389 protein-coding genes, 17 tRNA genes, 1 other RNA gene, 9 pseudogenes and 1 riboswitch (1 of these 417 running past the window's edge) are annotated in these 459,601 nt (G+C 72.4%); of the genes and pseudogenes, 212 read left to right on the forward strand and 204 right to left on the reverse strand.

Annotated elements, in window-relative coordinates; translation table 11 throughout:
- Positions 1 to 742, forward strand: partial view of an MFS transporter gene (locus OHB09_RS15380; RefSeq protein ID WP_093590885.1) — the 3' portion only. It extends 533 nt beyond the left edge of the window; 742 of the gene's 1,275 nt are visible here — the last part of the coding sequence; the start codon falls outside the window, past its left edge; it ends in the stop codon at positions 740 to 742.
- A gap of 29 nt (positions 743 to 771) precedes the next feature.
- On the opposite strand, the gene OHB09_RS15385 is transcribed toward OHB09_RS15380, so the two are convergent.
- The gene (locus tag OHB09_RS15385) at positions 772 to 2,631 is read right to left on the reverse strand and encodes an ATP-binding SpoIIE family protein phosphatase (protein WP_328922110.1); all 1,860 of its coding nucleotides are present in this window, start codon (positions 2,629 to 2,631) and stop codon (positions 772 to 774) included.
- Positions 2,632 to 2,843: 212 nt separating this feature from the next.
- The gene (locus OHB09_RS15390) at positions 2,844 to 4,205 is read right to left on the reverse strand and encodes an NAD(P)/FAD-dependent oxidoreductase (RefSeq protein ID WP_328922111.1); all 1,362 of its coding nucleotides are present in this window, start codon (positions 4,203 to 4,205) and stop codon (positions 2,844 to 2,846) included.
- Between the two features lie 403 nt (positions 4,206 to 4,608).
- Between OHB09_RS15390 and OHB09_RS15395 the strand changes: the two genes are divergently transcribed.
- Complete coding sequence (locus tag OHB09_RS15395; RefSeq protein ID WP_328922112.1) at positions 4,609 to 5,496, forward strand: TetR/AcrR family transcriptional regulator; 888 nt, start codon at positions 4,609 to 4,611, stop codon at positions 5,494 to 5,496.
- Positions 5,497 to 5,706: 210 nt separating this feature from the next.
- Positions 5,707 to 7,383 carry a sigma-70 family RNA polymerase sigma factor gene (locus tag OHB09_RS15400; protein WP_328922113.1) on the forward strand — a complete coding sequence of 559 codons (1,677 nt, stop codon included), beginning with the start codon at positions 5,707 to 5,709 and terminating at the stop codon, positions 7,381 to 7,383.
- 30 nt (positions 7,384 to 7,413) lie between these two features.
- Here OHB09_RS15400 and OHB09_RS15405 read toward each other — a convergent pair whose 3' ends face one another.
- On the reverse strand, positions 7,414 to 9,525 hold the full coding sequence (locus OHB09_RS15405; RefSeq protein WP_006141477.1) for an asparagine synthase-related protein: 2,112 nt from the start codon (positions 9,523 to 9,525) through the stop codon (positions 7,414 to 7,416).
- Positions 9,526 to 10,205: 680 nt separating this feature from the next.
- On the opposite strand from OHB09_RS15405, the gene OHB09_RS15410 reads away from it, so the two are divergent.
- The 3 genes from OHB09_RS15410 (at position 10,206) to OHB09_RS15420 (ending at position 14,563) form a co-directional block, all read left to right on the forward strand.
- Positions 10,206 to 11,633, forward strand: coding sequence for a hypothetical protein (locus OHB09_RS15410; protein WP_006141474.1), 1,428 nt, complete (start codon positions 10,206 to 10,208; stop codon positions 11,631 to 11,633).
- 447 nt (positions 11,634 to 12,080) lie between these two features.
- Complete coding sequence (gene trmB, locus OHB09_RS15415; protein ID WP_093590899.1) at positions 12,081 to 12,875, forward strand: tRNA (guanosine(46)-N7)-methyltransferase TrmB; 795 nt, start codon at positions 12,081 to 12,083, stop codon at positions 12,873 to 12,875.
- Between the two features lie 71 nt (positions 12,876 to 12,946).
- The gene (locus OHB09_RS15420; RefSeq protein WP_328922114.1) at positions 12,947 to 14,563 is read left to right on the forward strand and encodes a PrsW family intramembrane metalloprotease; all 1,617 of its coding nucleotides are present in this window, start codon (positions 12,947 to 12,949) and stop codon (positions 14,561 to 14,563) included.
- Positions 14,564 to 14,591: 28 nt separating this feature from the next.
- On the opposite strand, the gene OHB09_RS15425 is transcribed toward OHB09_RS15420, so the two are convergent.
- The 4 genes from OHB09_RS15425 to OHB09_RS15440 all read right to left on the reverse strand — a co-directional run bounded on the left by OHB09_RS15425 (position 14,592) and on the right by OHB09_RS15440 (position 18,156).
- Entirely contained in the window at positions 14,592 to 15,644 is a 1,053-nt protein-coding gene (locus tag OHB09_RS15425; protein WP_328922115.1) for a M23 family metallopeptidase, read from the reverse strand.
- A gap of 10 nt (positions 15,645 to 15,654) precedes the next feature.
- Positions 15,655 to 15,812, reverse strand: a riboswitch (cyclic di-AMP (ydaO/yuaA leader).
- A gap of 335 nt (positions 15,813 to 16,147) precedes the next feature.
- On the reverse strand, positions 16,148 to 17,293 hold the full coding sequence (locus tag OHB09_RS15430; protein ID WP_093590908.1) for a PP2C family protein-serine/threonine phosphatase: 1,146 nt from the start codon (positions 17,291 to 17,293) through the stop codon (positions 16,148 to 16,150).
- A 180-nt stretch (positions 17,294 to 17,473) separates the two neighbouring features.
- Positions 17,474 to 17,550 (reverse strand) — tRNA-Met (locus tag OHB09_RS15435).
- 93 nt (positions 17,551 to 17,643) lie between these two features.
- Complete coding sequence (locus OHB09_RS15440; protein ID WP_006141465.1) at positions 17,644 to 18,156, reverse strand: MarR family winged helix-turn-helix transcriptional regulator; 513 nt, start codon at positions 18,154 to 18,156, stop codon at positions 17,644 to 17,646.
- A 55-nt stretch (positions 18,157 to 18,211) separates the two neighbouring features.
- Between OHB09_RS15440 and OHB09_RS15445 the strand changes: the two genes are divergently transcribed.
- A complete protein-coding gene (locus OHB09_RS15445) occupies positions 18,212 to 19,351 on the forward strand; it encodes a dihydrofolate reductase family protein (protein WP_328922116.1) in 1,140 nt (379 codons plus the stop codon).
- Between the two features lie 317 nt (positions 19,352 to 19,668).
- The gene (locus OHB09_RS15450; protein WP_191890483.1) at positions 19,669 to 20,358 is read left to right on the forward strand and encodes a GTP cyclohydrolase II; all 690 of its coding nucleotides are present in this window, start codon (positions 19,669 to 19,671) and stop codon (positions 20,356 to 20,358) included.
- A gap of 245 nt (positions 20,359 to 20,603) precedes the next feature.
- On the opposite strand, the gene OHB09_RS15455 is transcribed toward OHB09_RS15450, so the two are convergent.
- Complete coding sequence (locus OHB09_RS15455; protein WP_093590914.1) at positions 20,604 to 20,894, reverse strand: hypothetical protein; 291 nt, start codon at positions 20,892 to 20,894, stop codon at positions 20,604 to 20,606.
- Positions 20,894 to 21,214, reverse strand: coding sequence for a hypothetical protein (locus OHB09_RS15460; RefSeq protein ID WP_040895938.1), 321 nt, complete (start codon positions 21,212 to 21,214; stop codon positions 20,894 to 20,896). Before OHB09_RS15460 ends, OHB09_RS15455 begins: the two co-directional genes overlap by 1 nt.
- 163 nt (positions 21,215 to 21,377) lie before the next feature.
- Between OHB09_RS15460 and OHB09_RS15465 the strand changes: the two genes are divergently transcribed.
- Both OHB09_RS15465 and OHB09_RS15470 read left to right on the forward strand, forming a co-directional pair.
- The gene (locus OHB09_RS15465; RefSeq protein ID WP_191853879.1) at positions 21,378 to 21,644 is read left to right on the forward strand and encodes a winged helix-turn-helix domain-containing protein; all 267 of its coding nucleotides are present in this window, start codon (positions 21,378 to 21,380) and stop codon (positions 21,642 to 21,644) included.
- 130 nt (positions 21,645 to 21,774) lie between these two features.
- Positions 21,775 to 23,061: an IS256 family transposase gene (locus OHB09_RS15470; protein ID WP_191853880.1), complete on the forward strand. Its 1,287-nt coding sequence runs from the start codon at positions 21,775 to 21,777 to the stop codon at positions 23,059 to 23,061.
- A gap of 91 nt (positions 23,062 to 23,152) precedes the next feature.
- On the opposite strand, the gene OHB09_RS15475 is transcribed toward OHB09_RS15470, so the two are convergent.
- Positions 23,153 to 23,548 carry a hypothetical protein gene (locus OHB09_RS15475; RefSeq protein ID WP_191853881.1) on the reverse strand — a complete coding sequence of 132 codons (396 nt, stop codon included), beginning with the start codon at positions 23,546 to 23,548 and terminating at the stop codon, positions 23,153 to 23,155.
- Between the two features lie 25 nt (positions 23,549 to 23,573).
- Positions 23,574 to 25,220: a hypothetical protein gene (locus OHB09_RS15480; protein WP_252306963.1), complete on the reverse strand. Its 1,647-nt coding sequence runs from the start codon at positions 25,218 to 25,220 to the stop codon at positions 23,574 to 23,576.
- 492 nt (positions 25,221 to 25,712) lie between these two features.
- Between OHB09_RS15480 and OHB09_RS15485 the strand changes: the two are divergent.
- A pseudogene (locus OHB09_RS15485) lies at positions 25,713 to 26,599 on the forward strand (site-specific integrase); the annotation flags it as partial.
- Here the strand turns inward: OHB09_RS15485 and OHB09_RS15490 are convergent.
- Entirely contained in the window at positions 26,596 to 28,062 is a 1,467-nt protein-coding gene (locus OHB09_RS15490) for a 5'-methylthioadenosine/S-adenosylhomocysteine nucleosidase family protein (protein ID WP_191853883.1), read from the reverse strand. The pseudogene OHB09_RS15485 and the gene OHB09_RS15490 overlap by 4 nt on opposite strands.
- 242 nt (positions 28,063 to 28,304) lie before the next feature.
- Here OHB09_RS15490 and OHB09_RS15495 point away from each other — a divergent pair, with 242 nt between their 5' ends.
- The gene (locus OHB09_RS15495; protein WP_309486422.1) at positions 28,305 to 28,730 is read left to right on the forward strand and encodes a hypothetical protein; all 426 of its coding nucleotides are present in this window, start codon (positions 28,305 to 28,307) and stop codon (positions 28,728 to 28,730) included.
- Between the two features lie 166 nt (positions 28,731 to 28,896).
- Here the strand turns inward: OHB09_RS15495 and OHB09_RS15500 are convergent.
- The 4 genes from OHB09_RS15500 to OHB09_RS15515 all read right to left on the reverse strand — a co-directional run bounded on the left by OHB09_RS15500 (position 28,897) and on the right by OHB09_RS15515 (position 33,727).
- Positions 28,897 to 28,969 (reverse strand) — tRNA-Lys (locus OHB09_RS15500).
- A gap of 91 nt (positions 28,970 to 29,060) precedes the next feature.
- Positions 29,061 to 30,590, reverse strand: a complete 1,530-nt coding sequence (locus OHB09_RS15505) for an amino acid permease (protein ID WP_328729062.1) — start codon at positions 30,588 to 30,590, stop codon at positions 29,061 to 29,063.
- A gap of 120 nt (positions 30,591 to 30,710) precedes the next feature.
- The gene (locus OHB09_RS15510; RefSeq protein WP_328922117.1) at positions 30,711 to 32,855 is read right to left on the reverse strand and encodes a DEAD/DEAH box helicase; all 2,145 of its coding nucleotides are present in this window, start codon (positions 32,853 to 32,855) and stop codon (positions 30,711 to 30,713) included.
- A gap of 293 nt (positions 32,856 to 33,148) precedes the next feature.
- Positions 33,149 to 33,727, reverse strand: a complete 579-nt coding sequence (locus OHB09_RS15515) for a hypothetical protein (RefSeq protein WP_050811239.1) — start codon at positions 33,725 to 33,727, stop codon at positions 33,149 to 33,151.
- Between the two features lie 141 nt (positions 33,728 to 33,868).
- Between OHB09_RS15515 and OHB09_RS15520 the strand changes: the two genes are divergently transcribed.
- From OHB09_RS15520 to OHB09_RS15540, 5 genes are all read left to right on the forward strand, one after another.
- Positions 33,869 to 34,219, forward strand: coding sequence for a metallopeptidase family protein (locus tag OHB09_RS15520; protein ID WP_040895987.1), 351 nt, complete (start codon positions 33,869 to 33,871; stop codon positions 34,217 to 34,219).
- A gap of 81 nt (positions 34,220 to 34,300) precedes the next feature.
- Complete coding sequence (locus OHB09_RS15525; RefSeq protein ID WP_328922118.1) at positions 34,301 to 35,971, forward strand: metallophosphoesterase family protein; 1,671 nt, start codon at positions 34,301 to 34,303, stop codon at positions 35,969 to 35,971.
- Between the two features lie 147 nt (positions 35,972 to 36,118).
- Positions 36,119 to 36,191 (forward strand) — tRNA-Glu (locus tag OHB09_RS15530).
- Between the two features lie 50 nt (positions 36,192 to 36,241).
- Positions 36,242 to 36,316, forward strand: a tRNA-Asp gene (locus OHB09_RS15535).
- A gap of 24 nt (positions 36,317 to 36,340) precedes the next feature.
- Positions 36,341 to 36,417: transfer RNA gene (locus tag OHB09_RS15540), tRNA-Phe, on the forward strand.
- A 118-nt stretch (positions 36,418 to 36,535) separates the two neighbouring features.
- On the opposite strand, the gene OHB09_RS15545 is transcribed toward OHB09_RS15540, so the two are convergent.
- On the reverse strand, positions 36,536 to 37,504 hold the full coding sequence (locus OHB09_RS15545; protein ID WP_006141453.1) for an ABC-2 transporter permease: 969 nt from the start codon (positions 37,502 to 37,504) through the stop codon (positions 36,536 to 36,538).
- 340 nt (positions 37,505 to 37,844) lie between these two features.
- Between OHB09_RS15545 and hrpA the strand changes: the two genes are divergently transcribed.
- The 3 genes from hrpA (at position 37,845) to OHB09_RS15560 (ending at position 42,423) form a co-directional block, all read left to right on the forward strand.
- Complete coding sequence (gene hrpA / locus OHB09_RS15550) at positions 37,845 to 41,852, forward strand: ATP-dependent RNA helicase HrpA (protein ID WP_006141452.1); 4,008 nt, start codon at positions 37,845 to 37,847, stop codon at positions 41,850 to 41,852.
- A 95-nt stretch (positions 41,853 to 41,947) separates the two neighbouring features.
- Positions 41,948 to 42,022, forward strand: a tRNA-Asp gene (locus tag OHB09_RS15555).
- Positions 42,023 to 42,192: 170 nt separating this feature from the next.
- Entirely contained in the window at positions 42,193 to 42,423 is a 231-nt protein-coding gene (locus OHB09_RS15560; protein WP_006141451.1) for a DUF6274 family protein, read from the forward strand.
- Positions 42,424 to 42,991: 568 nt separating this feature from the next.
- On the opposite strand, the gene bldC is transcribed toward OHB09_RS15560, so the two are convergent.
- Entirely contained in the window at positions 42,992 to 43,198 is a 207-nt protein-coding gene (bldC, locus tag OHB09_RS15565) for a developmental transcriptional regulator BldC (protein ID WP_003949541.1), read from the reverse strand.
- Positions 43,199 to 43,858: 660 nt separating this feature from the next.
- Positions 43,859 to 44,710: a hypothetical protein gene (locus OHB09_RS15570; protein WP_006141450.1), complete on the reverse strand. Its 852-nt coding sequence runs from the start codon at positions 44,708 to 44,710 to the stop codon at positions 43,859 to 43,861.
- 297 nt (positions 44,711 to 45,007) lie between these two features.
- Between OHB09_RS15570 and OHB09_RS15575 the strand changes: the two genes are divergently transcribed.
- Both OHB09_RS15575 and OHB09_RS15580 read left to right on the forward strand, forming a co-directional pair.
- Positions 45,008 to 46,093 (forward strand): Leu/Phe/Val dehydrogenase, encoded by a 1,086-nt coding sequence (locus tag OHB09_RS15575; RefSeq protein ID WP_006141449.1) that lies wholly within the window; start codon positions 45,008 to 45,010, stop codon positions 46,091 to 46,093.
- 421 nt (positions 46,094 to 46,514) lie between these two features.
- Positions 46,515 to 46,766, forward strand: coding sequence for a DUF3073 domain-containing protein (locus OHB09_RS15580; RefSeq protein WP_006141448.1), 252 nt, complete (start codon positions 46,515 to 46,517; stop codon positions 46,764 to 46,766).
- Positions 46,767 to 46,852: 86 nt separating this feature from the next.
- Here OHB09_RS15580 and purM read toward each other — a convergent pair whose 3' ends face one another.
- From purM to purS, 6 genes are all read right to left on the reverse strand, one after another.
- A complete protein-coding gene (purM, locus tag OHB09_RS15585; RefSeq protein WP_006141447.1) occupies positions 46,853 to 47,944 on the reverse strand; it encodes a phosphoribosylformylglycinamidine cyclo-ligase in 1,092 nt (363 codons plus the stop codon).
- Between the two features lie 237 nt (positions 47,945 to 48,181).
- The gene (purF, locus tag OHB09_RS15590) at positions 48,182 to 49,708 is read right to left on the reverse strand and encodes an amidophosphoribosyltransferase (RefSeq protein WP_006141446.1); all 1,527 of its coding nucleotides are present in this window, start codon (positions 49,706 to 49,708) and stop codon (positions 48,182 to 48,184) included.
- A gap of 225 nt (positions 49,709 to 49,933) precedes the next feature.
- A complete protein-coding gene (locus OHB09_RS15595; protein ID WP_167792989.1) occupies positions 49,934 to 50,731 on the reverse strand; it encodes a maleylpyruvate isomerase family mycothiol-dependent enzyme in 798 nt (265 codons plus the stop codon).
- Between the two features lie 127 nt (positions 50,732 to 50,858).
- Positions 50,859 to 53,117, reverse strand: coding sequence for a phosphoribosylformylglycinamidine synthase subunit PurL (gene purL, locus OHB09_RS15600; RefSeq protein WP_093590932.1), 2,259 nt, complete (start codon positions 53,115 to 53,117; stop codon positions 50,859 to 50,861).
- On the reverse strand, positions 53,114 to 53,818 hold the full coding sequence (gene purQ, locus OHB09_RS15605; RefSeq protein ID WP_006141443.1) for a phosphoribosylformylglycinamidine synthase subunit PurQ: 705 nt from the start codon (positions 53,816 to 53,818) through the stop codon (positions 53,114 to 53,116). The genes purL and purQ overlap by 4 nt, the downstream gene beginning before the upstream one ends.
- On the reverse strand, positions 53,815 to 54,087 hold the full coding sequence (purS, locus tag OHB09_RS15610) for a phosphoribosylformylglycinamidine synthase subunit PurS (protein ID WP_006141442.1): 273 nt from the start codon (positions 54,085 to 54,087) through the stop codon (positions 53,815 to 53,817). The genes purQ and purS overlap by 4 nt, the downstream gene beginning before the upstream one ends.
- Before the next feature lie 647 nt (positions 54,088 to 54,734).
- Between purS and OHB09_RS15615 the strand changes: the two genes are divergently transcribed.
- The 8 genes from OHB09_RS15615 to OHB09_RS15650 all read left to right on the forward strand — a co-directional run bounded on the left by OHB09_RS15615 (position 54,735) and on the right by OHB09_RS15650 (position 59,859).
- Entirely contained in the window at positions 54,735 to 55,052 is a 318-nt protein-coding gene (locus OHB09_RS15615) for a histone-like nucleoid-structuring protein Lsr2 (RefSeq protein WP_006141441.1), read from the forward strand.
- 239 nt (positions 55,053 to 55,291) lie between these two features.
- Positions 55,292 to 55,363: transfer RNA gene (locus tag OHB09_RS15620), tRNA-Gly, on the forward strand.
- Between the two features lie 79 nt (positions 55,364 to 55,442).
- Positions 55,443 to 55,518 (forward strand) — tRNA-Gly (locus OHB09_RS15625).
- 190 nt (positions 55,519 to 55,708) lie between these two features.
- A complete protein-coding gene (locus OHB09_RS15630; RefSeq protein ID WP_328922119.1) occupies positions 55,709 to 56,719 on the forward strand; it encodes an ABC transporter ATP-binding protein in 1,011 nt (336 codons plus the stop codon).
- A gap of 14 nt (positions 56,720 to 56,733) precedes the next feature.
- Entirely contained in the window at positions 56,734 to 57,612 is an 879-nt protein-coding gene (locus tag OHB09_RS15635) for an ABC transporter permease (RefSeq protein ID WP_374111872.1), read from the forward strand.
- Between the two features lie 40 nt (positions 57,613 to 57,652).
- Positions 57,653 to 59,125: a sensor histidine kinase gene (locus OHB09_RS15640; protein WP_328922120.1), complete on the forward strand. Its 1,473-nt coding sequence runs from the start codon at positions 57,653 to 57,655 to the stop codon at positions 59,123 to 59,125.
- Complete coding sequence (locus OHB09_RS15645; protein ID WP_006141437.1) at positions 59,122 to 59,760, forward strand: response regulator transcription factor; 639 nt, start codon at positions 59,122 to 59,124, stop codon at positions 59,758 to 59,760. Before OHB09_RS15640 ends, OHB09_RS15645 begins: the two co-directional genes overlap by 4 nt.
- 23 nt (positions 59,761 to 59,783) lie before the next feature.
- Positions 59,784 to 59,859: transfer RNA gene (locus OHB09_RS15650), tRNA-Gly, on the forward strand.
- A 67-nt stretch (positions 59,860 to 59,926) separates the two neighbouring features.
- On the opposite strand, the gene OHB09_RS15655 is transcribed toward OHB09_RS15650, so the two are convergent.
- From OHB09_RS15655 to ffs, 6 genes are all read right to left on the reverse strand, one after another.
- Positions 59,927 to 60,826, reverse strand: coding sequence for a phosphoribosylaminoimidazolesuccinocarboxamide synthase (locus OHB09_RS15655; RefSeq protein ID WP_191853891.1), 900 nt, complete (start codon positions 60,824 to 60,826; stop codon positions 59,927 to 59,929).
- Between the two features lie 127 nt (positions 60,827 to 60,953).
- A complete protein-coding gene (locus OHB09_RS15660; RefSeq protein ID WP_319116609.1) occupies positions 60,954 to 62,483 on the reverse strand; it encodes a N,N-dimethylformamidase beta subunit family domain-containing protein in 1,530 nt (509 codons plus the stop codon).
- Positions 62,484 to 62,854: 371 nt separating this feature from the next.
- Positions 62,855 to 64,876 (reverse strand): hypothetical protein, encoded by a 2,022-nt coding sequence (locus tag OHB09_RS15665; protein ID WP_319116694.1) that lies wholly within the window; start codon positions 64,874 to 64,876, stop codon positions 62,855 to 62,857.
- A gap of 365 nt (positions 64,877 to 65,241) precedes the next feature.
- Positions 65,242 to 66,498 (reverse strand): phosphoribosylamine--glycine ligase, encoded by a 1,257-nt coding sequence (gene purD, locus OHB09_RS15670; RefSeq protein WP_191890493.1) that lies wholly within the window; start codon positions 66,496 to 66,498, stop codon positions 65,242 to 65,244.
- A gap of 240 nt (positions 66,499 to 66,738) precedes the next feature.
- Positions 66,739 to 69,156, reverse strand: coding sequence for a DNA polymerase III subunit gamma and tau (locus OHB09_RS15675; RefSeq protein ID WP_191890494.1), 2,418 nt, complete (start codon positions 69,154 to 69,156; stop codon positions 66,739 to 66,741).
- Positions 69,157 to 69,364: 208 nt separating this feature from the next.
- Positions 69,365 to 69,461: signal recognition particle sRNA small type (ffs, locus tag OHB09_RS15680), an RNA gene on the reverse strand.
- A gap of 73 nt (positions 69,462 to 69,534) precedes the next feature.
- Here ffs and OHB09_RS15685 point away from each other — a divergent pair.
- Positions 69,535 to 69,622 (forward strand) — tRNA-Ser (locus OHB09_RS15685).
- Positions 69,623 to 69,822: 200 nt separating this feature from the next.
- Positions 69,823 to 70,170: a putative quinol monooxygenase gene (locus OHB09_RS15690; RefSeq protein WP_006141429.1), complete on the forward strand. Its 348-nt coding sequence runs from the start codon at positions 69,823 to 69,825 to the stop codon at positions 70,168 to 70,170.
- Between the two features lie 45 nt (positions 70,171 to 70,215).
- Here OHB09_RS15690 and OHB09_RS15695 read toward each other — a convergent pair whose 3' ends face one another.
- Positions 70,216 to 70,884 carry a DUF4232 domain-containing protein gene (locus OHB09_RS15695; RefSeq protein ID WP_006141428.1) on the reverse strand — a complete coding sequence of 223 codons (669 nt, stop codon included), beginning with the start codon at positions 70,882 to 70,884 and terminating at the stop codon, positions 70,216 to 70,218.
- Between the two features lie 510 nt (positions 70,885 to 71,394).
- On the opposite strand from OHB09_RS15695, the gene OHB09_RS15700 reads away from it, so the two are divergent.
- Positions 71,395 to 71,802 carry a RidA family protein gene (locus OHB09_RS15700; protein ID WP_006141427.1) on the forward strand — a complete coding sequence of 136 codons (408 nt, stop codon included), beginning with the start codon at positions 71,395 to 71,397 and terminating at the stop codon, positions 71,800 to 71,802.
- 110 nt (positions 71,803 to 71,912) lie between these two features.
- Here the strand turns inward: OHB09_RS15700 and OHB09_RS15705 are convergent, their stop codons facing one another.
- The 3 genes from OHB09_RS15705 to OHB09_RS15715 are packed head-to-tail and all read right to left on the reverse strand — an operon-like array spanning position 71,913 to position 75,483.
- Positions 71,913 to 74,471 carry an ABC transporter permease gene (locus tag OHB09_RS15705; protein ID WP_328922121.1) on the reverse strand — a complete coding sequence of 853 codons (2,559 nt, stop codon included), beginning with the start codon at positions 74,469 to 74,471 and terminating at the stop codon, positions 71,913 to 71,915.
- A 2-nt stretch (positions 74,472 to 74,473) separates the two neighbouring features.
- Positions 74,474 to 75,244, reverse strand: coding sequence for an ABC transporter ATP-binding protein (locus tag OHB09_RS15710; RefSeq protein WP_093590949.1), 771 nt, complete (start codon positions 75,242 to 75,244; stop codon positions 74,474 to 74,476).
- On the reverse strand, positions 75,241 to 75,483 hold the full coding sequence (locus OHB09_RS15715; RefSeq protein ID WP_006141424.1) for a hypothetical protein: 243 nt from the start codon (positions 75,481 to 75,483) through the stop codon (positions 75,241 to 75,243). Before OHB09_RS15715 ends, OHB09_RS15710 begins: the two co-directional genes overlap by 4 nt.
- Before the next feature lie 191 nt (positions 75,484 to 75,674).
- Between OHB09_RS15715 and OHB09_RS15720 the strand changes: the two genes are divergently transcribed.
- The 3 genes from OHB09_RS15720 to OHB09_RS15730 all read left to right on the forward strand — a co-directional run bounded on the left by OHB09_RS15720 (position 75,675) and on the right by OHB09_RS15730 (position 78,901).
- A complete protein-coding gene (locus tag OHB09_RS15720; RefSeq protein WP_006141423.1) occupies positions 75,675 to 77,150 on the forward strand; it encodes a sensor histidine kinase in 1,476 nt (491 codons plus the stop codon).
- The gene (locus OHB09_RS15725) at positions 77,138 to 77,797 is read left to right on the forward strand and encodes a response regulator transcription factor (protein WP_006141422.1); all 660 of its coding nucleotides are present in this window, start codon (positions 77,138 to 77,140) and stop codon (positions 77,795 to 77,797) included. Before OHB09_RS15720 ends, OHB09_RS15725 begins: the two co-directional genes overlap by 13 nt.
- Positions 77,798 to 77,914: 117 nt before the next feature.
- Positions 77,915 to 78,901 (forward strand): DUF72 domain-containing protein, encoded by a 987-nt coding sequence (locus tag OHB09_RS15730; protein WP_328922122.1) that lies wholly within the window; start codon positions 77,915 to 77,917, stop codon positions 78,899 to 78,901.
- 93 nt (positions 78,902 to 78,994) lie between these two features.
- Here the strand turns inward: OHB09_RS15730 and OHB09_RS15735 are convergent, their stop codons facing one another.
- The gene (locus tag OHB09_RS15735; protein WP_328922123.1) at positions 78,995 to 80,911 is read right to left on the reverse strand and encodes a copper resistance CopC/CopD family protein; all 1,917 of its coding nucleotides are present in this window, start codon (positions 80,909 to 80,911) and stop codon (positions 78,995 to 78,997) included.
- A gap of 223 nt (positions 80,912 to 81,134) precedes the next feature.
- On the opposite strand from OHB09_RS15735, the gene OHB09_RS15740 reads away from it, so the two are divergent.
- Entirely contained in the window at positions 81,135 to 82,430 is a 1,296-nt protein-coding gene (locus OHB09_RS15740) for an MFS transporter (protein ID WP_328922124.1), read from the forward strand.
- 141 nt (positions 82,431 to 82,571) lie between these two features.
- Positions 82,572 to 83,018: a cupin domain-containing protein gene (locus OHB09_RS15745; protein ID WP_040895930.1), complete on the forward strand. Its 447-nt coding sequence runs from the start codon at positions 82,572 to 82,574 to the stop codon at positions 83,016 to 83,018.
- Here OHB09_RS15745 and OHB09_RS15750 read toward each other — a convergent pair.
- Positions 82,996 to 83,706 (reverse strand): GNAT family N-acetyltransferase, encoded by a 711-nt coding sequence (locus OHB09_RS15750; protein WP_167793481.1) that lies wholly within the window; start codon positions 83,704 to 83,706, stop codon positions 82,996 to 82,998. The two genes, OHB09_RS15745 and OHB09_RS15750, sit on opposite strands and share 23 nt — an antisense overlap.
- Positions 83,699 to 85,822, reverse strand: a complete 2,124-nt coding sequence (locus OHB09_RS15755; protein ID WP_328922125.1) for a penicillin acylase family protein — start codon at positions 85,820 to 85,822, stop codon at positions 83,699 to 83,701. Before OHB09_RS15755 ends, OHB09_RS15750 begins: the two co-directional genes overlap by 8 nt.
- An 87-nt stretch (positions 85,823 to 85,909) precedes the next feature.
- Here OHB09_RS15755 and OHB09_RS15760 point away from each other — a divergent pair.
- From OHB09_RS15760 to OHB09_RS15770, 3 genes and pseudogenes are all read left to right on the forward strand, one after another.
- Positions 85,910 to 86,497: pseudogene (locus OHB09_RS15760) on the forward strand (HhH-GPD-type base excision DNA repair protein); the annotation flags it as partial.
- 431 nt (positions 86,498 to 86,928) lie between these two features.
- Positions 86,929 to 87,225 (forward strand): type II toxin-antitoxin system VapB family antitoxin, encoded by a 297-nt coding sequence (locus OHB09_RS15765; protein ID WP_004943146.1) that lies wholly within the window; start codon positions 86,929 to 86,931, stop codon positions 87,223 to 87,225.
- Between the two features lie 103 nt (positions 87,226 to 87,328).
- Positions 87,329 to 87,985, forward strand: coding sequence for a LytR C-terminal domain-containing protein (locus OHB09_RS15770; protein WP_234527951.1), 657 nt, complete (start codon positions 87,329 to 87,331; stop codon positions 87,983 to 87,985).
- A gap of 51 nt (positions 87,986 to 88,036) precedes the next feature.
- On the opposite strand, the gene upp is transcribed toward OHB09_RS15770, so the two are convergent.
- Positions 88,037 to 88,672, reverse strand: a complete 636-nt coding sequence (gene upp / locus OHB09_RS15775; RefSeq protein WP_006141414.1) for a uracil phosphoribosyltransferase — start codon at positions 88,670 to 88,672, stop codon at positions 88,037 to 88,039.
- Between the two features lie 136 nt (positions 88,673 to 88,808).
- Between upp and OHB09_RS15780 the strand changes: the two genes are divergently transcribed.
- The 7 genes from OHB09_RS15780 (at position 88,809) to OHB09_RS15810 (ending at position 93,221) form a co-directional block, all read left to right on the forward strand.
- On the forward strand, positions 88,809 to 89,039 hold the full coding sequence (locus OHB09_RS15780; protein ID WP_093591527.1) for a hypothetical protein: 231 nt from the start codon (positions 88,809 to 88,811) through the stop codon (positions 89,037 to 89,039).
- Between the two features lie 319 nt (positions 89,040 to 89,358).
- Positions 89,359 to 89,886, forward strand: a complete 528-nt coding sequence (locus OHB09_RS15785; RefSeq protein ID WP_191854367.1) for a tRNA adenosine deaminase-associated protein — start codon at positions 89,359 to 89,361, stop codon at positions 89,884 to 89,886.
- 68 nt (positions 89,887 to 89,954) lie between these two features.
- Positions 89,955 to 90,428 (forward strand): tRNA adenosine(34) deaminase TadA, encoded by a 474-nt coding sequence (tadA, locus tag OHB09_RS15790; RefSeq protein WP_006141411.1) that lies wholly within the window; start codon positions 89,955 to 89,957, stop codon positions 90,426 to 90,428.
- A 31-nt stretch (positions 90,429 to 90,459) separates the two neighbouring features.
- Positions 90,460 to 90,547 (forward strand) — tRNA-Ser (locus tag OHB09_RS15795).
- A 131-nt stretch (positions 90,548 to 90,678) separates the two neighbouring features.
- Positions 90,679 to 90,858: a hypothetical protein gene (locus OHB09_RS15800; RefSeq protein WP_030377064.1), complete on the forward strand. Its 180-nt coding sequence runs from the start codon at positions 90,679 to 90,681 to the stop codon at positions 90,856 to 90,858.
- A 224-nt stretch (positions 90,859 to 91,082) separates the two neighbouring features.
- Positions 91,083 to 92,000 (forward strand): RNA polymerase sigma factor SigF, encoded by a 918-nt coding sequence (locus tag OHB09_RS15805; protein ID WP_006141409.1) that lies wholly within the window; start codon positions 91,083 to 91,085, stop codon positions 91,998 to 92,000.
- Positions 92,001 to 92,318: 318 nt separating this feature from the next.
- Entirely contained in the window at positions 92,319 to 93,221 is a 903-nt protein-coding gene (locus tag OHB09_RS15810) for an RNA polymerase sigma factor SigF (RefSeq protein ID WP_040895924.1), read from the forward strand.
- A gap of 120 nt (positions 93,222 to 93,341) precedes the next feature.
- Here OHB09_RS15810 and OHB09_RS15815 read toward each other — a convergent pair whose 3' ends face one another.
- Complete coding sequence (locus tag OHB09_RS15815; RefSeq protein ID WP_006141407.1) at positions 93,342 to 93,536, reverse strand: hypothetical protein; 195 nt, start codon at positions 93,534 to 93,536, stop codon at positions 93,342 to 93,344.
- A gap of 282 nt (positions 93,537 to 93,818) precedes the next feature.
- On the opposite strand from OHB09_RS15815, the gene OHB09_RS15820 reads away from it, so the two are divergent.
- The 3 genes from OHB09_RS15820 (at position 93,819) to OHB09_RS15830 (ending at position 97,913) form a co-directional block, all read left to right on the forward strand.
- Entirely contained in the window at positions 93,819 to 94,316 is a 498-nt protein-coding gene (locus OHB09_RS15820) for a MarR family winged helix-turn-helix transcriptional regulator (protein ID WP_006141406.1), read from the forward strand.
- Positions 94,317 to 94,337: 21 nt separating this feature from the next.
- The gene (locus OHB09_RS15825; protein WP_167794255.1) at positions 94,338 to 96,932 is read left to right on the forward strand and encodes an MFS transporter; all 2,595 of its coding nucleotides are present in this window, start codon (positions 94,338 to 94,340) and stop codon (positions 96,930 to 96,932) included.
- A gap of 159 nt (positions 96,933 to 97,091) precedes the next feature.
- The gene (locus tag OHB09_RS15830; RefSeq protein ID WP_191890504.1) at positions 97,092 to 97,913 is read left to right on the forward strand and encodes a YceI family protein; all 822 of its coding nucleotides are present in this window, start codon (positions 97,092 to 97,094) and stop codon (positions 97,911 to 97,913) included.
- A 169-nt stretch (positions 97,914 to 98,082) separates the two neighbouring features.
- Here the strand turns inward: OHB09_RS15830 and OHB09_RS15835 are convergent, their stop codons facing one another.
- A complete protein-coding gene (locus OHB09_RS15835; protein WP_050811242.1) occupies positions 98,083 to 98,868 on the reverse strand; it encodes a GAF and ANTAR domain-containing protein in 786 nt (261 codons plus the stop codon).
- Positions 98,869 to 99,047: 179 nt separating this feature from the next.
- On the opposite strand from OHB09_RS15835, the gene OHB09_RS15840 reads away from it, so the two are divergent.
- Together OHB09_RS15840 and OHB09_RS15845 are read left to right on the forward strand one after the other, a co-directional pair.
- A complete protein-coding gene (locus OHB09_RS15840) occupies positions 99,048 to 99,458 on the forward strand; it encodes an STAS domain-containing protein (protein ID WP_318295179.1) in 411 nt (136 codons plus the stop codon).
- A 9-nt stretch (positions 99,459 to 99,467) separates the two neighbouring features.
- Positions 99,468 to 99,944, forward strand: coding sequence for a PPOX class F420-dependent oxidoreductase (locus OHB09_RS15845; RefSeq protein ID WP_006141401.1), 477 nt, complete (start codon positions 99,468 to 99,470; stop codon positions 99,942 to 99,944).
- Between the two features lie 17 nt (positions 99,945 to 99,961).
- Here OHB09_RS15845 and OHB09_RS15850 read toward each other — a convergent pair whose 3' ends face one another.
- The 3 genes from OHB09_RS15850 to OHB09_RS15860 form a co-directional block, all read right to left on the reverse strand.
- The gene (locus tag OHB09_RS15850; protein WP_319116618.1) at positions 99,962 to 100,885 is read right to left on the reverse strand and encodes a TetR/AcrR family transcriptional regulator; all 924 of its coding nucleotides are present in this window, start codon (positions 100,883 to 100,885) and stop codon (positions 99,962 to 99,964) included.
- Positions 100,886 to 101,090: 205 nt separating this feature from the next.
- Positions 101,091 to 101,831 (reverse strand): response regulator transcription factor, encoded by a 741-nt coding sequence (locus OHB09_RS15855; protein WP_167794258.1) that lies wholly within the window; start codon positions 101,829 to 101,831, stop codon positions 101,091 to 101,093.
- Between the two features lie 149 nt (positions 101,832 to 101,980).
- Positions 101,981 to 102,739 carry an aminoglycoside 3'-phosphotransferase gene (locus OHB09_RS15860; RefSeq protein WP_319116620.1) on the reverse strand — a complete coding sequence of 253 codons (759 nt, stop codon included), beginning with the start codon at positions 102,737 to 102,739 and terminating at the stop codon, positions 101,981 to 101,983.
- A gap of 368 nt (positions 102,740 to 103,107) precedes the next feature.
- Here OHB09_RS15860 and OHB09_RS15865 point away from each other — a divergent pair, with 368 nt between their 5' ends.
- From OHB09_RS15865 to OHB09_RS15875, 3 genes are read left to right on the forward strand one after another with little or no spacing between them, the layout of a single operon-like run.
- Positions 103,108 to 103,353: a hypothetical protein gene (locus tag OHB09_RS15865; protein WP_006141397.1), complete on the forward strand. Its 246-nt coding sequence runs from the start codon at positions 103,108 to 103,110 to the stop codon at positions 103,351 to 103,353.
- Positions 103,350 to 104,645 carry a DUF2637 domain-containing protein gene (locus OHB09_RS33305; protein ID WP_407077327.1) on the forward strand — a complete coding sequence of 432 codons (1,296 nt, stop codon included), beginning with the start codon at positions 103,350 to 103,352 and terminating at the stop codon, positions 104,643 to 104,645. The genes OHB09_RS15865 and OHB09_RS33305 overlap by 4 nt, the downstream gene beginning before the upstream one ends.
- A 43-nt stretch (positions 104,646 to 104,688) precedes the next feature.
- Positions 104,689 to 105,276 carry an MOSC domain-containing protein gene (locus tag OHB09_RS15875; RefSeq protein ID WP_176944947.1) on the forward strand — a complete coding sequence of 196 codons (588 nt, stop codon included), beginning with the start codon at positions 104,689 to 104,691 and terminating at the stop codon, positions 105,274 to 105,276.
- Positions 105,277 to 105,381: 105 nt separating this feature from the next.
- Here the strand turns inward: OHB09_RS15875 and OHB09_RS15880 are convergent, their stop codons facing one another.
- Positions 105,382 to 105,996, reverse strand: coding sequence for a TetR/AcrR family transcriptional regulator (locus OHB09_RS15880; protein WP_407077328.1), 615 nt, complete (start codon positions 105,994 to 105,996; stop codon positions 105,382 to 105,384).
- A 61-nt stretch (positions 105,997 to 106,057) separates the two neighbouring features.
- Here OHB09_RS15880 and OHB09_RS15885 point away from each other — a divergent pair, with 61 nt between their 5' ends.
- Positions 106,058 to 107,062 carry an NADP-dependent oxidoreductase gene (locus tag OHB09_RS15885; protein WP_328922127.1) on the forward strand — a complete coding sequence of 335 codons (1,005 nt, stop codon included), beginning with the start codon at positions 106,058 to 106,060 and terminating at the stop codon, positions 107,060 to 107,062.
- Between the two features lie 97 nt (positions 107,063 to 107,159).
- Here OHB09_RS15885 and OHB09_RS15890 read toward each other — a convergent pair whose 3' ends face one another.
- The 3 genes and pseudogenes from OHB09_RS15890 to OHB09_RS15900 all read right to left on the reverse strand — a co-directional run bounded on the left by OHB09_RS15890 (position 107,160) and on the right by OHB09_RS15900 (position 110,236).
- Positions 107,160 to 107,837, reverse strand: a complete 678-nt coding sequence (locus OHB09_RS15890) for a DUF4232 domain-containing protein (RefSeq protein WP_328922128.1) — start codon at positions 107,835 to 107,837, stop codon at positions 107,160 to 107,162.
- 451 nt (positions 107,838 to 108,288) lie between these two features.
- Positions 108,289 to 108,965 (reverse strand): annotated as a pseudogene (locus OHB09_RS15895) (transposase family protein); the annotation flags it as partial.
- A gap of 272 nt (positions 108,966 to 109,237) precedes the next feature.
- Complete coding sequence (locus OHB09_RS15900) at positions 109,238 to 110,236, reverse strand: alpha/beta fold hydrolase (RefSeq protein ID WP_191853907.1); 999 nt, start codon at positions 110,234 to 110,236, stop codon at positions 109,238 to 109,240.
- Positions 110,237 to 110,401: 165 nt separating this feature from the next.
- On the opposite strand from OHB09_RS15900, the gene OHB09_RS15905 reads away from it, so the two are divergent.
- From OHB09_RS15905 to OHB09_RS15920, 4 genes and pseudogenes are all read left to right on the forward strand, one after another.
- Positions 110,402 to 110,974 carry a helix-turn-helix domain-containing protein gene (locus tag OHB09_RS15905; RefSeq protein WP_328922129.1) on the forward strand — a complete coding sequence of 191 codons (573 nt, stop codon included), beginning with the start codon at positions 110,402 to 110,404 and terminating at the stop codon, positions 110,972 to 110,974.
- A gap of 71 nt (positions 110,975 to 111,045) precedes the next feature.
- Positions 111,046 to 111,498 (forward strand): annotated as a pseudogene (locus OHB09_RS33310) (transposase); the annotation flags it as partial.
- Positions 111,499 to 112,885: 1,387 nt separating this feature from the next.
- On the forward strand, positions 112,886 to 113,464 hold the full coding sequence (locus tag OHB09_RS15915; protein ID WP_191853909.1) for a carbonic anhydrase: 579 nt from the start codon (positions 112,886 to 112,888) through the stop codon (positions 113,462 to 113,464).
- A 5-nt stretch (positions 113,465 to 113,469) separates the two neighbouring features.
- A complete protein-coding gene (locus OHB09_RS15920; RefSeq protein ID WP_191853910.1) occupies positions 113,470 to 114,945 on the forward strand; it encodes a SulP family inorganic anion transporter in 1,476 nt (491 codons plus the stop codon).
- Between the two features lie 76 nt (positions 114,946 to 115,021).
- On the opposite strand, the pseudogene OHB09_RS15925 reads toward OHB09_RS15920, so the two are convergent.
- Positions 115,022 to 115,156, reverse strand: a pseudogene (locus tag OHB09_RS15925) (IS5/IS1182 family transposase); the annotation flags it as partial.
- Positions 115,157 to 115,164: 8 nt separating this feature from the next.
- Between OHB09_RS15925 and OHB09_RS15930 the strand changes: the two are divergent.
- The 3 genes and pseudogenes from OHB09_RS15930 to OHB09_RS15940 form a co-directional block, all read left to right on the forward strand.
- A pseudogene (locus OHB09_RS15930) lies at positions 115,165 to 115,803 on the forward strand (site-specific integrase); the annotation flags it as partial.
- Between the two features lie 401 nt (positions 115,804 to 116,204).
- Positions 116,205 to 117,389 carry a DNA cytosine methyltransferase gene (locus tag OHB09_RS15935; protein WP_328922130.1) on the forward strand — a complete coding sequence of 395 codons (1,185 nt, stop codon included), beginning with the start codon at positions 116,205 to 116,207 and terminating at the stop codon, positions 117,387 to 117,389.
- Between the two features lie 165 nt (positions 117,390 to 117,554).
- Positions 117,555 to 118,844 (forward strand): Shedu anti-phage system protein SduA domain-containing protein, encoded by a 1,290-nt coding sequence (locus tag OHB09_RS15940; RefSeq protein WP_328922131.1) that lies wholly within the window; start codon positions 117,555 to 117,557, stop codon positions 118,842 to 118,844.
- Positions 118,845 to 118,998: 154 nt separating this feature from the next.
- Here the strand turns inward: OHB09_RS15940 and OHB09_RS15945 are convergent, their stop codons facing one another.
- A complete protein-coding gene (locus OHB09_RS15945) occupies positions 118,999 to 119,508 on the reverse strand; it encodes an AAA family ATPase (protein WP_328922132.1) in 510 nt (169 codons plus the stop codon).
- 164 nt (positions 119,509 to 119,672) lie between these two features.
- Positions 119,673 to 120,431, reverse strand: coding sequence for a GntR family transcriptional regulator (locus OHB09_RS15950; RefSeq protein ID WP_328922133.1), 759 nt, complete (start codon positions 120,429 to 120,431; stop codon positions 119,673 to 119,675).
- A 415-nt stretch (positions 120,432 to 120,846) separates the two neighbouring features.
- Between OHB09_RS15950 and OHB09_RS15955 the strand changes: the two genes are divergently transcribed.
- From OHB09_RS15955 to OHB09_RS16015, 13 genes are all read left to right on the forward strand, one after another.
- Positions 120,847 to 121,032, forward strand: a complete 186-nt coding sequence (locus OHB09_RS15955; protein WP_328922134.1) for a hypothetical protein — start codon at positions 120,847 to 120,849, stop codon at positions 121,030 to 121,032.
- 86 nt (positions 121,033 to 121,118) lie between these two features.
- Entirely contained in the window at positions 121,119 to 121,388 is a 270-nt protein-coding gene (locus OHB09_RS15960; protein ID WP_328922135.1) for a DUF6284 family protein, read from the forward strand.
- Positions 121,385 to 122,245, forward strand: coding sequence for a protein spdB (locus OHB09_RS15965; RefSeq protein WP_328922136.1), 861 nt, complete (start codon positions 121,385 to 121,387; stop codon positions 122,243 to 122,245). Before OHB09_RS15960 ends, OHB09_RS15965 begins: the two co-directional genes overlap by 4 nt.
- Entirely contained in the window at positions 122,242 to 123,060 is an 819-nt protein-coding gene (locus OHB09_RS15970; RefSeq protein ID WP_328922137.1) for a phosphoadenosine phosphosulfate reductase, read from the forward strand. Before OHB09_RS15965 ends, OHB09_RS15970 begins: the two co-directional genes overlap by 4 nt.
- A gap of 41 nt (positions 123,061 to 123,101) precedes the next feature.
- A complete protein-coding gene (locus OHB09_RS15975) occupies positions 123,102 to 123,419 on the forward strand; it encodes a hypothetical protein (protein ID WP_328922138.1) in 318 nt (105 codons plus the stop codon).
- A gap of 104 nt (positions 123,420 to 123,523) precedes the next feature.
- Positions 123,524 to 125,638, forward strand: coding sequence for an FtsK/SpoIIIE domain-containing protein (locus OHB09_RS15980; protein WP_328922139.1), 2,115 nt, complete (start codon positions 123,524 to 123,526; stop codon positions 125,636 to 125,638).
- Positions 125,639 to 125,845: 207 nt separating this feature from the next.
- On the forward strand, positions 125,846 to 126,313 hold the full coding sequence (locus tag OHB09_RS15985; protein WP_328922140.1) for a hypothetical protein: 468 nt from the start codon (positions 125,846 to 125,848) through the stop codon (positions 126,311 to 126,313).
- An 88-nt stretch (positions 126,314 to 126,401) separates the two neighbouring features.
- A complete protein-coding gene (locus OHB09_RS15990; RefSeq protein ID WP_328922141.1) occupies positions 126,402 to 127,130 on the forward strand; it encodes a DNA cytosine methyltransferase in 729 nt (242 codons plus the stop codon).
- Entirely contained in the window at positions 127,127 to 128,023 is an 897-nt protein-coding gene (locus OHB09_RS15995; protein ID WP_328922142.1) for a bifunctional DNA primase/polymerase, read from the forward strand. The genes OHB09_RS15990 and OHB09_RS15995 overlap by 4 nt, the downstream gene beginning before the upstream one ends.
- Positions 128,020 to 128,442 carry a hypothetical protein gene (locus OHB09_RS16000; RefSeq protein WP_328922143.1) on the forward strand — a complete coding sequence of 141 codons (423 nt, stop codon included), beginning with the start codon at positions 128,020 to 128,022 and terminating at the stop codon, positions 128,440 to 128,442. The genes OHB09_RS15995 and OHB09_RS16000 overlap by 4 nt, the downstream gene beginning before the upstream one ends.
- Positions 128,439 to 129,587: a DUF3631 domain-containing protein gene (locus OHB09_RS16005; protein WP_328922144.1), complete on the forward strand. Its 1,149-nt coding sequence runs from the start codon at positions 128,439 to 128,441 to the stop codon at positions 129,585 to 129,587. The genes OHB09_RS16000 and OHB09_RS16005 overlap by 4 nt, the downstream gene beginning before the upstream one ends.
- Before the next feature lie 168 nt (positions 129,588 to 129,755).
- Positions 129,756 to 129,953, forward strand: a complete 198-nt coding sequence (locus OHB09_RS16010) for a helix-turn-helix domain-containing protein (protein WP_328922145.1) — start codon at positions 129,756 to 129,758, stop codon at positions 129,951 to 129,953.
- Positions 129,953 to 131,224 carry a tyrosine-type recombinase/integrase gene (locus OHB09_RS16015; protein ID WP_328922146.1) on the forward strand — a complete coding sequence of 424 codons (1,272 nt, stop codon included), beginning with the start codon at positions 129,953 to 129,955 and terminating at the stop codon, positions 131,222 to 131,224. The genes OHB09_RS16010 and OHB09_RS16015 overlap by 1 nt, the downstream gene beginning before the upstream one ends.
- A gap of 81 nt (positions 131,225 to 131,305) precedes the next feature.
- Here OHB09_RS16015 and OHB09_RS16020 read toward each other — a convergent pair.
- Positions 131,306 to 131,378: transfer RNA gene (locus OHB09_RS16020), tRNA-Arg, on the reverse strand.
- A 207-nt stretch (positions 131,379 to 131,585) separates the two neighbouring features.
- Positions 131,586 to 131,676, reverse strand: a tRNA-Ser gene (locus tag OHB09_RS16025).
- Positions 131,677 to 131,846: 170 nt separating this feature from the next.
- Here OHB09_RS16025 and OHB09_RS16030 point away from each other — a divergent pair.
- Entirely contained in the window at positions 131,847 to 132,344 is a 498-nt protein-coding gene (locus tag OHB09_RS16030; RefSeq protein ID WP_328922147.1) for an SSI family serine proteinase inhibitor, read from the forward strand.
- Between the two features lie 309 nt (positions 132,345 to 132,653).
- Complete coding sequence (locus tag OHB09_RS16035) at positions 132,654 to 137,627, forward strand: PAS domain-containing protein (protein WP_328922148.1); 4,974 nt, start codon at positions 132,654 to 132,656, stop codon at positions 137,625 to 137,627.
- A gap of 110 nt (positions 137,628 to 137,737) precedes the next feature.
- On the opposite strand, the gene OHB09_RS16040 is transcribed toward OHB09_RS16035, so the two are convergent.
- From OHB09_RS16040 to OHB09_RS16055, 4 genes are all read right to left on the reverse strand, one after another.
- A complete protein-coding gene (locus OHB09_RS16040; RefSeq protein WP_063822166.1) occupies positions 137,738 to 139,414 on the reverse strand; it encodes a long-chain fatty acid--CoA ligase in 1,677 nt (558 codons plus the stop codon).
- 322 nt (positions 139,415 to 139,736) lie between these two features.
- A complete protein-coding gene (locus OHB09_RS16045) occupies positions 139,737 to 140,300 on the reverse strand; it encodes a SigE family RNA polymerase sigma factor (protein ID WP_093591051.1) in 564 nt (187 codons plus the stop codon).
- A 209-nt stretch (positions 140,301 to 140,509) separates the two neighbouring features.
- Entirely contained in the window at positions 140,510 to 141,445 is a 936-nt protein-coding gene (locus tag OHB09_RS16050) for a DUF1906 domain-containing protein (protein WP_319352073.1), read from the reverse strand.
- A 314-nt stretch (positions 141,446 to 141,759) separates the two neighbouring features.
- Positions 141,760 to 142,071, reverse strand: coding sequence for a hypothetical protein (locus tag OHB09_RS16055; RefSeq protein ID WP_006141385.1), 312 nt, complete (start codon positions 142,069 to 142,071; stop codon positions 141,760 to 141,762).
- A 426-nt stretch (positions 142,072 to 142,497) separates the two neighbouring features.
- On the opposite strand from OHB09_RS16055, the gene OHB09_RS16060 reads away from it, so the two are divergent.
- A complete protein-coding gene (locus OHB09_RS16060; RefSeq protein WP_319352074.1) occupies positions 142,498 to 143,514 on the forward strand; it encodes a bifunctional DNA primase/polymerase in 1,017 nt (338 codons plus the stop codon).
- Positions 143,515 to 143,552: 38 nt separating this feature from the next.
- Here OHB09_RS16060 and OHB09_RS16065 read toward each other — a convergent pair whose 3' ends face one another.
- From OHB09_RS16065 to OHB09_RS16085, 5 genes are all read right to left on the reverse strand, one after another.
- Entirely contained in the window at positions 143,553 to 144,974 is a 1,422-nt protein-coding gene (locus tag OHB09_RS16065; protein WP_319352075.1) for a chloride channel protein, read from the reverse strand.
- A 154-nt stretch (positions 144,975 to 145,128) separates the two neighbouring features.
- Positions 145,129 to 145,797, reverse strand: coding sequence for a histone deacetylase (locus OHB09_RS16070; protein ID WP_328922149.1), 669 nt, complete (start codon positions 145,795 to 145,797; stop codon positions 145,129 to 145,131).
- Between the two features lie 40 nt (positions 145,798 to 145,837).
- Entirely contained in the window at positions 145,838 to 146,248 is a 411-nt protein-coding gene (locus tag OHB09_RS16075) for a VOC family protein (protein WP_006141381.1), read from the reverse strand.
- 119 nt (positions 146,249 to 146,367) lie between these two features.
- Positions 146,368 to 146,454, reverse strand: a tRNA-Ser gene (locus tag OHB09_RS16080).
- Between the two features lie 85 nt (positions 146,455 to 146,539).
- Positions 146,540 to 148,060, reverse strand: coding sequence for a S1C family serine protease (locus OHB09_RS16085; RefSeq protein WP_328922150.1), 1,521 nt, complete (start codon positions 148,058 to 148,060; stop codon positions 146,540 to 146,542).
- A 348-nt stretch (positions 148,061 to 148,408) separates the two neighbouring features.
- On the opposite strand from OHB09_RS16085, the gene OHB09_RS16090 reads away from it, so the two are divergent.
- The 3 genes from OHB09_RS16090 (at position 148,409) to OHB09_RS16100 (ending at position 151,213) form a co-directional block, all read left to right on the forward strand.
- Complete coding sequence (locus tag OHB09_RS16090; protein ID WP_093591072.1) at positions 148,409 to 149,230, forward strand: glycerophosphodiester phosphodiesterase; 822 nt, start codon at positions 148,409 to 148,411, stop codon at positions 149,228 to 149,230.
- Positions 149,231 to 149,457: 227 nt separating this feature from the next.
- Complete coding sequence (locus tag OHB09_RS16095) at positions 149,458 to 149,982, forward strand: ATP-binding protein (RefSeq protein WP_374111865.1); 525 nt, start codon at positions 149,458 to 149,460, stop codon at positions 149,980 to 149,982.
- 250 nt (positions 149,983 to 150,232) lie between these two features.
- Positions 150,233 to 151,213 (forward strand): DUF5926 family protein, encoded by a 981-nt coding sequence (locus tag OHB09_RS16100; RefSeq protein ID WP_006141375.1) that lies wholly within the window; start codon positions 150,233 to 150,235, stop codon positions 151,211 to 151,213.
- 470 nt (positions 151,214 to 151,683) lie between these two features.
- Here OHB09_RS16100 and OHB09_RS16105 read toward each other — a convergent pair whose 3' ends face one another.
- On the reverse strand, positions 151,684 to 152,409 hold the full coding sequence (locus OHB09_RS16105) for a hypothetical protein (RefSeq protein WP_234527606.1): 726 nt from the start codon (positions 152,407 to 152,409) through the stop codon (positions 151,684 to 151,686).
- A gap of 56 nt (positions 152,410 to 152,465) precedes the next feature.
- Complete coding sequence (locus OHB09_RS16110; protein WP_006141372.1) at positions 152,466 to 153,131, reverse strand: bifunctional DNA primase/polymerase; 666 nt, start codon at positions 153,129 to 153,131, stop codon at positions 152,466 to 152,468.
- Positions 153,132 to 153,757: 626 nt separating this feature from the next.
- Between OHB09_RS16110 and OHB09_RS16115 the strand changes: the two genes are divergently transcribed.
- Together OHB09_RS16115 and OHB09_RS16120 are read left to right on the forward strand one after the other, a co-directional pair.
- Positions 153,758 to 155,293 carry a PP2C family protein-serine/threonine phosphatase gene (locus OHB09_RS16115; RefSeq protein WP_328922151.1) on the forward strand — a complete coding sequence of 512 codons (1,536 nt, stop codon included), beginning with the start codon at positions 153,758 to 153,760 and terminating at the stop codon, positions 155,291 to 155,293.
- A gap of 151 nt (positions 155,294 to 155,444) precedes the next feature.
- Positions 155,445 to 156,944 carry an aminopeptidase P family protein gene (locus OHB09_RS16120; protein ID WP_167793208.1) on the forward strand — a complete coding sequence of 500 codons (1,500 nt, stop codon included), beginning with the start codon at positions 155,445 to 155,447 and terminating at the stop codon, positions 156,942 to 156,944.
- 198 nt (positions 156,945 to 157,142) lie between these two features.
- Here OHB09_RS16120 and OHB09_RS16125 read toward each other — a convergent pair whose 3' ends face one another.
- Positions 157,143 to 157,598 (reverse strand): ATP-binding protein, encoded by a 456-nt coding sequence (locus OHB09_RS16125; RefSeq protein ID WP_006141369.1) that lies wholly within the window; start codon positions 157,596 to 157,598, stop codon positions 157,143 to 157,145.
- A gap of 194 nt (positions 157,599 to 157,792) precedes the next feature.
- Here OHB09_RS16125 and OHB09_RS16130 point away from each other — a divergent pair, with 194 nt between their 5' ends.
- From OHB09_RS16130 to OHB09_RS16170, 9 genes are all read left to right on the forward strand, one after another.
- On the forward strand, positions 157,793 to 158,728 hold the full coding sequence (locus OHB09_RS16130; RefSeq protein ID WP_093591084.1) for a hypothetical protein: 936 nt from the start codon (positions 157,793 to 157,795) through the stop codon (positions 158,726 to 158,728).
- A 200-nt stretch (positions 158,729 to 158,928) separates the two neighbouring features.
- Positions 158,929 to 159,714: a YcnI family copper-binding membrane protein gene (locus tag OHB09_RS16135; RefSeq protein ID WP_328922152.1), complete on the forward strand. Its 786-nt coding sequence runs from the start codon at positions 158,929 to 158,931 to the stop codon at positions 159,712 to 159,714.
- A 94-nt stretch (positions 159,715 to 159,808) separates the two neighbouring features.
- A complete protein-coding gene (locus OHB09_RS16140; RefSeq protein ID WP_006141366.1) occupies positions 159,809 to 160,465 on the forward strand; it encodes an SCO family protein in 657 nt (218 codons plus the stop codon).
- On the forward strand, positions 160,462 to 160,962 hold the full coding sequence (locus OHB09_RS16145; RefSeq protein ID WP_191853921.1) for a copper chaperone PCu(A)C: 501 nt from the start codon (positions 160,462 to 160,464) through the stop codon (positions 160,960 to 160,962). The genes OHB09_RS16140 and OHB09_RS16145 overlap by 4 nt, the downstream gene beginning before the upstream one ends.
- 252 nt (positions 160,963 to 161,214) lie before the next feature.
- On the forward strand, positions 161,215 to 163,377 hold the full coding sequence (locus OHB09_RS16150; RefSeq protein ID WP_328922153.1) for a copper resistance CopC/CopD family protein: 2,163 nt from the start codon (positions 161,215 to 161,217) through the stop codon (positions 163,375 to 163,377).
- 8 nt (positions 163,378 to 163,385) lie between these two features.
- Positions 163,386 to 164,696 (forward strand): iron uptake transporter deferrochelatase/peroxidase subunit, encoded by a 1,311-nt coding sequence (gene efeB, locus OHB09_RS16155; protein ID WP_328922154.1) that lies wholly within the window; start codon positions 163,386 to 163,388, stop codon positions 164,694 to 164,696.
- A gap of 56 nt (positions 164,697 to 164,752) precedes the next feature.
- Entirely contained in the window at positions 164,753 to 165,685 is a 933-nt protein-coding gene (pheA, locus tag OHB09_RS16160; RefSeq protein WP_006141362.1) for a prephenate dehydratase, read from the forward strand.
- Positions 165,686 to 166,300: 615 nt separating this feature from the next.
- Complete coding sequence (gene serS, locus OHB09_RS16165) at positions 166,301 to 167,578, forward strand: serine--tRNA ligase (protein ID WP_006141361.1); 1,278 nt, start codon at positions 166,301 to 166,303, stop codon at positions 167,576 to 167,578.
- Positions 167,575 to 168,405 carry an HAD family hydrolase gene (locus tag OHB09_RS16170; protein WP_093591096.1) on the forward strand — a complete coding sequence of 277 codons (831 nt, stop codon included), beginning with the start codon at positions 167,575 to 167,577 and terminating at the stop codon, positions 168,403 to 168,405. Before serS ends, OHB09_RS16170 begins: the two co-directional genes overlap by 4 nt.
- Before the next feature lie 394 nt (positions 168,406 to 168,799).
- On the opposite strand, the gene OHB09_RS16175 is transcribed toward OHB09_RS16170, so the two are convergent.
- From OHB09_RS16175 to OHB09_RS16195, 5 genes are all read right to left on the reverse strand, one after another.
- The gene (locus OHB09_RS16175) at positions 168,800 to 169,036 is read right to left on the reverse strand and encodes an SGM_3592 family protein (RefSeq protein WP_328922155.1); all 237 of its coding nucleotides are present in this window, start codon (positions 169,034 to 169,036) and stop codon (positions 168,800 to 168,802) included.
- A gap of 94 nt (positions 169,037 to 169,130) precedes the next feature.
- Positions 169,131 to 169,850: an ABC transporter permease gene (locus OHB09_RS16180; protein WP_006141358.1), complete on the reverse strand. Its 720-nt coding sequence runs from the start codon at positions 169,848 to 169,850 to the stop codon at positions 169,131 to 169,133.
- A gap of 11 nt (positions 169,851 to 169,861) precedes the next feature.
- Positions 169,862 to 170,773: an ABC transporter ATP-binding protein gene (locus OHB09_RS16185; protein WP_006141357.1), complete on the reverse strand. Its 912-nt coding sequence runs from the start codon at positions 170,771 to 170,773 to the stop codon at positions 169,862 to 169,864.
- Positions 170,770 to 171,675, reverse strand: a complete 906-nt coding sequence (locus OHB09_RS16190; RefSeq protein WP_006141356.1) for an ABC-2 transporter permease — start codon at positions 171,673 to 171,675, stop codon at positions 170,770 to 170,772. Before OHB09_RS16190 ends, OHB09_RS16185 begins: the two co-directional genes overlap by 4 nt.
- Positions 171,665 to 172,690, reverse strand: coding sequence for an ABC transporter ATP-binding protein (locus tag OHB09_RS16195; RefSeq protein WP_006141355.1), 1,026 nt, complete (start codon positions 172,688 to 172,690; stop codon positions 171,665 to 171,667). The genes OHB09_RS16190 and OHB09_RS16195 overlap by 11 nt, the downstream gene beginning before the upstream one ends.
- Positions 172,691 to 172,894: 204 nt before the next feature.
- On the opposite strand from OHB09_RS16195, the gene OHB09_RS16200 reads away from it, so the two are divergent.
- Both OHB09_RS16200 and OHB09_RS16205 read left to right on the forward strand, forming a co-directional pair.
- On the forward strand, positions 172,895 to 174,655 hold the full coding sequence (locus OHB09_RS16200; protein WP_328922156.1) for an SDR family oxidoreductase: 1,761 nt from the start codon (positions 172,895 to 172,897) through the stop codon (positions 174,653 to 174,655).
- Positions 174,656 to 174,840: 185 nt separating this feature from the next.
- The gene (locus tag OHB09_RS16205; protein WP_006141353.1) at positions 174,841 to 175,410 is read left to right on the forward strand and encodes an RNA 2'-phosphotransferase; all 570 of its coding nucleotides are present in this window, start codon (positions 174,841 to 174,843) and stop codon (positions 175,408 to 175,410) included.
- A 34-nt stretch (positions 175,411 to 175,444) separates the two neighbouring features.
- Here the strand turns inward: OHB09_RS16205 and OHB09_RS16210 are convergent, their stop codons facing one another.
- Positions 175,445 to 176,347, reverse strand: coding sequence for an LLM class flavin-dependent oxidoreductase (locus tag OHB09_RS16210; RefSeq protein ID WP_093591108.1), 903 nt, complete (start codon positions 176,345 to 176,347; stop codon positions 175,445 to 175,447).
- 219 nt (positions 176,348 to 176,566) lie between these two features.
- On the opposite strand from OHB09_RS16210, the gene OHB09_RS16215 reads away from it, so the two are divergent.
- Positions 176,567 to 177,436 carry an HAD-IIB family hydrolase gene (locus OHB09_RS16215; protein WP_191890355.1) on the forward strand — a complete coding sequence of 290 codons (870 nt, stop codon included), beginning with the start codon at positions 176,567 to 176,569 and terminating at the stop codon, positions 177,434 to 177,436.
- Between the two features lie 25 nt (positions 177,437 to 177,461).
- Here OHB09_RS16215 and cydD read toward each other — a convergent pair whose 3' ends face one another.
- The 4 genes from cydD to hisC form a co-directional block, all read right to left on the reverse strand.
- Positions 177,462 to 180,986, reverse strand: a complete 3,525-nt coding sequence (cydD, locus tag OHB09_RS16220; protein ID WP_006141350.1) for a thiol reductant ABC exporter subunit CydD — start codon at positions 180,984 to 180,986, stop codon at positions 177,462 to 177,464.
- Between the two features lie 81 nt (positions 180,987 to 181,067).
- Positions 181,068 to 182,072 carry a cytochrome d ubiquinol oxidase subunit II gene (cydB, locus tag OHB09_RS16225; RefSeq protein WP_006141349.1) on the reverse strand — a complete coding sequence of 335 codons (1,005 nt, stop codon included), beginning with the start codon at positions 182,070 to 182,072 and terminating at the stop codon, positions 181,068 to 181,070.
- Between the two features lie 19 nt (positions 182,073 to 182,091).
- Positions 182,092 to 183,600 (reverse strand): cytochrome ubiquinol oxidase subunit I, encoded by a 1,509-nt coding sequence (locus OHB09_RS16230; protein WP_006141348.1) that lies wholly within the window; start codon positions 183,598 to 183,600, stop codon positions 182,092 to 182,094.
- 362 nt (positions 183,601 to 183,962) lie between these two features.
- Positions 183,963 to 185,045 (reverse strand): histidinol-phosphate transaminase, encoded by a 1,083-nt coding sequence (hisC, locus tag OHB09_RS16235; protein ID WP_319116639.1) that lies wholly within the window; start codon positions 185,043 to 185,045, stop codon positions 183,963 to 183,965.
- Between the two features lie 488 nt (positions 185,046 to 185,533).
- Between hisC and OHB09_RS16240 the strand changes: the two genes are divergently transcribed.
- From OHB09_RS16240 to OHB09_RS16250, 3 genes are all read left to right on the forward strand, one after another.
- Positions 185,534 to 186,643 (forward strand): LacI family DNA-binding transcriptional regulator, encoded by a 1,110-nt coding sequence (locus OHB09_RS16240; protein WP_040895898.1) that lies wholly within the window; start codon positions 185,534 to 185,536, stop codon positions 186,641 to 186,643.
- A 335-nt stretch (positions 186,644 to 186,978) separates the two neighbouring features.
- Positions 186,979 to 188,109, forward strand: a complete 1,131-nt coding sequence (locus OHB09_RS16245; RefSeq protein WP_191890353.1) for a metallophosphoesterase — start codon at positions 186,979 to 186,981, stop codon at positions 188,107 to 188,109.
- Positions 188,110 to 188,297: 188 nt separating this feature from the next.
- The gene (locus OHB09_RS16250) at positions 188,298 to 189,152 is read left to right on the forward strand and encodes a hypothetical protein (protein ID WP_006141344.1); all 855 of its coding nucleotides are present in this window, start codon (positions 188,298 to 188,300) and stop codon (positions 189,150 to 189,152) included.
- Between the two features lie 18 nt (positions 189,153 to 189,170).
- Here the strand turns inward: OHB09_RS16250 and OHB09_RS16255 are convergent.
- A pseudogene (locus tag OHB09_RS16255) lies at positions 189,171 to 189,302 on the reverse strand (thiamine biosynthesis protein ThiC); the annotation flags it as partial.
- A gap of 74 nt (positions 189,303 to 189,376) precedes the next feature.
- Between OHB09_RS16255 and OHB09_RS16260 the strand changes: the two are divergent.
- Positions 189,377 to 190,942, forward strand: a complete 1,566-nt coding sequence (locus tag OHB09_RS16260; RefSeq protein ID WP_328918744.1) for a recombinase family protein — start codon at positions 189,377 to 189,379, stop codon at positions 190,940 to 190,942.
- Between the two features lie 138 nt (positions 190,943 to 191,080).
- On the opposite strand, the gene OHB09_RS16265 is transcribed toward OHB09_RS16260, so the two are convergent.
- The 4 genes from OHB09_RS16265 to OHB09_RS16280 all read right to left on the reverse strand — a co-directional run bounded on the left by OHB09_RS16265 (position 191,081) and on the right by OHB09_RS16280 (position 194,588).
- Positions 191,081 to 192,439, reverse strand: coding sequence for a replication initiator (locus tag OHB09_RS16265; RefSeq protein WP_328923022.1), 1,359 nt, complete (start codon positions 192,437 to 192,439; stop codon positions 191,081 to 191,083).
- A gap of 303 nt (positions 192,440 to 192,742) precedes the next feature.
- The gene (locus tag OHB09_RS16270) at positions 192,743 to 192,940 is read right to left on the reverse strand and encodes a hypothetical protein (RefSeq protein ID WP_234527292.1); all 198 of its coding nucleotides are present in this window, start codon (positions 192,938 to 192,940) and stop codon (positions 192,743 to 192,745) included.
- Entirely contained in the window at positions 192,937 to 194,238 is a 1,302-nt protein-coding gene (locus tag OHB09_RS16275; protein ID WP_328922157.1) for an FtsK/SpoIIIE domain-containing protein, read from the reverse strand. Before OHB09_RS16275 ends, OHB09_RS16270 begins: the two co-directional genes overlap by 4 nt.
- On the reverse strand, positions 194,238 to 194,588 hold the full coding sequence (locus tag OHB09_RS16280) for an SCO3933 family regulatory protein (RefSeq protein ID WP_290002215.1): 351 nt from the start codon (positions 194,586 to 194,588) through the stop codon (positions 194,238 to 194,240). Before OHB09_RS16280 ends, OHB09_RS16275 begins: the two co-directional genes overlap by 1 nt.
- 165 nt (positions 194,589 to 194,753) lie before the next feature.
- Here OHB09_RS16280 and OHB09_RS16285 point away from each other — a divergent pair, with 165 nt between their 5' ends.
- Positions 194,754 to 195,533: a GntR family transcriptional regulator gene (locus tag OHB09_RS16285; protein ID WP_328922158.1), complete on the forward strand. Its 780-nt coding sequence runs from the start codon at positions 194,754 to 194,756 to the stop codon at positions 195,531 to 195,533.
- 410 nt (positions 195,534 to 195,943) lie between these two features.
- On the opposite strand, the gene OHB09_RS16290 is transcribed toward OHB09_RS16285, so the two are convergent.
- Positions 195,944 to 196,243, reverse strand: a complete 300-nt coding sequence (locus tag OHB09_RS16290) for a hypothetical protein (protein WP_328922159.1) — start codon at positions 196,241 to 196,243, stop codon at positions 195,944 to 195,946.
- A gap of 319 nt (positions 196,244 to 196,562) precedes the next feature.
- Positions 196,563 to 197,123, reverse strand: coding sequence for an ATP-binding protein (locus tag OHB09_RS16295; protein WP_328918740.1), 561 nt, complete (start codon positions 197,121 to 197,123; stop codon positions 196,563 to 196,565).
- A 211-nt stretch (positions 197,124 to 197,334) separates the two neighbouring features.
- Here OHB09_RS16295 and OHB09_RS16300 point away from each other — a divergent pair, with 211 nt between their 5' ends.
- Positions 197,335 to 198,708, forward strand: a complete 1,374-nt coding sequence (locus OHB09_RS16300) for a sporulation protein (protein WP_328922160.1) — start codon at positions 197,335 to 197,337, stop codon at positions 198,706 to 198,708.
- Between the two features lie 3 nt (positions 198,709 to 198,711).
- Here OHB09_RS16300 and OHB09_RS16305 read toward each other — a convergent pair whose 3' ends face one another.
- The 3 genes from OHB09_RS16305 to thiC all read right to left on the reverse strand — a co-directional run bounded on the left by OHB09_RS16305 (position 198,712) and on the right by thiC (position 204,626).
- A complete protein-coding gene (locus OHB09_RS16305; RefSeq protein ID WP_328922161.1) occupies positions 198,712 to 199,626 on the reverse strand; it encodes a phosphotransferase enzyme family protein in 915 nt (304 codons plus the stop codon).
- A 137-nt stretch (positions 199,627 to 199,763) separates the two neighbouring features.
- Positions 199,764 to 202,049 (reverse strand): NACHT domain-containing protein, encoded by a 2,286-nt coding sequence (locus OHB09_RS16310; protein WP_328923023.1) that lies wholly within the window; start codon positions 202,047 to 202,049, stop codon positions 199,764 to 199,766.
- 714 nt (positions 202,050 to 202,763) lie between these two features.
- Complete coding sequence (gene thiC / locus OHB09_RS16315) at positions 202,764 to 204,626, reverse strand: phosphomethylpyrimidine synthase ThiC (protein WP_328922162.1); 1,863 nt, start codon at positions 204,624 to 204,626, stop codon at positions 202,764 to 202,766.
- 219 nt (positions 204,627 to 204,845) lie between these two features.
- Here thiC and OHB09_RS16320 point away from each other — a divergent pair, with 219 nt between their 5' ends.
- Positions 204,846 to 206,336, forward strand: coding sequence for a YibE/F family protein (locus OHB09_RS16320; protein WP_328922163.1), 1,491 nt, complete (start codon positions 204,846 to 204,848; stop codon positions 206,334 to 206,336).
- Between the two features lie 78 nt (positions 206,337 to 206,414).
- On the opposite strand, the gene OHB09_RS16325 is transcribed toward OHB09_RS16320, so the two are convergent.
- The 4 genes from OHB09_RS16325 to OHB09_RS16340 all read right to left on the reverse strand — a co-directional run bounded on the left by OHB09_RS16325 (position 206,415) and on the right by OHB09_RS16340 (position 208,786).
- Positions 206,415 to 206,855, reverse strand: a complete 441-nt coding sequence (locus OHB09_RS16325) for an SsgA family sporulation/cell division regulator (protein WP_040895897.1) — start codon at positions 206,853 to 206,855, stop codon at positions 206,415 to 206,417.
- Between the two features lie 96 nt (positions 206,856 to 206,951).
- Positions 206,952 to 207,776: an IclR family transcriptional regulator gene (locus tag OHB09_RS16330; RefSeq protein WP_206315317.1), complete on the reverse strand. Its 825-nt coding sequence runs from the start codon at positions 207,774 to 207,776 to the stop codon at positions 206,952 to 206,954.
- A gap of 305 nt (positions 207,777 to 208,081) precedes the next feature.
- Positions 208,082 to 208,297: a DUF5326 family protein gene (locus OHB09_RS16335; protein ID WP_006141338.1), complete on the reverse strand. Its 216-nt coding sequence runs from the start codon at positions 208,295 to 208,297 to the stop codon at positions 208,082 to 208,084.
- A gap of 171 nt (positions 208,298 to 208,468) precedes the next feature.
- The gene (locus OHB09_RS16340; RefSeq protein WP_006141337.1) at positions 208,469 to 208,786 is read right to left on the reverse strand and encodes a cupin domain-containing protein; all 318 of its coding nucleotides are present in this window, start codon (positions 208,784 to 208,786) and stop codon (positions 208,469 to 208,471) included.
- Between the two features lie 89 nt (positions 208,787 to 208,875).
- On the opposite strand from OHB09_RS16340, the gene OHB09_RS16345 reads away from it, so the two are divergent.
- The 5 genes from OHB09_RS16345 to OHB09_RS16365 all read left to right on the forward strand — a co-directional run bounded on the left by OHB09_RS16345 (position 208,876) and on the right by OHB09_RS16365 (position 213,411).
- Positions 208,876 to 209,253 carry a phage holin family protein gene (locus OHB09_RS16345; RefSeq protein ID WP_006141336.1) on the forward strand — a complete coding sequence of 126 codons (378 nt, stop codon included), beginning with the start codon at positions 208,876 to 208,878 and terminating at the stop codon, positions 209,251 to 209,253.
- Between the two features lie 161 nt (positions 209,254 to 209,414).
- Entirely contained in the window at positions 209,415 to 210,662 is a 1,248-nt protein-coding gene (locus tag OHB09_RS16350; protein WP_391034029.1) for a cystathionine gamma-lyase, read from the forward strand.
- Between the two features lie 275 nt (positions 210,663 to 210,937).
- On the forward strand, positions 210,938 to 211,843 hold the full coding sequence (locus OHB09_RS16355) for a LysR family transcriptional regulator (RefSeq protein ID WP_006141334.1): 906 nt from the start codon (positions 210,938 to 210,940) through the stop codon (positions 211,841 to 211,843).
- 124 nt (positions 211,844 to 211,967) lie between these two features.
- On the forward strand, positions 211,968 to 212,450 hold the full coding sequence (locus OHB09_RS16360) for an NUDIX domain-containing protein (RefSeq protein WP_040895894.1): 483 nt from the start codon (positions 211,968 to 211,970) through the stop codon (positions 212,448 to 212,450).
- Positions 212,451 to 212,544: 94 nt separating this feature from the next.
- Positions 212,545 to 213,411 carry a GNAT family N-acetyltransferase gene (locus OHB09_RS16365; protein WP_006141332.1) on the forward strand — a complete coding sequence of 289 codons (867 nt, stop codon included), beginning with the start codon at positions 212,545 to 212,547 and terminating at the stop codon, positions 213,409 to 213,411.
- Positions 213,412 to 213,448: 37 nt separating this feature from the next.
- On the opposite strand, the gene OHB09_RS16370 is transcribed toward OHB09_RS16365, so the two are convergent.
- Positions 213,449 to 214,660: an MFS transporter gene (locus OHB09_RS16370; protein ID WP_328922164.1), complete on the reverse strand. Its 1,212-nt coding sequence runs from the start codon at positions 214,658 to 214,660 to the stop codon at positions 213,449 to 213,451.
- 136 nt (positions 214,661 to 214,796) lie between these two features.
- Between OHB09_RS16370 and OHB09_RS16375 the strand changes: the two genes are divergently transcribed.
- Both OHB09_RS16375 and OHB09_RS16380 read left to right on the forward strand, forming a co-directional pair.
- Positions 214,797 to 215,255, forward strand: a complete 459-nt coding sequence (locus OHB09_RS16375) for a MarR family winged helix-turn-helix transcriptional regulator (RefSeq protein ID WP_319351626.1) — start codon at positions 214,797 to 214,799, stop codon at positions 215,253 to 215,255.
- A gap of 9 nt (positions 215,256 to 215,264) precedes the next feature.
- Positions 215,265 to 215,717, forward strand: coding sequence for a GNAT family N-acetyltransferase (locus OHB09_RS16380; protein WP_006141329.1), 453 nt, complete (start codon positions 215,265 to 215,267; stop codon positions 215,715 to 215,717).
- Positions 215,718 to 215,871: 154 nt separating this feature from the next.
- Here the strand turns inward: OHB09_RS16380 and OHB09_RS16385 are convergent, their stop codons facing one another.
- The 3 genes from OHB09_RS16385 to dnaB form a co-directional block, all read right to left on the reverse strand.
- A complete protein-coding gene (locus OHB09_RS16385) occupies positions 215,872 to 217,278 on the reverse strand; it encodes a serine hydrolase domain-containing protein (protein WP_319351625.1) in 1,407 nt (468 codons plus the stop codon).
- A gap of 187 nt (positions 217,279 to 217,465) precedes the next feature.
- The gene (locus tag OHB09_RS16390) at positions 217,466 to 217,768 is read right to left on the reverse strand and encodes a hypothetical protein (RefSeq protein ID WP_319351639.1); all 303 of its coding nucleotides are present in this window, start codon (positions 217,766 to 217,768) and stop codon (positions 217,466 to 217,468) included.
- Positions 217,769 to 217,817: 49 nt separating this feature from the next.
- On the reverse strand, positions 217,818 to 219,296 hold the full coding sequence (gene dnaB / locus OHB09_RS16395) for a replicative DNA helicase (protein WP_006141326.1): 1,479 nt from the start codon (positions 219,294 to 219,296) through the stop codon (positions 217,818 to 217,820).
- Positions 219,297 to 219,755: 459 nt separating this feature from the next.
- Here dnaB and OHB09_RS16400 point away from each other — a divergent pair, with 459 nt between their 5' ends.
- Positions 219,756 to 221,093: an MATE family efflux transporter gene (locus OHB09_RS16400; RefSeq protein ID WP_319351624.1), complete on the forward strand. Its 1,338-nt coding sequence runs from the start codon at positions 219,756 to 219,758 to the stop codon at positions 221,091 to 221,093.
- A 215-nt stretch (positions 221,094 to 221,308) separates the two neighbouring features.
- Here the strand turns inward: OHB09_RS16400 and rplI are convergent, their stop codons facing one another.
- The 4 genes from rplI to rpsF form a co-directional block, all read right to left on the reverse strand.
- Positions 221,309 to 221,755 (reverse strand): 50S ribosomal protein L9, encoded by a 447-nt coding sequence (rplI, locus tag OHB09_RS16405; protein ID WP_006141324.1) that lies wholly within the window; start codon positions 221,753 to 221,755, stop codon positions 221,309 to 221,311.
- An 18-nt stretch (positions 221,756 to 221,773) separates the two neighbouring features.
- Entirely contained in the window at positions 221,774 to 222,010 is a 237-nt protein-coding gene (gene rpsR / locus OHB09_RS16410) for a 30S ribosomal protein S18 (RefSeq protein WP_003949403.1), read from the reverse strand.
- Between the two features lie 72 nt (positions 222,011 to 222,082).
- Positions 222,083 to 222,685 carry a single-stranded DNA-binding protein gene (locus tag OHB09_RS16415; RefSeq protein ID WP_006141323.1) on the reverse strand — a complete coding sequence of 201 codons (603 nt, stop codon included), beginning with the start codon at positions 222,683 to 222,685 and terminating at the stop codon, positions 222,083 to 222,085.
- A gap of 67 nt (positions 222,686 to 222,752) precedes the next feature.
- Complete coding sequence (gene rpsF / locus OHB09_RS16420; protein WP_006141322.1) at positions 222,753 to 223,043, reverse strand: 30S ribosomal protein S6; 291 nt, start codon at positions 223,041 to 223,043, stop codon at positions 222,753 to 222,755.
- A 279-nt stretch (positions 223,044 to 223,322) separates the two neighbouring features.
- On the opposite strand from rpsF, the gene OHB09_RS16425 reads away from it, so the two are divergent.
- From OHB09_RS16425 to OHB09_RS16435, 3 genes are all read left to right on the forward strand, one after another.
- A complete protein-coding gene (locus OHB09_RS16425; protein ID WP_006141321.1) occupies positions 223,323 to 223,652 on the forward strand; it encodes a hypothetical protein in 330 nt (109 codons plus the stop codon).
- Between the two features lie 181 nt (positions 223,653 to 223,833).
- On the forward strand, positions 223,834 to 224,952 hold the full coding sequence (locus tag OHB09_RS16430) for a lipid II:glycine glycyltransferase FemX (RefSeq protein WP_006141320.1): 1,119 nt from the start codon (positions 223,834 to 223,836) through the stop codon (positions 224,950 to 224,952).
- A gap of 126 nt (positions 224,953 to 225,078) precedes the next feature.
- The gene (locus tag OHB09_RS16435; RefSeq protein ID WP_006141319.1) at positions 225,079 to 226,110 is read left to right on the forward strand and encodes an alanine racemase; all 1,032 of its coding nucleotides are present in this window, start codon (positions 225,079 to 225,081) and stop codon (positions 226,108 to 226,110) included.
- A gap of 146 nt (positions 226,111 to 226,256) precedes the next feature.
- Here the strand turns inward: OHB09_RS16435 and OHB09_RS16440 are convergent, their stop codons facing one another.
- On the reverse strand, positions 226,257 to 227,777 hold the full coding sequence (locus OHB09_RS16440) for a glycosyltransferase family 87 protein (protein ID WP_191854372.1): 1,521 nt from the start codon (positions 227,775 to 227,777) through the stop codon (positions 226,257 to 226,259).
- A 154-nt stretch (positions 227,778 to 227,931) separates the two neighbouring features.
- A complete protein-coding gene (locus OHB09_RS16445) occupies positions 227,932 to 230,688 on the reverse strand; it encodes a transglycosylase domain-containing protein (protein WP_191890343.1) in 2,757 nt (918 codons plus the stop codon).
- 374 nt (positions 230,689 to 231,062) lie between these two features.
- Between OHB09_RS16445 and OHB09_RS16450 the strand changes: the two genes are divergently transcribed.
- The 4 genes from OHB09_RS16450 to OHB09_RS16465 all read left to right on the forward strand — a co-directional run bounded on the left by OHB09_RS16450 (position 231,063) and on the right by OHB09_RS16465 (position 234,905).
- The gene (locus OHB09_RS16450; RefSeq protein WP_006141315.1) at positions 231,063 to 231,746 is read left to right on the forward strand and encodes a PadR family transcriptional regulator; all 684 of its coding nucleotides are present in this window, start codon (positions 231,063 to 231,065) and stop codon (positions 231,744 to 231,746) included.
- Positions 231,747 to 231,790: 44 nt separating this feature from the next.
- On the forward strand, positions 231,791 to 232,873 hold the full coding sequence (locus OHB09_RS16455; RefSeq protein ID WP_006141314.1) for an inositol-3-phosphate synthase: 1,083 nt from the start codon (positions 231,791 to 231,793) through the stop codon (positions 232,871 to 232,873).
- 78 nt (positions 232,874 to 232,951) lie between these two features.
- On the forward strand, positions 232,952 to 234,214 hold the full coding sequence (locus tag OHB09_RS16460) for an MFS transporter (RefSeq protein WP_328922165.1): 1,263 nt from the start codon (positions 232,952 to 232,954) through the stop codon (positions 234,212 to 234,214).
- A gap of 151 nt (positions 234,215 to 234,365) precedes the next feature.
- Positions 234,366 to 234,905 carry an LppU/SCO3897 family protein gene (locus OHB09_RS16465; protein WP_006141312.1) on the forward strand — a complete coding sequence of 180 codons (540 nt, stop codon included), beginning with the start codon at positions 234,366 to 234,368 and terminating at the stop codon, positions 234,903 to 234,905.
- A 138-nt stretch (positions 234,906 to 235,043) separates the two neighbouring features.
- Here OHB09_RS16465 and OHB09_RS16470 read toward each other — a convergent pair whose 3' ends face one another.
- Positions 235,044 to 236,510: a CCA tRNA nucleotidyltransferase gene (locus OHB09_RS16470; RefSeq protein ID WP_191853939.1), complete on the reverse strand. Its 1,467-nt coding sequence runs from the start codon at positions 236,508 to 236,510 to the stop codon at positions 235,044 to 235,046.
- Positions 236,511 to 236,753: 243 nt separating this feature from the next.
- Here OHB09_RS16470 and OHB09_RS16475 point away from each other — a divergent pair, with 243 nt between their 5' ends.
- The 7 genes from OHB09_RS16475 to trxA all read left to right on the forward strand — a co-directional run bounded on the left by OHB09_RS16475 (position 236,754) and on the right by trxA (position 246,474).
- On the forward strand, positions 236,754 to 239,285 hold the full coding sequence (locus tag OHB09_RS16475; protein ID WP_328922166.1) for a DUF6049 family protein: 2,532 nt from the start codon (positions 236,754 to 236,756) through the stop codon (positions 239,283 to 239,285).
- Between the two features lie 46 nt (positions 239,286 to 239,331).
- Entirely contained in the window at positions 239,332 to 241,431 is a 2,100-nt protein-coding gene (gene murJ, locus OHB09_RS16480; RefSeq protein WP_191890339.1) for a murein biosynthesis integral membrane protein MurJ, read from the forward strand.
- A 118-nt stretch (positions 241,432 to 241,549) separates the two neighbouring features.
- On the forward strand, positions 241,550 to 243,265 hold the full coding sequence (locus tag OHB09_RS16485) for a protein kinase family protein (protein WP_093591152.1): 1,716 nt from the start codon (positions 241,550 to 241,552) through the stop codon (positions 243,263 to 243,265).
- 32 nt (positions 243,266 to 243,297) lie between these two features.
- Positions 243,298 to 244,050 carry an RNA polymerase sigma factor SigM gene (gene sigM / locus OHB09_RS16490; protein WP_191853943.1) on the forward strand — a complete coding sequence of 251 codons (753 nt, stop codon included), beginning with the start codon at positions 243,298 to 243,300 and terminating at the stop codon, positions 244,048 to 244,050.
- On the forward strand, positions 244,047 to 244,994 hold the full coding sequence (locus OHB09_RS16495) for an anti-sigma factor family protein (protein WP_191890338.1): 948 nt from the start codon (positions 244,047 to 244,049) through the stop codon (positions 244,992 to 244,994). Before sigM ends, OHB09_RS16495 begins: the two co-directional genes overlap by 4 nt.
- A gap of 132 nt (positions 244,995 to 245,126) precedes the next feature.
- Positions 245,127 to 246,098 (forward strand): thioredoxin-disulfide reductase, encoded by a 972-nt coding sequence (gene trxB / locus OHB09_RS16500; RefSeq protein ID WP_006141305.1) that lies wholly within the window; start codon positions 245,127 to 245,129, stop codon positions 246,096 to 246,098.
- Between the two features lie 43 nt (positions 246,099 to 246,141).
- Positions 246,142 to 246,474, forward strand: coding sequence for a thioredoxin (gene trxA, locus OHB09_RS16505; RefSeq protein WP_006141304.1), 333 nt, complete (start codon positions 246,142 to 246,144; stop codon positions 246,472 to 246,474).
- Positions 246,475 to 246,574: 100 nt separating this feature from the next.
- Here the strand turns inward: trxA and OHB09_RS16510 are convergent, their stop codons facing one another.
- The 9 genes from OHB09_RS16510 to rpmH all read right to left on the reverse strand — a co-directional run bounded on the left by OHB09_RS16510 (position 246,575) and on the right by rpmH (position 253,387).
- Entirely contained in the window at positions 246,575 to 247,192 is a 618-nt protein-coding gene (locus tag OHB09_RS16510) for a GNAT family N-acetyltransferase (RefSeq protein WP_328728978.1), read from the reverse strand.
- 196 nt (positions 247,193 to 247,388) lie between these two features.
- On the reverse strand, positions 247,389 to 248,393 hold the full coding sequence (locus OHB09_RS16515; RefSeq protein ID WP_328922167.1) for a ParB/RepB/Spo0J family partition protein: 1,005 nt from the start codon (positions 248,391 to 248,393) through the stop codon (positions 247,389 to 247,391).
- Positions 248,390 to 249,463 carry an AAA family ATPase gene (locus OHB09_RS16520; protein WP_078631013.1) on the reverse strand — a complete coding sequence of 358 codons (1,074 nt, stop codon included), beginning with the start codon at positions 249,461 to 249,463 and terminating at the stop codon, positions 248,390 to 248,392. The genes OHB09_RS16515 and OHB09_RS16520 overlap by 4 nt, the downstream gene beginning before the upstream one ends.
- A 345-nt stretch (positions 249,464 to 249,808) precedes the next feature.
- Positions 249,809 to 250,525, reverse strand: coding sequence for a 16S rRNA (guanine(527)-N(7))-methyltransferase RsmG (gene rsmG, locus OHB09_RS16525; protein ID WP_040895878.1), 717 nt, complete (start codon positions 250,523 to 250,525; stop codon positions 249,809 to 249,811).
- Between the two features lie 118 nt (positions 250,526 to 250,643).
- Positions 250,644 to 251,156, reverse strand: coding sequence for a Jag family protein (locus OHB09_RS16530; protein ID WP_093591164.1), 513 nt, complete (start codon positions 251,154 to 251,156; stop codon positions 250,644 to 250,646).
- A 15-nt stretch (positions 251,157 to 251,171) separates the two neighbouring features.
- On the reverse strand, positions 251,172 to 252,503 hold the full coding sequence (gene yidC / locus OHB09_RS16535; RefSeq protein WP_319116671.1) for a membrane protein insertase YidC: 1,332 nt from the start codon (positions 252,501 to 252,503) through the stop codon (positions 251,172 to 251,174).
- Positions 252,504 to 252,506: 3 nt separating this feature from the next.
- The gene (gene yidD / locus OHB09_RS16540; RefSeq protein ID WP_006141297.1) at positions 252,507 to 252,863 is read right to left on the reverse strand and encodes a membrane protein insertion efficiency factor YidD; all 357 of its coding nucleotides are present in this window, start codon (positions 252,861 to 252,863) and stop codon (positions 252,507 to 252,509) included.
- The gene (gene rnpA, locus OHB09_RS16545) at positions 252,860 to 253,231 is read right to left on the reverse strand and encodes a ribonuclease P protein component (protein ID WP_006141296.1); all 372 of its coding nucleotides are present in this window, start codon (positions 253,229 to 253,231) and stop codon (positions 252,860 to 252,862) included. The genes yidD and rnpA overlap by 4 nt, the downstream gene beginning before the upstream one ends.
- A gap of 18 nt (positions 253,232 to 253,249) precedes the next feature.
- The gene (gene rpmH, locus OHB09_RS16550) at positions 253,250 to 253,387 is read right to left on the reverse strand and encodes a 50S ribosomal protein L34 (protein ID WP_006141295.1); all 138 of its coding nucleotides are present in this window, start codon (positions 253,385 to 253,387) and stop codon (positions 253,250 to 253,252) included.
- A gap of 427 nt (positions 253,388 to 253,814) precedes the next feature.
- Between rpmH and dnaA the strand changes: the two genes are divergently transcribed.
- The 9 genes from dnaA to OHB09_RS16595 all read left to right on the forward strand — a co-directional run bounded on the left by dnaA (position 253,815) and on the right by OHB09_RS16595 (position 267,092).
- Positions 253,815 to 255,971 carry a chromosomal replication initiator protein DnaA gene (gene dnaA, locus OHB09_RS16555; protein ID WP_328728974.1) on the forward strand — a complete coding sequence of 719 codons (2,157 nt, stop codon included), beginning with the start codon at positions 253,815 to 253,817 and terminating at the stop codon, positions 255,969 to 255,971.
- A 1,007-nt stretch (positions 255,972 to 256,978) separates the two neighbouring features.
- Positions 256,979 to 258,109 carry a DNA polymerase III subunit beta gene (gene dnaN, locus OHB09_RS16560; protein WP_006141293.1) on the forward strand — a complete coding sequence of 377 codons (1,131 nt, stop codon included), beginning with the start codon at positions 256,979 to 256,981 and terminating at the stop codon, positions 258,107 to 258,109.
- Positions 258,110 to 258,303: 194 nt separating this feature from the next.
- The gene (gene gnd / locus OHB09_RS16565) at positions 258,304 to 259,179 is read left to right on the forward strand and encodes a phosphogluconate dehydrogenase (NAD(+)-dependent, decarboxylating) (protein WP_328922168.1); all 876 of its coding nucleotides are present in this window, start codon (positions 258,304 to 258,306) and stop codon (positions 259,177 to 259,179) included.
- A 69-nt stretch (positions 259,180 to 259,248) separates the two neighbouring features.
- A complete protein-coding gene (gene recF, locus OHB09_RS16570; RefSeq protein WP_328922169.1) occupies positions 259,249 to 260,370 on the forward strand; it encodes a DNA replication/repair protein RecF in 1,122 nt (373 codons plus the stop codon).
- Positions 260,367 to 260,930 (forward strand): DUF721 domain-containing protein, encoded by a 564-nt coding sequence (locus tag OHB09_RS16575; protein WP_006141290.1) that lies wholly within the window; start codon positions 260,367 to 260,369, stop codon positions 260,928 to 260,930. The genes recF and OHB09_RS16575 overlap by 4 nt, the downstream gene beginning before the upstream one ends.
- A gap of 480 nt (positions 260,931 to 261,410) precedes the next feature.
- On the forward strand, positions 261,411 to 263,510 hold the full coding sequence (gene gyrB, locus OHB09_RS16580) for a DNA topoisomerase (ATP-hydrolyzing) subunit B (protein WP_040895875.1): 2,100 nt from the start codon (positions 261,411 to 261,413) through the stop codon (positions 263,508 to 263,510).
- Positions 263,511 to 263,552: 42 nt separating this feature from the next.
- Positions 263,553 to 266,147 (forward strand): DNA gyrase subunit A, encoded by a 2,595-nt coding sequence (gene gyrA / locus OHB09_RS16585; RefSeq protein ID WP_006141288.1) that lies wholly within the window; start codon positions 263,553 to 263,555, stop codon positions 266,145 to 266,147.
- 17 nt (positions 266,148 to 266,164) lie between these two features.
- Positions 266,165 to 266,896, forward strand: coding sequence for a DUF3566 domain-containing protein (locus tag OHB09_RS16590; RefSeq protein WP_328922170.1), 732 nt, complete (start codon positions 266,165 to 266,167; stop codon positions 266,894 to 266,896).
- A 119-nt stretch (positions 266,897 to 267,015) separates the two neighbouring features.
- Positions 267,016 to 267,092: transfer RNA gene (locus tag OHB09_RS16595), tRNA-Ile, on the forward strand.
- A gap of 68 nt (positions 267,093 to 267,160) precedes the next feature.
- Here the strand turns inward: OHB09_RS16595 and OHB09_RS33375 are convergent.
- A pseudogene (locus OHB09_RS33375) lies at positions 267,161 to 267,398 on the reverse strand (site-specific integrase); the annotation flags it as partial.
- Between the two features lie 198 nt (positions 267,399 to 267,596).
- Positions 267,597 to 268,007 carry a carboxymuconolactone decarboxylase family protein gene (locus OHB09_RS16600; protein WP_006141286.1) on the reverse strand — a complete coding sequence of 137 codons (411 nt, stop codon included), beginning with the start codon at positions 268,005 to 268,007 and terminating at the stop codon, positions 267,597 to 267,599.
- Between OHB09_RS16600 and OHB09_RS16605 the strand changes: the two genes are divergently transcribed.
- Positions 268,006 to 268,281: a hypothetical protein gene (locus tag OHB09_RS16605; protein WP_191853951.1), complete on the forward strand. Its 276-nt coding sequence runs from the start codon at positions 268,006 to 268,008 to the stop codon at positions 268,279 to 268,281. The genes OHB09_RS16600 and OHB09_RS16605 overlap by 2 nt on opposite strands.
- Positions 268,282 to 268,402: 121 nt before the next feature.
- Here OHB09_RS16605 and OHB09_RS16610 read toward each other — a convergent pair whose 3' ends face one another.
- Entirely contained in the window at positions 268,403 to 268,828 is a 426-nt protein-coding gene (locus tag OHB09_RS16610) for a DUF6344 domain-containing protein (RefSeq protein WP_328922171.1), read from the reverse strand.
- 261 nt (positions 268,829 to 269,089) lie between these two features.
- On the opposite strand from OHB09_RS16610, the gene OHB09_RS16615 reads away from it, so the two are divergent.
- Together OHB09_RS16615 and OHB09_RS16620 are read left to right on the forward strand one after the other, a co-directional pair.
- Positions 269,090 to 269,218, forward strand: a complete 129-nt coding sequence (locus OHB09_RS16615) for a DLW-39 family protein (RefSeq protein WP_003999697.1) — start codon at positions 269,090 to 269,092, stop codon at positions 269,216 to 269,218.
- Between the two features lie 377 nt (positions 269,219 to 269,595).
- The gene (locus OHB09_RS16620) at positions 269,596 to 270,861 is read left to right on the forward strand and encodes a hypothetical protein (protein ID WP_234528682.1); all 1,266 of its coding nucleotides are present in this window, start codon (positions 269,596 to 269,598) and stop codon (positions 270,859 to 270,861) included.
- 37 nt (positions 270,862 to 270,898) lie between these two features.
- On the opposite strand, the gene OHB09_RS16625 is transcribed toward OHB09_RS16620, so the two are convergent.
- Together OHB09_RS16625 and OHB09_RS16630 are read right to left on the reverse strand one after the other, a co-directional pair.
- Positions 270,899 to 272,662, reverse strand: a complete 1,764-nt coding sequence (locus OHB09_RS16625; RefSeq protein ID WP_328922172.1) for a serine/threonine-protein kinase — start codon at positions 272,660 to 272,662, stop codon at positions 270,899 to 270,901.
- Positions 272,663 to 272,724: 62 nt separating this feature from the next.
- Positions 272,725 to 273,273, reverse strand: a complete 549-nt coding sequence (locus tag OHB09_RS16630; protein WP_328922173.1) for a helix-turn-helix domain-containing protein — start codon at positions 273,271 to 273,273, stop codon at positions 272,725 to 272,727.
- Positions 273,274 to 273,457: 184 nt separating this feature from the next.
- Here OHB09_RS16630 and OHB09_RS16635 point away from each other — a divergent pair.
- A tRNA-Ala gene (locus tag OHB09_RS16635) sits at positions 273,458 to 273,530 on the forward strand.
- Between the two features lie 406 nt (positions 273,531 to 273,936).
- Here OHB09_RS16635 and OHB09_RS16640 read toward each other — a convergent pair.
- Entirely contained in the window at positions 273,937 to 274,638 is a 702-nt protein-coding gene (locus OHB09_RS16640) for a DUF5324 family protein (RefSeq protein ID WP_006141281.1), read from the reverse strand.
- Between the two features lie 240 nt (positions 274,639 to 274,878).
- On the opposite strand from OHB09_RS16640, the gene OHB09_RS16645 reads away from it, so the two are divergent.
- Together OHB09_RS16645 and OHB09_RS16650 are read left to right on the forward strand one after the other, a co-directional pair.
- Positions 274,879 to 275,412, forward strand: coding sequence for a peptidylprolyl isomerase (locus tag OHB09_RS16645; RefSeq protein ID WP_006141280.1), 534 nt, complete (start codon positions 274,879 to 274,881; stop codon positions 275,410 to 275,412).
- A 217-nt stretch (positions 275,413 to 275,629) separates the two neighbouring features.
- A complete protein-coding gene (locus OHB09_RS16650) occupies positions 275,630 to 276,541 on the forward strand; it encodes a rhomboid family intramembrane serine protease (protein ID WP_191892367.1) in 912 nt (303 codons plus the stop codon).
- Positions 276,542 to 276,815: 274 nt separating this feature from the next.
- Here the strand turns inward: OHB09_RS16650 and crgA are convergent, their stop codons facing one another.
- Positions 276,816 to 277,073 carry a cell division protein CrgA gene (gene crgA, locus OHB09_RS16655; RefSeq protein WP_006141278.1) on the reverse strand — a complete coding sequence of 86 codons (258 nt, stop codon included), beginning with the start codon at positions 277,071 to 277,073 and terminating at the stop codon, positions 276,816 to 276,818.
- A 152-nt stretch (positions 277,074 to 277,225) separates the two neighbouring features.
- Between crgA and OHB09_RS16660 the strand changes: the two genes are divergently transcribed.
- From OHB09_RS16660 to OHB09_RS16680, 5 genes are all read left to right on the forward strand, one after another.
- Complete coding sequence (locus tag OHB09_RS16660; protein WP_093591185.1) at positions 277,226 to 278,071, forward strand: DUF881 domain-containing protein; 846 nt, start codon at positions 277,226 to 277,228, stop codon at positions 278,069 to 278,071.
- Between the two features lie 130 nt (positions 278,072 to 278,201).
- The gene (locus tag OHB09_RS16665) at positions 278,202 to 278,363 is read left to right on the forward strand and encodes a hypothetical protein (protein ID WP_006141276.1); all 162 of its coding nucleotides are present in this window, start codon (positions 278,202 to 278,204) and stop codon (positions 278,361 to 278,363) included.
- The gene (locus OHB09_RS16670) at positions 278,360 to 279,034 is read left to right on the forward strand and encodes an aminodeoxychorismate/anthranilate synthase component II (RefSeq protein ID WP_167793532.1); all 675 of its coding nucleotides are present in this window, start codon (positions 278,360 to 278,362) and stop codon (positions 279,032 to 279,034) included. Before OHB09_RS16665 ends, OHB09_RS16670 begins: the two co-directional genes overlap by 4 nt.
- A 461-nt stretch (positions 279,035 to 279,495) precedes the next feature.
- Positions 279,496 to 280,671, forward strand: coding sequence for a class E sortase (locus OHB09_RS16675; protein ID WP_381138523.1), 1,176 nt, complete (start codon positions 279,496 to 279,498; stop codon positions 280,669 to 280,671).
- 66 nt (positions 280,672 to 280,737) lie between these two features.
- The gene (locus tag OHB09_RS16680; protein WP_006141273.1) at positions 280,738 to 281,538 is read left to right on the forward strand and encodes a class E sortase; all 801 of its coding nucleotides are present in this window, start codon (positions 280,738 to 280,740) and stop codon (positions 281,536 to 281,538) included.
- A 91-nt stretch (positions 281,539 to 281,629) separates the two neighbouring features.
- Here OHB09_RS16680 and pknB read toward each other — a convergent pair whose 3' ends face one another.
- The 6 genes from pknB to OHB09_RS16710 all read right to left on the reverse strand — a co-directional run bounded on the left by pknB (position 281,630) and on the right by OHB09_RS16710 (position 289,801).
- Positions 281,630 to 283,651, reverse strand: coding sequence for a Stk1 family PASTA domain-containing Ser/Thr kinase (gene pknB / locus OHB09_RS16685; protein ID WP_006141272.1), 2,022 nt, complete (start codon positions 283,649 to 283,651; stop codon positions 281,630 to 281,632).
- Between the two features lie 169 nt (positions 283,652 to 283,820).
- On the reverse strand, positions 283,821 to 285,305 hold the full coding sequence (locus OHB09_RS16690) for a peptidoglycan D,D-transpeptidase FtsI family protein (RefSeq protein WP_006141271.1): 1,485 nt from the start codon (positions 285,303 to 285,305) through the stop codon (positions 283,821 to 283,823).
- Positions 285,302 to 286,741 carry an FtsW/RodA/SpoVE family cell cycle protein gene (locus OHB09_RS16695; RefSeq protein ID WP_040895859.1) on the reverse strand — a complete coding sequence of 480 codons (1,440 nt, stop codon included), beginning with the start codon at positions 286,739 to 286,741 and terminating at the stop codon, positions 285,302 to 285,304. Before OHB09_RS16695 ends, OHB09_RS16690 begins: the two co-directional genes overlap by 4 nt.
- A gap of 27 nt (positions 286,742 to 286,768) precedes the next feature.
- Entirely contained in the window at positions 286,769 to 288,289 is a 1,521-nt protein-coding gene (locus OHB09_RS16700; protein ID WP_234527677.1) for a Stp1/IreP family PP2C-type Ser/Thr phosphatase, read from the reverse strand.
- A 128-nt stretch (positions 288,290 to 288,417) separates the two neighbouring features.
- Positions 288,418 to 288,939 (reverse strand): FHA domain-containing protein FhaB/FipA, encoded by a 522-nt coding sequence (locus OHB09_RS16705; protein ID WP_006141267.1) that lies wholly within the window; start codon positions 288,937 to 288,939, stop codon positions 288,418 to 288,420.
- Between the two features lie 10 nt (positions 288,940 to 288,949).
- Positions 288,950 to 289,801, reverse strand: a complete 852-nt coding sequence (locus OHB09_RS16710) for an FhaA domain-containing protein (protein WP_093591194.1) — start codon at positions 289,799 to 289,801, stop codon at positions 288,950 to 288,952.
- A 535-nt stretch (positions 289,802 to 290,336) separates the two neighbouring features.
- Between OHB09_RS16710 and OHB09_RS16715 the strand changes: the two genes are divergently transcribed.
- Positions 290,337 to 290,423, forward strand: a tRNA-Leu gene (locus OHB09_RS16715).
- Positions 290,424 to 290,570: 147 nt separating this feature from the next.
- Here the strand turns inward: OHB09_RS16715 and OHB09_RS16720 are convergent.
- The 7 genes from OHB09_RS16720 to OHB09_RS16750 form a co-directional block, all read right to left on the reverse strand.
- Positions 290,571 to 291,821, reverse strand: coding sequence for an ATP-grasp domain-containing protein (locus OHB09_RS16720; protein ID WP_191853958.1), 1,251 nt, complete (start codon positions 291,819 to 291,821; stop codon positions 290,571 to 290,573).
- Positions 291,818 to 293,443 carry a phosphotransferase gene (locus OHB09_RS16725; RefSeq protein WP_328922174.1) on the reverse strand — a complete coding sequence of 542 codons (1,626 nt, stop codon included), beginning with the start codon at positions 293,441 to 293,443 and terminating at the stop codon, positions 291,818 to 291,820. The genes OHB09_RS16720 and OHB09_RS16725 overlap by 4 nt, the downstream gene beginning before the upstream one ends.
- Before the next feature lie 13 nt (positions 293,444 to 293,456).
- Complete coding sequence (locus tag OHB09_RS16730) at positions 293,457 to 294,758, reverse strand: lysine N(6)-hydroxylase/L-ornithine N(5)-oxygenase family protein (protein ID WP_006138526.1); 1,302 nt, start codon at positions 294,756 to 294,758, stop codon at positions 293,457 to 293,459.
- A gap of 122 nt (positions 294,759 to 294,880) precedes the next feature.
- Positions 294,881 to 296,074: an ATP-grasp domain-containing protein gene (locus tag OHB09_RS16735; protein WP_328922175.1), complete on the reverse strand. Its 1,194-nt coding sequence runs from the start codon at positions 296,072 to 296,074 to the stop codon at positions 294,881 to 294,883.
- Between the two features lie 6 nt (positions 296,075 to 296,080).
- On the reverse strand, positions 296,081 to 297,328 hold the full coding sequence (locus OHB09_RS16740) for an MFS transporter (RefSeq protein ID WP_328922176.1): 1,248 nt from the start codon (positions 297,326 to 297,328) through the stop codon (positions 296,081 to 296,083).
- A complete protein-coding gene (locus tag OHB09_RS16745; RefSeq protein WP_252306968.1) occupies positions 297,325 to 298,569 on the reverse strand; it encodes an ATP-grasp domain-containing protein in 1,245 nt (414 codons plus the stop codon). The genes OHB09_RS16740 and OHB09_RS16745 overlap by 4 nt, the downstream gene beginning before the upstream one ends.
- 201 nt (positions 298,570 to 298,770) lie before the next feature.
- A complete protein-coding gene (locus OHB09_RS16750; protein ID WP_167793130.1) occupies positions 298,771 to 299,391 on the reverse strand; it encodes a TetR/AcrR family transcriptional regulator in 621 nt (206 codons plus the stop codon).
- Between the two features lie 75 nt (positions 299,392 to 299,466).
- Between OHB09_RS16750 and OHB09_RS16755 the strand changes: the two genes are divergently transcribed.
- The 8 genes from OHB09_RS16755 to OHB09_RS16790 all read left to right on the forward strand — a co-directional run bounded on the left by OHB09_RS16755 (position 299,467) and on the right by OHB09_RS16790 (position 307,706).
- Complete coding sequence (locus OHB09_RS16755) at positions 299,467 to 300,117, forward strand: hemerythrin domain-containing protein (protein ID WP_245765914.1); 651 nt, start codon at positions 299,467 to 299,469, stop codon at positions 300,115 to 300,117.
- Positions 300,114 to 301,091, forward strand: coding sequence for a hypothetical protein (locus tag OHB09_RS16760; RefSeq protein ID WP_167793129.1), 978 nt, complete (start codon positions 300,114 to 300,116; stop codon positions 301,089 to 301,091). Before OHB09_RS16755 ends, OHB09_RS16760 begins: the two co-directional genes overlap by 4 nt.
- Positions 301,092 to 301,273: 182 nt before the next feature.
- Positions 301,274 to 302,794 (forward strand): DUF2252 domain-containing protein, encoded by a 1,521-nt coding sequence (locus OHB09_RS16765; RefSeq protein WP_328922177.1) that lies wholly within the window; start codon positions 301,274 to 301,276, stop codon positions 302,792 to 302,794.
- A gap of 483 nt (positions 302,795 to 303,277) precedes the next feature.
- Positions 303,278 to 304,111, forward strand: a complete 834-nt coding sequence (locus OHB09_RS16770) for a hypothetical protein (RefSeq protein ID WP_006138535.1) — start codon at positions 303,278 to 303,280, stop codon at positions 304,109 to 304,111.
- 87 nt (positions 304,112 to 304,198) lie between these two features.
- Positions 304,199 to 304,546, forward strand: a complete 348-nt coding sequence (locus tag OHB09_RS16775; RefSeq protein WP_167793128.1) for a rhodanese-like domain-containing protein — start codon at positions 304,199 to 304,201, stop codon at positions 304,544 to 304,546.
- Between the two features lie 165 nt (positions 304,547 to 304,711).
- Positions 304,712 to 305,566: a DUF5819 family protein gene (locus OHB09_RS16780; protein WP_328922178.1), complete on the forward strand. Its 855-nt coding sequence runs from the start codon at positions 304,712 to 304,714 to the stop codon at positions 305,564 to 305,566.
- Positions 305,566 to 306,909 (forward strand): HTTM domain-containing protein, encoded by a 1,344-nt coding sequence (locus OHB09_RS16785; protein WP_006138538.1) that lies wholly within the window; start codon positions 305,566 to 305,568, stop codon positions 306,907 to 306,909. The genes OHB09_RS16780 and OHB09_RS16785 overlap by 1 nt, the downstream gene beginning before the upstream one ends.
- Positions 306,906 to 307,706: a TrmH family RNA methyltransferase gene (locus OHB09_RS16790; protein WP_407077329.1), complete on the forward strand. Its 801-nt coding sequence runs from the start codon at positions 306,906 to 306,908 to the stop codon at positions 307,704 to 307,706. The genes OHB09_RS16785 and OHB09_RS16790 overlap by 4 nt, the downstream gene beginning before the upstream one ends.
- Positions 307,707 to 307,725: 19 nt before the next feature.
- Here the strand turns inward: OHB09_RS16790 and paaN are convergent, their stop codons facing one another.
- Positions 307,726 to 309,414, reverse strand: coding sequence for a phenylacetic acid degradation protein PaaN (gene paaN, locus OHB09_RS16795; RefSeq protein ID WP_328922179.1), 1,689 nt, complete (start codon positions 309,412 to 309,414; stop codon positions 307,726 to 307,728).
- Between the two features lie 121 nt (positions 309,415 to 309,535).
- Here paaN and OHB09_RS16800 point away from each other — a divergent pair, with 121 nt between their 5' ends.
- Both OHB09_RS16800 and OHB09_RS16805 read left to right on the forward strand, forming a co-directional pair.
- Positions 309,536 to 311,050 (forward strand): 3-hydroxyacyl-CoA dehydrogenase, encoded by a 1,515-nt coding sequence (locus OHB09_RS16800; RefSeq protein WP_234527668.1) that lies wholly within the window; start codon positions 309,536 to 309,538, stop codon positions 311,048 to 311,050.
- Positions 311,047 to 311,634 (forward strand): TetR/AcrR family transcriptional regulator, encoded by a 588-nt coding sequence (locus OHB09_RS16805; protein WP_093591221.1) that lies wholly within the window; start codon positions 311,047 to 311,049, stop codon positions 311,632 to 311,634. Before OHB09_RS16800 ends, OHB09_RS16805 begins: the two co-directional genes overlap by 4 nt.
- A gap of 2 nt (positions 311,635 to 311,636) precedes the next feature.
- Here the strand turns inward: OHB09_RS16805 and OHB09_RS16810 are convergent, their stop codons facing one another.
- Entirely contained in the window at positions 311,637 to 312,167 is a 531-nt protein-coding gene (locus OHB09_RS16810) for an Lrp/AsnC family transcriptional regulator (RefSeq protein WP_006138543.1), read from the reverse strand.
- 175 nt (positions 312,168 to 312,342) lie between these two features.
- Here OHB09_RS16810 and pdhA (OHB09_RS16815) point away from each other — a divergent pair, with 175 nt between their 5' ends.
- The 7 genes from pdhA (OHB09_RS16815) to OHB09_RS16845 all read left to right on the forward strand — a co-directional run bounded on the left by pdhA (OHB09_RS16815) (position 312,343) and on the right by OHB09_RS16845 (position 320,841).
- The gene (pdhA, locus tag OHB09_RS16815) at positions 312,343 to 313,479 is read left to right on the forward strand and encodes a pyruvate dehydrogenase (acetyl-transferring) E1 component subunit alpha (RefSeq protein WP_319351473.1); all 1,137 of its coding nucleotides are present in this window, start codon (positions 312,343 to 312,345) and stop codon (positions 313,477 to 313,479) included.
- Positions 313,476 to 314,480 (forward strand): alpha-ketoacid dehydrogenase subunit beta, encoded by a 1,005-nt coding sequence (locus tag OHB09_RS16820; protein ID WP_006138545.1) that lies wholly within the window; start codon positions 313,476 to 313,478, stop codon positions 314,478 to 314,480. Before pdhA (OHB09_RS16815) ends, OHB09_RS16820 begins: the two co-directional genes overlap by 4 nt.
- A complete protein-coding gene (locus OHB09_RS16825; RefSeq protein ID WP_328922180.1) occupies positions 314,480 to 315,979 on the forward strand; it encodes a dihydrolipoamide acetyltransferase family protein in 1,500 nt (499 codons plus the stop codon). The genes OHB09_RS16820 and OHB09_RS16825 overlap by 1 nt, the downstream gene beginning before the upstream one ends.
- Before the next feature lie 84 nt (positions 315,980 to 316,063).
- Positions 316,064 to 317,086, forward strand: coding sequence for an NTP transferase domain-containing protein (locus tag OHB09_RS16830; RefSeq protein ID WP_328922181.1), 1,023 nt, complete (start codon positions 316,064 to 316,066; stop codon positions 317,084 to 317,086).
- The gene (locus tag OHB09_RS16835) at positions 317,083 to 318,543 is read left to right on the forward strand and encodes a molybdopterin molybdotransferase MoeA (RefSeq protein WP_328922182.1); all 1,461 of its coding nucleotides are present in this window, start codon (positions 317,083 to 317,085) and stop codon (positions 318,541 to 318,543) included. The genes OHB09_RS16830 and OHB09_RS16835 overlap by 4 nt, the downstream gene beginning before the upstream one ends.
- A 61-nt stretch (positions 318,544 to 318,604) precedes the next feature.
- Positions 318,605 to 319,702: a potassium channel family protein gene (locus tag OHB09_RS16840; RefSeq protein WP_093591230.1), complete on the forward strand. Its 1,098-nt coding sequence runs from the start codon at positions 318,605 to 318,607 to the stop codon at positions 319,700 to 319,702.
- A 146-nt stretch (positions 319,703 to 319,848) separates the two neighbouring features.
- Positions 319,849 to 320,841 carry an NAD(P)H-quinone oxidoreductase gene (locus OHB09_RS16845; RefSeq protein ID WP_191853969.1) on the forward strand — a complete coding sequence of 331 codons (993 nt, stop codon included), beginning with the start codon at positions 319,849 to 319,851 and terminating at the stop codon, positions 320,839 to 320,841.
- A 1-nt stretch (position 320,842) separates the two neighbouring features.
- Here OHB09_RS16845 and OHB09_RS16850 read toward each other — a convergent pair whose 3' ends face one another.
- Positions 320,843 to 321,262, reverse strand: a complete 420-nt coding sequence (locus OHB09_RS16850; protein ID WP_328922183.1) for a hypothetical protein — start codon at positions 321,260 to 321,262, stop codon at positions 320,843 to 320,845.
- 696 nt (positions 321,263 to 321,958) lie between these two features.
- Here OHB09_RS16850 and OHB09_RS16855 point away from each other — a divergent pair.
- Positions 321,959 to 322,498, forward strand: a complete 540-nt coding sequence (locus OHB09_RS16855; RefSeq protein ID WP_040894187.1) for a bacterial proteasome activator family protein — start codon at positions 321,959 to 321,961, stop codon at positions 322,496 to 322,498.
- A 104-nt stretch (positions 322,499 to 322,602) separates the two neighbouring features.
- Here the strand turns inward: OHB09_RS16855 and OHB09_RS16860 are convergent, their stop codons facing one another.
- Positions 322,603 to 324,297, reverse strand: coding sequence for a Stk1 family PASTA domain-containing Ser/Thr kinase (locus tag OHB09_RS16860; protein WP_328922184.1), 1,695 nt, complete (start codon positions 324,295 to 324,297; stop codon positions 322,603 to 322,605).
- 388 nt (positions 324,298 to 324,685) lie between these two features.
- Here OHB09_RS16860 and OHB09_RS16865 point away from each other — a divergent pair, with 388 nt between their 5' ends.
- The 4 genes from OHB09_RS16865 to OHB09_RS16880 all read left to right on the forward strand — a co-directional run bounded on the left by OHB09_RS16865 (position 324,686) and on the right by OHB09_RS16880 (position 330,644).
- A complete protein-coding gene (locus OHB09_RS16865) occupies positions 324,686 to 326,293 on the forward strand; it encodes a protein kinase domain-containing protein (RefSeq protein ID WP_093591239.1) in 1,608 nt (535 codons plus the stop codon).
- Between the two features lie 504 nt (positions 326,294 to 326,797).
- A complete protein-coding gene (gene pdhA, locus OHB09_RS16870) occupies positions 326,798 to 328,165 on the forward strand; it encodes a pyruvate dehydrogenase (acetyl-transferring) E1 component subunit alpha (RefSeq protein ID WP_191853971.1) in 1,368 nt (455 codons plus the stop codon).
- A gap of 1 nt (position 328,166) precedes the next feature.
- Positions 328,167 to 329,144, forward strand: coding sequence for an alpha-ketoacid dehydrogenase subunit beta (locus tag OHB09_RS16875; protein WP_006138556.1), 978 nt, complete (start codon positions 328,167 to 328,169; stop codon positions 329,142 to 329,144).
- 12 nt (positions 329,145 to 329,156) lie between these two features.
- A complete protein-coding gene (locus tag OHB09_RS16880; protein WP_006138557.1) occupies positions 329,157 to 330,644 on the forward strand; it encodes a dihydrolipoamide acetyltransferase family protein in 1,488 nt (495 codons plus the stop codon).
- Between the two features lie 96 nt (positions 330,645 to 330,740).
- On the opposite strand, the gene OHB09_RS16885 is transcribed toward OHB09_RS16880, so the two are convergent.
- The gene (locus OHB09_RS16885; RefSeq protein WP_328922185.1) at positions 330,741 to 331,697 is read right to left on the reverse strand and encodes a BRO-N domain-containing protein; all 957 of its coding nucleotides are present in this window, start codon (positions 331,695 to 331,697) and stop codon (positions 330,741 to 330,743) included.
- A 228-nt stretch (positions 331,698 to 331,925) separates the two neighbouring features.
- Entirely contained in the window at positions 331,926 to 332,849 is a 924-nt protein-coding gene (locus tag OHB09_RS16890; protein WP_407077330.1) for a D-alanyl-D-alanine carboxypeptidase family protein, read from the reverse strand.
- Positions 332,850 to 333,054: 205 nt separating this feature from the next.
- Between OHB09_RS16890 and OHB09_RS16895 the strand changes: the two genes are divergently transcribed.
- A complete protein-coding gene (locus tag OHB09_RS16895) occupies positions 333,055 to 333,819 on the forward strand; it encodes a GntR family transcriptional regulator (RefSeq protein WP_328922187.1) in 765 nt (254 codons plus the stop codon).
- Positions 333,816 to 335,159: an MFS transporter gene (locus OHB09_RS16900; protein ID WP_006138561.1), complete on the forward strand. Its 1,344-nt coding sequence runs from the start codon at positions 333,816 to 333,818 to the stop codon at positions 335,157 to 335,159. The genes OHB09_RS16895 and OHB09_RS16900 overlap by 4 nt, the downstream gene beginning before the upstream one ends.
- A 173-nt stretch (positions 335,160 to 335,332) precedes the next feature.
- Here the strand turns inward: OHB09_RS16900 and OHB09_RS16905 are convergent, their stop codons facing one another.
- On the reverse strand, positions 335,333 to 336,157 hold the full coding sequence (locus tag OHB09_RS16905; protein ID WP_006138562.1) for a maleylpyruvate isomerase family mycothiol-dependent enzyme: 825 nt from the start codon (positions 336,155 to 336,157) through the stop codon (positions 335,333 to 335,335).
- Positions 336,158 to 336,386: 229 nt separating this feature from the next.
- On the opposite strand from OHB09_RS16905, the gene OHB09_RS16910 reads away from it, so the two are divergent.
- Positions 336,387 to 337,208, forward strand: a complete 822-nt coding sequence (locus OHB09_RS16910) for a carbon-nitrogen family hydrolase (RefSeq protein ID WP_328923024.1) — start codon at positions 336,387 to 336,389, stop codon at positions 337,206 to 337,208.
- Between the two features lie 48 nt (positions 337,209 to 337,256).
- Here the strand turns inward: OHB09_RS16910 and OHB09_RS16915 are convergent, their stop codons facing one another.
- A complete protein-coding gene (locus OHB09_RS16915) occupies positions 337,257 to 337,748 on the reverse strand; it encodes an LURP-one-related/scramblase family protein (RefSeq protein WP_006138564.1) in 492 nt (163 codons plus the stop codon).
- Positions 337,749 to 337,810: 62 nt separating this feature from the next.
- On the opposite strand from OHB09_RS16915, the pseudogene OHB09_RS16920 reads away from it, so the two are divergent.
- Both OHB09_RS16920 and OHB09_RS16925 read left to right on the forward strand, forming a co-directional pair.
- Positions 337,811 to 337,969: pseudogene (locus OHB09_RS16920) on the forward strand (transcriptional regulator); the annotation flags it as partial.
- A gap of 90 nt (positions 337,970 to 338,059) precedes the next feature.
- Positions 338,060 to 338,254, forward strand: coding sequence for a hypothetical protein (locus OHB09_RS16925; RefSeq protein ID WP_328922188.1), 195 nt, complete (start codon positions 338,060 to 338,062; stop codon positions 338,252 to 338,254).
- A 5-nt stretch (positions 338,255 to 338,259) separates the two neighbouring features.
- On the opposite strand, the gene OHB09_RS16930 is transcribed toward OHB09_RS16925, so the two are convergent.
- Entirely contained in the window at positions 338,260 to 338,976 is a 717-nt protein-coding gene (locus OHB09_RS16930) for a hypothetical protein (RefSeq protein WP_259297134.1), read from the reverse strand.
- A 74-nt stretch (positions 338,977 to 339,050) separates the two neighbouring features.
- Here OHB09_RS16930 and OHB09_RS16935 point away from each other — a divergent pair, with 74 nt between their 5' ends.
- Positions 339,051 to 340,904, forward strand: coding sequence for an NHL domain-containing thioredoxin family protein (locus OHB09_RS16935; RefSeq protein ID WP_328922189.1), 1,854 nt, complete (start codon positions 339,051 to 339,053; stop codon positions 340,902 to 340,904).
- A 72-nt stretch (positions 340,905 to 340,976) separates the two neighbouring features.
- On the opposite strand, the gene OHB09_RS16940 is transcribed toward OHB09_RS16935, so the two are convergent.
- From OHB09_RS16940 to OHB09_RS16950, 3 genes are all read right to left on the reverse strand, one after another.
- Entirely contained in the window at positions 340,977 to 341,234 is a 258-nt protein-coding gene (locus tag OHB09_RS16940) for a DUF6458 family protein (protein ID WP_006138568.1), read from the reverse strand.
- Positions 341,235 to 341,389: 155 nt separating this feature from the next.
- Positions 341,390 to 342,712: a M18 family aminopeptidase gene (locus OHB09_RS16945; RefSeq protein ID WP_093591265.1), complete on the reverse strand. Its 1,323-nt coding sequence runs from the start codon at positions 342,710 to 342,712 to the stop codon at positions 341,390 to 341,392.
- 160 nt (positions 342,713 to 342,872) lie between these two features.
- The gene (locus OHB09_RS16950; protein ID WP_006138570.1) at positions 342,873 to 344,699 is read right to left on the reverse strand and encodes an acyl-CoA dehydrogenase; all 1,827 of its coding nucleotides are present in this window, start codon (positions 344,697 to 344,699) and stop codon (positions 342,873 to 342,875) included.
- Positions 344,700 to 344,885: 186 nt separating this feature from the next.
- Between OHB09_RS16950 and OHB09_RS16955 the strand changes: the two genes are divergently transcribed.
- Both OHB09_RS16955 and OHB09_RS16960 read left to right on the forward strand, forming a co-directional pair.
- Positions 344,886 to 345,383, forward strand: a complete 498-nt coding sequence (locus OHB09_RS16955) for an SseB family protein (protein ID WP_006138571.1) — start codon at positions 344,886 to 344,888, stop codon at positions 345,381 to 345,383.
- Positions 345,384 to 345,553: 170 nt separating this feature from the next.
- Entirely contained in the window at positions 345,554 to 346,534 is a 981-nt protein-coding gene (locus tag OHB09_RS16960; RefSeq protein WP_167794026.1) for a pirin family protein, read from the forward strand.
- 127 nt (positions 346,535 to 346,661) lie between these two features.
- Here the strand turns inward: OHB09_RS16960 and OHB09_RS16965 are convergent, their stop codons facing one another.
- The 5 genes from OHB09_RS16965 to OHB09_RS16985 all read right to left on the reverse strand — a co-directional run bounded on the left by OHB09_RS16965 (position 346,662) and on the right by OHB09_RS16985 (position 349,168).
- Complete coding sequence (locus OHB09_RS16965) at positions 346,662 to 347,270, reverse strand: alkaline shock response membrane anchor protein AmaP (RefSeq protein WP_328922190.1); 609 nt, start codon at positions 347,268 to 347,270, stop codon at positions 346,662 to 346,664.
- A 34-nt stretch (positions 347,271 to 347,304) separates the two neighbouring features.
- Entirely contained in the window at positions 347,305 to 347,973 is a 669-nt protein-coding gene (locus OHB09_RS16970) for a DUF6286 domain-containing protein (protein WP_328922191.1), read from the reverse strand.
- Positions 347,974 to 348,025: 52 nt separating this feature from the next.
- Positions 348,026 to 348,436, reverse strand: a complete 411-nt coding sequence (locus OHB09_RS16975; RefSeq protein WP_006138575.1) for an Asp23/Gls24 family envelope stress response protein — start codon at positions 348,434 to 348,436, stop codon at positions 348,026 to 348,028.
- Positions 348,433 to 348,600, reverse strand: coding sequence for a hypothetical protein (locus OHB09_RS16980; protein ID WP_006138576.1), 168 nt, complete (start codon positions 348,598 to 348,600; stop codon positions 348,433 to 348,435). The genes OHB09_RS16975 and OHB09_RS16980 overlap by 4 nt, the downstream gene beginning before the upstream one ends.
- Before the next feature lie 76 nt (positions 348,601 to 348,676).
- Positions 348,677 to 349,168: an Asp23/Gls24 family envelope stress response protein gene (locus OHB09_RS16985; protein WP_006138577.1), complete on the reverse strand. Its 492-nt coding sequence runs from the start codon at positions 349,166 to 349,168 to the stop codon at positions 348,677 to 348,679.
- A gap of 160 nt (positions 349,169 to 349,328) precedes the next feature.
- Between OHB09_RS16985 and OHB09_RS16990 the strand changes: the two genes are divergently transcribed.
- Entirely contained in the window at positions 349,329 to 349,904 is a 576-nt protein-coding gene (locus OHB09_RS16990) for an RNA polymerase sigma factor (RefSeq protein WP_006138578.1), read from the forward strand.
- A 135-nt stretch (positions 349,905 to 350,039) separates the two neighbouring features.
- Positions 350,040 to 351,065, forward strand: coding sequence for an AI-2E family transporter (locus OHB09_RS16995; RefSeq protein ID WP_093591283.1), 1,026 nt, complete (start codon positions 350,040 to 350,042; stop codon positions 351,063 to 351,065).
- Positions 351,066 to 351,230: 165 nt separating this feature from the next.
- Here OHB09_RS16995 and OHB09_RS17000 read toward each other — a convergent pair whose 3' ends face one another.
- Entirely contained in the window at positions 351,231 to 353,384 is a 2,154-nt protein-coding gene (locus tag OHB09_RS17000; protein ID WP_319351487.1) for a SpoIIE family protein phosphatase, read from the reverse strand.
- A 340-nt stretch (positions 353,385 to 353,724) separates the two neighbouring features.
- Here OHB09_RS17000 and aspS point away from each other — a divergent pair, with 340 nt between their 5' ends.
- Positions 353,725 to 355,488, forward strand: a complete 1,764-nt coding sequence (gene aspS / locus OHB09_RS17005) for an aspartate--tRNA ligase (RefSeq protein WP_328922192.1) — start codon at positions 353,725 to 353,727, stop codon at positions 355,486 to 355,488.
- A gap of 152 nt (positions 355,489 to 355,640) precedes the next feature.
- Here aspS and OHB09_RS17010 read toward each other — a convergent pair whose 3' ends face one another.
- On the reverse strand, positions 355,641 to 355,997 hold the full coding sequence (locus OHB09_RS17010; RefSeq protein WP_093591292.1) for a hypothetical protein: 357 nt from the start codon (positions 355,995 to 355,997) through the stop codon (positions 355,641 to 355,643).
- A gap of 351 nt (positions 355,998 to 356,348) precedes the next feature.
- On the opposite strand from OHB09_RS17010, the gene OHB09_RS17015 reads away from it, so the two are divergent.
- Together OHB09_RS17015 and OHB09_RS17020 are read left to right on the forward strand one after the other, a co-directional pair.
- Positions 356,349 to 357,068: a response regulator transcription factor gene (locus OHB09_RS17015; RefSeq protein WP_191853986.1), complete on the forward strand. Its 720-nt coding sequence runs from the start codon at positions 356,349 to 356,351 to the stop codon at positions 357,066 to 357,068.
- A 5-nt stretch (positions 357,069 to 357,073) separates the two neighbouring features.
- The gene (locus OHB09_RS17020) at positions 357,074 to 358,699 is read left to right on the forward strand and encodes a sensor histidine kinase (protein ID WP_328923025.1); all 1,626 of its coding nucleotides are present in this window, start codon (positions 357,074 to 357,076) and stop codon (positions 358,697 to 358,699) included.
- Between the two features lie 158 nt (positions 358,700 to 358,857).
- Here the strand turns inward: OHB09_RS17020 and OHB09_RS17025 are convergent, their stop codons facing one another.
- The 5 genes from OHB09_RS17025 to OHB09_RS17045 form a co-directional block, all read right to left on the reverse strand.
- Positions 358,858 to 360,042: an ABC transporter permease gene (locus tag OHB09_RS17025; RefSeq protein ID WP_234526998.1), complete on the reverse strand. Its 1,185-nt coding sequence runs from the start codon at positions 360,040 to 360,042 to the stop codon at positions 358,858 to 358,860.
- Between the two features lie 77 nt (positions 360,043 to 360,119).
- The gene (locus tag OHB09_RS17030; RefSeq protein ID WP_407077331.1) at positions 360,120 to 360,896 is read right to left on the reverse strand and encodes an ABC transporter ATP-binding protein; all 777 of its coding nucleotides are present in this window, start codon (positions 360,894 to 360,896) and stop codon (positions 360,120 to 360,122) included.
- Positions 360,893 to 362,338, reverse strand: coding sequence for a peptidoglycan-binding domain-containing protein (locus tag OHB09_RS17035; protein ID WP_328922193.1), 1,446 nt, complete (start codon positions 362,336 to 362,338; stop codon positions 360,893 to 360,895). Before OHB09_RS17035 ends, OHB09_RS17030 begins: the two co-directional genes overlap by 4 nt.
- A gap of 18 nt (positions 362,339 to 362,356) precedes the next feature.
- Entirely contained in the window at positions 362,357 to 362,926 is a 570-nt protein-coding gene (locus tag OHB09_RS17040; RefSeq protein WP_191890943.1) for a hypothetical protein, read from the reverse strand.
- A gap of 91 nt (positions 362,927 to 363,017) precedes the next feature.
- Complete coding sequence (locus OHB09_RS17045) at positions 363,018 to 364,508, reverse strand: AAA family ATPase (RefSeq protein WP_328922194.1); 1,491 nt, start codon at positions 364,506 to 364,508, stop codon at positions 363,018 to 363,020.
- A gap of 144 nt (positions 364,509 to 364,652) precedes the next feature.
- Between OHB09_RS17045 and OHB09_RS17050 the strand changes: the two genes are divergently transcribed.
- Entirely contained in the window at positions 364,653 to 365,495 is an 843-nt protein-coding gene (locus tag OHB09_RS17050) for an alpha/beta fold hydrolase (protein WP_328922195.1), read from the forward strand.
- A gap of 23 nt (positions 365,496 to 365,518) precedes the next feature.
- Here OHB09_RS17050 and OHB09_RS17055 read toward each other — a convergent pair whose 3' ends face one another.
- Both OHB09_RS17055 and OHB09_RS17060 read right to left on the reverse strand, forming a co-directional pair.
- Positions 365,519 to 366,436 carry a hypothetical protein gene (locus tag OHB09_RS17055; protein WP_191890946.1) on the reverse strand — a complete coding sequence of 306 codons (918 nt, stop codon included), beginning with the start codon at positions 366,434 to 366,436 and terminating at the stop codon, positions 365,519 to 365,521.
- Between the two features lie 78 nt (positions 366,437 to 366,514).
- Positions 366,515 to 366,949 (reverse strand): ATP-binding protein, encoded by a 435-nt coding sequence (locus OHB09_RS17060; protein WP_191853990.1) that lies wholly within the window; start codon positions 366,947 to 366,949, stop codon positions 366,515 to 366,517.
- 240 nt (positions 366,950 to 367,189) lie between these two features.
- Here OHB09_RS17060 and OHB09_RS17065 point away from each other — a divergent pair, with 240 nt between their 5' ends.
- Genes OHB09_RS17065 through OHB09_RS17075 form a run of 3 tightly spaced genes read left to right on the forward strand, consistent with a single transcriptional unit; the run spans position 367,190 to position 368,429 of the window.
- A complete protein-coding gene (locus OHB09_RS17065) occupies positions 367,190 to 368,041 on the forward strand; it encodes a helix-turn-helix domain-containing protein (protein ID WP_328922196.1) in 852 nt (283 codons plus the stop codon).
- Between the two features lie 2 nt (positions 368,042 to 368,043).
- The gene (locus OHB09_RS17070; RefSeq protein ID WP_040894323.1) at positions 368,044 to 368,235 is read left to right on the forward strand and encodes a DUF397 domain-containing protein; all 192 of its coding nucleotides are present in this window, start codon (positions 368,044 to 368,046) and stop codon (positions 368,233 to 368,235) included.
- Positions 368,232 to 368,429 (forward strand): DUF397 domain-containing protein, encoded by a 198-nt coding sequence (locus OHB09_RS17075; protein WP_319118812.1) that lies wholly within the window; start codon positions 368,232 to 368,234, stop codon positions 368,427 to 368,429. The genes OHB09_RS17070 and OHB09_RS17075 overlap by 4 nt, the downstream gene beginning before the upstream one ends.
- A 63-nt stretch (positions 368,430 to 368,492) precedes the next feature.
- Here the strand turns inward: OHB09_RS17075 and OHB09_RS17080 are convergent, their stop codons facing one another.
- Positions 368,493 to 369,008, reverse strand: a complete 516-nt coding sequence (locus OHB09_RS17080; protein ID WP_006138786.1) for a nuclear transport factor 2 family protein — start codon at positions 369,006 to 369,008, stop codon at positions 368,493 to 368,495.
- A 119-nt stretch (positions 369,009 to 369,127) separates the two neighbouring features.
- Here OHB09_RS17080 and OHB09_RS17085 point away from each other — a divergent pair, with 119 nt between their 5' ends.
- Complete coding sequence (locus tag OHB09_RS17085) at positions 369,128 to 369,766, forward strand: TetR/AcrR family transcriptional regulator (RefSeq protein ID WP_006138788.1); 639 nt, start codon at positions 369,128 to 369,130, stop codon at positions 369,764 to 369,766.
- Positions 369,767 to 370,047: 281 nt separating this feature from the next.
- Here the strand turns inward: OHB09_RS17085 and metG are convergent, their stop codons facing one another.
- Positions 370,048 to 371,691 carry a methionine--tRNA ligase gene (metG, locus tag OHB09_RS17090; protein WP_191853994.1) on the reverse strand — a complete coding sequence of 548 codons (1,644 nt, stop codon included), beginning with the start codon at positions 371,689 to 371,691 and terminating at the stop codon, positions 370,048 to 370,050.
- Positions 371,692 to 371,785: 94 nt separating this feature from the next.
- The gene (locus OHB09_RS17095) at positions 371,786 to 373,411 is read right to left on the reverse strand and encodes a VWA domain-containing protein (protein WP_328922197.1); all 1,626 of its coding nucleotides are present in this window, start codon (positions 373,409 to 373,411) and stop codon (positions 371,786 to 371,788) included.
- Positions 373,412 to 373,685: 274 nt separating this feature from the next.
- Here OHB09_RS17095 and OHB09_RS17100 point away from each other — a divergent pair, with 274 nt between their 5' ends.
- The gene (locus OHB09_RS17100; protein WP_328923027.1) at positions 373,686 to 375,761 is read left to right on the forward strand and encodes a PhoX family protein; all 2,076 of its coding nucleotides are present in this window, start codon (positions 373,686 to 373,688) and stop codon (positions 375,759 to 375,761) included.
- A gap of 62 nt (positions 375,762 to 375,823) precedes the next feature.
- Here the strand turns inward: OHB09_RS17100 and OHB09_RS17105 are convergent, their stop codons facing one another.
- Both OHB09_RS17105 and OHB09_RS17110 read right to left on the reverse strand, forming a co-directional pair.
- The gene (locus OHB09_RS17105) at positions 375,824 to 376,270 is read right to left on the reverse strand and encodes a DUF7144 family membrane protein (protein ID WP_006138798.1); all 447 of its coding nucleotides are present in this window, start codon (positions 376,268 to 376,270) and stop codon (positions 375,824 to 375,826) included.
- A gap of 184 nt (positions 376,271 to 376,454) precedes the next feature.
- Positions 376,455 to 377,294, reverse strand: coding sequence for a helix-turn-helix transcriptional regulator (locus OHB09_RS17110; protein ID WP_093591328.1), 840 nt, complete (start codon positions 377,292 to 377,294; stop codon positions 376,455 to 376,457).
- Between the two features lie 103 nt (positions 377,295 to 377,397).
- Between OHB09_RS17110 and OHB09_RS17115 the strand changes: the two genes are divergently transcribed.
- Positions 377,398 to 378,354: an SDR family NAD(P)-dependent oxidoreductase gene (locus OHB09_RS17115; protein ID WP_328922198.1), complete on the forward strand. Its 957-nt coding sequence runs from the start codon at positions 377,398 to 377,400 to the stop codon at positions 378,352 to 378,354.
- A gap of 4 nt (positions 378,355 to 378,358) precedes the next feature.
- On the opposite strand, the gene OHB09_RS17120 is transcribed toward OHB09_RS17115, so the two are convergent.
- Both OHB09_RS17120 and OHB09_RS17125 read right to left on the reverse strand, forming a co-directional pair.
- Positions 378,359 to 379,153, reverse strand: a complete 795-nt coding sequence (locus tag OHB09_RS17120) for an alpha/beta fold hydrolase (protein ID WP_328922199.1) — start codon at positions 379,151 to 379,153, stop codon at positions 378,359 to 378,361.
- A gap of 54 nt (positions 379,154 to 379,207) precedes the next feature.
- Positions 379,208 to 380,128, reverse strand: a complete 921-nt coding sequence (locus OHB09_RS17125; protein ID WP_328922200.1) for a hypothetical protein — start codon at positions 380,126 to 380,128, stop codon at positions 379,208 to 379,210.
- 216 nt (positions 380,129 to 380,344) lie between these two features.
- Here OHB09_RS17125 and OHB09_RS17130 point away from each other — a divergent pair, with 216 nt between their 5' ends.
- The 4 genes from OHB09_RS17130 to OHB09_RS17145 all read left to right on the forward strand — a co-directional run bounded on the left by OHB09_RS17130 (position 380,345) and on the right by OHB09_RS17145 (position 386,394).
- On the forward strand, positions 380,345 to 381,724 hold the full coding sequence (locus OHB09_RS17130; protein WP_319119559.1) for a hypothetical protein: 1,380 nt from the start codon (positions 380,345 to 380,347) through the stop codon (positions 381,722 to 381,724).
- A 66-nt stretch (positions 381,725 to 381,790) separates the two neighbouring features.
- Positions 381,791 to 382,162 carry a hypothetical protein gene (locus tag OHB09_RS17135; protein WP_191892095.1) on the forward strand — a complete coding sequence of 124 codons (372 nt, stop codon included), beginning with the start codon at positions 381,791 to 381,793 and terminating at the stop codon, positions 382,160 to 382,162.
- 4 nt (positions 382,163 to 382,166) lie between these two features.
- Complete coding sequence (locus tag OHB09_RS17140) at positions 382,167 to 384,962, forward strand: caspase family protein (protein WP_328922201.1); 2,796 nt, start codon at positions 382,167 to 382,169, stop codon at positions 384,960 to 384,962.
- A 4-nt stretch (positions 384,963 to 384,966) separates the two neighbouring features.
- Entirely contained in the window at positions 384,967 to 386,394 is a 1,428-nt protein-coding gene (locus tag OHB09_RS17145) for an extracellular solute-binding protein (protein ID WP_328922202.1), read from the forward strand.
- A gap of 10 nt (positions 386,395 to 386,404) precedes the next feature.
- Here OHB09_RS17145 and OHB09_RS17150 read toward each other — a convergent pair whose 3' ends face one another.
- Together OHB09_RS17150 and OHB09_RS17155 are read right to left on the reverse strand one after the other, a co-directional pair.
- A complete protein-coding gene (locus OHB09_RS17150) occupies positions 386,405 to 390,757 on the reverse strand; it encodes an NACHT domain-containing protein (RefSeq protein ID WP_328922203.1) in 4,353 nt (1,450 codons plus the stop codon).
- A gap of 96 nt (positions 390,758 to 390,853) precedes the next feature.
- A complete protein-coding gene (locus OHB09_RS17155) occupies positions 390,854 to 391,039 on the reverse strand; it encodes a hypothetical protein (protein WP_006138814.1) in 186 nt (61 codons plus the stop codon).
- Positions 391,040 to 391,200: 161 nt separating this feature from the next.
- Here OHB09_RS17155 and OHB09_RS17160 point away from each other — a divergent pair, with 161 nt between their 5' ends.
- Both OHB09_RS17160 and OHB09_RS17165 read left to right on the forward strand, forming a co-directional pair.
- Positions 391,201 to 392,574 (forward strand): helix-turn-helix transcriptional regulator, encoded by a 1,374-nt coding sequence (locus OHB09_RS17160; RefSeq protein WP_006138815.1) that lies wholly within the window; start codon positions 391,201 to 391,203, stop codon positions 392,572 to 392,574.
- 154 nt (positions 392,575 to 392,728) lie between these two features.
- Entirely contained in the window at positions 392,729 to 393,490 is a 762-nt protein-coding gene (locus OHB09_RS17165) for a DUF4142 domain-containing protein (protein ID WP_006138816.1), read from the forward strand.
- Positions 393,491 to 393,497: 7 nt separating this feature from the next.
- Here OHB09_RS17165 and OHB09_RS17170 read toward each other — a convergent pair whose 3' ends face one another.
- The 12 genes from OHB09_RS17170 to OHB09_RS17225 form a co-directional block, all read right to left on the reverse strand.
- The gene (locus OHB09_RS17170) at positions 393,498 to 394,901 is read right to left on the reverse strand and encodes an NADase-type glycan-binding domain-containing protein (RefSeq protein WP_328922204.1); all 1,404 of its coding nucleotides are present in this window, start codon (positions 394,899 to 394,901) and stop codon (positions 393,498 to 393,500) included.
- A complete protein-coding gene (locus OHB09_RS17175; RefSeq protein WP_328922205.1) occupies positions 394,898 to 395,530 on the reverse strand; it encodes a phage tail protein in 633 nt (210 codons plus the stop codon). The genes OHB09_RS17170 and OHB09_RS17175 overlap by 4 nt, the downstream gene beginning before the upstream one ends.
- A 25-nt stretch (positions 395,531 to 395,555) precedes the next feature.
- On the reverse strand, positions 395,556 to 397,514 hold the full coding sequence (locus OHB09_RS17180) for a putative baseplate assembly protein (protein ID WP_328922206.1): 1,959 nt from the start codon (positions 397,512 to 397,514) through the stop codon (positions 395,556 to 395,558).
- A complete protein-coding gene (locus tag OHB09_RS17185; RefSeq protein ID WP_006138822.1) occupies positions 397,514 to 397,960 on the reverse strand; it encodes a GPW/gp25 family protein in 447 nt (148 codons plus the stop codon). The genes OHB09_RS17180 and OHB09_RS17185 overlap by 1 nt, the downstream gene beginning before the upstream one ends.
- Positions 397,961 to 398,008: 48 nt before the next feature.
- Positions 398,009 to 399,913: a VgrG-related protein gene (locus OHB09_RS17190; protein WP_093591356.1), complete on the reverse strand. Its 1,905-nt coding sequence runs from the start codon at positions 399,911 to 399,913 to the stop codon at positions 398,009 to 398,011.
- A complete protein-coding gene (locus tag OHB09_RS17195; RefSeq protein WP_006138825.1) occupies positions 399,913 to 400,665 on the reverse strand; it encodes a CIS tube protein in 753 nt (250 codons plus the stop codon). Before OHB09_RS17195 ends, OHB09_RS17190 begins: the two co-directional genes overlap by 1 nt.
- 38 nt (positions 400,666 to 400,703) lie before the next feature.
- Entirely contained in the window at positions 400,704 to 401,135 is a 432-nt protein-coding gene (locus OHB09_RS17200; protein ID WP_006138826.1) for a phage tail protein, read from the reverse strand.
- 73 nt (positions 401,136 to 401,208) lie between these two features.
- The gene (locus OHB09_RS17205; RefSeq protein WP_328922207.1) at positions 401,209 to 404,721 is read right to left on the reverse strand and encodes a hypothetical protein; all 3,513 of its coding nucleotides are present in this window, start codon (positions 404,719 to 404,721) and stop codon (positions 401,209 to 401,211) included.
- A gap of 1 nt (position 404,722) precedes the next feature.
- On the reverse strand, positions 404,723 to 404,887 hold the full coding sequence (locus tag OHB09_RS17210; RefSeq protein ID WP_006138476.1) for a DUF6760 family protein: 165 nt from the start codon (positions 404,885 to 404,887) through the stop codon (positions 404,723 to 404,725).
- Complete coding sequence (locus OHB09_RS17215) at positions 404,884 to 405,471, reverse strand: hypothetical protein (protein ID WP_191854005.1); 588 nt, start codon at positions 405,469 to 405,471, stop codon at positions 404,884 to 404,886. The genes OHB09_RS17210 and OHB09_RS17215 overlap by 4 nt, the downstream gene beginning before the upstream one ends.
- Positions 405,468 to 405,911 carry a phage tail protein gene (locus tag OHB09_RS17220; RefSeq protein ID WP_006138481.1) on the reverse strand — a complete coding sequence of 148 codons (444 nt, stop codon included), beginning with the start codon at positions 405,909 to 405,911 and terminating at the stop codon, positions 405,468 to 405,470. Before OHB09_RS17220 ends, OHB09_RS17215 begins: the two co-directional genes overlap by 4 nt.
- 61 nt (positions 405,912 to 405,972) lie before the next feature.
- A complete protein-coding gene (locus tag OHB09_RS17225; RefSeq protein WP_006138482.1) occupies positions 405,973 to 407,565 on the reverse strand; it encodes a phage tail sheath family protein in 1,593 nt (530 codons plus the stop codon).
- Positions 407,566 to 407,931: 366 nt separating this feature from the next.
- Between OHB09_RS17225 and OHB09_RS17230 the strand changes: the two genes are divergently transcribed.
- Positions 407,932 to 409,353, forward strand: coding sequence for an RICIN domain-containing protein (locus OHB09_RS17230; protein WP_328728907.1), 1,422 nt, complete (start codon positions 407,932 to 407,934; stop codon positions 409,351 to 409,353).
- Between the two features lie 45 nt (positions 409,354 to 409,398).
- Here the strand turns inward: OHB09_RS17230 and OHB09_RS17235 are convergent, their stop codons facing one another.
- From OHB09_RS17235 to OHB09_RS17245, 3 genes are all read right to left on the reverse strand, one after another.
- Positions 409,399 to 411,498, reverse strand: a complete 2,100-nt coding sequence (locus OHB09_RS17235) for an ATP-binding protein (protein ID WP_328922208.1) — start codon at positions 411,496 to 411,498, stop codon at positions 409,399 to 409,401.
- Entirely contained in the window at positions 411,495 to 412,172 is a 678-nt protein-coding gene (locus tag OHB09_RS17240) for a DUF4255 domain-containing protein (protein WP_006138490.1), read from the reverse strand. The genes OHB09_RS17235 and OHB09_RS17240 overlap by 4 nt, the downstream gene beginning before the upstream one ends.
- Positions 412,173 to 412,333: 161 nt before the next feature.
- Positions 412,334 to 412,996, reverse strand: a complete 663-nt coding sequence (locus OHB09_RS17245) for a helix-turn-helix transcriptional regulator (RefSeq protein ID WP_006138491.1) — start codon at positions 412,994 to 412,996, stop codon at positions 412,334 to 412,336.
- A 295-nt stretch (positions 412,997 to 413,291) separates the two neighbouring features.
- On the opposite strand from OHB09_RS17245, the gene OHB09_RS17250 reads away from it, so the two are divergent.
- Together OHB09_RS17250 and OHB09_RS17255 are read left to right on the forward strand one after the other, a co-directional pair.
- Positions 413,292 to 416,351, forward strand: coding sequence for a helix-turn-helix transcriptional regulator (locus tag OHB09_RS17250; RefSeq protein ID WP_328922209.1), 3,060 nt, complete (start codon positions 413,292 to 413,294; stop codon positions 416,349 to 416,351).
- Complete coding sequence (locus OHB09_RS17255; protein ID WP_191892306.1) at positions 416,338 to 416,994, forward strand: class I SAM-dependent DNA methyltransferase; 657 nt, start codon at positions 416,338 to 416,340, stop codon at positions 416,992 to 416,994. The genes OHB09_RS17250 and OHB09_RS17255 overlap by 14 nt, the downstream gene beginning before the upstream one ends.
- 2 nt (positions 416,995 to 416,996) lie before the next feature.
- On the opposite strand, the gene OHB09_RS17260 is transcribed toward OHB09_RS17255, so the two are convergent.
- The 7 genes from OHB09_RS17260 to sigJ form a co-directional block, all read right to left on the reverse strand.
- The gene (locus tag OHB09_RS17260; protein ID WP_006138496.1) at positions 416,997 to 417,473 is read right to left on the reverse strand and encodes a GNAT family N-acetyltransferase; all 477 of its coding nucleotides are present in this window, start codon (positions 417,471 to 417,473) and stop codon (positions 416,997 to 416,999) included.
- A 70-nt stretch (positions 417,474 to 417,543) separates the two neighbouring features.
- Positions 417,544 to 419,247 (reverse strand): hypothetical protein, encoded by a 1,704-nt coding sequence (locus OHB09_RS17265; RefSeq protein WP_328922210.1) that lies wholly within the window; start codon positions 419,245 to 419,247, stop codon positions 417,544 to 417,546.
- A 170-nt stretch (positions 419,248 to 419,417) separates the two neighbouring features.
- Positions 419,418 to 419,753, reverse strand: a complete 336-nt coding sequence (locus OHB09_RS17270) for an SCO4225 family membrane protein (RefSeq protein ID WP_167792687.1) — start codon at positions 419,751 to 419,753, stop codon at positions 419,418 to 419,420.
- Between the two features lie 78 nt (positions 419,754 to 419,831).
- Positions 419,832 to 420,515, reverse strand: a complete 684-nt coding sequence (locus OHB09_RS17275) for a response regulator transcription factor (protein ID WP_328922211.1) — start codon at positions 420,513 to 420,515, stop codon at positions 419,832 to 419,834.
- Complete coding sequence (locus OHB09_RS17280) at positions 420,512 to 422,917, reverse strand: histidine kinase (protein ID WP_328922212.1); 2,406 nt, start codon at positions 422,915 to 422,917, stop codon at positions 420,512 to 420,514. The genes OHB09_RS17275 and OHB09_RS17280 overlap by 4 nt, the downstream gene beginning before the upstream one ends.
- A 134-nt stretch (positions 422,918 to 423,051) precedes the next feature.
- A complete protein-coding gene (locus OHB09_RS17285) occupies positions 423,052 to 424,302 on the reverse strand; it encodes an NAD(P)/FAD-dependent oxidoreductase (protein WP_093591380.1) in 1,251 nt (416 codons plus the stop codon).
- Positions 424,303 to 424,449: 147 nt separating this feature from the next.
- Positions 424,450 to 425,394 (reverse strand): RNA polymerase sigma factor SigJ, encoded by a 945-nt coding sequence (sigJ, locus tag OHB09_RS17290; protein ID WP_093591383.1) that lies wholly within the window; start codon positions 425,392 to 425,394, stop codon positions 424,450 to 424,452.
- A 47-nt stretch (positions 425,395 to 425,441) separates the two neighbouring features.
- Between sigJ and OHB09_RS17295 the strand changes: the two genes are divergently transcribed.
- Positions 425,442 to 426,533: an IS630 family transposase gene (locus tag OHB09_RS17295; RefSeq protein ID WP_191892432.1), complete on the forward strand. Its 1,092-nt coding sequence runs from the start codon at positions 425,442 to 425,444 to the stop codon at positions 426,531 to 426,533.
- A 125-nt stretch (positions 426,534 to 426,658) separates the two neighbouring features.
- Here the strand turns inward: OHB09_RS17295 and OHB09_RS17300 are convergent, their stop codons facing one another.
- Positions 426,659 to 427,696 (reverse strand): medium chain dehydrogenase/reductase family protein, encoded by a 1,038-nt coding sequence (locus OHB09_RS17300; RefSeq protein ID WP_328922213.1) that lies wholly within the window; start codon positions 427,694 to 427,696, stop codon positions 426,659 to 426,661.
- Positions 427,697 to 427,851: 155 nt separating this feature from the next.
- On the opposite strand from OHB09_RS17300, the gene OHB09_RS17305 reads away from it, so the two are divergent.
- Positions 427,852 to 428,514, forward strand: coding sequence for a TetR/AcrR family transcriptional regulator (locus OHB09_RS17305; RefSeq protein ID WP_093591389.1), 663 nt, complete (start codon positions 427,852 to 427,854; stop codon positions 428,512 to 428,514).
- A gap of 56 nt (positions 428,515 to 428,570) precedes the next feature.
- On the opposite strand, the gene OHB09_RS17310 is transcribed toward OHB09_RS17305, so the two are convergent.
- On the reverse strand, positions 428,571 to 430,169 hold the full coding sequence (locus OHB09_RS17310) for an alpha/beta hydrolase (protein ID WP_407077363.1): 1,599 nt from the start codon (positions 430,167 to 430,169) through the stop codon (positions 428,571 to 428,573).
- Between the two features lie 177 nt (positions 430,170 to 430,346).
- Here OHB09_RS17310 and OHB09_RS17315 point away from each other — a divergent pair, with 177 nt between their 5' ends.
- Together OHB09_RS17315 and OHB09_RS17320 are read left to right on the forward strand one after the other, a co-directional pair.
- Positions 430,347 to 431,378, forward strand: a complete 1,032-nt coding sequence (locus OHB09_RS17315) for a helix-turn-helix domain-containing protein (RefSeq protein ID WP_328922214.1) — start codon at positions 430,347 to 430,349, stop codon at positions 431,376 to 431,378.
- A gap of 94 nt (positions 431,379 to 431,472) precedes the next feature.
- Positions 431,473 to 432,612 (forward strand): sugar ABC transporter substrate-binding protein, encoded by a 1,140-nt coding sequence (locus tag OHB09_RS17320; RefSeq protein ID WP_213088526.1) that lies wholly within the window; start codon positions 431,473 to 431,475, stop codon positions 432,610 to 432,612.
- 48 nt (positions 432,613 to 432,660) lie between these two features.
- Here the strand turns inward: OHB09_RS17320 and OHB09_RS17325 are convergent, their stop codons facing one another.
- From OHB09_RS17325 to OHB09_RS17350, 6 genes are all read right to left on the reverse strand, one after another.
- Complete coding sequence (locus OHB09_RS17325; RefSeq protein WP_407077332.1) at positions 432,661 to 433,263, reverse strand: hypothetical protein; 603 nt, start codon at positions 433,261 to 433,263, stop codon at positions 432,661 to 432,663.
- A complete protein-coding gene (locus tag OHB09_RS17330) occupies positions 433,247 to 433,738 on the reverse strand; it encodes an RNA polymerase sigma factor (protein ID WP_006138519.1) in 492 nt (163 codons plus the stop codon). Before OHB09_RS17330 ends, OHB09_RS17325 begins: the two co-directional genes overlap by 17 nt.
- Before the next feature lie 79 nt (positions 433,739 to 433,817).
- Entirely contained in the window at positions 433,818 to 434,468 is a 651-nt protein-coding gene (locus tag OHB09_RS17335; protein WP_191854018.1) for a class F sortase, read from the reverse strand.
- Positions 434,465 to 434,917, reverse strand: coding sequence for an LPXTG cell wall anchor domain-containing protein (locus OHB09_RS17340; RefSeq protein WP_006138521.1), 453 nt, complete (start codon positions 434,915 to 434,917; stop codon positions 434,465 to 434,467). Before OHB09_RS17340 ends, OHB09_RS17335 begins: the two co-directional genes overlap by 4 nt.
- Positions 434,918 to 435,055: 138 nt before the next feature.
- Entirely contained in the window at positions 435,056 to 435,598 is a 543-nt protein-coding gene (locus tag OHB09_RS17345) for a GNAT family N-acetyltransferase (protein ID WP_328922215.1), read from the reverse strand.
- A 43-nt stretch (positions 435,599 to 435,641) separates the two neighbouring features.
- The gene (locus tag OHB09_RS17350; protein WP_319119503.1) at positions 435,642 to 436,358 is read right to left on the reverse strand and encodes a DUF4328 domain-containing protein; all 717 of its coding nucleotides are present in this window, start codon (positions 436,356 to 436,358) and stop codon (positions 435,642 to 435,644) included.
- 569 nt (positions 436,359 to 436,927) lie between these two features.
- On the opposite strand from OHB09_RS17350, the gene OHB09_RS17355 reads away from it, so the two are divergent.
- The gene (locus tag OHB09_RS17355) at positions 436,928 to 438,268 is read left to right on the forward strand and encodes a serine/threonine-protein kinase (protein ID WP_328922216.1); all 1,341 of its coding nucleotides are present in this window, start codon (positions 436,928 to 436,930) and stop codon (positions 438,266 to 438,268) included.
- A gap of 76 nt (positions 438,269 to 438,344) precedes the next feature.
- Here the strand turns inward: OHB09_RS17355 and OHB09_RS17360 are convergent, their stop codons facing one another.
- Positions 438,345 to 438,872 carry a universal stress protein gene (locus OHB09_RS17360; protein ID WP_328922217.1) on the reverse strand — a complete coding sequence of 176 codons (528 nt, stop codon included), beginning with the start codon at positions 438,870 to 438,872 and terminating at the stop codon, positions 438,345 to 438,347.
- A gap of 230 nt (positions 438,873 to 439,102) precedes the next feature.
- Here OHB09_RS17360 and OHB09_RS17365 point away from each other — a divergent pair, with 230 nt between their 5' ends.
- The 3 genes from OHB09_RS17365 to OHB09_RS17375 are packed head-to-tail and all read left to right on the forward strand — an operon-like array spanning position 439,103 to position 443,482.
- Positions 439,103 to 441,349, forward strand: coding sequence for an MMPL family transporter (locus OHB09_RS17365; RefSeq protein WP_328922218.1), 2,247 nt, complete (start codon positions 439,103 to 439,105; stop codon positions 441,347 to 441,349).
- 7 nt (positions 441,350 to 441,356) lie between these two features.
- Positions 441,357 to 442,769 (forward strand): sensor histidine kinase, encoded by a 1,413-nt coding sequence (locus OHB09_RS17370; RefSeq protein WP_328922219.1) that lies wholly within the window; start codon positions 441,357 to 441,359, stop codon positions 442,767 to 442,769.
- A complete protein-coding gene (locus tag OHB09_RS17375) occupies positions 442,766 to 443,482 on the forward strand; it encodes a response regulator transcription factor (RefSeq protein WP_006141875.1) in 717 nt (238 codons plus the stop codon). The genes OHB09_RS17370 and OHB09_RS17375 overlap by 4 nt, the downstream gene beginning before the upstream one ends.
- A gap of 16 nt (positions 443,483 to 443,498) precedes the next feature.
- Here the strand turns inward: OHB09_RS17375 and OHB09_RS17380 are convergent, their stop codons facing one another.
- Both OHB09_RS17380 and OHB09_RS17385 read right to left on the reverse strand, forming a co-directional pair.
- Positions 443,499 to 444,686 (reverse strand): FAD-dependent monooxygenase, encoded by a 1,188-nt coding sequence (locus tag OHB09_RS17380; protein WP_328728887.1) that lies wholly within the window; start codon positions 444,684 to 444,686, stop codon positions 443,499 to 443,501.
- Positions 444,683 to 446,098 (reverse strand): MFS transporter, encoded by a 1,416-nt coding sequence (locus tag OHB09_RS17385; RefSeq protein ID WP_191854384.1) that lies wholly within the window; start codon positions 446,096 to 446,098, stop codon positions 444,683 to 444,685. Before OHB09_RS17385 ends, OHB09_RS17380 begins: the two co-directional genes overlap by 4 nt.
- A 364-nt stretch (positions 446,099 to 446,462) precedes the next feature.
- On the opposite strand from OHB09_RS17385, the gene OHB09_RS17390 reads away from it, so the two are divergent.
- The gene (locus OHB09_RS17390) at positions 446,463 to 446,996 is read left to right on the forward strand and encodes a TerD family protein (protein ID WP_006141879.1); all 534 of its coding nucleotides are present in this window, start codon (positions 446,463 to 446,465) and stop codon (positions 446,994 to 446,996) included.
- A gap of 120 nt (positions 446,997 to 447,116) precedes the next feature.
- On the opposite strand, the gene OHB09_RS17395 is transcribed toward OHB09_RS17390, so the two are convergent.
- The 5 genes from OHB09_RS17395 to OHB09_RS17415 all read right to left on the reverse strand — a co-directional run bounded on the left by OHB09_RS17395 (position 447,117) and on the right by OHB09_RS17415 (position 450,985).
- A complete protein-coding gene (locus OHB09_RS17395) occupies positions 447,117 to 447,404 on the reverse strand; it encodes a type 2 periplasmic-binding domain-containing protein (RefSeq protein WP_328922220.1) in 288 nt (95 codons plus the stop codon).
- On the reverse strand, positions 447,394 to 447,840 hold the full coding sequence (locus OHB09_RS17400; RefSeq protein WP_328922221.1) for a transporter substrate-binding domain-containing protein: 447 nt from the start codon (positions 447,838 to 447,840) through the stop codon (positions 447,394 to 447,396). Before OHB09_RS17400 ends, OHB09_RS17395 begins: the two co-directional genes overlap by 11 nt.
- A 153-nt stretch (positions 447,841 to 447,993) precedes the next feature.
- Positions 447,994 to 448,572, reverse strand: coding sequence for a hypothetical protein (locus OHB09_RS17405; protein ID WP_328922222.1), 579 nt, complete (start codon positions 448,570 to 448,572; stop codon positions 447,994 to 447,996).
- Entirely contained in the window at positions 448,569 to 450,050 is a 1,482-nt protein-coding gene (locus tag OHB09_RS17410; RefSeq protein WP_328923029.1) for a sensor histidine kinase, read from the reverse strand. The genes OHB09_RS17405 and OHB09_RS17410 overlap by 4 nt, the downstream gene beginning before the upstream one ends.
- Positions 450,051 to 450,292: 242 nt before the next feature.
- Positions 450,293 to 450,985 (reverse strand): response regulator transcription factor, encoded by a 693-nt coding sequence (locus tag OHB09_RS17415; protein ID WP_234528369.1) that lies wholly within the window; start codon positions 450,983 to 450,985, stop codon positions 450,293 to 450,295.
- 305 nt (positions 450,986 to 451,290) lie between these two features.
- Here OHB09_RS17415 and OHB09_RS17420 point away from each other — a divergent pair, with 305 nt between their 5' ends.
- Positions 451,291 to 452,061, forward strand: a complete 771-nt coding sequence (locus OHB09_RS17420; RefSeq protein ID WP_191854028.1) for a DUF3152 domain-containing protein — start codon at positions 451,291 to 451,293, stop codon at positions 452,059 to 452,061.
- Positions 452,062 to 452,140: 79 nt separating this feature from the next.
- Positions 452,141 to 452,908: a hypothetical protein gene (locus OHB09_RS17425; protein WP_234528368.1), complete on the forward strand. Its 768-nt coding sequence runs from the start codon at positions 452,141 to 452,143 to the stop codon at positions 452,906 to 452,908.
- Positions 452,909 to 453,023: 115 nt separating this feature from the next.
- Here the strand turns inward: OHB09_RS17425 and OHB09_RS17430 are convergent, their stop codons facing one another.
- Entirely contained in the window at positions 453,024 to 453,602 is a 579-nt protein-coding gene (locus OHB09_RS17430) for a TetR/AcrR family transcriptional regulator (RefSeq protein ID WP_006141887.1), read from the reverse strand.
- Between the two features lie 92 nt (positions 453,603 to 453,694).
- On the opposite strand from OHB09_RS17430, the gene OHB09_RS17435 reads away from it, so the two are divergent.
- Both OHB09_RS17435 and OHB09_RS17440 read left to right on the forward strand, forming a co-directional pair.
- The gene (locus tag OHB09_RS17435; RefSeq protein WP_093591429.1) at positions 453,695 to 454,141 is read left to right on the forward strand and encodes a DUF1772 domain-containing protein; all 447 of its coding nucleotides are present in this window, start codon (positions 453,695 to 453,697) and stop codon (positions 454,139 to 454,141) included.
- Between the two features lie 188 nt (positions 454,142 to 454,329).
- Positions 454,330 to 457,944 (forward strand): DUF4132 domain-containing protein, encoded by a 3,615-nt coding sequence (locus OHB09_RS17440; protein WP_328922223.1) that lies wholly within the window; start codon positions 454,330 to 454,332, stop codon positions 457,942 to 457,944.
- A 105-nt stretch (positions 457,945 to 458,049) separates the two neighbouring features.
- Here the strand turns inward: OHB09_RS17440 and OHB09_RS17445 are convergent, their stop codons facing one another.
- Positions 458,050 to 458,925, reverse strand: coding sequence for an SDR family oxidoreductase (locus OHB09_RS17445; protein WP_191854032.1), 876 nt, complete (start codon positions 458,923 to 458,925; stop codon positions 458,050 to 458,052).
- Between the two features lie 143 nt (positions 458,926 to 459,068).
- Between OHB09_RS17445 and OHB09_RS17450 the strand changes: the two genes are divergently transcribed.
- The gene (locus tag OHB09_RS17450; RefSeq protein ID WP_191891945.1) at positions 459,069 to 459,473 is read left to right on the forward strand and encodes a winged helix-turn-helix transcriptional regulator; all 405 of its coding nucleotides are present in this window, start codon (positions 459,069 to 459,071) and stop codon (positions 459,471 to 459,473) included.
- Positions 459,474 to 459,601: the final 128 nt, after the last annotated feature.

Below are 459,601 nucleotides of genomic sequence, written 5' to 3' on the forward strand. Positions count from 1 at the left end.
GGCGACCGTGCGGGTGCCGCGGGCTCCGCGTGTGGCGGAGGCCGTGACCGGCCGGGCGTCGAGCGGCTGGCAGCAGATCATGGGCAATCGGGCCATGGTGCAGCTGTGTGTGCTCGGGTTCGTGCTGTTCTTCGCCTGCTACGGGCAGTTCGACTCCGGGCTGAGCGCCTACGGGGTCGAGGCGGCGGGTGTGTCGCCGTCCACTCTGGGGACGGCGCTCGCCGCTAACACCGCGGTGATCGTGGTCGCGCAGTTCGCCGTGCTGCGGATCGTGGAACGGCGCAAGAGGTCGCGGGTCATCGCCGTCGTGGGGCTCATATGGGCCCTCGCCTGGGTGCTGGCGGGATACGCCGGTCTCGGGCATGCCGGGCACGCGATGGCGACGGCGGCGTTCGTGTCGACGTACGCGTTGTTCGGGCTGGGTGAGGCGATGCTGTCGCCGACCGTGGCCCCGCTCGTGGCCGACCTTGCGCCCGAGGGCCTGGCCGGTCAGTACAACTCGGTCTTCGCCCTGGTGAAGCAGCTCGCCCTGGCCATCGGCCCGGCCGTCGGCGGCCCCATGGGGGCCTCACTGTTCGCGCCGTACATAGGAACGTTCCTGGTGTTCTCGCTGGGCATCACCTTCCTCGCGGTGCGGCTGGGGCGGGAGCTCACTCCCGGGCAGAACCAGCCCTCGGTGGCGCGGAGCCGCGTGGTGGCGCAGGGCGGCGCCCCCGCCGAGCCGGCGGTGGCGCAGAGCTGATCCCCTTGACCCGGCCCCGGCGGGCCGGGTCAATGGGTGGTCGTGGTGGCCTTCGGCAGGGCGAATTCGCACCAGACCGCCTTGCCGCCGCCCGGAGTGCGACGGGAGCCCCAGTTGGAGGCGATGGTGGCCACGATGGCGATGCCGCGACCGGCCTCGTCGACGGGTTCCGCCCGGCGGCGCAGCGGCAGGTGGTCGTCGCCGTCGGTGACCTCGATGATCAGGCGGCGGTCGGTGCGGCGCAGGCGCAGCCGCATGGGGGGTGTGCCGTGCTTGAGGGAGTTGGCGACGAGTTCGCTGGTGGCCAGGACGCCCGCGTCGTGCAGGTCGCTGGGGAAGCGCCAGCTCGTCAGGACGCCTGAGGCGAAGGCTCGCGCGCGGGGTGCGGCCTCGACGCCGCCGAGGAGTTCCAGGGCGGCGTTGCGGAAGAGTTCGCCGTCGTGGCCGGTGCGGCTGGGGTGCTGGAGGACGAGGACGGCGACGTCGTCGTCGTGGTCGGCGGTGACTCCGGCGGAGCGGACCAGGCGGTCGCAGACGACCTGGGGGCTGCCGGTGGCGCCGGCCAGGGCGCGTTCCAGGGCGGCGATGCCCTCGTCGAGGTCCGCGTCGCGCCGTTCGACCAGGCCGTCGGTGTAGAGGACGGCGGTGGAGCCCGGGCCGAGCGGGACGGAGCCGGAGCTGTGGATCCAGCCGCCGGTGCCGAGCGGGGGCCCGGTGGGTTCGTCGGTGCGCAGGACGTTGCCCGCCTCGTCGCGCACGAGGATGGGCAGGTGGCCGGCCGAGGCGTAGACCAGCCGTCCCTCGTTGGGGTCGTGGATGGCGTAGACGCAGGTGGCGATCTGGTTGGCGTCGATCTCGGCGGCGAGGCCGTCGAGGAGCTGGAGCACCTCGTGCGGGGGCAGGTCGAGGCGGGCATAGGCGCGGACGGCGGTGCGCAGTTGGCCCATGACGGCCGCCGCGCGGACGCCGCGGCCCATGACGTCGCCGATGACGAGGGCGGTGCGGCCGCCGCCGAGGGTGATGACGTCGTACCAGTCGCCGCCGACGGCGGCCTCGGTGCCGCCGGGCTGGTAGGTGGCGGCGATCCGCAGGTCGTCCGGCTGTTCGAGTTCCTGGGGCAGCAGGGAGCGCTGGAGAGTGACGGCGGTGCGGCGCTGTTCGCGTTCGCTGGCGCGGAGCCGTTCGGCGGCCTCGGCGTGGTCGGTGACGTCGGTGGCGAAGACGAGCACGCCGCCGAGGGAGAGGTGGGAGGGTGCGCCGCCGCTCGACGCGCGCGCTCTCTCGTGTGACGGTCCGTCGGGCGGGCCGGCTTCGGGGAGTGCGGCCACGTGAGCGGCGTCCTCGGGAGCCGTGGGGGTGGGGGGCGTACCTGCCGTGTCGGGCTCCGCCGGGGCCGTGGGGGTGGGGGGCGCGGTGGACGGGGCGGGCCTCTCCCGGTCCGTGGCGGGCAGTGCGACGGGGGTGCAGGTGAAGGTGTACGAGCGGCCGTCCGGCGCCTTGCGGGACTTGACCGTGCGCGGGCGGGCGCTGCGCAGCACCTGGTCGAGGAGGGGCAGCAGGCCCAGTGCGGCCAGTTCGGGGAGGGCCTCGCGGGCCGGGGCGCCCGGTGGGCGGGGGCCGAAGGCCGCGGTGTAGGCCTCGTTGACGTAGGCGATGCGGTGGTCGGGCCCGTGGACCAGGGCGACGAGGGCCGGGATCCGGTCGAGCACCTCGCGGGCCGGCAGATCCTCGACGGCGGGTCCGGGGGGCGGGCCGCCGGTGGACGGCTCGGCGCGGGCCGAAGGTACCGAGCCCTCTCCCCTCCGGTCCGTGGCGAGCGGGTGCTCGGTCCGCGCGGCGGCGCGGCGCTGCGTTCCGGGGAGCCGGGCGCTCCAGCGCGTGAAGTTCACCGAATTCTTGCCTCGTGGTGTTGTTGTCGGTCGGCCGGCTCCGGGTCCGGCCGGGAGGGGCGAGGGGGGGGTGTTCCTCGGTGCCGCACGGCGCGGTGGAAGGCCTGTGGCCGGAGGCGAGCGGTCGGCTCGTCCGGCATCGCGGTCCAGTCTGGCCGACCGGAGCGACATCCGTCAGACGCCCGCCCCCGCGCAGGAGTTCCTGACTCCGGTCAGGACGACCCCTTCGGGTTGCCCGGGGGGTTCTGCGAGGGCTTCCCACCGGCCGCGAGTTCGAACTCCGCACGCGGGTGTTCGAGGGAGCCGAGCGAGACGATCTCCCTCTTGAAGAGACCGGCGAGGGTCCATTCGGCGAGGACGCGGGCCTTGCGGTTGAAGGTGGGCACCCGGCTGAGGTGGTACGTGCGGTGCATGAACCACGCGGGCCAGCCCTTCAGCTTGCGTCCGTACACATGCGCGACGCCCTTGTGCAGTCCCAGGGAGGCGACCGAGCCGACGTAGGCGTGGGAGTACTGCTGCAGCGGCTGTCCGCGCAGGGAGCGGGCGAGGTTGTCGCCCAGCGTCTTCGCCTGGCGCACCGCGTGCTGGGCGTTGGGCGCGGTCTCCTTGCCGGGCTCGTCGGTGCTCACGTCGGGCACGGCGGCGGCGTCGCCCGCGCCCCATGCGTGGTCGACGCCGTCGACGGTCAGGTACGGGGTGCACCGCAGCCGTCCGCGCGCGTTGAGCGGCAGATCGGTGGCGGCCAGGACGGGGTGCGGTTTCACTCCGGCGGTCCACACGACCGTGCGGGTGGGGAAGCGGGATCCGTCGCTGAGGACGGCGATCCGGTCGACGCAGGACTCCAGGCGGGTGTCGAGGCGTACGTCGATGTTGCGGCGGCGCAGCTCGGTGACGGTGTAGCGGCCCATCTCCTCGCCGACCTCGGGCAGGATGCGGCCGGTGGCCTCGACGAGGATCCACTTCATGTCCTCGCGCCGGACGTTGTGGTAGTAGCGCGAGGCGTAGCGGGCCATGTCCTCGAGCTCGGCGAGAGCCTCCACGCCCGCGTAGCCGCCACCGACGAAGACGAAGGTGAGGGCGGCGTCGCGGATCGCGGGGTCGCGGGTGGAGGAGGCGATGTCGAGCTGCTCGAGGACGTGGTTGCGCAGGCCGATGGCCTCTTCGACGTTCTTGAAGCCGATGCCGTGCTCGGCGAGGCCGGGGACCGGGAGGGTGCGCGAGACGGACCCGGGGGCGAGCACGAGTTCGTCGTAGGAGAGCTGTTCCGTGCCGCCGGTCTCCTCGGTGGCGAGGGTGGTGAGCGTGACGGTGCGCTTGGAGTGGTCGATCGTCTGCACCTCGCCGACGACGATCCGGCAGTCCGCGAGGACCCGGCGCAGCGGGACGACGACGTGGCGCGGGGAGATGGAACCGGCCGCGGCCTCCGGCAGGAACGGCTGATAGGTCATGTACGGGTCGGGGGAGACCACCACGATCTCGACCTCGCCCCGCCCGAGCTCCGGTTTGAGTTTCCGCTGCAGACGCAGCGCGGTGTACAACCCGACGTAGCCGCCGCCGACGATGAGAATGCGCACCGGTACCTTCACCCTCCCATGACGCACCCGTCGCCGGAGTTTGTCCACAGGGCCGACCGTTAGTGTGACCGGACTTGTGCCCCGTCCCGGGTTGGCCGAATCCCCGCCCGCGGCCGGAAAAGACGCCGAGTGCGCAGCTCAGCGGCCTGGTCGGGGGGTGGGGGGTGCGGGCAATCGGGACACAACGCCCCCGTGCGCCGATCGGGGGGCGCTCCGTGCGGAACCTGCCCCTTCTGAATTGACTCCCGCTCAACTATGTTCGTGTCCCGACGGGGTGTAGGGGGATGTGCCGGGCGGGGCGCGCGACAGGGCGGGCCGGCCGGGCACGACGCTCGTTCCGCGCGCTCCGGCTGCAGTGAACGGGGAGTCTCCGGGGGGAGACACCGATACCGGGGGAACGCTTATGCATATTCAGGACTCTCATTGGTCGCCCGTGTCCGCCGTCGCATCCGGCGGACCCGTGGGCCCGGAGGCGGGCGAAGGACGCGGGGACGGGCCGCGGACGGCGCCCCTGCGGGTGGACGCACAGCGCAACCTGGAGCACGTCCTGCGCGCGGCTCGTGAGGTCTTCGGCGAGCTGGGGTACGGGGCGCCGATGGAGGACGTGGCGCGGCGTGCGCGCGTCGGCGTCGGCACGGTCTACCGGCGCTTCCCCAGCAAGGACGTGCTGGTGCGGCGGATAGCCGAGGAGGAGACCTCCCGGCTGACCGACCAGGCACGGACGGCGCTCGGCCAGGAGGACGAGCCGTGGTCGGCGCTCCAGCGCTTCCTGCGCACCTCGGTGGCGTCCGGCGCGGGCCGGCTGCTGCCGCCGCAGGTGCTGCGCGTCGGGGTCGCCGAGGAGGAGCGGGGCCGGGGACCGGCCGAGGGTGCCGGAGCGGGGACGGTGCCGGGGACGGGCGGTGCGGCGGGTACGGGCGCCGGTCCGGTTCCGTCCGCCGACTCGGGGTCCGCTCCGGGCGTGGTTCCGGAGCAGGCGCTGGTGCCGCAGCAGCGGACCGTCGCCCCGGAGGGCAGGCCTGGTCCCGAGCTGCGGCTGGTGGAGCGGCGGCAGACACCGGAGGCGGCACTGGACGACCCCGGCGCGATCGAACTCCTGGACGTGGTGGGGCGGCTGGTGGACCGGGCGCGGGCCGCCGGCGAACTGCGGGCCGACGTGACGGTCTCCGACGTGCTGCTGGTGATAGCCACGGCCGCCCCCTCGCTGCCCGACGCGGCACAGCAGGCGGCGGCCTCGGCACGGCTGCTGGACATCCTCCTGGAGGGTCTGCGATCACGTCCCCATGCCTGAGGACGCGTCCGTGCGTGTGAGGCCGGGTCCCCGCGCGTCGGGCCGGGTCTGCGCGCGTGAGGCCGAGTCAGCGCACATGAGGCACCGCACTCGCGTTCGAGGCATCCCCTCGGACGGGTGGTGGGCCGTCGGCCCGGCGGTCCGCCACCCGGTGCCGTGGCAGGCTGAGCCGGTGTTCGAGTGCGCGGGTGCAGGCAGGGGCTTTCCACGATGAGCGTCGACCGTGGTGGGGAGGGGACTCCCCCGTCACCGGCGGCGCCCTCGTCCGGGGCCTCGCCGGTGCCGCCCGCCGACGCCGAGCTGATCGGGCGGATGCGCGACGGGGACGACTCGGCGTACGAGGAACTGTTCCGGCGCCATTCCGGGGCCGTGCGCCGGTACGCGCGCACCTGCTGCCGGGACGCGCACACCGCGGACGACCTCACCGCCGAGGTCTTCGCCCGCATGCTCCAGGCGGTGCGCGGCGGCTCCGGCCCCGCGCACGCCGTCCGGCCCTACCTGCTGACGACCGTACGGCGGGTGGCCGCGCGCTGGACCGCCTCGGCCCGGCGCGAGCAACTCGTCGAGGACTTCGCCGTGTTCGCCGCGCAGGCCTCCGCCTCCGCACGCCGGTACCCCGGCCGGGAGGCACCCGGCGACACAGCCGGTCCCGGGGCCGGCTCCTTCGGGGTGGACACCGAACTGGGTGCCGACGTACGGGCGATGCACGCGGCCGAGCAGTCCCTGGCCGTGCGGGCGTTCCGCTCCCTGCCGGAACGGTGGCAGGCCGTGCTGTGGCACACCGAGGTCGAGGACGAGTCGCCCAGCGAGGTGGCCGTGCTGTTCGGGCTCGACGCGAACGGCACCCGGGTCCTGGCGAGCCGTGCCCGGGAGGGACTGCGGCAGGCGTACCTGCAGGCGCACGTGAGCGAGTCGCTGGCCGGCGACGAGGTGTGCGCCCGCTACGCCGGGCAGCTCGGGGCCCATGTGCGGGGCCGGTTGCGGACGCGTGCGGAGCGGGGGTTGCGCAAGCATCTCGAGCAGTGCGCGCGGTGCCGGGTGGCGGCGGCGCAGATCGGGGAAGTGGCGGGCGGCATCCCGGCGCTCGTGCCGGTGGCGGTCCTCGGCTGGTTCGGGGCGGCCGGGTACGGGAAGGTCGCGGGGCTGCTCGCGGGCGGTGGAGCGGCGGGGGCCGCGGCGGGCGCCGGCGCCTCGGCCGGGGCGGGTGGGGGAACCGGCGCGGCGGCCTCCGAGGGGCTGGGGGCGCCGGTGAAGGCCGGGGTCGCGATGGGGGTCGTGGCCGCGGCGGTCGCCGCCGTCGCGCTGGCGTTGATGGGGGGTGGGGGGCCGGAGAAGAAGGACGCGGCCCCGCCGCCGCGTGCGCCGGGGGTCGAGTCGGTGGTACCGGCGCCCGCGGCCTCCTCCGGAGCGGAGCGGGGGACACCTCGGGAACCCTCGGGTCCCGTTCCCTCCGCCGGGACACCCCGGGCGCCCAGGGCGTCCGCGCCCCCGGCGGCTGAGACGTCGGCGCCGGTGGCGCGTGCGGTGCCGGGCAGGACCCCACCGGTCCGGAGGACCTCCGCGCCCACGGTGGTGCCCTCGGCCCCGCCGAGTAGTGCGCCCGACGCCCCGCCCGGTACGGAGGTGCCCTCCGCACCACCCTCACGCGCGGTCTCGGTGCGGCTCGAATGGGGCGGGGTGCTCGGCGTGGAGGTCGAGGTGGGGGCGCTCTGTCCCGCGCCCGCCGCGCCGGTCCGTCCCGCCGTCCCGGTCGTTCCCGCCGTCCCGGTCGTTCCCGCGGCACCGGCCCTGCCGGGGCCGCACACCTTTGCTCCTCGGGATGCGGGCCTCGTCAGCCAGGTGCGAGTGGGGTGCGAGGGCTCACCAGGGCTTCCCCGGCGCCGCTGACGACCGGCGCCGCTGACGACCCGGCCGCCGCTACGTGCGTGTGGCCGTGCCCAGGGCCCGGTCACGGGGCGGGATGCCCGCGGGGACCGCGCGCTGGCGGGCGGGGGTGCCCGTCCAGCAGGTGCCGCGGCGGGAGAGGAGACGGCGCAGCCAGAGTTCGAGGGAGACGAGGTCGGCGAAGCCGTCCAGGGGCAGCGGGTCTCCCTGGGCCGCCGACCGCAGCGCCTTGCGGACCACCCGTGCCTCGACCAGGCCGGCCTCGGCCAGCAGGGGGGACGCGAACAGGTCGACCAGGGACGTCGTCGCCACCCGCAGTCCCGTCCGGGCCGCCGCGGCCGAGGACGCGCCCGAGGCGGCACCCCACCCGGGCGGCAGGTCGGTGACGCCCGCGCCCTCCAGGACCGTGCGCAGGATCGCGGCCCGGGCCCCCGGCTGCACCCGGAGCGCCTCGGGCAGGGCCCGGCAGGCGCGGACGACCTGGTTGTCGAGGAAGGGGGCGTGCAGGCGCTGGAAGCGGATCTCGGCGGCCTGTTCGAGGACGCGCAGTTCGGCGGCCTGCCGGGCCAGGGCTGCGCGGGCCCGGAAATCGCCGGGGCGCTGCCCGGGGCCCACGCCCATGGCCCCGGTCCGGCCCGCCGCGCTCTGCAGGCGAACCGATACTTCTGCGAGCGCCTCACCGGTCAGCCAGCGTGCCGCGGGACCGGGTCTGGCCCAGGTCAGCGCGGCCAGCGAGGCCCCGACGGCGCCACCGGGCTCGTCGAAGCGGTGCCGCATGAGCTGGTCGGAGAGCGCCTCGACACCGCTGCGGTAGGGCGTGCGGGCGAGCCGCCGGGCGGCGGCGTACACGCGTGCGGGAACCAGTACGGAGCCGTCGGCCTTGGCGAGCGCGGCGACGGGGCGCACCAGGTGGCGCCGCTTGCGGTCCATCAGGAGGTCGGCGAGACGGGCCGGGTGGGCGTCGAGGACCTGCCGGGCGCCGTAGCCGGTGAAGTGGTCCGCGCTGCCGGCGGCGAGGCGGGCGCGGTGCCGGCCGGCGGAGATCAGGGAGGCGGCGGGCTCGTCGGTGAGGGGGCCGTCGAGGTCGGCGAAGGGCAGGGTCTCCTCGCTGCCGGTGACCACGACGTGGTGCAGCCGGGGATTGGCGGCGAGGGCACCGGCCCGTTCCACCTCGGCCTCGCGCCCGGGGACGGCGAGGTCGTTGAAGGTGACGGCGAGCAGGCGTTCGCCGGCTCCGGTGCCGTGGCCGAGGACGGTGCCGGGTCTTCCGGGCAGTCCGGCGGCGAGCAGGGCGAGGGCGCCGGAGGCGGGGCCGCCGGAGAGGTCGGCGCCGATACCGGGGACCGGCATGCCGCGGGCGGCCCGCCGCTCGGCGGGGCCCATTCCGGGCACGGGTCCGGGGTCGATGTCGATGCCCGGCACGTGCCGGGGGGCGTCGAGCCGGACGCGCACGGCGTCCACGAGGGCGTCGCGCACGGCGTCCACGGCGCCCGCGGGGTCGGCCGGGGGCGCGGCGACGGCGAGGGAGGCGACCGGCTCGTATCCGGCGATCTCGCGCGCCCCCGCCCGCAGGATGAGGGCGTGTCCGGGCGGGACGCGTCGCACGCCCTCGTAGGGCGTCGAGTCGTGCAGGGCGGCGGGCACGTCGGGGGCGGCGAGCAGCGCGGCGAGGTGGCCGAAGTCGAGGTTGGCCTCGACGAGGTCGGCGAGCGGCAGGGCGGCGGTCGCGTACGCCGTGCCGCCGGCCCAGGGGGTGTGGAAGACCGGCCGCGCGCCCGCGAGATCGCCGCAGACGGTGATGCGGCGGCCGACCTGGACGACGGCGGTGTAGCTGCCCGGCCAGGCCGTCAGGTGCCGCAGCGCCCCGCCGCGGGCGGCGAACAGGGCGACGCGCAGTTGCTCGTCGGTGGCGCCGCAGGTGCCGAGGACCGCGATGCGGGTCTGTGCGTCGGCCTGGACGACGCGGATTTCGTCGGGGCGCCAGTCACCGACCGCCCACAGCGGATCCGGGTCGCCCCACAGGGGCTGGGAGCCGACCGGCTGCACGGTCTCGCCCTCGTAGCCGGTGGTGCCGGCGGAGCCGATGCCCGCCACGCTCGTGGCGGCGCTCGCGGCGGCACTGCTCCATCCCACCAACCACCGCATCGCCGCCTCCACAGACTGTGGACAACCAGTGCACCGTACGAACTGTGTGCACCATGCTGCCACGAAGAGTGCGCCCCGGAGGGGCTCCGCCGCGGCTTGTGCTCCCCCTGGTGCGCCCCCTTGGGTGTGCCCGCGCACGGCGAACACACTCCTCGCACAGGGCAGATGGGGTCGAACAGCGATGTGAATGCGCCCCCGGTACGCTCCCCTGGCACACCTTTCGCGCCCTCAAGTGGCAGCGTGGCAACGGAAATACGTGCGGGGACCACCGTCGATTTTCGGCCAATTCATCCGCGCGACGGCAGGTTTGAGTACGCTCCGTACAGGCTCTGGGCACTGTGGAGCGGTGCGCGGTCCGGGAGACGGAACGCGCCTCCCGGACCTGTCCGCCGCCCGCGGGGATGTAGGCGGCGGCGTCCCCCAGCCCACCGGATCCAGTACAGCGGGCCGACCCACGCGCCATCCATCGAACCGCTCCCCCCTTGGCCGGAGAAGAGCGCACGGACAGGCGCACGGCCACACGGCAGGGGCACGCCGCGACACTGCGTACTGCCCCGTAGGTCACATCCCGCCAACCGGAAAAACGCCCCTTAACGCTTGGGATCCGGCGAACTACGCTGGGTTTACGAATGCCGCGTGGTTATGCCAGCGCGACAGCCGTCTGTGTCGAGGGGTGGCGCATGTCCAGGGAGCAACGCGGGCCGAACGAAAAACTCGGCGCCGTTCTCGCCCTCGCGGGAATCAGTAACGCGGGGCTTGCGCGGCGCGTCAACGATCTTGGTGCCCAGCGCGGGCTGACACTTCGCTACGACAAGACGTCGGTGGCCCGCTGGGTGTCGAAGGGGATGGTGCCCCAGGGTGCCGCCCCGCATCTGATCGCCGCGGCCATCGGCCAGAAGCTCGGCCGTCCGGTGCCGCTCCACGAGATCGGCCTTGCGGACGCGGATCCCGCGCCCGAGGTGGGCCTCGCCTTCCCCCGGGACGTCGGACAGGCCGTGCGCTCGGCCACCGATCTCTACCGCCTCGATCTCGCCGGACGCCGGGCCGGCTCCGGCGGCATCTGGCAGTCCCTGGCCGGTTCCTTCGCCGTGAGCGCCTATGCGACCCCCGCGTCGCGATGGCTCATAACCCCGGCCGACAGCTCGGTGGCGCGTGACGCGAGCCCGTCGGACGGCTCCTCCGCGCCGACGAGGGTCGGCCACAGCGACGTGCGCAAGCTGCGGGAGGCCGCCGAGGACGCCCGACGCTGGGACTCCAAGTACGGCGGCGGGGACTGGCGTTCGTCGATGGTGCCCGAGTGCCTGCGGGTCGAGGCGGCGCCGCTGCTGCTCGGCTCCTACTCCGACGAGGTCGGCCGGGCGCTGTTCGGCGCCTCCGCCGAGCTGACCCGGCTGGCCGGGTGGATGGCCTTCGACACCGGCCAGCAGGAGGCCGCCCAGCGGTACTACATCCAGGCGCTGCGGCTCGCCCGCGCCGCCGCGGACGTGCCGCTCGGGGGGTACGTCCTCGCCTCCATGTCCCTCCAGGCGACCTACCGGGGCTTCGGCGACGAGGGCGTCGACCTCGCGCAGGCCGCACTGGAACGCAACCGGGGCCTGGCGACGGCGCGCACGATGAGCTTCTTCCGGCTCGTCGAGGCCCGGGCGCACGCACGGGCCGGTGACGCGCACGCCGCCGGCGGGGCGCTGAAGGCCGCCGAGGGGTGGCTGGAGCGGGCCCGCGACGGCGACCCCGACCCGTCCTGGCTCGGCTTCTACTCCTACGACCGGTTCGCGGCGGACGCGGCCGAGTGCTACCGCGACCTCAAGGCACCGCGGCAGGTGCGGCGGTTCACGGAACAGGCGCTGTCGAAGCCGACGGAGGAGTTCGTGCGCTCGCACGGACTGCGGCTGGTGGTCTCGGCGGTGGCCGAACTGGAGTCCGGGAACCTGGACGCGGCCTGCGAGCAGGGGGTGCGGGCGGTGGAGGTCGCGGGGCGGATCTCCTCGGCGCGGACGACGGAGTACGTGAAGGACCTGCTGCACCGGCTCGAGCCGTACGGGGACGAGCCGCGGGTGGTGGAACTGCGGGAGCGGGCACGGCCGCTGCTGATGGCGGCGCCGGCGTAGACGCGGGCGCCCTCCCGGACGGGGGGCGGGCGTGTGCGGGCGCGGTGCGAGCGGGGTACGGCGCGTGGCGGGGCACAGTGCGAGCGGGCCGCAGTGCGTGGCGGCCCACGGGTGCGAGCAGGGCGCAGTGCAGGGCGGCCCGCGGTGCGTCGGGGCGCGCGTAGGGGGGGGTCTCGCCCCCGCCGCCCCTACCCGTCCCGTCCCTTGAGGGGCTCCGCCCCTCCGACCCCGGGCGGGAGAGCTCGGGTGGTCCGGGGTCGTGTGCGGGGTGCGGGCGCGTCGGGGCTCGTCGCGCAGGTCCCCGCGCCCCCTGCCCGACCCCGGGCGGGAGAGCTCGGGTGGTCAAAGGTCGTGTGCGGAGTGCGGGCGCGTCGGGGCCCGTCGCGCAGTTCCCCGCGTCCCTTGCAGGCCGCGGCCCTCAGGAGGCGCCGTAAAATCGGGGGCACTGTGTCTGAATCCATCGATGTCTCCGCCCCCGCCAAGACGCCGCGCTTCCCCGACGGGCCCGCCGCCGACCCCGCCGGCTCGCACTTCGAGCGGCGCATCCGCAGCTTCCAGCCCCGCCGCAGCCGTGTCACCACCGGCCAGGCGGAGGCCCTGCGGCGCCTGTGGCCCGCCTGGGGCCTCGACATCGACGGCCACTGCGTCCTCGACCTCGCCGAGCTGTTCGGCAACGACCGCCCCACGGTCCTGGAGATCGGTTTCGGCATGGGCGAGGCCACCGCCGCGATGGCCGCGGCCGACCCGGAGACCAACATCCTCGCCGTCGACGTGCACACCCCCGGCCAGGGCAATCTGCTCAACCTCGCCGAGGCCCGGGGCCTGAACAACATCCGCGTCGGCAACGGCGACGCGATCATCCTGCTGCGCGAGATGCTCCCGCCCGACTCCCTCGCCGGCCTGCGCGTCTACTTCCCCGACCCGTGGCCGAAGAAGCGCCACCACAAGCGCCGTCTGATCCAGCCCGAGTTCCTCACCCTGGCCGCCACCCGGCTGCGCCCCGGGGCGCTGGTGCACTGCGCCACCGACTGGGAGCCCTACGCCGAACAGATGCTCGAGGTACTCACCGCGCACCCCGGCTTCACCAACGAGCACCCCGGGGGCGGTTTCGCGCCGCGTCCCGACTTCCGGCCCCGGACGCGTTTCGAGGGGCAGGGCCTTGAGAAGGGTCATGTCGTGAACGACCTGCTGTTCCGCCGCGTCCCGCACGCCGACCACCGAGACACCGAGGAGCAGCGGTAGGCGGCGGTGGACACCGGTCGGCGGCGATAACAGGCAGCACCGGGCGCCTCTGTCTCGTTAGGGTCAATGCCGTGGCCACCAGTCCTCCGTATCCGACGTATCCTCCCGCCCCGACCGGGTCCCCCGCCCCCGGCGGTGTGCTCCGGCACCCGCACTGGTGGCAGCGCACCTGGGTGCGGTACGCGGCGCCGATCTCGCTGCTCGCGCTGTCCGGGCTGGTCATCCTCGCCCTGGTCCGGCAGCAGACCGGCACCGAGGGCTTCCTGGTGGGGCTCGGCCTCGCCGTGTTCCCCGTCCCCCTGCTGATCGCCGCCTTCCGCTGGCTGGACCGGGTCGAGCCGGGGCCCTGGCGCAACCTCGCGTTCTGCTTCGCCTGGGGGGCGTGCGCGGCGGCGCTCGTCGCGATCATCGCGAACAGCTTCGCCACCCACTGGATAGCGGTCGCCACGGCCGACCCCAAGGGCGCCGACACCCTCGGCATGACCGTCATAGCGCCGGTCGTGGAGGAGTCCGCGAAGGCCACGGCGGTGCTGCTGGTCTTCCTCTTCCGCCGTCGGCACTTCACCGGGATCGTCGACGGTGTGGTCACGGCCGGGGTGACCGCGACCGGCTTCGCCTTCACCGAGAACATCCTCTACCTGGGCACCGCCTTCGGCACCGACCAGTCCGACGGCGGGCACGGCGGCATCGCCTCCGTGACGGCCGCGACGTTCTTCGTGCGCGTCGTGATGTCGCCTTTCGCGCACCCCCTGTTCACCGTGTTCACCGGCATCGGCTTCGGCATCAGCGCGCTGACCGCCGAGCACCGGCGGGTGCGCCGGACGCTGGCCCCGCTCGGCGGTCTGCTGCTCGCGATGGGCATGCACTCGCTGTGGAACGGCTCCACCTCGTTCGGCGACGGCTACGGCTTCTTCGCGGTCTACGGGGCGTTCATGGTGCCGATGTTCGGACTGCTGACCTGGCTGGTCATATCGACCCGGCAGCGGGAACTGCGGACCGTGCGCGCCGAACTGCCCGCGTACGTGGTGGCCGGCTGGCTGACGATGCCGGAACCGTTCGTCATGGGCTCGATGAAGGCCCGGCGGCTCGCCCGCGACCACGCCAGGGACCGGCTCGGCAAGGCGGCGGCGCGCACGGTCGCCGAGTACGAGGCCTACGCGACCTCGCTGGCGTTCCTGCGCCACCGGGGGCGCTCGGGCCGCGCGGGCGCCGACTTCGTCGTACGGGAGCGGGAGCTGCTGCAGGAGCTGTGGCACCGGCGTGAGGTGGCCCGCCCGGCACTGGCCCACGCGGGCCACACGCTGGCGGGCGCGGTGCTGTGGGGCGTCCCCCCGATGTACGGACACGGGCACGGGTACGCCCCGGGACACGGCCCCTTCCCGGTCTACGGCCACCACCCCTCGTACGGAGCCCCCTCGCACGGAGCCCCCGCATACGGAGCCCCCGCGTACGGGGCACCGGGGTACCGTCCCCCGGCGTACGACCCCGGGCCCGGCGCCGGGGGCCACGCCCCCCACCCCGCCGTCCCGTCGCAGTACGCCGTCCCGTCCCAGTACGGCGCACCGGCGTACGGCCGGGCGCCCCAGGCGTACGCCTCCCAGGGTCAGGCGGCCTACGACCCGACCCCGCAGGTCCGCGTCACGCCGACGCCTCCGTCGACCGCGGCGGGCCCGCCTCCGTCGGCCTGACCCCCGCCGGGGGCCCGGGCCGGGGACGTCAGGGGTGCAGCCCCTTGCCCTGCAGCCACGCCATCGGGTCGATCCCGGTGGCGGCGCCGCCGGGGTGGACCTCCAGATGCAGGTGCGGGCCGGTGACGTTGCCGGTGGCGCCGACGCGGCCGATGACCTCGCCCGTGCTCACCTTCTGCCCGACGCTGACGCTGATCGAGGACTGGTGGCAGAACCACAGCTCGGTGCCGTCGTCCAGGGTGAGAATCGTGCGGTAGCCGTAGGAGCCGGCCCAGCCGGCCTGGGTGATCGTGCCGCTGTGGACGGCCTTGATGAGCGTGCCGGTGGGCGCGGCGAAGTCGAGGCCGGTGTGATAGCCGGAGGACCACATCGAACCGGCCTGGCCGAAGGTCGAGGTGATCGTGTACGAGGAGGTCGGCAGCGTGAACTGCTTGGCCAGCTCGGCGAGCTTCTTCGCGGCGGCCTGCTGCTTGGCCTCCGCCTCCGCCTTCTCCTTGGCGTCGGCGGCCTTCTTCTCCGCCTTCTTCTCCGCCTCCTCGGCGGCGGAGGCGGCCTGCTTGGCGGCGGCGGCCTCGGCGGCCTTCGCGGCGGCGCTGTCCACCTGGTCCTGCTGGGCCTCGGCCTGCCGCATGATCCGGTCGCGCAGGGCCTCGCCCGCGTCCTTGGTGCCCGCGGCGGTGTCGGCGTTCGTCAGTCCGACGCCGGTGAACGGGGCGGCGACGGTCCGTGCGGGGGTGTCGGCCTTGTCGCCGGAGTCGTCACCGACGAGGGCCTTGGCCGACTCGGTGACCGAGGACAGGTCCGGCAGGGATATGGAGACCGGCGGCTTGGAGGTCTGCGCGGTGGCCATGCCGCCCGCGCCCACCGCGGCGATCACGCCGACGCCCAGAACGGTGGAGCTGCGCGCGAGTCCGCCCCCGCGCTGCTTGGTGACGCGGTGCCGGCCGCGGACGGGACGAACGGTCTCCGCGGTGGGATTCCACTCCTCCCAGGTGCCCTCCTCGGAACGGCGGTCGAGGTCGATGACCTCGGTGCCGGCAGGAGCGTACGAGGGGTTCTGGGCAGGCCGGTTGGACGCCACGTGGGCGCTCTCCTTTCCTTCCTCTCGCCTGCCGGGTTAGCTGACGGGTTCGGAGCAGGAAGGTCTCCTACGCGCGTGTGCCGGCCGTGTCTTCTCGGCGGCAGCCGCGCGATTCACCCCTGAGTGGTGGTTCCCCGGCTCCCTTGCGGGATTAGGCAGATGAGCACGGGGCCGCCTCCTGTGACGGCTGGGACGACCGTGCTGCGTTATCGAACGTTAATAGACCGGGGGCGCACATTCCAAGCCGTTCAGTGGCACGAGTTACACCTCTTGGCCAGGACTTTTGCGCCATGAGTCCCGCAAAACGGGCGAGTTGGCGGGGCCTTCCGAGGGCCTCGGGCCCGGACGGGCCCTGACGAGCCGTCGATAAACCTGCCGGGAGAACACGATCCGGTCACGGCGGGTGACGTACTGATCGCCGTCCGGGACACCGACGGGTACGGCCACCGCCCGAGACACCGGCGGTACGGCCACCGTCCTGGGCGCGGTCGGCACCGCCGCCCTCAGGAACGCGGCCGGTGCGGACGTCGTACCGCGAGCAGGGCCAGGTCGTCCGTCGCCCGGCCGCCGGTGTGCCGGGCCACCTCCTCGGCCAGGAAGCGCAGCAGCGCGTCCGGCCCGGAGAAGGTGCGGCCGGCGAGCCGGGCGGCGGGGTCGTAGAACTCGCCGTGCCGGTCCCGTGCCTCGGAGAGCCCGTCGGTGTGGAACAGCAGCGTGGCGCCGTGCGGCAGCGCGGCCTCCTCCGCGCGTTCGGGCCACCGGCCCAGCTCGCCCATCCCGAGCGGCAGTGCCGGCTCGCTCGGTTCGAGCACGCGCAGGCTGCCGTCCTCGTACAGGAGCAGCGGGGCGGGATGGCCGCGGTTGACGAGGCGGACGAGGGCGTTGCCGTGCGGGATCTCGGCGAGGACGGCGGTGGTGAACCCCTCGACCGAGTCCTGGTCGTGGCGTCGGCCGCCCTCGCGGGCGAGGGCGCGTTCGAGCCGCTGGGCGACCGCGCCGAGCGTGGCCTCCTGCTCGGCGGCCTCCCGGAAGGCGCCGATGACGACGGCGACGACGCTGACCGCGCTGATGCCCTTGCCGCGGACGTCCCCCAGGACCAGGCGCACGCCGTGCGGGGAGTCCTGCACGGCGTACAGGTCGCCGCCGATCGCGGCCCAGTCCTGAGCGGCCTCGTACCGTGCGGCGATGTCGAGACCCGCGACGCGTTCGGCCGGCTGCGGCATGACGGCCCGCTGTGCGGCCTCGGCGATGTGGCGGACGGAGGCCAGCCGGGCCCCGGCGCGTCCGGCGAGCACGTTGATCAGGACGGCGAGAGCGGCGACGGTGCCCACCGTCATCAGCTCGGTGGTGATGTCGATGTTGGACATGACGCCGAAGCCGGCGTGGATCGCGGCCACGGCGAGGACGGCGACCGCGGCCGTCAGGACGGTGCCGCGCAGCGAATAGAGGAACGAGGCGACCAGGGGGGCGGCGGTGAACAGGGGGGCGGCGGTGAAATCGGCCGGGGTGAGGCAGTCGTAGACGATCGCGGCGGCGAGCAGCAGCACCGGCAGGAAGGGCAGCGAGGCACGGACGCAGGTCGCGCCACGGCCGGCGCCCCCGGCGTTCCCGATGGTCACGACCGCCTCGTCCTCTGTGCGCTGCCCCACGCCACCAGGGTCCCTCGGGACGGGGCGGCGGGGCACCTCCGGTGACCCGGGCGGGTGGCGGGACCGGTAGACGGGGACCGCGGCGACGGGTGACCCGTACGACGGGGATCGCGGCGACGGGTGGCGGGGACGACAAAAACCCCGGGGGCGGAAGCCTTGCGGCCTCCGCCCCCGGGGACGTGGTAGCGGGGACAGGATTTGAACCTGCGACCTCTGGGTTATGAGCCCAGCGAGCTACCGAGCTGCTCCACCCCGCGTCGGTGAAACCAGTGTACGTCATCCCGGGGACCCCGCTCACCACCTTTACCTGGGCGGACGTATCCCTGGCGGGACGCCCGGCGGGAGATCGTTCAGCGGCCGGAGGAGCGGCGCCGCCAGGGGAGCGCGTCGCCGCATGCCGTGCGCTCCTCCTCGTTGCCCAGCGCCCCGGCGATCCGCGCGCAGATCTCCTCGAACTGCTCCACCTGCTCCGGCGTGAGCCGGTCGAACACGGCGGCGCGTACCGTCTCGACGTGCCCCGGGGCCGTACGCTCCAGCAGCCGCGCCCCCGCCTCGGTCAGCACCGCGATGCTGCCGCGCCCGTCACCCGGGCACGCCTCGCGCCGTACGGTGCCGTCCTTCTCCAGCCGGGCGACGGCGTAGGTCAGCCGGCTCCGGGTGACCTTCAGCGAGGCGGCGAGGTCGGTCATGCGCAGCCGCCGGTCGGGGGCCTCGGAGAGGTTGGCGAGCACGGAGTAGTAGAGGTGCGGCAGGCCCGCCTGCTGCTGGAGCTGCCGGTCGATCGCGTCCTCCAGGAGAGAGGAGGCGGCGAGGTAGGCGCGCCAGGCACGCTGTTCCTCGGAGGTGAGCCAGCGGGTCGTCATGACGGCAGTGTAGTTATTGTTCAAAAGTTGAACCATCTCGCACGGGAGCGCGCACATGCCCCACCCCCACGTCCTGCTGTCCGCCGCCGTCTCCCTGGACGGCTTCCTCGACGACACGGGCCCCGACCGCCTGCTGCTGTCCGGACCGGAGGACTTCGACCGGGTCGACCAGGTGCGGGCGGAGAGCGACGCCATCCTGATCGGCGCCGGCACCCTGCGCACCGACAACCCGCGGCTGCTGGTCAACTCCCCCGAGCGGCGCGCGAAGCGGGTCGCGGCCGGGCTGCCGGAGTACCCGCTGAAGGTGACGGTGAGCGCCTCCGGCGACCTCGACCCGGCCGCCCGGTTCTGGCACACCGGCGGCGCGAAGGCGGTCTACACGACCGAGGAGGCCGCGCCCCGGCTGCGCGCGGCGCTTCCCCCGGACGTCGACGTCGTCGCGCCGGGCGCGGAGCTGCGGTGGCGGGAGGTGCTCGCACATCTGGGCGAGGCGAAGGGCGTGCGGCGGCTGATGGTGGAGGGCGGCGGCCGGGTGCACACCGAACTGCTGCGGCAGGGGCTCGCCGACGAACTGCAGCTCGTGGTGGCCCCGCTGCTGGTGGGGGAGGCGGACGCGCCGCGCATGTTCGGGACGGCGGCCTACCCGCCGGGGCGGATGCGGCTCCTGGAGACGCGGGCCGTGGGGGACGTGGTGCTGATGCGGTACGTGCCGACGGCGCCCGGCACGGGAGAGCTCGCCACGGCGGCGGACCGGAGGTGGCTGGGGCTCGCCTGCGACCTGGCCGAGCGGTGCCCGCCCTCGGAGACCGCGTTCAGCGTGGGAGCGGTGGTGGTGGCCGCCGACGGTACGGAGCTGGCCCGGGGGTTCTCGCGCGAGGGCGGCGACCCGGCGGTGCACGCGGAGGAGGCCGCGCTCGCGAAGGTGGCGCCCGGGGACGCGCGCCTGGCGGGCGCCACGGTCTACAGCAGCCTGGAGCCGTGCGCCCGGCGTGCCTCGCGGCCGGTGCCGTGCGCGCGGCTGATCCTGGCGGCCGGGGCCCGGCGGGTGGTGACCGCCTGGCGGGAGCCGGACACGTTCGTGCCGGGGGCGGACGGGACGGGGGTGCTCACGGCGGGGGGCGCGCACGTCGTGCACCTGCCGGAGTACGCGCCGGCGGCCAGGCGCCCGAACGCGCATCTGCTCGGGCGGGACTGAACGGGCCGACCAACGGGCCCTCCGGCTCGCGGGCGCTCAACGCGGCGACGCACGGACACCAAAACCCACGGACCCACGGACCCACGGCCCCACTGACCCACTGACCCACTGACCCACGGACGCACGGACGCACGGACGCACGGTCACGAACCCACAGTCACGAACCACGGATCACGCTTGCTTGAACATTTAAGCAAGTATTAGAGTCGCCGATGTCCCGCCATGCTTCAAATCTGAAACAGTGCGTACGCACCCACGGGGCGGGACCCGAGCAGCAGCCGACGCGCGCACCCGCGCTCCGCAGAAGGGCGACAGCCATGCGTGACCTGCCCGCCGCACCCCAGCCCGCCGACCTCCCGGCCGCCGGCCCGATTCCCGAGGCCACCGTGCGCACCCGCGTGAGCGTCCCGCTGCGCTTCGGCGACTTCACCGTCACCGCCGACGTCGTGACCTTCCACGGCCTGGTCGACGGCCGCGAGCACCTGGCACTCGTCCTGGGCGACGGGGCCGACGGGACTGCCGGGCCGCCACTGGTACGGCTGCACTCCGAATGCCTGACCGGCGACGTCTTCGGCTCCGCCCGCTGCGACTGCGGCCCCCAGCTCCGCGAGGCGGTCGAGCGCATCGCGGAGCACGGCGGCGTCCTGCTCTACCTGCGCCAGGAGGGCCGCGGCATCGGCCTCTACAACAAGCTCGACGCGTACGCGCTCCAGGACGAGGGCCTGGACACCTACGCGGCGAACGCGGCGCTCGGCCTGCCGGAGGACGCCCGCGACTACACCGCCGCCGCCCAGATGCTGCGCGCCCTCGGCATCGGCACGCTGGACCTGCTCTCCAACAACCCGGACAAGGCCGAGCAGTTGACCGCGCTCGGCCTCACCGTCGGCGCCCGCGTCCCGACCGGCGTCTTCACCACCGCCCACAACGTGCGCTACCTGCACGCCAAGGCCGTCCAGACCCGGCACACCCTGCCGCTGGGGGAGCTGCGGGAGCGCCCGGCGGGCTGAGAGCGGGACGGGCGCATCTGACCCGTTGTCAGTACCTCCTGCAAGACTCCCTCACGTCCAGAGCCGTACCGGACGACGAGACACCGGAGGCAGACGATGACCGACGCACCCGTACCGTCCCCCGCCCCGCCGCCCCTGCCCCTCGGCGGGACGGGCGCCCGCAGACGCAAGGGCGAGCCGGTCTCCCTGGGCAGCATCCTCGTCGACCTGATCGCCGACGGGCGGCTGCCCCCGCCGCCCCTCGGTCACCTCCCGGCCGCCCGCCGCCCGCGCGATTCCGCGACGCGCAGGGCGTCGGCGAGGCACTCGGCGAGCCGGACGGCCGCGTAACGCACGGCGACGTGCGGTGAGACCGGGTCCTCCAGCACGCGCCGGGCCTCACCCAGCACGTCCAGGCCCTCGGCGAGCTGCAGCGCCTCGGTCTCGTCGGCCAGCCGCGAGACGTAGCCGGTCCCTTCCCCCTCGGCGTCGAGGAAGCAGGGCTTGCCCTCGGGCGAGGACCAGGGCAGGAGCCGGAGCGAGCGGAGCGAGTCCATCAGGCGGCCGCCCTCTGCGCGCCGACGACGTGCGCGTCGAGGTCGATCCCGAAATCGGCGGCGAGCACCAGGGCGACACGACGCCGTCGCTGCCGTGCGCGTTCTCGCTCGTCGGCCACCAGGTACGGCCGCACGAGCCGGGACTCCGTGGCGTCGAGCGGCGGGTGCGAGCAGTACGGGGAGCGCCGGACCGGAAGGTGGAGGCACAAGTGGGGCGGGCCGGGAGGCACGGGCAGCGGAGCCCCCGCACGGTGACTCCCGGTGCCCGGGCCGAACAGAAGGCCCAGCCATTGGGTGAGCCGCCGGATAAGGTCGTACATGTCGACGCTCCTTCGAAGCGTTGGCCGTGCCCCGGGAGGTCTTGTCCACCTCGCCGGGGTCTTCTTATGAGCACCATGCATCAGGGAGCACTAGGTAGCAATAGGAAGCATACGGTTGCACCCATACGTGGTGCGCCGCGCCGAGCCGCTTTAGCGTGCGGTCATGGCAGCTGAGCGTGAGTGGAAACCCGACCCGTCGAGCCACGTCTACGTGTACTTGCAGGTCGCGGACCACATCACCGAGCAGATCCGGACGGGACGACTGCCCGTCGGCGCGCGTCTGCCCGCCGAACGTGACATGGCCGAGGAGTACGGCGTGGCCGTCAACACCGTTCGTCGGGCCATCAGCCATCTCCGCGGTCAGGGGCTACTCCTCACCGTCCCGGTCAAGGGCACCTTCGTGCGCCCCGAGGAGGCCGACACCCCCTGAGAACACCGAAAGGGCCCCGGTCGACCGAAGCCGACCGAAGCCCTTCCCGCCGGTAGGCCCTGTGGGACTCGAACCCACAACCGGGTCTGTACGGTGAGTGGTGTAACGCCCGAGCTGGAAGCGACAGTTGATGACTGACGTGACGAGTGACACCGAGGCCGGGAAGGCCGCTGTGGGTGCGACGAGCGCTGTGGATGACGGGCTGGTCGCCGAGCTGCTAGCCCGGGCCCACGCGGGTGGAGTGGAGCTCACCGGGGAGGGTGGCCTGCTGCAGCAGCTGACCAAGCGGGTGCTGGAGTCCGCGCTGGAGGGCGAGCTCACTGATCATCTGGGGCACGAGCCCGGTGAGCGGGCCGAGGGTGGCAGGGAGAACTACCGCAACGGGCACCGGTCCAAGACGCTGATCACCGAGTCGGGGCCGGTCGAGATCGCGGTGCCGCGGGACCGGGCAGGGGCGTTCGAGCCGCAGCTGGTCAAGAAGCGTCAGCGGCGTCTGGGCGGGGTGGACGAGATGGTCCTGCCGCTGTCGGCGAAGGGACTGACGCACGGGGAGATCTCCGCGCATCTCGCCGAGGTGTACGGCGCGCAGGTCTCCAAGTCCACGATCTCCACGATCACCGACAGCGTGATGGCCGGCATGACGGAATGGCAGAACCGTCCGCTGGACAGCGTCTACCCGGTCGTCTTCATCGACTGTGTGAACGTGAAGGTCAGGAACGGGCAGGTCGCCGACCGGCCTGTCTACATGGCGGTGGCGGTCACCGCCGAGGGGCACCGGGACATCCTGGGCCTGTGGATCGGCGACGGTGGGGAGGGCGCGAAGTACTGGCTCCAGGTCCTGACCGAGATCAAGAACCGCGGCGCGGCCGATGTGCTGATGCTGGTCCGCGACGGCCTGACCGGACTGCCGGACGCCGTGAACACCGTCTGGCCTGCGACGATCGTCCAGACCTGCGTCGTTCACCTTCTGCGGAACAGCTTCCGTTACGCGGCGCGGCAGGACTGGGAGAAGATCGCGAAGGCGCTCAGGCCCTTCTACACGGCGCCGACCGAGGAGGCCGCGCTGGAGCGGTTCGTGGAGTTCACCGACGCCTGGGGCGGGAAGTATCCGGCGATCGTCCGGCTCTGGGAGGCGGCCTGGGCGGAGTTCGTGCCCTTCCTCCGGTTCGACATGGAGATCCGCAAGATCGTCTGCACCACCAACGCGATCGAGAGCATCAACGCGCGGATCCGCAAGGCCGTCCGGGCGCGAGGGCATTTCCCCACCGACCAGGCCGCCCTCAAATGCGTCTATCTGGCCGTCATGAGCCTGGACCCGACCGGCACCGGACGCAAACGCTGGACCATGCGCTGGAAGGCCGCGCTCCAAGCCTTCGACATCACCTTCGACGGCCGGCTCACCGCCGGACGCCGCTGAAGAGAACCGACCGAGTTCCACCGTTCGCTACACAGACCCGCGTTGGACAGGACAGCCTGCGTTAGTGGATGCCCCTGCGCGACAGAGGCGCTCAAGAACCAGGCAAGAGCGCCATGACCGTGGATTGAACAAGCTGGGCTGCAGCGAGGACCCCGGGGATGCCCCCGCATCGCTCGACGAGATTCTGGAGCATGTATCGCAGAGTGGCCGGATCACGTTCGGGTTCGTCCAGCCGTGGGGCGATCATGCCGAGGTCGCGCAGGGCAGCGTCCACCTCGGGGTACCGTCCACGCAGCTCTTCCAGGCGTCGCCTCAGGTCGTCGATGCTTTCGCGGGCCCTCTCGGCGGCTTCGTTAGTGATGTTGTTGGTCTGGGTTGCGTTCTGGGAGAACGGCGCTGCTTGGGCGGGGCCGCTCATGTGGCCGTTGTTGACAATGCCGAAGTTAGGGCCGTTCGGGATGGGATCGGGCTGCCGGCGGATGGGCATGCGGGGCTCCTGTCGGGCCTGTGGGTCAGTTGGTCGTGGAGGGGTTGGCCGAGAACGGTGCGGCCTGGACCGGGCCGCTCATCGTGCCGCCGTTCATGACGCCGAAGTTGTAGATCGCAGTGGACTGCTGGCGGTAGGCGGCAATGTCGACGTTGTGGTCTCGCAGAAAGACCTCGGTGGAGTCGAAGACCCGGCGTTGCATCATCTGCACGTAGTAACGGGCGTCGTCGTACATGTGCATGTCCTCCAGCCGTCGGACGCTGTAGACCTCGCGGAGGCTGACCGGCCCGCCGCCGGGGTCGAGTTCGGGGCGCGGACGGGCCTTGCGACGTATGAGCCGCTCCAGACCGACGTAGACGTCGACGAGTGCGTTGAATACGGCGCGGCCTAGCCACTTCGGCGTGCGTGGATCGACGGCCCCGAGACCGGCGACCTTCGGGTTGAGGGGGCCCATGATGTGCGGACGGACGGTGACGCGCAGGAAGCCACCCTGGTAGGCGAAGCGGACGAGTATGGCGGCGATCAAGTCGCCGTTCCAGGCGGTGATGCGCGCCCAGACGTAACGGCGAGCTATCTCCTCGACAGGCTTGGTTCCAGCGGTGTCCACGGCGAGGGTGTGCAGGCTGCGCCAGGTGTCCTCGTCGATCTGATCCCAGCGCTTGTAGTGAATGCCTGCGATCCCGACAACCTCCACGCGCAGTTTCGGATGATCACGGTGGTGGGAGGGAGCCGGGTCCTCCAAGCGGCGTGCGATATAGGCGTGCAGTTGAGCGGCGGTGAAGTGCTTCATCGGCTTGCGCGCAACCGGCTTGTTGTGTCTTGCCAGTGCGTCCAGGACTGCCTGGGCCACCTCGGCCATGTCGGGACGACCTGGGTTTTGTGCCGGTGAGCTGACGCCGAGAAGCAAGTCCGTGCTGTCGTCCTCGTCGTCCTGGCTCTCGGGTGCGGGCTCGACGTCGATGCCAATGACGGCTTCCTGCCATGCCTGAAGACCTGCTCCGATAAACCGGTGCCGGTCACCGTTGGGGCGACGTTCGTAGAAGTACGGCAGGGCATGGGCCTGTACCGCCGTCGGGGGCGCACGCAGTTCTCCGGCCAGTAGAGCATTGAGCTGTAGCTGTGCCAGGTAACGCTCCACCAGGTAGACGCCCCATATTCCCGTCAGCAGGACTACGGCTGCCCAGCCCACCGTGAGAGGGCCAGCTATGGCCTGCCAGGCAACGACCACGATCAAGGACACGATGGCCACTCGGCGTCTGCGCATTTGCTGAATCGCACGATCACACGCGTGCACCACCGGCTCCTGATGGAAGCCGTAGATCGGTACCGGCCGTGCCGGATTCTTGATTCGACGGCGGATCCAGAGGGCGTAGTCCTCGCCCAGCACAACCGCTGGGGGCGCAGGCTCCGCACCAACAGCCTTTTCTGCCTCCTTCGGAGGGAACAGCCATCGCATGCGCTTCTTCACCGCGGCCTTCAGGTGGTCCCACAGTTGCGCCAGCACTGCGCGAAACGTGGCCAGCCAGTCAGGGCGGACGAACGCGGCAGCACTCAGCTGGCGTGTGATGCTCTCGGTGTAGACCCCCTGCCCGATTACCTCCCGGGCATCACCCGCGCCCCCCACGGGCACCGCGGGGCCGGAGAACACCGACTGGTGCTCCGTGTACGACAAGCTGCCCCCCGTGTCTCTTGCTTCAACCACGACAGCAATTCGTGGCAGACACAAAGGGGCATCATCTTCGGACGGAAGGCGCGCCGCCACACCACAAACTGGCACAAGGCACACATCCAGGTGCCGCGATCAGGTAATGACCGAAAGCTGACCCCCGCGGCAGTCCAACCTTCGAAGTCACGGATCACATCGCGGGGCGCGAGAAGGCGCTGCGTGAAAGTCCCCGGCTCGACGGCAGTTGCAACCGTCTCGGGAGACTACCGCCAACCGTCAAGGGACAACTGCGAACCGCCCGTGAGGTACCGGCGGAGGGCGCTTGCCGTGGTATCGACAAAGGGCCTTGACCCGGATTCTTGGACACGGGCTATGCGGCTTGGGCCAGGGTCGTGGGCCTTGACCCGCGTCGGTGACGAGGGCGGTGCGCATATGGTCCGCGATCGCCCAGCCGGCCAGGCGCCGTGAGGCGAGGTCGATGACGGTGGCCAGGTAGAGGAAATCACCGGCCCGGCATCCCGTCAGGCGATACGCCGAACCTTGCGCGCGGCCCTTAGCTCCGCGATCGCCCAGCAGCTCATTACCTTCAACCCGGCGTCCCATGTCAAGTTGGAGTCCGGCAAGCGCCCGAAGCCACTTCTTTGGACCGATGAGCGAGTCCGACGCTGGCGCACAACGGGCGAGATCCCCGGCCCAGTGATGGTGTGGACCCCGCAGCAGTTCGGCGCCTTCCTCGACGCAGCCGAGAGTGACCGCCTGTACGCGATCTTCCACCTCATGGGTACCCGCGGCCTGCGTCGCGGCGAGGCGGTCGGCCAGGACTGGCACGAGATCGACCTCGACGCCGGCCTCATCACGCCCGCCAAGGAGATCGTGGTGGCCGGCTGGGACCCCTACGAATCCGAGCCCAGGACGGACGGCAGCACGAACACGATCGCGCTCGACAGCACCATCATCTCCGAACTGCGCAACCACAAAACCCGCCAGGAGAAGGAGCATGTGGAGTGGGACGAAGCCTGGCAGGACACCGGCAAGGTCGTCACGAAGGAAGACGGCTCGTGGCTCCGCCCTGGGACGGTCTCCGAGGCTTTCCGCCGCATCCTCGCCACCACTGACCCGCCGCCCATCACCCTGCGGGTCCTGCGCCACGTCGCTGCAACGCTCACGCACGGAGGCGGCGGCGACACCCGCGCCGTGAAGGAGACCTGCAGCACTCCACCATCACGCTGACCTCGGACACCTACACGAGCCTGCTCCCGGAGCTGGACCGTGAAATCGCAGAAAACGCGGCAGCCCTGATCCCGCGCAACCGCCACCCGAACACGAGGGGGTCTTCTGGACCGTCTGCTTCGCCGATCGGCGGAGGCAGCGCCACCGGCATCTAACGGCGAGGTTGTGGCTTGCGGAAGGAGTAGATCAGCCGGGCGGTTAGCTCTTCGGCCAGCTCTCGGCCCCGGTTAGCAATCGCGGCAGCGGTGACGGCCTCCGCAGGTTCCACTTCGATGGGACCATCGGTCACACGAAGCGCAGCAGAGGTGGGATTGACCTCGCTCAAACGCTCGACGGTGACCATCCTGGACTTCTCAATGGCGGCCGCAGGAGCGTAAGACGGTGCCCTAGGTGCGTCGATTGCCTCCAAGAGCGCTAGTAGAGCCGTGATGCGTTCACGAGTGTGACCCTCGTCCAGCACGTAAGTAATGCCCGGATGCGGGAGTGGTTCCCAGACACTGCGCTGTCCGGATCGTGTAATGGCAAGCCCAACCGAACGTCCACGCGGGTCGGCCACACTCACCACCGTCATCTCAGCTGAGTCATGAGCTTCTACACGTTCGAGGTTCGTGAAGAACCCCGTCGAACGGCCGAGGTCAACCAGCTCAGCAGCAAGTTGCCTCATACGCACCGCAGGAACCCTACTGATTGCAGGTACCGGTACTAGGTGAAGCTCAAGCAAGGAAGGCCCACTGGTGAATGTACTCATGGGAACAAGATCCTTGTGCCAGACCACCTCGGCTGGCTGATCAAGGTGCTGCCAGGTCAGCTCGTCGCTGGCCTGCCTCTCGGTGCCGGGTGACTGCAGGTCAGATGCAACGGGCGCTGGTGTGAGCTGGGCAACGACTTCCGCCAGAAACAGCGCGGCGTGCTCTGCAGCCAATTCCTGTGTGCCAGCGCCATCGGTGTTCTGCTTGGTTCCGTCCGCTCGGTCGCTGATCCCTCGAATCATCAGATGGGGTACCGACTGGGCCTTGTGGGCTGCGCTGGCGAAGCCGGCACCTTCCATCTCCACCGCGACAGCACCGTTGTAGTTCCGGTCAAGGAATACCCGCAGCGGCGACTCCTGGGGAGCGTTGAGTACGACGTCACCCGCCACGATGGGCTTGAAGTGCACAGCGGTCGAAGCCCGGGCGCCTTCAGGAAGCTTCTCCTTCCAGGCGGCGACGTTAGCTACATACTGTGCTACCTGCTGCAAGGCGTACGTAGCTTCCCAACTGCGCGAACGCGCCTTGAATCCCTCCGGATCCTCCTTTCCTCCGTGATACGCGTGCACTTCGGTCGCGACCACGACGTCTCCCGGAGAGATGTCCGCCTTGAGCGCTCCGGCGATGCCGGTGAACAGAACCGCTCGCGGTTTGACGAAGCTGACGGCTCGCTCCGTGATCACTGCAGCGGAATCGTTACCAGGACCTGTGGCCGTCAAGTAGATGGTGAACGATGTGCCCGCGAGGATCCCGCACTCGAAGATGGTCCCGGCATGATCAACGCGCGTCGGGCGTTCGAGCAGGCGGCGCACAGCTTGGTACTCCAGCGGCAGCGCTGTCAGTACTACAACCCTGCCTGATGCCTCGTCCATCCCAGCCCCCTTGCCCAGCGTCGTCCTGCAGTGCAGCCTCGCTACGGAGTGCAATCCCCGGCGTTCATACCGTAGATCCCACAGACGCACATGAATGGGTGAACGTCGGCGTGTCGTGAAATGAGGGGGCGGCCATACCTAGCAACGGTGAAACGATCGAGAGCACCGTACTCCTAGCCGAGTACGCCCAGATCAAGGACGAGCAGCGAGCACGCATCGGCTTCCGCGACAACCTGCTGTACGTGACCCTCGCAGCGGTAACGGCCATCACTGCCATCGCCTTACAAACCAAGCACCCACAACTGATGTTGGCCCTGCCAGTCGTTTGTGTCGTACTCGGCTGGACCTACCTGGTCAACGACGAGAAGATATCCGCCATCGGGCGATACATCCGCACAGAGCTCGCATCTCGACTGCCCAGCGATACGAACACAGGACACCGGGCCTTTGGCTGGGAGACCTTCCATCGCAGCGATGCCAAACGGGGCTCGCGCAAGGTCACGCAGACGATTGTCGATCTGACAACCTTCCTCATCACCCCGCTCACCGCACTCATAGTCTTCTGGTGCTACGGACCAGGGAACGCTCTGCTGATCACCACATCAATCGTCGAAGCTGCTGGGCTGGCTGGCCTCGGTGTCCAGATCCTTCGATACGCCGAGAGGTGATCGGTCCATCGAGCTGGGTCTGCGAACCGCTGGTTCGACGCTGGTCGAACAGGCGCTCACGCATCGCTCACGCAGAACCCCGGGAACGTCACAGCGTCCGAGTCGACCGAAGCCGACCCGGACGCTGCGTAGCAGGTCAGAAGGGGTTTCCCTCCCCCTGCGCCCGTAGGCCCTGTGGGACTCGAACCCACAACCAATGGATTAAAAGTCCACTGCTCTGCCAATTGAGCTAAGGGCCCTGGCGGTGCCACATGATGTTGCCTCCCCGAGCATAGCCCGACGCGGGCGGGTCGCCGATCGGGTATCGGTGACCCGGCCGTGTCGGCGGGGTCAGGTTCCGGCCTTCTCCCGGGGGAGGTTGCGCGCGTGACGGGGGTTCAGGAACCAGTGACGGGCCGAGGCGAACCACCACACCGCCGCGAAGCCCAGGACGACGAGGACGGCGACCGGGGCGTAGTTGAAGGTCTCCCATGTCACCGGTGACACCTGCGGCAGCATGAACAGCACGGTGATGAACAGGACCCAGGTCACCGACACCACCCCGATCACCCGCGACCACCGGCCCAGGTGCCAGGGCCCGCGCCGGAAGGCGTCGCCCTTGACCACCCGCAGCAGCGTCGGGATGACGTAGGCGATGTAGAGGCCGATCACCGCGATCGACGTCACCGCCGCGTACGCCGTCACGTTGATCAGGTACGGCAGCCCCAGGACGAGCGCGCCCAGCGTGGCCAGCCACACCGCCGCCACCGGGGTGCGGGTGCGCGGGCTCACGGTGTGCCAGACGCGGGAGTACGGCAGCGCGCCGTCGCGCGAGAAGGCGTAGATCATGCGGCTGTTCGCGGTCACCGAGGCCATCCCGCAGAACAGCTGTGCGCCGATCACCACGAGCAGCAGCAGCTTCCCGGTGGTGGCGCCCAGCGCGTCGAGAAGGATCTGCGCCGGGGGCGCGCCCGTGGGCGAGCCGAGCGCGCCGTCGTAGGACTGGATCGCGAACGTGAAGCCGAGGAGCAGCACGAACCCGGCGATCCAGGAGGTCCAGATGGAGCGGACGATGCCCTTCGGGCCGGCCGTGGACGCGTCGTGCGTCTCCTCGGTCATGTGGGCGGAGGCGTCGTACCCGGTGAAGGTGTACTGCGCCATCAGCAGTCCCAGCAGCACCACGTAGACCCCGCTGCCCCAGCCGGTGTTGTTGACGAACTCCCCGAACACGAACGAGGCGGACCGGTGGTGGTCGGGCACGAAGGCGAGTGCGCCGACGATCAGCGCGACGCCCAGGACGTGCCACCACACGCTGACGCTGTTGAGGAGGGCGACGATCCGGACGCCGAAGGTGTTCAGCAGGCCGTGCAGCAGCAGGATCGCGGCGAAGAGCAGGATCGTCCGCCCCGGCGTCACCTCGAAGTCGAACTGCAGGTTGAGGTAGGCGCCGAGGAAGGAGGCCGCCCCGAAGTCGATGCCGGCGGTCACGGCGACCTGGCCGAGGACGTTGAACCAGCCGGTGAACCACGCCCACGCGGCGGCCGAGCGGGGCGGGGCCAGCCGATGGGCCCAGAAGTACAGTCCCGCCGAGGTGGGGTACGCCGAGCAGATCTCGGCCATCGAGAGCCCCACGAACAGCGTCATCAGGCCGACGCCGACCCAGCCCCAGGTGATCACGGCGGGGCCGCCGGTGTTCATCCCGAACAGGTACAGCGTCAGGCAGCCGGAGAGGACGGAGATGATGGTGAAGGAGACCGCGTAGTTGGAGAAGGCGGACATGCGGCGGGCGAGGACCTGCGTGTAGCCGAGTTCGGCGAGCCGCTCCTCGTCCGAGGAGCGGTCGGGGGCCCGGGTCGCGTCGTCGAGCGCGTCATCTGTCATGTCCCCAGCGATTCCCACCCGGCCGACGTGACAAGCGTCACACCACCACCCTGCCGCACAAAAGGCCGCGGCCCCCACCCGAGTCGGGAGGGGGCCGCGGCCCTGCTTCATGCGCCGGCGTCAGCTGCCGCGCTTCCAGCGGGGCTTGTCGTCACGGCGGAAGGAGGAGGAGGACCCGCCACCGCGGTGCTCGTCACGGCGCCCGTAGGAACCGGTGGTGGAGCCACGGTGGTCGTCGCGGCGGCCGGAGGGGCGGTCGTGCGCACCGGCGCGGAAGCCGGGGCGGTCGCCCTGACGGTCACGGTTGAACGGGCGGTCGCTGCCGCGGTGGCCACCGCGGTCGTCGCGGCGGTCGTCACGGCGGAAACCGCCACGGTCGTCACGGCGGTCGTCGCGACGGAAGCCGCCACGGTCGTCACGACGCTCGAAGGAACGACCACCGCGGTCGTCACGGCGGTCATCACGACGGTCGTCACGACGGAAGCCACCACGGTCGTCACGGCGGTCGTCGCGACGGAAGCCGCCACGGTCGTCACGACGCTCGAAGGAACGACCACCGCGGTCGTCACGGCGGTCATCACGACGGTCGTCACGGCGGAAGCCACCGCGGTCGTCACGACGCTCGAAGGAACGACCACCGCGGTCGTCACGGCGGTCATCACGACGGTCGTCACGACGGAAGCCACCACGGTCGTCACGACGCTCGTAGCGCTCGGCACCCCGCTCGCGGCCGTTCGCCTGCTCCGGCAGCGACACGGGAGCCGCCTCCGCACTCCGCTCGGCGGTCTCGGCGGCGGCCTCGGCCGTCCCGCCCTCGGCCTCACGGGTCGCGGCCAGGGCCGCCTCCGGGTCCTCGCCGCGCTCGCGCGCGGCCCGGGCCACCAGACGGTCGGCCTCCTCGCGCAGCTCGCCGGCACGGCGCGTGGCGCGCTCCAGCTGCTTCGTCAGGTAGGCGACCTCGCGCTCGGCCTGCTGCGCGGCGTTGCCCGCCGACTCGGCCTGCACCTCGGTCATCGACCGGGCGCCGGTGATCTCGGCGACCTCCGGGTCGAACGCGCCGGCGCTCTGGATGACGTGGCGCGAGGCGTCGACGCCCGCGTCCTCCATCAGCCGGAAGATCTGCCGGCGCTGGTGCGGCAGGGACAGCGAGACCACGGTGCCGGTACGCCCGGCACGCGCGGTGCGGCCGGCCCGGTGCAGGTAGTCCTTGTGGTCGCCCGCCGGGTCGACGTTGAGCACCAGGTCGATGCCGTCCACGTGGATGCCGCGCGCGGCGACGTCCGTGGCGACGAGGACGTTGACGTACCCGTCCTTGAAGTCGGCCAGCGTCCGGGTGCGGGCGCCCTGGGTCATGCCGCCGTGCAGCGCGTCCGCCTTGGCGCCGGCGTCGCGGAGCTGCTCGGCGACGCGGTCGGCGCCGAGCTGGGTGCGCACGAAGATGATGGTGCGGCCCTTGCGGGAGGCGATCGCGGCGGTGACCGGCGCCTTGTCCTTGGGCTTCACGATCAGGATGTGGTGCGACATGGTGGTGACGGCGCCCTGGGCGGCGTCGACCTCGTGGTGGACCGGGTTGTTCAGGTACCGGTCGACGAGGGTCTTGATCTCGTTCTCCATGGTGGCGGAGAAGAGCATCCGCTGGCCGCCGGCCGGGATCTGGTCGAGCAGCTCGGTGACCTCGGGCAGGAAGCCCAGGTCGGACATCTGGTCGGCCTCGTCGAGCACGGCGATCTGCACGTTCTCGAGCGAGCAGGCGCCGCGGTTGATGAGGTCCCGCAGTCGGCCCGGGGTGGCGACGAGCACGTCGACACCGCGCTCCAGGGCGTAGATCTGGTTGCCCATGGAGGTGCCGCCGCAGACGACCTTCATCTTCAGGCCGAGGACGTCGCCGTAGGGCTGGAGCGCGTCGGCTACCTGCATGGCGAGTTCACGCGTCGGCGTCATGATGACGGCGCGCGGCTTGTGCTTCTCGGTGCGGGCGCCGGCCAGCGTGGCCAGGGCGGGCAGACCGAAGGAGAGAGTCTTGCCGGAGCCGGTGCGGCCGCGGCCGAGGATGTCCTTGCCGGCCAGGGCGTCCGGGATGGTCGCGGCCTGGATCGGGAACGGGGCGGTCACACCGTTCTGCGCGAGCTTGCGGACGATGCCCTCGGGCAGTCCGAGGTCGGCGAAGGTGAGCTGGGGGGCGTCGGTCTCGGCCGCGCCCTCGGTCGACTCGACGGCCTCGGGGCCTTCGGGCAGGACGACGTGGTCGGTACTGGCGACAGACATGCGAATGGAGAGCCTTCCGGAGTTGTACGGCAGCACGCGCCCCAACTCCGTGAAAGTCACAATCGACCGCCTCGATGCGGTCCGGCCACGGTAAGGGAGAGTACGCGCCACACGCGGCGCGTCTTTTCTTGGCGCCGGGCAAATGGGATCAAACGATCTACCACCATACGCACCAAGGCCCTCGGGGTGCAAACCCACGGGTCAGAGCCTTGCGGAGGCGACGGGACGCGCCCGGAAGCACCCGCGCGTGGGTGCGAGGGTCAGCCGAGCCCCACCCGCCCGTGGATTCATCGTCACTCGTCCTCCGCCGTGACCCACCCGGTCCCCGGCTCCGGCACGGGCGCCGCCGCCACCGGCCCCCGCTCCACCATCTGCGCGCGCTGCTCGTGCGCCGAGGCGGAGGGCTCCGCCGTGTCCGGGGGCGGCTCGGAGGCGGGCGGCGGCGTCGGGTCGGGCTCCGGCGGGGTGAAGGGAGCGCTCGGCGCCCCCGTGGGCCCGGCCGGATCACCCCCGCCACCCGCCTGGCCGCCCCCGCTGTGCCCGCCGGTGTCGCCCGGCTCGCCCCCGCCGCCCTTGCCCGAGGTCGCCGTCGACGGCTCGGCGCGCGGGGTCTTCGAAACGGTCGGCGCCGCTTTCCCGTGCTTCGACTCGCCCGGCCGCGGGGACCGGCCCTTCCGGTCGCGCCGGCCGCCGGCCGCGCCGTCGGCACCGACTCCCGCCACGTCCTCGCCCCGCACCACCGTCCCGTGCGGACCGGTCGAGCGCCCCGGGCCGGGGCGCCCGGCATCCTGGCCCACGCTCACGCATCCCGTGGCGGCCGCCACGGTCAGGACGGCGGCGGCCAGTCGGAACGGAACGTCACTGGGGCGCACGGGCAGCCACCTCCGGGGGCGGGCGAAGCGGGTCCCCCTGCCCAACTCCCCCGCCCCGCGCGAGGACACGCCCCACCGCGGCCGGACCGGCCGGCGCCGCCACACCGTGCGGCCGAGCGGCCGTGCCCGACAATGGTCGGTGTGCTGCAGATGACGCGCGAGGAATTCGAAGAGCTCGTGAGCGAGGCCCTGGACCGGATCCCGCCGGAACTGACGCGGGTCATGGACAACGTGGCCGTCTTCGTCGAGGACGAGCCACCCGCCGACGACCCCGAACTGCTCGGCCTGTACGAGGGAACACCGCTCACCGAGCGCGGCGAGTGGTACGCCGGGGTCCTCCCCGACCGCATCAGCGTCTACATGGGCCCGACGCTGCGCCACTGCGGCTCGCCGGAGGAGGTCGTGCACGAGGTCTCCGTGACGGTCGTGCACGAGGTCGCCCACCACTTCGGCATCGAGGACGCCCGGCTGCACGAGCTGGGCTGGGGCTGAGCCCGCCGCGCCCTTCACGACTCGTCCGGTCTCCTCCCCGCATCCGGCATATTCGTCCCCTCACATGGGCATACGGGACCAATGGCCCGCCGCGTCCCCGCCGCAGTCCTGCACGCACTCGCCCGACTCCGAAGGGCCGCGAACCGCGAGCGCGCACCCGCGCGCACCCCCGCACCTCGCACATCCGCACGCCCCCTCTCCCTCGCCTCCCGCCCCAACCCCTGGCTCCAGGCGCTCGCCCTGGCCGCCGTCGTGCTCCTCGGCGCCTGGCTGGGCCTCCTCGTCGTCGGCAACGTGCGCGCGCCCGTGGGCCCCATGAACACCACGATGGCCCTGCGCCCCTCCCTCACCGGCGGCACGAAGATCAACGTCTCCCCGCTCGGCGCGCTGGAGCTGAGCACGCACTCGGCCCCCGTCCGCCTCGACGTCAACGTCGACCAGCTGGACGCGGCCCGCGCCCAGGCCCTCGTGGACCATCCCGAGCGGCTCTCCGGCCTCCAGGAGGAGGTGGCCCAGGACGTCGCCGACGACACGCTGGACCTCGCCGTGCGCTCCTGCGTGGCCGTCGTCTCCGGCGCCACCGCGCTCGGTCTCGTCGTCTACCGCCGCCCGCGCCGCGCCCTGGCGGCCGGCGGCCTCGCCCTCGCGCTCCTCGCCGCCTGCGGCACGAGCGCCTACGCGACGTGGAACCCCAAGGCGGTCCTGGAGCCGAAGTTCTCCGGCCTGCTGTCCTCCGCCCCCTCGCTCGTCGGCAGCGCGCGCAGCATCGTCACGGAGTTCGACGTCTACCAGCAGGAGCTGGCCCGCCTCGTGACGAACGTGACCAAGCTGTACGACGTCACGTCCACGCTCCCCGCGTACCGGCCGGACCCCAGCACGATCCGGGTGCTGCACGTCTCGGACATCCACCTCAACCCGGCGAGCTGGAAGATCATCGCCTCGCTGGTGAAGCAGTACGACATCAACGTGATCGTCGACTCCGGCGACACGATGGACCACGGCACGGCGGCCGAGAACGGCTTCCTCGACCCGGTGGCCGACCTGGGCGCGCCGTACGTGTGGGTGCGGGGCAACCACGACTCGGCGACCACCCAGGACTACCTGGGAAAGATGAAGAACGTGCGCGTCCTGGACGACGGCAGGGCGGTCACCGTCGCGGGACTGCGGTTCGCGGGGATCGGCGACCCGCAGTACACCCCCGACCGCACGGCGGAGCGCGGCGACCGGGCGGAGGAGCTGGCGGGCGCCCGCCTCGCCTCCTCCCTGCGCGACCAGCGGAACGCCGGCACACCGGTCGACGTGGCCCTCGTGCACGAACCCTCGGCGGCGCGGGAGACGGACGGGGAGGTGCCGCTGGTCCTCTCGGGTCATCTGCACCACGAGGGCACGGAGGTCATGAAGTACGGCACACGGCTGCGCATCGAGGGCTCCACGGGCGGCAGCGGGCTGCGCGCGGTCGAGGGGAAGCACCCCGACCCGATCGAGGCGTCGGTGCTCTACTTCGACCGGGACAGCCGGCGGCTCCAGGCCTGGGACGCGATCAAGCTGGGCGGTCTGGGCCGGACGACCGCCGAGGTCGCCCGCCATCTGGTGGACGAGAACCAGCCCGGCGCCACCCCGTCCCCGTCCTCCTCGGAGTCCTCGGGGTCCTCGGGGTCCTCGGGGTCCTCGGAGTCCCCGTCCCCGACGTCGTCCTCCGGTTCACCCACCCCGGCGAAGTCCGCCACCCGATCCCCGCGCCCCTCCCCATGACGTCCCGCCACGCTCCGCCGGGTGCCCTCCTCGGCCCCTGCGCCCCCTCCCGCACCCGCCCCCGTAAACCGTTTTGGCGATACCTCCCGCCATCCCATATGCTTCTCACGTCCCCGAGGCGCCGAGAAGCGCCCAGGCGGGCCGATAGCCCTCATCGTCTAGCGGCCTAGGACGCCGCCCTTTCAAGGCGGTAGCACGGGTTCGAATCCCGTTGGGGGCACGCAGTACCGTGTGCGACACTGTCGCTCGTTGGTTCGCACACAACAGCAAGGTCCTGTGGAGCAGTTTGGAGTGCTCGCCACCCTGTCAAGGTGGAGGCCGCGGGTTCAAATCCCGTCAGGACCGCTGACGTCTCCTCGGAGTCGTCGTGGCTGGGTAGCTCAGTTGGTACGAGCGTCCGCCTGAAAAGCGGAAGGTCGCCGGTTCGACCCCGGCCCCAGCCACCATCGAAGGCCCCCTCCCTCCGGGACGGGGCCTTCAGCCATTTCCGGACCCCTGCCCCCGGACCCCGCCCCCCAGATCCCCGGCCGCCGTGTGTCCGGAAGTCGCTCCGCCCTCCGGGGCTCACGGCGCGGCGTGCGCCGGGCCCGCCGCGCGGCCGCCCGGGTGGCGGTGGCGCCAGACCAGGAAGACCGTGCAGGACACGAGCGCCCAGCCCGCGAGGACCAGGAACGGGAACGCGTGCTGGTGGCCGGCGAAGTAGACCGCCGTGTGCTGGGCGTTGACCGAGGCGCCCGGCGGGAGCCACCGGCCGATCACGCCGAGCGGGGACGGCAGCAGCGGCCAGGAGACCGCGCCGCCCGAGGACGGGTTGCCGAGCAGCACCATCAGGCCCCAGGTCGGCAGCATCGCCCAGCGGCCGAACAGGGTGTTGAACATCGTGAAGACCATGCCGGAGGCGAACATCGTCAGCGCGAGGATCAGCCACGACTCGAGGAACGGCAGGTGCACCGCGTCGAGCAGCCAGTCGACCACCGCCGCGATCGCGAAACCGCCGAGCAGCGCGTACGCGGCGGTGAACGCGATGCGCTCGACCGGGTTCAGCGCGCCGGCGTGCACGCTGAGCTGGATCGCGCCGACGAAGCCGATGATGACGGCGGCGAGGGAGACGTAGAAGATCGCCAGCCCGCGCGGGTCCCCCCGCTGCAGCGGCTTGAGGTCCTTGACCTCGACGTTCGTACCGGTGGCCGTGCCCACCCGTTTCCCCGCGTCCGCCAGCAGCTCGGCGACCGTCGCCCCCGAGGCCCCGGAGACCTCCAGGGTGAGCCGCTGCCCGCCGGAGGGCACGTCGAGCACCGCGAAGACCTTCTGGTCGTCCACCGCCTCGACCGCCGTGCTCCGGTCCTCGTAGACGTGCAGCTTGAGCGAGGCGTTCAGCGCCTTCTCCATCCCGGCGATGAACCGCCGCCCCTGCGGACTGTCGTACGCCCCGACGACGGCCGTGGGCACCGTGCGCGGCGTGGGGTTGGCCATGGCGTACGTGTAGGAGCCGGCGAAGAACCCGGCCGCCCCGGCGATGATGAGCAGCAGCACGGTGGCGGGCAGGAAGGGCCCCTCCCGGAACCCGGCCCACCGCTCCCCCCACGTACGCGGTCGCCCGTGAGCGCCGTGCGCCGGCCCCCGGCCGTCCGGGGGCGGGGCCCCGGGCTCGGCCTCCGGCCGGGGCCCGGAGGGGGAGCCGGGCCCGGACGACGGCTCGGCCCCCGACGCGGTCCCGCGCTCGGGCGACGGCTCGCCCTCGGACGGGGACTCGGGCTCGGGACCGGGATCCGGATCAGGATCGGATGTGGACATAACGGCCACGCTAGATGATTTCACCCCAGGACAAATCCGTTCGCCTCTCGTTTCCCGGAGGTGAGATCCTGGTTCCCGTATGTCCACGCACCCCGCCCCCGCCCTCGGCGCCCTCGCCCCCCGCCTGACCGAGCTGTCGCTGCGCGACGCGCACCGGCTCGGACGCAGACTCGAAGGCGCCCGCAAGATCCGCAAACCGGAGGCCCGCGCGGCCGTCCTCGCCGAGATCGAGGGCGAGGTCGCCCGGGCCGAGGAACGGATGGCGGCCCGGCGCGCCCGCGTCCCGGTGGTGACGTATCCCGAACAGCTTCCGGTCAGCCAGAAGAAGGACGAGATCGCCGAGGCCATACGCGACCACCAGGTCGTGATCGTGGCCGGTGAGACCGGCTCCGGAAAGACCACGCAGATCCCCAAGATCTGCATGGAGCTCGGGCGCGGTGTCCGCGGCATGATCGGGCACACCCAGCCCCGCCGGATCGCCGCCCGCACGGTCGCGGAGCGCGTCGCCGAGGAGCTGGACACCCCGCTCGGCGAGACCGTCGGCTGGAAGGTGCGGTTCACCGACCAGGTCGACCCGGAGGCCACCTTCGTCAAGCTGATGACGGACGGCATCCTGCTCGCCGAGATCCAGACCGACCGCGAGCTGCGCGCCTACGACACGATCATCATCGACGAGGCCCACGAGCGGTCCCTCAACATCGACTTCCTGCTGGGCTATCTCGCCCAGCTGCTGCCGAAGCGCCCCGACCTCAAGGTCGTCATCACCTCCGCGACGATCGACCCCGAGCGCTTCTCCCGGCACTTCGGAGACGCTCCGATCGTCGAGGTCAGTGGCCGTACGTACCCGGTGGAGGTGCGCTACCGGCCGCTCCTCGAGGAGGATTCGGACGAGGCGGACCGGGACCAGATCACCGCGATCACCGACGCCGTCGAGGAGTTGATGGCGGAGGGGCCCGGCGACATCCTCGTGTTCCTCTCCGGCGAGCGGGAGATCCGGGACACGGCGGACGCGCTGGAGAAGAAGAAGTACCGGTCCACGGAGGTGCTGCCGCTGTACGCGCGGCTCTCGCACGCCGAGCAGCACCGGGTCTTCCAGCAGCACTCCGGCCGCCGGATCGTGCTGGCGACGAACGTGGCCGAGACCTCCCTGACCGTCCCCGGCATCAAGTACGTCATCGACCCCGGCTTCGCCCGCATCAGCCGCTACAGCCACCGCACCAAGGTGCAGCGCCTGCCGATCGAGCCGGTCTCGCAGGCCAGTGCCAACCAGCGCAAGGGCCGCTGCGGCCGTACCTCGGACGGCATCTGCATCCGGCTCTACTCCGAGGACGACTTCCTCACCCGCCCGGAGTTCACGGACGCGGAGATCCTGCGCACCAACCTCGCCTCCGTCATCCTGCAGATGACCGCGGCCGGCCTCGGGGACATCGAGAAGTTCCCGTTCATCGACCCGCCGGACCACCGCAACATCCGTGACGGCGTCCAGCTCCTGCAGGAACTGGGAGCGTTGGACCCGGCGCAGAAGGACGTCCGCAAGCGGCTGACCGAGACCGGCCGCAAGCTCGCCCAGCTCCCCGTCGACCCGCGGCTGGCCCGGATGGTGCTGGAGGCGGACCGCAACGGCTGCGCCCGCGAGGTGATGGTGATCGCCGCCGCGCTGTCCATCCAGGACCCGCGCGAGCGTCCCTCCGAGAAGCAGACGCAGGCCGACCAGCAGCACGCCCGTTTCCGCGACGAGACCAGCGACTTCCTGGCCTTCCTCAACCTGTGGCGGTACATCCGCGAGCAGCAGAAGGAACGCGGCTCCTCCTCGTTCCGCCGGATGTGCAAGCAGGAGTTCCTCAACTTCCTGCGCATTCGCGAATGGCAGGACATCTACACGCAGTTGCGGACGGTCGCCAAGCAGATGGGGATCCGGCTCAACGAACAGGACGCACCCGAGGACCGCATCCACGTCTCGCTGCTCGCCGGTCTGCTCTCCCACATCGGCATGAAGGACGTGAAGGAGTCCAAGGACTCCTCCGGCGCGGCCGGCACCTCCGGCCCCGGCGGCCGCAAGGACGGCGGCCGCAACGAGTACGTGGGCGCCCGCAACGCCAAGTTCGCGATCTTCCCGGGCTCGGCGCTGTTCAAGAAGCCGCCGCGGTTCGTGATGTCCGCGGAGCTGGTGGAGACCTCGCGGCTGTGGGCGCGGGTCAACGCGAGAATCGAGCCGGAGTGGGTCGAACCGCTCGCCGGCCACCTGCTCAAGCACACGTACAGCGAGCCGCACTGGGAGAAGGACCAGGCCGCGGTGATGGCCTACGAGAAGGTCACGCTGTACGGCGTCCCGATCGTCGCCCAGCGGAAGATCAACTACGGCCGGGTCGACGCCGAGGTCAGCCGCGAACTGTTCATCCGCAACGCCCTGGTGGAGGGCGACTGGCGGACGCACCACAAGTTCTTCGCCGACAACCGCAAGCTGCTCAGCGAGGTCGAGGAACTGGAGCACCGGGCGCGGCGCCGGGACATCGTCGTCGACGACGAGACGCTGTTCGACTTCTACGAGCAGCGGATCCCCGAACACGTCGTCTCCGGAGCCCACTTCGACTCCTGGTGGAAGCACAAGCGGCACGAGCAGCCCGACTTCCTCGACTTCGAGCGGGAGATGCTCATCCGGGAGTCGGCCCAGGAGGTCACCAAGGCCGACTACCCCGACTCCTGGCGCCAGGGCCCGCTGAAGTTCCGGGTGACGTACCAGTTCGAGCCGGGCGCGGACGCCGACGGCGTGACCGTCCACATCCCGCTCCAGGTGCTCAACCAGGTCACCGACGAGGGTTTCGACTGGCAGATCCCGGGCCTGCGCGAGGAGGTCGTCACCGAACTGATCCGCTCCCTGCCGAAGCCGATCCGGCGCAATTACGTGCCGGCGCCGAACTACGCCCGGGCGTTCCTGGAGCGGGCGGTGCCGCTGCAGGAGCCGCTGACGACGACGATGGCGCGCGAGCTGAAGCGCATGGTCGGCGTGCCCTTCGAGGCGGAGGACTTCGACTGGGGCCGGGTCCCCGACCATCTGCGGATCACCTTCCGGATCGTCGACGAGCGGCGCCGCAAGCTGGCGGAGGACAAAGACCTCCAGGCGCTGAAGCTGCGGTTGAAGCCGAAAGCGCGCAAGGCGCTCTCGCAGGCCGCGGCGGCGACGGCCGAGCGGCAGGGCGGGGAGTCCGTGGAGCGCGCGGGGCTCACGGACTGGACGATCGGCACGCTCAGCCGCGTCTTCGAGACCCGGCGGGCCGGGCAGCCGGTGAAGGCGTATCCGGCCCTCGTCGACGACGGACCGAAGGCGGACACCGTGTCGGTGCGGCTCTTCGACACCGAGGCCGAGCAGACCGAGGCGATGTGGAAGGGCACGCGGCGGCTGATCCTGCGCAACATCCCGGTCAACCCGGCGAAGTTCGCCTCCGACAAGCTGACTAACGCGCAGAAGCTCGCGCTGTCGGCCAATCCGCACGGCTCGGTCCAGGCGCTCTTCGAGGACTGCGCCACGGCGGCGGCCGACCGGCTGATCGCCGACTTCGGCGGACCGGCCTGGGACGAGGAGTCGTACCGCAAGCTCTACGACAAGGTGCGGGCGGAGATCGTCGACACGACCGTACGGACGGTGGGCCAGGTGCAGCAGGTGCTGGCCGCCTGGCAGGCCTGTGAGCGGCGCCTGAAGGCCGTACGCAGCCCCGCGCTGCTGCCGAACCTGGCGGACGTGCGGGCGCAGCTCGACGCCCTCGTGCGGCCCGGTTTCGTGACCGAGGCGGGGCTGCGGCGGCTGCCGGACCTGATGCGGTACCTGATCGCGGCGGACCGGCGGCTGCAGCAGATGCCGACGAACGTCCAGCGGGACACGACCCGCATGGAGAAGGTCCACGAGATGCGGGACGAGTACGCCTGGCTGCGGGAGCAGTTGCCCGCCGGGCGTCCGGTGCCGGCGGCGGTGACGGAGATCCGGTGGATGATCGAGGAGCTGCGGGTCAGCTACTTCGCGCACGCCCTGGGGACGGCGTACCCGGTGTCGGACAAGCGGATCGTGAAGGCGATCGACGCGGCGGCACCGTGACGGGAGCCGCACGGTGGGTGAGTTCGACCCCGGGGCTCGCCCTCCTGTACAGTCCTTCTCGCAGCGCAGAGCGGTAACGCGACCGCGAAGCACCTGGTCCTGTGGAGCAGTTTGGAGTGCTCGCCACCCTGTCAAGGTGGAGGCCGCGGGTTCAAATCCCGTCAGGACCGCAAGAGAGAAGGCCGTGCCCCCCGGGGTGCGGCCTTCTCGCATGTCCGGGGCCTCTTCGCGGTGGTGTGCGGCACGCGCGCCCGCGAGAGGTTCGTGAGAGGTCCCTTGACGGCGTCACATTCCCTCGGTACCCAGAGAAGCAGGACCTCGGTGCTCCCGGAGGTGGCGTATGACCGCTGCGGCCTCTCCGCACGCGACCCGCGCACTGCTGCGTGCCCATCTGTCGGCCGCCGTCGGCTACCGCCATCTCACCGGGCAGTGTCCGGTCTGCCGTCGGCTCCTGCGACTGGCCATGGAGCCGGCCGCGCCGGCCGCGGGGGACGAGGAACCCGCCGTGCCGGCGGCCGCCCCGCTCCCGGCCGAGGAGGCGGAGGCGACCGCGGTGGCCCCCGGCGCCTGACGGGGCGGGCGGACGGCCCGCACGCCGGTCCCGCCCTTCCACTGCCCGCCGGATCGGTCCGCCGTCCGCCCGTCGCCAGTCCACCGCTCTCCCGCTCTCCCGCTCTCCCGCTCTCCCGCGAGGACTTCGGCATGTGACGGGAGTCACCGCATGACTTTTCCGGACCGAGGAACTTACGCACCCCCTACCTCCGGTCAATTTAATATGTGCAATTGCACTACCTCCAGGCCTCCCTCGGGCTTCTCCTCCCCTCCCGCCCCGGGCCACCCCCCGGCGGATCCCACACCCCTCCCCAGACTCCGACAAGCCCGCTCACGGGCGGTCCGGCCGGGGGCCGTTCGCGCACACGGGGGCACACAAAAGCGCGCGCACAAAAAAATCGCGCTGGACTCGGCGGAGTCCAGCGCGATCGACGACGCACCCTCAGTGAGCCCGGAAGGGCCCCGAGTGGCTTGGGCACAGGGGCTGTTGGGGCAGCTCCCGCGTCGCTTTCAGCTGTGATGAGCGGTTGCTCCCGGACGCTCCGACCAGTTGGGGGACCAGCCGTTTTGCCCGGTAAAGCGGTTGTTCAGGCCTCGCTGCGCTGCTGCGGGATGCCCGCGAGCAGTGCGCGGACCTCGGCCTCGCGGTAACGGCGGTGCCCGCCGAGCGTGCGGATCGACGTGAGCTTGCCGGCCTTCGCCCACCGCGTGACCGTCTTCGGGTCGACGCGGAACATGGTGGCGACCTCAGCCGGGGTCAGCAGCGGCTCGGCATCAGGGGTGCGAGCGGTCATGAGCGGCCTCCTCGGGAGAACCGACGTTCTCGGTTCTTTCCTCTAAATTCTGCACCTTGACCCGCGTTGCCCGAAATGGCGGACGCGAGTCGAGTCGGTTATAGGACGAACGGCTTGTCCTCGGCACTACAACTACACCATCTGTCCAGCCGCGTAGGCCAAACCGATGGAATTGCCCTCCCAGGTGTTCATCAGCGACGGATGCCGATGGACCATGCCATAGCGGACAGTCACGCCGGTGTGACGATCAGTCACAGGGCGATCAGTTGTCACCAAACCCCCCAAGAGATGCAATGCTGAGATCTCCACCCATGCCTGGGCAGAAGGAGCCTCCCCCGGGCTCCTTGTCCTATTTTGGCACGAGGAGGGGCGTTAGGCGCAAGGGCCGCGTTAAGTGCAATCCATCACGCTTGACGGTATACGCCCGGATCGGTCGGTGATGTCCCAGCCGGTGACACCGTTCCCCCGTTGGTACGTCAACCTTGGGCCAACGGTTGTCACTTCAGCATGTCGCATGGGTCACAATTCGCACACTGTTTCCCGCTAGGTCAGGAACACCGTACCCAGTCCGACAGGCAGCCCGCGAATCAGCCGACGATCCGTCAGCATCCCTGCGGGCACGAGGAGTTGCTCCCCGACACCGCCGGCCGCGGAGGCCCCTCAGTTCGCCGAGCGCCGGTCCCGGACCGCCCGCCAGCGCTCCACCAGCCGCGCGTACGCCTCCCCGGCAGCCGCCCCGTCGCCCTGCCGCAGTGCCTCGATGCCCTCGGCGACGTCCGCCGCCGAGTGATCGCCGTCCAGCTCCTCGGGCGGCAGCACGTGCACCAGACCCCCGTAGTCCAGCTCGACCAGGGAGCGGGGGTGGAACTCCTCCAGCCAGCGCCCCACGTCGAGCAGCCCCTCGATCAGCGGGCCCTCGTCGAAGGTGTTCCGCAGGGTGCGCAGCCCCCGGGCCACCCGCCGCCGCGCCTGCACCATGGGCGTCCGGTAGCGCAGCACCGGCACCCCGGCGGCGGGCTCCGCGTCCGCCCCGGTGTACTCCCGCTCCCCGTCGCCGACGAGCACGAACCAGTGCAGGGGGACGTGCCAGGTGGAGGACCTGATCCACGGGCGCGCGTCGGGATTGCGGCTCAGCCAGCGCTCGTAGTCCTGCGTGGCCTGGCGGCGCACCAGCGGCGGCAGCACCGCGTCGAGAACGGGTGGCGGCAGTTCCTCGCCCAGGCCGTCCAGGGCCTGCCAGCCGCGGAGCCGGGTGCGCCAGGGACAGACGCACAGCACCCCGTCGACCTCCGTCACGAAGGCGTCGTCGCTCTCGTGAACCGGCACCGCGATCGGCGGGGTGGGCAGCAGGTCCGCCAGGGAGCGACGCAGTTCGTCCTGGTAGGAGGGCCGGTCGGGACGCCGGGCGTACCGCGCCCAGTGGCCGCGTTCCGGCTCGGGGAAGGCGGCCAGCGGTTCGTACACGCGCAAGTAGGACGCGTACGGAACGACCACCGAGGACACCTTGGGCACGCCTGCTCCCTCCCCCACCCGACCTGACGTGAAGCATCTTCCCGCGCCGCGCCCGCACGGCCCCCGCCGGGCCCCTCCGGGACCACAGCCTGCCCGGGGCGTGCGCCGGGGACGCGTCCGGCCGGGCGGAAACCATGCCAAATCGTCCCACGGAAGCGTGTCGGTGTCCCTCACGAGAGGGTGATCGGGAACACCGTGCGAAGCACGGGCCCCGCCACGTTCTACGCTCGTCCCACGGAGCCCGCCATCCGCACGGGATCCGCACCCATCGCCGCCACTTCACCGGGAGTCACCACCGTGACCGACGTAACCAACGGCGTCCTGCACACCCTGTTCCAGTCGGACCAGGGCGGTCATGAGCAGGTCGTGCTCTGCCAGGACCGGGCCAGCGGCCTCAAGGCCGTCATCGCCCTCCACTCCACCGCCCTGGGCCCCGCCCTGGGCGGCACGCGTTTCTACCCCTACGCCTCCGAGGAGGAGGCCGTCGCCGACGCCCTCAACCTCGCGCGCGGGATGTCGTACAAGAACGCCCTGGCCGGCCTCGACCACGGCGGCGGCAAGGCCGTGATCATCGGTGACCCCGAGCTGATCAAGACCGAGGAGCTGCTGCTCGCCTACGGGCGGGCCGTGGCCTCGCTGGGCGGGCGGTACGTGACCGCCTGCGACGTCGGCACCTACGTCGCCGACATGGACGTCGTGGCGCGCGAATGCCGCTGGACCACGGGACGCTCCCCGGAGAACGGGGGCGCCGGCGACTCCTCCGTGCTCACCGCCTTCGGCGTCTACCAGGGCATGCGGGCCGGTGCCCAGCACCTGTGGGGCGACCCGACGCTGCGGGACCGCACGGTGGGCATCGCGGGCGTGGGCAAGGTCGGGCACCACCTGGTGGAGCACCTGGTGCGGGAGGGCGCGCGGGTGGTGGTCACCGATGTGCGCGAGGACGCCGTGCGCCGGGTCACCGAAGGCCGCCCGCAGGTCACCGCCGTCGCCGACACCGAGGCGCTGATCACCACCGAGGGGCTCGACATCTACGCCCCCTGCGCCCTCGGCGGGGCCCTCGACGACGCCAGCGTGCCGGTGCTCACGGCGAAGCTGGTGTGCGGGGCCGCCAACAACCAGCTCGCGCACCCCGGTGTGGAGAAGGACCTGGCGGACCGCGGGATCCTCTACGCGCCGGACTACGTGGTGAACGCCGGAGGCGTCATCCAGGTCGCCGACGAGCTGCACGGCTTCGACTTCGAACGGTGCCGGGCGAAGGCCGCGAAGATCTTCGACACCACGCTCGACATCTTCGCACGTGCGAAGGCGGACGGGGTCCCGCCGGCCGCCGCGGCCGACCGGATCGCCGAGCAGCGCATGGCGGAGGCCGGCGCCGCGCGCTGAGCGGAGCCGGTCCGGAACGACGCGGACGGACTGTTTCCGGCCAGGCGGCGGTGCTCCCGCGAGCACCCCGCGGCCGGCCCGGGAGCGGCGGCAGCCGTTCCCGGCGTCCGTGCGCGCCGCACGCCCCGCCACCACCGTCCGGGAGCGGCCGGTACCCGCCGGGGGGCCTGTGGAGACAACTCTCACGTTCGTCGGCGGGTCGTGCTCCGATAAGTGGTTAAAATCGCGTGTGACCAGCGAGGACGAAGCCTTCCGGGGGCCCCGTGCACACGCTGCTCCTGCGGGCGACGTACCGTATGGGCGTGGGCTCAGGTACCGTGGAAGCCCTACGGACGGTCTCTCCACCGAGAGTCCGTTCCAGATCATGAACGCGTGTCAAGACTCTGGGGCCGTCGAGCCCCGTCGTTGAGGGGGTCGAGCCATGGGGCGCGGCCGGGCCAAGGCCAAGCAGACGAAGGTCGCCCGCCAGCTGAAGTACAACAGCGGCGGGACGGACCTGTCACGCCTGGCCGAGGAGCTGGGCGCATCGACATCGAACGAGCCGCCGAAGGGCGACCGATTCGAGGACGATGAGCACGAGGACGACGAGCTGTACTCTCGTTATGCCGACCTCTATGAGGACGACGACGAGGACGAGGACGACACGTCCTCACAGCACCGTCGCGGCGCTTGACCTGCACTGAGCACATACCCGGTCGGTGACTTCCGGTCACCGACCGGGTTCTGTGCTGCCTGCGGGGGCGAGCGCCGCCCTCACCTTCACCGTGCGTAGCTGCCCTCCAGGGTGGCGCCGGTGGCGTGGTCCTGTCGACCGGTGATCTCACCGGCCACCCAGGCGTCCACGCCGCGGTCGCCCAGGGTCGCCAGCGCGGCGTCGACCGATCCCTCGGGCACGATGGCGATCATGCCGACGCCCATGTTCAGCGTCTTCTCCAGTTCGAGCTGTTCGACGTCACCGGTCCGGCCGACCAGGTCGAAGACCGGGGCGGGCGTCCAGGTGCCGCGGTCCACGCGCGCGTGCAGCTCCTCGGGGATCACCCGGGCGAGGTTGGCCGCGAGTCCGCCGCCGGTGACGTGGCTGAAGGCGTGCACCTCGGTGGTGCGGGTCAGGGCCAGGCAGTCCAGCGAGTAGATCTTGGTGGGCTCCAGCAGCTCCTCGCCGAGGGTGCGGCCGAACTCCTCCACCCGGGCGTCGAGCGCGAGCCCGGCCCGCTCCAGCAGGACGTGGCGGACCAGGGAGTACCCGTTGGAGTGAAGCCCCGAGGACGCCATCGCGACGACCGCGTCACCCTCGCGGATGCGGTCCGGGCCGAGCAGCCGGTCGGCCTCCACGGCACCGGTGCCGGCCCCCGCCACGTCGAAGTCGTCCGGGCCCAGCAGCCCGGGGTGCTCCGCCGTCTCCCCGCCCACCAGGGCGCAGCCCGCCAGGACACAGCCCTCGGCGATGCCCTTGACGATGGCGGCGACCCGCTCGGGGTGCACCTTGCCGACGCAGATGTAGTCGGTCATGAACAGCGGCTCGGCACCGCACACCACGATGTCGTCCATGACCATGGCGACCAGGTCGTGGCCGATCGTGTCGTAGACGCCGAGCTGCCGGGCGATGTCGACCTTGGTGCCGACGCCGTCGGTGGCGGAGGCGAGCAGCGGGCGCTCGTACTTCTTCAGGGCGGAGGCGTCGAAGAGTCCGGCGAAGCCGCCGAGGCCGCCGAGGACCTCGGGGCGGCGCGTCTTCTTCACCCACTCCTTCATCAGTTCGACGGCACGGTCGCCCGCCTCGATGTCGACGCCCGCGGCCGCGTAGCTGGCACCGGACGGGGAGCCAGGGGTCGTCCCGGTGGTCTCGGACATGTGGGTTCGCACCTTCGGTCGTACGGCGTTCGGAAAGGTCGGAGAGCTCGGAGAGCTCGGAGAGCTCGGAAAGCGTGGAGAGGGAATATTGGAGAGATCGGTGAAGCGGTGGGGCGATCTCGGTGGGGGAAGGGGGCCGGGGCCCCGGGGAGGGGCCGTGGGAGGGCCCGGTGGCCCCGGGACGCGCGCGGTGCCGGCTCGACGGTGAGCGGCGGGCCGCGGCGGCCCCCGGGGTGCCTACGGGCGGCGGATCGCGTCGCTGGCGGCCGTGCCGGCGGGCCCGGCGGCCAGCTCGGTCTCCAGGAGCTGCTTGCCCAGGAGTTCGGGGTCGGGCAGGTCCATCGGGTACTCGCCGTCGAAGCAGGCCCGGCAGAGGTCCGGCTTGGCGATGGTGGTCGCCTCGATCATGCCGTCGATGGAGATGTAGGCCAGGGAGTCCGCGCCGAGCGAAGTGCCGATCTCGTCGATGGACATGCCGTTGGCGATCAGCTCCGCACGGGTGGCGAAGTCGATGCCGAAGAAGCAGGGCCACTTCACCGGCGGGGAGGAGATCCGGATGTGCACCTCGGCGGCACCCGCCTCGCGCAGCATCCGCACCAGGGCCCGCTGGGTGTTGCCGCGCACGATCGAGTCGTCGACGACGACCAGGCGCTTGCCCTTGATGACTTCCTTGAGGGGATTCAGCTTCAGCCGGATCCCGAGCTGTCGGATGGTCTGGGAGGGCTGGATGAACGTACGGCCGACGTACGCGTTCTTCACCAGGCCGGCGCCGAACGGGATGCCCGAGGCCTCCGCGTAGCCGATGGCGGCGGGGGTCCCGGACTCCGGCGTGGCTATGACGAGGTCGGCCTCGGCGGGCGCTTCCTTCGCCAGCCTGCGGCCCATCTCGACGCGCGAGAGGTACACGTTCCGCCCGGCGATGTCGGTGTCCGGACGGGCCAGGTAGACGTACTCGAAGACGCAGCCCTTGGGCTTCGCTTCCGCGAATCGGGAAGTGCGCAGGCCGTTCTCGTCGATGGCGACGAACTCGCCCGGTTCGATCTCCCGTACGAAGCTGGCGCCGCAGATGTCGAGGGCCGCCGACTCCGAGGCGACCACCCAGCCACGCTCCAGCCGGCCGAGGACCAGCGGGCGGATGCCCTGCGGGTCGCGGGCGGCGTACAGCGTGTGCTGGTCCATGAAGACGAGCGAGAAGGCGCCCCGGACCTGGGGAAGCACCTTGGCGGCGGCCTCCTCGACGGTCAGCGGCTTGCCGTCCTCGTCGACCTGGCCCGCGAGCAGCGCGGTGATCAGGTCGGTGTCGTTGGTGGCCGCCACCTTGGGGGTACGGCCGTCCTGCTTGGGCAGGTCGGCGACCATCTCGGCGAGCTGGGCCGTGTTGACGAGGTTGCCGTTGTGCCCGAGCGCGATCGATCCCTGCGCGGTGGCGCGGAACGTCGGCTGGGCGTTCTCCCACACGGAGGCACCGGTGGTCGAGTAGCGGGCGTGACCGACCGCGATGTGGCCCAGGAGGGAGCCGAGGGAACCTTCGTCGAAGACCTGGGAGACCAGGCCCATGTCCTTGAAGACCAGGATCTGGGAGCCGTTGCTGACCGCGATGCCCGCGGACTCCTGGCCCCGGTGCTGCAGGGCGTACAGCCCGAAGTAAGTGAGTTTGGCGACCTCTTCGCCCGGAGCCCAGACACCGAAGACGCCACAAGCGTCCTGGGGGCCTTTCTCACCGGGGAGCAGATCATGACTGAGTCGTCCGTCACCACGTGGCACGCGATCGAGTGTAGGCGAGATCGCGCACTGGTCCGAATCCGATGCGCTCGCCGGGCGGCGGTGCCCCGGCCCTCCGACGGGCCCCGCCCCCACCCCTGCATGCGCCACCAGACGCCTCTGACCAGGCAAAACACCGAGCGCAGCCGCTGTCGCCGTCCCGTGGCCGCCGGCCGCTGCGGGGGGCGCGGGCGGGGCTCGCGAGTGAGCCGTCGCACACCCGGGTCCTCAGCTCATCAGCGGGAGGAGTCCGCCCAGGTCGGCGCGCTCGCCACTCGCGCTGACCTTCGCGGTGGAGAGCGCGGTGCGCCAGTCCGTGCGGCCGGTGGCCAGCCGGATCCACGTCAGCGGGTCGGTCTCCACGACGTTGGGCGGGGTGCCGCGGGTGTGCCGGGGGCCCTCCACGCACTGCACGACGGCGAACGGCGGCACCCGGACCTCGGTGGAGGCGCCGGGGGCGCGGGCGGCGAGGGTGTCCGCGAGCAGCCGGGTACAGGCGGCGAGGGCCTGGCGGTCCAGGGGGACGTCGAGGCCGGGGACGGCGTCGTTGAGGTCGTCGGTGTGGACGACCAGCTCGACGGTGCGGGTGACCAGGTGGTCGGCGAGGGTCATGCCGCCCGCCCGAGTGGTGATGAGGCGGCCCGGCAGGGTGCCCTCGAGGGCCCGCTCCAGGCGCTCCGTCACGCGTGCGTAGAGGGCGTCCAGGTCCGGGTTGGCCTCGGCGAGGGTGTGGCTGCCCTCCGCGATGGCCTCGGCATGGCGGGCGGTGGCGCAGGCGTAGTCCAGGGGCCCCAGTTCGGCGCGGGCCGGGGCGGGCCGCTCCAGGGCGAGGGTGACGCTCTCCACGGCCATGGTGAGGTGTGCGGCGAGGTCCCGCACGGTCCAGGTGCCGAGGCGGGTGGGGGCGGACAGCTGTGCGGGGGTGAGCGTGCGGACGGCCGTGCGGACGTGGCCGAACTGGGCGAGGACGGCGGTACGGGTCCGGACCGGGTCGTAGGCGCGGGGGCGCTTCTTGGCGGGCGGCATGGGGGTGAGCGTAGAGGGGCCCGCCCCGGCGGGGGGTCCGAGGACCACCCGGGGCCCGGCAAGGGCCGAGGCCCCGCCCGGGGCTCAGGTCCGGGCGGGGCCTCGACGTACGTGGGCGCGGCAGCGGTTACGCGAGCAGCGCGGGAATCGTTCCCTCGTGCGCCTCGCGCAGCTCGGCCAGGGGCAGCGCGAACTCGCCCTGCACCTCGACCGTGTCACCGTCCACGACGCCGATACGGGTGACGGGCAGGCCCCGCGCCCCGCACATGTCGGTGAAGCGGAGCTCCTCCGAGCGCGGCACGGCCACGACCGCGCGGCCCGCCGACTCGGAGAACAGGAACGTGAACGCGTCCAGGCCGTCCGGGACGACCAGTCGCGCGCCCTTGCCGCCCAGCAGCGCCGACTCGACGACCGCCTGGATCAGGCCGCCGTCGGACAGGTCGTGCGCGGAGTCGACCATGCCGTCACGGGAGGCGGAGATGAGGATCTCGCCGAGCAGCCGCTCGCGCTCCAGGTCCACCTTGGGCGGCAGCCCGCCGAGGTGGTCGTGGATCACCTGGGACCAGGCCGAACCGCTGAACTCCTCCCGGGTGTCGCCGAGGAGGTACAGGAGCTGGCCCTCCTCCTGGAAGGCGACCGGGGTGCGGCGGGTCACGTCGTCGATGACGCCGAGGACGGCCACGACCGGGGTGGGATGGATGGCCGCCTCGCCCGTCTGGTTGTACAGCGAGACGTTGCCGCCGGTCACCGGCGTGCCGAGCTGCTGGCAACCGTCCGCGAGACCGCGGATGGCCTCCGCGAACTGCCACATGACCGCCGGGTCCTCGGGCGAGCCGAAGTTCAGGCAGTCGGAGACGGCGAGCGGCTTGGCGCCGGTCGTCGCCACGTTGCGGTAGGCCTCGGCGAGGGCCAGCTGCGCGCCCGTGTACGGGTCGAGCTTGGCGTACCGGCCGTTGCCGTCGGTGGCGAGGGCCACGCCGAGGCCGGACTCCTCGTCGATGCGGATCATGCCGGAGTCCTCGGGCTGGGCGAGGACGGTGTTGCCCTGCACGAAGTGGTCGTACTGCTGGGTGATCCACTTCTTGGAGGCCTGGTTGGGGGAGGCGACCAGCTTCAGGACCTGGTCCTTCAGCTCCTCCGCCGTCACCGGCCGGGGCAGCTTCTCCGCACCGTCCGCCTGGAGCGCGTCCTGCCAGTCGGGGCGGGCGTAGGGGCGCTCGTACACCGGGCCCTCGTGGGCGACGGTGCGCGGGTCCACGTCGACGATCTTGCCGCCGTGCCAGAAGATCTCCAGCCTGTCGCCGTCGGTGACCTCGCCGATGACGGTGGCGATGACGTCCCACTTCTCGCAGATCTCGAGGAAGCGGTCGACCTTCTCCGGCTCGACGACCGCGCACATGCGCTCCTGCGACTCGCTCATGAGGATCTCCTCGGGCGAGAGCGTGGAGTCGCGCAGCGGGACGTCGTCCAGGGTGACGCGCATGCCGCCGGAGCCGTTCGAGGCCAGCTCGCTCGTCGCGCAGGACAGGCCCGCCGCGCCGAGGTCCTGGATGCCGACGACCAGCTTCTCGGCGAAGGCCTCCAGGGTGCACTCGATGAGGAGCTTCTCCTGGAAGGGGTCGCCGACCTGGACGGCGGGGCGCTTGGACGGCTTGGCGTCGTCGAAGGTCTCGGAGGCCAGGATGGAGGCGCCGCCGATGCCGTCGCCACCGGTCCGGGCCCCGTAGAGGATGACCTTGTTGCCGGCGCCGGAAGCCTTGGCCAGGTGGATGTCCTCGTGCCGCATCACACCGATGGCACCGGCGTTGACCAGGGGGTTTCCCTGGTAGCAGGCGTCGAAGACGACCTCGCCGCCGATGTTCGGCAGGCCCAGGCAGTTGCCGTAGCCGCCGATGCCGGCGACGACGCCCGGCAGGACGCGCTTGGTGTCGGGGTGGTCGGCCGCGCCGAAGCGCAGCGGGTCCACGACCGCGACCGGGCGCGCGCCCATCGCGATGATGTCGCGCACGATGCCGCCCACGCCGGTGGCCGCGCCCTGGTAGGGCTCCACGTAGGAGGGGTGGTTGTGCGACTCCACCTTGAAGGTGACCGCGTAGCCCTGGCCGACGTCCACGACGCCCGCGTTCTCGCCGATGCCGACGAGCATCGCGTCGTTCTCGGGGGCCTTCTCGCCGAACTGGCGGAGGTGGACCTTGGAGGACTTGTACGAGCAGTGCTCGGACCACATCACCGAGTACATGGCGAGCTCGGCGCCGGTCGGGCGGCGGCCCAGGATCTCGACGACGCGCTCGTACTCGTCCTTCTTCAGACCGAGTTCCGCCCAGGGCAGCTCGACATCGGGGGTCGCGGCCGCGTGCTCGACCGTGTCCAGAGGTGTCTTGCTCATGCGCTGACCAGCTTCTTGAGGATCGACGTGAAGAAGGGGAGACCGTCGGTGCGGCCGCTGCCGACGAGCGGCTCCACGGCGTGCTCCGGGTGCGGCATGAGGCCGACGACGTTGCCCGCGGCGTTGGTGATGCCCGCGATGTCGTTGAGCGAGCCGTTGGGGTTGCCGTAGCCCTCGTTCGCCTCGCCGTCGACCACGTAGCGGAAGGCGACGCGGCCCTCGGCCTCCAGCTCCTCCAGCGTCCGCGCGTCGGCGACGAAACGGCCGTCCATGTTCTTGAGCGGGATGCTGATCTCCTGGCCCGACGCGTAGTCGGCCGTCCAGGCGGTGTCCGCGTTCTCCACCCGCAGCTTCTGGTCGCGGCAGATGAAGTGCAGGTGGTCGTTGCCGAGCATCCCGCCGGGCAGGAGGTGGGCCTCGGTGAGGATCTGGAAGCCGTTGCAGATGCCGAGCACCGGGAGTCCGGCCTTCGCCTGGTCGATCACGGTGTCCATCACCGGCGAGAAGCGCGCGATGGCGCCCGCGCGCAGATAGTCGCCGTAGGAGAAACCGCCGCACAGCACCACGGCGTCGACCTGCTTGAGGTCCTTGTCCTTGTGCCAGAGCGCCACGGGTTCGGCGCCGGCGACGCGGATCGCGCGCTGCGTGTCCCGGTCGTCGAGGCTGCCGGGGAAAGTGACGACGCCAATACGAGCGGTCACTTCGCGGCTCCCGCGACCACGTCCGAGGACTCGACCTTGACGGTGAAGTCCTCGATCACGGTGTTGGCGAGGAAGGATTCCGCGAGATCATGGATCCGAGCGAGGGCGGCGTCGTCGACCGGCCCGTCCACCTCGAGTTCGAATCGCTTTCCCTGACGTACGTCGGAGATGCCCTCGAAACCGAGCCGCGGCAGTGCGCGCTGCACCGCCTGGCCCTGGGGGTCGAGGATCTCCGGCTTGAGCATGACGTCGACTACGACGCGTGCCACTGGCACTCCCGGTGTGTGGTGCTGAGCAGGTCCCTTCAGACTACCTGTACAAAATTTCTACGCGGGTAGATTCGTAGGAATCTACGGAATGGGTCCCCCGGTTCGGACCCGCCCGGACACCGCCCGCTTACCGCCCACTCACCGCTCGCTCGCCACTCGCTCACCGGCCGCGGGGAACTTTCCCTCACCGTCCCGCGAACCGTCCGCCGACACTTCGTCACGGAATCGAGGTGATCGGTGTCACGATCCGGTGTCGGCCGCCCGGTCCGCGAAAAGATCAGGGAAAGATCAAGCATCGTGCAGTGGTTCCTATTGCGCGGAGACACGCGGGCGGATTTAGTCGTTCTGCCCACCGCATTGCCGGGCCCTGTACAAAGGAAATGGCAATAGCCGATACTTTGTCCAAAGGCGCCGACCAATGGCACCGAAAGTCGCGGTGTCAACCAGTGGCAACCGGTGTCGACTAATGGGCCGGTGCCGGTCGGCACTCCACCGAGTACACCCGCACAAGTACATCCGCTCACGCGGACCCACCAAGTACAGCCACCCGAGCACATCCACTCCCATAGCAGCCGGACAGCCGACATCCGCCGGACGCGATCGCAGCACCCGCGAGTCCGAGATGTCGCACGAAGGGACCGATATTCGTGGCGCAGCGTGTCGTAATGACGCTCTTTGACGACATCGACGGCTCGGAAGCGGCCGAAACGATCGCCTTCGGACTGGACGGCATGTCGTACGAGATCGACCTGAACCAGTCGAACGCCGACAAGCTGCGGACGGCGCTCGCGCCGTACGTGGAGGCCGGCCGCAAGCGGGCCCGCTCCGGCAAGGCCTACCGCGAGACCGTGGTCGCCCCCGACCCGGCCGCGGTCCGGGCCTGGGCGCAGGCCAACCGGATGGACGTGCCGGCCCGGGGCCGGATCCCCAAGCGTGTGTACGAGGCGTTCGCCGAGGCTCAGTGAGGGCGGGGGCGCCGGGGACGCCGTGAGAGCGGTCCTGGCGTCCCTCGTGGCGTCTTCCGCGGCCTCTCTTCGCGGTCTTCCCGGCCCCCTCCGGAGGTGCCTCCGCGGCGTATGGGAGCCGGCCGACGGCCGGTCACGCGCCCCCGGCGCCAACCGACTTGCGCACCACCCCTGCTGATCAGCTAGAGTCTGGAGCACGCCGAGGGGCAAGGCCGAAAGGCCCAGCTCACGGAGTACATGCGGGTGTAGTTCAGTAGTAGAACACCCCCTTTCCAAGGGGGAGGCGCAGTGTGCAATTCCTGTCACCCGCTCTGCACCGCCGGATCGATGCCCCTTGTGGATCAGGTAGGCTGGTGCCGCACCGATCGGTGAGAGCCGGTCGGGGGCAATGCGGACGTAGCTCAGTTGGTAGAGCGCAACCTTGCCAAGGTTGAGGTCGCGAGTTCGAGCCTCGTCGTCCGCTCCAGAGAGAAACGAAGGCCCCGGTCCTGAGGACCGGGGCCTTCGTCGTGCGGCGTGGCGTTCGTCGTGCGGCGTGCGGCGTGCGGTTTCACGCGTGCGCCCGTGTGCGGCCCCGGTGGCCATCTGACATTTGTCATACGGCTTCATGACACCTCGCACTGCCCCCGGGGCCCGACGGCCGGAAGGCTGGAGGCATGAACACGGACGAGCGCGAAGAAGTGATTGACGTCACCGACGTGCGGCGGGTCTACGGAGGCGGGTTCGAAGCGGTGCGCGGCATCACCTTCTCGGTGGGCCGCGGCGAACTCTTCGCGCTCCTCGGCACCAACGGCGCGGGCAAGACGTCCACCGTCGAACTCCTCGAGGGCCTGGCGGCCCCGGCGGCCGGCCGCATACGCGTACTCGGCCACGATCCGCACACCGAGCGCGCCGCCGTCCGTCCGCGGACGGGCGTCATGCTCCAGGAGGGCGGCTTCCCCAACGAGTTGACGGTCACCGAGACGATACGGCTGTGGGCCGGCTGCACCAGCGGCGCCAGGCCCGCCACGGAGGTTCTGGACATGGTCGGGCTGACCCGGCGCTCCACGATCCGGGTGAAACAGCTCTCCGGCGGCGAGAAGCGCCGACTGGACCTGGGGCTCGCCCTGCTCGGCCGCCCCGAGGTGCTGTTCCTCGACGAGCCCACGACCGGACTGGACGCCGAGGGCCGCCGCGACACCTGGGACCTGGTGCGCGCCCTGCGCGAGGAAGGCACCACCGTGCTGATGACCACGCACTACCTGGAGGAGGCCGAGGCACTGGCCGACCGGCTGGCGATACTCCACGAGGGCCGCATCGCCGCGAGCGGCACCCCGGCCGAGGTCACCGCCGCCCAGCCGTCCCGGATCTCCTTCGAGCTGCCCGAGGGGTTCTTCCTCGGAGACCTGCCGCCGCTCGCCGAACTCGGGGTGACGGGTCACGAGACATCAGGCCGTACGGTCCTGCTGCGTACGGAGGAACTGCAGCGCACCGCCACCGCCCTGCTGCTCTGGGCCGACCGCGCCGGTGTCGCGCTGCGAGGGCTGGACGTGCGCTCGGCCTCGCTCGAGGAGGCGTTCCTGCGCATAGCCGAGCGGGAGACGGCCAGGTCACGGGGGGAGTCAGCCGGTCACGAGGCGGCGGACACGAGGAGCAACGGAACCTCGACCGAGAGGGCGGCGGCATGAGCACGCATACGGGCATGGGCACGGGCGCGGCCACTGCGGGCCGGACAAAACGCTCCAGCGGCGGGGACAGCGGTCACGACGGGCGCGGCAGTCGTGGCGGCAGGAGCGGGGGGCGCCTCGGTGGCGGTGGCACCACCTCCCCAGGGCGGCTGCGCGCCCTCGCCCGGGCGGAGCTCACCCTGCTGATACGCACCAAGAGCGTGATCGTCACCGCGGTACTCGTCCCCCTCGCGCTCCCGTTCAGCATCCGGCCCGCGCTGGACGAGGTCGATCTGAAGGCCCAGGGGCTGACCATCGGCCCGGTACTGCTGACCTCCGCGATCGGCTTCTCCTTCCTCTTCGCCGTCTACACCTCCCTGGTGACCGTCTTCGCCGCCCGCCGCGAGGAACTGGTACTCAAGAGGCTGCGCACCGGCGAGCTCAAGGACGCGGAGATCCTGGCCGGGACCGCGCTGCCCGCGCTCTGCACGGGCCTGGCGCAGTCCGTGCTCGTGGCCGTCGGCTGCACGGTGCTGCTGGACCTGCCCGCGCCCCCCGCCCCGCACCTGGCCGTACTGGGGCTGCTCACGGGCCTGGTGCTCTCCACCGCACTGGCCGCACTGACGGCCAGCCTCAGCCGGACCGTGGAGAGCGCGCAGGTCACGGCGCTGCCGCTGGTGTTCGTCTCGATGCTGGGTTCGGGCATGACGGTCCCGCTGGAGGTACTGCCCGAGAAGGTCTCCGCCGTCTGCGAGCTGCTGCCGCTCTCCCCGGCCATCCGGCTCGTCCGCGGCGGCTGGACGGGCGAACTGTCGGGATACGAGACGCTGGAGTCGGTGGCGGTGGCCGGGTTCTGGATCGTCCTGGCCCTCTGGGCCGTACGACGATGGTTCCGCTGGGACCCGCGCCGCTGAACGGTACGGGCCGACGGAGCCGGAGGAAGGGAGGAACGGGGTGGCGCTACGTACACCGAGGCCGGTGCGGAGCTGGCAGCGTGCATGGTACGCGAAGAGCAAGGCGGCGCGGGTCGAACTGCAGTCCGTGATCATGTGGCGCGTCCTGCCCTGGGTGTTCGCCGTCACGTGGATGGCGCTGCCGCTGCTCGGGGGCGTCCGGACCGGTCTCCTGCCGCGGCTGCTCGCCGCCTCGCTGCTCCTCGTCGGCATCCTGCAGATCGTGTGGGCGAACCGCCTGGTGCGCCCCGCCCTCGACCACTATCTGGAACGGGCCCCGCTCCGGCCGCGCGCCCTGTGGGCGCCGGTGGCCCTGCTGGGCCTGGCCCTGGTGCTGATAGGACTGCTCCACGGCCTGGACGCGGTCGCCCCGTGGGGCTGCCGTCTCTCCCTGGGCGCGGTCCTGCTGTCCTTCGGGAGCGTCTACGCCATGGTCGTGCCGATGCGCACCTACCTGCGTCACTCCCTGCTGTTCGGCGCCGTGCTCATGGTGGTGTTCGGGCTGCTGCGCGCGGATCTCGGCGAGGTGCTCTTCACGGCGGCGCTCACCGTCTTCGGCGCCGGGCTGGCGACGCTCGGCTCACGCTGCGGGGCGTGGACGCTGTCGGTGCTGTGGGACGCGGAGCGCTCGCGGGAGGTGGAGGCCCGGCTCGCCGTCGCCGAAGAGCGGCTGCGCTTCGGCCGCGATCTGCACGACGTGATGGGCCGGAACCTGGCCGTGATAGCGCTCAAGAGCGAACTCGCCGTGCAGTTGGCCCGGCGCGGCCGTCCGGAGGCGGAGGCGCAGATGATAGAGGTGCAGCGCATCGCGCGCGAGTCGCAGCGGGAGGTCCGCGAGGTGGTGCGCGGCTACCGTGAGGCCGACCTGGGCGTCGAGCTCTCCGGGGCACGGGGTGTGCTGACGGCCGCCGGCATCGACTGCACGGTGACCGGTCCGCCGGCGGCCGGGCTGCCCGTCCCGGTGCAGTCGGCGCTCGCCTGGGTGGTCCGCGAGGCGGTGACGAATGTGCTGCGGCACGGGAACCCTCAGCGGTGCACGGTGGCGCTGCGGACGGCCGGGGACCGGATCGAACTGTCGGTGGAGAACGACGGGGCGCCGGTCGCGGAGGCGCGGCCCGGCTCCGGCGCGGACACGGAGACGGGGCACGGATTCCCGGCGGACGGTTCCCCGGGCCGGGGATCCGGTCTCGTGGGGCTGCGGGAGCGGCTGGCGGAGATCGGGGGCACCCTGCGGACCGGGCCCGCCGGGGAGGGGGTCTTCCGGCTCACGGCGGAGGTGCCACTGCCGGCACCGTCCTCCTCATCCTCCGTGTCCTCGCCCCCTTCGTCCTCCTCATCCTCCTCGCCCCCTTCGTCCTCCTCGTCCTCCCGGGACGGCGGCGCGTGTTCCGGGGCGCGTGCCCCTGACGCGGGGGCCTCGTCCTCGTCCGACACCAGAACCGTTCCGTCCTCACTGAGCGAGGTCGCCCCGTGACGTCCGTACCGCCTCCGCCCGCCGGCGCCCCCGTCCGGCTGCTGCTCGCCGACGACGAGCACCTCATCCGGGGCGCCCTGGCCGCGCTGCTGGCGCTGGAGGAGGACCTGCTGCTGGTGGCCGAGGCCGCAACGGGGCCCGAGGCGCTGGCCATGGCCCGGGCGCACCGTCCGGACGTGGCAGTGCTGGATCTGCAGATGCCGGGGGCGGACGGTGTGAAGGTGGCCACGTCCCTGCGCCACGAGCTGCCCGGCTGCCGGGTGCTGATCGTGACCAGTCACGGCCGGCCGGGACATCTCAAGCGCGCCCTGGAAGCGGGGGTCCGCGGGTTCGTGTCGAAGACGGTGAGCGCCCAGCGACTCGCGGAGATCATTCGCACGGTGCACGCGGGAAACCGTTACATCGACCCGGAGTTGGCGGCCGACGCGATCTCCACCGGGGACTCGCCGCTGACCGCGCGGGAGGCGGAGGTACTGGAGTTCGCCGCCGACGGGGCTCCGGTCGCGGAGATCGCCGAGCGGGCGGCGCTGGCGGAGGGGACCGTGCGGAACTACCTGTCCTCAGCGGTCTCCAAGCTGGGGGTGGAGAACCGGCATGCGGCGGTGCGTCTCGCGCGCGAGCACGGTTGGGTATAGTTGCTCCCGCGCCACGGCGCAGTGCGGACGTAGCTCAGTTGGTAGAGCGCAACCTTGCCAAGGTTGAGGTCGCGAGTTCGAACCTCGTCGTCCGCTCCAATGAGAAGCGAAGGCCCCGGTCCTCAGGACCGGGGCCTTCCTCGTGGTGCGGAGAGTTTCGGGAACCTCAGTTCCAGCGGACGCCCGTCAGACGCTCGTAGGCCTCCACGTACTTGCCGCGGGTGGCCTCGACCACCTCGTCCGGCAGGGCCGGGGGCGGCTGCTCGGCGGTGCGGTCCCAGCCGGAGGCGGGCGAGGTCAGCCAGTCGCGCACGAACTGCTTGTCGTACGAGGGCTGCGCGCGGCCCGGCTCCCACTCCTCGGCGGGCCAGAAGCGGGAGGAGTCGGGGGTGAGGACCTCGTCGGCGAGGACCAGTTCGTCTCCGTCGAAGCCGAACTCGAACTTGGTGTCGGCCAGGAGGATGCCCCGGTCGCGGGCGATGGCCCGCCCCCGGGCGTAGACGGCGAGGGTGGCCTGCCGGAGCCGGGCTGCGGTGTCCGCGCCGACCTGGCGGGCGACCTCCTCGTAGGAGACGTTCTCGTCGTGGTCGCCGACGGCCGCCTTGGTGGCCGGGGTGAAGATCGGCGCGGGCAGCTCGGAGCCGTCGACCAGGCCCTCGGGGAGGGCGAGGCCGCAGACCGTGCGGGACGCGTTGTACTCCACCAGGCCGGAGCCGGTCAGATATCCGCGGGCCACGCACTCCACCGGCACCATGCGCAGCGACTTGCAGACCAGGGTGCGGCCGCGCCAGTCGGCGGGGGCGCCGGCGGGGAGTTCGGTGCTCAGGACGTGTCCCGGGACGAGGTCGGCGAGCTGGTCGAACCACCACAGGGACAGCTGGGTGAGGATGCGGCCCTTGTCGGGGATCTCCGTGGGGAGCACCCAGTCGTACGCGGAGATGCGGTCGCTGGCGACCATCACCAGGTCGCCCGCCTCGTTCTGGTACAGCTCGCGCACCTTGCCGGTGTGCAGGTGCACCAGACCCGGCACCTGGACGGGCTCGGGCTTTTCCACGAATCCGGACACGGTTCCTCCCCGGTTCTGTCCTATGGCTCCGATTCTCCCGTATACGGAACCCCGGCTTCGGCCGGGGTGGACGGGCGGAGACCGTAACGCGGCCGGCGCGGGGCGGGGGAAACGGCCCACGAAACGTTTACTCCCGTTTGCAGATGCGGTCCAGGAGGTTGGCGGTGGCGCGCTGGACACGGGCGTCGACGTGCCCGGGGCGGTCCAGTGCCGGGGACCAGGCGAAGGTTCCGGACGCGAAGACCAGTGCGCCGGAGGGAGCCCGGTACAGGGAGGTCTCCTGGTGACGCACGACACCCTCGGCATCCCGGTAGGGGGAGTGCGCGAGCAGGATGCGCTCCTCGTGCGCGGGGAGCGGGGCGCGCGGGAAGTAGCGATCGGCCTCACCCGCGACCAGGCCCGCGAGTTCCTCGCCGTCACCGACGCCGGCCCCCTCCCACAGCCAGTGGCCGGGGTTGCGCACGACCAACGGGCGCGGTTCCGGAACCTGGCCCTGGTACTGGATGCCGAGGACCTCCTGCTCCGGTCGGTCGATCTCCCGCCAGAGCACCGGCCGGCCGGGCCCCTGCCGCTTGCGGCAGGTCAGCAGCCGGTCGGGGGTGCCGGACGGGGACGGGCCCAGCTCCACCTGCCAGTACATCGAGTTGGAGGACAGGAAGACGAGCGAGGTGCCGCACTCCCGGGCCAGCTCGACGGCCCGCCGCATGTTCGCCGACCAGTACTCGTCGTGACCGGGGAAGACCAGGCCCCGGTAGCGGGTGACGTCCACACGTCCGGCGTGCAGATCGCGAGCGTCGGCGTAGGCGAGGTCGTAGCCGTAGCGCTCGGCCCAGCGGATGACGTCGTAGGCGTGGCCGACGTGCAGCGGGAGGCCCGCGCCCGCGTAGGGGCGGTCGAAGGAGACGGTGGTGGCCGCCTCGGACTCGCCGAGCAGCCGGCCCTCCTCGTCCCAGGCGTGGTAGAGGCTGGCGCCGGTGCGCCCGTCCTCCGGGTAGAGGTTGTACGCCTGCCAGGTGACGTCCGGCAGCAGGAGCAGCAGGTCGGCAGGGCGGGTGTCGCGCACGGTGAACGGCACGTGGGAACGGTGCCCGTCGGCCGTGGTCAGGACGGCCACGTAGGCGCCGGTGGTCCAGTCCCTGGGGACCTGGAGCCGCCAGGACAGCCACCAGTGGTGACAGGAGACGGTGCGCTCGGCGGCGAGCGGCGGGGGCTGGACTATCCCGGAGAGGCGAGGGCTGCTGGTCATCTTGCGGGCGCCCTCACCGCCGTAGTGCCCGATCCGGTAGATGTCGACGCCGAACTCCTGCGGCGGGTCGACGCTGATGTGGAAGTCGACGGCTTCACCGGGCACCACCGCCCCGGTCGAGGCGAAGCCCTTGATCTGGCCGCGCACGTCGTCCGCGGAGCGGGGGCCCGAGGTGCGGGCGGGGCGCCCGGAGGGATGGCGGGGGGCCGGAACGGAGGCGGTCCGGCGGCCGCCGGAGTAGTACTCCGTCTCCTCGGCGGCGGGGTCCACGTACCAGGGGACGACCTGGCCGGTGTCGCCGAAGTAGTACTCCTCTCCCCGCAGCCAGGGGAGGGGCCCCTGGCCGAAGGGGTCCGTGACGGCGTGCGCGAGGGCCCCCGACTCCCAGCGACGGATCCGCTCCGATCCCATACGCCGCCCCTCCCCCATGCCCTTTTCGCCTCCGCCGATGATCCCGGCGCCCTATGCCACTGTCAGCTGACGAATGCTCATGCCGCCTACGCGTTCGGACCAAGCACATCACAATATGCGCGCACACCGTCACCGTTCGTTGTGAATTTGACGAGAAGCGAAGACGAGGTGTCCGGTTGGCGCGTTTCGACGGGAACGACCGTCCACGGTGGCGGTTCACCGGCCGGAGCGGTGCGATGGGTACCTCGGGCCGTGCGGTGGCTCTGGACAGCGGGCCGGTGAGGGACGGTCGGTGGAGGTGGGCGGTCGGTTCGGGGGATCGGCGGGTGGCGGGTCGGCGGAGGGGCCTCGTCGGTCCAGGGCCGTCCGGATCAGACGAGCCGCACCGGCTTCTCCGCGCGTACCCCCGAACGGCCGAGCCAGTCCCGCAACGGGCCGGGGTCTCCGGTGTCCACCAGGGTGCGCACCCTCGGCGGCAGGTCCGCCGCCCGCTTTCCCCGGAGGAGCAGCGTGGGGCCGTCGAGCCAGTCGAGGCCCGGAACGGCGCCTGCCGTGTCCATGGCCGCGCAGCACACCAGGGCGGTGACGTGGTCGGCGAGCAGTTCCCGACCGGTGCGCGGGGGCTGGAGCGGGAACAGGGGCAGCATGCCGTCCTCCAGCAGGTCCCGGTCGGGTCCCGCCTGCTGCCCGGCGGCCGGTGCCGCACCGGGCCCGGCGGCGGCCTCCTCCCGCGCCACCTCGGCGGTGAGAACGGCGGCGAGCGCGGCGGCGGGCCCACTGCCCCCACCGGCCTCGTCCTCGTCCTCGTTCCCGCCCGCGTCGGCACCTTCGAGGACTTCGATGCCGTCAACGACATCACCGGCATCACCGGCGTCGGTGGCATCGGCGCCGTCGGCGGCATCGGCGGCACCCGAGACCTCGGTGGCCTCGGTGGCCGCGAGTGCGGAGTCGGGTACGCCGCCGGGTGCGCCCTCGCCGGGCGGGTCACCCGGATCGGGGTCCGGGTCCTCGGTGCCGGCGGCGGGCGAGCCGTGTCCCCCGCGCTCGGCCTCGGGCACCGTCAGGTGGTCCAGGACACGGGCGAGGGTCGGGCCCTGGGTGTCCGGGCGGGAGGTGTCGGGACGGTGATGGACGCCGAGCGCGTCGAGAACCCGGTGCAGCCGGGCCGCGTCCGCGCGCCACTTCCGGTCGACGACCTCTTCCGGGTACTCGTGCCAGGCGACCGGCGCCCAGTCCGGGCCGGGCTCCGCGGGCCCGCCGTGGAAGAGGCGGGCGGCCAGGAGCGAGGCCGCCTCGTCGACCGTGCCCGGTTCCTCCAGCAGGTCGCAGGCGGGTCGCTCGCCCAGCCGGGAGGTGAACCCCTCGGCCAGCCGATCCCGGCGCGACAGTTCGGTGAGTGCCGCCACCACCCCGGCGTCCAGCCGCGAGGGCCAGCGGCCCATCCGCCAGGCCGGCAGGGCCACCCTGGTCAGCAGCCGGTCCCAGCCCGCGTAGGCCAGCCCGACCTGCTCCTGGGCCACGATCCGCACCCCGTAGTCCACGGTCTGCGCCCGCTCCGCCGCCGCGGCGGCCACCCCGCGCTCCATCTCCGCCGCGTGTCCCCGGCAACTGCGGAGCAGCAGCCGGGCGACCCAGCCGGCACCGGCGCCCGCCGCCCGCACCAGCGGGCCGCGCCCGGGGGCGGAGGTCACGGCCACGGCCGCGTCCAGGCCGCGCACGAAGCGCCGGGCCGCCGCTATGTCCGGGTGGGCCGAGGGGCCCGTACCCGCGACGACCGGGGCGAGGACCGCCCGGAGTTCACCGACCCGCATCCACCACAGGAAGGGCGAGCCGATCACGAGCACCGGTGCCGCGTCCGCACGGCGGGAGCCGTCTTCCGTGCCGGGTCCGCCCGATGTCCGGAAGGCGGCACGCAGGCGGCCGCGTATGCCCCGTGCGCCGCGTATCGCCTCCCCGGGGCCGTCCCCTTCGGTGCGCGGGGGCCTGCCGTGGGCGCGGTGGGTGCGGTCCTCCAGCCAGCTGTCGCAGTCCGGGGTGAGGGCTATCGCCGAGGGCACGGGCACGTCGAGGCGGTCGGCGAGGTCGCGCACCATCCGGTACAGGTCGGGCGCCGCCTTCTCGCCGACCGGGACCGTGGGACTCACGGCCGGGCGGGCGCGGGCGACGACCAGGGCGATTCCCGCCCCGCACAGCAGGGCGACCACGGCGACCGTCGTGACCGCACCGCGCGCGGCGGACCAGCCGCCGCCGCTCAGACGGCCGTCGGCACCGCCCACGAGGAGGACGACGGCGACGGCGGCGGGCAGCAGGGCGACGGCCACCGCCCGGCTGCGGATCCGCAGCACGGCCAGTGCCCTGGAGCGCGCGGCGTGCGCGCCCGCCTCCACACCCATACCGGTCACGACCGGACGTCACCCCCTGCCTGTCGGCGTGCGTTGCTCACTCCCCCACTGTGGCACCCGCCACTGACATCGCAATGCCGGTGGGCCAAGTGCCGGAACGCTTGCGCGGCACCATAGTTGGGGCTTCCGGCCCCGTCATCCGGATGGGGGACCGGTCACTCGATGGAATGGCTTTGGGGAGAGCTGGGTGACCTGAGCGTGCATCGGCACGCGGTTTCCGGTAATGGGCCTTCGGCGTCGTCTCCCGACATGCCAGGGCCCCGGGCCCGAGTCGAGTCGGGAAACCGGGGCCCTGGTGCGTCGGGAGAGGCCGGCCGGACCGGGCGCGCGCCGGAGCGGGGCGCGCCGGTCCTCGGTCACTGCTCGCCGCTGGCGGCCTTCAGCGCGATGTCCGTGCGGTGGTGGGCGCCGTCGAGGTGGATGCGCGCCACGGCGGTGTAGGCCCGGTCGCGAGCCTGGGTGAGGTCCTCGCCGGTGGCCGTCACGGACAGCACCCGGCCGCCTGCGCTCACGACGGCGTCCCCGTCGCGCCGGGTGCCGGCGTGCAGGACGTAGGCGTGCGGGGCGTCCTGGGCCTCGACCTCGTCGAGACCCGTGATGGGGTCGCCGGTCCGGGGGGCGCCGGGGTAGTTGTGCGAGGCGAGGACGACGGTGACGGCCGCCTCCTCGCTCCAGCGCAGCGGTGCGAGATCGGCGAGCGTGCCGTCGGCCGCGGCCAGCAGCACTCCCGCGAGCGGGGTCTTGAGCCGGGCGAGGACCACCTGGGTCTCCGGGTCACCGAAGCGCGCGTTGAACTCGATCACGCGCACGCCGCGCGAGGTGATCGCGAGGCCGGCGTAGAGCAGTCCGGAGAACGGGGTGCCGCGGCGGCGCATCTCGTCCACGGTCGGCTGCAGCACCGTGGCCAGCACCTCGTCGACCAGCTTGGGCTCGGCCCAGGGCAGCGGCGAGTAGGCGCCCATGCCGCCGGTGTTCGGGCCCTCGTCGCCGTTCAAGGCGCGCTTGAAGTCCTGTGCGGGCTGGAGCGGGAGGACCGTCTCGCCGTCGGTGATCGCGAAGAGGGACACCTCGGGTCCGTCGAGGAACTCCTCGACGACCACGCGCTCGCAGGCGGCGGCGTGCCCCTTGGCGGCCTCGAGGTCGTCGGTGACGACGACACCCTTGCCGGCGGCCAGCCCGTCGTCCTTGACGACGTACGGCGCCCCGAAGGCGTCGAGGGCCGTCTCGGCCTCCTCGGGAGTCGTACACACGTACGACCGGGCGGTGGGGACACCGGCGGCGGCCATCACGTCCTTGGCGAACGCCTTGGAGCCCTCCAGCCGCGCGGCCTGCCCGGAGGGGCCGAAGCAGGGGATGCCCGCCTCGCGCACGGCGTCGGCGACGCCCGCGACCAGCGGGGCCTCCGGGCCGACGACGACCAGCCCGGCCCCGAGCTCCTCGGCGAGCGCGGCCACGGCCTTGCCGTCGAGCGCGTCGACCGGGTGCAGCTCGGCCAACTGGGCGATGCCGGCGTTGCCGGGGGCGCAGTGCAGCGCCGTGACGTGGGGGTCGAGGGACAGAGCACGGCACAAGGCGTGTTCGCGGGCACCGCTACCGATGACGAGGACCTTCACGGGGTGAAGCCTAACGGGCGCGGTCCTGTGGCCTTGTGCCGGGCGACGAGAGGCGGACCTGCCGGCGTTCGTACGATCGCCCGAACCGCGGCCCCCGGAGCCGACCCGAGGCGCAGGGCGGGCGCGTGCGGGGCGGGACCCCGAGCGGGTCCCCCGGCGGCGGAACACGCCCTCGTGCGACGGTACTCAACCCTTGCGGGCGGTCGGGCGGCCCCTTCCGCCCCGTGCCACCCGTTCGAATCACTCGTTCGAGAACTCCTCCATCACGGTCGCGCCCAGCTCGCGGACGATCAGTTCGTGACCGGAGAGCGCGGACTCGTCGAGGTCGGGGTCGTCCTCCTCCGCCATGTCGTCCTCGGGCGCGACGGGAGCCCGGCGCGGGGCGGGGTCCGCGGCCGCCGAGGCTGAGGGGGACGACCCCGGCGCTGGGGCCGAGGGACCGGCCGACGGTCGAGGCGCGGGGGGCGCGGCCTGCGCCGGGGCCGGGCGCGCGGTGGCGAGGGCGCCGCCGCTCCGGCCTGCGGCGCCACCGCTTCCGTACCCGTCCGAGCCGTGGCCTTCGGACTGGCCGGGCGGGGTCGCGGGGCCCGACGGGAGGCCGGCCCCGGCACCACCTCCGCCGCCGAACCCGGTGCCGCCGCCGTATCCGGCTCCGCCGCCGACCGGGGGCATCGCGCCGCCGGGGCCGAAGCCCGATCCGCCGCCCAGGGGTCCTCCGGAGCCGCCGGAGCCCCCGGAACCGCCCGATCCGTCGACGACCGCGTCGATCTTCCACTGGACGTGGAACTGCTCGGAGAGCGCCTGCCGCAGCACCTCCTCGCTGCCGCTGCTCGCGAAATTGTCCCGGGCGCCCGCGTTGACGAAGCCGATCTGCAGGGTCGTGCCGTCGAAGGCCGTGACCTGGGCGTTCTGGCTCAGCAGGATCCAGGTGAAGCGGCGGCGGTTCTTGACCGCCTCCAGGATGTTGGGCCAGAGCACCCGCGGGTCCGGCCCACCGGGAGCGGGGCCGGACCCGGAACCCGGGGCGGGGGGCGCCGGAGCGGCCGCCGCCGGCGTGCGCGGACCGGGGGCCGCGGCGGCACCGCCCGTCTGCTGTCCGCCGCCCCCCGTGGACGCGGTCGTGGGCCAGCCACCGGGACGCCGGCCGGCGCCGGTGGGCGCGGCGGTGGGCCAGGCACCGGGCGCGGCGGCACCGCCGGCGGAGCCGGAGGGGACCTCCTGCGGCGGGGCGGTCGGACCGGGCTGCGGCGACGGCGCGACGGCGCTCACCGCCGGGGGCTCACCGACCGGACCGGACACGGGACCGTTGCCGCCGGACGGAACGGGCGCGGCGTGCCCCTGCGCGGGACCCGCCTGCTGCACCATCCCCGCGCCGCCTGTGCCACCCGCGCCGTACCCCGCCTGGGGACCGTCGGCCGGTGCTCCGGTGTGGGGTCCGCCGTGGGCGCCGGGCCCAGGGACGTACCCCATGGCGGGGCCGGCACCGGCCGCGGCGAAGCCGACCCCGCGTTCCAGCCGGTCCATGCGGGCCATGACGGACCGTTCGTCGCCGTAGGCGGCGGGCAACAGGACGCGGGCGCAGATGAGTTCGAGCTGGAGCCGGGGCGAGGTCGCCCCGCGCATCTCGGAGAGCCCTTCGTTGACCAGGTCGGCGGCGCGGCTCAGCTCGGCCGCGCCGAACACGCCCGCCTGGGCCTGCATCCGCTCGACGACGTCGTCGGGGGCGTCGATCAGCCCCTTCTCGGCGGCGTCGGGAACGGCGGCGAGGATGACCAGGTCACGCAGCCGTTCCAGCAGGTCGGTGACGAACCGGCGCGGGTCGTTGCCGCCCTCGATGATCCGGTCGACCACCTCGAAGGCCGCCGCCCCGTCCCCGGAGGCGAACGCCTCCACCACGGAGTCGAGCAGCGAACTGTCCGTGTAGCCGAGCAGCGCAGTGGCCATGGCGTACGTCACGCCCTCGTCCCCGGCACCGGCGAGGAGCTGGTCCATCACGGACATGGAGTCACGCACGGAACCGGCGCCCGCCCGCACGACCAGCGGCAGCACCCCGTCCTCGACGGGGATGTCCTCCTGCTTGCACACCTCGCCCAGGTAGTCCCGCAGCGTGCCGGGCGGCACGAGTCGGAACGGGTAGTGGTGGGTACGGGAGCGGATGGTCCCGATGACCTTCTCGGGCTCGGTGGTGGCGAAGACGAACTTCAGATGCTCCGGAGGCTCCTCGACGACCTTGAGCAGCGCGTTGAAGCCGGCCGGCGTGACCATGTGGGCCTCGTCGATGATGTAGATCTTGTACCGGCTGCTCGCGGGCCCGAAGAAGGCTTTTTCCCGCAGGTCACGGGCGTCGTCCACACCACCGTGCGAGGCGGCGTCGATCTCGATCACGTCGAGCGAGCCCGGCCCGTTGCGCGCGAGGTCGCGGCAGGACTGGCACTCGCCGCACGGCGTCGGCGTCGGGCCCTGCTCGCAGTTCAGGCAGCGGGCCAGGATCCGGGCACTGGTGGTCTTCCCGCAGCCGCGCGGACCGCTGAACAGGTACGCGTGATTGACCCGGTTGTTCCGCAGCGCCTGCTGCAGCGGGTCGGTGACGTGTTCCTGCCCGATGACCTCGGCGAACGACTCCGGGCGGTAACGGCGGTACAGCGCGAGAGAGGACACGCCTACGAGGTTATAGGCGCCCACCGACAACGGACCCCGTCACCGGGGAGACCCCGCACACGCCGACGGCCACGATGCGGTCCTGCCGGTGGCCGGGGCCGGGGAACACGGGGACCCGGGAAGTCAGGGGGCCGGGAGACCCGGGGGTCCGGAAGCCCGGAAGGCCCAGAGGTCCCGAAGGCCCGGCGGTCTTGAAGGCCCGGCGAAAACCAAAGACCCCCCACGCACCCGCCAGAGCCGACCTACCCTTGCTGCCTTCCGGCCCTGGGGGAGTTCAGTCAGATAGCGCCGCGTGAGGGGCTGAGGCCCAGCGTACCCGATCCCCGGCCCGCCGATCGAGTTCGCAACCACTCCCCTCGGTCATGTAATGTTCCCGGCGGAGGATTCGCCTAGAGGCCTAGGGCGCACGCTTGGAAAGCGTGTTGGGGGCAACCCCTCACGAGTTCGAATCTCGTATCCTCCGCCAGTGCCTCACCGGGCACGATGTCGAAGGGCCCCCTGGAAACAGGGGGCCCTTCGTCGTTGTCCGGCTGCATTTCCCCCGCACCGTCCGTGCGCTTTCCGTCCGCGCGCCCGGGGAAGCCCGATCGTTGTGGTGTCCGAATGGGCGGTGGCAGGGTTCGGGGTCCGGTACGCAGCAGTTCGTGCTGGGGGAAGGGAGGTGTCGTGAGGTACGGGTACATCGGGTCGATGAAGGTCAGGCCCGGGTTTCGCGAGGAGGTCGTGGCCATTTTGCTGAGTGGGGCCGACGGGTTGCGTGAGGCCGGGTGTGAGCTCTACGTCGTGGGGGTGGCCGAGGACGACGACGTGACGATCTGGGTGAGCGAGGTCTGGCGGAGCAGGGAGCACCACAGTGCTTCGCTGGAGTTGCCGGAGACGAAGGCCGCCATCGGCAGGGCGATGCCGATGCTGACCGGGGAGTTCACCGGGCGGGAGGTGTCGGTCGTGGGTGGGCTCGGCGTCTGGTCGGCCGGACGGGCAGGCGGTGGACGGCCGGAAGGGCGGACGCGGTGAGGCGCCCCGTGTGAGGTGGGGCGCCTCGGTGTGTTCGGGGCGGGGTCAGCCGCCCTGGCCGGCGCTGCCCATGGGACCGACCTTGACGGAGGTGCCGGAGCCGTCCGTGACGGGGAGGGAGGCGGCGCCGGGCCAGGCGAGCGTGACCGACTTCGTCTCGTCCGGCGGGGTCACCACGAGGCCGGTGATGCGGACGCCGGAGCCGCCCGAGTCGTTGACCGGGTAGGAGATGTAGAAGGTGTCGTGGTCGCCGTTCTTGAGGACGACCGCGGGGTCGGCCGTGCCCTGGCGCTTCGCGGACACGTTGCCCGCGTTGGTCTTGAGGTCGACGCCCGCGAAGCCGGCGACCGTGCAGGACCTGCCGCTCTTGTTCGTGAAGGTGACGTTGACGGTGTTGTTCTCGTCGCCGGTGATGGTGGCGTCGTTGGCCGTGATGTCGAGGTCGTCGGTGCGGCACTTGGCGACGCCGCTCTTGGCCGAGCCGTTGTGGCCGCTGGTGGCCTGTCCGGCCGAGTCCTTGCCGACGGAGCCCTTCGCGGCACCCTGGGCCGAGCTGTTGTTCGAGCCGCTGGTCGAGCCGCCGTTCGAGGAGGATCCGGAGGAGGCGGCCGATCCGCCGCCCTGTGCCATGGCGTTGTCGTCGTTCTGGCAGGCCGTGAGCGCGAGACCCGCGGCGAGGGCCAGGGCGGCGATGGTGATCTTCTGAGCGCGCATGGTGTCTTCCTCAGTTCGTCGTCGGTTCGGGTGTCCGTCCGGCGGTGCGGCCGAGCGGCGTTTCCGATCACCTAGAGCGGCTCGTTCCGGGGCCTCGTTCCTGCCGCCCGTCCGCTAATACACCCCTGTTACAGCCGGCGTACGGGTGTCCGGCGGCGCTCACCGGGCCCCGACCCGGCGGTCCTGGCAGGACGCCCGTTCCCGAGGGGTTCCACCGCCGTTCCGGGTCCGTGCGCGGTGGGTGGTGTCCCGGCACGGTTCTGTGACGTCCGCGGCACACGGCCGCGACCGGCGCTCGTGCGGAGGGTCAGAAGGGTTCCGATGCCGTGCCCACCGGGACGTTCACCGCCGCCGGGCCTCCGTACCCCGGTCCCAACCCCGTCGCCGGTCGGCCGGGCCGCTGGGTCACCTCGAGGTGCCTCAGGCACCAAAAAGTGCGTTCTTCCAGTTCAGGCCGCACTCTCCTACGGTTTCCCAGTAACCACTGGAGAGTCTTGAGAGGCGGACGCCATGCCCATCGACCTGCTGAACCCCGAGGGACTGCCCGTTGTCGACGTCTACCGGCAGGTGGCCGTGGCCTCCGGGTCGCGGACGGTCTACGTCGCCGGGCAGGTCTCCTGGGACGCCGAGGGAGTCACCGTCGGCGAGGGTGATCTGGCCGCCCAGGTGGAGCGCTGCTACGTCAACCTGGCCACGGCCCTGTCCGCGGCCGGTGCCACCTTCGCGGACCTGGCGAAGCTGACGGTTCACGTCGTCGACTGGACGCCGGACAAGATGCCGCTGCTCATCGAGGGGATCTCCCGGGCCCGTGCCACGCTCGGGGACGTCCCGGTGGCTCCGGCCACGCTGATCGGCGTGGCGGCGCTGGACGTGCCCGAGCACCTGGTCGAGATCGAGGCGGTCGCCGTCCTCGACTGAGCGGTGCCGGGCCGTCGGCACGCCCGCGGTGCCCAGCCGTGCGCACGCCCGCGGTGCCGGGCCGCCTGCGCGGTCCCGGCACCGCCGGTCGGGGTGAGCGGCCCGCCCGGCTACCCGCGTGCTCCCAGCGCCGCCGCCGGCGGAGTGCGCAGGGCGTGGCGGGTGGGGAGCTGGAGCGAGAGGTACGCCACCGTCGCGATCGTCAGGACCGTGGCGGGGACGAGCCAGACCGGGCCCGCCGGCCAGGGGTGGTGCAGGAAGGCGGTGCCCAGCAGGGCCAGCGGGACGGCGCTGAGGGCCATGCCCGCGAACAGGGCACCGGCGGTGATGAGCACCGCCTCGCGGCGCATCATCGCGCGGATCTGGGCGGGTGTCGTGCCGTTGAGGCGCAGCGTGGCCATCTCCTCGCGGCGCTGGGAGGTGGTCGCCACCAGCTTGTTGGCGATGCTCAGCAGCAGGTAGGCGAGCAGGACGACGATGGTGGCCAGGTTGATCCAGACCTCCGCCGGCGCGTCCGACAGTCCGCCCTCGCTCTCGTCGGCGGTCTCGCCCATGTCCAGGCCGGGCGTCTTCGCAAGCAGGGTCGCCAGGGCGTGTTCCGCCTCCGGGGTGCCGTCGGTGCGGACGAGGACGCTCTGGTCGAGGCCGGTCGTGGTGTGCGGGCTCGCGAGGTCGTGGGAGAGGGCGAAGGGGCCGAAGCCGAGGCCGCGCCCGTAGACGGCGACCACGCGCGGGTGGGCGGTGGTGCCGTCGCCCAGGGTGAGCGTGATCCGGTCGCCGACCGCCGCGTCGAGCGAGCGGGCCGTCTCCTCGCTGATCGCTGCCGTGGCGCCGCGAAGCCGGTCCAGGCCGCCCTCGCGCACGTCGAGGTCGAGGACACGGGGTGCGTCGGGGGTGAGGATCGTCGCGCCGGCCGACTCCGTGGTGACGTCGCCGAGTTCGCGGTAGGAGTACACCACCGTGGTCGTGGTGACGGGCGCGGCCTCCTTCACGCCCGGGGTGTCCCGTACGTCGTCGAGCAGGCCGGTGGGCAGTCCGCCGAGGCCGGGCGCGCTCACCCGGTACTGGGCCAGGGTGCCGGCGCGGGTGTCCTGCGCGGTGGCCTCCGCCACGGTGGTCAGGGTGAAGGCGTACGTCAGGACGAAGGCGACCGCCATGGCGAGGGTGCTCACCACTCCCGCGACGCGCAGCGCGTAGCCGCGGACGTTGGCCACGGCGAGCCAGGTGGGGGCCGTGGTGCCGGGGCGCAGGCGCCGGGCGAGCGCGGTGCCGGCCCACCGGGTCAGCGCCGGGCCCGCCATGGCGAGGCCGATCGCGCCGACGATGCCCGCCATCTGGGTCGCCGCCGCCCCGATCGCGGTGCGGGACAGCAGCGGGGCGGCCGAGAGGGTCGTCGCGGCGACGATCACGAGCAGGCCGCCGTAGGTGCGCAGCCGGGCCGGCTCGCGAGGCTCCGTGCGGGACTCGGCGACCGCCTCGGTGGCGGGCCGGGTGGAGGTGCGCCAGGCCGCGCCCCGCGCCGCGAGCTGCACGGCGGCGGCCAGCAGCACGGCGGTGGCGAGCGCGGGCAACGGGCTCACGGTGAGGGGAAGCGCGGAGGGGACCGCGCCGCGGTCCACGAGGAGGTCCCTGAGCCGGTCGGCGAGCAGGTAGCCGAGGGCGGCGCCCGGTACGTACGCCATCGCGGTGACGACCATGGCCTGCGCGGCGGCGAGCCGGCGGATCTGCTTGGGGGTGGCGCCGACGGCCCGCATCAGGGCGAGGTCGCGGCGCTGTCCGTTCACGGCGACGGTCAGCGCGCCCGCCACGACGAAGCCGGTGATGAGGACGACCACTCCGGCGAGGGAGGAGGAGATCAGCAGGAGCAGCGGGCGGGAGGCGCCGTCGCCGGGCGAGACGGCGTCGCCGCGGTCACTGCCGGTGAGGACCTTCAGGTGCCTGGCCGTGGTGCCGGACTCCGCGAGCCGGTGGCGGACGGCGGTGGCCACCTCGTCGGTGTGCCCGGGGGTGGCGCGCAGTCCGATCAGGTCGACGGTGCCGGCGCGCGGGCCGCTGTCGCGTCCGGCGAGTGCGGTGGCGGCGGAGTCGGCGAAGAGGACGCCGGCGCCTGGGGCGTCGATGATCGCCGTCAGGCGGTAGTCGGCGGCGGGGCGGCCTGCGGCGGCGACGCGGACGCGGTCCCCGACGGCGGCCCGGGCGGCGGTGGCGGTGGCGCGGTCCACGGCGACCTCGTGGGCGCCGGCCGGGGCCTTGCCGGTGACGCGCGGGTGTGCCAGCAGGTGGACGGAGGACCAGCCGTGCCCGGCGGTGGCCGGGTCGACGGCGGTGGCGAGGGCGCCGTCGGTCCTCTCGACGGCGGCCGGGAAGCCGAGGTCGGTGGCCGCCCCGGTGACGCCGGGGAGTGTGGCGAGCCGGTCCACGAGGCCGGCCGGGACCGTGCCGCGTTCGGTCAGCGGGACGGTCATGTCGCCCGGGGCCCGCACGCTCTGCTCGGCGGCGACGATCACGTCGGCGCCGGCCAGCCGCCCGGCGGGAAGGGAGGAGCGCAGTCCGGACTCGGCGAGCACGCCGGTGCCGGTGAGCAGGGCGGCGGCGCCGAAGACGGCGCAGGCCACCGCGAGCAGGGCGGCGATCCGGTGGCGGGCGGTGCGCAGGGCGAGGTGCAGCATGGTCAGCGTCCTCCCAGGGCGACCAGGCGGTCGGCCAGGCGGGGTGCGGTGGGGGCGTCGAGGGTCTCGACGACGCGGCCGTCGGCCATCACGAGCGCCCGGTGGGCCTGGGCGGCGGCGGCCGGGTCGTGGGTGACCATCACGACGGTCTGGCCCAGCTCGTCGACGAGTTCGCGCAGCAGCCGCAGGACCTCGTGGGCGCTGCGCAGGTCCAGGGCGCCGGTGGGCTCGTCGGCGAACACCACGGCCGGCCGGGTGACCAGCGCGCGCACGATCGCCGCGCGCTGCTGCTGGCCGCCGGAGAGTTCGGTGGGCCGGTGGGTCAGCCGGCCGGCCAGCCCGACCCGCTCCACCAGCATCTCCAGCCACGCGCGGTCGGGCGCGCGGCCCGCCAGGCGCAGCGGCAGGGTGATGTTGTCGGCGAGGTCCAGGGACGGGACGAGGTTGTACGACTGGAAGACGAAGCCGACGCGTTCGCGGCGCAGTTCGGTGCGCCGGGTCTCGTTCAGGCCCGCGATCTCGTGGCCGTCGATGCGGATGCTGCCCGTGGTGGGGGTGTCCAGGCCCGCGGCGCAGTGCATCAGCGTGCTCTTGCCGGAACCGGAGGGGCCCATCACGGCGAGGAAGGCGCCGCGCGGCACGGTGAGCGAGACGTCGTCGAGGGCGCGGACACCGCCCGAGTAGGTCTTGCCGACCCGGTCCAGGACGATCGCGGGGGCGGGGGCGGCGTGCCCGGTCCGAGCGGGGCCGGGGGCGGCGAAGGGCCGGATCATCGCCGACCCCGCAGACGCTGCAGGACGAGCGCGGTGGCGCACGCGGCGGTGACGACGCCGAAGGCGAGGTGCACGGCGGTGGAGGTGTCGCCGTAGGAGGCGACGGTGTTGGCGAGGGCGCTGATCACCAGGACCGTCCAGAGCAGCGCCCGCAGTACGTCGGACCGGCTGACCCCGGAACGTGCCGGCGCGTGGTCGTCGGCGGGGCCGGTGAAGCGGTACGGGTCGGGGTGCGACATGGGGACTCCTCGGGGGACGCCGGCGGGCTGTGGACCCGCCGTTTCGGCACACCCAAGACGCTAGGCAGCCGGGCCCGTCCCTCCGAGCCCGCCAGCCGCCCGGTCCGAGGTACAGCAGGCTGTACTCCTCGGCTCCCGGGCTGACGGCGAACGGTGCGGCGCCCTAGGGTCGTTGTCGGAAGGAGGCCACCATGCCGACGCACGACACGCCCCGAGACACCTCGGGGACGTGGCCGCACCGGGACACCCCGGAGGCACGCGAGGAGGACCGGGCGCCCGGCACCGGCGGCTCCCACCGGTACACCGGGCCGGGGAGCACCCGCGGTGTCCGTGGTGTTCGCGGTGCCCGTGGTTCTCACGGCACCTCCGGCCCCGGCGGTGACGCGGAGCCGGGGCGGGCCGGTGAGACCGGCGGGCCCGGCGAGCCCGAGCGGGATCTGCGGACCCTCGCCACCCGGGCCGGCAAGGACGCGGCGCACGGCCTGGAGCAGCTCACCAGTGGTTTCGGCACCGCCATGATGGCGCTCGTCGTCCTGGTGACCACCGTGCTCACCGCTCTCGCCTGCCTGGTCGGCATCGGGCTGCTGTTCGCCCCGGTCACGCTGCGGATCCTGCACGCGCTGGCCGGACGCGAACGCGACCGGCTCAGCCGCTGGGGGCCGGAGGTCATCGCCCCCGAACCGCCGCCCACCCGGCTCCGGCCGGCCCTCACCGACCCCACCACCCGACGCGAGCTGGCCTGGCTGGTCCGGCACAGCACGCTCGGTCTGCTCCTCGGCTTCCTCGCGCTGCTGCTGATGCTCTTCGCGGTCCGCGACGCGACCTTCCCGCTGTGGTGGCGGCTCGCGCCGCAGGACTCCTCCAGTACCTCGCTGGGGTTCGGCGTCGCCCACTCCTGGGCCGACGCCCTCGCGGTGACCCTGCTCGCCGTCGGCTGGATCGCGATCATCCTCGGCCTCGTCCCCGGGATGGCCCGGATCCAGGGCAAGCCCGGCCGGCGCCTGCTGTCGGCCGGGCCCGAGGCCGACCTGTCCCTGCGGATCGCCCAGCTCACCGCCACCCGGGCCGCCGCGCTCGACGCCCACGCCACCGAGCTGCGGCGCATCGAGCGCTCGCTGCACGACGGCACGCAGAACCGCATCGTCACGGTCACCGTGCTGCTCGGCGCCGCCCGCCGCATGGTCGCCCGCGACCCGGCCGGCGCCGAGGAACTGCTGGAGCGCGCGCAGAGCGCGGCCGAGCAGGCACTGGCCGAGCTGCGCACGGTGGCCCGCGGCATCCTGCCCCCGGTGCTCGCCGACCGCGGGCTGGCCGGCGCCCTGAACGGCCTGGCCGCCTCCTGCCCCGTGCCCTGCCGGATCGACGTCGAGGCGACCCAGCGGTGTGCCGCCTCCGTCGAGGCGACCGCCTACTTCGTGGTCGCCGAGGCCCTCACCAACATCGCCAAACACAGCGGCGCCCGCCACGCCGAGGTCACCGTGCGCACACACGAGGGCCGGCTGCGGCTGCGCGTCACCGACGACGGCCACGGAGGCGCCGACGAGGACGGCGGCTCCGGACTGGTCGGCATCCGCCGCCGTATCGCGGCACATGACGGAACACTCGCCCTGGCCAGCCCCCGTGGCGGCCCGACGACCCTTGAAGTGGAACTTCCATGCGGATTGTGATCGCCGAGGACGACCCCCTGCTGCGCGAGGGCCTGGCCCTGCTGCTGCGGGCCGAATCCCTCGACGTGGTGGCCACCGCCGGCACACCCGACGATGCCCTGAAGGCCATCGACGAGCACACCCCGGACGTCGCCATCCTCGACGTGCGAATGCCGCCGACGCACACCGACGAGGGCATCGTCGCCGCCGTCGAGGCCCGGCGCCGCCACCCGGACCTCGCGGTCCTCGTGCTCTCGGCGTACGTCGAGCAGACCTTCGCCACCGAGCTCCTCACCGGCGGCGTCCGCAAGCTCGGCTATCTGCTCAAGGAGCGGGTCGGCCGGGTCGAGGAGTTCCTGGACGCGCTGCGCCGGGTCGCGGAGGGCGGCACCGCCATCGACCCCGAGGTCGTCGCCCAGCTCTTCACCCGCAGTCGTGAGGACAGCCGGCTGGAACGGCTCAGCCCGCGCGAGCGCGAGGTGCTCGCGCTGATGGCCGAAGGGCTCGGAAACACGGCGATCGCCGAGCGGCTCGTCGTCACCGACGGGGCCGTGCACAAGCACATCCGCAGCATCTTCGCCAAGCTGGACCTGTCCCCCGCCGACCAGGTCGACCGCCGGGTGGCGGCCGTTTTGCGCTACCTCGACGACGTACGCCGACGGGGCTGACGGGGCTGGTCCGTTCCCGCGCCCCCCGCTCCCGCAGGCGTCCGACGGTCCGTCACGCCGGGTGGCCCGTACGGCACTCGGCGTTTTCGCGGGCCCGTCCGGGTTAAGCGGAACTCCATGGACCGGGACCTGGGCAGGAACAGCGACACGGGCGCGGACACGGGCACGGGCACGGGCACGGGCACTCACACGAACGCGGGCAGGGGCCGTGTGCGTGTCGGCGCGTGCTCCTGGACGGACCGGGCGCTGGTGAACAGCGGCTGGTATCCCGAGGGCTCCCGCGACGCCGAGGGCCGACTGCGGCACTACGCCTCGCGGTTCTCGCTGGTGGAGGTCGACTCCAGCTATTACGCGCTGCCCAGCGCCCGCAACAGCGCCCTGTGGGTGGATCGCACGCCCGAGGGGTTCCGGTTCGACGTCAAGGCGTTCTCCGCGCTCACCGGGCACCCGACCCGGCAGGGCGTCCTCCCCGCCGAACTCCGCGGGCTCCCCCAGGGACCAAAACTGCGCGAGGAGGTGTGGCGGCGGTTCACCGAAGCCATTCGTCCGCTCCGGGAAGCCGGGCGGCTCGGCACCGTGCTGTTCCAGTTTCCGCCGTGGTTCTCCCCGGGCTCCCGCGCGGTGGCCGCCCTGCGGGAATGTGCGGAGCGGGCCGCCGACTGGCCCCTCGCCGTGGAGTTCCGGCATCCGGCGTGGTGGCGCGAGCGGCAGTACGACGCGACCTGCGCGCTGCTCACCGAACTCGGCCTGGCGGCCGTCGCCGTGGACATGGTGCAGACCCTGCCCACCTCTCTACCGCCCGTCGCCCCCGTCACCTCGCTTCGCCTCGCCGTCGTGCGCTTCCACGGGCGCAGCCCGGCGTGGGGCACGGGCAGCAAGGAGGAGCGGTTCCGGTACGACTACACGGCGGACGAACTGCGGGAGTGGATACCCCGGCTCCGGACGATGGCCGACCGCACCGAGGAGCTGCACGTTCTGTTCAACAACTGCTGCGGGGAGGCCGCCGTGCGGGCGGCGGCACGGATGGCGGAGCTGCTTGGTGAGGAGTGGGGCGATCGGGTGGATGTTTCACGTGAAACGGGCGACTGGGCTCGTTTCACGTGAAACATCCGACGGACCTCCCTACTCACGGGAAGCACACGGTGGCACCGCTCGCCCCACTTCGGAGCTGCGGCAGCACAGCCGCCGCCCGACCCGTCAGCCGATCCGGATGTCCTGCTTCACCGTCACCTGGTCGATGTCCGTCGTCCGCACCGTCACCTTCATCGTCCACACGCCGGGAAGCGGCAGGTTGAGGCTGTCGGAGGCCCAGTAACCGCCCTTGTCCTCGAGTTTCGCGTCGAGCGGGCCGAGTTCCTGGTCCGCCAGGGTGAACGTGAGACGGACCTCCGGGACCGTCACGATGCCGCTGTCCGGCCCGTACGTCACGACCTGGACCGTGTTCTCGCCCGACCGGCCCGGGGTCAGGTCGACCTGCGCCTTGCCCCGGCCGGCCGCCGAGCCCACCACGAAGGGGACGGTGGCCGAGGCACCCAGGGTCGGCGAGGCCGCCTGCTGAGCGGCGACGGCCTCCGTCTCGGCGCGGCCCGGCTGCGTGCCGGTGAGCAGCGTGGTCACCACGAGCACCATGACGCCGACGGTGACCTCGGTGAGCACGGAGGTGCGCAGCCGGCGACGATCGGCCGACGCGGGGCCGAGACCGAGGCCAGGGTTCGGGCCAGGGCCGCGGTTCGGGCCAGGGCCGGGGGCCGGTCCGGACTCCGGCTCCGGCTCCGGCTCCGGCTCCGGCTCCGGCTCCGGCTCCGGCTCCGGCTCCGGCTCCGGCTCCGGCTCCGGCTCCGGGCCAGGATCGCGGTCCGGTCCGGGATCGCGGTCCGGTCCGGGCACTGGGGCCGCCGTCTCGTGCGGCGCGGCCAGCCGAGCGGTGAAGCGGCGGGAGTACGCGGCGGCGGCCAGCAAAACGACCACGGCCAGCAGCTTGGCCGTCAGCAGCCTGCCGTAGGTCGTCGTGGTCAGGGTGTCCAGGGAGCCCAGGCCCCGCCAGGACTGGTAGACGCCGGTGGCCACGAGGACGAGGACCGAGGCGAAGGCGAGACGGGAGAAGCGGGTCACCGCACGGGCCGGGAGCCCTTCGGGCGAGCGGTACAGCGTGGTCAGCAGGACCGCCAGACCGCCGAGCCAGGCCGCCATCGACAGCAGGTGCAGCACGGCGGACGTCATCGCCGCGGGCACCTGGATGCCGGCGGAGGCGTGCTCGGACATGGCCCAGGTGAGGGCGAGGGCCAGGGACAGCAGCGCACCGCCGGTGAGCCGCAGCCGTTCTCTCATCGGTGCCCCTTCCACGGGGCGCAGCGGGAAGAAGACCGCCACCGCGAGGAGCGGCAGCCGCAGGAGGAGGGCGAGGCCGGGGCGGGTGGCGGCCGTGTCGTCGAGCAGCGTCGGATCGAGGGCGGTGGCGGGTCCGGTGCCCCGCTCGTACGGGCCGCGCAGCAGGAACAGCGCGAGGGTGGCGGCGAGCAGGGTCCACCACCCCAGGCGGGCGGGACCCCGTGCCGGGGCGAGGCCGGTGGCGGCGGCGAACGCGAAGACGCCGATCAGGAGGGCGATGCCGCCGTAGGCGAAGTAGCGGGCGATGTCGTAGAGGGTCGTCGAGGCGCCGTCCGAGGACGGTTCGGCGGGCAGCGCGGCGGCCGTGGGGGACGGCTTGCCGATGGAGAAGGTGAACGCGCCCGAGACGGGGTGACTGTCTGCGGAGACGACGCGCCAGCCGATGGTGAAGGTGCCCTTGCCCATGCGGGCGGGGAGCGTGATGCGGGCGGTGTCGCCACGGCCGCCCGCCCGGGTGGGCCTGCCTGTGTGGAGACGCCGGTTGGTGTGGTCGAGCACGCGGAAGGAGTCGTCGAGCAGGCCGACTGACTCGCTGAAGGTGAGCGTGACGGTGCGGGGGGCGGTGCGGACGACGGTGCCGTCCTGGGGGTCGGAGGAGGTGAGGACGGCGTGGGCGGAGGCGGGGGTGCCGCCGGCGACGAGCAACAGGAGGAGGGTGGCGGTGAGGAGGGTGAGGGCGCGGATGAGCCGGTGCTGGGGGGTGGGGCGGTCCCGCTGTGCGTCCACGTCCGTTGCGTCTCCGTACGTTGCGGTCGGGGGGTCGGGGGATGGGGGCCGGGAGGTCCAGGGGTCAGGTGGGCAGGTCAGGTGGGCAGGTGGGCATGGGGTTCTCTTGAGGTACGGACGGGGGACGCGGGGTGTTCACGGCCGGGGGGCGCCCCCTCGGCGGCGCCGGGGTCCCGGGCCGTACGGTAGGGCCCCGGTGGACGCGGACGGAACGGGGCGGTGCATGGGGGCCGGGGGCGGACTGCTGTGGGGTGCCTACGGGATCAGCGCGCTCGGGACCTGGCTGGCCTTCGACGCCTTTCCCCTCATCGCCGTCCTGGTGCTGCACTCCGGGCCCCTGGCCGTCTCCTTCCTCGCCGCCGCGGGGCTCGCGGTGGGGGCCGTGGCGGCCGTGCCGCTCGGCCCCTGGCTGGAGTACCGCCGCAAGCGGCCGGTCATGGTCGCCACGGATCTGGTCCGCTGCGCCGCCCTGCTGACGATCCCCGTCGCCCACCTCCTCGGCGCCCTGACCTTCGTCCATCTCCTGGCCGTGTCGGTGGTCGTCGCGGCGGCCGACATCGCCTTCCGCTCGGCGAGCGGCGCCTACATCAAGACGCTGCTGCCGCCGGAGGAGCTGCTCGTCGTCAACGCCCGGTTCGAGTCGACGAACTGGACCGCCATCGTGCTCGGCCCGCCGCTCGGCGGGGCGATGGTCGGCCTGTTCGGGCCGGTGGTGACCGTGCTGGCCGACGCGGCCAGCTATCTCCTCTCCGCCCTCGGCCTGCGCGCGATCACCGCCCACGAACCGCGCCCGGCCCGCCGCGAGGAAGCCGTGGCCGCGGGGACCGCCGAGAACACCGGCAACGCCGAAGACACCGGGGCCGCCAAGGACGGCGGACCCGCCGAGAACGCCGACTCCCGCTCTCGTACGCGCGAGCTGTTCGACGGCTGGCGGTTCATCCTCCGTGACCCGGCGCTGCGCCCGCTCTTCGGCAACACCGTCCTCTACAACGGCCTGCTCATGGCCATCTCCCCGCTGCTCGCCGTGCTGATGCTCGGCCCCCTCGGCTTCGCCCCCTGGCAGTACGGCCTCGCCTTCGCGCTGCCCGCCCTGGGCGGTCTGGTCGGCTCCCGGCTGGCCCGTCGGCTGGTCGCCCGGTTCGGGCAGCACCGGATCCTGCTCGCCACGGGCGTGCTGCGCGCCTGCTGGCCGCTCGGCCTGGCCTTCGTCCGGCCCGGCGTCCCCGGTCTCGTCCTGGTCCTCCTCGTCGAGTTCGGGGTCATCACGAGCTGCGGGGTGTTCAACCCGGTGTACGCCACCTACCGGTTGGAGCGGACCCTTGCCGCCCGGGTCGTCCGCACGCTGTCCGCGTGGTCGGTCTCCACCAAGCTCGGCACCGCCGCGCTGACGGCCCTGTGGGGCCTGCTGGCCGCCCTCCTCGGCCCGCGCACGGCGATCGCCGCGGCGGGCCTGCTCCTGCTGGCGACCCCGCTGCTCCTCCCCCGCCGCGCCCCGCAACCACTGGCCTTCGCGGAGTGACGCCTCCCCACGCCCAGCGGCCACCGGTTCTCGCGGAGTGACGCCTCTCCGCGCCCGCACGGCCGTTAACCTTCGCGAGTGCCCCCTCCCCCGCGCCCGCACGGCGGGCTCCGGCCCGAGGACCTCCTCGCCCACTTCGGCATGGAGCCGATCCCCCGCGAGGGCGGCCGGTTCCGCCGCACCTGGGCGGGGCCCGTACGGTCCGACGGGCGGCCGGAGGGCACCGCGATCCTCGCGCTGCTGACCGCCGCGCCGGACGACTTCTCCGCCCTGCACCGGCTCCCGGCCACCGAGGTCTGGCACCACTACCTGGGCGATCCGCTGGAGATGCTGCTGCTCGCCCCGGACGGCACCGCCCGCACCGCCGTGCTCGGTCCCGACATCCTCGGCGGTCAGCACGTACAACTCGCCGTGCCCGCCGGCACCTGGATGGGCGGCCGGGTCCTCGCGGGCGGGCGGTGGACGCTGTTCGGGTGCACGATGGCGCCCGGCTTCACCGAGGAGACGTACGAGCACGGGGACGCGGCGGTCCTGACCGCCCGCTATCCGGGGGAGGCCGGGCGGATCACCGCGCTCTGCCGTCCGTGACCCCCTCCCCGGCCCCCGCCCGCAGGAAGCCGAGCCGCGCCCGCTTCTCCGGCAGGTACACGTCCGGGAGGTCGATCTCCGGCAGCGTCACCGGCGGCCCGAGGACGAAACCCTCGGCCGTGAAGCGGGCGAGGGCCCGCGCGTTGCGCGCGTCGGGGTCGACGACGATCCGCGCGCGGTCCAGCACGGTGAACGCGTACGTCGTGAACACCGACATCAGCGCCCGCGACCAGCCCGGCCGCCGGCCGCCCGGCCCCGCCCCGGCCGTTTCCGCCCCGCCCGTCCCCGGCGCCGTCTCCCCGGGCGGGGCGAGGAGGACGTGGATGCCGATGTCGCCGGGCTCGACGGCGTAGCACTCGCTCACCCGGTCGGCCTCCGGCTCGTAGGTCTGCAGCAGTCCCACCGGCCCGCCGTCCTTCACGGCGAGGAAGGCGTGGTGGGTGTCGAGGGTGTCCAGGTGGGCGTAGACCTCCCCGACCTGCTCCTCGGTGAGCCCGTTCATCCCCCAGAACACGGCGCGCTCCTCGCGCACCCAGCGGTGCACCGTGCCGGCGTCGGCGACGGGGTCCAGGCGCAGCAGGCGGACGGTGCCGAAGCCGTCGATCCGCTGCTCGTGCACGGCGGGGCGGCCGGCGTACGCCCCGGGCGCATCGGGGCGGCCGGCGTCGCGGGGCTTCTCCTCACTCATGGTCCACGTCCTCCTCGGTCAGCAGGGTCCAGTCGGTGACGACGGGGGCGAGCCCGCCCGTGAGCCACAGGGGCAGTTGGTCGCGGTGGTGGGGGTCGCCGGGGACGCCACAGGCGCCGAACGGTACGACCCAGCGACTGTCCTCGCGCCGGGCGAGATCCCAGACGTAGCGGGCGGCGGAGGCCCGCGCGGCCAGGTCGGTCAGGCCGGGGACGGAGGAGGTGCTCAGCACGCAGTCGTGGTCGCCGGACAGGCCCGGCTCCTGGGGCGCCTCGCCCGGCGCCTCCGGGGGCAGCGCCCGCCACGGGGCAAGCAGGTGGGTGTCGCCCCAGGTCACGCCCTCGCCGAGCGTCGTCGCCGTCTCCTCCAGGGCCGCGCGGACCAGTGCGGGGCGGTCGATGCCGTACAGGTCGGGTGCGGTGAGGAGGTGTTCGAGGGCGAGGCCGACGCGCGGGAGGAGGGCGAGCCAGGGCTGGAAGACCTCCGGGTACGCGGGCGGGTCGGCGAGCACGGCGAAGGCGGGCTCGGCCGCGAGGCGCCGGACGAGCGCGCCACGCACCGCCGCGTAGCCCGCCGCGTCGGCGCTGTCCGCCGCCATCCGCCGGTCCCAGCGCAGGAGCCGCTCGCGGAGGGCGGCGGGCGCGGGGGCGAGGCCGTCGAGCGCGGCCAGGTGGTCGAGGAGGGGCGCGGCGGAGGCGAGGTGGGTGTCGGTGTGGACCTCCGGCATGTCGGCGGCCCGCCACCGCGGGCGCCCGCCGAGGAGCGCGCGGATGCGGTCGGCCCGGTGCGGCGGGGCGAACTCGGTGCCGAGGGGGGCGGCGGGCCCGCGCTGGTTCGCCATCACGGCGAGGCCGTCGTCGAGATCCCCGTACGGCGTCTCGTGCCAGCCGGTCCACTCGTGCCCGGGCTCCCAGGCGGGGACGGGCCGCACCCGGTTGGCGGCGGCGCGCACGGGGACGCGTCCGGCGATCCGGTGCAGCGTGCCGCCCTCGGTGTCGGCGGCCAGGACGACGTTGACGGGCTCGGCCCACCGGTCGAACGCCCGGTCGACGTCGGCCACCCGGCGGGCCCGAAGCAGCGGCAGCAGCGCGCCGAAGCCGAGGTCCCCGGTGACGCGGGGCGGGTGGCGCAGGGCGAGGGGGGCGCAGGGGTCCGCCTCCGGCCCCGCCGCCGGGGTGGTTCCGTGCGGCGGCGGGGAGCCGATCACCACCGGGCCCCGGGCCGTCTCGATCACCTCGACCTCCTCCGGCCGCCCCTCGGCCCCCGCCACCTCGATCGATTCCGTGTGGGCCGGGGCCGGCCGCCAGGTGCCGTCCGGGTCGAGCGCCTCGACGCCGTCCGGGGTGCGCCGCAGCCGCTCCCGGTACAGGTCCTGGTAGTCGGCCATGGCGTTGGTGATGGCCCAGGCGACCGTGCCGGTGTGCGCGAAGTGCGCGATGCCCGGGACGCCGGGGACGGCGAGCCCGAGGACGTCGAACTCGGGGCAGGCCAGCCGGATCTGCTGGTAGACCCCGGGTTCCTCGATGAACCGGTGCGGATCGCCCGCGATGACGGCCTGTCCGGTGGCGGTACGGGCGCCGGTGACGAGCCAGCCGTTGCTCCCGGCGGTGCCGGGACCGTCGGCCGCGAACAGCCCGACCGCCTCCGGGCCGAGGTGCCGTACCACCTCCTCCCGCCACAGCTTCGCGGGGAAGCCGGCGAACAGGATGTGGGTGCCGAGCCAGACGCCGAACGGGGTCCAGGGCTCCCAGCGGCCGGGGGCGAGCCCGGTGCGGGCGAACTCGGGGGCACGGCGCGCCCCGGCGGCGAGCCCTTCGTTGACGCCCTCGACGTACGCCCGCACCCAGGCGGCGGTCTCCGGGTCCCGTTCCTCCAGGGCGGCGTGACAGCGCCGCGCGGTGTCCTCCAGGCGGGCCCGGCGTGCGAAGCGGTCCCAGGGGAGGGCCTCGCGGCCGAGGAAGGCGGCGGTGGTGCCGCGGACGCGGTGGCGCTCCACCTCCAGTTGCCAAGCGCGGTCCCGCGCGGTGACCCGGCCCTGGGCACGGGCGAGCGCGAGGACGTCACCGGCGCGCAGATGCGGGATCCCGTGGGCGTCGCGGTAGAGGTCGAAGGTCATGCAGCACCCCGCCTTAAGAGGTTAGGTATGCCTAAGTAGCAGTGCGCCGGAATGGTACGTCACGGCGGGGCGCGGGATCATCGGTGCATGGACGCCACCCTTCACCTCGCCCAGCAGCCGGACGCCGACGCCCTGCTCGGCCGCAGCCCGCTCGCGGCGCTGATCGGCATGCTGCTCGACCAGCAGGTGCCGATGGAGTGGGCCTTCGCCGGGCCGTACACCCTCGCCCGGCGCATGGGGGCCGACGATCTCGACGCGCACGACATCGCGGCCTACGCGCCCGAGGAGTTCGCGGCACTGCTGTCCGCGAAGCCGGCCGTGCACCGGTACCCGGGATCGATGGCCAAGCGGATCCAGCAGCTCTGCGCCTTCCTCGTGGAGCGGTACGACGGGGACGCCGAGGCCGTCTGGTCGAACGTCACGGACGGCGCGGAGCTGCTGGCGCGGCTGAAGGAGCTGCCCGGGTTCGGGGCGCAGAAGGCCCAGATCTTCCTGGCGCTGCTGGGCAAGCGACTCGGGGTGCGGCCGGAGGGCTGGCGGGAGGCGGCGGGTGCGTACGGGGAGCCGGACGCGTTCCGCTCGGTCGCGGACATCACGGGGCCGAAGTCGCTGGCGCTTGTGCGCGCGCACAAGCAGGAGATGAAGGCGGCGGCGAAGGCCGAGAAGGGCGCCGGGGCCGCGACGTCCACACGAACCGGGAAGACGGCGAAGGCCACGCAGGCCGAGAAGGCCACGAAGACCGCGGGCACCGCGGGCACCCCGGGCACCCCGGGCACCCCGGGCACCGCCAAGGGCTCGAACGGGAGCCCGAAAGGTGCGAAGAAGCAGGCGCCCGGCGGCTCCTGAGCGGGCGCCGCGTACGCGCCCGAGGCGGACCGGGGCACACCGGAGACCGCGCAGAGGCGAGGCGGAGGCCACGCGGAGGCGAGGTGGTCCGGGTGCCGCCGGAGCCGCACATGGGCACGGCACCGCGCCCGTTCGGGGTGTCCCCGCCCTACGTACCCGCCGGTCGGACGCCCCTTTGCCCGGTTCTGCACCGGGTTTTCCGGTGCCGCACTCGGGCGCCATGGCTGCGCCCGGAACGCCGGGACCGGTAGGCTTTCCGTGTGATCTTCAAGCGCATCGGAAACGGCCGGCCGTACCCCGACCACGGCCGGGAAAGCACCCGGCAGTGGGCGGACGTCGCACCGCGCCCGGTCCGCCTCGATCAGCTGGTGACGACCAAACAGCAGCTCGATCTGGAAACGCTGCTCGCCGAGGACTCCACGTTCTACGGCGACCTCTTCGCGCACGTCGTGAAGTGGCAGGGCGATCTGTACCTCGAGGACGGACTGCACCGCGCGGTGCGTGCCGCGCTCCAGCAGCGCCAGGTGCTCCACGCGAGGGTGCTCGAACTCGACTGAACCGGGCGCCATCGGACGTCCCGTTGCCCCTTTCGGGTCGTAGTCGGCCCGATCGAATGATCATCTGGTAGGCACGGCCGCCCCGGAGCACTACGCTGCGCTCATGAGCATGCTCACTCCTCCCGGCATGGGCGGCCAGTACCGGATCACGGGTGACAAGTACCCGCGGATGCGCCCCCCGCGGAGGCGCCGCAGGCTGATCGTCGGGGCCGTCGCCTCGGCCGCCGCGCTCGGCCTGATCGGCTGGGGAACCCTGCAGCTCATCGACGTCTTCACCGGCGGCGACAAGGCCTCCGCGTCCGTCGGCACCAAGGCCGCCGCCTGCCGCGCCCCGGTGAGCCCCTCGCCGAGCGCGCGGACGGCCGTGCTGCCCGCACCCGGGCGGATCACCGTCAACGTCCTCAACGCCACCACGCGCGGCGGACTGGCCAAGGACACCGCGGACGAGCTCAAGAAGCGCGGCTTCAAGGTCGGCACCGTCGGCAACGCGACGAAGGAGTACGACAAGAAGGTCAAGGGCATCGGCGTGGTCCTCGGCCCGGCCGCGGCCAAGGACACCGCACTGCCGGTGCTGGCGACCCAGCTCACCGGCGCGGAGCAGCGGACCGAGGCCGGCCGCAAGGGCGGCGACGTGGATCTCATCCTCGGAGACGGCTTCAAGAACCTGAACAGCGCCCAGGCCGCCGACAAGGCCCTGACGGCCCTCCGCCACCCCGCCCCCGCGGCGACGGCCGGCAAGAACGACCGCACCCACTGCTGAGGACGCCCGGGCCCCGCGTTCCGTGCGCTCGAAGGGCGGTGCCCGCCCGGGCTATTCGGCCGCCCCGTACAGCCGGTCCCCCGCGTCGCCGAGGCCCGGGATGATGTAGCCGTGCTCGTTGAGGTGGTCGTCGACCGCCGCGGTCACCACGGTGACCGGCGTGCCCGCCAGCTCCCGTTCCATGACCTCCACGCCCTCCGGCGCGGCCAGCAGCACCACGGCCGTCACGTCGTCCGCGCCGCGCCGGATCAGCTCCCGGATCGCCGCGACCAGCGTGCCGCCGGTGGCGAGCATCGGGTCGAGGACGTACACCTGACGCCCGGAGAGGTCCTCCGGCATCCGCGTGGCGTAGGTCGAGGCCTCCAGGGTCTCCTCGTTGCGGATCATCCCGAGGAAGCCCACCTCGGCGGTCGGCAGCAGCCGCATCATGCCGTCGAGCATGCCGAGGCCCGCCCGCAGGATCGGCACCACGAGCGGCCGCGGGTAGGACAGCTTGACGCCGGTGGTCGAGGCGACCGGGGTGTGGATGTCGACGGCCTCGGTGCGCACGTCCCGCGTGGCCTCGTAGGCGAGCAGGGTGACGAGTTCGTCGGCGAGCCGGCGGAAGGTCGCGGAGTCGGTGCGGCGGTCGCGCAGCGTGGTGAGCTTGTGGGCGACCAGCGGGTGGTCGACGACGTGGAGACGCATGGCCCCACAGTAACCGGGCGCCGCAGGTCCGGCGGCGCCGCGCCCGGCAAGGGCCCGCTCCGCGATTCACCCTCCCGCTCGCATCAAACCCTCCGTCGGAGGGAAGGTGGGAGGCACCGACCGGAGTGATGTGACGATGTCCGAGCAGCAGTCCCGCAGGGACACAGAGCAACACGGGGGCCACGGGAACACCGGGCGAGCGGAGCAGGGGCAGGAGCAGGACGCCGAGGCCGCGCGCCGGCGCCGACGGGCCCAGTTCCTGCGCGAGCGCGCGGAGGCCCGGGCCCTGCGCGAGCGGGTACAGCCGCGCCGCGCCAAGGTCGCCCGGCTGCGCCGCGCGATGCGCATGCGCACCTTCCGCTGGTAGACCGCCGCGGGCCGCGCCGCCCGCGCCGCATACCCACACCGACCAGGCGGTACGCCCTTTTTCGGGGTGGTCGGCCGCCGGCTCGCCGCCCGCCGCCGCGTACGATCACGTCGGCAGCGGCAGGCACCTCGCGGCCGGAGCCCGGCCCCCGGACTCCCTCCGCACGAGAGGGGTGCAACACAGCGTCGTGAAGACATCCCCTGAACGCCTTCTTTCTGCCACGATTCCGAGTGGGCGGGGGCGGAGCACAGCTCTCCCGTCCGCTACTTGGCCGGGGGGACCCCCAACCGGCACACCTATGACCAGTGGGAGAGTCACGGTGTACTTCGCCGCACTGCTCGCGCGCACCGAAGACGGGTGGGAAGCGAGCGACACAGAGCTCGACGATGTGGAGACCCTGGCCGATCTGGCCGACCTGGCCCGGGAGGCCACGGCCGAGGAGGACACGGTGCTCGTGCTCATCGAGCAGGAGGACGCCTGGTTCGGCGTGGTCCGCGTGGACGGCGAGGAGGACCCTCGCATCTACGTGTCGGACGCCGCCGCGGCCGCCCGCAGCTCGTACGGCGAGATCCTGCTCACCGACGAACTGCTCGGCAGGGAACCCGGAGGCGACGGCGCCGACCTGGACTCCCTCGACCTCGACGGCACGGAGGACGGTGACTCCGGCGAGGACGAGGACGAGGGCACGGGACCGGACGCCGTGCCGCACGGCCCCGTCGGCGACGCCGAGGTCCTCGACGACCTCGGCGTGGGGGAGAAGGAACTGCGTTCCCTCGACGCCGACGACGCACTGACCGCGATCGCCGAGGCCCTGGGCGCCTCGGAGGTCCTGGAAACCGTGCGGTAGGCCCACGGGTGAGGACGCACGACGCACCGCCGGTCCCCGATCCGGTACGGGACCGGTGGCGGGCCCCCATGCGGCTCGCGCTCCGGGAGGCCGCGCGCGCCGCCGGGGGCGGGGACGTGCCGGTGGGGGCGGTGGTGCTCTCGGCCGACGGCACCCCGCTGGCCACCGGCCACAACGAGCGCGAGGCGACGGGTGATCCGACCGCGCACGCGGAGGTGCTCGCGCTGCGCCGGGCGGCCGCCGCGACGGGCGAGTGGCGGCTGTCGGGATGCACGCTCGTCGTCACGCTGGAGCCGTGCACGATGTGCGCGGGCGCCCTCCAGCAGTCCCGTGTGGACCGGGTCGTCTACGGCGCCCGCGACGACAAGGCGGGGGCGGCCGGCTCCCTCTGGGACCTGCTCCGCGACCGGCGGCTCAACCATCGCCCCGAGGTGATCGAGGGGGTCCTCGCCGAGGACTGCGCCCGCCTCCTCACCGACTTCTTCCGCACCGGCCCGCCGCATCGCCCCACCCCCGGAACCGCACCGGAAACGGATTTCTGACCGGGACCCCTCTTGGGGTAGGGTCTCCCTCGGTAGCGTGTCCGAGCGGCCGAAGGAGCTCGCCTCGAAAGCGAGTGTGGCGCAAGTCACCGAGGGTTCAAATCCCTCCGCTACCGCCACCGAGGGGCCTCGTCACGACGGGGCCCCTTTTGCATGGGCGTGATCTTTTCCGGTCGGCGAACACGTGCGCGGGTTAGACTCACCGGCGGCATACGGGGTGCGCGGGGCACGGGAGACGGGGGTGGCCGCTGTGGCGGTGCAGGGTAAGAAGATCGCGCTGTACGCGCTCGTCGTCTTCGCGCTCTACGTGATCATCACCGACCCGGCCAAGGCCGCCGACTATGTCCAGATCGGCTTCGAGGGCATTTCGAACGCCGCGCAGTCGGTCGGCGACTTCATGACCTGGCTCGCCAACGGCGCCAAGGACTGACGCGCGCTCGGCCGGTCACCACGGCCCGGCGTCAATCCGCCCGGCGGCAACCCGCCCGGCGTCAACTCGCAACTTCGCACGGCAGTTCACGCTCTCCGGTCGTCCTCTCCCCTCAACACGGCGTTATGCGGTGCTTGCACACAGTGCACATGTCTTGTGATGCTATGACCGCTTTTGAGGGATGAATTGACGATGCGTTGACGAGTGAAGAGGTGGCGTTGACCGTGTCGGCCAGTACTGCGCCGCCCCAGGAAGAGCTTCCGGCCCCCGCCCCCACGTCCGCTCCCGCACCGGCCACCGCGACCACCGCGATCCCGACCACCCCGCCCGCCCCGCCCGCCGCCGTGCCCGGCCCCACGCCGCAGGACGCGCAGAAGCGCCGGGGCGCCGACACCCGGGCACTGACCCAGGTGCTCTTCACCCAGCTCAAGGACCTGGAGCCGGGCTCCCCCGAACACGACCGCGTGCGCGGGGCGCTCATCGAGGCGAACCTCCCCCTCGTGCGCTACGCGGCCGCGCGCTTCCGCTCCCGCAACGAGCCGATGGAGGACGTCGTCCAGGTCGGCACCATCGGGCTGATCAACGCGATCGACCGCTTCGACCCCGAGCGGGGCGTGCAGTTCCCGACCTTCGCGATGCCGACCGTCGTCGGCGAGATCAAGCGCTACTTCCGGGACAACGTCCGCACCGTGCACGTCCCGCGCCGGCTGCACGAGCTGTGGGTGCAGGTGAACAGCGCGACCGAGGACCTCACCACCGCCTTCGGGCGCTCCCCGACCACCGCCGAGATCGCCGAGCGGCTGCGGATCGGCGAGGAGGAGGTGCTCTCCTGCATCGAGGCCGGCCGCTCGTACCACGCGACCTCGCTGGAGGCGGCCCAGGAGGGCGACGGGCTGCCCGGCCTGCTGGACCGGCTGGGCTACGAGGACCCCGCGCTCGACGGCGTCGAGCACCGCGACCTCGTGCGGCATCTGCTCGTCCAGCTCCCCGAGCGCGAGCAGCGGATCCTGCTGCTCCGCTACTACAGCAACCTCACGCAATCGCAAATCAGTGCGGAGCTGGGAGTCTCCCAGATGCACGTCTCCCGGCTCCTCGCGCGCAGCTTCGCGCGACTGCGGTCCGCGAATCGCATCGAGGCCTGAGTCGGCGGACCACCCCCGCCGAGGTGTGCGGAGCACCCCCCGCCAGGGGTGACGCACAGGCGTCCGAGTGATCACCTGGGGGAGGGAATCGCGCACAGGGCGATTTTGCGCCCCTCCGTGCCCGAAAACCCGTCAGACCCCTCTCTTCCAGCGCGAATTGCCGTCCCACATGTCGACATGTCTCTACAGAGCGTTGCCGACATGTGACATTCTTCCGGGAGCGCGTTTGCCGCAGCGTTCCCGCCGGTATTCAGGTGGAGGCTGCGTTCCTCCGACGGGAGCGTCCGCCGCGACCGTCCGCGACCCAAAGGGGGTGGCATGTCCGCAGACCAGGGCAGCTCGAAGGTGCTCACGCTCACGAAGAGCGAGACGACGCCCGACGTGCTCCAGGACCCTCAGGACCTTCCCGCCGCCGAGGCCCTCGTGGCCCCGGAGGCTCCGGCCTTTCCGTCCTCGGCAGCCATCGACACCCGCACCCTGTCCCGCTCCCTCTTCCTGCGGCTCGCCGCACTCGACGAGCACAGCCCCGAGCGCGCGTACGTCCGGGACACCCTCATCGAGCTCAACCTCCCCCTCGTCCGCTACGCGGCGGCCCGCTTCCGCAGCCGCAACGAGCCGATGGAGGACATCGTCCAGGTCGGCACCATCGGGCTGATCAAGGCGATCGACCGGTTCGACCCGGACCGGGGCGTCGAGTTCCCGACCTTCGCGATGCCGACGGTCGTGGGCGAGATCAAGCGGTTCTTCCGCGACACCTCGTGGTCGGTGCGGGTGCCGCGCCGGCTCCAGGAGCTGCGGCTGGCCCTGACGAAGGCCAGCGACGAGCTCTCGCAGAAGCTGGACCGGTCGCCGACGGTGGCCGAGCTGGCGGTGGTGCTCGGGGTCTCCGAGGAGGACGTCGTCGACGGGCTCGCGGTGGGCAACGCCTACACCGCGTCCTCGCTGGACTCCCCCGCCCCGGAGGACGACGGCGGCGAGGGCTCCCTGGCGGACCGGCTCGGGTACGAGGACACGGCGCTGGAGGGCGTGGAGTACCGGGAGTCGCTGAAGCCGCTGCTGGCCAAGCTGCCGCCGAGGGAGCGGCAGATCATCATGCTGCGCTTCTTCGCGAACATGACCCAGTCGCAGATCGGCGAGGAGGTCGGCATCTCGCAGATGCACGTCTCCCGGCTGCTGACGCGGACGCTGGCGCAGCTCCGGGAGGGGCTCATCTCCGACTGAGAAGTCGAGGAACGAGGAGCCGCCCGGGGCCGTTGAGCCGGACGAAGGGGCGGGGCGAGGCGGTGATCCGCCTCGCCCCGCCCCTTCTCGCTGTCCGTTCTCCCCGGCCGTCCGGCGGTCCTACTTGAGCGCGAGCCACGCGACGGCGGCCACGACCGCCACCGCGAGGACGATGCCGACGATCAGGCCGACGCGGGGGCCCGCGGCCGCGGGCTCCTGACGGCGCGCCTGCGGGGCCTCGTCGACGAAGGCGCGGAACATCTGGGTGCTGCCGGCGGGGTCGTGGTTGCCCTGCGGGCCCTGGGTGTTAGCCATGGCCCGAGACACTAGCGAATAGCCGCCACCAGCCCAAGTACGGGGTCGGAAGCCCTCGTTGCCGTCCCGCCTGGGGAGTGGCACCGGCCCCGGGTGGCCGTCCGGGGGACCTCCGCGGCGCCCCGGGGCCCTCCGGGTGACGGAATCACACCTCCCCACCTGCGCCTTTACTGTCGCAACACTTGCCTTTGCCAACTTTTTGTGCGCCTCACCTCCTCTCTATTTGCCTGTAGCAACCAACCTCCGTATGGTTGCCTAGAGCAACAAAGCGGGAGGTGCGACGTGGCAGAGCAGGCGCAGTTCGAGGAGTTGGCGCGCCAGCTCAGCGCCGTGGGAGCCGTCAAACGGGACATGGCACGGGTCATGCCCCCGGACTGCCCCTCCGGATCCGCCGCCGTTCTCCTCCTCCTCGACCGGCACGGCGCCATGCGCATGAGCAAGCTCGCCGAGCTGCTCGCCGTGGACATGTCGGTGACCAGTCGCCACGTCGCCCACGTCGCGGACCGCGGCTGGATCGAACGCTCCCCGGACCCGGCGGACCGACGTTCCCGGATCCTCCACCTCACTCAGCCCGGCCGGGACCGCCTCGAGGACCTTTCCCGACGGACCACCGAGCTGCTGGCCGACCGGCTCGGCGACTGGAGCGACGACGAGGTCGTCCAGCTCATCCGGCTCATGACGCGGCTGCGGGCCAGCTTCGGGGACTGCCGTGCGACGGCGTCCGCCCGAGTGCCCCACCCCGCGCCGGGTACGGCACAGACAACCCGTACACCCGCATAGAACTGCAAGAGAAGGAAGCCCATGGCAACGACCACACCAGCCGGTGTGCGGGCCCACGCCAAGCACGGGGGGAGTTCCCCGGACGGCGTCCAGATGACGCACCGGCAGATCATGGAGGCGCTCTCCGGGCTGCTGCTCGGCATGTTCGTGGCGATCCTGTCGTCCACGATCGTGACCAACGCGCTCCCCGAGATCGTCGGCGACCTGGGAGGCGGTCAGTCGGCCTACACCTGGGTCGTCACCGCCTCGCTGCTGGCCATGACGGCGACCACGCCCCTGTGGGGCAAGCTCGCCGACCTCTACAGCAAGAAGGCGCTCGTCCAGATCGCCCTCGTCATCTACGTGCTCGCCTCGGCCGCCGCCGGTCTCTCGCAGAACCCCGGCATGCTGATCGTCTGCCGCGTGGTGCAGGGCATAGGCGTCGGCGGTCTGTCGGCCCTCGCCCAGATCGTCATGGCCGCGATGATCTCCCCCCGGGAGCGCGGCCGCTACTCCGGCTACCTCGGCGCGACCTTCGCCGTGGCCACCGTCGGCGGCCCGCTGCTCGGCGGTGTCATCACCGACACCTCCTGGCTCGGCTGGCGCTGGTGCTTCTACGTCGGTGTGCCCTTCGCGGTCATCGCGCTGATCGTGCTGCAGAAGACCCTGCACCTGCCCACCGTGAAGCGGGACGTCAAGGTCGACTGGGCCGGCGCGACCTTCATCGCAGCCGCCGTCTCGCTGCTGCTCATCTGGGTCACCTTCGCCGGTGACAAGTACGACTGGGTGTCCTGGCAGACCTACACGATGATCGCCGGCGCGGTCGTGCTCGGCGCGATCTTCGTGCTGGTCGAGGCCAAGGCCGCCGAGCCGATCATCCCGCTGCGGCTGTTCCGCAACCGCACCATCACGCTCGCGTCCCTCGCCTCGCTCTTCGTGGGTGTCGCGATGTTCACCGGCACCGTCTTCTTCAGCCAGTTCTTCCAGCTGGCCCGCGACAAGTCGCCGACCATGTCGGGCGTCATGACGATCCCGATGATCGGCGGGCTGTTCATCTCCTCCACCGTCTCCGGGCAGTTCATCACCCGCACCGGGCGCTGGAAGGGGTGGCTGGTCAGCGGTGGCGTGCTGGTGACGGCGGGCCTCGGCCTGCTCGGCACCATCCGGTACGACACGGACTACTGGAAGATGGCCATTTTCATGGCCCTGCTGGGTCTCGGCATCGGCATGATGATGCAGAACCTGGTGCTGTGCACGCAGAACCAGGTCGACCCGAGCGACCTCGGCTCGGCCAGCTCCACGGTCACCTTCTTCCGCTCCCTCGGTGGCGCGATCGGTGTCTCCGCGCTCGGCGCGGTCATGGCCCACCGGATCACCGGCTACGTCATGGACGGCCTGGCCGGCCTCGACCCGAAGTACGCGGCCGCCGCCTCGGGCTCCGGCACCGGCACCATCCCCGACATGGACAAGCTGCCGGCCCCGCTGCGCACGGTCATGGAGAGCGCCTACGGCCACGGCATCGCCGACATCTTCCTGATCGCCGGGGCGGTCGCCGCCGTCGCCTTCCTGATCACGCTCTTCATCAAGGAGGTCCCGCTGCGGACCAAGGGCGGTCTGGCGCAGGCCGCCGACACCGAGAACCCGGTGGTGGACCCCGCCGCGGCCCCGGTCGTCGCGGAGGCGCAGGAGAACGCCGCCCTGGGCAACGCGCTCGAGTCCGTCCCCGCCGGTGACGCCGAGGGCGGGCAGCGGGTGCCGAGCTGGGCCGCCGCGCCCGCCGGCGACGGCCCCGAGGGCACCCAGCGGCTCGCCGCCGTCGCCACCGCCGCCTCCCCCGAGGGGTCGCCCGTGGGCAACGGTTCCGGTCCCCTCCCCGGCGGGATCACGGTGAGCGGCCACGTCCGCGGCACCGAGAACGCGCCCGTCCCGCAGGCCGCCGTCACGCTGATCTCGCTCGGCGGCCGGCAGCTCGGCCGCTCGGTCGCGGGCGCCGACGGTGCCTACGCCGTGGACGCCCCCGGCGCCGGCTCGTACGTGCTGATCGCCGCCGCCGACGGGTTCCAGCCGCAGGCCTCCACCGTCGTGGTGGGCGAGGAGCCGGTGGCGTACGACATCCTGCTCAGCGGCACCAGCGGGCTGAGCGGCGTGGTCCGCGCGGCCGGCGGGACGCTGCCGGTCAAGGACGCGATGGTCATCGTGACCGACGTGCGCGGCGATCTGCTGGCCACCGGGTCCACCGGTGAGCAGGGCGACTTCGCCTTCACCGAGCTGGTGCCTGGCGCGGTGACCGTCGCGGTCAACGCCGCCGGGTTCCGGCCGCGGGCCCTGCCCGTCGAGGTGGGCGGCACCGGGGTCACCCGGATCGAGGTCGAGCTGGAGGCCGGTGCGCAGCTCCGGGGTGTCGTACGGGCCCCGCACGGGCCGCTCGCGGACGCCCGCGTGACGCTGGTGGACGCCGCGGGCAACGTGGTCGGCACGGCCACCACCGGGACGGACGGGGCGTACGCCTTCGCCGACCTGGACGGCGGCGAGTACACCGTCATCGCGACGGGGTACCCGCCGGTGGCCACCTCGCTGACGGTCGCCGGCCCCGGGGTCGACGGCCACGACATCGAACTGGCCCACCCGGGCGAGTAGCCGGTGCTCCGGTCCGCCGGGGGCGCGCTCCGACATGGTGGTGCGCCCCCGCGGGCCGGTTTTTTCGGCCGTCGCGCAGACATTCGACTCACCGGCGGCCTTTGGCCGCATTTCGCGAGCCCACCGCATCATTCGATTCACCGAGAGGGAGAGCGCCCGATGGGACTGACCGCACGGATCCGTACGCGGGACGGATGGGCCGTGTCGCACGCGGTCGTCACCGTGACCGACATGACCGGCACACAGGTGGTGCGGGCCGCGGCCGACGCGGAGGGCACCGTCCGGGACACCACCGCGCTCGCGCCGGGCGCCTACACCGTCATCGTCACCGCGGTCGGTTACGCGCCCACCGCGTCCAGCGCGCTGGTCACCGCGAGCGGGCGGGCCGAGCTGGGCACCGTCACGCTGTCCCGCCAGGGCGGCACGGAACTGCCCCCGCCGGGCCCCTGGACCATCGATCCCGCGCACTCCTCGGTCGGCGCGATCGCCCAGCACCTGGGGATCTCCAGCGTGCGGGGGCGGTTCACGGAGTTCGCCGGGCGCATCGAGATCGCACCGGACGAGATCGAGAAGTCACGCGTGGAGGCGGTCATCCGCGCGGCCTCCATCGACACCGGCAACGGCATGCGCGACGGGCACCTGCGCTCGCCGGACTTCCTGGACGCCGAGGCGTACCCGGAGATCACCTACGTCTCGACGGGTGTGACCCCGGCCGGCTCCGACCGGTGGACCGTGCACGGGGAGCTGTCCCTGCACGGCGTCGTCCGTCCGGTCGACCTGGACCTCGCCTACCTCGGCACCGGGGCCGACCCGTGGGGCGGCACCCGGGCGGCGTTCCGCGCGACCACGGAACTGCGCCGGGAGGACTTCGCCATGAACTACAACCAGGTGGTCCAGGCGGGCATCGCCGCGGTCGGGACCACCCTGCGCGTGGAGCTCGACGTGCAGGCGGTGCAGGGCGAGACGCTGCCGGAGGCGTGAGCGGGGCGCCCGGGTACGGCGCACGCCCCCGGCGGCCGATGAGTGCGCGTGGCGGACGGCGGCGGGCGAGTGCCCGCGACGGGACGGCGGCCGGCGAGTGCCCGCGCCCGCCGTCCCGGCGCCGCCCGCGTCCGCCGCTTCACCCCGGCGCCGCCCGTGTCCGCGGCCCTCACTCCGGTGAGCGCGCGTCCACGATCCGCTGCGCGAGCTCCCGCAGCTTCACGTTCTCCTGCTGCGAGGCCCGCACCAGGCTGTCGAAGGCCGAGGCGGCGTCGATGTCGAGCCGCTCCATCAGGATTCCCGTGGCCTGGCCGATCAGGTCGCGGGTCCGCATCGCCTCGGTGAGCTGCTCCCGCACGGTCACCGCGTCCAGCGCCATCCCGACGTGCGCGGTGAACAGCCGCGCCACCCGCGTGGCCGTCTCGTCGAACGCTCCCGGCTTGCGCGCGTAGGCCGTCAGCACCGTCATCCGGCGCCGCTCGGCCCGCAGCCGCAGCGAGAGCACCGAGCGCAGCCCGAGCCCCGAGAGCACGTCCGCGTCGCCGGAGCTCTCCGTGTCACGGATGACCACGACCGGCTCGGTCCACAGGTCCTGCCAGTACGCGCCCTCCTCGTGCGCCGCGCTCAGCGCGCCCGCCGTGCGGACGACCTCGTCCGTCCACGCCACGGTCCGCCCGCGCGCCTTCCGCTCGATCACGGAGACACCGGCGTACTCGGCCCCGGGCAGCAGATGCACGGCGAGCCGCACGGCCGCGTGCAGGGTGCTGTGCGGGCTTGCTGTCTCGTGCAACTGCCGTGAGGCGACCGTCATGGCCTCGGCGAGTTCGAACGCCGGGGCGGACGCGGGCTCGAAGCCAGGCAATCCAGGCAAATCAGAAAAGTCGGACGCGACCACCACGAACCTCTCGGCATGACACGGCCCGACGGCCGTGCCCAGGAGAGCTCCGCAGCACATTCCCGACTGCGAGCACAGGACGTACAGCACTTTATCTGCTTCGATGCGCTGTTCGGGACGCGCGGTGCCACTCTGCGGAAGAGACCTTCCACCATCCGACCGGGCGTGGTGGAATGGCCGGACGGGTCAGGAAGCGGCCTGGAACGGAAACCCTGACGCCGGTTTGGCAGGTGAGTACCGTGACCGCTCCTCCCCTTCCCCACGATCCGCGCCCGGAGGACCTCCCCGGCTGCACCCTCCTCACCCTTCCGCGCGACCTCGACCTGGGAAACTGCGCCGACCTGCTGGCCGCGGTGACCCGCGTGGTGGCGGAGCGGGCGGGACTGCTGCACATCCTGGTCCTCGACCTCAGCGGCACCGCCTTCATGGACTCCCGGGGCGTGCGGCTCATCGACGACGTGCGCGCCCTGCTCGCCCCCGGCACCGAACTGCGGCTGGTCGCCGTCCCGGACAGCCTGGTGCTGCGCATGCTGACCCTCACGGGGCTGCGACGAGACGTCCCCGTCTACGACGACCTCGCCGAAGCCGTCACCGGCACCTGCGCCCTCCTGGGGGAACGTGCGCCCGGCCAGGACCCGGACGCGACCTAGGCTGACCCCATGGCACCCAACATCGCGACGAACACCACCGTGTCCCTCGAGGAGCTGCTGGACTTCGTCCGCCCCCGGCACCGGGCGATCCTGCTCACCCGGCGGTCCGACGGCGGCCCCCAGGGCTCCCCGCTGACCTGCGGGGTCGACGATTCCGGGCGGATCGTCATGTCCACCTACCCCGAGCGCGCCAAGACGCGGAACGCCCGCCGGGACGAACGGGTCAGCGTGCTCGTGCTCAGCGACGAGTGGAACGGTCCGTGGGTCCAGGTCGACGGCACGGCCGAGGTGATCGACAGCCCCGACTCCGTCGAACCTCTCGTGGAGTACTACCGCAACATCGCCGGCGAGCACCCCGACTGGGACGAGTACCGCGCGGCCATGGTCAAGCAGGGCAAGTCCCTCATCCGGGTGCGCCCGGTCCGATGGGGTCCGGTCGCCACGGGCGGCTTCCCGGCCCGCCTGGTGGGGGACGACCGGGGCTGAGCCCCACCGCGCCGGAGTCACTCCCCGCGGCGGACCATCGTCTCGATGCCCGCGATCAGCAGTTCCAGGGCGAAGGCGAAGTCGCGGTCCCTGATCTCCTCCACCGTGCCGTCCGCGCGGGCCTGCCTGAGGTCCGCGGAGTCCCGCACCGCCTCGCGCAGCCCCGGCTCACGCGTCACGGCGCTCATCGCCCGGCGGTGGTAGTCGTCCTGGCTCATCCCCGCCGCGGCGCAGCGCCGCACGAAGTGGCCCTCGATGGTGCCGAACCCGTAGACGAACTGGAAGACGGCCGAGAGCGCACCCGCCTGGCCGGCGGTCCGCAGCCCGGTGCGGCGGACCACCCGCTGCACGGCGAGCTGGAACGCCACCGCGTGCGGGCCGATGTTGAGGAAGGTCCCGGCGAGCGAGGACAGCCAGGGGTGGCGCACGAGCAGCGCCCGGTAGGCGCGGGCCAGCGTCCGCAGTTCCTCGCGCCAATCGGCGGAGGCGGGTGCGGGTGCGGGGTCGGGGTCGGGGTCGCGGCCGGCTGATCGTCGCGGTTCTGGTCCCGTTTTCGGGACGGGGCCCTGGTGCGGTTCCGGAGCGGAGCCCGGGTGGGGCTCCGGGTCCGGGTGGGGCTCCGGATCCGGGTGGGGCTCCGGGTCCGGTGGGCGGATCTCGCCGAACGCCGCGTCCAGGGCCAGTTCGAGCAGGTCGTCCTTGGTGTCGACGTACCAGTAGACGGACATCGCGGTGACGTTCAGCTCCGCCGCCAGCCGGCGCATGGAGAACTTGGTGAGCCCCTCGGCGTCCAGCAGCCGTACGGTCGCAGCGGTGATGCGGTCGCGGTCCAGGCCCGAGGGCTGTCCCCCGCCGCCGCGGCCGCCGCCCCGGGGCGCCCTGTCCTCCAGCCAGACGCTGGTCCGCGGCGGACGCCCGGCCCGTTCGGCTGCCCTCACCATGGCGCACCATCCTCGCAACTTCGGGACCGGCCGCGCTGCGGGCGACCGCTGTCTCCGAATCTTCCCGCTCGGCCCGCCGCCGCAACACGGGCGTGCGGCTCCGGCCACGGGAGCGGGGGCGGGCGCCGTCCGCCCCGGCCGGGCCCGCGTCGTCGCGGTTACGAGGTGGTGCGCGGCCGTCGCGGCCTCCCGCGCGGTCGCCCGGTCACGCCACGGCGGGCTTGATCAGATAGCCGGCTCCGCGCCGGGTGTGGATCATCGGCTCGCGCCCCGCGTCTATCTTGCGCCGCAGGTAGGAGATGTACAGCTCGACCACATTGGCCTGGCCGCCGAAGTCGTAGGACCACACCCGGTCCAGGATCTGCGCCTTGCTGAGCACCCGCCGGGGATTGCGCATGAGGAAGCGCAGCAGTTCGAACTCGGTGGCGGTGAGGTGGATGTCGGTCCCGCCCCGGGACACCTCGTGGCTGTCCTCGTCGAGGGTGAGGTCCCCGACGACCAGCACGGCGTCCGAACGGCGGTCGGCGGCGCCCGAGCGGCGGATCAGCCCGCGCAGCCGCGCCACGACGTCCTCGACGCCGAACGGCTTGGTGACGTAGTCGTCCCCGCCGGCGGTGAGACCGGCGATGCGGTCCTCGGCCGCGTCCTTCGCGGTGAGGAAGAGGACGGGGACGTCGGGCAGCTCCCGGCGGAGCCGCCCGAGCGCGCTGAGGCCGTCCATGTCCGGCAGCATCAGGTCCAGGACGACGGCGTCGGGGCGGAACTCGCGGGCGGCCCGTACCGCGCCCTGCCCGTCCCCCGCGCTGCGGATCCGCCAGCCCTCGTAGCGCAGGGCCATGGACAGCAGTTCGGTGATCGACAGTTCGTCGTCGACCACCAGCACGCGGACGGGGCTCCCGTCCGGCCTCAGCAGTTCGGTGCGCCCCTGGGGCGAGGTCGTGGTCATGGTCCACACGCTGCCGGGCGCCTCTGAGAGCACGCTTGCGGGAAGGTGTGATTTTCCTGAGAAACGCACAGGAATCTCTCAGGGAAGACCCTCAGGCCTCAGCCCTTTGGGGCCTCGGGGCTCCAGGGCCGGTCCCTCGGGGCAGGGCCTCAGGTCGCGTCCCACAGCCGCCGGTAGAAGTCCGTCCTGACCGGGTCGGGGGCGATGCCGTACGCGTCGAGGAGCGTCCGCTCCCAGCCGGGGCCGTAGTTCCAGTCGATGTTGCGGGTCACGACCGCGAGGTCGGCCCAGCGGTCCGCGACCCCGAGTGCGCCCATGTCGACATGCGCGGCCCACGAACCGTTTTCGTGCAGCAGGGTGTTGGGGGCGCAGGGGTCACCGTGGCAGACGACGAGCAGGTCGGCCGGGGGCGGGTCCGGCAGGTCCGCGGGCACCACGATGCCCGCGCGCCGGGCCACTTCGAGGCGGTGCGCGACGGACCAGGTGAACGGGCACTCCGCCACGGGCAGCCGGTCGTGCAGCGCCCGCAGCCCGGTGCCGAGCGCGCGCACGGCCGTCGCGGGATCCGCCTTCCAGCGGGGGGCGACGGCGCTCTCGGCGGGCAGCGCGCGGGTGGCCAGCCAGCTCCCGTCGGCATCGGAGCCGTACTCCCGCACCTCGGGCACGGGGGTGTAGGGCGCGGCCCAGCGCAGCCGCTCCGCCTCGGCGGCGAGGGGGAGGGCGCTGCCGGACGGGGCCCACTTCACGAACAGCGGGTCCTCGCCGCCCGGCCGCCCGTCACCGTCCAACCGGAAGGTCAGCCCGCCCAGTTCGTTCCGCCACACGGGGACCGGGCGTCGCCCGCGGGCGAGCGCGGCGACCGACGGGGGCACGGGAACCGGTGAGGTCGGCGGGCCGGAGAGCTTCATGACCGCATGCTCACCCGCCCGACGGTCCCCGCGCGACCCTTTTTTTCCGCCGCGACCTTCCCGCACATCGCATCAGTCGCATCAGTCGCATCAACGGAAATCGCATGAAACGAAAGGCGCCCCCCTCACTCTTCCGGGCCACACCACCTCAGAGGGGAGAAGGTCAACTACCCCGATGTACCGGCACGTTCACATATTGACGGCACTCGCGGAAATGACCTCTGGATTAAATACTTATCGAGGAAATCCTTCACCCGTTCGCCGCGCATCCGCCACAGAAAGGTGGCGTTATGCGAGGCATGAATAGGGCAATCAAAGGAAGGTCCCTCGGCCTGTTCGTGCCCTGTGAGGGCCGGGAGGGCACGGCCTTGGCACGTTCGGTGGCCATGGGCCCGTACACCTACACCCCCGCCCCACCGCACGCCCCGACCAGCGCCACCGGCACCCTCACCAGGGGCGGACTGCCCGTCGCCCTGCGGGTGACCGAACCCCTGCTGCGGAGCTTCCTGGACACGATGGGCCGGCTGGAGGCCGATCTCGAACCGCGCTGGATCGGCGCGGGAACGCGGTCCGCGTTTCCCCGGGCGCACCGGGCCCCGCGGACCCTGTCATGAACGAGGAGCACGCCGACCACCACACCCGACGGACCACCGGCCACTCCCACGCCTTCCCCCCGGCAGGCTCCGGGCGCCACCGAGCCCCGGCCGACGTCTTCACGGCCCCGCCCGAGGCCTTCTCCGCTCCGTCCGACACCTTCTCCGCCCCGCTCGTCCCGCCGGACGCGAGCTGGGACCCGGCCGAGGAACTCGCCTACCTGCTCCGCGACGCGCGGGCGGACGACTTCGCCCCCGCGCCACCCGCCCCTCAGGCCCCGGAGTACGGCCGGTCCGCGCCGTACGAGCAGTCCGAGCCGTACGGGCGGTTCGAACCGTACGGCGCGTACGCACCGCACGTGCAGTACGGGCAGTACGAACGGCAGGAGGAATACGAGCGGCAAGCGGAGTACGAGCGGCAGGAGCGGCAGGAGCCCTACGAACCGTACGGCCCGTACAACCCGTACACGCCGTACCCCCACCCCCCGTACACGTCCTACGCCCCGTCGGCCCCCGCCCCCGAGCCGGTGGCCGCCGTTCCCTCCGCCGTCTCCGTGGCCTCCGTCCCGTCCCCGCGCGACGAGTCCTCGGTCAAGACCCCGCACCCCGGCACCCCGATGGGCAAACTGCAGGAGATCACGGTGGAACTCCCACCGCTGCGGGAGGTCCCCCGGAAGCACCGGAAGATCCGGCAGCGCCCGCCGCGGAGCACGATCGGCCGCATCGGCCGTCTCCTCGCCGCACTGGCCGCGGTCGTCGCGTCGATGGTGAGCGTCTTCAGCGGCATGGTCACCTACGAGCCCCTGCGCTTCGTCGCCCTGACCCACACGCGCAGCGGCTTCGTCTCGTGGTGGCCGTTGCTGGTCTACGGGCCGTGGACGGTGGCCTCACTGTCCGTCCTGCGGGCCGCGCTGCACCGGCGGCGGGCGGTGCACGCCTGGTCGGTGGTGCTGCTGTTCTCCTGTGTGGCGGTGCTGATGTGCGTGGTCCAGGCACCCCGCACGGTGATCGACACGGCGGCGGCCGCGCTGCCGGGGATCGCCTCGCTGGCCTGCTTCCAGCAGCTGGTCCGCCAGATCACCCTGACCCGTCCGCCCCGCAGGGCGACCCCCCGCCACCGCACGCGCCCCGCCCCCGCCCCGGCGCCGACTCCGGCTGCTCAACCGCCAACGGCTCCCCGGCCGTCGGCGGCCACGAGGCCCCCTTCGGCCCCCTCGCACTCGCCCTCGTCCTCGGTGCCCTCCGCGTCCTCGCTGTCCTCCACGTCCGCGTCCGCGTCACGGAAGCCCGCCCCGGCGGCCGGGCGGAGCTAGGCTCGGACTCGATCACACTGTCGAGCGGGGGGAACCGGCAACCATGGACACGACCACCACCACGCCCGCGGACACCGTCGCGAAGACGCTCGAGGGAACGGTGACCGCCGTCAGCAGCAACGGCGTCTACTCGTTCACGAAGCCGAACCGGGAGAGCATCACGCTGCTCGCGGGGCTCGGGGTGGAGGGGGACGTCCACGCGGGCGTCACGGTCAAGCACCGCTCGCGGATGGCGCAGGACCCGACCCAGCCGAATCTGCGTCAAGTGCACCTGATCCACGAGGAGCTGTTCGACGAGGTCGCCGAGGACGGCTTCCGGGTTGCCCCGGGCGAGCTCGGCGAGAACGTGACGACGCGCGGCATCGACCTGCTCGGCCTCCCGGTCGGCACCCTGCTGCACCTCGGTGACGAGGCGATCGTCGAGGTCACGGGCCTGCGCAACCCGTGCGTCCAGATCGACGCCTTCCAGGACGGCCTGCTCAAGCGGGTGGTGAGCCGCGACGAGTCCGGCAGGCTGATCCGCAGGGCGGGCATCATGGGCGTGGTCCGCCAGGGCGGCACGGTCCACCCCGGCGCCACCCTCACGGCCGAACTCCCCACGGGCCCCCACCGCCCCCTGGACCGCGTCTGACGGTCCCTAGGCGACCTCGCGGCGGTCCGTCGGCCTCGCCGAGGTCCGTCGGCGACCTCGCGGCGGTCCGTCCCTCGGCGGTTCCTCGGCGTCGGGGGCCCTGTTTCACCGGACGGGCCGCAGGCCGTCCACCAGCAGGTTCAGCAGCCGGCCGGCGTCGGCCCCCCGCCCCGAGCGGGGGGCCACGGTGAAGATGCCGATGAGCGAGGCGGCGATGTCCTCCGCGGTGACGTCGGAGCGCAGCTCGCCCGCCGCGCGGCCCGCGTCGAGCAGCACGGTGACGGCCGTCAGCAGCTCGTCCCGGGTGTGGGCATGGGTGATCTCCCCCGACTCGATCATCACGAGCAAGGTGTCGAGCATGCCGTTCTTCGCGGCGATCCAGTCCCCGAACAGATCCATCCAGCGCCGCATCGCCCCGGCCGGGGACAGCTCGTCGAGCAGCTCCCGGGCGCCCGTCGTGAGCCGCGCGACCTGGTCCTGGTAGACGGCGTCGACGAGTGACTCGCGGGTCGGGAAGTGCCGGTAGAGCGTGCCGATCCCGACGCCGGCCTCCCTGGCGATCGCGCGCATCGACGGCTCGGCCTCGGCCGACATGAAGACGCGGGTCGCCACGGCGAGCAGTTGCTCGCGGTTGCGGACGGCGTCCGCCCGTGACGCGCGGGTCTCCCCCGACACTCGACCAGAAACGGAACGCGCTCCGGTTGTGCTACGGTCGTTCATGGAAACGGAGCATAGTCCGTTTTCTCGTTCCCCCACGTCGGCACCGAGGAGACAGGCGCACATGCAGGCACAGGCAGAGAGCAGGCACTCGTCCGAGGGCGGCGGCAGGGCGGTCCGGCTGCGTTCCTTCGGCGGGCCCGAGGCCCTGGAGGTCCACCAGGTCCCCGCGCCGGAGGCCGGCCCCGGCCAGGTCCGGGTACGGGTCACCGCGGCCGGCCTGAACCCGATGGACTGGGTCATGACCGCCGACGCGGACACCGCCGCCCGGTTCGGCCTGACCCTGCCGGTCGGATTCGGGACCGACTACGCCGGGGTGATCGACCAGGTCGGTGAGGGGGTGACCGGTTTCGCCCCCGGCGACCGGGTGTTCGGGGGCGCCCTGTCCCGCGCGGTCGCCGACCTCGTGGTGGTCGACGCGAGGGGCGACACCGCGGCCGACGAGGTCCACCACACCCCCGAGGGCGTGGACGACCGCACCGCCGCCACCCTCACGATCGCGGGCCGCACGGCCGCCGCCGCCCTCGCCGTGCTCGGCTCCGGCTCCGGCGCTCATTCCAACCCCGGCCTCGGCCTCGGCCTCGGCCCGGACGACACCGTGCTGATCGGTGGCGCCGGCGGCGGAGTGGGCGTCTTCGCCGTCCAGCTCGCCCGGGTCGCCGGAGCGCGCGTGATCGGCACGGGCTCGGCGGCCTCGGCCGACCACCTCCGCTCCCTCGGGGCCGAGCCGGTCACCTACGGCGACGGCCTGACCGACCGGGTCCGCGCACTCGCCCCCGAGGGCATCACCGCCGTCCTCGACCTGCACGGCGTGGACACCGTGCACGCCGCGCGGGAACTCGGCGTGCCCGACGCCCGGATCTGCACCATCGCCGCGCAGATCGAGGGCGTCCCGGCCGCCAACGGCGCGAACGCCGCTCCCGGCGCCCTGGAGGAGATCGCCGCGCTGATCGCGGCGGGCCGCCTGCGGGTCCCCGTCGCGGCGACCTTCCCGATCGACGAGATCCGCCGTGCGACGGAACTCCAGGCCGCCCGCCACGTACGGGGCAAGGTCGTCATCGACCTCTGACTCCCCGGGCGAACCCTCGGACGACTCCCGAGACGACTCCCCGGACGACGCGAGAGGCTCCCGGTGATCACCGGGAGCCTCTCGCGTGGTGGGTCCGTCAGTTGAAGGGGACGGCGTCCGCGGGGGCGGTGTGCCAGTTGGTGACGATCGGCTTGTCGACGGTGATCGAGTCGACCGGCAGGGAGACCGGGTTGGGGTCGTTCTTGCCGACACCGACGATGAGGGAGTCGTACTCCACGCCGTTGTTGCTGTTGGTGGTCTTGGTCTGCACCCCGGCGTAGGCGGCGGTGCCCCCGCTGAGCTTGATCTGCTTGCCCACGGACTGCTCCGCGGGGCCGGCCTCGGTGCCGCCGGAGCCGAAGGCCACGGTCGGCAGGGCGGCGGGCAGCCAACAGGTGATCCCCGACTTCGCCTTGGCGGTGATCAGGATGTAACCACCGGCCTGGGTCTCGGCCTTGGTGCTCCAGGAGATGTCGTTGGCGCCGCAGGTCTGCTCGACCTTCGCCCGCGTGCCGTCACCGGTGTCCGCCCCGGAACCGTCCGCGCTCTGGCCACCCTTGTCGGTCTTGCCGGCGCTCTGACCGCTGCTCGCCGCCTTCTCACCCGAACCGGCGGACTTGCCCTCCGTCTTGCCGGACGAGGAGGAACCCTGCGAGGCGCTGGTGTCCGTGTTGACGTCCCCGCTCGTGTCCCCGTCCTGGCACGCGGTCATCAGCATGGCGCCACTCACGATGGCCACGGAGACGAGCAGAGCCTTGCGACGGTTGCCGGACATGGGGTTCCCCCTAGTGTTGAGCAGATGACGGGGACCGGATCCGTTCCGGCCCCCCGGTGGGTACTCGATCACTATGAGGGGTCCATGACCTCGAACGTTGCCCCTGAGCCGTTCCAGCACAGCCCCGTCACAGACCGGTGACGTAGTCACGAATGTGTGCGCGCCCGGCCCCCGGGGACAACTACCGCGAAGGCCCCGGCCCACCCCGGGGCCTCGGACGGGGCCAGGTGTGACCATCCGGGCATGAACCGTCTCGACGACGCACACCTCCGCGCCCGGGTGCTGCGCCGCATGAGCCTGCCCGTACGCCTCCATGACGCCGAACATCCGCCTCGACATGCCGCGCGGCCCTCACAACGCCGAAGGCCCCGGATCTCTCCGGGGCCTTCGGTCTGTGTGCACTCGGCAGGATTCGAACCTGCAACCTTCTGATCCGTAGGATCGGGCGGTCCCGCCAGGACTTGAGGGTGGCCATGGCCTGCTCGACGAGGGCGCGGATCTTCGCGTGGGACCGGTTCACCGCCTGCTGACCGATGGAAAGGATCTCCCAGCGCCCCCAGTACGGGATCCGGACCGTGCCGCCGGCAGCTCGGTAGCCCTTGTCGGCCCAGCATGTGATGTCGGCCTTGGCGAGGGCGTCGACGATGCCGTGTTCGCGGGCCGCGCGGACGTCGTGGACAGCTCCGGGCAGGGCCGGTGAGGCCCACAGCAGCCGGCCGAAGGGATCGGTGATGACCTGCACGTCATCCCGTGCCTCTTGTGCTTCCCCGAGTAACAGGGCCGGTCCGCGGCGATCCGGTCGATCGGCAGCAGGGTCCCGTCCAGCAGCACGAACGCCTTCGACGATGCTGTCCGGATCGCTTCCGTAAGGGTCGGCGCGAGAGCGGCCAGGACCTCGACGGCCTCGGTGAGGTACCGGTACGCGGTCATGGTCCCGATGCCGAACCCGGCCGCGAGCTGCGCATACGGGTGGCCGTTGCGGAGATGGGCGAGAGCGGGCAGGGCCTGACGGCCGGCACTCGGGCGCCGCCAGCGGGTACCGAGTTCTTGGCGGCGCTGACGGAGCTCGGCGGACGGAAAGCGCAGGGCGGAACTGGACACGTCGACGCCCGACGGGTAGACAAGCACACGAAGCCTCTGGCGAAAACCCGTCTACCAGGGGCTTCACCTGTCTGTCACCCCAACCACCCCTACAGCGGGGCAGGTTGGAAAGAGCTCAGTCTTCGAGGGCTAAACGGCCTTGGGCTCAGCCGCGTTCTCACTGGTCATCGATGCATCCTCCGTGATCGGGAGTTACACCGAACGATTTACAGTCCCGGAGGCCACCTGCGTGTCCGCTGAGGTGCGAAAACGCTGATCGAGTTCGGACCACGTTCGACGCCGGTCGTTGAACGACAAGCTCACTCGGCGGTGAACGAGAGGATTTCACGCGCCACGGCCTCGGGGTTCTCTTCCGCGAGCCAGTGGCCTGCTTCGGGAATCTCGACGGCACGCGTGATGTTACGCAGCATCGGATCCAGGGTCGGCCGGGCGCTGGCGAGCAGGCCGGTAGCCGTGAGGAGAAGCGTGCGGGTGTCAACACGCGCGGCCGCAGTGTTGTCACGCTCATCCTTGTCCAGGTTGCGGTAGAGCTCAAATCCTGCGTGGAGTACGTCCGGGCGGCTGTAAGTGCGGACGAACTCGTTCGTTTCCGCTTCGGTGAAGGGGGATCGCGTCCTCTTGCCGCCGAACGCCGTTCCGCCGTAGGCGACTTGCGGATAGAACGCGGTGAGGTACTCACGTACATCGCTGGGGTTGTCGATGAGCTTCTCAGGAATGGCCTGCTGACTATTGAAGGCCATGTGCCAGGAGAAGGTTCGGTATTGCGCGGCGGGAAGCATCGGCCCGGGAAGCGGATAGTCCATGTGCACGTAGGACTTCACCTGGTCAGGGAACTGCGAGACGTACTGGAATCCGACTCCACCACCGAGGTCGTGCGCGACCAGGTCGAAGCTGTCAAGTCCGATCCGGTCATGCAGCAGACCGTGGACGTAACGTGCCAGGGTCTTCTTGTCGAAACTCTCGGGGCTTCCCTCGCTGTCGCCGAGGCCAGGGAGATCTAGGGCATAAACAGTGTGGTGCTTTGCGAGAGCCGGCATGACCCTCCGCCATTCGTACCACGTCTGCGGCCAACCGTGCAGCAGCACCAACGCCGGGCCCTCGCCGCCCGTGACGTAATGCATGCGCACACCGCGGACCTTCGCGAACTCGTGCGTGAACACCGCGTTGAACCCTGTGTCGTGCTTCGTTGCGGCGTCATACGACGCCGCTGACCCAGCCGACGAGGCGGCGGCAGGGGTCGCGATCCCGTCGAGCGACTGCCACTCGACAGTAGTGCCGACAGCGAGCGCAAGGGTCATCGCGCCGGCTCCGAGAAGGGGGCGCAAGCGCCGACGAGGAGGGCACTGCTGGTTCCGGGTCAGTTTCATGCCACAAGCTTCAAGCGCGACTTGCAGTTCTGCACACTCTTTTTGCAGGATTGCAAAAGTCCTCTCCCGACTGGGTTCGAGTGAAGGAGCCGTCCTGTGACGGAAGATCAAGCAGTCCTGCAGAACATCGGCCCGAGGCTGCGGCACTTCCGCAAGGCTCTCGGCATCACCCTGATTGATCTGGCGGAACGCACCGGGCTCACACCGAGCACCATCTCTCGGCTCGAACGCGGGCACGTTCGTCCCACTCTGGAACAGCTTTTGCCGCTTGCCCGCGCATACTCCGTGCCACTCGATGAACTCGTGGCCGCACCCGCCACGGGCGATCCGCGGGTACATTTGCGACCCTTTCGCAAACATGGCATGATTTTCGTCCCATTGGGCGTAAAAAACGGTGGCGTGCAGGCATACAAAGTGATCTATCCGCCTGTTTCGCAGCTCTCGCCGCCGAAGCTCCAGAGGCACCCCGGCCGAGAGTGGTTCTACGTGCTTCACGGGGCGGTCCGACTCGTCCTCACCGGGACGCAGACTGTGCTGACGGCAGGAGAAGCCGCGGAGTTCGACACCAACGCCGCTCACTGGATCGGCAACGCACGGGATGACATTCCCGCAGAGACCATCGCCATTTACGGACAGCAAGGCGAACGAGTTCACATCACAGACATCTGAGAACACCGTGACAGCGGCGATCAACATGGCCCTACTCACGGCCGACGCGCAGACCGCCACCGTTGGTGCGGGTGGCGGCGAGGTACTCAACAGCACGACGGAAGCCGAATCATCGCGGCGCGTGCCAGACACGCACGCACAGTGAGTGCGCATCCCTTTGCGCCTCCGCAGCCAACACCCACGACAGCCTCGCCCTGAAGCCGATGCTGTCCCACTTCCACATGGGACACGAATCCCACGCGACCGATTCCAAGCCCGTGCGGCTTCACGCGGACAAGGCATACGACATCCCTCACCTGCGGCAATGGCTGTGGGGCAAGCACATCGGCGTCCGCATCGCCCGTAAAGGCATCGACTCCAGCGAGCGACTCGGCCGTCGACGATGGGTCATCGAACGCACCATGTCCTGGCTCACCGGATACCGCCGCCTCAACCACCGCTACGAACGCCACCCCCGCAACTACCTGGCCTTTCTCGGACTGGCATCCGCGCTCTGCTGCTACAAGCGGTTCCTCAAACTGACCATGCAGGACATGGTCTTGGCCTGCGGCGCGGGGAACTGCTCGGGTGCGCTGGTCGGACGTCGACCTCCACGAAGGCCGTGCAGCGCGGCGGCCGTGCGGGCCCACGACGCGCTCACCCGCGACGATCCGCTGTTCGCCGCCCGGGTCCTGGTCCTCTGCCTCCGCCGGGGTGAAGTCCTCGGGCTCACCTGGCAGTCGATCGACTTCGAGACGGGTGCGCCGCCTTCGTGGCGTACGTCGCCAAGGAGCATCCGTCGGCAGTGCCGGCGTTGGCCCTCGCGGCAGCCGTCATGGTGGCGGTGATGCAGACGCAGTAGCAGCCGATCGTCAGCAACGGGCTCGCCCTCGGGCCCGTTGCTGTACTTCGCTGCTGTACGCCCCCGCAACGTCAAAGGCCCCGGAGTGATCCGGGGCCTTTGACCTGTGTGCACTCGGCAGGATTCGAACCTGCAACCTTCTGATCCGTAGCTCTGGAGAAGAACGGTCATTGGAGGTCATACAGGCTGCAGGGAAGGGCTTGGCGACCGGTAGTGGTCCTTGCCGGTTGCTGAGGTCGCTGTACAGCAGCACCCTGACAGGGGGGTGGTCATGGAACGGGAACAGCTCGAACGACTGCTGTGCGATGGTGACGACACACATCGGCCGCTCTGACTGCACTCCGCGCCGGCGCTTTTTACGTCATCCGGGACGGCACGACGCCGCCCAAGCTGGGAGCAACTCCCTCAAACACGTCGAAGCCTCGGGCGTCAAGGGCCAGTTCGCGTCAGCGATCCCTCGGACTTCAGCCTCTCTTCAGCTGGGAACGTTGAGTTAACCCAGCAAACGACTTTGCCGGGCTAGGCTGTTTCTTGACCTGCTATTGAACAACTTTTGGCCTGGAGCAAAGGTGTGACCTAGCGAGAGGGGGGTGCGTGTTTCGAGGTGCGACGGCGCGGACGGTGGTAACGGCGATCACTGCCGTCCTTCTCGCGCTCCCGTTCTTCGCAGCCTCCGGGGGATTCGCAACCGCGCATTCTGGCCATCACGCTGAGGCCAAAGATCAGAGTGGAGCCAAGCCCTCCGGAAAGGCGGCACGCGCCGAGGCCCCCGGTAAACGCCACTGCAACTACGCAGGGGACCCGACGGGCCCCCTGCGCACCCGCGACCGCCACCGCGCCGTCGACTTCGCCCCTCAGGGGCCCGGACGTCCCCTGCCGGCCGAGCAGCCGACGGCCGCGTCCGAGCGGATGGCACCAGGCGAGCTCCTCCTGCCGAGACCCTCGACAGCTCCCGCCCTGGCGGCGCTTCAGGTGTTCCGCTGCTGACAGCACAGCAGTGCCCCACTGCTGTTCCCCCCACCTGTCTTGTCAACCGACGCGCCCGTCGGCGCGCCAGGAGGAGTCCCCAGATGCAGCCCCTCATCGACAACGCCCGCACGTTCGGACAGCGCCCTGAGGAGTTCGCCAAGCTGGCCGAAGGCCAGTCCCCCCAGGTGCTGTTCATCACCTGCTCGGATTCCAGGGTCATCCCGGCTCTGATCACGGGCGCCCGCCCGGGCGAGCTCTTCGAGCTGCGCACCGCGGGCAACATCGTTCCCCCCTACGCCTCACAGCACCCCACCAGCGAGGCGGCCACCATCGAGTACGCCGTGGAGGTGCTGGGCGTCCGTGACATCGTAGTCTGCGGACACTCACACTGCGGTGCCGTCGGCGCCCTGGTCCGCGGCGACGACCTGGACGCTGTCCCGGCCGTACGCGACTGGCTCAACCACGCCACCCCGCGCCCGTCCGGCACGATCGAGGATCCGGAAGTGGCCGAGGGCGTGCAGAACCACGTCCTGGCCCAGGTGCTACGCCTGCGGTCCTACCCGTTCATCGACAAGAAGCTGGCCGATGACCAACTGATGCTGCACGCCTGGTACTACGAGGTGCATACGGGCGCCGTGCGTGTCCACCGCACCGAGACCGACGCGTTCGAGGGTCTGTGATCGCCATGCTGACCAAACACCCTCACCTGCGGCAGGACTTCGCCGCTTCCCTGGTCGTCTTCCTGGTCGCGCTCCCGCTCTGCGTGGGAGTGGCTGTCGCCTCCGGCGTCCCGGCCGAACTCGGCCTCGTCACCGGCATAGTCGGCGGCATCGTCACCGGTCTGATGCGGGGCAGCAGCCTCCAGGTCTCCGGACCCGCGGCCGGCCTGACCGTCCTCGTCTTCGAGGCGGTGAACGAGTTCGGGCTACCCGCGCTCGGCGTCATCGTGCTGGTCGCCGGACTGATTCAGCTCGTCATGGGCGCCCTGAAACTGGGGCGCTGGTTCCGCGCGATATCAGTCTCGGTCGTCGAGGGCATGCTGGCCGGCATCGGCCTGGTGATCATCGCGGGCCAGCTGTACTCGGCGGCCGGTCTGGAGGCCCCCGCCTCCGGACTCGACAAGATCCTGGGCCTGCCAGGCGCCGTCGTCGACGCGCTCGGCAGTACCACAGCCCTCACCTCGCTTGCCGTCGGCGCCGGCACCATCGCGGTGCTCATGTTGTGGAAGAAGCTGCCGAGTAAGGCGCAGACCGTGCCCGGTGCGCTCGCCGCGGTCCTGCTTGCCACCCTGGTCACCCAGGTGTTCAGCCTCTCCGTCACCACCGTCGAGGTGAACGGCCTGCTGGCCTCGATCCAGCCGCCCGGCACGGACGCCATCGGCGAACTCTCCGACCCCGCCCTCTTCGGCACGATCATCGCTTTCACTTTGATCGCCTCCGCCGAGAGCTTGTTCAGCGCCGCGGCCGTGGACCGGCTGCACGACGGTCCGCGCACCCAGTACGACAAGGAGCTCATGGCCCAGGGCGTCGGCAACACTGTGTGCGGCGCGCTCGGCGCGCTGCCCATGACCGCAGTCATCGTGCGCAGTTCCGCCAATGTCCAGGCGGGCGCGAGGACCAAGGCGTCCCGGGTCATGCACGGTGTGTGGCTGCTTCTGTTCGCGGCCCTACTGCCCTCGATGCTGGCGCTGATTCCGCTGCCTGCGCTCGCCGGCATCCTGGTCCACGCGGGCTTCAAGCTGATCCCCTTCCGGGAGATCGTGTCGCTGTGGCGCGGCCACCGCGGTGAGGCGCTGATTCTGGTGGCCACCGCCGTCTCGATCGTCGTGGTGAACATGTTCGAGGGTGTGTTGATCGGCCTGGCCCTGTCGGTCGTCAAGACCGCCTGGGAAGCCTCGCACCTCAGGCTGGAGATCATCGACAAGGGCGCGGGCCCGATCCAGGCCCACCTGTCGGGCAACGCGACTTTCCTCAGGCTGCCGCAGATCCTCGACAGCCTGGAGTCGCTGCCCCAGGATCGCCCCGTGGAACTTGACCTCTCCGGTCTGCACCACCTGGACCACGCCTGCCGTACGGCCCTGGAGAACTGGGCCGAGCGTCACAGCGCGGTCGGTACAGCACCCGTGCGGGTCACGGTACCGGTGCAGGTTTCCGCCCCGTAGTGCAGCGTCTTCCGCTCCGGGACCTTCCGTGATCCCGGAGCGGAAAGCGGTCATGGAACATCAGGGCCTCTCGGTGTTCGCTGGACTCGGTGCCTTTGCGTGCGATGCGTACGCCGATGGGCATCCATCGGGGCCATCTGCGCAGGTCGGCGCCGTCGTAGGCTTTGTCGGCGTGCAGGCGCTGGGGCTTGAAGTCGCGGCCGCGGTGGGGAGTCGTGTCGGATCAAGCCGTGGTCCGTCGTCGAGGCCGGCCGTTTCCTGGACGACGCGCTCACCCGCGACGATCCGCTGTTCGCTGCCTGGGTCCTGGTCCTCTGCCTCGGCCTTCGCCGGGGTGAAGTCCTCGGGCTCACCTGGAAGTCGATCGACTTCGAGACGGGTGAGCTGTATGTGGATCACCAGATCCAGCGGGCGGGCCGTCAGATCCTCCACCGTGAGACCAAGACCGAGGAGTCCGACGACTTCCTTCCCCTGCCCGCGTTCTGCCTCAAGGCGCTCCGCATGCGCCGCGCTCAGCAGACCGGGGACCGAAAGGCGGCCGGAGAGCTCTGCCAGGACACCCGCGGCCTGGTCTTCACCACCAAGTACGGGACGCCCATCGAGCCGGGGAACCTGACCCGCATGTCCGCCCTGCGCGCTCGCCGCGCCGACCTCCGCGTGATCCCGCTGCGGAACACCCGGCACACGTGCAGCTCGCTTCTGGTCGCTTTGAAGGTGCATCCGAAGGTGGCCCAACGCATCCTGCGGCACTCGCAGATCGCCATGACGATGGAGGTGTACGCCGAAGCGAGCGAGGAGGAGGTGCGGGCCGCGCGCGGGAAGCTGTCCGAGGCGATGGGCGGGAGCGGCACCGACTAGTCGATGCCCGTTGCTGTACTTCGCTGCTGTACGCCCCCGCAACGTCAAAGGCCCCGGATCGCTCCGGGGCCTTTGACCTGTGTGCACTCGGCAGGATTCGAACCTGCAACCTTCTGATCCGTAGGCGGGTGCGCCGCTTACGGGTGACTGGTGAGCGGCGGTCAGACGCGGAGCGTACCTCCGCTCCATACCTAGCCGTATCCGCCAGCGTCCACAGTTGTACGCCCCTGTTGATGTCACTCGCTGATGTCAGGTAGCCACCCCCCTGCCCACCCGAAGGCCGCTGTCTTGGCTGCGCCGTGAGTCCGTGCTGCCCCGAAGCACGTACCCAGATCGCTCATCAATCGAGGCACAGGAGAAACTGTGACTCGCACTCGAAAGGACGTGGGATCATCGTCACCATGCCAAACCCCGACGCCGCCACTCGCCCGCTGACTGTTGCTGGGCTGTTCGCCGGCATCGGTGGTGTCGAAGTTGGGCTCCAGGCGGCAGGCATGCAGACCAAGCTCCTCTGCGAGTGGTGGGAACCCGCACAAGCCGTCCTGGAACACCGCTTTCCGGGCATTCCGCTGCACGACGACATCCAGACCCTGGCGTCGCTGCCTGACGTGGACGTAGTAACGGCTGGCTTCCCGTGCACTGACCTCTCACAGGCGGGCCGCACAGCCGGCATCCACGGAGAAGCGTCCGGGATGGTCAAGCACCTCATCAAGCTTTTGGATGACGCTTCCCCCCGTTGGGTGGTCATCGAGAACGTGCGGAACATGCTCGCGCTCGACAGCGGCACGGCCATGGAGTACCTGGTCAGCGAGTTTGAGCGACTCGGCTACACGTGGGCATATCGTCTCGTTGACTCGCGCTTTACTGGCGTACCACAGCGCCGCCAGAGGGTCATCTTCGTTGCCTCACGCACGGAAGATCCCTGCGCTGTGCTTTTTGCGGATGACGCCAACGAGCGCCCCGAGAGCGACTACCGGGGGGACGCTTTCGGCTTCTACTGGACAGAAGGAAACACCGGCTTGGGGTGGGCCCAGGACGCCCTGCCTACCCTCAAGGGGGGCTCCGGGCTAGGCATTCCGTCGTCCCCGGCCATGTGGATCCCGGGAGCCGAGCCCGGACGAGCCATCGTGACACCACGCATCGAGGACGCCGAAGCCCTGCAAGGATTCCCCAGAGGCTGGACTGAGGCCGCACTCCAGAAAGCCAAGCCTGGAGTCAGGTGGAAGCTGGTGGGTAACGCTGTCACCGTCGGTGTCTCCCAATGGCTGGGGCAACGACTCCTCAACCCAGGCGTATATGACGAGACCGGCCAGATCATCCTCCCAAAGGGGATGCGCTGGCCAACAGCCGCTTGGGGCGACGCAACCCAGCGGTGGGCTGCACCAGTGAGCTTGTGGCCAGAGCGGAGGGCATATCGGCACCTTCTGGATGTTGTCGACGTCCAGCAGGCTGCTCCGTTGAGCCTCCGTGCGACGGCAGGCTTCCATGGTCGGCTGCTCAAGAGCCGACTCCGCTACCCAGAGGCGTTCTCTGAGGCCCTGAAGCTGCATGCCGAGTGGATGGCTGAACCTGTACCGGTCTCCTGACTCCACCTTGGGCATGAGCTAGAGATCAGACCTCACGCCCAGATCGCCCAGTGCACTTCCCTAGCTCCCTGCCCTCCGCGGGCAGGGAGCTAGGCCGCCATACCTGCCGATCAGGAGTGACGGAAAGCCTGCCCGAAAGGATGCGAGACTCCCTAAGATCAAGGCATGACCCCTGAGGAAAACCTGGCACATCTCTGGCAGTTGCTGGACACGAACCACGAGGCTCCGTCCGCTCACAAGTACGATGCGGCACGGAAATTCGTCGGGCAATTGATTGGCGTAGCCGCAACAAGAGTCTATATCACCTATATCAGCAAAGCCGGAAATTTAAGCGTTCGAGGATCCCAGTCAACCGGTGCGCTGAAATCTGACGTCGTAATTGCCTTGATCAAGCGGCGAACAGAAGACCCGGCAACCCATAGAGCGGCACGCAGTTTCGTGGAGCGAACCGGCAAGCCGGTCCTCTTGCTCCAGAGAGCCAGCGAGGAAAGCATCGAATGGCACCCCATCGGGGGTTATGCCCTCTCTATTGACCCTCGCGGCCAAACCTTACTAACAAAACTCTCAAGCATCTTCGGCGCTCCACCTCATCAGGCAATTCCGATGAGTGAAGACTTTGCCGCCAGTAACGCCATTCAGTACCTCGAAGGCCTGGGAATCACAGGCTCCGTAATGGGATCGGCCCTCTCCGAGTGGCACGACCTTAGCAACATGCTCGCCAGTGTGATGCAGAGTGACATCGGACTCTCAGCGGCAGAAGTTGCGGTCGTTGCACGCAGAAGGGCAATTATCGCTGAACTGAAGGAAATGATTGCCGATCCATCAACAACGGAGCGCGACCTACACAGGAAGGTAAAGGGTCACTACTGGATCTTCGGCGGTAGGTACACAGGCGTATCTGAGAGAAATTCCCTGATTCCCATGGACGAATATGACATCCCTCTTTTTTGTGCGGATGGATCGATTCATATCGTCGAGCTCAAGGGGTCACATATCACGAAACTTGTAGAGCGCCAGAGATCCCATTTGATCCCCGGCAAGGAAGTCCATAAGGCGGTAGGGCAGGCAATGAACTACCTCCGCGACCTCGATGAGGCTGGCGCCGCTATGGAAACCTACTACAGGAGAAATGGAATCGAGTATGACTTGTGTCGAGCGCGGGCAACGGTGGTGATTGGAAACCCTGATCACGTAGATATTCCCGCTGATACTAGGTTGAATCTCGGCCCAGCGACTAGGCAGACAATCGACCAGGCCATCAGGACATACAACGCTCTGATCAACCGCATCGAGGTTGTCACGTGGACCGACTTGCTAGATGCCGCAGATAGATCACTGAAGTTCGAGGAGGAATCTGCTGGTTCCGAATCGGCCGACCATACAGACCTTCCCGGTCAACGATCCAGCGCCCCAGAAATTAGCCAAGAAGCAGAGGGCGAGGAAACCATCTTCTGAAAGTCTGCGGAGCGATCGCGGTCTGTTCACCCTAGCCAGAGAACCATTCAGTGCGCTCCAACCTCGCTCGTTCACACCCTTATCCGTGAACCGATGCGCATGGATCCGAACGAGATTGCGCGATACGAGGCAGCGTCCGGCTGACCTCAAATGATCACGAGCGAATGGTGTTCAAAGCCGCGATTACGACCGCAGGGTCACCGTTGTACAACACATGCGGTTCGCCTGCTTGAGGAGGGATAAATCGGTTACGATATCGCTGCAGGTCGCTCTCCGAGAAGTAGATCGAGTTTGGATCGTTTGCGTGGAATTCATTGCGCTTGCTGATCCTTTCCCAAAGTTCTTCATGGCTGGCCGCGAGATAGACAAGCATAGGGATCGCGCCGACGTCGATGGCGATAGATCGCCATCTAGCCCGGTCCTCCGGCGTCCAAAATCCGTGGTCGACAACGACATCGCGCCCCGCCTTGAGTTGCTCCGCGAGATCGATTGCAACGTCTTCGAGAACTGGCTTCTCAAGGGTGGGGAAGACCCCTCTGGGGAAGTCCACTCCATAGACGCCATGCCGGCGGAACATCTCTTCGTCCGGGCATAGCCTGAGGAACCCGCGAGCGGTGAGAGCACGGGAAAGAGTCGTTTTTCCGGAGCCGGGGAGTCCGGCCATCAGGACACAGAACGGCGAGTGTGGGGGCATCGGTCTCGTAATGGTTCGGGAGATAGCAGCTATCTCCGCTTCGGCTTCCGACGTAATTGTGCCAGCCCTGCGGGACGCAAGCAGTGCACCTAGGCGGTCTTCGAGCACGCTAAAGAGCGTGTCATCCACGGCCGTCACGGGGAGACCTCCGATTCTGTGCGCCATGTCCGACCGGGCCCTCCGAGGTCCACGCCGTACTCCACGATGTTGCCTTCGCTATCGACGAACTTGGCTGTCATCACGACGACCGGTTCGGCTGGCGGGTCGTTGTGGTCTAGCTCCAAGAGCCGCGCATACTCCGGCGTCAGCAGACGGGCTGAGGCGGTATCGACGCGGTGGCTGATCGGGTGGCCGGTCGCCTGGGCGATGAGCTGGAGTGAGGTCCCGTCGGTCAGGCGCTCGCTTACTGCTAGCTGAGGGATCAGCTTCCCGTACCGAGCGGGAATCCACGACGTGCTGTGAGCAACGATGCCGTGCCGGTCCCTGTACACGCGGCTACGGCGCACCACGTCGGAGCCGGGCTGAACGTCCAGCGCTTGCGCCACTTCATCGGGCGCGGGCACCACGGCCGCCTGGTGCGAGTCGGACCGTTCACCTGCCCCCCAGCTAGATCCTGTACGGCGTCCCCGGTCCTGCCGCTGCGCCCCAGACGACATCGGAGCCGGCAGGTCCAGCACTTCGGTACCGATGCCGTGGATGCCACGGATAAGCCCCTCATTGCGCAGCTTGCGCAGGGCTTTCTCGGCTGTCGCCGTACTCACCTTCCACTCTTCCGAGAGGTTCTTGATGCTCGGCAAGAGGGTCCCGGGCTGTAGCTGACCAGACGTAATCAGCTCCTTGTAGTGGGCGGCAATCTTCGCGTACGGCGCCCGATTGTCGGCCTGGCCTGCCATGTCGTCCGCTCCTTGTCGTCACTTCCCTGAGGTTCCCTAGCTTACTGCTTGACACCGCAGGGAACCCTAGGGAACCTTAGGGATGTGCCCGCCGGTCGGTTCGGTCGACTAGCGGGTGCCGGACCTCAATGCGCCCTGATTTAGGGCGTATTCGAGGCCAAGGGGCCCGGGACAGAGCGGGCCGAGGGCGGACCCGACCCTTGTCATTCGGGACGGCTTAGACCGAAAGGTCATGTCTCCATAGGCCTGAAACGGGAGCTCGTGTTCCCGAAGGAGACAGCACGCACGTTCAGCCTTTCCGCAGCTCAAGGGTTGCGGCCGGTTGCCTCCGCTGCACGTCTCGCACGTGCAGCGTCGAGGGGAGCCGGGCGCCCGGTCACCGGGCCGTCTCCACCCTTCGTCTGAGAGGACTGCCATGCGCTGGAGTTTCACGTTCACCGCGACCGTGACCGACCTGAAGACGGGCGAGCGCGAGGAGATCAACGACACCGCGCACTTCGACCACCCGATCACCCGGGCCGACGCGCTGTCCGTGATCCGCCGGGACCTGCGCAGCCTGAACAAGCCCGCCCTCAGCCTGCGCATCACCGGCAGCTACTGACCCACACCCCGAAAGCGGCGAGCGGCCCCCGGGTGGCACCCCGGGAGCCGCGACGGGCCGTTCACCTGTGAGAGGAACCACGACCCATGGACCACATCGTCACTGTTCAGGACGCCGTTACCGCGTTCGCCGACTTCATGGAGCCGACGAACGCCGAGCTGGACGCGATCGAGCAGGAGATGCCCGTCATCCTGGCGGACGTCGAGCTGCTGGACGCGCACATCGTCACCCTGGACCGCACCCCGACCGAGCTGGACAACCGGCGCATCCGCCGGGCCCGCCGCCGCGCCCTCGCCGCCCGCGTCGCCCTCCTCAACAGCGGCGCCGCCGCGAGCCTTCCCGGGGGTGCCGCGTGAGGGCCAAGACCATACTTCCCGCCGTCGCGATGACGGCCGTGTCCATGGTGCTCACGCTGGCCGTGGTGGTGATGTGGCTGGGCCCGGTTATGCCGTGGCTGGTTGCTCTGGTGGTGGGTCTCGGGATTGACGGGGGATGGCTGGCCACCCTCGCCTACGAACGACGGCTCGCCGCCCAGGGCGACCACAACCGGGCCGTAACCGCCGTCGGCTGGTCCTTCGGACTCCTCGCCACCGGTGTCCTGGTCGCGCACGCCCTGACCGCCGACCATGCCGTCGGGGCGTGGCTGGCGGTGGCGTGGCTGCCGATCGCGGCCAAAGCCCTGTGGCTGGTCCACGGCCTGTGGGAGCGCACCGCCCTGACTCCCGTCGCCCTGGACGCGATCCGCGGGATTCAGCAGGAAGCGCGCGACGAGGCCGCCGTGGCCCGCGCCCGACTCCGGGCGGAAGCGACCACCGAGGAGACGCGGCTGACGGCCGTGACGGACGCCGGTGCGCGCGTCGCACGCGTCCAGGCACGGACCGCACAGACGCTCTCGTCGGCGTGGTCGACGCTGGAGACGGCCCGCGCCGGCGAGGACACCGGAAGGGCGCTCACCAGCGTGACGAGCCGCGTCACACCCGGCGTCACGCCCCGGTGGGAGCTCCCGGTGTGGGGACCGACGGAGCCGCTCACGGTCCGCTCGCTGGAGGCCGCGCCGCTCACCGATGAGGCGCTGGACGTTGTCGTCGACGAGATCCGGCACAGCGAGACCCCGGCTCTGTCGTATCGGGAGATGTCCGCCCGCTTCCGGGCCGCCGGTCACTCCGCTTCCGAGATGCGTCTTCGGGCTGCGTGGAAGCGGGTGGCGGCATGACCAGCGCCATGGAGGTCAAGACGTTCAGCTTCGGCGGGGGTGTGCAGTCCACGGCCGCTCTGGTTCTTGCGGCCACGGGGGTACTGGACTACCGCACGTTCTTGATGGCGAACGTCGGGGACGACTCCGAGCACCCCGGCACCCTCGCCTACCTGCACAAGTACGCCCTCCCCTACGCCGAAGAACACGGCATAGAGCTGGTCGTGTTGGACCGGGTGATGAAGCGGTCCGGTGAGGTCCGCACGCTGTATCAGGACCTGACCCGGGAGGGGTCGCGGTCGTTGAAGATTCCGGTGCGGATGTCGAACGGGGCCCCCGGCACCCGCTCCTGTACGGCCCAGTTCAAAATCCAGGTTATCGCCGACGAACTCAAACGGCGCGGCGCCACCAAGGACGCGCCGGCCACCGTCGGGATCGGCATCAGCCTGGACGAGATCCAGCGGGCCAACAACCGGCGCTGCGAGCCGCACGAGCGCATCGAGTACCCGCTGTTGGAGCGCGGTATCCGGCGTATCGACTGCGCCCGCATCATCCGCGCCGCGGGCCTGCCGGTGCCGCCGAAATCCTCGTGCTGGTTCTGCCCGTTCCACCGGCCAGAGACGTGGCACGACATGCGCCGCGACGAACCCGAGCTGTTCGAGCGCGCATGCCGGCTCGAAGAACTCCTCAACCGGCGCCGCGACGAACTCGGCAAAGACCACGTCTGGCTCACCCGGTTCAACCGCCCCCTGCGCAAGGCCATCCCCGACGGCGTCGACACTCTCCCGTTCGACGAATGGGACTCCGGCTGCGACTCCGGCTGGTGCATGACCTGACCTGCACATTCCCACTCACAACCGATCCGAGGGGAAACCACGTGAGCAACGCCGACCTGCGCCGCCTGGACCGCGAGATCCGGGCGACCACAAAGAAGCTGGAGGCCGTGCGGCGGGGTGAGTTGTGGCCGCTGAACGGCCGCGAGCGCCGCGCCATGGCCCGCGCCGTCACCGGCGGCGCCTACCGCGTCGTACGCGGCCGCAGCACCGGCCGCGCCGAAGAGCGGATCGAGTCCACCGGATCGGCCGCCGAGATGCGGCTGACCGCCGAGCTGAACGCGCTGCACGGCGAGCGGCAACGGCTCATCACCGAGGCCGCCCGCGACAAGGCCAAGCGGAAGTCGTCCGGCTGGTTCTGACCAGCCATTCCACCACCGGGGTGGCCGCTCTTTCCACGGACCCGGCCACCCCGGCTCACTCCCTCACTCCCGCCCCCGAGGGGGCAGTCAGGAGCACTCCCAGCATGTCTGAGAACGTCGTTCACCTCCACAAGCACACCGACCCGCCCGCCGACACGGCCACCGTGACCACGCTGACCGTGGTGCCGGACGCGCCGCCCGCACGGCCGGTGCCGCTGTGGGTGCGCTCCGGCCGTGCCGTACGCACCGCCGTCACGCATGAGCGCACCCGGTCGGCCGGCCGTTCGGTGGTGCGGCACGGCCTGTACACGTTCAACGGTGGGCGGATCGTGGCCCGCCGCGCCTGGGACGGCCGCACCGGCTCCCGGTATGAGCGGATGATCCGGGCAGCGGAAGCCGCGGGGAACCTGGAAGCGGCGGAGGAGTGGGAGGAGCGGTTGCAGCGCTTCCGCGCCGCCCGCCACCACCGCCGCATGGACCTGCTCCACTCCCCCGTGGACGCCGCCAAGGGCGTAGCCGTCGGCGCCGGCATGAGCGTCGGTGTGCTGGTCGCCCTCGGCATCGTCATGGCCATCAACTCCGGCCAGGCCGAGGACGTCATCACCCCGCTCGCCGCGACCATCGACTTCATCGCCTTACTGATCCGCATCGTTCAGGTGGTGTGGGGCCCGGCCGTCACCATCGGTCCGTTCCTCGCGCTGCTCGCGCTGTGGTCGGTCGGCCGCAAGCAGCACGCCGCACCCCAGTGGGCACTTCCCGCGAACGTCCGGTCGGGCGAGGGGGAGCCGATCACGCCGTCCATCGTGGTCAAGGCCCTGCGCGACCTCGGAGTCCCCGCCCTCGCGCGGGCCATCAAGGAGATGGGCGACGCCGGCGCCTCCATGCTCGGACCGATCACGATCGCCGGATGCGGCGTGGAAGTCGACGTGACCCTGCCCTCGGGGGTGTCGACCAACGAGGTTCAGGGCAAGCGCAGGAAGCTTGCCGAGAACCTGACCCGGCACGAGCACGAGGTGTTCATCACCATCCCGCAAGCGGCCCGCACGGTGCGGTTGTGGGTCGCCGACTCCGGCGCCCTGGATGAGCCGATCGGCCCGTCCCCGCTGGTCACCGACGAGGCTCTGACCGCCGACTACGCCAAAGGTCGCGCCCCGTGGGGGCAGGACCTGCGCGGCGACGCCGCCGCACTGTCCCTGTATCAGCGCCACCTGCTCATCACCGGCCTGTCCAACCAGGGCAAGACCGTGGCCCTGCGCTCGCTCGCCCTGTGGCTGTCGCTGGACAGGTCGGTGCAGTTCCTCATGGGTGACCTCAAGGGCGTGGGCGACTGGGCCATGTTCGACGGACTGGCCACCACCCTCATCCAGGGGCCGACGGACGAGCACGTCATCCAGGTGACCGAGATGGTCGAAGGCGCGGTGGACGAGATGAACCGCCGCATCCAGGCCCCGCCCGGCACGACGTTCCCGCCGCTCATCGTCCTGGTCGACGAGGCACAGGTGGCATTCATGTGCCCGGCCAAGGACGCCGACAAGCGGCCCTACGGCGGCTCTAAGGCCAACAGCCGGTACTTCATGGCCGTGCGGAAGATTCACAACCAAGGCCGGGCCGTGAACGTGCTGATGTGGCAGGGCACCCAGGACCCCACCAACGAGAACCTGCCCAAGCTCGTACGCGAAGGCGCCCACACCCGCGCGTCCCTCGCCCTCGGCACCGAGTCACAAGCCCGCATGGCACTCGGGGACAAGGCCGTCGACGGCGGCGCCGCCCCCAACCTGCTCCGGCCCGGCCTGGACCGGGGAACCCTGGTCGTCGCCTCCGACGGCATCACCATCCCGGCCGGCCAGTCGTCCATCACCGTGCGCACGCACTACATCGACGACGACAACGCCACCGCCATCACCGACCGGGCCAAGGCCCTGCGCGACGGCGTCACCACCTTGCACGCCATCGAGCGGGACGCCGACCACGATCCGCTGGCCGACGTCGCGGCCGTCGTCGGTGACGCGGTCCGCGTCCGCACGAAGGATGTGCTGGCGCGACTCGCGGCACGGAATCCGGGCGCCTATGGCGGTTGGTCGTTCATCGACCTCAAGCGCGTCCTGGACGACGCCGGCGCCGAACCGTACAAGTCCGACGGCGTCATGTGTGTTGCCCGCGACCGCGTCGCCCGCGCCCTCGCCAACCGCGACACCGACGGTTCCGCTTCCACCGACTGACGACAGGGAGCCGACCCCGGACGGGTCAGGGAGACAGGGAGAACTCCCTGAACGCCTCCCTGACCCGCCTCCCTGGCCCTGACCTGCGCGAATGATCGTTCAGGGAGTCAGGGAGGCACGCAGGTCACACCCCTCAAACACCCCGCAACAGTGCCCCCGCAAGGGGGTGCCGCTGCCTCCCTGGCCATCGGCCGGAATGGATTCCGCATGTACCCCGAGCCTGCCCACCACTGGCCTGCAGAGCGGGCCGTGACCGCCTACCAGCCCACCCCGATACCGTCGCCCGTCGTCGTCCAGTCGGCGCCGGTCGTGCCCGTCCAGCCGGGCCACATTCCGGCGGTGGCAAGCATCGTTCTGCCCGACGGTCGGATCGTCACCGGCTACGCCATCGACCACCCGCAGCCCACCCCGGACGTCGTCAAGCCGGCCGTCTCCCGTGCGGCGGTGAACGTCGCCCTCGGAGGAGTCGGGTTCCTCGCGGTGTGCGGCGGGCTGCTGCTGCTCACCTCGTTCATCGCCGCGCTCACCGCGTTCATTGGCCAGCTCATCATCCTCGCCGCCGTCATCTTCGGCGGATGGATCGCCGTTCAGATCCTCGGAACCAGGGGTCACAAGGGCGGCACGACGGTGAACATCCGCCGGGCGGTGTTCAAGCGCAACCGCTTCCACGGCTAGCTACGCCAAGGGCGGCCCCCCATTCCGCCAAAGAACCGGGGCCGCCCTTGTCCACCTGCCAACCACTTGACCTGTGGAGGTCTCCAGCATGACCCAACCCACCACCATCCGGCGAGTGCCCGGCCCACGGCCGCGCCTGTTGGATCTGTTCTGCTGCGCCGGCGGCGCCGGTGTGGGCTACGCCCGCGCCGGTTTCGCGGTCGACGGCTGCGACATCGCCGACCGACCAAACTACCCCTTCCCCCGCCACCAGGGCGATGCGCTCGTCCACCTCGCCCACCTGATCGCGTCGGGGGAGATCCGCCGGTACGCGTTCGTGCACGCCTCCCCGCCGTGCCAGCACGGCTGTGCGCTGACCGTGGGCACGAACGCCTCGCAGGGCTGGGGACGCGCGCACGTCGACCTCGTGCAGCCGACGCGTGAGCTGCTGGACGCCACCGGCCTGCCGTACGTGATCGAGCAGCCCAACGGCCGCGCCGAGATCCGCAAGGATCTGACCCTGTGCGGGGAGATGTTCGGCCTCGGGGTGATCCGGCACCGCAACTTCGAGGCCGGCGGCTGGACCATCGAGCAGCCGGCACACCGCCCGCACCGGGGTCGGGTGCGCGGCTACCGGCACGGCCAGTACTTCGACGGCCCGTACGTGGCCGCCTACGGCAACGGCGGCGGCAAGCCCAGCATCCCGGAGCTGCAAGCGGCGATGGGCATCAACTGGACCGACGTGCGCGAGGAACTCACCGAGGCCATCCCGCCCGCCTACACCGAGCACATCGGCGCCGCGTTCCTCGCCACGACCACGCTGGGAGTGGCCGCATGAGCGCGCACCTGCTGAACGCAGCCCTGAATGCCGCCGAGCACGGCTGGCGCGTCTTCCCGCTGCGGCCCGGCACCAAGCGGCCCGCCCTGCACGGCGAGAAGACCTGCGCCCGCACCGGACCGTGCGCAGCCGGACACCGCAAGTGGGAGCAGCGCGCCACCACCGACCCGGACCGCATCCGGGCCGCATGGTCGAGTGCGCCATTCAACGTCGGCATCGCTACCGGCCCGTCCGGCCTGATCGTGGTCGACCTGGACGTGCCCAAGGACAAAGGCAGTTCGGACGCGCCTAGCGGCGCGGCGACCTTCGCAGCGCTCTGCGAGCGCGCCGGCCGCCCCGTCCCCGACACCTACCGGACCCGGACCGCGAGCGGCGGAACGCACCTGTACTTCACCGCCCCGCCCGGGATCCGGCTGTCCAACACAGCAGGAAGTATTGCTGCGTTGGTCGACACCCGCGCGCACGGCGGGTACGTCGTCGCAGCGGGCAGCACCACCCCTGCCGGACGGTACGAAGCGCTGAGCGCCCCTGTGGCCGCCGCTCTGCCCGGATGGCTGCTGAGCATCCTGCAACCGGCCCGCAAGCCCGTACAGGCACCCACGGGGCCCTCCGGGGGGCGATCCCGCCGATATGCGGATGTAGCGCTCGCCAAGGAGACCTTGAACGTGGCCACCGCCGCCGACGGGACCCGCAACGCGACGCTGCTGCGGGCCGCCCGCGCCCTGGGACGGCTGATCGCGTCCGGCGACCTCACCCGCGTACAGGTTGAGCAGGCTCTTAGGGAGGCGGCGGCGGGCAACGCCACACAGTCGCAGCGCTACTACGACGACGTGATCCGTCGCGGCCTGGACTGGTCCATCGCCCACAACCCCACCCGCAGGCGGGCGGCATGACCAAGCCCCTCTCTCCCCCTAAGAGCTTCACCGACACCCCGCCCGGACCGCGCGTCGCCGAACCGAGCAGCGCCCGGCCGGCCATGGGCGAGCCGAAAGGCGCCGCCCGTCAGGGCGTCGTCACTGCTCTTCGCTCGAACCGGTTCCCGGCCGACGGAGCGCACCCCAGCGCCGACCCGACACCGGAGCGGCCCGGAATCCGCATCTACGCCCCGCCCGTCTACCGCCATCACTGGGACGGGGCCCGCTGGTCCACCCGGCACGGCGGCATCCCCACCGCCGCCTACGCCTGCACATGCGGACAGACCCGCACCGCCCGCGGACCGGACGGCGTGGCCGCACTGGTCACCGAGTACGCCGCACACAAGCACGTGTGCACGGGAGCTCCCGCCATGCTGGAACGGAGGAACGCCGCATGACCCCCACCGCCATCGACGGGGCCGCGCTGCTGGACGAGGTGGAAGCCTTCCACCGACGGTTCAACGTCTTCCCCACAGAGGCCGCGTTCGTCGCGGTCGCCCTGTGGGACGCTCACGCCCACCTGCTCGACTGCTTCGACTCCACCCCGCGCATCGCCTTCCTGTCCCCCGAACCGGGGTCGGGCAAGACCAGGGCGTTGGAGATCGTCGAGACGCTGGTGCCGCAGCCCATGACGGCCGTCAACGCGTCCGCCGCCGCCCTGTTCCGGTCCGTGTCCGCCGGCACCGGCAAGCCCACCATCCTGTTCGACGAGATCGACACCGTCTTCGGTCCCAAGGCAGGGGACAACGAGGAGCTACGCGGGTTCCTCAACGCCGGCCACCGCCGGACCGGGGTGACCTACCGGTGCATCGGTGACGGCGGACAGCAGACCGTTCAAGCGTTCCCCTCGTACTGCGCGGTCGCGGTCGCCGGTCTCGGCTCGCTGCCGGACACGATCCTGAGCCGGTCCGTCATCATCCGCATGCGCCGCCGCGCAAGGAACGAAAAGGTGGAACCCTTCCGGGCCCGCATCCACGAAGCCGAGGGACACGCCCTGCGGGACCGGCTCACCACCTGGGCCGAGCACGCACGGGATCGCGTCATGGGGGCGTGGCCGGACATGCCCGACGGGGTGAGCGACCGGCCGGCGGACGTGTGGGAACCCCTGCTCGCCGTCGCCGACGCCATCGGCGGCCACTGGCCCGAACGGGCACGCGCGGCATGCGTGACCCTGGTGACCGCGTCCAAGGCCAACGACAAAGGCAGTCTCGGGGTCCGGCTGCTGACCGACCTGCGCGACCACGTGATGGTCGGTATCGACCGCCTGCCCACCATCGCCATCATCGACCGGCTCAACGCCCTCGATGACGCCCCGTGGGCCGACCTCAACGGCAAGCCGCTCGACAACCGGCGCCTGTCGCGGATGCTCGGGGAGTACATGACGGCCGACAACGAGCCGATCGCCTCCCGCAACATCAAGACCGCCGGGAGCGTGTTGAAGGGCTACTACGCCACCGATCTGCACGACGCGTGGCAGCGCTACTGCCCCCCTCCCCCGGAAAGTCCGCTACTTCCGCTACCGGACACCGAAACCGCCGCCTGACCAGCGAAAACGGGGTAGCGGCAACCGGTCCCGGTTGCCGCTACCCATCCGCTACCGCTACCCCTTCCCGCTACCACAAACAGGCCCCTGACCTGCGCGGTAGCGGCGGTAGCGGAAGTAGCGCCCCTCAGAGGTACCCCCCGACGGACAGCCCGGAGGAATCACCGCATGAGCACCGTCATGCCCCCGAGCCACGAAGCACTCAAGGTCCCCGAAGTCATGGCCGCGCTGCGCCTGAGCCGCAGCAAGGTCTACGACCTCATCCGCAGCAAGCAGCTCGACAGCTTCACCGCCGGCCGGGCTCGCCGCGTCCCGGTCGACGCCGTTCGCCAGTACATGCAGGACCGGATGGAGGAGGCCGCCTGATGGCCAAGCGCCGCGCCAACGGTGAGGGAACGATCACCAGACGGAAAGACGGCCGGTACCAGGCCGCCGCGTACGTCTACCGCCCCGACGGCACCCGGACCCGGAGGTTCGTCTACGGCAGGACCCGTGAGGAAGTCGCCGACAAGCTCACGGAGATGCAGGAAATGACCCGGCAGGGCATCCCGGCCGCATCGTCCACCATGGCGTTCGGGGACTACCTGACCTACTGGCTCGCCGCGATCGCGCCGGAACGGCTCAAGCCTGCGACGCTGAACAGTTACGAGGGTCTGACCCGTCTCTACATCCGGCCGGCGCTGGGCAAGAAGCGGCTGAACCGCCTGTCGCCGACGGACGTGCGTCGGTTCCTCTCCGAGTTCAAGTCGGCGTGCCTCTGCTGCCTGCGCGGGGCGGACGACGAACGTCCGGAGGACAAGCGCACGTGCTGCGCGGTCGGTCGCTGCTGCGAGCGGCGCCCGTCCGCGCGCACCGTCCAGTACGTACACGCCGTACTGCGGTCCGCACTGCAACAAGCCATCCGAGAGGAACTGATCGCGCGGAACGTGGCCCGGATCGTGGAGACCCCCACCGTGGACCCCAAGGAGGTTCGCCCGTTGGACGTGGGCGAGACGAAAGCCCTGCTCAAGACAGCCCGGCCCCACCGCCTCTACGCCCTGTGGCTGCTGCTGGTCTCCACGGGCCTGCGCCGTGGTGAGGTGCTTGGACTCACATGGTCGGATCTGGACCTGAGCGCCGGGACCCTCCGAGTGCGGCGCAACGTGCAGCGCATCCGGCGAGAACTGATCTTCGGGACACCGAAGACAATGCGGTCCGTCCGTACCGTCTCCCTGCCCCGCCGGTGCGTGCAAGCGCTCACGGAGCACCGCGCGGCGCAGGACCGGGAACGCAAGATCGCCGGACCGAAGTGGAAGCCGACGGAAGGACAGCCGGCGGGCCTTGTCTTCACGACCTCCACAGGCAGGGTGATCGACCCGCGCGGGCTGAACAGGATGCTGACGATTCTGTGCCGGGACGCCAAGGTGCGGCGGGTGCGAGTTCACGACCTGCGCCACACGTGCGCGTCGCTGCTGCTGGCTCAAGGGGTCGACGCGCGCACCATCATGGAGACGCTGGGACACAGCACGATCACGATGACGCTGGACACCTACGCGCACGTGATGGGGACCACGCTGCGGGCCGCAGCCGACCGGATGGACGACGCCTTGGGGCTGGACGACGACCAAGGCGACACGGACGACGAGACGGCCGCATGAACGGCGCCGCGCGGGGACGTTGATGTCACCCGCTGATGTCAAAGGCCCCTCCGGATAAACCGGAGGGGCCTTCGTCCTGTGTGCACTCGGCAGGATTCGAACCTGCAACCTTCTGATCCGTAGTCAGATGCTCTATCCGTTAAGCTACGAGTGCTTGTGTGTTCTGTTGTGGTGCTCTTCCTTCCGGGCTTTTCGGCCCGGTCGGCGTTGCGGGAACAACATTACATGACTGGCGGCGGGACGCGAAATCCGTTTGGCACACCCGGCCTGAGCTGGGGAAACGTCGTTCTGGGGGCGTTCCGCGGGGGTCTGAACGACCGAAGCCCCGGTCCTGGGGACCGGGGCTTCGGTGTGGTGGGAGCGGAGGCGGAGGGATTTGAACCCTCGATGGGCTTTAAGACCCAAACCGCATTAGCAGTGCGGCGCCATAGACCGGACTAGGCGACGCCTCCCGCACAGCCGCCCGCGCGAGCGCGAGTGGTGCGTGCAGATGATGACACAGTCGAGCGCGGTGTCACCAATCGGCACCCACGGTACTAGGCGTGTGGGCGGCAGAGCAAAGTCCTTTGGCCGGTGGGGGGCGCCCGCGCAACCGCGCGCGCCCTGGCGCGTTGGGCAGGGCATGACTCATGTCTCCCCGTGTCGTCCCCTCCGTCCCTCGCGCCTCTCCCGCTCCTCTCCCTCCTCCCGTTTCCCCTGGGGGCGCTCGCTGCTGGCCGGCGCCGTCGCCCTGAGCGGTCTCGCCGCCGGGGCGGTGCCCGCGGACGCCCATGACCGCGTCGGCGGGGACCGGCTCACCGTGACCGTCCGGCAGGCGGGTCGCGCCGACGGGACGTATCTGCTGCGCTGCCACCCCGGAGGCGGCAGTCATCCCGACCCCGGCGGGGCCTGCGCAGTGCTGGACCGCCGGACCACCTGGGGGCGTGACCCCTTCGCGCCCGTGCCGCCCGACGCGCTGTGCACCATGCGGTACGGCGGGCCCGCCACCGCCCGCGTCACCGGGACCTGGGCCGGGCGGCCCGTCGACGCCTCGTACGACCGCGCCGACGGGTGCGAGATCGCGCGCTGGGACGCGCTCGTGCCCCTGCTGCCCGCTCAGGACGCCCGTCTCCGTCAGTAGCCGTACGGAGGAGGCGTAAGAGAAGGGAGAGGGCGCGGAGTGCGGAGTGCGCTCCGGCGTGCGCCGGGTTCTTCGGCATGCGGCGGGGGAGGTGGGAGGTGCGGAGGAGTCGTGAGGGTCCTGCGCCCGGCGCGCGAGGGCACACCGTGCGCCCGGCCGGCACTGGCCCCACCCACGTGCGACCTCCGCCTCATCCCGCGCCGACGGAAGGGCCTCTGCGCTTAGACTCCCTCGCGTGACACGCTGCGGGGCGGTTGGCAAGATGGCCCCCGCGGTCGGCAAGGTGCGGTGACAGGGAGGACGCGACTCGTGAGCAGCAGGCCATCCCGAGGCGCTGCTCGCCTCGCAGCCATACTGGACGCACTGCCCGACGCCCTGGTGCTGGTCAACGCCAACGGGACGGTCGTCAACGCGAACACCATCGCCCTGGAGGCCTTCGAGACGCCGGGCACCGCCCTGGTCGGCCGGGGGCTGCTCGACCTGCTGCCGGAGTTCGACTCCCGGCTCATCCCCGGCTCCATGCGCCGCCCCGACCACATCGACCCGCGCGCCCGCACCAAGCCGACGCGGATGACGGCCCGGCGCACCGACGGCTCCGAGTTCCCCGTCGAGGTCACGAGCGCCAACCTCGAGGACGCCCGTCAGGCCTACGACGGATACGGGTACACCGGCGACGAACTGCTGATGCTCGTCGTACGCGATCTGTCCGGCACCGTGGACACCGAGGCGGAACTCGCGCGCTCGCAGCGGCAGACCGAGATGATCCTGCGGGCCGCCTCCGAGGGTGTCGTCGGTACGGACACCGACGGCCGGATCGTCCTCGTCAACCCGGCCGCCGCACAGATCCTCGGCTACCGGGCGAACGAACTGGGCGGCAAGGAGCTGCACACCCTGGTGCTCCACTCCCGCGAGGACGAGTCGCCGTTCCCCTACGCGGAGTCCCCGCTGGCCGACACGCTGCGCTCCGGGCGCAAGCACCGGGTGCGCGGCCAGGTGCTGTGGTCGAAGGCCGGGGCCAAGGTGCCCGTCGACCTGACGACCGCCCCGGTGCGCGACGGCGACCAGCTCGTCGGCGCGGTGATGACCTTCACCGACCGGCGCCCGTTCGACACGCTCAGCGCCGAGAAGGACAGGTCGGAGGAGCAGCACCAGCAGGAGCTGCGGCAGCTCGCCGAGGAGCACGCGGCGGAGCTGGAGCGGGTGCGCGAGGAGCACGCCGCCCAACTCGAGGCGCTGCGGGAGCGGCACGCGGAGGAACTCGCGGCGGGTGACGAGCGCTACGCGGCGCTGGGTGAGCGGGAGAAGGACCGCTACGAGGCCCTGACCGCCCGCTACGACCAGCTCTTCGCCGTCCTCGGCCAGTCCCTGCGCGGCCCCCTGGACCAGCTCCGCGCCGAACTGTCCGCGCTCGCCGCGGACGACGCCGGGCAGCTGTGGCCCGAGGCCAACCAGGTCCTGCACTACCTCGCGGCCGGCTACTCCCGCATCACCACCCTGCTCGACAACGTCCTCGGCTTCCAGCGTCTGGACGCCGGGGAGGACGGCCTGGCCCGTACGGCCGCGATGCTCGACGCGGTCGTCGCGGCGGGGGTTGACGGTGCCGTCGAGCTGATCGGCCCCGGACGCGTGCAGTTCGCGGTGCACGCGCCGCCGATCGAGGCGGAGGTCGACGCGCACCGGCTCGCCCAGGCCCTCGCGCATCTCGTCGCGGACGTGGCCGGGGTCGACGCCACCGGAAACTCGCCGGTCTCGGCCGGCGGTTACATGGACAACACGGTCGTCGTGGCCGCCGCCCAGCGCGGCGAGGTGGTCCGCATCGAGGTGCGCGGCCCGTACCCCGGCGGCGATCCGGTGCACCAGCCGATCGTGCGGGGCATCGTCCGCGCCCACGGCGGCGTGCTGCAGACGCACGAGGTGCCGGGGATGAGCGGCAGCGCGTACGTCCTGGAGGTGCCGCTCGGCGCCGGGGCGGGCGCCGTGCCCGCGGCGGCCGCGAGCGGCACCGCCGACACGACTGGCGTGGCTGGTACTGCCGGTGCGGACAGCACGCCGGTGACCGGCGGGGCCGCGGTGGGCGCCGAGGTGGCGCTCGTGGGCGCGGCGGGCACCGCGGCCGCGGCGGGCGCTGCGGGCACGGCCCCGGTGGAGTCGGGTGCCGACGGCGACGGCGAGAGTGCGCGGTCGCCGCAGGGCGGTGGACGGCGGCGGGCCCGGCGGGCCTCCACCGACGCCTTCCTGGACGGAGGAGGCGCCGCTCCGGCCCCGGAGGCCGAGCTGCCCGCGCCGACCGGACGACGCCGCCGCCGGGCCGCGGAGGCCGCCGGGGCGGCTCCGGTGCCCGCGCAGGGCGCCGCGCCGGACGCCTCTGCCGAGGACGGGTCCGGCGGCACCGGGCGCCGGCGCGGGCGGTCCGGTTCCGCGGTGGACGTGCCGGGCGAAGGGGCGGCAGGAGGCCCCGGCGTCTCCGAGGGAGCCGTCGTCACCGCGGCCGAGCACGCGGCGGGCACCGCGGCCACCGGCCTCGGCGCGACCGTGCCGCCGCAGGGCGTGCCCGCCCCCACGGGCCGACGGGCCCGCCGGGACTCCGAGCCGCAGGCGCTCGCCCCCGCCCTCCCCCCGGCGCCCGCGGGAGCCACGGAGTCCACGGACGACTCCGGTCGCCCGACCGGTCGTCGCCGGCGCGCCCTCGCGAGTGCGGCCGAGCGGGCCGCCGCCCCCGCGGAGCAGGGTCCCCGGCCCGTCTTCGCGCTGCCGCCCGCCGAGGCCGACCGCGGCCCGGAGTACGCCGCGGCGGCCCCTCCGACGCCCCTGGGCGCGGACGACGGCCGCCATGACGCCGTCACCCACGATCAGGACGGGGACCACACCCCGCCGCAGCCGCATCCGGTGCAGGCGCCCACGGGGCGCCGGCGGGCGGCGGGCACACCCGGGGCCCCGGCCGGACAGGTGCCGGGACAGGCCCGCCCGACGAGTTCGGCGAGTGCGCCGGGGGTGACGGGCGCACAGGGGCTGGGGCCCACGGTTCCCGGCGCTCCGGGGCAGGCAGTGCCGGTGCCCGGCGCGCCCGGACCCGCCGCTGCCCACGCACCGGCCGCGGCCCCGGCCGTCGGCGTGCAAGGTGTGCAGGGCGTGCAGCAGCCCCCCGGCGTGCCGGGGCAGGGCGCTCCCGGGCAGCCGCTCGCCGTCCCGGGTGGTCAGGTGCAGGGTGCTCAGGCACCCGGTGTCCAGGGAACTCCCGGGACGCCCGGGGTTCACGGCGTCACGCCGGGGCAGGCCGCCGCACAGGCGGCGCCGGGGCAGGCCGTCGCGGGGCACGTCCCACCGGCTCAGGCCACCCCCGGCCAGGCCGGCCACCCCGTACCCGGTGGCCCGCTCGTACCCGGTCAGTCCGTACCTGGTCAGCCCGTACCCGGTCAGTCCGTACCTGGTCAGGTGAACGCCGCCGGTCATGCGTTCCCCGGGCAACCGTCCGTCCCCGGTGCGTCCGGTGTGCCCGGTGCGCCGAGTACTCCTGGTACACCCGGTGTGCCTGGTGCACCCGCCGCCGTGCCCGCGCAGGGCGTGCCGGCTCCGTTGCCGGGCCAGTTCCAGCCCGTGCCCGTCCCGGTCATGAGCCAGGGTGGTCCGACGCCGGGGGCTCCCGCGGCGGCTCCGCTTCCCGGCCAGGTGCCCCCCGTCGGCGGCGCCCAGCCCGTTCCGGCGGCGCCCACCGGTGCCGCCGCGCAGCAGCCGGTTCCGGCACCGGGAACACCCGGTCATCAGGCCGCGCAGCCGGCTCAGCCCGGGCAGCCCGCTCCGGTGACCCCCGGCGCCGTTCCGCAAGGTTCCGCGCCCGCGCCGGGCGCCCTCCCCGCCGCCGCTCCCGGCACTCCCGTCCCCCCGCAGGCCGTCCCCGCCCCGGCGCAGTCGCCGGCCGCGGCCCCGGGCATGCCGTCCGCCGCGCAGGCCACGCCCACTCCGCCCCCCGGCACCCCGCTTCCTCCGGAGCGGCCCGTCGCGCCGAGGCTCGCGCAGCCACTGCCCGCCGAGGCCGCCGCGCCCACCGCGCCCGTCGACCCGAACTCGACGCAGGGCCGGGCGATCAGTGTGCGGACGCTCGGCCAGGGCGTGCCGTTCGCGCGCCAGGCCACCGGCGCCGTACCTCCGGGGGCCGCCCCCTCACCGGCCGCTCCGCAGTCGCCACAAGCGGTCCAAGCAGCACAGGCGGCCCAGGCGGCCCAGCCTGTGCAGCCGGCACCGCCTGCGGCAGCCCAAGCCGTCCCGCAAGCCGTTCCGCAGGCGCACACGCCTCCGCCTCACCAGCCCGGCGGTGCGGGCCGTCGCCGCAAGCTCGGTACGCCGCCCGAGCCCGCCGCCGAGCGGCCGGAGACCGGCGGGCGGCCGCACCCGTCGACCGGTGGGCCGCAGCCCCGCCCGGCCGGGGCCACCGAGGGTGCCGGACGCTCGTACGCCATAGGAGCCCCGGACAAGAACGCCGACGAGGGCCCCGAGCCGCTCGACGGTCCGGGCGGCGCCGTGGAGGTCGCCGACCCGCCGCATCCGCAGCCGCTCGACGACGAGTTGCCTCCCGAGCCGCTGGACAACCCGCGCCGGCTGCTCGTCTGGCCCGCGCCCGATGTCCTCACCCAGCAGGCGCTCAGCGACCGCGGCTACCGGCCCGTCATCGTCAACTCCCGTGAGGAGGTCGACGCGCAGATCGCCGCCTTCCCCGCGGCCCTCTTCGTCGATCCGCTCACCGGCCCGATCACCCGCACGGCCTTGCAGGCTCTGCGCCAGGCCGCCGTCGCCGCCGAGGTGCCCGTGATGGTGACGGCGGGACTCGGGCAGGCCTCGCGCGAGGCGGCGTACGGCGCCGATCCGGCCGTCCTGCTGAAGGCGCTGGCGCCCCGGGACTCCGAGCAGCATCCGCCGCGCGTCCTGCTGGTCGAGGAGCACGCGGAGATCGCGCTCGCCCTTACGGCGACACTGGAGCGGCGCGGGATGCAGGTCGCACGGGCCGCCTCCGACGCGGACGCCGTGGCATTGGCCTCGCAGATGCGGCCGAACCTGGTGGTGATGGACCTGATGCAGGTGCGTCGCCGTCAGGCGGGCGTCGTCGACTGGCTGCGTGCCAACAACCTGCTCAACCGCACGCCCCTGGTCATCTACACCGCCGCCGTCGACCAGGCCGAGCTGCCCCGGCTGGTGTCGGGGGAGACGGTGCTGTTCCTCGCGGAGCGGTCGACCAGTCCCGAGGTGCAGGACCGGATCGTGGACCTGCTGGCGCGCATCGGCACGAACTGACACGAGGGCACAGGGGCGTTCACGAGAGTGGTCGGTCTGGTCGGTCGGGTGTTGTTTCACGTGAAACACCGCCCGACCGACACCCTCACGCGCCCGCACCGCTCAGACGGTCAGAGCTGCTGCACGTCCAGCTTCCCCTCCGCGTACTGCCGTCGCAGTACCTTCTTGTCGAACTTGCCGACGCTGGTCTTCGGGACCGACTCGATGATCGTCCAGCGTTCCGGGAGCTGCCACTTGGCGATCCCCTCCCCCGCGAGGAAAGAGCGCAGGGTCTTGAAGTCGGCGGTGGCGCCCTCCTTGAGGACGACCGTGGCGAGTGGGCGTTCGCCCCACTTGTCGTCCGGGACCGCGACCACGGCGGCTTCGGCGACGTCCGGGTGGGACATCAGCGCGTTCTCCAGATCGACGGAGGAGATCCACTCGCCGCCGGACTTGATGACGTCCTTGGCGCGGTCGGTGAGGGTGAGGAAGCCGTCGGGGCTGATGGTGCCGACGTCACCGGTCTTCAGCCAGCCGTCCTCGCTGAACTTGTCGGCGGGGCGCAGCGGCTCGGCGTCCACGCCGTTGTAGTACGCGCCCGCGATCCACGCGCCCCGCACCTCCAGCTCGCCGGCGGACTGACCGTCCCAGGGCAGCCGCTCGCCGCCGGGGCCGGTCAGCCGGGCCTCGACGCCGGTGGGGAAGCGGCCCTGGGTGAGCCGGTAGGCGAACTCCTCCTCGGTGCCGACGGCGTGGGCGGGCGGCCGGGCCACCGTGCCGAGCGGGGACGTCTCGGTCATGCCCCAGGCGTGGCAGACCCGCATGCCGAGGGCGTCGAAAGCCTCCATGAGGGAGGGCGGACAGGCCGCGCCGCCGATGGTCACCTGGTGGAGCGAGGAGACGTCCCGGGGGCGCGCGGTCAGCTCGGCGAGCAGGCCCTGCCAGATGGTGGGGACGGCGGCCGCATGGGTCGGGCGCTCGGCCTCGATCATCTCGGCCAGGGGGGCGGGCTGCAGGAACCGGTCCGGCATCAGCATGTTGACGCCGGTCATGAACGTGGCGTGCGGCAGCCCCCACGCGTTCACGTGGAACTGGGGGACGACGACGAGGGAGGTGTCCTGGTCGGTGAGTCCCATCGATTCCGTCATGTTCACCTGCATGGAGTGCAGATAGACCGAGCGGTGCGAGTAGACGACGCCCTTGGGGTCGCCGGTGGTGCCGGAGGTGTAGCACATGGCGGCCGCCCGGCGTTCGTCCAGCTCGGGCCAGTCGTACGCGGTCGGCTTCCCGGCGATCAGCTCCTCGTACTCGTGTACGCGGGGCCGCACGCCTTCCAGCGGCGTCCGGTCGCCGGGGCCGGTGACGACGACATGCTCGACGGTCGGGAGGTGCGGGAGGAGGGGGGCGAGCAGCGGGATCAGGGAGCCGTTGGCGATGACGACGCGGTCGGCGGCGTGGTTGACGATCCAGGCGAGTTGCTCGGCGGGCAGCCGCAGGTTGAGCGTGTGCAGCACGGCGCCCATGGACGGAACGGCGAAGTAGGCCTCGACGTGCTCCGCGTTGTTCCAGGCGAGCGTGGCGACGCGGTCGTCCTCGCGGACGCCGAGGTCCTCGGTGAGCGCGTGGGCGAGCTGGGCGGAGCGGGTGCCGATCTCGGCGAACGACCGCCGGTGCGGTTCCGCCTCGCCCGTCCAGGTGATCACCTGGGAGGAGCCGTGGATCGTCGACCCGTGTGTCAGGATCCTCGAGATCAGCAGCGGTACGTCCTGCATCGTGCTCAGCACGGCGTCCTCCCGGGGCGGCGACATTGCCTACGCGGATGGCCGCGCGAGGAGTGCGCGGCGGTAGGGGTTGGCCTGATTCTGCTCACATACCGCTTGGTATGTCACTAGCGGCAGTAATGATCGATCAGAGCAGCTCAGAAGTCGCGCCAGAAGTCGCGGACGACCGGAAGCCGATGTGGGAGCCGACACCGGGGAGCGGACACCGGGGAGGAGAGGCAGGGGAGGAGAGGCCGGAGAACAGACCCGGGGCAGGAGACACCGGGGAGCAGGCCCCGGGCAGGAGAGGCCGGGGAGCGCGTGCGGGCGTGGTCCCGGAGGGACGGGCCCCGCCGGGCCGTGGCGGACGCTAGCGGACCGGGCTCAGCTCCGGGTCCTCTCGGAGCTTGCCGAGGGCACGTGAGACCGCCGACTTCACCGTGCCGATGGAGACGCCGAGCACCTCCGCCGTCTGGGCCTCGCTCAGGTCCTCGTAATACCTGAGGACGACCATCGCCCGCTGCCGCGCCGGGAGCTTCAGGATCGCCCGCCACATCGCGTCGTGCAGCGCCTGCTGCTCGGCCGGGTCCGTGGCCGGCGTCATCTCGGGCTCCGGCAGCTCCTCGCAGGCGAACTCGTCGACCTTCCGCTTGCGCCATTGGGAGGTGCGCGTGTTGACCAGCGCCCGGCGGACGTACCCGTCCAGCGCCCGGTGGTCCTGGATGCGCTCCCACGCGACGTACGTCTTGGCCAGTGCCGTCTGCAGCAGGTCCTCCGCGTCGCTCGGGTTCGCGGTGAGCGACCGGGCGGTGCGCAGCAGCAGCGGCTGGCGGGCCGCCACGTACGCCGAGAACGACGGGTACGACGGCTGCGGCAAGGTCTGCCGGGCCGGCGTCGCGGCGGCCGAGGCGCTGGTGCAGACGAGTGTGGTCATGGCTCAACGCTAGGAGCGGGGCCCACTCCGGCGGATCGGCCGCAGGTCCCGAAGCCGTGTCCCCCTCAGGTTGTAGGAGGGGGGAGGGCCCCACCTCCTGAAGGTGGAGGAGGGCTACTGCGGGTACTGAGGGTAGACCCCCTGAGAAACGACCACAGGGCGGTGGGAACGGACTACGGGCTCCTGAGAAAGGACCAGGGGCGGTCGGGTCAGCCGATCCGGGCCACCGGGGCGTCGACGAGGTTGCGGTCGATGAGCAGGCTCCGGCCGCCGTGCCGCTCGCGGACGTTCCCCGCGTACTGGTGGATGCGCCGCCCCTGCCACGCGCTCCGCCGCAGTGCCGGTTCCCCGTACAGCCGGGGAGTGCCGCGCCAGCGGGCGAACCACATCACGGCGGGCAGGTTGTCGACCCCCGCGCGGCGGGCGCCCTCGATGTGCCGTACGCCCGTGTCGGCACTGCTGTAGAAACCCGGCAGATACCCACTGGTGCCCACCTCGCGGTCCCAGGCGCGGACGAAGGAGAGCACCCGCCGGGCGCAGGACGTGTTGCGGCGGTCGTACGACTCGACGTCCAGGTAGAGCGCGCTGCCGGTGAGCAGGCCGAGGGCGTGCGCCCGGCGCACGGCGTCCCGGCCCTCGCGCGCGCCCTGCCGCGCGGGATGCTTCCCGATCGACACACGCGGTTTGACGCCGCCGCCCACGCAGGGTGCCTGCGAGCCGGCGTACACCGGCAGCAGGCGCCAGCCCATGCGGTCCACGGCGCGCACCCAGCCGGGGGTGAGCCGGGGCTGGGGGCAGGCGCGGCCCCGGCCGCCGAAGTAGATGCCGAGGGCGCGGTAGCGGGAGGTGCGCCACCGGGTGAGTGTGCCGGTGGAGGGCGCGCCGCAGGTGTCCATGGCCCAGCCCCGGAAGGTGACGGTGGGGTCGGGGGTGGTGCGGGCGGGGGCGCTGCGGGCGGAGTCGGGGGCGGTCCGGGCGAGGGCGCTGCGGGCGGAATCGGAGGTGCTCCGGGCGGGGACGGTGCGGTCGGGGGCGGCCGGCACCCCGGCCCCGCACAGCAGTGTCCAGACGACGCAGATCCCGACGAGCGCCGTCCACCCGCTCCGCCGTCCCGCCCGCGCCCTTCCCCGCGTCCCGCGCGCCACGGCCCCTCGGGGCACCCACCCCCGCCTCGGGCCCCGACCGCGTCCCCAGCCACCACACCCTCGTTCACGCATGGCCCGAGTGAACGTTCCTGCCCGCCCCCGGCACGGTCCGCCACACCCGGCGTTCAGCCGTCCGCCGTCAAATCGCCCCCGATGTGGGGACCCGGCCCGCGCGTCGGCCGGATGCCCGCCGGAAGGGCGGACACGCCTGCGCGGCGGTACCGGAGGCACCGCCGCGCGGACGTGTCACAACCCATGAAGCGCACCCCGTACAGGCGCTCGGGGCCGGCCGGCGACCGTCGGCCCCGCGGCGCTCACCACAGACGGGTGAAGTGGACGGTCACGTTCTCGTTGCCCTGGTTGACGGTCGTGAACGCGGACCCGTTCACCTGGGCGGTATTGCTCTGATTGCTGGCACCGGCGCCGAGCGCCTGCTGCTGTGTCGTCGCCGAGTTGCCGTGGTTGTCGAGGCCGGTCCCGCTGCCGCTGACGGTCGCCACGGCCGCGTTCGCCCCGTCGTCCGCGGCGGCGCCGTTGTCCGCGGTGGCGACGCCCGTGAAGAGGGCGGCGGCCAGCGGCAGGGCCGCGACGGCGGCGAGGACGCGGGCGGTACGGATGCTTGCCATGTTCTTCCTCCAGAAGCGGGAGTACGCACCGGCGAAGGCCGGACGCACGTGAAGTACGGCTGTTCTCAGGGCAGTTGGCCGACCGCCCTGGAGTGCTGCACGACGTCGCGCCTCCAAGCTGCCCGACCGGACCCGAGCCAACCACCCCGGAAGGGGCGATTCCCCCTGAAGCGTGAGGACAAGTCGATAAACCCCCTTCACGACCTTTTCGCCGGCCCTCTCCGCGTGACGCACCCGCGAGGGAGAGGCCCCGCTCCCCCCTCCCGGCCAGGCCCGGCAAGCGGCGAAAGGTTCCGCCCGCGAGGCCGGCGGAGTACACCCCCGGACGTCGGCGCATGACGCCACATCCCTCGAATGGCCGCACGGACCGCCCGCCCGCCCGAAAACCCCCTTCCCTTTCTCGAACGCATGTACGAAAATCGACGCATGGCCACCATCGACCGGCAGGCCACCACCCTGGCCCTGGCCCACGCCCTGTCCGCCGCCGAGCGCGGCCTCGCGGTGATCCCGCTGTCGCGCACGAAGCTGCCGGCCCTGCGCTCCCCGCACCGCGACCGCCCCGACCTCGCCACCCACCGCGACCGCCCCGATCGGGCCGACCGCCCCGACCGCGCCGCTTCCGGAGGGCCGGTCGGCCCGCCCTGCCACGGCGAGTGCGGCCGCTTCGGCCACGGCGTCCACGACGCCTCCACCGACCCCCGGCGCATCCGAGAACTGTTCGCCGCCGCCCCTTGGGCCACCGGCTACGGCATCGCCTGCGGGCTGCCCCCGCACCATCTGATCGGCGTCGACCTGGACACCAAGTCCGGCACCGACTCCACCACCGCCCTGCGCGAACTGGCACTGCGCCACCTGTTCACCATCCCGCCGACGGTCGTGGTCGTCACCCCGAGCGGCGGCCGCCACCTGTGGCTCACCGGACCGCCGGACGTCGTGGTGCCCAACTCCGCGAGCCGGCTGGCCCCCGGCATCGACATCCGGGGCGCCGGCGGCTACCTCGTCGGCCCCGGCTCCCGCACCGACCACGGCGTCTACCAGACGGCACCGGGCGCGGCCCACCTGTCGCCCGCCCCCTGCCCGACCCCTCTGCTGCGCCTGCTGCTGCCACCGCCGCGCCACGCCCGCGTGGGCCTCCGGGGCACGGCGGCCGGCACCGGGCGGGAGCCCGGACACGGCGCCGGAAGCCGCACCGGCTCACATCCGGACGACGCCCTCGCCCGCGCCCACCAGGGCGACGGCCTGATCCAGTTCGTCCTCAGCGCCCACACCGGCCAGCGCAACACGCGCCTCTTCTGGGCCGCCTGCCGCGCCTACGAGAACGGCCTGGGCCCCACCCTGACCGCCGCCCTGATCGACGCCGCCGTCCACACCGGCCTCCCGCTCCGTGAGGCCCGTTCCACCGTCGCCTCGGCGGCCCGGATGACACCGCGCCGCCCCACCTAGGGCCTCCCGCTCACCGTCCGCCCGTACCGTCCCGCTCGTCACCTAGGGGCCCGGGGGCTGCGGCCCGTCGTCCCGCCGGGGCCCTGGCCGCTCCCGCTCCCGCTCCCGCTCCCGGCCGCGGTCGGTGACGGGGGCAGGGGCAGGCGTCCGGGCGGCAGCAGTTCGGCCGTGATGAAGGCGACGACCGCGGCGAGGATCACCACCGGGATCATCTCGGCGCCGCCGAGCACCAGCACGACCAGCACCACGCAGCTGACCGGCAGTCGCAGCGCGGCCGTCGACGCGGCCGCCATGCCCACGGCCAGCCCGGGCACGACACCGAGGCCGGGCAGCGGGGCGAGCAGTACACCCACGGCGGCGCCGAGGAAGAGGGCGGGGAAGACGGGGCCGCCGCGCAGACCGCCCAGGCACAGCGCGTAGGCCACGCCCTTGCACAGCAGCACGCCGACCAGGGCGCCCACACCCCAGGCGTGCGGGTGCGCGGCCAGGTGGGCGAGGGTGCTCTGCCCCGAGGAGGCCACGTCGGCCGGCGACCGGTCCGTGGCCAGGGCGTACACGGCGGCACACACTCCGGCGGCGAGGGCGCACAGCCCCGTGCGGAGGACCGGCCGGCCCATGATCGACGCCGCTGTGCGGCGGCCGCCGGACAGCGCCAGGTGGACGGCGGCGGCGATCACGACGCCCAGCACCACCGCCCAGATCACGTCCCCGATGTCGAGGTGCGGGGTGGGGGCGCCGAGCCGCACCGAGAGGCTTCCGGTGTCGATACCGGTCCAGCGGCCGCACCCCGTGAACACCAGGGCTCCGATGCCGCTGGCCAGCAGCGCGGGCAGCATGACCGCGAACAGCTGGGGCCCGCCCACCCCGGCCGTCTCGATCAGCAGGATGCCGCCCACCAGCGGGTTCCCGAAGATCGCGGACAGCGCGGCGGCGGCCCCTGCCGCGCCGAGCAGCGCCGTGCTCTGCGGGGTGTCCGGTGCCCGGGCGAGGTTCCTGAACCACAGCGCGAGGCCGCCGCCGAGCGCGATCAGCGGGGCCTCGGGTCCGAGGGTGGCACCGAGCGGAAGACTGGCGAGGGCGGCGAGGATCACCCCGGGCAGGGCGGCCGGCGCCATCCCCCCGGCGTGCAGGCCCCCGGCGGGAACGTGCCCGCCGCCACCCGGCAGACGCGTGACGACCAGGCCCACGGCGAGACCGGCGAGCGTCAGCAGCGGCAGCGGCCACCACCAGGGAGCGGTGCTCAGACCCAGCCCGGACGGCAGCGAGACCCAGAGCAGGTGCTCCAGCTCGTGGAGCGCGGCGAGGAAGAGGAAGGCGACCAGCGAGACCGGGATGCCGAGGAGCGCCGAGAACACCAGCGCCTTCCGGTAAGGGCGGGAATTCAGCAGCGTGCGCAGCCGGTCGGCCTCCTCCGGCTCGGTGGGGGCGGCGGAGGCCCCTGGCTGGTCCGGCGGCGTCACGACACGTTTCCTCCGTCTCGGCCGGGAAAGTGCCGTGCTCAGGGGCCCGTACCCGCCTGCGCCACCTCCCACCCGCCATTGCAGCACCCGCCCGGGAACCCCGCATGCGAGCGGCTGCCGAGCGAGGGGGAACGGCCGCGGGGAGCCTCGGGGCTCACCGCCCGTCGCGCAGCAGGTCCACGACGGTCTCCCGCGACCAGTGGCCGGCCGCGCCCGGGCAGCCGGCCACGTACGAGGCGACCGTCCGCACGTCCCACGCGCCCGCCGACAGCAGCCCCGCCGCCACATGGCGCACGTACGCGGCCGAGGGCGGATTCCAGGGGACGTCCCCCATCCCCCAGGGCGCGGTGAAGGTCAGCACCGGCACCCCGTCCACCTGACCGGCGCAGACCAGCGTCTCGTAGCGTCCGTCCCCCAGGGTCGCCGTACCCCGCGTCAGCACGGTGGTGAGATCCAGCTCCGTGCCCGGCTCCCGGTACATCTCCTGAGCCGCGATGTCCGCGAACTGCCCCGCGGTGACCAGATGCGCCCGCGCCGGCACGCGCCCTTCGGCCCGGGGGTCGTAGAACGCCCGCCCACCGCCCCACACGGGCGACTCGGTCACAAAGTACACGGCGCCGGCCAACTCGACCGGGATCAGACGGACCGGCATCCGCGTGTCCCGACACCCCGGGTAGACCCTCGCCCCTCCGTCCGGACGACCGCCGCGGATGTAGCACCCGAGACGGCCCAGGTGCGTGTTGGAGCCGTACGACGTGTACCAGACGAGCCCGGGACGAAGATCGTCCGGCAGCCCCGGGTCGATCTCCGGCACGGCTTTCACGCTGGACGCTCCGGACCGATGACCGCGCGCACGGGGCGGCTCAGCCGCGCTCGGGCCAGACCGGCCCCTCGTCGGTCCAGACGACGCCCTTGTTGTGGCACAGGCAGAAGGGGTGGCCGGCCGGGTCGGTGTAGATCCTCCAGCCGTAGCCCTCGGGCCCGATGAAGTCCTGCCTCAGCGTCGCGCCGAGGTCGAGGACGCGGCGCTGCTCGGACTCGATGTCGTCCACTTCGAAGTCCAGATGGAACTGCTTGGGGTGCTCGCTGTCGGGCCACTGCGGAGCACGGTGGTCCTCCACCCGGATGAAGGCCAGCTCGATCTCGCCGAACCGGATGCCGGCCCAGTCCTCGGAGCTGCCTTCCTTGACCGGACGGCCCGTCACCTCCGCATAGAAGGCCGCCAGTTTCATCGTGTCCGGGCAGTCGATGATGAAATCGGTGAGTCGCAGCATCCCGCGATCCTGGCACACGGGGCCGGGGGGAGCCACGAATCAGCAGCGTCCGCGCTCCGCCCGGCACGACGGCCCCTGACCGGTCTTTCGGTCAGGGGCCGTTGTCACTGCTTCTCGCGCGGAGGCGGTGGGATTTGAACCCACGGTCGTGTTGCCACGACGACGGTTTTCAAGACCGTTCCCTTCGGCCGCTCGGGCACGCCTCCTCCGCGCTGCCGCGAGGGCGACAGCGCGGGTACAGGTTACCGGCCCGCCCTCGGGCGCGTCCGGGTGCCGTGGGCGGGGGCGGGGTCAGCTGTCGCCGACCCGCTTGCCCAGGGTGAGGTCGACCGTGTGGGTCTTGCCGTCGCGCTTGTAGGTCAGGTCGACCTTGTCGCCGGGGCGGTGGGTCCAGATCTCGCCGATCAGGGTGGGGCCGCTGTCGATCACCCGGTCGTCGAGCTTGGTGATGACGTCGCCGGACTTGAGGCCCGCCTTGTCCGCCGGGCCTCCCGAGGTGACCGCGTCCGAGCCGTTGACGCCCTGGGCGGTGATCTTCGCGCCGCCCGTGCCGTCCTCCAGGGAGACCGAGGCGCCGATCACCGGGTAGACCGGCTTGCCGGTCCTGATCAGCTCCTGGGCGACGTACTTCGCCTGGTTGATGGGGATGGCGAAGCCGAGGCCGATCGAGCCGGCCTGGCCCGAGCCGCCGCCCAGACCGCCGTTGCTCGAGGACTGGATCGCGGAGTTGATGCCGATGACCGCGCCCTGCGCGTCCAGCAGCGGGCCGCCGGAGTTGCCCGGGTTGATCGACGCGTCCGTCTGCAGCGCGCTCATGTACGAGGTGCTGCTGCCCGACTGGCCGTCGCTCGAGGCCACCGGGCGGTTCTTGGCGCTGATGATGCCCGTCGTCACCGTGTTCGACAGGCCGAAGGGCGCGCCGATGGCGATGGTCGAGTCGCCGATCGCGACCTTGTCGGAGTCGCCCAGCGCGAGCGGCCTGAGGTTGGACGGGGCGTTCTTGAGCTTGATGACGGCGACGTCGTAACCCTGCGCGTGGCCGACGACCTCGGCTTCGTACTTCTTGCCGTCGGGGAAGGTCGCCGACAGCTTGCCGCCCTCGACCGCCTCCGCCACCACGTGGTTGTTGGTGACGATGTGGCCTTCCTTGTCGAAGACGAAGCCCGTACCGGTGCCGCCCTCGCCGTTGCTGCCCTCGGCCTCGATGGTGACCGTGCTGGGCAGCGCGCGGGCGGCCACCCCGGCCACCGAGCCGGCGGCGCGCTTGACGTCGCCGCCGCTCTGCGAGGCCGAGACGGTGGTGGAGCCGGAGGAGTCGTTGTCCTTGGCGAGCGTGTAGCCGAGGCCGCCGCCGAGCCCGCCCGCGACCAGCGCGGCGACGAGAACCGCGGCGACCAGGCCACCGCGGCCGGACTTCGGCTTCGGCGCCGGCTGGTAGCCGGAGCCCCAGCCGCCGCCCTGGCCTCCGTCGCCGCCGTGTCCCGGCGTGCCGGGGGGCGGGGGCGGCCAGCCGGCGTCGACCGGGGACGTGGTGGTGGGCTGGTCGGGGTTCCCGTAGGCCGGTCCCTGGGGCCGCGGCTGCTCACCGAAGTATTGCGGCCCGGGAGCCGCGGGTGCCTGCCCGTAGGGGTCGGCGGGGCGGTCGGGCGCGGCGGCCGGCTGTCCGGGAGCCTGCGAGGGTTCCCCGGGGCCCTGAGCGGAAGGCGTCGGCCCGGGCGGGGTGCCCGGACCGGAGGCTGCGGGAGCGTCCACCGGCACGGGAGGTGCTGACGGGGCCGGGGGTACCGTGGTGCCCTCGTTCTCGGTGCTCACAGCTTCTCTCCTCGATCCACGGCTGTTGTTCTCGGTCGCACTTCGGCCACGCGTCCCGCGCTCGCCGAACGGTCCGGCGCGATGCAGCTGTGCATGTGCTCGTGTATGCCGTCAGCTTTTCCCATGGACCGTCAGGGCACCATAAGCGGTCCCTGTGGGTCTCGCCCACGACCAAACCTTATATAAGACCAGTGTGACCAAACGGACTCCCGGCCCCGTGACGTCCGCGCGTTCCGCCACGCACTCCGCCACGCACTCCGCCGCGCGCACTTCCGCGCTCCGGTCACGCACCGTCCGCGTGGGCCGCACGGTCCCCCGCCTACCCCGCACCGGTGGCACCATGACGCGGTGACCCACGCACGCCAGCATCCGATCCAGGTCGTCGCCCACCGCGGAGCCTCCGAGGAGGCACCGGAACACACTCTCGCGGCCTACCGCAAAGCGATCGAGGACGGAGCCGACGCCCTCGAGTGCGACGTACGGCTGACCGCCGACGGCCATCTCGTCTGCGTCCACGACCGCCGCGTCAACCGTACGTCCAACGGGCGCGGTGCCGTCTCCGCCCTGGAGCTCGCCGAGCTGGCCGCCCTGGACTTCGGCTCCTGGCACCACCACGACGAGGCGCCCGACGAGGCGCCCGACTGGGAGCACCGGCCGGAGGACCGGGGGGACACCTCCGTCCTCACCCTGGAGCGGCTCCTCGAACTGGTCGCGGACGCCGGCCGCCGGGTGGAGCTCGCCGTGGAGACCAAGCACCCGACCCGCTGGGCCGGGCAGGTCGAGGAGCGGCTGCTGCTCCTGCTGAAGCGGTTCGGTCTGGACGCGCCCGTCTCGCCCGAGGAGTCCGCGGTACGCGTCATGAGCTTCTCGGCGCGGTCCCTGCACCGGGTGCGGGCCGCCTCCCCGACGCTTCCGACGGTCTTCCTCACCCAGTTCGTGACGCCCCGGATGCGGGACGGGCGGCTGCCCGAGGGGGTCCGGATCGCGGGCCCCTCGATCAGGATCGTGCGCAATCACCCGGCGGCCGTCCGGCGCCTCAAGGAGGCCGGGCACCAGGTGCACGTGTGGACCGTGAACACCGCCGAGGACGTCCACCGCTGTGTCGACCTGGGCGTCGACGCCATCATCACCAACCGGCCGCGGGCCGTGCGGGAACTGCTGGGCCGCTGATCCCGGCCCCGACGGACCCCGGTGACCTGGGCGGGAGCCGGACGGCCCGGGCGGGGACGGCTTCCGGCCGCGTCCGGTACCCCTGGCCCCGCGCGGCGAGCGCCCCCTCTCTCACGGGGAGTGCTCCGGCGCGTTCGGTCCGTGTGCGGCCACGAAGAGTGACCCGTCGCACGTCGGCCGGTCGGTTTCCGGCCCATTGCGGTGGGGCATCCACTCCGTGGCGTGGGGTGAAGGAGGTCTCGGGGGTGGCGTTGGTGGTGGCACAGGAGGTGCCCGCGTCGTCGAGCATGGCCGTACCCCATGGCCCTGCGGGCGTGGGGCAGGCACGGCATCGGATGCGGGCGCAGTTGCGCCGCGGCGGCGTATCGGAAGCGGTCATCGACGATGCCGTACTGATCCTTTCCGAACTTCTCAGCAATGCCTGTCGGCACGGCAGACCCCTCGGCGACGCCCTCGCCGGGGACGGTGACGTGCGGGCCGCGTGGCGCGTCGAACCCTCGGGCCGACTGACGGTCGAGGTGACGGACGGCGGTGGTCCGACCCGGCCGGTTCCCGCCACACCGTCGGTCACCGCGCGTGGCGGACGCGGGCTGAACATCATCACGGCGCTCGCCCAGGACTGGGGCGTACGGGACGACGCGCACGGCGAGGTCACCGTCTGGGTCGTCCTGCGGGACGACGCCGAGTCCGCCCGCCGCCGCGAGGACTTCGCCGCGCGGGTCCCGATGCCCTCGGTGCCGCGGGCGTCGTAGCCGTAGTCGTAGTCGTAGCGGTACGCCGTGGTCGGCCGGTGCCGAAACCCCGACGGCCCCGGAAGCCGGCCACCCCCTTCCCGCCTGCCCGACAGCCTCCGAAGCCGGTCGCCCGGCAGCCCGAACCCGGTCGCCCTCCCCGGCCCCGGGTCCGCATCGTCCGGGTTGTCCACAGGTTCCCGTCGGCGCCCGGACGAACGACTAGGCTCGCGCCCGTACCCAGACGAGCCGTGACCGGGAGACACCGACGATGGCCAAGAAGCGACCCCAGACGAAGGCCGACAGGCACCGGACCGGCGGCGGGGTGAGCACCGGGGCGGACATTCCGGTCGTCGGCGCCCGGGAACCCTGCCCCTGCGGCAGCGGCCGCCGCTACAAGGCCTGCCACGGCCGGGCCGCCGCGCACGCGGCGACCGAACTGGTGCGGCGCCCGTTCGAAGGGCTGGCGGGCGAGGGCGACTGGGTCGCGCTGCGCGAACTGGTCCCCGCCGCCACGGCCGAGCTGACCCTGAAGGACGGGCTGCCCGAGGGCGTCCCCTCGGTCACCCTCGCCACCGTGCTGCCGATGGCCTGGCCCGCGCTGCGCCGCGAGGACGGTTCGGTGCTGCTGGGCCTGCAGAACGACACGGCCTCCGGCGACATCAGCCGCGACCTCGCCGACACCCTGCTCCGCGCGCTGGAGGCGCGGCCCGGCACCTCGGTGCAGAGCCGGCGGGCCCCGGCCGAGGGCCCCCGGCTGCAGGACGTGCTGGACCCCGAAGCCACGTTCGCCCCCCAGGTGCACACCGGGTTCGAGTTCTGGGTGCCGGACGCGGAGAACGCCTCGCCCGAGGTGGCCGCCTCCCTGGAGCGGGCCAACGCCGCGGCCATCCCGACGGTGCGCCTGGAGGGCGTCGACGCCGCCTACTGGTGCCGCACGCCGGAGAAGAACCACCTGCGCTGGGTCATGCCGCACCCGGAGGAGCAGCTTCTGGACGCGCTCGCGCGGCTGCACGCGGCCGGGCGCTCCGGGCTGGGCGAGGACACCCGGCTGGTGGGCTCCTTCCGGGCGCACGGTCTGGTGGTGCCGGTGTGGGACCTGCCGACGGCGATGACGGCGCAGGACGTGGAGAAGCCGGCCGCCGGGTTCGCCGAGCACCTCGCCGAGGCACTGGCCTCCACGGCTCCGCTCACGCCGGAGGAGCGCCGGGCGCGCGGCGGCCTCACCAACCGCCAGGTCACACTGAGCTGATCCGCCACGACGGAACGTCTCGAGGGTGCCGCCCCGGCCGCCGCGGGCGGCACCCGGGCGGACGCTGCCGGACGGTGGGCGGTGCGCGGCCGGGAAATCTCCGCCGAGGGCGGGCACCCGCCTTCCGGGCCGTCGACTCAGCCGCCCCATGAGGTGACTCGCGTCACAACTGCCGCTTCCGACAAGCACATCCGTGTCCGAATAGGCGAGATCGAATTTGCGAACCGGCGATCTCTTGTTACGGTTCCAATAGCCCGGTTGCTGGTGCATCCCCCGTCGCCAGCAACCGGGTCTTTTCATGTCTCCGGTGAACCGCCCCGGAATCGCGCCCTCCGCCAACTCCCCTGCCCCGTCCCGCCGTTGCCCGACGGTACGGTTCCGGGGTGCGCGGCCCGCCGCACTCGCGCCGCGCCCCGTCCGGCCCGGCCGGGAACCACGCCCGACGGCGCCTGCGACGGCCGGGGAAGCCCTCAGGAACGCGCCGAACCGCTCCCCACGCGCAGCAGCAGCGGCCCCTCGTCGGCCCCCGCCCCGTCCTTGGCGTCCGCCGCCGCGCCCGCGGCCCCCGCCGCGCCCCGTGCGAACTCCGCGACCGCCTCGTACCCGCCGGGCTCGCCGTCCGTGCGCTGCCGGGGTGTCTCGCAGGTGCCCGGCTCGTCCTCGGCGCCGATCGCGCAGTCGATGCGTACCGCTCCGCCGCCCGGCTTCAGCAGGCTCAGCGCGGTGCTCAGCGCCCGCCCGGTGGTGTTGCGGTAGTAGGCGCGGCCCCAGGTCTCGGCGCCCTGGGTGAAGACGCAGCTCTGTGCCTCGACGCCCTCGGGCGAGGTGAGCGTGGGGCCGCAGCGGGCGGCGGTGGCGAGTCCGAGGCCCAGCAGGTGCGGCGAGCGGGAGGAGGGGGCGGCGGGTTCCTTGGCGTCCCGGTGCGGGGCGGCGGCCCCGCCGTCCCGTTCACGGTCGCCGTCGTCGACGCGGTCGCCGCCGACGGGTCCCGCGGCGGCCACGGCCAGGGGGAGCAGGACCGCCGCCGCCAGCGCCACCACCAGTGCGGCCAGCCGGACCCGGGGATCGAGCCCCGGCGGGCGCTCGGCGCCGTGCCGGCCACGGAGGCCGCCGGCGGCCGGTGGTCCCGCCGGTGCCTGTTCCCGTTCGTGTCCCCCGGACCGACGCGTTCCGTGTCCCCCGGAAGTGCGCTTCATGAGGGCGAACATAAGGGGCGCGCGCGGCCGTTCGGGCCGCCGCGCGCACGACACCCCTAGAACTCGGGCGCGCTCACACCCGTACGAGTGAGGGCCTCGACGGTGGCGTCCGCCACGGCCTCCACGTCGGGCACCCAGGGCGCCGCCGAGCCGGGCAGCGGTGCCCGTTCCCAGCGCACCTGCCCGTGCCCGGTCGTGGAGGGCGGCAGGGCGAGGTAGCCGCCCTCGCCGTGGAAGCGGAGCGAGCCGGGGACGAAGTCCTGGGCGTGGAGCAGTTCGCCGAGCTGCTCCAGGGAGTAGGGGGCCACGAGGATCGCCCAGCGGTGCGGGGCGGCGACGACCGGGCCGAGCCTGATGCCCTTGCGGTCAAGGGTGGCCAGGGCACGGGCCGCCGCGGGGGCGGGCAGACTCACCGCGCAGGGGGCGCGGCCGCCGGTGGCGAGCACGATGGGCGCGCTCGGCCGGTTGGTCCACCACCAGCGCACCATGCGCGCGTCGGTGGTGGCCGCGAGCAGCCCCGGGTCGAAGGGATGAGCGCCCGGCACCGTGCAGTCCGGGTCGGGGCAGCCGCAGCGGGCGCGCCCCTGGGGGTCGGGGGCCACACCCGGGAGAACGGGCCACTGCCACTGGGTGGCGAAGGTCAGGGCCGCACCGAACACCTCAGGCTCCCCGTCGTTCGACCTGGACAGGAACCTGCGTAGCCTTCCGGGAATCCCGCGCATGAGCGCTCGTTCCTTTCCGTTGCACGCCGGCAACACCGAGGGCTGCATTCACCACATGGTCGTTCACCACATGTGTCGATCACTGCGCTGTGCGTACCTGCTGGAGCATCACGCCCCCGTCGTGGGCGGGGACGAACCGTCGGGGCCGAGCCGGGCCGGGTCCGCGGACCCTGGGCACGGATCGATCCGCGAGGCCCCGCGAAATCCGCCGGGTCCGCGAGATCCGAGGGATCCGTGGGATCCCTGAGGTCCGCGGTCGTCCATACTGCGTCTGTCGAAAGCACGGGCATGGCGCGGGGGTGGCGACGCCTGGCTAATTGCCGTCACGCTGTTGCTCGCCGCCTCCGCCACGGGAGGATGGGGCTCGGTCGTCGGTGAATAGGACGCCCGGGTCGGCCACCAGGTTCCGGGCGGCTCTTCGCCGCTCCCTGGGCCTCACCGGGTACGTACCCACCCCGACCGCTGTGACGCTCCGTCGAACGAGGCCAGTCGACCGCAATACGCCCTTGCCCGAGTCAGTTTCAAGCCAACTTCGTTTTCCCGCAAGCGACTCCGCGGATCGTCCGAAGGATCCCGAGGCCAGTCGCACCGCCCGTCCCACGGACACCAGGAATCCCAGCAGGACAATGCTGGACATCCCCTCACGAGTGCGTGTACATGTGGAGACACTGCCTGCGACGCAGAATGACATGGGGGTTTGCGATGCTTTCGTGCAGAACGCACCAGTCGGAAAGCCGGACGCCATGACCGTCCCTCACCTCCCGAAAGTGGCCGGAATCGATTCCACGGTTCCGGCTCCCGCTCACACTGTCGCCTCGGCCGCCCCGCCCACGGGCCCCTCGCCGAACACCACGGGTACCTCTTCGGCCACTTCCCACACCACCGGACCCGGCGCCCTCCTCCAGGACCGCCTCGCCGGCTGGGTCTCCGACCTCACCACCCTCCACGAACTCACCGAGCGCCTGATCCGCACCGACTCGCTCGCCGGCGCCCTGGAGGAACTGCTGCGCGCCGGGTCCGCCCTCGTGGGCGCCCGCCGCGGCCTCGTCGTCCTGGAGCCCCGCGACGGACTGGGCCCCGACACCACCCTCGGCCTCGGCCTCGGCCGCGCGGACCTCGGCCACATCGAGACCGTGCCGCGCGACTCGACGGCGTACGGGAGGATCCTGGACGGGCTGCCGGGCGGCGAGGGGGAGATCGCCCAGCCCGACCTGTTCGCCGAGGACGGGCTCGACCCCCGCCACCGGGAGGTGGCCGCGCGCCTCGGTTACGCCGCCAGTTACGCCCTGCCGCTGGCCGGCGAGGCGGCAGGCCGGCTCGGCGCCGCGGTCTGGCTCTACGACGAACCCGCCGAGCCGACCGCCCGGATGCGCCACCTCGCCGGGCTCTACGTCCGCTGCGCGACCGAGCACCTCGCCCGGCTCGTCGAGACCGAACGCACCCGCGGGCGCATGGCGACCCTCTCCGAGGAGCTGCTGCCCTCCCGGCTCCCCCGGATCCCGGGTGTGCAGCTCGCCGCCCGCCGCCGCAGCGGGCCGCGCGGCGGCGGCGACTGGTTCGACGCGCTGCCGCTGCCGGACGCGGCCCTCGGCCTCGCGGTCGGCTCCGTCACCGGGTCCGGTCCCTGCGCGGTCGCGGCCATGGGCAGGCTGCGCGCCAGCATGCGGGCGTACGCCGTGATGGAGGGCGAGGATCCGGTCGCCGTCCTGTCCGACCTGGAACTGCTGCTGCGGCTGACCGAACCGGCCCGCTCGGCCACCGCCCTGTTCGCCTACTGCGAGCCCGCGCTGCGCCGGATCACCCTGGCCGGAGCGGGACACAGCCCCCCGCTGGTCCTCGGCGAACGGCGCACGGAGTACGTCGAGACCTCCCTGTCGGCGCCCCTCGGGATGCTGTCCTGCTGGGAGGCGCCGAGCGTGGAGCTGACGGCCGAACCGGGAGAGACGGTTCTGCTGTACACCGACGGGCTGCTGCAGCGCACGGGCGACCCCATGGACCGCGCCTTCTCCCGGCTGCACGCGGCGGCCGCGAGCGTCCCCCGGGCGATGCGCGCCGACGCGGCGGCGGTCGCGGACCACGTGCTGCGCACCGTGCTGCCGGACGGCCTGGACGCGACGGGCGGCGCGGAGGACGTGGTGCTGCTGGCGGCACGCTTCGAGTAAGGCGCGAGGGGGCCGGCCGGCCCCCGGGAGCGGTCGCGTGCGTGAGAGGCCGGTACGCCCCCGGTCGTAGCGGCCGTACGTCCACGCGCCCCGGAACGGCCGGGCGGTACGACCGTACGATGGATACGGCCCAGTGCCGTACCTAGGAGGAATGACCGTGGCGGACGAGCTCTCGGAGATTCCGGCGACCCCGGAGACCGTGGCGGACGAGGCTGAGGCAGCCGAGTCCGAGGAGCCCATCAAGCAGCGCAAGAACAGCCTGTACCCGGGCGTGTCCGAGGAACTCGCCGAGAACATGAAGTCCGGGTGGGCCGACACCGAACTGCGCGATCTCGCACCGGTCCCGCAGGCCGCCGAGACCGCCGCCCGCCGTGCCGCGCTCTCCGCGCGCTTCCCCGGCGAGCGCCTCGTGATCCCCGCGGGCAACCTGAAGACGCGGTCGAACGACACGGACTACCCCTTCCGCGCCTCGGTCGAGTACGCCTACCTCACCGGCAACCAGACCGAGGACGGCGTCCTCGTCATGGAGCCCACGGCCGAGGGCCACAGGGAGACGCTCTACCTGCTGCCGCGCTCCGACCGCGAGAACGGCGAGTTCTGGCTCTCCGGCCAGGGCGAGCTGTGGGTCGGCCGCCGCCACTCCCTCACCGAGTCCGAGAAGCTGTACGGCCTCCCCGTCTCCGACGTCCGCGAGCTGACCGGCGCGCTGCGCGAGGCCCGCGGCCCGGTCCGCGTCGTGCGCGGCTACGACGCCGGCATCGAGGCCGCCCTCACCGACAAGGTCACCGCCGAGCGGGACGAGGAACTCAAGGTCTTCCTCTCCGAGGCCCGGCTGGTCAAGGACGACTTCGAGATCGCCGAGCTGCAGAAGGCCGTCGACTCCACCGTGCGCGGCTTCGAGGACGTGGTGAAGGTCCTCGACAAGGCGCAGGCCACCAGCGAGCGCTACATCGAGGGAACCTTCTTCCTGCGGGCCCGCGTGGAGGGCAACGACGTCGGCTACGGCACCATCGCCGCCTCCGGCCCGCACGCCTGCACCCTGCACTGGGTGCGCAACGACGGCCCGGTCCGCGCGGGCGACCTGCTGCTGCTCGACGCGGGTGTCGAGACGCGCACGTACTACACCGCCGACGTCACCCGCACCCTCCCGGTCGACGGCCGCTTCAGCGACATCCAGCGCAAGATCTACGACGCGGTGTACGAGGCCCAGCAGGCCGGCATCGAGGCGGTCCGGCCGGGCGCCAAGCACCGCGACTTCCACGACGCCGCCCAGCGCGTGCTCACCGAGCGGCTGGTGGAGTGGGGTCTGGTCGAAGGGCCCGTCGAGCGGGTCCTCGAACTGGGGCTGCAGCGCCGCTGGACCCTGCACGGCACCGGCCACATGCTCGGCATGGACGTCCACGACTGCGCGTCGGCGCGGGTGGAGACGTACGTGGACGGCGTGCTGGAGCCCGGGATGGTCCTCACCGTCGAGCCGGGTCTGTACTTCCAGGCCGACGACCTGACCGTGCCGGAGGAGTACCGGGGCATCGGCGTGCGGATCGAGGACGACATCCTGGTGACCGAGGACGGCAACCGGAACCTGTCGGCCGCGCTGCCGCGCCGCTCCGACGAGGTCGAGGCGTGGATGGAGTCCCTCCGCCGCGCCTGAGGCGCACCACCGGCCGCCCGGGGCCCGGCACGGTCCCCGGGCCGCCGCGGTCCCCGGGCCGCCGCGGTCCCCGGGCCGCCGCGGTCCCCCGGGCCGCCGCGGTCCCCGGGCGGCTCGGTCCTTCGTCGCACGGCGTTCGTCGCACGGCGTTCGTCGCACGGCGTTGGGCGGCGCGGGCGTTCCTCGGCGCGGTGGTGTTCAGGCCATGGCCAGGGGCGCGTCCTCGCGCCACTTGAGGATCTTGTCGAAGCTCACGACGGCACCGCCGTGCCCCGGCTTGTTGCCGATGTGCACATGATCGGCGAGCTGCTGGATGAGACCGAGCCCCCGGCCGCTCTCCGCGTCCGCGCGGGCCACCCGCACCGGAGGGCGCGCCCGGCCCGCCGAGAACCCCGGACCCGAGTCGGCCACCTCGATGCGGCACGTCCGGCCGTCCAGGTAGGCGGTCACCCGATACTCCCCGCAGCCCCGGCCCCGCCCCCGGTCGCCGCCGTGCTCGACCGCGTTCGCGCAGGCCTCGCTGAGTGCCACGGACAGGTCGTAGGAGACGTCGGGGTCGACCCCCGCGGTCTCCATCGCGCCGACCAGCAGCCGCCGGGCCAGCGGCACGCTCGCGGCCTCGCGCCGCAGATGCAGTGACCACCAGATGCTCATGCTCCAGCCTCCCGGCCGCGGCTCGACGTACCGTTACGTATTGCCACGAGTACCCGTGCGCAATCGCCGGATCACCCGCCCGTCGCCCGGGCGGCGGTGTTCGGCCGGGCCGGGCGCGCTCACGGACGGTACATACCTCACCTTGTGGACCTGCCGCGTGGGGCCCGTGGGCCCAGTGCGATGATGAGCCCGCCATGACTGCCCCCTCTCGGCGCACGACGCGCTCCGGAGCGGACCTCCGGATCCTGCGGGCCGCGGTGTTCACCGCGGTCTGTGTCGTGCTGGCCGCCGTGGGGCACGGGCTCGCCTCCCGCGCCCCGGTCCCGCCGTGGACGCTGGGCGCCGGATTCCTGGCCGTCTTCGCCCTCGCCCTGCCGCTGGCCGGGCGCGAGCGGTCGCTGCCCGGTATCGCCGCACTTCTCGCGGTCGGCCAGGCGGCGCTGCACACGCTGTTCGGACTCGGCGGGCACGGCACCGGTACCGCCATGGCCGGCATGCGCGGCATGGCCGGTATGAACGGCATGAACGGCATGGCGGGGATGCTGGGCGGGCACGGCCCGGCGGCCGGGGCGCCGGGCACGGTCTCCGGCACCCTGGCGCACGGCGCCTCCGCCGCCGACGCCGACCTCGTGGCACGCGCCGCCCGGCTCCTGTGCGGCGGCAGCACCGCCTCGATCACCCCGGCCGAGGCGCACCGCCTGCTCACCGCCGCGCGGATCGACACCACGACGACCGGCTCGGCGCACCATCCGGCCGACGCGCTCGCCACGGCCACCGCCGGCTGTTCCTCCCCCCTGTTCGGCATCCTGCCCTCGCTGCCCATGCTGCTCGGCCATGTCCTCGCCGCCGTCGTGGCCGGCTGGGTGCTGCGCCGGGGCGACCTCGCGCTGCTGCGGCTGATGCGGCTGTCGGCGTACGGGGTGGCCGGGGGCGCGCCGGGCCGTGCCCTGCGCACCGCCCTGGCGTACGTCCGCGCACTCCTCGCGGGACTCCCCGGGGCACCCGGGCGGGGACCGGTCGTCCCGTGCGGCGACCTGACCGTCCCCTCGGCGCCGCGCACGGCGCTGCTGCAGCACTCGGTGATCCGGCGCGGCCCGCCGGCCACGGGCGTACTCGTCCTCGCCGCCTGACGCGGGGCGCACCCACACCTTCCGTTTCCGCCCACCACCCACCGCTCCGCAAGGACCGGGGGGACGGGCCGACGGGGAGGGGAGGGGCCGCCGCCGTCGCGCGGTACGCGTGCGCGCGCTCCAGCGGCGCACGCCCCCTCTTCGATTCCCGATCCGGGTTCCGCGTCGGCGGGATCCGTCTCCAGTGGAGTGCTGCATACATGAAGGTCACCCAGGCCGCCACGGCCACCCGCACGTCCTCGAAGCTGCCCCGTGTCGCCGCCGCGGGCGCCGCCGCCGCGCTGGTCGTCCTCGCCGTGTCCACGCCCGCGTTCGCGCACGTCACCGTGCAGCCCGAGGGCGAGGCGGCCAAGGGCGGGTACGCCGTCGTCGACTTCAAGGTCCCCAACGAGCGCGACGACGCCTCGACCACCAAGCTCGAGGTCAGCCTGCCCGCCGACCACCCGCTCGCCTCGGTCATGCCGCAGCCGGTCGACGGCTGGGACGTGAAGGTCACCACGTCCAAGCTCGCCAAGCCGATCACCTCGCACGGCCAGAAGATCGACGAGGCCGTCTCCAAGGTCACCTGGACCGCCACCGGCAAGGGCATCCGGCCGGGCTACTTCCAGAAGTTCCCGCTCTCGGTCGGTCAGCTCCCGGAGGACACGGACCAGCTGGTCTTCAAGGCCCTGCAGACGTACTCGAACAAGGAGGTCGTCCGCTGGATCGAGGTCCAGAAGGAGGGCCAGGAGGAGCCGCAGAACCCGGCCCCCTCCCTCACCCTGTCCGACGCCGCCGAGGGGAGCCACGGCTCCACCGCGAAGGGCGCCTCGGCCGCCGACTCGTCCGCCGAGGACGCGAAGGACGCCAAGAGCACCGCCGCGGAGTCCACCGACAGCAGTGACACCACCGCACGCGTACTCGGCGTCGTCGGCATCGTCGTCGGCGCCGCCGGCGTCGCGTACGGCGTGCTGGCCGGGCGTCGCCGGAGCGGCGCCGGGGCCTGACCGCCACGAGCAACCCGCCATCGGCGCGGGGCCGGGGCCGCACCACCGTGCCGCCCCGGCTCCGCGCCGGAGCAACTCACCCTGGGAAACACCTGTGAAGCGCACCAAGTACACCGCCACCGCGGCGGCCCTCCTGGCCGCCGCCGCTCTCACCCTGACCGCCTGCGGCTCCGACGACGCGAGCGATCCCGTCGCCGTCGTCTCCGAGGACGCCTCCTCCAAGGGCGCCGTCACCGTGCTCGACCAGCCCTTCGAGAAGCCGGACCTCGTCCTCACCGACACCCACGGCAAGAAGTACGACCTGCGTGCCGAGACCGAGAAGCGGCCCACGCTCGTCTACTTCGGTTACACGCACTGCCCCGACGTCTGCCCCCTGACGATGAACAACATCGCGGTGGCCAAGAAGCAGCTCCCCCGCGCGGAGCAGGACAAGCTCCGCGTCGTCTTCGTGACGACCGACCCCAAGCGCGACACCCCCGCCGAACTCGGCAAGTGGCTCAAGGGCATCGACCCCGACATCGTCGGTCTGACCGGCGGCTTCGCCAAGACCCAGGCCGCCGCGCGCAGCCTCGGCATCAGCATCGAGCCGACGACGAAGGACAAGAACGGGAAGGTCGTGTCCACGCACGGCACCCAGGTCATCGCGTTCTCGCCCAGCACCGACAAGGGCTACCTGCTCTACAGCCAGGACGCCACGGTCGACGACTACACCAAGGACCTGCCCAGGATCATCGACGGGCGGAAGCCGTGACCCGCCGGTTCCGTCCCTCCCGTCCCTCCCGCCGGTCCCTCGCGGCGGTGGCCGGCGCCGCCGTGACGGCGCTGGCACTGACCGGCTGCGGCGGGTCCGAGGACTCCGGCCCCTCGGCCTCCGCGAAACCCGAGCTGAAGGTCAGCGGCGCCTACATGCCCGCGCCCCTCAGCGGCGACATGGCGACGGGCTTCTTCACCGTCACCAATTCCGGCGGTGCCGACACGCTGACCTCCGTGTCGAGCGACGCGGCGGCGGACGTGACCATGCACGAGACCAAGGACGGCGCCATGGTCGAGGAGGACTCCTTCGCGGTGCCGGCCGACGGCCGGCTCGCCTTCGCCAGCGGCGGGAACCATCTCATGTTCGAAAAACTCGACCACAGGCCGAAGGAGGGCGACAAGGTGGCGGTGGACCTCCACTTCGCCAGGTCCGGCACGGTCGAGGTGGAGATCCCGGTGAAGTCGGCGACGTACGTCCCGAAGACCGGGCACTGAGGGGAGAGCAGCACCGTGACACAGACCACCGCCTCCGGCGCGGAACGGGCACCGGCGGTCCGCGGAACGGGACCACGGCCGGGTGCGGGGCGGAAGCCCTGGGCCGAGCCCGGGGAGCGGCCCGTCCTGCGGAGGGCGGCTCGCGTGCCGGGTCTCCGGGCCGCCCGGACGTCGGGCTCACGGACGATCACCCGCGCGCCGGTCGGCCGGACGGTGACGCGCCCGCCCGGGCCGCGGACCGCCCGGAGTGCGGTGCTGCGGGCGCTGCTCCCGCTGTGCGCGCTGCTGCTCGCCTCGGCCGGGCTGCTGCTCGGCGGCGCGGCCCCCGCCTCCGCCCACGCCGCGCTCACCGGCAGCTCCCCCGCGCAGGGGTCGGTGGTCGACAAGGCGCCGACCGAGGTCACGCTCACCTTCTCCGAAAAGGTGAGCGTCTCCTCCGGCTCCTTCCGGGTGCTGAACCCGGCCGGCAAGCGGGTCGACAGCGGCAAACCCGCCAACCTCGACGGCGGCACCTACGGCGTCCCGCTGCGCGGCGGGCTGCCGGACGGCACCTACACCGTGACCTTCCAGGTGATCTCGGCCGACAGCCACCCCGTCGCCGGCGGCTTCACCTTCTCCATCGGCGCCCCCTCCGCGACCAGCGTCTCCGTCTCCGACCGGACCGTGGGCGGCGGGGTCGTGGGCGTGCTCTACGACGTCGCCCGGTACGTGTCGTACGCGGGCTTCGTGGTGCTGGTCGGCGGCGCGGCCTTCGTGCTCGCCTGCTGGCAGCGCGGGGCCGGCGAGCGCACGATGCAGCGGTTCGTGGTCTCGGGGTGGATCGCCCTCACCGGGGCGACGCTGGCGCTGCTGCTTCTGCGCGGTTCCTACACGGGCTCGGGGAAGGTCGCCGACATCTTCGACCTGTCCCTGCTGGGGCCGGTGCTCCAGAGCAAGACGGGCGCGGCGCTCCTCTCCCGGCTGCTGCTGCTCGCGGCCGCCGCGCTGTTCGTCGCCGTGCTGTTCGGCGCGTACGCGCGAGGGGACGAAGAAGACGAGGGTCATGAGCGGGACGGCGCCTCCGAGGACGGGAGCCGGGGCGCCGGGAGCGCCCAGGATGCCGAGGACGCGGCCGACCGGGCCGCCGAGCGGCGGGACCTCACGTTCGGGCTGGCGATCGGCGGCGGCGTCATCGCGGCCGGACTCGCGGCGACCTGGGCGATGGCCGAGCACGCCTCGACGGGCATCCAGACCGGGATCGCCATGCCCGTCGACATCCTCCACCTGCTGGCCGTCGCCGTCTGGCTCGGCGGTCTCGCGGCTCTGCTGACCGCGCTGTACCGGGCTCCGTCGATCGAGGCGGCGGCCGTGCGGCGGTTCTCGGGGATCGCCTTCGGCAGCGTGGTGGCGCTGGCCGCGACCGGGCTGTACCAGTCGTGGCGCCAGGTCGGCTCCTGGTCCGCGCTCACCGGCACCACCTACGGGCAGCTGCTGCTGGCGAAGATCGCCCTGGTGGCCGTCCTCATCGGCATCGCCCGGGTCTCCCGCCGCTGGACGGGCCATCTCGCGGACGCACCCGTCGTCAGGACGAGGACGAAGGCCAAGAAGCAGACGGTGACGGCGACCGCGTCCTCGGTCACGGCCGCGGCCTCCCCCTCGGACGGGCCCGCCTCGGACACATCGGACACGTCGGACACCGAGGTGTCCACCGAGGCCGGCAGCGGCAAGGGTGGTGCCTCGGCCGAGGAGACCGCCGGCAGCGGCAAGGGGGCCTCGACCAAGGGAGCCGCCGGCAGCGGCAGGAACACGTCGGCCAAGGGGGCCGCCGGCTCCGGTGACCCGAAGCGGGCCGCCCAGCTCGCCCGGCAGCGCGCGGCGACGGCCGCCGCGCGGGCCAAGCGGGTACGCGAGGCGGACCCGTTCCGGTCCGGGCTGCGCCGGTCCGTGCTCGCCGAGGCGGGTGTCGCCGTGGTGCTCCTCGCCGTCACCACCGCGCTGACCTCCACCGAACCGGGGCGCACGGAGGAGGAGGCGAAGGCCGCGAAGGCGGCGTCGTCCTCGTCCTCCTCCTCGTCCACCGGGACCCGCAGTTCCGGAACCCTCTCCCTGAAGCTCCCCTTCGACACCGGCGGCGAGGACGGCAAGGGCACCGCCCGGGTGACCCTTTCGCCCGCACGGGTCGGTGGCAACACGCTGCACGTCTATGTGAGCCGCGCCAACGGCAGGGCGTTCGACGTCCCCGAGGTGAAGCTCGCCTTCACCCTCGCCGCGCAGAAGATCGGCCCGCTGCCGGTCGAGCCGGACCGCGTGGCCACCGGGCACTGGGCGGCGAGCGATGTGCAGATCCCCATGGCGGGCGACTGGACGGTCTCCGTGACCGTGCGGACCTCCGACATCGACCAGGTGACCGTCGACAAGAACACGAAGATCGGCTGACCGCCCCCATGACCGACCAGCAGACACCCCCCAGCACTGCCTCCACGTCCGCCTCCGCGTCCGGAGCCACGTCCGGAGCCGCATCCGAGCCCGCGTCCGCGCCCCCGCGCGGGCTCTCGCGGCGTCGGCTGCTCGGCACCGCCGGGGCGACCGGACTGGTGCTCGGCGGGGCGGGGGCCGCCGCCGGGTACACCGCGGCCCCCGCCGCCGCCACCCCGCTGACCTCGCTCGGAGCCGACCGCGCGATGTTTCACGTGAAACACCAGCCGGGGATCACCACCCCCCTCCAGGCCCGTGGTCATCTCCTCGCCTTCGATCTCGCGGCCGGCGCCGGGCGCAAGGAGGCCGCCGCTCTGCTGCGCCGTTGGTCCGACACGGCCCAGCGGCTCATGGCGGGCGAGCCGGCCTCGCACGGGGACACCGACATCGCACGGGACGCCGGCCCCTCCTCCCTGACCGTCACCTTCGGCTTCGGCCACAGCTTCTTCGCCCGTACGGGGCTGGAGAAGCAGCGCCCGACCGCCCTGGACCCGCTGCCCGACTTCTCCTCGGACCATCTCGACAAACGGCGCAGCGACGGCGATCTGTGGGTGCAGATCGGCGCCAATGACGCCCTCGTCGCCTTCCATGCCCTCCGTGCGCTGCAGAAGGAGGCAGGGTCCGCCGCCCGCGTGCGCTGGCAGATGAACGGCTTCAACCGCACGCCGGGCGCCACCTCCCGCCCTCGCACGGCACGCAATCTCATGGGGCAGGTCGACGGCACGCGCAATCCGAAGCCCTCGGAGGACGACTTCGACAAGCGGATCTTCGTGCCCGCCTCCGGCGAACCGGCATGGATGGCGAACGGCTCGTACGCCGTCGTACGCCGGATCCGCATGCTGCTGGACGACTGGGAGAAGCTGTCCACCCACGACCAGGAGCACGTCATCGGCCGCCGCAAAGCCGATGGGGCACCGCTGACCGGTGGCGGCGAGACCTCCGCGATGGACCTGGAGAAGACCGACTCCGGGGGCAACCTCGTCGTCCCCCTCAACGCACACGCCCGCATCACGCGGCCCGACCAGAACGGCGGCGCGGCCATGCTGCGCCGTCCGTTCTCCTTCCACGACGGCATCGACGAGGACGGGACGCCGGACGCCGGGCTGCTGTTCATCGCCTGGCAGGCAGATCCGCTGCGCGGTTTCGTCCCCGTGCAGCGCAAGCTCGACCGGGGAGACGCGCTGTCGCGGTACATCCGCCACGAGGCCAGTGGTCTGTTCGCCGTTCCGGGCGGAGCGGTGGAAGGGGAGTACGTCGGGCAACGGTTGCTGGAGGCCTAGCACGGCCGGTTACGCGGGCGGCGCATGGGCCCTCGCGGGCGGACTAGGGTGAGCCCATGTCAGCCAGCTATGCCTATCTCGGTCCCGAGGGCACCTTCACCGAGGTCGCCCTGCGTACGCTGCCCGAATCGGCGACCCGGGAACTCGTCCCCATGGTCTCGGTCCCGGCCGCCCTGGACGCCGTCCGCAGCGGCGAGGCAGAGGCGGCCTTCGTACCGATCGAGAACTCCGTGGAGGGCGGCATCACCACCACCCTCGACGAACTGGTCGCGGGCGAGCCGCTGATGATCTACCGCGAGGTGCTGCTGTCGATCACCTTCGCCCTGCTGGTCCGGCCCGGCACCGCACTGTCCGACATCAAGACGGTCACCGCGCACCCCGCCGCCCAGCCCCAGGTACGCAACTGGCTGAAGAACCACCTCCCCGACGCCGTCTGGGAGTCCTCGGCCTCGAACGCGGACGGTGCCCGCCTGGTCCAGGAAGGGCGGTACGACGCGGCGTTCGCGGGCGAGTTCGCGGCGGCCCGCTACGGTCTCGAGGCGCTGGAGACCAACATCCACGACGCGGAGAACGCGCAGACCCGCTTCGTCCTGGTGGGCCGCCCGGCCCGGCCGGCGGCGCCGACCGGCGCGGACAAGACGTCGGTGGTGGTCTGGCAGCGCGACGACCATCCCGGGACGCTGCGGGACCTGCTGGGGGAGTTCGCCGTCCGGGGCGTGAACCTGATGCTGCTGCAGTCCCGGCCCACCGGCGAAGGCATCGGCAACTACTGCTTCGCCATCGACGCGGAGGGCCACATCTCCGACCGGCGGGTGGCGGAGACGCTCATGGGGCTGCGACGGTCCTGCCTGAAGGTCCGCTACCTGGGGTCGTACCCGAGGGCACAGGTCCGGGCGGAGGACGTGCGACCGCTACCGCCGGGGACGTCGGACGAGGAGTTCGTCTCGGCCGCGGACTGGGTCGCGCGCTGCCAGGACGGCCGGTTCTGAGCCGCACGGCCGGGGGAGGGCGACCGGGGCTGTGGCTCCGGCCTCCTAGGCGCTCCAGTCTCCTCGAGCGCTCCAGTCTCCTCGAGCGCTCCGGTCTCCTCGAGCGCTCCGGTCCTTTCGCACCCTCCGGGTCCTTTCGCGCTCCGGTGCTACCTGCGGATTTTCAGCATCCACAAAAGTTATCCACAGGCCACCGCTCCAGCCTGGGGACAAGTCGACAGCGACCCGGGTTCGAGTCGACAAATCACTGTAGTGATCTTCGATACGTCCATTCGGCCGTCGCGTCCCGTTCGTCCACTCGTTTCTCACGATCAACACTTCGGAGCGACCCGGGACGACCGAGCGTGACCCTTTTCCACTCGAAAGGGTGACTGATACGGGTTTCGGCCGGAGATCCTTCCCCTCGGCTCCGTCCCGCGGAATGATCACGATCTATATCCACAGATCTCCCGCACAGCCTGTGGATAACTTCACCCACGGTGTGGATACCTGTGGACAACGGAAACCCAAATCCCCGCCCTCACAAGGGAGTCGAGTCAACCCTCCGCCCACCGGCTGCCTCTTTCCAGGGAATCGGAGTCGTGAGGCGGAACCCGGCACCGGTAGCCTTGCAGGGTGATTGACCTTCGCCAGCTCCGTGAGGACCCCGACCGTGTCCGCGCCTCCCAGCGCGCCCGTGGTGAGGACGTCGGCCTCGTCGACGCCCTTCTCTCCGCCGACGAACGGCGCAGGTCGTCCGGCCTCCGATTCGACGAGCTCCGATCCGAGCAGAAGTCGCTCGGCAAGCTGATCCCCAAGGCCTCCCCCGAGGAGAAGGCCGAGCTGCTGAGGAAGGCGGAGCAGCTCAAGTCCGACGTCAAGGCCGCCGACGCCGAGCAGCACGAGGCCGAGGACGAGACCCGCCGCCTGCTGCTCCAGCTCGGCAACCTGGTCCACCCCGACGTCCCGGTGGGCGGCGAGGAGGACTTCGTCGTCCTGGAGACGCACGGCACCGTCCGCGACTTCGGCGCCGAGGGCTTCGAGCCCAAGGACCACCTGGAGCTCGGCCAGGCGCTCGGCGCGATGGACGTCGAGCGCGCCGCCAAGGTGTCCGGCTCGCGCTTCTACTACCTGACGGGCGTCGGCGCCCTGCTGGAGCTCGCCCTGGTCAACGCGGCGATCGCACAGGCCACCGAAGCCGGCTTCACGCCGATGCTGACGCCCGCGCTGGTCCGCCCGCAGGCCATGGAGGGCACCGGCTTCCTCGGTCAGGCCGCCGAGAACGTCTACCACCTGGAGAAGGACGACCTCTACCTGGTCGGCACGTCCGAGGTGCCCCTCGCGGCGTACCACATGGACGAGATCATCGACGCCGAGAAGCTGCCGCTGCGCTACGCCGGCTTCTCCCCGTGCTTCCGCCGCGAGGCCGGCACGTACGGCAAGGACACCCGCGGCATCTTCCGCGTGCACCAGTTCGACAAGGTGGAGATGTTCACCTTCGTCGACCCCTCGGAGGCCGAGAACGAGCACCGGCGGCTGCTGGACTGGGAGAAGCAGTGGCTGACCTCCCTGGAGCTGCCCTTCCAGGTGATCGACGTGGCCACCGGCGACCTGGGCGCCTCCGCCTCCCGCAAGTTCGACTGCGAGGCGTGGATCCCCACCCAGGGCAAGTACCGCGAGCTGACCTCCGCCTCCAACTGCGACGGCTTCCAGGCGCGTCGGCTCTCGGTGCGCATGCGGGACGGCAAGAAGGTGCAGCCGCTGTCCACGCTGAACGGCACGCTGTGCGCCGTGCCGCGGACCATCGTGGCCCTGCTGGAGAACCACCAGCTCGCCGACGGTTCGGTGCGCGTGCCCGAGGTGCTGCGGCCCTACCTGGGCGGGCGTGAGGTGCTGGAGCCGGTGGCCAAGTGACGACCCCCGGCTCCGATCCCGGACAGGGGTTCCCGTACCGGCTGGTCGCGACCGACCTCGACGGCACGCTGCTGCGCTCCGACGACACCGTCTCGGAGCGCACCCGGGACGCGCTCGCCGCCGCGACGGCACAGGGCGCCGCGCACCTGGTCGTCACCGGGCGCGCGGTCCCGTGGACCCGGCACATACTCGAGGAGCTGGGCTACGAGGGCCTCGCCGTCTGCGGCCAGGGCGCCCAGGTGTACGACGCCGGGGCGCGCCGGCTGCTGACCTCGGTGACCCTCGACCGTCAGCTCGCCGGCGTGGCGCTCGCCAAGATCGAGGCGGAGGTCGGCCCGCTGCACCTCGCGGCGAGCCGGGACGGCCTCGACGGCGAGGTCCTGGCCGGCCCCGGCTACGCACTCACGGGCCGGCTGCCCGCGGTGCCGTTCACGGACGCCGGGGACCTGTGGGCGGCTCCGCTGAACAAGATCTACATCCAGCACCCGACGCTGTCCGACGACGAACTCGCCGAGGCCGCCACGCGTGCCGCCGGCGGTTTCGTCACCGTCACCATGGCGGGCGCCGGGATCGTGGAACTGCTCCCCCTGGGGTTGTCCAAGGCCACGGGGCTCTCCCTCGCGGCCCGCAGGCTGGGCGTGAAGGCGGCGGAGACGATCGCCTTCGGGGACATGCCGAATGATCTCCCCATGTTCGCCTGGTCGGGGCGGGGCGTGGCCATGGCCAATGCCCATGCGGACCTCAAGGCGGTCGCCGACGAGGTGACCGCGTCGAACGACGAGGACGGCATCGCGGTCGTCCTGGAACGCCTGCTGTCGAAGCCGTGACCGGGTCCGCCCGTCCGCAGCGCCGAGGCGGTGCGGACGGGCGGGATCGGTCCTCCGGGTGGGCGGCCCGCGCGGAGATGCCGCGCGCTCGAAGCGGCCGCCCCGGGCGGCCCGGCGCGGGAACTCGACGGAGTAGTGGCTCCGGAGCCCGCCGCGCGCCGCCCTGCCGGAAGCGCGGCGTCCCCCGAGGGGTCCTCACCGCGCTCCGCTCCCGGACCGGGGCGCCGGTGTCACCGGCGTCGTACCTCACTGTGCCGGGCCCCGAGGGCGTACGCCACCGAATAAATCCGCCCGAACCACCACCCGCCGCCCGCGACGCGGAACGGCGGTGGTCCGGCCGACAAGCCGTACCGACCGGGGCGCCGCCCGGGGGCCGACGCCCTCGTCCCCCGGACTAGCGACGCGGCCACTTGCGGCGGCGCCGGCTGAAGAACCATCCGGCGGGTGGCTCGTCCGAGCGCCAGGGCTGGGGGTCGGGCGCCTGTCCGCGCCACTTGGCCGCCAGCATCCGCGCCCGCGCGGACGGTTCCTTGGCGTCGGCCGACTGGACGAAGTCCTCGTCGAGGACCAGGTCGTCCCGGGGTTCCTCGGGCTCCCCCGCCCCCTCGCCCCGCGGTGCGTGCGCTGTCATCGCCGTCCCTTCTCCCGCGTGACTCTCCCTCCGCCATGGTGCCCGCGGTGGGGTGAAGCCTCCGTCAAGAAGTGCCTCGTTCCGGGCCGGAGTCTCACTCCTCCCCGGCGAGCGTCAGGGCGCGCAGCTTCTGCCCCGCGTACCAGGTGGTCGCGACGGTCACCACGACGAGCAGCACCGTGCCGGTGGTGAGGCTCACGTCCGAGGTGACCAGGTCGCTGTCGGTGACCTTCTTGGCCACGGCCAGCGCCCACTGCTGCACGCTCAGGGTGCGCGCGCCGGAGACCAGGGAGCCGAACAGGGCCTCCCAGACGAGCGCGTAGACCAGGCCGAAGATCACCGCGTGCCGGCTGACCGTGCCGAGCAGCAGGAACATCGCGGCGTACGCGATGGAGGCGACGAGCGCGGCCACGGTGTAGGCGACGGCGACCTGCTGGCCGTTGCCGTTGAGGATGAGGCCCGAGATCATCATCGGCAGCGCGGAGAACGCCATGGTGACCGCTATCGCCACGAACAGCTTGGTCAGGATGATCGTCGGCCGCTTGACGGGTTTGGCCAGCAGGTACACCACCGAGCCGTCGTCGATCTCGGGGCCGATCGCGCCGGTGCCGGCGATGACGCCGATGATCGGCACCATGGTGGCGAGCCCGAACCCGCCGAGCAGGTCGGAGGCGGTCTGGTCGTCGGTGCCGCTCAGCGCGCGTACCAGGACCGAGATGACGATCAGGAGCGCGGGCAGGATGCCCAGGATGAGGGCCCGGCGGCGGCCGAGCAGGGCTCGGTAGGTGAGCCGGGCGACTGTGGGGTCGTACATCTTTCGGCCTCCTACGCCGCGACCAGATAAGAGAACACGGACTCGAGGGATTCGTCGGACGGCGACACCGTGAGCAGCCGGATGCCGTGGTCCTTGGCGACCCTCGGCAGCAGGGTGGTGAAGCGGCCGAAGTCGACGGCCTGGACGCGCAGCGCGCCCTCGGTGTGGTCGACCTCGATGCCGGACGTCGACGGATCGGCGATCAGCGCGGCGGCCAGTGCCCGGTCGTCGCTGGAGCGCACCAGGTAGCGGTGCGGCCGGTCCGTCATCAGCCGGCGGATCTTGCGGAAGTCGCCGCTGGCGGCGTGCCGTCCGGCGACGATGACCTCGATGTGCCAGGCGAGCTGCTCGACCTCCTCCAGGATGTGGGAGGAGAACAGCACCGTGCGGCCCTCGTCGCCCATGCGGCGCAGCAGTTCCATGAGCTGCATGCGCTGGCGCGGGTCCATGCCGTTGAAGGGCTCGTCGAGCAGCAGCAGCGAGGGCTCGTGGACCAGGGCGGAAGCCATCTTCACGCGCTGGCGCATGCCCTTGGAGTAGGTGGAGATCTTCCGGTCCTGGGCGTACTCCATCTCGACGGTGGCCAGCGCCCGCTGGGCCTCCTTCGCGCCCAGCCCGTGCAGCTCGGCGTTGGCGACGACGAACTCGCGGCCGGTGAGGAAGTCGTACATCCCCTCCCGCTCGGGGACGATGCCGATGTGCCGGTAGATCTGCTCATTGCGCCAGACCGGCCGGCCGTCGAGGGTGACCGAGCCGGTGGAGGGGGCGAGGAAGCCGCCCATCATGCCGATGAGGGTGGACTTCCCCGCGCCGTTGGGACCGAGCAGGCCGGTGACGCCGGGGCCGATCGTCATGGTGACGTCGTTGACGGCCACCACGTTGCCGAACCAGCGCGAGACGTGGTCGATGTTCAGCGTGGTCACAGTGCGGCCTTTCGGTAACGGCGGATCAGCAGGCCGTAGCTCCCGGCGATGAGACCCAGGGTGACGAGGAGGAAGACGACTCCCTGCGCGGCCGTGGGCCCCTCGATCTCGGGGAAGGAGTTGCTCGCCCCGAGGAAGGCGGTCTGCACCCCGCTGATGAGGGTCACCGGCGAGAACAGGCCGAACCAGAGGCCGACCGAGTCGCTGTCCTGCACGCCGGCGATGGCCTGCAGGGTGGAGACGGCGCCGTAGGTGATGACGAAGACGGCGATGACGGCGGCGATGCCGAAGCCGCGCCGCGGGGTCACGGCGGCTATCACCAGGCCGATGCCGGCGAAGAGCAGGGAGAGCAGCGCCACGGAGACCAGCCCCTGGGCGAACCCCTTCGTCTGGTCGGCGAAGTCCAGCTTGGCCAGCAGGGCGCCCACATAGAGGACGAGCAGGGGCACGGCCGTCAGCAGGAACACCGCCGAGGCCATCGCGGCGTACTTGGCGCGCACGTAGTCGGAGGTCTCCAGGGGCCGCGAGAAGTACAGCGGCACCGTCTTGAAGCGCAGGTCGCGGGAGACGGACTGGGGGGCCTGGGCGGCCACGAACAGGCTGATGACGGCCTGCATGATGAGCGCGTAGCGCGTGTAGTCGACCGGCAGGTCCTTCATCTTGGTGGCGACCGCGACCGCCACCATGATCAGCGCGGGCACGCACATCACGACGAAGAGCAGCATCGGCAGCACCTTGGACTTCGCCGACCGGCCGAGTCCGTAGGCACCGCGCAGGGACTGCGAGTACAGGGCGCGCCGGATGTAGGCGCGGCCGAGGCGCGGCCCGTCGTAGCCGCGGTAACCGATGTTGTGGATCCGGCTCTCTTCGCCGGGCGGGGCGAGGGGGTGCTCAACCGCCATGACCGACCGCCTCCTTCCCCTGGGTGCCGGCCGCCTCGGCGCTGCCGGCCGTGTGTTCCTCGTCCTTGAAGACCTCCGCGATCTGGTGCCGCCGCTGTTCCATGCGGACCAGGCCGAGGCCGAGATCGGCGACGGCGTCGCGCACCAGGTCGTACGTCTCCTCGCCGGCCGCGGTCAGCAGGAGCACCCGTCCGGCTCCGGGCAGTGCGCTGCCGTCGTGCACCTGCACCCCCCGTGCGTCGAGCGCCTCGTGCAGGGCGCGGGTGCCGTCCGGGTGGGTGTCGCTGTCGGTCACCTCGACGGCCAGCGTCGTGGTGGTGCGCGTGAAGTCGGTGGTGGAGCTGGAGCGCAGCAGGGTGCCGCCGTCGACGACGACGACGTGGTCGCAGGTGCGTTCCAGTTCACCGAGCAGGTGCGAGGTGACCAGGACGGAGATGCCGAAGTCCGTGTACACGCGGCGGATCAGGCCGAGCATCTCGTCCCGTCCGACCGGGTCGAGCCCGTTGGTCGGCTCGTCCAGGAAGACCAGCTTGGGGTCGTGGACGAGGGCCTGCGCGAGCTTCACGCGCTGCTTCATGCCCGTCGAGTAGCCGCCTATGGGGCGGTAGCGCTCCTCGTACAGGCCGACGTGGCGCAGGGTGTCCGCGGTGCGTTCCCTGGCGGCGGTCGGCGGCAGCCCGGACATGCGCGCCATGTGCACGACGAGCTCGGTGGCCGAGACGTCGGGCGGCAGGCAGTCGTGCTCGGGCATGTACCCGACCTGCTCACGGATGGCGGCGCCCCGGGTGGCGACATCGAGCCCCAGTACCTCGGCACGGCCCTCCGTGGCGGGGGAGAGACCCAGCAGGATCTTGATCAGGGTGGACTTGCCGGCACCATTGGCGCCGACCAGTCCCGTCACACCGGGTCCGATGTCCACGGAGAGCCGGTCAAGCGCGGTCACCCGGGGGTACCGCTTGCTCAGGCTTTCGGTCGCGATCACAGTCACGTCTTCGACCGTAGTGACTTCCGCCACCGCGGTCGTCAACCTGCAGAGCTGTCCGTGAGTCAGCCTTGAGTATTACGGGACCTTAGGGGGACACCACCCAGGGTCCCCGCGCGCCCCACCCTGAGTCCCATCCTCTTGCCGCGACCTCGTGTTTCCCCGGGTAACTACGTGACGACGCGTCGTTGACGCGGCGGCCGGAACGGGGTCACATTGACCGACGAGGAGGCACGCATGACGGTGGCGGGTGCGCGGGAGCGCCGGGTGCGCAGTGGCGAGGTCGACCTGTGCGTCGCCGAACTGGGCGATCCGGACCGGCCGACGGTGATCCTCGTGCACGGGTACCCGGACAGCAAGGAGGTGTGGTCCGAGGTGGCCGTCCACCTCGCCGAGCGGCACCGCTTCCACGTGGTGCTGTACGACGTCCGCGGCCACGGCGGCTCCACCGCCCCGCGCCCGCTGCGCGGCGGCTTCACCCTGGACCGGCTGACGGACGACTTCCTCGCGGTCGCGGACGCGGTCAGCCCCGGCCGGCCGGTCCACCTGGTCGGCCACGACTGGGGCTCCGTGCAGGGCTGGGAGTTCGTGACCGTCCGGCGCGTCGCGGGCCGCATCGCCTCCTTCACGTCGATCTCCGGCCCCTCCCTCGACCACTTCGGGCACTGGATGAAGGGGCGCCTGCGGCGGCCCACCCCGCACCGGGCCGGCCAGCTCCTCGGGCAGGGCGCCAAGTCCTGGTACGTCTACCTGCTGCACACCCCCGTGCTGCCCGAGCTCGCCTGGCGCGGCTCCCTCGGCCGCCACTGGCCCGCGGTCCTGCGACGCACGGAGAAGATGTCCACCGAGGGCTACCCGACCGCCTCGCTCCCCCGGGACGCCGCGCACGGCGCCTGGCTCTACCGGGACAACGTCCGCCCCCGGCTGCGCCGTCCGCGCCCCGACGCGTACGCGCACGCCCCCGTGCAGCTCGTGACGCCGCTGGAGGACGCCTTCCTGTCCGAGCGGCTCTACGACGACCTGGAGCAGTGGGTGCCGCGGCTGGTCCGCCGCACCGTCCGGGCCGGTCACTGGGTGCCGCGCACCCGTCCCGGCCTGTTGGCCTCCTGGATCGCCGAGTTCGCCACCGCCGCCGGGGCGGGCCGTCCCGCGCCGGCGGGCCGCGGCCCGTACGCCGCGCGCTTCGCCGGCCGGCTGGTGCTGGTCACCGGCGCGGCCGCGGGCATCGGCCGGGCCACCGCGCTGGCGTTCGCCGAGGCCGGCGCCCGCGTGATCGCCGTCGACCGGAACGGTGAGGGCGCGGCACGCACCGCGGAGCTGGCCCGGCGCGCCGGCGCGCCCGAGGCGCGGGCCGAGGTGGTGGACGTCGGTGACGGGCGGGCGATGGAGAAGCTCGCCGAACGCGTCGCGGCCACCGACGGCGTCGTGGACGTGCTGGTCAACAACGCGGGCATCGGTTTCGCCGGCGCCTTCCTCGACACCACGGCGGAGGACTGGCGCCGCGTCCTCGACGTGAACCTGTGGGGTGTCCTGCACGGCTGCCGGCTCTTCGGGCGGCAGATGGCCGAGCGCGGCGAGGGCGGCCATCTCGTCAACGTGGCCTCGGCCGCCGCGTATCTGCCCTCGCGGGCGCTGTCCGCCTACGGCACCTCCAAGGCGGCGGTGCTCATGCTCAGCGAGTGTCTGCGGGCCGAGCTGGCCGGCCGGGGGATCGGCGTGTCCGCCGTCTGCCCCGGGTTCGTGCACACGGACATCACCTCCACCGCCCGCTTCGCCGGCACCGACGCCCGGGAGGAGCAGCGGCGGCGGGAGCGGGCCCGGCGGCTGTACGGACTGCGGGGATATCCGCCGGAGAAGGTCGCCGCCGCGGTGCTGCGCGCGGTGGCGGAGGACCGGGCACTCGTTCCCGTCACTCCCGAGGCGCGCCTCGGTCGGCTGCTCTCCCGGGTGGCTCCGGGCGTGCTGCGGGCGCTGGCGCGCGTGGAGCCGCGGCTGTGACACCCCCTCCGACGTGGGCCGCATCGCTCTGAAGGACGAACCGACCGTGGCGAACTGACCGTGGAAAACGCGGAGTTGTCCACAGGATCGCGGATTTCGCTGTGGATAACCGGCCTTCGTTGTGGATCAAACCTCTGCCGAAAAACAATGTGCGTGATCCACGTCTCACACGGCACGCTGGCGGGATGAGCACGCAGAGGACCGCGCACGGCGCCGCCCGCACCGTCAAGGTCTCGAAGTACCTGTCCAAGCACCTGCGGCACCAGCCGGAGAGGATCGGGCTGACGCTCGACGAGGGCGGCTGGGTGGAGATCGCGGCGCTGCTCTCGGCGGCCGCCGCCCACGGTTTCCGGATCAGCCGCGAGGAACTGGACCACGTCGTCGCGAGCAACGACAAGCAGCGCTTCGCCGTCGAGGGCACCCGGATACGGGCCAGCCAGGGCCACAGCGTCCCGGTCGACCTCGGGCTGCCGCCCGCCGAACCGCCCGCGTACCTGTACCACGGCACCGTCGCCCGCCACTTGGACGCCATCCGTGCCGAGGGACTGCGGCCCATGAACCGGCACGACGTGCACCTCTCGCCCGACCGCGAGACCGCCACCCGGGTCGGTGCACGGCGCGGCCGGCCCGTCGTCCTGACCGTGGACAGCGGTGCCATGCACCGCGACGGCCATGTCTTCCGCCGCAGCGCGAACGGGGTGTGGCTGACCCCGTCCGTGCCGCCACGCTATCTGCGCCTGCCCGGCCCCCGGTGACCCGGTCCGGTCCGTCGCGCCGGGGCGCCCGGTCTCAGCGCAGCTGCGCGGGCGCCTCCGTGGCGATCTTCTCGAAGACGGCCTGGTCGGCGGCGAAGTCGGAGTCGGCGATCGGCCAGTGGAGCACGATCTCGGTGATGCCCGCCTCCAGGTGCCGGCCGGCGAAGTCCACGAAGGCGTCCACGCTCTCCAGCGGACGGCCGCGGTCCGGCGTGAACCCGGTGAGCAGCACCTTGTCGAGGTCCGCCACGTCCCGGCCCACCTCCGCGCAGGCGGCGCCGAGCCGGCCGACCTGGTTCCGGATCGCCTGCAGCGACTGCTCGGGGGTGCCCTCCTCGAACAGCTTCGGGTCGCCGGTGGTCACCCAGCCCTGCCCGTGGCGCGCGGCCAGCGCGAGACCGCGCGGTCCGGTCGCCGCCACCGCGAACGGCAGCCGGGGCCGCTGGACGCAGCCGGGGAGATTGCGGGCCTCGACCGCCGAGTAGTGGGTGCCCCGGTGGGTGACGGCCCCCTCGGTGAGCAGCCGGTCGAGCAGCGGCACGAACTCCCCGAACCGGTCCGCGCGCTCCCTCGGCGTCCACGCCACCTGCCCCAGCGCGGTCGCGTCGAAACCGTTGCCGCCGGCCCCGATCCCGAGGGTGACACGGCCGCCCGAGATGTCGTCCAGGGAGATCAGTTCCTTGGCCAGCGTGACGGGGTGCCGGAAGTTGGGCGAGGTCACCAGGGTGCCGAGCCGGAGGCGCGAGGTGGCCGTCGCGGCGGCGGTGAGCGTGGGCAGGGCACCGAACCAGGGGCCGTCCCGGAAGGTGCGCCAGGACAGGTGGTCGTAGGTGTAGGCGGCGTGGAAACCGAGGTCCTCGGCCCTCCGCCACGTGGCGCCGCCCCCTTCGTGCCAGCGGTCGACGGGGAGGATCACCGTGCTCAGACGTACGCTCATGGCGACGAGCCTACGTCCGCGAGGAGGCCGCGCCCGGCGCGGGCGACGGCGCCCGGAACGCCCGGCGCGCGACGGCACCCGCGAGACACCCCGAAGCGGCCCGCGCAGGGCGGGCAGGGCGGGCGGATCCGAGCTCCGGGCCCGCTTCGCCGGCCGGACCGTACTCATCCGTGCGGCCCGCCGCACGGTAGTGCGTACAGGTGCGCGAGAATCGGTGTCGTGACCTCAGCTACCCGGCGGCCAGAGCGCCCCTCCTCCCTCGTTCCGCCCCGGCTGATCGCCACCGATCTCGACGGCACCCTGCTGCGCGACGACAAGTCCGTCTCCCCGCGCACGGTCGCCGCCCTTGCCGCCGCCGAGAAGGCCGGCGTCGAGGTCTTCTTCGTCACCGGACGCCCGGCCCGCTGGATGGACGTCGTCAGCGACCACGTCCACGGGCACGGCCTCGCGATCTGCGGGAACGGCGCGGCCGTGGTCGACCTGCACGGCGGCCCCGGCGCACACCGCTTCGTCAAGGTCCGCGAACTGGCCCGGCAGAACGCCCTGGAGGCCGTGACGCTGGTGCGCACGGCCGCGCCCGGCACGGTGTACGCGGTGGAGCAGACGTACGGCTTCCACCAGGAGCCGGACTACCCCAAGCTGCACATGGAGCGTCCCGACACCCTGGCGCCCGCCGAGGAGCTCCTGGCCGAGGGCGCGGTCACCGCACGGGAGCCCGTCCTGAAGATCCTCGCCCACCACCCGGACATGGACCCCGACGCCTTCCTCACCCTGGCCCGCCTCGCCGTCGGGGACCGGGCCACCGTGACCCGGTCCAGCCCCAGCGCCCTGCTGGAGATCAGCGGTCCCGGTGTCTCGAAGGCCAGCACGCTCGCGCTCTGCTGCGCCGAACGCGGCATCTCCCACGAGGAGGTGGTCGCCTTCGGCGACATGCCGAACGACGTGGAGATGCTGACCTGGGCCGGCCGCTCCTACGCGATGGGCAACGCCCACCCGGACGTCCTCACCGCGGCGTCCGGCCGGACGGTCGGCAACAACGAGGACGGCGTGGCGGTCGTGATCGAACGCCTCCTGGCCGGACAGCTCTGAGCGAGGACTCGGCGGCCTGGCGTTCCTAGGCGGCGGGCGCGACCACGTCCGCCGTCACCCCGGACAGGTCGCTCTCCGCCTCCCGCGCCAGCATCTCCCGCAACGGTCCGTCCGCCGCCGCCAGAGCGGCGTACGGACCCCGCTGCACAACCCGGCCGCCGGCCAGCACGAGCACCTCGTCGACCGCGTCGAGACCGGCCAGCCGGTGGGTGATGAGCAGCGTCGTACGCCCCTCGGTCGCGGCCAGCAGGTCGTCCGTGAGGGCGTCGGCGGTGGGCAGGTCGAGGTGCTCCGCGGGCTCGTCGAGGACCAGGACGGGGAAGTCCGCGAGCAGGGCCCGGGCCAGGGCCAGCCGCTGCCGCTGACCGCCGGAGAGCCGGGCGCCCTGCTCCCCGACGAAGGTGTCCAGCCCTTCGGGCAGTCCGTCCACCCAGTCCAGGAGCCGCGCCCGGGCGAGCGCCCCGCGCAGGTCCTCCTCGGTGGCGTCCCTCCGGGCCAGCAGCAGGTTCTCGCGCACGGAGCTGTCGAAGAGGTGCGCGTCCTGCGCGCACAGCCCCACCAGCCGCCGCACGTCGTCGCCGTCGAGGGCGGCGGCGTCCGTGCCGCCCAGGGTGTACGTGCCGGTCTCCGCGTCGAGGAAACGCAGCAGGACCTGGGCGAGGGTGCTCTTGCCGGCGCCGGAAGCACCGACCACGGCGATGCGCCGCCCCCGGGTCAGTGTGAGGTCCAGCCCGCTCAGCGCGGGCCGACGCTGCCCGGGGTGCCGGGCGGTGAGCCCCCGTACGGCGAGCGGGAACGGCGACGCGGGTGCCGGCCGGGGCCGGACCGGCTCGCGTACCGGCTCGGGTGCGTCGAGGATCTCGTACACCCGCGCGGCGCTGCGTCGCACCCGCTGCCGGTGGCGTACGGCGAGCGGCAGTCCGAGCACCGCCTCGAACGCGGCGAGCGGGGTGAGGACGAGAACCGCCAGGGCGAGGCCGTGCAGCCGTCCGGCGGCGACCGCCTGGACGCCCACGACCGCGGTGGCCACCACGGTGAGGCCGGTGAGCAGCGCGGTCAGCCCGTCGCCGAGGGCGGCAGCGGCGGCCGACCGGGAGGCGATCCGGGTGAGGACGCCGTCGGCCCGGCGGGCCCCGGCGAGCCGCGCGGGCAGGGCCCCGGCGACCGTCAGTTCGGGTGTGCCGGTGAGCAGGTCGGTGACGCGGGTGGCGAGTTCGCCGCGGGCGGGCGCCAGCCTGCGCTCGGCGCGACGGGCGAGAGCACCGGTGAGCAGCGGGACGCCGGCACCGGCGGCGAGCAGTCCGGCGGCGAGGAAGGCCCCCGCCTCCGGCAGCAGCCACGCGGTGAAGGCGACCGAGCCGGCCGACACCACCACGGCGGCACCCACCGGCAGCAGCCACCGCAGCCAGTAGTCCTGCAGCGCGTCCACGTCCGCGACCAGTCGGCTCAGCAGGTCACCGCGCCGGGCGGTGTGCAGCCCGGCGGGGGCCAGCCGCTCGAGACGGCGGTAGACGGCGACCCGGGTGGCGGCCAGCATGCGCAGCACCGCGTCGTGCGAGACGAGCCGCTCGGTGTACCGGAAGACGGCCCGTCCGATGCCGAAGGCCCGCGTGGCGGTGACCGCGACCATCAGATAAAGCACCGGCGGCTGTTGGGAGGCCCGGGCGATCAGCCATCCGGAGGTCGCCATCAGGCCGACGGCGCTGCCGAGCGCGAGGGCGCCGAGCAACAGCGCGAGCAGCAGACGCCCGCGCAGGGGTCGGGCCATCGCACGCACCCGGGCGAGGACACCGCTCCGGGGCGCCGGGGGAGCATCGAGGACGGTTCCGTCGCCGCTCTCGGGTGCCCGGTCCGGCGTCCCGGGGCCGGGCCGTCCGCTGCCGGCCGCACCCGCCGTCCGTTCGGGGACGGCGGTCGCGGGTGCCGGGTCCAGCCGCACCACCCGGTCGGCCACCGCCAGCAGTGCCGGGCGGTGCACCACGAGGAGCACCGTGCGTCCCGCCGCCAGCCGCCGCACGGCCTCGACGACCTCCGCCTCGGTCTCGCCGTCCAGCGCGGCCGTCGGCTCGTCGAGCAGCAGGACGGGCCGGTCGGCGAGGAAGGCCCGGGCCAGCGCGATGCGCTGCCGCTGGCCCGCCGAGAGCCCTGCCCCGTCCTCGCCGAGCACGGTGTCCGTGCCGTCCGGCAGCGCGTCGACGAAGGTGAGGGCCCCCGCGTCCGCGAGCGCCCGGCGCACCGCCCCGCTGTCGGCCTCGGGCCGGGCCAGTCGTACGTTCTCGGCGATGGTGCCCGCGTACAGGTGGGGGTGCTGCGGCACCCAGGCGAGCCGGGAGCGCCACTCCTCCAGGTCGGCCGAGGCGAGGTCGGCCCCGCCGACCCGCACCCGTCCGCCCTCGGGCCGTACGAAGCCGAGCAGCACGCTCAGCAGCGTCGACTTGCCCGCGCCGCTGGGACCGACCAGGGCGACCGTCTCGCCGGGGGCGACCCGGAGAGAGGCCCCGGTCACCGCGTCGGACGCGCGGCCCGGGTACCGGACGGTCACCTCCTCGAAGGCGATCTCCCCGTCCGGCAACCGCCGCGTGCCGGCGGCCGGCAGGGGGGTCTCCAGCACCTCGAAGATCTCCTCGGCGGCCGCGAGGCCCTCGGCCGCGGCGTGGTACTGGACGCCCACCTGTCGCAGCGGCAGATACGCCTCGGGGGCGAGGACGAGGATGACGAGACCGATGTAGAGGTCCATGTCGCCGTGGACCAGCCGCATGCCGATCGTCACCGCGACGAGCGCGACCGAGAGGGTGGCGAGCAGTTCCAGGACGAAGGAGGACAGGAAGGCGATCCGCAGGGTCCGCATCGTCGCCTGCCGGTACTCGCCGGTGATCCGGCGGATGGACTCGGCCTGCGCCTTGGCCCGGCCGAACACCTTGAGCGTCGGCAGCCCGGCGACCACGTCCAGGAAGTGCCCCGACAGCCGGGACAGCAGCCGCCACTGACGGTCCGTCTGGGAACGGGTGACCCAGCCGATGAGGATCATGAAGAGGGGGATCAGCGGCAGCGTCCCGACGATGATCGCCGCGGACACCCAGTCCTCGGTCACCACCCGCAGCAGCACGGCCGCCGGGACCACCACCGCGAGTCCCAATTGGGGCAGATAACGCGAGAAGTAGTCATCGAGGGCGTCGACGCCTCGGGTGGCCAGGGCGACCAGGGAGCCGGTGCGCTGCCCGCCGAGCCATCCCGGCCCCAGCGCGGCCGCCCGCTCCAGCAGTCGGCCCCGCAGCTCCGACTTCACCGCCGCGCTCGCCCGGTGTGCGGCCAGCTCGGTCAGCCAGGCGACGAGGGCCCGGCCGAGGGCCACGGCGGCCAGGAGTACCAGCGGGGAGCGCAGTGCCGCGAGCGAGTCACCGTGCTGGAAGGCCCCGACCACCACCTCGGCGATGAGCATCGCCTGAGCGATGACCAGCGCCGCCCCGAGGACGCCCAGTGCGACGACCGCCAGCATGAAGAGACGGGTGGCGCGCGCGTACCGGAGGAGGCGCGGGTCGATCGGTTTCACGTGAAACACACCCTCAGGGTCGAAGAGGGGCGAAGCGGGTGTGTTTCACGTGAAACACACTCTGCTTCCCACGGGTCGGGGTCAGTGCGCGGCATCCGCGAGGTGGTGCGTGCCGATGCGCTTGCGGAACACCCAGTAGGTCCAGCCCTGGTAGAGCAGCACCAGCGGTGTGGCGATGCCGGCGCACCAGGTCATGATCTTCAGGGTGTAGGGACTCGACGAGGAGTTGGTGACCGTGAGGCTCCAGTCCGGGTCGAGCGAGGACGGCATCACGTTCGGGAAGAGAGTCAGGAAGAACATCGCGACCACGGCCACGACGGTCACCCCCGACAGGGCGAACGCCCAGCCCTCCCGGCCGACCCGGGCCGCTCCCAACGCGGTCACGAGCGCGGCCACGGCCACCACGAGGGCCACCAGCGAGCCGGTGTCCCCCTTGTCGGCCTGTGTCCACAGCAGGAAGACGAGCGCCAGGACGGCGGTCGCCGCCCCCACCCTGAGGGCCAGCCGCCGTGCCCGCTCCCTGATCTCCCCGACGGTCTTGAGACCGACGAAGACGGTCCCGTGGAAGGTGAACAGCGCCAGGGTCACCACCCCACCCAGCAGGGCGTACGGGTTGAGCAGGTCCCAGAGGTTGCCGACGTACTCGAGATCGGAGTCGATCTTGACTCCGCGCACGATGTTGGCGAAGGCCACGCCCCACAGGAAGGCCGGGAGCAGCGAGGCCCAGAAGATCGCGGTCTCCCAGTTGCGCTGCCACCTCTCCTCCGGCCGCTTGGCCCGGTACTCGAAGGCGACCCCGCGCACGATGAGGCAGACGAGGATGACCAGCAACGGCAGGTAGAAGCCGGAGAAGAGGGTGGCGTACCACTCGGGGAAGGCGGCGAAGGTCGCGCCGCCCGCGGTGAGCAGCCAGACCTCGTTGCCGTCCCAGACGGGACCGATGGTGTTGATCAGTACCCGCTTCTCGGAGCGGTTCCGGGCCAGCAGCCGGGTGAGGACGCCGACCCCGAAGTCGAAGCCCTCCAGGAAGAAGTAGCCGGTCCACAGGACGGCGATGAGGACGAACCAGACGTCGTGAAGTTCCATGAGGTGAGCGCTCCCCGGCCTAGTAGGAGAAGGCCATCGGCTTGTCGGCGTCCCGGGAGTCGCCGCCGATCTTCGTGGGTGGGTTGAGGTCCGCCTCGGTGAGTTCGGGCGGCCCGGCCTTGACGTACTTCACCAGCAGCTTCACCTCGACGACCGCGAGGATCGCGTACAGGGCGGTGAAGGTCAGCATCGACGTGAGCACCTCGCCCTGCGAGACACCGGGGGAGACCGCGTCGCCGGTGCGCAGGACGCCGTAGACGACCCAGGGCTGACGGCCCATCTCGGTGAAGATCCAGCCCCAGGAGTTGGCGAGGAGCGGGAAGCCGAGGGTCAGGATCGCCGCGCGCCAGTACCACGTGGTGAGCGTGGGGCCGAGCGCCTTGTTCCGGAAGAGCACCAGGTGCGGCACCTCGTCCTCGCCGACCCTGAGGTGCTGCGGCAGCAGGAACTTCTTCCGGGTGAACCACAGCCCGGCCAGACCCAGGGCGAAGGACGTCATGCCGAAGCCGATCATCCAGCGGAAGCCCCAGAAGGTGACGGGGATGTTGGGCCGGTAGTCGCCGGGCCCGTACTTCTCCTGCTCTGCCTTGTTGACGTCGTTGATGCCGGGGACGTACGAGGAGAAGTTGTCGTCGGCGAGGAAGGAGAGCAGCCCGGGGATCTCCACGGCCACGCTGTTGTGCCCCTTCTCCACGTCGCCGTAGGCGAACACCGAGAAGGGGGCGGGGGACTGACCGTCCCACAGCGCCTCGGCGGCCGCCATCTTCATCGGCTGCTGTTTGAACATGACCTTGCCGAGGACGTCACCGCTGACGGCGGTGAGCAGGCCGGCGACCACGACGGTGACCAGGCCGAGCCGCAGCGAGGTCTTCATCACCCGTACGTGCTTCTTGCGCAACAGGTGGAAGGCGGCGATGCCGACCATGAAGGCGCCGCCGGTGAGGAAGGAGGCCGACAGGGTGTGGAAGGCCTGGCTGAGGGCGGTGTTCTGGGTGAGCACGGCCCAGAAGTCGGTGAGTTCCGCGCGGCCCCGGGACTCGTTGATCCGGTAGCCGACGGGGTGCTGCATCCAGGAGTTGGCCGCGAGGATGAAGTAGGCCGAGAGGAAGGTGCCGAGTGACACCATCCATATGCAGGCCAAATGCAGCTTCTTCGGCAGCTTGTCCCAGCCGAAGATCCACAGCCCGATGAAGGTCGACTCGAAGAAGAAGGCCAGGAGCGCCTCGAAGGCGAGGGGGGCGCCGAAGATGTCGCCGACGAACCGCGAGTAGTCGGACCAGTTCATGCCGAACTGGAACTCCTGCACGATGCCGGTGACGACGCCCATCGCGATGTTGATCAGGAAGAGCTTGCCCCAGAACTTGGTGGCCCTGAGGTACTTCTCCTTCTCCGTCCGCACCCAGGCGGTCTGCAGGCCGGCCGTCAGCGCGGCCAGCGAGATCGTCAGCGGGACGAAGAGGAAGTGGTAGACGGTGGTGATGCCGAACTGCCAGCGCGCCAGGGTCTCCGGCGCCAGAGCCAGTTCCACGTCGTCTCTCCTTACGTCGCCGTGGTCACGCGGCGGCGAGCGCACGCCCAGGCGTGCAATTCGCACACGTTGTGGCTCGTACACAGCACGCATCTCGGGAGAAACCGGGATGCGCTTGTGAACGCGTTCACATTCACAAGCAATTATGGCGCATGGAAGTTCGACCCAGGCACCCAGGGGGTCCCCCGAAGCCGAAAGTGGGACGCCTCACACGAGCCGGTCCCACGCGGACCCGCGCGCACGGGAGGTGACGGCATGCGAAAGGGGCCGGTCGGCACCTGGCACGACCGGCCCCTTCACGGAACGGCGGAACGGAACCCCGCGGGCGAACGACGGAACCCCGCCAACGCGAGCGGCCCCGTTCAGAGCCTGCTGCGGTACCCCTCCGCGGCCTTGAGGAAGATGTCGTTGGCCTCCGTCTCACCGATGGTGATCCGCACCCCGTCCGGCGCGTATCCCCGGACGACGACGCCCGCCCGCTCACACGCCTCCGCGAAGTCCGCGGTGCGCTCCCCCATCCGCAGCCAGACGAAGTTGGCCTGTGTCTCGGGCACCGTCCAGCCCTGCTCGCGCAGCGCCTCGACCACCCGGTTCCGCTCGCAGACCAGCGAGCCGACCCGGCCGAGCAGTTCGTCCTCGGCGTTCAGCGAGGCGATCGCCGCGTCCTGGGCGAGCTGACTCACCCCGAAGGGCACCGCCGTCTTGCGCAGGGCCGCGGCCACGGGCTCGTGGGCGATGGCGAAGCCCACCCGCAGCCCCGCGAGCCCGTACGCCTTGGAGAAGGTCCGCAGCACGCACACGTTCGGCCGCTCGCGGTACAGCTCGACGCCGTCCGGCACCTCGGGGTCACGGATGAACTCGCGGTAGGCCTCGTCGATCACCACCAGGATGTCCTTCGGCACCCGGTCGAGGAACGCCTCCAGCTCCGCGCGGCGCACCGCCGTGCCCGTCGGGTTGTTCGGATTGCAGACGAAGATCAGCCGCGTGCGGTCGGTGATCGCCCGCGCCATCGCGTCCAGGTCGTGCACCTCGCCCGGCGTCAGCGGCACCTGCACCGGTGTGGCCCCGCTGATCCGCGTGATGATCGGGTACGCCTCGAAGGACCGCCAGGCGTAGATCACCTCGTCGCCGGGGCCGCTGGTGGACTGCACCAATTGCTGGGCGACGCCGACCGAACCCGTGCCCGTGGCGATGTGGGAGACCGGGACGCCGAAGCGCCCGGCCAGCTCCTGGCTGAGCGCGGTGCAGGCCAGGTCCGGGTACCGGTTGAAGGATCCGGCCGCCGCCATGACCGTCTCCATGACGCCCGGCAGCGGGGGGTACGGGTTCTCGTTGGAGGACAGCTTGTAGGCGACCGGGCCGCCGGCCGCCGCCGCGGGCCTGCCCGGCTTGTAGGTGGGGATACCCTCCAGCTCGGCACGCAGCCTCGGGCTCGTCTCGCTCACCGCAGTCCTCCTCGCGCACACCGTCGGTCCCGGGGGCGTGCCTCGTTCCGGCGTCCAATGCTTCTCACCTTAAGAGGATTCGGCGCCGGTGCGAATGGCCTGTGGACAACGTGGCCCCGCGGCGGGGCGCCGGTGCCCGTCCGCGGGGCGGGCGATGGTCCGCGGCCGGCCCGGAGGCGGGCCCCCTGCCGCACTCGTACGAAAGCGCATGAAGGCGCACTAATCGGGGGGCGCGCCGGTTCCGTCCGCACGCGCCGGTGGCGCACCCCCTGGCGCGCATCACCCGTGAAGGTGAGTTGAGACCTCTTCGAGACATGACCCCCTTGGCAGGCCCGTGCGCGCCGACAAGCCAGGTACTGGCTTTGTATCGTTCAACTACCTTGCATTCCAAGGTAGTTACTCGCTTTGAACCTTGCAGAAACGTGCCTGTCAACGGGTGCATATGCGTCCGCACTACCCCACCGCATGAGCCCTACTATCGGCTCGCCATGACAGCAGCAGGGAAGCACCAGGTGAGCCGGGCGGACACCGCACGGCGGGGCGGCCGACCCGGCCGAGCGGGCATCAGAGACGTCGCCGCCGCCGCCGGGGTCTCCATCACGACCGTCTCCGACGCCCTCAACGGAAAAGGCAGACTCCCGGACGCCACCCGGCGCCACGTCCGCGAGGTCGCCGACCGGCTCGGCTACCGCCCGTCGGCCGCCGCCCGGACGCTGAGAACCGGCAAGTCCGGGCTGATCGGCCTGACCGTGACCACATACGGGGATGAACCTTTCACCTTCACGGAGTTCGCGTACTTCGCGGAGATGGCCCGGGCCGCCACCTCGGCCGCGCTCGCCCGCGGCTACGCCCTGGTGATCCTCCCCGCGACCTCGCGCCACGACGTCTGGTCCAACGTCGCCCTGGACGGCACGGTCGTCATCGACCCCTCCGACCAGGACCCCGTCGTCAGCGAACTCGTCCGGCAGGGCTTACCGGTGGTCTCCGACGGCCGCCCGGCGGGCGCGCTGCCGGTCACCGCCTGGGTCGACAACGACCACGAGGCCGCCGTCCTTGACATCCTCGACCACCTCGCCGACGCCGGCGCCCGCCGCATCGGCCTCCTCACGGGGACGACCACCGACACGTACACCCGGTTGTCCACCACCGCCTATCTGCGCTGGTGCGAGCGGGTCGGCCAGGACCCGGTCTACGAGGCCTACCCCGCCCACGACCCGTGCGCGGGCGCCGTCGCGGCGGACCGACTGCTCGCCCGCCCCGACCGTCCCGACGCCGTCTACGGCCTGTTCGACCCCAACGGCACCGATCTGCTGGCCGCCGCCCGCCGGTACGGCCTCCGCGTCCCCGAGGACCTGCTCCTCGTCTGCTGCAGCGAGTCGACCGTCTACGCGAGCACCGAGCCGCCGATCACCACCCTCTCCCTCAAACCCCGCCGGATCGGCACGGCGGTGGTGCAACTCCTCATCGACGCCATCGAGGGGCTGGAGTCGCAGCAGCCGGTCGAGCAGGTGATACCGACCGAGCTGATCATCCGGACCTCCTCCCGGCGCCGGCCGCCGCGCACCACCGTCAGCCCTCCGCGCACGCCGGAGAGCTGAGACCTGCCCGCCCCGCGCCCCGAGGCCGGGGACCGCGCGACCGCGGGACCCCGGCGGGGTGTGAACCGTCCGTGGAGGGCGGGGCAGCAGTGCCGCCCGGGTGACGCGCACGTGTCCCCGGCCGGCCCGGCGAGCACTCCGTCCTCCGCTTCGGCACCGGGAAAGCCCTGCCCAAACGGGGCGAAAGCCGCGACCGGCCCGTCGCTTCCCCGATTGACCACCCCTGGGTCGTCACATGGCACGATCCGCATTCCTATGATGGGCCCACACACCGCGGGCCGCTGCGACCAGGCAGTCCGATGCGGTGCAGCTGCGGCGCGATGGTGGAGGGGTCGATGACTCAGGGGGCCGGTCAGGGACCCGAGGCGGAGCAGGTGGCGACGTTGCGCGACTTCCGGGTGCCCGCGTACGTGCAGGAGACCGGTCCGTTCCTCCACGAGGTCCGTCCCGGGGAGGCCGCCGTGCCCCCCGAGGCTCCCGCGGAACAGCCCGTCACCTCTCCCGAGGGCTACCCCGGCGGGTATCCGGAGGGCTACACGCCCACCGAGCGCGACCTGCCGGTGATCAACCGCGGCGACACCGTCCAGGTCGTCGTCGACCCCGCGCCCGCCCCGGTGGCGCAGCCCCTCGCCGCCGGCGGCGAGGGCCCCGGCCCCCTGTACGTGGTCGGCGACGTCCACGGATACCTCGACGAACTGGTGGCCGCCCTCCAGGCCCAGGGCCTCCTCGACGCCGCCGGCCAGTGGTGTGCCGGAACCGCCCGGCTGTGGTTCCTCGGCGACTTCACCGACCGCGGCCCCGACGGCATCGGCGTCATCGACCTCGTGATGCGGCTGTCCGCCGAGGCGGCCGCGGCCGGCGGCTACTGCAAGGCGCTCATGGGCAACCACGAGCTGCTGCTGCTGGGCGCCAAGCGGTTCGGCGACACCCCCGTCCACTCGGGCGCGGGCACCGCCACCTTCCAGGCGGCCTGGTTGCTGAACGGCGGTCAGAAGACCGACATGGACCGCCTCCAGGACCACCACCTGCAGTGGATGTCCCGCCTCGACGCCATGGAGTCCGCCGACGGGCACCTCCTGGTGCACTCGGACACCACCGCCTACCTCGACTACGGCCGCTCCATCGAAGAGGTCAACGACACCGTCCGCGAGACGCTCACCCGCAACGACGCGGACGAGGTCTGGGACCTCTTCCGCAAGTTCACCAAGCGGTTCGCCTTCCGCGACGAGGGCGGCGCCGAGGCCGTCCGCTCCCTGCTGGACGTCTACGGCGGCACCCGAATCGTGCACGGGCACAGCCCGATCCCGTATCTGCTGGGCGAGGTCGGCTCGGAGGACGGCGAGGAGGCCGGACCGCCCGTGGTCGAGGGACCGCACCTGTACGCCGACGGGCTCGCCCTCGCCATGGACGGCGGAGTGACCATGGCCGGAAAGCTGCTGGTCCAGCAACTTCCCCTGGCGCACTGACCGCACGGACGACGCCCGGCCCGGGAACGCGGAACGTCCCGGGCGAGGGGCAATTTCCGGAAACCCCCTGTCTCCGCGTGCCGTCGCGGCTCTACCATCGGCTTATCCGTAGCAGGCTCCCCTCCGTTTCTGCCCGACGGCTCGTCAGCATGCCGAGCCCCAAGCCCTACGGAGCATCGGGGGATGCAATGAACAGCGTTCCGCAGCACCTGCACAGTGAGGACCGCCAGGAGTACGAGCGGATCCTCGACGAGGCGCTGCGCTCCGCCGCACACCGCCCGGAACTGGCCGCCCTCGTACAGCGGCTCAACCCCGAACAACTGCGCACCATGGCGCTCAGCGCCACCGCGTTCATCACCACCGCCGCCGCGGCCGAATACCACCACTACGTGAAGGTCCGCCAGGAGCTGCGTCGCCCCGCCCCGTCCGCGCCTCCCCTGCAGGACGCCCCCGCCACGGAGACGGATGTGGCCGGGCTGGGTCTCGCCGCCGCCGTCGGCGAGGCCGCCGCGGGAGCCGGGGCCGGCGCGGTCGTCACCGTCCTCGCCCCCGTGCTCGCGGGCACCGCTGCGGCCATCTTCCTGCTCGTCGGGTACGTCATGAAGATGCTCAGCCCTGAGCCGGCCTTCGCCCGGACCCTGCTGACCACCGGCTGGGTCTTCGGCGCGGTCACCGCGGTGGCGATCCTGGTCGCCGCGGTCGGCCTGCTGCTCACCGCCCTGCGCAACAGCGCCACCGCACAGCGCGGCGGCGCCGAGGGGGACCTGTACGAGGAGATGCTGCGGGCCAGGGAGGCGTGGCACGAGGCGCTCCTGGAACGCGGCCTCCTGCCCTTTCTCCGGGACGCCCTGGCCGACCCCGACCGGGCCGCGCTGAAAGGCCCGGTGCCCTCGGCACCGCAGAGCCGCATCCCGCACCTGGGCTACGACCGCCCCGGCTTCAGCAGCCCCGAGGACGGCACGTCCTCGGGGCCACGCCCCCGCTACTCCAGCCCCGACTTCTCCAGCCCGGACTTCGGCGGCCCCGAACACCAGCCGGACTGAACGGGGCCGCGAAGCGACTCAGTCGGCCATCGGCAGATACACCCGGTTGCCCGCCTGGGCGAACTCCTTCGACTTCTGCGCCATGCCCTCCTCGACCTCGGCACGGGTGGTGCCGTGCTCCCGGCGGATGTCCTGAGAGATCTTCATCGAGTGGAGTATGAGTAGAACCCTCACATGCGCTGCGGTCGCGCCAGCAGGCCGGCCATGGACCGAGGGGGAACATCGTGGGCAAGCGTGAGGACCTGGTCAGCAAGCTGCGCGGCGTGCCGGAAGGAGTGCCGTCAGTCGAGGAAGTGCGCGGCATGCTGGCCGCCGATCCCCACCTGAGGTGCGTCGTCTGCTACGCGCGGATCTCGTTCGACGGCCGGGTCAAGGACGCCCACGGCATCGAGGACCAGCACCGGGACATGGCGGAGGCCGCCCGTCGACTCGGATGGTTGATCGTCTACCGCTACACGGACAACGACAAGAGCGCCAGCAAGGAGAGCGTCGTACGCGACGACTTCGAGCAGTTGCTTGCCGACCTCACGACGGGGACGACACCGGAGGGGTACCCGATCCACGGCGTCATGGCCGTCAACGACGACCGTCTGTACCGGCGCCCCAGCGACTGGGAGCGGTACCTCAAGGCGTTCACCTCACACGAGGAACGCGTCTACCACGACTCCAACGGCATCCAGGATCTGTACGCCGAGGGCTTCGAGATCAAGGGCCTTTTGGGGGTCGCCATGTCCCTCAGCGAGACGAGGAAGAAGCAGCGGAGGACTCGGAACAGCCACCGGAGCCGGGCGATTCGTGGCCAGTCGGTCGCGGCATGGCGCCCCTTCGGTTGGGAGGACGACAAGGTCACGCTTCGCCCGGAGGAGGCCGACGCGATCCGTAAGGCCGTAGGTGACGTGATCGCCGGCGCATCCATCTCCGAGATCACGCGTCAGTGGAAGGAGGCCGGATACCTCACGAGTCGTGGCAACCCCTTCCAGTACCAGACCGTCAAGCAGATCTTGATGAACGCGCGGCTCTGCGGATACCGGGAGATCAAGGGGGAGCTTGTCCGCGACGGCGACGACCAGCCGATCGTGGGCGAATGGGAATCGATCATCACCCCGAAGCAGTGGTTCGCGGTGACGGCCAAGATCAGGGAACGAGGTAGCGGCGCCGGCATGACGCGCGGTGGCCTGGTCCATAAGTACCTGCTGACCGGCATCCTGCGCTGCGGGTATGTACTGGAGGACGGCACCATCTGCAACAACAAGATGATCGGTCTGAAGGCCAATGATTGGCTCAAGTACCGGCATGCGTACATGTGCAAGAAGACCGTGGACGGTGGCTGCAACAAGACCTACAAGCGCGGCGACAAGACCGACGCCGCCATTGAGGAATTGGTGATCGCCAAGCTCGAACAGGAAGCGGCGACCAAGGCACAGGGCGTGCCGGACTGGGACAAGGCCGACGCGCTGGAACGGGCCCTGAAGAGCCGCAAAGAGCTCGAACGTCGTTGGCACGACGACGAAGACACGGACGTGGACGATGAGACGTTCTTCCGCAACCTCCCCGTCCTCGAACGCCGGATCAAGGAGCTGCGCGCCGACCAGAAGGCGCACGAGGCACTGAAGGCGGAGGCCGAGGAAGCCACGGGGGACATCAGGGAGTCGTGGAAGACGAAGACGCTCACACAGAAGCGCGAGGCGATCAAGAAGGTCCTGAGTGCAGTGATCGCCGTACCGGGCGGGAAGGGCAACAAGGCGTTCGACCCGGATCTACTCAAGCCCGTGTGGCGGACTTCCGCGTGAGTTGAAGCCCCAGGATCTCCCCCACGCTCCGTAACTGATCGTCGGAGAGCGGGGGAGATTCACGTAGCTGACGGTTGATCCACGCGCGCACCGCCATGTCTTCTTGATTCGCTCTGCCCGGCTTCCGCTGCGACGTGCTCAGGCAGCATCACCGCCCGGGTGAAGAGCGTCAGCAGCGGCCAGGCGAGTGTGGGCCAGGTCCTCCGCCACACCGGCCGCGATGAGGGCCGCGCCGGGGGTGTGGCCGGAGCCGACGTAGCGCCAGTGCGCTTCCGTGATCGCGTCGGGAATCTCGGCGTCTCCGACGTGCTGAGCGCGCTCGGCGCGCAGTGCCGCGTAGGTGGTGGAGTAGGCGCGGGACTTGGTGAGGATGTGGCCGCGGTAGCCGAGGGTGTGAGTCCAGGTGCGCAGGTGCAGGGGGGCGTACTCGGGGAGGCCGCCGAGGCGCCAGGAGGTGCGCATGAGGGTGCGGACATGCGCGCTCACGGGTGCAGTGTCGATGTCGGACCAGGTGGTGACCCTGTGGTCGGTGCCGGCGCCAGTCTCGCTCGCGCCCTTGGTGACGTACTTCGCGACGTACGCGGCCACGGCATCGCCATCGGGCCCGTCACCGTTGGCGTGCAGCGGGCGCACATCGAGTTGGACGCCCCAGCGCAGGAGCAGTTCACCGACAGCGGGGCTGTACGGGGTGCGGACCAGGACGCGCCCGGCGGAGGCGCGGACGGCGTCGGTGAGCCGGTCGGCCGTGCCCCAGGGCGGGGGTTCGTCGGCCGGTCCGTCGGGGCCGTCGAGGCGGACGACCGCGTGCACGTGAACGGCCGCCCGTTTCTGGTATTCGGCGACCCGTGCGAAGGACAGTCGGGCGTGGTGGGCGAAGCGGGACTGTACGAGGCCGGCGGAGGTGGCCAGGCGCCGCCGCACGTCGATGACGAAGCGGTCCCACAACTTGGAGGCGTGCGCGTGCCACAGGACGTGTCCGGTGTAGTCGTAGCAGTCGGGGCACAGGGGTTGGCCGATCAGGGGATCGGTCGGAGTGTGCTCGGTGGTGCAACCGAGGGGGCGCCCGTGGCCGCAGGTGCCGCCGTCGCGGCGGGGGCGGCAGCGCTCCCCGGTCCGGTGCACGGGGCCGAAGGACGGCGCGGTCAATGTGACGAAGAGCCGAGGCCGGTTGCGAACGGTGGCGGGGACGCTCTTGCCGCCGAGGAGGCCCGCGCGGACGAGGTGGAAGGTATCCCCGGCGTGGAGGCGGGAGCAAGGGGCGCAGACGGTAGCCCTGCGGTTGCGACAGCGGACGAGGAGGCGTTCGCCGGGTTCGTCGCGGGTGTCGTACTGGCGGAGGATCTCGCCGGTCGCGCCGTCCAGGGTGGTGGTGAAGCCGGAGAGGTGGACAGGGCGGGCGCAGCCGCCGGTCGCGGTGATCTGCTCCAGCCAGCGGGAGAACTGCGGAATTTGGGCTATGCGGATGGCGTCACGGTCTGCTTCAGGGAGCCGGCGCAGGCGCGCCGCGCGGTCGAGGACGGCGCGCCTGTCGGCCGGGGTGAACTCCGGGGTGATGGTGGTGACCTTCCGGGGTGGGCCGCCGCAGCGGCACGGAGGATGGTGGGTGGCGCGTGGTCGGTCATGGGGATCGCCTCTCTGTTCGGGTCGGTCAGTAGGGGGCGGGTGGGTCAGCGGATGGTTCCGCTGCCCCGGCAGACGCGGCAGCGGCGCAGCCGTCCGGTCCAGGTCCTCCGGGCCCCGTCGCCCTTGCAGTGCGGGCACCTCACGCGAGGCATGGGCATGGTGGTGTGTCCTCTCTGCTCAGGTATGGGAGAAGCCGCTGACGAACCAGGTCACGAGCCCATGGATGGTGAAGACCACGGGTGTCTGGCCGAGGTAGAGGCCGAAGAGGCCGACGCAGACCGCTTCCCAGGCCCGTACGTCACGGGAGCGGACGAGAAGGACGGTGATGATCCCGAAGATCACCGAGAACGTGAACGCCGTACCCTCGCTGATCACTTGCTCTCTCCTTCCAGCGCCGAGAGGGCGCGGACGACGGTGGGCAGTTCCGGGGTCATGCCGGCGAACTTCCGGGCCGTCGCAACGGCCTCATCCGTGGTGGTCAGGTGCGAGCGGGCACGGCTCCAACCGCCGTCCGGTCCGGTGCACACCGCGACCCCGCGTTCCTCCGGTGTGATCACCTGGGCCACGGCCACGGCGTCCTTGTTGAGATCGCCCAGGGCCATCTCCGCCGTGCCGGGGTCGTTGACGCGGTGGCAGATGCGGCCGCCGAGCTGAGCGCGCAGCGCGGTGACGCCGGGGCCGAGGTCGGAGCCGACCCGTTGCCCGGCGACGACGAGATGCAGGCCGAGCGCGGCCCCGAGCTGGGCGATGCGGAGCAGGAGGGTGGAGCACTGTTCGGCTTCCGCCCTGCTCTCGCGGGTGCCGTCGTACAGGTACAGCTCCGCGATCTCGTCGACCAGGACGACGACCGGCACCGGCCGGAGCTTGTCCGGCAGCTCCCAGATCGAGCGCACGCCGGCCGTGCGGCACGCGTCCATCCGTTCCCGCATGTCGACGACGAGTGCGGAGAGCACGGCGACCGCTTCGCGTCGGCAGGTGGCCAGTGCGCTGAGCCGCCCGGCGAACAGGCCCAGTTCCATGCCGCCCTTGCAGTCGATGCCGACCAGGGCCACGCGTTGCGGGGCGAGCTGTGTGACCAGCCGGGCCAGCAGGGTGGACTTGCCCGAGCGCGTGGCCCCGGCGATGAGCCAGTGCGGGACGAGTCGCAGGTTCATCACCCAGGCGCCGCCGTTCTCCAGTGCGCCGATGAGGGCGGAGAGGAGTTCGGTCGGCGCGGTGGCTAAGCCGGGCCGCTGGAGCGGGTCCGTCGCCATCGCGGACAGGAGCACCAGGCCGCGTTCGGGCGAGGTGACCCGTACCGCGTGCACCCGCCACGCGTGGACCAGCGCGTCAGCCGCTTTCATGTACGTCGCCGGGGTCTGGCCCGCGTGCAGTCGCACGGTCACGGTCAGCCCGAGGCGGGTGGCGCGCGGGAACGAGGCCCTCGGAGCGATCGGCCGCACCGGATCGCCCTTGACCACCAGGTCCCCGAGCAGGCCACGGGGCGGACGGCGCGAGACGGCGAGGTCGTTGAGCACGGCTACCTTGCGCCAGGTGAGGACCACCCGGCATGCGGTGGCGGGATAGCCGATGAGGTACCAGTGCCAGGCCGGACGGTGCCGGCGCACAAGGTCACCGACGACGAGCAGCCAGGCCAGCACCGCGAGTGCGAGGGCGAGCAGGATCGGCCCCATCAGGCGGCACCGCCCTTGCCGTGCGCGGGAGTGCTCCCGTGCACGGGTGTGATCGCGTCGGCCCGGAAGCTGACGCCGTGCCGGTCGCCCATGGCCCACATGAACGCCGTCAGTCCGGTGACCTTGACGATCTGGCCTTCCTCGATGCCCTTGGGTTCACCGGTCACCGCGATCTCGATGACGGAGATCCGCCGCCGGTCCTGCCGCACGGTGACTGCCACGGTGAACACCGGGTTGCCGTCCCGGTCCTTCTTCACCTCCTGTGTCTCGGGGTTGCTGATCTTCGCTTCCGGCGCGATGGCGCAGCGCAGTACGCCCAGCCGCGACGTGTCCACGGGAATGGACTGCATGATTCTTGGCCTCCCTGGCCAGTCAGGACGCCCGGCATATGCGGACGTCACTTGTCCTTACGAGTTGCGACTATGGAGCTCTGTACGGCGAGAGCGCAACTACTTATGCTGACGAGTGATGACGCGCGTGCGACGTGCCTATGACACCGAACCGGAGAAGCCGAGATGACGGAGATCCAGCGCCCCGGGGCCCTCTACCAGCAGGTGGCCGCCGCCATCCGCGAGGCGATCCTCTCCGGCGAGTTCGCCCCCGACTCCCCGTTGCCGTCGGAGGCCCAACTGATCGCCCGCTACGGGGTTTCCCGACCCACCGTGCGCAACGCGATTGCCGCCCTGCGCGCCGAAGGGCTGATCGATGTACGGCACGGCAAGGGCAGTTTCGTACGCTCCGACGGTCAGCCCGCGCTCACCATCGAGCGGCGCATCAGCCGCAGCAGCGACGGCGGGTTCACCATGCCCAACGGCGACGAGTGGGAGGAGGCCGAGGAGCCGGCCACGTACCGCACCCGCACCACCAAGGCCACCGGCCGCTTGCTCCACCTCGCCGAGGAAGAAGCGCTGTTCGGCTGTGCCCGACTGCTGACCGATCCCGGCACCGGCACCCGCGCCATGCACCGCACACTGATCCCCTTCGAGGTGGCCGAAGCCGTCCCGCCGCTGGGCAAGGAGCCGTCGAAGCGACCGGCAGAGATCTACCGACTGCTCGCCGAGGACGGACACGTCCTGTGGTGGTCGGAGACGGTCCGCGCCCGCATGCCGCTGCCCGACGAGCGCGCCACACTCCAACTCCCGGACGCGACCCCGATCCTGCACCTTGCCCGTGTCGCGCACGGCACCGACGACCACCCGCTCATCCTCGAAGAACTGCGCGTCGGCGCCGACCGTGCCGAGATCGCCTACCGGATCACCGCCGACAAGCAGCCCGCCCGACGCCGCAAGGCGTGAGCAACGAGGGGCATCGGTCGAAACCCCCTTCACTTCCTCAAGGGCGCGCCTTCGGCGCGCCGGGCCGCCCGGCCGCCCCGGCCGGGCGTGCGGCGTGGCCGCCGGTCCCGTCCGGGCACCGGGCGCCCCACGCCGCAGGATGCCCGGGGAGTCGAGGCGTCGACCGGCCGTCGTAGGCCGGGGCGTGGTCGGCCGGGGGTCGCCGGCCTCCGAGACTTTAGGCAGCCACCATGGGGCGAGCCTCGAAGAACAGGGGGCCCATCGGGCACATACGCGGGCAGGACCAGTGCCTGCCCGATTCGCCGGGCCAGCGTAGGGCCCCCTGTTCACTCGCCCCATGGCAGCTCCCGCCCAAAGTCTCTCCGGCAGGCGACGTGCCCACGCGCGCCGCTCACCGGCGGAAACGCCCGTCATGCCACGCCCCCGGCCCCTTCGGCGAGCCCCTCCAGGAGCCCGGCGAGCAGCTCAGCCCATTCCGGCCGGCCCGCCAGCCGCACGACCCCGCGCCCCTCGCCGTCCGTCGAGGCGGCCGCCCGCACTGCGGACAGCTCGAAGCCCATCCCGAGGAGCGCGCGGTTCAATCGGTCGGCAGCCTCACGCGCCGTGCGCCAGCCCGCCACGTAGTCGACCCCCGGCACCCACAGGGCACCACCGTCCCCCACGACGTCATCAAGGCCGTCGTTCAGCCAGCTCTCACCCGAGCCAGTCACCTTGCCCACCTCTGTCCCGATCGAGGTAACGGATCATCAACTCTGTTGGGACCAGGGCCAGTACGCAGCACAACGGTCCCGGTACCATCAGGCACCGGGAACCGTCGCGTTCCCCGCCGGGCCACCCTTCGCTTTCCAGGGCTGATGGGGTGGCCCGGTCTCGGTTTGTGGTTGTGAGGCGCGGCCCTCCGGCCGGGAGGGGAGCTTCCGGAAGCCCGGAGGAGCCGCGCCCTGGCCGGAGGGGTCAGACTCCGGCCGGTTACCGGGCCGCCACCCGCTCCCGATCGCGGAGGAGCGAAACAGGACGGCAGCCCGGAGATCATGAGCGCGGTACGGGCTCCACGTCGCCGTTCAAGCCGAAGCGGCACCACACTGTCTTGCCGCCGCTCTCCCCAGGCGTCCACCAGACCGCCGCCGCCAGGCGCTGCACGATGAACAGTCCCCGGCCGCTGTCAGGCAACACCGCTTCGGACAGCTCACCGAGCAGCCCTGGGGAGAACACCTCTCCCACCGGAAGCAGCGGCGGAGTCGAGTCCTCATCGGTGACACCGATGAACAGCCACTTCGGCCACACCTTGAAGGTCACGTCGATACGCCGACAGCCTCCGGCCGAGGACAGGCGCCGGTCCGGCACGGCGTGATTCACCACGTTGCCGACCAGCTCAGAGACGACCAGCCGCGCATCGTCCACGATCGCGTCAGCACCCACGCCCCGGAGGAACACGGCCGTCATGTCACGTGCGACGCGTGCCGTGTCACCGAACTCGGCGAAGAGCGTCAGCGTCAGGAAGTGCCCGTCCGAGGACGCCTCCGGCGTCACGAACCAGTGCGCGTACGCGTCCAGCTCACCCGCCACCCGCTCGCTCTCCCGCGCATCCATGGCTTCCCCTTCCGAGGCCCCGCGGCCCTCATCGCACCGCTTGCTTCACGCGAGCCAGTACACGGCGAAGCAGGCGTGACCGGGAGCGTTCACCGGGGGGGTTCACGTGAACACGGGCGCAGGCACGGGGGGTTCATTGATGAACCCCCCGAGGTCGAAACGGCTGTGACACCATGAACACTCGCCGTCATTCTCGGGTTGGCAGGGGAGCATGAACCGAGAGCCGAACGCGCAGTTGATCGCTGTCATGGAGCAGGCCAAGGTCTCGAACAAGGGCCTCGCCAAGCGCATGAAGGACGCCGCCGCAGCACGCGGCATCAACCTGGGGACAACACATGTGTCCGTGCAGCGATGGCGGGACGGCGCCGGCATCCAGCCCCAGACAGCCGCGATCCTGGCGGACGTACTGAGCACCAAACTCGGCCGCCGCATCACGCCGGGCGATCTCGGATTCCTCGACCACGCACAGCCGGCCGCCCCTCAGGCGGTTGGTTACCCGAGTACCGTCCCCGAAGCACTCTCCGCCCTGAGCAGCCTCACAGACAGCAGCGTCGAGACGTCCGCCGCCGATCCACTGATCGTCTCTGACGGCGACCTCAGCACCACCGTCCTGTCATGGATGATCGCGCGCCCCGACAGCATCCAGGCCGACAGACCCGGACGCCAACGCGTCGGCATGCGCGACGTACGCGCGATCCGGGACGCCGCAGGCATGTTCATGCAGCTCGACTTCAAGTACGGCGGAGGCCACGGCCACAAGGCACTGCGCCACTACTTCCGCCACGAAGTTCTGCCGCTGCTCGATGTCAGCTACAGCGAGAAGGTGGGCACCGCGTTATTCGGCGCCGCCGCCGAGGTCTCGCAGCTCCTCGCGTGGACGGCGTACGACACAGGAAACCATCGGCTCGCCCACCGCTACCTCTCGTCCACGCTCCGCCTGACACAGGTCATCGACGACCGCATGTTCGGCGCCCGCATCCTCGGCAACCTCAGCCACCAGGCGAACTATCTCGGCAACCACGCGCAAGCCATCCAGCTCGCCCGCGCAGCCGTCGAGGGCGCCAAGGGGCGAGCCACCCCGCGCGCCATGTCCAACTACTGGGCCATGGAAGCCCGCGCCCTCTCCAACGCAGGCGAGAAGGCCGGCGCGGCCCGCGCGATGAACGAGGCGGTACGGCACTTCGAGCAGGCCGCCAGCGCCGACGACCCGGCATGGCTGAGCTACTTCGACGAAGCCGAACTCACGGGCGAACTCTGCCACTGCTTCCGCGACCTACGGATGCGCCGGGACGCCGTCGAGCAGGCACAGCGCGCCGTCGACAGCACCGACCCCGCGTACGCCCGCACTCTCGGTTTCTGCCGCATTGTGCTCGCCCAGAGCCAACTCCTGAACGGCGACTTGGAGGCCGCTGTCACTACCGCGAGTCTCGCCGTGGACGACGGGGACTCCCTCCAGTCCTCCCGCTTCCAGCGCTACGTCACCGACTTTCAGGCTGAGGTGAGCACGCACGCGGCCCACCCCGCCGTAGTCGCGTTCAACGAGAAGGTGAGCGAGGCACTGGCCCGTCTGGACGATGACGAGTAGCGGCTACCAGGGGCGCCAGTCCCGAGGCGCATCGTCGTTGCGCAGGGCCGAGATGCGCCGGCGGTACTCGGCAGCCGTCCTCTCGTCCTCCCGCACGTTCTGCATGAGCCACGTCGTCATGCCGAACTCTTGCAGCCGCCGCAGCGTGTCGTAACCAGGCCAGTCGTACAGGTCCCGCCCGTAGGCACGTACAAAGTCCGCGTACTGCTCGTCGGTCTGCCAGCCAAGACTGTGATGCTCCGTGGCCGTGACCATCAGGTCCCACTCCGGGTGATCGAAGCAGAACGCCTCGAAGTCGATCAGGATCACCTGCCCCTGATCGTCCACCATGAGGTTCTGCACGTGAGCGTCACCGTGCACAGGCCCCTTGGCAGTCTCGAAGCTCAGCTCTCCGAACTGATCACGCAACTCACGCCAGCGCTTCCGCAGGAAGACCCGATCGTCCTCCGGAATCGGGGCCCGGTCGATCCGTAGCTCTTGCTTCCCGAAGGGATCGAACGAGGGGAACTCCACCCCCGCCGGCAACGTCATCGAGTGGAGATCCCGCAGGATGCCGCCCAGCTCCCCGTACGTCGCCTTACGGTCACCCTCACGGATGAGATGCCAGAAGGTCACCGGGTGCCCGTCGACCAACAGCGGCTGTTCGAGGTCATCGACGATGCGCGCCGCGGGGAAGCCCTCACCCGCCAGCCAACGCGACACGGCCACTTCGATACGCGCCTTGGGTAGCCACTCCTCCCCCCGCGCCACCCTCACAACCATGGGCGTGGACGCCAGTCGGAACAGAGCGTTCTCCCCGAACCGGATCAGCTCCGCACCCCCGCCATCCAACCCCGCCGCCCGGCACGCGGCACCCACCACCCGCGCAGCCCTCTCCGACGTGAACCCCTCATCCGACCGAGCAGCACCAACCGCCATGCCCGAACCAGCTCCCCTAGTCGCACGCGATCAACCGGCGCACGTGTGCGGGTGACCAACCCGAAGCGCACCGGACACACTTCGACCATACAGACCGATAAATGCTCCGCTGAGAGGAGGATGAGGGACTTCCGTAGTCACTTCCCTCTGTGGACTTTACGTTCAAGTAACTGCTTAACCAAAGGGCGATGAAGAGCCAGAGACGCATGCAGAAGTTTAGAAGGGAGAAACTTCCTTATTAGGACACGCGCAGGTATGAGTCTTTGAGTGGCAGTCAACCGATATGGCGTCTGAGCGAGATTAACGAGTTCGACATACAACGCCCGCCTAATAAATGGTATTCGAGCGATCCCCATCAGGAACAGCAAAATGAACTGCACTACCCCCACGAAGGTTAATTGGACAGCCAATCCCTGGAAACCAAGATCACTGTACGTACTGTCTCCGAGAATTGCAGAGGTCGCCAAAGCCGGAAGAATGAAAACCGCATACCACGAATACTGGAACCTCCTACTTAGCGATCCTGGCGCTGTAACGTCAGATACCGCCACAAGGGCAGGAAACTCAGTAAAATCTCCCCCTCGAGCAATAATCGCCATAGAATAGCTAAGGGAGTCCAAATAAAGCGAAGGAAGGAAAGCTCTCCAAAAAACTGAGTCGCTGCGGCACCACCGCAACCGGCGATCCAAGCGGGTCACTTGTTCTTTCAAATAAGCAGTAGATTTCTCGCGATCACAGTCCAGTGCGACTGACTTGCTCTGAAGACCCGCCTCTGCCAAGATCAAAAAAATCTTATCGGATGGCGATGACTCATCCTTAAGCTGTTCAAGGATGTGTGCTCTAAACGGCGGGTAGGCCATATTATCCAGGACCATACTGGGTTGCTCAGCGACGAGGTCAAGCCCCGTCGATCTGGCCAATCGCATGGCGGCAGAGGCGTCAACAGTCGCGTAACTACTAAACAAGTGGACCAAGCGCTGCCGGTCATCGCTGACCAGGTCCTTGAAGAGGGATTCAAGCGTGTTCCTCTTCTTCCTACCGTAGCTCGCTGACCACTCCTCTTCGTCCTTTACGACAACATTGAAGAGGTGAAGTCTCCTCAGCCACTCGTCGTCCCACTTGTCCGAAGAAGTGCCCCGTAGAGCTGCCGACTCAGTGCGGGTGTATTGGTCCCATTCCTCTTGATCATATAGTTGGGTTTCGAGGAAGCAACGGCCAAGAATGAGACTGCCACTAATAGCAGCTACTTCTTCGAGTGCTTCGGGACGACGAGCGCGAGTTAACAGTGCGAGGGCAAATGGAATAACCTCTTCCAAACGAGTACCTGCATAAAGGTCCCTATTATGAGAGAAAGTCTCTTGCGCTGAAACGAGCTCCCGCCACCCCTCCTCCTTCCCTTCTGCCGCCTCTTTGGCTGCGAAAAATTCGCAGAACGTGAGATGAATGAACCTGTAAGTCTCCCCTGTGCGTTCCTCTGAGATTAATCCAGTCTCCTTTGCGAGTTCCCGCAACTTGCTCTCAGCCTCAGCGGAATCACACCCGTAGACCCGGGATACAAGGTCAACAGCGCGGTTCCAATCAAGAGAATTGGCTGCCTGGTTCGGATCCAGTAGATGTTCAAAAGCGAGCGGTCCGAAGATCGCCTCCCGTTGCTCACGCAGGAGACTTCTTGCAGGGATCTCTAGCTGCCGGCTTCTCCGCGCTACCAGCAGTTCTTCCACCACTTTAGAATAGAAGGAAGTTCTAGTGTCGATGGCAACGTCATTCCCACCATGCTGATCATGACTTACATACATTCCCAGGATCAGCGGGTTACTGCACATCTCTCTGAGTGTTGGTCGATCCGTGAGATCATTGTAGACTCGAAGGATCTCCACGCGTTTTTCGCCGACATAGCTAGGCCAGCGAGACAAGAAGGTATAGATATCTTCCGGAGTGAACGGCTGTACATGGAAGATGACCGGGAACTCTGCCTCAAGGTGATCGCTCACCTGTACATGGAATTGTGAGCGCATCGTAAGAATTATTGAATTGTGAGGACTTTTGACTACCAGGGCACGGCTCAATGCACGGAGGGTTTCGGACACGCGAGGATAATCACTGCTAGCGACCTCGTCGAGCCCATCAAGGATAAAAAATACCCCCTTTCCGGTCAGGTAAGAGTCAAACAGTTGCGGCATGTCAAAACCGTGGACAGCGGCGACCTGGTCCTTGAAATACTTGATTGCCCAATTTACCCGTGCCCTATCGGTGGACGCACTTTTAGGGGGAGAGAAGCGCTTAAGCTCCACCAGAATGGGAAGGCGGTGGTCCTGCTTGAATTTCGCAGCGTCTCGGCATGCATCACGAAACATTTTCTTCGCCAGGGAAGATTTACCTGAGCCAGGATCTCCAATGACTCGAACGCGCGGGATGTCCTGCATCTTGCGCACGTTGTCAGAGTAGACGTGCTCTTCAGCCGCATTTTGCAGTTTGAGTGAGACGAATGCCTCGTCGGCCTCTAGAGATACTTGATCTCTCCCGGGCACAATCAGATATCTATTTCGCGAATCGCTTAGTCCGGCCCTGCAATACTTACGCAGGCTGACCCTCATCGCTAGGGAGCTACGGAAAGATTTTCCCAGTTGGAAGAAGAGCGCATCTAGAGCGACTTGCGTATTCCCCCTGATAAACCTAACCGTCCGACGTAATACGTAATAGAATACTGGTGCTACTACCAGAGATACAACTGCTGTCACCGGATCAAATTGCATGCCTCGCCCCCCAAAGCGTCGGGCATCAGGTAACAGCAGGATCCCGCCTTCGCGTCACACAGTTACACTATTGTTACAAGGCAAGGTCGGATCGATTTACTCTGAGACGATGTGGAGGCCGTCGTTCCGCGCGAGAGAGGCAAAGTAGAAGCCATCAAGGCAGGCCGAGGGCTGTCACGCAGGCAGCCGGGACCAGGGGGATCTTCTTGGCCATCTCGTCGCAGTAGGCGGCCGGAATTCTACGGTCCGCCCGTCACTGGGGGCGCTCCTCTCGGCTCCTTAGCTGCCAGGTGGGTGCAAGGCGACGCCCAGTGGTTCGACGGCTGTGCCGTCGAACCACTGCTCGAACATTCCTCCCAGCGGCGCAGTCTCTGCAGACGCCGGTCAATCCGTGATCGGCAGGTACACCCGGTTCCCGCTCTCCGCGAACTCCTTCGACTTCTGGAGCATCCCCTCCGCGACCTCCTCAGCCGTCGCCCCTTCGGCCGCCGCGCCCCCGAACCGCTCTGTGATGGATTGACTAATCTTCATCGAGCAGAATTTGGGACCGCACATCGAGCAGAAGTGCGCCGTCTTGGCGGGCTCCGCCGGCAGGGTCTCGTCGTGGAACTCGCGGGCCGTGTCCGGGTCGAGGGCCAGGTTGAACTGGTCCTCCCAGCGGAACTCGAACCGTGCGTCGGACAGCGCGTCGTCCCATTCCTGGGCACCGGGGTGTCCCTTGGCGAGGTCGGCCGCGTGGGCGGCGATCTTGTAGGTGATGACACCGGTCTTGACGTCGTCGCGGTTGGGCAGGCCCAGGTGTTCCTTGGGCGTGACGTAGCAGAGCATGGCCGTGCCCCACCAGGCGATCATCGCGGCACCGATGCCGGAGGTGATGTGGTCGTACGCCGGAGCGACGTCCGTCGTCAGCGGGCCGAGCGTATAGAACGGAGCCTCATCGCAGATCTCCTGCTGAAGGTCGATGTTCTCCTTGATCTTGTGCATCGGGACGTGTCCCGGGCCCTCGATCATGGTCTGTACGTGGAAACGCTTGGCGATCGTGTTGAGTTCCCCGAGTGTGCGCAACTCGGCGAACTGCGCCTCGTCGTTGGCGTCTGCGATCGACCCGGGGCGCAGACCGTCGCCGAGGGAGTACGTGACGTCGTAGGCCGCGAGGATCTCGCAGAGCTCCTCGAAGTTCTCGTAGAGGAACGACTCCTTGTGGTGGGCCAGGCACCACGCCGCCATGATGGAGCCGCCGCGCGAGACGATTCCCGTCTTGCGGTTCGCGGTGAGCGGGACGTACGGCAGCCGGACGCCCGCGTGGACGGTCATGTAGTCCACACCCTGCTCGGCCTGTTCGATGACGGTGTCCTTGTAGATCTCCCAGGTCAGTTCCTCGGCCCTGCCGTCGACCTTCTCCAGTGCCTGGTAGAGCGGCACCGTGCCGATCGGCACGGGGGAGTTGCGCAGCACCCACTCGCGCGTGGTGTGGATATTGCGCCCGGTGGACAGGTCCATGACCGTGTCAGCGCCCCAGCGGGTCGCCCAGGTCATCTTCTCGACCTCCTCCTCGATGGAGGAGGTGACCGCGGAATTGCCGATGTTGGCGTTGACCTTCACCAGGAAGCGCTTGCCGATGATCATCGGCTCGATCTCCGGGTGGTTGACGTTCGCGGGCAGCACCGCGCGCCCCGCCGCGATCTCCTCCCGTACGACCTCCGGGGAAACGTTCTCCCTGAGGGCGACGAACTCCATCTCCGGGGTGATCTCCCCCCGTCGCGCGTAGGCGAGCTGGGTCACCGGTGTCCCGCCCGCACCCCGCCGCGGCCGGCGGGGGCGCCCGGGGAAGACCGCGTCGAGATTGCGCAACCCTCCACGCGGCGAGGTGTGCTTGAGGCCGTCGTCCTCGGGCCGGACGGGACGGCCCGCGTACTCCTCGGTGTCACCCCGGGCGACGATCCAGTTCTCCCGCAGCGCCGCGAGGCCCCTGCGGACGTCGGTCCGGACGGTGGGGTCGGTGTACGGCCCGGAGGTGTCGTACAGCGTGACCGACTTCCCGTTGGTGAGGTGCACCTGACGGACCGGCACGCGCAGATCGGGGCGCGAGCCCTCGACGTACGCCTTGTGCCAGCCGATGGACGCTGCGGTCTTCTCGCCCTGGGGTGTCCCGCCGGTGTTCTCCTCGAGGTTCCCGTCGGTGCTTCCGCTGGAGTCCACACTGGCGTTCTGCGTCGAGGCAGGCGTGCGTGTGTCCTTGATGGTCATGAGACCTACTCCCTACGCCGGCATTACCCGGTAACAGGTTCAGCGGTCGACGCAGCGGTGTCCGCCGGCGATGTTCCACGTGGAACATGGCCTGTGCGGAGGTCAGCGCCCTCTCAGCCCGGTGCTCCGAGCTCCCGCGTGTACAAAGGTGCTTTTACGCTAGCGCCTGCGGGGCCGCACTGAACAGTGGGCCCCCGGTCTTCTTGCGATGATGCACCGGTGACCACGCCCCAGCAGCACCCCCAGCGCCCCCCGCATCAACACCCTCCCCATCAGCCCCCGCCGCACGAGCACCCCCCTCCGGCGACCGGTCCTGAGGGAAGCGGCGGCCACTCCCACAGCCATCACCACGGTCCGGCGGCGCCCGCTTCCCGGCAGCTCCGAAGGGTCATCACGGCCGTCCTGGTCCCGTTCGCCGTCGCGGTGGTCGTGGGTCTTGTGGTGCTGTGGCCGGGCGGCGTACCGGGGCACGAGCGCACCGGCGTCGGCTTCGACCGCCAGACGCAGCAGGCCACGGTCACCGAGGTGGTCCGCGTGGACTGCGCCTCCGTGGGCGCCGGGGGCGGCGGCACGGGCGACGGCGGCCCGGGAGCGGAGGGGGCGGCCGCCGAGGGCGCTCCGGCCGGCGGCGCCTCCGCCGAGAAGTCCGGCGCGGGGTCCGGTGCGTGCAAGAAGGCCACGGTCCGCGTGGACACGGGCAAGGACAAGGGCCGCACCTTCACCGAGGTCGTCCAGCCGGACCAGACCCGCCAACTGCACCAGGGCGAGAAGGTCGTGGTCTCCTACGAGCCCTCCGCGCCGAAGAACCTGCAGTACGCGGTCACCGACGTGAAGCGCACGCTGCCCATGGTGCTGCTCGCCGGCATCTTCGCCGTCGCCGTGGTGGTCGTGGGCCGGATGCGAGGTCTGGCCGCCCTGATCTCCCTGGCCGTCAGTTTCCTGTTGCTGTCGTTCTTCATCCTGCCGGCGATACTGCAGGGCTCGAACCCGCTGGCGGTGGCGGTGGTGGGGTCGAGCGCCATCATGCTGATCGCCCTGTACATGTGCCACGGTCTCTCCGCCCGCACCTCGGTCGCGGTGCTCGGCACGCTGATCTCGCTGGGGCTGATCGGCGTTCTGGGCTCCATGTTCCTCGGGTGGGCCGCGCTGACCGGGAACACCGACGACAGCACCGGCCTGATCCACGGGCTCTATCCGGACATCGACATGAGCGGTCTGCTGCTGGCCGGCGTCATCATCGGTTCGCTCGGAGTGCTCGACGACGTGACGGTGACCCAGACGTCCGCGGTGTGGGAGCTGCACGAGGCGAATCCCGCCCTGGGGCGGCGGGCGCTGTACCGGGCGGGCATACGGATCGGCCGCGATCACATTGCCTCGGTCGTCAACACCCTGGTCCTGGCCTACGCGGGTGCGGCACTGCCCTTGCTGCTGCTCTTCTCCGTCGCGCGGAGCGATGTGGGGACGGTCGCCACCAGTGAGCTGGTGGCCGAGGAGATCGTGCGCACCCTCGTCGGCTCCATCGGGCTGGTGGCCTCGGTGCCGGTGACCACCGCCCTGGCCGCGCTGGTGGTCTCCGCGGACCGCCCGGACGCGGGGGGCCCGGCGACGCCGCCGCACGGGGGCACATCCCCGGCGGGGGACCGGCTCGCCGAAGGGACGGCCGCGGTGCCCTCGGCGCGCGGTGGGCGGGGCCGTCGCCGCAAACGATGAGGGGTGCGGACACGGGCGGGCGAGCGGGTTGCTGAAGCGTTCCTCCGCCGTCCGGACCGTCCATGTGCGGGACGGCGCTCACCCCGCGCTCTGCTCCTCGGCGAGGATGCGGTCCAGCGCCTCGTCGAGCAGGGTGTCGAAGTCCGCGAGGGAACGCTCCTGCCCGAGCGGTACCAGCTTGTCCGTGCGGTCGAGGAAGGCCACGAGCGGCGCCGCCCCGGACTTGAACACGGCGCGGTCGGCCCCGACCTGGAGCCTGATCAACACCTCGCCGATCGCGTGGGGATCCGCGGGCGCGATGTGCACGTCCCCGTCGCCGCAGGGCCGCCCCACTCCGTCGACCAGCAGCTCGCGCCCGAACGCCCAGGTGACGGGTGCGTCACCGGGGAGATGGAAGGTAAGCCGCACGGCAAAGGGATCGCAGGTCTCGTAGCGGAGCTCCACGGGGATCCGGAAGGAAAGTTCCTCCGAGACCAAGAAGCTCATCATGACCTCCGCCTGCACTACGGACTCGCTCATCGCCTACCCCGTCAATTGCCGTCGACTGGTCAGGATGCACCTGACGCTGCCAGAAATCTTGCAGACAGTACACAGGAGATCACAAGGAGTGAGTTTTCAGATACTGATAGACAGCGCGAGCGCGCCGACGAGTCGGCCCATCTCGTTCTGCAGTCTGCGCACGACGGGCAGCAGCCGTTCTGCCTGACGGCAGGGCAGCGAGAAGGCCACGGTCGCCGCGGTCGTCCCGGCCGTGAGCGGAAGGGCGGCGCAGACCGTGCCGAGCATGTACTCCTGCCGCTCGAAGACGGGTTCCATGCGGCCGATGCTCTCCAGGCGCCGCAGCAGCGCGTGGGCGTCGGGGACCGTGTACGGGGTGATCGTCCGTACGGGGTGGCGGTCGACGTGGTCACGACGGGCCTCGTCGTCGAGCTGGGAGAGCAGGCACTGTCCGATCGCGTGGGCGTGCCCGGTCTCCCGGAAGTCCGCCCACTCGGCGACCGCCGGGTTCCCCGGGGTGTCCGCGACCGAGACCACTTCGATCTCACCGGCGCGGTAGACGGCGTAGTAGACGGGGACACCGAGCATGTCGCGCCAGCCCGCGAGGGCGTCCTCGACGGTGCTGCGACGTTTCTGCCGAGCTCCGCTCCTGCCGAGCCGCTCGGCGGCGTCCCCGAGGAAGAACATCCCCTTGTCGCGGCGGAGGTAGCCCTCGTGGGTCAGCGTGCGCAGCAGGTGGTACGTCGTGGGGAGGGCCAACTGGGCCTCGCGGGCGAGTTGTTTGGCGGTGGCGCCGTACTCGCGGGCGGCCACGCACTCCAGCAGGCGCATCGCCCGCTGCACGGAGCCGATCAGGGTGGTCGGGTGCGATTCCCGCAGCGGTGGCGTTCGCTGGGCGGGTGGGGCGTGGATCTCTACGGGTACGGAACCGACCGTGGCCATGGGGCACTCCCGGAGCGCGAGGAGGAGCCGCCCGTGCGGGGAGACACGGGAGGGGTGTGCGCCGCCCGCGGGGGCGGACAGGCCCCGTGCGGAGTTCCGGACTCTAATCGCCCCTCACCGCTCCCAGCCGCCGCTGGAGGGAAACTTCCCCCGCGCGAGGGAACCCCGCGTTTGTGTTGCTCCTCCGCTGTCGCTCCGGGCACCCCTACCCACCGGCCGCCCCCGAGGCCGACGAGGCCCGCCGGGGGGGCGCAGGGCCCGGGGACGCGGAGTGCGCGGGGCTCACCGCCGCCGTGCCGGAGGCCTCACCAGTCGCCGCGCGAGGAGGAGGAACCCGCCATGAACTTCCGGACGACGTAGATCAGTCCGCCGACCAGCGCGACGAACAGCAGCACCTTGAACAGCACCCCGATGAGGAATCCGAGCACGCTGGCTATCAGGCCGCCGAACACGACAAAGGCGATGACCGGCACCGCGACCCACTTCACCCACCACGGCAACCCCGCGAAGATCTCTCGCATCGCTCTGTCCTCACCTCTCCGCCCGGCGCACCCGCTGTCCCGCTCTCGGAACGTGTCGCACAGGTCCTGCTGTGTACTGCTTCGATGCTAGGGCCGCGGGAGGCACGAACGGGCGCCGCGCACCCCTTGTCCTCCCCTGATCGATCCCCTAGGGAACCCTGAGGAAGGACCTCAGCTCTCCGGCGGAGAGAACACCACCAGCACCCTGAGGTCCTCGGTGATGTGGTGGAACTTGTGTGCCACGCCGGCGGGCACGTAGACGACGCTGCCGCGGGCCACCTGGGTCGTCTCCAGGCCGACGGTGATCGACGCCCGCCCGCTGGCGACGTAGTACACCTCGTCCTGCTGGTGCGGCTGCTGCGGGTCGACGGCCCCCGCGTCCAGCGCGTACAGGCCCACCGACATATTGCGCTCGCGCAGGAACTGCAGGTAGGCCCCGTCGTTGGCGGCCCGTTCGGCCTCCAGTTCGTCCAGCCGGAATGCCTTCATCGTCCCCTCCTCTTCCTGTCCCTCGCACGCGCGGGCCCGTGGCGCCCGCCCGTTGATCTCCTCTGCCACGATCGGAGACGATCAGACACATGAAGAATTTCCTAGTCAAGACGATCGCCAACGCGGGCGCCCTGGCGGTCGCCGTCTGGCTGCTCGACAAGATCACGCTGACCGGTGACAGTACCGGCAAGAAAGCCGGCACCCTCATCCTGGTCGCGCTGCTGTTCGGCCTCGTGAACGTCCTGGTCAAGCCGGTCGTGCAGGTGCTGACCTTTCCGCTGTTCATCCTGACGCTCGGCCTGATCACCCTGGTGGTCAACGCGCTGATGCTGCTGCTCACCTCGTGGGTGGCCGGGAAAGTGGATCTCAGCTTCCACGTCGAGGGCTTCTGGACGGCCGTCCTCGGCGGTCTGATCATCTCGGTCGTGTCCTGGGCACTGCACGTCGTCCTCCCCGACGAGGACTGACCAGGGGCGCCGGTCATCCGCGGGGCGTTCCCCCGGCGACGCCGGCGAGGTGTGACCTGCCAGCGCCCGTAAGGGCGTGACCTGAGAAAATGGCCGAGGCGAGCCTCTGCTCGGTCCGGTCCGCTCGCCCTGGACACGCAGGAGACGGAGGCACAGGCGGCATGAGCGAACGCCAGGCGAACACCCCAGACACTCAAGAGGACGGGGCCACCCCGCAGAACGGGGCCAACGGGGCCGGCGGGCCAGGCGGAGACACCGCGACCACCGCGGCCACCGGGGAGACCCGGGGCATCGGTGACAGCACCCGCGCGGTGCGCGCGGGCCTGCCCGAGCCGGTGAAGCACGAACCGACCCTCCCCGGCCCGGTCTTCGCCGCGCATTTCCATCTGCCCGGCGAGCCGACCGGCCCGTACGCCTACGGCCGCGACGAGAACCCGACGTGGACGCTGCTGGAGAACGCCATCGGCGAACTGGAGGCGCCCGGCGAGGAGGACGTGCGGACACTCGTCTTCGCCTCCGGCATGGCGGCGATCTCCTCCGTCCTCTTCTCCCAGCTGCGTGCGGGCGACGCCGTGGTCCTGCCCTCGGACGGCTACCAGGCGCTGCCCCTGGTGCGCGAGCAGCTGACCGCCTACGGCATCGAGGTGCGCACCGCTCCGACCGGCGGCGACGCCCAGCTCGACGTCCTCGACGGGGCCCGGCTGCTGTGGATCGAGACCCCGTCGAACCCGGGACTCGACGTGTGCGACGTACGCCGCCTGGTCGAGGCGGCACACGCGCAGGGGACGCTCGTCGCCGTCGACAACACCCTCGCCGGCCCGCTGGGGCAGCGACCGCTCGAACTGGGCGCCGACTTCGCCGTGGCCAGCGGCACCAAGATGCTCACCGGGCACGGCGATGTGCTGCTGGGCTATGTCGTGGCGCGGGACGCCGAGCTGATCGCCCCGGTCCGGCACTGGCGCAAGATCGTCGGAGCGATCCCGGGGCCGATGGAGGCCTGGCTCGCACACCGCTCGCTGGCCACCCTCGCGCTGCGGGCAGAGCGGCAGACCGCCAACGCGCTGATTCTCGCGCAGGCGCTGCGGGACCACCCCGAGGTGTCCGGTCTGCGCTATCCGGGCCTGCCGGACGACCCGTCCCACGCCCTCGCCTCGCGGCAGATGCGGCACTTCGGGAGCGTGGTGTCGTTCACGCTGGCCACGCGGGAGCGTACCGACCGCTTCCTCGGGGCGCTGCGGCTGGCCGAGGAGGCCACGAGTTTCGGCGGTGTGCGGTCCACCGCCGAACGGCGTGGTCGCTGGGGCGGCGACGCGGTGCCGGAGGGCTTCGTCCGCTTCTCCGTGGGCGCCGAGGACCCGGAGGACCTGGTGGCGGACGTGCTGCGGGCCCTGAAGGAGTCGGCGGACTGAGCGTGACCCCGTGCGGGTCGCCGAGGCCGGGACGCCGCCGCCGAGCGGCCTCCGCACGGCGGAAGCGGGCGGTCCGAACCTCCCCCCTCGTGGTTCGGACCGCTCCGGTTCCGCCGCGCGAAGAACCGCCCGACCAAGGCTAGTTGACTCTGTGTCAGTGTCCAATCACAGTAGCGACAGGTTCCTATCGACTTATTTATAGTTGGGCGCCTACGGGGCCGGGGCGCTGCCGCCGTGCGCGGCGCCGCGTGGGTGGCGCGAGGGAGGGAAGCACCATGGACTTGGCCCTGTTGCGCACGTTCGTCACGGTGCACCGGGCCGGTTCCTTCACTCGCGCCGCCGCCCTGCTCGGCCTGTCGCAGCCCGCGGTCACCTCGCAGATCCGCACCCTGGAGCGGCAGTTGGGCCGCCCCCTCTTCCTGCGGCAGGCCCGCGGGGTGACTCCGACGACCATCGGCGACGAGCTGGCACACAAGGCCGCCCCGCACCTCGACGCCCTGGTGGAGATCGCCGAGACCGGACTCGAAGAGGACTCCTCCTTACGCACGCTCCATCTTGTCGGCCCGCCCGAGTTCACCGCCGAGCGGGCCTTGCCCGCGCTGATGGAGCTGATCGGGGACCACGGTCAGGGGTTCGCGCTGCGGGCCTCCTTCGCCCACCACGACGAGGCGCTGGAGGGCTTGGCCGCGGGCCATCACGATCTGGCCATCACCACCGCCCGTCCTCGCGGGGGCCTGCTCACCGCGACACCGCTCTGTGACGAGGAGCTCGTCCTCGTCGCCTCCCCCCGATGGGCCGCGCGCCTCACCTCTGAGGGTCACCGTCTCCAGGACGGCTCCGGCCTCGAGGACCTCCCGGTGGTCGAGGTGCACGAATCACTGCCGTTCGTCGCCCGCTACTGGGCTTCCGTCTTCGACGCGCACCCGGCCGCCTCCGGCAGCGTCGTCGTCCCGGATCTCCGGGCGGTCCTCGCCTGCGCCGCCCGGGGTGCCGGTCTCGCGGTGATCCCGCGCTATCTGTGCACGACCGCCCTGGAACGCGGTGAACTCGTCGCCCTGCTCGACCCTTCGGTGCCGCCCCTGCGCACCTATTTCGTGGCGGTCCGCACCGGCACCCTCGCGATGCCGCACATCGCCCGGGCGCACGACTGGCTGCTGCGCAAGGCCGCGGGCTGGTGCTGACCGCCCCCAGCACGGGTGGGCCGTCTCCGGGACCCGAGGACGCTCGCTGCTCGCCGCACTCCGGACGTTTCACGTGAAACACCCGGCATGTTTCACGTGGAACCAGCTGGGCCACATTTCACGCATGACCGTTCGTCCCGTGGTCAAGCGCACCGCCCGCGCCGTCCTGCTCGACGGCGACGCGCTCGTCCTCATCAAGCGGACCAAGCCGGGTGTCGATCCCTACTGGGTCACGCCCGGTGGCGGAGTGGAACCGGAGGACCCGACCGTGGTCGACGCCCTCCACCGAGAGGTGCACGAGGAACTGGGCGCCAAGATCACGGACGTGGTTCCCTGCTTCGTGGACACCGTGGAGCACATCGGCGAGGACGGTGGCGCGACCGGGGTGAAAGTACAGCACTTCTTCGTCTGCCGACTGGAGTCGATGGACGAACGGCAGCGTCACGGGCCGGAGGTGGAGCAGCCGTGCGGTGAGTACGAGATCGTCCGCGTGCCGTTCACCCGGGTCGGCATCGCCTCGGTCCACCTCGTTCCGCTGTCCTTGAGGCACTACCTAGACGGCAATATCGAGGGGGTACGGGCGCTACTGGCGTCCGACCTGGGCTGAGTGCCACGCGTGTGACCCCGTGGGTGGCCAAAACTTCGGGGTCCTCGGGCAAAGCGGTGGACGGAGGGGCGCTCCGTCGGACAGCCTGACCTGCGTGCCGACACTCTCCCTCTCCGTTCTGCCCATCCGCCGCCTGACACCGCGCGATGTCACCGCGTGTGCCGACCTGTCCGAAGACCGGGGCTGGCCCCGTGAAGAACACAAGTGGGGGCTGCTGCTCGCCGCCGGACAGGGGTACGGCATCGACGACCCCGAGGGCGGTCTGGTCGGCGCATGCGTGGTCACGGACTACGGCCCCCACGGGCGCCCGGACCTGAGCGCGATCGGCATGGTGCTGGTCGCCGAGCGGCATGCGCGCCAGGGCGTCGGCCGCCGGCTGATGCGGCATGTGGTGACCGAGGCCGGCACCACGCCCCTGACCCTGTTCGCGACACCGTACGGCCGCCCCCTCTACGAGGAGCTCGGCTTCAAGGTCACGGGAGGGGCCGAGATGGTGCGCGGGCACTTCCTCCCCGGCGCCGCGGAATCCGGCGTCAGCACCCGGGCGGCGACCGCGGAGGACCTCGTGTCGATCCTCCGCCTCGACGCGGAGGTCTTCGGCAGCGACCGCACCCACATGATCACCCGTCTCCCGGCCTTCGCCGACCGGATCAGGGTGGCGCACGAGGACGGCCTGCTGATCGGATACGCGGCCGCCTGGCCCAATATGGACACCCATGTCGTGGGACCGCTGGTCGCCCGGGACACCCGGACCGCCAAGGCCCTCGTCACGGCGCTCGCCGAGGGCGGCGAGCGGCCGCTGCGCACCGACATCGACGTACGGCACGAGGAACTCCTCGCCTGGCTCAAGGACCGGGGACTGGTGACGGTCACCTCTACCGCCGTCATGACGTACGGCGTGCCCGACCTGCCCGGGGACTGGACCCGGCGGTTCGCTCCGCTGACGGTCGCGGCGGGCTGATCCGCGGCACGACCGGTCGAGGCCGACGGCGGCTCCGTCAGCGGTGTGCGGCCATGGGTCGCTCGGCAGGGGCGCCGCCGGCGGCCACGAGGCGGGGGGACGCGGTTCCCCGGCGCTCCAGGGCCGCCGAGAGGACTGCGAGGAGCAGCGCGGAGGCGGCGAGGAGCGCGCCGACCCAGTTGGGCGCGGTGTATCCGAGCCCCGCCGCGATGACCAACCCGCCGAGCCAGGCGGACAGCGCGTTGCCGAGGTTGAAGGCGCCGATGTTCACCGCCGAGGCCAGTGTCGGAGCGCCGTGGGCGTGGTCGAGGACGCGCTTCTGCAGGGGCGGCACGGTCGCGAAGCCCAGGGCGCCGATCAGGGGGAGGGTCGCCGCCGCGAGCACCTTGTAGTGGGCGGTCACGGTGAACAGTGCGAGCACGAGGGCGAGCCCGCCGAGGGATGTGTACAGCAGGGGCATCAGCGCACGGTCCGCGTAGCGTCCGCCGAGGTAGTTTCCGGCGACCATGCCGAGACCGAGCAGTACCAGCAGCCAGGTGACCGATCCGTCGGAGAAGCCGGCGACCCGCGTCATCATCGGGGCGATGTAGGTGACGGCGGCGAAGACACCGCCGAACCCGAGCACGGTCATCCCCATCGCGAGCAGCACTTGGACGTTCTTCAGCGCCGACAGTTCATGGCGCAGGCGCACGCCCTCCGGCCGGGGCACGTCGGGCACCAGCCGGGCGACGCCGAGCAGACCGAGTACCCCCAGTGCGGCGACGAGGGCGAAGGTGATCCGCCAGCCGGCGGACTGACCGACGAAGGTGCCGAGCGGGACGCCGACGACGTTCGCGACGGTGAGTCCGCTGAACATCATCGAAAGGGCGGCGGCCTTCTTCTGGGGCGCGACCAGTTCGGCCGCCACCACGGCACCGATGCCGAAGAAGGCGCCGTGTGCGAGGGAGGCGACCACGCGGCCCGCCAGCATCAGTGCGAACACGGGTGCCACGGCGGAGAGCAGGTTGCCCACGACGAACAGGCCCATCAGCAGCATCAGCATGCGCTTGCGGGAGACCCGCGTGCCGAGGGCGGTCATCAGCGGGGCACCGAACATGACGCCGAGGGCGTAGCCGGTCACCAGCAGACCCGCGGTGGGGATGGTGACACGGAAATCGTCGGCGACCTCGGGCAGTACGCCCATGATCACGAACTCGGTGGTGCCGATGCCGAAGGCCCCGATGGCGAGGGCCAGGAGCGCGAGAGGCATGGGGGGAGACCTTCCGAACGATTGCTTGTGCTCCTTACAGGCGAAGACAATAATTGCAGACGCGGGATATGTGCAAGCGAGGGTTTCTTCGTTCGTCGTCTATCCTGGACGCAGCCGCTCCGGGAGGATGATCACCATGACCGCGACGGACCCCGCGCTCACCGCCCTCGCCCAGAGCTGGTGCGCTCTCTCGCTGCTGCACGGACGCATTGAGGCGCACATCGAGCGCGCCCTGCAGTCCGGGCACGGGCTGAGCGTGCGGGAGTACTCGCTGCTCGACGTGCTCAGTCGGCAACACGACGGCGAGGGCGGGCATCTGCAGATGAAGCAGGTGGCCGATGCGGTGGTGCTCAGCCAGAGCGCCACGACGCGCCTGGTGACGCGGCTGGAGGACCGCGGGCTGCTCTCCCGCTATCTGTGCCCCACCGACCGGCGGGGCATCTACACGAACGTGACCGAGGCGGGTCTGCAGCTCCTCGAACAGGCCCGGCCCACCAACGACGCCGCGTTGCGCGAGGCCCTGGACGAGGCCGCGCAGAACACCGAGCTGGCGCCGCTCGTCCGCGTCGTGGAGTCCCTCAAGGCGCCCGCATAGAGTGCGGCCATGGGAGATCTTGAGATACGGCCCGCGACCGAGGACGACGTCCCTGCCATCGTGGACATGCTCGCCGACGACCCACTGGGTGCCGCGCGCGAATCCCCGGACGATCTGTCGCCCTATCTGGCCGCGCTGAAGCGCCTGTCCGGTGACCCCCACCAGCACCTCGTCGTGGCCGTACAGGACGGCCGTGTCGTCGGCACGCTGCAGCTGACCCTCATCCCGGGTCTGTCCCGCAAGGGGGCCACCCGCTCGATCATCGAGGCGGTGCGCATCCACGCCGACGCGCGTGGCGGCGGCCTCGGCTCCCGCCTCATCGAATGGGCCGTCGACCAGTCCCGGCGTGAGGGATGCCAACTCGTGCAGCTCACCTCGGACGCCAGCCGGACCGACGCCCATCGCTTCTACGAGCGGCTCGGCTTCACGGCCTCACACGTCGGCTTCAAGCTCGCGCTCTGACCGACGGCAGGAGGTACGGGCGCACCACGCCGAGGCGTCTTCCGTTTCACGTGAAACAGGAACCGGAAGACGCTCGATACCGACCTGTTCGAGACGCGCGAGGGCGTGAAAGCTCGTGCGACCGCTGATCGGAGGGCTCGGCGCGGCTCTCTGCTCAGCGGATGGCGTCCATCCCCCGCCACCCGTCCGGGTCCACCCCGCCCGGCACGTCCGCCTCCGGGTCGTACGGCGTCCTCGTGAACACGAACGAGCCGAGGTCCAGATGGCTCACCGAGCCGTCCGACCGCCGTACGACCGTCAGCGGCTCCCCCGCGTAGTACCCGTCGAGTCCGGTCCAGGTGCCGTCGCCGTTCGCCCGGAGCCGGGCACGGCGTCCCACCTCCGCGAGCGGCTCCAGTGCCAGGCCTCCGTCGGCCTCCAGGCGCAGGGTGAAGCCCTGCGTCCCCCAATACCACTGCCCGGTGAGCTCCAGCACCGCCGGATCGACCTCCCGCAGCGGCCGCCACGGCTCCGGGATCCGCGGTTCCGCCTCCGCCACGATCCGTACGAGGTCGGCCGCGATGCCCGTCACCTGCGGACCGGAGGTGCAGTTGGCGAGGACGACCGCCGCGACGTCGTCCTCCACACTCACCGAGAGATTGGCGAGGAAGCCCGGAAGGGACCCGGAGTGCCCCGCCAGCAGCCGGCCGTCGCGGTACTGGAGCTGCAGGCCGAGCCCGTACGCGGATCCCGCCGCCAGGTCAGCGGCGTCGGAGGGCGCGGCGGGCGTCCGCATCTCACGGACGGACTCCGCGCTCAGCACCCGCTCGTCGCCCCGCGCCAGGAAGACCGCGAAACGGGCCAGGTCGGCGGTGGTCGACCAGAGCTGGCCCGCGGGGGCCATCAGACCGAGATCCTGGACGGGTTCCGGCAGCATCACGTCCGCCCAGGGATGGACGGCCCAGCCGCCCGCGTGCGGCGCCCGTGGACTGCCGCTGGTGCGGTGCAGGCCGAGAGGTACGAGCACCTCACGCCGGAGGACGTCCTCCCAGGGAGCCTCACGCAGCCGCTCGACCAGCGCGCCCAGCACGGTGTAGCCCGGGTTGGAGTAGTGGAACCGGCTGCCGACCGGGTGCCGCAGTGGTTCGGCCCCGAGGACATCGGCCAGTTCCGGTCGCAGTGAGCCCGCGGTGCGCTCCCACCAGGGCGCGGGTGACTCGGCGGCGAGCCCGGCGGCATGCGCGAGCAGCTGCGCGATCGTGGCCTCCCCCGCCCCCGTGCCGGGCAGGTGCTTCTCCAGCGGGTCGCTCAGGTCGAGCCTGCCCTCGTCGCGCAGGCGCAGGATCAGCACGGCGGTGAAGGTCTTGGTGAGTGAACCGATCCGGTACTGCGTGTTCTCGTCCGGACCGTGCCCCTCCACCGAGGTGCGCGACCCGTGCCAGACGGTCCGGCCGCCCCGCACAACGGCCGCCACGAGAGACGGAGCCCGCCCCTCGGCCTGGCCGACGGCGATCCGGTGCAACAGAGCCCGCCGCGTGGCGGGAAGCAGCTCTTCCTGGGGAACTTCCTGCGATGTCGTCATCCCCCCAGTCCACCCGCCGCCCCCGCCCACGTCGAGCACATTTCTCCCGGCCCGGCGCAGGGCGCCCTCGTGCCCCTCCGTCATGACCACCGCACGACCGAACCACGAGGACATGCGTCACCTTCGGCCCTTGTCCCATGGGCGCCTCGGGTGGCGTCCGGAACGGCCGAAGTCCGTGCGACCCGTTCTATGACGGCCGGTCCGCAATCAGCCGACGGGCGGTGTTCCAGACCTGCTCGAACTCGTCACAGGTCAGCGGCTCCGGATCGTGGTCCTCCCCTTCGGAGACAGGTCGTTCGGTGGTGATCCCGAAGCTGCTCTCGTACGTGGCGAGGCGGCCGGTCTCCTGCGCCCGCCGCCACTCGGCGAGGGAAGCAGCTGCGATCGGGGTCCGCTCGGGCCCTTCGAGCTCGACCTGTCGGATCACCCAGTCCTCGTCGTCGACCTCGAGGTAGAACCAGATGTCTTCCTCGTCCCAGTAGCAGCGCATCCATGTGGTCCCCGGCCTGCGCTCGCTGCGTCTCACGCGAGGCCGGCCCTCACGTCTGTGCCATGTCCACGAAGCGGGAGTAGTGGCCCTGGAAGGCGACGGTGATGGTGGCGGTGGGGCCGTTTCGGTGTTTGGCGACGATCAGGTCGGCCTCGCCCGCACGGGGGGACTCCTTCTCGTAGGCGTCCTCGCGGTGCAGCAAGATGACCATGTCGGCGTCCTGCTCGATGGAGCCGGACTCACGCAGGTCGGAGACCATGGGCTTCTTGTCGGTGCGCTGCTCGGGGCCACGGTTCAGCTGGGAGAGGGCGATGACCGGGATCTCCAGCTCCTTGGCGAGGAGCTTGAGGTTACGGGACATGTCCGAGACCTCCTGCTGGCGGCTCTCGGCGCGCTTGGAGCCGCCGGACTGCATCAGCTGGAGGTAGTCGATCACGACGAGCTTGAGGTCGTTGCGCTGCTTCAGGCGGCGGCACTTGGCGCGGATCTCCATCATCGACAGGTTGGGCGAGTCGTCGATGTAGAGGGGTGCGGCCGACACGTCCGGCATGCGGCGGGCGAGCCGCGTCCAGTCCTCGTCCGTCATCGTGCCCGAGCGCATGTGGTGCAGCGCGACCCGTGCCTCGGCGGACAGCAGGCGCATGGCGATCTCGTTGCGGCCCATTTCGAGGGAGAAGATGACGCTCGGCAGGTTGTTCTTGATCGACGCCGCCCGGGCGAAGTCCAGCGCGAGCGTCGACTTGCCCATCGCGGGACGCGCGGCGATGACGATCATCTGACCGGGGTGCAGACCGTTGGTCAGCGAGTCGAAGTCCGTGAACCCCGTGGGGACGCCGGTCATCTCGCCGCTGCGCGAGCCAATGGCCTCGATCTCGTCGAGCGCGCCCTCCATGATGTCGCCCAGCGGCAGGTAGTCCTCGCTGGTGCGCTGCTCGGTGACGGCGTAGATCTCCGCCTGCGCCCGGTTGACGATCTCGTCGACGTCGTCGTCGGCCGCGTATCCCATCTGCGTGATGCGCGTACCGGCCTCCACGAGGCGGCGCAGGACGGCCCGTTCGTGGACGATCTCCGCGTAGTACTCGGCGTTCGCCGCCGTCGGCACCGTCTGGACCAGGGCGTGCAGATACGCGGCGCCGCCCACCTTGGTGATCTCGCCGCGTTTGGTGAGCTCGGCGGCGATCGTGATGGGGTCCGAGGGTTCCCCGCGCGCGTAGACGTCGAGGATCGCCTGGTAGATCGTCTCGTGGGCTGGTTTGTAGAAGTCGTGGCCTTTGAGGATCTCGACCACGTCGGCGATGGCTTCCTTGGACAGGAGCATGCCGCCGAGGACGGACTGCTCGGCGTCCAGGTCCTGCGGGGGGACACGTTCGAAGGCGGAGCCGCCGTCCCACGCGCCGCCGTCCCGGCCCCGGTCGTGCTGTTCGTCCCGGGCTGGTCCGCCGCCCTCGCCGCGCCGGCGCGAGGCGGGCAGACGATCACTGGGCCCGCTGTCGGCCCACGGGTCGTCCAAGGGCTCGGAGATACTCACCGAACCACCTCCTCCGTCCGCCGGGCGGACCTCGCCGTGCCCCTCATTTCTAGGCCACGGCACTGACAAATAAGAGGCCCGTCCTCCGGTTGTCGGCGCGTCGGTTTGTGAGGATTCCGTGTTGCCGAGGCGGAGCGGGCGCCGCACCACGGTAGGCCCGTCTGCACCGTCAGCCAATCTGGTTATCCACAGGCCATGTGGACGAAGACCTCATTGCTGTGGAGAACTCCGTGAAACCTGTGCACGACACGGTGGACAGCCCTGTGAACAAGACCTCGCCCCCTCGACCAAACAGCCTGTGACCAGCCCATTCGACGTCCACCGGCTGTGCAGAAGAAAAACTTTCCCGCTCGGGCCAAGATCCTTGGCGTGGGCTGACGCCATGATCCTCCTCACCGTGCGATGTAAGGGTCTCAGGTGGCTTGCATCTGTTACCTGTGGACGATTAGATTGATGGCCATGACACATGCTCCAGCGGCGTCCCGCTCCCGTCGGCGACGTCATGACCGGGAGATCGTCGCCCTCGCCGTTCCGGCCTTCGGCGCGCTCGTCGCCGAGCCCCTGTTCGTGCTGGCCGACAGCGCGATCGTGGGGCACCTCGGCACGGCCCAGCTGGCCGGCCTCGGCATCGCCTCCGCTCTCCTCACGACCGCCGTGAGCGTGTTCGTCTTCCTCGCCTACGCGACGACGGCCGCCGTGGCCCGTCGGGTCGGCGCGGGCGATCTGCGTGCCGCCATCCAGCAGGGTATGGACGGCGTCTGGCTCGCCCTGCTCCTCGGCGCCGGCGTCATCGCGGTCGTCCTGCCCCTGGCCTCCCCCATCGTCGAGCTCCTCGGCGCCTCGGAGACCGCCGCCCCGTACGCGAGCACCTATCTGCGGATCTCCGCCCTCGGCATCCCGGCCATGCTCGTGGTCCTGGCCTCCACGGGTGTCCTCCGGGGACTGCAGGACACCCGCACGCCCCTGTACGTGGCCGTCGCCGGATTCCTCGCCAACGGCGCCCTCAACCTCGTCCTGGTCTACGGCGTGGGACTCGGCATCGCCGGTTCCGCCTGGGGCACCGTGATCGCCCAGTGCGCCATGGCCGTCGCCTATCTCTTCGTGGTGGTGCGCGGCGCCCGCAGACACGGAGCCTCGCTGCGCCCCGACGCCGCGGGGATACGCGCCTGTGCGCAGGCCGGGGCACCCCTGCTCGTGCGCACGCTCTCGCTGCGGGCGATCCTGATGATCGCCACCGCGGTCGCCGCCCGCCTCGGCGACGCGGACATCGCCGCACACCAGATCATCCTGTCGCTGTGGAGTCTGCTCGCCTTCGCCCTGGACGCCATCGCGATCGCGGGCCAGGCGATCATCGGCCGCTACCTCGGCGCGGGGGACACCGAGGGCGCCAGGGAGGCCTGCCGCCGCATGGTCCAGTGGGGCGTCGCCTCCGGGGTCGTCCTGGGGGCACTGGTGCTGGCGGGCCGCCCGCTGTTCCTGCCCCTGTTCAGCGGCGACGCGGATGTCCACCACGCCGCCCTGCCCGCACTGGTCATCGTGGCGCTGTCCCAGCCGGTCTCCGGCGTGGTCTTCGTCCTCGACGGGGTTCTCATGGGCGCGGGGGACGGGCCCTATCTGGCGAACGCCATGCTGATCACACTCGCGGTCTTCACGCCCCTGGCACTGCTCGTCCCCACCCTCGGCGGCGGCCTGACCGCCCTGTGGGGAGCGATGACGGTGATGATGGGCATGCGCTTGCTGACGCTGTGGCTGCGCTCCCGCTCCGGTCGCTGGATCGTCACGGGCGCGACCCGCTGACCGGCTCCTCGATTCCCCGGTTCTCCGGTTTCACGTGAAACAACGACACACACCACGCGTCGCCCACGCCACGCACCGGTCGGCTGACGCCGCGCCTCGGCACAGGACGACCAGGACCGGCACACGAACACCCGGCCGCCTCATGACAGTGGGGCCGCACCCGAAGGCGCGGCCCCACTCACCGCTGCGAGGAGCGGCTACAGCATGCGCGGCACTCAGGCCGCGACGACCTCGATGCTGACCTTGGCGGCCACCTCGGGGTGCAGACGCACGGACGTCTCGTGGGCGCCCAGCGTCTTGATCGGCGCGCCCAGCTCGATGCGGCGCTTGTCGACCTCGGGGCCACCGGAGGCCTTGATCGCCGAAGCGACGTCGGCCGGGGTGACGGAACCGAAGAGACGGCCGGCGTCGCCCGAGCGGACGGCCAGACGGACCTTCACGCCCTCGATCTGAGCCTTGAGCGCGTTGGCCTGCTCGACGGTCTGGATCTCGTGGATCTTGCGAGCACGACGGATCTGCTCGACGTCCTTCTCGCCACCCTTGGTCCAGCGGATAGCGAACTTCCGCGGGATCAGGTAGTTACGGGCGTAGCCGTCCTTGACATCGACGACCTCGCCCGCGGCGCCGAGGCCGGAGACCTCGTGGGTGAGGATGATCTTCATGAGTCGGTCACCCTTCCCTTATCGCGCGGTGGACGTGTAGGGCAGCAGCGCCATCTCACGGCTGTTCTTCACAGCCGTGGCGACGTCACGCTGGTGCTGCGTGCAGTTGCCGGTCACGCGGCGGGCACGGATCTTGCCGCGGTCGGAAATGAACTTCCGCAGCATGTTCGTGTCCTTGTAGTCCACGTACGTGACCTTGTCCTTACAGAATGCGCAGACCTTCTTCTTCGGCTTGCGCACAGGCGGCTTCGCCATGGTGATTCTCCTGTGTGATCAAGAAGTTGGGGTGTGCCCCGCCTCCGACCGCAGGACCCGTGGGTCCGGGGTCTAGAAGGGAGGCTCGTCCGAGTAGCCGCCACCGCCGCCGGAGCCGGAGCCGCTGCCGCCGCCCCAGCCGCCGCCACCCTGGTTGCCGCCGGCGGGAGCGCCGCTGGCCCAGGGGTCGTCGGCCGGAGCACCGCCGCCGCCCTGCTGGCCGCCGCCGGGGCCACCGCCCCAGCCGCCGCCACCCTGGCCGCCGCCACCGCCCTGACCGCCGCCGCCGTAACCACCCTGGCCACCGCGGCCGGAGGTCTTGGTGACCTTGGCCGTGGCACTGCGCAGGCTGGCGCCGACCTCGTCGACGTCGAGCTCGTAGACCGTGCGCTTGACGCCCTCACGGTCCTCGTAGGACCGCTGCTTCAACCGGCCCTGCACGATCACGCGCATGCCTCGCTGGAGCGACTCGGCGACGTTCTCCGCCGCCTGACGCCAGACCGAGCAGGTGAGGAAGAGGCTTTCGCCGTCCTTCCACTCGTTGGTCTGACGGTCGAAGGTGCGGGGAGTGGACGCGACGCGGAACTTCGCGACCGCCGCACCGGAGGGGGTGAAGCGCAGCTCGGGGTCGTCGACGAGATTGCCGACGACCGTGATGACGGTCTCGCCTGCCATGGGTGAACCTCTCGGCGGGTTTGCTGGTGCTGCTACTCGAATCCCGGAACCGACCGAGCCGGGTGGCTCAGTGGGTCTCGGGGCGGAGGACCTTGGTCCGGAGGACCGACTCGTTCAGGTTCATCTGGCGGTCGAGCTCCTTGACGACTCCGGGCTCGGCCTGGAGGTCGATGACCGAGTAGATGCCCTCGGGCTTCTTCTTGATCTCGTACGCGAGACGACGACGGCCCCAGGTGTCGACCTTCTCGACCTTGCCGCCGCCATCACGGACGACGGAAAGGAAGTTCTCGATCAGCGGGGAGACCGCGCGCTCCTCGACGTCGGGGTCGAGGATGACCATCACCTCGTAGTGACGCATGTGGAACCCACCTCCTCTGGACTCAGCGGCCACGGTCGTTCCGTGGCAGGAGGGTTGCGATGCGTTGGCACCGATGTCCGTGAGTAAACCAGGCCCCACTGACAATCGGGGCCCGCTCGGTGGAAGCGGCCGGACCGCGGCCCGGCCCACATCGGCGCAGAAGCTATAGCCTACCCGCCCACCGCCGTACGGTTGAAATCCGGCCGTGAGGGCACGCAATCTGTACACATCGGGCTGTCCAGGACGAAGGCGCTCCGTGTCTTCGGCAGGAGGTTTCCCATGGCACAGATCATGCGACCCGCCAGGCCCCGCAACGGACTGCTGGCCACCGACGGCAAACCGCATCCCCTCCAGGACACGCTGCTTGCCGTGACCCTGGTGCTCGGCGTGATCTCCCTCGTCACCGCCGGCTTCCCCGGTCTGCACGTGCTGACCGCGTGCACGGGCCTCGTCGGTGTCCTGACCGGCGGATACGGCCAGTTCATCTCGGAGACCACGCGGCAGCGCTTCGGCCTGGTCATCGGCCTCGGCGCCGCTGCGATCGGCCTGTACTTCGGCATGGCCCACGGCGGGTTCGCCGGGGAGTTCAACGGCTTCGTCGGCGGCTGAGCCACCGGCGGACCGGACCTGACCGGACCGGGGCGCGCCGCGCCGCCACGAGCGGCGGGCCGCGCCACGGACCCGTACGGCCCAGTGCCAGACGGGGCGCTCGACGGGCGCAGTAGGCTTCGGCGCGAGAGCCGGAGCCCCTGACCCCATGGGGACACACCAGCCCGAGGAGCGCCCCGACATGAGCCTGACCCTGAGGACGATCAGCCGCGAGCAGCATCTGGCGTACATGCAGAGCCTGCCCTCGGCGAGCCACATGCAGGTTCCCGCCTGGGCGGACGTCAAGGCGGAGTGGCGGTCGGAGAACCTCGGCTGGTTCGACAAGAGCGGTCAGCTCGTCGGCGTCGGGCTCGTCCTCTACCGCCAGCTCCCCAAGATCAAGCGGTATCTGGCGTACCTGCCCGAGGGTCCGGTGATCAACTGGTACGCGCCGAACCTGGACGACTGGATCCAGCCGATGCTGGCCCACCTCAAGCAGCAGGGCGCCTTCTCCGTGAAGATGGGCCCGCCGGTGATCATCCGGCGCTGGGAGGCGGCGTCCATCAAGCAGGGCATCCAGAACCCGGACGTCAAGCGGCTCCGCGACATCGAGGCGGACCACATCGAGCCGCGCGCCTTCGAGGTGGCGGACAAGCTGCGCCGCATGGGCTGGCAGCAGGGCGAGGACGGCGGGGCCGGCTTCGGCGACGTGCAGCCCCGCTACGTCTACCAGGTCCCGCTGGCCAACCGGTCGCTGGAAGAGGTGCACAAGAACTTCAACCAGCTCTGGCGCCGCAACATCAAGAAGGCCGAGAAGGCGGGCGTCGAGGTGGTCCAGGGCGGTTACCACGACCTGGAGGAGTGGCAGCGGCTGTACGAGATCACGGCCGTGCGCGACCACTTCCGGCCGCGGCCGCTCTCGTACTTCCAGCGCATGTGGACGGCCCTCAACAGCGAGGACCCCAACCGCATGCGGCTGTACTTCGCCCGGCACAACGGGGTGAACCTCTCCGCGGCGACGATGCTGATCGTGGGCGGCCACGTCTGGTACTCCTACGGAGCCTCGGACAACATCGGCCGCGAGTTCCGCCCGTCCAACGCGATGCAGTGGCGGATGCTGCGGGACGCCTACGCGCTCGGCGCGACCGTGTACGACCTGCGCGGCATCTCCGACTCGCTGGACGAGACCGACCACCTGTTCGGCCTGATCCAGTTCAAGGTGGGCACCGGCGGGCAGGCGGCCGAGTACCTCGGCGAGTGGGACTTCCCGCTCAACAAGCTGCTCCACAAGGCGCTGGACATCTACATGTCCCGCCGCTGACTTCCCCCGGCGCCCTCCCCTCCGCAGGGCGGGTCCGCCACAATTTCACCCCTGGGTCTCTTCGGGGTCCCTCGTACCTCTGACATCTCAGCCATCTCAGCCACGAGAAAGGTTCCGGGACCGGCCATGGCGCTCACGCTCTACGTCGACACCGCGCGCTGGCGGGCACACCAGAAACACGTGCAGGACCAGTTCCCGGGGCTCGTCCCCGTCTGCAAGGGCAACGGGTACGGCTTCGGGCACGAACGGCTGGCCGAAGAGGCCACCCGCATGGGCTCGGACATCCTCGCCGTGGGCACGACGTACGAGGCGGCCCGCATCAAGGACTGGTTCGGCGGCGATCTGCTGGTGCTGACGCCGTTCCGCAGGGGCGAGGAGCCCGTGCCGCTGCCCGACCGGGTCATCCGCTCGGTCTCCTCGATCGACGGGGTCTACGGACTGGTCGGCGCCCGGGTGGTCATCGAGGTGATGTCCTCGATGAAGCGGCACGGGGTGAGCGAGCAGGACCTGCCCCAGCTCCACTCCGCCATAGAGAACGTGCGGCTGGAGGGCTTCGCCATCCACCTGCCGCTGGACCGCACCGACGGCTCGGACGCCGTCGAGGAGGTCATCGGCTGGATGGACCGGCTGCGCGCGGCCCGGCTCCCGCTGCACACGATGTTCGTCAGCCACCTGAAGGCGGACGAGCTGGCGCGGCTGCAGCAGCAGTTCCCCCAGACCAGGTTCCGGGCCCGGATCGGCACCCGGCTGTGGCTGGGGGACCACGAGGCGACGGAGTACCGGGGCGCCGTCCTGGACGTGACCCGCGTGGCCAAGGGGGAGCGCTTCGGCTACCGGCAGCAGAAGGCGGCCACCGACGGCTATCTCGTCGTGGTGGCGGGCGGTACCTCGCACGGGGTGGGGCTGGAGGCGCCCAAGGCGCTGCACGGCGTCATGCCGCGGGCCAAGGGCGTCGCGCGGGCCGGGCTGGCGACGGTCAACCGCAATCTCGCCCCGTTCGTGTGGGCGGGCAAGCAGCGCTGGTTCGCCGAGCCGCCGCACATGCAGGTCTCGATCCTCTTCGTCCCCTCGGACACCACGGAGCCGAAGGTCGGTGACGAGCTGGTGGCCCATCTGCGGCACACCACGACGCAGTTCGACCGGATCGTGGACCGCTGAGGCGCACGACCCCGCAGGGCGCTCCTGGCGCCCTCAGGACACTCTGAGCCTTCCAGGGACCCGCGGAGCGCACTGGACGCCGTGAGGCCGTACACGACTCGTGTACGGCCTCACGCGCGCCCGAAACCCTGTGGCCCGGTGTTCGCTCAGAGCGAACTCCGCCCCGCCGGGGAAGCACCGTCGGCACCCCACTCCACCACGGGCCCCTCGAAGCGGGCCGGCTCCTCGTACTCCGGGCGGGCCGCCGGGCCGAGGACGAAGACGTCCGGGGCCCCGTCGAGGACACCGCCGGAGGGATCGTCGTCCCCGCTCCGCCGTACGACGTCCCGCTCCGGCAGCCAGATGTCGCGGACGACCACCGCACACAGGTACAGCGTTCCCAGCAGATGGACGGCGACGGCGAGCTGATAGCCCTCCGTCGGGAGCCCCTTGTGGGCGTCTCCGCTCGTCGTATAGGCGAGGTACATCCAGATGCCCAGGAAGTAGGCGACCTCGCACGCCTGCCAGATCAGGAAGTCCCGCCAGCGCGGCCGGGCCAGGGCGGCGAGAGGGACCAGCCAGAGCACGTACTGCGGTGAGTACACCTTGTTGGTGAGGATGAAGGCCGCGATGATCAGAAAGGCCAGCTGGGCGAAGCGGGGTCGGCGCGGGGCGGTCAGCGTCAGGGCGGTCAGGCCGGCGCAGATCAGCACCATCAGGACCATGGCCCAGTTGTTGGCCGTGTCCGGGCTGATCGCGATGTTCCACCGCTGGGAGACGATCAGGAAGATCGAGCCGAAGTCGACGCCGCGGTCGTGGCTGAAGCGGTAGAACTTCGCCCACCCGTCCGGGGCCAGCAGCAGCACCGGAACGTTCACCACCAGCCAGGCCGCGACGGCACCGCCCAGCGCCGTCCCGTACGCCCGCCACCGGCCCGCCCGCCAGCAGAGGATCAGGAGCGGCCCGAGGATCAGGAACGGGTAGAACTTGGCGGCCGTGGCGAGCCCCAGCAGCACGCCGAACGCGAGGGCGCGGCCGCGCGACCACATGAGCATCGCGGCCGCGAGAAGGGCCACGGCCAGCAGGTCCCAGTTGATGGTGGCGGTCAGCGCGAAGGCCGGCGCGAGCGCCACCAGGAGCCCGTCCCAGGGGCGCCGGCGGTGGGTCCGCACGGTGCACACGGCGATGACCGCGGCGCACACCATCAGCATTCCGGCGTTGACGAACCAGTAGAACTGCTCCTGGTGCTGCATGCTGCCGTCGCCGGGCGTCAGCCACGCGGCGACCTCCATGAACACTCCGGTGAGCACCGGGTACTCGAGGTAGTCCATGTCGCCGGGGAGCTTGTCGAAATACGGCACGAGCCCGTCGGCGAAGCCGCGCCCCTGGTACAGGTGCGGGATGTCCGAGTAGCACGCGTGCGTGTACTGGGAGCTGGCGCCGAAGAACCATCCACTGTCGTAGCAGGGCAGCTTCTGCACCATGCCGAGGGCGAACATGCCGAGGGCGACGAGGGCCACGACCCGCACGGGCGTCCACCAGGACGTCCCGAGCAGGGCGCGCCGCCCGAGGGGCCCGCCGAACAGCTCACTGCCTAGCGCGGCGACCTCGTCCTCCTTGGTCGGCCGCACCACATCCGGCTCGTACTCGACGGCTGGCGTCGTCTCTCCGCTGGGCATGCCGCACATCCTGCCGTACGCGCCGGGGAGCGCGCGGGGAGGCGGGTGATCCCGTCATGACGGCGCCCCTTCGTATGTTTCACGTGAAACATACGAAGGGGCGCGAATCAGCGACTTTCGCCGGCGTCACCCGGCGCGGAGGGCGCCTGAGCCGGGAGGGGTCTCAGTTGCTTCCCCCGAAGAAGCCCCCGCCGCCGCCGTCGTCCTCCTCGCCGCCGTTGCCTCCGTTGCCTCCGTTGGCGTTGCCCCGGGTACCCCCGGGCTCGGAACTCGACGTCGAGGACGGGGACGAGCCTCCGCCCGGCCCACCGCCGGGGCCTCCGTTGCCCTGGCCACCGTTGCCGTTTCCGGCGTCCGTGCAGCCCTGGAAGAAGTTGCAGCTCTGCGTCGAGGACGGGTTCGGCGGGGGGCTGCTCGTGGTGGCCGGGGGACTCGTCGACGGGCTGCTCTCCGGGCTCTTGCTCGGAGAGGCCGGCGGGCTGGTCGTCGCTTCCGCGTTGACGACCTTGCCGATCGGCAGCGCCTCCGGGAAGGACTGCGCGGGCTGACCCTCGAGGGCCTTCAGCATGTAGTCGTGCCAGATCTGGGCCGGGAACGAGGCACCGTGGATCTTCTTCTCGCCACCCGTGCCGTACATCTCGAGGAACTCGCGATTCTTGTTGTTCTCGTCGTCGTCCAGCCGGTACATCGAGATCGCGGTGGACAGCTGCGGCGTGTAGCCGACGAACCAGGCGGACTTGTTGCCGTCCGTCGTACCGGTCTTGCCCGCGACCTCGCGGCCGGGGAGCTTCGCCGAGGTACCGGTGCCCTTCTCGACCACGGTCTTCAGCACGTCGGTCACGTTGTTGGCCACGTTCGGCGTGAAGGCGTCGACACTCTTGGCCTTCTTGGCGTGGTCGTAGACGATGCCGTCCTTGCTCTCGACCTTCTCGACCGAGTACGGCTCACGCTGCTTGCCGCTGTCCGCGAAAGTGGCGTAGGCACCGGCCATGCGGATGGCGCTGGGGTCCGAGGTACCGATGGAGAAGGAGGGGAAGTTCGAGCTGGCCAGACTGCTCTTCAGCACGCCGGCGTCCAGGGCCGACTCCTCGACCTTGTCCAGCCCCACGTCCATGCCGAGCTGGACGTAGGCGGAGTTGACGGAGAGCCGCATCGCCTCACGGAGGTCGATCTGGAACTTGGGCGGAGTGCCGACGGAGTCACCGCCGTCGTTGGTCTGCAACCACTCCTTGCCCTCCTTGTCCTTCCACACCTCATGGTTGTACTCGAGGATCTTGAACTTGTTCTTGCCGCTGTACAGGCTCTTGGGCGAGACCACCGTGCGCTCGTCCTGCGCCTGCTCCGGATCGCCGTCCGGGTCGCGCACGCCCCACTTCATCGCGGCGGCCAGGACGAAGGGCTTGAAGGTCGAACCCACCTGGGCACCGGTGACGTCGGCGTTGTTGGTGAAGTGCTTGGTCGCGTTCACACCGCCGTAGATGGCCTTGATCGCCCCCGACTTCGGGTCGACGGAGGCACCGCCGAACTGGACGTGCGTATCGGTGTCGGGGCGCAGCTTCGGCTTGATCTTGGCCTTCTGCACCTTCTTGACCGCGGTCTCGAGTTCGTCGACCTTCTTCCTGTCGAAGGTCGTGTGGATCGAGTATCCGCCCTGCTGGAGCTGGTTGCTGGTGATGTCGGTGTTCTTGAGCACCGAGGCATTCGCCAGGTCCACGAGGTAACCGATCTGGCCGCTCAGCGCGGTGTTCGCCCTCGGGTTCTTCACCTTGGGGAGCTTGGTGTACTTCGCCCGCACGGACTGCTCGAGATGGCCGTACTCGACCATCTTGTTGAGCGTGTCCTGCATCTGGCCGAGGGCCCGCCGGGTGTTGGCCTTGGCTGTGGCGGCCGGGTCGATCGCGACGGCGCCGGCCGGGTCGTAGTAGGTGGCGCCCTTGAGCATCGCGGAGAGGAAGGCGCACTGGCCCGCGTCCAGGTCCTTGGCGTCCTCGTCGAAGTACGCCCGCGCGGCCGCCTGGATGCCGTAGGCACCCCGGCCGTAGTAGGCGGAGTTCAGGTAGTCGGCGAGGATCTTGTCCTTCTTGACGTTCGCGCCGACCTTGACCGAGATGAAGATCTCCTTGAACTTCCGGGAGACCGTCTGCGAGCGGTCGTCCAGCAGGGCGTTCTTCACGTACTGCTGGGTGATGGTCGAGCCGCCCTGGGTCTCACCGCCCCTGGCCATGTTGAACAGCGCGCGGCCGATGCCCTTGGGGTCGATGCCGTTGTCGTCGTAGAAGGTCTTGTTCTCCTGCGAGATCACCGCCCAGCGCATCTCCTTGGGGATCTGGGAGAAGTTGATGATCTGGCGGTTGGTCTCACCACCGGTGGCCACCATCTGGGTTCCGTTGGCCCAGTAGTAGACGTTGTTCTGCGCCTTCGCCGTCTTGGCGACGTCCGGCACGCTCACCATCGCGTAGCCGATGCCGGCGACGGCCACCATGCTGCCGACGAAGCCGATGAAGCAGCCGGTCATCAGCTTCCAGGAGGGCACCCAGCGGCGCCAGCCGTCCCGGCCGGCCCGCGGGTAGTCGAGGAAGCGCCTCTTGCCGGGGTCCGCGCCCCGCCCCCGGCCGCGCCCGGGACCGCTCGGGCCACCCGGGCCACCCGATCCGCGGCGGCCACCGCCGCCGCCCGCTCCGTGGCCGCGCCCGGCGCCCTCGGCCGCTCGGCGCCGGCCGCCGCCTCTCTGCGCGGCCCGCCGCGCCTCGGCACGGCTGCCGTACTGACGCTCTTCACCTCCCCACTCGGGGGAGTCGGACGGAGATCCGGTGGCGCCTCGCGGTGCCGCGCGGCGACCGGAGGACGCCGACTGACCGCGTCGGGCCGCGGCACGTCCGCCACCTTGCGGCTGCGGCGGTTTGCGACGGTGCTCGCTCATCGAACGATTACTCCTCGGGCAGGCGCACCCGTGCGCGCCTGGAAACGGCGGCTGGTTTCCGGTCCCCCCGAAGTACGGATGCGGTCGCTCACGCATTCACCCGTACTGCACCAAGGGCGAGGACGTCCCCGTCCGTCCCTCGGTTCCCGGCGGTCTGCATGGCGCACAGACTACGCACCGTCAAAACCCGCCGAGGTTCGAACTTCACCCCAAACCCGGCAGGTTGCCCCTCACGAATCAGTGATGTGACCCCGTTCACCGTGTTCCCTCTTGTCGCAGTCGCGGGAGCGTTCTATCGTCGTGATGTATCGAGTCGATACATCAGCACGACATAAAGACGTGCTGGGGACCTGCGTGAGAGGGAGGAGGCGACGATGAGCCGGCGTGCCGGGATCCTCGAGTTCGCCGTACTCGGCCTGCTGCGCGAGTCCCCGATGCACGGCTATGAGCTGCGCAAACGACTCAATACATCACTGGGTGTGTTCCGTGCGTTCAGCTACGGCACGCTGTATCCCTGTCTCAAGACGCTGGTCGCGAACGGCTGGTTGATCGAGGAGCCGGGAGTCGCGGCCGACGGCACGCCTGCCGCCCCCCTCACGGGGCGGCGCGCCAAGATCGTTTACCGGTTGACGGCGGACGGCAAGGAGCACTTCGAGGAACTGCTCTCCCAGACCGGACCCGACGCCTACGAGGACGAGCACTTCGCCGCGCGCTTCGCCTTCTTCGGCCAGACCTCGCGGGACGTGCGCATGCGCGTCCTGGAGGGCCGCCGGAGCCGGCTGGAGGAACGCCTGGAGAAGATGAGCGCCTCCCTGGCGCGCACCCGGGAACGCCTCGACGACTACACCCTCGAGCTCCAGCGCCACGGGATGGAATCCGTGGAGCGCGAAGTGCGCTGGCTGAACGAGCTCATCGAGAGCGAGCGGGCAGGGCGGGTCCTGAAGGATTCCGCCTCCTCGGGACCCGCTCAGCAGAACACAGGATCCGGCTCGTCGGGCGGCCTGCCCCGGCGCGGTGACAGCACCGCGCCGGATACGTCCGACGACACCGCCATGTGAGCCCCGACCGGGGATTCACCGAATACACACAGGGAGCAACCGGAATGGGTTCGGTTCGCGTAGCCATCGTCGGCGTGGGCAACTGCGCCGCATCGCTGGTGCAGGGCGTCGAGTACTACAAGGACGCCGACGCGGCGTCCAAGGTGCCTGGGCTGATGCACGTCCAGTTCGGCGACTACCACGTCCGCGACGTCGAGTTCGTCGCCGCGTTCGACGTGGACGCCAAGAAGGTCGGCCTCGACCTGGCGGACGCCATCGGCGCCTCGGAGAACAACACCATCAAGATCTGCGACGTCCCCAACTCCGGTGTGACGGTCCAGCGCGGACACACCCTCGACGGCCTCGGCAAGTACTACCGCGAGACCATCGAGGAGTCCACCGAGGCCCCGGTCGACATCGTCCAGATCCTCAAGGACAAGCAGGTCGACGTCCTGGTCTGCTACCTGCCCGTGGGTTCCGAGGACGCGGCGAAGTTCTACGCCCAGTGCGCCATCGACGCCAAGGTCGCCTTCGTCAACGCCCTCCCGGTCTTCATCGCCGGCACCAAGGAGTGGGCGGACAAGTTCACCGAGGCGGGCGTCCCGATCGTCGGTGACGACATCAAGTCGCAGGTCGGCGCCACCATCACGCACCGCGTCATGGCGAAGCTGTTCGAGGACCGGGGCGTCGTCCTGGACCGCACGATGCAGCTGAACGTCGGCGGCAACATGGACTTCAAGAACATGCTCGAGCGTGAGCGCCTGGAGTCGAAGAAGATCTCCAAGACCCAGGCCGTCACCTCCCAGATCCCCGACCGGGACCTGGGTGCGAAGAACGTCCACATCGGCCCCTCGGACTACGTCCAGTGGCTCGACGACCGCAAGTGGGCCTACGTGCGCCTCGAGGGCCGCGCCTTCGGTGACGTTCCGCTGAGCCTGGAGTACAAGCTCGAGGTCTGGGACTCCCCGAACTCCGCGGGTGTCATCATCGACGCCCTGCGCGCCGCGAAGATCGCCAAGGACCGCGGCATCGGTGGCCCGATCCTTTCGGCCTCCTCGTACTTCATGAAGTCCCCGCCGGTCCAGTACTTCGACGACCAGGCCCGGGAGAACGTGGAGAAGTTCATCTCTGGTGAGGTCGAGCGCTGAGGCTCACGCCCACACGCGTCGCCGAAGGTCCCCGGGGCACCGTCCCGGGGACCTTCCCCGTATGTGAGGCTGTCCCCCATGCCCGTCCTCCCTGACCTGCGCGTCCTGCTGCGTCTCGGGGACTTCCGACGCCTGCTCGCGGTGCGGCTGCTCTCCCAGGGCGCCGACGGCGTCTACCAGGTCGCGCTCGCCACCTACGTCGTCTTCTCACCGGAGAAGCAGACCTCCGCCGCCGCGATCGCCGCCGCGATGGCCGTGCTCCTGCTGCCCTACTCCCTCGTCGGCCCCTTCGCCGGCGTCCTGCTCGACCGCTGGCGACGCCGCCAGGTCTTCCTGTACGGCAATCTGCTGCGGGCCCTGCTCGCCTGCGGGACGGCGGTACTGATGGTGAGCGGGGTGCCCGACTGGCTCTTCTACGCCTCCGCGCTGTGTGTCACCGCGGTCAACCGCTTCGTCCTCGCGGGCCTGTCCGCGGCACTGCCCCGCGTCGTCGACGCCGAACGCCTCGTGCTGGCCAACTCACTCTCCCCGACCGCCGGCACGCTCGCCGCGACCGCGGGCGGAGGCCTCGCCTTCGTACTGCGCCTCGCCGTCTCCGACTCCGACGTCGCCGTCATACTGCTGGGCGCCCTCCTCTACCTGGGCGCCGCCCTGGTGTCCCTGCGCATCGCTCCGACGCTCCTCGGTCCCGACGGTGCGGCGGTACACCCCCGGCTCCGCCAGGCGCTCGGCGGCACCGCACGGGGTCTCGCCCTGGGCGTACGCCATCTCCTGGAGCCCGAGCGCAGACCCGCCGCCCGGGCGCTGACCGCGATGACACTCATGCGGTTCTGCTACGGGGCGCTGACGGTCATGGTGCTGATGCTCTGCCGGTACGCGCTCGCCGACGACACCGACGAAGGGCTGACTCTGCTCGGCCTGGCCCTGGGAGCGTCGGGCGCGGGGTTCTTCGCCGCGGCCGTGCTCACCCCGTGGACGGCCGGCCGGCTGGGACCCGGGCGCTGGATCGTCGCCTGCGCGGCCGGGGCGGCGGTCCTGCAGCCCGCGCTCGGTCTGCCCTTCGCCACCGCTCCGATGCTGGTGGCGGCGTTCGTCCTCGGGCTGACCACCCAGGGGGCGAAGATCGCGACGGACACGATCGTGCAGTCCTCCGTCGACGACCGCTTCCGCGGCCGGATCTTCTCGGTCTACGACGTGCTGTTCAACGTCGCCTTCGTCGGCGCGGCCGCACTGGCCGCGGTGATGCTGCCCTCCGACGGCCGCTCGGCCGCGCTCGTGGTGCTGGTGGCACTGGTCTACGGAGTGGTTGCTGCCACTATGGCCCGTTTCACCCCTCAGTAAGTGTCACATCAAAGCCACAGTCCCCTTTCCGACTTCGCAGTTGTCAGTGGGGCCGGATAGCTTACGGACGTCTTATTTCGCGCCATGCGCATGGCAGGTTCCGCCACGGAGCGCCTTCGCGCGTGGTTTCTTCATCAAGGGGGACCCCCAAGTGACCGTTCCGCCGCCGCCCCAGGGCCAGAACCCCTACGCCCAGACGCCCACCGCTCCCACGGGGCAGCCGGCCGGACAGCCGGGAGTTCCTCCGCAGCAGCCCGGGCAGCCGGGCGTTCCGCCGCAGGGACCCTACGCGCCGTTCCCGCAGCAGCAGGGCGGCCCCGTGCCGCCCGCACCCACGCCGCCGACCGGCCGGGGCGGCAAGAAGGCGCTGAAGATCATAGGCGGCGTCGTCGTGGCCGTGCTCATCATCGGCCTGAAGTTCGGGGCCGGCTGGGGACTGGGCTGGCTCTTCGGGCGCGACGACGCCGAGACGACGTCGGTGGGCAACTGCATGCACAACGACGGCACCCAGACCAGCCCCGACCTCCAGGAGGTCGACTGCTCCTCGGACAAGGCCCAGTACGAGGTGGTCGAGAAGTTCGGCGGGTCCAAGGACAGCAGCAAGTGCGAGGACGTCAAGGACGCGACGATCTCCTACATCCAGTACGGCAACGGCCACGACGTGGTGCTGTGTCTGAAGGAGACCAGCTGACGCGGAAGCCGGTCCACGTCGGCCGGTAGGACGGAGGGGCGATGTTTCACGTGAAACATCGCCCCTCCGTCGTGTGGCTGCACGAGGAGGGCGGGTCATGTTTCACGTGAAACATGACCCGCCCTCTTGTCGCCGGCTTCAGTTCTGCGCGCTCCACCACTCCTTGAGCGCGGCCACCGCCTCGTCGTGTTCCATCGGACCGTTCTCGAGGCGCAGCTCCAGCAGGTGCTGGTAGGCCTTGCCGACGACGGGCCCCGGTCGGACACCGAGAATCCCCATGATCTGGTTGCCGTCGAGGTCGGGACGGATCGAGTCCAGCTGCTCCTGCTCCTGGAGCTGCGCGATGCGTGCCTCCAAGCCGTCGTAGGCACGCGAGAGCGCGGTCGCCTTCCGCTTGTTCCGGGTCGTGCAGTCAGAGCGGGTCAGCTTGTGCAGGCGCTCCAGCAGCGGGCCGGCATCCCGGACGTACCGCCGGACCGCCGAGTCCGTCCACTCACCAGTGCCGTAACCGTGGAAGCGGAGGTGCAGCTCGACGAGTCGGGAGACGTCCTTCACCAATTCGTTGGAGTACTTGAGCGCCGTCATGCGCTTCTTGGTCATCTTCGCGCCCACCACCTCGTGGTGGTGGAAGGAGACCCGGCCGTCCTGCTCGAACCGGCGCGTCCTCGGCTTCCCGATGTCGTGCAGCAGCGCCGCGAGCCGCAGCGTCAGATCAGGGCCGTCCTCCTCCAGCGCGATCGCCTGCTCCAGCACGATCAGCGTGTGGTCGTAGACGTCCTTGTGCCGGTGGTGTTCGTCCCGCTCCAGTCGCAGCGCCGGAAGCTCGGGCAGCACGTACTGGGCGAGGCCGGTCTCGACGAGGAGAGTGAGGCCCTTGCGCGGATGTGCGGAGAGGAGCAGCTTGTTCAGCTCGTCCCGGACCCGCTCGGCCGAGACGATCTCGATCCGTCCGGCCATCTCCTTCATGGCCGCCACGACCTCCGGGGCCACCTCGAAGTCGAGCTGCGCGGCGAAGCGCGCCGCGCGCATCATCCGCAGCGGATCGTCGGAGAACGACTCCTCGGGGGTGCCTGGCGTGCGCAGCACCCGGGCGGCCAGATCGTCGAGGCCGTGGTGCGGGTCGATGAACTCCTTCTCGGGCAGTGCGACCGCCATCGCGTTGACCGTGAAGTCACGCCGGACGAGGTCCTCCTCGATGGAGTCGCCGTAGGACACCTCCGGCTTGCGCGAGGTCCGGTCGTAGGCCTCCGAGCGGTAGGTGGTCACCTCGATCTGGAAGCGCTGCACGGTGTCCCCGACCCGGGCGTCCTTCTGCACGCCGACCGTCCCGAAGGCGATCCCGACGTCCCACACCGCGTCCGCCCAGGGGCGCACGATCCGCAGTACGTCCTCGGGACGGGCATCGGTCGTGAAGTCCAGGTCGTTGCCGAGCCGGCCCAGCAGGGCGTCCCGTACCGAGCCGCCGACGAGGGCCAGGGAGAACCCCGCCTCCTGGAATCGACGGGCGAGGTCGTCGGCGGCAGGGGAGACCCGCAGCAGTTCACTGACCGCGCGGTGCTGCACCTGGCTCAGGGCACTGGGATTGTCTGTGTTGGCGTTCGGCACAACAGCAAAGAGTACGTGTCCCCGCCTCTCCACTGCTCCTCCGCACAACCCGCACAGAACGCATGAACCAGGTACAGCCCGCACTTCACGGGAAGCCCTCGCATACCCGCACATGCGGTGCGGGGGACCGCTTCCGATCGATCTTGCCCACCGGTCCGCGGCACTTCCCTCCCGCGAGCATCGTTACCATGCGTGGACGCACAATCCGACGACCACTGACGATGACGAGGGACGGGCGAGCGCGTGGCCGAGGCGGCAGACTTCCCGGGGACAGCTCCCTCACCTGCCCGCCGCCGTCTGCGGCGTGTCCTGGCGCTGGTCACCGGGGCGCCCCTGCTGGCCGGTGCGTGCCTGCTGCCGGCCCAGGGGACCGCACAGGCCGCCCAGAAGGCCTCCCCGGCGCAGGCGAGCGGTTCCCGCACGGTGGACGTCTCGCTGGACGCCCTCGCCCCTTCCGCGCCCACCGAGGGCGACACCCTCACCGTCTCCGGGACCCTCGTCAACAACGGCAAGCAGCCGGTCACGGACGCCCGCGTGGGGCTGCGTGTAGGCGCCTCCATGAGCAGCCGCACGGCGATCGAGACGGCCGCCAGGACCACGGGCTACCAGCCGGGTACGGACGGCATGGAAGTCACCGGCTCCTACGAGGAGGAGTTCGACAAGCTCAGCCCCGGGGTCGCGCAGCACTTCACGCTCTCCCTCCCCGTCTCCAAGCTGCATCTCGGGGCCGACGGCGTCTACCAGCTCGGCGTCTCCCTCTCCGGCCGGACCGCCGCCGCGCCTTATGAGCAGGTGCTGGGCATCGAGCGGACCTTCCTGCCGTGGCAGCCCGACGAGGCCGACACCAAGACGAAGACCACGTACCTGTGGCCGCTCATCTCCTCCGTGCACCTCACCGCCGAGACCGCCTCCAACGAGCAGCAGAACCCCGTCTTCCGCGAGGACGACCTGCTCAAGGAGATCTCCCCCGGCGGCCGGCTCGCCCGGATGGTCTCCCTCGGCAAGGACCTCGACGTCACCTGGGTGATCGACCCCGACCTGCTGGCCTCCGTCGACGCGATGACCGACGGCTACCAGGTCGAGGGCGCCGACGGCACGCCCACCGCCGGTCGCGGGCAGAGCACCGCCAAGCAGTGGCTGGCGGCGCTGGGTGAGGCGGTCCAGGACAAGGAGGTCGTCGCCCTCCCCTTCGCCGATCCCGACCTGGCCTCTCTCGCCCACAACGGCAAGAACGTGGCCGGCACCCTCAGCCACCTCAAGGACGCCACGGACGTGGCGGCCAGCACCGTGGAGACCGTCCTCCACGTCACCCCCGACACGGACTTCGCCTGGCCCGTGGAGGGCGCGCTCGACCCGTCGATCGTCAGGGTCGCCACCTCCGCGGGCGCCGACAAGGTGATCGCCCGCAGCGACACCTTCCGGGAGAGCGAGGGGCTCACCTACACCCCCGGCGCCGCCCGTCCCATCGGAGGCGGCACCACGGCGGTCGTCACGGACGCCGCGCTCTCCACCGCCTTCCAGAGGGACATGTCCCACGCCGAGAACTCCAGCCTCGCCGTGCAGCAGTTCCTGGCACAGAGCCTGATGATCGGCCTGCAGGACCCCGGCAAGCAGCGCAGCATCGTCGTCGCGCCCCAGCGCATGCCCACGGCGAGCCAGGCGGAGACGATGGCCCAGGCCCTGGCCACGCTCCAGCAGAGCACCTGGTCGCAGGCGCAGGACCTCTCCGACGCCGCCGACGCCAAGGCCGACCCGGCCGCCAGCACCCGTGTCCCTTCCGCCTCGGCGTACCCCTCCTCCCTGCGCAGGAAGGAACTGCCGAAGTCGGCGTTCGAGGACGTCGAGAGCACGCAGAGCCGGCTGAACAAGTTCACGGCGATCCTCACCTTCCCGGAACGGGTGGCGACTCCCTTCGGCCGCGCCCTGGACCGGGGCGCCTCGACCTCCTGGCGCGGCAGGAGCGGGCAGGCCGCCGGCTTCCGTGACGGAGTGGCCGCCTCGCTCGGGGTGCTGGTCCAGCAGGTGCGGCTGATCGAGAAGTCCGACGCCAGCCTCTCCGGGCGCAGCGCCACGATCCCGGTCACCGTGCAGAACCGCCTGCTCCAGGGGGTCGACCACCTGGTGCTGCGGCTGACCTCGGCCAACCCGACCCGTATGCGGATCGGCGAGGGCGCCTTCGAGGAGCAGCGCGTCACGGTCGCCGCCGGTCACAGCCAGTCGGTGAAGTTCACCACCTCCGCCAAGGCGAACGGCCGGGCCGCGGTGGTGGCGCAGCTCTACACCGAGGACGGCCAGGCGTACGGTCCCGCGGTCACCTTCGACGTGAAGGTCACCGAGGTCACGCCGACGGTGCTGCTCGTCATCGCCGGCGGTGTGCTGCTCCTGGTGCTCGCCGGTTTCCGCATGTACACCCAGCGCAAGCGGGCCGCCGCCCGACAGGCGGAGGAGGCCGGCGCCGACTCCGCGGGTGAGGATCTGAACGACGACGGCTCCGGGACCGTAGACACTGAGAGCACCACAGGCAGCTCGCACGACAGCGCGCAGACGGACACCGGGAACACCGAAGACACCGAGGACGGACGCGGGAGCGGACACCCCGAGGACCCGGAGGGCACGGAGGGTCCAGGCGACTCCGCGGACTCGGGGCACAATGCGGGGCAGCCGGCCGCGGAGTCCGGACCGGACACGGGCCCGGAGCACGCGGGTGAGCGGTCGCCGGACACCGCTTCCGGGAACGCCGGCCCGTCCGCCACGGGTGAGAGAGTGGACCGTTGAGCGATGTCGTGGCCGGTGGGCCGGGGACGATGAGGTGGGGTAGACCATGAACGCGCCGTACGACGGTGACCGCGGCCGGGCCGCGGGCAACTCGGGTCACCCCGAGGGCCCACCGCCCGGACCCGGTGCGGACATGTACGCGCACGAGGGCTACGACCAGGAGCCCTACGGTCAGCAGCCCTACGGCGGGCAGCCCCAGGCGCAGCAGCCCCCCGACCCGCGGTCCTGGACCCGGCCGCCGGCATCCGCGGCGGGGGAGCAGTCTCCGTACCCGCCTCCGCCTCAGCCGCACGGCGAGGACACCCGCACCATGCAGTTCGTGGGTGCGGGGGGTTCCGCCGACCGGGCCGACGAGGAACAGCGGGACGCCTTCGCCCATCTCTTCCGGGACCAGCAGCAGGCCGACTCGCCCACGATGGACCTCGGCGCGGTCACGGCACCCGTCGCCGCTCCCGGCCCCGTGCAGGCACCGCCCCCCGCGGCGGAGACGCAGCCGGTACCCCAGGCGAAGAAGGGCGGCCGCGCCTCCGGGCTGCTGAAGTCCAGCGCGGTGATGGCGGCGGGCACGATGGTGTCCCGGCTGACGGGCTTCGTGCGGTCGGCGCTGATCGTGTCGGCGCTGGGTCTGGGCGTGCTGGGCGACTCCTTCCAGGTCGCCTACCAGCTGCCGACGATGATCTACATCCTGACCGTCGGCGGCGGTCTGAACTCGGTTTTCGTGCCTCAGCTGGTACGCGCGATGAAGGACGACGAGGACGGCGGCGAGGCCTTCGCCAACCGGCTGCTGACGCTGGTGATGGTGGCCCTCGGGCTGCTCACCGCCCTGGCGATGCTCGCCGCGCCCCTCCTGGTCCGCCTGCTGTCCAACTCCGTGGCCACCGACCCGGCCGCCAACGACGTGGCGGTCACCTTCACCCGGTACTTCCTGCCCTCGATCTTCTTCATGGGCGTCCACGTGGTGATGGGTCAGGTCCTCAACGCTCGCGGGAAGTTCGGCGCGATGATGTGGACCCCGGTCCTCAACAACATCGTCATCATCGTCACCCTGGGCATGTTCATCTGGGTGTACGGCACCGCCTCCCACTCGCACATGGCGGTGGAGAACATCCCGCCGGAGGGGCAGCGCCTGCTCGGCGTCGGAATCCTGCTCGGACTCGTCGTCCAGGCGCTGGCGATGATCCCCTACCTGCGTGAGACCGGCTTCCGGCTACGGCTCCGGTTCGACTGGAAGGGCCACGGTCTGGGCAAGGCCGCGATGCTGGCCAAGTGGACCGTCCTCTTCGTCCTCGCCAACCAGGCGGGCGCCCTGGTCGTCTCCCAGCTCTCCACCTCCGCCGGGGACCACTCCCCCGCGAAGGGCACGGGTCTCGCCGCCTACGCCAACGCCCAGCTCATCTGGGGCCTCCCGCAGGCCATCATCACCGTCTCCCTGATGGCCGCGCTGCTGCCGCGGATCTCCCGCTCGGCGGCCGAGGACGACGGCGGTGCCGTCCGCGACGACATCTCGCAGGGTCTGCGCACCACGGCCGTCGCCATCGTCCCCATCGCCTTCGGCTTCCTCGCCCTCGGCATCCCGATGTGCACGCTGATGTTCGGTACCTCCGGCACCGACGCGGCGACCAACATGGGCTACATGCTCATGGCGTTCGGCCTGGGCCTCATTCCGTACTCCGTGCAGTACGTCGTGCTCCGTGCCTTCTACGCCTACGAGGACACCCGGACGCCCTTCTACAACACGGTCATCGTCGCCGCCGTCAACGCCGGCGCCTCGGCGATCTGCTACTTCGTACTCCCGGCCCGCTGGGCCGTGGTCGGTATGGCCGCCTCGTACGGTCTCGCGTACGCGATCGGCGTCGGTGTCGCCTGGAACCGGCTGCGCAAGCGGCTCGGCGGCGACCTCGACGGCTCCCGTGTGCTGCGGACCTACGCACGTCTCGGCATCGCCTCGGTGCCCGCGGCGCTGCTCAGCGGAGCGGCCTGCTACGCGATCGGCCACTCGCTGGGCCAGGGCGTCGGCGGCTCGTTCGCCGCCCTGCTCGGCGGTGGCGCCCTGCTGCTCGGTGTCTTCTACGTCGCCGCGCGGAAGATGCGCATCGAGGAACTCAACTCGATGGTCGGCATGGTCCGCGGGCGCCTGGGGCGCTGAGGCCGGGGTAACCGCACAACCATCGTCCGCCGCCGCGTGTCGTGCACTGCGACGGACTGTGGGCACAATTGGTTTCTGCGTCGGACAGTGCGCATCGGATGGGGAGGCAGGGACGACGGTGGCGGAACGGAGCATGTCTGCCGTCGACGTGGCAGACGACAGCGGCGACAAGCCGCTGACCGCCAAGGCGGACCAGTCCACGTCCGACGGGGTGGCCCAGAAGCGGGAGCGGGAAACGGACGGCGAAGAGGCACAGGGAAACGGCAGGACCGAGGACACGAACGCGGCCTCGCCGCCCGAGCTGCACAGCGGTCACAAACTCGCCAGACGCTACCGCCTCGAGGAGTGCGTCACCCGTCTGGACGGATTCAGCAGTTGGCGCGCGGTCGACGAGAAGCTGCGCCGTGCCGTCGGCGTGCACATCCTGCCGGCGGACCACGCCCGGGCTCGGTCGGTGCTGGCCGCCGCCCGCTCCGCCGCCCTCCTCGGTGACCCCCGCTTCGTCCAGGTCCTCGACGCCGTCGAGGAGAACGACCTTGTCTATGTCGTCCACGAATGGCTGCCGGACGCGACCGAGCTGACGGCTCTGCTGGCCGCCGGGCCGCTGGAGGTGCACGACGCCTACCAGATGGTCACCCAGGTCTCCCAGGCCATGGCCGCCGCGCACCGCGAAGGTCTGGCCCATCTGCGCCTCACCCCGGGCGCGGTGCTGCGCACCTCCTCCGGGCAGTGGCGCATCAGAGGACTCGCGGTCAACGCCGCGCTCCGCGGGATCAGTTCCGACACCCCGCAGCGCAGCGACACAGAGGCGATCGGCGCACTGCTGTACGCCTCGCTGACCCAGCGCTGGCCCTACGAGGACGACGCCTATGGGCTCTCAGGACTGCCCAAGGGCGTCGGGCTGATCGCACCCGACCAGGTGCGGGCGGGGGTGCACCGCGGTCTGTCCGAGCTCGCGATGCGCGCCCTCGCGAATGACGGTGCCACCGCCTCCCGCCACGAATCGCCGTGCACCACGCCGGAGGAAATGGTCAAGGCGATCGGCGAGATGCCCCGCATCCGTCCACCGGAGCCCGCGTTCACCGCCCCGCCGGAGTACCAGCGCACCACCTTCCAGCAGGGCTACGGCCGCCCGGCCCCCCACCCGGGGGTCACGCAGCCGGTGGCGCCGCCTCCGCCCGCGCTGCAGAGCCGTACCGGCAAGGCCCTCAAGTGGGCCGTCTCGGCCCTCCTCATCGTCGCCCTGGGCCTCGGCAGCTGGCAGCTCGCCGACGCCCTCATGGACCGGGGCGGGAAGTCCGACGACACGGGTACGACCCACACGACGGACGGCGGCGACAAGAACAGCGAGGCTCACAAGCCTGTCAAGCCGCTCACCATCGCCGGCGCCAAGGAGTACGTCGTCGAGGGCTCGCCCCAGGCAGCCCAGGACGTCGGCAAGACCTACGACAGTGACCCGTCCTCCTATTGGCGCACCAAGAGCTACAACGACGGTCCCCGGCTCGCCCCGTACAAGCCGGGCGTGGGCATCGTCTACGACCTCGGCTCCGCCAAGTCGGTGTCGGCGGCCTCGATAGCGCTCCGGTACCCGGGCAACCGCACCTCGGTCCACCTGTACGCCGCCGACTCGCTGTCGCCCGCCGGCTCCGTCAGCTCCATGACCGAGATCGGCTCCGCCACCACCAGCGGCAACAAGATCTCCCTGAAGGGAAAGAAGCCCGTGAAGACCCAGTACGTGCTGCTGTGGATCACGGACGTGCCCTACGCGCCGGGGGACAATTTCAGCGGCTCCGGCTACAAGCAGGCCATCACCGATGTGACGTTCACGGGCTGAGAACGCGGCAGGCGACGCGGGGAGGGGGTCCGATGGCGGAAGACGCCGGTTACGGCGGTCTGAGCGATCAGGACCTCCTCTCCCGTCATGTCGAGGGGGAGCACGAGGCCTTCGGGGAACTCGTGCGCCGCCACCGCGACCGGCTGTGGGCGGTCGCGCTGCGTACCCTGGGGGACCGCGAGGAGGCCGCCGACGCAGTCCAGGATGCCCTGGTCTCCGCCTACCGGGCCGCGCACACCTTCCGCGGCAGCTCCGCCGTCACCACCTGGCTGCACCGCATCACGGTGAACGCCTGCCTCGACCGCGCCCGCAAGGCAGCCTCCCGCAGGACGTCCCCCGTGGAGGACGCCGAGCGGCTGGAACAGCTCCTGGAGCCGCACGAGTCGGCCTCCGCGCCGGCCGAGCGCAACGATGTGCACCGGGAGCTCTTCCAGGCGCTCGCCACCCTGCCCGCCGACCAGCGCGCCGCGCTCGTCCTGGTGGACATGCAGGGCTATCCCGTGGCGGAGGCCGCCCGCATCCTCGACGTGCCCGTCGGCACGGTGAAGAGCCGCTGCGCGCGGGGCAGGGCGAGACTCCTGCCGCTGCTCACCCACCTCCGCCCGGGTGGTGACGAGGACACCGGCCTCCGGTCGGACGACGGGGGGAGCCCTCCGGGGAATCCGAAGAAATCCGCCTCCGGAAGGAACCGGACGCAGGGACCGTCCGTCCCACCCGCAGCGAAACCACGGGACGCGGGACCGAGTGATGCAGCCGCTGTGAGGAACGGAGGTGGGCAGGCATGACATCCACGACCGACAAGGCCGGACACCCGGACGTCGACGAGCTCTCCGACCTCAGCGAGGACCTGCTCCCGCCGTCTCGCACGGAGGAAGTGCAGGGGCATCTGGAGGGCTGCGCCTCGTGTGCCGAGATCTACGCGTCACTCACCGAGATCCGTGACCTGCTCGGCGCCCTGTCGGGCCCCACACGCATGCCCGAGGACGTGGCCGCCCGGATTGATGCGGCCCTGCTCGATGTTTCACGTGAAACCGACTCGGTCGCCGATGTTTCACGTGAAACATCGGCGACCGAGTCGGCGGCCATGTCCCCCTCCACGACGGCGCCCGCCCCTGCCCCTTCCGTGGCGTCCGCCCGCCCCGCCGGACACGGCCGTGCGGCTACTGGTCCGGGACGTACTGGCCGCCCGAGCCGACGCCGTCGGACGGTTCTCCTCGGTGGCGTGGTCACCGCCGCCGCGCTGGGTCTCGGCGCACTGCTCACCCAGACGCTGGACAACGGCGGGGAGAACGACGCCGCCTCCGCGACGGCACCGCACACCGATGCCGCTCACACGTACTCCGAGGGGACCCTTCCGGACCAGGTGACCACCCTGCTGGGCTCGGACAGGGGAGGCGCCGAGAGTGGCAGCGCGAAACCCTGGAACGCCGATCCCGGCGAGGACTCCTCAGCCAAGTCCTCGGGGACCGCAATGCAGCCGAACAAAACCCTGCGCGGTACGACCGTCGACATCCCTCCCTGTATCGAGCGGGCGATCGACGGCCACCAGGCGGTCCTGGCCGCCGACAAGGGCGTCTACAAGGACGCCCGCGTCTACCTCGTGGTGACGCCGGACGCCTCCGACTCCTCGCGGGTCGCCGCCTATCTGGTGGACGCCTCCTGCACCGCACGGTCCGACGCCTCCGGCACCGGCACAGTGCTCCTGAGGCAGACTTACGCACGCTCCTGAGCGTGCGTGACGCGTGCCCCGACGCACCCGGGAATGCGTGCCGCCTAGGATCCGTTGGGTGGGGTGAGAGCTCGGACTGAGGCTCCCACCGAACCAACGCAGCTGCAGTCTCCAGAGACGAGGAATGAAGCCGTGAGCGACGTCCGTAACGTGATCATCATCGGCTCCGGGCCCGCCGGCTACACGGCGGCGCTCTACACCGCGCGCGCGTCGCTGAAGCCGCTGGTGTTCGAGGGCGCTGTCACCGCGGGTGGTGCGCTCATGAACACCACCGACGTGGAGAACTTCCCCGGCTTCCAGGACGGCATCATGGGCCCCGAGCTCATGGACAACATGCGGGCCCAGGCCGAGCGCTTCGGCGCCGAGCTGGTTCCGGACGACGTCGTCGCCGTCGACCTCACCGGTGAGATCAAGACCGTCACGGACACCTCCGGCACCGTCCACCGGGCCAAGGCGGTCATCGTGACCACCGGCTCGCAGCACCGCAAGCTCGGCCTGCCCAACGAAGACGCCCTCTCCGGGCGCGGCGTCTCGTGGTGCGCCACCTGTGACGGCTTCTTCTTCAAGGACCACGACATCGCCGTGATCGGCGGCGGTGACACCGCCATGGAGGAGGCCACCTTCCTCTCCCGGTTCGCCAAGTCCGTGACGATCGTCCACCGCCGTGACACCCTGCGCGCCTCCAAGGCGATGCAGGAGCGCGCCTTCGCCGACCCGAAGATCAAGTTCGTCTGGGACAGCGAGATCGCCGAGATCAAGGGCGACCCGAAGCTGGCCGGTGTGACGCTGCGCAACCTGAAGACCGGTGAGACCTCGGAGCTTCCGGTGACCGGCCTGTTCATCGCGATCGGCCACGACCCGCGCACCGAGCTCTTCAAGGGCCAGCTCGACCTCGACGAGGAGGGCTACCTGAAGGTCGAAGCCCCCTCGACCCGCACCAACCAGACGGGTGTCTTCGGCGCCGGTGACGTAGTCGACCACACCTACCGCCAGGCGATCACGGCAGCGGGCACCGGCTGTTCCGCCGCCCTGGATGCCGAGCGCTTCCTCGCGGCCCTCGCCGACAGCGAGCAGCAGGCGGAGCCCGAGAAGACCACTGTCTGACCCCGTCCCACACCCCACCGCACCAACCACTTAGGAGCTCGCCGTGGCCGGCACCGTGAAGCACGTGACCGACGATACTTTCGAGCAGGAGGTCCTCAAGAGCGACAAGCCCGTTCTGGTGGACTTCTGGGCCGCCTGGTGCGGTCCCTGCCGCCAGATCGCTCCCTCGCTCGAGGCCATCGCCGCGGAGCACGGGGACAAGATCCAGATCGTCAAGCTCAACATCGACGAGAACCCCGGCACGGCCGCCAGGTACGGCGTCATGTCCATCCCGACCCTGAACGTGTACCAGGGCGGCGAGGTGGCCAAGACGATCGTCGGCGCCAAGCCGAAGGCCGCGATCGAGCGCGACCTGGCGGACTTCATCGCCGAGTAAGCGCTACCGCCGATGATCGCATCGGCGCGATGTTTCACGTGAAACATGGAGGGGCCGGTCCTGCGGACCGGCCCCTCCGCGCATTCCTGGTTGTGGAGCCCTACAGCGGCCGCAGCGCCGGTTCCTTCTGTACGGCGCCGAGAAGCCGGTCCAGGGCCATCTCCACGTCCTCCTTCCAGGAGAGCGTGGAGCGCAGCTCCAGCCTGAGCCGGGGGTGGCTGGGATGGGGCCGCACCGTCTTGAAGCCGACCGCCAGCAGATGGTCCACGGGCAGGAGACAGGCCGGCTCCTTCCAGCGGGCGTCCCCGAAGACCTCGATCGCCTTGAACCCCCGACGCAGCAGATCCTTCGCGACCGTCTGCACCATGACCCGCCCGAGCCCCTGCCCCTGGTATCCCGGCAGCACGAAGGCGGTGATCAGCTGAACGGCATCCGGCGACAGCGGACTCGTGGGGAACGCCGCGGAGCGCGGGACATAGGCGGGCGGCGCGTACAGCACGTATCCCACCGGCACGTCGTCCACGTAGACGACGCGGCCACAGGAACCCCAGTCGAGGAGTACGGCGGAGATCCACCCCTCCTTCTCCTGGGCGGCCGAACCTGCCTGTATCGCGGCCTCGCCGCTGACAGGGTCCAGCTCCCAGAAAACACAGGAACGGCAGCGCTGGGGAAGGTCCTGGAGATTGTCCAGCGTGAGCGGTACGAGCCGACGCCCCATGAAAGCCGTTCCTCGCCTTCCCCGTCACTGCGTCTCGGGCGGTCCGTGAATGCTGCCACCCTCTTCGATCGTAACCAGGATGCGATCTCGCCAGTACCGCCGCAAAGCAAAGAGCGGACCGTCTTCCGGTATGCACCGGAGACGATCCGCCCGAGCCCGAATGGCGGGGACGGTACGTCCCTTCGCCACCGGCGACTCAGTCCTGCAGCTGCTCCTCGTCCTCGTGCAGGCTCCTCTGCAGAACAGGCCCCTCGCCCGGGGCAAGGCTCTCAAGGATCCGCTCAAGGTCTTCCATCGAGGCGAACTCGACGGTGATCTTGCCCTTCTTCTGCCCCAGGTCCACCTTCACCCGCGTCTCGAAACGATCCGAGAGCCGGGTGGCCAGGTCGCCCAGCGCCGGGGAGACCAGCGAGCCGGCACGGGGCTTCTTCGCACGGGCAGTCGGCTTGGGGGCGGTACCCGTCATCAGAGCGACGATCTCCTCGGTGGCCCGCACCGAGAGCCCTTCGGCCACCACCCTGTGGGCGAGCCTGTCCTGCTCCTCCGAGTCGTCCACGGAGAGCAGCGCTCGCGCATGGCCGGCGGAGAGCACTCCCGCGGCCACCCTGCTCTGCACCTTGGGCGAAAGCTTCAGCAGCCGGAGGGTGTTCGAGACCTGCGGACGGGAGCGGCCGATGCGGTCCGCGAGCTGGTCGTGCGTGCAGTTGAAGTCCTGTAGCAACTGGTCGTAGGCGGCGGCCTCTTCCAGCGGGTTCAGCTGGGCACGGTGCAGGTTCTCCAGGAGGGCGTCCAGAAGGAGCTTCTCGTCATCCGTGGCGCGGACGATCGCCGGAATGGCCGTCAGCCCCGCCTTATGACAGGCACGCCAGCGGCGCTCGCCCATGATGAGTTCGTACTCGGCCGGCGGTTCGTACTTCCCGCGGCCGACCTGCCGGACGACGACTGGCTGAAGCAGACCCACCTCCTTGATGGAGGTGATCAGCTCGGCGAGTGCGTCCGGGTCGAAGACGCTCCGAGGCTGGTGCGGGTTCGGGACGATGGAGTCCAACGGCAGCTCTGCGAAGTGGGCGCCGAAGGGCGGCCCAGGCATCTTGGGTGCGGCAGCTTCCTCCGCATGCGGCAGCGCGCCCAGCCCCGCCCCGTTCGGGGCGGGAATCAACGCCCCGAGTCCCTTCCCCAACCCCCTCCGTCGCTCGCTCACTGGATCCCCTCCACCATGTTCTGGTTGTTCTCTGTGCCCATGTGGGCGTGCTCGCCGTCGTAGGTCACCCCGACGCCGCGCAGTGCGATCTCGCGTGCCGCCTCGAAGTAGGAGAGGGCTCCGCTCGAACCTGGATCGTAGGTCAGCACGGTCTGTCCATAGCTCGGCGCCTCGGAGATCCGTACCGAGCGCGGGATGCTGGTCCGCAGCACCTCGTTGCCGAAGTGGCTGCGTACCTCGTCCGCCACCTGGGAGGCCAGCCGTGTCCGCCCGTCGTACATGGTGAGCAGGATCGTCGAGACGTGCAGGGCGGGGTTGAGATGGCCGCGCACCAGGTCGACATTGCGCAGGAGCTGGCCCAGCCCCTCCAGGGCGTAGTACTCGCACTGGATCGGGATGAGAACTTCCGCGCCGGCGACGAGGGCGTTGACCGTCAGCAGACCGAGCGAGGGCGGGCAGTCGATGAGGATGTAATCCAGCGGCTGCTCATACGCCTGGATCGCCCGCTGGAGCCTGCTCTCCCGGGCCACGAGGGAGACCAGTTCGATCTCGGCGCCGGCGAGATCGATTGTGGCGGGGGCGCAAAAGAGGCCCTCGACATCGGGCACGGGCTGGACGACCTCGGCGAGCGGCTTGCTCTCCACCAGGACGTCATAGATGGACGGGACCTCGGCGTGGTGGTCGATGCCCAGCGCAGTGGACGCGTTGCCCTGGGGGTCGAGGTCGACCACGAGGACACGCGCACCGTGCAGAGCAAGTGACGCGGCGAGATTGACGGTGGTCGTGGTCTTCCCCACGCCACCTTTCTGGTTGGCGACCACCATGACGCGGGTCTGCTCGGGCCGTGGCAGGCCTTCGCCGGCACGTCCCAGTGCCTCCACCGCGAGTTGGGCAGCACGGCCGATAGGTGTGTCGTCCATCGGGGGCGGTGTTTCACGTGAAACATCCTCCCCGAACGACTCGGTACGGGGACCGGGGACCGGATCGGCCATCGGTCCCGCGATGTTGGCGTCGGACCGCAAGGATTCACTCTCCTCGACTTCAGACTCGCGATGAACAGAGCCTGCCATGTCTTCGGGGTCACGAACCAGTGAGGCCTGGTGTTCTGTGGAGAAATCCACCTTTGTGGAAAACTCCGTGCCCCTTCCGGGGGAGGGGGCACCGTCGCTACGCGACGAGGTACCGCTCGAAGGGGCGTCGTTCTCCAGGGATCCGAGGTGCCGGCGGTCCCGGGGCGCCGCCGCGGCCCGGTTACGGCCGATGATGCCGTGCAGCAATGAGCGATGTTTCACGTGAAACACGATGCACAGCGGTCGGAGGCAGACCCCTGCGACACTCCGTATCGCACCGCTATGCCTGCATGTGTGGAGTACGCGGCATTCTCAGCGAGGCAGCCACACCCGTACCCGACGCCCTCAGCGGCGTCGCCGTGTCCGTCCCGTGCGCGCCGCCTTGGCCCGCTTGGCGGCGAAGCGGACCCCGCCCGGACTCTCTCCTACCTCGACCCGGACCACGGTGGAGCGCGGGTCCACCACGCCTTCACCGACATGCAGGATGGAAGTCTCGACGGCTCCCAGCTTGGTCAGCGCGACGGCGGCGCTCTTCAGCTCTTCCTCTGCCGCGTCGCCCTTCAGTGCCAGCATCTCCCCATAGGGACGCAGCAGGGGGATCCCCCAGGTGGCGAGACGGTCCAGCGGCGCCACCGCCCGCGCGGTCACCACATGAACCGGTGGCAGCTGGCCCATGACCTCCTCGGCGCGGCCACGGACGACGGTCACATGGTCCAGGCCCAGCAACTCGACGACCTCGGTGAGGAAATTGGTGCGCCGCAGCAGGGGCTCGAGCAGCGTGATCTTCAGGTCCTCACGGACGAGCGCCAGGGGGATACCGGGGAGCCCAGCACCGGAGCCGACATCGCACACGGTCACCGACTGGGGCACGACCTCCGAGAGCACGGCGCAGTTCAGCAGGTGTCGCTCCCACAGACGGGGAACCTCGCGGGGGCCGATGAGGCCGCGCTGCACACCGGTCTCGGCCAGTAGTTCCGCGTAGCGCACCGCATCCGCGAAGCGATCACCGAAGACCGCGCGCGCCTCTTCGGGCGCCGGGGGGAGCTCAGCTGCCTCCGTCACGGGGACCGTCCTTCCGTACGGCTTCAGCGCGCCGGGCGCTGGCCACCAGGGGTATCAGGCTGACAAAGTCCGGCCCCGTCTGCGCAACAGACGGGGCCGGAGGGACGTACGTACCGGATCAGGCAGGAAGCACGACGACGAAGCGCTGCGGCTCCTCGCCCTCGGACTCGCTGCGCAGTCCGGCGGCCTTGACCGCGTCGTGCACCACCTTGCGCTCGAAGGGGGTCATCGGCTGCATCTTCACGGCCTCGCCACTGCTCTTGACCTCGGCGGCGGTCTTGGCCCCCAGTTCCGAGAGTTCGGCGCGCTTGTGGGCCCGGTAGCCGGCGATGTCCAGCATCAGCCGGCTGCGGTCGCCGGTCTCCCGGTGCACGGCCAGGCGCGTGAGCTCCTGGAGGGCCTCGAGCACCTCGCCGTCCCGGCCGACCAGCTTCTGCAGATCACGGCCGCCGGTGTCGCTGATGATCGAGACAGCCGCGCGGTCCGCCTCGACGTCCATGTCGATGTCACCGTCGAGGTCGGCGATGTCGAGCAGACCCTCGAGGTAGTCCGCGGCGATCTCACCCTCCTGCTCCAGGCGGGTCAGATTGTCCGCGCCCTCGGCAGCGGCGGAGGTGGTGCCTTCCGTCACGGGATGGACTCCTTCTTACTTCTTGGACGGGGACTTGGGCCGCTGTGGGCCGCCCTTGCGCTGCCCGGACTGGGCCTTGCTGCGACCGCCGGAACCGGACTTCGGGGTGCCCGCCTTCCGGGCCGCGGGCTGTGAGGCGTCCTTGGGCTGCTCGGACTTGCTCAGCGAGGTCGGCTCCGAGGCACCGGAATCCGAGGACCCCGAGGCATCCGAGGCATTGGCCGCGGTCGACTCACCGGCCGCCTTCGCGGCACCCGACTGACGCTGCGCCTTGGACTGCCGCTTGGGCTGCTGACGCTTGGGAGCGGCCGTCGTCGTGGGCGCGCCGTCCTCGGCGGTCAGGGTGGCGACCGAGCCCTCGCTCTTCACGACGTTGCCGTCGGGCTGAGCGGCCAGTCCGGACTTGGTCAGACCGTTGATGAACTTGCGCTCGAACTCGTTGCGGTCACGGCCCTTGGCGACGATCGCCTTGACGATGGCGCGCTCACGGCGGTTGCGGGTCTTGCCGTGGTTCGTGACGTGCTTGTGCAGCCGCTCCAGGTAGGCCGCCTGGGCCTTGGAACCGGGGGTCGGGTTGTTGCGGATGACGTACATCTGCTGGCCCATGGTCCACACGTTGGTGGTCAGCCAGTAGACGAGCACACCGACCGGGAAGTTGATGCCGAAGACGGCGAACATCACCGGGAAGACGTACATCAGCATCTTCTGCTGCTGCATGAACGGCGTCTTGACCGTCGTGTCCACGTTCTTCGTCATCAGCTGGCGCTGCGTGTAGAACTGCGAGAACGACATCAGGACGATCATGACCGCGGTCACGACGCGGACGTCGGTCAGCGTGGCGCCGAGCGCCTCGACCTTGTCCGAGCTGTCCATGAACTTCGCCGCGAGCGGGGCGCCGAAGATGTGTGCCTTACGGGCGCTGGCGAGCAGGTCGTCGTTGATGACGCCGATCGTCTTGCCCGTCGCGATGCCGTTGAGCACGTGGTAGAGGGCGAAGAAGAACGGCGACTGCGCCAGGATGGGAAGGCACGAGGAGAGCGGGTTGGTACCCGTCTCCTTGTACAGCTTCATCATCTCTTCGGACTGGCGCTGCTTGTCGTTCTTGTAGCGCTCCTGGATCTTCTTCATCTCGGGCTGCAGCGTCTGCATGGCCCGGGTCGCCTTGATCTGCTTCACGAAGAGCGGGATCAGGCAGATACGGATGAGGATCACCAGAGACACGATGGACAGGCCCCAGGCCCAGCCCGTGTCGGCGCCGAAGATCGCGCCGTACACCGTGTGGAACTGGACGATGACCCAGGAAACGGGTGTCGTGATGAAGCTGAAAAAGCCGGCAATCGTGTCCACTAATCATGCTCCTTGGGCATGGGACGAGGTCTTCGCGGCCGGGCTCGAGGGGACGAGGTGTCCTTCGAGGGCCGGTTCGGCGGCGGAGGGCCCGCCCTTGCGTGCGCGCCATGCGTTGCGCAGCGACTGGTGCCACCGCGGACGCTTGCGTTCGGGAACGTGGTCCACACCGCCGAGCGACCACGGGTTGCACCGCAGGATCCGCCAGGCGGTCAGGGCCGTCCCTTTGAGGGCACCGTGCCGGTCGATAGCCGTGTAGCCATAGTGCGAGCACGACGGGTAGTACTTGCAGACCGGGCCGAGCAGCGGACTGATCGTCCACTGGTACAGCTTGATCAGTGCCAGCAGCGGATACTTCATCGCGCGCCCCCTCCCAGGAGCCGTCCCAAAGCGGCATCCAGGTCTCGGGCCAGCTGTGAGTGGTCGGCCTCGCCCGCACCGGGCAGGGCTCGTACGACTACCAGGCTACCGGTGGGCACGAGGTCGACCCGGTCGCGCATCAGATGGCGAAGCCTGCGCTTCACCTTGTTCCGGACGACCGCGCCGCCCACTGCTTTGCTCACGACGAAACCCGCACGCGTCGGGGAAGCACTCTCCCCGGTCGCGTGCGGGTCCGTGACACCGCTGCGAAGATGGACGACGAGTAGCGGGCGTCCGGCCCGACGTCCTCGGCGTACCGCGGTCGCGAAGTCCTCGCGCCGCCTCAGCCGGTTCTCGGTGGGCAGCACGTCATGACCTGTATGCGATCAGGCGGACAGTCGGGTGCGACCCTTGCTGCGGCGGGACGCCAGAATGGCGCGGCCGGCACGGGTGCGCATGCGAAGCCGGAAGCCGTGGGTCTTGGCACGACGACGGTTGTTCGGCTGGAAGGTGCGCTTGCTCACTCGGGGGCTCCAGTAATGAATCGATGGATGGCGGGTGTCACCTGGCTGTCACCGTGCGCCCACGAGTAGCTCGCATTACGCCCGAGTGCACCGCTCCCGATCACTGCATGTGCCCTGGTGGGAGCACTCTGGGTGATCTATGCCCATCGGAGGCAGGCGGCAGCAGCCATCGACAACTCGACCTGGTTACGGTACGCGCGGCGGCGCCATCGGGTCAAACCAGGTCCCCCTCGGGGACACTGTCCACAGGCTGGGGACAACAACTTGAACCGTACGGGCCGCGCTGACTACCGTGGCTGGACTGTCGATTCGTTCCCTTCTCCCGCCGTTGACCCGGCGTGGCCCCGCGGCCGCCCGGCCGACCCGAGTCGCAAACCGATCCGTTCCCGAACCACACGTTCGTGGGACCCGTGAGAGAGCGTGCCCTGTGGCTGACGTACCTGCCGATCTTGCCGCAGTGTGGCCACGCGTACTGGAACAACTCCTCGGAGAGGGCCGCGGACAGGGCGTCGAGACCAAGGACGAGCACTGGATCCGGCGGTGTCAGCCGCTGGCGCTGGTCGCCGACACCGCACTGCTCGCGGTCCCCAACGAGTTCGCGAAGAACGTGCTGGAGGGCCGGCTCGCCCCCGTCGTCAGCGAGACCCTGAGCCGCGAGTGCGGCCGTCCGATCCGCATCGCGATCACCGTGGACGCCTCCTCGGGTGAGCCCGCGGCGCCGCAGCCCACCGCCCCGGCCCGCTACGAGGAACCCGAGCTGCCCGCCCCGCAGAACCGCGAGGCGTACGAGGACCGCGGCCGGGACTCCTACGAGGAGCGCGGCCACGAGAGCTATGAGGAGCGCGGCCGGGACCCGTACGAGGGCGCGAACCGGGACGCCTACGACTACGACGGCAGGGACAGCCGCGGCGGGCGCGAGGGATACGAACCCCGTGGACGGGACGGCCGCGAGGGCCGCGAGGCCTACGAGCCGCACAACCGTGACGTGCGCGACAGCCGTGACATGCGCGACGGGCGTGACTCCCGCGATGCCCGTGACGCACGCGACTCCCGTAATGAATACGAGGGCTACGGCCGCCACCGCGCCGAGGACCATCGGCAGGCTCCCCGCCCCGACCATCACACCGGCGGCCCCGGCGATCAGCTGCCGACCGCCCGCCCCGCCTACCCGGCCGAGTACCAGCGTCCCGAGCCCGGTGCCTGGCCCCGCCCGCAGGAGGACTACGGCTGGCAGCAGCAGCGCCTCGGCTTCCCCGAGCGCGACCCCTACGCCTCACCGGCCCCGGACTACCGCAACCCGTCGCTCGACCGCCCGTCCTACGAGCAGCCGCGACCGGACTACGACTCCCCGCGCGGCGACTACGACCAGTCCCGCTCCGAGCACGAGCAGCAGCGCCCCGACTACGGACAGCGCCGCGAGCTGTCCGAGCCCTCGCCCGGCACCGGCCATGTGCACCGCGGCGGGCCGGTCGGTCCGCATCTGCCCACCACCGGCGCCCCCGGCCCGCTCGCCGCGCAGCCGGCCCCGGCGACCGGCCCCGGCGAACCCACCGCCCGCCTGAACCCCAAATACCTGTTCGACACCTTCGTCATCGGCGCGTCCAACCGCTTCGCGCACGCGGCTGCCGTGGCCGTCGCCGAGGCACCGGCGAAGGCGTACAACCCGCTGTTCATCTACGGGGAGTCCGGGCTCGGCAAGACGCACCTGCTGCACGCCATCGGTCACTACGCGCGCAGCCTGTACCCGGGCACCCGCGTGCGGTACGTGAGTTCCGAGGAGTTCACCAACGAGTTCATCAACTCCATCCGCGACGGCAAGGGCGACAGCTTCCGCAAGCGGTACCGGGAGATGGACATCCTGCTCGTCGACGACATCCAGTTCCTCGCGGACAAGGAGTCGACGCAGGAGGAGTTCTTCCACACCTTCAACACCCTGCACAACGCCAACAAGCAGATCGTGCTCTCCTCCGACCGGCCGCCCAAGCAGCTCGTCACGCTGGAGGACCGGCTCCGCAACCGCTTCGAGTGGGGGCTGATCACCGACGTCCAGCCGCCGGAGCTGGAGACGCGTATCGCGATCCTGCGCAAGAAGGCGGTCCAGGAGCAGCTCAACGCCCCGCCGGAGGTGCTGGAGTTCATCGCCTCCCGCATCTCGCGCAACATCCGCGAGCTGGAGGGCGCGCTGATCCGGGTGACGGCCTTCGCCTCACTGAACCGGCAGCCGGTCGACCTCGGCCTGACCGAGATCGTCCTCAAGGACCTGATCCCGGGCGGCGAGGACACGGCCCCCGAGATCACCGCTCCGGCGATCATGGCGGCGACGGCGGCCTACTTCGGCCTCACCGTGGAGGATCTGTGCGGCACCTCGCGCGGCCGTGCGCTGGTGACGGCCCGGCAGATCGCGATGTACCTGTGCCGGGAGCTGACGGACCTCTCCCTGCCGAAGATCGGCGCGCAGTTCGGCGGTCGTGACCACACCACCGTGATGCACGCCGACCGCAAGATCCGCGCGCTGATGGCCGAGCGCCGCTCGATCTACAACCAGGTCACCGAGCTGACCAACCGCATCAAGAACGGCGACTGACACGGCGGCCGAGGCCGGCCGACAGCACCGACAGCACCGACAGCACCGACGCCACCTCGCGACGAGGGCGCCCCCGGAACCACTTCCGGAGGCGCCCTCGTCCGCGTTCCGGCCTCCGCCCGCTCCGCGCACCCGCTCCGCGCACCCGCCCCGCGGCACCCCGGGCCGCCGCGAACCGCCCCGCACCACCCCGAGCCGCGCCGCTCGCCGACCGCCACCCCGCTCGCCGGTGTTCGAATTGAGCCCGGGGTTACGGCCTTCCTCCACAGATTCGGCGGGTTTTTCGCGTCCACACCCTGGGGACCGCGAAGTTGTCCCTACTGTGTCCACAGGCACCCCGAGGCAAAATGGATCACCGCAGGTCAGTGCCTTGTGGATACGTGGACGAACGATCTCCACAGGCTGTGGACAGAGCGGCGGTCCACAGGCGGTGGACACGGTTGTCCACGGGGAACCCACAGGTGGGAGCGCGTTTTCCCCAGCGAAAGGGCGCTTCTCCACATCCCTGTCCACTGTTCGGCAAGCCGAGAGCCGCTCTCACCGTGTCGAGTGAAACAGGTCACAGGAAGCTGCCGGACGGGGCTGTGGGAAACCCGGCGAAAGCTGGGGACGCGTCTGGGGAGAAGTAGCCCCACCCTGTGCACGGGGTGTGCAGAACTTTCCGTTCTCCACAGAGACCCCGGGTTGTCCACGGGCTCCGCCCACAGGGTCAGTGGACAAAATTTGGGCCCTGAGCTGGGAAAACGGGGTTATCCACGGTATCCACAGCCCCTACTACTACTTCCAACCAGTTAGAGCGAGGAATCCGTTTCGAAGCGGGTCCTGTGCACAACTGCCCCTCGGCTGCCCGACCGCCCCTCGTCACGACTTGACCCCGAGGGGCACCTACTGTCAGTGCGGTGCGTCAGACTGGTCCCGGTGTTCTTCCCCGCCGAGGGACCGGGGACACCACGACAGACGACGGCCAGCAGGGCGACAGACGCCGGCAACAGCAGGAGGCGGCAACGGTGAAGATCCGGGTGGAACGCGACGTACTCGCGGAGGCAGTGGCCTGGGCGGCGCGCAGCCTCCCGGCCCGTCCGCCGGCGCCGGTCCTCGCCGGCCTGCTGCTCAAGGCGGAGGACGGGGCGCTGAGCCTGTCCAGCTTCGACTACGAGGTCTCCGCACGGGTGTCGGTGGAGGCCGAGGTCGAGGAGGAGGGCACGGTTCTCGTCTCGGGGCGGCTGCTCGCCGACATCTCGCGCGCCCTCCCCAACCGGCCGGTGGAGATTTCCACAGACGGTGTACGGGCGACGGTGGTGTGCGGCTCCTCGCGCTTCACCCTCCACACCCTGCCCGTGGAGGAGTACCCCTCGCTGCCGCAGATGCCGAACGCCACGGGCACCGTCCCTGGCGAGGTGTTCGCCTCCGCCGTGCAGCAGGTGGCCACCGCGGCCGGCCGCGACGACACGCTGCCCGTGCTCACCGGTGTCCGCATCGAGATCGAGGGCGACTCGGTGACGCTGGCGTCCACCGACCGCTACCGCTTCGCGGTCCGCGAGTTCCTGTGGAAGCCGGAGAACCCGGACATCTCCGCGGTCGCCCTGGTGCCCGCCAAGACGCTCCAGGACACCGCCAAGGCGCTCACCAGCGGCGACCAGGTCATCCTGGCGCTCGCGGGTTCGGGCGCGGGCGAGGGCCTGATCGGCTTCGAGGGCGCGGGCCGCCGCACGACCACGCGACTGCTCGAGGGCGACCTCCCGAAGTACAAGACGCTGTTCCCCACGGAGTTCAACAGCGTCGCCGTGATCGAGACCGCCCCCTTCGTGGAGGCCGTCAAGCGCGTGGCCCTGGTCGCCGAGCGCAACACCCCGGTGCGGCTGAGTTTCGAGCAGGGCGTGCTGATCCTGGAGGCCGGTTCCAGCGACGACGCACAGGCTGTGGAAAGGGTCGACGCCCAGCTCGAGGGCGACGACATCTCGATCGCCTTCAACCCCACGTTCCTGCTGGACGGCCTGAGCGCGATCGACTCCCCGGTCGCTCAGCTGTCGTTCACGACGTCCACCAAGCCGGCCCTGCTCAGCGGCAAGCCGGCCCTGGACGCGGAGGCGGACGAGGCCTACAAGTACCTGATCATGCCGGTGCGGCTGAGCGGCTGAGCCCGACGGACCGGTCGGCCGCCTCGACGGCGGTCGGCCGTGGCGGCGAAAGCCCAGGTGACGGCGTACGTCTGAGCGCGTATGCCCACGGATGTGCGCACGCGTCCGGGTTTAGGCTCGGACGCGGGCACGCCAGTGCCTTCCCGGTACGCCAGTGCTCTTCCCGCCACGTCGCAACCTAAGGAAAACAACTGATGGAGCTCGGTCTCGTCGGCCTCGGCAAGATGGGCGGCAACATGCGCGAGCGCATACGCCGTGCCGGTCACACCGTCATCGGGTACGACCGCAACCCGGATCTCGCCGATGTCCACAGCCTCGAGGAGCTTGTGGGCAAGCTGGAGGCCCCGCGGGTCGTGTGGGTGATGGTCCCGGCCGGAGCCCCCACCCAGTCCACGATCGACGAGCTGGCCGAACTGCTCGACCCCGGCGACGTGGTCGTGGACGGCGGCAACTCCCGCTGGACGGACGACGAGAGGCACGCGCAGGAGCTGGCCGCCAAGGGCATCGGCTTCGTCGACTGCGGAGTCTCCGGCGGCGTCTGGGGCCTGGAGAACGGCTACGCGCTCATGTACGGCGGCGACGCGGAGCACGTCGCCGCGGTGCGGCCGGTCTTCGAGGCGCTCAAGCCGGAGGGCGACTTCGGCGCGGTGCACGCCGGCAAGGTCGGCGCCGGGCACTTCGCGAAGATGGTCCACAACGGCATCGAGTACGCCATGATGCAGGCCTACGCCGAGGGCTGGGAGCTCTTGGAGAAGGCCGACTCCGTCACGGACGTGCGGGAGGTCTTCCGCTCCTGGCAGGAGGGCACCGTCATCCGCTCCTGGCTGCTCGACCTCGCGGTCAACGCCCTCGACGAGGACGAGCACCTGACGGAGTTGAAGGGGTACGCGCAGGACTCCGGCGAGGGCCGGTGGACCGTGGAGGCCGCCATCGACCACGCCGTGCCGCTGCCCGCGATCACGGCCTCGCTGTTCGCGCGGTTCTCCTCCCGGCAGGAGGACTCGCCGCAGATGAAGATGATCGCCGCGCTGCGCAACCAGTTCGGCGGGCACGCGGTGGAGAAGAAGTAACCCCGCCGCCACAGGCGACCGGACACGAAGCAAGCAGGACCCGAAGGCTGGGGAGGTCGGCGAACGACCATGCACGTCACGCATCTGTCGCTGGCCGACTTCCGCTCCTACGCGCACGTGGAGGTCCCGCTCGACGTGGGCGTCACGGCGTTCGTCGGGCCCAACGGCCAGGGCAAGACCAACCTGGTCGAGGCCGTCGGCTACCTGGCCACGCTCGGCTCCCACCGCGTGTCCTCCGACGCGCCCCTGGTCCGCATGGGGGCCGAGCGGGCCATCGTGCGCGCCCAGGTCCGGCAGGGCGAGCGGCAGCAGCTCCTGGAGCTGGAGCTCAACCCCGGCCGGGCCAACCGTGCCCGCATCAACCGTTCCTCGCAGGTCAGGCCCCGGGACGTGCTCGGCATCGTGCGCACCGTGCTGTTCGCGCCCGAGGACCTGGCCCTGGTCAAGGGTGACCCCGGGGAGCGCCGGCGCTTCCTGGACGAGCTGATCACCGCCCGCTCGCCCCGCATGGCCGGAGTGCGCTCCGACTACGACCGGGTGCTCAAGCAGCGCAACACCCTGCTGAAGTCGGCCGCGCTGGCCCGGCGGCACGGCGGCCGCTCGTTGGACCTGTCCACGCTCGACGTGTGGGACCAGCACCTGGCCCGCGCGGGCGCCGAACTCCTCGCCCGGCGGCTGGACCTGATCGCCGCCCTGCGCCCGCTCACCGACAAGGCCTACGAGCAGCTCGCGCCCGGCGGGGGTCCGGTCGGCCTGGAGTACAGACCCTCGGCGCCCGGCGAGGCGCACACCCGCGAGGACCTGCACGAACAGCTTCTGGCGGCGCTGGCCGAGGCACGCAAGCAGGAGATCGAGCGGGGCGTGACGCTCGTCGGACCCCACCGCGACGACCTGCTGCTCAAGCTCGGGCAGCTGCCGGCCAAGGGATACGCCTCGCACGGCGAGTCCTGGTCGTACGCGCTGGCGCTGCGGCTGGCCTCCTACGATCTGTTGCGCGCCGAGGGCAACGAGCCGGTGCTCGTCCTGGACGACGTCTTCGCCGAGCTGGACGTCCGGCGCCGTGAGCGGCTGGCCGAACTGGTCGCTCCCGGCGAGCAGGTGCTGGTGACCGCCGCGGTCGACGACGACGTACCGGACGTACTGGCGGGGGCGCGGTACACCGTGTCCGGGGGAACGGTGGAGCGCGCATGACGACCGACGAGCCGGCCCCCGGCGCGCAGCCCGGCGGGACCCCGGGCAAGGCCCCCGAGCCCTCCGGCGTGGACCTCGCCCGGGTTGCGCTGCGCGCCGCCAAGGAGCAGGCACGCGCCCGGGGCGAGGCGGCGGCGCAGCAGCGGCGGGGCGGCCGGCGCCAGGGCGGCGCGCGCTCCGGCGCACGGCGGGACGGCCGCGACCCCCTGGCGCTCGGCGCCGCCATCAACCGGCTGATCACCGAGCGGGGCTGGGAGACGCCCGCCGCGGTGGGCGGGGTCATGGGCCGCTGGCCTGCGATCGTCGGCGAGGAACTGGCCCGGCACTGCGTCCCGGAGCGGTACGACGAGGACGAGCGGGTGCTGACCGTGCGCTGCGACTCCACGGCGTGGGCGACGAATCTGCGGCTGCTCGCCCCCCAGCTCGTCGCCCGTCTCAACGAGGACCTCGGCCACGGTGCCGTCCGGCAGATCAAGGTGCAGGGTCCGGGGGGTCCCGCACGCCGTTACGGGCCGCTCAGGGCCCCCGGAAGCACCGGTCCCGGCGACACCTACGGGTGAGCTGCGTCACGTCTCGCGGGGCAGGGGCACCTCGCGCCTGTGCCCGTCGTTCGCACGCCCGCGCGGGCGCCCAGGAGCCGCGGAGTGGTCCGCCGGCGCGCACCGGCTGCCACACCTCCTCCACAACTCGCCATCAAAGCGGAGAAACCGCACGTCAGAGCGGGGAAAACGGAACCCACGCGGTTGCGAACGGGCCTCTGTCCGCCCTCTTGCGGAGGGTTGACACCCGGAAGCGCTGAGTGCCGCTGTGAGCCTCTTGGGGCCCCGCTCCGAATATGGGGAGTCGGCCGAGCCCGGTTGAGGGCGGCACATGCGGACCCAGGTACCGGCAAACCCCCATCAGTGTCAGCGCTACCGGTAGACTGGAAGCAATCCCGCCCCGCTTGTGGGACACACACCGAGCACACCGAGCAACGCTGAGCAAGGCTTACCAACGCAACATGCCGCAGCCGCTCCGGTCACCCGCCGCGAGTTTGGCTTGTGCTGTGCCAGAAAGGGCGCTTCGTGGCCGATTCCGGCAACCCCAACGAGAACATCCCGTCCACCGACGCCGGCGCGCACGACCCGGGTCCGACCTCCTCCTCCGGTTCCCCCGCCGGCGAGGGTTCGCCCGCGTACGACGCCAGCGCCATCACCGTGCTCGAGGGTCTTGACGCGGTCCGCAAGCGACCCGGCATGTACATCGGCTCGACCGGTGAGCGCGGTCTGCACCACCTGGTGTACGAGGTCGTGGACAACTCCGTCGACGAGGCGCTGGCCGGTCACGCGGACACCATCGACGTCACGATCCTCGCCGACGGCGGCGTCCGGGTCGTCGACAACGGCCGAGGCATCCCGGTGGGCATCGTCCCCTCCGAGGGCAAGCCGGCCGTGGAGGTCGTGCTGACGGTCCTGCACGCGGGCGGGAAGTTCGGCGGGGGCGGCTACGCGGTCTCCGGCGGTCTGCACGGCGTGGGCGTCTCCGTGGTGAACGCGCTGTCGACCAAGGTCGCCGTCGAGGTGCGGACGGACGGGTACCGCTGGACGCAGGACTACAAGCTCGGTGTGCCGACGGCCCCGCTCGTCAAGAACGAGGCGACGGAGGAGACCGGCACGTCGGTGACCTTCTGGGCCGACGGCGACATCTTCGAGACGACCGAGTACTCCTTCGAGACGCTCTCGCGCCGCTTCCAGGAGATGGCGTTCCTCAACAAGGGCCTGACGATCAGGCTCACGGACGAGCGCGAGTCGGCCAAGGCCACCAGCGGGGCGGACGAGGCGGGCGCCGACGAGAAGGAAGAGGTCAAGTCCGTCACGTACCACTACGAGGGCGGCATCGTCGACTTCGTGAAGTACCTGAACGCGCGCAAGGGCGAGATCGTCCACCCCTCCGTGATCGACATCGAGGCCGAGGACAAGGACAGGATGCTGTCCCTCGAGGTCGCGATGCAGTGGAACAACGGTTACAGCGAGGGTGTGTACTCCTTCGCCAACACCATCCACACGCATGAGGGCGGTACGCACGAGGAGGGCTTCCGCGCGGCGCTCACCGGTCTGATCAACCGGTACGCGCGCGACAAGAAGCTGCTGCGGGAGAAGGACGACAACCTCACGGGCGACGACATCCGCGAGGGTCTCACCGCGATCATCTCGGTCAAGCTGGGCGAGCCCCAGTTCGAGGGCCAGACGAAGACCAAACTGGGCAACACCGAGGCGAAGACCTTCGTCCAGAAGGTCGTGCACGAGCACCTGACCGACTGGCTGGACCGCAACCCCAACGAGGCCGCGGACATCATCCGCAAGTCGATCCAGGCGGCCACGGCCCGCGTGGCGGCCCGCAAGGCGCGTGACCTGACCCGCCGCAAGGGCCTGCTCGAATCGGCCTCCCTGCCGGGCAAGCTGTCGGACTGCCAGTCGAACGACCCGACCAAGTGCGAGATCTTCATCGTCGAGGGCGACTCCGCCGGCGGCTCGGCCAAGTCCGGCCGGAACCCGGAGTACCAGGCGATCCTCCCGATCCGCGGCAAGATCCTCAACGTCGAGAAGGCGCGGATCGACAAGATCCTGCAGAACCAGGAGATCCAGGCGCTGATCTCCGCCTTCGGCACGGGTGTGCACGAGGACTTCGACATCGAGAAGCTCCGCTATCACAAGATCATTCTGATGGCGGACGCCGACGTCGACGGCCAGCACATCAACACCCTGCTGCTGACCTTCCTGTTCCGCTTCATGCGGCCGCTCGTCGAGGCCGGACACGTGTTCCTCTCCCGTCCCCCGCTGTTCAAGATCAAGTGGGGCCGGGACGACTTCGAGTACGCCTACTCCGACCGCGAGCGCGACGCGCTGATCGAGCTCGGCCGCAACAACGGCAAGCGCGTGCGCGACGACTCGATCCAGCGCTTCAAGGGCCTGGGCGAGATGAACGCCGAGGAGCTGCGGATCACCACCATGGACGTCGACCACCGCGTCCTCGGCCAGGTCACCCTCGACGACGCCGCCCAGGCGGACGACCTCTTCTCCGTCCTCATGGGCGAGGACGTCGAGGCCCGCCGCGCGTTCATCCAGCGCAACGCCAAGGACGTCCGCTTCCTCGACATCTGAGTCGGTCTCAGCTGACCGCACCAGGAAGGATCTTCACCAGCAATGGCCGACGAGAACACTCCCGTCACTCCTGAAGAGGGCGGCGTCATCGCCCAGCGTGTCGAGCCCGTAGGGCTCGAGACGGAGATGCAGCGCTCGTATCTCGACTACGCGATGTCCGTCATCGTCTCGCGTGCGCTGCCCGACGTGCGGGACGGGCTCAAGCCCGTCCACCGCCGCGTGCTGTACGCGATGTACGACGGCGGCTACCGCCCCGAGCGCGGCTTCTACAAGTGCGCCCGCGTCGTCGGCGACGTCATGGGCAACTACCACCCGCACGGCGACTCCTCGATCTACGACGCGCTGGTCCGCCTCGCGCAGCCGTGGTCGATGCGGATGCCGCTGGTGGACTCCAACGGCAACTTCGGCTCCCCGGGCAACGACCCGGCGGCGGCCATGCGGTACACCGAGTGCAAGATGGCGCCGCTGTCGATGGAGATGGTCCGCGACATCGACGAGGAGACCGTCGACTTCACGGACAACTACGACGGCCGCTCCCAGGAGCCGACCGTCCTGCCCTCCCGCTTCCCGAACCTGCTGATCAACGGCTCGGCGGGCATCGCGGTCGGCATGGCCACCAACATCCCGCCGCACAACCTGCGCGAGGTCGCGGCCGGCGCCCAGTGGTGCCTGGAGCACCCGGAGGCCCCCCAGGAGGAGCTCCTGGAGGCGCTGATCGAACGCATCAAGGGTCCCGACTTCCCGACCGGCGCCCTGGTGGTGGGCCGCAAGGGCATCGAGGAGGCGTACCGCACGGGCCGCGGCTCGATCACCATGCGCGCGGTGGTCGCGGTCGAGGAGATCCAGAACCGCCAGTGCCTGGTGGTCACCGAGCTGCCCTACCAGACCAACCCGGACAACCTCGCGCAGAAGATCGCCGACCTGGTGAAGGACGGCAAGGTCGGCGGCATCGCCGACGTCCGCGACGAGACGTCCTCCCGCACCGGCCAGCGCCTGGTCATCGTCCTCAAGCGGGACGCGGTCGCCAAGGTCGTCCTGAACAACCTGTACAAGCACACCGACCTGCAGACCAACTTCGGCGCCAACATGCTGGCCCTGGTCGACGGTGTGCCGCGCACGCTCTCCCTGGACGCGTTCATCCGCCACTGGGTGACGCACCAGATCGAGGTCGTCGTCCGCCGGACGCGCTTCCGGCTGCGCAAGGCCGAGGAGCGGGCGCACATCCTGCGCGGTCTGCTCAAGGCGCTGGACGCGATCGACGAGGTCATCGCGCTGATCCGGCGCAGCGACACCGTCGAGATCGCGCGCGGCGGCCTGATGGGCCTCCTGGAGATCGACGAGATCCAGGCCAACGCCATCCTGGAGATGCAGCTCCGCCGGCTGGCCGCCCTGGAGCGCCAGAAGATCGTCCAGGAGCACGACGAGCTCCAGGCCAAGATCACCGAGTACAACGAGATCCTCGCCTCGCCGGTCCGCCAGCGCGGCATCGTCAGCGCGGAGCTCGCCGCGATCGTCGAGAAGTACGGCGACGACCGGCAGACCAAGCTGGTGCCCTACGACGGCGACATGTCCATCGAGGACCTGATCGCCGAGGAGGACATCGTCGTCACGGTCACCCGCGGCGGCTACGTCAAGCGGACCAAGACCGACGACTACCGGGCCCAGAAGCGCGGCGGCAAGGGGGTGCGCGGAGCGAAGCTGAAGGAGGACGACATCGTCGACCACTTCTTCGTCTCCACCACGCACCACTGGCTGCTGTTCTTCACCAACAAGGGCCGCGTCTACCGGGCCAAGGCCTACGAGCTGCCCGACGCCGGGCGCGACGCGCGCGGGCAGCACGTGGCGAACCTGCTGGCCTTCCAGCCGGACGAGGCGATCGCCGAGATCCTCGCGATCCGTGACTACGACGCCGCGCCCTACCTGGTGCTCGCCACCAAGGGCGGTCTGGTCAAGAAGACGCCTCTGAAGGATTACGATTCGCCGCGTTCCGGTGGCGTCATCGCGATCAATCTGCGTGAGCGCGAGGACGGAAGCGACGACGAACTGATCGGGGCCGAACTCGTCTCCTCCGACGACGATCTGCTGCTGATCAGCAAGAAGGCCCAGTCGATCAGGTTCACCGCGACGGACGAATCGCTGCGGCCCATGGGCCGGGCGACCTCCGGTGTCAAGGGCATGAGCTTCCGCGAGGGCGACGCGCTGCTCTCGATGAATGTTGTCCGACCCGGTACGTTCGTGTTCACTGCCACGGACGGCGGGTATGCGAAGCGAACCCCCGTGGACGAGTACCGCGTTCAGGGACGCGGCGGTCTCGGCATCAAGGCCGCCAAGATCGTCGAGGACCGGGGGGAGCTCGTCGGCGCGCTGGTGGTCGAGGAGACCGACGAGATCCTCGCCATCTCGCTGTCCGGCGGTGTGATTCGCACGCGAGTCAGCGGGGTCAGGGAGACGGGCCGTGACACCATGGGTGTCCAACTGATCAACCTGGGCAAGCGCGATGCCGTCGTCGGCATCGCTCGCAACGCCGAGGCGGGACGTGAGGCGGAGGAGGTCGACGGCGACGTGGCCGTCGACGAGACCGCCGAGGGTGCCGCGACCACCGGCACGGACGAGGGCGAGGCGCCCTCGGCCGAGTAGCACGAGGAGTGAGCATCGTGAGCGGAGCCACGGGCGCCGGCTCGACCGGTACCCCTACGGGTACGGAAACGGACGGCGGCGGCCGTGGCTCCGCCGCGGATGCGAGAAACTCCCACGACACGCATGGACCCCAGGGGGGAACTGTGACGGAAACCCGGGGGCCGGGGACCCAGCCGTACGCCGGCGACGCCGGCAAGGGGAAGGGCCGGCCCGAGGGCGCCCGCGGCGCCGCGGAGCAGCCCGCTCCCGGCTCGCCGCTGCCGGGGGAACGGCAGCCGCAGCAGGGCGCCGGGGGCCCCTACCACCCCCCGCAGGCCTACCAGACGCCCCCGGCGGGCGTCGTGCGCCGCCCGCGCACCGGCGCGAGCACCGCGCCGCGCACCCGCAAGGCGCGCCTGCGCGTGGCGAAGGCCGACCCCTGGTCGGTGATGAAGGTCAGCTTCCTGCTCTCCATCGCGTTGGGCATCTGCACGATCGTCGCCTCGGCGGTGCTGTGGATGGTCATGGACGCGATGGGCGTCTTCTCCACGGTCGGCGGCACGATCTCCGAGGCCACCGGCTCGAACGAGTCGAACGGCTTCGACCTCCAGGCCTACCTGTCGCTGCCGCACGTCCTGCTGTTCGCGGCGATCATCGCGGTCATCGACGTCGTCCTCGCGACGGCGCTGGCCACGCTGGGCGCCTTCATCTACAACCTCTCGGCGGGCTTCGTCGGCGGCATCGAGCTGACGCTGGCCGAGGACGAGTAGCCGTGACGTACCCCCACGTCCGCGCTGCGGGGCGGTCCCGGACAACGGATTTTGGGACTGCCCACGTCGTGCGCTAATCTTCAGGAGTCAGCGCGCGGCACACCACCGCAGAGCGCGGCGGGGCTATAGCTCAGTTGGTTAGAGCGCATCCCTGATAAGGATGAGGCCACAGGTTCAAATCCTGTTAGCCCCACCAGTATGAAGACCCCCAGTCGGCAACGGCTGGGGGTCTTTGGCATCTACGGCGGACATCAACGGCGGCGATCAGCCGATGAGCGGGTCTTCCAGGAGCTCGGCGAGCATGCCCACCGCTTCGCGCTCACTGTCGCCCACGACGTGCGTGTACACGTCCATGGTCATGCTGATCTGACTGTGTCGGAGGGATCGCCTGAGCGACCTTGGGACGCACCTTGAGGAAGGCCGGCAGGGTCCCGCACATGTGTCGGGCGAGGCGGACCGTGATCCGGCGGACGCCGGCCCGCTTCACGAGCCGATCGAGCGTGGTGGGCTCCCATCCCGTCCACCGTCGCCCCAGGCAGAGCCGAGCAGACGCGGCCCAGGGCGTCCAGGTCGTTCGTACAGTGGCGCGCTCCACCTGGACGCCATGAACCATGCCTGCTCCACGGTGTGTGGGTCCACGGCGGACGGGATGGGAGCCGGGGAGGGTTGTGGTTCGGCGGACGCGGCTGACGTCGGCGCTTCAGTTCTCGGACGAGTCTGCTTCGGCGTGTTCGGCAAAGACCTCGCGTGCCACGGCGTAGCTGTCAAACGCGCGAGCGACACCCGCGTAGACGGCCATCTGGATGAAGGCTTCGACGATCTCCTCTTTGGTCACGCCATTGTGCAGAGCGATACGCAGCTGGCCCCGGAGCGGCTCGAGGATGCCCAGGCTCGCCGTAATGGTGACCGAGATGAGTGCGCGGGTGCGGAGGTCGAGGTGCTCCCTGCGAGTCCATGCGTCATTGAAGGCGTGTTCGGTCGCGATCCGTGTGAAGTCGTAGGCGTTGTCAGGTTCCGTCGGCCCAGGATCGACATACGGCGCCAGGCTGAAACCAAGGATCTTCTCGGCGTTGTTCAGAGCGCGCGTGTAGTCAGCGTCGTGTTCCGTCATGGCGCCATTCTGCGCGCTGCCGACCCAAGAGCATTGGACCGGCACGACGCTCGAATTAGTCCACTATGTTGGGTTTTCCAAGCGTCCCTTTTCGCTGACACCAGTACCTGACACCAACAAGGCTGGACAGCAACAGACACCGCCGAACCTCGACGGACAGCCGGTCAAGGCGGGAGACGAGTTGGCCGACGTTCAGGGGCGCCATGATCGACCTGATGAGGATGAGGCCACAGGTTCACATCTGCTCGACGCGGTCGGGGTGCCGCGCTGTTGAGGGCGGAAAACGGAACGCGAAGACCCCCGACCGGCGTGGTCGGGGTCTTCGCGGGGCTGTGCGGTTGTGGGTGGGGCGGGTGGTGCTGGAGGGGCTTGGGGGTGGCGGCGGGGCGGGGGCCTCAGCGCTGCAGGGGGTGACGGGGGCGGACGGGCGGGGCGGCGGCCGCCGGCGGGGCCGCGTGGGCGGCGGGGGGTTCCGCGGAGCGGAGGGCCGTGGAGGCATCCGCCTCGCCGGTGTCGCAGGCGGTGTCGTCGGAGGCCGTGTCGTCGGTGGGGCGGCGGTGGCGGCAGGACGGGGAGGAGCCGTGGGCCTCGGCGCGGATGCGTTGCTTCATCGTGGGGGGCAGTGACCTGTCCCAGGCCTTGGGCGGGAGCGCCGTCTGCGGGGCCGGGGCGAGGGCCGTCGTGGCGCCGGTGTTGCGGGCCGGCTCGTTCCGGGGTACGGACGCGGCGGCGGTCGTCGTGATCAGTCCGAGGGTCGTGCACAGCGCCAGGAAGGCGGTGACGACGGCGGTCCACAGCTTCAAGACCGTGGTGCGGGCCATGGCCCCTCACTTTCGGGTCGAGCGATTTGCGTACTTTGCCCATGATGTGTATGCGGATCGCGAAGTGGGGGACCGACGCCCGTGGCGCGTTGATCGTCGGATGAACACCACCCGTTCGGCGGCGCGGAGACCGGAATGTTCCTCAAGAGGCGGGAAAGGGACCAGATATGGGCGGCCGATGCAGGTCACCGATCGATATCGGTCGGTGTGTATAGTCGGGCGCCAGAGGTCCCCTACGTCAAGGAAAGACGAGGTCGCGCGGTGAAGAAGCTTCTCCTGGTCGCACTGGCCGCCATCGGCGGGCTCCTCGTGTACCGCCAGATCCAGGCGGATCGCGCCGAGCAGGATCTGTGGACGGAGGCGACCGACTCCGTGCCCACGGGTTCGTGAGGAGCAGTACCCAGTACTGACCCGCAGCAGTCGTACGACGGACAGCAGTCGTGAACAGGCCCCGACCGCCGACGCGGTCGGGGTTTTGTGCTGTGCGGACGCTGCCGCCGGGAGAGCGTTTCGGCCGCCTGTGCGCGATGCGGGAGCGACCGGTGGTCGCACGGGGCAGGATGGGTGGTGGTCCGGGGCCACGGAGGGGCGCGACGACGAGGGGGCGTGGGATGCGGCGGCGTACGTCGAGGGGACTGCCCGGACGGCCCCCGGTCCGCCGGCGCCCCCTGATGCCCGTCGGCCTGTGCGCGGCCATGACCCTCGCACTGTGCGCGGCGGGACCGTACGCGGCGGCCGGCTCCTCGGCAACGGTCCGACAGACACGGGTGGTTGACGCTGCTCCGGAGGACGCGGCGGACGGTTCGTACCCGTACGCCTTCGGGGCGGACGACGAGGAGGTCGAGGGCGCCGCCGACACCGCGGACGCCGCCTCGCTGGACCCCGGCGGCACCTACCGCAGCACCCTGCCCGAGGGCGCCGTGCTCTCCTACCGTCTCGACCTCGACGCCACCGCGAACGCCTACGTCTCCGCCACCGCCGTCCCCCGGCCCGGCGCCCGGGTCGCCGCGGCGGACGGTCTGCGGGTCTCCGTGCGGGACGCCGAGGGGCACGTCTGCTCCACCGGCACCGCGCACTTCGGTCCCACCCGCAGCCCCCGCCCCGTCGCCGCCTGGGCCGGGCGGGAGACCGGTGAGGGCGGCTCGTACCTGTGCCGGGGGGCCGGGACGTACTACGCGCTCGTCGAGCGGCGCGGCGCGTCCGGGGCCGCCGGTGCCTCGTCCTCCCCGGACGACTGGGACCTCGAACTCGACTACGTGACCGAGCCCGCCGCCCGCGGAACCGGCGAGTCCGCGCCCGGGAACTGGAACTCCGCCGCCCCCGCACCCGTGTCCGGCGACCCGGTGCGGCGGTCGGGCGGCGCCGGGTTCGCCGAGGCCCGCGCCCTCGACCAGGGGGTGTGGAAGGACGCCGTACGGCCCGGGCAGACGCTGTTCTACAAGGTGCCCGTCGACTGGGGGCAGCAGTTCTACGCCACCGCCGAACTCCAGGGCGGTACCGGTGGCGACGCCGGCTTCCTGGGCACGGCGCTCACGATGTGCCTGTACAACCCCGCGCGCGGTCCGGTCGACGAGGCGGAGGCCGGTTACGGCGGTGAGCGGGCCACGGCCGCGCTGCGCCCCCTGCCGCCGGTCGCCCACGAGAACCGGTACGCCTCCGTGGACCGGGTGGGCGCGATGCGGTTCGCGGGCTGGTACTACCTGGCGGTGCACCTCGGCACCCCGGTCGGTGACCGGTTCGGCGCGGGACCGTACGGGCTGACCCTGCGGATACGGGTGAGCGGCGAGGCCCGTCCGGGGCCCGTGTACACGGGGCGCTCCGCGCCGTCCGGCGTCTTCGAGGTCGGCGCCCGGACGCGCGGGGAGGCGGAGGACGGAACGGGGAACGGGACGGACGGCAGCGGCCGTGGTGCGGGCAGCCGCCCGATGAAGCTGCTCGCCGCGGGGGGACTGGGCACGGGCAGTCTGCTGCTTCTGTGGCTCGGGCTGTGGACCCTGCTGAGTCGCCGCCGCCGGCCGGCGCGTACGGGCTGACCGGCACGGGCGCGTCCGCCCCCGCACCGGCGGCGGATCAGATCCGGGTCAGCGCCCAGAAGCCGACCGCGTAGCAGACGAGTGCGAGGAGCAGCACCGGCACGGCTATCCGCGCGGGCGGGCCCGGACGGCGGGCCGCGCGCCGGCCGTGCCGCACGGAGCCCCGGGCCGCCGGGGCGCTCGGTACGGTGCTGGGGGCGCCGAGCACGAGGCCGTGCGCCTGGTGCACGCGCACCGCGCCGCTCGCGGGCCCGGGCGCCGTGCCGTGGAGCGGGGGGACGTACGCGGGGGCGGGTGCCGGGTGCCGGGGCGCGGGTTCCGGCGCGTACGGCCGGGGCTGTGGGGGAGGGAGGTGGAAGCTTCCGGTGTCCGACATGCCGTCCGGTGGCGGCGGCTGTGAGGGCTGTGGCTGCGGGGACTGTGGCGGGGGCGTCGGGTCGGGCGCCTCGGCGGGAGGCGGGGGCACCTGCCGCGCGGCCGCGTCCGGCGCGGTCGGCGGTGGAGTGGCCGGGTCCGCCGCGCCGGGGGCGGGCAGCGGGGGCGGCGGGAGGGACGGCAGGGGCGGCACGAGCGGCCGGGCGGGCGCCGGGGCGCTCGCGGTGGTGCCCGGAGCGCTCGCGGTGGGCCCCGGGCCGCCCACGCCGGGTGTCGCGCCGAGAGCGCCGGATCCGGAAGCGTGCACGCCGGAAGCGCTCACGCCAAAAGCCGAACGGCCGGTTCCCGGACCCGAGTCGGTGCCGCTCCCCGGCCCGCCGCCGAAGCGGTCGCTCCCCGGCCCGCCGCCGAAGCCGCCGTTCCCGGGCCCGCCGGCAGAGCCGCCGTTCCCGGGCCTCTCGCTCCCGCTCGTGGGCGTGCCGCCGCCGAGGTGTTCCGGTCGGCCCGCCGATGTGCGCCCGGGCGGCAGCACCGCCTGTCGCGTCGGTCCCTGGGGCCCGAATCCCTCCGGCAGGGGCCCCAGTTGGTCGAAGATCTCGATCCGCTCGTCGGGGTCGTCCTCGCCGGGCGCGGGCAGCAGCTCCACGGCCGCCGCGAGTGCCTTGCGCGCCCCCGTGGCCGTGCGGAACCGTGCCGAGGGGTCGGGCTGGAGGAGGCCCGCCACGACCTGCCAGAGGGGGTCGGGGACGCCCCGGGGGGCGCGTGGGGTGCCGTGCGCCGTGAAGAGGTCCACCAGCGCCTGGGCATCGGGTTTGGCGCCCTGGAGGAGGTACAGCGCGACCAGGCCGACGGCGAACAGGTCGGCGGGGAAGTCGGGTTCGCTGCCCAGGACCTGCTCGGGCGCGAGGTAGCCCGGAGTGCCGACGACGTAGTCCGTCTCCGTCAGCCGGGGCTCGCCGAGCCGCATCGCGATGCCGAAGTCGGACAGCCGCAGCCGGGGGCGGCCGGTGCCGGTCGCCTCCAGCAGGATGTTGGCGGGCTTGATGTCGCGGTGGATGACGTCCTCGGCGTGCACCGCCGCCAGCCCGGACAGGAGCTGGTCCAGCAGGGTGCAGACGAACGCGGGCGGCAGCGGGCCGTAGTCGCCCACGAGGTGGACGAGGGAGCCGCCGGCGACGAGGTCCATGGTGAACAGGACCTTGTCGTCGTCCGCGGCCCAGCTCGCCGGGGCGAGGACGTGCGGGTGGTCGATGCGCAGCGCCTGCTCGCGCACGAAGCGCAGCAGCGCGTGGGCATCGCGCTGCTGCAGCACCTTGGCGGCCACGTACCGGCGCCGCCGGTGGTCCCAGGCGCGCCAGACCGCGCCGACTCCCCCGCGGCCGATCGGGTCGGCCAGTTCGTACCGTCCCGCGAAGACCTCACCCATGACTGCGCGACGTGCTCCCTTCGGCCCGGCCCGCCGTCGGCGTGGCGGCCGGGCCGACGGTGTCAGTTCTGATGGGACTGGTAGTGGGCGACCGCGTCGGAGGTGCGTCCGGCGCCGTACACCCGGAGGAACTCTGCCAGTTCGGGGTGGGTCGGGGCGAGGGTGTCGGCCGCTTCTATGATGTCGCCGGCGGCGGCCACCGAGCGCAGCAGCGACTGGATCTCGCGCACCACCCGCTTGACCGTGGGAGCACCCGAACCACTCCTCGACTGTGTGGTGTTGCTGAGCACGGAGCCCCCCTGTGACTTCTTGATCTCCTCCATCCGCTCGGTCGCCTCCGCGGCGCTCACGCTGCCGTCCACGACCTGCCCCGCCAGGTCCTGCAGGAGCTGCACCCGCTGGACCACCGCCGGATTGCCGATCTTGGCCCGCTGACCGCTCATCAGCTGCGAGAGCATCGGTGCGGACAGGCCCAGTACGCCCGCGAGCCGTGCCTGGTTGAGACCGAGATCGTCGATGAGCCTACGGAAGAGCGCCCCCAACGGCTCTCCGTACCAATTCCGCTGAAGCTCCCGCGCTCTGGCGGTGGCTTCTTGTTGTGCGGCGTCCATTGCGTCTCCCCATCGCGCTTCCCCACGGACTGCGGTTCGCTACAGCGAACCACGTCGAGCATCTTACGGAGCGTGGTCGTTCCCGGGGACCCCCCTCTTTTTGCGAGATACCCGGGGTGACCCGGTACTCTGGTCCCCGGCGGCCGTCGGCGAGTGTGATCCGGCAGCCGGTCGCCACCCCTCCGGGGCCTTAGCTCAGTTGGTAGAGCGCTGTCTTTGCATGGCAGATGTCAGGGGTTCGACTCCCCTAGGCTCCACACCCGGCACCGGCCGGCCGCCCTCACGGGTGGCCGGCCGGTGCTTTCGTTCCCGCGCGGGCACCTCCCGCGAACACTGTTTGCTTTCTTTGCGCAAAGTAGTGCAAGCGTCAACGGAGGCCGACCGGTCGGTCTGCGCGGTGCGCGAGGCGCGGCGATCGCACCGGGGTCCGGGTCCCGGTGCGTGAGCTGGATCAACGCGAGGCGCGTAACCAGAAGGGAGCGCTCCGTTAGTGGGGTCTCTGTGGAACTCGCGCACTTGGGGCGTTGCAAACGTCATCACGCAGGGCGGGCGTAAACGGTCCCCGCCCGGGCGCTGTTTCACGTGAAACGACGACAGGGGTGCGGGGCGGAGACCAGGAAGTCTCCGCCCCGCACCCCTGTCGGGCGGGGGGTCGGGGCCGGATCACGGTCGGTCGTCGTGGTCCGCCGACTCGTCCTCCGCCTGCTTGGCCTGGACCTCGGGGTCCAACACGGACGCGCCGCTGCCGTCGACCGCCGTCAGCGGTCCACCGGCCGGCACCTCGGTCGCGGCGGGCGGCTCGACCAGCCAGTCGGGGTTGGCCTGCTTGTCCCACCACTTCCAGGCGGCCACCGCTCCTCCGGCCAGGACGCCCGCCACCAGCAGACCCTTGGCCAGCCGTCCGGCGCGGGAGCGCCGCTGCTGCCTGCGGACCAGCCGCTGGACGTCCTTGGCCGACACCTGGCCGCGCAGGGCGGCCAGGGCCGCGACGGAACGGGCGGCGGCCTCCTCGCGCACGGGTCCGGCGGCGGCCACCGCCTGCTCGATGCGCGGCCGCGAGTAGTCGGCGGCCTGCCGGGCGGCCTTGCGGGTACGCGCGGCGGCCTCCTGTGCTGCCTGGTCGACCTTCGGCGGCACATGGGTCAGGGCCTGTTCGAGACGGGGCGCGAGCTGGGCCTTGTACTGGACGCGGGCCTGTTCGGCGGCTTGCGAGACCTTCGGCGCGAGCCGTACGCGGGCCTCGGTCGCGTAGTGCGCGGCCTTGACCTTGGCCGTGTCGGCGTAGGGCGCCACCACTTCCGCGGCGTGCAGCACGCTGTCCTTCGCCGAACCGGTCGCGGCGCGCACGCTGTCGATGCGGGTCACGGGTTCCTCCTCCTCGGTGGCGTACGGTAATTCGACTTTCCACCCTTTTACGGATCATGCCTGTGCGGGGGGCACCAGGCATGCGAGGAGGGGCATCCGGGTCACGCAGGACGGCGGAGGACCGACGGAGAGACGGCGGAGAGCCGGTGGCGAGTCGGCGGGAGACGGCCGGGACGGCGTACGCGGTGCAGCGGACGTGCGAGGATCGGACGTGCACAGGAAGACAACGGAAGGCACATCGTGGCCGAGCAGCTCTACGCCACCTTGAGGACCAGCCTCGGCGACATCGAGGTCCGGCTGCTGCCGAACCACGCGCCCCGGACGGTGCGGAACTTCGTCGAACTCGCCACCGGGGAGCGGGAGTGGACCAACCCCGCCACCGGCGAGAAGTCGAAGGACCGGCTCTACGACGGCACCGTCTTCCACCGTGTGATGAGCGGGTTCATGATCCAGGGCGGTGATCCCCTGGGCAACGGCACCGGCGACCCCGGCTACCAGTTCGACGACGAGTTCCACCCGGACCTGTCGTTCAACAAGCCGTATCTGCTGGCCATGGCCAACGCCGGGCCGAACACCAACGGCTCCCAGTTCTTCATCACGGTGTCGCCGACGACCTGGCTGACCCGCAAGCACACCATCTTCGGCGAGGTCGCGGGCCCGGCGGGGCAGAAGGTCGTGGACGCCATCGCCCTGGTTCCGGTCAACCCGCGTACCAACCGCCCGGTCGAGGACGTCGTCCTGGAGACCGTCCTCGTGGAGACCCGCTCGTCCTGACATCCTCGGTACTCGGCACGGCGGGCACGGCGGTACCCGGCAGGCGGCACGGCGGTACCCGGCACGGCCGGGCAGACACCGGGGAACCAAGCGCCCCGCCCGTCCGTAGAGTGCGTAGGGCTCCGCGATCCCTGGGGACCACGGGGCGGGGCACGCCCTCGTACGGGCGAGGTCGGACCAGGCCGGACGAGGACGGACGAAGAAGAAGGGGACCGGTATGGATCAGACGCCAGGCAGCCCGCGGGGACCGCGCGAGGAGAACCCGCACGGCTCGTCGGACCTGCCCGTCTGCTACCGGCATCCCGAGCGCGAGACCGGGATCCGCTGCACCCGCTGCGAGCGCCCGATCTGCCCCGAGTGCATGGTCGACGCCTCCGTGGGCTTCCAGTGCCCGGACTGCGTGAGCCGCGGTTCCGGCACCGGTCACCCGCACGCGGTCGCCCGCCCCCGCACCCTCGCGGGCGGCACGGTCACCGCCGACCCGAACCTGGTCACCAAGGTGCTGATCGGGCTCAATCTCGCCCTCTTCCTGGTCCAGCTCAGTCTCGGGGACGACTTCACCCGCCGCTTCGAACTGCTCGGCAGGGCTTCGTACACCGGCTTCAGTCCGCTGGAGGGCGTCGCGGAGGGCCAGTACTACCGGCTGCTGACCGCGATGTTCCTGCACGGCGGCTACGCGCACATCATCTTCAACATGCTGTCCCTGTGGTGGCTCGGCGCTCCGCTGGAGAAGGCCCTCGGCCGCGCCCGGTTCCTCGCGCTCTACCTGGTCTCGGGACTGGCCGGCAGCGCGCTCAGCTATCTCCTCGCCGCGGCCAACCAGCCCTCCCTCGGCGCCTCGGGCGCGATCTTCGGGCTGTTCGGCGCCACCGCGGTCCTCGTCCGCCGGCTCAACTACGACATGCGCCCGGTGATCGCCCTGCTGGTGATCAACCTCGTGCTCACGTTCGGCTGGAGCGGCATCGCCTGGGAGGCGCACATCGGCGGTCTGGTGGCCGGTGTGATGATCGGTTACGCCATGGTCCACGCACCGCGTGAGCGCCGGGCGCTGGTGCAGTACGGCACCTGCGCGCTGGTGCTGGCGGTCGTCGTCGTCATGACGGTGGTCAGAACTCTGCAGCTCACCTGAGCTGTCGCCGCCCCTCGGACGGGAAGCGCACAAGGACGACGGAGGCGGGTTGTACCCAGCCTTGTCCACAGCGAGTGGTGATTCCTGTGCGGTCCGTGGAGAACAACCGCGCCCCCTGTTACCGAACGGAGTTTCCGCAGGTGAGCCAGGGGGCGAACAGGTTTCCGGCTTCCGGTGTGTCTGTCACACCGGCGTCAACCGCCGAGGAGTTATCCACAGATCGTCGTTCTTTTTCCACTGGTCATCGAACCTGTGGAAAACTCTGTGGACAACCTCACTTCCACTGGGTGGAGACGCCGAACCCGGCGGCGATGAACCCGAAGCCCACCACGATGTTCCAGTTGTCGAGGGCGTCGATCGGCAGCGACCCGTCGGTCACGTAGAAGACGACGATCCAGGCCAGGCCGATGACGAACATGGCCAGCATGACGGGGGCGACCCAGCTGCGGTTGGTCAGCTTGATGCCGGTGGCCTGCCTCGACGACGGCGGCGGCGTGTAGTCGGCCTTCTTGCGGATACGTGACTTCGGCACGAGGGTCTCTCCTGTCGATGCGCTGCGTGGCCGCGCAGGGAACTGGGGGCAGGTCCGGAGAGCGTACAAGGGGACGTACAAGGCCACCCCGACGCTCCCCCGGGCGTCCGTTAGCGTAGTGCTTCCATGGCGTCCAAGGAGATAAGGGTACGTTGAGCAATTCGGCCGACTCCCCCGAATCCGGTTCCGGCACCCCCGGAACGGGCCCCTCCGCGCCCCTCGCGCCCTCCGGGAGCTCCGCGGACCCCGCTCCCGCCGCCCGCCCGCGCCGCTTCCCCCCGGCCCGCGTGCTCACGGTGGGCGTCTTCGCGCTCGCCGGGCTCCTCTTCTTCACCAGCTTCAACACGGCCAAGGGCACCAACATCCGCACCGACGCCTCCCTGCTGAAGCTCTCCGACCTCATCCAGGAGCGCAGCCAGAAGAACGGACGCCTCGACGAGTCCAACGGCAGCCTGCGCGAGGACGTCGAGTCCCTCGCCAAGCGCACCGCGGGCGGCGACTTCGGCGCGGACGCCGCACGCCTGTCCGCGCTGGAGAAGAACGCCGGGACCCGTCCGCTCAAGGGCGGCGCGGTCACCGTCACCCTCGACGACGCACCGCCCGACGCCACGGCCAAGCTGCCCGGCTATCCCGAGCCGCAGCCCGACTACCTCGTCATCCACCAGCAGGACCTGCAGGCCGTCGTCAACGCGCTGTGGAAGGGCGGGGCGCGGGGGATCAAGGTCATGGACCAGCGGCTGATCGGCACCAGCGCGGTGCGCTGCGTGGGCAACACCCTGATCCTCCAGGGCCGCGTCTACTCGCCCCCCTACAAGATCACCGCGGTCGGCGACCCGGAGAAGCTCCAGAGCGCGCTGGCCGCCTCGCCCGCCATCCAGAACTACATGGTCTACGTCAACGTCTACGGGCTCGGCTGGAAGGTCACCGAGGACGGAAACGTCACGCTGCCCGGCTACACGGGCACGGTGGACCTGCACTACGCCGAGCCCGTGGAGTGACACCGGCCCTCGAAAACCGTGCACGGTGACGGTGAAGTGATCCCCAAGGCCCGGAAACCCGGGGCCCCGCGCCGTTAGTCTGGTCCCGTGCGGCGTGAGTCCGGTGCCGTGACACGAGGGAAGGGACGGCATGTACGGCTGGATCTGGCGGCATCTGCCGGGGAACGCGTGGGTGAGGGCGTTCCTCTCGCTCGTACTGATTCTGGCCGTGGTCTACGTCCTCTTCCAGTACGTCTTCCCCTGGGCCGAGCCGCTGCTGCCCTTCAACGATGTGACGGTGGACAACCAGTGAGCGCGCGGATTCTCGTCGTCGACAACTACGACAGCTTCGTCTTCAACCTCGTGCAGTACCTGTACCAGCTCGGCGCCGAGTGCGAGGTGCTGCGCAACGACGAGGTGTCCACGGCGTATGCGCATGGGCGCACCTCCCGCTCGAGCGCAACCGGGAGCGGGGGAGGCTTCGACGGCGTGCTGCTCTCGCCCGGTCCCGGCAAGCCCGAGGAGGCCGGGGTGTGCGTGGACATGGTCCGGCACTGCGCGGCCACCGGGGTACCGGTCTTCGGGGTCTGTCTCGGCATGCAGTCGATGCAGGTCGCCTACGGCGGTGTGGTGGGCCGGGCGCCGGAACTGCTGCACGGCAAGACCTCGCTGGTCGCGCACGACGGCATGGGGGTCTTCGCGGGGCTGCCCTCGCCGTTCACCGCGACCCGCTACCACTCGCTGGCGGCCGAGCCGACGACCGTGCCGGCCGCCCTGCAGGTCACCGCCCGTACCGAGGACGGCATCGTGATGGGCCTGCGCCACCGGGAACTCCCCGTCGAGGGCGTGCAGTTCCACCCCGAGTCGGTGCTCACCGAGCACGGCCACCGGATGCTGGCCAACTGGCTGGCGGAATGCGGTGACGAGGCGGCCGTGGCGAGGTCGGCGGGGCTCGCCCCGGTGGTGGGCAGGGCCTCGGCGTGACCGCGCTGCGCCCCGAGCGGGACACCGGCGCCGCGAGCGGCGCCGGCCCGCAGGGTTCCCTCTACGGGGCGGGGCAGCAGCGGTGGTACGGGGACGGGGCCCAGGGCGCCTACGACGGGACGGCACTGCTGCCGCCCTCTTCCGGTTCCGGCGAGGGCGCGGCCGGCCCGGACGGCACGGCCCTCCTGCCGCCCTACCCCGGTGACGCGGCAGCCCCGCCGCCGTCCCACGGCACGGCACCAGGCCCCGGCGGCCCGACCCCGTACGGCGGGCCAGGAGCACGACCAGGACCGGGGCCGGGGCCAGGGCCACTGCCGGGGTCGGCGCCCGGCCCCGGGTACGGATCCGCGGTGCCGGGGCCGGCCGCGCACGGCCGGGCCGCCGGGTATCCGGACCCGGTGGGGTACGCCGGCCACGAGGGCTCGCCGCGCCGGGACGCCCCGGCCGCGTACGGCGGCCCGCTGCCCGCCGAGCAGGGGCCCCTCGCGCCCGGGGGCGCGGCCCCCTACGGGGCGTCGGCCGCCCGTGGCGCACCGGCCGCCCCCGGGACCGCGGACTCCGCGTACGGCGCCCGGAGGGGCGGCCCCGGAGGCGCCCCGCGCAGCAGGCCCGCGCGGCACGGGCGGCCGGTGGACGGATCCTCCGAGTCGCCCGTGGACGGCCGGGCCCGGTCCGGGGCGCCGGAGGCCGAAGCGGGGCCCCCGACGGCCGGGGCGGCCGCGGGAAGCGACGAGACCATGGCGCTCGGGCCCTCCGCCGTCGCCGAGGCGCGCCGGCGGGCCGCCGCCGCGGGCGGACCGGCCGTCGGGAGCCGGGCGGAGCGCCGCAGGGCCGCGAAGCGGCAGGGCCGCCGCGCGGGGCGCGGCACCGCCGGACAGCCGGACACGGACCGCGAGGGCACGGGGGAGGGCACCGCCGCGCCGCTCTCCCGGGTCGAGGCGCGCAGGGCCGCGCGGGCCCGGCGGCCGGGACCGGCCGTGCTGGTGAGCCGGGCCGTCGGCGAACTGTTCATCACCGCCGGTGTGCTGATGCTGCTGTTCGTCACCTACCAGCTCTGGTGGTCGAACGTGCGCGCCCATCAGGAGGCGGGCAGCGCCGCGAAACACCTCCAGCAGGACTGGGCCAGCGGCAAGCGCGCCCCCGGCGTGTTCGAGCCCGGCCAGGGCTTCGCCCTCCTGCACATCCCCAAGCTGGACGTCGTCGCGCCCATCGCCGAGGGCATCAGCAAGACGCACGTGCTCGACAAGGGCATGGTCGGCCACTACGGCGAGGGCACGCTGAAGACGGCGATGCCCGGTGCCAGGACCGGCAACTTCGGGCTCGCCGCCCACCGCAACACCCACGGCGAACCCTTCCGGTACATCAACCGTCTCAAGCCGGGCGACCCGATCGTGGTGGAGACGCAGGACACCTACTACGTGTACAAGATGGCCTCGGTGCTCCCGGTGACCTCGCCCTCGAACACGGCGGTCCTCGACCCCGTCCCGGCGGGTTCGGGCTTCACCAAGGCGGGCCGCTACATCACACTGACCACGTGCACCCCGGAGTTCACCAGCAAGTACCGCCTGGTGGTCTGGGGAAAGATGGTCGAGGAACGGCCGCGCGGTGACGGCAAGCCGGACGCGCTCGTCCGGTAGCCCGTCCAGTAGCGTGGCGCGCGCCAGCAGGACGTACGACAACGGAACACAGACGGGGCGGATGCAGTGGGAGCGACGACCGGCCGCGACGAGGGGACCGACGTGCCGCAGGCCGGACCGGACCCGGTCCCGGAGGCGCACCCCGGTACGGGGCACGGCGGCCGCGCCGGACGGCGGCGCCGCGGGGGCGGGCCGGTCGCCACGGCGGTGGGCGTCTTCGGGGAACTCCTCATCACCGGCGGCCTGGTGCTCGGACTGTTCGTCGTCTACTCGCTGTGGTGGACCAACGTGATAGCGGACCGCCAGGCCGACAAGCGCGCCGACAAGGTCCGCCACAACTGGGAGGCCTCCCAGGCCGGCAAGGGTCCGGGCGCCCTGGACACCGGGGACGGCATCGGCTTCCTGCACGTGCCGTCGATGCGCAACGGCGAGGTGCTCGTCCGCGAGGGCACCGCCACGAAGATCCTCAACGGCGGTGTGGCCGGCTACTACACGGACCCCGTCAAGGCGACCCTGCCGACCACGGGCAAGGACGGCAACTTCGCGCTGGCCGCGCACCGGGACGGGCACGGGGCGAAGTTCCACAACATCGACAAGGTGGACGAGGGCGATCCGATCGTCTTCGAGACGAAGGACGACTGGTACGTCTACAAGGTCTTCGCGATCCTCCCCGAGACCTCGAAGTACAACGTCAAGGTCCTGGGCTCCGTGCCGGAGCAGGCGGGCGTGAAGAAGCCCGGCCACTACATCACGCTGACCACCTGCACCCCCGTCTACACCTCCACCTACCGCTACGTGGTCTGGGGCAAGCTGGTCCGGGTCGACAAGGTCGACGCCGACCGCACCCCGCCCGAGGAACTCGACTGAGCCGCTGAGCCGGCCACGGGGAAGGCCCCGGCACCCGTTCCCGGGTGCCGGGGCCTTCCCCGTCGTGGTGTGCGCTGGTGTGCGCGCGGGTTCAGTCCTCCGTGCGGAAGGCCGTCCCGGTGGCGCCGCCGAAGAAGCCGCCGGGGCCTCCGCCGTTGTTCCCGCCGTTGTTGCCCCCGCCCCCGCCGCCGAGGGTCTTGAGGTTGACGGCGGTGCCCTTGGCGACCGTGTTGCCCTGGCCCGGGTCGGTGCTGATCACGACCGCGTTGTCGTCCTGGGACCCGTCGATCGACCCGACCGAGAGACCGGCGCCCTGCAGTGCGTTCTTGACGTCCCTCAGCTTCTGCCCGAGGACGTTCGGCACCTGGACCTGCTCCTGGCCCTTGGCCTTGCCGATCTGGATGTTGACCTGCGAGCCCTTGTCGACCTTGCTGCCCGCCGACGGGGAGGTCTGGAGGACCTTGCCGACCTTCCCCTGGTCATCGGTCTCGACCTCGGTGCAGTTGCCGGTGAGGCCGTTCTCCTGCATGCGCGCCTTGGCGTCGTCGCAGCTCGCGTCCGTGACGTCCGGGACCGTGGACTTCGCCTCGGCCTTCGCGATGGTCAGGGTGATGGTGGAGCCCTTCTCGACCTCCGTGCCGAGGGAGGGGTCCTGTTCGAGGACGGTGTTCGGCTCCTCCGAGGACTCCTTGGTCTTCGTCTTCACGTCGAACTGGTACTTGTCGCCCTCCAGCTTCGCCGTGGCGTCGTCGAGGCTGTCGCCGACCACGCTGGGCACCGCCACCTTGGGCGCGCCGGTGGAGACCACCACGTCGATGGTGTCGCCCTTCTTGGCCTCCGAGTCGGGCTCCTGGCTCTGCGAGCAGATGTTGCCCTTGGGCTGGTCGTCGCAGGGCTTCTTGGTGGTGGCCAGCTTCAGGTCGATGTTGTCGGCCTGCTGCTGGGCGTCCTTGAGGGTCTTCCCGACGAAGTTCGGGACGCTCACGCCGTTGTCGTTGGAGCCGTCGCCGGTGAAGAGGTACTTGCCGATGAGGATCGCGCCGAGCAGCACCAGCACACCGGCCACGACCAGCAGGATCGTCGAGGTGTTCGACTTCTTCTGGCGGCGCCGGTCGGGGCGGTCGTCGTAGCCGTAACCGCCGTCGTCCGGATTGACCGGCGGCAGCATCGTGGTCGGGGCGGCCTGGTCGGTGCGCAGGGCGGTGGTGGCCTGGTCGTCGCCGTAGCCGGCGTAGCCGACCGCGCCCATGGCGGCGGTGGCCGCGACGGGCTGGCCGTCGAGGCAGGCCTCGATGTCGGCGCGCATCTCGTCGGCCGACTGGTAGCGGTAGTCGGGGTCCTTCATCAGCGCCCGCAGGACGATGGAGTCCATCTCGGGCGTGATCTCTTCGGGATCGAAGACGCTCGGCGCCTGCGGCTCCTCGCGGACGTGCTGATAGGCGACCGCGACCGGGGAGTCGCCCACGAAGGGCGGCCGGACCGTGAGCAGCTCGTAGAGCAGGCAGCCGGTGGAGTACAGGTCGGAGCGCGCGTCGACCTGCTCGCCCTTGGCCTGCTCCGGGGAGAGGTACTGGGCGGTGCCGATGACGGCCGCGGTCTGCGTCATCGTCATGCCGGAATCACCCATCGCACGGGCGATGCCGAAGTCCATCACCTTGACCTGGCCGGTCCGGGTGAGCATGACGTTGGCGGGCTTGATGTCACGGTGGACGATGCCGTTGCGGTGGGCGTACTCCAGACCCTGGAGGATGCCGATGGTCATCTCCATGGCCCGCTCGGGCAGCAGCTTGCGCCCGCTGTGCAGCAGCTCCCGCAGGGTCGAGCCGTCGACGTACTCCATCACGATGTACGGGATCGAGACCTGGTCGACGTAGTCCTCGCCCGTGTCGTAGACCGCCACGATCGCGGGATGGTTGAGCGAGGCGGCCGACTGGGCCTCCCGGCGGAACCGGGCCTGGAACGACGGATCGCGCGCGAGGTCCGCCCGCAGCGTCTTCACCGCCACGGTGCGGCCGAGCCGGGTGTCGTGCGCGAGGTAGACCTCGGCCATGCCACCACGGCCGAGCACCTGGCCCAGCTCGTACCGGCCGCCGAGGCGACGCGGCTCTTCCATGGTTACCTACCAGCCCTCTCCGTCGGTCCCGACCACACCCGCGTGCGGTGAGGCGGTGTGCTGCCGGGCCTACGGTACCCGGCTCGCTCTGCGTGACCTGGCCACTCCCGGCACCCGATACAGGACCGGTATCGCAACGTGCACCGATGTGAAGGGGACGTGACGGGGGTCACTTCTTGCTGTTGATGACCGCCTGCATGACGTTCTTCGCGATCGGCGCGGCCAGGCCGCCACCGGAGATGTCGTCACGGTTGGCGTTCTCGTCCTCGACCACGACGGCCACGGCGACCGGCTTGCCGCCGTCGGGCATCTTGGCGTACGAGATGAACCAGGCGTACGGCTTCTCGCTGTTGTCGACACCGTGCTGGGCGGTACCGGTCTTGCCGCCGACGGTGACGCCGGGGATCTTGGCGTTGGTGCCGGTGCCCTTCTCGACGACCGTCTCCATCATCGACTGCAGGATCTGGGCGTTCTTCTCGCTGAGCGGACGGCTCATCTCCTCCGGGTCGGTCTGCGACATCACGTCCAGGTTGGGCGCCTGCAGCTTGTCGACCATGTACGGCTTCATCAGCTTGCCGTCGTTGGCGACCGCGGAGGCGACCATGGCCATCTGCAGCGGGGTCGCGGCCGTCTCGAACTGGCCGATCGAGCTGAGCGCGGTCTGCGGGCGGTCCATCTTCGTCGGGAAGACGGAGGCGTTGGCGCGGGTGGGCGTGAACTGCTCCTCGTTGAAGCCGAACTTCTCGGCCTCCTCCGCCATCTTCTCCTTGCCGACGTCGACACCGATCTTGCCGAAGACGGTGTTGCAGGACACCCGCAGCGCCTCCCGCATGGTGGCGTCCTTGCAGGGGATGTTGCCCTCGTTCTTCAGCTCGGTCCTGGTGTCCGGCAGGGTGTACGGCAGCGGCGAGTCGGTCTTCTGGTCCGCGGAGTCGTACAGGCCGTTCTCCAGCGCGGCGGCGGCGGTGACCACCTTGAAGGTCGAGCCCGGCGGGTAGGTCTCGCGCAGCGCCCGGTTGAGCATCGGCTCGGCCGGGTCGTTCTTCTTCAGCAGCTTGCCCCACGCCTTCTGGTCGGACGTGCGGTTGCCAGCGAAGGAGGACGGGTCGTACGAGGGGTAGGACGCCAGGGCGAGGATCGCGCCGGTCTCCGGGTCGAGGGCGACGGCGGCGCCCTTGCCGCCGACCTTGGCCAGCCCCTGGTAGGCGGCCTTCTGCGCGGCGCCGTTGAGGGTGGTGACGACGTTGCCGCCCTGCTTCTTCTTGCCCGTGATCATGTCGAGCGTGTTGCGGAAGAAGAGCCGGTCGTCGTCGCCGGTCAGCCAGTCGTCGTCGATGGACTCCAGCTGGGTGGCGCCGAAGGCCTGTGAGGCGTAGCCGGTCACCGGCGACCACATGGCGCCGTTCTTGTACGTGCGCTTGTACTCGAAGTCGTTGTAGCTGTCCCCGGAGGTCTTGACGGACCCGGTGATGGGGCTGCCGCCGACGATGATGTCGCCGCGCGGGGTGGCGTAACGGGCTATGGCCACCCGGCGGTTGAGCGGGTCGTCGTTGAGGCTGTCGGCCTTGACGTACTGGAGCCAGTTGTCGCGGATGAGCAGCGTGAGGACCAGCAGCCCGCAGAAGATCGCGATACGGCGCAGGGGCTTGTTCACGGGCGGACCACCTGGGTCATCTCGGCGTCGGGGTTGGGGGCCGGGGCCGGGGCCGGGCGGCGCGCGGTGTCGCTGATCCGCAACAGGATGCCGATCAGCGCCCAGTTGGCGATGACGGAGGAACCGCCGTACGCCAGGAAGGGCATCGTCATACCGGTCAGCGGGATGAGCCCCATGACGCCGCCGGCGACGACGAAGACCTGCAGCGCGAAGGCGCCGGACAGGCCGACGGCGAGCAGCTTGCCGAACGGGTCGCGGGCGGCCAGCGCGGTGCGCACGCCGCGCTCCACGATCAGGCCGTAGAGCAGCAGGATCGCCATGAGTCCGGCGAGCCCCAGCTCCTCGCCGAAGGTGGCGAGGATGAAGTCGGAGTTGGCGGCGAACTTGATCAGGTCCGAGTTGCCCTGGCCGAGGCCGGTGCCCATGGTGCCGCCGGAGCCGAAGGCCCACAGGGCCTCCATGGACTGCTCGGAGTGGCCGAAGACGCCCTGCTGGCTGAGCTTGTACTCGCGCAGGGGGTTCAGCCAGGCCTGGACGCGCTGCTGGACGTGCGGCTCGAAGGAGGCGACGCCGACCGCGCCGACGGCGGACATCAGCAGACCGAAGACGATCCAGCTGGTGCGCTCGGTGGCGACGTACAGCATGACGACGAACATGCCGAAGAACAGCAGCGAGGTGCCGAGGTCGGTCTCGAAGACCAGGACCAGGATGGAGATGATCCAGACGACGACGATCGGGCCGAGGTCGCGGCCGCGGGGCAGGTACAGGCCCATGAAGCGGCGGCTGGCCAGGGCGAGCGCGTCCCGCTTCACCATCAGGTAGCCGGCGAAGAAGACGGCCAGCACGATCTTGGCGAACTCGCCGGGCTGGAGGGTGCCGAGGCCCGGGATGGAGATCCAGATCTTGGCGCCGTAGACGTTGGCGCCGAGGCCCGGGACGAGCGGCAGCACCAGCAGGACCAGCGCGCCCATCATGGAGATGTAGGTGTAGCGCTGCAGGACGCGGTGGTCCTTGAGGAAGATCAGCACGGCCACGAACAGGGCGATGCCCAGGGCCGTGTAGAGGAGCTGTCTGGGGGCGGCCGACACGAAGGTGGGCAGGGCCTGCAGCCGCTTGGACTGGTCCAGGCGCCAGATGACCACCAGACCCAGGCCGTTGAGCAGCGTGGCCAGCGGCAGCATCAGGGGGTCGGCGTACGGGGCGAACTTGCGCACCACCAGGTGGCCGACGCCCGCCAGCAGACCGAGGCCGACACCGTAGCCGAGCAGCCCGGGCGGCACCTGGTCGTTGATGGCCAGACCGACGTTGGCGTAGGCGAACACCGGGATGGCCACCGCGAACAGCAGCAGCGCGAGCTCGGTGTTGCGGCGGCTCGGCGTGCCGATCGAGCCGATCGTGGACGTGTGGTGCGTCGACGTGTTCGTAGTACTGCTCATCGTGTGACAGGGCCCCTCACGGCTTGCCTACTGCTTACCGCACAGCGAGACGACCTTCTGCTCCTCCGCCGAGAGGCTGGGGCCGGGGTTGGCAGTGGGTGCGGTCTTGGACTTGTCCGGCGACGCGGAGTTCGACGGATCGGGCGATGCCTTGGACGAGGGCGAGTTCGACGCGGTTCCCTTGCTGCCGGCGGGTCCCTTGTCGCTGTCGGGCTTCGTCTTGTTCTTGCTCTCGGCGTCCTCGCGCGCGGCCTGCTTCTCGCATGCCGTGGCCTGGACCGCCAGCTCGTCGATCTTCGAACGGGCGTCCGACAGGCCGCCCTCGGCGATCGTCGCCTTCACCTGCTTCTGCTGGTAGGGCGGCAGGTACTTGAGTTCGATCTCGGGGTGGTCCTTGTGCACCTTGGACAGGTTCACCCACGCGAGGTCCTGGCTGATGCCCCGGTACAGCGCCACGTGGTCGCCGTTGGCGCCGACGTAGTACTGCGTCTGGGTCCAGCGGTAGCCGCCGTACCCGCCGCCGCCGATCACCGCGAGCACCAGCAGAGTGTAGAAGCTCCGCTTGAGCCACCTGCGGCCCTTGCGGGGCTTCTCGAAGTCCTCGTCGCTGTAGTCGCCGAAGCTGCCTGAGGGCGCGTAACCGGCGCTGTCGCCGCTCCCGGGCGGGCCGAACTCGCCGCCGCCCCGGCCCTGCCGGCCCAGGCTGGCGGCACGGCCGGCGGGGGTCTGCATCACGCCGTTGTCCTGCGCGTGGCTCTGGTTCTCGGCGACGGCGCCGACGACGACCGGGGTGTCCGAGAGCTGCCCGGCGAGGGTGTCGCCCGCGTCCAGGTCGAGGACGTCGGCGATGATCACCGTGATGTTGTCGGGGCCGCCGCCGCGCAGCGCGAGCTGGATCAGCTCCTGCACGGTCTCCTGGGGGCCCTGGTAGCTGGCGAGGGTGTCCTCCATCGTCTGGTGGGAGACGACGCCGGAGAGCCCGTCGGAGCAGATCAGATAGCGGTCGCCGGCCCGCACCTCGCGCACGGAGAGGTCGGGTTCGACGTGCTCGCTGCTGCCCAGCGCACGCATCAGCAGCGAGCGCTGCGGGTGCGTGGTGGCCTCCTCCTCGGTGATGCGGCCCTCGTCGACCAGGCGCTGCACCCAGGTGTGGTCCTGCGTGATCTGGGTCAGCACGCCGTCGCGCAGCAGGTAGGCGCGCGAGTCGCCGACGTGCACCATGCCGAGCCGCTGCCCGGTCCACAGCAGCGCGGTCAGCGTGGTGCCCATGCCCTCGAGCTGCGGGTCCTCCTCGACCATCGCGCGCAACTGGTCGTTGGCGCGCTGCACGTAGGTGCCCAGCGAGGTGAGGATGTCCGAGCCGGGGACGTCGTCGTCCAGGGCGACGATGGTGGAGATCACCTCGGAGGAGGCGACCTCGCCGGCGGCCTGGCCGCCCATGCCGTCCGCGATGGCGAGCAGGCGGGGACCGGCGTATCCGGAGTCCTCGTTGCCCTCCCGGATCATGCCCTTGTGCGATCCGGCGGCGAAGCGCAGTGACAGACTCATGCGCACCTCACCCGTCGGCTCCGGGTACATCCGCACTGTGCCCACCCTCCGGTCGGGAGCGCGTCGGGGGCCGGTTCGCGGCCCGCCGCCGCATGCTCGCTCGGCTCGCGCTCATTCATGACGTAGCACTACTTCCGCAGCTCGATGACGGTCTTGCCGATGCGGATCGGCGCGCCCAGCGGAATCGGTGTGGGAGTCGTCAGCCGGGTCCGGTCGAGATAGGTGCCGTTGGTGGAACCCAGGTCCTCGACGATCCACTGGCCGTCCCGGTCCGGGTAGATCCTCGCGTGGCGGCTGGAGGCGTAGTCGTCGTCCAGCACGATCGTGGAGTCATGTGCCCGGCCGAGGGTGATGGTCTGCCCCTGGAGGGCGACCGTGGTGCCCGTGAGGGTGCCCTCCGAGACGACCAGCTTGGTCGGGGCACCGCGGCGCTGGCGCCCGCCGCCGCTCGGCTGCTGGCGCTGCGGCGGGGGTGCCGCCGCCTGGCGCTGGGCCTGCTGCGGCTGGCGTCCGGCCTCCCGGCGCGACCCCCGCTGGGTGACGCGCGTACCGAACAGGTCGCTGCGGATGACCTGCACGGCCACGATCACGAACAGCCACAGTACGGCCAGGAAACCCAGCCGCATGACCGTGAGGGTCAGCTCTGACATTGCCCCCGCTTCACCCTTCGGCTTGCCGGTAAATGATGGTGGTGCTGCCCACGACGATCCGCGAGCCGTCGCGGAGCGTAGCGCGGGTGGTGTGCTGTCCGTCCACCACGATGCCGTTGGTGGACCCGAGATCCTGGATCGTCGAGGGCGTTCCGGTCCGGATCTCGCAGTGCCGGCGGGAGACGCCGGGGTCGTCGATCCGCACGTCGGCGTCGGTGCTGCGGCCCAGCACCAGCGTCGGGCGGGAGATCTGATGGCGGGTGCCGTTGATCTCGATCCAGTGGCGGGTGCGTCCGCCGCCCGCGGGGACGGCGGCCGGGCGGGCGCCGTAGGGCGCGGCGCCGGGGCGGCCGCCGGGCGGCGGCGCGGACGGCATGGGGGGTGCTCCGGCGGGCGCGGCGGCCGGCGGGTAGCCGTAGCCGCCGCCCGGGGCGGCGCCGGGCCGCGCGGCCGGGGCGGGCCGGCCGCCGGGGGCCTGCTGGTCGGTGGAGGAGGCGAGGGTGCGGCTGCGGACCCGGTACAGACCGGTGTCCAGGTCCTCGGCCTTCTCCAGGTGCACCTTGATCGTGCCCATGAAGGTGTAGCGCTGCTGCTTGGCGTAGTCGCGGACCATGCCGGCCAGTTCGTCGCCGAGCTGGCCCGAGTAGGGGCTGAGGCGCTCGTAGTCCGGTGCGCTCAGCTCCACGATGAAGTCGTTGGGGACGACCGTGCGGTCGCGGTTCCAGATGGTCGCGTTGTTGTCGCACTCGCGCTGCAGCGCGCCCGCGATCTCGACCGGCTGGACCTCCGACTTGAACACCTTGGCGAAGGTGCCGTTGACCAGACCTTCGAGACGCTGCTCGAACTTCTTCAGGACTCCCATGGGGCACCTCCTCCGTCGTTGCCGCTCTGTCTTGCCGGGTACCGCCGGTGCGGCTCGCGCCGCCCGTGTTGCTCGTACTGCTTACTGATCGTATCCACGCACCGGGAAATCGGCTGGTTCCCCCTGTCGGCCCGGTCGAACGGTGTCGAAACGTCCGAGGTCCCGGTGGACCGGATTCCCGGTACGGCCCCGCTTCGAACTCCTCGCGGGCGGTGTCCCGCAGGGGGGATCGTAGAGGCGGCCGGAGACCAGTGTCCCGCACCCGGCTGTGGAGCCCGCCCGGCTTCTGGGGAGATGCGCGGGACCGGTACGAGGTTGATACGTGAAACGGGGCGCGCCGAGACGGAACCGGGCGGCGGGGAGGGGGGACGGACCCGGTCGGAGCGGTGCGGAACGTCCTCGCGGGGGCGCCCGCGGGGGGCCCGGGGGGCCGGGAAAGCGAGGTGAAGGCACCCTCGACGGCGTGCTAATCTTCTGCATGTCGGACGGCGCGGAGCACCGGAAACGGGGCCAGGGCCCGAAGGCGACACCCAATGCGCGGGTGGCGGAATAGGCAGACGCGCTGGATTCAGGTTCCAGTGCCCGAAAGGGCGTGGGGGTTCAACTCCCCCCTCGCGCACCATACGAAGCGGGCGGCATCCTCAGGATGCCGCCCGCTTCGTCGTGTCCGCGGATGTCCCGGGAGGGGACGGCCGGCGCGGGCCGCCTCCTCCCGGGGGTGGGGGCTGTGAGTAATCTCTCAGTGGCATCGCGTGGTGCCACCGGTGGGTCAGTCCGGGGCGACCTCCAGGACGTAGGCGCGGGCCAGGTCCTCGACGCGTTTGGCGACGAGCGAGGGTTCGGCCGTGGCCAGGAAGACCAGGCCGGTGGTCGAGGCCGAGTGCAGCCGGCGGCCGATGATGTCGCCCGTCCGTGTGGTCATCCGCACCTCGATCACGTCCGGTACCCGGGACAGCTCCTCGGCAGTGGAGACGCGCAGCACGCGGCCGGGGCGCACGGGCAGGTCGCAGTTGGCGATGATCTCCTCCCGCAGCGGTGCCACGGGGCCCCGGACGCCGGCGGGGCGGCCGAGCGAGGTGTCCATGAACACCCGCCACAGGTCGACCCCGTACTTCATCCGCACCGCGTCGACGATGCCGCCGCCCGCCGGACGGCAGGAGATCTCGCCGATCACGAAGCCCTCCTCGGTGCCGAACACCTCCATGTGGGTCACGCCGTCGGTGAGTCCGAGGGCGGTCACCGTGGCCCGGTGCAGGGCACGGACGGCGCTCACGGCCGGGTCGTCCTCGGACAGCAGGTAGGAGCCGGTGAAGGCGTCCGTCTGCCCCAGCAGCGGCATGAAGTAGCGCTGCACGGCGGCGAACGCGACCTCTCCGTCCGAGACGACCCCGTCGCAGTGGTACTCGCCCTCCATCTCCACGAACCGCTCGACCAGCAGCGGGCAGGACGCCCGCCGCAGGCCCTCGGCCTCGGGGGAGCCGAGCAGGGCCTCGAGTGCGGCGGGCGAGGCGAGCGCGAAGGTGTTCATCGAGCCGGTGCCGAGGGCCGGTTTGAGCACCACCGGCCAGCCGAGTTCCGCCGCCGCGGCCGGGGCCCCGTCGAGCGAGGCGATCACCCGGTGCGGGGCGACCGGCAGTCCGGCCGCGCCGAGGGCGGCCTTCATGACCGCCTTGTTCGAGAACCGGTTCGCCGTCTCGAAACCGATGCCGGGCAGGCCCAGGAAGGAGCGCAGGTAGCCGCCCGCGGGCAGGCTGCGCTCGGAGGGGGCGACCACGTGGTCGACGGGCCCCCGCGCCCACAGGTCGAGGGCCACCCGGCGCACGGCGGTCAGGTCGGCGATGTCCTCGACGAAGTGCAGCCGTACGTCCGGGGTGTACATCGGGGCGTACGCGCGCTCGGTGATGACGTCGATCCCGGCGTCGGGGGCGGCCGCGCGGAGCCGGTCCACCGCCTCCGCCTTGCCGGAGTTCACCACCAGGACGCGCGGCGCCCGCGCGCCGGTGTCGTGGGGCCCGCTCATACGTCCTCCTTCCGCGCCCGGTCGAGGTACCACACGACGTAGGCGTAGACGGCGAGCCAGATCCGGGGGGTGGCCAGCGCGCGCTCGTACTTCAGCCAGCCCGCGAGGGCGTTCGCCGCGCCGACGTACAGCCGGGCGCGCAGGAGCGGCACCCCGTCGTCCGGTCCGAGGGCGGCGAGGAAGCGCTCCTCGAGCCGGGCCAGGGCCGGGTCCACGGTGAAGGGCGTGGTCAGTCCGGACAGGTCGAGCGGGCCGTGCTCCGGTGCCGGGGGCAGGGCGGGCAGCAGCGCCTCCCCGGTGCCCTCCTCGACGGCCTGGAGGAGGCCGCTCATCGGGAGCGCGCTGTGCAGCAGGGTCGCGAAGTCGTAGGCGGGGTCGCCGAATCCGGCGTCCGGGCGGTCGCGGCCGTCCCACACCGTGCGCGGGTCGACGAAGACCGGGGAGCCGTCGGCCCGGCGCAGCATGTTCTTCAGGTGGACGTCCCCGTGCACCAGGCAGCCGGAGCCGGGCAGCAGCGCGGGTGCCCTGCCGTCCAGCTCGCTGGCCAGCGCGGTGTATCCGGGGGTGCGGAGGCCGCCCGGCAGGACGACGTCGGCGCCGAGCAGGGCCGCGCGGTCCCAGCCGGGGAAGAAGGACCGGAAGGTGCCGAGGAAGCCCTCGTGCTCCACCACCGCGTGGAAGCGCTCCCGGTAGAGGTAGTCGGCGACGGTGGGCCGCCGGGGGCGCCTCGTGGAGGTGTGCAGGCGGCGCAGCAGGCCCAGGTGCGGTTCGAGGGCGGGCACGGCGTCCTGGGCGAGGCGGAAGCGCGCCTTGTCCTCGAAGACGACGTGGTCCAGGGTGAGCGGTTCGACCTGTTCCATCAGGGACGTGGCCTGCGCTCCCTCGTGGTGCACCCCGTGCAGCACCGGGAACAGCGGCGGGTCCCCCTGGGCGCCGAGGGTGCCGTTGACCTCGCGGACGAAGGCGGTCTCCGCGTCGATGACGGCGCGCGGACCGACCTTGGCCACGAGGGGGAGGCCGGCCTCGAAGGCCACGATGCCCACGGAGTCGGCGCCGTTGGCGTAGGTGGCGCGGACGCCGGCGCCCGCGGCGGCCGGGTCGGCGCCCGCTGCCCGGGCCCAGGCGCGCAGCCGGTCGGCGGTGAGCAGGTCGATGACGGCGCGGGTGTGCGCCACGCTGTCGGTGATGCCGGTGACGAGGAGGCCGTCGCGCTCCCCGCCGAGGACCATGGTCCAGCGTTCCAGGTGGCGGCCCTCGTCGAGGTCGGTGTGCGGGACCCGGGCCGCGTCCCGCTCGTCGAAGCGGGCGACGGACCGGGCGAGTGCGCCGAGGTGGGCGTGTTTCTCGGGGGGTTCGGTGCTCGCCGCGGCCACGGTGATGCCCAGCCGGGTCAGTTCTCCCGCCGCCGTGGACAGCAGCAGCATCTGGCTGGTGCAGCCGGACAGCCGCGGGTGGCGCTCGCCGACGCCGTGGCCGGGGTAGGCGAAGACGACGGACACGGAGTCCTCGGGCAGGGGGGTGCCGTGCCGGGCGAGGACGGCGCGTACGGCGCCGCGCTCCTCGTCCGTGGCGGGACGGGCGGTGCCGTGCAGTGCGGTGGCCGTTTCGGCCGTGGTGCTCACGGTGTCGTCGCTCCTAACGGGTCTGGACGGAGGCGTTCTTGGCGAGCGCCTCGACGATCTCGGCGGCGCGCACGGGCATCAGCGAGAGCAGCACCTCGCTGAAGCCGTGGGTGGCCTCGGCGAAGCCCTGGAGGAAGACGCGCGGGGCGAACTCCTCGACGCACGCGACGGAGTAGTCGCGCCGGATCGCGTACCGCTCGGGCGTCTCCATGCGCAGGTACGCGCCGAGCCCGGCCAGGGCGGGGACGGGCATCGGATAGCGGTAGCCGGTGGCCAGTACGACGGCGTCGGCCTCCGTCCGGCTGGTCTCGCCGCTGTCGAGGTGCAGGTAGGTGGCCACCGCCCGGTCCGGCTCGGAGCGGGCCGCCACCAGTTCGGTGAAGCGGCGCAGGCTGAGCGCCTTGCCGCCGGAGACCATGTCCTCGTAGTACTCGCGGTAGATCCGCGGGATGAGGTCGTAGCTGACCCCGGTGTGCGCCGCGAGCGCGTAGCCGTCGATGATCCTTCGCCGGAAGTCGTCGTCCTGGCCGTGGAACCAGTCGGGGAAGTCGGGCAGGAACAGCTCGTTGACGAAGTGGGTGTCGTCCTCGGGACGCATGGCGAAGCCGCGGACGTTCGTGGTGATCCGCGCCTGCGGGTAGGAGCGGCGCAGGTGGGTGAAGACGTCGGCGGAGGTCTGGCCGGAGCCCACGATGTTGAAGTGGTACGGGGCGGACGGGTCGTCGAAGGTCCTCTCCAGCCGCTCCAGGGTCTCGGAGGCGTGGAACACGCGGGCGCCGAGTTCGACGCCCTCGGGGACGTGCGGGGTGCCGCCCGGGGCGAGGATCAGGTTGCGGGTGAGGACGGAGCCGGTCTCGCCGCCGGCCAGGTCCCTCAAGGACACCCGCAGCAGTTCGACGCCGTCCTCGCCGGGCACGGCGGACACCTCCGTGACGTCCGTGCCCCACCGGACCTGGTCGTCGAACCGGGCGGCGGCCCAGGCGTAGTAGTCGTTGAACTCCACGCGCGTCGGATAGAAGGTGCGCAGGTTGATGAACTTGGCCAGCCGGTCCGGGCCCTGTTCGGCGAGGTAGTTGAGGAAGGAGAAGCGGCTGCGCGGGTTGCGCATGGTGATGAGGTCCTTGGTGAAGGAGACCTGCATCTCCGCTCCGGCGAACATCAGCCCCGGATGCCAGGCGAACGCGGGCTTGCGGTCGAGGAAGACCGCGCGCAACGGGTGGCCGGACTCCTCAAGGGCGATCGCGACGGACAGGTTGGCGGGGCCGAAACCAATGCCGACCAGGTCGTGGACGGTCTCGGAGTCGTTCAGGTGCACGACGTGCTCTCTTTCCTTGCGGGTTCTTCTTGCGGGTTTCCTCGGCGCCGTTCCTCGTGGGTGCGATGGGTGTGGGGGATGTGGGGGCACATGGGCGGGGGCAGGGCGCGCGGGCCCGGCGGTCAGCCGTCCGCGTACAGGAGGCGCAGCCGTGCCTCGAGCTGCTCCTCGTCGGCGCCCTCGATCAGGAAGCGGGCCCTGGAGTCCACCGAGCTGACCGGGGTGTCCGGCGGGCGCTGCCCCTCCGGTGGCTTCGGGGCGGAGAACTCGACGAGCCAGTCGGGCCGTTCGGCGGGGACGGACGGCCGGGGCCCTCCGTTCCACAGCAGCCAGGCGGTCGGCGGCCCGGTGGGCACCGGCCCCTCGGGCGGGGTCCACAGTCCCGCCGAGAGCAGGCACGAGGCCCGGGACAGGTCGATGCCCCAGGTGTGGCGGACGGCGTTCTTGACCAGCGCGCCGCCGGTGCGGCAGGCGACCTCGCCGGCGAAGAGGGCGCCGGAGGTGTCCTCGAGGAACTCCAGGTGCAGGACGTGCACGCCGTGGCCCTCGGGCAGCCGGGCGACGAAGCGTTCGGCGGTGTCGGTGAGCAGCTTGGCGCGGGGTGAGCCGCGGTCGAGCATGACCGAGCCGAGGTTGTCGGTGCGGAACCGGTGCGGCGGGCTGGTGTAGCGCGAGGGGGAGACGAGGAGGGCCCGGTCGCCGTCGACGAGCACGTCCACGTGGTGGACGGTGCCCGCGACGTACCGTTCGGCCATCAGCGTGCCGCCGTGCAGGGCGGTGAGCAGGGCGGGGTCCTCGACGCAGGCCCGCCGGACCGCCCGCGCGTCGGCCAGGACCCGTACCCCGGTGGACCCGGCGCCGTCGCGCGGTTTGACCACGAGCGGGCCGAGTTCCTCCGCCGCCGCGTACAGGTCGGCGCCGCAGCGGAGCTCGCGGTGGGGCACGGCGGGCACCGGAAGGCCCTCGAAGAGACGTTTCATCTCGACCTTGTCCCGGAACCGCAGGGCCGTCGCGGAGCCGAGGCCGGGGATGCCGAACAGGGTGCGGGCCTCGGCGGCGCGCAGGACGTCGTCCTCCGAGTTGACGAAGATGCGGTCGGGCCGGTCGGCGGCGCAGAGCCGGAACAGGGCCGCGGTCGCGGCGGGCGACTCGTAGTCGTCCACCGTCACCCGGCGCACGCCCTCGGCGAGGTCCCCGGCCGGGCGCTCGGCGTCGGCGGAGGTGAGGACGGTGATCCGGGCGGTGGGGTCGGCCTCGTGGATCCAGTGGTCGTACCGGGCGGTGGAGTGGGGGCGCTGCATGATCAGCACGTGCACGGGTGGTCAGCCTTTCGCCGTGAGGAGGCGGTGGTCGAGCCGGGCGACCGGCAGGGGGAGCACCAGGACGGCGGCGAGCAGCAGCGCACCGAGCACGGCCCAGCCGGCTCCGCCCCAGCCGAGGACGACGACGGTGATCAGGGGCGGGCCGAGCACGTCCTGCACGCTGTTGCCGAGGGCGAAGATCGAGAGGTACTCGGCCTTCCGGTGCTCGGGTGCGTACTTGTAGGACAGCTCCCAGGCGCCGATCGAGTGCCACAGCTCTCCGGCGGTCAGCAGCACGGTCGCGGCGAGGAGGACCGCGCAGGCGAGGACCGCGCCGAGCGGTGCCGCGGCGGCCGCGAAGACCGCGCAGGAGCCGATGAGCGCCAGCCCGGCCAGCCGCATCGCCCGGGAGCCGCCGTCCTCCCGTTCGGCGCCCTTGGCGAGCGGGACCTGGAACACCACCGCGAGAACGGTGTTGAGCACCACCAGCACCGGGACCAGGGCGTCCGGCGCGTCTGTCTCGCGCACCGTCCACAGGGGGAGGGCCACGGCCAGCACGGACATGTGCACGGCGAGCACGCAGCTCACCGCGGTGAGCGCGAGGTAGCGCCGGTCGCCGAAGCCGCGCAGGAAGCTCAGCCCGCCCCGGCGCACGGGCGGGGGTGCCGTCTCCACCCGCAGCCGGGCCAGCAGCACCACGGCGAGCACGAAGGAGGCGGCGTCGGCGAGGACGATCGTGCGGTACGCGGCCGTCGACCCGGTCGCGAGCAGCGGTGTGGTGAGCACCGCGCCGAGGGAGAAGCCGATGTTGCGCACCGAGCGCATCGTCGCCATGGTCCGGGTGCGGTCCTTGCCGGGCACCGCCACCGAGACCACCGCCTGGCTGGCGGGCGAGACCGCGCGCTCGACCAGTCCGAGGAGCGCGGAGACGAGGACGAAGGCGATGGGGCCGTGCACGAAGGCGAGCACGGCGAACCAGACGGCCCGCCACAGCTGGTAGACCATCAGCATGCGCCGCGCCCCCCACCGGTCGGTGAGGACGCCGAGCGGGACCGTGGCGAGGAAGGCCGTCAGCCCGGTCGCGGCCAGCCCGAGGCCCACCTGGGCGTCGCTCAGGCCGATCACGCGGACGAAGAAGAGGGTGGACCCGGCCAGGTAGAAGCCGGTGCCCACGGAGTCGAGCAGCGCGACGAGGGCGAACGCGCGGCCGGCCGGGGACCGGGGGACGTAGGTGCGGGTGAACCGGGACAGCAGGGGCCGCCCGGTCATGAAGTGCGGACCTCGACGAGCGCGGCGGCGGCGGCCGCGTTCCGGGCGGCCTCCGCGCCCGTCGCGCCGGTGGCGAGCACGTGGCCGAGGCGGTCCCAGGAACTGTTCAGTTCACCGACCACCGTGCCCTGCCGGGCGGTGAGTTCGACCTCTCGGACGCCGTTCGACTCCCTGCTCGCGGTGAGCCCCGAGACGGCCCGCACCATGCCCGGCCGGGCGGTGAGGAAGCGGATCGCCGCGCCGGCGCGGGCGGGGCCGCGGACGGGCGGCGGGCCCTCCCGGAGGACGGCGAGCAGGTCGGCCACGATCCGGCCGCCGTGGGCGAGGTCGATGAGGGTGTCGATGCTGTCGCCGGGCAGGCGGCCCGCGCACTCCACGAGGTGCGGCCGCGTCCCGTCGACGAGTATCCACTCGGCGTGCAGCACGCCGGAGGAGAAGCCGGTCGACTCCACCAGGCGGCGCATCAGCCGGGTGAGTTCGCCGGTGACCGGGGCCGGCAGTCCCGCCGGGACGACGTGGCCGATCTCCACCGGGTAGGGGCCGGGGCGCAACTGCTTCCCGGTGACGTTGGTGAACAGCAGGTCCCCGCGGTGGACCAGGCACTCCACGCTGACCTCGGGACCCGTCAGCCGTTCCTCGACGAGGAAGCGGCCGCTGCTGGTGCCGGGGGCACGCATCCGGGGTTCCTCGGCGGTGGTCGTGGCCTTCCACGCGGTGTCCGTGTCGTCCTCGGCGTCGAGCAGGAGGACGCCGAGGCTGGCCTGCCGGTCGACGGGTTTCAGCACGCAGCGACCGCCGAGTGCGGTCCGGAAGGCCTCGACCTCCGCCGCGCTGCCGGCCAGGCGCCAGCGCGGCTGGGGAAGTCCGGCGGAATCGGCGTGCGCGCGCAGCGCGGCCTTGTCGCGAAGGACCGCCGCGGCGGCCGGACCCGCGCCGGGCAAGCCCCACGCCCCGGCCAGCGCGGCCGCCGCGACCACGCCGTACTCGGTCGACGGCACGACGGCGCGGACATGTTCCGGCCGGGAGACCGCGCGCACGATTCCGGCCGGATTCCTTTCGTCCTGAACCGGTGCGTGGACCACGCCCGCGACGCACGGATGCTGTGCGCTCCGCCGGTGCACGTCACGCTGTGCGGCGACGTATTCGTCCTCCACGACCAGCACGGACGCGGGCGGTAAGAGGTCGTCGAGATCGGCCAGAAGGCCCTTGCTGAACCCGCACAGAACATGCGTGGCGTCCATGGACGGCACCCCCGTGAAAATGGCGGAAATCAGTCGGTGAAAATCGAGGAAAACTGAGGAATGTTCATCTCTATTTCCACTCGAGTTCACTTCTTGCTCATTTCCGAACACTGTAGCGAGCGCATCGCGTCCGTTCGGTAAAAAGCCGAGAAAACCCTGTCGTCCGGCTTCCGGCCCTGCGGCGTCGGCTTCGGCAGGACTTCAGCGGGGGTTCTTCAGCAGGGCCTGGCGGGCCGTGTCGGCGAGCCAGGTCTGGGCGCGGGAGAAGCACCAGGAGCGTTCGCCGACGAGGGTCATCCAGGCGTGCGGGCCCAGGTGGAACCAGAGGATGTCGACGGCCTCCGGGTGGTCGACGCGCAGGGCGTCGAGGGCGGCGAGGCGGTCGGCCACATGGGTCAGGGCCTGGACGTAGCCGTCCGTCCCCCGGTCCAGGACGGCCTTGACGGCCGGCTCCCCCGGGGGGTCCCGGTAGAAGAGGCCGTGGACGAGTTCCCAGTGGCGTTCGTGGGCGAGCCGGGTGCCCTCGGCGGTCAGTTCGATCACGGCGCGCGGGTCGTCCGCGGCGTCGACCGCGGTGAGGGTGTCGCCCACGGCCGGGTCCTTGATGGCCGGTTCCAGCAGGGCCGCCAGGATGCCCGGCTTGGGGCCCACGCTGCTGTACACGGTGGGGACGGCCACGTTCGCCGCCCTCGCGATGTCCGCGAGGGTGACCCCGGCGTAGCCGCGGGCGAGGAAGAGCGTGTGCGCGCTGCTCAGGATGGCCTCGCGGGTGGCGGCTGCCGCGTCGGTGCGGCGGGGTGAGTGGTACGGCCGGGTGGTCACCCGGGCAGTGTAAACCAGTGTGACGCAGAGTGAATATATTGACTTTAATTGCATCTAATGAATAGCGTCACGCCTGTGAACTCATTAGCTTCCGAAGACCCCATCGCGGTCGTCGACACCCGACTCGTCCACGAGGTGCACCGCGTGGGCACCTCTCTGCTCGCCGAGGCCGCGGCCGACCCCGCCGTACCGCCCGCCGCCCTGGCCCGGCTCCGCGACTTCCTGGTCGCGAACGTGCGCCATCACCACGAGACCGAGGACGAGGAGCTGTGGCCGCTGCTCACGGCCGCGGCCCCCGAGGCCGCCTCCGCGCTCGACGCCCTCAGCGAGGAGCACCGGCGGCTGGACAAGGCGCTCGACGCACTGGCCGCCGTCGCCCTCGGTGACGAAGGCGGCGCCGGTGACGCACGGCTCGCCCTGCGGGAGGCCGCCGTCGAGGTCCGCGACGCGGTGCACGGCCACCTGGCCGCCGAGGAGCCGGTCCTCCTCCCCGCGCTGCGCGAGCGGATCACCGACGCGCAGTGGAAGGACTTCTCGCAGCGGGTGATCGCCACCACGCCGCCCGTGGCCGGGCACCTGATGATCGGGTTCCTCGACGAGGTGGGCACGCCCGCCGAGGTCGAGACGGTGCTCGCGGGCCTGCCGGAGCCGGTGCGACCCCTGCTCGACGGCATGCGGACGCAGGCCGCGGACGACCTGCGGACCCTGCGCGGGACCAGGCCGTGACGTCCGCCCCGCTCCGGTGGCCGGACACGGCGGACGCCGTGATCAGGGGCGACCTCACCATCGCGGTCGCCTACGTCACCCCGGCCGGCGGAGCGGTGGTCACCAGCGTCTCGCCGGTGGGGCTCGGGGACCGGGAGGCGGGCCGGCTCGGCTTCACCACCTCGCTCGGTTTCCCGAGGAAGCTGGAGCGCATCCTGCGCGATCCGCACGTGGCCCTCGCCTACCACACGCGGGACCACGGCTTCGCCACGGACGCCTCCCTCGTGCTCGCGCAGGGCAGCGCCTCGGTGGACCTGCGCCCCTCGCCGGAACGGCTGGCGGAGCTGGCGCGGGCGGGCGAGCGCTTCCTCGGGAAGACCCCGCGGGGGCCGGTCTGGAACTGGCTGCTGCGGGAGTACCACCAGGAGCGGGTCTTCGTCGACGTCGACGTGGAGCGGTTCACCGTCTGGCCCGACCTCGCGGCCCGCGGCGCGCCGACGGTCACCGGTGCCGCCCCGCCCGGGGCGCCCGCCGGGCAGGCCCCACCGGCGAAGGGCACGGCCCCGCGCGTCGACGTCTCCGCGCTCGCACGGCGGATCCGGGGGCTGCCGCACCGGCTGCTGGCCTACCGGGGCGCGGACGGCCACCCCGTCGTCGTCCCGGTGACGGTCACCGGGCACGACGCCGCCGGACTGCGCCTCGACGCGCCCGAGGGGCTGCTGCCGCCCGGCGGGCGGCGGGCCGGGTTCCTCGCCCACGCCTTCCGGCCGCAGTGCGTCGGGCTGGGCATGCGCACGCTCACCGGCTGGCTGACCGTCACCGAGGAGGGCGTCCGTTACGCCCCCCACACGTCCAAGGGCCTGGCCGCGCCGCCGTACAAGGGACTGCTGACGGTCTCGAACGGTCTGCTGGCCAAGTACGGCCTGTGGCGCGCCCGTCGGGACGGGACGGCCACCCGTCTGCGGGGGCTCGCCGCGCGCGGCCCCGCGGAGTGAGCCGGGGCCCGGGGGGGTGTCGTTCCGGGCGCCTCCCGGGTTCCGTGCCCCGGAGGCGCGGAGGCGCGGAGGCGCGGAGGCGCGGAGGCGCGGAGGCGCGGAGGTCCGGCGGCCCGGAGGTCCGGCGGCGCCCGGGCGGGTGGCACAGGAGCGGGTCCGCCGGCTGTACCGTCGCCGCGTCGATGTTCGTCGTGGTCGGGGAGGCGGTCGGGATGACCGGTGGCGGTACGGGTGCGGGTGCGGGGACGGCGGCGGTGGAGGCCGGAGCGGAGGCGCGTCCGGCGGGCCCGGGCACCGGGGCGGTCCGGATCCCGCCGGTGCCCGGGTTCGCCGCGCGGCCCGCGCCGGGGTCCCGGAAGAGGCCCGGGTCCCCGAAGAAGGAGGGCAAGGCGCTGCGCGACCGGGTGCCGCGCGCGGCCCACGCCGTCCACGAGGCCGACGCCGGCCGGCCCGGCGCGGTGCGCGCCGTGGAGGAGTCGGGGCGCGGCCGGATACCCGAGCTGACCCCGATCCGGGTCGGCAGGATGGCGGCCTCGCCGTTCGCCTTCCTGCGCGGCTCGGCGGGCCTGATGGCCCACGACCTCGCCCGCACCCCCGCCACCGGCATCGGCGCCCAGATCTGCGGCGACGCCCACGCGGCCAACTTCGGTCTGTACGGCGACGCGCGCGGCGGACTCGTCATCGACCTCAACGACTTCGACGAGACGGTCTTCGGCCCCTGGGAGTGGGATCTCAAGCGCCTCGTCACCTCGCTGGTGCTCGCCGGCCGCGAGGCCGGAGCCGACGAGGACGCCTGCGCCGCCGCCGCGCGGGACGCGGCGGGCGCCTACCGGCGCACCATGCGGCTGCTGGCGAAGATGCCGGCGCTGGACGCCTGGAACGCCATCGCCGACGAGGAGCTCGTCTCCCACACCGACGCGCACGACCTGCTCGGCACCCTGGAGCGGGTCGCGAAGAAGGCGCGGGCCAACACCAGCGGCCGGTTCGCCGCGAAGTCCACGGAGGACGACGGGAACGGCGGGCGCCGCTTCACCGAGGCGCCGCCGGTGCTGCGCCGGGTGCCCGACGCGGAGGCGGCGACCGTGGCGGCCTCGCTGGAGCAGTACCTGGGCACCCTGCCGGAGGACCGGCTGCCGCTGCTCGCCCGGTACGCGGTGCACGACGTGGCCTTCCGCGTCGTCGGCACGGGCAGCGTGGGCACCCGCTCCTACGTCGTGCTGCTGCTCGACCACCGCGGTGAGCCGCTGGTGCTCCAGGTGAAGGAGGCGCGCCCCTCGGTGCTGCTGCCGCACCTGGCGGCGGCGGGCCACCCCGTGCCGGAGGTCGCGCACGAGGGACGCCGGGTGGTGCTCGGGCAGAAGCGGATGCAGGTGGTCAGCGACATGCTCCTGGGCTGGACGACGGTCGCGGGGCGGCCCTTCCAGGTGCGGCAGTTCCGCAACCGCAAGGGCAGCGTGGACCCCGCGCTGCTCGCCGGGGACCAGCTCGACGACTACGGGCGGATGACCGGCGCCCTGCTGGCCCGCGCGCACGCGCACAGCGCGGACCCGCGGCTGATCGCGGGCTACTGCGGCAAGAACGAGGAGCTGGACGAGGCCCTGTCCGCGTTCGCGGTCGCCTACGCGGACGGGGTGGAGCGGGACCACGCGGAGTTGGCGGCGGCGGTGCGGGCCGGCCGGATCCCGGCGGAGTCCGGGGTGTGAGAACTCCGCCGCCCCTTGCGGGACGGACGGGCCCGTGACCTGAGAGACGCCGCTTCCCGCGGAGCCCGGGGCCTGCGGGGTGCCCCTTTCTGCGGGGCGGCGGGGTCCTGGGGCTGTGGGGCGTCGCCTTTCGCGGGGAGGGTGGGCACGGTTCGGGGTCCGGGGTTCCGCCTCCCGCGGGGCCCGGGGCCCGGGGTCCGAGGCCGCAGGCCCGCGGGGTGCCGCGGAGCCCGGGGCCTGCGGGGTGCCCCTTCCTGCGGGGTGGGCGGTGTCCTGGGTCTGCGGGGCGTCGCCTTTCGCGGGACGGGGGGAGACCGGGGGCCGAGGCCGTGGGCGGGTGGGGGCCCGGGGCCCGCGGTGCCGCGGAGACCGGGGCCTGCGGGGTGTCGCCTCCTGCCGGGGCGGCCGCGGTCCGGGGCCCGGGGTCGCCGTCCGCGCGGGACGGGCGGCGGGGGCCGTGGGGGCGTGTCTTACGCTGGGTGGGTGACGACGCCCGAAGCCGAGCCCACCGCATCCGAACCGTCGGCGGACGGTTCGTCCGAACCGCGCCCGGAGGACCGGCTCGAGCGGGCCGTCAGGGCCGCGGAGAACGCGCTGATCGAGTACGAGATCGCCGTCGACACCTTCCGCATCGAGGTCGAGAACTTCTCCCGGCTGCACCACCAGAAGCTCGGCCCGATGTACACCCGCCTCGACGAACTCGACGCCGAGATCGCCGAGGCGAAGGCGGCCCGCACCGGTGACCCCGAGGACCGCCGCGCCGCCGAGGAGGCCCGCGCCCGGGTCATGCCCATGCCCGGCGTGGAGGAGCTCTTCCACGGCTGGATGGACGGGGAAGGCCTCTTCCCCGAGGCCGCCGCGATGCTCACCGACCAGCCCGTGCGGCCGCCCGAGCGGGTCCGCCCCAGCGAGGAGGCCCGCAGGCGGTACCGCGAACTGGCCCGCCGGGCCCATCCCGACCTCGCCCAGGAGGAGGACGAGCGCAAGCGCCGCGAGGAGTTCCTCACCCGCGTCAACGCCGCGTACGCCCGCGGCGACGAGGCGGCCCTGCGTGAACTCGCCGAGGAGTGGGCGGCCGGTCCGGCGCCCGCCGAGCGCGGACCGAGCCGCAGCGAGGAGCTGTACGCCCGGCTGGAGTGGCTCGCCCGGCGCAAGGAACTGCTCACGGTGGTCGCGCGCGAGCTGGAGGAGAGCGCGATCGGCTCGATGCTGAAGATCGCGCCCGACGACCCCGACCGTCTCCTGGACGAGGTCGCCGAGCAGCTCCTGGCCCAGGTCGCCGAGCGTGAGGCCGAGCTCGCCCGCTGGCGCGACTGACCCCGGCCGCCGGGGCGGGCGCGGAGAGCGCCGCCCGCCCGTGGGGACGGCGCACGGCCCGGGTGCCGGTCCGGTAGCGTCGGGGCCATGTCTTTCGGAGCTGGTGTACCCACGGTCCAGGTCGCGGACCTCAAGGACGAGGACTTCCTGCTGGACGTCCGCGAGGACGACGAGTGGCAGGCGGGGCACGCCGCCGGCGCGCTGCACATCCCCCTCAGCGACTTCGTCGCCCGCTACGGCGAACTGACCGAGGCCGCGCCCCAGGACGGCCGGATCGCCGTGATCTGCCGCTCGGGCGGCCGCTCGGCCCAGGTCACCATGTACCTCGCGCAGCAGGGCGTGGACGCGGTGAACGTCGACGGCGGCATGCAGGCGTGGGCGGCGGACGGCCGCCCGGTCGTGGACGCCAAGGGCGAGCCGGGCTTCGTGCTGTAGGGGGCCGGCCACCTCCCGCGGCCGCTCCCGGCTCCGCCCGCGGTGACCGCCGTGTCCCCGGAGCTGTGCGGGACGGGTGGGGCTGAGTACCGTTCCGGTGCGAACGGGCGGGCGCCGGCGGCACCGGCGCCCGGCGGGATACGACTGCTGGGGAGACGGGGCGGAATGGACAGGTACGACGAGGGCGCGCACCCACGGCAGGTGGCGGCCACCCCCGACGGCCCACCCTCGGCGGAGGACCCCCCGCGCCCACCGGAGGCCGCCCCCGAGGGCGCCCCGGAGGCCGCCCCGGGGGGTGCCTCGCCGGCCGCCCCGGAGCACGGGCCCGCTTCCGGCACCCCCGGCACGTCCGCCGCCCCCGGCCGTCCCACCGCCGGGATCACCGCGCTCTCGCTGCCGTACCAGATAGCCGCCGCCCTCGCCCTCGCCCTCGTCGCGGTCGGCGCGCTCGTGCACCTGGGCATGGTGTTCCTGCACGTCGCGCCCTCCAACACGCTGACCAAGCAGCACGGCCGGGCCGTCGACGAGTGGATCTACCCCGAGTTCGAGCAGAACTGGAAGCTGTTCGCGCCCAACCCGCTGCAGCAGAACATCGACGTCCAGGTCCGTGTCGACCTCCGCACCGCCGAGGGCGGGGTGCGCACGACCGGCTGGTACGACCTCTCCGGGCTGGACGGGGCGGACATCCGCCACAACCTGCTGCCCAGCCACACCCAGCAGAACGAGCTGCGGCGGGCCTGGGACTTCTACTCCTCCTCGCACGACAACGCGAACCGCCCCTCGGGCCTGCGCGGCGAACTCTCCGAGAGCTATCTGCGCCGCATCGTCGCCCGCCGCGTCGACCGGCTGTCGGCGGAGGTCCGCGAGGGCACCGTCGAGCGCGTCCAGCTCCGGTCCAGCACGACCAATGTCCAGCCGCCCCCGTGGAGCACGGAGAAGGTCTCCGACAAGCCCGTCTACCGGGTGCTCCCGTGGTGGACCCTGTCGGCGAAGGACGCCGGGACAGGGGCGGACGCCTGATGGACCGCGAGTACACGACCCACGCCACCGGGGCGCCCGGCGACCGGACCCCGGGCGACACGGTGCCCGGCACCGCGCACGGCGCCCCCGGCACGTCCGCCGCCGCGCCGTCGCGCCGTCTCTCCGTCTCCCTCGCGCGCGGGGTCACCCGGGCCACCGCGACCGCGTTCGGCCCCTATCAGAGCGCCATCGTCCGGATCGGGTTCTCCTTCACCTGGCTGCTCTTCCTGCTGCGCGAGTTCCCGCACCGGGCCGAGCTGTACGGGCCCGACGGGCCCTGGAGCCGGGAGCTGGCCGAGCGGCTGATCGCGGACAACCACGCCTTCACCGTGCTGATGTGGGCCGACGGCCGCGCCTGGTTCGAGCTCGTCTACGCGCTGGCCGCGCTGTCGAGCCTCGCGCTGCTGCTGGGCTGGCGCACCCGCGCCGCCTCCGTGCTGTTCATGGTGGGCGTGCTCTCGCTGCAGAACCGCAGCGTCTTCATGGGCGACGGCGGCGACAACGTCATCCACCTCATGTCGATCTACCTGGTGCTCACCCGGTGCGCCCGGGTGTGGTCCCTGGACGCGCGCCGGGAGCGGCGGGCCGGTGCCGCGCTCGCGCGGGGCGCGGCACCGGCGCCCGACCGCCTCGGTCCCGCCCTGTGGGCCGTGCTGGGCCTGGCGCTGGCCGTGGCGAGCGGGGCGGGCCGGCTCGGCTTCGGCTGGGCGGTGGTGTTCTGGGGGCTGTGGGCGGTGCAGGGCCTGTGGTGGTACACCGGCCGTCGGGCGCCGCACGGCGAACCGCGCATCCTGCTGGACGTCGTCGCCAATCTCGCGCACAACGCCGCCCTGCTCGTGATCATGGCCGAGGCGTGCCTGATCTACTCGACCGCCGGCTGGTACAAGATCCAGGGCTCGCGCTGGCAGGACGGCACCGCCGTCTACTACCCGCTGCACCTGGACTACTTCTCGCCCTGGCCGGAGCTCTCCAAGGTGCTGGCGACCGGCGGGGTGATGGTCATGCTGATCACCTACGGCACGGTCATCGCCCAGGTCGCCTTCCCGTTCACCCTGCTCAACCGGCGGGTGAAGAACGGGCTGCTGGTGGTCATGATGGCCGAGCACGCGGCGATCGCCGTGCTGCTCGGGCTGCCGTTCTTCTCGTTGGCGATGATCGCGGCGGACGCGGTCTTCCTGCCGACGTCCTTCCTGCGGTGGCTCGGCGACCGGGTGCTGCGCGGGCGGCGGGCGCTGTCCGCCCGCCTCGGCCGCACCGGGGCCGGGGCCGCCGTGCCCCGGCAGCGCGCGGAGGAGCCGGCCGCCGAGACGCACGCGGGTTCCACGGCGGGAACGACGGCGTGAACGATCCCGGGAAGGCGCCGGCCCACGGTCCCGGGGCTCAGGCCCCGCCGGGGGACGCCGAGGCCGCCGTGCGGCTCTGGCACCGGGAGGCCGGCGGTGCCGTACTGCTCGACGGCTTCCACGCGCTCAAGCACGCGCTGCGCTTCGGCGCCCGGGTGCCCGTGGCCCTCGCCACCGACCGGGCGGCGGCCCTCGCGCTCGCCGAGGAGCTGGCGCCGGACGTGCGGGAGGGGCTGGCTGCGCTGCTCACCGAGGTACCGGAGTCCTCCTACCGGGCGCTCCTCGCCCGGCCGCACCCCACGGGGGTGGCCGCCCTCGCCGGGCGTCCGGCGCGCGAGACGAATCTGCGGGCGCTGGCGCACGCCCCGCGGCGGGCGCCGGTCGTCGTGCTCGACAATCCGCGCAACCTCGGCAACGCCGGTGCCGTCATCCGGCTCGCGGCGGGGTTCGGGGCGACCGGGGTCGTCACCACCGGCACGCTGGACCCCTGGCATCCCACGGTGGTGCGGGGCGGGGCGGGGCTGCACTTCGCGACGGCCGTGGAGCGGATGGACGTCGCGGACCTGCCGGAGGGGCCGGTGTACGCGCTGGATCCCGAGGGGGAGGACATCCGGCGGGTGCGGCTGCCGGACGAGGCCCTGCTCGCCTTCGGCTCCGAGCGCAGCGGGCTGTCGCCGGAGCTGCGGGCGCGGGCGGACCGTCTTGTGGCGCTGCCGATGCGGCCGCAGGTGTCGAGCTACAACCTCGCGACCAGCGTGGGGATGGCGCTGTTCCACTGGAGTGCGGGGGCGGTCTGACCGCCCCCGCCGCACCGGCTCAGGGCCGCCGGACCTCCACCGTCCGGAAGCGGCCCGCCACGAACGCGGCGTCGCACAGGGCCGCGTTGGCCGCCGGATTGCCGCCGGAGCCGTGGAAGTCGGAGAAGGCGGCCGTCTGGTTGACGTAGACCCCGCCGGTCAGGTTGAGGGAGAGCTGGGCGCACTCCTCCAGGCAGACCTCCTCGACGGCCTCCTCGACCTCCGGGGAGGTGGTGTACGCGCCGACCGTCATCGCGCCCTTCTCGCGGATCGTGCGCCGCAGCAGGGCGAGCGCGTCGTCCGTGGAGTCCACGGCCACGGCGAAGGAGACCGGGCCGAAGCACTCGCTGAGGTACGTGGCCTCGGCGTCCGGCTTGGCGCCGTCCAGCTTCACCAGCACCGGGGTGCGGACCACGGCCTCGGGGAACTCCGGGTGGGCCACCTCGCGGGAGGCGAGGGCGACCTCGCCGAGGCCCGACGCCGCCTCGAGGCGGGCCTTCACGTCCGGGTTGACGAGCGCGCCGAGCAGCGCGTTCGCCCGGGCGTCGTCGCCGAGGAGGCCCTTGACCGCCTTCGCGAGGTCGGTGGCGACCTCGTCGTACGTCTTCGCTCCGGCGTCGGTGGTGATGCCCTCGCGGGGGATCAGCAGGTTCTGCGGGGTGGTGCACATCTGGCCGCTGTACAGCGAGAGCGAGAACGCCAGGTTGGCGAGCATGCCCTTGTAGTCGTCGGTGGAGTGCACGAGGACCGTGTTGACACCGGCCTTCTCGGTGTAGACCTGCGCCTGGTGGGCGTGGGTCTCGAGCCAGTCGCCGAAGGACGTGGATCCCGTGTAGTCGATGATCCTGATCTCGGGGCGGGTGGCGAGCGTCTTGGCGAGGCCCTCGCCGGGCCGTTCGGCGGCCAGCGCGACCAGGTCGGCCGCGAAGCCGGCCTCGGCGAGCACCTCGCGGGCGATCGCCACGGTCAGCGCCAGCGGGAGGACCGCGCGCGGATGCGGCTTGACCAGCACCGCGTTGCCGGTGGCCAGGGAGGCGAACAGGCCCGGGTAGCCGTTCCAGGTGGGGAAGGTGTTGCAGCCGATGACCAGGGCGATGCCGCGCGGCACCGTCGTGAACGTCTTGGTGAGCACGAGCGGGTCCCGCTTGCCCTGGGGCTTGGTCCACTCGGCGCGGTCCGGGGTGCGGGTCTGCTCGGCGTAGGCGTAGGCGACCGCCTCCAGGCCCCGGTCCTGGGCGTGCGGGCCGCCCGCCTGGAGCGCCATCATGAACGCCTGCCCGGAGGTGTGCATGACCGCGTGCGCGAACTCGTGCGTGCGGTCGCTGATCCGCTTCAGGATCTCCAGGCAGACCACCGCGCGGACCTCCGGGCCGGCCTCCCGCCAGGCCCGCTGTCCGGCCCGCATGGCGGGCAGCAGCACGTCGATGTCCGGGTGCGGGTAGGTCACGCCCAGCTCGATGCCGTACGGCGAGACCTCGCCGCCGACCCAGTCGTCGGTGCCGGGCTGGCCGAGGTCGAGACGGGTGCCGCGCAGGGCGTCGAAGGCGGCCTTGCCCGCCGCCGCGTCCAGGCTGCCGTTCTCCCCGTAGGCCTTGGGGTGCTCGGGGTGCGGGGACCAGTACGCGCGGGTACGGATCACTTCCAGCGCCTTGTCGAGCGTGGGGCGGTGCTGCGCGGTCAGCCGGTGCGCGACGGATTCGGCGGCCATCGGAGATCCAACTCCTCACCTGGGCAGGAACGGGCGGTCACGGCTAGAGTAACCGAACGATCGGTCGGGACAAGGGGGTCCGCCGCATCTGTGGACAACCCCGTGCGGGAGGATCGCGCACATGACAGGACTCGACCTCAGCAGCCCCGTGGCCGTCGTCGGCACCGGCACCATGGGCCAGGGCATCGCCCAGGTGGCGCTGGTCGCCGGCCATGTCGTACGGCTGTACGACGCGGTTCCGGGCCGGGCCGAGGAGGCCGCCGCCGCGCTGGCCGACCGGCTCGACCGGCTCGTGGCCAAGGAGCGGATGTCCGCCGCCGACCGGGAGGCGGCCCTCGCCCGGCTGCGCCCCGCCGCCGACCTCGCCGACCTCGCCGACTGCTCCCTGGTGGTCGAGGCGGTCGTGGAGCGGCTTCAGACCAAGCAGGAGCTGTTCCGCGCGCTGGAGGAGGTCGTCGACGAGGACTGCCTGCTCGCCACCAACACCTCCTCCCTCTCCGTCACGGCCGTCGGCGGCGCCCTGCGCACCCCCGGCCGCCTCGTCGGACTGCACTTCTTCAACCCCGCCCCGCTGCTGCCCCTGGTGGAGGTCGTCTCCGGGTTCGCCACCGACGTCACCTCGGCCACGCGGGCCTACGGGATCGCGCGGGCCTGGGGGAAGACGCCGGTGGCCTGCGCCGACACCCCCGGGTTCATCGTCAACCGCATCGCGCGCCCCTTCTACGCCGAGGCCTTCGCCGTCCTGGAGTCCCAGGCCGCCGACCCGGCCACGATCGACGCGGTGCTGCGCGAGTGCGGCGGCTTCCGGATGGGCGCCTTCGAACTGACCGACCTCATCGGCCAGGACGTCAACGAGTCGGTGACGCACTCCGTGTGGCGCTCCTTCTTCCAGGACGTGCGCTTCGCGCCCTCCCTCGCCCAGCGGCGCCTGGTGGAGTCCGGCCGGCTCGGCCGCAAGAGCGGCCGCGGCTGGTTCGACTACGCGGAGGGCGCCGAGCGTCCCGAACCGCACACCGCGGAGAAGGCGGAGCCGCCCGCGTACGTCGTGGTCGAGGGCGACCTCGGGCCCGCCGCCGAGCTGCTCGCGCTGATCCGCGAGGCGGGCATCCAGGTGCGCGAGGAGGACGAGGACCACGGCACCCGCCTGGTGCTGCCCGGCGGCGGCCAGCTCGCCCTGGCCGACGGGCAGACCTCCGTGGAGTTCCGGGACGTCGTCTACTTCGACCTCGCCCCGGACTACCGCCGGGCCACCCGGATCGCCCTGTCCGCCTCCCAGGACACCGCCCCGGACACGCTGACGGGGGCCACCGGGCTCTTCCAGGCGCTCGGCAAGGACGTCAGCGTCATCGGGGACGCCCCCGGCATGATCGTCGCCCGCACGGTGGCGCGGATCATCGACCTCGCGCACGACGCCGTCGCCAAGGGCGTGGCCACCGAGGAGGACGTCGACACCGCGATGCGCCTGGGCGTCAACTACCCGCTCGGCCCCTTCGAGTGGAGCCGCCGGCTCGGCCGCAACTGGGCGTACGCCCTCCTCGACGACCTGCACCTGCGCGACCCCTCGGGACGCTACGCGCCGTCCCTCGCGCTGTACCGCCACGCGTACGCCTCCGAGAAGCGGGAGGGCACCTCATGACCACCGCCCGGCGCGACACGTACACCCCGGAGAGCCTGCTCTCGGTGGCCGTGCGGGTCTTCAACGAGCGCGGCTACGACGGCACCTCCATGGAGCACCTCTCCAAGGCGGCCGGCATCTCCAAGTCGTCGATATACCACCACGTCAGCGGCAAGGAGGAACTGCTGCGCCGGGCCGTGAGCCGGGCGCTGGACGGCCTCTTCGCGATCCTCGACGAGCCCCGCGCCGGTGAGGGGCGCGCGGTGGAGCGCCTGGAGTACGTGGTGCGGCGCACGGTCGAGGTGCTCACCGCCGAACTCCCCTACGTGACGCTGCTGCTGCGGGTGCGGGGCAACACCGGCACCGAGCGCTGGGCGCTGGAACGGCGGCGCGATTTCGACCACCGGGTGGCCGAGCTGCTCAGGGCGGCGGCGGCCGAGGGGGACGTGCGCGGCGACGTGGAGGTGCGGCTGGCGACGCGGCTGCTCTTCGGAATGATCAACTCGATCGTCGAGTGGTACCGCCCGGACGGCCGCGGCACCGCCGAGCGGGAGATCGTGGACGCCGTGGTCCTGATGGCCTTCGGGGGGCTGCGGCAGCACTGAGGTCAGCCCTGCGGCTCCAGGTCCTCCTCCTCGAAGACCAGCAGGGTGCGGGTGCCGAGCACCTCCGGGATCGCCTGGAGCCGGGTCAGCACCACCTCGCGCAGTGCCCGGTTGTCGGGGGTGTGGACGAGGAGCAGGACGTCGAAGTCGCCGCCGACCAGGGCGATGTGCGAGGCGCCCGGCAGCACCCGGAGCTGCTCGCGGACCGTCCGCCAGGAGTTCTGCACGATCCGCAGCGTGATGTACGCGGACGTCCCGTGCCCGGCGCGCTCGTGGTCGACGCGCGCCCCGAACCCGCGGATCACGCCGTCGTCGAGGAGCCGGTTGATGCGCGCGTAGGCATTGGCGCGCGAGACGTGCACGCGCTCGGCCACCGACCGTATCGAGGCGCGGCCGTCGGCCTGGAGTATCCGCAGGATGTCGCGGTCGATCGCGTCCAGCGGACGGGCCGGCAGACCGGGCCCGGCCGCCTCGGACGGGGCCGGCGGATCGTCCCGGGGGTCGGCTCCGTCGGCCAATTGTTCAGATGGCATGCACCCCCGCCTTCCCGCGATGGACGTCCTGCCCCCATCACAGGCTGTGCAGAACCGTTTGTCCACAGCCTGGCGGCCCCTGTAGCCAAAATGTGCCGACGACCGAACAATCGGTAGGTGAGGCGCGTCACAACCGTGGCGCGTCCCGAAGCCGCTCCCACGAGGAGGTGCCGTCATGACGGTCATGGAGCAGCGGGGGGCCTACCGGCCGACCCCGCCGCCCGCCTGGCAGCCCCGTACGGACCCCGCGCCCCTGCTGCCCGACGCGCGGCCGTACCGCGTCCTGGGCACCGAGGCGGCCGGGCGCACCGACCCCGACCTGCTGCTCCGCCTGTACCGGCAGCTCGTCACCGGCCGGCGCTTCAACGCGCAGGCCACGGCGCTCACCAAGCAGGGGCGGCTCGCCGTCTACCCCTCCAGCACCGGCCAGGAGGCGTGCGAGGTGACGGCCGCGGCCGTCCTGGAGGAGCGCGACTGGCTCTTCCCCAGCTACCGGGACACGCTCGCCGTCGTCAGCCGCGGCGTCGACCCGGTGCGGGCCCTGACCCTGCTGCGCGGCGACTGGCACACCGGCTACGACCCCCACGAGCACCGGGTCGCCCCGCTGAGCACCCCGCTGGCCACCCAGCTCCCGCACGCGGTGGGCCTCGCCCACGCCGCCCGCCTCAAGGGCGACGACGTGGTGGCGCTCGCCCTGGTCGGCGACGGCGGCACCAGCGAGGGCGACTTCCACGAGGCGCTGAACTTCGCCGCCGTCTGGCAGGCGCCGGTGGTCTTCCTCGTCCAGAACAACGGCTTCGCGATCTCCGTGCCGCTCGCCAAGCAGACCGCCGCCCCCTCCCTGGCCCACAAGGCCGTCGGGTACGGGATGCCGGGCCGTCTGGTCGACGGCAACGACGCGGCGGCCGTGCACGAGGTCCTGGCCGAGGCCGTGCGCCGTGCCCGCGAGGGCGGCGGCCCCACGCTGGTGGAGGCGGTCACCTACCGGGTCGAGGCGCACACCAACGCGGACGACGCCGGGCGCTACCGCTCCGAGTCCGAGGTCGAGACCTGGCGCGCGCACGACCCGATCGTCCTCCTGGAGGAGGAACTGACCCACCGGGGGCTGCTCGACGAGGCCACCAGGACGGCCGCCCGGGACGCCGCCGAGGCCATGGCGGCGGATCTGCGCGCCCGGATGAACGCGGACCCCGCCCTGCACCCCCTCGACCTGTTCGCCCACGTCCACGCCCGGCCCACCGCCCAGCTGCGCGAGCAGGCGGAGCAGTTGCGGGCGGAGCTGGAGGCCGAGGCGGAAGGGGCGGGCCGATGACCACCGTGGCCGCCCGGCCCGCCACCATGGCGCAGGCCCTCACGCGCGCGCTGCGCGACGCGATGGCCGCCGATCCCACCGTGCACGTCATGGGCGAGGACGTCGGCACGCTCGGCGGCGTCTTCCGGATCACCGACGGACTGGCCGCCGAGTTCGGCGAGGACCGCTGCACGGACACCCCGCTGGCCGAGGCCGGCATCCTCGGCGCCGCCGTCGGCATGGCCATGTACGGGCTGCGGCCGGTCGTGGAGATGCAGTTCGACGCGTTCGCCTATCCCTCGTTCGAGCAGCTCGTCAGCCATGTCGCCAAGATGCGCAACCGCACCCGCGGCGCGATGCCCATGCCGCTGACCGTCCGCATCCCCTACGGCGGCGGCATCGGCGGCGTGGAACACCACAGCGACTCCTCCGAGGCGTACTACATGGCGACCCCGGGGCTGCACGTCTACACCCCCGCCACGGTCGCCGACGCCTACGGCATGCTGCGCGCGGCGATCGCCTCCGACGACCCCGTCGTCTTCCTCGAACCCAAGCGGCTCTACTGGTCCAAGGACACCTGGGACCCGGAGGACCCGCCGGCCGTCGAACCCGCCGGACGCGCGGTGGTGCGCCGCCGGGGCAGCAGCGCCACGCTCCTGACGTACGGCCCCTCGCTGCCCGTCTGCATGGAGGCGGCCGAGGCGGCCCGGGAGGAGGGCTGGGACCTGGAGGTCGTCGACCTGCGCTCGCTGGTGCCCTTCGACGACGAGACGGTCTGCGCCTCGGTGCGGCGCACCGGGCGCGCGGTCGTGGTGCACGAGTCGACCGGGTTCGGCGGACCCGGCGGGGAGATCGCGGCCCGGGTGACCGAGCGCTGCTTCCACCACCTGGAGGCGCCGGTGCTGCGCGTCGCCGGGTTCGACGTGCCGTACCCGCCGCCGATGCTGGAGCGGCACCATCTGCCCGGCGTCGACCGGATCCTGGACGCGGTCGGACGGCTGCAGTGGGAGGCGGAGAACTGATGGCGCAGGTGCTGGAGTTCCGGTTGCCGGATCTCGGCGAGGGGCTCACGGAGGCGGAGATCGTCCGCTGGCTGGTCGAGGTCGGCGACGTCGTCGCCGTGGACCAGCCCGTCGTCGAGGTCGAGACGGCCAAGGCGATGGTCGACGTGCCCTGCCCCTACGGCGGCGTGGTCACCGCCCGCTTCGGGGAGGAGGGCACGGAGATGCCGGTGGGCGCCCCGCTCCTCACGGTCGCCGTGGGCGAGTCCGGGTCCCCGGCGGACGGCGGGACCTCCGGTGCCGGGGCCTTGAGTGACGGGGCCTCCGGTGCCCGGGCCCCGAGCGACGGGTCCCCGGGCGGCTCGGCGGCCTCCGGGTCCTCGCGGTCCTCCGCATCCTCGGGGTCCTCGGGGGCAGCGGGATCCTCGGGGTCTTCTGCGTCCTCTGCCTCCTCTGCGTCCTCTGCGTCCTCGGGAAATGTCCTGGTCGGCTACGGCACGAGTGAGGCACCGTCCCGGCGGCGCCGGGTCCGCCCGGCTTCCGTGCCGGCCGCCTCCTCCGCCGTGCCCGTGCCGGAGCGCGCCCCGGCGGCGCCGGAGGGCGGTGCGGACGGCGTCTTCGTCCGGGACCGCGAACCCGCCGGCCCCGTCGCCGTCATCTCCCCGCTCGTGCGGCGGCTCGCCCGGGAGAACGGGGTGGACCTGCGCGGGCTCTCGGGCTCCGGACCCGAGGGGCTCATCCTGCGCGCGGACGTCGAGAACGCCCTGCGCGCGGCCGCCGCCCGCGGCCACACCCCCGCACCCGCTCCCGTGCCCGACGAGGGCGTCGTCCACGGCACCCGCATCCCGCTGCGCGGGGTCCGCGGCGCCGTCGCGGACAAGCTGTCCCGCAGCCGCCGCGAGATCCCCGACGCCACCTGCTGGGTCGACGCCGACGCCACCGAACTGCTGCGCGCCCGTACGGTGATGAACGCCGCCGGGGGACCCAAGGTCTCCCTCCTCGCCCTGCTCGCGCGGATCTGCACGGCCGCGCTCGCCCGGTTCCCCGACCTCAACTCGACGGTGGACCTGGAGGCCAGGGAGGTCGTCCGGCTCGAGGAGGTGCACCTCGGGTTCGCCGCGCAGACCGAGCGAGGACTCGTCGTCCCCGTCGTCCGGGACGCCCACGCGCGGGACGCGGAATCGCTGACCGCCGAGTTCGCCCGGCTCACCGAGGCCGCGCGGGCCGGCACCCTGACGCCCGCCGACCTCACCGGCGGCACTTTCACGCTGAACAACTACGGCGTGTTCGGCGTCGACGGCTCCACGCCGATCATCAACCATCCCGAGGCCGCGATGCTCGGCGTCGGCCGCATCGTCCCCAAGCCCTGGGTCCACGAGGGCGAACTGGCGGTCCGCCAGGTCGTCCAGCTCTCGTTCACCTTCGACCACCGGGTGTGCGACGGCGGCACGGCGGGCGGCTTCCTGCGGTACGTCGCCGACTGCGTCGAGCAGCCCGCGGTGCTCCTGCGCACCCTCTGAGGCCCTGGAGGCCCTGAGGAAACCGGCCGCCGCCACGGACGCCCCCGTGGCGGCACCGGCGTCCCGGGAGCCCATACTCGGGGGGTGACCGCGTACCAGCCCGCCCCCGGCGTCCTCGACGCCTGCGAGGCCCACGACGCCTACGACGCCGTCGTGCTCGCCGGAGGGTCGGCCCGGCGGCTCGACGGGGCCGACAAGCCGGGCGTCCGCGTCGGCGGCCGGGCCCTGCTCGACCGGGTGCTGTCCGCCTGCGCCGGCGCGGCCGCCACCGTGGTGGTGGCCGACCCCCGGCCGACCGCCCGCCCGGTGCGCTGGGTGCGCGAGGACCCGCCCGGCGGCGGCCCCGTCGCCGCCCTCGACGCGGGACTGCGCGCCACCACCGCCCCCGTCGTCCTCGTCCTCTCCGCCGATCTGCCCTTCCTCGACCCGGCGACGGTGACGCGGCTGACCTCCGCCCTGGCCGCGAGCGGGGCCGAGGGAGTGCTGCTCCGCGACGCCGAGGGCCGCGACCAGCCGCTCGTGGCCGCCTACCGGGCCGAGGCGCTGCGCCGCGCCCTCGACCAACTCGCCGCCGAACACGGCGGAACCACAGAGCGGGCGCAGCAGGCGGAGCGCGCGGAGCGGGCGCAGCAGGCCGGGCCCGGCGGGCGGGGCGCGCAGCGCGGGCTCGCCGGCCTGTCGCTGCGCCGGCTGACCGGGGAGCTGCGCCTCACCCGCGCCGAGGCCCCCCTCGCGTCCTTCGACTGCGACACCTGGGACGACATCGCCGCCGCCAGAGCACGGATCAGGGAGCATGAGCACGTGTTGGATGAATGGATCACCGCAGTCAAGGACGAACTGGGCATCGAACTCGACGTCGACACCGGCGTCCTGCTCGACCTCGCCCGTGACGCCGCGCACAACGTGGCCCGGCCGGCGGCCCCGCTGACCACCTTCCTCGCGGGGTACGCGGCCGGACGGGCCGGCGGCGGCCCGGAGGAGGTCGCCGAGGCGGCCCGCAAGGCCGCGGCTCTCGCCCTGCGCTGGGCCGAGGAGGAGACCGGGAAGGGGACGGCACCCGGCGGCCCGGCCGGAGACCGCGACGGCACCGGGCCGGACGCCGGATGACCGGGCGCGGCACCCGGGAGACCGGGAACGGCGGCGAACGCTACGTGGAGGAGGCCCTGGCCATGGCCCGCGGCGAGGGGGACCCCCAGGGCGGGGCCGCCCGGACCCGTCCGGTCCTGCCGCAGGACCCCGACATCGAGGAGGCCCTCGCCCTCGTCCGCGAGGAGTCCCCCTCGTCCCCCGCCGCCCCCGCGGAGGCCTCCACCCGCGGCTTCCCGGCCGGCGCCGGGGACTCCCCCGCCGCGCCCCGTCACCGCGCGGCCACCCCCTGGCCGCGCGCCCGCGCCCTGGCCGAGCGGGCCGCCCGCTCCGTCCCGCCGCGCGCCCCCGTCACCCGTCGCCCGGACGCCGCGCTCGGCCTCGTCCTCGCCGCCCCGCTGCCCGCCCTCACCGACCTGCCCTCCTTCGACACCTCCGCCATGGACGGCTGGGCGGTCGCGGGGCCCGGTCCCTGGGACGTCCGGGAGGAGGGCGTCCTGGCGGGCCACGCGGGCCACGGTCCACTGGACGACGGCGAGGCGGTCCGCATCGCGACCGGCGCCCGCGTCCCCCCGGACACCACCGCGATCCTGCGCAGCGAGCACGGACGCACCGACGACAAGGGGCGCCTGCACGCCACCCGCGACCCCGCGCACGGGCAGGACATCCGGCCGCGCGGCCAGGAATGCCGCAGCGGCGACCATCTGCTGTCCGCCGGCACCGTGGTCACCCCCGCCGTGCTCGGCCTCGCCGCGGCCGCCGGGTACGACAGCCTCGCCGTGCTGCCGCCCCCGCGCGCCGAGGTCCTGGTCCTCGGCGACGAACTGCTCACCGAGGGGCTGCCGAAGGACGGTCTCATCCGTGACGCGCTCGGCCCGATGCTCCCGCCCTGGCTGCGCGCGCTCGGCGCCGAGGTCCTCGCCGTGCGCCGGATCGCCGACGACGAGAGGGCGCTGCGCAAGGCCATCACCCGCTCCGCCGCCGACCTGATCGTCACCACCGGCGGCACCGCCTCCGGCCCCGTGGACCACGTCCACCCCACCCTGGCCAAGCTCGACGCCGAACTCCTCGTCGACGGCGTCCAGGTGCGCCCCGGCCACCCCATGCTGCTCGCCCGCCTCGGGGAGGGACGGCACCTCGTGGGTCTGCCCGGCAACCCCCTCGCGGCGGTCTCGGGCCTGTGCACGCTCGCCGAGCCGCTGCTGCGGGTGCTCGCGGGGCGGCCGGTCCCGGAGCCGTACACGCTGCCCGTCCGCGAGGCCGTCCAGGGGCATCCGCACGACACCCGGCTGGTGCCCGTCACCGTCCGCGGCGAGTACGCGGTGCCGCTGCACTTCAACGGTCCGGCGATGCTGCGCGGCATCGCCGCCGCCGACGCCCTGGCGGTCGTCCCGCCCGGTGGCACGGGGCCGGGCGCGGAGCTCGAACTGCTGGATCTACCCTGGGCCCTGGCGGGGATCGGCGTGTGTCTCGCTTGAGAGCTGTCCCGGGCCGACCGAGGACCGCACCTCACGTGCAGCGAAACGGGGAGTGTTTCACGTGAAACTTCCGGGCCGGGACGCCATCGCCCGCCAGCCGGACGAACATCTCGCCACCGCACAGGTGCGCCTGCCCCGGCGGGTGGTCGACCGTCCGATACGGCAGGTCGGCAAGCGGCTGCTGCTGGCGCTGCTCGTCCTGGTCGTGACGGCTCTGACCGTCTGGTTCGACCGGGAGGGCTACCACGACAGCGCCGGGGGCGGCGTCGACCTGCTCGACTCCTTCTACTACGCCACCGTCACCCTCTCCACCACCGGCTACGGGGACATCACCCCGGCCGGGGACGGGGCCCGGCTCATCAACATCCTCGTCATCACGCCGCTGCGCGTGCTGTTCCTGATCATCCTGGTCGGCACCACTCTCGAGGTGCTCACCGAACGCACCCGGGAAGAGTTCCGGCAGAACCGCTGGAGGGCGGCCTTGAGGGACCACACCGTCGTGATCGGCTTCGGCACCAAGGGGCGCTCGGCGATCCAGACCGTGTGCGCCACCGGTCTGGGCAAGGACCAGGTCGTCGTGGTCGACCCCAGCGTCAAGGCCGTCGACGCGGCCACCGCCGACGGCTACGCGGGCGTGGTCGGCGACGCCACCCGCAGCGACGTGCTCCGGCGGGCCGAGGCCCACCGCGCCCGCCAGATCATCATCGCCACGCAGCGCGACGACACGGCCGTCCTCGTGACCCTCACCGCCCGCCAGATCAACCGCGGCGCCAAGATCGTGGCCGCGGTGCGGGAGGAGGAGAACGCCCCGTTGCTGCGCCAGTCCGGCGCGGACGCCGTCATCACCAGCGCCAGCGCGGCCGGCCGGCTGCTCGGTCTCTCGGTGCTCAGCCCCTCCGCCGGCGTCGTCATGGAGGACCTCATCCAGCAGGGCACCGGCCTGGACATGGTCGAGCGGCCCGTCATAAAGGCCGAGGTGGGCCGGACCGTCCGGGAGACCGAGGACCTGGTCGTGAGCGTCGTCCGCGGCCACCGGGTGCTCGGCTACGACGACCCCTCCATCGGCACCCTCCAGCTCACCGACCGCCTCATCACCATCGTCCGGGCCTCCTCCGGCACCCGCGTGACCCCCGACCTGCGCCGGTTCACGCAGGACTAGACAGGACCAGACAGGACCAGACAGGACCAGACAGGCCCAGAAGGACACCGGGGACGAGGACGGACGGCGGGACCGCGAAGGGCACAGGGGCCGGGAGGGCTCGGGGCGGAGATGCGGGCGGAGGCGCGCGGAGTAGCGTCGGCCCCATGCATGCGATCACGATTCCCGAACCCGGTGGACCCGAGGCGCTGGTGTGGGCGGAGGTCCCCGATCCCGTACCCGGCGAGGGCGAGGTCCTCCTCGACGTGGTGGCCACCGCCGTCAACCGCGCCGACCTGATGCAGCGGCAGGGCTTCTACCCGCCGCCGCCCGGCGCCCCCGCCTACCCGGGCCTGGAGTGCGCGGGCCGGATCGCCGCCCTCGGCCCCGGGGTGTCCGGCCACACCGTCGGCGAGGAGGTGTGCGCGCTGCTCGCCGGCGGCGGCTACGCCGAGAAGGTCGCTGTCCCGGTGGGCCAGCTGCTGCCCGTGCCGAAGGGACTGGAGCTGCGGCAGGCGGCCGCGCTGCCCGAGGTGACCTGCACCGTCTGGTCCAACGTGTTCATGGTGGCGCATCTGCGTCCCGGCGAGACGCTGCTCGTGCACGGCGGCTCCAGCGGCATCGGCACCATGGCGATCCAGCTCGCGAAGGCGGTCGGCGCGCGGGTCGCGGTGACCGCGGGCACCAAGGAGAAGCTCGACTTCTGCGCGGACCTGGGCGCGGACGTCCTGATCAACTACCGCGAGCAGGACTTCGTCGAGGAGGTGCGCGCCGCCACCGGCGGGGCGGGGGCCGACGTCATCCTCGACAACATGGGCGCCAAGTACCTGGAACGCAACGTGGACGCCCTCGCGGTCAACGGGCGGCTCGCGATCATCGGCATGCAGGGCGGCACGAAGGGCGAGCTGAACATCGGCACGCTGCTCGGCAAGCGGGCCGCGGTCAGCGCGACCTCGCTGCGGGCCCGCCCGCTGGACGAGAAGGCGGCGATCGTGGCGGCCGTCCGGGAGCACGTGTGGCCGCTGCTCGCGGACGGCCACGTACGGCCGGTCGTCGACCGCGAGCTGCCGATGCCCGAGGCGGCCGAGGGGCACCGGGTGCTGGAGGAGAGCGGGCACATCGGCAAGGTGCTGCTGGTGGCGCCGCACCCCGCGCCGTAGCTCAGCCCCTGAGGCGGCGGACGCGGAGGGCGAACAGCGCGAGGGCGAGCCCCAGCCCCACGAGGATCAGTCCGCCGCCCAGCGGCAGGATGCGGGCGACGCGCGCGGCGGCGGACCGGCGGGGTGCGGTGAGCGGCCGCTCCTCGGCGTCGGCCGGACCCTCGTCCACGGTGGCGGTCCCGGCGGGGCGGCTCGGTTCGGCCTCGCCGGCATCGGAACCGGCGCCCGCGGTCCGGTCGTCGGGGTCCGCGACGGCGCCGTCGGAGGCGCCGCGCGAGGAGGGTCCAGGGGCCTCGGGGAGGGCCGGGTGCTCCTTGCCCGCGGCGTCGTCGGGCTCCTTGGTTCCGGACGGCTCCGGGGACGGCGGGACGGTGGCCGTGCCCGCGGATCCGGTGGGCCGGGGGCGGTGCGGGGAGGGCACGGGGGATTCGGGGGACCGGCCCGGGGTGCCCGGTCCGGCCCCGTCATCCGCTCCCGGTGGTCCGCCGGGGTGGTGCGGGTGCCCGTGATCGCCGGGCCTGCCGGGCGGGGCAGAGCCCGGTGGGGCGGCCGGATCCGGTGCCGGAGGCCGGGGCCGCGGCCGGGCGGGGGCCTGTTGGCCGGGGGTCGGGGGGTGCGGCGTGCGGTCCGGTTCCCCGGACTTCGCCGGTGCTCCGGGCTTCGCGGGTGCTCCGGGCTGCGCCGGCGCTCCGGGTCTCGTGGGCTGTTCGCGGGCGTCCCTTTCCCCGGGTACCCCTCGCCGCGCCGGTTCCCGGGGCGGTGCCGTCAGCGGTGCCGTGTGCAGGAGCGGGGCCGAAGGGGCGGCGCAGGCGGGTTCCGCGGTGAGGAGCGTGCCCGTCGCGAGGGTGAGGGACAGGGCCGCCGTGCGCAGGGCACGGAGCGGGCAGTGGCCGCCGTGCGGCCGTGGAGGGGGCGCCGGCCGGCTGCGTGGCCACGGAGTCACCCGCCTCGCCCCCTCCCGTGCGCGTAGGGCACCAAGATCGGATGCCCTCAGCGTCACACGGGCCGTGCGGTACGGCACGCCGGCGCCGCCCGTTCGGGCAGCGCTCCCGTCGGGCGGGCCGGGGAGCCGGGGGCGGCACGGTGGGCTCGCGGCGGCGTGCGAGACAATGGCGTAATGGAGATGCCGAGGAACGAACGGTCGCCGGAGAACCCCCAGATCCTGGTTGTCGGCCAGGACGGCATGGCACTTGGCGGCACCGGGGACGACGACTCCCGCGAGGTCCCGGTGACGGAGATGGTCGAACAGCCGGCCAAGGTCATGCGCATCGGGAGCATGATCAAGCAGTTGCTGGAGGAGGTGCGGGCGGCTCCTCTGGACGAGGCCAGCAGGCAGCGGCTGCGGGAGATCCACGCCAGTTCGGTGAAGGAGCTGGAGGACGGGCTCGCCCCCGAGCTGGTGGAGGAGCTGGAGCGGCTGTCCCTGCCGTTCACGGACCACGTGACGCCGAGCGACGCGGAGCTGCGCATCGCGCAGGCGCAGCTCGTGGGCTGGCTGGAGGGCCTCTTCCACGGCATCCAGACCACGCTGTTCGCGCAGCAGATGGCCGCGCGGGCGCAGTTGGAGCAGATGCGGCGCGCCCTGCCGCCGGGTGTCGGCGGCGAGGGCGAGGAGGACCTCCGCCAGGGCGGCCGGTCCGGCGGGCCCTACCTCTGAGCCACCCGCCGCCGATCGGCGGCTTTGGACACCTTCGGCCCCCTGGGTGCCTCACGGCCCGGGGGGCCGGTCGTGCGTGGGGCGGAGCCGCCGCGCGGGCCCGGCTACGCTGGGTCGCCCGTGGAGACCGTCAGCTTGATCTTGGGCATCTTCTCGGGGTCGACGTCCGTGTCGGCGGCGGGGTACTGGTCCATGACCGTGTCCTCGCCGTAGGTGTTCTCGTCGGTGCGGACGACGTCGTACTGCCAGCCGGCCGCCTGGAGGCATTCCTTCACCGAGCTCAGGTTCTTGAACTGGAAGCTCGGCACGAGGATCTGGTCCGCGTCGTCGTACGAGGTGCTCGGCTCGGTGCACTTCGTCTTCTCGATCGTCTTCGTGGTGTCCGGGCCCTTGTGGCCGGACACCCCCGAAGCCCGTTCGGAGGCCGAGGCGCGGGCACGTCCGGCGGGGTCGTCCTTGTCCCCGCCGCCGTTGATGACGATCAGTGTGGTCACCAGTCCGACGACGGCGACCACCGAGACGATCACCGACCCGATGACCACACCCCGGTTGCCCTTGTTCCCGGAGCCGCCGGGCCCACCGGAACCCACGGCGGGCCCCTGGGACGCGACCGTGTACGGCGGAGGCGTCGAGGCGCCCTGCTGCGGCACGTACCCGGCCTGCTGTGGCGGGGTCCCGTATCCACCCTGCTGCGGATAGCCGTAGGCGGGGGACGGCGGCCCCGGCACCGGCGTCGGCCCCCCGTACGGGTTCGGCTGCGGCGTCGACCGGTACGGCGTCTGCACCGGCCCCGTGGGGCCGTTGGGGGCCGAGGAGCGGTCGACCGGCGGGAACACCGCGGCCCCCACGCCCGCTCCGGACTGCGTCTGCGTGCCCGGCACGATGCTGGGCGCGGCCTGGCTGACCGCCGCCGCCACCCGCAGGCACTCGTCGCGCATCGCCTCGGCGCTGGGGAAGCGCTCGTTGGGGTTCTTCTTCAGCGCGCGGGCGACCAGCGCGTCCACCGCCGGCGGCAGCGAGCGGTTGATCGAGGAGGGAGCCACCGGCTCCTCCTGGACGTGCGCGTACGCGATCGCCAGCGGCGAGTCCGCGTCGAAGGGCAGCCGCCCGGTGACCAGTTGGAAGAGCATGATGCCGACCGAGTACAGGTCGCTGCGCGCGTCCACCCCGCGGCCGAGGGCCTGTTCGGGGGAGAGGTACTGCGGGGTGCCCACGACCATGCCGGTCTGCGTCATCGACGTCACGCCGGACTGCATCGCGCGGGCGATGCCGAAGTCCATCACCTTCACCACGCCGCGCTTGGTCACCATCACGTTGCCCGGCTTGATGTCCCGGTGCACCAGGCCCATCTCGTGGCTGATCTCCAGCGCCGCCAGGACGTCCGCGGTGACCTTCAGCGCCCGGTCGGCCGGCATCGCGCCGTACTGCTGGACGTCCGACTCCAGCACCGAGCCGAGGGGGCGGCCCTCGACGTACTCCATGACGATGTACGGCGTCGGCGCGCCGGTCCCGCCGGAGCCCTCGCCGAGGGAGGTGTCCTCGCCGGTGTCGAAGACGGAGACGATGTTGGTGTGCGTGAGCTTCGCCACGGCCTGCGCCTCGCGCCGGAAGCGCTCACGGAAGGCCTGTTCCCGGCCGAGTTCCGTGTGCAGGGTCTTGATGGCGACCTGCCGGTCGAGCACGGAGTCGTAGGCGAGGTGCACGGAGGCCATGCCGCCCTCGCCGAGCAGATCACGCAGCTGGTAGCGGCCGCCGGCCACCGATCGCCCCGCGTACCGGCCCTGGCCGTCCTGGCTCATGTTCTGCGTCCCCCATCGGCGTCGCGGCGGCGGGGCGGGATCCCGCTCCCGCGTTCCCCGCCCGCCCCCGACCGGTGCGCTCCCGACCGGGCGACTGGCTGATTACTGATCGACTGGCTCATTCCCGGCCAAGTCTGCCCCAGGGCACCGACACGTCAAGCTCGGTGCCCGTTCCGTGACCCTACGCGAAAGAAGCGTCGCGGAAGCGTTACAGCAGCCGTACCCCCGGCACACGGAATTTGCACGCGGACACCGGCGACCGGTTTCATGGCCGGTCCACTCGAAATCCAACGGGGACAGGCGCCTCGCGCGGAGCCTGTAGCGTGACCCGACGGAAGACCGTGACAACCACCGCGCAGACCGCGGGCAGAAACGACGGCGAGGACTGATGGCACAGACGCAGCGCGCCCAGGGCCCGTCCGACCCCGAGGCGAGTGGCGGCGGCATGTCGGAGACACCGGAGAACTGGGGCAACGGCGGCCTGGTCGGCGACGGCCGGTACCGGCTGACCCACCGGCTCGGCCGGGGCGGCATGGCCGAGGTGTTCGCGGCCGAGGACGTCCGGCTCGGGCGGACGGTCGCGGTCAAGCTGCTGCGCGCCGACCTCGCCGAGGACCCGGTCTCCAAGGCCCGCTTCACGCGTGAGGCCCAGTCCGTCGCCGGTCTCAACCACCACGCCATCGTGGCCGTGTACGACTCCGGTGAGGACGTCGTGGGCGGCCAGTCGGTTCCGTACATCGTGATGGAGCTGGTCGAGGGCCGCACCATCCGCGACCTGCTGCTCAACGCCGAGGCCCCCGGGCCCGAGCAGGCGCTGATCATCGTCTCCGGCGTCCTGGAGGCGCTGGCCTACTCGCACCAGCACGGCATCGTGCACCGCGACATCAAGCCGGCCAACGTGATCATCACGCACAACGGCGCCGTCAAGGTCATGGACTTCGGCATCGCCCGCGCGCTGCACGGCGCCTCCACGACGATGACGCAGACCGGCATGGTCATGGGAACCCCCCAGTACCTGTCCCCGGAGCAGGCGCTCGGCAAGGCCGTCGACCACCGCTCCGACCTGTACGCCACCGGCTGCCTGCTCTACGAACTCCTCGCGCTGCGCCCGCCCTTCGTCGGCGAGACCCCGCTGTCGGTGGTCTACCAGCACGTGCAGGACATGCCGGTGCCCCCGTCCCAGACCTCCGACGGCTGCCCGCCCGAGCTCGACGGACTGGTGATGCGCTCGCTCGCCAAGGAGCCGGACGACCGGTTCCAGACGGCGGAGGAGATGCGCGGGCTCGTCCAGTACGGGCTGCAGATGCTCTACGACGAGGGTGGCCACACCGGCACCTGGAACACCGGCCCGGTGGTCGGACCCGACGGCCGGCACACCCCGGCCGCGGGCCTCGCCGGCACGACGGTGCTGCCGCACCCCGCCGACTCGGGCACCACGGTCGTCCCGCAGCCGATCCTGCCCCCGTACGGCGGCGGCGGGGACGACGGCGGCTTCGAGGGACGCGGCAACCGGGGCAGCGGCCGGGGCAAGCTGTGGATCCTCGCGGCCCTCGCGGTCATCGCCATAGTCGCGGGCGTGGCGCTCGCGCTGAACAACTCCGGCGGCGGCGGGGACGGCGGCGACACCAAGAAGTCCCCGGCGGCGACCCAGTCCACCAAGGACAAGGACGACGACTCGACGCCGAGCGCCGAGCGGAGCGAGGAGTCCTCGAACGACGACACCGGATCGAACTCGGGCTCGAACTACGAGCAGCCCGGCCGGGAGTCGAACGAATATCCGCGCAAGCCGTCGAACACCGCCTCCCAGCCGGACGGCGAGCAGTCCTCGCCCGAGGGCGACGGCGGTGGCGGCAACGGTGGCGACGGCGGGCAGTCCTCCCCGGCCGGCCAGCAGTCCTCCCCGGCGGGCCAGCAGTCCTCGCCGGCCTCCTCGGCCGGGAACGCGGGATCCGGGGACGACGAGGGCGCGGGCTCGGACGAGGGCGCGAACGGCTGACGGGCACGACACGCACGACAGGGGCCCCGGCCGCGGCAGAACCGCCGCGGCCGGGGCCCGCCCGCATGGCCCGCGCGCGACCGCCTCGGGCCCCGACGGGCGGAACGGGTGATTTTTCCGGGTTTCCGGGCGACTTCCGTCGCGCCCGCGATCATCGCTCCCACCGGCGGCGAAGTCTTCACGTGACGCGGCTCACCGGATAACGTGCCCTTGTTCCGGCCCCCTGCAAGGCTGTGACCAGCATCTGTTGCCGACTGCGCGATTTACTTGGAAGCCCAAGCAAAATCGCAGGTCAGAAGGGGTTTCACAGAAATGTGAAGCACTGGGTAACGTGCTGTTCTGCAGGGCGCTCGCCGGGGCACCTGTCACGCCTGTTCCCGACCGGGCCGCACCCACCCCGTGCGCCCCACAGGAGCGGGCGAGCCGCTCTCCCGGGTCCGGAACGGGCCGGGGAGACCCCAGGCACCCGGCGAACCCGGGGGCCGGACCGACGGAGGAGCACACGTGACCGTGGAGAGCACTGCCGCGCGCAAGGCGCGACGCAGCGCCGGAGGCAAGGCCGGCGCCACCGGCACCGAGCGGGCCGGCGCGGACGCCGCCCCGGCGCAGGAGGGCAGCGGTACCACCGGGACCGCCGGTACCACCCGGAGCAAGCGCGCCGCGAGCACCGGCCGCACCGGCAAGGCCACCGGTACCACGGGTGGCACCCGTGCCAAGCAGACGGCCGCGAAGCCGCGCGCCGCGAAGAAGGCCGCCGCCCCGGCGGCCGGCACGGGGACGGCCGCCGAGGAGCACCAGCTCGTCCAGTTGCTGACCCCCGAGGGCAAGCGGGTCAAGAACGCCGAGTACGACCCCTACGTCGCGGACCTCACCCCCGAGGACCTGCGCGGCCTGTACCGGGACATGGTCCTCACCCGCCGCTTCGACGCCGAGGCCACCTCCCTGCAGCGCCAGGGCGAGCTGGGCCTGTGGGCCTCGCTGCTCGGCCAGGAGGCCGCCCAGATCGGCTCCGGCCGCGCCACCCGCCCGGACGACTACGTCTTCCCGACCTACCGCGAGCACGGCGTCGCCTGGTGCCGCGGGGTCGACCCGACCAACCTGCTCGGCATGTTCCGCGGCGTGAACAACGGCGGCTGGGACCCGAACAGCAACAACTTCCACCTCTACACGATCGTCATCGGCTCCCAGGCGCTGCACGCCACCGGCTACGCCATGGGCGTCGCCAAGGACGGCGCCGACGCGGCAGTGATCGCCTACTTCGGGGACGGCGCCTCCAGCCAGGGCGACGTCGCCGAATCGTTCACCTTCTCCGCCGTCTACAACGCCCCCGTGGTGTTCTTCTGCCAGAACAACCAGTGGGCGATCTCCGAGCCGACCGAGAAGCAGACCCGCGTGCCCCTCTACCAGCGCGCCCAGGGCTACGGCTTCCCCGGCGTCCGCGTCGACGGCAACGACGTCCTGGCCTGCCTCGCGGTCACCAAGTGGGCCCTGGAGCGGGCCCGCCGGGGCGAGGGCCCCACGCTCGTCGAGGCGTTCACCTACCGCATGGGCGCCCACACCACCTCCGACGACCCCAGCCGCTACCGGCACGACGACGAGCGGGTCGCCTGGGAGGCGAAGGACCCGATCGCCCGGCTGCGAGCCCACCTCACCGCCGCGAACCACACGGACGAGTCGTTCTTCGCGGAACTGGAGGCCGAGAGCGAGGCGTTGGGAAGGCGAGTGCGCGAAGCGGTCCGTGCCATGCCGGACCCGGACCACTTCGCCATCTTCGAGAACGCCTACGCGGACGGACACGCGCTGGTCGACGAGGAGCGCGCCCAGTTCGCCGCCTACCAGGCGTCGTTCGCGGACGCCGAAGGGGGCAAGTGAGATGACCGAGAAGATGGCGATCGCCAAGGCGATCAACGAGTCGCTGCGGCAGGCCCTGGAGGCCGACCCGAAGGTCCTCGTCATGGGCGAGGACGTGGGCAAGCTCGGCGGCGTCTTCCGCGTCACCGACGGACTGCAGAAGGACTTCGGCGAGGAGCGGGTCATCGACACCCCGCTCGCCGAGTCCGGCATCGTCGGCACCGCGATCGGCCTCGCCCTGCGCGGCTACCGCCCGGTCGTGGAGATCCAGTTCGACGGCTTCGTGTTCCCCGCGTACGACCAGATCGTCACGCAGCTCGCGAAGATGTACGCCCGCTCGCTCGGCAAGGTCAAGCTGCCGGTCGTCGTCCGCATCCCCTACGGCGGCGGCATCGGCGCGGTCGAACACCACTCGGAGTCCCCCGAGGCGCTGTTCGCGCACGTGGCGGGCCTGAAGGTGGTCTCCCCCTCGAACGCCTCGGACGCCTACTGGATGATGCAGCAGGCCATCCAGAGCGACGACCCGGTGATCTTCTTCGAGCCCAAGCGGCGCTACTGGGACCGCGGCGAGGTCAACACCGAGGCCATCCCGGGCCCCCTGCACAGGGCCACGGTGGCCCGCGAGGGCACCGACCTGACGCTCGTGGCCTACGGCCCGATGGTCAAGCTCTGCCTGGAGGTGGCCGACGCCGCCGCGGAGGAGGGCAGGTCCCTGGAGGTCGTGGACCTGCGCTCGATCTCCCCGCTCGACTTCGACTCCGTACAGGCCTCGGTCGAGAAGACCCGCCACCTGGTCGTGGTCCACGAGGCGCCGGTGTTCCTCGGCTCGGGCGCGGAGATCGCCGCCCGGATCACCGAGCGGTGCTTCTACCACCTGGAGGCCCCCGTGCTCAGGGTCGGCGGCTACCACGCCCCCTACCCGCCGGCCCGCCTGGAGGAGTCCTACCTCCCGGACCTGGACCGGGTGCTCGACGCCGTCGACCGCTCGCTGGCGTACTGAGGAGAAGAGGTCGTGACGACGATGACTGACGCGTCCGTACGCGAGTTCAAGATGCCGGACGTCGGCGAGGGACTCACCGAGGCCGAGATCCTCAAGTGGTACGTCCAGCCCGGTGACACGGTCACCGACGGGCAGGTGGTGTGCGAGGTCGAGACGGCCAAGGCCGCCGTCGAACTGCCCATCCCCTACGACGGGGTGGTGCGCGAGCTGCGCTTCGCCGAGGGCACCACCGTCGATGTCGGCACGCCGATCATCGCGGTCGCGGTGGCCGGCGCCGCCGGGGAGGCGCCCGTCCAGGAGGCCCCCGAGGCGGCTCCGGCCGCCGAGGAGCCCGCCGCGCCGAGCGGCCGCAAGCCGGTCCTGGTGGGCTACGGCGTCGCCGAGTCCGCCACCCGCCGCCGCCCGCGCAAGCCCCAGCCGGGACCGCCGGCCGCCCCGGCGGCCCCCGCCGAGGAGACGCTCTACGCGGCCACCGCGCTGCGGGACACCGTCCCCGCTCAGGAGGGCGCGCAGACCTCCTCCGCCCCGGCCGCGGAACCGGAGCGGCCCGCGCTCAACGGGCACGGCGGGCAGCGCCCGCTGGCCAAGCCGCCGGTGCGCAAGCTCGCCAAGGACCTGGGCGTGGACCTGGCCACGGTGACCCCCTCGGGTCCCGAGGGCGTCATCACCCGCGAGGACGTCCACAAGGCGGCAGCGCCCTCGCCGGTCGAGGCCCCCACCCGGGTCCAGGCGGCGCCGGCGCCCGCCCCCCAGGCGGCACCGACCGCCGCGGCCGTCTCGTACGACGCCGCGCGGGAGACCCGGGTGCCCGTCAAGGGCGTCCGCAAGGCCACGGCGGCGGCGATGGTCGGCTCCGCGTTCACGGCACCGCACGTCACGGAGTTCGTGACGGTCGACGTGACGCGGACGATGAAGCTGGTCGAGGAGCTGAAGCGGTCCCCCGCCGAGTACGGCCTCGAGGGCCTGCGGGTCAACCCGCTGCTGCTGATCGCCAAGGCCCTGCTGGTCGCCGTCCGGCGCCACCCGGAGATCAACGCGTCCTGGGACGAGGCCAACCAGGAGATCGTGGTCAAGCACTACGTCAACCTGGGTATCGCGGCCGCCACCCCCCGGGGCCTGATCGTGCCGAACATCAAGGACGCGCACAGCCGGACGCTGCCCGAACTGGCCGCCTCCCTCGGCGAACTGGTCGCCACCGCCCGCGAGGGGAAGACCTCCCCGGCGGCCATGCAGGGCGGCACGGTGACCATCACCAACGTCGGCGTCTTCGGCGTCGACACCGGAACGCCCCTGCTCAACCCGGGGGAGTCCGCGATCCTGGCGGTCGGCGCGATCAAGCTCCAGCCCTGGGTCCACAAGGGCAAGGTGAAGCCGCGTCAGGTCACCACCCTCGCCCTCAGCTTCGACCACCGCCTGGTCGACGGCGAACTGGGCTCCAAGGTCCTGGCGGACGTGGCCGCGGTCCTGGAACGCCCGAAGAGGCTGATCACCTGGGGGTGACCGGCCCGGCACGGTAAGTTGTCCAAAGACGGAAGGAGCGCCGCATGTTGGAGATGCGACGCCCCTTCCGTCATTTCACGGCCCCGGGACCGCCCGTCAGGGCTGGTTGAGCACGTACACCGGCGCGCCCTTGTCCGTGCCGCCCCGCGAGCGGATGCAGGCGTGCTTGCGCAGCAGCCGCAGGCACTCGTTCACCCGGCGCACGGTGAGTCCCGTCCGCGCGGCCAGCGATTCCAGCGGCTCGCGCAGCTCGCCCGTCTCCACGAGGACCGGGGCGATCACCACGGCCAGGGCCCACACGTCCTCCGTCACCGCGAGACGGTGCCGCCAGTCGGCCAGCACCGCCTCCAGACTCGTCCGCGCCCCCGGGGCGGCGCCGGGCGCGGTGCGGGTGACCGCGAGGGTGTCCAGCCGGTTCGCGATGCGCTCCATGGCCTGGGCGATGGTGTTCTGCGCGGCGAGGGTCGCGTGCTGCGCGGCCAGCATCTCCCGCTGCACCTCCAGCGACGCCCGCCTGGCCACCGCGAGTTCCTCGTCCACCTCCAGGTTGTGCGCCTCGAGCCGGACGATCGCCTCGGCCACCTGCTCCGGCATGGCGTAGGCGAGCGGGGCACCCGGCGCGGCGGGCTGCACCGCGGCCTCCTCCAGACTGTAGGAGCCCTCCCTCTGCACGGTCTCGATCACTTCCGCGGCCCACTGCTTGAAGGGTTCGCAGGCGGGCTTGGTGCAGGCGTTGACGAGCCGGACGAGACCCTGCAGATCGATCAGATTCAGGTCTCGGCGCCACTCCCTGCCTGCGGGAATGTCGAGACCGTGACCTCCAGTCACTGTCTCGAGACTGTCTCGGTTGGCCTCCGGGACGTGGTCGAGGAGTGCCTTGCGTGGCGTGGTGTAGCCCAGCCTCTTGCACACATCCACCGCCGGGAACCAGTGGCTCCCGTCCGGCATGGTCAGCCGGCGGATCCTGGCCCCGGTCGCCGCGTACACGAAGTCGCTGATGTCGATGGCCTCATGGCGCTCGGCGGGCCTGGGGCGCTTGCTCGGTTCGTTCATGTGAACCTCCTTCGCTGCGGAAGCTAGAGCGAGGAAAGGCGCATATGCCAGCCAGGTCGGGGATGTTCATGATTGCGGGGGAAGATCACCAGTTCGCCCTTCGCTGCCGCCCGTGATGTGCATCGCCGGGATTCGCCGGACGGCGAGGGGGCCGGGCAACGGGAAGGGGCCCGCCGGACATGGACGGCGGGCCCCTTCGTGACGGTGGCCGGGGCCGCCGTCGGCCGATCAGACGGCGAAGCCGTAGTTCAGGAGCTTCTTCGCGTCGGAGGTGCGGTTGGCGACCGAGGAGGAGGCCAGGACCGTGCCGACGACCGTCTTGCCGTTGCGGGTCGCGGCGAAGACCAGGCAGTACTTGGCCTCCGGTCCCGAGCCCGTCTTGACGCCGATGGTGCCGCTGTAACCGCTGAGCAGCGGGTTGGTGTTGCTCCAGTTCATGTAGCGGTAGCCACCGCTCTTGGTGGTCACCTTCTGCTTGGTGGACTTGGTCTTGACCACCGTGCGGAACGTGGAGTTCTTGAGCGCGTTGCGCGCGAGCTTGGTCAGGTCGCGCGGCGTGGAGTAGTTGCTGCCGTTGCCGATGCCGTCGAACGAGTCGAAGTGCGTGTTGGTCAGGCCGAGGTCGCGCGCGGTCTTGTTCATCTTGGAGAGGAACGACTTCACACGCGCCGAACGGCTGGAGCCGGAGCCGAACTTATCGGCGAGGGCGTAGGCGGCGTCACAGCCCGAGGGCAGCATCAGCCCGTACAGGAGCTGGCGGACGGTCACCTTGTCGCCGACGATCAGGTGGGCGGAGGAGGCGTTGTTGCGGACGATGTAGTCGCTGTACGCCTTCTGGATCGTGACCTTGGAGTTCAGGTTCAGGTTGGACTGCGAGAGCACCACCTTCGCCGTCATGATCTTGGTGGTGGAGCCGGTGGACAGCCGGGTGTCCGCCTTCTTGGTGTACAGGGACTTGCCGGTGCCGCTGTTCATCGCGAACCCGCCCTTGGCGGTGATCGAGGGCTTGGTGACGGCCTGGGCGGGAGCCGCGGTGAGGGCTCCGGTGGCCAGCACGGCGCCGGTGGTGACCACGGCGGCGGCGGTCCTGCGGAGCCGAGCGCCCCTAATGGCGGTAATCAACGTGAACGCTCCGATTGCGTCGTCTTGCATCGCTTGCGGTGCATGTCCTGCCTCCGCCCGCTGATGCGATGAAATGCCCCTGGGAGGCGGCCGGATGAGACTGCCGCCACTTCGTCAGACTTGTAAGTAGCACAAAAGGATGTGCCGTTGCCGGGATACGTCCCACACCGGTCGGCAGGCGTCCACACTCCGGACGCCGGACCGCATGCGTACGTGTTGTATCTATGCTGTGCGCATGCCTTCGCCGCCCGTCCCTGCCGGTCCCCACCCACCCGGGCCCGCCGATTCCCACCCACCCGGGCCCGCCAGTTCCCACCCACCCGTCCCTGCGGCCCCCTCCCCCCTCTCGCCCACCCCGCCCGGCAAGCGGCCCCCGGCCGCCGACCGGGTGTACGCCCACGTCAAGCAGGGTGTGCTGGAGCGCCGCTACGAGGGCGGGACACTGCTGACCGAGGGAGGCCTGGCCGAGGAGGTCGGCGTCTCGCGCACCCCCGTGCGGGAGGCGCTGCTCCGGCTGGAGGTCGAGGGACTGCTGCGCCTCTACCCGAAGAAGGGCGCCCTGGTCCTGCCCGTCTCCGCCCAGGAGATCGCGGACGTGGTCGAGACGCGCCGGCTCGTCGAGGCGCACGCGGCGCGCAAGGCGGTGCCCGCGCCGCCCGCGCTCCTGGCCCGGCTGGAGGAACTGCTCGCCAGGCAGCGCGAGCAGGTCGCCGCCGGCGAACTGGCCGAGGCGGCGGTCACCGACCGCTGCTTCCACGCCGAGATCGTGCGCAGCGGCGGCAACGAGATCCTCTCCCGCCTCTACGACCAGCTCCGCGACCGCCAGCTCCGCATGGGCGTCGCCGTCATGAACGCCCACCCCGACCGGGTCACCAAGACGCTCACCGAACACGGGCAGATCCTCGAGGCGCTGCGCGCGGGGGACGCCGAGCGGGTCGTGGAACTGCTGCACGGCCATGTGAACTGGTTCTCCCACCTGGCCCGGGGGGAGATCCGATGAGCGCGGCCTCCACCGGCTCCCTCCGTCTGCCCGGGGACCCGCCAGGCGGCCGGCGGGCGATCGCCGTCTGGTCGATCGGCGTCTCCGTCTACTTCGTCGCGGTGATCTTCCGTACGTCCCTGGGCGTGGCGGGACTGGACGCGGCCGACCGGTTCCATGTCAACGCCTCGGCGCTGTCCACGTTCTCGATCCTGCAGCTCCTGGTCTACGCGGGCATGCAGATACCCGTCGGCCTCCTGGTCGACCGGCTCGGCACCAAGAAGGTGCTGACGCTCGGCGTCGTGCTGTTCACCGCGGGCCAGCTCGGCTTCGCCTTCTCCCCGTCCTACGGGAGCGCGCTCGCCTCCCGGGCGCTGCTCGGCTGCGGCGACGCGCTGACCTTCATCAGCGTGCTGCGGCTCGGCACCCGCTGGTTCCCGGCCAGGCGCGGCCCGATGGTCGCCCAGCTCGCCGGGCTGGCCGGCATGGCGGGCAACCTCGTCTCCACCCTGGTCATCGCCCGCCTGCTGCACGGCCTCGGCTGGACGGCGGCCTTCGCGGGCAGCGCGCTCGCCGGACTCGTCGTCCTCGTCCTGATGACGCTCTTCCTGAAGGACCACCCCGAGGGCTTCGACCCGGAGCCCGTCACGCACCAGGGCGCGGCCTACGTGCGCCGGCAGATCGCGGCCTCCTGGCGGGAGCCCGGCACCCGGCTCGGCATGTGGGTGCACTTCACCACGCAGTTCCCGGCGATGGTGTTCCTGCTGCTGTGGGGGCTGCCCTTCCTCGTCGAGGCGCAGGGACTGTCCCGGGCGACGGCCGGGGAGCTGCTGACCCTGGTGGTGCTGTCCAACATGGCCGTCGGACTGGTGTACGGGCAGCTGGTGGCCCGGCGCAACGCGGCCCGGCTGCCGCTGGCCCTCGGCACCGTGGGCGCGACGGCCTTGCTGTGGGCGGCCACGCTGCTGTACCCGGGAGACCGGGCGCCGATGTGGCTGCTGGTCGCGCTCTGCGCGGTCCTCGGCGCCTGCGGACCCGCCTCGATGATCGGCTTCGACTTCGCCCGGCCCGCCAACCCGGCCGAACGTCAGGGCACGGCCTCCGGGATCACCAACATGGGCGGTTTCGTCGCCTCGATGACGACGCTGTTCGCGATCGGCGTGCTGCTGGACGCGAGCGGCAACGACTACACGCTGGCGTTCTCCGTGGTCTTCGTCCTCCAGGCGCTCGGCCTCAGCCAGATCCTGCGGCTGCGCGGGCGCGCGGCGGTCCGCGAGCGGGAGCGGCTGGTGGCGAGCCGGGTACAGACCGTCCACGTGCCGGTCGCCGCGGGCGGCGGCCCGGGGCAGGGCCCCGCATGACGCGGCGGGTGCGCCGGGGCCCTGCCTCGGCGCACCCGCCCCTTCCGGTTCCGCTACGGCGGCACCGCCAGTCGGTCGTCGTCACGGCGGCCCGGCGAGAAGCCCGTCGCGACGTCGTCACGCGGCATTCGCGAAACGGCCGTCGCCACGGAGGCACCCCGGGGCGGCCGTCGCTAGGGCGTCACCGCGAACGCCAGCAGGATCGCCGCCGTCAGTTCCGCGTCGCCCTCCGCCTTGATCCGGTCGGCCACCATGTCCGCCGTGACCCGGCCGCAGGCCAGCCGCACGTACGTCTCCCAGTCCAGCGTCAGACTCACCACCGGGCCCAGCGAGGGCGCGCCGTCTATCGACCCGCGCCCCTCCTCGTCGACCCGGACCGTGCGCAGGAACTCGACCGGTCCGTGCACGTCGATCACCACCGCCGAGCCGGGCGGCACCCCCGCGTCCTTGGCGACGACCTTCGGCAGCGCGGCGAGCAGCAGGTCCCGGGTCACCTGGGCGCCCGGGGAGTCCAGGTTGCCGGGGCGGCCGAGGGCGGCGCGCAGATCCTGCTCGTGCACCCACACGTCGAAGGCCCGGTTGCGCATGGCCTCCTCCAGCGTCGGCTCGGTGCCGAGCGGGCCGCGCACCTTGGTGCCGGGGTCCCGCGACTCGTTCCGGAGCTGGCGGTTGCGGCGGATGATCGTGTACTCCAGCTCGGAGGTCATCTCCGGGCCGGTGTGGTGCCGGCGGACGTCGACCTGCATCTCCATGTACCGCTGGTGCTCGTTGGTGACGTGGAAGAGGTCGCGCGGGAGGGTGTGGATCGGCCGCGGGTCGCCGAGCATCTCGCACTCCAGCCCGATGACGTGCGAGACGACGTCGCGGACCGACCAGGCCGGGCACGGGGTCCGCCGGTTCCACTCGCCTTCCACGAGCGGCTGCACCAGCTCGGATATCGCGTCGATCGAGTGGGTCCAGGCGTCGGCGTAGGGCTGGAGGGTGGGATGCAGACTCACGGAACGGGACCCCTCGGGCGGTCGGTGCGCGGGCAGTTGTGGCGGCGGCGGTCGCCGACGGCGTTGTCGGTGGACGGAATGCTGCTGCGGTGGCCCCCAGCGTCGTGTCAACGTCTGTCAGCGGGTGTCCAGACACGTTAAGTTACGCTGCTGTGGGGCACCCCGGCAGTGCTTTCGTGTGACGATCGTAGGCCCGGACGGACGGCTCGAATGCCAGGACGGTGGTAGTGTGCGCGCCTCCCTCATCCAGATCGGTGTAGACGAGGACGAATCGGTCGAAGCGCGCCGCGCTCGCGTCGCCTCCCTCGTACGGGAACAGGCGGGCGCGGATCTGGTCGTGCTGCCCGAGCTGTGGACCACCGGGGCCTTCGCCTACGAGTCCTTCGCCACCGGGGCGGAACCGCTGCGCGGTCCGACGTACGAGGCGATGGCCGAAGCGGCCCGCGAGGCGGGCGTGTGGCTGCACGCGGGCTCGATCCCCGAGCGCGGCGAGGCACCGGCCGACGGCGGCCCGGGCGCCGAGGGCCCCGTGTACAACACCTCACTCGTCTTCTCCCCCTCCGGCACACTCGCCGCCGCCTACCGCAAGATCCACCGCTTCGGCTTCGACAAGGGCGAGGCCGTCCTGATGGGCGCCGGCGACACCCTGGTGACCGTGACCCTGCCGGACACCACGCTCGGCGTGGCCACCTGCTACGACCTCCGCTTCCCCGAGCTGTTCCGCGGCCTCGTCGACGCCGGCGCCGAGACGCTGGTGGTCCCGGCGGGCTGGCCGGAACGCCGCCGCTCCCACTGGACGCTCCTCGCGCAGGCCCGCGCGGTCGAGAACCAGGCCTTCGTCCTCGCCTGCGGAACGGCCGGGACGCACGCCGGGGTTCCCCAGGCCGGTCACTCGATCGTGGTGGACCCCTGGGGCGAGGTCCTGGCGGAGGCGGGCCCGGACGAGGAGATCCTCACCGTCGACTTCGACCCGGCACGGGTGGCGAGGACGAGGGAACAGTTCCCGGCCCTGAAGGACCGCGTCCTCGGCCTGGCCCCGCCCACCGTCTGAACCCCACCGCGGCCCTGTCACCCGGGGGCTCCCTCCCCAGGGCCCGCCTCAGTCCTCCCGTTCCTTCTCCGCGAGGTGGATCGCGCACACCGCCACCGCGATCAGCAGCGCCGGGTCCGCGTCCTCGCGGACGATGTCCACGCCGTACGTCTCCCGGACGTGCAGCCACCGCCGCGAGATCACCGCGAGCAGCTCCCCGTCGTACTCGACGGCGAACTCCCGGTCGAGGATCTTGCCGCTGACGTCCAGCTCCGTCCCCTCGGCCAGCGCCACGCGGTAGTGGTTGCGCAACAGCGACAGCCGCTTGCGGCGGATCGTGGCGAGCGGCTCCCCGCCCCGCTCGATCACCATCGTGTCGCGCAGGGCGAACATCTTCTGGTGGATGTCGATCAGCACATTGCCCCGGGTGTCCTTCAGCTCGAAGGTGTCCCGCAGCCGCATCGCCTTCCCGTCGACGAGGAAGACCTTCTCACCGTGCTCGTCCTCGATCCAGTAGTCGTCACCGATACCGAGGAGCCGGTCGCGTACGAGGAATCTCATACCCGTACGGCTTCCCCGCCACCGGGCCCGGGAAAGCGGCCAGTGGGGGCCTTCGCGGAGGTGCACAGGTCAACGTCGAGCTGGTTTCCGGCTACCTCGCGCCGACCCAGCCGAGCGAGGTTGCCGCGTACGCGGACACATTCACGGAACTGGCCGAGATGGCCGTCCATGGGGCGAAGGCCCGCGCACTCATCACCAGCGCCATTCAGACTCTCGGGTGATGACCGTGCAAACCTCATGCAATCTCCTGGGAGTTGCAGCTCGACCGTTCCTAGCGTGGTCGCTACACGGACGACACGAGGAGCGGGGCCGTGAAGACGATCGCGTATGAGCAACCCCCGGTAGAGCTGCCGTTGCGCACAGACCCGGACTGTCAGTGGACTGCCGCACCGACCGGGGACGCGGACGTGTGCATGGACATGTGCATCGGGCACACGGGCCGGACCGGGCACATGACCTTCCTGCGCGAGTTCTCGGAAGTCGCCGTGGTCGAGCGCGCCCAGTGAGGGTGTCAGTCACCGACCTGGTGTTCCACGCGGTGGCGGATGTACTCGTCCGGATGGGACCGGGCTATCGCCACGGCCGCGTCCACCAGGTCGTGCAGCTCCGGCGGATAGGCCGACTTCCGGAGCGGCAGGCCCGGCAGGATGCGGCGCCGGACGTCCAGGTGCTCGTTGATCACGAACTCGCGAAGCGCGGTTTCGTACCACTCGGCCACTACGGTCGGGGCGTCGTCGGGCTCCGCCGGACCGGTGCCTGCGGGGTGCTCCGCCCGTACGGTGGGCATACGCAGGGGTAGAGCCGACCAGTACCAGGCATTCGCCGCGCCCGCCCGCTCGACGTCCGTGCCCGCCCGCAGGTATCCGAGCAACGAGGCTTGGACCCGCCCGCGCCCGAACGCGTTCAGCGCCGGTTCGAGGAAATGGCGGTTGAAGCTCGGGTCGGGGTCGTAGACGGCTGCCTTGATCAGCGTCTCGAAGGACTCCTCGGAAAGGATCAGGTCCCGGCGGCAGGCCTTGTACAGCGCCGTCCGAGCTTGGTTCACCCACGTTCGTGGATCGCCGGGCTGCGGCCTGTGAACGACGTCGAGCCCGAGGACCCGGACGACGTCCGCCACGCATCCGGCGAACACCTCCCTACGGCCCTCCACCGGCCCCGGCAGCGCCATGAACCCCTGCACCGTCCGCGCCGTCTCGCCGGCAGTCGTCTCGCCCTCGTCCGTAGCCAACCTTCGCTCCCCTGTCGTAGGTCCTGCCGTAGGCGTGTGATCCGACGTTCGTACCAGGATGGCAAGCTTGAAGGATGAACGATGCTGTCCCGGCGCCCACCCCCGCGCCCGTACCCCGCAGGCGTGCCCGTGTCCGTGCCCCCGAGCTGATCGGCAAGGGTGGCTGGCTGAACACCGGCGGGAAAGATCTCCCCCTCGCTGACCTGCGAGGTAAGTGCGTTGTTGTGGATTTCTGGACCTTCTGCTGCATCAACTGCCTGCACGTCCTGGACGAGCTGCGGGAGCTGGAGGAGAAGCACCGGGACACGGTGGTGATCATCGGGGTGCACTCGCCGAAGTTCGTGCACGAGGCGGAGCACCAGGCGGTCGTGGACGCCGTCGAGCGGTACGGCGTGGAGCACCCGGTGCTCGACGATCCGGAGCTGGCCACCTGGAAGCAGTACGCGGTGCGGGCCTGGCCCACGCTGGTGGTGATCGACCCCGAGGGGTACGTGGTCGCCCAGCACGCGGGCGAGGGGCACGCGCACGCGATCGAGAAGCTGGTGGAGGAGCTGGAGGCCGAGCACGAGGCCAAGGGCACCCTGCGCCGGGGCGACGGGCCGTATGTGGCGCCCGAGCCGGAGCCCACCACGCTCCGCTTCCCCGGCAAGGCGCTGCTGCTGCCCTCGGGGAACCTCCTGGTCAGCGACACCACCCGGCACCAGCTCGTGGAGCTGGCGGCGGACGGGGAGAGCGAGGTGCGGCGGATCGGGTCCGGTGCGCGCGGCTTCGCGGACGGTACGGCGGAGGCGGCGGCGTTCAGCGAGCCGCAGGGCCTGGCGCTGCTGGAGGACGGGTCGGTGGTCGTGGCCGACACCGTGAACCACGCGCTGCGCCGCCTGGACGTGGCCACCGGCGGTGTCACGACGCTCGCGGGCACCGGGCGGCAGTGGTGGCAGGGCTCGCCGACGTCCGGCCCGGCGCGCGAGGTGGATCTGTCCTCGCCGTGGGACGTGGCCGTGTTCGGCGGCCGGGTGTGGATGGCGATGGCGGGCGTGCACCAGTTGTGGACGTACGACCCCGCCTCGGAGACGGTCGCGGTGGCGGCGGGCACGACCAACGAGGGGCTGGTGGACGGTCCCGGCGCCGAGGCCTGGTTCGCCCAGCCCTCGGGGCTCGCGGCGGCCGGGGAGCGGCTGTGGCTGGCCGACTCCGAGACCTCCGCGCTGCGCTGGGTCGACACCGAGGGCGCGGTGCACACGGCGGTGGGCACCGGTCTGTTCGACTTCGGGCACCGGGACGGGGCGGCGGAGCAGGCGCTGCTCCAGCACCCGCTGGGGGTCACCGCGCTGCCGGACGGCTCGGTGGCGGTCAGCGACACCTACAACCACGCGCTGCGCCGCTTCGACCCGGCGACGGGCGAGGTGACCACGCTGGCCACGGATCTGCGCGAGCCCAGTGACGCGGTGGTGGTCGGCGAGGACATCGTGGTGGTGGAGTCTGCCCGGCACCGGCTGACGCGGCTGCGGCTGCCCGAGGAGGCGGTCCGGGTGGACGCGGTGGCGCACCGCACGCGGCGGGCGGCGACGGAGGTGGCGCCGGGGGCGCTGCGGCTCGACGTGATCTTCCAGGCGCCGGCCGGTCAGAAGCTGGACACGCGCTACGGCCCCTCGACCCGGCTGCTGGTCTCCTCGACGCCGCCGGAGCTGCTGCTGGCGGGCGAGGGCGCGGGCACGGACCTGGCCCGCACGCTGGAGCTGGACCCGTCGGTGCCGGAGGGGGTGCTGCACGTCTCGGCGATGGCCGCGTCCTGCGACGACGACCCCGCGAACGAGTACCCGGCGTGCCATGTCCACCAGCAGGACTGGGGTGTCCCGGTGCGTGTCACCGGGGACGGTGCGGCGCGGCTGCCCCTGGTGCTGGCGGGGATGGACACCGCGGAGGCCTGAGCCGGCGGCGGCCCGTGCGGGGGGCGGCCGGCGGGGACGCGTACGGGCGGCCGGGCGGCCGTCCCGTACGGGTCAGAGGCCGTAGCCGTCGCTGTAGCCGTCGCCGGTGTGATGGTGGTGGTGCCGTTCCTCCTCGACGACCGTCGTCGTGGGCGGCACCATGACGCGGCGGCGCCTGGCGATGCTGCTGAACGTGGTGACCCCGATCAGCCCGACGATCATGAGGATGAGACCGACGAGATCGAGGTTGACCCCGTTCATGTGCCAGTCGGTCGCGAACGTGAGTACGGCCCCCACGGCGATGAGGATGATGCATCCGCCCAGGCCCATGAGATTGCCCTCCCTGTCGTGCCGGAACCTCCGGCCCCGTTCGGGTACCCCCGGGGCGCACCGGCATGCGGAACCCCGGCTCCCGTCCGCCGGGCGGGGGCGGAACGGGGAGCCGGTGGAGGGCTCCTGACGGAGGGTTCGGGGAGGGCGGGGGCTCAGCTCTCCAGAAAGGCCGTCAGGGCGCTTGCCAGCAGGTACGGGTCGGCGGCGGCGCACATCTCGCGGGCGCTGTGCATGGAGAGGATGGCGACGCCGATGTCCACGGTGCGGATGCCGTGGCGGGCGGCGGTGATGGGGCCGATGGTGGTGCCGCAGGGCATGGAGTTGTGCGAGACGAAGGACTGGAAGGGCACGCCGGCCTTCTCGCAGGCGGCGGCGAACACGGCCCGGCCCGAACCGTCGGTGGCGTAGCGGTTGTTGGCGTTGACCTTGAGGATCGGTCCGCCGCCGGCCCGGGGGTGGTGGGTGGGGTCGTGCCGCTCGGCGTAGTTGGGGTGGACGGCGTGGCCGACGTCGGAGGAGAGGCAGACGGTGGCCGCGAGGGCGCGTGCCCGGTCCTCGGGGGAGCCGCCGCGGGCGTGCACCGAGCGTTCGAGGACGGAGCCGAGCAGGGGTCCGTCGGCGCCGGTGTCGGACTGGGAGCCGGTCTCCTCGTGGTCGAAGGCGGCGAGCACGGGGATGGAGGTGAGGTTCTCCGGCGCGGAGGCGGCGGCGGTGAGCGCGGCGAGGCCGGCGTGCACGGAGAGGAGGTTGTCCAGGCGGGGGGAGGCGAGGAGTTCCCGGTCGCGGCCGAGGTAGGCCGGCGGTTCCACGGGGTAGGTCATGAGGTCCCAGCCGGTGACCTCGCCGGCGGCGAGGCCGAGTTCCTGTTCGAGGAAGGCGATGAGGTCGCCGTCGCGCACGTCGTTCCCGAGGCCCCACACGGGCTGGAGGTGGCGCTGCTTGTCGAGCTGGAGGCCGTCGGAGCTGACCGAGCGGTCGAGGTGGATGGCGAGCTGGGGGACGCGCAGCAGCGGCCGGTCGACGTCGACGAGGCGGGTGGAGCCGTCGCGCAGGAAGACCCGTCCGGCCATGCCGAGGTCGCGGTCGAGCCAGGAGTTCATGAGGGGGCCGCCGTAGATCTCGACGGCGACCTGGCGCCAGCCGTGGGCGCCGCTGTCGGGCAGCGGCTTGACCCGCAGGTTGGGGGAGTCGGTGTGGGCGCCGAGGATGCGGAAGGGGGTGTGGGGGGCGGCACCCTCGGGGACGTACCAGGCGATCAGTGCGCCACCGCGCAGCACGTAGCGGCCGCCGGTGCCGGCGGGGGACGCCGCCGAGCCCTCCGCGTCCCAGGCGTCCGTCTCGGCGACCTGGCGGAATCCGGCCTTCTCCAGCCGCTCGGCGGCACTCGCCACCGCGTGGTACGGCGACGGGCTCGCCGTCACGAAGGACATCAGGTCGTCGGTGTGGCCGCGGTCGAAGCGGGGGGATGTGCGCATGGGTTCACCTTAACGACGGCGAAGGACCCGCTCCCGGGGATCGGGAGCGGGCCCTCGTGAGGACGGTGTGGAAGTCGGACAGAGCGGCCCGCCCGGCGGTGCGGGCGGACCGGGTGATCCACCCGCGTAGCGGACGTGCCGACCTGCTGCGGACGGTCCGTCAGAAAGCGGACTCGTCGAGCTCCATGAGGTCCAGGTCGACGCCCGAGGCCAGCTTGCGGGCGAGGGTCACACCGGGCAGCACGCTGGCGGCGAAGAACTTCGCTGCCGCGATCTTGCCCTGGTAGAACGTCTTGTCCTTGGCGGTCGCGGTCTCCAGCTTCTCGACGGCGATGGCGGCGCCCTTGAGGAGCAGGTAGCCGACGACGACGTCGCCGGAGGCGAGCAGGAGGCGGGTGGTGTTGAGGCCCACCTTGTAGATGTTCTTGGTGTCCTGCTCGGTGGCGGCGAGGTCGGTGAGCATGGTGCCGACGATCGACTCCAGCTCGACGGCGGCCTTGGCCAGGTGCTCGCGGGCGCCCGCCAGCTCCTCGCCGCCGGTGCCGAGCTCCAGGAACTTCTTGATGTCCCCGGCCAGCGAGTTCAGCGCCGCGCCCTGGTTGCGGACGATCTTGCGGAAGAAGAAGTCCTGGCCCTGGATCGCGGTGGTGCCCTCGTAGAGGGTGTCGATCTTGGAGTCGCGGATGTACTGCTCGACCGGGTACTCCTGGAGGAAGCCGGAGCCGCCGTAGGTCTGGAGGGACTGGGCGAGCTGCTCGTAGGCCTTCTCGGAGCCGTAGCCCTTGACGATGGGCAGGAGCAGGTCGTTGAGCGCGTGCTCGGCGGAGGCGTCCTCGCCGTCGGCCTCCTTGACCTGGATGGCGTCCTGGACGGAGGCGGTGTACATCACCAGCGCGCGCATGCCCTCGGCGTACGCCTTCTGCGTCATGAGGGAGCGGCGGACGTCGGGGTGGTGGGTGATGGTGACCTTGGGCGCCGACTTGTCCATGAAGTTGGCGAGGTCGGGGCCCTGGACGCGCTCCTTGGCGTACTCCAGCGCGTTGAGGTAGCCGGTGGAGAGCGTGGAGATCGCCTTCGTGCCGACCATCATGCGGGCGAACTCGATGATGCGGAACATCTGGCGGATGCCGTCGTGCTTGTCGCCGATGAGCCAGCCCTTGGCGGGGTGCTTGTCGCCGAAGGTCATCTCGCAGGTGTTGGAGACCTTCAGGCCCATCTTGTGCTCGACGTTCGTGGCGTAGACGCCGTTGCGCTCGCCCAGCTCGCCGGTCTCGAAGTCGAACTCGTACTTCGGGACGAGGAAGAGGGAGAGGCCCTTGGTGCCGGGGCCCGCGCCCTCGGGGCGGGCGAGCACGTAGTGGAGGATGTTCTCCGACATGTCGTGCTCACCGGAGGTGATGAAGCGCTTCACGCCCTCGATGTGCCAGGAGCCGTCCGCCTGCTCGACGGCCTTGGTGCGGCCGGCGCCGACGTCGGAGCCGGCGTCCGGCTCGGTGAGGACCATGGTGGAGCCCCACTGCCTGTCGACGGCGATCTTGGCGATGTGCTTCTGGGTCTCGTTGCCCTCGTCGAAGAGGATGCCGGCGAAGGCCGGGCCGGAGGAGTACATCCACACGGCCGGGTTGGCGCCCAGGATGAGCTCGGCGTAGGCCCAGATCAGGGAGCGGGGGGCGGTGGTGCCGCCGATCTCCTCGGGCAGGCCGAGCCGCCAGTACTCGGACTCCATGAAGGCCTGGTAGCTCTTCTTGAAGGAGGCGGGGACCGGGGCGGTGTTGGTCCTGGGGTCGAAGACCGGGGGGTTGCGGTCGGCGTCCGCGAAGGACTCCGCCAGCTCGTTCTCCGAGAGACGGGTCAGTTCCTCGAGGATGCTCTTGGCGGTGTCGACGTCCATCTCCGCGAACGGGCCGCTCCCGTACAGCTTGTCGCGGCCGAGCACCTCGAAGAGGTTGAACTCGATGTCGCGGAGATTCGGCTTGTAGTGGCCCATGGCGACGGCTCCGTTGCGGGATTCGGCGAGGTGCTGGCTCCTCGCGGCTGGTTCACGTACCAATAAGTAGCTCCGATGATGCTACCCGTCGGTAATAAGAATCAACCCCTGGGCCCGTGGTGTGGCCGACCCCTCTCCGCCGGTTCCCCGGTTCCGGGGGCGGGGGCGCCCATTACGCTGTGGGGCATGTACGGCTACCAGAACACCGGTGCGCAGCAGTACGCCTCGCCGCAGGACATCCCCGGGCAGATGCCGGGCGGCCAGATGTCCGGTGGTCAGATGCCCGGCGGCTACGGTCAGACGCCGCCGCTGTACCCCGAGCCGTCGCCGCCCTCGCTGGCCGAGGCGGTCCGCGCGTTCACCACCGGGCAGGTGACCGCCGAGGACTTCCAGCAGATCTTCGCCACGTCCAAGGTGTACTGCCCGCGCGGCGACAATCCCGGGTTCCTCGCGCTGCACAACACCCAGCAGCCCGTGATCCCGATGTTCACCTCGCTCAAGGAACTGCGGCGGTACGCGGGCAAGGAGTCCAAGTACTTCGTGATCACCGGCGCGGAGGTGATCGACCTGCTGCCGACCGGGTACGGCTTCGTCCTCGACATGGAGGGGGAGCACCGGATGGTGTTCGACGCGAAGTCGGTGGAGCAGATGGTGGAGTTCGCGATGCGGCGGATGTACGGCTAGGGCCCGTTGTTCCGGACGCGGTCGTTCCGCGGACGGAAAGGCGTGCCGGCCCCGCGGGGCGGCGCGCGCTCACCCGGGAAGCCCGGAGGGAATGCCCTCCGGGCTTCCCGCGTTCCGGGTGGCAGGAAGTTCAACGTTCAACTAGACTTCGCGCACAAGGAGGTACCGACATGCCTGCAGTGACCGTCGAGAACCCGCTCACCCTCCCGCGTGTGGGGGCGCCGGCCGACGCGGTGGCCCGCCCCGTGCTCGCCGTGACGACCGCGCCCAGTGGCTTCGAAGGGGAGGGCTTCCCGGTCCGCCGCGCGTTCGCCGGGATCAATTACCGCCATCTCGACCCGTTCATCATGATGGACCAGATGGGTGAGGTGGAGTACGCGCCGGGCGAGCCGAAGGGGACGCCCTGGCACCCGCACCGCGGCTTCGAGACCGTCACCTACATCATCGACGGGATCTTCGACCACCAGGACTCCAACGGGGGCGGCGGCACCATCACCAACGGTGACACCCAGTGGATGACGGCGGGCTCGGGCCTCCTGCACATCGAGGCGCCGCCGGAGTCGCTGGTCGTCTCGGGGGGCCTCTTCCACGGCATCCAGCTCTGGGTGAACCTGCCGGCCGCCGACAAGATGATGGCGCCGCGCTACCAGGACATCCGCGGCGGCCAGGTGCGCCTGCTGACCACCCCCGACGGCGGCGCGCTGCTCCGCGTCATCGCCGGTGAGCTGGACGGGCACGAGGGCCCCGGCATCACGCACACCCCGATCACCCTCGTGCACGCCACGGTCGCGCCGGGCGCCGAGGTCACCCTGCCGTGGCGGGAGGACTTCAACGGGCTGGCGTACGTGCTGGCCGGGCGCGGTGCCGTCGGCGCCGACCGGCGGCCCGTGCACGTCGGGCAGACCGCGGTCTTCGGCGCCGGTTCCTCGCTCACCGTCCGTGCCGATGAGCAGCAGGACTCCCACACCCCGGACCTGGAGATCCTCCTTCTCGGGGGCCGTCCGATCCGGGAGCCGATGGCGCACTACGGGCCGTTCGTCATGAACACCCGCGAGGAGCTGCAGCAGGCCTTCGAGGACTTCCAGAAGGGCCGCCTGGGTACGGTCCCGGCGGTGCACGGGATGACCGAACAGGGCCCGGCCGGGGACTGAGCGGGCGGGAACCGCGGCCCCCGCCGCGCCGGAGCGAGGCGGGGGCCGCGGGCGCGCGCGGGCGCTCGACCCCGGCCCCCACGGCGGTGCGGCCAGGGAGAGGGCGCGGGCGCGCGCGGGGCGCTCCTCACTCCGCGCGGTGCGGTTTGCGGTGGGTGACCCCCAGACGGGCCTCGGTGGGCAACTGCCGGTGACCGGTGGAGCGGCGGGCGGCCCGCAGCGGACCCTCGCAGAGGGCGTGCAGGGTGGCGCCGGGCGCCGCCCGAGGGGTCAGCGCGAGGTCGACGTGGGTGTGCGGGCGGGCGGGCCGCCCGGTGATGCGCACGTCCGCGTGGTCCACGCCCGGCAGGCCACCGGCCTCGGCGGCGATCGCGTCACCGAGCGCGCGGTCACGCAGTTCCACGCCTTCCCGCGGGGGAGTGCCGCCGACGGGCAGTGCTCCCGGGCGACGGCGGCGCAGTTGCGCGAACAGCCACCACAGGGCGAGCAGCACGGCGAGCACGAGGGCGGCGATGACCGCCGGCCACCACCACCAGCCCTGGTCGCTCCAGCGGAGCCGGTCGGCGGAGCCGAGCAGCACGTCGTCCGGGCCGGTCAGGGGCCAGGCGGCGGGCGGGGCGACGTCCAGTCGCCGGTAGAGGTCGAAACCGGCGAAGAGGACCAGCAGACCACCGCCGAGCAGGATCAGTCCGACGAGAGCCAGCAGGCTGCGGTTGGTCGTGGTGCGCGATGCCATGGTGGCGGCCTCCGGGGGATGAGGGGCTCGACGGTCAGCGGGTGCGCCGCCGCACCCGGACGACGATGCGGGGCGGACGGGCGAGGGCCATCCGGTCGCGTTCCTCGTCGAGGACGGTGGTGAGGTCGTCCTTCACCTGCCGCGGATCGCGGAAGTGGACGTCCGCACGCGCCTTGGCGCGACGGCGGCGCACCCGGACCCGGGCCGCGCCCACTCCCGGTACCCGCATGGCGGCGTCGCGCAGCAGGTCGGCGGCGCCGTCGCGGTCGAGGGAGGCCCGCAGCCCGGGTTCCGGCGACCGCAGGGGCAGCCAGTGGCGCAGGCCGGGGGTGAGGGCGAGGACGATCAGCCAGACGCCGAGGGCGACGGCCGCGGCGGCTCCCGCGAGCACCCACACGTCGTCCACGGGGCGGTCGGCCAGCTCGTCGGCCAGACGCCGCCGCCAGAGCGCCGCCGGGCGCCCCGCCCGGACGAGGACGACGTCGATCAGCGCCGCGCCCGCCGCCACGAGGACCACCGTGGCGACCAGCGCCGTCGGCAGGCGGCGGGCGGACCACGGGCGACGGGTCCGGTATCCCGCGTCCGGTGCGCCGGACGGGGCGTCGTGCGCGGGCGGGCCGGGCTCCCTCGCCGGGACCGCCGCGGCACGGTGCCGCGAGGACGGCGCACCATCGCGGTCGGGCACGTCGGGTTCGGACGTCATCGCGGTCCTCCTTCCGCGAGAGACCGCCCCGGGACCGGGGCCGTACGGGCGCTCACCGGACCCGCCCCCGGTCCGCTCCGGCGGCGAGCAGCCGCCGCACGGTGAGGGTCACCTCCGTGACCTCGAGCCCGGTCAGCCGGGTCACCAGCGCGGCCACATCGTGCCGGATCCGCTCGCAGACCTCGGCGATGTCGGCCGGATAGGGCAGGTCCATGGACAGGTGCAGGCGCACCGCTCCGGCGTGGATGGCCGACGTGGCCGCGGGTGGGGCCGGACGGTCCCTGTCGGGCGGCACGGCGGCCCGCCGGGACTGCGCCGTGCGCGCGGCCTGCGCGGCGATGCGGGAGACCACCTTGTCGGGGATGACGGTGGCGCCCCGTTCGGCCGGCGGCGGGAGGCCCGCGGCCGGCGTCGAGGGCGGGGAGCCCCCGCCGGGGAACGGCGGACCGGCCAGTGTGCTCACCGCCGCCTCCGTGACCACACGTCGAGGTCACCCTGGACGGCGAGACCGGCGACCAGCCCCACCACTCCGAGGACCAGGACCAGGAGGAACGCCCAGAAGCCGCCGAAGTATCCGGCGAAGCCGAGTGCCATCCCGGCCGCGAGGCCCGTCGTCGCTGCTTTCATCTCGCACTCACCCGTCCCGCGGACGGACGTCGCCGTCCGCGTGGTCAGCCGCGCGCTCCGGTCGCGGCGATGGAGATCACCGCACGCGGCCCTGGTCCCGGTCGGTTCCCTCGTCCTCGTCCTCGTCGGGGAGGTGGACGTCGTCGACGGTGATGTTCACCTCGACGACCTCCAGGCCGGTCATCCGCTCCACCGCGCCGATCACATTGGTGCGGACGGCACCGGCGACCTCCACGATGGGAACGCCGTACTCCACGACGACGTCCAGGTCCACGGCGGCCTGCCGCTCGCCGACCTCGACCTTCACCCCTCGGGTGAGGCCCGTGCCGCCTCCGCCGGGGGCGCGTTCGCGCATGGCGCCGAGAGCACGCGCCATCCCCGCTCCCAGGTTGTGGATGCCCGGTACCTCGCGGGTGGCCATGCCCGCGATCTTGGCCACCACGCCGTCCGCGATGGTGGTCCTTCCCCGTGTCTCGGCCGGGGCCCCGGCGCCGGCGCGGCCCTTCAGCGTGTTCGCGCCCGTGTCGGGCCGGTCGTCTCCGCCGAAGCTGGTGGTGTTCTCCGTCATGGCGGTCGCCTCGATCGGTCGATTGCTCGGTCGGACACCGAAGCGGCGTCCTACACGACGTTGGACAGGCGGGGCGGCGTTCTCCTCACACCCATGAGATGTGATGTGCGTCACAGTCCTGTCGGGGTACCCGGGCGCTCCCAGCCTTCGCGGGAGAGACATGAGTGAACGCACTGCTGCCCCACAGGCGGTCCGCGACCTGCCGGACCGGATCCTTGCCGTACGGGCTGCCGAGGGGGACGAGGACTCCTTCGCGTTCCTGGTCCAGCGGCACAGCCGGTCCCTCCTGGGCCTGGCCCGCTGCGTGGTCGGCGACTCGCAGGACGCCGAGGAGGCCGTTCAGGACGCCTTCCTCAGCGCCTGGCGGCGGCTGCCGGAGTACCGGCACCACGCGGAGTTCCGCACCTGGATGTACCGGATCACTGTCAACCGGTGCCTGAACATGCGCCGCCGCCGGCCACCGCCCCTGTCCCTGGAGACCGTCGCCGAACCCGTGACGGCCGACGCGTGGAGTCAGCCCGCCCGGTCCGCGGAACAGGACGCGGCCACGGCCGCCCTGTCCCGCGCGCTCGCCGGGCTGGACGAGGAGCAGCGGCTGTGCTGGCTGCTCAGAGAGGTGCAGGGCATGCCCTACAAGGAGATAGCCCAGGTGACGCACACCAGCGAGCAGACCGTGCGCGGCCGGCTGTTCCGGGCACGCCGCTCCCTGCAGGAGGCGATGGGCCCCTGGCGGTAGGCGACCCGCGCGCGGCCTCCGTGCGGGCCGGCACTCGCGACCGGCCGGGCGAGGTGTGACGGACCGGGCCCGGCGGGTCACCCGGCCGGGGTGGCCGGGCGGGCGCGGTCGGTGGCCGCGTGGTCGGCTGAGGGCGTGCAGGTGCTCCCCGATCCGGTACGGCGGCTCGCCGCCTGGTGTGTCGTCGCGCTGCTCGTGGCCGGGGTCGGCTGGGTGGTGGTGGAGTTGGGCCGGGTGTTCCGCCCGGCCGTCGTGCCCGTGCTGCTGGCCCTGCTGGGCTCCGCGCTCCTCGCGCCGCTGCACCGGCGGCTGGTCGGGGTGGGCGTGCACCGCTCGCTCTCCGCCTTCGTGACCTGTGTCGCCGTCGTCGCCGTGGTGGGCGGCGCGCTGTTCATCGTCGTCTCCGCGCTGGTCGACAACGGCGCCCAGATCGTCGACTCCGTACGGAGGGCCGCGCAGTCCCTCACCGACCGCCTCGGCTCCTCCGGGACCTCGGTGGACTCGCTCTCCGAGGAGGCGCGCAAGCTGGCCGGCCGGTTCGGCGGCAGCGCGGTCTCCGGTGTCGTCACCGGGGTCGGCTACATCAGCGAGACCGTCGCCACGGCGGTGCTCGCGCTGCTCCTCGTCTTCTTCTTCCTGCGGGACGGCGACCGTGCCGTGGGCGGGCTGCGCGGGCTCTCCCCCTACGGCAGCGCCGACACCGTGGAGGCCGTGGCGCGGCGGGCCTTCCGCGCGGTCGAGGGGTTCATGCGGGGGACCACGTTCATCGCGCTGATCGACGCCGCCCTCATCACCGCCGGGCTGCTCGGACTGCGGGTGCCGGGTGCGGTGGGGCTCGGGGCGCTGGTCTTCGTGGGCGCGTACATCCCCTACCTCGGCGCCTTCCTCTCCGGTGCGGTGGCCGTGCTCGTGGCCTTCGCCGACCGGGGGTTCGCGGTGGCGGTGTGGGCGCTCGGGTTGATCGTCGCCGTGCAGCTCATCGAGGGGCACGTACTGCAGCCGGTGATCCAGAGCCGCACGGTGCGGATGCACCCGGCGGTGGTCCTGGTGGCGCTGGCGGCCGGGGCCTCGGTGGCGGGCATCCTCGGCCTGCTCCTGGCGGTCCCCCTCGCGGCGGCGGTCTCCGGGGCGGTGCACGAGGTGCGGGACCGCACGCGCTGACCCGGGTGCGGCGGGCCGCCGCACCGGGCCGGGCCGGGCTGCGGCGGGCGGGACGCGCGGGGTCGGCCAGGCCCGCCCGGTCATGCCCGCCCGCCCACGCAGGGCCGGCCATGCAGGGCCAGGTACGCAGGCCCGGCCATGCACGCCCGCTCACGCAGGGCCCGCTCACGCAGGGTCCGGTACGTCCGCAGCCTCCCGTTCGCGCAGTTCGAACCAGATCGTCTTGCCCTCCCCGCGGGGGTCGACGCCCCAGTGGTCCGCCAGGAACTCCATGAGGACGAGGCCGCGCCCGGAGGAGGCCAGCTCCCCCGGGTCGCGCTTGTGCGGCAGGTCGTCGCTGATGTCGCTGACCTCGACGCGCACCGTACGGCCGCCGGCCGCGGGCCCGCCGCTGACCTCGGCCACGAGGAGCGCGTCCGCGTCCGTGTGCACGAGCACGTTGGTGAGCATCTCGGAGAGCAGCAGGACCGCGGAGTCGACCTGGTCCGCCGAGGCCCAGTCGTGCAGCAGCTCGCGCAACTGCTGCCGGGCGACGGCGATCCGCTCGGACTCGGCCTGGGCGACGGTCAGCACCGCTCTTCGCACGGCGGGCCGCGCGGCTCCGTCGCCCTCGGCCACGCCGTCGCAGCCGCGCTCGGGGCCCAGCCGGCACAGCAGCAGCACGGCTATGTCGTCCTCGCGCCGGTCGGCCAGCGGGCCGGTGCTGTGGTGGGAGGAGGGCCCGTGCACGCCCTGGACGAGGGAGTCGGCGAGGTCCTCCAAATCGCCGTCGTGCTCCTCCAGGATCCGGCGCAGCCGCCGCCACCCCGTGTCCAGGTCGTGGCCGCCGGTCTCGATCAGGCCGTCGGTGCACATCAGCAGGGTCTCGTCGGGTTCGAGGACCAGACGGGTGGTCGGGTAGTCGGCGTCCGGGTCGATGCCGAGCGGCAGCCCGCCGGGGGTCGGCCGCAGCAGCACCGTCCGGTCGGCCATGCGGATCGCGGGGTCGGGGTGGCCGGCCCGGGCGATCTCCAGCATGCCGGTCGAGGGATCCACCTCGAGATAGAGGCAGGTCGCGAAGCGCAGCTCGGAGCCGTCCTCGCCGTAGGTCATGCCGTGCAGGAAGCGGGAGGCGCGGGTGAGGACGGCATCGGGGCGGTGGCCCTCGGAGGCGTAGGCGCGCAGCGCGATGCGGAGCTGGCCCATGAGGCCCGCCGCGCGCACGTCGTGCCCCTGGACGTCGCCCATGACCAGCGCGAACCGGCCCCCGCCGCCGGGCAGCGGGATCATGTCGTACCAGTCGCCGCCGACCTGGAGGCCGCCGCCGGTCGGGACGTAGCGGGCGGCGATCCTCATGCCGGGGATCTGCGGGCCGAGACGGGGCAGCATCGAGCGCTGGAGCCCCTCCGTCAGCTCCCGCTCGGTCTCGGCGACCCCCGCGCGGGACAGGGCCTGGGCGAGCATCCGGGCCACCGTGGTGAGTACCGAGCGTTCGTCGGGGGTGAAGGAGACCGGGGAGGTGAAGCCCGCCATCCAGGTGCCCATCGTCGATCCCGCGACCGTCAGCGGCAGATACGCCCAGGACTGACGGCCGAAGCGGGCGGCGAGCGGCCAGGAGGCGGGATAGCGGGCCTTGTACTCGGCGGGCGAGGAGAGGTAGACGGCGCGGCCGGTGCGGACCACCTCGGTGGCCGGGTAGTCGGTGCTCAGCGGCATGTCGACGAAGGGTCCCTCGTCGCCCGGCGACTGCCCGTGGTGTCCGACGACGGTCAGGTGGTCGCCCTGGACGCCGAAGACGGCCTGGCCGTCCGGGGTGAAGCCCGGCATCGACAGCCCGGCGGCGACCCGCAGGACCTCCTGGGTGGAGCGGGCCTCGGCGAGGGCGCGTCCGGCGTCCAGCAGGAAGGCCTCGCGCGAGCGGCGCCAGTCGCCGGTGACGGAGGTGCGCAGGGCGGCGGCCGTTCCGGGCTCGGTGACCTCCTGCAGGGTGCCGAGCACGTGGTACTCGCCGGTCGCCGGGTCCACGGAGGGACGGGAGCGGCTGCGCACGGTGCGCAGGACCCTGCCGTGTTCGTCCATGACGCGCAGCCGCAGTTCGGCGATGGTGCCCTCGCTGAGGGCGAGCTGGACCACCGCGTCCACCTCGCCCCAGTCCACGGGGTGGAAGCGGGCGCGCATCCCGGCCTCGCCGAGCGTGACCGGCTCGGGAGGCAGTCCGAGCAGGCGCGCGGCCTCGGCGTCGAGGGTGACGCGGCGCTCGCCCCCGTCCCAGTGCCACAGTCCGGTGGCGAGGGACTCCAGGATGTCCCCCACGGCGGGCAGGGGCTCACCAGTGCGCATTGACCCACTGTAGGAACGAGTGATCGGACGCTGCCACCGCTGCCGGGCCGGGCGCCCTCGCGCCCGCCCCTGGTTCCGCCCGGTTCCGCCTCTGGTCCTGCCCGGTGCCGCCCCCGGTTCCACCCCCGGCCCTGCCCGGTGCCGCCCCCGGTCCCGACCGGTGCCGCCTCCCGGGCCCGCCCCGCTCCGTGGTCGCGGTGGGAATGGGGAAGAGTGGGCTTCAGGTGCCCGGTACGCTGGGGGTTGTTTCACGTGAAACACCCACCGTGACCCATGGTGAGGCCGCGGGCGGCAGATTCGCCCGCCACGACCCCGATCCGCGAAGGCTGGATGAACGACGATGCATCGGTACAGGTCCCACACCTGCGGCGAGCTCCGCGCCTCTGACGTCGGCTCCGACGTCCGGCTGAGTGGCTGGCTGCACAATCGGCGCGACCTGGGCGGCATCCTCTTCATCGATCTGCGCGACCATTACGGCATCACCCAGCTCGTGGCCCGCCCCGGCACCCCCGCCTACGAGGCCCTGGACAAGCTGTCCAAGGAGTCCACCGTCCGGGTCGACGGCAAGGTCGTCTCGCGCGGCGCCGAGAACGTCAACGCCGATCTGCCGACCGGCGAGATCGAGGTCGAGGTCGGCGAGGTCGAGCTGCTCGGCGCGGCCGCCCCGCTGCCGTTCACGATCAACACCGAGGACGGGGTCAACGAGGAGCGGCGTCTGGAGTACCGCTTCCTGGACCTGCGCCGCGAGCGCATGCACCGCAACATCATGCTGCGCACGGCGGTCATCTCCGCCATCCGCCACAAGATGGCCGCGATGAACTTCAATGAGATGGCGACGCCGATCCTCACCGCCACCTCCCCCGAGGGCGCCCGCGACTTCGTCGTGCCCTCCCGGCTGAACCCGGGCAAGTTCTACGCACTGCCCCAGGCGCCGCAGCAGTTCAAGCAGCTCCTGATGATCTCCGGCTTCGACCGCTACTTCCAGATCGCGCCCTGCTTCCGTGACGAGGACGCCCGCGCGGACCGTTCGCCGGGCGAGTTCTACCAGCTCGACGTGGAGATGAGCTTCGTCGAGCAGGAGGACGTCTTCCAGCCCATCGAGAAGCTGATGACGGACCTCTTCGAGGAGTTCGGTGGCGGCCGCCCCGTCACCTCGCCCTTCCCCCGCATCCCGTTCCGCGAGGCGATGGCGAAGTACGGCTCGGACAAGCCCGACCTGCGGGCCAAGCTGGAGCTGGTCGACCTCACCGACATCTTCGCGGGCTCGGAGTTCAAGGCCTTCGCCGGCAAGCACGTGCGCGCGCTGCCCGTGCCGGACGTCGCCGCCCAGCCCCGCAAGTTCTTCGACCAGCTCGGCGAGTACGCGGTCGAGCAGGGCGCGAAGGGCCTTGCCTGGGTGCGGGTCGCCGAGGACGGTTCGCTGACCGGTCCGATCGCCAAGTTCCTCACCGAGGAGAACGTCGCCGAGCTGACCAAGCGGCTGTCGCTGGCCGCCGGGCACGCGGTGTTCTTCAGCGCGGGCGAGTACGACGAGGTCTCGAAGATCATGGGCGCGGTGCGGGTCGAGGCCGCCAAGCGCGCCGGGCACTTCGAGGAGAACGTCTTCCGGTTCTGCTGGATCGTCGACTTCCCGATGTACGAGAAGGACGAGGAGACCGGGAAGATCGACTTCTCGCACAACCCGTTCTCGATGCCGCAGGGCGGCATGGACGCCCTGGAGAACCAGGACCCGCTGGACATCCTCGCCTGGCAGTACGACATCGTCTGCAACGGCGTGGAGCTGTCCTCCGGCGCGATCCGGAACCACGAGCCGGACATCATGCTCAAGGCGTTCGAGATCGCCGGCTACGACCACGAGACCGTGGAGCGCGAGTTCGCGGGCATGCTGCGCGCGCTGCGCTTCGGCGCCCCGCCCCACGGTGGCATCGCCCCGGGCGTGGACCGGATCGTCATGCTGCTCGCCGACGAGCCGAACATCCGCGAGACGATCGCCTTCCCGCTCAACGGCAACGCCCAGGACCTGATGATGGGCGCGCCGACGGAGCTGGAGGAGACCCGGCTGCGGGAGCTGCACCTGACGGTGCGCAAGCCGCAGGCTAAGTAGTCCGGCGCTTTTACGCGCATTCCGCTTTCACGCCTGTTCCGCGCGCGCCGTTTTCCCGGAAGCGCGGGAGTGCGGGAAAACAAGTGGGAAGAAGGGGCGGCCTACCGGCCGCCCCTTCCTCGTTCACGGTTCCCTTTCGCCGTGCCGCGGCGTCAGAAGCCGCAGTAGACCAGGCTGCCGTAGTCGCTCAGCAGGTCGTCGCGGACCCAGCCGTAGACGCCCGTGGAGTCGTTCCGCAGGTACGTCCAGGTGTAGTCGCCCGCGATGGTGTAGCAGTGGTAGTCCAGCCGCTGGGTGTTGTACGCGATCCCCTTGACGGTGCAGCTGGTGCTGGAACCACTGCGCTCGTTGGCCCCGTCGGCCGTCTTGTTCCAGGAGCCGCCGTCCTTGTCGGCGACGGTCTTGCCACAGGACGCCGAGGCCGAGGCCGGCGTGGTGGCCAGTGCGATCGGAAGGCTCGCGGCCACGGCCACGAGTGCCGGCAGCACGACTGCGAAGCGACGCTTCATTGATCCCCCATCGTCGTTTTTCTGTCGTTGTTGCGACCGCTACGATTCGACTTCCGACATGCTGAGGAAATGATTCCGCCACAGGTTGGCCATATTCTTTCGGCGTGTGTCCGGAAAAGCGTGGAGGGGGAATAGGACATTCCTGTGGCGGAACGGAACGGGTGAGTGCCGGGCGGCAGAGCGGGGGAATGGCCTGATCAATACGGGCGGAGGATCGCCGCGCCGCCCTGGATTCACGGATTCCGGAATTCCCCTTTCCGGCCCCAGGCGGAGGAAATTGATCCGTATCCACCCCTGATCAGCGGCCGGGTGTTTCCGGTACGTTGTGGAATCCCCGTCGAAGGAGTCGCGTTGCCCGCTCGCATACTCGTCGCCGAGGACGACGTGAAACAGGCGCAACTGATCCGCATCTACCTGGAGCGGGAGGGACACGACATACAGGTCGTGGCCGACGGACGCTCCGCGATCGACCGCGCCCGCGCGTCCCGGCCGGACCTGCTCGTTCTCGACGTGATGATGCCGCACGTCGACGGACTCGACGTCTGCCGCGTGCTGCGCGCCGAGTCCCGGGTCCCGATCCTGCTGCTGACCGCCCGCAGCACCGAGGAGGACCTGCTGCTCGGCCTCGACCTCGGCGCCGACGACTATCTGACCAAGCCGTACAGCCCCCGCGAACTCACCGCCCGGGTACGCGCCCTGCTGCGCCGGGCGCGCCCCGCCGAGGGCGAGCGGCCGCCGGTCCTCACGGTGGGCGACCTGGTGGTCGACACCGCCCGGTTCGAGGTGCGGGCGGCGGGCGAACCGGTGCCGTTGACCGGCAAGGAGTTCGCGATCCTCGCCCTCCTCGCGGCCGAACCGGGCCGGGTCTTCACCCGGGCCCAGATCATCGACCGCGTCTTCGGCTTCGACCAGCAGGTCCTGGAGCGCACCGTCGACGCCCACGTGATGAACCTGCGCCGCAAGCTGGACGGCGGCCGCCCGGGCACCCGGCACGTCGAGACGGTGTACGGCCGCGGCTACCGGCTCGCGACGGCGGACCCCGGGGACCGCGCCCACCACGGCGGGCGGTGAGCGCCGTGAGTTTCCGGCTGCGGGTGCTCGCCCTGCTGGCGCTGATCGCGCTCACCGCCACCGGCGCGACCGCGTGGCTGACCCTGCGGCAGGCCACCAGCCAAGTGAAGGAGTCCGTGGCGGCCGGCCGGGAGGACGTCAGCCGGATCACCGAGGCCCTCCAGGAGTACGGGTTCGCGCACGGGACCTGGGAGGGCGTCTCCCCCACCGTGCGCGCGCTGGCGAAGGACACCGGGCAGCGCATCCGCGTCGTCACCGACAACGACGTGCTCCTCGCCGATTCCGACGCCCTCGCCGGCCGCGGCCCGCGTGCGGCCGGGGGACAGCCGCCGGTCCTCGTCGACCCCCGGCCCCGGCTGCGGATACCCGCCGGGCCGGTGCGGCGCGCCTCGGTGAAGCGGACGGTGACCGCGATCGCCGAGTACCGCTCCGCCCTCACCCACGCCGGCTGCCTCACCCGGGCCGGCGCCACCGTCACCGCACGCCCCGACGCCCTCGGCATCCCGAGGATCACCGCCGACCGGAAGCCGGGCAACTGCGTCACCCCCGACCCCGGCGCGGACCCGCGCGCCGGGGAGGACAACGAGGCCCTGGTCCCCTGCGCCGAGGAGAGCACGGACGGGCGGTTCACCGCCTGCCTGCGCCGGGTCTTCGCCGAGCGGACGGCGACGCTCGCCCCGCCGCGCCTGGAGGTCGGCCTCGGCTTCCGCGGCGAGGCGCCCGCCGGGCTCGCCGCCGCCCCCACCGTGGCCGTCGCGGCGGGTGTCGCCCTCGTCGCCGTACTGGGGGCGCTGCTGCTCAGCCGGGCCGTGCTGCGGCCGGTGCGCGCCCTGACCTCGGCCGCCCGGGGCCTGGGTGAGGGCGAACTCGCCCGCCGGGTGCCGGTCTCGGGACGGGACGAGATCGCCGAACTCGGCCGGGCCTTCAACCGCATGGCCGAGTCCCTGCAGTCCGCCGAGGAACGCCAGCGCCGCCTGACCGGCGACATCGCCCACGAACTGCGCACCCCGCTCGCCAACCTGCGCGGCTACTTGGAGGCGCTGCGGGACGGCGTGGTCGACCCCTCGCCCGAACTCCTCGACTCCCTGCACGAGGAGGCGATGCTCCAGCAGCGCATCGTCGACGACCTCCAGGATCTCGCGCTGGCCGAGGCGGGGGCGCTCACCTACCACCGGGCCGAGGTCGGCCTCGGCGACCTGCTGGAGACCGCCCGCACCGCGCACGCCGCCCAGGCCGAGGCGGCCGGGGTGGCGCTGCGGACCCGGGTGCCGCACCCGGTCCGCGTCCACGCCGACGCGGACCGGCTGCGGCAGGTCGTGGGCAACCTCCTCGGCAACGCCCTGCGGGCCACCCCGCCCGGCGGCACGGTGATCCTCTCCGCCGAACGGCACGGCGCAAGGGCCGTGCTGCGGGTCGCGGACACCGGCACGGGCATCCCGGCGGAGCAACTGCCGCACCTCTTCGACCGCTTCTGGCGGGCGGACGCGGCCCGCGGGAGGCAGACGGGGGGCAGCGGTCTGGGCCTGTCCATCGCCCGGCAGATCGTCGCGGACCACGGGGGCACGGTGGAGGTGGAGAGCACGGTGGGCGCCGGCACGACCTTCACGGTGACGCTGGCGGCGACTCCCTGACGGACCACCGGGTCCGCGGGACGTGCCGTGCGTGCCGTGCCCGGCGGCTCCGACGTCACGGCCCCGCCAGCGCCAGCGCCAGGGTCAGCGCCAGCGCCAGCGCCAGGGTCAGCGCCTGCTCCTGCGCAGGTGCCGGGCAGGCACGGCGGATCCGGGGATCACGGCCCCGCCAGTGCCTGCGTCGGTGCCAGGCGTCCGGCCCGGACCGCCGGGTAGAGCCCGGCCACCGCTCCGATCACCAGCGTCACGCCCAGCCCGGCAGCCGTCGCCCACACCGGTACCTCCGTCGGCCAGCCCCGTGCCGCGGCGAACACGGCGGTGATCGCCGTCCCCAGCACCGTGCCGCCGAGGCCGCCGAGCGCCGACAGCAGCAGCGACTCCGACACGAACTGCCCCCGGATCTGCCCGCTGGTCGCCCCCAGTGCCCGTCGCAGACCGATCTCGGGCCGGCGCTCCAGCACCGAGATGACCATCGTGTTGCCCACCCCGACCCCGCCCACCAGCAGCGCCACCGAACCGAGCCCCAGCAACAGCCCGGTCAGCGTCGACTCCGCGGCCTCGCGGGCGGCGAGCGCGTCCGAGGGCCGGGAGACGAGGACGCCGCTCGGCTTCTCCGGGTTGGCGGTGGCCGCGAGGACCTCGCGGACCGCGCCGACCCGGTCGTCCCGGGTCCGCACGTACACCGTGGAGGGGTGCCCGTCGAAGCCCAGGTAGGTGCGCGCCGCCTGCCGTCCGACCAGCGCGGAGCCGTCGATCTCCGGGGCGAGCGGCACCGGGTCGAGCACGCCGACCAGGGCGAACCACTGGCCGCCGAGCCACAGCCGGGTGCCCGGCGTGTAGACGTCGAGCCGACGGGCCGCCTGCGCGCCGAGCACGACCGCCGGGTACTCCTCGGTCGCCCGGCTCAGCCACCGGCCGGTGCGCAGCTCGCCGCCGACCGCGGGCAGCAGCCCGGACCAGGCCGCGGCCACCTGGATGCTGCCGGTGCGGCCCACGGGCACGTGCCGGTTGCGGTAGACCGCCGCGTCCTCGACCAGCCCGGTCGCGGCCACCCGCTGGACGGGTCCGATGCGCCGGATCATCGGCACGGACTCCACCGGCAGCCGGGTCGTCGTCCCGTCGGGTGTCTGACCGGGGGCGACCCGCAGCATGTTGGTGCCGAGCGCGTCCAGGCGACGGTCGACCTCGGCCCGGCTGGAGGAGGAGATGCCGACGACGGCGACCATCGCGGCCACGCCGATGGCGATGCCGAGAGCGGAGAGGAAGACGCGCAGCGGCCGGGTGCGCAGCCCGGTGCCGCCGAGGCGCACGAAGTCGGCGGGCCGCAGCCGCGCGGGGCGCAGCGCCCGCTCCGCGTTCCGCGGGGTTCCTTCTTCGCTCCCCTGCGCCCTTCCCCCGCTCCGCCGTGCGCGCCCGTGCCTCACCGCCCGGCCTCCGTTCCGGCCGCCGCCGTGGGCGCGGCGGCGGCGGCGGTGGTGGCGGTGGTGGCCGCCGTGTCGGCGACGATCCGGCCGTCCCGCATCTCGACCCGGCGGTCGAACTCCCGCGCCATCTCCCGGTCGTGGGTGATGACGACGACGGTCGTGCCCGCCGTGTGCAGTTCGCGCAGCAGCGCCAGCACGGCCGCGCCGGAGGCCGAGTCGAGGTTGCCGGTCGGCTCGTCGGCCAGTAGCAGCGCGGGCTCGCCGATCACCGCGCGGGCGACCGCCGCGCGCTGCCGCTCGCCCCCGGAGAGCTGGTGCGGGAGGTGCCCGAGCCGGTGGTCGAGCCCGACCCGGGCGAGCGCGCGTGCGGCCCGGCGGCGCCGCTCCCTCGCCGGCACCCCGGTGTACAGCAGCCCGTCGGCGACCGTGTCGAGCACGGGCACGCCGACCGCGAGGTGGAACTGCTGGAAGACGAACCCGATGTGCTGCGCCCGCAGCGCGGACAGCTCGCGGTCGGTGAGCCCGGCGACCTCGTACCCGTCGATCGTGACCCGTCCGGTGGAGGGCCGGTCCAGGGTGCCCATCAGGTGCAGCATCGTGGACTTCCCCGAGCCGGACGGGCCGACCAGGCACAGGAGTTCGCCGTGGTGGACGGTCAGGTCGACGCCGGCGACGGCGGTGACACCGCCCGGGTAGCTCTTGGACACGCCCTCGAACACGACGACCGTGCGGGGACGTGCCCCGGGCCCCTCGGTGCCCACGTCCGTACTCACTCGGGGATCCTCACCTTCATGCCCTCGTGCACGGCGGGGCCGCTCACCTCGACCCGGCCGCCGGCGAAGAGCCCCGTCTTCACCGCGACGAACCGCCCGGACCCGTCCCCGGCCCTGCCGCTCTTCTCCTCGCCGCCGTCGTCCCCGTCGTCCCCGTCGTCCGCGAGTTCGAGGCCGTAGCCGCCCTCGGCGAGCGCGGTCAGCGCGGCGACGGGGACGGTCAGCACGTTCTTGCGCTGCTTCTCCGTGTGGCGCACGGTGACCGGGCCGCTCTGCAGCCGGCCGAGCGCGCCCTGGTCCTCGAAGGTGATGACGACGGAGACGGTGGCGCTCCTGCCCCCGCCGTCGGAGCCGCCGTCGGCGCCCCCGTCCGTGCCGTCCCCGGCGCCTCCACCGCTTCCACCGCCTCCGCCGTCCTCGCCGCCGGACGGCGCGGAGGCGGCCGAGCCGAGGCTCGCGACGGTGCCGGTGACCGTGTGCCCGTCGGGCAGCTCGACGGAGACCTCGCTGCCCCGCCCGGCCCAGTCGGTGTCGCCCGCGGGGACGCCGACGGTGACCATGCGGGAGGTGCTGGTGTAGCTGACGGGGTCGCCGGAGGCGGCCTCCCCGACGCGGGCACTGGTCCCGGCGATCCGCACGGGCCCGGAGGCGTACACGACGTCGCCGAGCCCGACGCGGCCGGTCCTCGGCAGCCCCAGGTCCGCCTGCCAGCGCTTCACGGCGGCGGCGGTCAGCTCCGTGTACGACTCGTCGACGGTGAACCCGGAGTACCCGAGCGCACTGAGGTTCTCCTCGAACTGCTTGACGTCCATGCCGTGCAGGGGGCGGGGCGGGGTGACCCGGGTGGTGGAGGCGGCGTCGGGGGTGGTGGTGCCGGGCGTGCCGCCCGAGGAGGCCTTGGCACCGGCCCCGGCGCCCCCCGCCTCACCGGCGGACGCGGTGGACGTCCCACCGCCGGATGCGGCCGAGTCTCCCTCGCCGCCCTCCGGCGCACGGGCCGTCGGCCTGCGCACCCCCAACTCCCGGTACATCGGCAGGCTGCCGTACAGCAGCACCACCGGCCGGTCGTCGACGCGCAGCACCTGCTGCCCCCGCCGTACGGTCGCGCCGGTGGCCGGCAGCCAGGTCACCGTGCCCTCCGCCCTGACCGGGAAGGGGACCTGGGGGCCGTGGCCGAGCCGGCCGTCGATCTCGGTGCGCTCGGTGAGGGTGGCGCGGGTGACCGAGACGACCTGGCTGCTGCGTCCGGGCGCCGCCGTGCCCTCCGCGTCGCCGTCCCCTCCCAGGCCCAGCGCGCCGACGGCGACGACCACGGCGACGGCCAGGACCCCGGCGCCGACCAGCAGCGCTCTGCGCCGCCGGCGCGGAACGCCGTCCGGTGTACCGACGTCGGTGCCCTCGTCCTCGCCGCGCGTGGGGTTCTCCTCCGTGAGGTGCTCCATCGCCGTGTCCCCGTCCCGTCAGCCCTTGGCCGGGGGCGCGTCGGCCGGGACGCCGATGATCGAGGCGCACTTGCGAGTGGCGCGCTTGGCCCCGGCGGAGGAGGAGTCCCAGGTGACGTCGCGGAAGTGGCCGCTGTCGTCGGTGTCGGGGAAGTCGGGGGCGCCGTGCTCCTGCATGCAGGCGGCGTACTTCTCGTTCTTGTGGATCTCGTCCTTGGACAGCTCCGGCTGCTGCGCCTTCTCGACGCTCTCCGGGACCGGCACGCTGAGGTCGGCGCACTTCTCCTGCGCCTTCAGGGCCTTGGGGTCGCGCTTCCACTTCGACTGGTCGCCGAGGTCGACCCTGCCGCGGGCGTCCGGGTCGGGCGCGTCCAGACCGGCCCCGCGCAGGCAGTCGACCCACTTGCGCTGGGCGTCGACGTAGTCCGCGAGCTCACCGGAGGAGCCCTTGGAGGCCCCGGCCGAGGTCTTGCCGCCGCCCGCCGAGGCGACCTCCCCGTCGTCACCCCCGCCGCCCCCGCACCCGGCGGCCAGCACGACCGCCGCCCCGGCCACCCAGACCCGCCACCCGAACCGCCGCGCACCCATCCCCACGTCCCCCTTCTCACCGTCACGGCCCGCTCCGGCCGACCGGCGACGAAGGTAGAACGCCACCCATGAAGAACCTGTGAAGAACCCATCAAGAACCGTTCCGCCTCCCGGTCGGCCCCGCCGGCCGGCCGCGCCAGGCGTCGACCACGTCCTCCGCCCCCCACACCAGCCCGACCCCTTCGTCATCGGCCACCGCCTCGGCCACGCCCGACAGCGACACGAGGGCGAGGCGTGCGGGCCCCGGTACGAACCCGGGGATCTCGACGGCGCCCCGGGCGAGCGCGGCCAGGTCGTGCGGGTCGAAGGGCGAGCCGAGCCACTTCACGGACCCGGCGAAGAACACGGTGCCGGCGACGGGTGTGCGGTCGGCGCCGACGAGGTCGATCTCGGGGGAGAACCGGCGGTTCCACCAGCCGCCGACCGCCTCGGTACCGGGCCACGGGAAGTCGTCCTCGACCGCCGCCAGTTCGAGCGACTCCCGGACCAGCGGCTCGACGGCCCTCCCCCGCCAGGCCGCCCACCGCCGCTCGACCACACGGTACGCGGTCTCGGGCCGGCCCCGCCGGGACAGTGCCTGCGCGGAGCGCAGCGCGGCGAGGTAGAGGCGCAGGTTGCTGTCGGCCACCCGGTAGAGGGCGGGTTTGCCGGGACTGGCGGACAGCGGGGTGTCCGAGGCGAGCACGTGTTTCTCGTCGGTGAGCCGCCGCAGCAGAGGGGACAGTATCCCGGAGGGCAGCGCACCGCTCCGGCTGCCGGCGGTCGCGGCGATGTTCGCGTGCGTACGGTCGCCGCTCCCCACCGCCTCCAGAACCCGGCGGGCCTGGTCCGGCGTGGGGAACTCGGCCATGAGGGCCGTCTCGGGAACGCCGAACAGCGGAGACGCGGGGTCGGCGCACTCGGCCTCGACGAAGTCGAGCGCGGGGGTGGCGTGCGGCCAGGCCCGCAGGATGCCCGGCAGCCCTCCGGACACGAGGTGGGCGTCGATCGCGTCCGCCGCGTCGAGCCCCAGCGCGTCGCCCGTCTCGGCGACGTTCAGGGGGCCGAGGACCATGTTGTCGGCCCGTCCGTAGAAGGGCCGGTCGTAGGCGGTGAAGCGCTCCATCATGTGCAGGTCGCTGCCGAGCAGCAGCAGGAGCACCGGGCGGCCGGCGAGCAGGCGGTCCCAGGCCGTCTGCAGCGCCCCGTCGAACACGGGATCCTGTTCGGCGAGCCACGGCAGTTCGTCGAGCACGACGACGGCGGGGGCGTTCGGCAGCACGGAGGCGAGCACGCGGAAGGCGTCCGCCCAGTTGGTGGGCGGGTCCTTCGGCAGCAGTTCGCGGTCGACGGGGAGCGAGGACTCCCCGAGCTCGGCGAGGAAGTCGGCGATCCCCTCCACGGGCGAGGCGCCCTTGGTCGCGGTGAAGAACAGGTACGGCCGGTCCGCCCGGTCGCAGAATTCCTGCACCAGCCGCGACTTCCCGACCTGCCGTCGCCCTCTGATGGCGACGGCGGCACCGCCACCGGTGGCGGCCACCCGGTCGAGCCGCTTGTGCAGCAGCGCCAGCTCCGTGTGACGGCCCACGAAGGGAGTGGCCATGCGAGCCTCCGGGTAGTTGGTGTCTACGTAGAATCAATCTACCTAAACTTTCCGCGCCGTCCTGCCCGCTTCCGTCGCGGCTGCCCTTCCCGCCGTACCGGACGTAGGCTCGCGCCCCTCTACTTCACCCGAACGGGGGCGCTTATGAGGTACGCCGACTGGATCGCCGGTGGTGAGCGGGTGGAGCTCGACGGGCACCGGCTGTTCGTCCGGCAGGACGGCGAGGGGCGCCCGGTGACGCTGCTCCACGGGTTCCCGACCTCCTCCCACGACTGGGCGTGGACCGTGCCCTCCCTGGTCGCGGCGGGCTGCCGGGTCACCTCCCTCGACCTGCTCGGCTTCGGGCACAGCGACAAACCGCGCGGCCACCGGTACGCGATCCATGAACAGGCCGACCTGGTCGAAGCCCTGTGGGGCCGCCTCGGGACCGGCCCGACCATGCTGGTCGCCCACGACTACGGGGTCTCGGTCGCCCAGGAACTCCTGGCCCGCGACCCCGGCCGCCTCACCCGGACCGCCCTGCTCAACGGCGGCCTCTACGGCGATCTGCACCGCCCGGTCCCGGTGCAGCGCCTGCTGCACAGCCCCCTCGGCCCGCTGTTCGCCCGTCTCACGGACGAGAAGCGGTTCGTGGCCGGTCTGCGCGGCGTCCTGTCCCGGCCCGTACCGGACGAGGTGCTGCATGACATGTGGACGGCCGCCGACCACGAGAACGGCCGCCTGCTCGCCCCCCGCCTGCTGCGCTACATCGACGACCGGCGCGTCCACTTCGACCGCTGGTCCGCCTCGCTCGAATGGTACGAGGGCCCCCTGCTGTTCGTCTGGGGCCCCGAGGACCCGGTGAGCGGCGCCCACGTCCTGCCCCGCCTCCGCGAACGCCGCCCCGAGGCCACGTTCACGGTGCTCCCCGGCGTCGGCCACTACCCCCAGGTCGAGGCCCCGGAGGAAACGGCGGAGGCGCTGTCCGCGTTTCTCACGGCACCCTGACCCGGCCGTCCCTCGTCTCGGTCTCAGGCACCGCCGGCCGCGGCCTCCTCGAACAGCTCCTCCGCCCGCACCACGGTCCCGGCGCGGTCGAGCCAGTCGCTGACCACTGTGAGATCGGTGCAGCCGAGGATGCGCTCCCGGGCGGAGTCGGGGACCGGAATCCCCCGGACCTCCAGCACCCGCAGGACACCCTTGGCCTCGCCTCGCGCCTCGCCCTCCGCCTTGCCCTCCGCCTTGCCCTCGAGGTACGTCTCCTCGAAGAGCGTGCCCCTGCCGGGGAAGTAAGTGCCGACCATCTTCTGCAGACCTTTCCATGTCGTGCGGGCCGGAGTGTCTTCCAGGCCCACTTCCACGAACTCGCACCAGTACTTCGCCGTGGCCGCGTCGAACGACCGCATTCCGTGGGCCAGCGTGTTCAGTATGGCGTCGATTTTCCCGCTTTCGCTGTGCACGATCGCGGACACCGTCGCCAGCGCCGGTTCCCGGGCGACCATCGACTCGTCCGTGATTTCGGGAACGTTGTCCGGGCCGAGTACGAAGGGACGTGTGACCTGGGTCGACCACGGCCCGACTCGGCACTCGAAAGGTCCGGCCGCCCACTTGGCCGTCGTCCGACTCCGGCAGACCGCCACGAGCAGCACCGGCACGCCGAACTTCGCGTACAGGTACGCGACGTAGTAGGCCCAGTTCATTTCTTTGTCCCGGGCCCTTCTCGTCTGGGCCTCGACCGCGATGAGGAAGCCGTCCCCCTCGGAGGGATCGACCTTGAGCACGGTGTCCACCCGGCGCTCGAGCGGACGGATTTCCGTGGCGTCCGGGGTGAGCGCGTTGATGGATGCCTTCGCCGGTGGCGGCAGCCCCAGCGCCTCGAATACGGGAGCGAGGACCTCCGGATGCTCCTGGAAGATCCGGTGAGAGACCTCATGTGTCGATGTGACCATGTACGCAACCTAGAGAGGGAAACAGGCGCCCGTCCGAGTGATCGGTGACGTTCACCCGTGCGGGGTGCGAGTGGGAGTTCAGGCGACGACCCGGACGCCGGTGGTCAGTTCGCACCAGACGTACTTGCCACGGTTGCCGTGGCGGGACAGGGTGTGCCAGCCCCAGTGGTCCGCGCAGGAGCGGACGAGGAGGAGGCCGCGGCCGTCCTCCTGGAGCGCCGGCTCCGGGGAGTCGGGCGGCTCCGGGGGCTCGGGGTCCGTGTCCCACGCCCCGATGCGGAGGGTGCCCCCGGCGTACCGCACGCGGAGCGCCGCGGGGCCCTCGGTGTGCAGGACGGCGTTGCTGATCAGCTCGGTCGCGAGCAGCTCCGCGGCGTCGACGAGGCCGATCAGTCCGTGCAGGGTGAGGATCAGGCGCAGGGTGCGCCGGCTGACGGTGACGGCACGAAGGTCGTTCGGGACGGAGAGGCAGTACTCCCAGGATGCGCTCGGGTCCGTGTCGTGTGCGGGCATGGGTCGACTCCGTTTGCCTGGATGGGGTGATCGTCCGCGGTGCACGGAGGTGGCCTGCCGCGGCCGTCATGGCATGACGGTGCGGTGCGCTTCCGGTGTCCCGGCGTTCCGCAGAGTGTGCGTCGCGTCACCGACGGTAGAGGTAAATGTTTCGCCGCAGCAAGCCGGTCACGTACTCTGACACCCGATCGAGGGCGTCCAACCCTTCGTGAGCACAAGGCGATCAGGAGGGCCAAGGCGATGCCCGCGAGGACTCAACCCACCATCCGTCAGGTGCGCCTCGGCGTTGAGCTGCGGAAGCTGCGCGAAGCGGCGGGCATGACGTCCCGTGACGCGGCACGGCTGTTGGGTACCAGCCCCGCGCAGATGAGTCAGATCGAGGCGGGCAACGCGGGAGTCAGTGAGGAGCGTGTCCGCAGACTCGCGGTCCACTATGCCTGTGCCGACGCCTCGTTGATCGACGCGCTGGTCGAGATCGCGACGGACCGCACTCACGGATGGTGGGAGGACTACCGAGATGTACTGCCACCGGTATTCCAGGATCTGGCGGAGCTGGAGCACCACGCTTCGTTCATGTGGGTAGTCGGCACGGCTCACGTTCCGGGGCTGCTTCAGACGGAGGAATACGCGCGCGCTGTACTCGCCTACCGGGTCCCGGAGCTGCCGGGCAGCGAGCTGGAGGCCCGAGTGGAACACCGCATGCGTCGAAGAGCCGTACTCGGCAGGGAGGGTGCCACCCCCTACGAGGCGGTGCTGCACGAATCGGTGTTGCGTACGCGCGTCGCCGACAGAAGGGTGGCGCGAGCCCAACTTCAGGCGCTGCTAGCCGAGTCCGAGCGCCCGAACGTCACCGTGCGAGTCATCCCCTTCGACGTCGACGGGTTCGCGGGCGCCAGCTCGATGATGCTGTACGCGGGTGGGAGAGTGCCGGCACTGGACACGGTGCAGCGTGACGCACCGTACGGGTCTGTGTTTCTTGATGCCGCTGCTCAACTCCTCGCCATGCGAACGCTCTTCCGTAAGGTGGAGTTCGTATCACTGGATCCCACGGGGTCGCGGGCGTTCATTCATCGTGTGGCGGAGGAACTGTGATCGTGACGCAGTGGCAGAAGTCCTCGTTCTCGGGCCCGGGTGATGGCAATGAGTGTGTCGAAGTCGCCCGGTCGGAGGCATCCTTGCTCCTCCGTGAGAGCGATGAGCCCCCGCGAATACTCACCGTTGAGACCAGTGCCTTGGCCGCGATGCTCCGTCACCTTCAGGTGGACGCCTCGGGCAGTCCTAGGTGACGGACGGAGGCATCGCGACCGGGTGGCAGAAGTCGTCCTTCTCCAGCGGAAGCGACGGAGCCAACTGTGTGGAACTGGCCCGCGCTGAGCCCTCCTTGCTGCTGCGGGAGAGCGAGGAACCCGAGTGTGTGCTTGGCGTTCGGGCGGACGCGCTGGTCGGGCTGTTGCGGTATGTGCGCCGGGAGAGCCGGTAGGGGTGTGGGCGAGGGGGTCCGGGGAGTCGGGGTGGTGACTCGGCGGGCCCCCTCGTATCGCGTTCAGGCGGCGTCGACCGCCGAGGCCCAGTCGAGGTCCACGCCCATGTCCGCGTACATCTTCGTGTAGCCGACGTAGCAGTCGAACTTCTCGACCTTGCCGTCGCGCAGGTACCAGAAGTCTGCGGTCGGCACGTCGACCTTGTTGCCGTTGCCCTTGACGACGCCACCCGTCGGTGCCGTCAGCTCGCCGTCGAACGTGCCGCGGATGGACAGCTCGATGCTGACGACGTCGCCGCTCACGGTGATGCGCTGCAGCTCTCGGTGGACGTCGGAGAAGAGGCCCTTCATGCGGGGCAGCACCGTGCCGAGCGTCTCGCTCCGGTAGGTGTGGCCGGCGACCACGTCGTTGAAGACGCCGTCCTCGGCGAAGCCGTCGACGAACGCCTGGACGTCCATGTCGTCGCCCTCCGCCACGTCGTAGGCGTGCAGGACGACCGCGAGGTTGGTCCTCTCGCGCTCGGTCAGGTCGTGGTCGGTGAGCGGCAGCTCCGCCAGTTCGGCTTCGGTCAGGGTCATGTCGTTTCCTCCAGGTCGGTCTGGACTCGAACCCAGTTATTCAAACGATTGCTTTAACTGTAGGACGGGTGTGCGAAGCTGTCAATCGACTGTTTGAATACTTCGTCCGGAGGAGTAGCGTGACGCGGGTGGACAAGGTGGACCAGCGCCGGGAGGCCGGGCAGCGCACACGGGCCGGATTGCAGGCGGCCGCGTTGGAGCTGCTCTCGCAGCGGGGGCAGGAGGGCGTGACCCTCCGCGAGATCACGGACCTCGCCGGGGCCAACGTCGCCGCGGTGAGTTATCACTTCGGCTCGCTGAAGAAACTGTGCGAGGCGGCCATCGAGCACGCGCTGGAGCAGTACCTGAACGCCCAGATCGGCGAACTCGAGGCACTCCCCTCCACGGCAACGCTGCAGGAGGTGGCGGGGGCCTTCGCCCGCCCGATGGTGCGGGCGCTGGCGGCCGGCGGGCCGGACCTGGCGGTGATGCGCACCGTGGCGCGCGTCGGCATCGAACCCCCCGAGGGGTGGGAGCGGCTGCACGGGAAGTTCGACCGGACCCGGGACGGAGTCATCCGGGTCCTGGCACCGACGCTGCCCGATGTCGACGCGGAGGAACTCGCCTTCCGGACGCGGTGTGCGGCGGGCATGCTGAACTGGCTCGCCCTGGCCCCCATCGGCACGGAACTGGCCACCCTCCCCGCCGACCGGATCGAATGGCACCTCGTCCCGGTGGTGGCAGGAGCGCTACGCGGCGACGCCACCGTCGGCCGCTGACGCGGCAGTGTTCGACGAGGGAGTTGTCGGCGTGCCGCTGGGGCCTGCCGGGACGGAGGCCGTGCGATTCGGTCCTCGGCAAGGAGAATGCGATGTTTTCGCAAGCTGGTGTCGCCCCGTTCGTCACGTTGATCGTCGTCCTGGTGATCGCGGCGGTGGCCGGGTACGGCTTCTGGGTGAAGAACCGTTCCCGCTCGAAGAGCGAGGACTGAGGCGGATACGCGGGAGGCCGGTCGAACCTGACGGTTCGGCCGGCCTCTGCGCTGTACGACGTGTTCGACCTAGGCGGTCGGGGGCTCCTCCAGGCGGGGGAAGAGGACCGCGCCCTTGGTGATCTTGGCGCCGGCGGGGAGGCGGCCCCAGTCGGCGGCCTCCTGGACGCGCTGGTCGGCGAGGGCACCGAGGGACGGCTCCGCGCCCAGGGAGTCCCAGAGCTTCTGGCTGGTGTCCGGCATGATCGGGTTCAGCAGGACGGCCATCGCGCGCAGCGACTCCGCGGCCGTGTAGAGGATCGTGGCCAGGCGGGCCCGGCCCTCCTCGCTCCCCGCTGCGCCAGCAGCATCGGAAAAGGCGGTCTTGGCGACCTTCCACGGCTCCTGCTCCGTGAGGTAGCCGTTGACCTGCTTGACGAAGTCGAAGACCGCCAGGATGCCGCCCTGGAAGTCCAGTTCCTCGCCGATCCTCCGGTCGGCCTCCGTGACCGCCTTCGCCAGGCCGGCCCGGACCGCCGCCTCCGCCTCGCCGTCGGCCGTGGAGGCCGGCAGCTCGCCGTCGAAGTACTTGCCGACCATCGCCGCGACGCGGGACGCCAGGTTGCCGTAGTCGTTCGCCAGCTCGCTCGTGTAGCGGGCGGAGAAGTCCTCCCACGAGAAGCTGCCGTCCTGGCCGAAGGCGATGGCGCGCAGGAAGTACCACCGGTACGCGTCCACGCCGAAGTGCGTGGTCAGGTCCTGGGGCTTGATGCCGGTCAGGTTCGACTTCGACATCTTCTCGCCGCCGACCATCAGCCAGCCGTTCGCGGCGACCTTCCCGGGCAGCGGCAGGCCCTGCGCCATCAGCATGGCCGGCCAGATCACCGCGTGGAAGCGCAGGATGTCCTTGCCGACCAGGTGCACGTCGGCCGGGAAGGTCTCCTCGAACTTCTGCTGGTTCTCGTTGTAGCCGACCGCCGTGGCGTAGTTCAGCAGCGCGTCGACCCACACGTAGATGACGTGCTTCTCGTCCCAGGGGATCGGGATGCCCCAGTCGAAGGTCGAGCGGGAGATCGACAGGTCCTGCAGGCCCTGGCGGACGAAGTTCACGACCTCGTTGCGCGCGGACTCGGGCTGGATGAAGTCCGGGTTCGCCTCGTAGTGCGCGAGGAGCTTGTCGGTGTACTCGCTCAGGCGGAAGAAGTAGTTCTCCTCGCTGAGGATCTCCACCGGCTTCTTGTGGATCGGGCACAGCTTCTGGCCCGCGAACTCGCCCTCGCCGTCGAGCAGTTCGCCCGGGAGCTTGTACTCCTCGCAGCCCACGCAGTACGGGCCCTCGTAGCCGCCCTTGTAGATCTCGCCCTTGTCGTGCAGGTCCTGCACGAACTCCTGGACGCGGTCGGTGTGGCGCTTCTGCGTGGTGCGGATGAAGTCGTCGTTCGCGATGTCCAGGTGCTCCCACAGGGGCTCCCAGGCCTCCGTGACGAGCTTGTCGGCCCAGGCCTGCGGGGTGACCCCGTTCGCCTCGGCCGTGCGCATGATCTTCTGACCGTGCTCGTCCGTGCCGGTGAGGTACCACACCTTCTCGCCGCGCTGACGGTGCCAGCGGGTGAGCACGTCGCCTGCGACGGTCGTATAGGCGTGGCCCAGGTGAGGAGCGTCGTTGACGTAGTAGATGGGGGTCGAGACGTAGAACGCCTTCGCCCCCTGCTTCTCGGATCCAGTGGCCGCCATGCCGAAATCCTACTGGCCCGGCGAAGGTGGCTTCACCCGCGTTTCGGGGCGGGCGGTACGGGGTAACCCCGCGCACCGCCCGCCCCGGGGTGTCCTACGGGCGCCAGGAGGCCAGGACGCCCTCGTAGAGCTCCTTGTCGGTGAGCTCGCGGGGGGTGGGGCCCGCGTGGAAGAAGGAGGTGTTCTCCGTCTTCAGCTTGCGCAGGTAGTCGAACGCCTTGTTCTCGTGCTCGCCGAAGGCCACGAAGGAGAAGAAGACCTCCGGGTGCTCGGCGGCCGCGTCCTTGAGCGCCTGGGTGGCCGGGGTCTTCGCGTCGGGGGCGCCGTCCGTCTGGAAGACCACCAGCGCGGGGGTGCCGGGCGCCTCCTCGGCGTGCTTGGCGAGGACCGCCTCGACGGCGGCGTGGTAGCTCGTGCGGCCCATGCGGCCGAGGCCCGCGTGCAGCTCGTCGACCTTGTTCTCGTGCGCGGCGAGGGTCAGCTCGCCGGTGCCGTCCAGCTCCGTGGAGAAGAACGTGACGTGGACGGTCGCCTCGGGGTCCAGGTGGGCGGCCAGGGCGAGGGTCTGCTCGCCGAGGGCCTGCGCGGAGCCGTCCTTGTAGTACGGGCGCATGGAGGCGGAGCGGTCCAGGACGAGGTGGACCTTGGCGCGGGCGCCGGTGAGGCCGTGGGTGCGGAGGGCTTCCTCGGCGGCCTTGTAGGCGGTGCCGAGGCCGGGGGCGGCCTTGCGGATGTGCGACGCGGGCGTCGCCGGGTTCTTCTCCGCGGCCTCGGCTTCGCCTTCGGCCTCGTCGGTTTCCGCGCCCGCACCACCCGTGGCGGTCTCGGCCTCGGGTGCGGACGGCCCGTGTGGGGCTTCCTGTGCGTCGGCGGCCGCGGGTTCGGTCGCGGCGGGGGCCGCTTCCGGCGTGACCGCCTCTGGCGCGGGGGCCGACTCGGGCGCGACGGCCTCGGGCTCGGGCTCGGGAGCCTCGGCTGCCGCCGGCGCCTCGGCGGGCCGGGGCTCCTCCTCGGACGCCTTCGGCTCCTCGGGGGCCTCGGTCTTCTCGGCGGCCTCGGGCTCCTCGGACGCCGCCTTGGGCTCCTCGGTCTTTGCCTCGGACTCCTCGGACGCCGCCTTCGGCTCCTCCGGCGTCGCCTCCGGCGTCGCCTTCGGCTCCTCGACCGTCGTCGGTTCCTCGGCGGCCTGCGGTTCCTCGGCCGGTGCCGGCTCGTCCGCGCTCGCCGGCTCCTCCGTCTCCGTACCCGTCTCCGCCTTCGCCGGCTCGGCCGGCGCCTTCGGCTCCGGTTCCGGGTCCGCCGTCGGTTCCTCGGCCGCGGCCGGGGCCTTCGCCGGGGTCGGATCGGGGGACGGGTCGTGGGTCGCCGGCGGTTCGTCCGTCGGCTTCGTCGGCTTGGGGACCGAGACGTTGTCGAACGCAGCCGACACCAGGTCGTGTTCCCCGCGGCTGTCGCCGCTCTCCTGGCGGGGGTCGGGCACGTGGGCCGTCGCGGCGGCCGGGGCCGGGGCCGGAGTCGGCTCGGTCGACGGGGCGGGGACCTTGGGGGCCGGCGGCCGCGCGGCGGCCGGCTCCTCGGCGGGGGCCGCCGCGGGCTCCTCCGCCCGTGCCGTCTCCTGCGTGGGGAGCCCCTCCGGCTCCGTCGTCACGCTCTCCGTCTCGTCCCTGCGCCCCTTGCGTGAGCGGCCGAACGCATTCCGCAGAAGAGTAAGAAGTCCCATGAGCGCGACCCTTCGCATGAGGTGAGGCCCGTCAATCCCTGGCCAGGACGGACACGTAAGGTTAGCGGTCACGGCTGGTGATCTTCGGCAGGGTACGGCCGGGGGACCCGGCGCGCTACCCGGAACGCCGTACGGGTGACCGTCCGTTCGCCCCGACGCCGTACGGCCACCACGTGTTCACCCCTCATTCGGGCGAGCGTCCCGCTCCCGCACCGGCACCGCGCCTAACGTCTCGCGGACACCGAGGGAAACCATGGGGAGTCGCATCGTGTCCGTGCCCAAGCCGCTGCCGCTCATCGGCTCGCATCCCGGCGGACGATCCGCCCTGACCTGTCGTTTCCGCTGTGGTGACGCCTGCTTCCACGAGGTGCCCAACACCAGCGGCAACGCCTACGCCGGGGATGTGATCGCCGGTGCCGTGCGCCGTCGCGCGCTGCTGCGCGGGGCGGCGGTGACCGCCGTGGTGGCGGCGACGGGCGCGGCCGGGGCCACCGTCGGCGCGCCGGGGGCGAGCGCCGCGCCCGGCGCCCCGGCCGCTCCGGGTCCCGCCGGGAAGGACCGGCGCGGTGCGCGCGGGCTGCGTTTCGAGCCCGTCGCGCCGAACACCGCCGACGCCGTCACCGTCCCGGAGGGCTACCGGCAGAACGTCGTCGTCCGCTGGGGGGAGCCGATCCTGCGCGGGGCGCCCGCGTTCGATCCGGAGAACCAGAGCGCGGCCGCGCAGGCGGGCCAGTTCGGCTACAACAACGACTTCCTCGCGCTCCTGCCGCTCCCCGGCGAGCGCGGCCGGCAACTCCTCGTCGCCAATCACGAGTACACGGACGAGGTGCTGATGTTCCGGGGCTACGACCCCGAGAACCCCACCCGGCGGCAGGTCGAGACCGCCTGGGCCGCGCACGGGCTCTCGGCGGTCGTGGTGGAGGAGGACGGGAGGACGGGGCGGCTCTCCGCGGTGCCCCGGCACCACCTCAACCGCCGCGTCACCGCGACCACCGAGTTCCGTCTCACCGGCCCCGCCGCCGGGTCCGCGCTGCTGAGGACCTCCGCCGACCCGGGCGGCCGCACGGTGCTCGGCACCCTCAACAACTGCTCGGGCGGCACCACCCCGTGGGGGACCACGCTGCACGGCGAGGAGAACTTCAACCAGTACTTCGCGCACGGCTCCCGCGCCACGGACAGCCGGTACGGCATCGGCACCGGGGCCACCGAACGCAAGTGGGAACGGTTCGACAAGCGGTTCGACCTCGCCCAGGAGCCGAACGAGGTCCACCGCTTCGGCTACGTCGTCGAGTTCGACCCCTACGACCCCGCCTCCACGCCCCGCAAGCACACCGCCCTCGGCCGCTTCAAGCACGAGGCGGCGACCGTGCGGATGACGGCGGACGGCCGCCCGGTCGTCTACTCCGGTGACGACGAACGCTTCGACTACTTCTACAAGTTCGTCGGCAGCAAGCGGATGCGCGCGGGCAACGGCCGCGCCGCCCGCGCGCACAACCTCACCCTGCTCGACGAGGGCACCCTCTACGTCGCCCGCCTCACCGGCGACTCCCCCGCCGCCGAGATCGACGGCACCGGGAAGCCGCCCGCCGACGGCGAGTTCGACGGCGGCGGGGAGTGGATCCCGCTGGCCACCGCCACCGCCACCGCCACGGGTGCCGTCTCGCACGTCGAGGGGATGACGGCGGAGGAGGTCTTCGTCTTCACCCGCCTCGCCGGTGACCGGGCGGGCGCCACCAAGATGGACCGCCCCGAGGACATCGAGCCGTCCCCGCGCACCGGCAAGGTGTACGTGGCACTCACCAACAACACCAACCGCGGCAGGAGCGGTTACGCCGCGGCCGACGAGGCCAACCCGCGCAACGCCAACAAGCACGGGCACGTCCTGGAGCTCACCGAGCGCGGCGGCCGTGCCGAGGCCACCGCCTTCGGCTGGTCGCTGTTCCTGGTCGCGGGCGACCCCGAGGACCCCGCCACCTACTTCGCGGGCTTCCCCAAGGACCGGGTCAGCCCCGTCTCCTGCCCGGACAACGTGGCCTTCGACCCGCACGGCAACCTGTGGATCTCCACGGACGGCAACCAGCTCGGCTCCCACGACGGACTGTTCGGCGTCGCGGTGCGGGGCGAGCGGCGCGGCGAACTGAAGCAGTTCCTGACCGTGCCGACCGGCGCCGAGACCTGCGGCCCGCTCGTGCAGGAGCGCCGGGTGCTGGTGGCGGTGCAGCACCCGGGCGAGGTCGACGGGGCGACGGTGGAGCGGCCGGCCAGCACCTGGCCCGACGGGCCGGGCCGGATCGTCCGCCCGGCGGTCGTCGCGGTGTGGCGCGCGGACGGGGCGGACATCGGCGTCTGACGGTCACCGGTGGTGCGGAGGGCGGGCGAGGGGCGCGGCCGGGACGGCCGCGCCCCCGGCCGCTAGCGGGCCGCCGACGGCGGTGTGCGGTCCCGGCCGGCGCCGGACCGGTCCGCGGTGGCCAGGGACCAGATCACGAAGCCGCCCAGGGCGATGGAGATGAGCGCCCACACGGGGGCGTACGGCAGGAAGAGGAACCACTCGATCATGTAGAGGGCCGCGAGGGCGATGCCCACGGCGCGGCCCCACGCGGCGCCGGTGAGGACGGCCCAGCCGGCCAGCGCCAGCAGCGCCCCGACGATCAGGTGGATCCAGCCCCAGCCGGTGAGGCTGAACTTGTACACGTAGTCGTCGACCCGCGCGTACACGTTGTTCGTGGCGATCCCGGCGATGCCGTTGAGCACGCCGAGAACGCCGGTGACCATCATCAGCACCCCGGCGAAGACCGTGCCGCCGGTCGCCCAGGCGGAGCGTCGCGGATGCGATGTGGAAGCGGTGTGCTGAGCCATGGTGCCTCGTCTCCTCGGCGTCTCCTCGGCTTCTTCTCGGCCGATCGGGAGGGTGCCTTCACCGGCAGCTTCACCCGTACGAGGGACGCCCGCGCGGGGGGCTGCGCCGAACGGGTGATGCGGGGGAGGGGGCGGGAGCGCGGCGAGGTGGCGCACGGGCCCGGCGATACGCGGGGCCGGGGGCCTACTCGACGAGGGCCGCGGCGCCCAGGGCGACCGCGAGGCGGGCGGCGTCCTCGGTGCCGGGCTCGGCCGTGTAGACGGTGATGCGGGTGTCGTCGAGGGCGTCCAGGAGCGTGTCGCAGTCGAGCGTCATCCGGCCCGCCCCGGGATGTTCGACGATCTTGCGCCGGGACGGCCCCGGCAGCGGCGGCGGGACGTCGGCGTCCCACAGTTCGCCGAACCGCGGGGTGGCCTCGGCGAGCGCGGCGACCAGCCGCCGCAGCGCCCGGTCGGCCGGGTAGCGAAGGACGGTCAGCCGTAGGTCGGCGACGAGCCGCGCCTCGTGCTCCGCCTGCTCCCGCGCGGTGTGCACGACCCGGCCGGGGGGCCCGGCGAGCGTGCGCCAGACGGCGTTGCGCTCGAGGCCGCGCCAGTGCGAGGTCGTGCCCATCAGCGCCTCGTACGGCCCGTTGGCGAGGACGAGGTTCCAGCTCGCGTCGTACACGACGACCGGGGTGTGCGCGAGACGGTCGAGCAGCCGGCGCACGCTGGGCGCGAGACGCGAGGGGACGACCTCGGGGCCCGGGACGGTGTGCCCGGCCAGCCGGTACAGCAGGTCGCGCTCCGGCGCGGACAAGCGCAGCGCCCGCGCGAGCGCCTCGACCACCTGGGCGGAGGGCGCGGTCGCCCGGCCCTGTTCGAGCCGGGTCAGATAGTCGGCCGAGACTCCGGCGAGGGCGGCGAGTTCCTCCCGGCGCAGTCCGGGCGCCCGCCGTCGCGGGCCGACCGGGACGCCCGCGTCCTCCGGTGCGACGCGTTCGCGCCAGCGGCGTACCGTCCGGCCGAACTCCCACGTCTCCATGGGCCCAGTGTGCGCCGGGCGCCGGGGCGTTGTCCTGGCCCTGGCGTACCCAGGACAACGGGACGGCTGGCTGAGCGCGGTGCCTTCGCCGAGGGTCGGGACCATGACCACCACCGAATCCGGCATCGGCTCCGGAACCGTACTGATCACCGGACCCACCCGGAACCTGGGCCGGTCCGCCGTCCTCGCGATGGCCGGCCGCCCCGCGGCCGAACGCCCCGACCTGCTGCTGGTGGGCCGGGTCGGCGCGGACCTCGCCCGGGTCGCCGACGAGGCGCGCGCCCTGGGCGCGCGGGTGCACGAGATCGGCTGCGACCTGGCCCGGCTCGCCGACGTGCGCGCCGCCGCCGCGGCCGCCCGCGACCTGCTCGGTCGCGGCGCGGTGCGTCCGCTGCGCGCGCTCGTCGCCAACGCGGGCGTCTCCTCCTCCGACGTCCGCACCGCCTCTGCCGACGGTCACGAGCTGACCTTCGCCGTCAACCATCTCGCGCACGCGCTGCTCATCGGGGAACTGCTCGACCGGCTCACCGCGCCCGCCCGGATCGTCCTGCTCGGCTCGAACGTCTACAGCGCCAACCTCCCCCGCAAGGTCATGGGCGTCCCCGAGGCGAAGTGGCGCGAGCCGCTGGACCTGGCCCGGCCCGCCACCGGGGAGAAGAACCCCGGCCTCACCGCCTCCGGCGTCGCCTACGCCAACTCCAAGCTCGCGATCCTGTACTACGCCCACGAACTCCAGCGCCGTGCCGCAGCCGGCGTGCAGGTCCTGGTGTTCGAGCCGGGGTGGATGCCCGGTACCGCGCTGGGCCGGGGCGCGCCCGCCGCCCTGCGGGCGATGGGGCGGGGACTGGCCCGCATGCCCGGCGTCTCCACGCCGAAGCGGTCCGGCCCGGCACTCGCCTCGGTCGTGCTCGACGACCGGTGGGCCGGGCTGCGGGACGGGGCGTTCGTGGTGAAGGACAAGGTGACGGAGGTACGGCCGGTCGCCCACGACCGGGAGCGGGAGCGCCGGCTGTGGGCGGCCACGGAGCACCTCCTGGCGGGGGTGCGGGCCGGGGGCTGAGGCGTCAGAGGCCGGTCCTGAGCAGCCACTGCGCCAGGGTCGCGTTGAACGGTTCCGGGCGTTCCAGGTTGGGCAGGTGGGCGGCGCCCTCGATGATCTCCAGGGTCGAGGCGGGCAGGGCCTCGTGCATCGCCCGTGCCTCGGCGACCGGGGTGTACTCGTCGTCCGCGCCGACCACCACGAGGGCGGGCACGGTGATGCGGGGGAGCAGCGGGCGGTAGTCGGGGCGCACCGCCCGCCCGCGCAGGGCGGCCGCGGCGCCCCTCGGGTCGGTCCCGGTCATCATGCGGCGCACGTGCGCGGCGACCTCGGGGTCCGCGTAGGGCGCGACCATCTTGTACAGCACCTCCTCGGCGTACCCGGCCATGCCCTCGCGCAGCAGACGGTCGGCCATGGCGGCGCGGGCCAGGCGGCCGGACTCGGTCTCGTCGGCGGGGAAGGTGTCGGCGAGGACGATCCCGGCGATCCGGCCGGGGAAGCGGGCGCAGCACTCCATGACGATCTGACCGCCCATGGAGACACCGCCGAGGACGCAGCGGTCGATGTCGAGGTGGTCGAGGAGGGCGGCGAGGTCGTCGGCGAAGACGGACAGGGGCGTCGAGGTGTCGTCCGGGACGGGGGAGGCGCCGTAGCCGCGCAGATCGGGGGCCACGACCCGGCGGTCGGCGGAGAACGCGGCGAGCTGCGGGGCCCACATGCCGCGGTCGAAGGGGTGGCCGTGGACGAGGACGAGGGGGAGGACGCCGGTGCCGGTGTCGCCGGTGGCACCTGTGTCCTCGTGCGCGAGGTACGGGGGCATGGTCGGACCCTAAGGGGTGGCTCGCGGGACGCCGCGACGAGATGTCGTGCGGGGTCAGACGGAGGTGTGCGCCGGGGGCTCGGCCGGGAGCGGCGCGGGGGCGCCGGGTGCCTGCGGCGGTGCGGTGCGGCGCCGGGTGCGGTGTCCCGTGAGCCAGGCCGCGGCGGCGACGGCGAGGCCGGTGGCCAGCAGGGCCCAGGAGACCGTGCGCAGGGTCTCGGTGAGCGCGTCGTAGACCGCGCCGGCGGCCGGTTGCGGGACGTCGTCCGGGACGCCGGACAGGGTCAGCAGCCGGCCGACGAGGACGGCGAGCGCCAGCAGGGCGGCGCCGAGGGCCGTGCCGAGGCCGACCGCGATCACCGCACGGCGCCGGGACACCGCGAGGGCGATGCCCGCGAGGGCGCACGCCAGGGTGGTCAGCGGGAGCCAGAAACCGGCGAACTCGAGCACGTGGAACCCCTTCCGGAAGGCGGTCAGACGGTCGGCGGGGAGCAGGGTGATCCGGGTGTGGGCCACGGGGATGCGTTCCGCGAACGGGACGTGGTCCTCGACGAGCCGCTCCTTCAGCCGCCGGGTGGCGGGCGCGAGGTCGAGGGTGACGGGGGCGGTCCGGGGCCCGTCCTCGCGCAGGGCGCGCAGCACGGCGTCGTGCGCGGCGAGGTTGGCGGTGCCCCAGGCGGAGCGGAAGGCATCGGTGCCGGTGAAGGAGCGCACGGCGTCGTGCACGTAGGTGTGCACGGGCTCGCGCAGCGGGGGCCGGACGTCGATCTCCCGCATGATGTCGTCGGTGACCGCCGTGGCGATCGCCTCTCGCACCCCGGTGTCGGTGGCCAGCGGCGCGGTGGTGGCGGCGTAGCGGCCGGTGTCCCCGATGCCGTGGGTGGCCCAGACCGCGAGGACCGCCGGCGGGGCGAGCAGGCAGGCGGCGGCGAGGAGGGCGGCGGCGACCGGCGGGCGGGCGGAACGGCGGGACACGGGTCAAGCGAAGCGGAGGGGTGGGCCGGCGGCCAGCGGGAAGGGGCCGATCGGGGTGCCCCGCGGGGGCCCGCGGGGCCGCATGTCGAGGGCCCCGGCGCCCCCGTTCGGCCCCGTAGCGGGTTACGGTGCTGGACGGACGTACGTGCACCTGCGTGACCGGTGCGCCCGGACGCGTGCGGAACGCGTGCGGGGCACTCGAAGGGGGAGGGAACGATGCCCGGAACCGTGCTGCTCCTCGCGGCCTCACCGGCGGGCAGGGGGCGCCTCGTGGACGCGGCCTCCGTGCTCCCCGTCCTCGCGGCCGTCGCCCCGGCGGTGCTGTCCGGCACGGAGACCGCCAACGTCGTCGAGCTGGCCGACCCGCTGGAGCCGCAGGCCGTGCTGACCAGGCTGCGCGCGGCGGCCGCCGCGCCCGGCCCGCTCACCGTCTTCCTCGCCGGGCAGCTCCAGCTCGACCGGCGCGGTCACCAGCCGCACGTGGCGCTGGCCCGCTCCACCCCGGCGACCGTGCGCTACACCGGTTTCCCCTGGCAGTGGATCACCGAGGAGCTGCGGCTGCGGCCGCCGGGCGCCACCTCCCTCGTCGTCGACCTGCACGCCGATCCGGAGGCCTGGCAGCACCTGGCCGCCCGGCCGCTCACGGCGGGGCCGGGCGTGAGCCTGTACGGGCGTCTGGCGCCGCCTCCGCCGCGGCGGGCGGTCGCGGCGCCGACGTACATGAAGGCGGTGGCCACGCTCCTGCGCAGCGGCCACCGGCCGCCGCTCCCCCAGCTCCACCAGCAGGCGCTGGCACGGCTGGCGGAGGAGACGGGGGCGTACGGGGACACCGTGCTGACCTGGGACGCGGCGGCCGGGCCCGGGGCGGGCGTGCCGGTGCCGCGGCCGGCGCCCGGTGCCGCACCGGCGCCGGTACCCGCCCCCGTCCCGGTCGCCGTCCCCGCGCCCGCCGCCGGGACGGCGCCGGTGCCCGCCCCGTCCCCCGCCCCGGAACCGCCCGACCCGCACGCCGCGATCACCGCCGCCGTCCAGGGCGAGCGGCACGAGGAGGCGCAGGCGCTGGCCGCGCGGTACGAGGAGGAGGCGCTGAGCGCCCACGGCCCGGCCTCCGAGCAGGCGTTGCACTGGGCCGAGGTGCGGGCGGACCTCGCGATGTTCGCGGGTGATCCGGTGCGCAGTTGCCGTACCTGGCTGGCGGTCGCCACGACCCGGCTGTGGGCGCGTCAGGCGCCGGACGCGCCGGCGGTGGAGAACGCGGTGGACCGCGCCCACCACCAGTGGGCGCGGATCGAGGACGTGGAGCAGGCCCGCGAACTCGGCGCGGAGCTGGCCGAGTTGCGGGCCCGTGTGCCGGGCCGCCGCACGGGCGCCCTCGCCCATGTCCGCCTGCGGCTGGAGAGCCTCGGCGCTCCCGGACGCGCCGAGGCGGAGCAGGCGGAGAAGTCCGAGCAGTCCGAGCAGTCCGAGCAGGCGGAGAACTCGGAGCACTCGGAGCTGGCGGAGCAGTCGGAGCAGGCGGAGAGCAGCGAGGAGGACGCGGCGGGGGAGCGCGCCGGGGCCGCCGAGGAGGAGCCCTCGGTGCAGCACGCGCGGTGACGGCCGGGTAACAGCGCGGCGCAGAACCCTCCCCACCCTTCCCCCGCGGTGCCATGATGGTGAGTCATGGCTGAGGGGGATGGAGTGGCCGACCAGGGGATCCGTGTACGACTGTCCGGTTCCGCCGACGAGAGCGACATCGACGCGCTGAAGAGCTGGCTGGAGCGCGAGCAACCGCTGGAAGCCCTGGTGCGCGAGGGCAAACTGGTCATCCAGGTGCGCTCGGACACCGCCGGGGCCGGGGAACGCGGCAGCCCCATGGGGCTCGGCATGGAGATCTTCCTCGCGTTCGTCGGGGGCGCCTCCGGCGAGCTGCTCCGCCGGGTCACGGGCACGGTCGAACGGGCGTTCCACGCCTGGCAGGAGAACCGCCGCGACGTCGAGAGCGGTGATCCCCCCGACGGCCGCGTCGACGCGGTGACCCCCGACGAGCGGTAGCCCCGTGGAACTCTTCGACCCGCGCGGACACGCCAACCGCGCGCTGCTGGTCGGCGTGTCCGCGTACACCTACACCAAGCCGCAGCCCGACGGCGTGCCCGGCCACCTTCCGGCCGTGGAGCACAACGTGGTGCGGCTGCGGGACGTGCTGCGCCGGGGCGGGGTGTTCGCCGAGGGGGAGATCGCCCTCGCGCGCTCCCCCTCGCAGGAGCGCTTCGGGCACGCCCTGCGCACGGCGGTCCGGGAGGCCGAGGGGCTGCTGCTGTTCTACTTCGCCGGGCACGGGGCGATCCCGGCCGCGGGCAACGAACTGTTCCTGCAGCTGCGCAACGCCCGGGTGGTCGCCGGTGAGCACGCCGTGTTCCCGGGGGCCGACGCGTTCAGCAGCGTGCTCACGGAACTCGCGACGAGCCGGGCGCGGCACGTCGTGGTCATCCTCGACTGCTGCTTCGCGGGGAACGCCGCCCGGGTGTGGGAGACCCTGCCGGACAAGCGGCGGATCTCCCTGCTGATGAGCGTCCAGGCCAACCACCGCATCGACGCGGGCCCGGACAACAGCCCGACGCCGTTCACCGAGCGGCTGATCCACCTGCTCGGCCGGGGCGACCCGATGGCGTTCCAGGACCTGTGGGAGCCGCTGCACCGCCACATGCGCGCCCACCACCGCACGCTCCGCGAGGAGCCCTGGGACCCGCAGAGCAGGACGGCGGCGGAGCGGGACGTGCTGCTGGTCGCGCCGGGACCCGGGCCCTCGGTGCCGATCACGCCCACCCCGGACCGGGGCACCGCCACCGGCACCGGTGCGCTCACCCCCGCCCTCCGGGCGCCCGCGCCCGAGCCGCTCGGGCGCCGGCTGCGCACCGCCCTGCGGCGCAGCGGCCAGGTCACCCTCGCCCTGACCGGCCTGGGCAGGGGACTGCGGGACCTCGACGGGGGCGCGGGCGACACCCCGGGGACCGGGTCCAGGAAGGGCCCGCGCCGGCCGCCAGGGCGCGGAACGGGGGACTCCCGCCACTGGTACGGCTTACGGGCCCCGTCCCGGCGCGAGGGCGCCCGGGACAGCGACGGCGGTCCCGGCCCGGGCCGCTCCGGCCCCCGCGTCCGGCGCCTGGTCACCGTGTTCTCCCTCGCCCTCGCCGTCCTCGCCACCTCCTACGGCGGCTACGCCCTCTTCGGACCCGGCGGGGACACCCTGTGCGGGCCGCCCCTGGAACTGCGGGTGCTCACCGATCCCGACCTGGAGCAGCCGGTCGGCGCCGCCGCCGGGGCCTACCTCACCTCCGCCGCCAACACCGCCTCCGACGGCTGCCGGCGCACCGGCATCACCGTCTACAGCGCGGGCGCCGCCGACGTCGTCACCGCGCTGCGGCAGCGGACCGGGGACTGGCGGGACCCGCGCGACGAGGACAGCGACCCCCAGCGCGACGTGGGCGCCCAGCCCGACGTGTGGCTGCCCGCCTCCCGCGCCGACGTCGCCCGCGTCACCGCCGAGCGGGACACCGAGTCGCAGGCCGCGCTGCGCACCCTCGGCACGGTCGCCCACTCCCCGCTCGTCCTCGCCGTTCCCGACCGCCTCGCCGCCCCCGCGGGCGAGCGCTCCGGCCGGACCCTGGCCGCCCTGCTGGCCGCCCTCGCCGAGCGCGACCCGGACGCCGAGGTACGGCGCCCCGACCCGGAGTTCACCGACACCGCGCTGTTCGCCACGATCGGCCTGCACGGCCGGACGGAACCCGCGGTCGCCGCCGGGGAGCAGCGTGTCGCCCAGCCGGGACCGCCCTCGCCGACCGCCGCCGACCTGCTGTGCGCGCTCCCCCAGAACGGCGCCGCCGACCGCCGCACCGGCGCGCTCGTTCCCGAGTTCCTGCTGCGCAGCGGCGTCGGCTGCGCGCGCACCACCCGGGTGGACCGCAGTGCCGAGTACCCCTCGGACGTCCCCGCCGTCGAGCCCGCCTTCGTGCACGTCCACTGGGAGGACGCCGACCGCGACGAACCCCGGCGCACGGAGGCGGTCGAGGACTTCTACGACTGGCTGAGGAAACCGTCCGGGGGGCAGCGCGTGCTCGGCGCCGCCGGGTTCCGCACCGCCGCCGACGGCCACGCCCTGCTCGATGCGGACCGGGCCGCGCACGGCGTGCTGCGCGCTCCCGGTCCGCTGCCGAACGGCGCGTCCCCCGCCGCCCTGGAGTCCGCGCTCGCCGCCTACCGGGGAGCCCACGGCCCCGGCCGGGTGCTGTTCCTGCTGGACAGCTCCGGGTCCATGGGCGGCCAGTGGCACGGGCCGAGCGGCGGCCCCGGCATCCTGAAGCAGTCCCTCGGCGGGCTCGGCGACCGGGACGAGTACGGGGTGTGGGGGGTCGCCTCCGAACCGGGCGCGAAGAAGCCGTACCGGACCCTGCTGGCGTTCGGACAGCACCGGCGCCAGGAGGCGGAGGAGACCCTCGACCGCGAGGCCGTGGTGCGCGACGCGGAGTCCGATCCGGACGCGGCGCTGCGTGCCGCGCTGAAGGAGATGGCGGGCCGCGGCACCGACGACGACCGCCCGGAACTGATCGTCTACATCACCGATGACGAGGACGGCACCCGGCTCACCGGCGCCCGCTTCGACAGGCTGCTGGACCGGGCACGCACGACGGGGGTGCCGGTCGCGATGGTGTCGCTGACCAACGGCGGCTGCGCCCGCGTCCGTCCCGACGCGCGGATCGCCGAGGCGAGCGCCGGCCGCTGCCTGGACGCCGACGGGGACCTCGGCGCGGGCCTGAAGGACGAGGTGGCGCGCGCCGGAACGGGAGAGGACGGATGAGGGCATGACGGCACCGGCGACCGGGCGGACGGCCGTCCGGCGCACGCCCCGTACCCGCCGGGCGCTCGCGCTCCTGGCGCCGCTCCTGCTGCTGCTCGGCACCCTGGCAGGCTGCACCGGAGGCGGCGGGCCGGGGCCCGAGGACACCGCCCACGACGAGCCCGGCGACATCGTCGTGGCCAGCGGCCGGGACGTGACCGGCAAGAACGGCATCCGGCAGCGGCTCATCGACGCCTGGAACCGGGAGCACCAGGACGACGGCTTCCGCGCCCGCCTCGTCGAACTCCCCGGCTCCGCCGACGCCCAGCGCAGCCAGCTCCTCGGGGCGCTGCAGTCGGGCAGCGCCGACTACGACGTGGTCAACCTGGACGTGACGTGGGTGCCGGAGTTCGCCGCCGCGCGGCTCATCCGGGCGCTGCCCGAGAACATGATCGAGAAGGACGTCGTCCCCGCGGTGGCGGACACCGCCCGCTGGGACGGCAAGGTGTACGCGGTGCCGTTCAACAGCGACGTCGGCCTGCTGTACTACCGGCCCGACTACCTGCGCGCGGCCCACGTCCGGCGCAGCGACCTGACCCGCGTGCACCTGTCCTGGGAGCAGGTGCAGAACCTCGTCCGGGACGTCGGCAAGAAGCCGCCCCGGGGGTACGAGAAGGGCTGGACCACCCAGCTCGCCGCCTACGAGGGCCGCACGGTGAACGCGCTGGAGGCTTTCGCCAGTGCCACGGAGGGCTTCACGCTCACCGGCAAGGACGGCCGCTACGAGGGGAACGTCACCGAACTCATGGCCGGCATCGCCGAGCTGGGCAAGCGCACCGACGAGCTGTACACCCTGGGCGACGCCGTCCGCTCCCACGAGGACACCTCCCTCGACGACTTCGCGGAGGGCCGCACCGCGTTCCTGCGCCACTGGCCCTCCGCCTACCGCACGCTGCACGAGACGCTCTCCGAGAGCCAGGTGGGCGTCACCCGGCTCCCCGGCCACGCCGTGCTCGGCGGCCAGAACCTGGCCGTCACGGCCTCCTCGCCCCGGGCGGGCATGGCCCGCGAACTGGTGGCCTTCCTCACCGGGAAGGAGAGCGAACGCTGCCTGCTGGACGCCGGGTTCGCGGCGACCCGCGCCTCGGCGTACAAGGACGACCACGTGACCTGCCGGCTGGCGGACGGCCCCGGCGCCGCGCCCACCCCGTCCCCGACCGGCGAGGGCACCGACCACATGCCCCGCGACCGGCACGGCCGCCCCGCCTACGCCGAGCACACGCTCCTGCCCGCGCTGGAGAGCGCCGTGCAACGCCCCCGCACGCCCCTGTACGGCGCCTTCACCCAGACGTTCACGGCGGCGCTCGGCCCCCTGTTCGGCGACTCCCCGCCGGGCGACGCCGTCCTGGCCCGCCGCCTGGACGCGGCACTGCGCGAGGCGTTGGGGGACTGAGCCCCGTCCGCTACGGCTCGGGAAGCGCCGGCAGCGGCGGGTTCCCGGCGCGGTGGCGGACCACCGCGGCCCAGGACGTCTCCGGCTCGGTGGCGAGGGCGGCGCGGGCAGCGGTGAGGTGGTCCACGGCGCCGTCGGGCACCGGCCCCCGGGTCGCCGTCACGGCCGTACCGGTGAAGGTGCGCAGGAGGGTCGCGCCGAGCGCGAGATAGGCGCGGACCTGGGCGACGACACGGGCCGTCTCGTACTCCTCCGGCGGGACGGGGGGCACCCGGCCCAGGGCCGCCTCCCAGTCGTCCGCCGCCACCGTTCCCTGCGCCACGTCGGCGATCCAGCGGGCGACGGCGGGCGCGGTGGCGCCCTCCAGGCCGGCCGCGTGCCGGGTCTGTGCGGAGAGCACGGCCCGGGCGTCGTCCTCGATCATTCGCTCCGCCAGCCGGGGAAGCCCGGTGAGCTGGCCGAGCGCGCGGTGCGTGGCCAGGCTCATCACCGCGCGCAGCAGATCACGGGGCAGCCCGCCGGAGAGGATCTGGCACAGCCACAGGAACGGGTCGGGCAGCCAGACGCCCCGCAGTTCGAGCAGTTGCCGGGCCTGCGCGAGGTCGAGCGGGCGGACGGCGACGACCCGGTCGAAGGCGCTGTCGAAGACAGTCCGCACGTCCAGCAGGTGCCGGCCGAAGGCGGTGAGGGCGTCCTCGGAGACGGCGACGAGGAAGTGGCAGCCCCGGATGCCGAAGACGGCCTTGAGGTCGTTGAGGAAGCGTTCGGCCTCCTGCGCGCTGCCGACCTTGTCCAGCTCGTCGATCCCGATGACGACCCGCCCGCCGAGCGCGCGCCGCTCCAGCGCCACATGGTCCAGCAACTCCCGGAACCGGCCCACCAGTTCCGGGTAGGTGAGCAGCTGCCGGGTGTGCTGGGTCTGCCCGGCGTCCGAGACCTGGAGCCCGCCGGGCAGGGCGAGCTGTGCGGTGCGGCCGTGCTGGTACGTCAACTGGTAATGCAGCAGCCGCAGATGCGCGGCGGCCGAGGCCTCGGCGCCTCCGCGCGGGGTGCCGCGGCGGCGGCGCGGCCCGCCCGGCCCGGTGAACGGGGTGAGCGACCAGCCCACCCCGGCCGCGACGAGTACCGCGCCGGCCGCGACGAGCAGGGCGTGCGGGTGGCCGGTGACCCGGTGGGCGGCGGAGGCCAACTGCGGCCGGAACAGCGTGCCGAGGACGAGGACGAGGCCCGCGAGGGTGGTGAGGGCGGCCCCGGCCCGGTGCAGCAGCGCGGTACGGCGGCCCGGGACGGGACCGGGGCGCCCGTCGGCGCCGGGCGCCTCCCCGGTGATCGCGCGGCACACCTCGGCGAACAGGTGGACGAGGAACTCGCGGGGGTCGTAGGAGGTCGGCGCGGGGACGAGGACGAGCAGGTCGTCGGCGGCCGAGGTGGGCCCCGGTGTGCAGAACCGCTGCATCAGGCCGGACTTGCCCGCGCCGCGCGGGCCGCTGATCCCGATGCTCGCGCTGTCGAGTTCGCGCAGGTGGTAGTCGATCTCGGCGGTGGCGGAGGTGCCGACGAACTGGTCGGAGCGGCGGGTCCCGGTGAGCCGTGAGGGGTCGACGGTGGGCAGCACGGGCACGGCGGCGGTGTCGTCCCCGGCCCGCAGCGAGCCCCGTAGCAACGGCATCAGCCCGTCCCGCGCGACGGCGGTCAGCCAGTCCCGCCGCGCCTGCCGCGCGGCGTCCCGGTAGCGGGGTTCCGACGACTCGGGCCAGTCGTCGGGGTCCTCGCTGCGGGTGGCTCGGGCGCGGACGACGTAGGGCCGGGCGTGGAGCCAGGCGAGGGCGAGGAGGAGGGCGAGGGTGCCGGCGGTGTACGTGACGTGGGGGCGGGCGTGGTCGGGGACGAGGGGGGCGACAAATGTCGCCGCGAGAAGGCTGAGGAGGACCAGAAATGTTGCCAGGTCCCAGGTGTCCAGCACATGGGATCGGTCGATCGGAGCACGGGCGTCCGGTCTCCAGCGGGGCAACAGGTGCTCCCGCCTTTCGCCGAGCAGGAACGCGCCGATCATCAGGACGGCCAGGAGAGCGACCGCGGACGTCGGGCGATCGCTGCTGCTCGGGCCCGACCTGGCGCCGGCGGCGAAGGCCAGCGCGGACGCCACTATCGCCCCGGTGCCGTACCACCCCGCCGCGGCCGGCCGCGCCCACCGGGGCCCGCGCAGTGACTCGGTCATCCGCTGCCGTGCCTGCCGGTAGCGCTCGTACGCGGGCCGTCCGGCGTCCGCCACCGTGCGCAGCTCGTTGTCGAGGACGGAGGCGACGCGGTCTCCGAACCGCTCCGCCTCGCGCTCGTACGTCTCCGCGTCGCCGTCCGCCGTGTAGGTCAGGTAGGCGATGGCCTCCGGCAGGGCGACGGTCTCCTCCCGGATCTCCGTGGCCGCCACCTGCACGGCCCGTACGTGGGGCAGCCGGTGTGCGCCTCCGGTGGCCAGCGCCGTGCGGACCAGGTCGTTGCGGAACGCGTGGCAGCCCCGGCCGTAGCCGTCGGCGCGGACCAGAAGACCGTGCGTCTCCGCCGCTGTCAGGAACCGGCCCAGGGCCGACGGCAGGTCCCCGCTGAGCACGAAGCGGAGATGGGTCAGCCGGTACCTTCCCCAGGCACTGCCGACGAGGAGGGAGAAAACGAACACGCCCGAGGGCAGGGCGATCTGGACATACCACGGCAGCGCCTGCCAGCCACCACCGTCCGTGGTGAGGGCCGCGGGGAGGCAGAGGAGCACGGTGAACCCGCATGCGTTGGCCAGTGCCACCCGTCCGTTGGCGCGCAGGTCACCCGTTGTCCGGCCCTCGGAGGGTTCGGTGTCCGCGCGCGTGGCGACGACGACGTATCCGGCACACAGGCAGGCGAGGAGGAGGACGAGACCGGAGGGCGAGGACAGCACCAGGGGCCGGGCACCCGGAACGCCGGTCAAGGGCGCACCCCAGACGCACACGGCCGCCACCGCCGCCGCGCCCACGACACGGGGCGCCCGGGGACGCAGCAGCCGTACGGGTGCGGTGCGCGCCTGCGAGGCGAACAGCAGGAGGGACGCGGGCAGCAGCATCCACGCGACCCGTCCGCCGAGGTGGCCGTCGACGGCGCACGCCAACGACAGCGGAACGACCAGCAGCACCACCGCGAGCGCCGCCCACAGTTTTCGCGAACCGTACTTCTTCGCCATCCGCCACCACAGCAGCAGCCCGTCCTCCTCGCCGCCCATCGCGTCGGTGAGGAGTTCCAGGCGCTGCCGCCGGTTGCTGCCGCTGTGGCCCTCGATGGTCGCGGTCGGGTCGGCGGTGTCGAGGATCCGCTGCCGGATCGCGTCCTCGTCGGGGAAGCGGTCGCCGGTCAGTTCGGCGGGGTCACGGAGGCTCGGGTCCGCGTAGCCGCTGACCGCGAGGGAGAGCAGCCAGGGGGAGGAAAGGGCGTGCGACAGGGGGCTGTCCCGGTGGGCCTCCAAGGCCCGCGCCACGGGTGCCCAGCGGTCGCCGCCCACCGTGGCGACGTGGCTCGCGATCGTCGAGGCCGGGAGCAGGCCCAGGTGCACCACCTCTCCGAGGGCCCGCTGCCGCGTCACCTCGTGCGTCTCCGAGCGGGAGGTCAGGACGTGGCCCCGGGAGCGGGCCAGCCATCCCCGCAGCCGGGTGACGGCCGTGTCGCGCTGGGGCGCGGGGATCGCGTCGAACCCGTCGAGGACGGGCAGCACCCGCCACGCCGCGACCAGGGCGCGTACGTCGTCCTTCTCCAGCCGGTACCGCTCGGCGAGCGCGGAGACGAACCACTCCTGCGCGCCCGTGACGGCCGGGTCCCAGGTGGAGAGGTCGGCCAGGACCGGCACGGGCTCGCCGTCCTGGTGGTTCTCGGCCCGGTCCAGGACGAACCGGTGGGCCGCGGTCGTCTTGCCCGAGCCGGGCGGCCCCACGAGGACCACCCGCCTGCGGCGCCGGTCCCTGTGCAGCTCCGCCAGGCTCCAGTACACCGACGCCCCGGAGGGATCGTCCGGGCGGACGAGCAGCGGCGGGGAGAGCACCCCCTCCAGCCGCCGCAGCGCGTCGGACTCGACGGAGCGGACCTGGGCGAGCAGCAGGGCGGCCAACTGGTCCGGGAGCGAGCGGCGCATGAGGAGCGGCGCGGACCTACGCCGGAACAGGTCCCTGAACAGGAGGGTCCCGGACGCCGTCGCCCCGCTGAGCGCCACCACCGCGACGACCGTGCTCACCGAAGCCGACAGCCGGGGCCCGTTCAGACAGAGCGCCGCCACCCCGACGACGACCAGCGCTCCCCATCCCGCGACCAGACCCCGGCGCGGAACTCCGCGCGCCTCCCGCGAGTTCACCACCGCCGCATCATCGCGCACCCGGTGGCCGAAGGTGCGGGGATCCGGGCGGACTCAGCGCCCGGCGGTGGTCACCGGCCCGGCGTCACGGGCCCGGCGTCACCGTTCCCGTGCCGTCACTCCCGCGATGCCGGCCATCCCGGTGTCCCCCACCTGGTGGACCGTCGTCGTCTCCTCGCGGTCCGCGCCCGCCGGGCCGGCGTTGGCGGCCAGGAGCAGGGCGGTGACGGCGATGAGCGCGGCACCGAGTCCTCGGACGTATCGCGCGGACGTGCCTCGGGTCATGAGGAACCTCGCAAGGTCGGCGGGCGAACGGCGGTCGCGGCCGATCGGCGGCGCCGGCGGTCGGCCTCGCATGACAGTGCTGCATTAAGCGTGTTTAATACGGCGCTTAACGTAGAGCCTGTGGGAGCCTGACCACAAGGGATCCAGGGGGAGTTGGGGCTGTGGGAGAACATGCTGCGGGTGAGCAGGAGGACCGCGACCGGCCGGAGGTGATCGGCCGGCGGGTGCAGCGCCTGCGCACCGCCCGCGGGCTGACCCAGCGGCAGCTCGCCGAACCCGCGTACACCCCCGCCTACATCTCCACCCTGGAGGCGGGCCGCGTCCGCGCCTCGGACCCGGCACTGCGGCACATCGCCGAGCGGCTCGGCGTGGCCTTCGAGGAACTCGCCACCGGCCGCTCGCCCCACCTGGCCACCGGACTGCGGCTGCGGCTGACCGACGCGCAGCGGGCGCTGGCCACCGGGGAGGCGCCGGCGGCGGCCGAACAGTACGCGGAGCTGCTCACCGAGGCGGAGGAGCACGTGCTGCCCGCCGAGCAGGCCGCCGCGCTGCTCGGGCTGGGTGAGTGCGCCATGGACATGGGGGACGTCACCGAGGCCCGCGAGTACTTCGAGCGGGCCGAGCGGTGCCTGGCCGACGCGGGGGCGCCGCTGCCCGCCCGGGTCCCGGCGGTCCGCGGCCGCGCCGTCGCCCACTACCTGGCGGGCGAGATCCGGTACGCCTGCTACCTGCTGGAGACCACGCTCGACGAACTCAACCGCTCCGGTCTGCACGACCCGGACGCGCTGCTGCTGCTGTACGCGAGCGCGATCGGCCCCTACATGGACATGGGCACCCACGCGCGGGCCGCGCAGGCCGCCGAGTTCGCGCTCGCGCTGGCGCCCCAGGTGGAGGACCCGGCGCTGCTCGCCCGGATGCACCGCTCGGTGGCCCGCACGCTGATCGCGGAGGGCCGCATCGCCGAGGCCGACACCTCGCTCGCCAAGGCCGCCGAGCTGTACCGGCAGCTCCAGATCCGCACCGAACTGGCCAACTGCCACTGGATGCGCGGCTATCTGTACGCGCAGGACGGCAGGCTGGAGCGGGCGGAGAGCGAGCTGCGCGAGGCGCTGGCGATGCTCTCGGAGACCTCGGCCGCCCTGTACAGCAGCCAGGTCGCGGTGGAGCTCGCGGACGTCCTGCACCGCAGGCAGCGCTCCGAGGAGGCCTCCGAGCTGCTGCACGGCGTCCTCGGCGGGCTCTCCCCCGAACGCGGGGCCGTGCACGCCGCCGCCGCGCACCGCCTGCTCGGCATCATCGCCGAGGACGCCCGGGACACGGACACCGCCGAGGAGCACTACGTGCGCGCCCTGAGCCTCCTGGAGCGCGCGGGAGCCGTCGGGGACCTGGCCGACCTGTGCCGGCTGCTGGGGGACCTGTTGCGCCGCACCAACCGGGTGGAGGCCGCCCTGGACGCCTACCGCACGGGCCTCGGCCACCGCACCGCCCCCGGCACCACCACGCTGGGTCCGGCCCCGGCACAGCCCCCGCTGTGACCGGGCGGGAGCGGCCCGATGGCCGTCTGTGACGAGTGACACGTGAGGGCCCCGTCGATTTTGCCCTTCCTTTAGGCGTGCCCGCGCGACGCGTCCGTATCTCTGGGCGTCCGGCTCCGCCCGCGGTGGAGCGATGACGCGATCAGGAGGTGCCATGGGCATTTCACGTAGCGCGGCGGGAACCCTCTTCGTCGGAGGCGCACTCGCCCTCACCATGGCGGCGATCGCCTACCCCACCATGCTGGGGTTCCAGACGACGGCCTCCCAGTCGAGCCGCGTGATCGCCAATCCCCCCAGCGGCCCGCTCACCGAGGCCGACCGGGACTTCGTGGTCAAGGTGCGCGCCGCCGGGCTCTGGGAACTGCCCGCCGGCGAACTGGCCCTGAGCAAGGGCACCACCGAGGCCGTGCGCACCGCCGGGCAGCACCTGGTCAACGGGCACGCCACGCTCGACGAGGCCGACCGCAGGGTCGCCCAGCAGCTCAACATCGCGCTGCCCAACCAGGCGAGCCCGCAGCAGCAGGGTTTCGTCTCGACGCTGAAGTCGGACAAGGGCAAGCAGTTCGACTCCGACCTCGCCAACATCCTGCGGGTCACCCACGGGCAGATCTTCTCGACGATCGCCAAGATCCGGGCCAACACCGAGAACACCCTGGTCCGTCAGCTCGCCAACCAGGCCAACATCACCGTCCTCGACCACATCACGATCCTCGAGGCGACCGGGCTGGTGAACTTCAACCAGGTGCTGTTCCAGGAGACGACACCGCCCAAGCTGCCCAGCGACCAGCTCACCCCGCCGCCCGCACAGCCCGGCACGGCCGTCCAGCCGCTGACGCCGCCGCCCGGCTTCACTCCCCCGGCCACGGTCGTCCCGGCGACCCCGGGCGCGGGGGACATCACCAAACCGGCGAGCTGAGGCGGGCTCAGGAGCCGTTCGCGTTCGAGGGGCCGAAGAACTCGATCTCCGCCAGCGCCACCTGCTTTTTCTCGGAGGCCGCGTAGGAGGACTCGACGGTGAGGCGGACGGCGGTGACGTCGTGGGCGCGGAAGGCGCGGCGCTGGGCGCCGGCCACCTGGTCGAGAGCGATCCTCCGGGTGCTCGTGCGCCCGTCGGCCGTGGTGATGCGGGCCTCCAGGAAGTGCGGCAGCGCGGACTGGTTCAGCTCGTCGGCGTGGGTCGAGACCCCCGAGGTGACGAGCACGTCCAGCAGGCGGGTGGGCTGCGCGAACCGTGCCTCGATCCACTCGCCCTTGCCGGACTGCACCACGCCCGGACCCCACCAGGTGTTGTTGAGCTTGTCGAAGGCGAGCGCCGGCTTGTGTCCCGGGTACGAGCGGGAGGCGCGGACGGTGTCGGGCGAGAGCGGGGCGCGCTTGGCGAAGTGGTCGCGGGTGGCCTGGACGCCCCGGGGGATCTGGAAGCAGGCGTAGACGGCGCCGGTGAGCACGAGGGCGGCGACCACCCAGGTCAGGATGCGGTCGAAGGTGCGGCGCAGACGCGGGCGGTCCCCGGCCCACGGCGTCTCGCGGTTGCCGAAGTCCGTCATCCGGCGCCACCAGGAGCGGTTCACGGCCGCCTGCTCCTCGCCCGCCAGGGACATGGCGCAGCGGACGCAGTAGTGGCGGCCCGGCGGGTTGGGGGTGGCGCACCAGGGGCAGGGCGGTCCGCCGATCGCGCCGGCCGCCTGCCCGGGCGCCCGCACCTCGGGCCGGTCGGCCACGGGCACGCCGGGCAGCACGGGGGCGACGGCCGGTCGCGGGACGGTACGGGGGGCGGGCTCGTCGACGGGGACCAGCAGCGAACGCGCCCGGTCGGCCAGTGCCTCCGGGCCGCCCGGGGCGTCCCGGGCGTCCTGGGCAGGGGCGGTGGCCGGGCCGGCGGACAGGGGGGTGGGGAGGGTGTCGAGGACGTCCGCGGTGCCGGTGCCGGTGCCGGTGTCCGTGTCGGTGGCGGCCCCGGCGGTACGGGGGGCCGCGGCGGCCCCGGGGCCGGGGTCGGGGTCGGGGCCGGGGTCGGGGTCGGGGGACTCGGGCAGGGCCGGGTCGGGCCTGCGGGTCAGGAGCGGGTCGGCGGGATCGGCCCGGGAGAAGGCGTCCCAGGTGGGGTCGCCGGACCGGGTCTCGGTCACCGAGGCCCCGGCCGCCGGCGCGGGTTCGGCCGGCGCCGGGGTACGGGTCGGCAGCGGGGGGCGGGCCGGCCGGGCGGTGTCGCCCGCGCCGTCCCCTCGGCCGCGGCCGGTCCAGCCGAGCACGGCACCGCAGCCGTCGCAGAAGGACTGACCCGGTTCCGCGCGGGTCCCGCACTCTGCGCAGTTCTGCGTGGTCATTTCTCCGGGTTCCTTTCGGCGGCGGTCACCTGAACCGTGTAGGGCATGTGGGCGGGGCGGGCGGCCGCGACGAGGGCGTCGAGCCGGTACGTGTCGGCGGGGGTGGGCCGCGGCAGCCGCAGCCGGACGTGCAGCCGGGGGCGGGGTTCGCCGGGGAACGGGCCGAGCGGGCGGGCGCTCCAGTCGGCGCCGCCGCTCTCGGTGATCTCCGGCTCCGCGCCGAAGGCGAGCCGCACGGTCTCGGCGAGGCCGGCGCGGGTGCCGCGGATGCGGTGCAGGTGGGCGGCGGCGGCCACGGCGGCCCGCAGTCTCGCCTCGGCCCGCGCGCGCTCACCCGCCTCGGCGGGGTCCGACGGGTCGCCCGAGCGGGCCGGGTCGGCGGGGAGGCCGCCGGATTCCGTGCCGTCCGTCTCGGCGCCGACCCAGCCGCCGAGCCAGCGGACGAAGTCGGCGGGCGCCAGGGCGGGGGCGAAGTAGGCCTCGAGGCAGTCGAGGACGTTGAGGATCGGCGCGAGGACCTCGTCGAGGCCGGCGACGAACCGCTGCGCGAGGTCGTCCTCGGCGAAGACGGCGGGCAGGGTGGGGCCGAGCGGCGCGGACGAGGCGAGCCCGTCGACGGAACCTCTCACGGGGTCCTCCTCCCGGGGCGGCGGCTCACGCGCCCTCGCCGATCACGCGGACCCGGTGGTCGTAGGAGAACACCAGGGAGGGCCGGCTCAGATCGATGCGGTCGGTGGGCTCGCCGCGCTTGCCGGTCAGCGGGTCGGCGGGGTGCAGGGTGACCTCGTCGACGAGTTCCACGCCCGGGACCCGCTGCAGGACCGCGAAGACCTCGCCCGACTGCACGGGTCGGCCGAAGGGCCAGCCCTTCCCGTCGGCGCCGCCGGTCAGCGGGTCGAGGTGCCGGTAGAGCGCGTCGTGCGCCCGGCGGCGCACCTTGTCGGTGTCGACGCCCCGGAAGGCGTGCACCGTGGCCACTACCGTCACCCCCTGGTAGAACGGCGGGCCGACGGCCAGCCGGGTGCCGATCAGCCGGCGTTCGTCGAGGTGGCGGGTGATACGGGACAACAGGGCGTCGCCGGGGACGAGTTGCTCGAAGCGCAGCCGGCCGCCGGGGTCCGGCACCGCCTGCGGCACGACCAGGACCCGTACCGCGTACGCCCCGTGCTCTCCTTCCTCGCCCTCCAGGCAGGTGATGCGCGCGGTCTCGGGGGCGGCCCTGCGGGCCAGCTCCTCGTAGTCCCGCAGGGTCACCGCCCGCTCCTGGGCGCGCAGGGTGATCGGGGCGCGCGCCTTGGCCTCCTCGACGGTCTCCCCGTCGACGCCGCCGCGCGCGGCCTCCCGGTTGACGACCTCCGAGACGTACGGGACGGAGGAGCGCAGCACCCGCACCGCACCGCGCGCCACGTTGCCCGAGCGGCCGCCGCCGGTGCAGTAGCGGCGGGCGCGGACGACCGCGCCCTTGGCGGCGACGGCCCCGTACTGCCGCAGCGAGCCGTCGGGTTCGCGGACGGCGGGGCCGAAGGCGATCTCGCCGGTGGTGGCGTCGAGGGTGAGGTGCCGGTCCTCGGGGCCCGAGGCGGCGAAGTGCGGCACGACCGTCCAGTCCGTCCAGCCCTCGGGGCCCGCCGTCTGCAGCAGCAGCGGCGGGTCGTCGCCGACGACGGGCGCGTGGGCGAGGCGCAGCCGCTGGCCGGGCAGGCCGGTGGACTCGCCGAGCGCCTCGTCGTACACGGTCTCCGCGTGCACGGCGGGCGCGGTGCCGCCGAGGGTGACGGCCTCGGCGGACCGCACGGTCGGGGAGGTGGTGTAGAAGGGCTGGCCGGGCAGCGGCTCGGTGACCCGGCAGCGCAGCCAGCCGGCCTCCTGGCCGCCGGTGCGGGACAGCACGTGGCCGCCGGGGACGTGCAGGACGACCGCGCCGGGCCGGTTGAGGCCGCCGGTGCCGTCCCGGTCGACCTCGCAGGTCACCCAGCCGTCCTCGGTCCACGCCTCCCACACGAGCGGCGGCTGCCGGGGGTCCACGCCGACGCCGTCCACCCTGCTGTCCAGCTCGAGGGCGACCGCGCAGTGCGGCACGGCCGCGGACAGCCCGAGGACCATGCAGTCGCCGGGCCGCGGGGCCTCGGCGAAGCACAGGACGTCCTCGCCCTCGGCGAGGTCGGTGGTGCGGTCGGTGACCGCCTCCCCGGCGCCCTGGGTCACCAGGTATCGCAGGGCGCAGGGCACGAGGGTCAGTGCGCGCTCGGTGGCGAAGACGACCGCCTCCTCGCTCTCGGTGCGCACGGTGGCCGCCTCGGTGCCCACCGGCAGCAGCACCGGGTCCTCCTGCGGGGCCGACAGCCAGAACGTGAGGTCGGTGCGGGCGGCGGAGGGCGGGAAGAGGGTGATGCCGACCAGGTCGAGGAAGGCCAGGTGGTTCTTGTCGGGCACCCGGTTGAGCCGGTAGACGATCTGGTCCGCCATGTGCGCGACCGTCTCGACGAGGGTGACCCCGGGGTCGGAGACGTTGTGGTCGGTCCACTCCGGGGCGCGCTGCTGGATGTAGCGCTTGGCGTCGTCGACGAACTGCTGGAAGCGGCGGTCGTCGAGGTTGGGGGAGGGCAGGGCCATCACAGGTCGCTTTCGGGAGCCGCGCCCCGCGAGGGGCCGGCGGTGTCGGATTCCTCGTGGGAGGGGATGACGTAGAACGGGAAGACGAGGCTGCGCGGGTTGTTGGTGCCGCGGATCGAGTACCGGACGTCGATGAGGAGCATCCCCTCGTCGGGGCCCGCGGTGACGTCGATGTCGTGCACCTCGATGCGCGGCTCCCAGCGGTCCAGGCTCGCGTGCACCTCGTGCTGGACGCGGCCCGCGGTGGCCTCGTTGACCGGGGAGAACACCATGTCGTGGATGGCGCAGCCGTACTCGGGGCGCATCGGCCGCTCCCCCGGCGCGGTCGCCAGGATCAGCCGGATCGCCTCCTCGATCTCCCGCTCGCCGGAGACCAGCGCGATGCCCCCGGTCGGGGAGATCCGCAGCGGGAACGCCCACCCGGATCCGACGAACTGCTCGGCCATGACGGCTTCACCCGCCCTTCTTCTCGTGGCCCGGTGCCGGTCGCGGCATCACGGGATCGGATACGGCTTGTTGTTGACCAGCACCACGCCCTGCAGCGCGAGCGTGACGGCGCGGATGCCGACGTTGGCGACGGAGTTGACCTGGACGGTGCCGCCGGAGGTGACCGTCGTGGCGCCGAGCGCCTTGAGGCTGAGGGCGCCCATCGCGTCCACGGTCACCGCGCCCGCGAGGGACGTGACGTTGACCGGGCCGCGGCCCTCGACGTTCAGCGTCCCGCCGCTCTTGATCGTCAGGTTGCGGCGGGCGCTGAGCGTGAGGTCGGTGCCCGCCTCCACGGACACCGAACGGCCGCCCTTGATCGTGACGTCGCCCGCGCTGTCGACGACGATCTCGGTGCGGGTGCGGTCCAGGGTGATCGTCAGCCGTTCGTCGCCGGTGGTGAGCCGCACACCCTGCTTCCGGCCGCCGGTCTTCTGGCTGAGCAGGTCCACGCGGTTGCCGTCCCGGTCGGAGACCGTGTGCCGGCTCGCCTTCTTGCGCACGGTGTCGTGCAGCGGCACGTCGGCGACCCTGGTGGGGGTGTCCCGGCCGTTGTAGAGCCCGCCGATGACGAACGGGTGGTCCAGGGCGCCCCGGTCGAAGGCGACCAGCACCTCGTCGTTGACGTCCAGCGGGAAGATCCCGCCGCCGTCGAGGCCGCCGAGCTGCACCGTCCGGGTCCAGTCGCTGACGTAGGTGTCGTCCAGCCAGGGGAACCGCAGCCGGACCCGCCCCTGCTTCAGCGGGTCGTCGACGTCGGTGACCAGCGCGTTGGCCACCCCGGGCAGCCGGGGCCCGGCCGTGGTGGCGCCGCCCGAGGCGAGCCCGTACAGCGAGCGCCACTGCCGGCCGCTGACCGTGACCGAGGTGCGGTAGGCCCGCCCGTCGCCGAAGACGTGCCGCACGGACGTCACGGTGTACTTGCCCTCGAAGGGCTCGCCGACATCGCTCAGCGTGACGGGCATCCCGGGCCGCAGGTGGGGGTTGCCGTGCACCGTCAGGTCCAGTTCGGCGAACGCGGCGGTCACGTCGTCGGAGAGGGCGGCGGCGGCCGAACGGACCTCGGACTGGCGGTCGTAGGGCCGGTCCGTCTCGACCAGCTTGCCGCCGCGGAAGGCGGTGGCCGCCTCGCCGGGTGTCCTGCCGATGTCGATCCCGGGGTTGGTGCGCGCGGGGGAGGTGCCGATGACCTCCTTCTTCGTCGTCACGTCCCAGCCGCGCGACTCCACGGTGGCGACCTGGTCCGCGGCGGTCACGGCGGCCCGGCAGCTCAGGATGTCGACACCGCCCTGGAGCACGGACGAGCTCTTCGCGCCGGGCATCGACGTGGGCGGGGCCCCGGAGGCCGGGTCGGGCCTCTCGAAGCAGAACCGGCCACGGGAGTCCAGCGACATGACCATCTCGTTCTCGTCGGCCAGCCGGGACAGGAAGTCCCAGTCGCTCACGTTGGACTGGCTGATGAAGTCGTACACCGTCTTCGTCGGTTCGATCCGCCCGAGGTCCACACCGTCCCGGGCGGCCAGCCTGCGGGCGATGTCGGAGGCGCTCTGGTTGCGGTAGGCGGCCACCCGGCGGCTGCGCATCAGCCGGTGCCCGGGGTCGTAGCCGCGGACGACGGTGAAGGTGCCGACGCCGTCGTAGTCGGTCTCCATGCCGGTGACCTCGCCGGTCAGCAGGGGGTTCCCCACGCCGTCGCCGTCGGCGATCGGGGTCAGCACCACGGCCGTGCCGAACTTCACCTTCAGGTCGCGCAGCAGCAGGTGCCGTGGATCGCGGAAGGTCAGCCGGAACGCGGCGGGCACCCCGACGCCCTGGTCGACCCAGCCCTCGACCAGCAGGGGCCGGTACTCCGGCGGCAACTGCCTGCCGTCGAGGGTGACGCCGAGAATGCTGGAGAAGGCGGCCCGCACCATCAGTGCCGCACCTCCTCGGCGGACGGAAGGACCAGTTCCGCGCCGTTGGACAGCCGGGAGGGGTCGTCGATGCCGTTGGCCTCCGCGATGGCCCGCCAGGCGGCGGCGTCGCCGTACTCCCGCCAGGCCAGCGACTGCAGTGAGTCGCCGGCGACGACCCGGTGCACGCGCTGCGCGGTGAGCGCCCCGGACGTCGGATTCTGCCCCTGGGTCGTGTTCGGGATCTCGTGCAGGCTCAGCCGGCAGGTCGCCCGGATCGGCACGCCCGTCGTCCCGAACAGCGTGTACGTGACGTCCACCGAGCTGACGTACGCGGTGAACCGGGCCGTGGAGAACGCCCCCCACTGGAACACCACCCACGGCGGCGAGGGCTGCTTGGCCGCGAGGCTCCGCGAGGTCACCTCGCAGCAGGACAGGAGCGTCCGGGCCTTCTTCAGCACGTCGTCGTCGTCCGGCTCGTCCGACTCGTCGAGGAACACCTCCATGCTCATCTCGCGCGGTTCCGGCCCGAGGAACTCCGGCAGCGAGCCGTCCCGGACGGCCTGCGCCGGGGCCGCCTTCCACTGGGCGCGGCGCCCGAGCTGGATCTCGGCGGGGTTGAAGTCGAACTCCAGGGTCTTCGTCAGCATGCCCGGGGTGGTGCTGTAGCCGAGCGGCGGCTCGTGGATCGCGAGAGTGGCGCGCGCCAGGCTGATGCCGGCGCCCGCGGCGATGTCGTTGAGGCTGTTCATGGCGTTGTGGCCCTTGGCCATGGCGTGTTCCTTCGCTCCGTTCCGTGCGCCCGCGCCGCTCAGTCCGTGTCGGTGAAGCCGTGGTGGGCGATCTCCAGGACCTCCGTGGCGACGGCCGGGCCCGAGGGGTCGAGCTGGGGGCCCTGCCAGCTCACCGGCAGCACGTCGATCAGCCCCCAGCGGGCCACCTCGGAGCCGTTGGCGCGCAGGGCGGCGATCTGGGCGGTGGGCCGGCTGATGCCGGTGGTGACCGAGGAGATCCAGGCGGCGACCTTGGAGGTCTCCGCCGTCAGGGGGCGGGTCAGCCGGATGTGGGAGAACGTGACCCGGGTCGGGAGCTGCCAGACGAACCCGTTGTTGCCGCCCTCCTGCCGCTGCTCGATCTCCACGGTCGACGACAGCCCCTCGCACCCGTTGAAGGTCCCGAGGTCCTCGCCGTCGATGGTGAGGGTGAAGAAGATGGTGGAACCCGGGTCGGTCTCTTCGGACATCCAAGGGGCCTTTCTGGGGCGGCCGGCGGCGAGCGGCGTTTCGGTCGGGCGGGGGCGGCGGGATGCCGGGGCGTCAGGAGCGTGGGTCGCGGAGTCTGCCGACGCGCTCGCGGTCCAGGCGGAGTTCGGTGCGCAGGAGCCGGGTGACACGTCCGATCAGCCGGTGCGTCAGCTCGTCCAGGTCGGCGTCGCTCCATTCACGGCGGGCGGGCGGCTCGTCCGGGAGGGCGGCGTGTGCGGCCCGCCGCTGGATGTGGGGCGCGCGGGACGCGGGGGGCGGCTTGGGCGCGGGAGCCGGCGCGGGAGGCGCGGCCGGGACGGGCGGGGTCGCGCGTTGCACCGGGGCGCCGAGGCCGGGACGGGCGGGCGCGGGGGCGCCGGGTCCCGTGTGCGGCGGTCCCGCCACGGCGGGGCCGGAGCGTTGCGCGGCGCCCCGCGGGGCCGCCGCGCGCTGCACGACGGGGCGGGCGGCCGCCGGGTGCGGGTACTCCGGGTGCGCGGTGGGCCGGACGGCCGGACCCGGGACGGCGGCCCCGGGGAGCGCGGACGGCAGGACGCCGGGCGCGGGTGCGACGGGGCCGCCCGCCGCGGGCCGGTCCGCGGGCGCCCCGGGTCCGGTGGCTGCGGTTCGCTGCACCACGGGCACCGAGACCGCGCCGAGCACGGCACCGGGACGCGGCACGTCGATGCGCCGGACCACGGGGAGGCCGCCGGGGGACGGGGCATCGCCACGGGCGGGGGTGGGGAGCGCGGGGGCGGCCGCGCGGGTTCCGGGGCCCTGGGGGGCGGCGGCGCCGGGGCGGGTGACCGTGGCGCGTTGGACGGCCTGGTGGTGGAGGGTCGTGGGGGCGGAGGGCTGCGAGCCGCCGCTCGTGGGGGTGTCCGTGTCGGGGCGGGCGACGGTGGTCCGCCGGACGACGGGGAGCACGCCCGGGGCCACGTCGCCGAGACCGGAGACCGCGGGGGCGCCGGGCCGGAGGCCGGCGGTCGTGGGGTGGTGCGCGGAGGTGTCCCTGCCGGTGCGCGCGGCTTCCGCTCGCTGGACGACGGGGGGTGTGACGGCGGAACGGGGGGCGGCCGGTGTGGATGTGGGTGTGGGGGCCGTGCCGGGGCGGGGTGCGACGGGCCGGGGGTCGCCGGTCGTGGGGTGGTCGGCCGGGGTGTGAGGGGCTTCCGCTCGCTGGACGACGGGGGGTGTGGTGGTGGAGAGGGGGGTGGCCGGTGTGGGCGTGGGGGCCGTGTTGGGGCCGGGCCTGCTGGGCCGGGGGCCGCCCGTGGTGGGGTGGTCGGCCGGGGTGTGAGGGGCTTCCGCCCGCTGGACGACCGGGGGTGTGACGGCGGAACTGGCGGCTGCCGGTGCGGACTTGGGGGTGGTGGACCGGTCCTCGCCGCTTGCGGGACGGCGTGCGTGGGTCTCCGTGCCGGCGCGGGTGGCCTTCGCCCGCTGCACGACCGGGGCCGCGTCGGTGGAACGGGGCCCGGCGGAAACGGAGTTGGGCGCGGGCGCCGAACCGGGCGCCGAACCGGGCGCCGAACCGGGCGCCGAACCGGGCGCCGAACCGGGCGCCGAACCGGGCATCGAACCGGGGCCGGAGGTGGTGGGTGTGGTGGGCCGGGGGCCGGGGGGCGTGGGGTGGTGCGCGGAGGTGTCCGTGCCGGTGCGGGTGGCCTTCGCCCGTTGGACGACCGGAGCGGCGGCCTCGGCGGAACGGGGCGCGGCCGGGCCCGGGTCGGGCGCGGGCGTCGTGCCGCGGGGCGTCGGGCGGGTCACCGGTACGGGACCTGCGGGACCGGAGGCCGGGGGGCGGGTCGCGGGCCCCGCGCTCGCCACCGGGCGCACCACGGGGACCGCACCGGTGTCCCGGCCGTCTGACGCCGTCGCCCGTTGCACCACGGGAGGCGTGGTGCTCGCGCTGTTGTCCGGACCGGGGGCCGTGGGGCTGCTCGTGCCGGTGTGCGGGGGCGAGGGCGGCGTCGTCCGCCGGCCGGGCGGGGTGGCGGACCGCCCGCCCCCGGGAACGGCGGACCCCGCGGTCTCGGGCCGGGCTCCGGGCGTGCGGGGACCGGCGGGGGCCGGGGCTTCGGCCCGGCCCGGCGTCGCCCGCTGCACCGCGGGCGTTCCACCGTCCGCACGTCCGCCCGCGGGCGGCACGGCGGTGCCGCCCGGACCGTCTGTCGTACGGCGGCTCGCGGGCGTGCCCGCACCGGCGGGCCCGGCCGTCCGCCGGGCGACGGGCGCCGCGCCGGGACGGGCGGCCGGCGCGGTGGGCCCCGGCTCCGTGGTGTGGGAGAGGGGAGCGCCGAGTCCCGGCCGCACGGTGCGAGGAGGGCGCACGGGGGCGCCCCCGGACTCGGCCGTCTCCCGGGCCCGCGCCCGCTGCACGGTGGGCGCGGGGCGGGGGGCGTCCGCGCCGCTCGGCGCCGTCGTGCGCCGCGTCCTGGCGGAGCTCGCGGGCCCGGATGCCGCCGGGGCGGGTGCCGGGCCGGGGGCGACGGGCGGGGTGCTGTCCGCGTGCCGTCCGCCCCTCACCGGACCGTCTGCCGAGACGGGGGCGGGCCCGGTCACAGGGCGGGTCGCACTGCCCCCGGGACCGGCCACGGGCAGCGGTGGCACGGCGGCCGGGGTGCCGGCCGCGGGCGCCACCGCCCGCTGCACCTCCGTCACCGCACTCGCCGCCGTCGTACGGGTCTCCGCGCCCCTCGCTCCGGGGAGCGGTGGCGCGGTGACCGGCGCGGGCTCCGCCGGCTCCGCCGCCTTCGCGGCGGTGGCGGACGTCGTACCGCGAGGCGCGCCCGTGTCGCCCCGCGTCGCCGCCGGGGCGTCCGCGGGACGCCGTACGGCCGGAAGTGCCCGACGCTGCACGGTGGTCGACGCGGCCCGGGACCTGGTCAGGGGCAGCGGGGCGGACGAGGGCGCCGGGGGCGCGGGCACCGGCCGGGGTGCCGACCGGCTGGTCGGCCGTGCCGCCGTGCCCGTCGCACCCGGCCTGCCGGGCGTGCCCGACCCGCCCGGGGGCGTGGCGCCGCGCACCGGCACCGGGGAACCGCCCGGCGTGGCGGACGGCCCGGGCAGGGGCAGCGGCAGGGGGGCCGCCTCGGCGGCCGCGCGCTGCACCGGGGGCCCGCCCGTGTACGCCACCGGGCGGGTCACCGGCAGTCCGCCGGTGCCGCCGCCGGGCGCGGGCGAGGGGGCCGCCGCCGGGCGTGCGCCCGCCGCCAGTCCGCTGGTCATCCGGTCGGCCGCCCGTCCGTCCAGGACGGAGGGGGAGGCGGTCGCGGAGAAGGACGGGTCCTGCCAGGTCGGCAGCCGGCCCCCGAAGCGGGCGTCCGCGACCCCGGCGGGCCGTGCCGCGGACACGGGGAGGAGGGGCGGCAGCGCCGCCCACTCGGCCCGCACGACCGGCGCGGCGACCTCGGCGGGCGCCGGGCGCGGCGCTCCCGCGCCGCCCGCCGCCGCGCCGCCCGCCGCCGCGCCGCCCGCGGCAGCGGCCGGTTCGGTCCGTTCGGCCGGTTGGGCTCGTTCGGTCCGCTCGGTCCGCTCGGTCCGCTCGGGCCGTGCACCCCTCAGCCGGTCCAGGAGCCCCATCTCAGGCCTCCGCCCCGGCGTTCGCCCTCGTCACGAGGGACGCGATCCGGTCGGCGTAGGCACGCCGGTCACGGTGCTCCAGGTCGAGGATCTCCTCGTGGCTCCAGTGGAAGTGGTAGGCGACGTACGCGATCTCCTCGTACAGCCGGTCGGTCGCGTACGTCACGATTCCCCCAGGCGGCTCCCGCCGAGCTCCACCTCGAAGGGTTCCGAGCAGTGCGGGCAGCGGACCGCCGCCCGGGTGTGGCCCTCGGCGTTGATCTGGCGGTAGAAGTCCTGGAGGAAGGCGAGGTCGGAGGCGAACATGTTCTCCACGACCCCGTCGTGCACCGAGGTGAGCGTGCCCAGCCGGGTGATGACCCGGCCGAGGAGCACCACCGACAGATAGGCCGGGTTCTCCTGCACGCGGAGGTCCCGCAGCGGGATCAGTTCGTCGCGCGCGGTCGACAGCCGCATCACCCCGTCACGGTGCACGGTGCCCTGCTCGTCGACGTATCCGCGTGGCAGGTGGAAGGGAAACTCCGTGCGCAGCACGTCGGATGCAGTGCGCAGCACGTCCGTTGAAGTGCGCAGCACGTCAGGCGCGGTGCGCGACGCGTCCGGTGTTCCCGCCCCGGCGGCCGGCGGGGCGGTGGCGGACCCGCCCGGTTCCCCGGCCGGGCCGCCGTGCCCCGCGGGGCCGGCGGCCACCGCCGTGCCGGTGTCCGCGGGAGCGGCGCCCGCGGACGGGCGCGCAGCCGTCCGCCTCACTCGACGACCAGTTCCTCGAAGGTGATGGTCACCGTCTCGGTCAGCGTGGACGCCTCGCCCGCCGTCACTCCGCTGATGTCGATCTTGCTGCACCACGCGTTGCGCATGTTGTAGCGGACGACCGGCGTGTTCATGTAGTCCATGTACATGATCGTGGCGTTCTTGCGGGCCATGGCCATGTTGCCGTTGACCGACTCGGTGATCCACTGGTTGAACGCCGCCGACTGCGTCCTGCCGCGCACGACCGTGCAGGTGCCCGCCTTCTTCACGCCGGGCATCTTCTTGGTGACCGGCCTGCCCTGCGCGGAGACCTGCTGGTACTCGATGACGTCCTGTTCGATGCTGAGCCCCTCGACCTTGGCGAGGTACTCGACCATCACGCCGTCGATCTGCAGGCCGAAATTGTGTGAGGTGAGGGCGTCACCCTGCGATGCATCCATTGCGCTTGCCTTCTGGGAGAGTTGACGAACGGGGACAGCGGACTACCGGGGCGGGACGCGCCTACTCCTCCAGTTCACCGCTGCCGCTGGAGAACTGGGCCAGCCGGAAGACCACGAACTCGGCCGGCTTGACCGGCGCGATGCCGATCTCGCAGATGACCCGGCCGACGTCCACGGACTCCGGCGGGTTGGTCTCCTCGTCGCACTTGACGTAGAACGCGTCCTCGGCGCGGGCGCCGAAGAGGGCGCCGGAACGCCACTCGTTGACGAGGAACGCCGAGACGTTGCGCCGGATGCGGGCCCACAGGGCGTGGTCGTTCGGCTCGAACACCACCCACTGGGTGCCCAGCAGGATGGACTCCTCGAGGTAGTTGAAGTACCGGCGGATGTTCAGGTAGCGCCAGGCCGGGTCGGAGGAGAGGGTGCGGGCGCCCCAGATGCGGATGCCGCGGCCGGGGAAGGCGCGGATGCAGTTGACGCCGATCGGGTTCAGCAGGTCCTGCTCGCCGCGGGTGATCTGCAGCTCCAGGTCCACCGCGCCCCGGACGACCTCGTTGGCGGGCGCCTTGTGCACGCCGCGCTCGGAGTCGTTGCGGGCCCACACACCGGCCACGTGACCGCTCGGCGGGACGATCCGGGACTGGCCGCTCGCCGGGTCGAAGGCCTTGATCCAGGGGTAGTACAGGGCCGCGTACTTGGAGTCGTAGCCGGCGGTCTCCTGTCGCCAGACGCGGATCTCGCGGGCGTTGAGGCCGGGCGGCGGGTCGATGACGGCGACGCGGTCGCCCATCAGCTCGCAGTGGGCGATCAGGCCGAGCTGGACCGCCTTGACGGCCTCCAGGTCGATCGCGCCGCGCTGGTAGGCGGCCATCAGGTCGGGCACCGCGACCATGGAGATCTCGTCCACGGCCTCCAGGCCGCCGAAGCCGGTGCGGTCGGCGGAGTCGCCGAGGTACTGGGCGGGGCCGGGGTGGCCCTGCCCCGCGGCGTTCGGTACGGCCGGTGCGGCGGCGGGCGCGGCGGGCAGCTCGACGGTCTGGTTCTCGGGCCGGGCGAGCTGCCCGGCGGGGGCCGTCTCGGTCACCGCGATGAGCTTGGAGCGCTCCTTGACCTGCGTGACGACGTAACTGCGGCCGCCCTTCTTCGCGCTCACGTCGAAGCTCTCGACGGCCTTGCCGCCGTCCTTGACGATCAGCTTGAACCGCTCGGCGGGGCCCTCGCCCTCCGGGTCGGCGACCTCGACGCTCAGCGCGCCGTTCCGGCCGGGCGCGAGGGCGCTCACGCTGAACGTGCCGAGCTGCCGGGGCTCGGCGGGCGGCAGCGCGGCGGGGGCCGCGGAGCCGGACACGGCGGCGGGGGAGGAGCCGCGGGCCGTCGCGGCGTCCTCGGCGGAGCCGCCGACCCGTATGACGTAGGCGGCCGAACCGCCGTTGTTGAAGAAGCCGTAGACGGAGTGCGCCAGGTAGTACCCGTCGGTGAAGTCACCGAAGGCCGCGACGTACTGCGTCCAGTTGGTCACCAGCGTCGGCTCGTTGAGCGGGCCGGTCGGAGCGAGCCCCACGAAGGCCGCCACCGAGGTGCCCACCCCCTCGATCGGGCGCGAGCCGCTGGCCACCTCCTCGACGTAGACGCCGGGCGACAGATAGGACGGCATGTTCCGCGCTCCTTGGGGGTACGGGTCAGAGGGTCCTCCCACCCTCGCGCGCGAAGCACCGCCCCGGTACGCCCCGCGGTGCACGAGTGGGGGCAGCGGGTGTGCCCGCGAGTGCCCCTTTCGCACCGTCCGGCGCGGGGGCGTTCCGGGCCGGGGCGAGGACCCGGGCCGTGCCCGGTCGGCGGCCGGGCCGGTGGACCGCCCTTCGGCCCCTGTCCCGCCGGCCACGGGCGGCACGGAAGGTCCGCGGGGGCAGCCCCGAGGGCATCGAGGGGGCCTCGGATGCCGATGCCCCTTCCCCGCCGGACACTTCGCCCGCTTGTGCGCGTACGGTGTCTTCTCCGTGCCTGCTTCTAGCCTGGCCCCGTGAGCCTGTGGACATCCCTGGAACCCGCGTCCGCGACCGTGGACCCCGGCGGCAGCACCCGTGTACGTCTGCGGCTGCGCAACACCGGCGACCTCGTCGACGAGTACCGCTTCGAACCGGTCGGCGACACGGCCCCCTGGGCCGTCGTGGAACCGGCCACCCTGCGGCTCTACCCCGGCACGACGGGCACCGTCGACCTGACCTTCGCCCCGCCCCGCACGCCGGACGCCACGGCGGGGCCGCACCCGTACGCGGTGCGGATCACCCCGACCGAGCATCCGGAGGCCACGACCGTCCCGGAGGGCGTCCTCACCCTCACCCCGTTCACGGAGGTGCGCGCCGAACTCGTGCCGCCGACCGTGCGGGGCCGGTTCCGGGGCCGGCCGAGGCTGGCCGTGGACAACCTCGGCAACACCGAGGTGACGGCCTCGCTCGGCGGCCACGACAACGGCGACCAGCTGTCGTACGTCCTGGAGCCCGCCAACGTGCGGATCGCGCCGGGCCGGGCCGCCTTCGTGAAGGCCACGCTCAAGCCGCGGCACCTCATCTGGTTCGGCGCCCGGCAGGAGCGGCGCTACACGCTGGACGTCGTGCGCTCGGGCACCGCCCCCCTGCCGGTCGAGGGGACCTACGTCCAGCGCGGGCTGCTGCCCCGCTGGCTCGCCACCTGCTTCGGCGCCTTCCTCGCGCTCGCCCTCACCTTCACCATGCTGTGGCTCTCGTACAAGCCCTCGGTGGGTACGAAGGCCACGGAGAAGACCGTCGAGGCGGGCGCCGCCGTGGCGCCCCCGCCCACCTCCGCCCCGCCCCTGTCCTCCGCACCCCCGCCGGAGACCTCCGCCCCGCCCGAGTCCGGGGGCGGGAAGGCGGACGGGGGCGCGAAGGGCGGCGGGGGCGGGGGCGGCGCGGCGCCCCCGGAGAAGAAGGCGAAGCCGGTGGTGCCCGCGACGAAGGTGCTGCTGCGCAACACGACGACCACGAAGTGCGCGGACGTCCCCGGCTACGACAAGGGCACGAAGGACGGCCCCGTGCGCGAGTACACCTGCGACGACGCCGACTCCGACAACCAGTTGTGGAACCTGGAGGTGAGGTACCCCGACGGGGGGCCCGGCGGGCAGCCCCTCTTCCAGATCCGCAACGTCAAGGACCGGCTGTGCATGGACCTGCCCGGCGGCGGGGCGGCGCCGGTGCAGACAGCGATCACCGAGTTCACGTGCGAGGGCACGACCGCCGACAACCAGTTGTGGTGGCTCGACAGGCAGGACAGCGGCGCCTACTGGATCCGCAACGCCGCGAGCGGCAACAAGTGCCTGAACGTCGACGGCTACGCCACCGGCGGCAACGACACGAACCTCACCCTGCACGACTGCGCGAACGACGACGACCGCGAGTGGCTGATCATCCACCAGGGACAGAACTGACATCGGGGGCGGAGCCGAGGCGCGGGCCGGGCCGGGAGGAGGGCTTCACCAGGAGCCCTCGCCCGGCACCAGCCGGCCCGCCTTGCGGTACTCCCGCCGGGCCCCCTCCAGCAGGTCCGCGGGGGTGACCACCCCGTCCCGCCCGGCGGCGAGGTAGGCCGCCGTCACCACCGCGCTGCGGATCGACCCGCCCGCCAGCTCGAACTCCCGCGCCAGCGGGGCGAGTCCCGCGTGCGTGCCCTCGGCGGTCGGCACCCGTTCCAGGCCGTGCCGCCACAGCGCCAGCCGCTGCCCGGCGTCCGGGAAGGGGAAGTCGACGACCAGGTCGAGCCTGCGGGTGAACGCCTCGTCGATGTTGGCGCGCAGATTGGTGGTGAGCAGCGCGATCCCGTCGAAGGACTCCAGCCGCTGGAGCAGGTAGGCGCTCTCCATGTTGGCGTACCGGTCGTGGGAGTCCTTGACCTCGGAGCGCTTGCCGAAGACGGCGTCGGCCTCGTCGAAGAGCAGGACCGCGTCGGTGCGGTCGGCCTCGGTGAAGATGCGCTCCAGGTTCTTCTCGGTCTCGCCGACGTACTTGTCGACGACCGAGGAGAGCTGGACCACGTAGAGGTCGAGCCCGAGTTCGGCGGCGACGACCTCGGCGGACAGCGTCTTGCCGGTGCCGGACTCGCCCGCGAACAGCCCGAGCACCCCGCGGCCCCGGCCGCCGCCCGCGCTGAGCCGCCAGTCGCCGAGCACCCGCTCCCGGTGCCGGGCGCGCAGGGCGAGTTCGTGCAGCTGGGTCAGGGGGGCGGCGGGCAGGACGAGGTCGCTCCAGTCGACGTCGGGGCGGATGCGCCGGGCGTGCTTCTCCAGTCCCGAGGCGGACTGCCGGCGGGCGGCCAGCCGCACGTGCCCGGGGGTCAGCGGCATGCCGTCGAACGCGGCCAGGTCGCGCGCGGCCCGCGCGGCCCGTTCGAGCCGCTCCCCGCCGAGGCGGTAGGGGGCGACGGTGGCGGCGAGGTCGAAGCCGGGGACCTCGGCGGGCGCGCCGGTGCGGCCGTCCGCCGGGGCGGTGAGCGCCGCCGACCAGGCCGGGAGCGTGCCGGTGCGGCGGTGCGGGGCGTCGAGGACCAGGGGGTCGCGGGAGCACCAGTGGGGGTCGTACGGGCGGGGGTCGGCCAGCAGCACCGGGACGTCCGGCGCGGCGGTCAGCTCCCTCAGCAGCGGGCCGGGGTCGGCGGGCAGCGGCGCCACCAGCAGCGCGTGACCGCCGAGCCGGGCCTCGCGGACCAGTGCGGCTGCCTGCTCGTCGGGGCCGTCGAAGCGCAGGGCGCCGAACCCGGCCGCGCGGAGGGCGGCCGCCGCGCAGGCGGCGCCCTCGCCCTCCCGCCGCTCGCGCAGATAGACGGTGCCCGGACCGGGCCTCGCCAGGTGGGCGGCCAGCCGGCCGGTGAAGGAGGCGAACTCCGCCTCCCCGCCGGGGTCGTCGGGGGCGTCGGGGTCGTCGGGGTTCGGGCCCCCGTGCGGGGCGGGCGGGAGCGGGTGGAGGTGCGGGGCGAGGTCCGGGTCAGGGGTGTCGTCGCCGAGCAGATGGGCGACGACCCGGTCGGGCACGCGCAGCGACCGGGTCAGGAAGGGTCGCTCGGGCTCCTCCACCACCAGCAGTCCGCGCGCGGTCAGCGGCGCCCCGGCGTGGAACCGGGCCCGTGCCCCCGGCCGGTGCGCCGGCACCCCGCACAGGTCGAGCGCGAGGCCCACCGTGGCGCGGCGGCGGCCGACGTCGTCGTTGAGGTAGCCGTAGAGCGGCTCGAAGGAGCGGTCCACGTCGGGCGCGAGGGCGAGGAACAGGATCGCGGTGTCCAGCTCCCCGAGCCCCAGCCGCGCGACCTGGCCGGCGTCCCGCTCATCGGGCGGGGCCTCCCCCTCGGACACACCTGCGGGCACGGGCCCCGCGGGGGCCGCCAGGTACCGGCGCACGGCCTCCTCGGAGAGGTACAGCCCGCGCAGCGGGTCCTCGGCCGTGGGGTCGCCGGCCGCACGCCGGTCGACGAGCACCGCGATCCGTTCGCGCAGCCGGGCGAGCCGGACGAGGAGCGCCTCGGCCGGCTCGGCGGGGCCGGAGAGGGGTCCGGGGCGCGCGTGCGGGTGGGTGTGCGTGGTCACCGGCGGCGCTCCGCGCGGCCCGCCGCGAGGTGGTGCGGGCGGTGCGCCCGCTCCTCGGCCGGCGTGCCCGGGTCGCGTGCCGTCTCCGCGCCGGGTGCCCCCGGGAGCTCGCGCACGCGGACGGCGGCGCCCTCGGTGACGGGCGGCCCGGCGTCGTACTCGGGGACCGCCGGGAAGGGCGCGGTGACCACCAGGTCCACGGAGGGCTTCAGCTCGCCGCCGAGCGCGGACCAGATCTCCGCCAGGGAGCGGGCCTCGCTCTGTATGCCGGCCACCGTCAGCGGCACCGAGAGCCCCAGCGCGCGCAGTGACTCCGGGAGTTCGGCGGGGGGCAGCAGCTCGTGGGGCAGCAGGGTGGCCAGGACGGCGGACAGCAGCCGGTGTTCGTCCTGCGGCCGCCGGGTCCACGCCGTCACCAGGTAGGACAGCCGGAACCAGCGCGGCGGCTGGCGGCGCTTGACGACGATGCTCCGCTCGTCGCGCACGGAGATGTGGCCGCGGTGCCGCCGGGAGACGTCCTCGCGGATGTCGTAGAGATAGGCGTTGATGGTGGGCGCGTTGCGGCGGGCGGCCCAGTCGCGGGTCGGGGCGTCCAGCGTGATGTCGACGCCGGAGCCCGCGAGCGCGCCGCCGCTGAGGAGGTCCTTGAGGACCTCGTCCACCTCGTGGATCACCCGCGCTCCCACCGCCGTCCGAACCGCCGTTGCCGGCCGCTCCCATCGTGCCCGCCCGCCTTCCGCCCCGCCGCGCCCGAGGGGACGGGGCGCGGGCAGAGCGGGGTGTCCCCGGGGGCAGCGGGACCTGCCCGCCCCGCCTCCCGGTCCTCGCCGGACCGTCAGATGTAGCCCTCGCGCAGGGCGTAGGCGACGGCGTGGGCGCGGTTGCGCAGATGCAGCCGGGTGGTCAGACCGTGCATCACGTTCTTGATGGTGCGTTCGGAGTACGACAACTTGCCCGCGATCTCCGAGGTGTCGAGCCCGTCGGCGACCAGCCGCAGCACGTCCACCTCGCGCGGCAGGAGACCCACCGCGGGGGCGCCGGAATGACCGGCCGCGCCCCGGTGCAGGGTGCCGACCTGCTCGATGAGCCGGCCGAGCAGATCGGCCGGCAGGTCTCCCTCGCCGCGGGCGGCGGAGAGCACCGCCTGCGCCAGCCGGTGCGCGGTCGCCTCCTGCCGCCAGACGATCGCGCCGACCCCGCACTCGATGACGTCCAGCAGCTCCGCCTCGCGGATCTCCCCGACCACGAGGACCGCGCGGGCGCCCTCCCCGCGCACCACCCGGCGCAAGCGGGTCAGGGCGCTCTCGTCGAGGGTCTCGCCGACCAGCAGGGCCACGGTCCCCGGGCCGCCCGCCGTGCGCAGCTCCAGCTCGGGGTGCCGGCGGAGCTGGCTGAGCACGCCCTCCCGGGAGAGGGGGTCCGGGGCGTACACGACGACGGGCACCCGGTGCGCGGGTCCCGGCCTGCCGGTGTCCGTGGTGGTGGCTGTGCTGCACATCCCTGGCTCCCCGCGTCGTGTGGTCGCGCGCCGTGGGTTCCGGCGCCGTGTCGGGCGGATCATCCAGCCTTCCCCGGCGGGACCGCGGGGGCAATCGTGGAGCACCACGAGGCACACCACGAGAACGGAGGGGCGTCGCGGCTCCTGGCCGCCGGGACAGGAGAAGGGGCTCTCACGGGCGTGACGTACGGCACGTCCGGGCACCATGCCCCGCACTCGCGCGTCTCCCCCAACAGAAGGCGCCACAAACGCTGTTCGTCCGTCACCACCGTTCACAAGAGGAAGGGAGGCGCGCATGCCCGGCCCGCTGAGCGAGCGCACGGACGTGCTCGAGCTGATCGCCGCGGAGGCGGCCCGCGCCCGCGCCGGCACCGGCGGCCTCGTCCTGCTGCGCGGCGCCACCGGCACCGGCCGCACCGCCGTGCTGGAGGCCGCCGTCCGGGACGCCGAGGCCCACGGCATGCGCGTCCTGCTCGCCCGCTGCGCCCCCTGCGACCAGGCGCAGTACTTCGCCTCCCTGACACGCCTCCTCCACCCGGCCCAGCCCACCGGCCGCCCCGCGGCCGGGGAGCACGAACCCTTCCAGGACCGCGACGAGCGCGTCGTCTCCGGTCATCTGCTGTTACGCGTGGCCGAGTTGTCCGAGGACCGTCCCCTCCTCGTCGCCGTGGACGACACGCACCTGGCCGATCCCGCCTCCCGGCGCTGGCTCGTGGAGGCCGCCCGGCACGTCGACCGGATGCCCGTCCTGCTGCTGGTGACCGAGCGCAGCCAGTACGACATCGCCCCGCCCACCCCCGGGCTGGCCCACACCCTCCCGCCCGACCTGGTCCGCACCCACACCCTCGCCCCGCTGTCCGGCAGGTCCACCGCGCTCCTGGCGCGTGGCCGCGTCGGGGACGCGGCCTGGCCCCGGGTGGAGAGCCGCGTCCGCGCCTCGGCCGGCCATCCGCTGCTGCTGCACGCCCTGCTGGAGGACCTCGGCGGCAGCGGGGCCGAGGCCGTGCCGGAGTCCTCCGCGATGCTGTACCCGGGGGCCTACCAGGCCGCCGTGTCCTGGTGGCTGGAGTCCGCCGGACCGCGCACCACCGCGGTCGCCCGGGCGCTGGCCGTCCTGGAGGACACCTGGGCGGACATCCCCGGCCGCCCGGCCGCACCCGCCTCCCCGCACGGCTCGGTCCGCCCCGGCGCGCCCGCCCACCCCGCCACCGTCCGGCATCTGGCCGAGATCCTCACCGGGATGACCGGTGCCGACCCCGCCCGGATCGCCGGCTGGCTCACCGCCACGACCGGACTCGGCCTGCTCCGCCCCGACGCGTGGGGCCGCCCCCGCTGGGCCCACCGGCTGCTGCGGGACGCGGTGCTCGAGGGCTGGTCCGAGGACCGGCGCCGGGCCGCGCACCTCGCGGCCGCCGACGCCATGTGGCAGCGCGGCGACAGCACCGCCGCCGTCGCACGGCAACTGCTGCGGGCCGGCGCGGCGAGCCGCCCCTGGGCCGTGAACGTCCTGCGGGACGCGGCGCGCGAGGCCGCCCGTGAGGGGCGCGCCGAGACCGCCGTGGCCCATCTGCGCCGGCTCCTGCGGGAACCGCTGTCCGACCCGCAGCGGCAGCGGGTCCTCACCGAACTCGGCTCCCTGGAGTGCACCGCCGCGCTGTCCCGCTCCGAGCCCGGGGACGGGTCCGACTCGGGTGTCTCCACCGGCATCCCGCGGCTCACCGAGGCGCTGTGGCTGCCCGTCGAGCCGGCGGACCGGGTGCGGGCGGCCATCGCCCTCGGCACCGCGCTGGCCCGCTTCGGCCACACCCGGTCCGCCGTGGAGACGCTGCGCGGACTGGACGAGAGCGGTCTGTCCGACCGCCCCGCGCTGCCGCAGGCCGTGCGGGCCGCCACCGTGCTGCTGTCCGAGCAGGACCAGGTCCTGCGCCGGCAGGCGTACGCCCGGCTGTCCGAGCAGGCGCACAGCACCCCGGACCTGGTCGGCGCGGCCGGCCGTGCCCTGCTGGTGCGGCACGCGGCGGTGGCCGGGCTGATCTCCGCGCGGGAGGCGATGGAGCGCCTGCGGGCGCTGCTCCTGGCACCGGCCGAACCGGAGACCGAACCCTTCCTGCTCGGGACGGCGGCGGAAGTCGCCGTGTGGGCCGACGACTTCGACTCCGCCGAACAGCTCGCGGACCACGCCCTGGCCGGCCGGGACCCGCACGTGCTGCACCCGACGGGCGAGATCCTGCGGGACGTGCGTGCCGACCTCGCGATGGCCCACGGCACCCACGTCCTGCCGCGGCACCTCCTCGCCGACCGCTCACCGGCACGGACGGATCCCGCCCGCCACGGGCCCCCGGCGTGCGAGGCGTCCGGGGCGGAGGAACACCCGTGGACGGAGCACGCGCGGGCGGACGCCGAGTACGCCGGGCCCCACGACCCGGCGGGCCCCGGCGCCCCCTCCGCACCGGCGGACCGGGCCCGCACACCGCGCGGCGAGGACGCGCGCGCGGTGCTCGCCCTCGTCGCGGCCGGCCGTGTCGCGGCGGCCGGACGGTTCGTGACCGCCTTCGACCTGAGCCGCGTCCCGGACTCCCCCGAGCGCGACCGCTTCCTGTACGCGCGGGGCGTCCTGCGGGCCGCCGCGGGCAACCCGGTGGGCGCCGCGCACGACTTCCTGGAGTGCGGGCGCGGGCGCTCGGCCCGCGAGGAACTCAACCCGGCGGTCCTGCCGTGGCGGACCGCCCTCGCCGAGTGCGCGGTGGCCCGGGGCGACCGGCGGGAGGCGCTGCTCCTGGCCGAGGACGAGCTGCGCCTGGCCCGGGTGTGGGACACGCCCCGCACCGTGGGCCGCGCCCTGCGGGTACTGGCCACGGCGACCGGCGGCCGGCACGGCCTGGATCTCGCCGAGGAGGCCGTACGACTGCTGCGCACGGCGCCCGGCGGCGAGGAACTGATCGCCGCGCTGCTCGCACGGGGGCGGCTCCTGCTCGCGGCGGGGGAGCGTACGCAGGCGCGCGAGACGCTGCGCGAGGCGGCGGACCGCGCCGCACGGCGGGGCGCCGTACGCCTCGCTCAGGCGGCGGAGGAGGCCCTGCGGGAGGGCGGCGCCCGGCGGCCGGCCACCGTCCGCACGGGCTTCGAGGCGCTCACCGACAGCGAACGCCGCATCGTCGAACTCGCGGCGGAGGGGCACACCAACACCGAGATCGCGGGCCTCCTGCACGTGGCCCGCCGCACGGTGGAGACGCACCTGACGAGCGCCTACCGCAAACTCGGCATCCGCCGCCGGGGCCAGCTCCAGACCGTCCTCGGGGCCGCCGCGCCACGCCGCCCCGACAGGAACTACTGTCCTGAGGATGGCCGCACCTGACGCACTGACCGCCACCCGCGAGGCCTACGACGCGGTGGCCGGCACGTACGCCGACATGTTCCGCGAGTCGCTGCGCGAGGAGCCTGTGGAGCGCGCGCTGCTCGCCGCCTTCGCCGAGACCGTCCGGGCGGACGGCGGCGGCCCGGTCGCGGACCTCGGCTGCGGACCCGGTCACGTCACCGCGCACCTGCGCGACCTGGGGCTGCGGGCCTTCGGCGTCGACGCCTCCCCCGAGATGATCGAACTGGCCCGCCGGGACCACCCGGACCTGCGCTTCGACGTCGCCTCGATGGCCGCGCTCGACCTCCCCGGGGGCACCCTGGGCGGCATCCTCTCGCGCTGGTCGATCATCCACACCCCGCCGGCGGAAGTCCCCGCCGTGCTCGCGGAGTTCGCCCGCGTCCTGGCCCCCGGCGGCCGTCTGACGCTCTCCTTCTGGGCGACCGAGGACCCGTCCGTGCCCTCCCGGCCCTTCGACCACGCGGTCGCCCCCGCCCACCGCTGGTCCCCCGACCGCCTGGCCGGCCTCCTGCGCGAGCACGGCGTGCACGAGACCTCCCGCACGTACCAGGAGCCCCTCCCCACGGACCGCCGCCAGTTCCGGACCGTCCACCTGCTCGCGCGCAGGACTCCCGCGCCCTGAACTCAGCGTCCCGGCCCGTCCGGGCGCCACACGTACCGGACGTCCGGCTCGCGCTCCTCGTTGCGGGCGCCGTCGGTCCGCTCGACGGCGACGAAGCCGTGCCGCTCGTAGAAGCGGCGGGCGGGCGCGTTGATCCGGAACGTCCACAGGGCGAGCCCGGACGGGCGCAGCCGCTTCGCATGGTCCAGGAGCAGGCCGCCGACGCCCCGGCCCCGCCGGGCCGGATCGAGGTAGAGCTGGTCCAGCTCCTCGCCGTCCAGCACCATCATCCCGAGGAGGCGGTCCGGGCCGGCCGCCACCCAGGTGTCCCCGGCGGGCACGACGACCTCCCGGAACCAGCCCCGCACCTCCTCGTCCGTACGGGCTCGGCGCACCGTCGGCAGCGCCGCGTCGAAGGACCGCAGCCACAGCCCGGCCACGGTGTCGGCCTCGGCGGCGACCGCACGGCGCACGACCGGATGTTCGTTCTCGTCGTCCACAGCGGCGCATGCTCGCAGAGGCGCCGGTCCGCCGCACCCGGGTTTATTCCGCGCGCGGACGCGGAGGCCGTCAGGAGTCGGCGGCCCGGACGGGCACGGACGGGGCGGACGCCTCCGGCCCGGGGGTGCCCCCGGCCCGTCCGGCCGAGGTGCCGAGCAGGGCGAGGAGGGCGAGCGCCGCGGCCAGCACGGCGGCGAGGGTCGCACCGTCACCGCCGGTGGCGAGCACCTCGGCGAGGGTCGGCGAGGCGAACCGCCCCGCCGTGAGGTGCGCGAGGGCCAGCAGCCCCGGGAACAGCGCGCCCGCGGCCAGCACGGGCACCGCCCTGCCCCGCACGGCCAGACCGGCGCCCAGCAGCAGGCACAGGGTGCCGAGCGCGAGGGAGAACCCGTGCGCGTACGTCGAAGGGGAGCCGTTCCGCAGCGGCAGGTGCAGGACCCCGCACACCACCAGGGCGAGCACGGCGGGCCAGTGCAGCCGGGCGGGCGGCGCGGCGGCGGCGATCCCGGCGAACCGCCGGGCCCGCGTCCTCCGGGGGTGGGCCTCCGCCGGTGGCGGGGGCGTCCGGTGCTCCGGGGTCCGGTACCCGGCCCGGGCGGCCCACTCCTCGTCCAGCCAGTCGAAGTCGAGGGCGCGCGCGGGCGCCTCCGGGGCGGGACCGACCCCGGCCACCGGGAAGGGCCGACGCGTCTCCTCCGACGCCCCCACGACCACGGCGGTGCCCTCCATCCGGCGGGGGCCGTCGTCGGCGGGCGGCGCGGGCGGCGCGGATGGTGCGGCCTGCGCGGCGGAGGCGGGCGCGACGCCGGACGCCGCTTCGACCGTTGGTGCGGACGCCGCTTCGACCGTCGGTGCGGGTGCGGGTGCGGGTGCGGGTGCGGGTGCGGGTGCGGGTGCGGCGGGGGCGGGGCCAGGCCGCGCGCCGCCCGCCGGACCGGCCGCGCCGCCGTCCACCGACGCGCTCGCCGCGACCTCCGTCGGGCGGCTCGCGGCGTACGCCGGGCTGGTGGCCGGGGGGTGCGCGGGACCGGTGGCCGGGACCCGCGCCGAGTGGTCCGGGCCGACGGCCGGGACCTCTGCGGGGCGGTTCGCGGGGTGGGTGTCCGGGGCCTGTGGCGGGCGGTTCGCCGGACCGGTCGCCGGGGCTCCCGCCTGGCCGGCGGCCGGGTTCTCCGCAGGGCGGTCCGGGCCGGTGGCCGGGAGTTCCGCCGGACGGTCCGCCGGGCCACCCGCCGGGTCCTGCGCCGAGCGGTCCCGCGGGGCCCGTGCCGGGCCGGTCTCCACGACCTCCGCCGGGTGGCCCGCGGGGCCGGTCTCCGGGGGCTGTGCCGAGCGGTCCGGTGTGTGGGGCGTCGGGGGCTGCGGCGGGTCGGTCGCCGGGGTGGCCGGCGGGGTGCCTCCCGGGACGGTTCCCGTGTCCCTCGGTGGTGTGGCCGGGCGGGTCTCCCGGGCGGGCCCGGGTCCGGCGGGGCGGCCGGTGCCAGGCGGTGGGGCCGTGAGGGGTGCGGTCCGTACCGTCGCGCGGGCCGGGGCCGTCAACCGGGCTATCAGCTCGACGAGTTCCTCGACGGGACGGTCGGCGGCGGCCGCGCGGACCACCTCCCGTGCCGCCCTGTCACCGTCCGGCCGGCGCTCCAGCAGGGCGATCAGCGCGAGCACCTCGTCCACCGACCGCGAGGCGACGGCCGCGTGCACGAGCGCGCGCACGGGGGCCTCCCGCGGTGCCCCGGGCGTGCCCGTACCGGAGGAGTCGCGCAAGGGGTTGATCGTCATGGTCGCCTTCCACTTCCCACTGCTCCCAGGCTGTGCGGGCCACGCGGGCCACGGGCGGAGCCGCCGACGCACGAACACACAGCACGACACTCCCGTTTCTAGGCGCGCCGCACACCCCCCGCCACCCGGGCGCGGACGGACGGGTGGCGGGGGGTGCGGGAGCCGGCGGGTCACTCGGCGTAGGGGTCCGGGGTCTTCTCGCCGCGGCGCAGGGCGCGGGCGCACCAGCCGATGACCGCCGCGTTCACCAGCGCGCCGAGGACGACGGCGAGGAGGAACGCGGGCAGACCGTCGGGGGTGACGAGCAGTATGAGGCCGACCGGGGCGGTCGCGAGCACCGGGAAGATCAGCGCGAGGGACTCGCCGGAGTCGTCCGTGGCGGCGTCCACGAGCGCCCAGACGGTCACGGCGGCGCAGCCCGCGAGATAGGCGAGGGAGAGGCCGTGGCCCAGCACCCGCCGCAGACGGCGGAGGAGGGGCGGGGCGGGGGCGTCGGTTCTGGGCATGGTGGGGAACTCCGTATCCGTTGAGGGGCGTCGGTGGGCGTGGGCGTGGGCGGTCGTCTGCCGGGGAGAGCCGGGGAGTCAGAGGGACGTGCCCGGGGGATGGGGCCGGGCGAGCCCCAGGTCGTAGGCGAGGATCGTGGCCTGCACCCGGTCGCGCAGCGCGAGTTTGCGCAGTACCGCGTTGACGTGGGACTTCACCGTGCCGACGGTGATGCCGAGGTCGGCGGCGATCTCGGTGTTGTTGAGGCCGGAGGCGAGGAGGCCGAGCACCGAACGCTCCCGCGCCGTCAGCCGGTTCAGCTCGGCGGGGACCCGGCCGGTCTCGATGCCGGAGGAGGGCCGGCCCGCGTAGTGCCGCAGGAGCCGGCGGGTCGCCGAGGGTGCGAGGACGCTCTCGCCGGCCGCCACGGTCCGTATCCCGCGCAGCAGTTCGGCGGCGTGCACGTCCTTGAGGAGGAAGCCGGAGGCGCCGGCGCGGAGCGCGTCGAAGACGTGGGCGTCGAGGTCGAAGGTGGTGAGGACGAGGACGCGGGGCCCGTCGGGACGGCCGGTGATCAGCCGGGTGGCGGCGATGCCGTCCAGCTCCGGCATGCGGATGTCCATGACGACCACGTCGGGTGCCAGTTCCCCGGTGAGCCGGACGGCCGCGGCCCCGTCGGCGGCCTCGCCGACGACGGTCATGTCCTCCTCGGCGTCGATCACGGCGGCGAATCCCGCCCGTACGACGCCCTGGTCGTCGGCGACCAGCACCCGCAGTGTCATCGCTCCCCGCCTCCCGCGTTCCCCCGGCCGCTCAGGCCGCCCCGGATCTCCGTGTCCCCGTCCTCGTGGTCCTTGTGGACCTTGTGGACCTTGTGGTCCTCGTGGTCCTCGTGTGCCGCGAGGGGCAGCCGCAGGCCCACGGTGCCGTCCGGGCCGGTGGTCAGGGTGCCGGCGAGGGGTGCGAGCCGTGCCGTCAGCCGTTCCCGCACCCCGGGCCGCACGGCCTCCGGCACGCCGCTCGCGGTGAGGGTCAACAGGCCGTCCTCCGCGTCGAGTTCGAGGACGGCGGGACCGTCGCCACCGGCCGCGAGCATCGTCTCGGCCACGTGGTAGGCGGCGAGGTCGACGGCGGTGGGCAGGTGCGCCGGTACGCGGCCGGAGACCCGTATCGCGACCTCGCGGCCGGTGGCCCGGTGCTGGTGGGCGAGCAGGTCGAGGGCCTGGAGACCGGGCTGCGGACGCAGGGCGCCGCCGGTCTCGTCCTCGCCCTCGCGGACGGCGTCGAGGAGGGCGCGCATCGCCGCGAGGGCCTCGCGGGCGCGCTCGGCGGTCGCGTCGAGCCGTCCCGCCTCCGCCTCGGCGACCATGTCGGCGGTGCGCGCCAGCACGGTGGTCTCCAGGCCCGCGGCGATCCGGCGCCGCTCCGCCCACGCCTCCCGCACGGCCTCCCCGTTCCAGGCCGCGAGCCGTTCCTCCCGGGCCTCGCGCGCGGCCCGCGCCCGCCGCCCCAGGCGGGCCCCGAGCGCGTGCGCCGCGCCGGCCACCAGCGCCACCCCGGCCACGACCCCCGCGTCGGCTCCCCACCCGGGGGCGCCGCCCGGGCGCTCCGCCAGGGCGGCGAGCGCCCCCGCCCCGTGCGCCACGAGGGCGGCCGCCGGGAAGAGCCACCGGGTGACGGCGGTCCGGGCCCGGCCGGGGTCCCCGGGGGCGGCCGCGTGCGCGGCCAGCGCCACGCAGGTGGCGAGCATGCCCAGCGCGGGGGGCAGCAGCGCGGGGCCGGTGTAGTCGCCCGCCGCCGTCGCGGCCGGCCAGAGCGGGGCCACGGCGAGCAGGGCGGCCCGTGCCGTGCGGGGGGTGCGGCGCAGCCACAGCAGGGCGGTGGCCTGCACGGCGGCCAGCAGCGCGAAGTACACACCCGCGGACACCCCGGCACCGGCGGACGCGGTGGACCTGTGGATCACCAGGATCGGCAGCAGCGGGTTCACGACGAGGGCGAGGGCGGCCGTCACCTGGGCCGCCCGCCGGCCGCGCGGCACGGCCGGGTCCGCCTCGGCGGCGGTCCGTCCGGGCAGCGCCGCGCGCACCTCCCAGCCGCCCTCGGCCGTGGGGCCGCTGGTCAGGGTGCCGCCCGCCTCCCGGGCCCGGGACCGCAGGAAGGCCCGGCCCCGGCCGCCGCCGAGACCCGCGCCGTGCGCGGTGACCCCGGCGGGCGGCGCGGCGCTCGTGACGACGACGTCCGTGCGCGTCTCCCCGTACCGGCAGGTCACGGTGGTGTGCGCGCCCGGGGCGTGCCGGGCGGCGTTGGTCAGCGCCTCGCGCACGATGCCGTGGGCCGCGTCCGCGAGGGTGCCCTCGGGCAGGTCGTCGATCGCGGCGTCGACCCGTCCGCCGAGCCGGCGGAACCCGGCGACGAGGTCCAGCAACCGCTCGCGGGGTGAGGGCAGTTCCTCGCCGGAGGGCGAGGGCGCCCGCACCGCGCCGAGCGCCCGGGTGACCTCGCGGCCGGTATCGGCGGCGAACCGCAGTGCCTCCCCGGCGAGTTCGGGGCGGCTCGCGCGCAGTCCCGAGGCGGCGCCGGCCGAGACCACCACGGCCGTCAGGTGGTGGGCGCTGACGTCGTGCAGTTCCCTTTCCATGCGGCGCCGTTCGGCCGCCGGGAGCCGGTGCCGCTCGGTCTCGGCCCGGTGCAGCCGGCGGGCGGCCGTGAGCCGTGCGCGGCGGGCGTGCCGCGCCCGCAGTCCGGCGCCGCACGCGGTGGCGTACAGCAGCGCGGTGAGGGCGAGGTCGAGTCCGTCGCGGTCGCTGAGCCCGTGCAGGGTGACGCCGTAGAGGAGTTGCCAGACGGCGAGGGCGGTCACGCTCAGGACGGCGGTGAAGGTGTCGCGGACGGCGGCCACGGTGTACAGGGCGAGTGCGGGCCCCGCGGTGCCGAGCACGGCCGTGGCGCCGGCCGGCAGCGGGCCGGCGCCCAGGGCGCAGACGGCGGCGACCAGCACGAGCGCGGGCACCGGGTGGCCGCGGCGCAGGGCGAGCGCGGCCGTCACCGTCGCGGCCACCAGGGCCGCCGGGAACAGCGCCGAGGCGGGCGGCACGTCGCCGCGCGCCGAGGCCGCACCGGGCCACCACAGGGCCTGGGCGCACAGCAGCAGGGCCGGAACGGTCCGGCCGTCGGTTCGCTTCATGACCACCCCAGGCTAGGGCGGCCGCCGGATCGCCCGGGTCCGGCTGAAGGGGGATTCGCGCCTCTTACCCAGGGTGCAGAAGGACCGGTCGGGGGGCGGCCGTCGAGGGCCGCCCCCGCTCCCGGGGCGGACGCTCAGGCGGCCTCCCGCACCGTGCGGCGGCCCTCCTCGCTGCTCCGTCCGCGCACGAGCGCGCGGCGGCGGGACGGGGCGCCGAGGGTCGGGTGGGCGACGCCCCAGGCCGCGCCCTTGCAGACCAGCTCCTTGTACCGGGCGGCCGACCGCCCGGTGAGCGCCGCGCCGACGGCGCGGTCGTCGGCGGTGACGAACTGGATGAGCCCGTCCCGGCGGCCCAGCGAGACGCACTGGTTGAAGTAGCGCAGCGAGGCCCGCGGGATCTTGCCGCCGGTCAGGCGGGCGGCGAGGGCGTCGGCGGCCTGCCAGGCCATGGGGACGCCCGAGGCGCAGGACATGCGCAGCGGCTTGTCCCCGGCGCCGAGGGCGAGGGCGGCGTCGCCGACGGCGTACACGTCCGGGTGGGAGACCGAGCGCATGGTCCCGTCGACCAGGATGCGCCCCTCCTCGGTGACCTCGAGGGTGGTGGCGCGGGCGAGCGGGTGCGCGGCGAAGCCGGTGGTCCAGACGGTGACCGCGGCCGGGATCCGGGTGCTCCCGGCGGCCCCGTCCGTGCCGACGGTGACGTGCTCGGCGGCGACCTCGGTGACGGTGGTGTGCTCGTGCACGGTGATGCCGAGCCGGCCGAAGACCTTCCGCAGGTGCCGGACGCCCTTGGGGGAGAGCCAGTCGCCGAGTCCGCCCCGGGCGACGAGGGCGACGTCGAGGTCCGGACGGGCCTCGGCGATCTCGGTCGCTGCCTCCACGCCGGTGAGGCCGCCGCCGACCACGAGCACCGGCCGCCCGGACTCCAGGGCGGCCAGGCGGTCGCGCAGCCGCAGCGCCCCGGCGCGGCTCGCGAGTTCCTCGGCGTGCGCGGCGGCGCCGGGGACGCCGTGGTCGGTCCAGCCGCTGCCGAGGGCGTGGACGAGGGAGTCGTACGGGAGTTCCTCGGTGGTCACGGCGCCCTCGGTGCCTTCCGCGCCGCCGGTGCCGGCCGTGGTGACGGTGACGGTCCTGCGGTCGACGTCGACGGCGGTGACCCTGCCGAGCCGCACCGTGACGCCCGTGCCCGCGAACATCTCGGCGAGGGGCCGGGGCTCGAGCTCCTGCCCGGTCGCGAGCTGGTGCAGCCGGACGCGTTCCACGAAGTCGGGTTCGGCGTTGACGAGGGTGAGGGAGACGTCCTCGCGGCGCAGCCGCCTGGCGAGGCGTCCGGCGGCGATGGCTCCGGAGTAGCCGGCTCCGAGGACGACGATGCGGTGCTGCATGTCCTGCTCCTGTCTCGCGCGTCGATCCGGGCGTTTCCCGTCCGGGAGGAGGTTGGTTCCGCCCCTTGAACCGGACGGCCCGCCGTTTCCTGACAGGACCGCGCTGTGAAGCACCTCACAGTGCGGCCGGACCGGGTCGCGGCCCGCTCAGAACGGGCGGAACAGGGGTTCCCCGTGTGCGCCGGCCGCCCACTGCCGGGTCGCCCGGTCGAGCTTGTCGGGATTGGCCTGGGAGCGGAACGCGGCGATGCCGTCCGGGGTGATCTCCAGGCACAGCACGCCCACGACCCGGCCGTCGACCTCCGCGACGATCGCGGGGCCGCCGTTGGCGGTGGTCGCGTGGATCCCGGGCGAGCCGCCGACCAGGGCGCGCTTGCCCTTGCCGGGCGAGAACAGGCCCCGCATGAACCGGGCGACGGCGACCGCGCCCTCGAAGGCCTTGGTGCGGGCCGGGACCTTCCCGCCGCCGTCGCCGACCGCGACGGCGTCGTCCGTGAGCAGCCGGACCAGCGGCTCGGTGCGGCCGCTGGTGGCGGCCGCGAGGAACTCCTCGACGACCCGCCGGGCGGCCGCCCGGTCGACCTCGCCGCGCGAGCGGCCCTCCGCGACGTGCTTCTTCGCCCGGTGGAAGAGCTGCTGCCCCGCCGCCTCGGTGATGCCGAGGATCGCGGCGATCTCCCGGTAGGGATATCCGAAGGCCTCCCGGAGCACGTAGACCGCGCGCTCCTTCGGGGCCAGCCGTTCCAACAGCACGAGCACCGCGTACGAGACCGACTCCCGCTGCTCGGCGGTGTCGGCGGGCCCGAGCATGGGGTCCCCGTCGAGCAGCGGCTCGGGCAGCCACTGGCCCACGTAGGTCTCGCGCCGGGCGCGCGCGGAGGTGAGCTGGTTGAGGCACAGGTTGGTCAGCACCTTGGTCAGCCACGCCTCGGGGACGTCGATCCGTCCGACGTCGGCGGCCTGCCACCGCAGGAAGGTCTCCTGCACGGCGTCCTCGGCCTCGCCGGCCGATCCGAGCAACCGGTAGGCGAGCGCCCCCAGCCGGGGCCGGCACGCCTCGAACCGCTCCACGTCCCCCTGCGTCAGCGCCATGGACAGGATCCTAGTGACCTGAGTCGGAGATTCGTCGTTGGTTGAGTATGAGTCGTCCGGGTCCGAAGATTCCACCGTTGTCCGTCACTGATGCCCAGCGGGCTGTGCTGGAGGGCTGGCTGCGTCGTCGTTCGACGGCCCAGGCTCTGGCTCAGCGGTCGCGGATCGTGCTGGAGTGCGCCGAGGGGCACTCGATCATGGAGGTGTCGCGCCGGCTGCGGATCACTCCGGACACGGTCCGCACCTGGCGGCGGCGTTTCCTCGAACGGGGCCTGGACGGCTTGTGCGACGACCCGAGGCCCGGCGTCCCGAGGAAGATCACGGACGCGGACGTCGAACGGGTCATCGTCAAGACACTCGAGGAGACGCCGAAGAACGCGACTCACTGGTCGACGAGATCGATGGCCGCGGCTACGGGCATGTCGCAGTCGACCATCTCGCGGATCTGGCGGGCTTTCGCTCTCGCGCCGCACCGGTCGCAGACGTTCAAGCTCTCCACTGATCCGTTGTTCATCGACAAGGTCCGCGACGTCGTCGGCCTCTACCTCGACCCGCCGGAGAAGGCCCTGGTGCTCTGCGTGGACGAGAAGTCGCAGATCCAGGCCCTGGACCGGTCCCAGCCGGTTCTGCCGATGGTGCCAGGCGTTCCCGAACGCCGCAGCCACGACTACGTCCGCGCGGGCACCACCACCCTCTTCGCCGCACTTGAGGTCGCCACCGGCAAGGTCATCGGCTCCCTGCACCGCCGCCACCGGGCATCGGAGTTCAAGAAATTCCTGACCAAGCTCGACAAGGAAGTCCCTGCCGGTCTCCAGGTCCACTTGATTCTCGACAACTACGCGACCCACAAGACACCCGACATCAAGCGGTGGCTGCTGACCCATCCGCGGTTCCACCTGCACTTCACGCCGACCAGCGCGTCCTGGCTGAACCTGGTCGAGCGGTGGTTCGCCGAACTCACGCAGAAGAAGCTCAAGCGCGGCGTCCACCGCTCGGTTCAGGCCCTTGAACGCGACATCCGAGGCTGGCTCGCCGACTGGAACGAGCACCCAAGACCGTTCGTCTGGACGAAGACCGCCGACGAGATCCTCGACAAAGTCGCCGCATACTGCCGACGAATCTCCGACTCAGGTCACTAGGGTCTTTCGTTCGGATCGGGCCGGCTGGGAGGCGCGGTGCCTCTTCGGCCGACCCGACCCCGCGACGCCGGAATGATCCGAACGAGAGGCCCTGGGGCAGAGCGGTCCGGGGCGCCGCCCCGCGTTCAGGGGCGCAGGACGACCTTCCCGGCCACCGTCCCCGATTCCGCGAGGCGCATCGCCTCGGCGGCCTCGGTCAGGGGCAGGCGGGCGGCCACCCGGGCGGTGATGTCCCCGGCGCGCAGCGCCTCGAAGACCTCGGTGAGGTCGGCGCGCAACCGGGCGCGGAAGGCGTCGACGCGCCGGTGGCCGGCCCAGACGTTGTAGAAGCGGGCGCGGCGGCCGTTGGGCAGCGCGTTCCACAGCCACACCCGGGCCAGCAGCTTGATCACCGGCCACTGCTTGGAGCCCTTGTCGTCCCGCGTGGAGGCGGTCCCGTACGCGACGAGGGTGCCGCCGGGGGCGAGCAGGCGCCAGGAGTCGACGATGCCGGGGCCGCCGACGTGGTCGAAGACGGCGTCCACTCCGCCGGGGGCGAGGGCGCGCACACGGGCGGCGACGTCCTCGGTGCGGTGGTCGACGGGGGTGACGCCCCGGGCGCGCAGGGCCTCGTGGTGACGGGCGGAGGCGGTGCCGATCACCTCGGCGCCGGCCGCCCGGGCGAGCTGGACCAGGACCGAGCCGACGCCGCCGTTGGCGCCGAGCACGAGCACCGTCTGACCGGCCCGGACACGGGCCGTGCGGTGCAGCATCTGCCAGGCGGTGACGCCGTTGACGACCATGGTCTCCGCCGCGTCCGCGTCGATCCCGTCGGGCACCGGGACGGCGTCCGCCGCGTCGAGGACGACGTGGCTGGCCCAGCCGCCGACCTTGACCAGCGCGGCCACCCGGGTGCCGACCAGGCCCTCGGGGGCACCCGGGCCGGCCGCGCGCACGGTGCCGACGAGGTCGTAGCCGGGGACGAAGGGGAAGGGCGGCTGGTCGAAGTAGCGGCCGCGGCGCATCTGCTGCTCGGCGAAGGAGACCCCGGTCGCCTCCACGCGGACCACCACCTGGCCCGGGCCCGCGGTGGGGACGGTCCCGCGCCGGATCCGCAGCCCCTCCGGTTCCACCGTGCCCGGGAGGACGACCTCGACGAGTTCTTCGGTCTCCGTGGAGTGCATGACGATCTCCGGTCTGTGTGGGGCACTCGGATTAGTGAGTGCATCTCTTCTTGGTTATAAGTTGTAACTCTCTCTCGAGGGAGTGTCAATAACGACCGTGATAGCTTCTAACGAACGGCGAGCGACGGGTGCGGCACCGGAAAGGCGGCGGACACATGCGGCAGGAGACGGCGGAGACCGGGGCGACGCCCCGCGAGCGCTACCGCGCGCAGGTCCGCGCCGAGATCAAGGACCACGCCCGGCGGCAGATCGCCACCGCGGGCGCCCCGGGCCTGTCCCTCAACGCGATCGCCAAGCGCATGGGCATGAGCGGGCCCGCGCTCTACCGGTACTACGCCGGCCGCGACGAACTCCTCACCGATCTGGTCCGGGACGCCTACCGCAGCCTCGCCGAGGACTTCCGCGCGGCCTCCGCCCCGGCCCCCGACGCCCGGGCGCTGGCGCACGCGCTGCGCGCATGGGCGCTGGCGGACCCGCAGCGCTACTTCCTCACCTTCGGCACCCCCGTCCCCGGGTACGAGGCGCCGGAGGACACCACCGTCCTCGCGCGGGAGGTCATGACGCTCATGCTCGACGCCTGCGCCGCGCTGCCCCCGGCCGGCTCTCCCGGGGGTCCCTTCGCCGCCCATCTCGAGGAGCACCGGGAGTGGACGGGCGGCCACCCCGCCCCGCCCGCCGTCCTGCACCGCGCGCTGACCCTCTGGACCCGGCTGCACGGCGCCCTCTCCCTCGAACTCGCCGGGCACTTCGCCGGCATGGGCTTCGACCCCGCTCTGCTCTACGAGGCCGAACTCGACGCCCTGACCGGCGACGGCTGAGCCGGGGGCCGCCCGCACCCCCGGCCCACCCCCCCGGCCGCCCCCGGCCCGCCCCGTCAGGCGTCCAGCCGGTCGAGCACCGCCCGCACCGCCTCCCGCACCGCCCCGCGCCACTCCTCCTCCGGGTCGCCGGGGCCGCCGCCGTGGTGGCCGTGCGGCACGTCCACCACCCGTACCTCCGCCTCCCGCTCCCCGGCCGCGGCCAGGAACCCGCTGACGGTCGCCGCGATCTCCGGCGACTCCAGGCCCACCCGGAGCAGGACCAGCGGCGGCGGCGCCTGCCCGGCGTCCGCGAGCGCGCGCACCGGGTGGAAGCGGCTGTCGGCGGACATCCCCCAGTTGGGCAGCGGGGCGAGGACCGGGTACGCGGCGGCCAGGCAGCGCAGCCACGCGGGGGGCTTCGCGAGCCAGTCGGCGAGGAGGGGGCCGCCGCCCGAGAAGAACCACAGCGCGATCCGGTCCCCGTCGACCCGCGGGTCGGCCCGTACGAGATCCACGGCCGCCGCGACGTCCCCGGCGGCACGCGGGTAGTCGGCCACGTCGTGCAGCCGGTGCTCCACGGTCACGCCGACGGCACCCTGCCCGGCGGCGTACCGGGCGTGGCCCGCGAGGACCGGCCAGTCGCGCGGGGAGGGCTCGGCCCCGGCGGGCACCGGCCCACCGTGCACGAACACGACCGCCGGCCGGGGACCGTCCACCCCCTCGGCCCCCTCGGCACCCTCGGCCCCCTCGATCCCCTTCGTTCCTCCCGGCCGCGGGAAGTAGAAGTCCACGTTCCCCCGCCGCTCCCGCGGGAGTTCGGGAACGGGCAGCGGGAACGGGTGCAGATGCGCGGGGGTGCCCGACGCGCCGGGCGGCGTGAGGCGGTGGCCCTCCCCGGCGGCCGCCCGCAGCAGGACCCCCGCCAGGTCCTCCGGGCAGGACAGCATCGGCCAGTGCCCGGTGGGCAGTTCGAAGAAGGTCACGCCGGGTCCTGTCAGCGCCCGCAGCGCGGGGTCGCCGAGGTCCACGAGCCGCTGGACCATGTCGATGCCCACGCCGTTCGCCGTGCACAGCACCCCGGTGGTCGGCACGGCGGCCGCCGCGCCGCTCAGCCGCAGCGGCCGCAGCAGGGTGCCCAGGGGCTGGGGCGCCGCCCGCGCGGTGAGCCGGTCCAGGGCCTCCTCGGACACCCCCGCCGTGCTGCCCCACTGCGTCCACTCCTCCCGCCCGGGGGGCGGCAGCACGCCCGCGGTGGTGCCGGACGCCGCCTCCTCGGCCGGCAGGGCCCGCACCGACTGGTCCGGCACCGCCGCCAGCGGCGGGACACCGTCCTGCGGCAGCCCCGCGTCCACGCACACGATCCGGGCGACCCGCTCCGCCCGCCGGTCGGCCGCGCCCAGCACCGGATGAACGCCGTAGTCGTGCCCGACGAGCACGATTCCCCGGCCGCCCGTGCCGCCCGGCGCCCCGGTCACCGCGTCGATCGCCGCGCACACCTCCTCGATGTGCGTCTCCAGATCCGCCTCCGCCTCCGCATGCGCCCCCGCATCCGGCTCCGGGCCGTCGCCGGCCCGCGGCCGGCCGGGCCCCGCGAGCGTCACCGCCCGCACCTGTGCGCCCGCTGCGGTCAGCCGGCGGGCGGTCCCCTCCCACACGTGCGCGTCGGTGAACATGCCCGGCACCAGGATGAACACGGGTTCCACGGCTCTCTCCCCACTCTCCGTCGTACGCCCTCGGCGACGGCCGGAACCGTCCGCCCGGCCGCGCTCGCGGGTACCGTAGGAACTCCCCCAGGGGGAGGTTCAACCCGTGCCCGGCAGTGCCGGGGGACCGCAGGGAGGGCCACCGCCGTGGCGCACGACGAGGGACTGTGGAGCATCGGTGAGCTCGCGGAGCGCGCGGGCGTCACCGTCAAGACCGTCCGCTTCTACTCCGAACGCGGTCTGCTGCCCGAGACCTCCCGCAGTTCCGGCGGCCACCGCCGCTACGGCCCCGAGGCCCTCGGGCGGCTGTCCCTGATCCGCGCGCTGCGCGGCCTCGGCCTCGGCGTCCCCCAGGTGCGGCGCCTCCTGCCGCCCGCCGGCCCGTCCGAGGGCGTACCGGCCGGCGACATGCCGGAGGAGGGGCTCCTGGAGGACGTCCTCGCCGGGCAGTTGCGCGAACTGGGCTCCCGGATCGAGGCGCTGCGCTGGCGGGAGGCGGCGCTGCGGCTGGTGCGGGAGTGCCCGCCGGGGGAGCGCGCCGAACGCCTGCGTCTGCTGGGCGCGGTGTCGACACCGCCGAGCACGGACACCCTCGCCCGGTTCTGGCGCGGCTGGCTGCCGGTGCGGATGCCGGCCCGCTCGGTGGCGGCCTTCCTGGACCTCGCGGTCCCGCAGCCGCCCGCCGACCCGGAGCCGGCCCAGGTGCTGGCCTTCGCCCGCCTGCACGCACTGACGTCCCGCCCCTGCGCCGGCACCGGGCCCTCGCCGCAGCCGGCGGCGCACCGGCGGGCCGGGGGCGCGCGGGCGGCCGTGCTCTACGAGGGGCTGGCCGAGGCGTACGAACTGGCGGGGGTCCGGCTCGGCGCGCGGCGGGAACCGGGCCCGGGCGAGGCACTGGACGGCTTCGTGGCGGCGTACGCGAGTGCCTATGGCGTCCGGGACACCCCGGGCTTCCGCCGGAGCCTGGCCGGTGAACTCGCGGGCGATCCCCGCCTGGACCGCTACTGGGACCTGGTCGCCGAGCTCCGCACCCCGCCCGGCGGCACCCCCGCGCCCACCCCCGGCACCGCCCACGACTGGCTCCTGGCGGCACTGCGGGCGCAGACGGCGGGGACGCCGGCGGCCTCCGCGAGGGCCGACCGGACGGTCAACCAGGGGAATATGCCCTTCCGTTCATGAAGATCTCGTGGAAAGTGGGAGGAGCTTTGGTCGGGACGAGTCCACCGACGCCACAGTGGGGCGATCTCCGTTCTGCCCGGAAGGCCCCCGAGTGATGATCCGTACCCCCCACGGTTCCACCGCCCGCCGTCGCGTCAGCGTTCTGACCGGCACCGTCACCGCTTCCGCCCTGCTGGTCACCGGCTGTGGCGTCCTCGACAGCAGCGACGACAGCGGTGCGTCGACACCGAAGAAGGGCGACGACATCACCGTCGGCCTCCTGCTGCCCGATCACAAGACCGCCCGCTGGGACCAGTTCGACCAGCCCCTCATCACCAAGAGGATCGCCGACCTCACCCACGGCAAGGGCAAGGTCGTCGCCCGCAACGCCGAGGCGAGCGCGGGCAAGCAGCGGGAGCAGTTCGCCGAACTGCTCTCCAAGAAGGTGGACGCGATCCTCGTCGACGCGATCGACTCCAAGGCGATAGCGAGCCAGGTCCAGGAGGCGAAGGACGCGGGGATACCCGTGATCGCCTACGACCGGCTCGCCCAGGGACCGATCGACGCCTACATCTCGCACGACAACGAACTCGTCGGCCAGGTGCAGGGGCAGGCCCTGCTGAAGGCGCTCGTCGGGAAGACGTCCTCCAGCAAGGTCGTCCTGATCAACGGCTCGCCCACCGACCCGAACACCGCCGACCTCAAGAAGGGCGTCCGCGCGGAGCTCAAGGGCAACATCATCATGGCCGCCTCGTACGACACCCGTGACTGGCGGCCCGAGATCGCCCAGCAGAACATGAAGAAGGCGATCGCGGCCGTCGGGCTCAACAACATCGATGCCGTCTACTCCGCCAACGACGGCATGGCGGGGGCCGTCATCGAGACGATGAAGGAGGCCGGCGTCGAGCACATCCCCCCGGTCACCGGGCAGGACGCCGACCTCGCGGCGGTGCAGCGGATCATCGCGGGCGAGCAGTACATGACCGTCTACAAGCCGTTCCGGCGGGAGGCCGAGAGCGCCGCGGAGATGGCGGTGACCAAGGTGCAGGGCCGCTCGATCGAGTTCGACGCCCTGACCCGCGACTCGGTGAACAGCCCGACGCGCAAGGGCATCCCGGCGATGCTGGTCCCGGTGGTCGCCCTCACCAAGGACAACATCAAGGAGACGGTGATCCAGGACGGCGTCTACACCCTCGACCAGATCTGCACGCCGAAGTACAAGGCGAAGTGCGACGCGCTCGGGCTGACGTCCTGAGGGGCGGCCCGGGTCGTTCCCGGGCCGTAGCCGGGCCGGGGCCCGCCGTCAGCCGGGGGTGGGCCCCCCGCGGACCGCCGTGCTCGGCTCCACGTCGCCCGTGCGCGAGCGCCGGGCCTCCTCGGAACGCCGCGCCTGCGCTTCCCGCTTCGAGACGGACTGCGAGGGCTCGCCCGCCGGGTCCGTGGCCTCCCGCTCCGAGGAGTCCCCGGGCCGTTCGGGGCGCGCCGCGGGGTCGGTCGCTGACGTGCGGCGCCCCTCCGGCCCGCCGGAGGGGGCCTCGCTGGGGCCGGGCCCGTCGGGCGCACGTGTGCCGCCCACGGGCGGCGGGGCCAGCGGGACCGTGGGGGAGGTGGGGCGTTCGCTTCCGCCGAGGTGCAGCGGCAGCACGGCGAGGCCGGCGGCGGCACAGGTCAGCGCGGCACCGATGGCCGCGCGCCGCAGCCGGCGGCGGGCGGCCCTGCGGCGGATCGCCTCGTAGCGGCCGGGCGGCGGCCCGAGCAGGTCGGCGTGGGCGGACAGGGGCCGCAGGATCACCGCGATCGGGTCCTCGGACCCGTCCGTGTCGTCCGGCCCGCCGTGCCCGTTCGGCCCACCCGCGCCGCGCGCCCGGCGGAAGCCGTCCGGGTCGTCGTCAAAGCGTGTGGTCAAGGCTTCTCCTCAGATGGACGCGGAGCAGTTCGCGGGCCGCGTGGAGGTCGGCCTTGACGGTTCCTTCCTTGCGCCCGGTCAGCGCGGACACCTCCCGGATCGGCATGTCAGCGTAGTAGTGCAGCAGTATGGGCACGCGCAGCCGTTCCGGCAGCGCCTGCACGAGCAGTCGGACCGAGGGGTCGTCCTGCTCGGTGTGCGGGCGCAGCGCGGCCTCGGTGGTGACCCGGCGCACCGCGCGGCGCTCGCGCTCCAGTTTGCGCCAGTGGTCGCGGACGAGGTTGGCCGCGGTGACGTAGAGGAAGCCGCGCGGCTCGTCCACGGACGTCCAGCGGGCCCAGAGCCGGGTGAACGCCTCGGAGGCGATCTCGTGCGCCGTCCCGTCGTCGTCGACGAGACGGCGGCACCAGCCGGCCAGGCGCGGATAGAGGGCGGCGAACAGTTCGGACGCCGCCCTCTCACGGGACCGTTTCAACGCTCTCCTGGGTCGTGGGGGCACGTGGGGGAAGATGCCGGGTGCCCGGCGCGCGTTGCGTCGCCGGGCACCCGTCGGCTCAGCTCCCGTCGAGGGCCGCGAAGACGATCACGTTGTCGCGGTAGCCCTCGCCGGAGCGCGGACCGCCGCACGTGATGAGCCGCAACTCCGGCCGGTCGGTGTCGCCGTAGACCTCCTGCGTGGGGAAGTCCGCCTTGTCGACGGTGCGGACCCGGGTCACCGTGAACGCGGCCGTCGTGCCGTTCTTCAGCCGCGTGGTGACGTGGTCCCCCCGGTGCAGTTCGGACAGGTGGCGGAAGACGCCGTCGCCGTAGTCGCCGACCGTGACGTGGCCGAGCAGGACGGACGGCCCGGTCCGGCCGGGCGTGGGCGACTTGTCGTACCAGCCGGCCTGATCGTGCGCCGTGACGGGCGGCACCTCGACGGTGCCGTCCGTCCGCAGCCCCAGCCGCATGACAGGGGTGTCGACGCCGATGCTCGGGATTCCCAGCCGTACGGGGACGGAACGCCCCAGTGGGCGTGCGGCGTTGGTCGGATCGGAGGAAGGGGCCTCGCGGCCGGCGGAGCTCTCGCCGCCCGCTTCGGCCCCCTGCGCAGTGCCGGCCGAGCCCTCGTTCCGTACCCCCTGCCCCCCGCCGCCGCAGCCCGTGAGCAGCGTTGCCGCCAGGAGCGCGGTGGCGAGGGCGCGCCGGGAGAGCGCGGTGGTCATGCCCCGGTCGCCCGGCGGCGCCGCACGACGAGGAAGCCGGCGCCGCCCGCGGCGACGAGGGCGGCGGCGCCGCCGATCAGCGCGCTCTGGTCGGAGGACGAGGAGCCGCCCGTCACACCGGTGTCGGCGGCGCCGCGCGGCACGTCGGCGACCTGGCCGGTGCGGGCGGCCTCCTCACGCTGCTTCTGGGCCGGGACGGGCGTGGCGTCGTCCGTCACACCGGTGTCGGCGGCGCCGCGCGGGACCTCGGCGACCTGGCCGGTGCGGGCGGCCTCCTCACGCCGCTTCTCGGCCGGGGCGGGCGTGGCGTCCTGCTGCTTGTCGTCCTTGGGGGCGACGGTGGCGGCGGTGCGGGGCTTCGGGGTGGAGTCGGCGAACGCGGGCTGCACGGTGCCGGCCAGGACGGCGGTACAGGCGAGTGCCAGGGCACTGAGAACAGTTCGGCGCATCGTGTCGCTCTCTTCTGTCGTCCCGCCCGGCAGAACCGGACGGGGTGTGTGACGAATCGAGCGAAGAGACGACGCACCCGGAACCCGGGTTGTAAAGAGCGGGCAAAGTCCTCCGGGCGGATGTTTACGGCGGGACGTTCACGGCCTCCCGGCGGCGGTCCACTCCTCCACGAGCAGACCCAGCACGACCTCGTCCGCGAAGCCCCCGTACACCCAGGCCGCTTTGCGCAGCGTGCCCTCGACGGTGAACCCGGCCCGCTGGGCGGCCGCGAGCATCGGGGCGTTGTGCGCGAGCGTCTCCACCTGCAGCCGCCGCAGCCCGCGCGCCTCGAAGCCGTACGCGCACAGCGTGCGTACGAGGTCGACGCCGAGGCCCCGGCCGCGGAAGGCGGGCCGCAGGGACAGGCCCAGGTGGGCCGACCTGTTGTGCGTGTCGATGCCCCAGAGCGCCCCGGCACCGGCGAGTTCACCCGATTCCAGCTCCACCACCGAGAACGGCGCCGCCTCCGGCGTGGGCTCGCCCACCGCGAACGGGGAGTGCCCCGACTCGGCGGAGATAGGCCGCCAGGGCTCGTCGTCGGCGAGGACGCGGTGTGCCACGTCCTCGTACAACTCCCGGTGCAGCACGGGAACGTCCGCCTCGGTCCGGGCCCGCAGCCCGGTTCGTGTGCCTCGTATCACCGGGCATGGGTATCGCGGTCCGGCGGGCGGCACAAGCGGATTGTCACCGGCGGGCGGCCTGCGGGCCGACGGGTCCCGCGGGCGGGCCCACCCGGCCGGTGCCCCCGTCGTGACCGCCCCTCCCGCGCTGCGCCGCCGTGAGGGCGCGCACCATCAGGACGCCGGCCACGGCGGCACCCACCACGGCCGCGTCGGCGGCGAGCAGGGGGGCGAGGTTGTCGTAGGCCCGCTCGACGACCTTGTCGGTGCTCACGGTGTACATCAGGCCGGTGCCGGTCAGGGTGCCGAACAGCCACAGCCCCCACCACCAGTTGACCGAGCGCGGCAGCCGCTCGCCGGGCGCGCTCCGGCGGTGGACGTCGGCGACGATCCCGCGCGGGATCCACAGGTTCGCCACCGGCAGCACCCAGCCGAGGTAGACCCACACCCAGGAGTGGCGCGGCGGTTCGCCCGAGAGGGCGTGCGCGTTGTCCCGCACCGCCCACAGCCAGCTCAGGAACGCGAGCGCGCACAGCACGGTCGCCCCGTCGCCCACCGTGGTGACCAGGTGGTAGCCGTCCTCCAGCGAGGTCAGCGGGCGGTGGCTGCCGCCGCCCTGGTCGGGCGGGCCGGAGTCGGGCATGCCCGTGGCGGCGAGCCGGATCTGCCAGACGGCACGGGCCGTCCAGGCGGCGCCGGCCAGGGCGAGCGCGGCGACCGCGCAGAGGGCCGCGCCCCGGGTCGGGCGCAGGGCTGGGGTGCGCGTGCTCTCATCGGTCACGCGGTCATCCTCGCATCCCGGGGGTGCGGATCGGGTGGGGACAACGCGGTGCTCGTGCGGGTGAGTTGGGAGGGGCGCGGGCGACCGGCCGCCGTGGCGGGGAGTCAGGGCCCCTCGTTCGGATCATCCCGGCGTCGCGGGGTCCGGCACGCACTCCCCCACTGCCCCGAACGGGCGTGGGGGTGCCCCCAGCGGCGTTGTCGTCGGTTGCCAGGGCTCCGCCCCGGCGCCCTCCTCCGCTGTGCAGCCGCACGCACCGGACCCCGCTCGGGTCGGCCGAGGACGCACCGCGTCCCTCCCGGCCGACCTGATCCGAACGAAAGGCCCTGCGCCGTGTGATCCCGTCCGCAGCTCCCGGGATCATGATCGGAGAGGGCTCCGGGGCCAGTAAGGTAAGGACCGCTCCGGCACCCCCACCATCGTCCCGCGGCCCCGCGGCGTCATGGCCGGCGGCGATCGAGTCGTCCGACGGACGGTCGGTCCGCGGGTGCGCCCCCGACCCTCGGGCGCGGCCCCCGCGGGCACCCGTGCGCCGGCACGGCGTCTCACGGGATGAGGTTGGAACACAGGTGCTGATAGCGGGCCGGTACCGGTTGCACACCGCCCTCGGGCGCGGCGCGATGGGCGAGGTCTGGCGGGCGTCCGACGAGACGCTCGGCAGGGACGTGGCGGTCAAGCTCATGCTCGGCCAGGACGCCGACCCGACCGCCACCTCCAGGTTCCGGCTGGAGGCCCAGACCGCCGGCCGGCTGCACCACGGGAACGTCGTCGGCGTGCTGGACTTCGGTGAGTACGAGGGCAATCTGTTCCTCGTCATGGAACTGGTCGCGGGCGACAGCCTGGCCCGGATCCTCAGCGAGAACGGACCGCTGCCCGCCGACCGGGTCGCGCGCATCGCGGCCCACACCGCCGCCGGGCTCGCGGTCGCGCACGACCAGGGGATCGTGCACCGGGACATCAAGCCGGGCAACCTGCTCGTGGACGCCGACGGCACCACGAAGATCGCCGACTTCGGCATCGCCCGCTTCATGGACGACCCGGGCGCCGCCCTCACCCGGACCGGGCACATCGTCGGCACCAGCCTCTACCTGGCCCCCGAGCGGGCGCTCGGCCAGAACGCGGGGCCGCCCAGCGACGTCTACTCCCTGGGCTGCGTGCTCTACCAACTCCTCACCGGGGGCACCCCGTTCAAGGGCGAGAGCCCCGTGGCCGTGCTGCACCACCACCTCGACACCCCGCCCGTCCCGCCCCGCGAACTCGGCGTCGACCTGCCGCCCGCCTTCGAGAACTACCTGCTCGGACTGCTCGCCAAGCGGCCCGAGGACCGGCCCACGGCACGGCAGGTCGCGGAGTACTTCGGCGGCGGCGCGTGGCAGGGCCGCCCGGAGCCCCTGCCCGCGGCGGCGCCCTCGGGGCCGCAGGGGACGGGCCGGCGGGCGGCGCCGGGTCCCGGGCCGGGCAGGCCCGAGCCGGCCGCCGCGCCGCGGCAGCAGCGGGGAACGGGGACGCGGGCTGCGGGGCGGGGCGCCCCGGCGGTGGGCGCGGCCCCCGGGGCCGGCCCCCGGCACGGCGCGGGCCCCGGCTCCGCACCCTCCTACCCGGGCACGCCCTCCGGCCCGGGCGGCTCCGCCGAGACGGGGCCGCCGACGACGTACAAGCTCCCGACGGCCGCCGCGGGCCCCGCCTCCTCGGCGCACCGGGGCCGGCGCCGTCAGCAGCCCTCCGGGGCGGCGGCGGCCCTGGCCGGGCGGCGGACCCGGATCGTGGCCCTGCTGGCCGGGGTGGCGCTCTTCGTGGGCGCGATGCTGCTGGGCATGGCGTGGTTCGGGGACGACGAGGACTCCCCGGGCACCGACGGCGGCACCGACACCCCGCCGGCCTCGGCACCGCAGACCCCCGGCGACGGCTGACGGCCCACGGCCCACGGTGGGCGGCGGGGCGCGACCCGGCCCCGTCGGCCCCGCCGCCCCGGTCGCCCGGGGAGCCTCAGTGCCCCGGCGGGTGCGGGGGATGCGGGGGCGGTGGAGGGCGGTGCGGGTGCGGGGGTGGTGGCGGCAGCGTCTCCAGGCCCGGGGCGGGCGTGGGCCAGACCAGCAGGACCGCGCACGGGGCGTGGTCCACGACGAAGCGCGCGGAGGGCCCCAGGCTGTGCGGACCCAGCCGTGCGCGGTCGCCGTCACGGGCGAGGATCAGCAGGTCGGCCTCCTCGGCCGCCCGCACCACCTCGCGCTCGGGCCGCCCCCGCCGCTCCCGGCGGACGCAGGACCGGCCGAGCCGCCCGGCGGCGGCGTCCAGCAGCCGTCCGGCCGAGTCGGCCCCCAGTTCCGCGACCCGCGCCCCCGGATCGTGCCCGCCCCGGCCGAGCAGCCCGGCGAAGGCCCCGTGCGCGACCCCGGGCTCCTCACCCCCGCTGACGTGCAGCAGGACGACCTCGTCGGCGTCCCCCGCGTGCCGCCGCGCGGCATCCACGCAGGCGGGCCAACTGCCTTCGACGAGCCAGGCGAGCACGGTCAAGGCCCTCAGTCCCTTCCACGGCGATGAGACCCCTCCACCCTGCCACCGCCGCCCGCCGGGCGGCCCCCCTTGGTGCGTGGGCACCAGGACGTGCCGCCGTCTGGTCCCCTCGCACCAGGCGGGGTCGGGGTCGGCGGACGATGCCCGGCAGGGGCGCCGACGGCGAGTGTGAAGGGGTGCGGGATTCCCGCGCCCCTGCCCTCGTCGACGGTGTCTGGAGTGAACGGCAGATGGCCAAGTTTCTGTATCGGATCGGACGGTGGGCCTTCCGCCGGCGGCGGCTCGTGGCCGTCGTCTGGCTGGCAGGCCTGGTGCTGGCGGTAGGCGCCGCCGCCACGGCCCCGGCCGGTGAGGACGAGGACCTCGCCATGCCGGGCACGGAGTCCCAGCAGGCGTTCGACCTCCTCGACGAGCGGTTCCCCGACAGCAACGCCCAGGGCGCCGAGGCCCGCCTGGTCTTCCGGGCCCCGGACGGGCAGCGGATCACCGCGAAGGAGAACCGCGCGGCCGTCGAGGAGGCGCTCGGCTCCCTGGACGGGAACAAGCAGTTCTCCTCGGCCACCGACCCCTTCACCACCGGCGCCGTCAGCGGGGACGGCACGATCGCGTACTCCACGGTCACCTACACCGTGGACGCCGTGAAGCTGACCGAGGCGACGAAGACCGCCCTCGAGGACGCCGCGGGCGGGGCCCGGGACGCCGGACTGACCGTGGAGACCGGCGGCTCGGCCCTGGACTCCGAGGAGGAGCCGGGCGGCACGACGGAACTCGTCGGCGTGGCGGTGGCCGCGGTGGTGCTGGTCCTCGCCCTCGGCTCACTGGTCGCGGCCGGGCTGTCGCTGCTGACCGCCCTGCTGGGCGTGGTCATCGCCTTCGGCCTGGTCACCGCGTTGTCCGTGCCGCTGGGCCTGTCCTCCACCGTCGCGATCCTGGCACTGATGCTGGGGCTGGCCGTCGGCATCGACTACGCCCTCTTCATCACCTCCCGCTTCCGTGACGAACGCGCCCGGGGCCACGCCCCCGAGGAGGCCGCGGGACGCGCGGTCGGCACGGCCGGCTCCGCCGTCGTCTTCGCCGGCGCGACCGTCGTCATCGCCCTCGCCGGGCTCGGCGTCGTCGGCATCCCCGAACTCACCAGGATGGGCCTGGGCGGCGCGGGCGCGGTGACGCTCGCGGTGCTCGTGGCACTGACCCTGACCCCCGCGCTGTTCGGCCTGTTCGGACGCCGGGTGCTCCCCCGCGCGCTGCGGCGGGCCGACCGGCCGGGCGGGCGCCCGCACCCGGCGCACACCGGGGCCGGCCGGCCCGGGCTCGCCACCCGCTGGGCGCGGTTCGTCCTGCGCCGCCCGGCGGCCGTGCTGCTCACCGCCGTCCTCGGGCTCGGCGCGGTCGCCGCGCCGGTGCTGAGCCTCGAACTCGGCCTGCCCGGCGACGAGTCGAAGTCCACGGCGACCACCGAGCGCCGCGCCTACGACCTGCTGTCCGAGGGCTTCGGCCCCGGCTTCAACGGCCCCCTCACCGTCGTCGTCGACACCTCGCGGGCCGAGGACCCCGCCGCCGCCACGGACGCGGTCGTCGAGGCCGTCAAGGCAGTGGACGGGGTCGCCTCGGTCGGCGACCCGGTCCTCGACGGCGGCAAGGACACCGCCCTGGTCACCGCCGTCCCCGAGACCGCGCCCAACAGCTCCGAGACCAAGGACCTGGTGCACGCGCTGCGGGACAAGGCCTCCGACATCGGGGCCGACAACGGCGCCGACGTGTTCGTCACCGGCAAGACCGCGCTGAACATCGACATCTCCGAGGCGATGGCCGACGCCCTGATCCCCTACCTGACCGTGGTCATCGGCCTGGCGGTGCTCCTGCTGCTCCTGGTCTTCCGCTCGGTCCTGGTCCCGGTCAAGGCCGCGCTCGGCTTCCTGCTGTCGGTGGGTGCCGCCTTCGGCGTCCTGGTCGCCGTCTTCCAGTGGGGCTGGGCGGCCGGCCTGCTGGGCATCGAGCAGACCGGGCCCGTCATGTCGCTGATGCCGATCCTCATCATCGGCATCGTGTTCGGCCTCGCCATGGACTACGAGGTCTTCCTCCTCACCCGCATGCGGGAGGCCCACGTCCGCGGCGCGAGCCCCGAGGAGGCGATCGTCCACGGGTTCCGGCACAGCGGACGCGTCGTGGCCGCGGCGGCCGTCATCATGATCAGCGTCTTCGCCGGATTCGTCGGCATGAGCAGCCCGACCATCCAGACGATGGGCATCGGCCTGGCCTCCGCCGTCGCCTTCGACGCCTTCGTGGTCCGCATGGCGATCGTGCCCGCGGTCCTGGCCCTTCTGGGCCACCGCGCCTGGTGGCTGCCCCGTACGCTGAACCGCATGCTGCCGAACGTGGACATCGAGGGCGAGGCACTGGGCGGGGCGGACCCGGCGCCCGCCGCGACCGTACCGGGCGCGGTCGTCCAGGGGCCGTTCCCCGTCGGCCGGAGCTGATCCGGCCGTGGCACGAACGAGTGGCGGGAGCGGGGCCGGCGCGAGCCGCGGCGGCCCGCGCTCCCGCGGCGCGTGGCGGCGGGAGGCGGCGGTCACCGCGACCGCCTTCGTGCTCTGCCTGCTCGCCGGGGGCATCCGGACCGACGACACCGCCTCCCTGCCGCCGCCCCTGGGCGCCTACGCCGTCGCCCTGGTGTCCTGCGCCCCGCTGCCGTTGCGGCACCGCGGGCCCCTGGCGGTCCTGGCCGTCACCACGGCGGTCGCGCCCCTGGTGCAGCCGCTGACCCTGCTGATGACCCCCCTGATCATGGCTCCCGCCCTGATCGCCGCCTACACCTACACGAGCACGGTCACCGCGCGCGGCGAACGGCGCGCGGCGACCGTGGTGTCGCTCGCCGCCGTGGTGCTGCTGGTCTCCTCGATCCCCCTGTCCGACGGGTTCTCCTGGGCGGACGCCAGCAGGATGGCCGTGGCGGCCGTCTCCCCCCTGGTGGCCGGCCTGCTCGGGCAGTCGGTGCGCCACCGGAGGGCCTATCTGGCGGCCGCGGAGGAGCGGGCCCGCCGGGCCGAGGAGACCCGGGAGAGCGAGGCGCGCCGCAGGGTGGACGAGGAGCGCCTGCGCATCGCGCGGGAACTGCACGACCTCGTGGCCCATCAGATCACCCTGGCCAACGCGCAGGCCCAGGTCGCCGTCCACGTGCTCGACACCCGCCCGGAGCAGACCCGCAAGAGCCTGCGGGAACTCGTCGAGACCACCGGGCACGCCCTTGACGAACTGCGCGCCACGGTCGGCCTGTTGCGGCAGGCCGACGACCGGGAGCGGACCGCGGACGCGGGCGGTCCCGACGAGCCGGCCCCCGGACTGGCCCGGCTGCCGACACTTCTGGAGTCCTTCCGCCGCGCGGGCCTGGAGGTGACGGCCCGGCAGGAGGGTCCGGCGAGGCCGCTGGCGCCGGGACTGGACCTTACGGTCTACCGCATCGTCCAGGAGGCCCTCACCAACGTGACCAAGCACGCCGGTTCCGGCGCCGCCCGGGTGGGCCTCGACTGGCACCCCGGCCGCCTGGTCCTCACCGTCGCCGACGACGGCCCGAGGGGCGGCCCCGGGGGGCGGCGCCTGCCCGTGGTGCCCGAACGCCCGCCCGGCTACGGTCTGATCGGGATGCGGGAACGCGCCGCCGCGGTCGGCGGACGGCTCGACGCGGGTCGGCGCCCGGAGGGCGGCTTCCTGGTGCGGGCCGAACTGCCGCTGCCGCCGCACAGGGACGGCACCCACGGCACGCCCCCGCACGGGGACGGCGGCCCCCCTTGGCAAGCCCCGCAAGCCCCGCAGGCCCCGCAGGCCCCGCAGGCCCCGCAGGCCCCGCAGGCCCCCGAGGACCGCTGGCCCACGGAAGTTCGAGACGAAGGACACCGATGACCGAGACGCCGACGGACGGCGGGGCGGCCGCACGCACCGGGCCGCTGCGCGTACTGCTCGCCGACGACCAGGCCCTGCTGCGCGGGGCCTTCCGCATGCTGCTCGACACCGCCGAGGACATCACCGTCGTCGGGGAGGCGGGCGACGGGCGCGAGGCGGTGCGGCTGGCCCGGGAACTGCGCCCGGACGTCGTCGTGATGGACATCCGCATGCCCGAGGTGGACGGCCTCGCCGCCACCGAGCGGATCTGCGCCGACCCGGACCTGCGCGACTGCCGCGTCCTGATCCTCACCACCTACGAGACCGACGAGAACGTGGCCCGGGCGCTGCGCGCCGGGGCCGGCGGCTTCGTCGGCAAGGGCATCGGGGCCGAGGAACTCGCGGAGGCGGTACGGACGATCGCCGGCGGGGAGACGCTGCTGTCGCCCGCCGCGACCCGTTCCCTCGTCGCCCGGTTCCTGGCCACACCGGACGAGAGCACGCCCCACGACTCGGCGCGGCTCGCCGTGCTCACCCCGCGCGAACGCGAGATGGTGTCCCTCGTGGCGACCGGCCTGTCCAACCAGGAGATCGCCGAGCGGATGTTCCTCAGCCCCTTCACCGTCCGCGCGCACGTGCAGCGCGCCATGACGAAACTGGAGGCCCGCGACCGGGCCCAGCTCGTCGTCATCGCCTACCGGACGGGGCTGGTGCAGGCCGGCCCCGACCAGTAGGCGAGCAGTACACCCCTCAGGGCAGCACGAGGGCGGTGTGGGCCGGCCGGGGAGGCGCGGCGGGCAGGGCGGACAGGCCCCGCAGCATCGTGTTCCGCCGCTCCAGCGCCTCGGCCGTGACGGGGAAGAGCCGGGCCCCGCCCTCGTCGACCAGCCCCTGGTTGAGGGCGACGAACGCGCGCAGGTCGCGGTCGTAGGCGGCGAGGGCCTCCGCGTGGCCGGGGTGCGTGAGGAGGGAGTGGGCGAGCATGTAGGCGCCGACCAGCGCGAGGCTCGTGCCCTGCCCGGTGAGGAAGGAGGGCGCGTAGGCCGCGTCCCCGACGAGGGCGACCCGGCCCCGGGACCACCGCGGCAGCCGGATCTGCCCGGCCGTGTCGAGGAACGGGTCGGCCGCCTTCCGCAGCGCCTCGAGCATCGCGGGCACCTCCCAGCCCGCGTCCGCGAAGGCCGAGGCGACCAGGTCCACCCCGGCGCCGGGGTCCCGGAGCGTGCCGCCGGGCGCCTCGGGCCGGTGGAAGGTGAGGAAGGCGTGCACCTCCTCGGGGTCCCCGGTGGCGTAGAGGGCCGCGGCCCTGCCCGGGGTGTTCCACATCAGCAGCTCCCGGTCCAGACCGAGCGTGTTGGGCACGGTGAACAGGGCGAAGCAGTAGCCGAGGTAGCGGTGGTACCGCTCCTCGGGGCCGAACAGGGCCGCGCGGGTCGCCGAGTGCATGCCGTCGGCGCCGACGACCAGGTCGTACGTGCGCCGCAGCCCGCTGCGGAAGGTGACGTCGACCCCGTCCGCGTGCTCCTCGAAGGTGTCGACACAGTCGCCGAACAGGAACTCGACGTCGTCCCGTACCGAGCCGTACAGCAGCGCGGCCAGGTCCCCGCGCCGCACCTCCAGGTCCTGCCCCTCCGCGCCGCCGGCCAGGGCGCCCGCCGGCACCGAGGCGATCACCTCGCCGCCGGCGTCGAGGAAGGTCGCGCGGCGCGCGTCGAGGTGCGCCTCCCGCAGCCGCGGCAGCAGCCCGGCCCGCCGCACCGCCTCGACCGCGGTGCCCCGGATGTCGATCGGATAGCCGCCGTCGCGCAGCGCGGCCGCCTTCTCCACCACCGTGACCTCGAAGGCGCCGGACCGGTGCAGCCAGTACGCCAGCGCGGGCCCGGCCACACTGGCCCCGGAGATCAGGACGCTTCGCTTCGTGGACGTGTGCGCGGTCATGCCCGGGCTCCCTTGTGCGAGGTGGTGGTGCGGTTCTTGGTCAGACGGACGGCGAGCAGGGCCACGGCGGCGACGAGGCCGGCCACGGTGAACCCGGTGACGAAGGCGGACTCGGCCGGCAGCCCGGTCACGGCGTCCGCCCCCGAGTCGAGGATCGAGGCGCCGATCTGCGCGCCCACGGCCACCCCGATCACGCGGGTCACCACGAGCAGGCTGGTGGCGATGCCGGTGTCCTCGGCCCCGACGTCGGTCGCGGCACCGGCGAGCAGCGCCGTGGTGCCGACACCGGCCGCGAACGCGGTCAGCGCCTTGGCGAGGACGAGCTGCCAGGACGAGGAGTGCAGCGAGGCCAGCGCGAACAGCGTGGCGGCCGCGACGAGGCTGCCCGCCACGACCACGACCCGCGGTCCGAAGCGCCGGGTCGCCAGTCCGCCGACCGAGTCGGCGAGTGACCCGGCGATGGCGCCCGGCAGCAGGAGCAGCCCGATGTCGGTGGTGTCGGCCCCGAAGCCGTGCGCCTGCTCGGGCATCGCCAGGAGCTGCGGGATCAGCAGTGCCGTCATGCCGAAGCCGCTGGAGACGACGAGGGTGAGCAGGCAGGCGTGCCACATCGAGGGCCTCGCCAGCATGCGCAGGTCCACCATCGGTGAGGCCGTGCGGCGTTCGACGAGGATCCACGCGGTCACGAGGGCGGCCACGAGCACGACGAGCCCGGCGACCGCGAGCGGCGGAAGTCCCGAGCCCGTCACCCGCACGAGGCCGATCATGAACGTGAGCAGGGCCCCGCTCAGCAGCAGGACACCGGGCCAGTCGATCCGGCTGTCCGCCCGGGCCGGGGGATCGTGCGGCATCAGCCGGAGCACGGCGAGCGTCGCCACGATGATCACGGCCGTCGGCAGGGCGAACATCCAGTGCCAGGACAGTCCCTCGGCGACCGGTCCCGCGAACAGCGTGCCGACCATGCCGCCGCCCGTGAACAGGGCCAGGACCAGTCCGATCGCCGCCTGCGAGCGGGCGGCCGGGAGGTTCTTGCGGACCAGGATGAAGGACAGGGGCAGCGCCCCCACCATGACGCCCTGCATCACCTGGCCGAGCAGCAGCACCGGCAGGTTCGGCGCCAGCGAGGCCAGCACTCCGCCGGCCGAGACCACCGCCATCAGCCGGAGCAGCACCCGCCTGCCGCCGTAGCGGTCGCCGAGCTTGCCCGCGACCGGTGCGACGACCGCGCCGGTCACCAGTAACGTGTTGCCGACCAGCGCCCCTTCGGAGGGGCTGAGGCCCAACTCCCTTTGCAGCAGCGGCAACGCGGGGTCCAGTACGGACTGCAGGGCGCCCAGGGCGAGGGCCAGTATCCCGAGGGCGGCGATCGGCGCCTTGCCCAGGCGCCCCGGGGGGCCGACGGCTTCGGACACGGACGAGGCGAGTGCCACGGCTGATCACTCCAGGGGTGAGGGGGGTGGGGGCGCGCGGATTTCGCGCATCCCCACGGTCGTCCTCGGCCCCCGGGCCGGGCATCGTCCCCGGGCCCCGACCGCTTCTGGTGCGGCCGGACCAGCCGCCGCCGCGTCCTGGTGCCCTCGCACCACGAGAGCCGTGCGTGAGGAAGCCCGAACGGGCTACCCGGCGGCCGGGTTCGGAAGAGAGCCCCCACGCCCCCTCCGGGCCGGGGTCCGGAGGGGGCGTGTGCCGGTGGCCGGGGAGGCGTCAGAGGCCAGGCCGCGAGGCATACTTCTGGGTGCGGGGGTGTCTCGCCGTGGCACGAGGGGGACTGACAGGGTGACTGGGGCCGGGGACGGACTGGGCAAGGTCGAGATGAAGCTCCGATGGGACCCGAGCCCGTACGGGGAGCCGCCCCGGCATCTCGACATCATCTCCGCGACCTACTCGGCCGAGGACCCCCACGGCCCGCCGGTCTACGTCGTGCACTACGAGAGCCGCTCGCCGGACGGCACGATCAACATGCGGCGGCACAGCGAGACGGGGATGGGCTTCGGGTTCGTCGAGGACATGGTCTTCGAGTTCGACCGGCTGTCCTCCCGGTACGGGAGGGTGGTGGCCGGAGTGGCCATCCACCAGAACACCGGTCCGCGCACCTTCGGCGAGATCCACAACGGCGGAGTCGTCGTCCTGGAGGGCTACCGGCAGCTCATGGCGGACGACTTCTCGGGCATCGGCGAGGCCACGGCCGCCACCTTCGCCGAGTTCGTCCGGGACTCCTCGGGGGCGTGGCGGTTCCGGGAGATGATCCGCGGGTTCGACAGCGGCGACCCGGCCCACTTCGCCGCCGAGATGGGCCGCCTCCCCGGGTGACCGCCCCCGGGTGGCCTGCCCCCGAGTGACCCGGCTGCCCGCCGGCCGGGGTGACCCGCCCGCCGGCCCGCCGGGGGGACCGGCCTCGGCACGCGGGCGCCGGTCACCGCCCGTGCCGGGTCACACCGGCACGGGGGCGGCCAGTGCGGGGTCCTGGTGCGAGCGGGCGAGCGAGGTGGCGACGAAGCCGGAGGCCACCAGCCCGGTCACGAGCTCGCCGAGCCGGCGGATCGTCTCCGGCCGCCGCTCCCGCGTGGTTCCCACGGCCTGCCTGATCGTCATGAACGCGGGTTCCAGCAGCCGCAGTCCGGGGTGCCGGGCCACATGCGCGGTCAACGGCTGGCGGATGCCGGCGGCCACGTCCAGATCCTCGGCGTGGAAGACGTCGACCCCCTCCTCACCGCGCACCACCGTGGCGTGCCGCAGGGCGCGGGTCAGGTGCAGGTCGTACGCGGACCCCTTCTTGACGCCGACGCGCACCCCCCCGGTCCACGTCCCCGGCGGTGCCGAACCCCGAGTCCACCGGCACCGCGTAGACCCCCTCGATGTGCACGTACGGCGGGGTGAAGGCGACCTCCTTCTCGCGGTCCGGGTCCACGGCCAGGAAGCACAGGTCGGCGTGGCCCTCGGCCATGGCGGCGTAGGACTTGCGGGCCGCGTCGAAGCAGAGGAACCGCACCGGCACCCCCAGCCGTGCGGCCACCTCGCGGGCCAGGTCGACGGTGATCCCGGACGGCTCCTCGGGGGTGCCCTGGGCGAGGACCGGGTTGCCGAGATTGAGGGAGGCGCGCAGCACTCCGGTGGGGGCGAGGTCGTGCACGAGCCGTGCGTCGGGGGAGGTCATGGCCTTGAGCCTAGGCCGGGGCGGTGGTGTTCTTCTTCCTCGTCGTCCCCATGAGGACGCCGACCACTTCCCGCGCACGGCCGCCGGCCGAACGGACCGGGCGGTTCCCCACGGGGCCGTGCGGCCCGTCCGGCCGGAGGCGGTTCACCGGGGTCAGCGGGTGACGGCCGGGCACGCGTCGCCCGACTGCGTCATCATCCAGCCGTCGCCGCTCACATGGAGGCTGCCGGTTCCCTCGGACACGGCCACGGCACCGCCGCCGGTGCTCGCGGTGGGGCGGGCGGCGACGGTGGGCGACGGCGGGGCCGCGTGGAGCACGGTGCAGGTCAGCTGGAGCATGGCCGGACGGCTCAGCGAGGCGGTTCCGTCGGGGAGGCGGACGGAGAGGAGTCCGTCGTCGACGACCGTCACCCGTGGCGCCGTCCTCAGCCGGGGGAGCCGCGTGGTGGCGGTCGCGGCCTCTTCCCGCGTCGGCCCCTCGAACAGCAGACGCACGACGGCTTCGAGGTCGGCGGCGTCGGCGGTCCGGCGGGGGTAGGGGGCCGGCTCGCCGTCCCGCAGGAAGAAGAGGGAGACGGTGGGGGACGTCGAGGTCGGCCCTGGGTCGGGGGAGACCATGCCGCTCGCGGGCGCGCCGGCCTCGATGACGTCGGACGGGGGAACACCGCAGGCCGTGAGCACGACCGCGGCCACGAGCCCGAACAGCGGCGCCGCCAGGCGCGCGCCCCTCACCGGGTCCCCCCGCCGGATCCGGTTCCGCCCGCGGTGCCGGCATCGGCATCCGCATCGGTGTCCGCGCCGGGGCCGGGGCCGGGGCCGGTGCCGGTGTCGGTGTCGTGCAGCGGGAGTTCGACCGTGAACTCGGCCCCGCCTCTCGGCCTGTTCGCCGCCCGGATGCGTCCCCCGTGCAGGCGGACGTTCTCCGCCGTGATGGCGAGCCCCAGCCCGCTGCTCTCACTCCTGCTCCGTGAGGTGCTCGCCTTGTAGAACCGTTCGAAGATGTGCGGCAGGGCGTCCTCGGCGATGCCCGGCCCGTTGTCGGTCACCCGGAGGACCGCCCACGCCATGCCCGTCCCTTCCTTCCGTACCTCGAGGGTCAGCCGCACGGGCGGCTGACCGTGCCGCAGCGCGTTGCCGACCAGGTTCGCCGTCACCACGTCGAGCCGGCGCGGATCGACGCGTGCGCGGAGCATGCCCGCCTCCGGCAGCCGGAGCTCCACCTCCCCCTCCCGCGGCCAGCGCGAGGCGACGGTGCGCCGTACCGACTCGGCGAGGTCGATCTCGTCCCGGTTGAGCGCGGCGACCCCCGCGTCGAAGCGGGAGATCTCCATCAGGTCGTTCACCAGTCCGCTCAGCCGGTTCGTCCCCTCGCTGATGAGCCGCAGCGCCTCGGCGGTCTCCCCGTCCCCCTCCAGATCGAGGACGTCGGTGACCGCCGACATCGCCGCGAGCGGCGTGCGCAGCTCGTGCGACACGTCCGCCACGAAACGGCGCCCCTGGGCCTCCAGCCGGCGCAACTCCGCCACCGTCCGCTCCAGTTCGGCGGCCGATTCGTTGAAGGACTGGGAGAGGTCGGCCAGTTCGTCGGAGCCGGTGACCTCGAGGCGCACGTCGAGATGGCCCGCGGCCATCCGGCGCGTGGCCCGGCGCAGCGCCCGTACGGGGCGCAGCACCCCGCTGGCGGCGAGCAGCGCCAGGACGACGGCGAGGCCCAGCGCCACCAGGGTGGCGTGCTCGATGCCGCTGACCATCGCCTCGACGTAACCCAGTTCGGTGGTCTGGGGGACCTCCAGGTACATGACGAGCCCGGAGAGCCGCGGCTCCTTGTCCTCGCCGGAGGTGTACGTGACGGGCATGCCGACGACGAGCAGAGGACGCCCGTCGACGTTCATCCGCTGGAACACGGCGGCACGCCGGCCCCGGACCGACCGCAGCAGTTCGGGGCTCGGCTCGACGAAGCCGGTGTCGGGGGCCTGGGCGCGGTGATCGCCGTACGCGGCCCTGACCCGCCAGCCGGCGGAACGGTTCGCGTACAGCACCTGTTCCACCGCGGACTGGAGGTCCGACCGGTCCGGGGCCAGGGGGATGGTGGGCGCGACGGCGTCGACGCTCGCACGGAACCGGTTGATGACGGAGTCCTGGCTCTGCTGGAGCACTCCCGTGCGCGCCTCCCGGAAGGCGAGCGCCCCGGTGCCCAGGGAGCTGGCCATGGCCACCAGGACGAAGGCGGTCAGCAGGCGGGGGCGCAGGCCGCGCAGGGGGAGCGGGATGCGGGCCAGGAGGGAGCGGGGGAACAGACCGGTATCGGGGCCGGCACCCTTGGGGGTCTTGCCGGCACCCGTGGGGCTCCCGCCGGCCACGGCGTTTCCGTCGGCCTCTTCGGCCCGCCCCCCGTGCCGTGTCCGCTCCGCGTGCCGCGCCCGGTCCCCGCGCCGTGTCCGCCCGCCGCCGCTCATGAGCCGCCGGTGCCGAAGCGGTATCCGAAGCCGCGCACCGTCTGTACGTAGCGGGGTTCCTTGCCCTCGCCGAGCTTGTTGCGCAGCCGCTTCACGCAGGCGTCCACGAGCCGTATGTCACCGTGGTAGCTGTGCTCCCACACCGCCTCCAGCAGTTGCTGGCGGCTGAACACCTGGCCGGGCGAGGCCGACAGCGTGAGCAGCAGCCGCAGTTCGGAGGGGGCGAGGGTGACGGGCTCCCCGCGGTGGGTCACCACGAGCCCGGCGCGGTCGACGACCAGCTCGCCGTGCGCCTCCGGCCGCGGACGCGTGCCGTCCACCAGGCCCGCGTCCTGCCGGCGCAGCACGGCCCGTATGCGCGCGTTCAGCACCCGGGCCCGCACGGGCTTCACCACGTAGTCGTCGGCGCCGGACTCCAGGCCCACGACCATGTCGATGTCGTCCCCCCGGGCCGTCACCATGATGATCGGCACCTGGTCGCGCCTCCTGATCCGGCGGCACACGTCCAGGCCGGAGATGCCCGGCAGCATGAGGTCGAGCACGACCACGTCCGGCCGGAAGGCGCGGAGCTGCTCCAGCCCTTCCTCGCCCGTCCCCACGGCGAGGACCACATGCCCCTGATGCCGCAGACCCAGTTGGACGGCGCTGCGGACATCTTGGTCGTCTTCAACGATCAGGACCCGTGGCATTGCGGCAGTGTAGGCAGACCGGGTGCGGGGGCCGGGGGGCGCGGTCGCCCGTCCCTCGCCGCCGTTACACAACGGTCATACGGCCGGGCAACCCGGGGCGTGGTTACCGTTCCGTGACGAAACCCGCTCAGTGCGATCACTTGGCATCCTCAGACTCACGTGCCATGCATCCGGCACGACGAAGGCGATCCGCACCCCCCACCGGCAGCAGCGCGGCCTTACACCGCGGGGGCCGTGCCCGGCGGTCCTCCGGCCGCCGGGCACGGCCGAACCGCCGGAGCCGGGGCCTGCTGATCACCCTGCTGGTGGTCCTCGGCCTCCTGGTGCCCGCGGCGTACTTCATGGGAGGGGGCCGCAGCGACGCCTCGAGCGGAGCCACCCAGTCGCAGAGGACGAGCACCGCCCCCGCGCCGCCCCGCACCCCGTCCTCCTCCGCGCCCGTCACGCCTTCCACCCCCACCGCGCCCAGGACTTCGGCCTCCCCGCGCCGCACCAAGATCCGTGTCCCCGCGAAGGGCAGCGGACGGTTCACCACCGCGCAGGCCACGGGGAAGAAGGTGGGCAGCGGCTCCCGCCTGCTGCGCTACGTCGTGGAGGTCGAGACCGGCCTCGAGGTCTCACCGGGCCGGGCGGCCGAGGAGATCGAGGACATCCTCGCCGCCCCACGCGGCTGGACCCGCAGCCCCGGCACCGCGTTCCAGCTCGTGGGCGCGGGAGCGGCGCACGACCTCACGATAAAGATCGCGACACCGGCGACGGCGGACTCCCTGTGCTGGGCGGGCATCCAGCAGGACACCGGGGGCGAGTACAACTGCGAGGTCCCCGGCGGGGTCGTGGTGAACCTCAAGCGCTGGGTCGAGGGCTCGGGCACCTTCACCGGACCGATCCACGACTACCGGGCCCTGATCATCAACCACGAGATGGGCCACTTCCTCGGCCACACGCACCAGGGCTGCGCCGGCCCCGGGAAACCGGCCCCCGTGATGATGCAGCAGATAAAGGGCCTCAACGGCTGCGTCCCCAACGCCTGGCCCTACGACGGGAACGGCACCCTCATCACGGGCCCGCCCGCGTGAACGCACGCCCAACGGGCGGGTAAGGTAGGGATCTTCGGCCGGCGGAAGCCGTACGGAGTACTCGAAGGCCGGGCATCCCATGCATCTCGCCGCCCCTCCCGCACGCCGCCGCCTCGACGCCGCCCTGGACGACCTTTCCCGCACGTTCCGCGGCATGACCGCACACCCCGACGAGCACAACTGCGAATGCCACTGGGGAAGCGCGGAGGAGCTCGCCCTTCTGAAGACGCCGGACGTGGAGCTGGAGCCGGACCTTCTGAGGCGGGCCTGGCAGGCCATCGACTGGTCCGACCACGCGGCCGTGCTGCGCCGCATCCTGCCGCAGTTCGCCAGGTCCCTGGTCGCGGGCCGGGCGGAGCCCCTCTTCGGTCTGGAGGAGGCCGGGTCCTGCCTCGCCCGCGGCCACTGGCAGGAGTGGCCCGAGGAGCACGCCGGTCCGGTACGGGAGTTCCTGCACGCCTGGTGGGCGCGGAGTCTCACCGATCCGGACGCGGCCGTCCCGGCGCACGAGGTCCTCGCCGCGTGTGCCGAGGCCTCCGGATCGTTCACCCCCTGGCTCGCCGACTGGGAGCGGCTGACCGGCGACCTCAGCGACCGGCGTCTCGCCGAGACGGCCGCCGAGTGGGAGTACGAGCTCCTGGGCGACAACATGCCGTGGAGCGTCCACTTCTACGAGCTCGACGAGGAGAGGATGCGCGCCGAACTGGTCTCCTGGCTCCTCGGCCACGCCGCGGCGCGGCTCCGCGACTCGGGCGCGCCGACCGACCTCCAGCACCGGATACGTCTGCTCGGACTCACCGGCGAGGCCCGCTGGACGGACCCGCACTGGCCGGGCCACCGCTACTGACGCCGGGCGCGCCAGGCGTGTGACCCCGACACGGCCCCGACCGACAGGCCAAGGTCGGCCGGGGCTGGCGAGGTCGGGTGCGCGGTACCCACCGGCCCGGCGAACCGCCGACGTCTCAGACCACGGCGAGCCGGTCCACCAGCAGCTCGACCCTCCCCGCGGCCTCCTCCGGCAGCAGCCGTCCCGCCCGGGTCAGGGTCGCGAGGCCGTGCAGGGACGCCCAGAACACCTCGGTGAACAGCCCCGGGTGGACACCGTCCCCGGCGACCTCGGCCAGGGTCTCCAGCAGTGCGGCGAAGGCGTCCTTCAACGGCTCCGGGGTGTCCTCCCGCGCGTACGCCAGGCCGCCGTCGAGCTGGAACAGGGCGTCGTAGACCGCCGGGTTCCGCGCGGCGAAGTCGAGGTAGGTGAGGGCGAGCGCGGCGACCCGCTCGCGGGGTCCGTCCGCGGCGGAGGTCGCGGCCCGCACCGCCGAGGCCATTTCGGCGGCGCCCTCGAGGGCGACGGCGCCGATGATCTCCCGTTTGCCGCGGAAGTGGCTGTAGAGGACGGGTTGGCTGTACTCGATGCGCTCGGCGAGCCGGCGGGTGGTGACCGCGTCCCAGCCCTGTCGCTCGGCGAGTTCGCGGGCCGTCGCGACGATGAGGCGCTCGCGTTCCGCCCGTTCGCGCTGCTTGCGTTCGTGGACCGACATGAATGGAATCCTAGCACCGCTAGACAATCGAGCGACAGCAGGTCTAGCGTTGCCATGTCATCTAGCGGCGCTAGATCCCAGGAGGGGTCATCATGCTCAACGCACTCGAGGTGTTCACCACCGTGGTCGTCGGCCTGATGGTGGGGGTGGAGTTCTCCGTCGCCTTCGTCATGAACCGGATCTTCAATGCCCTCCCCGAGGACAGCGACCAGCTCGCCCGAGCCCACGGCGGCCGCATGCTCGGCGCCCTCATGCCGTTCTGGTACATCGGCTCGCTCGTCCTCGGCGCGATCTGGGCCGTCGCCGGATGGGACCGCTCCGGCGCCGGGCTCGTCGTCATCGCCGCCGCGCTGCTGATCGTCAGCGTGATCATGTCCGTCCTGCTGCTCGTCCCGATCAACAACCGGAGCAGGACGTGGACCCCCGAGAACCGGCCCGAGGACTGGAAGGAGCAGATGAACCGCTGGGACCGCTACCACTACGCCCGCGTCGCCGTCATCGTCGCCGCCTTCACCCTCCTGGTCACGGCCCTGGTCTGAGCCCGCCCCGCACGAACCTCGGTCCCACCGCCCACCGGGGCCTGCCGCTCAGGAGCGGGCCCGGACGGTCCACGTCCCGTTGTCAGTGGGGGGATCTACGGTGAGGCCCGCTGATCGCCCGCGTTTCGGGCGGGTCCACGACAGGCGCGTCGGCCGGGTGTCGATGTGCGTCCGAGGAAGGAGCGGCCGTGCGTCGCTGGGAGCTGACGGACGAGGCGGAAGCGGAGCGCGAGGGAGACGTGCCCGTGGGCTCCGGGTACACGCCGGACGCCGGGGATGCCGGGGACACCGGGAACAACGGGAAGGCCGCGGACACCGCGGACACCGCAGACACCGCGGACACCGCAGACACCGCGGATACCGGACAGACCGGGGATGCCGTGACGGCTCCCGACGAGGACTCCTTCACGTTGCCCGACGCCTGGCGGTCGGAGCTGCGTCCGCGCAGGGGCGGCCTCGTCGCCCACACGTTCTTCCACTCGCCGGACCTCGATTCCTGGGACAGGCGTCTCGCGACGGCGAAGGCGAGGTGGGGCGGGGACGGCACGGACCCCGGCGGCCGCCTCCCGGGCATCGACCCGCACCTGGCGGAGGCCGCGCGCCGTCATCTGGACGGGACGGCGGACCCGGTCGGCGCCGCGGTCCTGGCCGTCCTCACCGATCGCGGGAAGCTGGTGTACGACCCGGTCGCCGGCGCCTGGCACCTGCGGCACGGGATGGTCTTCGCCGCCCTCGCCACGCTGGAGTTGTTCTCGCTCCACCACGAGTACGACCTGCGGGACGAGTGGACCGTGGAGCTGTCCGTCCGGCCCGAGGGGGCGGCGCTGCAGCAGTCCTGGCTGCGCCGGGCCGCCGCCGACTACGTGCGCACGCGCCTGTGCGAGGCGGAGGAGAGCGTGTACCGCGAGACGGTGGCGGCACTGGCCGCGCACCGCCGCGGTCCGCGGCGCCGGATCCTGGTGTCGTACCTGGTGCCGAGCGAGACGGACTGGGTCGCGGAGTGCTGTGCCGACCCGGAGGCGGTCACCGGGGAGGACCCCACCCTGCGCGCCATGCTGTTCGAGTCGCTGAACGACGCACGGCAACTGCGGGACCTGCTGCGGGCGGGCGCCGCCGCCTACGACGGACGGCGCTCCACGGTGGCCACCGTCGCCGAGGGGGTCGGCCCGGCGGCCGGGGAGCTGATCGCGCAGGCGTGGCGGCGCCCCACCACGCCGGCCCAGGGGCAGTGGGCGCAGACGCAGGCGGACCTCCTGGCCCGGCTGCCGACGGACGAGGCGTTCGGCGTGCTGCTGGCCCACGCGGAGGAGAAGTGGGTGCGTCCGGCGCTGCTGGAGGCGGCGGAGCGGTATCCGGTGCGCGCGGCCCGCCTGCTGGCCGGGCGGGCCGCGTCCGCCCCCGGGCGCAATCCCCAACTGGACCAGTTGCTGACCGCGCACGTCGCCGCGCACCGCGCGCTGCTGCGCTCGCGGCTCGCGCAGTTCCCACCCGAGGCCGCCGGGGTCGTACGCGAGTTGCTGCACCCGCCCGTCGCCGACGCTCCCGCCGACGCGCTGCCCGACCTGCTGGTGAGCCCACCGTGGACGCGAGAGCGGACGGCACCGGGACCGAAGACCGTGCGAGGGCTCGTCGCCGCACCCGAGACCCGCATGGAGTGGGGGCCCGGCGAGCGTGAGGCGTGGGCGGCCGTCGCCGAGGAGCCCGAGCGGCGGTGGCGGCGCACCCATGCGCGGCCGTACCCCGACGTCGAGACCCTGCGGCAGCAGTTCACGCAGGTCGACGTCTTCCGTCTGCTCGACCTGTTCCACGGCGGCCCGGACACGTACCGTCCGCTGCTCGCACAGTGGGTCCCCGAGGACGTGTGGATGCTCGAGGAGGAGCTGAAGCCGGTGGCCGCCCGCTGGGAGGAGGACGCGCTGCCGCCGCTTCTGCACGCCGCGGCGCGCCAACCCGCCGTGGCCGGCGGGTTGCTCCTGCCCTACCGGCAGCTGGAGGTGGCCCGGCTGATGGCCGACTGGTTCGTGCGGCTGAAGTCGGCCGCGCCCACGGCCCGCGCCTGGTTCGCCCGGCACGGCGCGGGCGCCGCCGCGCTGCTGGTGCCCGACGCGGTCGGCCCGGCCGGCCCCGTCCGCCACCGCGCCGAGCACGCGCTGCGGGCCCTCGCCGCCACGCACGGCGAGGACGCCGTGTTCGACGCGGCGGCCGGCCACGGCCCCGAGGCCGTCGCGGCCGTCCGCGACCTGCTCTCCGCCGACGGCATGGAGCTCGCACTGCCGTCGAGGATGCCGCGACCGGTCGCCTGGGCGGTCCCCGAGCTGCTGCCGCGCGTGCTGCTGCGCGACCGGGCCTCGGCGCTGCCGGCCGAGTCCGTGCGCCATCTGCTGACCATGCTGGCCATCTCCCGGCCGGGCGCGGTCTACACGGGGGTGGAGACGGTCAAGGAGGTCTGCGATCCCGAGTCCCTGGCCGCTTTCGCCTGGTCCCTGTTCGAGCAGTGGCGGCTCTCCGGGATGCAGCCCGAGGAGAACTGGGCGCTGCACGCCCTCGGTTGGCTCGGCGACGACGACACGGTGCGCCGGCTGGCGCCGATCGTGCGGAACTGGCCGGGCGAGGGAGCACACCAGCGGGCCGTGCAGGGCTTGGACGTGCTGACCACCCTCGGCAGCGACACGGCCCTGCTGCATCTGCACGGCATAGCCCAGCGAGTGAAGTTCAAGGGTCTCAAGGCACGCGCCCAGGAGAAGATCGAGCAGGTGGCGGCCGAGCGGGGGCTGTCGGGCGAGGAACTCGCCGACCGGCTGGTGCCGGACTTCGGGCTGGACGCCGACGGCTCGACCGTCGTGGACTACGGGCCGCGGCGCTTCACCGTGGGCTTCGACGAGCACCTGCGGCCGTACGTTCTGGACCAGGGCGGCAAGCGGCGCAAGGACCTGCCCAAGCCGGGAGCCCAGGACGACGCCGAGCTGGCGGCGGCGGAACGCAAGCGGTTCGCGGCGCTGAAGAAGGACGTGCGGACAGTGGCCTCGGACCGGGTGCGCCGGCTGGAGGACGCGATGGTCACGGGCCGGAGCTGGACGGCCGGCGAATTCCACCGGCTGTTCGTCTCCCACCCCCTGCTGGGGCATCTGGTGCGGCGGCTGGTGTGGCTCCGCGTCCCGGCCGGGGCCCCGGAGGGAAGTCCGGAGGAGACCCCGCAGGGGCGCGCGGCCGGTGGTGCCGCCGCGGTGACGGGTGCCGCCGCGGTGACGGCGTTCCGGGTGACGGAGGACCGCACCTTCGCCGACGTGCGGGACAAGGAGGTGACGCTGCCGGAGGACACCCATGTGCGTCCGGCGCACCCGCTCCACCTCGGCGACGAACTCCCCGCCTGGACCGAGCTGTTCGCCCGCCGCACGCTCTCGCAGCCCTTCCCGCAGCTCGCGCGCCCCGTGCACCGGCTCACGGACGAGGAGGCGGCCCGCGACACGTTGGAACGGTTCCAGGGCGTCACCGTGCCGAACGGCGCACTGCTCGGCCTGGAGCGGCGCGGCTGGACGCGCGAGGAGCCGATGTTCGCGGGCGTCCAGCTCGGCCTGTCCAAGCGGGTCGCGGAGAACCGCTGGGTCGTCCTCGGCCTGTCGGAGGGGTTCGTGATCGGCGCCGTCGACGCCACCTCCGAACAGACGCTGGAAGGCGTGGAGTTGTACGGGCCTCCCGGCGGGCCCGACCCGGCCCGGGAGCCGTCCGGACCGGCCTTCGCCGAGCTCGACCCGGTGACCGTGTCCGAGGTGCTCACGGACCTCACGGAGCTGGTGACGCGGTAGCGGTAGCGGTAGAGGTGACGGCCCGGCGGGGCCCGGCGCGGCGCGGGCCGGCACCCGGCCCGGCCCACGCCGTGGCCCGCCCGCGCAGTACGGCGCCGACGAGAGTCAGTGCCGGGGAAGGGCGACCGCGAGCGCCTCGGCCAGGGTCACGGGCGGACGGCCGATCAGTCGGCGCAGGTCACCGGAGTCGGTGTACATCTCGCCGAGGCTCATGCCGCGGTCGGCGTCGGCGAGGACCTCCGCCAGCTCGGCGGGCAGGCCCGCGGAGGCCAGCACCTGGTCGAGGTCGGTCACCGGGAGATCGGAGTGGGCGATCCGCTTGCCGGATGCGGCGGAGATCGCGGTGGCGAGCTCGGCGAGGGTGAAGGACTCGTCCCCGCCGAGCTCGTACACGGCTCCGGTGTGGCCCTCCGTGGCGAGGACGACCGCCGCGGCCTCGGCGTAGTCGGCGCGGGACGCGGCGCTGATCCGCCCCTCGCGCGTGGCCCCGACGACGGCGCCACTCCGCAGGATCTGCGGCAGCTGGCTGGTGTAGTTCTCCAGGTACCAGCTGTTGCGCAGCAGCACGCCGGGAACACCGCGCTCCCGCAGGTACTCCTCGGTCTCGCGGTGCGTGGCACCGAGGACGGTGGTGGCCGTGTCCGCGTGGGTCGTGCTCGTGTACGCCACCAGCGAGACGCCCGCGGACACCGCGGCGTCGATCACGCGACGGTGGTTGGCGACCCGCTCGCCCACAGGGACCGAGGCCGAGACCAGCAGCAGCCTGTCCGCCCCCGCGAACGCCTCGACCAGGCCGTCGGCGTCCGCGAAGTCGGCGCGCCGCACGGTGACGCCCCGATCGGCCAGATCCTTGATCCTCACGACATCCCGGCCGGTCGCGATGATGTCCGCGGCCGGTACCCCGCGCCGCAGCAGTGCCTCGACGGTGAGCCTGCCCAGCTGGCCGGTGGCTCCGGTGACGACGATCGACATGGTGGTCATTCCTTTCTCCCCGCGTGCCCCGCACGCCTGCCGCGGTCCGTCCGCGGCGGGATGAAACCCAGGATGACCTGGACACTCTCCATCGGGGAGTAGCCACTTGTTGGTAGGGTACTTACCCGCTCGATAGCAAGGAGGTGAGACGTGTGAGAACCGTCGAGAACGTGACCGGGCCCATACCGTCCTTCGATCCCTACGAGCGCGGCTGCCCGTCGCGGGACCTGCTCGACCAGATCGGCAGCAAGTGGGCGGTCCTCGTACTGGGCGAACTCGGCCGGAACGGAACCGCCCGGTTCGGCCGGCTCCGGCAGGCCCTGGCGGGCGTGAGCGAGAAGATGCTCACCCAGACCCTCCGCACCCTCGAACGCGACGGACTGGTCAGCCGCACCGTCTATCCCGAGGTCCCGCCGCACGTCGAGTACGAGCTGACCCCCCTCGGCCAGACCCTGCGCGAACCCCTGAAGGCGCTCACGGACTGGTCCGTGCGGCACATCGAAGAGGTCATCACCGCCCGAGAGAAGTACGACGACCGCACCGACCGCACCAGTTGATCGACGGCGGACTGTTCCGGCTCGGGGAGGCGTGGGCGGTGGGGGCGGCACGAGCGCTGCCCCGAGTCCGGTGGAGCAGAGGCGGGCCGGCGCCGCGTGACGTCCTGCGAACACCGTGCCTGAGCAGA

This window comes from Streptomyces griseoaurantiacus (assembly GCF_036189845.1).
Classification (GTDB): domain Bacteria; phylum Actinomycetota; class Actinomycetes; order Streptomycetales; family Streptomycetaceae; genus Streptomyces; species Streptomyces griseoaurantiacus.

Coding starts and splice junctions, on each gene's coding strand:
- OHB09_RS15395 (WP_328922112.1), top strand. CDS start 4,609: ATGCATATTCAGGACTCTCATTGGTCGCCCGTGTCCGCCGTCGCATCC.
- OHB09_RS15400 (WP_328922113.1), top strand. CDS start 5,707: ATGAGCGTCGACCGTGGTGGGGAGGGGACTCCCCCGTCACCGGCGGCG.
- OHB09_RS15405 (WP_006141477.1), bottom strand. CDS start 9,525: ATGCGGTGGTTGGTGGGATGGAGCAGTGCCGCCGCGAGCGCCGCCACG.
- OHB09_RS15410 (WP_006141474.1), top strand. CDS start 10,206: ATGTCCAGGGAGCAACGCGGGCCGAACGAAAAACTCGGCGCCGTTCTC.
- OHB09_RS15440 (WP_006141465.1), bottom strand. CDS start 18,156: ATGACGACCCGCTGGCTCACCTCCGAGGAACAGCGTGCCTGGCGCGCC.
- OHB09_RS15445 (WP_328922116.1), top strand. CDS start 18,212: ATGCCCCACCCCCACGTCCTGCTGTCCGCCGCCGTCTCCCTGGACGGC.
- OHB09_RS15450 (WP_191890483.1), top strand. CDS start 19,669: ATGCGTGACCTGCCCGCCGCACCCCAGCCCGCCGACCTCCCGGCCGCC.
- OHB09_RS15455 (WP_093590914.1), bottom strand. CDS start 20,894: ATGGACTCGCTCCGCTCGCTCCGGCTCCTGCCCTGGTCCTCGCCCGAG.
- OHB09_RS15460 (WP_040895938.1), bottom strand. CDS start 21,214: ATGTACGACCTTATCCGGCGGCTCACCCAATGGCTGGGCCTTCTGTTC.
- OHB09_RS15465 (WP_191853879.1), top strand. CDS start 21,378: ATGGCAGCTGAGCGTGAGTGGAAACCCGACCCGTCGAGCCACGTCTAC.
- OHB09_RS15470 (WP_191853880.1), top strand. CDS start 21,775: ATGACTGACGTGACGAGTGACACCGAGGCCGGGAAGGCCGCTGTGGGT.
- OHB09_RS15475 (WP_191853881.1), bottom strand. CDS start 23,548: ATGCCCATCCGCCGGCAGCCCGATCCCATCCCGAACGGCCCTAACTTC.
- OHB09_RS15490 (WP_191853883.1), bottom strand. CDS start 28,062: ATGGACGAGGCATCAGGCAGGGTTGTAGTACTGACAGCGCTGCCGCTG.
- OHB09_RS15505 (WP_328729062.1), bottom strand. CDS start 30,590: ATGACAGATGACGCGCTCGACGACGCGACCCGGGCCCCCGACCGCTCC.
- OHB09_RS15510 (WP_328922117.1), bottom strand. CDS start 32,855: ATGTCTGTCGCCAGTACCGACCACGTCGTCCTGCCCGAAGGCCCCGAG.
- OHB09_RS15525 (WP_328922118.1), top strand. CDS start 34,301: ATGGCCCGCCGCGTCCCCGCCGCAGTCCTGCACGCACTCGCCCGACTC.
- hrpA (WP_006141452.1), top strand. CDS start 37,845: ATGTCCACGCACCCCGCCCCCGCCCTCGGCGCCCTCGCCCCCCGCCTG.
- OHB09_RS15560 (WP_006141451.1), top strand. CDS start 42,193: ATGACCGCTGCGGCCTCTCCGCACGCGACCCGCGCACTGCTGCGTGCC.
- bldC (WP_003949541.1), bottom strand. CDS start 43,198: ATGACCGCTCGCACCCCTGATGCCGAGCCGCTGCTGACCCCGGCTGAG.
- OHB09_RS15580 (WP_006141448.1), top strand. CDS start 46,515: ATGGGGCGCGGCCGGGCCAAGGCCAAGCAGACGAAGGTCGCCCGCCAG.
- purM (WP_006141447.1), bottom strand. CDS start 47,944: ATGTCCGAGACCACCGGGACGACCCCTGGCTCCCCGTCCGGTGCCAGC.
- OHB09_RS15595 (WP_167792989.1), bottom strand. CDS start 50,731: ATGCCGCCCGCCAAGAAGCGCCCCCGCGCCTACGACCCGGTCCGGACC.
- purL (WP_093590932.1), bottom strand. CDS start 53,117: ATGAGCAAGACACCTCTGGACACGGTCGAGCACGCGGCCGCGACCCCC.
- OHB09_RS15630 (WP_328922119.1), top strand. CDS start 55,709: ATGAACACGGACGAGCGCGAAGAAGTGATTGACGTCACCGACGTGCGG.
- OHB09_RS15635 (WP_374111872.1), top strand. CDS start 56,734: ATGGGCACGGGCGCGGCCACTGCGGGCCGGACAAAACGCTCCAGCGGC.
- OHB09_RS15660 (WP_319116609.1), bottom strand. CDS start 62,483: ATGGGATCGGAGCGGATCCGTCGCTGGGAGTCGGGGGCCCTCGCGCAC.
- OHB09_RS15665 (WP_319116694.1), bottom strand. CDS start 64,876: ATGGGTGTGGAGGCGGGCGCGCACGCCGCGCGCTCCAGGGCACTGGCC.
- OHB09_RS15695 (WP_006141428.1), bottom strand. CDS start 70,884: ATGCGCGCTCAGAAGATCACCATCGCCGCCCTGGCCCTCGCCGCGGGT.
- OHB09_RS15700 (WP_006141427.1), top strand. CDS start 71,395: ATGCCCATCGACCTGCTGAACCCCGAGGGACTGCCCGTTGTCGACGTC.
- OHB09_RS15705 (WP_328922121.1), bottom strand. CDS start 74,471: ATGCTGCACCTCGCCCTGCGCACCGCCCGCCACCGGATCGCCGCCCTG.
- OHB09_RS15710 (WP_093590949.1), bottom strand. CDS start 75,244: ATGATCCGGCCCTTCGCCGCCCCCGGCCCCGCTCGGACCGGGCACGCC.
- OHB09_RS15715 (WP_006141424.1), bottom strand. CDS start 75,483: ATGTCGCACCCCGACCCGTACCGCTTCACCGGCCCCGCCGACGACCAC.
- OHB09_RS15720 (WP_006141423.1), top strand. CDS start 75,675: ATGCCGACGCACGACACGCCCCGAGACACCTCGGGGACGTGGCCGCAC.
- OHB09_RS15725 (WP_006141422.1), top strand. CDS start 77,138: ATGCGGATTGTGATCGCCGAGGACGACCCCCTGCTGCGCGAGGGCCTG.
- OHB09_RS15730 (WP_328922122.1), top strand. CDS start 77,915: ATGGACCGGGACCTGGGCAGGAACAGCGACACGGGCGCGGACACGGGC.
- OHB09_RS15740 (WP_328922124.1), top strand. CDS start 81,135: ATGGGGGCCGGGGGCGGACTGCTGTGGGGTGCCTACGGGATCAGCGCG.
- OHB09_RS15745 (WP_040895930.1), top strand. CDS start 82,572: ATGGAGCCGATCCCCCGCGAGGGCGGCCGGTTCCGCCGCACCTGGGCG.
- OHB09_RS15750 (WP_167793481.1), bottom strand. CDS start 83,706: ATGAGTGAGGAGAAGCCCCGCGACGCCGGCCGCCCCGATGCGCCCGGG.
- OHB09_RS15755 (WP_328922125.1), bottom strand. CDS start 85,822: ATGACCTTCGACCTCTACCGCGACGCCCACGGGATCCCGCATCTGCGC.
- OHB09_RS15770 (WP_234527951.1), top strand. CDS start 87,329: ATGAGCATGCTCACTCCTCCCGGCATGGGCGGCCAGTACCGGATCACG.
- upp (WP_006141414.1), bottom strand. CDS start 88,672: ATGCGTCTCCACGTCGTCGACCACCCGCTGGTCGCCCACAAGCTCACC.
- OHB09_RS15780 (WP_093591527.1), top strand. CDS start 88,809: ATGTCCGAGCAGCAGTCCCGCAGGGACACAGAGCAACACGGGGGCCAC.
- tadA (WP_006141411.1), top strand. CDS start 89,955: ATGCGGCTCGCGCTCCGGGAGGCCGCGCGCGCCGCCGGGGGCGGGGAC.
- OHB09_RS15810 (WP_040895924.1), top strand. CDS start 92,319: ATGTCCGCAGACCAGGGCAGCTCGAAGGTGCTCACGCTCACGAAGAGC.
- OHB09_RS15815 (WP_006141407.1), bottom strand. CDS start 93,536: ATGGCTAACACCCAGGGCCCGCAGGGCAACCACGACCCCGCCGGCAGC.
- OHB09_RS15825 (WP_167794255.1), top strand. CDS start 94,338: ATGGCAACGACCACACCAGCCGGTGTGCGGGCCCACGCCAAGCACGGG.
- OHB09_RS15830 (WP_191890504.1), top strand. CDS start 97,092: ATGGGACTGACCGCACGGATCCGTACGCGGGACGGATGGGCCGTGTCG.
- OHB09_RS15835 (WP_050811242.1), bottom strand. CDS start 98,868: ATGTGCTGCGGAGCTCTCCTGGGCACGGCCGTCGGGCCGTGTCATGCC.
- OHB09_RS15845 (WP_006141401.1), top strand. CDS start 99,468: ATGGCACCCAACATCGCGACGAACACCACCGTGTCCCTCGAGGAGCTG.
- OHB09_RS15850 (WP_319116618.1), bottom strand. CDS start 100,885: ATGGTGAGGGCAGCCGAACGGGCCGGGCGTCCGCCGCGGACCAGCGTC.
- OHB09_RS15855 (WP_167794258.1), bottom strand. CDS start 101,831: ATGACCACGACCTCGCCCCAGGGGCGCACCGAACTGCTGAGGCCGGAC.
- OHB09_RS15860 (WP_319116620.1), bottom strand. CDS start 102,739: ATGAAGCTCTCCGGCCCGCCGACCTCACCGGTTCCCGTGCCCCCGTCG.
- OHB09_RS33305 (WP_407077327.1), top strand. CDS start 103,350: ATGAACGAGGAGCACGCCGACCACCACACCCGACGGACCACCGGCCAC.
- OHB09_RS15875 (WP_176944947.1), top strand. CDS start 104,689: ATGGACACGACCACCACCACGCCCGCGGACACCGTCGCGAAGACGCTC.
- OHB09_RS15880 (WP_407077328.1), bottom strand. CDS start 105,996: ATGAACGACCGTAGCACAACCGGAGCGCGTTCCGTTTCTGGTCGAGTG.
- OHB09_RS15885 (WP_328922127.1), top strand. CDS start 106,058: ATGCAGGCACAGGCAGAGAGCAGGCACTCGTCCGAGGGCGGCGGCAGG.
- OHB09_RS15890 (WP_328922128.1), bottom strand. CDS start 107,837: ATGTCCGGCAACCGTCGCAAGGCTCTGCTCGTCTCCGTGGCCATCGTG.
- OHB09_RS15900 (WP_191853907.1), bottom strand. CDS start 110,236: ATGACCCTTGCGCTCGCTGTCGGCACTACTGTCGAGTGGCAGTCGCTC.
- OHB09_RS15915 (WP_191853909.1), top strand. CDS start 112,886: ATGCAGCCCCTCATCGACAACGCCCGCACGTTCGGACAGCGCCCTGAG.
- OHB09_RS15920 (WP_191853910.1), top strand. CDS start 113,470: ATGCTGACCAAACACCCTCACCTGCGGCAGGACTTCGCCGCTTCCCTG.
- OHB09_RS15935 (WP_328922130.1), top strand. CDS start 116,205: ATGCCAAACCCCGACGCCGCCACTCGCCCGCTGACTGTTGCTGGGCTG.
- OHB09_RS15940 (WP_328922131.1), top strand. CDS start 117,555: ATGACCCCTGAGGAAAACCTGGCACATCTCTGGCAGTTGCTGGACACG.
- OHB09_RS15945 (WP_328922132.1), bottom strand. CDS start 119,508: ATGGCCGGACTCCCCGGCTCCGGAAAAACGACTCTTTCCCGTGCTCTC.
- OHB09_RS15950 (WP_328922133.1), bottom strand. CDS start 120,431: ATGGCAGGCCAGGCCGACAATCGGGCGCCGTACGCGAAGATTGCCGCC.
- OHB09_RS15955 (WP_328922134.1), top strand. CDS start 120,847: ATGCGCTGGAGTTTCACGTTCACCGCGACCGTGACCGACCTGAAGACG.
- OHB09_RS15960 (WP_328922135.1), top strand. CDS start 121,119: ATGGACCACATCGTCACTGTTCAGGACGCCGTTACCGCGTTCGCCGAC.
- OHB09_RS15970 (WP_328922137.1), top strand. CDS start 122,242: ATGACCAGCGCCATGGAGGTCAAGACGTTCAGCTTCGGCGGGGGTGTG.
- OHB09_RS15980 (WP_328922139.1), top strand. CDS start 123,524: ATGTCTGAGAACGTCGTTCACCTCCACAAGCACACCGACCCGCCCGCC.
- OHB09_RS15985 (WP_328922140.1), top strand. CDS start 125,846: ATGTACCCCGAGCCTGCCCACCACTGGCCTGCAGAGCGGGCCGTGACC.
- OHB09_RS15990 (WP_328922141.1), top strand. CDS start 126,402: ATGACCCAACCCACCACCATCCGGCGAGTGCCCGGCCCACGGCCGCGC.
- OHB09_RS15995 (WP_328922142.1), top strand. CDS start 127,127: ATGAGCGCGCACCTGCTGAACGCAGCCCTGAATGCCGCCGAGCACGGC.
- OHB09_RS16000 (WP_328922143.1), top strand. CDS start 128,020: ATGACCAAGCCCCTCTCTCCCCCTAAGAGCTTCACCGACACCCCGCCC.
- OHB09_RS16005 (WP_328922144.1), top strand. CDS start 128,439: ATGACCCCCACCGCCATCGACGGGGCCGCGCTGCTGGACGAGGTGGAA.
- OHB09_RS16010 (WP_328922145.1), top strand. CDS start 129,756: ATGAGCACCGTCATGCCCCCGAGCCACGAAGCACTCAAGGTCCCCGAA.
- OHB09_RS16015 (WP_328922146.1), top strand. CDS start 129,953: ATGGCCAAGCGCCGCGCCAACGGTGAGGGAACGATCACCAGACGGAAA.
- OHB09_RS16030 (WP_328922147.1), top strand. CDS start 131,847: ATGACTCATGTCTCCCCGTGTCGTCCCCTCCGTCCCTCGCGCCTCTCC.
- OHB09_RS16040 (WP_063822166.1), bottom strand. CDS start 139,414: ATGTCGCCGCCCCGGGAGGACGCCGTGCTGAGCACGATGCAGGACGTA.
- OHB09_RS16045 (WP_093591051.1), bottom strand. CDS start 140,300: ATGACCACACTCGTCTGCACCAGCGCCTCGGCCGCCGCGACGCCGGCC.
- OHB09_RS16055 (WP_006141385.1), bottom strand. CDS start 142,071: ATGGCAAGCATCCGTACCGCCCGCGTCCTCGCCGCCGTCGCGGCCCTG.
- OHB09_RS16060 (WP_319352074.1), top strand. CDS start 142,498: ATGGCCACCATCGACCGGCAGGCCACCACCCTGGCCCTGGCCCACGCC.
- OHB09_RS16075 (WP_006141381.1), bottom strand. CDS start 146,248: ATGCTGCGACTCACCGATTTCATCATCGACTGCCCGGACACGATGAAA.
- OHB09_RS16100 (WP_006141375.1), top strand. CDS start 150,233: ATGGCCAAGAAGCGACCCCAGACGAAGGCCGACAGGCACCGGACCGGC.
- OHB09_RS16105 (WP_234527606.1), bottom strand. CDS start 152,409: ATGAAGCGCACTTCCGGGGGACACGGAACGCGTCGGTCCGGGGGACAC.
- OHB09_RS16110 (WP_006141372.1), bottom strand. CDS start 153,131: ATGCGCGGGATTCCCGGAAGGCTACGCAGGTTCCTGTCCAGGTCGAAC.
- OHB09_RS16115 (WP_328922151.1), top strand. CDS start 153,758: ATGCTGGACATCCCCTCACGAGTGCGTGTACATGTGGAGACACTGCCT.
- OHB09_RS16120 (WP_167793208.1), top strand. CDS start 155,445: ATGACCGTGGCGGACGAGCTCTCGGAGATTCCGGCGACCCCGGAGACC.
- OHB09_RS16125 (WP_006141369.1), bottom strand. CDS start 157,598: ATGAGCATCTGGTGGTCACTGCATCTGCGGCGCGAGGCCGCGAGCGTG.
- OHB09_RS16130 (WP_093591084.1), top strand. CDS start 157,793: ATGACTGCCCCCTCTCGGCGCACGACGCGCTCCGGAGCGGACCTCCGG.
- OHB09_RS16135 (WP_328922152.1), top strand. CDS start 158,929: ATGAAGGTCACCCAGGCCGCCACGGCCACCCGCACGTCCTCGAAGCTG.
- efeB (WP_328922154.1), top strand. CDS start 163,386: ATGACCGACCAGCAGACACCCCCCAGCACTGCCTCCACGTCCGCCTCC.
- pheA (WP_006141362.1), top strand. CDS start 164,753: ATGTCAGCCAGCTATGCCTATCTCGGTCCCGAGGGCACCTTCACCGAG.
- OHB09_RS16175 (WP_328922155.1), bottom strand. CDS start 169,036: ATGACAGCGCACGCACCGCGGGGCGAGGGGGCGGGGGAGCCCGAGGAA.
- OHB09_RS16180 (WP_006141358.1), bottom strand. CDS start 169,850: ATGTACGACCCCACAGTCGCCCGGCTCACCTACCGAGCCCTGCTCGGC.
- OHB09_RS16190 (WP_006141356.1), bottom strand. CDS start 171,675: ATGGCGGTTGAGCACCCCCTCGCCCCGCCCGGCGAAGAGAGCCGGATC.
- OHB09_RS16200 (WP_328922156.1), top strand. CDS start 172,895: ATGACGGTGGCGGGTGCGCGGGAGCGCCGGGTGCGCAGTGGCGAGGTC.
- OHB09_RS16205 (WP_006141353.1), top strand. CDS start 174,841: ATGAGCACGCAGAGGACCGCGCACGGCGCCGCCCGCACCGTCAAGGTC.
- OHB09_RS16210 (WP_093591108.1), bottom strand. CDS start 176,347: ATGAGCGTACGTCTGAGCACGGTGATCCTCCCCGTCGACCGCTGGCAC.
- cydB (WP_006141349.1), bottom strand. CDS start 182,072: ATGGAACTTCACGACGTCTGGTTCGTCCTCATCGCCGTCCTGTGGACC.
- OHB09_RS16240 (WP_040895898.1), top strand. CDS start 185,534: ATGACAGCAGCAGGGAAGCACCAGGTGAGCCGGGCGGACACCGCACGG.
- OHB09_RS16245 (WP_191890353.1), top strand. CDS start 186,979: ATGACTCAGGGGGCCGGTCAGGGACCCGAGGCGGAGCAGGTGGCGACG.
- OHB09_RS16250 (WP_006141344.1), top strand. CDS start 188,298: ATGAACAGCGTTCCGCAGCACCTGCACAGTGAGGACCGCCAGGAGTAC.
- OHB09_RS16275 (WP_328922157.1), bottom strand. CDS start 194,238: ATGGGGCCGATCCTGCTCGCCCTCGCACTCGCGGTGCTGGCCTGGCTG.
- OHB09_RS16280 (WP_290002215.1), bottom strand. CDS start 194,588: ATGCAGTCCATTCCCGTGGACACGTCGCGGCTGGGCGTACTGCGCTGC.
- OHB09_RS16285 (WP_328922158.1), top strand. CDS start 194,754: ATGACGGAGATCCAGCGCCCCGGGGCCCTCTACCAGCAGGTGGCCGCC.
- OHB09_RS16295 (WP_328918740.1), bottom strand. CDS start 197,123: ATGGATGCGCGGGAGAGCGAGCGGGTGGCGGGTGAGCTGGACGCGTAC.
- OHB09_RS16300 (WP_328922160.1), top strand. CDS start 197,335: ATGAACCGAGAGCCGAACGCGCAGTTGATCGCTGTCATGGAGCAGGCC.
- OHB09_RS16305 (WP_328922161.1), bottom strand. CDS start 199,626: ATGGCGGTTGGTGCTGCTCGGTCGGATGAGGGGTTCACGTCGGAGAGG.
- OHB09_RS16310 (WP_328923023.1), bottom strand. CDS start 202,049: ATGCAGGACATCCCGCGCGTTCGAGTCATTGGAGATCCTGGCTCAGGT.
- thiC (WP_328922162.1), bottom strand. CDS start 204,626: ATGACCATCAAGGACACACGCACGCCTGCCTCGACGCAGAACGCCAGT.
- OHB09_RS16325 (WP_040895897.1), bottom strand. CDS start 206,855: ATGAGCGAGTCCGTAGTGCAGGCGGAGGTCATGATGAGCTTCTTGGTC.
- OHB09_RS16330 (WP_206315317.1), bottom strand. CDS start 207,776: ATGGCCACGGTCGGTTCCGTACCCGTAGAGATCCACGCCCCACCCGCC.
- OHB09_RS16335 (WP_006141338.1), bottom strand. CDS start 208,297: ATGCGAGAGATCTTCGCGGGGTTGCCGTGGTGGGTGAAGTGGGTCGCG.
- OHB09_RS16340 (WP_006141337.1), bottom strand. CDS start 208,786: ATGAAGGCATTCCGGCTGGACGAACTGGAGGCCGAACGGGCCGCCAAC.
- OHB09_RS16345 (WP_006141336.1), top strand. CDS start 208,876: ATGAAGAATTTCCTAGTCAAGACGATCGCCAACGCGGGCGCCCTGGCG.
- OHB09_RS16350 (WP_391034029.1), top strand. CDS start 209,415: ATGAGCGAACGCCAGGCGAACACCCCAGACACTCAAGAGGACGGGGCC.
- OHB09_RS16355 (WP_006141334.1), top strand. CDS start 210,938: ATGGACTTGGCCCTGTTGCGCACGTTCGTCACGGTGCACCGGGCCGGT.
- OHB09_RS16360 (WP_040895894.1), top strand. CDS start 211,968: ATGACCGTTCGTCCCGTGGTCAAGCGCACCGCCCGCGCCGTCCTGCTC.
- OHB09_RS16370 (WP_328922164.1), bottom strand. CDS start 214,660: ATGCCTCTCGCGCTCCTGGCCCTCGCCATCGGGGCCTTCGGCATCGGC.
- OHB09_RS16375 (WP_319351626.1), top strand. CDS start 214,797: ATGACCGCGACGGACCCCGCGCTCACCGCCCTCGCCCAGAGCTGGTGC.
- OHB09_RS16380 (WP_006141329.1), top strand. CDS start 215,265: ATGGGAGATCTTGAGATACGGCCCGCGACCGAGGACGACGTCCCTGCC.
- OHB09_RS16385 (WP_319351625.1), bottom strand. CDS start 217,278: ATGACGACATCGCAGGAAGTTCCCCAGGAAGAGCTGCTTCCCGCCACG.
- OHB09_RS16390 (WP_319351639.1), bottom strand. CDS start 217,768: ATGCGCTGCTACTGGGACGAGGAAGACATCTGGTTCTACCTCGAGGTC.
- OHB09_RS16400 (WP_319351624.1), top strand. CDS start 219,756: ATGACACATGCTCCAGCGGCGTCCCGCTCCCGTCGGCGACGTCATGAC.
- rplI (WP_006141324.1), bottom strand. CDS start 221,755: ATGAAGATCATCCTCACCCACGAGGTCTCCGGCCTCGGCGCCGCGGGC.
- rpsR (WP_003949403.1), bottom strand. CDS start 222,010: ATGGCGAAGCCGCCTGTGCGCAAGCCGAAGAAGAAGGTCTGCGCATTC.
- OHB09_RS16415 (WP_006141323.1), bottom strand. CDS start 222,685: ATGGCAGGCGAGACCGTCATCACGGTCGTCGGCAATCTCGTCGACGAC.
- rpsF (WP_006141322.1), bottom strand. CDS start 223,043: ATGCGTCACTACGAGGTGATGGTCATCCTCGACCCCGACGTCGAGGAG.
- OHB09_RS16425 (WP_006141321.1), top strand. CDS start 223,323: ATGGCACAGATCATGCGACCCGCCAGGCCCCGCAACGGACTGCTGGCC.
- OHB09_RS16430 (WP_006141320.1), top strand. CDS start 223,834: ATGAGCCTGACCCTGAGGACGATCAGCCGCGAGCAGCATCTGGCGTAC.
- OHB09_RS16435 (WP_006141319.1), top strand. CDS start 225,079: ATGGCGCTCACGCTCTACGTCGACACCGCGCGCTGGCGGGCACACCAG.
- OHB09_RS16440 (WP_191854372.1), bottom strand. CDS start 227,777: ATGTGCGGCATGCCCAGCGGAGAGACGACGCCAGCCGTCGAGTACGAG.
- OHB09_RS16445 (WP_191890343.1), bottom strand. CDS start 230,688: ATGAGCGAGCACCGTCGCAAACCGCCGCAGCCGCAAGGTGGCGGACGT.
- OHB09_RS16450 (WP_006141315.1), top strand. CDS start 231,063: ATGAGCCGGCGTGCCGGGATCCTCGAGTTCGCCGTACTCGGCCTGCTG.
- OHB09_RS16455 (WP_006141314.1), top strand. CDS start 231,791: ATGGGTTCGGTTCGCGTAGCCATCGTCGGCGTGGGCAACTGCGCCGCA.
- OHB09_RS16460 (WP_328922165.1), top strand. CDS start 232,952: ATGCCCGTCCTCCCTGACCTGCGCGTCCTGCTGCGTCTCGGGGACTTC.
- murJ (WP_191890339.1), top strand. CDS start 239,332: ATGAACGCGCCGTACGACGGTGACCGCGGCCGGGCCGCGGGCAACTCG.
- sigM (WP_191853943.1), top strand. CDS start 243,298: ATGGCGGAAGACGCCGGTTACGGCGGTCTGAGCGATCAGGACCTCCTC.
- OHB09_RS16495 (WP_191890338.1), top strand. CDS start 244,047: ATGACATCCACGACCGACAAGGCCGGACACCCGGACGTCGACGAGCTC.
- OHB09_RS16510 (WP_328728978.1), bottom strand. CDS start 247,192: ATGGGGCGTCGGCTCGTACCGCTCACGCTGGACAATCTCCAGGACCTT.
- OHB09_RS16520 (WP_078631013.1), bottom strand. CDS start 249,463: ATGGCAGGCTCTGTTCATCGCGAGTCTGAAGTCGAGGAGAGTGAATCC.
- yidD (WP_006141297.1), bottom strand. CDS start 252,863: ATGAAGTATCCGCTGCTGGCACTGATCAAGCTGTACCAGTGGACGATC.
- gnd (WP_328922168.1), top strand. CDS start 258,304: ATGGAGCTCGGTCTCGTCGGCCTCGGCAAGATGGGCGGCAACATGCGC.
- recF (WP_328922169.1), top strand. CDS start 259,249: ATGCACGTCACGCATCTGTCGCTGGCCGACTTCCGCTCCTACGCGCAC.
- OHB09_RS16575 (WP_006141290.1), top strand. CDS start 260,367: ATGACGACCGACGAGCCGGCCCCCGGCGCGCAGCCCGGCGGGACCCCG.
- gyrA (WP_006141288.1), top strand. CDS start 263,553: ATGGCCGACGAGAACACTCCCGTCACTCCTGAAGAGGGCGGCGTCATC.
- OHB09_RS16605 (WP_191853951.1), top strand. CDS start 268,006: ATGGCGCCATTCTGCGCGCTGCCGACCCAAGAGCATTGGACCGGCACG.
- OHB09_RS16600 (WP_006141286.1), bottom strand. CDS start 268,007: ATGACGGAACACGACGCTGACTACACGCGCGCTCTGAACAACGCCGAG.
- OHB09_RS16610 (WP_328922171.1), bottom strand. CDS start 268,828: ATGGCCCGCACCACGGTCTTGAAGCTGTGGACCGCCGTCGTCACCGCC.
- OHB09_RS16625 (WP_328922172.1), bottom strand. CDS start 272,662: ATGGGTGAGGTCTTCGCGGGACGGTACGAACTGGCCGACCCGATCGGC.
- OHB09_RS16630 (WP_328922173.1), bottom strand. CDS start 273,273: ATGGACGCCGCACAACAAGAAGCCACCGCCAGAGCGCGGGAGCTTCAG.
- OHB09_RS16650 (WP_191892367.1), top strand. CDS start 275,630: ATGGATCAGACGCCAGGCAGCCCGCGGGGACCGCGCGAGGAGAACCCG.
- OHB09_RS16665 (WP_006141276.1), top strand. CDS start 278,202: ATGTACGGCTGGATCTGGCGGCATCTGCCGGGGAACGCGTGGGTGAGG.
- pknB (WP_006141272.1), bottom strand. CDS start 283,651: ATGGAAGAGCCGCGTCGCCTCGGCGGCCGGTACGAGCTGGGCCAGGTG.
- OHB09_RS16695 (WP_040895859.1), bottom strand. CDS start 286,741: ATGAGCAGTACTACGAACACGTCGACGCACCACACGTCCACGATCGGC.
- OHB09_RS16700 (WP_234527677.1), bottom strand. CDS start 288,289: ATGAGTCTGTCACTGCGCTTCGCCGCCGGATCGCACAAGGGCATGATC.
- OHB09_RS16705 (WP_006141267.1), bottom strand. CDS start 288,939: ATGTCAGAGCTGACCCTCACGGTCATGCGGCTGGGTTTCCTGGCCGTA.
- OHB09_RS16710 (WP_093591194.1), bottom strand. CDS start 289,801: ATGGGAGTCCTGAAGAAGTTCGAGCAGCGTCTCGAAGGTCTGGTCAAC.
- OHB09_RS16720 (WP_191853958.1), bottom strand. CDS start 291,821: ATGAGCGGGCCCCACGACACCGGCGCGCGGGCGCCGCGCGTCCTGGTG.
- OHB09_RS16740 (WP_328922176.1), bottom strand. CDS start 297,328: ATGACCGGGCGGCCCCTGCTGTCCCGGTTCACCCGCACCTACGTCCCC.
- OHB09_RS16745 (WP_252306968.1), bottom strand. CDS start 298,569: ATGGACGCCACGCATGTTCTGTGCGGGTTCAGCAAGGGCCTTCTGGCC.
- OHB09_RS16765 (WP_328922177.1), top strand. CDS start 301,274: ATGTTCGTCGTGGTCGGGGAGGCGGTCGGGATGACCGGTGGCGGTACG.
- OHB09_RS16775 (WP_167793128.1), top strand. CDS start 304,199: ATGTCTTTCGGAGCTGGTGTACCCACGGTCCAGGTCGCGGACCTCAAG.
- OHB09_RS16780 (WP_328922178.1), top strand. CDS start 304,712: ATGGACAGGTACGACGAGGGCGCGCACCCACGGCAGGTGGCGGCCACC.
- OHB09_RS16785 (WP_006138538.1), top strand. CDS start 305,566: ATGGACCGCGAGTACACGACCCACGCCACCGGGGCGCCCGGCGACCGG.
- paaN (WP_328922179.1), bottom strand. CDS start 309,414: ATGGCCGCCGAATCCGTCGCGCACCGGCTGACCGCGCAGCACCGCCCC.
- OHB09_RS16800 (WP_234527668.1), top strand. CDS start 309,536: ATGACAGGACTCGACCTCAGCAGCCCCGTGGCCGTCGTCGGCACCGGC.
- OHB09_RS16805 (WP_093591221.1), top strand. CDS start 311,047: ATGACCACCGCCCGGCGCGACACGTACACCCCGGAGAGCCTGCTCTCG.
- OHB09_RS16810 (WP_006138543.1), bottom strand. CDS start 312,167: ATGCCATCTGAACAATTGGCCGACGGAGCCGACCCCCGGGACGATCCG.
- pdhA (WP_319351473.1), top strand. CDS start 312,343: ATGACGGTCATGGAGCAGCGGGGGGCCTACCGGCCGACCCCGCCGCCC.
- OHB09_RS16820 (WP_006138545.1), top strand. CDS start 313,476: ATGACCACCGTGGCCGCCCGGCCCGCCACCATGGCGCAGGCCCTCACG.
- OHB09_RS16825 (WP_328922180.1), top strand. CDS start 314,480: ATGGCGCAGGTGCTGGAGTTCCGGTTGCCGGATCTCGGCGAGGGGCTC.
- OHB09_RS16835 (WP_328922182.1), top strand. CDS start 317,083: ATGACCGGGCGCGGCACCCGGGAGACCGGGAACGGCGGCGAACGCTAC.
- OHB09_RS16845 (WP_191853969.1), top strand. CDS start 319,849: ATGCATGCGATCACGATTCCCGAACCCGGTGGACCCGAGGCGCTGGTG.
- OHB09_RS16855 (WP_040894187.1), top strand. CDS start 321,959: ATGGAGATGCCGAGGAACGAACGGTCGCCGGAGAACCCCCAGATCCTG.
- OHB09_RS16860 (WP_328922184.1), bottom strand. CDS start 324,297: ATGAGCCAGGACGGCCAGGGCCGGTACGCGGGGCGATCGGTGGCCGGC.
- OHB09_RS16865 (WP_093591239.1), top strand. CDS start 324,686: ATGGCACAGACGCAGCGCGCCCAGGGCCCGTCCGACCCCGAGGCGAGT.
- OHB09_RS16875 (WP_006138556.1), top strand. CDS start 328,167: ATGACCGAGAAGATGGCGATCGCCAAGGCGATCAACGAGTCGCTGCGG.
- OHB09_RS16885 (WP_328922185.1), bottom strand. CDS start 331,697: ATGAACGAACCGAGCAAGCGCCCCAGGCCCGCCGAGCGCCATGAGGCC.
- OHB09_RS16890 (WP_407077330.1), bottom strand. CDS start 332,849: ATGCAAGACGACGCAATCGGAGCGTTCACGTTGATTACCGCCATTAGG.
- OHB09_RS16895 (WP_328922187.1), top strand. CDS start 333,055: ATGCCTTCGCCGCCCGTCCCTGCCGGTCCCCACCCACCCGGGCCCGCC.
- OHB09_RS16900 (WP_006138561.1), top strand. CDS start 333,816: ATGAGCGCGGCCTCCACCGGCTCCCTCCGTCTGCCCGGGGACCCGCCA.
- OHB09_RS16915 (WP_006138564.1), bottom strand. CDS start 337,748: ATGAGATTCCTCGTACGCGACCGGCTCCTCGGTATCGGTGACGACTAC.
- OHB09_RS16935 (WP_328922189.1), top strand. CDS start 339,051: ATGAACGATGCTGTCCCGGCGCCCACCCCCGCGCCCGTACCCCGCAGG.
- OHB09_RS16940 (WP_006138568.1), bottom strand. CDS start 341,234: ATGGGCCTGGGCGGATGCATCATCCTCATCGCCGTGGGGGCCGTACTC.
- OHB09_RS16945 (WP_093591265.1), bottom strand. CDS start 342,712: ATGCGCACATCCCCCCGCTTCGACCGCGGCCACACCGACGACCTGATG.
- OHB09_RS16950 (WP_006138570.1), bottom strand. CDS start 344,699: ATGGGCCACTACAAGCCGAATCTCCGCGACATCGAGTTCAACCTCTTC.
- OHB09_RS16955 (WP_006138571.1), top strand. CDS start 344,886: ATGTACGGCTACCAGAACACCGGTGCGCAGCAGTACGCCTCGCCGCAG.
- OHB09_RS16960 (WP_167794026.1), top strand. CDS start 345,554: ATGCCTGCAGTGACCGTCGAGAACCCGCTCACCCTCCCGCGTGTGGGG.
- OHB09_RS16965 (WP_328922190.1), bottom strand. CDS start 347,270: ATGGCATCGCGCACCACGACCAACCGCAGCCTGCTGGCTCTCGTCGGA.
- OHB09_RS16970 (WP_328922191.1), bottom strand. CDS start 347,973: ATGACGTCCGAACCCGACGTGCCCGACCGCGATGGTGCGCCGTCCTCG.
- OHB09_RS16980 (WP_006138576.1), bottom strand. CDS start 348,600: ATGAAAGCAGCGACGACGGGCCTCGCGGCCGGGATGGCACTCGGCTTC.
- OHB09_RS16985 (WP_006138577.1), bottom strand. CDS start 349,168: ATGACGGAGAACACCACCAGCTTCGGCGGAGACGACCGGCCCGACACG.
- OHB09_RS16990 (WP_006138578.1), top strand. CDS start 349,329: ATGAGTGAACGCACTGCTGCCCCACAGGCGGTCCGCGACCTGCCGGAC.
- OHB09_RS17000 (WP_319351487.1), bottom strand. CDS start 353,384: ATGCGCACTGGTGAGCCCCTGCCCGCCGTGGGGGACATCCTGGAGTCC.
- aspS (WP_328922192.1), top strand. CDS start 353,725: ATGCATCGGTACAGGTCCCACACCTGCGGCGAGCTCCGCGCCTCTGAC.
- OHB09_RS17010 (WP_093591292.1), bottom strand. CDS start 355,997: ATGAAGCGTCGCTTCGCAGTCGTGCTGCCGGCACTCGTGGCCGTGGCC.
- OHB09_RS17035 (WP_328922193.1), bottom strand. CDS start 362,338: ATGGAGCACCTCACGGAGGAGAACCCCACGCGCGGCGAGGACGAGGGC.
- OHB09_RS17040 (WP_191890943.1), bottom strand. CDS start 362,926: ATGGGTGCGCGGCGGTTCGGGTGGCGGGTCTGGGTGGCCGGGGCGGCG.
- OHB09_RS17045 (WP_328922194.1), bottom strand. CDS start 364,508: ATGGCCACTCCCTTCGTGGGCCGTCACACGGAGCTGGCGCTGCTGCAC.
- OHB09_RS17050 (WP_328922195.1), top strand. CDS start 364,653: ATGAGGTACGCCGACTGGATCGCCGGTGGTGAGCGGGTGGAGCTCGAC.
- OHB09_RS17055 (WP_191890946.1), bottom strand. CDS start 366,436: ATGGTCACATCGACACATGAGGTCTCTCACCGGATCTTCCAGGAGCAT.
- OHB09_RS17060 (WP_191853990.1), bottom strand. CDS start 366,949: ATGCCCGCACACGACACGGACCCGAGCGCATCCTGGGAGTACTGCCTC.
- OHB09_RS17065 (WP_328922196.1), top strand. CDS start 367,190: ATGCCCGCGAGGACTCAACCCACCATCCGTCAGGTGCGCCTCGGCGTT.
- OHB09_RS17080 (WP_006138786.1), bottom strand. CDS start 369,008: ATGACCCTGACCGAAGCCGAACTGGCGGAGCTGCCGCTCACCGACCAC.
- metG (WP_191853994.1), bottom strand. CDS start 371,691: ATGGCGGCCACTGGATCCGAGAAGCAGGGGGCGAAGGCGTTCTACGTC.
- OHB09_RS17095 (WP_328922197.1), bottom strand. CDS start 373,411: ATGGGACTTCTTACTCTTCTGCGGAATGCGTTCGGCCGCTCACGCAAG.
- OHB09_RS17105 (WP_006138798.1), bottom strand. CDS start 376,270: ATGGCTCAGCACACCGCTTCCACATCGCATCCGCGACGCTCCGCCTGG.
- OHB09_RS17110 (WP_093591328.1), bottom strand. CDS start 377,294: ATGGAGACGTGGGAGTTCGGCCGGACGGTACGCCGCTGGCGCGAACGC.
- OHB09_RS17115 (WP_328922198.1), top strand. CDS start 377,398: ATGACCACCACCGAATCCGGCATCGGCTCCGGAACCGTACTGATCACC.
- OHB09_RS17120 (WP_328922199.1), bottom strand. CDS start 379,153: ATGCCCCCGTACCTCGCGCACGAGGACACAGGTGCCACCGGCGACACC.
- OHB09_RS17130 (WP_319119559.1), top strand. CDS start 380,345: ATGCCCGGAACCGTGCTGCTCCTCGCGGCCTCACCGGCGGGCAGGGGG.
- OHB09_RS17135 (WP_191892095.1), top strand. CDS start 381,791: ATGGCTGAGGGGGATGGAGTGGCCGACCAGGGGATCCGTGTACGACTG.
- OHB09_RS17145 (WP_328922202.1), top strand. CDS start 384,967: ATGACGGCACCGGCGACCGGGCGGACGGCCGTCCGGCGCACGCCCCGT.
- OHB09_RS17155 (WP_006138814.1), bottom strand. CDS start 391,039: ATGACCCGAGGCACGTCCGCGCGATACGTCCGAGGACTCGGTGCCGCG.
- OHB09_RS17165 (WP_006138816.1), top strand. CDS start 392,729: ATGGGCATTTCACGTAGCGCGGCGGGAACCCTCTTCGTCGGAGGCGCA.
- OHB09_RS17170 (WP_328922204.1), bottom strand. CDS start 394,901: ATGACCACGCAGAACTGCGCAGAGTGCGGGACCCGCGCGGAACCGGGT.
- OHB09_RS17180 (WP_328922206.1), bottom strand. CDS start 397,514: ATGGCCCTGCCCTCCCCCAACCTCGACGACCGCCGCTTCCAGCAGTTC.
- OHB09_RS17185 (WP_006138822.1), bottom strand. CDS start 397,960: ATGGCCGAGCAGTTCGTCGGATCCGGGTGGGCGTTCCCGCTGCGGATC.
- OHB09_RS17190 (WP_093591356.1), bottom strand. CDS start 399,913: ATGGTGCGGGCCGCCTTCTCCAGCATTCTCGGCGTCACCCTCGACGGC.
- OHB09_RS17195 (WP_006138825.1), bottom strand. CDS start 400,665: ATGGCCAAGGGCCACAACGCCATGAACAGCCTCAACGACATCGCCGCG.
- OHB09_RS17200 (WP_006138826.1), bottom strand. CDS start 401,135: ATGTCCGAAGAGACCGACCCGGGTTCCACCATCTTCTTCACCCTCACC.
- OHB09_RS17205 (WP_328922207.1), bottom strand. CDS start 404,721: ATGGGGCTCCTGGACCGGCTGAGGGGTGCACGGCCCGAGCGGACCGAG.
- OHB09_RS17220 (WP_006138481.1), bottom strand. CDS start 405,911: ATGGATGCATCGCAGGGTGACGCCCTCACCTCACACAATTTCGGCCTG.
- OHB09_RS17225 (WP_006138482.1), bottom strand. CDS start 407,565: ATGCCGTCCTATCTGTCGCCCGGCGTCTACGTCGAGGAGGTGGCCAGC.
- OHB09_RS17245 (WP_006138491.1), bottom strand. CDS start 412,996: ATGTGCAGCACAGCCACCACCACGGACACCGGCAGGCCGGGACCCGCG.
- OHB09_RS17250 (WP_328922209.1), top strand. CDS start 413,292: ATGCCCGGCCCGCTGAGCGAGCGCACGGACGTGCTCGAGCTGATCGCC.
- OHB09_RS17255 (WP_191892306.1), top strand. CDS start 416,338: ATGGCCGCACCTGACGCACTGACCGCCACCCGCGAGGCCTACGACGCG.
- OHB09_RS17265 (WP_328922210.1), bottom strand. CDS start 419,247: ATGACGATCAACCCCTTGCGCGACTCCTCCGGTACGGGCACGCCCGGG.
- OHB09_RS17270 (WP_167792687.1), bottom strand. CDS start 419,753: ATGCCCAGAACCGACGCCCCCGCCCCGCCCCTCCTCCGCCGTCTGCGG.
- OHB09_RS17275 (WP_328922211.1), bottom strand. CDS start 420,515: ATGACACTGCGGGTGCTGGTCGCCGACGACCAGGGCGTCGTACGGGCG.
- OHB09_RS17280 (WP_328922212.1), bottom strand. CDS start 422,917: ATGAAGCGAACCGACGGCCGGACCGTTCCGGCCCTGCTGCTGTGCGCC.
- OHB09_RS17285 (WP_093591380.1), bottom strand. CDS start 424,302: ATGCAGCACCGCATCGTCGTCCTCGGAGCCGGCTACTCCGGAGCCATC.
- sigJ (WP_093591383.1), bottom strand. CDS start 425,394: ATGGCGCTGACGCAGGGGGACGTGGAGCGGTTCGAGGCGTGCCGGCCC.
- OHB09_RS17295 (WP_191892432.1), top strand. CDS start 425,442: ATGAGTCGTCCGGGTCCGAAGATTCCACCGTTGTCCGTCACTGATGCC.
- OHB09_RS17300 (WP_328922213.1), bottom strand. CDS start 427,696: ATGCACTCCACGGAGACCGAAGAACTCGTCGAGGTCGTCCTCCCGGGC.
- OHB09_RS17305 (WP_093591389.1), top strand. CDS start 427,852: ATGCGGCAGGAGACGGCGGAGACCGGGGCGACGCCCCGCGAGCGCTAC.
- OHB09_RS17310 (WP_407077363.1), bottom strand. CDS start 430,169: ATGTTCACCGACGCGCACGTGTGGGAGGGGACCGCCCGCCGGCTGACC.
- OHB09_RS17320 (WP_213088526.1), top strand. CDS start 431,473: ATGATCCGTACCCCCCACGGTTCCACCGCCCGCCGTCGCGTCAGCGTT.
- OHB09_RS17335 (WP_191854018.1), bottom strand. CDS start 434,468: ATGACCACCGCGCTCTCCCGGCGCGCCCTCGCCACCGCGCTCCTGGCG.
- OHB09_RS17340 (WP_006138521.1), bottom strand. CDS start 434,917: ATGCGCCGAACTGTTCTCAGTGCCCTGGCACTCGCCTGTACCGCCGTC.
- OHB09_RS17365 (WP_328922218.1), top strand. CDS start 439,103: ATGGCCAAGTTTCTGTATCGGATCGGACGGTGGGCCTTCCGCCGGCGG.
- OHB09_RS17375 (WP_006141875.1), top strand. CDS start 442,766: ATGACCGAGACGCCGACGGACGGCGGGGCGGCCGCACGCACCGGGCCG.
- OHB09_RS17380 (WP_328728887.1), bottom strand. CDS start 444,686: ATGACCGCGCACACGTCCACGAAGCGAAGCGTCCTGATCTCCGGGGCC.
- OHB09_RS17400 (WP_328922221.1), bottom strand. CDS start 447,840: ATGACCTCCCCCGACGCACGGCTCGTGCACGACCTCGCCCCCACCGGA.
- OHB09_RS17410 (WP_328923029.1), bottom strand. CDS start 450,050: ATGGCCAGCTCCCTGGGCACCGGGGCGCTCGCCTTCCGGGAGGCGCGC.
- OHB09_RS17415 (WP_234528369.1), bottom strand. CDS start 450,985: ATGCCACGGGTCCTGATCGTTGAAGACGACCAAGATGTCCGCAGCGCC.
- OHB09_RS17425 (WP_234528368.1), top strand. CDS start 452,141: ATGCATCTCGCCGCCCCTCCCGCACGCCGCCGCCTCGACGCCGCCCTG.
- OHB09_RS17430 (WP_006141887.1), bottom strand. CDS start 453,602: ATGTCGGTCCACGAACGCAAGCAGCGCGAACGGGCGGAACGCGAGCGC.
- OHB09_RS17435 (WP_093591429.1), top strand. CDS start 453,695: ATGCTCAACGCACTCGAGGTGTTCACCACCGTGGTCGTCGGCCTGATG.
- OHB09_RS17445 (WP_191854032.1), bottom strand. CDS start 458,925: ATGACCACCATGTCGATCGTCGTCACCGGAGCCACCGGCCAGCTGGGC.